The organism is Aurantiacibacter spongiae (assembly GCF_003815535.1).
Lineage (GTDB): Bacteria > Pseudomonadota > Alphaproteobacteria > Sphingomonadales > Sphingomonadaceae > Alteraurantiacibacter > Alteraurantiacibacter spongiae.
In genome coordinates this window covers 2,316,397-2,769,223 of sequence record NZ_RPFZ01000001.1, presented here as the reverse complement: position 1 = coordinate 2,769,223, position 452,827 = coordinate 2,316,397, and the positions used below count along the sequence as shown (strand labels likewise).

The 452,827-nt window shown below is 65.5% G+C and carries 436 protein-coding genes, 8 tRNA genes and 1 other RNA gene (2 of these 445 running past the window's edge); 200 read left to right on the top strand and 245 right to left on the bottom strand.

What is annotated here, in order from left to right; translation table 11 throughout:
* From EG799_RS13505 to plsY, 4 genes are all read right to left on the bottom strand, one after another.
* Positions 1-1,104, bottom strand: the 5' portion of a protein-coding gene (locus EG799_RS13505) for an MFS transporter (protein WP_123882301.1). The gene continues 315 nt to the left of window position 1, outside the view; only the first 1,104 of its 1,419 coding nucleotides appear in the window; its start codon is at positions 1,102-1,104; the stop codon falls past the left edge of the window.
* Between the two features lie 49 nt (positions 1,105-1,153).
* A complete protein-coding gene (gene topA / locus EG799_RS13500; RefSeq protein WP_123882298.1) occupies positions 1,154-3,781 on the bottom strand; it encodes a type I DNA topoisomerase in 2,628 nt (875 codons plus the stop codon).
* Between the two features lie 177 nt (positions 3,782-3,958).
* Complete coding sequence (gene dprA, locus EG799_RS13495; protein WP_123882295.1) at positions 3,959-5,077, bottom strand: DNA-processing protein DprA; 1,119 nt, start codon at positions 5,075-5,077, stop codon at positions 3,959-3,961.
* A complete protein-coding gene (plsY, locus tag EG799_RS13490) occupies positions 5,074-5,685 on the bottom strand; it encodes a glycerol-3-phosphate 1-O-acyltransferase PlsY (RefSeq protein ID WP_123882292.1) in 612 nt (203 codons plus the stop codon). Before plsY ends, dprA begins: the two co-directional genes overlap by 4 nt.
* A gap of 143 nt (positions 5,686-5,828) precedes the next feature.
* Between plsY and murI the strand changes: the two genes are divergently transcribed.
* The 3 genes from murI to EG799_RS13475 all read left to right on the top strand — a co-directional run bounded on the left by murI (position 5,829) and on the right by EG799_RS13475 (position 10,223).
* Positions 5,829-6,599 carry a glutamate racemase gene (gene murI / locus EG799_RS13485; RefSeq protein WP_325051119.1) on the top strand — a complete coding sequence of 257 codons (771 nt, stop codon included), beginning with the start codon at positions 5,829-5,831 and terminating at the stop codon, positions 6,597-6,599.
* Between the two features lie 91 nt (positions 6,600-6,690).
* Positions 6,691-7,911, top strand: coding sequence for a 5-aminolevulinate synthase (gene hemA, locus EG799_RS13480; protein ID WP_123882286.1), 1,221 nt, complete (start codon positions 6,691-6,693; stop codon positions 7,909-7,911).
* Positions 7,912-8,009: 98 nt separating this feature from the next.
* Entirely contained in the window at positions 8,010-10,223 is a 2,214-nt protein-coding gene (locus tag EG799_RS13475; RefSeq protein ID WP_123882281.1) for a putative bifunctional diguanylate cyclase/phosphodiesterase, read from the top strand.
* Positions 10,224-10,247: 24 nt separating this feature from the next.
* Here EG799_RS13475 and EG799_RS13470 read toward each other — a convergent pair whose 3' ends face one another.
* The 3 genes from EG799_RS13470 to EG799_RS13460 form a co-directional block, all read right to left on the bottom strand.
* Positions 10,248-11,453, bottom strand: a complete 1,206-nt coding sequence (locus EG799_RS13470) for a type III PLP-dependent enzyme (RefSeq protein WP_123882278.1) — start codon at positions 11,451-11,453, stop codon at positions 10,248-10,250.
* Between the two features lie 114 nt (positions 11,454-11,567).
* The gene (locus EG799_RS13465; protein WP_123882275.1) at positions 11,568-12,698 is read right to left on the bottom strand and encodes a GNAT family N-acetyltransferase; all 1,131 of its coding nucleotides are present in this window, start codon (positions 12,696-12,698) and stop codon (positions 11,568-11,570) included.
* A gap of 27 nt (positions 12,699-12,725) precedes the next feature.
* A complete protein-coding gene (locus tag EG799_RS13460) occupies positions 12,726-13,784 on the bottom strand; it encodes a 1,9-bis(guanidino)-5-aza-nonane synthase (protein WP_123882272.1) in 1,059 nt (352 codons plus the stop codon).
* Between the two features lie 257 nt (positions 13,785-14,041).
* On the opposite strand from EG799_RS13460, the gene EG799_RS13455 reads away from it, so the two are divergent.
* Both EG799_RS13455 and EG799_RS13450 read left to right on the top strand, forming a co-directional pair.
* Positions 14,042-15,010: a threonine ammonia-lyase gene (locus tag EG799_RS13455; protein ID WP_123882269.1), complete on the top strand. Its 969-nt coding sequence runs from the start codon at positions 14,042-14,044 to the stop codon at positions 15,008-15,010.
* Positions 15,011-15,037: 27 nt separating this feature from the next.
* The gene (locus EG799_RS13450; protein ID WP_123882265.1) at positions 15,038-15,460 is read left to right on the top strand and encodes an MAPEG family protein; all 423 of its coding nucleotides are present in this window, start codon (positions 15,038-15,040) and stop codon (positions 15,458-15,460) included.
* 178 nt (positions 15,461-15,638) lie between these two features.
* Here EG799_RS13450 and EG799_RS13445 read toward each other — a convergent pair whose 3' ends face one another.
* The 9 genes from EG799_RS13445 to EG799_RS13405 form a co-directional block, all read right to left on the bottom strand.
* A complete protein-coding gene (locus EG799_RS13445; protein WP_123882262.1) occupies positions 15,639-17,024 on the bottom strand; it encodes an alpha,alpha-trehalose-phosphate synthase (UDP-forming) in 1,386 nt (461 codons plus the stop codon).
* Between the two features lie 28 nt (positions 17,025-17,052).
* Positions 17,053-18,879 (bottom strand): glycoside hydrolase family 15 protein, encoded by a 1,827-nt coding sequence (locus EG799_RS13440; protein ID WP_123882259.1) that lies wholly within the window; start codon positions 18,877-18,879, stop codon positions 17,053-17,055.
* On the bottom strand, positions 18,876-19,613 hold the full coding sequence (otsB, locus tag EG799_RS13435) for a trehalose-phosphatase (RefSeq protein WP_123882254.1): 738 nt from the start codon (positions 19,611-19,613) through the stop codon (positions 18,876-18,878). The genes EG799_RS13440 and otsB overlap by 4 nt, the downstream gene beginning before the upstream one ends.
* Before the next feature lie 64 nt (positions 19,614-19,677).
* On the bottom strand, positions 19,678-21,717 hold the full coding sequence (locus EG799_RS13430) for an acyltransferase family protein (protein ID WP_158611079.1): 2,040 nt from the start codon (positions 21,715-21,717) through the stop codon (positions 19,678-19,680).
* 91 nt (positions 21,718-21,808) lie between these two features.
* A tRNA-Met gene (locus tag EG799_RS13425) sits at positions 21,809-21,885 on the bottom strand.
* 66 nt (positions 21,886-21,951) lie between these two features.
* On the bottom strand, positions 21,952-22,473 hold the full coding sequence (locus tag EG799_RS13420; RefSeq protein ID WP_181950901.1) for a 2'-5' RNA ligase family protein: 522 nt from the start codon (positions 22,471-22,473) through the stop codon (positions 21,952-21,954).
* A complete protein-coding gene (gene mltG / locus EG799_RS13415) occupies positions 22,470-23,441 on the bottom strand; it encodes an endolytic transglycosylase MltG (protein ID WP_123882248.1) in 972 nt (323 codons plus the stop codon). The genes EG799_RS13420 and mltG overlap by 4 nt, the downstream gene beginning before the upstream one ends.
* Before the next feature lies 1 nt (position 23,442).
* Entirely contained in the window at positions 23,443-24,708 is a 1,266-nt protein-coding gene (fabF, locus tag EG799_RS13410; protein WP_123882244.1) for a beta-ketoacyl-ACP synthase II, read from the bottom strand.
* 103 nt (positions 24,709-24,811) lie between these two features.
* The gene (locus tag EG799_RS13405) at positions 24,812-25,048 is read right to left on the bottom strand and encodes an acyl carrier protein (RefSeq protein ID WP_119587519.1); all 237 of its coding nucleotides are present in this window, start codon (positions 25,046-25,048) and stop codon (positions 24,812-24,814) included.
* 167 nt (positions 25,049-25,215) lie between these two features.
* On the opposite strand from EG799_RS13405, the gene EG799_RS13400 reads away from it, so the two are divergent.
* From EG799_RS13400 to EG799_RS13390, 3 genes are read left to right on the top strand one after another with little or no spacing between them, the layout of a single operon-like run.
* Positions 25,216-25,731, top strand: a complete 516-nt coding sequence (locus EG799_RS13400; RefSeq protein WP_123882241.1) for a 2Fe-2S iron-sulfur cluster-binding protein — start codon at positions 25,216-25,218, stop codon at positions 25,729-25,731.
* Complete coding sequence (locus tag EG799_RS13395; protein ID WP_123882238.1) at positions 25,728-26,714, top strand: FAD binding domain-containing protein; 987 nt, start codon at positions 25,728-25,730, stop codon at positions 26,712-26,714. The genes EG799_RS13400 and EG799_RS13395 overlap by 4 nt, the downstream gene beginning before the upstream one ends.
* A complete protein-coding gene (locus EG799_RS13390; RefSeq protein WP_123882234.1) occupies positions 26,711-28,912 on the top strand; it encodes a xanthine dehydrogenase family protein molybdopterin-binding subunit in 2,202 nt (733 codons plus the stop codon). The genes EG799_RS13395 and EG799_RS13390 overlap by 4 nt, the downstream gene beginning before the upstream one ends.
* Positions 28,913-28,963: 51 nt before the next feature.
* Here EG799_RS13390 and aspS read toward each other — a convergent pair whose 3' ends face one another.
* Positions 28,964-30,796 carry an aspartate--tRNA ligase gene (gene aspS / locus EG799_RS13385; protein ID WP_123882231.1) on the bottom strand — a complete coding sequence of 611 codons (1,833 nt, stop codon included), beginning with the start codon at positions 30,794-30,796 and terminating at the stop codon, positions 28,964-28,966.
* Positions 30,797-30,966: 170 nt separating this feature from the next.
* Between aspS and rnd the strand changes: the two genes are divergently transcribed.
* The 3 genes from rnd (at position 30,967) to EG799_RS13370 (ending at position 34,306) form a co-directional block, all read left to right on the top strand.
* Positions 30,967-32,148 (top strand): ribonuclease D, encoded by a 1,182-nt coding sequence (rnd, locus tag EG799_RS13380; protein WP_123882228.1) that lies wholly within the window; start codon positions 30,967-30,969, stop codon positions 32,146-32,148.
* Positions 32,149-32,176: 28 nt separating this feature from the next.
* Complete coding sequence (locus EG799_RS13375; protein ID WP_123882225.1) at positions 32,177-33,073, top strand: hydrogen peroxide-inducible genes activator; 897 nt, start codon at positions 32,177-32,179, stop codon at positions 33,071-33,073.
* 69 nt (positions 33,074-33,142) lie between these two features.
* Entirely contained in the window at positions 33,143-34,306 is a 1,164-nt protein-coding gene (locus tag EG799_RS13370; RefSeq protein WP_123882222.1) for a serine hydrolase, read from the top strand.
* Positions 34,307-34,312: 6 nt separating this feature from the next.
* Here the strand turns inward: EG799_RS13370 and EG799_RS13365 are convergent, their stop codons facing one another.
* Positions 34,313-34,819: a hypothetical protein gene (locus EG799_RS13365; protein ID WP_123882219.1), complete on the bottom strand. Its 507-nt coding sequence runs from the start codon at positions 34,817-34,819 to the stop codon at positions 34,313-34,315.
* A gap of 35 nt (positions 34,820-34,854) precedes the next feature.
* Complete coding sequence (gene pgsA / locus EG799_RS13360; protein WP_123882216.1) at positions 34,855-35,463, bottom strand: CDP-diacylglycerol--glycerol-3-phosphate 3-phosphatidyltransferase; 609 nt, start codon at positions 35,461-35,463, stop codon at positions 34,855-34,857.
* 117 nt (positions 35,464-35,580) lie between these two features.
* Between pgsA and EG799_RS13355 the strand changes: the two genes are divergently transcribed.
* Positions 35,581-36,930 carry an MFS transporter gene (locus EG799_RS13355; RefSeq protein ID WP_123882213.1) on the top strand — a complete coding sequence of 450 codons (1,350 nt, stop codon included), beginning with the start codon at positions 35,581-35,583 and terminating at the stop codon, positions 36,928-36,930.
* 4 nt (positions 36,931-36,934) lie between these two features.
* Here the strand turns inward: EG799_RS13355 and EG799_RS13350 are convergent, their stop codons facing one another.
* Positions 36,935-37,138, bottom strand: a complete 204-nt coding sequence (locus tag EG799_RS13350; RefSeq protein WP_123882209.1) for a hypothetical protein — start codon at positions 37,136-37,138, stop codon at positions 36,935-36,937.
* Positions 37,139-37,276: 138 nt separating this feature from the next.
* Here EG799_RS13350 and EG799_RS13345 point away from each other — a divergent pair, with 138 nt between their 5' ends.
* Entirely contained in the window at positions 37,277-38,944 is a 1,668-nt protein-coding gene (locus tag EG799_RS13345; RefSeq protein WP_123882206.1) for a thiamine pyrophosphate-binding protein, read from the top strand.
* Positions 38,945-39,010: 66 nt separating this feature from the next.
* Here the strand turns inward: EG799_RS13345 and EG799_RS13340 are convergent, their stop codons facing one another.
* Positions 39,011-39,181 (bottom strand): CsbD family protein, encoded by a 171-nt coding sequence (locus tag EG799_RS13340; protein WP_123882203.1) that lies wholly within the window; start codon positions 39,179-39,181, stop codon positions 39,011-39,013.
* 71 nt (positions 39,182-39,252) lie between these two features.
* The gene (locus tag EG799_RS13335; RefSeq protein WP_325051118.1) at positions 39,253-39,675 is read right to left on the bottom strand and encodes an EVE domain-containing protein; all 423 of its coding nucleotides are present in this window, start codon (positions 39,673-39,675) and stop codon (positions 39,253-39,255) included.
* A 129-nt stretch (positions 39,676-39,804) separates the two neighbouring features.
* Here EG799_RS13335 and EG799_RS13330 point away from each other — a divergent pair, with 129 nt between their 5' ends.
* From EG799_RS13330 to EG799_RS13310, 5 genes are read left to right on the top strand one after another with little or no spacing between them, the layout of a single operon-like run.
* A complete protein-coding gene (locus tag EG799_RS13330; protein ID WP_234029164.1) occupies positions 39,805-41,493 on the top strand; it encodes a putative bifunctional diguanylate cyclase/phosphodiesterase in 1,689 nt (562 codons plus the stop codon).
* A gap of 49 nt (positions 41,494-41,542) precedes the next feature.
* Positions 41,543-42,352, top strand: coding sequence for a diaminopimelate epimerase (gene dapF, locus EG799_RS13325; RefSeq protein ID WP_123882198.1), 810 nt, complete (start codon positions 41,543-41,545; stop codon positions 42,350-42,352).
* Complete coding sequence (locus EG799_RS13320) at positions 42,349-43,524, top strand: MiaB/RimO family radical SAM methylthiotransferase (protein WP_123882196.1); 1,176 nt, start codon at positions 42,349-42,351, stop codon at positions 43,522-43,524. The genes dapF and EG799_RS13320 overlap by 4 nt, the downstream gene beginning before the upstream one ends.
* Positions 43,521-44,444, top strand: coding sequence for a signal recognition particle-docking protein FtsY (gene ftsY, locus EG799_RS13315; RefSeq protein WP_123882194.1), 924 nt, complete (start codon positions 43,521-43,523; stop codon positions 44,442-44,444). Before EG799_RS13320 ends, ftsY begins: the two co-directional genes overlap by 4 nt.
* Before the next feature lie 10 nt (positions 44,445-44,454).
* Complete coding sequence (locus EG799_RS13310) at positions 44,455-45,108, top strand: inner membrane-spanning protein YciB (protein ID WP_123882191.1); 654 nt, start codon at positions 44,455-44,457, stop codon at positions 45,106-45,108.
* Between the two features lie 204 nt (positions 45,109-45,312).
* Here the strand turns inward: EG799_RS13310 and EG799_RS13305 are convergent, their stop codons facing one another.
* The 10 genes from EG799_RS13305 to EG799_RS13260 form a co-directional block, all read right to left on the bottom strand.
* Positions 45,313-47,205: a potassium transporter Kup gene (locus tag EG799_RS13305; RefSeq protein ID WP_123882188.1), complete on the bottom strand. Its 1,893-nt coding sequence runs from the start codon at positions 47,203-47,205 to the stop codon at positions 45,313-45,315.
* Between the two features lie 87 nt (positions 47,206-47,292).
* A complete protein-coding gene (locus tag EG799_RS13300; protein WP_123882185.1) occupies positions 47,293-47,967 on the bottom strand; it encodes a tetratricopeptide repeat protein in 675 nt (224 codons plus the stop codon).
* Positions 47,964-48,380 carry a cytochrome c-type biogenesis protein gene (locus EG799_RS13295; RefSeq protein ID WP_234029163.1) on the bottom strand — a complete coding sequence of 139 codons (417 nt, stop codon included), beginning with the start codon at positions 48,378-48,380 and terminating at the stop codon, positions 47,964-47,966. Before EG799_RS13295 ends, EG799_RS13300 begins: the two co-directional genes overlap by 4 nt.
* On the bottom strand, positions 48,377-48,913 hold the full coding sequence (locus EG799_RS13290) for a DsbE family thiol:disulfide interchange protein (protein WP_123882182.1): 537 nt from the start codon (positions 48,911-48,913) through the stop codon (positions 48,377-48,379). The genes EG799_RS13295 and EG799_RS13290 overlap by 4 nt, the downstream gene beginning before the upstream one ends.
* Positions 48,910-50,889 carry a heme lyase CcmF/NrfE family subunit gene (locus EG799_RS13285; protein WP_123882179.1) on the bottom strand — a complete coding sequence of 660 codons (1,980 nt, stop codon included), beginning with the start codon at positions 50,887-50,889 and terminating at the stop codon, positions 48,910-48,912. Before EG799_RS13285 ends, EG799_RS13290 begins: the two co-directional genes overlap by 4 nt.
* Positions 50,886-51,347 carry a cytochrome c maturation protein CcmE gene (ccmE, locus tag EG799_RS13280; RefSeq protein ID WP_123882176.1) on the bottom strand — a complete coding sequence of 154 codons (462 nt, stop codon included), beginning with the start codon at positions 51,345-51,347 and terminating at the stop codon, positions 50,886-50,888. Before ccmE ends, EG799_RS13285 begins: the two co-directional genes overlap by 4 nt.
* Positions 51,344-51,484 carry a hypothetical protein gene (locus tag EG799_RS13275; RefSeq protein WP_181950900.1) on the bottom strand — a complete coding sequence of 47 codons (141 nt, stop codon included), beginning with the start codon at positions 51,482-51,484 and terminating at the stop codon, positions 51,344-51,346. Before EG799_RS13275 ends, ccmE begins: the two co-directional genes overlap by 4 nt.
* Positions 51,484-52,212 carry a heme ABC transporter permease CcmC gene (gene ccmC, locus EG799_RS13270; RefSeq protein ID WP_123882173.1) on the bottom strand — a complete coding sequence of 243 codons (729 nt, stop codon included), beginning with the start codon at positions 52,210-52,212 and terminating at the stop codon, positions 51,484-51,486. The genes EG799_RS13275 and ccmC overlap by 1 nt, the downstream gene beginning before the upstream one ends.
* A 125-nt stretch (positions 52,213-52,337) precedes the next feature.
* Positions 52,338-53,402 (bottom strand): Glu/Leu/Phe/Val family dehydrogenase, encoded by a 1,065-nt coding sequence (locus EG799_RS13265; RefSeq protein WP_123882170.1) that lies wholly within the window; start codon positions 53,400-53,402, stop codon positions 52,338-52,340.
* Positions 53,403-53,452: 50 nt separating this feature from the next.
* Positions 53,453-53,529: transfer RNA gene (locus EG799_RS13260), tRNA-His, on the bottom strand.
* Between the two features lie 197 nt (positions 53,530-53,726).
* Here EG799_RS13260 and EG799_RS13255 point away from each other — a divergent pair.
* Positions 53,727-54,359: a prolyl hydroxylase family protein gene (locus EG799_RS13255; protein ID WP_123882167.1), complete on the top strand. Its 633-nt coding sequence runs from the start codon at positions 53,727-53,729 to the stop codon at positions 54,357-54,359.
* A gap of 65 nt (positions 54,360-54,424) precedes the next feature.
* Here the strand turns inward: EG799_RS13255 and rpmE are convergent, their stop codons facing one another.
* The 10 genes from rpmE to pyrH all read right to left on the bottom strand — a co-directional run bounded on the left by rpmE (position 54,425) and on the right by pyrH (position 63,912).
* Positions 54,425-54,658 carry a 50S ribosomal protein L31 gene (rpmE, locus tag EG799_RS13250; RefSeq protein WP_123882164.1) on the bottom strand — a complete coding sequence of 78 codons (234 nt, stop codon included), beginning with the start codon at positions 54,656-54,658 and terminating at the stop codon, positions 54,425-54,427.
* Between the two features lie 96 nt (positions 54,659-54,754).
* Positions 54,755-55,198 (bottom strand): 3-hydroxyacyl-ACP dehydratase FabZ, encoded by a 444-nt coding sequence (gene fabZ / locus EG799_RS13245; protein ID WP_123882161.1) that lies wholly within the window; start codon positions 55,196-55,198, stop codon positions 54,755-54,757.
* A gap of 20 nt (positions 55,199-55,218) precedes the next feature.
* Positions 55,219-55,893, bottom strand: coding sequence for an OmpH family outer membrane protein (locus EG799_RS13240; RefSeq protein WP_123882158.1), 675 nt, complete (start codon positions 55,891-55,893; stop codon positions 55,219-55,221).
* Positions 55,893-58,628: an outer membrane protein assembly factor BamA gene (bamA, locus tag EG799_RS13235; RefSeq protein ID WP_234029162.1), complete on the bottom strand. Its 2,736-nt coding sequence runs from the start codon at positions 58,626-58,628 to the stop codon at positions 55,893-55,895. The genes EG799_RS13240 and bamA overlap by 1 nt, the downstream gene beginning before the upstream one ends.
* Before the next feature lie 197 nt (positions 58,629-58,825).
* Positions 58,826-59,929, bottom strand: a complete 1,104-nt coding sequence (gene rseP / locus EG799_RS13230; RefSeq protein WP_234029161.1) for an RIP metalloprotease RseP — start codon at positions 59,927-59,929, stop codon at positions 58,826-58,828.
* Position 59,930: 1 nt separating this feature from the next.
* Positions 59,931-61,085, bottom strand: coding sequence for a 1-deoxy-D-xylulose-5-phosphate reductoisomerase (gene dxr, locus EG799_RS13225; protein WP_123882152.1), 1,155 nt, complete (start codon positions 61,083-61,085; stop codon positions 59,931-59,933).
* Positions 61,082-61,867 (bottom strand): phosphatidate cytidylyltransferase, encoded by a 786-nt coding sequence (locus tag EG799_RS13220; protein WP_234029160.1) that lies wholly within the window; start codon positions 61,865-61,867, stop codon positions 61,082-61,084. Before EG799_RS13220 ends, dxr begins: the two co-directional genes overlap by 4 nt.
* Complete coding sequence (gene uppS, locus EG799_RS13215) at positions 61,857-62,537, bottom strand: polyprenyl diphosphate synthase (RefSeq protein ID WP_123882149.1); 681 nt, start codon at positions 62,535-62,537, stop codon at positions 61,857-61,859. The genes EG799_RS13220 and uppS overlap by 11 nt, the downstream gene beginning before the upstream one ends.
* A 93-nt stretch (positions 62,538-62,630) precedes the next feature.
* Positions 62,631-63,188 carry a ribosome recycling factor gene (frr, locus tag EG799_RS13210; protein ID WP_123882146.1) on the bottom strand — a complete coding sequence of 186 codons (558 nt, stop codon included), beginning with the start codon at positions 63,186-63,188 and terminating at the stop codon, positions 62,631-62,633.
* Positions 63,189-63,192: 4 nt separating this feature from the next.
* The gene (gene pyrH, locus EG799_RS13205) at positions 63,193-63,912 is read right to left on the bottom strand and encodes a UMP kinase (RefSeq protein ID WP_123882143.1); all 720 of its coding nucleotides are present in this window, start codon (positions 63,910-63,912) and stop codon (positions 63,193-63,195) included.
* A 130-nt stretch (positions 63,913-64,042) separates the two neighbouring features.
* Between pyrH and EG799_RS13200 the strand changes: the two genes are divergently transcribed.
* Positions 64,043-64,981 carry a metallophosphoesterase gene (locus EG799_RS13200; RefSeq protein ID WP_123882140.1) on the top strand — a complete coding sequence of 313 codons (939 nt, stop codon included), beginning with the start codon at positions 64,043-64,045 and terminating at the stop codon, positions 64,979-64,981.
* A gap of 115 nt (positions 64,982-65,096) precedes the next feature.
* Here EG799_RS13200 and tsf read toward each other — a convergent pair whose 3' ends face one another.
* The 4 genes from tsf to EG799_RS13180 all read right to left on the bottom strand — a co-directional run bounded on the left by tsf (position 65,097) and on the right by EG799_RS13180 (position 69,072).
* Positions 65,097-66,023: a translation elongation factor Ts gene (gene tsf / locus EG799_RS13195; protein WP_123882137.1), complete on the bottom strand. Its 927-nt coding sequence runs from the start codon at positions 66,021-66,023 to the stop codon at positions 65,097-65,099.
* Positions 66,024-66,133: 110 nt separating this feature from the next.
* A complete protein-coding gene (gene rpsB / locus EG799_RS13190; RefSeq protein WP_123882134.1) occupies positions 66,134-66,928 on the bottom strand; it encodes a 30S ribosomal protein S2 in 795 nt (264 codons plus the stop codon).
* A 510-nt stretch (positions 66,929-67,438) separates the two neighbouring features.
* Positions 67,439-68,323 carry a CDP-alcohol phosphatidyltransferase family protein gene (locus EG799_RS13185; protein WP_123882131.1) on the bottom strand — a complete coding sequence of 295 codons (885 nt, stop codon included), beginning with the start codon at positions 68,321-68,323 and terminating at the stop codon, positions 67,439-67,441.
* The gene (locus tag EG799_RS13180) at positions 68,320-69,072 is read right to left on the bottom strand and encodes a phosphatidylserine decarboxylase (RefSeq protein ID WP_123882128.1); all 753 of its coding nucleotides are present in this window, start codon (positions 69,070-69,072) and stop codon (positions 68,320-68,322) included. The genes EG799_RS13185 and EG799_RS13180 overlap by 4 nt, the downstream gene beginning before the upstream one ends.
* Before the next feature lie 140 nt (positions 69,073-69,212).
* Between EG799_RS13180 and acs the strand changes: the two genes are divergently transcribed.
* Positions 69,213-71,138, top strand: a complete 1,926-nt coding sequence (gene acs, locus EG799_RS13175) for an acetate--CoA ligase (RefSeq protein ID WP_123882125.1) — start codon at positions 69,213-69,215, stop codon at positions 71,136-71,138.
* Positions 71,139-71,258: 120 nt separating this feature from the next.
* On the top strand, positions 71,259-72,548 hold the full coding sequence (locus tag EG799_RS13170; RefSeq protein ID WP_123882122.1) for a sensor domain-containing diguanylate cyclase: 1,290 nt from the start codon (positions 71,259-71,261) through the stop codon (positions 72,546-72,548).
* A 12-nt stretch (positions 72,549-72,560) separates the two neighbouring features.
* Here EG799_RS13170 and EG799_RS13165 read toward each other — a convergent pair whose 3' ends face one another.
* Together EG799_RS13165 and EG799_RS13160 are read right to left on the bottom strand one after the other, a co-directional pair.
* Positions 72,561-74,336, bottom strand: a complete 1,776-nt coding sequence (locus tag EG799_RS13165) for a sodium:solute symporter family protein (RefSeq protein WP_123882119.1) — start codon at positions 74,334-74,336, stop codon at positions 72,561-72,563.
* Positions 74,337-74,348: 12 nt separating this feature from the next.
* Positions 74,349-74,654 carry a DUF4212 domain-containing protein gene (locus tag EG799_RS13160; protein WP_123882116.1) on the bottom strand — a complete coding sequence of 102 codons (306 nt, stop codon included), beginning with the start codon at positions 74,652-74,654 and terminating at the stop codon, positions 74,349-74,351.
* Positions 74,655-74,943: 289 nt separating this feature from the next.
* On the opposite strand from EG799_RS13160, the gene EG799_RS13155 reads away from it, so the two are divergent.
* Positions 74,944-75,279, top strand: coding sequence for a DMT family protein (locus EG799_RS13155; protein ID WP_123882113.1), 336 nt, complete (start codon positions 74,944-74,946; stop codon positions 75,277-75,279).
* A 1-nt stretch (position 75,280) separates the two neighbouring features.
* Positions 75,281-76,516 (top strand): APC family permease, encoded by a 1,236-nt coding sequence (locus tag EG799_RS13150; protein ID WP_123882110.1) that lies wholly within the window; start codon positions 75,281-75,283, stop codon positions 76,514-76,516.
* On the opposite strand, the gene EG799_RS13145 is transcribed toward EG799_RS13150, so the two are convergent.
* Both EG799_RS13145 and EG799_RS13140 read right to left on the bottom strand, forming a co-directional pair.
* On the bottom strand, positions 76,513-76,728 hold the full coding sequence (locus EG799_RS13145) for a helix-turn-helix domain-containing protein (RefSeq protein ID WP_123882107.1): 216 nt from the start codon (positions 76,726-76,728) through the stop codon (positions 76,513-76,515). The genes EG799_RS13150 and EG799_RS13145 overlap by 4 nt on opposite strands.
* Positions 76,725-76,931: a helix-turn-helix transcriptional regulator gene (locus tag EG799_RS13140; protein ID WP_123882104.1), complete on the bottom strand. Its 207-nt coding sequence runs from the start codon at positions 76,929-76,931 to the stop codon at positions 76,725-76,727. Before EG799_RS13140 ends, EG799_RS13145 begins: the two co-directional genes overlap by 4 nt.
* 386 nt (positions 76,932-77,317) lie before the next feature.
* Between EG799_RS13140 and EG799_RS13135 the strand changes: the two genes are divergently transcribed.
* A complete protein-coding gene (locus EG799_RS13135; RefSeq protein ID WP_123882101.1) occupies positions 77,318-79,984 on the top strand; it encodes a DEAD/DEAH box helicase family protein in 2,667 nt (888 codons plus the stop codon).
* 209 nt (positions 79,985-80,193) lie between these two features.
* Positions 80,194-84,177 (top strand): NACHT domain-containing protein, encoded by a 3,984-nt coding sequence (locus tag EG799_RS13130; RefSeq protein WP_123882098.1) that lies wholly within the window; start codon positions 80,194-80,196, stop codon positions 84,175-84,177.
* Positions 84,178-84,231: 54 nt separating this feature from the next.
* Here EG799_RS13130 and EG799_RS13125 read toward each other — a convergent pair whose 3' ends face one another.
* Entirely contained in the window at positions 84,232-84,453 is a 222-nt protein-coding gene (locus tag EG799_RS13125; protein WP_123882095.1) for a conjugal transfer protein TraD, read from the bottom strand.
* A gap of 22 nt (positions 84,454-84,475) precedes the next feature.
* The gene (locus EG799_RS13120; RefSeq protein WP_123882092.1) at positions 84,476-84,781 is read right to left on the bottom strand and encodes a conjugal transfer protein TraD; all 306 of its coding nucleotides are present in this window, start codon (positions 84,779-84,781) and stop codon (positions 84,476-84,478) included.
* A gap of 173 nt (positions 84,782-84,954) precedes the next feature.
* Between EG799_RS13120 and traA the strand changes: the two genes are divergently transcribed.
* The 3 genes from traA (at position 84,955) to EG799_RS13105 (ending at position 89,606) form a co-directional block, all read left to right on the top strand.
* Positions 84,955-87,840 carry a Ti-type conjugative transfer relaxase TraA gene (gene traA / locus EG799_RS13115; RefSeq protein ID WP_123882089.1) on the top strand — a complete coding sequence of 962 codons (2,886 nt, stop codon included), beginning with the start codon at positions 84,955-84,957 and terminating at the stop codon, positions 87,838-87,840.
* A gap of 7 nt (positions 87,841-87,847) precedes the next feature.
* A complete protein-coding gene (locus EG799_RS13110; RefSeq protein WP_123882086.1) occupies positions 87,848-88,609 on the top strand; it encodes a DUF6118 family protein in 762 nt (253 codons plus the stop codon).
* A 79-nt stretch (positions 88,610-88,688) separates the two neighbouring features.
* Positions 88,689-89,606, top strand: coding sequence for a hypothetical protein (locus EG799_RS13105; protein WP_123882083.1), 918 nt, complete (start codon positions 88,689-88,691; stop codon positions 89,604-89,606).
* Between the two features lie 97 nt (positions 89,607-89,703).
* Here the strand turns inward: EG799_RS13105 and EG799_RS13100 are convergent, their stop codons facing one another.
* Positions 89,704-90,924, bottom strand: a complete 1,221-nt coding sequence (locus EG799_RS13100) for a tyrosine-type recombinase/integrase (RefSeq protein WP_123882080.1) — start codon at positions 90,922-90,924, stop codon at positions 89,704-89,706.
* Positions 90,925-91,120: 196 nt separating this feature from the next.
* A tRNA-Tyr gene (locus EG799_RS13095) sits at positions 91,121-91,206 on the bottom strand.
* 147 nt (positions 91,207-91,353) lie between these two features.
* Here EG799_RS13095 and rlmB point away from each other — a divergent pair.
* The gene (gene rlmB / locus EG799_RS13090) at positions 91,354-92,154 is read left to right on the top strand and encodes a 23S rRNA (guanosine(2251)-2'-O)-methyltransferase RlmB (RefSeq protein ID WP_123883142.1); all 801 of its coding nucleotides are present in this window, start codon (positions 91,354-91,356) and stop codon (positions 92,152-92,154) included.
* A 66-nt stretch (positions 92,155-92,220) separates the two neighbouring features.
* On the opposite strand, the gene EG799_RS13085 is transcribed toward rlmB, so the two are convergent.
* The 9 genes from EG799_RS13085 to EG799_RS13045 all read right to left on the bottom strand — a co-directional run bounded on the left by EG799_RS13085 (position 92,221) and on the right by EG799_RS13045 (position 102,910).
* On the bottom strand, positions 92,221-92,493 hold the full coding sequence (locus tag EG799_RS13085) for an HU family DNA-binding protein (RefSeq protein WP_123882077.1): 273 nt from the start codon (positions 92,491-92,493) through the stop codon (positions 92,221-92,223).
* 245 nt (positions 92,494-92,738) lie between these two features.
* On the bottom strand, positions 92,739-95,129 hold the full coding sequence (gene lon / locus EG799_RS13080) for an endopeptidase La (RefSeq protein WP_123882074.1): 2,391 nt from the start codon (positions 95,127-95,129) through the stop codon (positions 92,739-92,741).
* 440 nt (positions 95,130-95,569) lie between these two features.
* Positions 95,570-96,538: an energy transducer TonB gene (locus EG799_RS13075; RefSeq protein ID WP_158611078.1), complete on the bottom strand. Its 969-nt coding sequence runs from the start codon at positions 96,536-96,538 to the stop codon at positions 95,570-95,572.
* 64 nt (positions 96,539-96,602) lie between these two features.
* A complete protein-coding gene (locus EG799_RS13070; RefSeq protein WP_123882068.1) occupies positions 96,603-96,944 on the bottom strand; it encodes a YbaB/EbfC family nucleoid-associated protein in 342 nt (113 codons plus the stop codon).
* A gap of 51 nt (positions 96,945-96,995) precedes the next feature.
* A complete protein-coding gene (locus EG799_RS13065; RefSeq protein WP_123882064.1) occupies positions 96,996-98,825 on the bottom strand; it encodes a DNA polymerase III subunit gamma/tau in 1,830 nt (609 codons plus the stop codon).
* Between the two features lie 52 nt (positions 98,826-98,877).
* Positions 98,878-98,972: signal recognition particle sRNA small type (gene ffs, locus EG799_RS13060), an RNA gene on the bottom strand.
* 47 nt (positions 98,973-99,019) lie between these two features.
* Positions 99,020-99,298 (bottom strand): ETC complex I subunit, encoded by a 279-nt coding sequence (locus tag EG799_RS13055; RefSeq protein ID WP_123882061.1) that lies wholly within the window; start codon positions 99,296-99,298, stop codon positions 99,020-99,022.
* Between the two features lie 117 nt (positions 99,299-99,415).
* Positions 99,416-101,845 (bottom strand): ATP-dependent helicase HrpB, encoded by a 2,430-nt coding sequence (gene hrpB, locus EG799_RS13050; RefSeq protein WP_123882058.1) that lies wholly within the window; start codon positions 101,843-101,845, stop codon positions 99,416-99,418.
* 45 nt (positions 101,846-101,890) lie between these two features.
* Complete coding sequence (locus EG799_RS13045; protein WP_123882055.1) at positions 101,891-102,910, bottom strand: polyprenyl synthetase family protein; 1,020 nt, start codon at positions 102,908-102,910, stop codon at positions 101,891-101,893.
* 64 nt (positions 102,911-102,974) lie between these two features.
* Between EG799_RS13045 and EG799_RS13040 the strand changes: the two genes are divergently transcribed.
* The 3 genes from EG799_RS13040 (at position 102,975) to EG799_RS13030 (ending at position 104,849) form a co-directional block, all read left to right on the top strand.
* A complete protein-coding gene (locus EG799_RS13040; protein ID WP_123882052.1) occupies positions 102,975-103,295 on the top strand; it encodes a chorismate mutase in 321 nt (106 codons plus the stop codon).
* Positions 103,296-103,359: 64 nt separating this feature from the next.
* Positions 103,360-104,481 carry a PAS domain-containing protein gene (locus tag EG799_RS13035; RefSeq protein ID WP_123882049.1) on the top strand — a complete coding sequence of 374 codons (1,122 nt, stop codon included), beginning with the start codon at positions 103,360-103,362 and terminating at the stop codon, positions 104,479-104,481.
* Positions 104,478-104,849 carry a response regulator gene (locus tag EG799_RS13030; RefSeq protein WP_123882046.1) on the top strand — a complete coding sequence of 124 codons (372 nt, stop codon included), beginning with the start codon at positions 104,478-104,480 and terminating at the stop codon, positions 104,847-104,849. Before EG799_RS13035 ends, EG799_RS13030 begins: the two co-directional genes overlap by 4 nt.
* A 22-nt stretch (positions 104,850-104,871) precedes the next feature.
* On the opposite strand, the gene EG799_RS13025 is transcribed toward EG799_RS13030, so the two are convergent.
* The 4 genes from EG799_RS13025 to EG799_RS13010 form a co-directional block, all read right to left on the bottom strand.
* A complete protein-coding gene (locus EG799_RS13025; RefSeq protein ID WP_407641232.1) occupies positions 104,872-106,428 on the bottom strand; it encodes a sensor histidine kinase in 1,557 nt (518 codons plus the stop codon).
* Positions 106,379-107,056 carry a response regulator transcription factor gene (locus tag EG799_RS13020; RefSeq protein WP_123882043.1) on the bottom strand — a complete coding sequence of 226 codons (678 nt, stop codon included), beginning with the start codon at positions 107,054-107,056 and terminating at the stop codon, positions 106,379-106,381. The genes EG799_RS13025 and EG799_RS13020 overlap by 50 nt, the downstream gene beginning before the upstream one ends.
* A 91-nt stretch (positions 107,057-107,147) precedes the next feature.
* Positions 107,148-107,465: a hypothetical protein gene (locus tag EG799_RS13015; protein ID WP_123882040.1), complete on the bottom strand. Its 318-nt coding sequence runs from the start codon at positions 107,463-107,465 to the stop codon at positions 107,148-107,150.
* A gap of 80 nt (positions 107,466-107,545) precedes the next feature.
* Complete coding sequence (locus EG799_RS13010) at positions 107,546-108,415, bottom strand: SIMPL domain-containing protein (protein ID WP_158611077.1); 870 nt, start codon at positions 108,413-108,415, stop codon at positions 107,546-107,548.
* Here EG799_RS13010 and EG799_RS13005 point away from each other — a divergent pair.
* Both EG799_RS13005 and EG799_RS13000 read left to right on the top strand, forming a co-directional pair.
* Entirely contained in the window at positions 108,371-110,212 is a 1,842-nt protein-coding gene (locus tag EG799_RS13005; protein WP_123882035.1) for an ABC-F family ATP-binding cassette domain-containing protein, read from the top strand. The genes EG799_RS13010 and EG799_RS13005 overlap by 45 nt on opposite strands.
* Before the next feature lie 68 nt (positions 110,213-110,280).
* A complete protein-coding gene (locus tag EG799_RS13000; protein ID WP_123882032.1) occupies positions 110,281-111,258 on the top strand; it encodes a hypothetical protein in 978 nt (325 codons plus the stop codon).
* Between the two features lie 2 nt (positions 111,259-111,260).
* On the opposite strand, the gene EG799_RS12995 is transcribed toward EG799_RS13000, so the two are convergent.
* A complete protein-coding gene (locus EG799_RS12995) occupies positions 111,261-111,734 on the bottom strand; it encodes a DUF6456 domain-containing protein (protein WP_123882029.1) in 474 nt (157 codons plus the stop codon).
* A 104-nt stretch (positions 111,735-111,838) separates the two neighbouring features.
* Between EG799_RS12995 and EG799_RS12990 the strand changes: the two genes are divergently transcribed.
* Positions 111,839-112,411: a helix-turn-helix domain-containing protein gene (locus tag EG799_RS12990; RefSeq protein ID WP_123882027.1), complete on the top strand. Its 573-nt coding sequence runs from the start codon at positions 111,839-111,841 to the stop codon at positions 112,409-112,411.
* A gap of 11 nt (positions 112,412-112,422) precedes the next feature.
* On the top strand, positions 112,423-113,595 hold the full coding sequence (locus tag EG799_RS12985) for a glycosyltransferase (protein ID WP_123882024.1): 1,173 nt from the start codon (positions 112,423-112,425) through the stop codon (positions 113,593-113,595).
* 13 nt (positions 113,596-113,608) lie between these two features.
* On the opposite strand, the gene secF is transcribed toward EG799_RS12985, so the two are convergent.
* Genes secF through yajC form a run of 3 tightly spaced genes read right to left on the bottom strand, consistent with a single transcriptional unit; the run spans position 113,609 to position 116,556 of the window.
* On the bottom strand, positions 113,609-114,586 hold the full coding sequence (gene secF, locus EG799_RS12980; protein ID WP_123882021.1) for a protein translocase subunit SecF: 978 nt from the start codon (positions 114,584-114,586) through the stop codon (positions 113,609-113,611).
* Positions 114,587-114,604: 18 nt separating this feature from the next.
* Positions 114,605-116,203: a protein translocase subunit SecD gene (gene secD / locus EG799_RS12975; RefSeq protein WP_123882018.1), complete on the bottom strand. Its 1,599-nt coding sequence runs from the start codon at positions 116,201-116,203 to the stop codon at positions 114,605-114,607.
* A gap of 35 nt (positions 116,204-116,238) precedes the next feature.
* Positions 116,239-116,556: a preprotein translocase subunit YajC gene (gene yajC / locus EG799_RS12970; protein ID WP_123882015.1), complete on the bottom strand. Its 318-nt coding sequence runs from the start codon at positions 116,554-116,556 to the stop codon at positions 116,239-116,241.
* A 200-nt stretch (positions 116,557-116,756) separates the two neighbouring features.
* Between yajC and EG799_RS12965 the strand changes: the two genes are divergently transcribed.
* Positions 116,757-116,833 (top strand) — tRNA-Pro (locus EG799_RS12965).
* Between the two features lie 69 nt (positions 116,834-116,902).
* Here EG799_RS12965 and EG799_RS12960 read toward each other — a convergent pair.
* The 4 genes from EG799_RS12960 to scpA all read right to left on the bottom strand — a co-directional run bounded on the left by EG799_RS12960 (position 116,903) and on the right by scpA (position 122,693).
* Positions 116,903-118,933 (bottom strand): acetyl-CoA carboxylase biotin carboxylase subunit, encoded by a 2,031-nt coding sequence (locus EG799_RS12960; protein ID WP_123882012.1) that lies wholly within the window; start codon positions 118,931-118,933, stop codon positions 116,903-116,905.
* Positions 118,934-119,305: 372 nt separating this feature from the next.
* Positions 119,306-120,316, bottom strand: a complete 1,011-nt coding sequence (gene bioB / locus EG799_RS12955) for a biotin synthase BioB (protein WP_123882009.1) — start codon at positions 120,314-120,316, stop codon at positions 119,306-119,308.
* Positions 120,313-120,543, bottom strand: a complete 231-nt coding sequence (locus EG799_RS12950) for a hypothetical protein (RefSeq protein WP_123882006.1) — start codon at positions 120,541-120,543, stop codon at positions 120,313-120,315. The genes bioB and EG799_RS12950 overlap by 4 nt, the downstream gene beginning before the upstream one ends.
* Positions 120,540-122,693 (bottom strand): methylmalonyl-CoA mutase, encoded by a 2,154-nt coding sequence (scpA, locus tag EG799_RS12945; protein WP_123882003.1) that lies wholly within the window; start codon positions 122,691-122,693, stop codon positions 120,540-120,542. The genes EG799_RS12950 and scpA overlap by 4 nt, the downstream gene beginning before the upstream one ends.
* Positions 122,694-122,823: 130 nt before the next feature.
* Between scpA and EG799_RS12940 the strand changes: the two genes are divergently transcribed.
* From EG799_RS12940 to EG799_RS12915, 6 genes are all read left to right on the top strand, one after another.
* On the top strand, positions 122,824-123,237 hold the full coding sequence (locus EG799_RS12940) for a holin family protein (RefSeq protein ID WP_123882000.1): 414 nt from the start codon (positions 122,824-122,826) through the stop codon (positions 123,235-123,237).
* A 78-nt stretch (positions 123,238-123,315) separates the two neighbouring features.
* Positions 123,316-123,750 carry a type II 3-dehydroquinate dehydratase gene (aroQ, locus tag EG799_RS12935; RefSeq protein WP_123881997.1) on the top strand — a complete coding sequence of 145 codons (435 nt, stop codon included), beginning with the start codon at positions 123,316-123,318 and terminating at the stop codon, positions 123,748-123,750.
* Positions 123,751-123,848: 98 nt separating this feature from the next.
* The gene (gene accB, locus EG799_RS12930; RefSeq protein ID WP_234029159.1) at positions 123,849-124,361 is read left to right on the top strand and encodes an acetyl-CoA carboxylase biotin carboxyl carrier protein; all 513 of its coding nucleotides are present in this window, start codon (positions 123,849-123,851) and stop codon (positions 124,359-124,361) included.
* Between the two features lie 19 nt (positions 124,362-124,380).
* Positions 124,381-125,742 carry an acetyl-CoA carboxylase biotin carboxylase subunit gene (gene accC / locus EG799_RS12925; protein WP_123881994.1) on the top strand — a complete coding sequence of 454 codons (1,362 nt, stop codon included), beginning with the start codon at positions 124,381-124,383 and terminating at the stop codon, positions 125,740-125,742.
* A 44-nt stretch (positions 125,743-125,786) separates the two neighbouring features.
* The gene (locus tag EG799_RS12920) at positions 125,787-127,115 is read left to right on the top strand and encodes a TrkH family potassium uptake protein (RefSeq protein WP_123881991.1); all 1,329 of its coding nucleotides are present in this window, start codon (positions 125,787-125,789) and stop codon (positions 127,113-127,115) included.
* A complete protein-coding gene (locus EG799_RS12915; protein ID WP_234029158.1) occupies positions 127,105-127,764 on the top strand; it encodes a potassium channel family protein in 660 nt (219 codons plus the stop codon). The genes EG799_RS12920 and EG799_RS12915 overlap by 11 nt, the downstream gene beginning before the upstream one ends.
* A gap of 9 nt (positions 127,765-127,773) precedes the next feature.
* Here EG799_RS12915 and EG799_RS12910 read toward each other — a convergent pair whose 3' ends face one another.
* Entirely contained in the window at positions 127,774-128,241 is a 468-nt protein-coding gene (locus tag EG799_RS12910; protein ID WP_123881988.1) for an Lrp/AsnC family transcriptional regulator, read from the bottom strand.
* Positions 128,242-128,449: 208 nt separating this feature from the next.
* Here EG799_RS12910 and EG799_RS12905 point away from each other — a divergent pair, with 208 nt between their 5' ends.
* The 4 genes from EG799_RS12905 to EG799_RS12890 all read left to right on the top strand — a co-directional run bounded on the left by EG799_RS12905 (position 128,450) and on the right by EG799_RS12890 (position 131,449).
* On the top strand, positions 128,450-130,165 hold the full coding sequence (locus EG799_RS12905) for an ATP-binding protein (protein ID WP_123881986.1): 1,716 nt from the start codon (positions 128,450-128,452) through the stop codon (positions 130,163-130,165).
* A 43-nt stretch (positions 130,166-130,208) separates the two neighbouring features.
* Positions 130,209-131,201: a polysaccharide deacetylase family protein gene (locus EG799_RS12900; protein WP_123881984.1), complete on the top strand. Its 993-nt coding sequence runs from the start codon at positions 130,209-130,211 to the stop codon at positions 131,199-131,201.
* Positions 131,202-131,273: 72 nt separating this feature from the next.
* Positions 131,274-131,350, top strand: a tRNA-Ile gene (locus tag EG799_RS12895).
* A 22-nt stretch (positions 131,351-131,372) separates the two neighbouring features.
* Positions 131,373-131,449, top strand: a tRNA-Pro gene (locus tag EG799_RS12890).
* A gap of 90 nt (positions 131,450-131,539) precedes the next feature.
* Here EG799_RS12890 and EG799_RS12885 read toward each other — a convergent pair.
* Complete coding sequence (locus tag EG799_RS12885; protein WP_123881982.1) at positions 131,540-132,886, bottom strand: M20/M25/M40 family metallo-hydrolase; 1,347 nt, start codon at positions 132,884-132,886, stop codon at positions 131,540-131,542.
* A gap of 129 nt (positions 132,887-133,015) precedes the next feature.
* On the opposite strand from EG799_RS12885, the gene ettA reads away from it, so the two are divergent.
* Both ettA and EG799_RS12875 read left to right on the top strand, forming a co-directional pair.
* On the top strand, positions 133,016-134,689 hold the full coding sequence (gene ettA / locus EG799_RS12880; protein ID WP_123881980.1) for an energy-dependent translational throttle protein EttA: 1,674 nt from the start codon (positions 133,016-133,018) through the stop codon (positions 134,687-134,689).
* 19 nt (positions 134,690-134,708) lie between these two features.
* Entirely contained in the window at positions 134,709-134,975 is a 267-nt protein-coding gene (locus EG799_RS12875) for an acylphosphatase (RefSeq protein WP_123881978.1), read from the top strand.
* 176 nt (positions 134,976-135,151) lie between these two features.
* On the opposite strand, the gene EG799_RS12870 is transcribed toward EG799_RS12875, so the two are convergent.
* Positions 135,152-135,736 (bottom strand): pyridoxamine 5'-phosphate oxidase family protein, encoded by a 585-nt coding sequence (locus EG799_RS12870; protein WP_234029157.1) that lies wholly within the window; start codon positions 135,734-135,736, stop codon positions 135,152-135,154.
* A gap of 206 nt (positions 135,737-135,942) precedes the next feature.
* On the opposite strand from EG799_RS12870, the gene EG799_RS12865 reads away from it, so the two are divergent.
* Positions 135,943-136,833, top strand: a complete 891-nt coding sequence (locus tag EG799_RS12865) for an RcnB family protein (RefSeq protein ID WP_234029156.1) — start codon at positions 135,943-135,945, stop codon at positions 136,831-136,833.
* An 82-nt stretch (positions 136,834-136,915) separates the two neighbouring features.
* Here the strand turns inward: EG799_RS12865 and EG799_RS12860 are convergent, their stop codons facing one another.
* Entirely contained in the window at positions 136,916-137,485 is a 570-nt protein-coding gene (locus EG799_RS12860) for a cytochrome b (RefSeq protein ID WP_123881975.1), read from the bottom strand.
* 101 nt (positions 137,486-137,586) lie between these two features.
* On the opposite strand from EG799_RS12860, the gene EG799_RS12855 reads away from it, so the two are divergent.
* Positions 137,587-138,267, top strand: coding sequence for a prolyl hydroxylase family protein (locus EG799_RS12855; protein WP_123881972.1), 681 nt, complete (start codon positions 137,587-137,589; stop codon positions 138,265-138,267).
* A gap of 9 nt (positions 138,268-138,276) precedes the next feature.
* On the opposite strand, the gene EG799_RS12850 is transcribed toward EG799_RS12855, so the two are convergent.
* Entirely contained in the window at positions 138,277-139,899 is a 1,623-nt protein-coding gene (locus EG799_RS12850) for a lysine--tRNA ligase (RefSeq protein WP_123881969.1), read from the bottom strand.
* A 93-nt stretch (positions 139,900-139,992) separates the two neighbouring features.
* On the opposite strand from EG799_RS12850, the gene EG799_RS12845 reads away from it, so the two are divergent.
* Positions 139,993-140,877 (top strand): mechanosensitive ion channel family protein, encoded by an 885-nt coding sequence (locus EG799_RS12845; protein ID WP_123881966.1) that lies wholly within the window; start codon positions 139,993-139,995, stop codon positions 140,875-140,877.
* A 17-nt stretch (positions 140,878-140,894) separates the two neighbouring features.
* On the opposite strand, the gene EG799_RS12840 is transcribed toward EG799_RS12845, so the two are convergent.
* Positions 140,895-141,947 (bottom strand): hypothetical protein, encoded by a 1,053-nt coding sequence (locus tag EG799_RS12840; RefSeq protein WP_123881963.1) that lies wholly within the window; start codon positions 141,945-141,947, stop codon positions 140,895-140,897.
* A gap of 185 nt (positions 141,948-142,132) precedes the next feature.
* On the opposite strand from EG799_RS12840, the gene EG799_RS12835 reads away from it, so the two are divergent.
* Entirely contained in the window at positions 142,133-144,877 is a 2,745-nt protein-coding gene (locus EG799_RS12835) for an ATP-dependent DNA helicase (RefSeq protein ID WP_123881960.1), read from the top strand.
* Positions 144,874-145,407, top strand: a complete 534-nt coding sequence (locus EG799_RS12830) for a SixA phosphatase family protein (protein WP_123881957.1) — start codon at positions 144,874-144,876, stop codon at positions 145,405-145,407. The genes EG799_RS12835 and EG799_RS12830 overlap by 4 nt, the downstream gene beginning before the upstream one ends.
* A 75-nt stretch (positions 145,408-145,482) precedes the next feature.
* Here EG799_RS12830 and EG799_RS12825 read toward each other — a convergent pair whose 3' ends face one another.
* From EG799_RS12825 to EG799_RS12795, 8 genes are all read right to left on the bottom strand, one after another.
* Positions 145,483-145,857, bottom strand: coding sequence for a MerR family transcriptional regulator (locus EG799_RS12825; protein ID WP_123883131.1), 375 nt, complete (start codon positions 145,855-145,857; stop codon positions 145,483-145,485).
* A 53-nt stretch (positions 145,858-145,910) separates the two neighbouring features.
* Positions 145,911-146,213, bottom strand: a complete 303-nt coding sequence (locus EG799_RS12820; RefSeq protein WP_181950931.1) for an integration host factor subunit alpha — start codon at positions 146,211-146,213, stop codon at positions 145,911-145,913.
* 101 nt (positions 146,214-146,314) lie between these two features.
* Complete coding sequence (locus EG799_RS12815) at positions 146,315-147,292, bottom strand: beta-ketoacyl-ACP synthase III (RefSeq protein ID WP_123881954.1); 978 nt, start codon at positions 147,290-147,292, stop codon at positions 146,315-146,317.
* A complete protein-coding gene (gene plsX, locus EG799_RS12810) occupies positions 147,289-148,389 on the bottom strand; it encodes a phosphate acyltransferase PlsX (RefSeq protein WP_123881951.1) in 1,101 nt (366 codons plus the stop codon). The genes EG799_RS12815 and plsX overlap by 4 nt, the downstream gene beginning before the upstream one ends.
* A 33-nt stretch (positions 148,390-148,422) precedes the next feature.
* Positions 148,423-148,605, bottom strand: a complete 183-nt coding sequence (rpmF, locus tag EG799_RS12805; protein WP_123881948.1) for a 50S ribosomal protein L32 — start codon at positions 148,603-148,605, stop codon at positions 148,423-148,425.
* On the bottom strand, positions 148,539-148,736 hold the full coding sequence (locus EG799_RS14100; RefSeq protein ID WP_181950936.1) for a hypothetical protein: 198 nt from the start codon (positions 148,734-148,736) through the stop codon (positions 148,539-148,541). The genes rpmF and EG799_RS14100 overlap by 67 nt, the downstream gene beginning before the upstream one ends.
* Before the next feature lie 20 nt (positions 148,737-148,756).
* Positions 148,757-149,224: a hypothetical protein gene (locus tag EG799_RS12800; protein WP_123881945.1), complete on the bottom strand. Its 468-nt coding sequence runs from the start codon at positions 149,222-149,224 to the stop codon at positions 148,757-148,759.
* A complete protein-coding gene (locus EG799_RS12795) occupies positions 149,206-150,165 on the bottom strand; it encodes an acyl-CoA desaturase (RefSeq protein ID WP_123881942.1) in 960 nt (319 codons plus the stop codon). Before EG799_RS12795 ends, EG799_RS12800 begins: the two co-directional genes overlap by 19 nt.
* A 79-nt stretch (positions 150,166-150,244) precedes the next feature.
* On the opposite strand from EG799_RS12795, the gene EG799_RS12790 reads away from it, so the two are divergent.
* Positions 150,245-150,547 (top strand): metalloregulator ArsR/SmtB family transcription factor, encoded by a 303-nt coding sequence (locus tag EG799_RS12790; protein ID WP_123881939.1) that lies wholly within the window; start codon positions 150,245-150,247, stop codon positions 150,545-150,547.
* On the opposite strand, the gene EG799_RS12785 is transcribed toward EG799_RS12790, so the two are convergent.
* Genes EG799_RS12785 through EG799_RS12775 form a run of 3 tightly spaced genes read right to left on the bottom strand, consistent with a single transcriptional unit; the run spans position 150,544 to position 152,418 of the window.
* Entirely contained in the window at positions 150,544-151,209 is a 666-nt protein-coding gene (locus EG799_RS12785; RefSeq protein WP_325051117.1) for an MBL fold metallo-hydrolase, read from the bottom strand. The two genes, EG799_RS12790 and EG799_RS12785, sit on opposite strands and share 4 nt — an antisense overlap.
* 56 nt (positions 151,210-151,265) lie before the next feature.
* Complete coding sequence (locus EG799_RS12780; RefSeq protein WP_123881936.1) at positions 151,266-151,757, bottom strand: hypothetical protein; 492 nt, start codon at positions 151,755-151,757, stop codon at positions 151,266-151,268.
* A gap of 13 nt (positions 151,758-151,770) precedes the next feature.
* A complete protein-coding gene (locus EG799_RS12775) occupies positions 151,771-152,418 on the bottom strand; it encodes a S24 family peptidase (protein WP_123881933.1) in 648 nt (215 codons plus the stop codon).
* Between the two features lie 103 nt (positions 152,419-152,521).
* On the opposite strand from EG799_RS12775, the gene EG799_RS12770 reads away from it, so the two are divergent.
* Both EG799_RS12770 and EG799_RS12765 read left to right on the top strand, forming a co-directional pair.
* Positions 152,522-152,710 (top strand): hypothetical protein, encoded by a 189-nt coding sequence (locus tag EG799_RS12770; RefSeq protein ID WP_123881930.1) that lies wholly within the window; start codon positions 152,522-152,524, stop codon positions 152,708-152,710.
* Positions 152,700-153,068 carry a hypothetical protein gene (locus EG799_RS12765; RefSeq protein WP_234029155.1) on the top strand — a complete coding sequence of 123 codons (369 nt, stop codon included), beginning with the start codon at positions 152,700-152,702 and terminating at the stop codon, positions 153,066-153,068. The genes EG799_RS12770 and EG799_RS12765 overlap by 11 nt, the downstream gene beginning before the upstream one ends.
* Before the next feature lie 72 nt (positions 153,069-153,140).
* Here the strand turns inward: EG799_RS12765 and EG799_RS12760 are convergent, their stop codons facing one another.
* The 4 genes from EG799_RS12760 to EG799_RS12745 are packed head-to-tail and all read right to left on the bottom strand — an operon-like array spanning position 153,141 to position 158,647.
* Positions 153,141-154,574, bottom strand: a complete 1,434-nt coding sequence (locus EG799_RS12760; RefSeq protein ID WP_123881927.1) for an aldehyde dehydrogenase family protein — start codon at positions 154,572-154,574, stop codon at positions 153,141-153,143.
* A 36-nt stretch (positions 154,575-154,610) separates the two neighbouring features.
* Positions 154,611-156,050 carry a cysteine--tRNA ligase gene (gene cysS / locus EG799_RS12755; RefSeq protein WP_123881923.1) on the bottom strand — a complete coding sequence of 480 codons (1,440 nt, stop codon included), beginning with the start codon at positions 156,048-156,050 and terminating at the stop codon, positions 154,611-154,613.
* Positions 156,050-157,879 (bottom strand): cobaltochelatase subunit CobT, encoded by a 1,830-nt coding sequence (cobT, locus tag EG799_RS12750; protein ID WP_123881920.1) that lies wholly within the window; start codon positions 157,877-157,879, stop codon positions 156,050-156,052. The genes cysS and cobT overlap by 1 nt, the downstream gene beginning before the upstream one ends.
* Positions 157,880-157,933: 54 nt before the next feature.
* The gene (locus EG799_RS12745) at positions 157,934-158,647 is read right to left on the bottom strand and encodes a DUF4197 domain-containing protein (RefSeq protein ID WP_123881917.1); all 714 of its coding nucleotides are present in this window, start codon (positions 158,645-158,647) and stop codon (positions 157,934-157,936) included.
* A gap of 53 nt (positions 158,648-158,700) precedes the next feature.
* Between EG799_RS12745 and EG799_RS12740 the strand changes: the two genes are divergently transcribed.
* The 3 genes from EG799_RS12740 to EG799_RS12730 all read left to right on the top strand — a co-directional run bounded on the left by EG799_RS12740 (position 158,701) and on the right by EG799_RS12730 (position 164,301).
* The gene (locus EG799_RS12740; protein WP_123881914.1) at positions 158,701-160,872 is read left to right on the top strand and encodes a primosomal protein N'; all 2,172 of its coding nucleotides are present in this window, start codon (positions 158,701-158,703) and stop codon (positions 160,870-160,872) included.
* Between the two features lie 86 nt (positions 160,873-160,958).
* Positions 160,959-162,578 carry a tetratricopeptide repeat protein gene (locus EG799_RS12735; RefSeq protein ID WP_123881911.1) on the top strand — a complete coding sequence of 540 codons (1,620 nt, stop codon included), beginning with the start codon at positions 160,959-160,961 and terminating at the stop codon, positions 162,576-162,578.
* A 139-nt stretch (positions 162,579-162,717) separates the two neighbouring features.
* A complete protein-coding gene (locus tag EG799_RS12730; RefSeq protein WP_123881908.1) occupies positions 162,718-164,301 on the top strand; it encodes a cryptochrome/photolyase family protein in 1,584 nt (527 codons plus the stop codon).
* A 16-nt stretch (positions 164,302-164,317) separates the two neighbouring features.
* Here the strand turns inward: EG799_RS12730 and EG799_RS12725 are convergent, their stop codons facing one another.
* The 3 genes from EG799_RS12725 to EG799_RS12715 form a co-directional block, all read right to left on the bottom strand.
* Positions 164,318-164,758, bottom strand: a complete 441-nt coding sequence (locus tag EG799_RS12725) for a BLUF domain-containing protein (RefSeq protein ID WP_158611076.1) — start codon at positions 164,756-164,758, stop codon at positions 164,318-164,320.
* 25 nt (positions 164,759-164,783) lie between these two features.
* Positions 164,784-166,823 (bottom strand): putative bifunctional diguanylate cyclase/phosphodiesterase, encoded by a 2,040-nt coding sequence (locus tag EG799_RS12720; protein ID WP_123881902.1) that lies wholly within the window; start codon positions 166,821-166,823, stop codon positions 164,784-164,786.
* Positions 166,824-166,946: 123 nt separating this feature from the next.
* Entirely contained in the window at positions 166,947-167,984 is a 1,038-nt protein-coding gene (locus EG799_RS12715) for a bifunctional transcriptional activator/DNA repair enzyme AdaA (RefSeq protein WP_123881899.1), read from the bottom strand.
* 81 nt (positions 167,985-168,065) lie between these two features.
* Between EG799_RS12715 and EG799_RS12710 the strand changes: the two genes are divergently transcribed.
* From EG799_RS12710 to EG799_RS12670, 9 genes are all read left to right on the top strand, one after another.
* Positions 168,066-169,616 (top strand): S1 family peptidase, encoded by a 1,551-nt coding sequence (locus EG799_RS12710; RefSeq protein ID WP_123881896.1) that lies wholly within the window; start codon positions 168,066-168,068, stop codon positions 169,614-169,616.
* Positions 169,617-169,766: 150 nt separating this feature from the next.
* The gene (locus EG799_RS12705) at positions 169,767-170,324 is read left to right on the top strand and encodes a F0F1 ATP synthase subunit delta (RefSeq protein WP_123881893.1); all 558 of its coding nucleotides are present in this window, start codon (positions 169,767-169,769) and stop codon (positions 170,322-170,324) included.
* A 30-nt stretch (positions 170,325-170,354) separates the two neighbouring features.
* A complete protein-coding gene (gene atpA / locus EG799_RS12700; protein ID WP_123881890.1) occupies positions 170,355-171,884 on the top strand; it encodes a F0F1 ATP synthase subunit alpha in 1,530 nt (509 codons plus the stop codon).
* 109 nt (positions 171,885-171,993) lie between these two features.
* A complete protein-coding gene (locus EG799_RS12695; protein WP_123881887.1) occupies positions 171,994-172,866 on the top strand; it encodes a F0F1 ATP synthase subunit gamma in 873 nt (290 codons plus the stop codon).
* Positions 172,866-173,237, top strand: coding sequence for a hypothetical protein (locus EG799_RS12690; protein WP_123881884.1), 372 nt, complete (start codon positions 172,866-172,868; stop codon positions 173,235-173,237). Before EG799_RS12695 ends, EG799_RS12690 begins: the two co-directional genes overlap by 1 nt.
* Before the next feature lie 17 nt (positions 173,238-173,254).
* On the top strand, positions 173,255-174,712 hold the full coding sequence (gene atpD / locus EG799_RS12685; RefSeq protein WP_123881881.1) for a F0F1 ATP synthase subunit beta: 1,458 nt from the start codon (positions 173,255-173,257) through the stop codon (positions 174,710-174,712).
* An 8-nt stretch (positions 174,713-174,720) separates the two neighbouring features.
* Positions 174,721-175,212 carry a hypothetical protein gene (locus EG799_RS12680; protein ID WP_123881878.1) on the top strand — a complete coding sequence of 164 codons (492 nt, stop codon included), beginning with the start codon at positions 174,721-174,723 and terminating at the stop codon, positions 175,210-175,212.
* Between the two features lies 1 nt (position 175,213).
* Entirely contained in the window at positions 175,214-175,471 is a 258-nt protein-coding gene (locus EG799_RS12675; protein WP_123881875.1) for an ATP synthase F1 subunit epsilon, read from the top strand.
* 142 nt (positions 175,472-175,613) lie between these two features.
* Positions 175,614-177,755, top strand: coding sequence for a prolyl oligopeptidase family serine peptidase (locus tag EG799_RS12670; RefSeq protein WP_123881872.1), 2,142 nt, complete (start codon positions 175,614-175,616; stop codon positions 177,753-177,755).
* Positions 177,756-177,937: 182 nt separating this feature from the next.
* On the opposite strand, the gene EG799_RS12665 is transcribed toward EG799_RS12670, so the two are convergent.
* Both EG799_RS12665 and EG799_RS12660 read right to left on the bottom strand, forming a co-directional pair.
* Positions 177,938-178,228, bottom strand: coding sequence for an HNH endonuclease (locus EG799_RS12665; RefSeq protein ID WP_123881869.1), 291 nt, complete (start codon positions 178,226-178,228; stop codon positions 177,938-177,940).
* 40 nt (positions 178,229-178,268) lie between these two features.
* Positions 178,269-179,675, bottom strand: coding sequence for a sulfatase-like hydrolase/transferase (locus EG799_RS12660; protein WP_123881866.1), 1,407 nt, complete (start codon positions 179,673-179,675; stop codon positions 178,269-178,271).
* A gap of 105 nt (positions 179,676-179,780) precedes the next feature.
* Between EG799_RS12660 and EG799_RS12655 the strand changes: the two genes are divergently transcribed.
* Entirely contained in the window at positions 179,781-181,295 is a 1,515-nt protein-coding gene (locus tag EG799_RS12655) for a glycosyltransferase family 39 protein (RefSeq protein WP_123881863.1), read from the top strand.
* Positions 181,296-181,297: 2 nt separating this feature from the next.
* Here the strand turns inward: EG799_RS12655 and EG799_RS12650 are convergent, their stop codons facing one another.
* A complete protein-coding gene (locus EG799_RS12650) occupies positions 181,298-182,203 on the bottom strand; it encodes a DMT family transporter (RefSeq protein ID WP_123881860.1) in 906 nt (301 codons plus the stop codon).
* Between the two features lie 221 nt (positions 182,204-182,424).
* Between EG799_RS12650 and EG799_RS12645 the strand changes: the two genes are divergently transcribed.
* Entirely contained in the window at positions 182,425-183,951 is a 1,527-nt protein-coding gene (locus EG799_RS12645; protein WP_123881857.1) for a CpaF family protein, read from the top strand.
* A gap of 10 nt (positions 183,952-183,961) precedes the next feature.
* Here the strand turns inward: EG799_RS12645 and EG799_RS12640 are convergent, their stop codons facing one another.
* Positions 183,962-184,195, bottom strand: a complete 234-nt coding sequence (locus EG799_RS12640) for a hypothetical protein (RefSeq protein WP_123881854.1) — start codon at positions 184,193-184,195, stop codon at positions 183,962-183,964.
* An 86-nt stretch (positions 184,196-184,281) separates the two neighbouring features.
* Between EG799_RS12640 and EG799_RS12635 the strand changes: the two genes are divergently transcribed.
* Both EG799_RS12635 and EG799_RS14095 read left to right on the top strand, forming a co-directional pair.
* Positions 184,282-185,208 carry a DMT family transporter gene (locus tag EG799_RS12635; RefSeq protein WP_234029154.1) on the top strand — a complete coding sequence of 309 codons (927 nt, stop codon included), beginning with the start codon at positions 184,282-184,284 and terminating at the stop codon, positions 185,206-185,208.
* Between the two features lie 61 nt (positions 185,209-185,269).
* Positions 185,270-185,395, top strand: a complete 126-nt coding sequence (locus tag EG799_RS14095) for an entericidin A/B family lipoprotein (protein ID WP_123881848.1) — start codon at positions 185,270-185,272, stop codon at positions 185,393-185,395.
* A gap of 55 nt (positions 185,396-185,450) precedes the next feature.
* On the opposite strand, the gene EG799_RS12625 is transcribed toward EG799_RS14095, so the two are convergent.
* The 10 genes from EG799_RS12625 to EG799_RS14295 form a co-directional block, all read right to left on the bottom strand.
* Entirely contained in the window at positions 185,451-186,047 is a 597-nt protein-coding gene (locus tag EG799_RS12625; protein WP_325051116.1) for a DUF938 domain-containing protein, read from the bottom strand.
* A complete protein-coding gene (locus tag EG799_RS12620; RefSeq protein ID WP_123881842.1) occupies positions 186,044-186,505 on the bottom strand; it encodes an ABA4-like family protein in 462 nt (153 codons plus the stop codon). The genes EG799_RS12625 and EG799_RS12620 overlap by 4 nt, the downstream gene beginning before the upstream one ends.
* A 21-nt stretch (positions 186,506-186,526) precedes the next feature.
* A complete protein-coding gene (locus tag EG799_RS12615) occupies positions 186,527-187,273 on the bottom strand; it encodes an NAD(P)H-binding protein (protein WP_234029153.1) in 747 nt (248 codons plus the stop codon).
* On the bottom strand, positions 187,227-188,387 hold the full coding sequence (locus EG799_RS12610) for a deoxyguanosinetriphosphate triphosphohydrolase (RefSeq protein ID WP_123881839.1): 1,161 nt from the start codon (positions 188,385-188,387) through the stop codon (positions 187,227-187,229). Before EG799_RS12610 ends, EG799_RS12615 begins: the two co-directional genes overlap by 47 nt.
* Positions 188,388-188,456: 69 nt before the next feature.
* The gene (locus EG799_RS12605; protein ID WP_123881836.1) at positions 188,457-189,152 is read right to left on the bottom strand and encodes an aspartate/glutamate racemase family protein; all 696 of its coding nucleotides are present in this window, start codon (positions 189,150-189,152) and stop codon (positions 188,457-188,459) included.
* A 113-nt stretch (positions 189,153-189,265) separates the two neighbouring features.
* The gene (locus tag EG799_RS12600) at positions 189,266-190,351 is read right to left on the bottom strand and encodes a S8 family serine peptidase (RefSeq protein ID WP_123881833.1); all 1,086 of its coding nucleotides are present in this window, start codon (positions 190,349-190,351) and stop codon (positions 189,266-189,268) included.
* A 132-nt stretch (positions 190,352-190,483) separates the two neighbouring features.
* Positions 190,484-191,998: an NAD(P)(+) transhydrogenase (Re/Si-specific) subunit beta gene (locus EG799_RS12595; RefSeq protein WP_181950928.1), complete on the bottom strand. Its 1,515-nt coding sequence runs from the start codon at positions 191,996-191,998 to the stop codon at positions 190,484-190,486.
* A 26-nt stretch (positions 191,999-192,024) separates the two neighbouring features.
* Positions 192,025-192,330, bottom strand: a complete 306-nt coding sequence (locus tag EG799_RS12590) for an NAD(P) transhydrogenase subunit alpha (protein WP_123881827.1) — start codon at positions 192,328-192,330, stop codon at positions 192,025-192,027.
* The gene (locus tag EG799_RS12585; RefSeq protein ID WP_123881824.1) at positions 192,330-193,457 is read right to left on the bottom strand and encodes a Re/Si-specific NAD(P)(+) transhydrogenase subunit alpha; all 1,128 of its coding nucleotides are present in this window, start codon (positions 193,455-193,457) and stop codon (positions 192,330-192,332) included. Before EG799_RS12585 ends, EG799_RS12590 begins: the two co-directional genes overlap by 1 nt.
* 18 nt (positions 193,458-193,475) lie before the next feature.
* Positions 193,476-193,598: a hypothetical protein gene (locus EG799_RS14295; RefSeq protein ID WP_267900639.1), complete on the bottom strand. Its 123-nt coding sequence runs from the start codon at positions 193,596-193,598 to the stop codon at positions 193,476-193,478.
* Between the two features lie 180 nt (positions 193,599-193,778).
* Between EG799_RS14295 and EG799_RS12580 the strand changes: the two genes are divergently transcribed.
* Entirely contained in the window at positions 193,779-195,194 is a 1,416-nt protein-coding gene (locus tag EG799_RS12580) for a sigma-54-dependent transcriptional regulator (protein ID WP_123881822.1), read from the top strand.
* Between the two features lie 80 nt (positions 195,195-195,274).
* Positions 195,275-195,898: a hypothetical protein gene (locus tag EG799_RS12575; protein WP_123881819.1), complete on the top strand. Its 624-nt coding sequence runs from the start codon at positions 195,275-195,277 to the stop codon at positions 195,896-195,898.
* 6 nt (positions 195,899-195,904) lie between these two features.
* Here EG799_RS12575 and folP read toward each other — a convergent pair whose 3' ends face one another.
* The 4 genes from folP to EG799_RS12555 form a co-directional block, all read right to left on the bottom strand.
* Complete coding sequence (folP, locus tag EG799_RS12570) at positions 195,905-197,017, bottom strand: dihydropteroate synthase (RefSeq protein WP_123881816.1); 1,113 nt, start codon at positions 197,015-197,017, stop codon at positions 195,905-195,907.
* Positions 197,018-197,158: 141 nt separating this feature from the next.
* Entirely contained in the window at positions 197,159-198,310 is a 1,152-nt protein-coding gene (locus EG799_RS12565; protein ID WP_123881813.1) for a site-specific DNA-methyltransferase, read from the bottom strand.
* Positions 198,311-198,513: 203 nt separating this feature from the next.
* Positions 198,514-199,431 carry an oxidoreductase gene (locus EG799_RS12560; protein ID WP_123881810.1) on the bottom strand — a complete coding sequence of 306 codons (918 nt, stop codon included), beginning with the start codon at positions 199,429-199,431 and terminating at the stop codon, positions 198,514-198,516.
* Positions 199,428-200,066, bottom strand: coding sequence for a ribonuclease HII (locus EG799_RS12555; RefSeq protein ID WP_123883121.1), 639 nt, complete (start codon positions 200,064-200,066; stop codon positions 199,428-199,430). The genes EG799_RS12560 and EG799_RS12555 overlap by 4 nt, the downstream gene beginning before the upstream one ends.
* On the opposite strand from EG799_RS12555, the gene EG799_RS12550 reads away from it, so the two are divergent.
* The 6 genes from EG799_RS12550 to EG799_RS12525 all read left to right on the top strand — a co-directional run bounded on the left by EG799_RS12550 (position 200,065) and on the right by EG799_RS12525 (position 204,907).
* Entirely contained in the window at positions 200,065-201,282 is a 1,218-nt protein-coding gene (locus EG799_RS12550; protein ID WP_123881807.1) for a PQQ-dependent sugar dehydrogenase, read from the top strand. The genes EG799_RS12555 and EG799_RS12550 overlap by 2 nt on opposite strands.
* A 51-nt stretch (positions 201,283-201,333) precedes the next feature.
* A complete protein-coding gene (locus EG799_RS12545) occupies positions 201,334-201,843 on the top strand; it encodes a GNAT family N-acetyltransferase (RefSeq protein WP_123881806.1) in 510 nt (169 codons plus the stop codon).
* Between the two features lie 24 nt (positions 201,844-201,867).
* Positions 201,868-202,416, top strand: a complete 549-nt coding sequence (locus EG799_RS12540) for a DUF1285 domain-containing protein (protein WP_123881803.1) — start codon at positions 201,868-201,870, stop codon at positions 202,414-202,416.
* A complete protein-coding gene (locus tag EG799_RS12535) occupies positions 202,413-203,027 on the top strand; it encodes a CoA pyrophosphatase (protein ID WP_123881800.1) in 615 nt (204 codons plus the stop codon). The genes EG799_RS12540 and EG799_RS12535 overlap by 4 nt, the downstream gene beginning before the upstream one ends.
* Complete coding sequence (locus EG799_RS12530; protein WP_123881797.1) at positions 203,024-204,205, top strand: CCA tRNA nucleotidyltransferase; 1,182 nt, start codon at positions 203,024-203,026, stop codon at positions 204,203-204,205. The genes EG799_RS12535 and EG799_RS12530 overlap by 4 nt, the downstream gene beginning before the upstream one ends.
* 204 nt (positions 204,206-204,409) lie before the next feature.
* Complete coding sequence (locus EG799_RS12525) at positions 204,410-204,907, top strand: hypothetical protein (protein ID WP_123881794.1); 498 nt, start codon at positions 204,410-204,412, stop codon at positions 204,905-204,907.
* A 194-nt stretch (positions 204,908-205,101) separates the two neighbouring features.
* On the opposite strand, the gene parC is transcribed toward EG799_RS12525, so the two are convergent.
* Positions 205,102-207,384: a DNA topoisomerase IV subunit A gene (gene parC / locus EG799_RS12520; protein ID WP_123881791.1), complete on the bottom strand. Its 2,283-nt coding sequence runs from the start codon at positions 207,382-207,384 to the stop codon at positions 205,102-205,104.
* 103 nt (positions 207,385-207,487) lie between these two features.
* Here parC and EG799_RS12515 point away from each other — a divergent pair, with 103 nt between their 5' ends.
* Together EG799_RS12515 and EG799_RS12510 are read left to right on the top strand one after the other, a co-directional pair.
* Positions 207,488-208,042, top strand: a complete 555-nt coding sequence (locus tag EG799_RS12515) for a type 1 glutamine amidotransferase domain-containing protein (RefSeq protein WP_123881788.1) — start codon at positions 207,488-207,490, stop codon at positions 208,040-208,042.
* A gap of 143 nt (positions 208,043-208,185) precedes the next feature.
* Positions 208,186-210,051, top strand: a complete 1,866-nt coding sequence (locus tag EG799_RS12510; RefSeq protein ID WP_123881785.1) for an autotransporter domain-containing protein — start codon at positions 208,186-208,188, stop codon at positions 210,049-210,051.
* Between the two features lie 6 nt (positions 210,052-210,057).
* On the opposite strand, the gene EG799_RS12505 is transcribed toward EG799_RS12510, so the two are convergent.
* The 3 genes from EG799_RS12505 to EG799_RS12495 all read right to left on the bottom strand — a co-directional run bounded on the left by EG799_RS12505 (position 210,058) and on the right by EG799_RS12495 (position 212,723).
* On the bottom strand, positions 210,058-210,387 hold the full coding sequence (locus tag EG799_RS12505) for a 2Fe-2S iron-sulfur cluster-binding protein (protein WP_123881782.1): 330 nt from the start codon (positions 210,385-210,387) through the stop codon (positions 210,058-210,060).
* A gap of 5 nt (positions 210,388-210,392) precedes the next feature.
* Entirely contained in the window at positions 210,393-211,466 is a 1,074-nt protein-coding gene (locus EG799_RS12500; protein ID WP_123881779.1) for a cysteine desulfurase family protein, read from the bottom strand.
* A gap of 189 nt (positions 211,467-211,655) precedes the next feature.
* Positions 211,656-212,723 (bottom strand): cysteine desulfurase family protein, encoded by a 1,068-nt coding sequence (locus EG799_RS12495; protein WP_267900638.1) that lies wholly within the window; start codon positions 212,721-212,723, stop codon positions 211,656-211,658.
* A 91-nt stretch (positions 212,724-212,814) separates the two neighbouring features.
* Here EG799_RS12495 and EG799_RS12490 point away from each other — a divergent pair, with 91 nt between their 5' ends.
* A complete protein-coding gene (locus EG799_RS12490) occupies positions 212,815-213,471 on the top strand; it encodes an alpha/beta hydrolase (protein WP_123881776.1) in 657 nt (218 codons plus the stop codon).
* Between the two features lie 143 nt (positions 213,472-213,614).
* Positions 213,615-214,325 (top strand): TonB family protein, encoded by a 711-nt coding sequence (locus EG799_RS12485; protein WP_123881773.1) that lies wholly within the window; start codon positions 213,615-213,617, stop codon positions 214,323-214,325.
* A gap of 3 nt (positions 214,326-214,328) precedes the next feature.
* Here EG799_RS12485 and EG799_RS12480 read toward each other — a convergent pair whose 3' ends face one another.
* The gene (locus tag EG799_RS12480; RefSeq protein WP_123881771.1) at positions 214,329-214,535 is read right to left on the bottom strand and encodes a hypothetical protein; all 207 of its coding nucleotides are present in this window, start codon (positions 214,533-214,535) and stop codon (positions 214,329-214,331) included.
* 81 nt (positions 214,536-214,616) lie between these two features.
* Between EG799_RS12480 and EG799_RS12475 the strand changes: the two genes are divergently transcribed.
* Both EG799_RS12475 and EG799_RS14045 read left to right on the top strand, forming a co-directional pair.
* Entirely contained in the window at positions 214,617-216,470 is a 1,854-nt protein-coding gene (locus EG799_RS12475; RefSeq protein WP_123881768.1) for a DUF885 domain-containing protein, read from the top strand.
* Positions 216,471-216,600: 130 nt separating this feature from the next.
* Positions 216,601-216,762, top strand: a complete 162-nt coding sequence (locus EG799_RS14045; RefSeq protein WP_158611075.1) for a hypothetical protein — start codon at positions 216,601-216,603, stop codon at positions 216,760-216,762.
* 12 nt (positions 216,763-216,774) lie between these two features.
* On the opposite strand, the gene EG799_RS12470 is transcribed toward EG799_RS14045, so the two are convergent.
* The 3 genes from EG799_RS12470 to EG799_RS12460 all read right to left on the bottom strand — a co-directional run bounded on the left by EG799_RS12470 (position 216,775) and on the right by EG799_RS12460 (position 219,866).
* Positions 216,775-217,584 (bottom strand): glutaminyl-peptide cyclotransferase, encoded by an 810-nt coding sequence (locus EG799_RS12470; protein WP_123881766.1) that lies wholly within the window; start codon positions 217,582-217,584, stop codon positions 216,775-216,777.
* A gap of 39 nt (positions 217,585-217,623) precedes the next feature.
* Positions 217,624-218,133: a DUF937 domain-containing protein gene (locus EG799_RS12465; protein ID WP_123881763.1), complete on the bottom strand. Its 510-nt coding sequence runs from the start codon at positions 218,131-218,133 to the stop codon at positions 217,624-217,626.
* A gap of 125 nt (positions 218,134-218,258) precedes the next feature.
* Positions 218,259-219,866: a phosphoenolpyruvate carboxykinase gene (locus tag EG799_RS12460; protein WP_234029151.1), complete on the bottom strand. Its 1,608-nt coding sequence runs from the start codon at positions 219,864-219,866 to the stop codon at positions 218,259-218,261.
* Between the two features lie 246 nt (positions 219,867-220,112).
* Here EG799_RS12460 and EG799_RS12455 point away from each other — a divergent pair, with 246 nt between their 5' ends.
* From EG799_RS12455 to EG799_RS12425, 7 genes are all read left to right on the top strand, one after another.
* Positions 220,113-220,904: a response regulator transcription factor gene (locus EG799_RS12455; RefSeq protein ID WP_123881757.1), complete on the top strand. Its 792-nt coding sequence runs from the start codon at positions 220,113-220,115 to the stop codon at positions 220,902-220,904.
* Positions 220,897-222,459, top strand: coding sequence for a stimulus-sensing domain-containing protein (locus tag EG799_RS12450; RefSeq protein ID WP_123881754.1), 1,563 nt, complete (start codon positions 220,897-220,899; stop codon positions 222,457-222,459). The genes EG799_RS12455 and EG799_RS12450 overlap by 8 nt, the downstream gene beginning before the upstream one ends.
* Entirely contained in the window at positions 222,456-222,890 is a 435-nt protein-coding gene (locus tag EG799_RS12445; RefSeq protein ID WP_123881751.1) for an HPr kinase/phosphorylase, read from the top strand. Before EG799_RS12450 ends, EG799_RS12445 begins: the two co-directional genes overlap by 4 nt.
* 26 nt (positions 222,891-222,916) lie before the next feature.
* Complete coding sequence (gene rapZ / locus EG799_RS12440) at positions 222,917-223,846, top strand: RNase adapter RapZ (RefSeq protein WP_234029150.1); 930 nt, start codon at positions 222,917-222,919, stop codon at positions 223,844-223,846.
* A 70-nt stretch (positions 223,847-223,916) separates the two neighbouring features.
* Positions 223,917-224,321: a PTS sugar transporter subunit IIA gene (locus tag EG799_RS12435; RefSeq protein ID WP_123881748.1), complete on the top strand. Its 405-nt coding sequence runs from the start codon at positions 223,917-223,919 to the stop codon at positions 224,319-224,321.
* A 14-nt stretch (positions 224,322-224,335) separates the two neighbouring features.
* A complete protein-coding gene (locus EG799_RS12430; RefSeq protein WP_123881745.1) occupies positions 224,336-224,611 on the top strand; it encodes an HPr family phosphocarrier protein in 276 nt (91 codons plus the stop codon).
* Positions 224,612-224,625: 14 nt separating this feature from the next.
* Positions 224,626-225,426, top strand: a complete 801-nt coding sequence (locus EG799_RS12425) for a TrmH family RNA methyltransferase (protein WP_123881741.1) — start codon at positions 224,626-224,628, stop codon at positions 225,424-225,426.
* A gap of 4 nt (positions 225,427-225,430) precedes the next feature.
* Here the strand turns inward: EG799_RS12425 and EG799_RS12420 are convergent, their stop codons facing one another.
* Together EG799_RS12420 and rmuC are read right to left on the bottom strand one after the other, a co-directional pair.
* Complete coding sequence (locus EG799_RS12420; protein WP_123881737.1) at positions 225,431-226,168, bottom strand: hypothetical protein; 738 nt, start codon at positions 226,166-226,168, stop codon at positions 225,431-225,433.
* Positions 226,169-226,174: 6 nt separating this feature from the next.
* Positions 226,175-227,689, bottom strand: coding sequence for a DNA recombination protein RmuC (rmuC, locus tag EG799_RS12415; RefSeq protein WP_123881734.1), 1,515 nt, complete (start codon positions 227,687-227,689; stop codon positions 226,175-226,177).
* A 170-nt stretch (positions 227,690-227,859) separates the two neighbouring features.
* Here rmuC and EG799_RS12410 point away from each other — a divergent pair, with 170 nt between their 5' ends.
* The 3 genes from EG799_RS12410 to EG799_RS12400 all read left to right on the top strand — a co-directional run bounded on the left by EG799_RS12410 (position 227,860) and on the right by EG799_RS12400 (position 228,936).
* Positions 227,860-228,063, top strand: a complete 204-nt coding sequence (locus EG799_RS12410) for a hypothetical protein (protein WP_123881731.1) — start codon at positions 227,860-227,862, stop codon at positions 228,061-228,063.
* Between the two features lie 72 nt (positions 228,064-228,135).
* On the top strand, positions 228,136-228,537 hold the full coding sequence (locus tag EG799_RS12405) for a four-helix bundle copper-binding protein (protein WP_123881728.1): 402 nt from the start codon (positions 228,136-228,138) through the stop codon (positions 228,535-228,537).
* Positions 228,538-228,573: 36 nt separating this feature from the next.
* Entirely contained in the window at positions 228,574-228,936 is a 363-nt protein-coding gene (locus tag EG799_RS12400) for a YkvA family protein (RefSeq protein WP_123881725.1), read from the top strand.
* Positions 228,937-229,671: 735 nt separating this feature from the next.
* Here EG799_RS12400 and def read toward each other — a convergent pair.
* Together def and recR are read right to left on the bottom strand one after the other, a co-directional pair.
* Positions 229,672-230,238: a peptide deformylase gene (gene def / locus EG799_RS12395; RefSeq protein WP_123881722.1), complete on the bottom strand. Its 567-nt coding sequence runs from the start codon at positions 230,236-230,238 to the stop codon at positions 229,672-229,674.
* 38 nt (positions 230,239-230,276) lie between these two features.
* Positions 230,277-230,873, bottom strand: a complete 597-nt coding sequence (gene recR / locus EG799_RS12390) for a recombination mediator RecR (RefSeq protein WP_123881719.1) — start codon at positions 230,871-230,873, stop codon at positions 230,277-230,279.
* Positions 230,874-230,917: 44 nt separating this feature from the next.
* Here recR and fmt point away from each other — a divergent pair, with 44 nt between their 5' ends.
* Genes fmt through EG799_RS12370 form a run of 4 tightly spaced genes read left to right on the top strand, consistent with a single transcriptional unit; the run spans position 230,918 to position 234,115 of the window.
* On the top strand, positions 230,918-231,823 hold the full coding sequence (fmt, locus tag EG799_RS12385; protein WP_123881716.1) for a methionyl-tRNA formyltransferase: 906 nt from the start codon (positions 230,918-230,920) through the stop codon (positions 231,821-231,823).
* Positions 231,820-232,575 (top strand): tRNA pseudouridine(38-40) synthase TruA, encoded by a 756-nt coding sequence (gene truA, locus EG799_RS12380; RefSeq protein WP_123881713.1) that lies wholly within the window; start codon positions 231,820-231,822, stop codon positions 232,573-232,575. The genes fmt and truA overlap by 4 nt, the downstream gene beginning before the upstream one ends.
* The gene (locus tag EG799_RS12375; RefSeq protein WP_123881710.1) at positions 232,572-233,681 is read left to right on the top strand and encodes an alcohol dehydrogenase catalytic domain-containing protein; all 1,110 of its coding nucleotides are present in this window, start codon (positions 232,572-232,574) and stop codon (positions 233,679-233,681) included. The genes truA and EG799_RS12375 overlap by 4 nt, the downstream gene beginning before the upstream one ends.
* A complete protein-coding gene (locus tag EG799_RS12370) occupies positions 233,678-234,115 on the top strand; it encodes a hypothetical protein (protein ID WP_123881707.1) in 438 nt (145 codons plus the stop codon). Before EG799_RS12375 ends, EG799_RS12370 begins: the two co-directional genes overlap by 4 nt.
* A 39-nt stretch (positions 234,116-234,154) precedes the next feature.
* Here EG799_RS12370 and EG799_RS12365 read toward each other — a convergent pair whose 3' ends face one another.
* From EG799_RS12365 to EG799_RS12355, 3 genes are all read right to left on the bottom strand, one after another.
* On the bottom strand, positions 234,155-236,458 hold the full coding sequence (locus tag EG799_RS12365) for a transglycosylase domain-containing protein (protein ID WP_123883117.1): 2,304 nt from the start codon (positions 236,456-236,458) through the stop codon (positions 234,155-234,157).
* Positions 236,459-236,637: 179 nt separating this feature from the next.
* Positions 236,638-237,618 (bottom strand): cobaltochelatase subunit CobS, encoded by a 981-nt coding sequence (cobS, locus tag EG799_RS12360; protein ID WP_123881704.1) that lies wholly within the window; start codon positions 237,616-237,618, stop codon positions 236,638-236,640.
* 61 nt (positions 237,619-237,679) lie between these two features.
* Positions 237,680-238,372, bottom strand: a complete 693-nt coding sequence (locus EG799_RS12355; RefSeq protein WP_123881701.1) for a winged helix-turn-helix transcriptional regulator — start codon at positions 238,370-238,372, stop codon at positions 237,680-237,682.
* A gap of 71 nt (positions 238,373-238,443) precedes the next feature.
* On the opposite strand from EG799_RS12355, the gene EG799_RS12350 reads away from it, so the two are divergent.
* Genes EG799_RS12350 through EG799_RS12325 form a run of 6 tightly spaced genes read left to right on the top strand, consistent with a single transcriptional unit; the run spans position 238,444 to position 241,785 of the window.
* Complete coding sequence (locus EG799_RS12350; protein WP_123881698.1) at positions 238,444-238,854, top strand: VOC family protein; 411 nt, start codon at positions 238,444-238,446, stop codon at positions 238,852-238,854.
* Positions 238,851-239,204, top strand: coding sequence for a DUF1428 domain-containing protein (locus EG799_RS12345; protein ID WP_123881695.1), 354 nt, complete (start codon positions 238,851-238,853; stop codon positions 239,202-239,204). Before EG799_RS12350 ends, EG799_RS12345 begins: the two co-directional genes overlap by 4 nt.
* A gap of 3 nt (positions 239,205-239,207) precedes the next feature.
* The gene (locus EG799_RS12340) at positions 239,208-239,861 is read left to right on the top strand and encodes a glutathione S-transferase family protein (RefSeq protein ID WP_123881692.1); all 654 of its coding nucleotides are present in this window, start codon (positions 239,208-239,210) and stop codon (positions 239,859-239,861) included.
* A 2-nt stretch (positions 239,862-239,863) separates the two neighbouring features.
* The gene (locus tag EG799_RS12335) at positions 239,864-240,250 is read left to right on the top strand and encodes a VOC family protein (RefSeq protein WP_123881689.1); all 387 of its coding nucleotides are present in this window, start codon (positions 239,864-239,866) and stop codon (positions 240,248-240,250) included.
* A 26-nt stretch (positions 240,251-240,276) separates the two neighbouring features.
* A complete protein-coding gene (locus EG799_RS12330; RefSeq protein WP_123881685.1) occupies positions 240,277-240,879 on the top strand; it encodes a glutathione S-transferase family protein in 603 nt (200 codons plus the stop codon).
* A gap of 42 nt (positions 240,880-240,921) precedes the next feature.
* Positions 240,922-241,785 carry an oxygenase MpaB family protein gene (locus tag EG799_RS12325; RefSeq protein WP_123881682.1) on the top strand — a complete coding sequence of 288 codons (864 nt, stop codon included), beginning with the start codon at positions 240,922-240,924 and terminating at the stop codon, positions 241,783-241,785.
* On the opposite strand, the gene EG799_RS12320 is transcribed toward EG799_RS12325, so the two are convergent.
* A complete protein-coding gene (locus tag EG799_RS12320; RefSeq protein ID WP_123881679.1) occupies positions 241,782-242,366 on the bottom strand; it encodes a J domain-containing protein in 585 nt (194 codons plus the stop codon). The genes EG799_RS12325 and EG799_RS12320 overlap by 4 nt on opposite strands.
* A 55-nt stretch (positions 242,367-242,421) precedes the next feature.
* Between EG799_RS12320 and EG799_RS12315 the strand changes: the two genes are divergently transcribed.
* From EG799_RS12315 to EG799_RS12295, 5 genes are read left to right on the top strand one after another with little or no spacing between them, the layout of a single operon-like run.
* The gene (locus tag EG799_RS12315; RefSeq protein WP_123881676.1) at positions 242,422-242,700 is read left to right on the top strand and encodes a BolA family protein; all 279 of its coding nucleotides are present in this window, start codon (positions 242,422-242,424) and stop codon (positions 242,698-242,700) included.
* Positions 242,697-243,404: a glutathione S-transferase gene (locus EG799_RS12310; RefSeq protein WP_123881673.1), complete on the top strand. Its 708-nt coding sequence runs from the start codon at positions 242,697-242,699 to the stop codon at positions 243,402-243,404. The genes EG799_RS12315 and EG799_RS12310 overlap by 4 nt, the downstream gene beginning before the upstream one ends.
* A gap of 9 nt (positions 243,405-243,413) precedes the next feature.
* On the top strand, positions 243,414-244,313 hold the full coding sequence (locus EG799_RS12305; protein WP_123881671.1) for a pirin family protein: 900 nt from the start codon (positions 243,414-243,416) through the stop codon (positions 244,311-244,313).
* Between the two features lie 52 nt (positions 244,314-244,365).
* On the top strand, positions 244,366-244,857 hold the full coding sequence (locus EG799_RS12300; protein ID WP_123881668.1) for an FKBP-type peptidyl-prolyl cis-trans isomerase: 492 nt from the start codon (positions 244,366-244,368) through the stop codon (positions 244,855-244,857).
* A complete protein-coding gene (locus EG799_RS12295; RefSeq protein ID WP_123881665.1) occupies positions 244,854-245,741 on the top strand; it encodes an alpha/beta fold hydrolase in 888 nt (295 codons plus the stop codon). Before EG799_RS12300 ends, EG799_RS12295 begins: the two co-directional genes overlap by 4 nt.
* On the opposite strand, the gene EG799_RS12290 is transcribed toward EG799_RS12295, so the two are convergent.
* On the bottom strand, positions 245,738-246,817 hold the full coding sequence (locus EG799_RS12290; protein ID WP_234029149.1) for a DUF2332 domain-containing protein: 1,080 nt from the start codon (positions 246,815-246,817) through the stop codon (positions 245,738-245,740). The genes EG799_RS12295 and EG799_RS12290 overlap by 4 nt on opposite strands.
* 43 nt (positions 246,818-246,860) lie before the next feature.
* Here EG799_RS12290 and hisG point away from each other — a divergent pair, with 43 nt between their 5' ends.
* From hisG to nusB, 3 genes are read left to right on the top strand one after another with little or no spacing between them, the layout of a single operon-like run.
* Positions 246,861-247,556: an ATP phosphoribosyltransferase gene (gene hisG / locus EG799_RS12285; protein WP_123881662.1), complete on the top strand. Its 696-nt coding sequence runs from the start codon at positions 246,861-246,863 to the stop codon at positions 247,554-247,556.
* Positions 247,553-248,848 (top strand): histidinol dehydrogenase, encoded by a 1,296-nt coding sequence (gene hisD, locus EG799_RS12280; protein WP_407641236.1) that lies wholly within the window; start codon positions 247,553-247,555, stop codon positions 248,846-248,848. The genes hisG and hisD overlap by 4 nt, the downstream gene beginning before the upstream one ends.
* Positions 248,848-249,312 (top strand): transcription antitermination factor NusB, encoded by a 465-nt coding sequence (gene nusB / locus EG799_RS12275; RefSeq protein WP_123881656.1) that lies wholly within the window; start codon positions 248,848-248,850, stop codon positions 249,310-249,312. Before hisD ends, nusB begins: the two co-directional genes overlap by 1 nt.
* On the opposite strand, the gene EG799_RS12270 is transcribed toward nusB, so the two are convergent.
* From EG799_RS12270 to EG799_RS12240, 7 genes are all read right to left on the bottom strand, one after another.
* Entirely contained in the window at positions 249,309-249,938 is a 630-nt protein-coding gene (locus EG799_RS12270; RefSeq protein WP_123881654.1) for a response regulator transcription factor, read from the bottom strand. The genes nusB and EG799_RS12270 overlap by 4 nt on opposite strands.
* Before the next feature lie 197 nt (positions 249,939-250,135).
* Complete coding sequence (locus EG799_RS12265; protein ID WP_123881651.1) at positions 250,136-250,894, bottom strand: proteasome-type protease; 759 nt, start codon at positions 250,892-250,894, stop codon at positions 250,136-250,138.
* Positions 250,895-250,940: 46 nt separating this feature from the next.
* On the bottom strand, positions 250,941-251,756 hold the full coding sequence (locus EG799_RS12260) for a transglutaminase family protein (RefSeq protein WP_123881648.1): 816 nt from the start codon (positions 251,754-251,756) through the stop codon (positions 250,941-250,943).
* A 16-nt stretch (positions 251,757-251,772) separates the two neighbouring features.
* The gene (locus EG799_RS12255) at positions 251,773-252,717 is read right to left on the bottom strand and encodes an alpha-E domain-containing protein (protein ID WP_123883113.1); all 945 of its coding nucleotides are present in this window, start codon (positions 252,715-252,717) and stop codon (positions 251,773-251,775) included.
* Positions 252,718-252,736: 19 nt separating this feature from the next.
* Positions 252,737-254,167 carry a circularly permuted type 2 ATP-grasp protein gene (locus EG799_RS12250; protein ID WP_123881646.1) on the bottom strand — a complete coding sequence of 477 codons (1,431 nt, stop codon included), beginning with the start codon at positions 254,165-254,167 and terminating at the stop codon, positions 252,737-252,739.
* A 79-nt stretch (positions 254,168-254,246) separates the two neighbouring features.
* Positions 254,247-255,044, bottom strand: coding sequence for an esterase/lipase family protein (locus EG799_RS12245; RefSeq protein WP_123881643.1), 798 nt, complete (start codon positions 255,042-255,044; stop codon positions 254,247-254,249).
* 97 nt (positions 255,045-255,141) lie between these two features.
* Positions 255,142-255,681, bottom strand: coding sequence for a DUF3617 domain-containing protein (locus EG799_RS12240; protein ID WP_123881640.1), 540 nt, complete (start codon positions 255,679-255,681; stop codon positions 255,142-255,144).
* Positions 255,682-255,786: 105 nt separating this feature from the next.
* Between EG799_RS12240 and uvrB the strand changes: the two genes are divergently transcribed.
* Entirely contained in the window at positions 255,787-257,973 is a 2,187-nt protein-coding gene (uvrB, locus tag EG799_RS12235; protein ID WP_123881637.1) for an excinuclease ABC subunit UvrB, read from the top strand.
* A gap of 17 nt (positions 257,974-257,990) precedes the next feature.
* Complete coding sequence (locus tag EG799_RS12230; RefSeq protein ID WP_123881634.1) at positions 257,991-258,557, top strand: hypothetical protein; 567 nt, start codon at positions 257,991-257,993, stop codon at positions 258,555-258,557.
* Here the strand turns inward: EG799_RS12230 and EG799_RS12225 are convergent.
* The gene (locus EG799_RS12225; protein ID WP_234029199.1) at positions 258,527-260,599 is read right to left on the bottom strand and encodes a protein-disulfide reductase DsbD family protein; all 2,073 of its coding nucleotides are present in this window, start codon (positions 260,597-260,599) and stop codon (positions 258,527-258,529) included. The genes EG799_RS12230 and EG799_RS12225 overlap by 31 nt on opposite strands.
* On the opposite strand from EG799_RS12225, the gene EG799_RS12220 reads away from it, so the two are divergent.
* Complete coding sequence (locus EG799_RS12220; protein WP_123881631.1) at positions 260,598-261,812, top strand: FAD-dependent monooxygenase; 1,215 nt, start codon at positions 260,598-260,600, stop codon at positions 261,810-261,812. The two genes, EG799_RS12225 and EG799_RS12220, sit on opposite strands and share 2 nt — an antisense overlap.
* A gap of 46 nt (positions 261,813-261,858) precedes the next feature.
* Here EG799_RS12220 and EG799_RS12215 read toward each other — a convergent pair whose 3' ends face one another.
* The 3 genes from EG799_RS12215 to hemC all read right to left on the bottom strand — a co-directional run bounded on the left by EG799_RS12215 (position 261,859) and on the right by hemC (position 264,522).
* Complete coding sequence (locus EG799_RS12215) at positions 261,859-262,854, bottom strand: hypothetical protein (RefSeq protein ID WP_234029148.1); 996 nt, start codon at positions 262,852-262,854, stop codon at positions 261,859-261,861.
* Between the two features lie 67 nt (positions 262,855-262,921).
* Positions 262,922-263,593 (bottom strand): uroporphyrinogen-III synthase, encoded by a 672-nt coding sequence (locus tag EG799_RS12210; protein WP_123881628.1) that lies wholly within the window; start codon positions 263,591-263,593, stop codon positions 262,922-262,924.
* Entirely contained in the window at positions 263,590-264,522 is a 933-nt protein-coding gene (hemC, locus tag EG799_RS12205; RefSeq protein WP_123881625.1) for a hydroxymethylbilane synthase, read from the bottom strand. The genes EG799_RS12210 and hemC overlap by 4 nt, the downstream gene beginning before the upstream one ends.
* Before the next feature lie 45 nt (positions 264,523-264,567).
* Between hemC and tsaD the strand changes: the two genes are divergently transcribed.
* The 8 genes from tsaD (at position 264,568) to EG799_RS12165 (ending at position 272,970) form a co-directional block, all read left to right on the top strand.
* On the top strand, positions 264,568-265,614 hold the full coding sequence (gene tsaD / locus EG799_RS12200; RefSeq protein ID WP_123881622.1) for a tRNA (adenosine(37)-N6)-threonylcarbamoyltransferase complex transferase subunit TsaD: 1,047 nt from the start codon (positions 264,568-264,570) through the stop codon (positions 265,612-265,614).
* Positions 265,611-266,606, top strand: coding sequence for an NAD(P)H-dependent glycerol-3-phosphate dehydrogenase (locus EG799_RS12195; RefSeq protein WP_123881619.1), 996 nt, complete (start codon positions 265,611-265,613; stop codon positions 266,604-266,606). Before tsaD ends, EG799_RS12195 begins: the two co-directional genes overlap by 4 nt.
* Positions 266,603-268,159 (top strand): lipopolysaccharide biosynthesis protein, encoded by a 1,557-nt coding sequence (locus tag EG799_RS12190; protein WP_234029147.1) that lies wholly within the window; start codon positions 266,603-266,605, stop codon positions 268,157-268,159. Before EG799_RS12195 ends, EG799_RS12190 begins: the two co-directional genes overlap by 4 nt.
* A gap of 43 nt (positions 268,160-268,202) precedes the next feature.
* Positions 268,203-268,952 carry an OmpA family protein gene (locus EG799_RS12185; protein ID WP_123881616.1) on the top strand — a complete coding sequence of 250 codons (750 nt, stop codon included), beginning with the start codon at positions 268,203-268,205 and terminating at the stop codon, positions 268,950-268,952.
* Positions 268,953-269,119: 167 nt separating this feature from the next.
* The gene (locus EG799_RS12180) at positions 269,120-269,866 is read left to right on the top strand and encodes a hypothetical protein (RefSeq protein WP_123881613.1); all 747 of its coding nucleotides are present in this window, start codon (positions 269,120-269,122) and stop codon (positions 269,864-269,866) included.
* Between the two features lie 91 nt (positions 269,867-269,957).
* Positions 269,958-270,344, top strand: a complete 387-nt coding sequence (locus tag EG799_RS12175) for a response regulator (RefSeq protein ID WP_234029146.1) — start codon at positions 269,958-269,960, stop codon at positions 270,342-270,344.
* A gap of 71 nt (positions 270,345-270,415) precedes the next feature.
* Positions 270,416-271,600, top strand: a complete 1,185-nt coding sequence (locus EG799_RS12170) for an acyl-CoA dehydrogenase (protein ID WP_181950899.1) — start codon at positions 270,416-270,418, stop codon at positions 271,598-271,600.
* Between the two features lie 152 nt (positions 271,601-271,752).
* On the top strand, positions 271,753-272,970 hold the full coding sequence (locus EG799_RS12165) for an OmpA family protein (RefSeq protein WP_123881610.1): 1,218 nt from the start codon (positions 271,753-271,755) through the stop codon (positions 272,968-272,970).
* A 125-nt stretch (positions 272,971-273,095) separates the two neighbouring features.
* On the opposite strand, the gene EG799_RS12160 is transcribed toward EG799_RS12165, so the two are convergent.
* The 3 genes from EG799_RS12160 to EG799_RS12150 all read right to left on the bottom strand — a co-directional run bounded on the left by EG799_RS12160 (position 273,096) and on the right by EG799_RS12150 (position 275,569).
* Positions 273,096-273,866, bottom strand: a complete 771-nt coding sequence (locus EG799_RS12160) for a helix-turn-helix domain-containing protein (protein ID WP_123881607.1) — start codon at positions 273,864-273,866, stop codon at positions 273,096-273,098.
* Positions 273,859-274,986 carry a CaiB/BaiF CoA transferase family protein gene (locus EG799_RS12155; RefSeq protein ID WP_234029145.1) on the bottom strand — a complete coding sequence of 376 codons (1,128 nt, stop codon included), beginning with the start codon at positions 274,984-274,986 and terminating at the stop codon, positions 273,859-273,861. Before EG799_RS12155 ends, EG799_RS12160 begins: the two co-directional genes overlap by 8 nt.
* Before the next feature lie 121 nt (positions 274,987-275,107).
* Positions 275,108-275,569, bottom strand: a complete 462-nt coding sequence (locus EG799_RS12150) for a hypothetical protein (RefSeq protein WP_123881601.1) — start codon at positions 275,567-275,569, stop codon at positions 275,108-275,110.
* 79 nt (positions 275,570-275,648) lie between these two features.
* Here EG799_RS12150 and EG799_RS12145 point away from each other — a divergent pair, with 79 nt between their 5' ends.
* Both EG799_RS12145 and mce read left to right on the top strand, forming a co-directional pair.
* Entirely contained in the window at positions 275,649-276,536 is an 888-nt protein-coding gene (locus tag EG799_RS12145) for an alpha/beta hydrolase (protein ID WP_123881598.1), read from the top strand.
* Positions 276,537-276,609: 73 nt separating this feature from the next.
* Positions 276,610-277,047 (top strand): methylmalonyl-CoA epimerase, encoded by a 438-nt coding sequence (mce, locus tag EG799_RS12140; protein WP_123881595.1) that lies wholly within the window; start codon positions 276,610-276,612, stop codon positions 277,045-277,047.
* A gap of 14 nt (positions 277,048-277,061) precedes the next feature.
* On the opposite strand, the gene EG799_RS12135 is transcribed toward mce, so the two are convergent.
* Positions 277,062-277,640 carry a nucleotidyltransferase family protein gene (locus EG799_RS12135; protein ID WP_123881592.1) on the bottom strand — a complete coding sequence of 193 codons (579 nt, stop codon included), beginning with the start codon at positions 277,638-277,640 and terminating at the stop codon, positions 277,062-277,064.
* A complete protein-coding gene (locus EG799_RS12130; protein WP_123881589.1) occupies positions 277,627-278,484 on the bottom strand; it encodes an XdhC family protein in 858 nt (285 codons plus the stop codon). Before EG799_RS12130 ends, EG799_RS12135 begins: the two co-directional genes overlap by 14 nt.
* Before the next feature lie 251 nt (positions 278,485-278,735).
* On the opposite strand from EG799_RS12130, the gene EG799_RS12125 reads away from it, so the two are divergent.
* From EG799_RS12125 to EG799_RS12110, 4 genes are read left to right on the top strand one after another with little or no spacing between them, the layout of a single operon-like run.
* Positions 278,736-280,166, top strand: coding sequence for an efflux transporter outer membrane subunit (locus tag EG799_RS12125; RefSeq protein WP_123881586.1), 1,431 nt, complete (start codon positions 278,736-278,738; stop codon positions 280,164-280,166).
* Complete coding sequence (locus EG799_RS12120; protein ID WP_123881582.1) at positions 280,163-281,503, top strand: efflux RND transporter periplasmic adaptor subunit; 1,341 nt, start codon at positions 280,163-280,165, stop codon at positions 281,501-281,503. Before EG799_RS12125 ends, EG799_RS12120 begins: the two co-directional genes overlap by 4 nt.
* 5 nt (positions 281,504-281,508) lie before the next feature.
* Complete coding sequence (locus tag EG799_RS12115; RefSeq protein ID WP_123881579.1) at positions 281,509-282,285, top strand: ABC transporter ATP-binding protein; 777 nt, start codon at positions 281,509-281,511, stop codon at positions 282,283-282,285.
* A gap of 5 nt (positions 282,286-282,290) precedes the next feature.
* Positions 282,291-283,490, top strand: a complete 1,200-nt coding sequence (locus EG799_RS12110) for an ABC transporter permease (protein ID WP_123883101.1) — start codon at positions 282,291-282,293, stop codon at positions 283,488-283,490.
* Between the two features lie 245 nt (positions 283,491-283,735).
* Here EG799_RS12110 and EG799_RS12105 read toward each other — a convergent pair whose 3' ends face one another.
* From EG799_RS12105 to hmgA, 3 genes are all read right to left on the bottom strand, one after another.
* A complete protein-coding gene (locus tag EG799_RS12105; protein WP_123881576.1) occupies positions 283,736-284,440 on the bottom strand; it encodes a pirin family protein in 705 nt (234 codons plus the stop codon).
* Positions 284,441-284,504: 64 nt separating this feature from the next.
* On the bottom strand, positions 284,505-285,812 hold the full coding sequence (gene fahA, locus EG799_RS12100; RefSeq protein WP_123881573.1) for a fumarylacetoacetase: 1,308 nt from the start codon (positions 285,810-285,812) through the stop codon (positions 284,505-284,507).
* Complete coding sequence (gene hmgA, locus EG799_RS12095) at positions 285,809-287,095, bottom strand: homogentisate 1,2-dioxygenase (RefSeq protein WP_123881570.1); 1,287 nt, start codon at positions 287,093-287,095, stop codon at positions 285,809-285,811. Before hmgA ends, fahA begins: the two co-directional genes overlap by 4 nt.
* Positions 287,096-287,208: 113 nt before the next feature.
* Between hmgA and maiA the strand changes: the two genes are divergently transcribed.
* Positions 287,209-287,841 (top strand): maleylacetoacetate isomerase, encoded by a 633-nt coding sequence (gene maiA / locus EG799_RS12090; RefSeq protein WP_123881567.1) that lies wholly within the window; start codon positions 287,209-287,211, stop codon positions 287,839-287,841.
* On the opposite strand, the gene EG799_RS12085 is transcribed toward maiA, so the two are convergent.
* The 8 genes from EG799_RS12085 to EG799_RS12050 form a co-directional block, all read right to left on the bottom strand.
* The gene (locus EG799_RS12085; protein ID WP_123881564.1) at positions 287,838-291,512 is read right to left on the bottom strand and encodes a hypothetical protein; all 3,675 of its coding nucleotides are present in this window, start codon (positions 291,510-291,512) and stop codon (positions 287,838-287,840) included. The genes maiA and EG799_RS12085 overlap by 4 nt on opposite strands.
* Positions 291,509-292,426, bottom strand: coding sequence for a fimbrial biogenesis chaperone (locus EG799_RS12080; protein WP_123881560.1), 918 nt, complete (start codon positions 292,424-292,426; stop codon positions 291,509-291,511). The genes EG799_RS12085 and EG799_RS12080 overlap by 4 nt, the downstream gene beginning before the upstream one ends.
* 133 nt (positions 292,427-292,559) lie before the next feature.
* A complete protein-coding gene (locus EG799_RS12075; protein ID WP_158611074.1) occupies positions 292,560-293,063 on the bottom strand; it encodes a DUF4402 domain-containing protein in 504 nt (167 codons plus the stop codon).
* Positions 293,064-293,160: 97 nt separating this feature from the next.
* Positions 293,161-293,664 carry a DUF4402 domain-containing protein gene (locus tag EG799_RS12070; protein ID WP_123881554.1) on the bottom strand — a complete coding sequence of 168 codons (504 nt, stop codon included), beginning with the start codon at positions 293,662-293,664 and terminating at the stop codon, positions 293,161-293,163.
* A 164-nt stretch (positions 293,665-293,828) separates the two neighbouring features.
* Complete coding sequence (locus EG799_RS12065; RefSeq protein WP_267900648.1) at positions 293,829-294,413, bottom strand: DUF4402 domain-containing protein; 585 nt, start codon at positions 294,411-294,413, stop codon at positions 293,829-293,831.
* A 110-nt stretch (positions 294,414-294,523) separates the two neighbouring features.
* Entirely contained in the window at positions 294,524-295,744 is a 1,221-nt protein-coding gene (locus EG799_RS12060; protein ID WP_123883099.1) for a spinster family MFS transporter, read from the bottom strand.
* 59 nt (positions 295,745-295,803) lie between these two features.
* Complete coding sequence (locus tag EG799_RS12055) at positions 295,804-296,661, bottom strand: alpha/beta fold hydrolase (RefSeq protein WP_123881548.1); 858 nt, start codon at positions 296,659-296,661, stop codon at positions 295,804-295,806.
* A gap of 39 nt (positions 296,662-296,700) precedes the next feature.
* Positions 296,701-299,112 carry a TonB-dependent receptor gene (locus EG799_RS12050; protein ID WP_123881545.1) on the bottom strand — a complete coding sequence of 804 codons (2,412 nt, stop codon included), beginning with the start codon at positions 299,110-299,112 and terminating at the stop codon, positions 296,701-296,703.
* A gap of 76 nt (positions 299,113-299,188) precedes the next feature.
* Between EG799_RS12050 and EG799_RS12045 the strand changes: the two genes are divergently transcribed.
* From EG799_RS12045 to metH, 5 genes are read left to right on the top strand one after another with little or no spacing between them, the layout of a single operon-like run.
* The gene (locus tag EG799_RS12045) at positions 299,189-299,809 is read left to right on the top strand and encodes a TetR/AcrR family transcriptional regulator (protein WP_407641231.1); all 621 of its coding nucleotides are present in this window, start codon (positions 299,189-299,191) and stop codon (positions 299,807-299,809) included.
* A gap of 56 nt (positions 299,810-299,865) precedes the next feature.
* Positions 299,866-300,858, top strand: coding sequence for an ArsR/SmtB family transcription factor (locus EG799_RS12040; RefSeq protein WP_123881539.1), 993 nt, complete (start codon positions 299,866-299,868; stop codon positions 300,856-300,858).
* A complete protein-coding gene (gene metF, locus EG799_RS12035) occupies positions 300,855-301,784 on the top strand; it encodes a methylenetetrahydrofolate reductase [NAD(P)H] (protein ID WP_123881536.1) in 930 nt (309 codons plus the stop codon). The genes EG799_RS12040 and metF overlap by 4 nt, the downstream gene beginning before the upstream one ends.
* Positions 301,781-302,827 carry a homocysteine S-methyltransferase family protein gene (locus EG799_RS12030; protein ID WP_123881533.1) on the top strand — a complete coding sequence of 349 codons (1,047 nt, stop codon included), beginning with the start codon at positions 301,781-301,783 and terminating at the stop codon, positions 302,825-302,827. The genes metF and EG799_RS12030 overlap by 4 nt, the downstream gene beginning before the upstream one ends.
* Positions 302,827-305,460 carry a methionine synthase gene (gene metH / locus EG799_RS12025; protein WP_123881529.1) on the top strand — a complete coding sequence of 878 codons (2,634 nt, stop codon included), beginning with the start codon at positions 302,827-302,829 and terminating at the stop codon, positions 305,458-305,460. The genes EG799_RS12030 and metH overlap by 1 nt, the downstream gene beginning before the upstream one ends.
* Here metH and EG799_RS12020 read toward each other — a convergent pair whose 3' ends face one another.
* From EG799_RS12020 to EG799_RS11990, 7 genes are all read right to left on the bottom strand, one after another.
* The gene (locus EG799_RS12020) at positions 305,461-306,948 is read right to left on the bottom strand and encodes a tryptophan halogenase family protein (RefSeq protein ID WP_123881526.1); all 1,488 of its coding nucleotides are present in this window, start codon (positions 306,946-306,948) and stop codon (positions 305,461-305,463) included.
* Positions 306,945-308,987: a glycoside hydrolase family 97 protein gene (locus EG799_RS12015; RefSeq protein WP_123881523.1), complete on the bottom strand. Its 2,043-nt coding sequence runs from the start codon at positions 308,985-308,987 to the stop codon at positions 306,945-306,947. Before EG799_RS12015 ends, EG799_RS12020 begins: the two co-directional genes overlap by 4 nt.
* A gap of 3 nt (positions 308,988-308,990) precedes the next feature.
* Positions 308,991-310,583, bottom strand: a complete 1,593-nt coding sequence (locus EG799_RS12010) for an alpha-glucosidase (RefSeq protein WP_123881520.1) — start codon at positions 310,581-310,583, stop codon at positions 308,991-308,993.
* On the bottom strand, positions 310,580-312,397 hold the full coding sequence (locus tag EG799_RS12005; protein WP_123883097.1) for an alpha-amylase family glycosyl hydrolase: 1,818 nt from the start codon (positions 312,395-312,397) through the stop codon (positions 310,580-310,582). Before EG799_RS12005 ends, EG799_RS12010 begins: the two co-directional genes overlap by 4 nt.
* 23 nt (positions 312,398-312,420) lie before the next feature.
* Complete coding sequence (locus EG799_RS12000; protein WP_123881517.1) at positions 312,421-313,935, bottom strand: tryptophan halogenase family protein; 1,515 nt, start codon at positions 313,933-313,935, stop codon at positions 312,421-312,423.
* Between the two features lie 120 nt (positions 313,936-314,055).
* Positions 314,056-316,905 carry a TonB-dependent receptor gene (locus EG799_RS11995; protein ID WP_123881514.1) on the bottom strand — a complete coding sequence of 950 codons (2,850 nt, stop codon included), beginning with the start codon at positions 316,903-316,905 and terminating at the stop codon, positions 314,056-314,058.
* Between the two features lie 208 nt (positions 316,906-317,113).
* The gene (locus tag EG799_RS11990) at positions 317,114-317,806 is read right to left on the bottom strand and encodes a DUF6445 family protein (RefSeq protein ID WP_123881511.1); all 693 of its coding nucleotides are present in this window, start codon (positions 317,804-317,806) and stop codon (positions 317,114-317,116) included.
* A gap of 128 nt (positions 317,807-317,934) precedes the next feature.
* Here EG799_RS11990 and EG799_RS11985 point away from each other — a divergent pair, with 128 nt between their 5' ends.
* The 3 genes from EG799_RS11985 (at position 317,935) to EG799_RS11975 (ending at position 322,009) form a co-directional block, all read left to right on the top strand.
* Entirely contained in the window at positions 317,935-318,969 is a 1,035-nt protein-coding gene (locus tag EG799_RS11985; protein WP_123881508.1) for a LacI family DNA-binding transcriptional regulator, read from the top strand.
* Positions 318,970-319,095: 126 nt separating this feature from the next.
* Positions 319,096-320,625 (top strand): MFS transporter, encoded by a 1,530-nt coding sequence (locus tag EG799_RS11980; protein ID WP_123881505.1) that lies wholly within the window; start codon positions 319,096-319,098, stop codon positions 320,623-320,625.
* The gene (locus tag EG799_RS11975) at positions 320,618-322,009 is read left to right on the top strand and encodes an alpha-amylase family glycosyl hydrolase (RefSeq protein WP_123881502.1); all 1,392 of its coding nucleotides are present in this window, start codon (positions 320,618-320,620) and stop codon (positions 322,007-322,009) included. Before EG799_RS11980 ends, EG799_RS11975 begins: the two co-directional genes overlap by 8 nt.
* A 10-nt stretch (positions 322,010-322,019) precedes the next feature.
* Here the strand turns inward: EG799_RS11975 and EG799_RS11970 are convergent, their stop codons facing one another.
* From EG799_RS11970 to EG799_RS11950, 6 genes are all read right to left on the bottom strand, one after another.
* On the bottom strand, positions 322,020-322,823 hold the full coding sequence (locus EG799_RS11970; RefSeq protein ID WP_123881499.1) for a lipid II flippase Amj family protein: 804 nt from the start codon (positions 322,821-322,823) through the stop codon (positions 322,020-322,022).
* A gap of 128 nt (positions 322,824-322,951) precedes the next feature.
* Positions 322,952-324,313 carry a PQQ-dependent sugar dehydrogenase gene (locus EG799_RS11965; protein ID WP_123881496.1) on the bottom strand — a complete coding sequence of 454 codons (1,362 nt, stop codon included), beginning with the start codon at positions 324,311-324,313 and terminating at the stop codon, positions 322,952-322,954.
* Entirely contained in the window at positions 324,310-324,768 is a 459-nt protein-coding gene (locus EG799_RS11960; RefSeq protein ID WP_123881493.1) for a DUF2231 domain-containing protein, read from the bottom strand. The genes EG799_RS11965 and EG799_RS11960 overlap by 4 nt, the downstream gene beginning before the upstream one ends.
* Positions 324,769-324,932: 164 nt before the next feature.
* Positions 324,933-325,241 (bottom strand): aldo/keto reductase, encoded by a 309-nt coding sequence (locus EG799_RS14340; RefSeq protein ID WP_325051115.1) that lies wholly within the window; start codon positions 325,239-325,241, stop codon positions 324,933-324,935.
* Between the two features lie 3 nt (positions 325,242-325,244).
* Positions 325,245-325,817 (bottom strand): aldo/keto reductase, encoded by a 573-nt coding sequence (locus EG799_RS14335; RefSeq protein ID WP_325051114.1) that lies wholly within the window; start codon positions 325,815-325,817, stop codon positions 325,245-325,247.
* A 123-nt stretch (positions 325,818-325,940) separates the two neighbouring features.
* Positions 325,941-326,031, bottom strand: a tRNA-Ser gene (locus tag EG799_RS11950).
* Positions 326,032-326,128: 97 nt separating this feature from the next.
* Between EG799_RS11950 and EG799_RS11945 the strand changes: the two genes are divergently transcribed.
* The 3 genes from EG799_RS11945 to EG799_RS11935 are packed head-to-tail and all read left to right on the top strand — an operon-like array spanning position 326,129 to position 329,338.
* The gene (locus EG799_RS11945; protein ID WP_123881491.1) at positions 326,129-326,533 is read left to right on the top strand and encodes a metallopeptidase family protein; all 405 of its coding nucleotides are present in this window, start codon (positions 326,129-326,131) and stop codon (positions 326,531-326,533) included.
* A gap of 45 nt (positions 326,534-326,578) precedes the next feature.
* Entirely contained in the window at positions 326,579-328,285 is a 1,707-nt protein-coding gene (locus EG799_RS11940; protein WP_123881489.1) for a mechanosensitive ion channel family protein, read from the top strand.
* Positions 328,286-328,345: 60 nt separating this feature from the next.
* Complete coding sequence (locus EG799_RS11935) at positions 328,346-329,338, top strand: peptidylprolyl isomerase (RefSeq protein ID WP_123881487.1); 993 nt, start codon at positions 328,346-328,348, stop codon at positions 329,336-329,338.
* A 189-nt stretch (positions 329,339-329,527) separates the two neighbouring features.
* Here EG799_RS11935 and EG799_RS11930 read toward each other — a convergent pair whose 3' ends face one another.
* The gene (locus EG799_RS11930) at positions 329,528-331,609 is read right to left on the bottom strand and encodes a RelA/SpoT family protein (protein WP_123881485.1); all 2,082 of its coding nucleotides are present in this window, start codon (positions 331,607-331,609) and stop codon (positions 329,528-329,530) included.
* Between the two features lie 140 nt (positions 331,610-331,749).
* On the opposite strand from EG799_RS11930, the gene EG799_RS11925 reads away from it, so the two are divergent.
* Genes EG799_RS11925 through EG799_RS11915 form a run of 3 tightly spaced genes read left to right on the top strand, consistent with a single transcriptional unit; the run spans position 331,750 to position 333,313 of the window.
* On the top strand, positions 331,750-332,025 hold the full coding sequence (locus EG799_RS11925; RefSeq protein ID WP_234029143.1) for a hypothetical protein: 276 nt from the start codon (positions 331,750-331,752) through the stop codon (positions 332,023-332,025).
* Positions 332,019-332,699 (top strand): guanitoxin biosynthesis heme-dependent pre-guanitoxin N-hydroxylase GntA, encoded by a 681-nt coding sequence (gntA, locus tag EG799_RS11920; protein ID WP_123881483.1) that lies wholly within the window; start codon positions 332,019-332,021, stop codon positions 332,697-332,699. Before EG799_RS11925 ends, gntA begins: the two co-directional genes overlap by 7 nt.
* Positions 332,700-332,716: 17 nt before the next feature.
* The gene (locus EG799_RS11915) at positions 332,717-333,313 is read left to right on the top strand and encodes a DUF1989 domain-containing protein (RefSeq protein ID WP_123881481.1); all 597 of its coding nucleotides are present in this window, start codon (positions 332,717-332,719) and stop codon (positions 333,311-333,313) included.
* 22 nt (positions 333,314-333,335) lie between these two features.
* Here EG799_RS11915 and EG799_RS11910 read toward each other — a convergent pair whose 3' ends face one another.
* Positions 333,336-335,306: a M1 family metallopeptidase gene (locus EG799_RS11910; RefSeq protein WP_234029142.1), complete on the bottom strand. Its 1,971-nt coding sequence runs from the start codon at positions 335,304-335,306 to the stop codon at positions 333,336-333,338.
* A 136-nt stretch (positions 335,307-335,442) separates the two neighbouring features.
* Here EG799_RS11910 and EG799_RS11905 point away from each other — a divergent pair, with 136 nt between their 5' ends.
* Together EG799_RS11905 and EG799_RS11900 are read left to right on the top strand one after the other, a co-directional pair.
* Positions 335,443-336,312: a glycoside hydrolase family 16 protein gene (locus EG799_RS11905; RefSeq protein ID WP_123881479.1), complete on the top strand. Its 870-nt coding sequence runs from the start codon at positions 335,443-335,445 to the stop codon at positions 336,310-336,312.
* A gap of 75 nt (positions 336,313-336,387) precedes the next feature.
* Complete coding sequence (locus EG799_RS11900; RefSeq protein WP_123881477.1) at positions 336,388-337,290, top strand: hypothetical protein; 903 nt, start codon at positions 336,388-336,390, stop codon at positions 337,288-337,290.
* 15 nt (positions 337,291-337,305) lie between these two features.
* Here the strand turns inward: EG799_RS11900 and EG799_RS11895 are convergent, their stop codons facing one another.
* Positions 337,306-338,553 carry an MFS transporter gene (locus EG799_RS11895; protein ID WP_181950935.1) on the bottom strand — a complete coding sequence of 416 codons (1,248 nt, stop codon included), beginning with the start codon at positions 338,551-338,553 and terminating at the stop codon, positions 337,306-337,308.
* Positions 338,544-339,398 carry an oxygen-dependent coproporphyrinogen oxidase gene (hemF, locus tag EG799_RS11890; protein WP_123881473.1) on the bottom strand — a complete coding sequence of 285 codons (855 nt, stop codon included), beginning with the start codon at positions 339,396-339,398 and terminating at the stop codon, positions 338,544-338,546. Before hemF ends, EG799_RS11895 begins: the two co-directional genes overlap by 10 nt.
* Before the next feature lie 178 nt (positions 339,399-339,576).
* Between hemF and pdeM the strand changes: the two genes are divergently transcribed.
* Together pdeM and infC are read left to right on the top strand one after the other, a co-directional pair.
* Positions 339,577-340,284: a ligase-associated DNA damage response endonuclease PdeM gene (gene pdeM / locus EG799_RS11885; RefSeq protein WP_123881471.1), complete on the top strand. Its 708-nt coding sequence runs from the start codon at positions 339,577-339,579 to the stop codon at positions 340,282-340,284.
* Between the two features lie 292 nt (positions 340,285-340,576).
* Entirely contained in the window at positions 340,577-341,095 is a 519-nt protein-coding gene (gene infC / locus EG799_RS11880) for a translation initiation factor IF-3 (protein ID WP_123881470.1), read from the top strand.
* A gap of 29 nt (positions 341,096-341,124) precedes the next feature.
* Here the strand turns inward: infC and EG799_RS11875 are convergent, their stop codons facing one another.
* Positions 341,125-341,817, bottom strand: coding sequence for a hypothetical protein (locus EG799_RS11875; RefSeq protein ID WP_123881468.1), 693 nt, complete (start codon positions 341,815-341,817; stop codon positions 341,125-341,127).
* Positions 341,818-342,025: 208 nt separating this feature from the next.
* Between EG799_RS11875 and EG799_RS11870 the strand changes: the two genes are divergently transcribed.
* Together EG799_RS11870 and EG799_RS11865 are read left to right on the top strand one after the other, a co-directional pair.
* Positions 342,026-343,342 carry a cystathionine gamma-synthase family protein gene (locus EG799_RS11870; RefSeq protein WP_123881466.1) on the top strand — a complete coding sequence of 439 codons (1,317 nt, stop codon included), beginning with the start codon at positions 342,026-342,028 and terminating at the stop codon, positions 343,340-343,342.
* Between the two features lie 102 nt (positions 343,343-343,444).
* Entirely contained in the window at positions 343,445-344,380 is a 936-nt protein-coding gene (locus EG799_RS11865) for a hypothetical protein (RefSeq protein WP_123881464.1), read from the top strand.
* Positions 344,381-344,390: 10 nt separating this feature from the next.
* On the opposite strand, the gene EG799_RS11860 is transcribed toward EG799_RS11865, so the two are convergent.
* Entirely contained in the window at positions 344,391-345,002 is a 612-nt protein-coding gene (locus tag EG799_RS11860; RefSeq protein WP_123881462.1) for a hypothetical protein, read from the bottom strand.
* A complete protein-coding gene (locus EG799_RS11855) occupies positions 344,990-345,523 on the bottom strand; it encodes a J domain-containing protein (RefSeq protein WP_123881460.1) in 534 nt (177 codons plus the stop codon). The genes EG799_RS11860 and EG799_RS11855 overlap by 13 nt, the downstream gene beginning before the upstream one ends.
* A gap of 182 nt (positions 345,524-345,705) precedes the next feature.
* Here EG799_RS11855 and EG799_RS11850 point away from each other — a divergent pair, with 182 nt between their 5' ends.
* Positions 345,706-345,888 (top strand): hypothetical protein, encoded by a 183-nt coding sequence (locus EG799_RS11850; RefSeq protein WP_123881458.1) that lies wholly within the window; start codon positions 345,706-345,708, stop codon positions 345,886-345,888.
* Here the strand turns inward: EG799_RS11850 and pal are convergent, their stop codons facing one another.
* The 18 genes from pal to hisB form a co-directional block, all read right to left on the bottom strand.
* Positions 345,889-346,407: a peptidoglycan-associated lipoprotein Pal gene (pal, locus tag EG799_RS11845; RefSeq protein WP_123881456.1), complete on the bottom strand. Its 519-nt coding sequence runs from the start codon at positions 346,405-346,407 to the stop codon at positions 345,889-345,891.
* Between the two features lie 75 nt (positions 346,408-346,482).
* Positions 346,483-347,895 carry a Tol-Pal system beta propeller repeat protein TolB gene (tolB, locus tag EG799_RS11840; protein ID WP_123881454.1) on the bottom strand — a complete coding sequence of 471 codons (1,413 nt, stop codon included), beginning with the start codon at positions 347,893-347,895 and terminating at the stop codon, positions 346,483-346,485.
* Between the two features lie 5 nt (positions 347,896-347,900).
* Positions 347,901-348,341 (bottom strand): hypothetical protein, encoded by a 441-nt coding sequence (locus EG799_RS11835; RefSeq protein ID WP_123881452.1) that lies wholly within the window; start codon positions 348,339-348,341, stop codon positions 347,901-347,903.
* Between the two features lie 2 nt (positions 348,342-348,343).
* Positions 348,344-349,204, bottom strand: a complete 861-nt coding sequence (locus tag EG799_RS11830) for an energy transducer TonB (RefSeq protein WP_123881450.1) — start codon at positions 349,202-349,204, stop codon at positions 348,344-348,346.
* Positions 349,205-349,216: 12 nt separating this feature from the next.
* A complete protein-coding gene (locus EG799_RS11825) occupies positions 349,217-349,663 on the bottom strand; it encodes an ExbD/TolR family protein (protein WP_123881448.1) in 447 nt (148 codons plus the stop codon).
* Position 349,664: 1 nt separating this feature from the next.
* Complete coding sequence (gene tolQ, locus EG799_RS11820) at positions 349,665-350,381, bottom strand: protein TolQ (protein ID WP_123881446.1); 717 nt, start codon at positions 350,379-350,381, stop codon at positions 349,665-349,667.
* Positions 350,378-350,833: a YbgC/FadM family acyl-CoA thioesterase gene (locus tag EG799_RS11815; protein WP_123881444.1), complete on the bottom strand. Its 456-nt coding sequence runs from the start codon at positions 350,831-350,833 to the stop codon at positions 350,378-350,380. The genes tolQ and EG799_RS11815 overlap by 4 nt, the downstream gene beginning before the upstream one ends.
* A 94-nt stretch (positions 350,834-350,927) precedes the next feature.
* Positions 350,928-351,308, bottom strand: coding sequence for a histidine triad nucleotide-binding protein (locus EG799_RS11810; protein WP_123881442.1), 381 nt, complete (start codon positions 351,306-351,308; stop codon positions 350,928-350,930).
* On the bottom strand, positions 351,308-351,625 hold the full coding sequence (locus EG799_RS11805) for a phosphoribosyl-ATP diphosphatase (protein WP_407641230.1): 318 nt from the start codon (positions 351,623-351,625) through the stop codon (positions 351,308-351,310). The genes EG799_RS11810 and EG799_RS11805 overlap by 1 nt, the downstream gene beginning before the upstream one ends.
* 52 nt (positions 351,626-351,677) lie before the next feature.
* Positions 351,678-351,851, bottom strand: a complete 174-nt coding sequence (locus EG799_RS11800) for a PEP-CTERM sorting domain-containing protein (RefSeq protein WP_123881440.1) — start codon at positions 351,849-351,851, stop codon at positions 351,678-351,680.
* A gap of 75 nt (positions 351,852-351,926) precedes the next feature.
* The gene (hisF, locus tag EG799_RS11795) at positions 351,927-352,688 is read right to left on the bottom strand and encodes an imidazole glycerol phosphate synthase subunit HisF (RefSeq protein WP_123881438.1); all 762 of its coding nucleotides are present in this window, start codon (positions 352,686-352,688) and stop codon (positions 351,927-351,929) included.
* The gene (locus EG799_RS11790) at positions 352,685-352,933 is read right to left on the bottom strand and encodes a hypothetical protein (protein ID WP_123881435.1); all 249 of its coding nucleotides are present in this window, start codon (positions 352,931-352,933) and stop codon (positions 352,685-352,687) included. Before EG799_RS11790 ends, hisF begins: the two co-directional genes overlap by 4 nt.
* A gap of 13 nt (positions 352,934-352,946) precedes the next feature.
* Positions 352,947-353,171, bottom strand: coding sequence for a hypothetical protein (locus tag EG799_RS11785; protein WP_123881433.1), 225 nt, complete (start codon positions 353,169-353,171; stop codon positions 352,947-352,949).
* On the bottom strand, positions 353,168-353,896 hold the full coding sequence (gene hisA / locus EG799_RS11780; protein WP_123881430.1) for a 1-(5-phosphoribosyl)-5-[(5-phosphoribosylamino)methylideneamino]imidazole-4-carboxamide isomerase: 729 nt from the start codon (positions 353,894-353,896) through the stop codon (positions 353,168-353,170). The genes EG799_RS11785 and hisA overlap by 4 nt, the downstream gene beginning before the upstream one ends.
* Before the next feature lie 44 nt (positions 353,897-353,940).
* Positions 353,941-355,074, bottom strand: coding sequence for a glycoside hydrolase family 130 protein (locus tag EG799_RS11775; protein WP_123881428.1), 1,134 nt, complete (start codon positions 355,072-355,074; stop codon positions 353,941-353,943).
* Positions 355,071-355,841 (bottom strand): SDR family oxidoreductase, encoded by a 771-nt coding sequence (locus tag EG799_RS11770; protein WP_123881426.1) that lies wholly within the window; start codon positions 355,839-355,841, stop codon positions 355,071-355,073. Before EG799_RS11770 ends, EG799_RS11775 begins: the two co-directional genes overlap by 4 nt.
* 55 nt (positions 355,842-355,896) lie before the next feature.
* Entirely contained in the window at positions 355,897-356,526 is a 630-nt protein-coding gene (gene hisH / locus EG799_RS11765; RefSeq protein WP_181950898.1) for an imidazole glycerol phosphate synthase subunit HisH, read from the bottom strand.
* The gene (gene hisB, locus EG799_RS11760) at positions 356,519-357,112 is read right to left on the bottom strand and encodes an imidazoleglycerol-phosphate dehydratase HisB (protein ID WP_123881422.1); all 594 of its coding nucleotides are present in this window, start codon (positions 357,110-357,112) and stop codon (positions 356,519-356,521) included. Before hisB ends, hisH begins: the two co-directional genes overlap by 8 nt.
* A 109-nt stretch (positions 357,113-357,221) precedes the next feature.
* On the opposite strand from hisB, the gene EG799_RS11755 reads away from it, so the two are divergent.
* From EG799_RS11755 to gmk, 3 genes are all read left to right on the top strand, one after another.
* Positions 357,222-357,734: an SspB family protein gene (locus tag EG799_RS11755; RefSeq protein ID WP_123881420.1), complete on the top strand. Its 513-nt coding sequence runs from the start codon at positions 357,222-357,224 to the stop codon at positions 357,732-357,734.
* A gap of 54 nt (positions 357,735-357,788) precedes the next feature.
* Entirely contained in the window at positions 357,789-358,214 is a 426-nt protein-coding gene (locus EG799_RS11750; RefSeq protein ID WP_123881418.1) for a hypothetical protein, read from the top strand.
* 122 nt (positions 358,215-358,336) lie between these two features.
* Positions 358,337-358,945 carry a guanylate kinase gene (gmk, locus tag EG799_RS11745; protein ID WP_407641229.1) on the top strand — a complete coding sequence of 203 codons (609 nt, stop codon included), beginning with the start codon at positions 358,337-358,339 and terminating at the stop codon, positions 358,943-358,945.
* Here the strand turns inward: gmk and EG799_RS11740 are convergent.
* Positions 358,942-361,284 carry a S8 family peptidase gene (locus tag EG799_RS11740; RefSeq protein WP_123881414.1) on the bottom strand — a complete coding sequence of 781 codons (2,343 nt, stop codon included), beginning with the start codon at positions 361,282-361,284 and terminating at the stop codon, positions 358,942-358,944. The two genes, gmk and EG799_RS11740, sit on opposite strands and share 4 nt — an antisense overlap.
* A gap of 275 nt (positions 361,285-361,559) precedes the next feature.
* On the opposite strand from EG799_RS11740, the gene dapD reads away from it, so the two are divergent.
* The 10 genes from dapD (at position 361,560) to EG799_RS11690 (ending at position 365,508) form a co-directional block, all read left to right on the top strand.
* Positions 361,560-362,399 carry a 2,3,4,5-tetrahydropyridine-2,6-dicarboxylate N-succinyltransferase gene (gene dapD, locus EG799_RS11735; RefSeq protein WP_123881412.1) on the top strand — a complete coding sequence of 280 codons (840 nt, stop codon included), beginning with the start codon at positions 361,560-361,562 and terminating at the stop codon, positions 362,397-362,399.
* A 135-nt stretch (positions 362,400-362,534) separates the two neighbouring features.
* Positions 362,535-362,846 (top strand): hypothetical protein, encoded by a 312-nt coding sequence (locus EG799_RS11730; RefSeq protein ID WP_123881410.1) that lies wholly within the window; start codon positions 362,535-362,537, stop codon positions 362,844-362,846.
* Positions 362,846-363,073 carry a hypervirulence associated TUDOR domain-containing protein gene (locus tag EG799_RS11725; protein ID WP_123881408.1) on the top strand — a complete coding sequence of 76 codons (228 nt, stop codon included), beginning with the start codon at positions 362,846-362,848 and terminating at the stop codon, positions 363,071-363,073. Before EG799_RS11730 ends, EG799_RS11725 begins: the two co-directional genes overlap by 1 nt.
* Positions 363,073-363,261 carry a DUF3008 family protein gene (locus EG799_RS11720; protein WP_123881406.1) on the top strand — a complete coding sequence of 63 codons (189 nt, stop codon included), beginning with the start codon at positions 363,073-363,075 and terminating at the stop codon, positions 363,259-363,261. The genes EG799_RS11725 and EG799_RS11720 overlap by 1 nt, the downstream gene beginning before the upstream one ends.
* Before the next feature lie 5 nt (positions 363,262-363,266).
* Positions 363,267-363,599, top strand: a complete 333-nt coding sequence (locus tag EG799_RS11715; RefSeq protein WP_123881404.1) for a DUF3140 domain-containing protein — start codon at positions 363,267-363,269, stop codon at positions 363,597-363,599.
* Positions 363,596-364,021, top strand: coding sequence for a DUF1810 domain-containing protein (locus EG799_RS11710; RefSeq protein WP_123881402.1), 426 nt, complete (start codon positions 363,596-363,598; stop codon positions 364,019-364,021). Before EG799_RS11715 ends, EG799_RS11710 begins: the two co-directional genes overlap by 4 nt.
* A gap of 5 nt (positions 364,022-364,026) precedes the next feature.
* A complete protein-coding gene (locus EG799_RS11705; protein ID WP_123881400.1) occupies positions 364,027-364,320 on the top strand; it encodes a DUF427 domain-containing protein in 294 nt (97 codons plus the stop codon).
* A 63-nt stretch (positions 364,321-364,383) separates the two neighbouring features.
* Positions 364,384-364,845: a pyridoxamine 5'-phosphate oxidase family protein gene (locus tag EG799_RS11700; protein WP_123881398.1), complete on the top strand. Its 462-nt coding sequence runs from the start codon at positions 364,384-364,386 to the stop codon at positions 364,843-364,845.
* Positions 364,842-365,087 carry a DUF3253 domain-containing protein gene (locus EG799_RS11695; RefSeq protein ID WP_123881396.1) on the top strand — a complete coding sequence of 82 codons (246 nt, stop codon included), beginning with the start codon at positions 364,842-364,844 and terminating at the stop codon, positions 365,085-365,087. Before EG799_RS11700 ends, EG799_RS11695 begins: the two co-directional genes overlap by 4 nt.
* Positions 365,074-365,508, top strand: a complete 435-nt coding sequence (locus tag EG799_RS11690) for a DoxX family protein (RefSeq protein ID WP_123881394.1) — start codon at positions 365,074-365,076, stop codon at positions 365,506-365,508. Before EG799_RS11695 ends, EG799_RS11690 begins: the two co-directional genes overlap by 14 nt.
* A 60-nt stretch (positions 365,509-365,568) precedes the next feature.
* On the opposite strand, the gene EG799_RS11685 is transcribed toward EG799_RS11690, so the two are convergent.
* Both EG799_RS11685 and EG799_RS11680 read right to left on the bottom strand, forming a co-directional pair.
* Positions 365,569-365,820: an SWIB/MDM2 domain-containing protein gene (locus EG799_RS11685; RefSeq protein ID WP_123881392.1), complete on the bottom strand. Its 252-nt coding sequence runs from the start codon at positions 365,818-365,820 to the stop codon at positions 365,569-365,571.
* A gap of 50 nt (positions 365,821-365,870) precedes the next feature.
* A complete protein-coding gene (locus EG799_RS11680) occupies positions 365,871-366,473 on the bottom strand; it encodes a YbhB/YbcL family Raf kinase inhibitor-like protein (RefSeq protein WP_123881390.1) in 603 nt (200 codons plus the stop codon).
* A gap of 178 nt (positions 366,474-366,651) precedes the next feature.
* Here EG799_RS11680 and EG799_RS11675 point away from each other — a divergent pair, with 178 nt between their 5' ends.
* Positions 366,652-368,085 carry a S41 family peptidase gene (locus tag EG799_RS11675; RefSeq protein ID WP_123881388.1) on the top strand — a complete coding sequence of 478 codons (1,434 nt, stop codon included), beginning with the start codon at positions 366,652-366,654 and terminating at the stop codon, positions 368,083-368,085.
* Between the two features lie 25 nt (positions 368,086-368,110).
* Here EG799_RS11675 and EG799_RS11670 read toward each other — a convergent pair whose 3' ends face one another.
* Together EG799_RS11670 and EG799_RS11665 are read right to left on the bottom strand one after the other, a co-directional pair.
* Complete coding sequence (locus EG799_RS11670) at positions 368,111-368,548, bottom strand: COG3650 family protein (protein WP_123881386.1); 438 nt, start codon at positions 368,546-368,548, stop codon at positions 368,111-368,113.
* Entirely contained in the window at positions 368,545-368,853 is a 309-nt protein-coding gene (locus tag EG799_RS11665; protein WP_123881384.1) for a hypothetical protein, read from the bottom strand. The genes EG799_RS11670 and EG799_RS11665 overlap by 4 nt, the downstream gene beginning before the upstream one ends.
* Positions 368,854-369,008: 155 nt before the next feature.
* On the opposite strand from EG799_RS11665, the gene EG799_RS11660 reads away from it, so the two are divergent.
* On the top strand, positions 369,009-369,623 hold the full coding sequence (locus EG799_RS11660) for a hypothetical protein (RefSeq protein ID WP_123881382.1): 615 nt from the start codon (positions 369,009-369,011) through the stop codon (positions 369,621-369,623).
* 254 nt (positions 369,624-369,877) lie between these two features.
* Here the strand turns inward: EG799_RS11660 and EG799_RS11655 are convergent, their stop codons facing one another.
* Both EG799_RS11655 and EG799_RS11650 read right to left on the bottom strand, forming a co-directional pair.
* Positions 369,878-370,459: a fasciclin domain-containing protein gene (locus EG799_RS11655; protein WP_123881380.1), complete on the bottom strand. Its 582-nt coding sequence runs from the start codon at positions 370,457-370,459 to the stop codon at positions 369,878-369,880.
* A gap of 136 nt (positions 370,460-370,595) precedes the next feature.
* Positions 370,596-370,958: a hypothetical protein gene (locus tag EG799_RS11650; protein ID WP_123881377.1), complete on the bottom strand. Its 363-nt coding sequence runs from the start codon at positions 370,956-370,958 to the stop codon at positions 370,596-370,598.
* Positions 370,959-371,029: 71 nt separating this feature from the next.
* Here EG799_RS11650 and EG799_RS11645 point away from each other — a divergent pair, with 71 nt between their 5' ends.
* Complete coding sequence (locus EG799_RS11645) at positions 371,030-371,383, top strand: DUF962 domain-containing protein (RefSeq protein ID WP_123881375.1); 354 nt, start codon at positions 371,030-371,032, stop codon at positions 371,381-371,383.
* A 168-nt stretch (positions 371,384-371,551) separates the two neighbouring features.
* On the opposite strand, the gene EG799_RS11640 is transcribed toward EG799_RS11645, so the two are convergent.
* Positions 371,552-371,902: a hypothetical protein gene (locus tag EG799_RS11640; protein ID WP_123881373.1), complete on the bottom strand. Its 351-nt coding sequence runs from the start codon at positions 371,900-371,902 to the stop codon at positions 371,552-371,554.
* A 296-nt stretch (positions 371,903-372,198) separates the two neighbouring features.
* Here EG799_RS11640 and EG799_RS11635 point away from each other — a divergent pair, with 296 nt between their 5' ends.
* The 6 genes from EG799_RS11635 to EG799_RS11615 are packed head-to-tail and all read left to right on the top strand — an operon-like array spanning position 372,199 to position 374,750.
* Positions 372,199-372,378: a hypothetical protein gene (locus tag EG799_RS11635; protein ID WP_123881371.1), complete on the top strand. Its 180-nt coding sequence runs from the start codon at positions 372,199-372,201 to the stop codon at positions 372,376-372,378.
* A 56-nt stretch (positions 372,379-372,434) separates the two neighbouring features.
* A complete protein-coding gene (locus tag EG799_RS11630; RefSeq protein ID WP_158611072.1) occupies positions 372,435-372,983 on the top strand; it encodes a response regulator transcription factor in 549 nt (182 codons plus the stop codon).
* A gap of 25 nt (positions 372,984-373,008) precedes the next feature.
* Complete coding sequence (locus EG799_RS11625; protein ID WP_123881367.1) at positions 373,009-373,377, top strand: hypothetical protein; 369 nt, start codon at positions 373,009-373,011, stop codon at positions 373,375-373,377.
* 13 nt (positions 373,378-373,390) lie between these two features.
* Positions 373,391-373,903: a hypothetical protein gene (locus EG799_RS14040; RefSeq protein ID WP_158611071.1), complete on the top strand. Its 513-nt coding sequence runs from the start codon at positions 373,391-373,393 to the stop codon at positions 373,901-373,903.
* On the top strand, positions 373,900-374,274 hold the full coding sequence (locus tag EG799_RS14035; RefSeq protein ID WP_158611070.1) for a JAB domain-containing protein: 375 nt from the start codon (positions 373,900-373,902) through the stop codon (positions 374,272-374,274). Before EG799_RS14040 ends, EG799_RS14035 begins: the two co-directional genes overlap by 4 nt.
* Positions 374,265-374,750, top strand: a complete 486-nt coding sequence (locus tag EG799_RS11615) for a helix-turn-helix domain-containing protein (RefSeq protein ID WP_123881363.1) — start codon at positions 374,265-374,267, stop codon at positions 374,748-374,750. Before EG799_RS14035 ends, EG799_RS11615 begins: the two co-directional genes overlap by 10 nt.
* A gap of 78 nt (positions 374,751-374,828) precedes the next feature.
* Here the strand turns inward: EG799_RS11615 and EG799_RS11610 are convergent, their stop codons facing one another.
* The gene (locus EG799_RS11610) at positions 374,829-375,269 is read right to left on the bottom strand and encodes a DUF3429 domain-containing protein (RefSeq protein WP_123881361.1); all 441 of its coding nucleotides are present in this window, start codon (positions 375,267-375,269) and stop codon (positions 374,829-374,831) included.
* A 6-nt stretch (positions 375,270-375,275) separates the two neighbouring features.
* Positions 375,276-377,162 (bottom strand): phosphomethylpyrimidine synthase ThiC, encoded by a 1,887-nt coding sequence (thiC, locus tag EG799_RS11605; RefSeq protein WP_123881359.1) that lies wholly within the window; start codon positions 377,160-377,162, stop codon positions 375,276-375,278.
* Between the two features lie 216 nt (positions 377,163-377,378).
* Here thiC and EG799_RS11600 point away from each other — a divergent pair, with 216 nt between their 5' ends.
* Positions 377,379-378,086, top strand: a complete 708-nt coding sequence (locus tag EG799_RS11600; RefSeq protein WP_123881358.1) for a DUF6445 family protein — start codon at positions 377,379-377,381, stop codon at positions 378,084-378,086.
* A 263-nt stretch (positions 378,087-378,349) separates the two neighbouring features.
* The gene (locus EG799_RS11595; RefSeq protein ID WP_123881356.1) at positions 378,350-380,899 is read left to right on the top strand and encodes a YadA-like family protein; all 2,550 of its coding nucleotides are present in this window, start codon (positions 378,350-378,352) and stop codon (positions 380,897-380,899) included.
* 58 nt (positions 380,900-380,957) lie between these two features.
* Here the strand turns inward: EG799_RS11595 and EG799_RS11590 are convergent, their stop codons facing one another.
* Together EG799_RS11590 and EG799_RS11585 are read right to left on the bottom strand one after the other, a co-directional pair.
* A complete protein-coding gene (locus tag EG799_RS11590) occupies positions 380,958-382,334 on the bottom strand; it encodes a cation:dicarboxylate symporter family transporter (RefSeq protein WP_123881354.1) in 1,377 nt (458 codons plus the stop codon).
* A 61-nt stretch (positions 382,335-382,395) separates the two neighbouring features.
* The gene (locus EG799_RS11585; protein ID WP_123881352.1) at positions 382,396-383,277 is read right to left on the bottom strand and encodes a MipA/OmpV family protein; all 882 of its coding nucleotides are present in this window, start codon (positions 383,275-383,277) and stop codon (positions 382,396-382,398) included.
* Positions 383,278-383,423: 146 nt separating this feature from the next.
* Here EG799_RS11585 and crtY point away from each other — a divergent pair, with 146 nt between their 5' ends.
* From crtY to EG799_RS11560, 5 genes are all read left to right on the top strand, one after another.
* Positions 383,424-384,656, top strand: a complete 1,233-nt coding sequence (gene crtY / locus EG799_RS11580) for a lycopene beta-cyclase CrtY (RefSeq protein WP_123881350.1) — start codon at positions 383,424-383,426, stop codon at positions 384,654-384,656.
* A complete protein-coding gene (locus tag EG799_RS11575; RefSeq protein ID WP_123881348.1) occupies positions 384,653-386,149 on the top strand; it encodes a phytoene desaturase in 1,497 nt (498 codons plus the stop codon). Before crtY ends, EG799_RS11575 begins: the two co-directional genes overlap by 4 nt.
* Complete coding sequence (locus tag EG799_RS11570; RefSeq protein ID WP_123881346.1) at positions 386,146-386,727, top strand: LOG family protein; 582 nt, start codon at positions 386,146-386,148, stop codon at positions 386,725-386,727. Before EG799_RS11575 ends, EG799_RS11570 begins: the two co-directional genes overlap by 4 nt.
* Before the next feature lie 71 nt (positions 386,728-386,798).
* A complete protein-coding gene (locus EG799_RS11565; protein ID WP_181950927.1) occupies positions 386,799-387,833 on the top strand; it encodes a phytoene/squalene synthase family protein in 1,035 nt (344 codons plus the stop codon).
* Positions 387,833-389,701 carry an acetyl/propionyl/methylcrotonyl-CoA carboxylase subunit alpha gene (locus EG799_RS11560; RefSeq protein WP_123881344.1) on the top strand — a complete coding sequence of 623 codons (1,869 nt, stop codon included), beginning with the start codon at positions 387,833-387,835 and terminating at the stop codon, positions 389,699-389,701. Before EG799_RS11565 ends, EG799_RS11560 begins: the two co-directional genes overlap by 1 nt.
* A 28-nt stretch (positions 389,702-389,729) precedes the next feature.
* Here EG799_RS11560 and EG799_RS11555 read toward each other — a convergent pair whose 3' ends face one another.
* Complete coding sequence (locus EG799_RS11555; protein WP_123881342.1) at positions 389,730-391,202, bottom strand: glycerol-3-phosphate dehydrogenase; 1,473 nt, start codon at positions 391,200-391,202, stop codon at positions 389,730-389,732.
* Positions 391,199-392,473 (bottom strand): multidrug effflux MFS transporter, encoded by a 1,275-nt coding sequence (locus EG799_RS11550; RefSeq protein ID WP_123883089.1) that lies wholly within the window; start codon positions 392,471-392,473, stop codon positions 391,199-391,201. The genes EG799_RS11555 and EG799_RS11550 overlap by 4 nt, the downstream gene beginning before the upstream one ends.
* 56 nt (positions 392,474-392,529) lie before the next feature.
* Between EG799_RS11550 and dinB the strand changes: the two genes are divergently transcribed.
* Positions 392,530-393,675, top strand: a complete 1,146-nt coding sequence (dinB, locus tag EG799_RS11545) for a DNA polymerase IV (RefSeq protein ID WP_407641228.1) — start codon at positions 392,530-392,532, stop codon at positions 393,673-393,675.
* Here dinB and EG799_RS11540 read toward each other — a convergent pair.
* The 4 genes from EG799_RS11540 to EG799_RS11525 form a co-directional block, all read right to left on the bottom strand.
* A complete protein-coding gene (locus EG799_RS11540; RefSeq protein WP_123881340.1) occupies positions 393,661-394,140 on the bottom strand; it encodes an NUDIX domain-containing protein in 480 nt (159 codons plus the stop codon). The genes dinB and EG799_RS11540 overlap by 15 nt on opposite strands.
* Positions 394,128-394,748: a 6-phosphogluconolactonase gene (locus EG799_RS11535; protein WP_123881338.1), complete on the bottom strand. Its 621-nt coding sequence runs from the start codon at positions 394,746-394,748 to the stop codon at positions 394,128-394,130. The genes EG799_RS11540 and EG799_RS11535 overlap by 13 nt, the downstream gene beginning before the upstream one ends.
* A 45-nt stretch (positions 394,749-394,793) precedes the next feature.
* Positions 394,794-395,255, bottom strand: coding sequence for a Dps family protein (locus EG799_RS11530; protein ID WP_123881336.1), 462 nt, complete (start codon positions 395,253-395,255; stop codon positions 394,794-394,796).
* Between the two features lie 114 nt (positions 395,256-395,369).
* Complete coding sequence (locus EG799_RS11525) at positions 395,370-395,849, bottom strand: hypothetical protein (RefSeq protein ID WP_123881334.1); 480 nt, start codon at positions 395,847-395,849, stop codon at positions 395,370-395,372.
* A gap of 117 nt (positions 395,850-395,966) precedes the next feature.
* Here EG799_RS11525 and EG799_RS11520 point away from each other — a divergent pair, with 117 nt between their 5' ends.
* From EG799_RS11520 to EG799_RS11500, 6 genes are all read left to right on the top strand, one after another.
* On the top strand, positions 395,967-396,752 hold the full coding sequence (locus tag EG799_RS11520; protein ID WP_123881332.1) for a Crp/Fnr family transcriptional regulator: 786 nt from the start codon (positions 395,967-395,969) through the stop codon (positions 396,750-396,752).
* A 204-nt stretch (positions 396,753-396,956) separates the two neighbouring features.
* On the top strand, positions 396,957-401,453 hold the full coding sequence (locus EG799_RS11515; protein ID WP_234029141.1) for a chemotaxis protein CheB: 4,497 nt from the start codon (positions 396,957-396,959) through the stop codon (positions 401,451-401,453).
* Between the two features lie 215 nt (positions 401,454-401,668).
* Positions 401,669-402,106: a hypothetical protein gene (locus tag EG799_RS11510; RefSeq protein WP_123881331.1), complete on the top strand. Its 438-nt coding sequence runs from the start codon at positions 401,669-401,671 to the stop codon at positions 402,104-402,106.
* 10 nt (positions 402,107-402,116) lie between these two features.
* On the top strand, positions 402,117-402,266 hold the full coding sequence (locus EG799_RS14090) for a DUF5989 family protein (protein ID WP_181950897.1): 150 nt from the start codon (positions 402,117-402,119) through the stop codon (positions 402,264-402,266).
* A 14-nt stretch (positions 402,267-402,280) separates the two neighbouring features.
* Complete coding sequence (locus EG799_RS11505; protein WP_123881329.1) at positions 402,281-404,119, top strand: carbamoyltransferase family protein; 1,839 nt, start codon at positions 402,281-402,283, stop codon at positions 404,117-404,119.
* Positions 404,119-405,516, top strand: a complete 1,398-nt coding sequence (locus EG799_RS11500; protein WP_123881327.1) for a hypothetical protein — start codon at positions 404,119-404,121, stop codon at positions 405,514-405,516. Before EG799_RS11505 ends, EG799_RS11500 begins: the two co-directional genes overlap by 1 nt.
* Positions 405,517-405,525: 9 nt before the next feature.
* Here EG799_RS11500 and bglX read toward each other — a convergent pair whose 3' ends face one another.
* Positions 405,526-407,838 (bottom strand): beta-glucosidase BglX, encoded by a 2,313-nt coding sequence (bglX, locus tag EG799_RS11495; protein WP_123881325.1) that lies wholly within the window; start codon positions 407,836-407,838, stop codon positions 405,526-405,528.
* 173 nt (positions 407,839-408,011) lie between these two features.
* Here bglX and EG799_RS11490 point away from each other — a divergent pair, with 173 nt between their 5' ends.
* Both EG799_RS11490 and EG799_RS11485 read left to right on the top strand, forming a co-directional pair.
* Entirely contained in the window at positions 408,012-410,945 is a 2,934-nt protein-coding gene (locus tag EG799_RS11490; RefSeq protein ID WP_234029140.1) for a TonB-dependent receptor, read from the top strand.
* A gap of 32 nt (positions 410,946-410,977) precedes the next feature.
* Positions 410,978-412,456: a glucoamylase family protein gene (locus EG799_RS11485; protein WP_123881323.1), complete on the top strand. Its 1,479-nt coding sequence runs from the start codon at positions 410,978-410,980 to the stop codon at positions 412,454-412,456.
* Here the strand turns inward: EG799_RS11485 and EG799_RS11480 are convergent.
* Positions 412,453-413,463, bottom strand: a complete 1,011-nt coding sequence (locus EG799_RS11480; protein WP_123881321.1) for a LacI family DNA-binding transcriptional regulator — start codon at positions 413,461-413,463, stop codon at positions 412,453-412,455. The genes EG799_RS11485 and EG799_RS11480 overlap by 4 nt on opposite strands.
* A gap of 519 nt (positions 413,464-413,982) precedes the next feature.
* Between EG799_RS11480 and EG799_RS11475 the strand changes: the two genes are divergently transcribed.
* From EG799_RS11475 to EG799_RS11460, 4 genes are all read left to right on the top strand, one after another.
* Positions 413,983-417,153, top strand: coding sequence for a TonB-dependent receptor (locus tag EG799_RS11475; RefSeq protein WP_123881319.1), 3,171 nt, complete (start codon positions 413,983-413,985; stop codon positions 417,151-417,153).
* Positions 417,154-417,283: 130 nt separating this feature from the next.
* Complete coding sequence (locus EG799_RS11470; protein WP_158611069.1) at positions 417,284-417,994, top strand: SapC family protein; 711 nt, start codon at positions 417,284-417,286, stop codon at positions 417,992-417,994.
* Positions 417,991-419,013, top strand: a complete 1,023-nt coding sequence (locus EG799_RS11465; protein ID WP_234029139.1) for a cupin-like domain-containing protein — start codon at positions 417,991-417,993, stop codon at positions 419,011-419,013. Before EG799_RS11470 ends, EG799_RS11465 begins: the two co-directional genes overlap by 4 nt.
* A complete protein-coding gene (locus EG799_RS11460) occupies positions 419,010-420,503 on the top strand; it encodes a tryptophan halogenase family protein (protein ID WP_123881315.1) in 1,494 nt (497 codons plus the stop codon). The genes EG799_RS11465 and EG799_RS11460 overlap by 4 nt, the downstream gene beginning before the upstream one ends.
* 29 nt (positions 420,504-420,532) lie before the next feature.
* On the opposite strand, the gene EG799_RS11455 is transcribed toward EG799_RS11460, so the two are convergent.
* From EG799_RS11455 to EG799_RS11405, 11 genes are all read right to left on the bottom strand, one after another.
* Positions 420,533-421,816, bottom strand: coding sequence for a TRAP transporter large permease (locus EG799_RS11455; RefSeq protein WP_123881313.1), 1,284 nt, complete (start codon positions 421,814-421,816; stop codon positions 420,533-420,535).
* On the bottom strand, positions 421,816-422,265 hold the full coding sequence (locus EG799_RS11450) for a TRAP transporter small permease (protein ID WP_123881311.1): 450 nt from the start codon (positions 422,263-422,265) through the stop codon (positions 421,816-421,818). Before EG799_RS11450 ends, EG799_RS11455 begins: the two co-directional genes overlap by 1 nt.
* Positions 422,262-423,296, bottom strand: coding sequence for a TRAP transporter substrate-binding protein (locus EG799_RS11445; RefSeq protein ID WP_234029138.1), 1,035 nt, complete (start codon positions 423,294-423,296; stop codon positions 422,262-422,264). Before EG799_RS11445 ends, EG799_RS11450 begins: the two co-directional genes overlap by 4 nt.
* A gap of 32 nt (positions 423,297-423,328) precedes the next feature.
* A complete protein-coding gene (locus tag EG799_RS11440; RefSeq protein WP_123881309.1) occupies positions 423,329-424,114 on the bottom strand; it encodes a hypothetical protein in 786 nt (261 codons plus the stop codon).
* 45 nt (positions 424,115-424,159) lie between these two features.
* A complete protein-coding gene (locus tag EG799_RS11435; protein ID WP_123881307.1) occupies positions 424,160-427,018 on the bottom strand; it encodes a TIM-barrel domain-containing protein in 2,859 nt (952 codons plus the stop codon).
* Positions 427,015-428,730, bottom strand: a complete 1,716-nt coding sequence (locus EG799_RS11430; protein ID WP_123881305.1) for a DUF5597 domain-containing protein — start codon at positions 428,728-428,730, stop codon at positions 427,015-427,017. Before EG799_RS11430 ends, EG799_RS11435 begins: the two co-directional genes overlap by 4 nt.
* Before the next feature lie 9 nt (positions 428,731-428,739).
* A complete protein-coding gene (locus tag EG799_RS11425) occupies positions 428,740-429,759 on the bottom strand; it encodes an SMP-30/gluconolactonase/LRE family protein (protein ID WP_123881303.1) in 1,020 nt (339 codons plus the stop codon).
* Positions 429,756-431,099 carry a GntT/GntP/DsdX family permease gene (locus tag EG799_RS11420; protein ID WP_123881301.1) on the bottom strand — a complete coding sequence of 448 codons (1,344 nt, stop codon included), beginning with the start codon at positions 431,097-431,099 and terminating at the stop codon, positions 429,756-429,758. Before EG799_RS11420 ends, EG799_RS11425 begins: the two co-directional genes overlap by 4 nt.
* On the bottom strand, positions 431,099-433,396 hold the full coding sequence (locus EG799_RS11415) for a glycoside hydrolase family 3 N-terminal domain-containing protein (protein WP_234029137.1): 2,298 nt from the start codon (positions 433,394-433,396) through the stop codon (positions 431,099-431,101). Before EG799_RS11415 ends, EG799_RS11420 begins: the two co-directional genes overlap by 1 nt.
* Positions 433,393-434,514, bottom strand: coding sequence for a Gfo/Idh/MocA family protein (locus tag EG799_RS11410; protein ID WP_123881298.1), 1,122 nt, complete (start codon positions 434,512-434,514; stop codon positions 433,393-433,395). Before EG799_RS11410 ends, EG799_RS11415 begins: the two co-directional genes overlap by 4 nt.
* 449 nt (positions 434,515-434,963) lie before the next feature.
* The gene (locus EG799_RS11405) at positions 434,964-435,338 is read right to left on the bottom strand and encodes a hypothetical protein (protein ID WP_123881296.1); all 375 of its coding nucleotides are present in this window, start codon (positions 435,336-435,338) and stop codon (positions 434,964-434,966) included.
* A gap of 207 nt (positions 435,339-435,545) precedes the next feature.
* Here EG799_RS11405 and EG799_RS11400 point away from each other — a divergent pair, with 207 nt between their 5' ends.
* On the top strand, positions 435,546-435,779 hold the full coding sequence (locus tag EG799_RS11400; RefSeq protein WP_123881294.1) for a helix-turn-helix domain-containing protein: 234 nt from the start codon (positions 435,546-435,548) through the stop codon (positions 435,777-435,779).
* Here the strand turns inward: EG799_RS11400 and EG799_RS11395 are convergent.
* The 12 genes from EG799_RS11395 to EG799_RS11340 form a co-directional block, all read right to left on the bottom strand.
* The gene (locus tag EG799_RS11395; protein ID WP_123881292.1) at positions 435,749-437,143 is read right to left on the bottom strand and encodes a reverse transcriptase domain-containing protein; all 1,395 of its coding nucleotides are present in this window, start codon (positions 437,141-437,143) and stop codon (positions 435,749-435,751) included. The genes EG799_RS11400 and EG799_RS11395 overlap by 31 nt on opposite strands.
* Before the next feature lie 228 nt (positions 437,144-437,371).
* Positions 437,372-437,941, bottom strand: a complete 570-nt coding sequence (locus EG799_RS11390) for a hypothetical protein (RefSeq protein WP_123881290.1) — start codon at positions 437,939-437,941, stop codon at positions 437,372-437,374.
* 5 nt (positions 437,942-437,946) lie between these two features.
* Positions 437,947-438,150, bottom strand: a complete 204-nt coding sequence (locus EG799_RS11385; RefSeq protein WP_123881288.1) for a hypothetical protein — start codon at positions 438,148-438,150, stop codon at positions 437,947-437,949.
* Positions 438,147-438,713, bottom strand: coding sequence for a recombinase family protein (locus EG799_RS11380; protein WP_123881286.1), 567 nt, complete (start codon positions 438,711-438,713; stop codon positions 438,147-438,149). The genes EG799_RS11385 and EG799_RS11380 overlap by 4 nt, the downstream gene beginning before the upstream one ends.
* A 192-nt stretch (positions 438,714-438,905) precedes the next feature.
* Positions 438,906-439,892 (bottom strand): hypothetical protein, encoded by a 987-nt coding sequence (locus tag EG799_RS11375; RefSeq protein WP_123881284.1) that lies wholly within the window; start codon positions 439,890-439,892, stop codon positions 438,906-438,908.
* A gap of 225 nt (positions 439,893-440,117) precedes the next feature.
* Positions 440,118-440,951, bottom strand: coding sequence for a hypothetical protein (locus EG799_RS11370; RefSeq protein ID WP_123881281.1), 834 nt, complete (start codon positions 440,949-440,951; stop codon positions 440,118-440,120).
* 4 nt (positions 440,952-440,955) lie between these two features.
* Positions 440,956-441,918, bottom strand: a complete 963-nt coding sequence (locus EG799_RS11365; protein WP_123881280.1) for a ParB/RepB/Spo0J family partition protein — start codon at positions 441,916-441,918, stop codon at positions 440,956-440,958.
* A 2-nt stretch (positions 441,919-441,920) separates the two neighbouring features.
* Positions 441,921-443,084 (bottom strand): DNA adenine methylase, encoded by a 1,164-nt coding sequence (locus tag EG799_RS11360; RefSeq protein ID WP_158611068.1) that lies wholly within the window; start codon positions 443,082-443,084, stop codon positions 441,921-441,923.
* A gap of 137 nt (positions 443,085-443,221) precedes the next feature.
* Complete coding sequence (locus EG799_RS11355) at positions 443,222-443,962, bottom strand: M48 family metallopeptidase (protein WP_123881276.1); 741 nt, start codon at positions 443,960-443,962, stop codon at positions 443,222-443,224.
* Positions 443,962-447,006 (bottom strand): type I restriction endonuclease subunit R, encoded by a 3,045-nt coding sequence (locus EG799_RS11350; RefSeq protein ID WP_123881274.1) that lies wholly within the window; start codon positions 447,004-447,006, stop codon positions 443,962-443,964. Before EG799_RS11350 ends, EG799_RS11355 begins: the two co-directional genes overlap by 1 nt.
* Positions 447,003-448,169 (bottom strand): restriction endonuclease subunit S, encoded by a 1,167-nt coding sequence (locus EG799_RS11345; RefSeq protein WP_158611067.1) that lies wholly within the window; start codon positions 448,167-448,169, stop codon positions 447,003-447,005. The genes EG799_RS11350 and EG799_RS11345 overlap by 4 nt, the downstream gene beginning before the upstream one ends.
* A 1-nt stretch (position 448,170) precedes the next feature.
* Positions 448,171-449,670 (bottom strand): type I restriction-modification system subunit M, encoded by a 1,500-nt coding sequence (locus EG799_RS11340; RefSeq protein WP_123881270.1) that lies wholly within the window; start codon positions 449,668-449,670, stop codon positions 448,171-448,173.
* A 188-nt stretch (positions 449,671-449,858) separates the two neighbouring features.
* Between EG799_RS11340 and EG799_RS11335 the strand changes: the two genes are divergently transcribed.
* Positions 449,859-450,329 carry a hypothetical protein gene (locus EG799_RS11335; RefSeq protein ID WP_123881269.1) on the top strand — a complete coding sequence of 157 codons (471 nt, stop codon included), beginning with the start codon at positions 449,859-449,861 and terminating at the stop codon, positions 450,327-450,329.
* Between the two features lie 78 nt (positions 450,330-450,407).
* On the opposite strand, the gene EG799_RS11330 is transcribed toward EG799_RS11335, so the two are convergent.
* Both EG799_RS11330 and EG799_RS11325 read right to left on the bottom strand, forming a co-directional pair.
* Positions 450,408-452,027 (bottom strand): DUF6538 domain-containing protein, encoded by a 1,620-nt coding sequence (locus tag EG799_RS11330; protein ID WP_123881267.1) that lies wholly within the window; start codon positions 452,025-452,027, stop codon positions 450,408-450,410.
* 113 nt (positions 452,028-452,140) lie between these two features.
* A tRNA-Ser gene (locus EG799_RS11325) sits at positions 452,141-452,231 on the bottom strand.
* Between the two features lie 161 nt (positions 452,232-452,392).
* Between EG799_RS11325 and hspQ the strand changes: the two genes are divergently transcribed.
* Complete coding sequence (gene hspQ, locus EG799_RS11320) at positions 452,393-452,773, top strand: heat shock protein HspQ (protein ID WP_123881265.1); 381 nt, start codon at positions 452,393-452,395, stop codon at positions 452,771-452,773.
* Positions 452,774-452,798: 25 nt separating this feature from the next.
* On the opposite strand, the gene EG799_RS11315 is transcribed toward hspQ, so the two are convergent.
* Positions 452,799-452,827, bottom strand: the end of a protein-coding gene (locus EG799_RS11315) for an ABC transporter permease (RefSeq protein ID WP_234029195.1). 817 nt of this gene lie beyond the right edge of the window; only the last 29 of its 846 coding nucleotides appear in the window; its start codon lies off the right edge, out of view — the gene reads right to left on this strand; its stop codon occupies positions 452,799-452,801.

Below are 452,827 nucleotides of genomic sequence, written 5' to 3'. Positions count from 1 at the left end.
CATGACAGCGAGCAGCAGAAGACCTACAATCGCGATGGCCATGCCCGTAACCCCAAGCTTGGTAGCGGCAATCCGGTCGCTCATCCACCCGGCGAGAGGAGCGACGACAAGCAGCGTCAACGGGAAAGGAAGAAGCAGCAAACCCACCTTCTGCGGCGCGAAACCGAAGACTTCCTCCAGCCGGAAAGGAAGCGAAAGCATAAGGGCGGCCGATGCAATGAAGCTGGCAACCGCCGCCAGCGCCGACAATCCCAGGACCGGTTTCGCCAGCAGGTCGACGGGAACGACGGGTGCGGTGCGCGAGCGTTCCCGGCGGACGAGAAGGATCATGGAAACCACGCCGCCAACGAAGATGGCAAGGCCCATGGCGAAATTGTCATGCGTTGCCAGTTGAATACCGCCGATGAGGAACAGCATGGAGGCCGCGCTCCACACTCCGCTCACCACTTCCGAGGGCTTGTCTCGCTGCGGTACCGGATCGGGCAAGGAGCGGCCAAGCAACAGCGATACGATCGCCAGCGGGGCCGCAGCCACGAATACCCATTGCCAGGCGAGGTGGCCGACGATGTAGCCTCCGAGCGTCGGCGCTATGGCCGCGGAGCTGGCGACGATTACGGAATTGATCCCCATGCCCGTGCCCAGGCTCCTCGCCGGATAGGTCTGCCGCAGCATGGCGGCCGAAACACTCAGGGCCATTCCCGCACCAAGGGCCTGCAGGGCACGCAGCACCATCAGCACGGCAAAGGTATTCGCCAGCAGGCAGGCCGCGCTCGCGGCCATGAACACCATCTGTCCCCATTGATACAGGCGACGATGACCGATCTTGTCGCCGAAGCTCGAAAAGGGCAGCAACACCATTACGAGAACGAGCTGATAGACGGTCACGACATTGGTGACGACACCGTTCGAAACGTCGAGATCGCGGGCGATCGTAGGCAGCGCGACGTTGGCGATGGCTCCGTCGATCACCAGCAAGGCGGTACCGAAACTGATCGCGGCGATAGACCAGTAACGCCGGGGTCGCGGGATCCCGTCCTGCTCGTCCGCTTCGTCCACCGGGAGTGGCTGATTGATCCCGAGGGCACCTGTTCGCGCTTGCAGCATTCGGGCTATGTGGTGCGGCGGACCGAGGCTTCAAGCAATCTGCCAGCCGTCATTCCGCTTTCTTTTCCGTAGCCTCTTTGGCGGCGGAGGCCTTCTTCTTCTTCGCCGGTGCCCTCTTGGCGGCAGCCTTCTTCGCGGTAGCCTTCTTCGCAGTAGCCTTCTTCGCATTAGCCTTTTTTGGAGCGGCCTTCTTTCGGGTCTTCTTCTTGGTCGGCCCTTTCGCGGCGCGCGCGTTGATGAGGTCGACCGCCTGCTCCTCGGTCAAGTCTTCGGGCTTCGTGTCCTTGGGGATTGTCGCATTGGTCGTACCGTCGGTGACGTAGGGGCCGTAACGTCCGGGCATGACCTTCATCTCGCCCTCGCTCGTCGGATGCTTGCCAAGCGTCTTTATCGGTTCGGCCTTCTGCCGCCCCCCGCCCTTGCGCTGGGCGGCCTCCGCTAGCAGGCTCACCGCGGCGTTCATCCCGGTTTCGAACACGTCGCGCGTGCTTTGCAGCTTCGCATATTTCCCGTCGTGGCGAAGATAAGGCCCGTAGCGCCCGATACTCGCCTCGATATCCTTGCCCGTCTCGGGATGCTGGCCGACGATACGGGGCAGAGCGAGCAGTTTCAGCGCCCATTCCAGATCAAAATCGTCGATATCCCTGGGGATGCTCGCCCGCTTCGCTTCCTTCCCCTCGCCAAGTTGGACGTAGGGGCCGAAGCGCCCCGTCTTGCGTTCAACTGGCAGGCCGGTGTCGGGATCTTCGCCCATCACCGTATCGTCCGACCCGTCACCTTCGCCGGGCTGACCGAATTTGCGGCGGAAGGTGCACTCGGGGTAGTTCACGCATCCGATGAACGCGCCATAGCGTCCACCGCGCAGGTGCAGTTCGCCTCCCGTCCGGTTCTGCTCGGCGCATAGCGGGCACCAGCGCGGATCGTGGCCGTCAGCGCGGGGGGGAAAAAGGTAATCCTCGAGGAATGTATCAAGCACCTCCGTCACTTCGGAAGGCTGGCGCTCCATCACCTCGTCGCTCTTGGGCTTGAAGTCGCGCCAGAAGGTTTCCAGCAGCGCCTTGTATTCGGCGCGGCCGCCGGAAACCTCGTCCAGCTCGTCCTCCATGCCGGAGGTGAATTCGTAAGCGACATAGCGCTCGAAAAAGCGTTCGAGGAAGGCGGTCAGCAGGCGACCTGAATCCTCCGCGAAAAAGCGCTTCTGCTCCATTCGCACATATTCGCGATCGCGAAGCGTCTGGATGGTGCTGGCGTAGGTCGACGGGCGACCGATTCCCAGTTCCTCCAGCCGCTTGACCAGGCTCGCCTCGGAAAAACGAGGGGGCGGCTGGGTGAAGTGCTGGGTCGCCTCGACCGCCTTCTTCGCCGGGCTGTCGCCTTCGCGCATGGCCGGAAGCAGACCGTCGTCCTCGTCGTCCGACTTCGAATCGCGACCCTCCTCGTAAACGGCCAGGAAGCCCGGAAATTTCACAACCTGTCCGGTCGCCCGCAACTCGTGTCTGCCGGTGGGATCGCGCAGTGTGACGGTGGTACGCTCCAGGCGAGCCGACGCCATCTGGCTCGCCATCGCGCGCTTGAAGACGAGGTCGTACAGTTTCGCCTCGTCCCCAGAACCGGCGCGATCGCGCCAGAATTCGGTCGGACGGATCGCCTCGTGCGCTTCCTGTGCGTTCTTCGCCTTCGAGCTGTAGTGCCGGGGCTTTTCGGGCAGATAATGCCCGTCATACCGTTCGGCTATGGCCTTGCGGCAGGCCGAGATCGCGCTGCCGTCCATCTGCACGCCGTCGGTACGCATGTAGGTGATCGCGCCCGCCTCGTAGAGCGACTGCGCGAGCCGCATCGTATGACTGGAGGAAAAGCCCAGCTTGCGCGCTGCCTCCTGCTGCAACGTAGATGTCGTGAACGGCGGCGAGGGATGGCGTTTGAGCGGTTTAGTCTCGACCTGCTCGATGGTGAAGCGTGCATCCTCGACCGCCTTCTTCGCGCGGTCGGCGGTTCCTTCGTCACCGATGGAGAGCCGTTCGAGCTTTTCGCCATCGAAGCGCACGAGGCGCGCGTCGAAACTGGTGCCCCCCTGTTCCATCCTGGCGACGATCGACCAGTATTCGTCCGCCCGAAAGGCCTCGATCTCACGCTCGCGATCGACGATCAGGCGAAGCGCGACCGATTGCACGCGGCCCGCAGATTTCGCGCCGGGCAGCTTGCGCCACAACACCGGGCTAAGCGTAAAGCCGAACAGGTAATCGAGCGCCCGGCGGGCGAGATAGGCGTCGATCAGGTCCGTATCGAGTTCGCGCGGTGCCTTCATCGCGTCCGTGACCGCGGCCTTGGTGATGGCATTGAAGGTCACCCGTTCGACATCGGAAGGCAGCGCCTTGCGCTTCTTCAGCAATTCGAGGACGTGCCAGCTGATCGCCTCCCCTTCCCGGTCGGGGTCGGTGGCGAGGATGAGGCGGTCGGACTTCTTCGCCGCATCCGCGATGGCCTTGACCTGATCGCGGTTGCGTTTGTCCGCATAGACTTCCCAGTCCATGGCGAAACCCTCGTCCGGTCGTACGCTGCCGTCCTTGGGCGGCAGGTCGCGGACGTGCCCGTAGGACGCGAGAACCTTGTAGTCCTTGCCCAGGTACTTCTCGATGGTCTTCGCCTTTGCCGGCGATTCTACGATGACTAGCTGCATGATGGGGTGTGGCGATCCTTACGCGTGTACATACGCGCGAGGGTGGTTGCGGTTTCGTAGCGGCGTCAAGCGGCTTTGCGGCGATCACAATGCGAACCCCGCTGTCTGGTATTTTTTAACGGCATGGCCGGCCCGGTCGCCCTGAAGGGCCTCGCTCGACGATATGCTTCGCAAGGACTATCCGGACAGGCTGACCCTGCCGCCCGCGTGCCGCTCCAGCCGGCCGGCTATCTCCAGCTCGAGGAGTGCCATCTGTACGGCCCCCGCGCTCGAACCCGACTGGCGAATGATCTCGTCGACCGCAACCGGGGCGCGGGTAAGCAGACCGGCGATGGAGCCGGGATCGGATGTCGCGAAGCTGTCGGTATCCTCGAATGTCTGGTGATGATCGAAGGTGGTTCCTGTCTCGCGGAAGGTGGAACGGGGGGTTCCGTCGAAACCGGATAGGAGTTCGGTCACGTCGTCCGGCGACTGCACCAGCACCGCGCCATCCCGGATCAGCTGGTTGCAACCCTGACTGCGCGCTTCCAGCGGGCTGCCGGGTATCGCCATCACCTCCCGCCCCATCTCGCCGGCAAGCCGAGCGGTGATGAGCGAGCCGGACCTGAGCGCCGCCTCCACGACCAGGGTGCCAAGCGAAAGACCCGCGATGATCCGGTTACGCTTGGGGAAGTGCTGGCCGCGCGGCTGCGTTCCCGGCGCTTCCTCGGCAACGAGCAGCGCATCGGCGGCGATGCGCTCCTGCAGGTCTGCGTGCTGATGGGGATAGGCGACGTCGATGCCACTGGCGATGACCCCGATGGTCGCGGGCATCGAGCCCTCGTGCGCGGCACCATCGATTCCGCGGGCCAGCCCGGACACGACCACGAACCCCTGTGCCGATAGTCCTTGCGCGAAGTCGCGCGCCAGTTTCACTGCGGCGGCAGATGCGTTGCGTGCACCGACCATCGCTACGCACGGGCGCGACGCCAGCGACAGGTCGCCGCGCACGGTCAGGATCGGCGGGGCGCCTTCGATGTCTGCGAGGTTCGCGGGATAATCGGGTGAATCGTGAAAGACATAACGCGCGCCCGCCCGCCGCGCGGCGGCTATTTCCGCCTCGACGCGGTCCCTCCGGGCAGGCGTGTAATCCCGCCGCGCGCCGCGGCTGGCGAGGTCGGGAAGTGCCTCCACGGCCGCTTGTGCATTGCCGAACCGGGCGAGTAGCTGGGCATAGCTGACCGGCCCGATATTGGCCGAGCGTAACAGGCGGATGCGGGCGAAAGCCTCGTCCTGGGTCAACGCGGAAGCGGTCACCTTCCCCCGCCGACCTTTGGTTCCTCGCCGCGCGAAAGTCGCCCGATATTTGCCCTGTGCAGCCAGATAACGAGGATGGCGATGACGATCAGGACCGGCACGTATTGCACATTGCCGAACAGCCAGGCGGCAACCGCGGCGGCGACCACCGCGCACATTCCGGCAAGGGAGCTGATCCGAACCAGGGCAAGCATCAACAGCCATACCGCAGCGTAAATCAACCCGATCGGCCACGACAGACCGAACGCGACGCCGGCATTGGTCGCAACACCCTTTCCCCCACGAAAGCCTAGCCACACGGGGAAGCAGTGACCCAGCACCGCACCCAGGGCCGCAAGCGGCGCCGGGCCCCACGCGGCCTGCGGGAGGTCGGTGGGCTGATCGAACATCGCCTTCGCAAGCAGGACAGGTGCCAGACCCTTGGCCAGATCGAGCAGCAGCGTCGCCGCCGCAAGCCACTTGCTACCTGTGCGCAGCACGTTCGTGGCGCCGATATTGCCGCTGCCGATCGTTCGAATGTCACCCTTCCCCGCCAGCCTGGCGATCAGCAGGCCAAAAGGGATCGAACCGAACAGATAACCGATGAAAAGGGCGAGAATCTGGTCCACCCGCGCTCCCTAACCGTTCGCCCGATGCTTGTCGAAGGCGAGTTTTTCCGCCAAGGGCCGCGACCGATCATCACGAAGGGCTATCGAAAGCGCCCGGAGGAGCGGAGTTCGTCTTGCAAGTCCACCCCAGTTCGCCAATCCTGTTGTTCGACTCGGGACTGGGCGGCCTCACGGTGCTGCACGCCCTGCGCGAAATTCTACCTGAAGCGCCGGTGATCTACGCGGCCGATACCGCCGGCCTCCCTTATGGCGAGAAGACCGAGGCGGAAATCGCGGCCCGGGTTGCCGGATTGCTCGGGCGGATGAGCGAGCGCTATGCCCCGCGCCTCGTCTGCATCGCCTGCAATACCGCCAGCACCATTGCGCTGGGAATGGTGCGGGACGTGCTCGAAATTCCCATCGTCGGCACCGTGCCCGCGATCAAGCCCGCCGCGGCGATGACCGAAACGGGCGTGATCGGCTTGCTCGGCACCGCGGCGACGATCCGGCAGAAATACGTCAACGACCTCGAAGCCCAATTCGCGGCGGACAGAAAACTTATACGCTTTCCGGCGCCCGAGCTTGTCCATGCCGCCGAAGCGAAAATGCGGGGTGAAAAGGTCGATCTTGCGGTCATCGGCGATGCAATTGCCGGATTGCGCGATCGACAATTCGGCGACGTAATCGACACCGTGGTTCTGGCTTGCACGCATTTCCCCTTGTTGCGAGACGAATTGCAGCAGGTTTTCGGAGATCACGTAAGATTGGTCGATGGGGCCAATGGCATCGCTCGCCGCATAGCCCACCTGACCCGCGGACAACCCTTCTCGCGATCACGCGCGGACCGCGCCGTGTTCACCGCCCAGCCTGACAGTCGCCCCTGCTTTGCCAAGACGATGGCTCGATATGGCCTCGATGAACTAGCGCTCTTCTAGTTGCGAACGTCTCGCAAACTTCGTCCTTCAAACTGGCGCTCCAAGCGCTTAAGTCGCAAGCCGAGAACAGCGGGCAGTGCGGACGCGGCGAGTGAATTACGAACACATCTTCGACGAGGCTATCGACCGCCTGCATTCGGAAGGCCGCTACCGCGTCTTCATCGACATCCTGCGCAACAAGGGCGCGTTCCCCAATGCGCGCTGCTTTGCCGGGCACAACGGCCCCAAGCCGATCACCGTGTGGTGTTCGAACGATTACCTTTCGATGGGCCAGCATCCCAAGGTCGTCGCCGCGATGGAAGATGCGCTGCACGATGTTGGCGCGGGATCCGGCGGTACGCGGAATATCGGTGGCAACACGCACTATCACATCCAGCTGGAGCAGGAACTCGCCGGGCTGCACGGCAAGGAAGCGGCGCTGATCTTCACCAGCGGTTACGTCTCCAACGATGCGACATTGTCCACGCTGGCGAAGCTACTGCCGGGCTGCGTGATCTTTTCGGACGAACTCAATCACGCCAGCATGATCGCCGGCATTCGCAATTCGGGCTGTCCGAAGCGGGTGTACCGGCACAACGACCTCGCCCATCTCGAGGAACTTCTCGCGGCGGAAGACGCGGACACGCCCAAGCTGATCGCCTTCGAGAGCGTGTATTCGATGGATGGCGATGTCGCCCCGGTCCACGCAATCTGCGACCTGGCCGAGAAGTACAACGCCCTCACCTACATCGACGAGGTCCACGCTGTCGGCATGTATGGCCAGCACGGCGGCGGAATCTCGGAGCGTGACGACGCCGCCCACCGGATCGACCTGATCGAAGGCACGATGGGCAAGGCGTTCGGCGTGATGGGCGGCTACGTCGCATCGAGCCGCAAGGTCATCGACTGTATTCGCTCTTACGCGCCAGGCTTCATTTTCACCACGTCGCTCAGTCCGGTGCTGGTAGCGGGGGTGCTTGCCTCGGTCCGTCACCTCAAGGAATCGAGCGTGGAGCGCGAGGCACAGCAGGCGAACGCCGCCTCGCTCAAGCGCCATTTCCGCGAGGCCGGACTGCCGGTGATGGATTCGACTACGCACATCGTTCCGCTGATGGTCGGCGATCCGGTGCGCGCCAAGACGATCAGCGACATTCTGCTCGCCGAATACGGCGTCTATGTGCAGCCGATCAATTTCCCCACGGTGCCCCGCGGGACCGAGCGACTGCGGTTCACCCCCGGGCCCACGCATACCGAGGGCATGATGGTGGAGTTGACCGACTCTCTGGTCGAGATCTGGGATCGCCTGGACCTCGAACTGCAAAAAGCCGCGTGATTTCAACGCCGGCGCAGATACGTTAAATCCGAATAAACCATTTTCACCCATAGCCCCCGCGACGCCGAATTCCCGGCGCGCCAGTATTGCGGGGACCCATGCCGGTCAGAAGTCTGCTCAAGGGGTTCGGAAATGCCGGTGGTGATCGGCGGGCGGTGGCCGTTGCGCACTCCGAAACGCCAGGCACCGTACGGCAGGACGATACGACCCGCAGGCTGGCGATACTTGATGATTTCGAACAGGCTGGGATCGGCTGGATCTGGGCCAGCGACGCCGAAGGACGCCTTATCTACCTCTCCGAAAAGGCGGCCGAAAAGATCGGCAGCCCGCTCGAGGATGTTCTTGGCAGGCCGCTGACATCGCTTTTCGAAGTCGACCCGCAGAATCCCGACGAACGCTCCGACCGCCCGCTCAACTTCCAGCTTTCGGCGCGCAACAAGATCGGAGATCTCGTGGTGCGGATTTCGTCGGGCACCCAGCAGCAGAAATGGTGGTCGCTTTCGGGGCATCCGAAACTCGATGCGAGTGGCAGGTTTCTGGGCTACCGGGGAAGCGCGAAGGACGTGACGGTGGCCTATCAGCGCAAGCTGGAGGACTCGCGTCTGGCCGAGTACGATTCGCTCACCGGGCTTGCCAACCGGCACCGGATGGAACGACGCCTGGACACCACGCTTGCCGCCTACAAAAGCGCGAAGCGATCCTGCGCGCTGCTTATGCTCGATCTCGACCGCTTCAAGCAGGTCAACGATACGATGGGCCACCCGGCGGGCGATGAACTGCTGCGCCAGGTCGCGGACCGGTTGCGCTCTCTGATCGGAGAAACGGGTGAGATCGGGCGCCTTGGCGGCGATGAATTCCAGGTTATCGTTCCCGACCTGGACGACCGCGGCCGGCTTGGTGAACTGGCCGAGAAAATCATCAACATTCTCACGCAGCCATACAATCTGGACGGGCGCCGCGCGATGATCGGCAGTTCGGTAGGCATCTCCATCGCTCCGTATGACGGGCTGGAGAAGGACGAACTCGTGCGGGCGGCCGACCTGGCGCTTTACGCTGCCAAGAACAGCGGACGCGGCACCTTCCGCTTCTATTCCGCCGATCTCAAGGACGAGGAAGAGGAACGCCAGCTCCTGCTCGACGACCTGCGCGAAGCACTGGCGGCGGAGGAGCTGGAACTTCACTACCAGCCTGTCGTGCGCACGGCGGACAACCATGTCGTCGGCTTCGAGGCGCTGATGCGCTGGGAGCATCCCGAGCGGGGTCAGGTCAGCCCTGGCGTCTTCATTCCCGTTGCGGAAAGCAGCAATCTCATCAACCAGATCGGCGAATGGGCCATCCGAAAGGCCTGCGAGGACGCCTTGGAATGGCCGGAAACGGTCCGTGTGGCAGTGAACGTATCGGCCAAGCAATTCGCCAATAGCGGCTTCCCCGCCATCGTCACCAGCGCGCTCGCCGAAAGCGGGATAGCGCCCGACCGGCTGGAACTGGAGCTGACCGAAACGGTGTTCATGGGGGACAGCGAGGCGACGGACGCGACGTTCAAGACGCTGAAATCCCTGGGTGTGCGTCTGGCGCTCGACGATTTCGGAACCGGCTATTCCTCGCTCAGCTATCTGCGCTCCGCCCCGTTCGACAAGATCAAGGTAGACAAGAGCTTCGTCGATTCCTGCACGCAGAAAGATCAGAACAGCGCGAAGATCATCACGGCTATCATCGGCCTGTCCACGGCGCTTGGCATGGAAACCACGGTCGAAGGCGTGGAGGCGTTCGACCAGTTCGATCTCGTCTGCGACAAGGGTGCCAAGTACATTCAGGGGTGGATCTATTCGAAGGCCCGGCCGCAGGAAGACATCCTCGAAAACATCGCCAGCGGTGGATTCAAGATCGAACCGAGGGGGCCGGACACCTACCGGGCCGACCGGCGAAGCGTGTTCCGCCGTATCGGCGTTATTCACGAAGACCACCGCTACAACGCCGTGATGCGCGACCTGTCCACCACCGGCTCGCGGATCGAAGGACTGGTCGGTGTCCCGATCGGGACGGGTCTCGTCCTCGATCTCGGAGCGGGTCAGCTCGTCGTTTGCGAGGTGAAGCGCAGCGAAGGGGCGACTTTCGCGGTGGAGTTCGAAACTCCGCTTGTCAATGACGGCGCCGGCGGGCTCGTGACGCGCCACCGGGTCAGCCCCTATGCACTGGCCGCCGCCGGAATGCCGCTGGCATCCCTTCCGCCTGGCAATTATCCCTCCGCGCTTCTGGGCGACGGGCCGAAAAGCAAGCCGCAATTCATGGAAGTGACAGTCCAGAAAGGCTGACCGCCCTGCCCGTGTCCGACCTGATTAGCGCAGGCTGACCACGTTGTCGCTGGCGCGCGGATCGGGCCTGTCACCGCGGTAGAGGCTCGCCATGGGCTCGTCTGCCACCTCTACCGCGACCGTCGCACCAAAGCCGTTGAAGTCGGTCTTCATGGCGGCGCCGTAGGCTCCCAGCATGCCGATCTCGATATAGTCGCCAGCCTGGATGTCGCCCGGCAGCATGAATGGCCCCTTCATGTAGTCGGCATCGTCACAGGTCGGACCGTAGAAGGCGAATTCCGCCAGCGGTTCGCGAAGGTCGTCCTCCAGCGCGCGGACCGGAAAGCGCCAGGCGACGTGGGCAGCGTCGAACAGCGCGCCGTAAGCCCCGTCGTTGATATACAGTTCGTCGCCGCGGCGCTTTTCCACGCGAACTATAATGCTGGAATATTCGGCGCACAGCGCACGGCCCGGCTCGGCCCACAATTCCGCCGAATAGCTGATCGGCAGGGCCTCGAAATGCCGGTGGATCAGCGCGAAGTAATCCTCCAGCGCGGGCGGTTCGAGTCCCGGATAAACGCTCGGAAAACCGCCGCCCACATCGACGATGTCGACCGTCACCGCAGCTTCGGCGATGGCAGCGCGCACGCGTTCCAGCGCCTGGACGTAGGCGAAGGGCGTCATCGCCTGGCTGCCGACGTGAAAGCAGATGCCGAGCGCATCGCAATGCTGCCGGGTCGCCTGCAACAGCGGCGCGGCCTCGACCAGATCGACGCCGAACTTGGCCGCCAGCGACAGCTCGGAATGTTCGGAACTGACACGCAGCCGCACCAGCAGGTTGAGATCCCTGGCCGGCGAACCGTCCCCGGCCGTGGTCGCCTCGACGATCTTTGCGAGCTCTTCCAGAGTATCGAGGCTGTAGGTCTTCACCCCGTGCTCGAAATACGCCTCGCGCACGGCGCGAGCGGTCTTTACGGGGTGCATGAAGCACAGCGTCGCATCGGGCAGCTCGCGGCGAACCATCCGCACCTCGCCGATGCTGGCGACGTCGTAATGCGTGACGCCCGCTTTCCACAGGATACGGATCAGTTGCGGCGAAGGGTTGGCCTTTACCGCATACATCGCCTTGCCCGGAAACCGCTCCACGAAGAAGCGGGCCGCGCGCGCCGCTGCGTGCGGACGCGTAAGAATGGCAGGCTCGTCCGGCTCGAGGGCGCGGACTACAGCCTTGGCGTCGGGATACTGGAACAATTCAAGGGACCTCCGGGGTTCGTTTCTTGCTGCCTTGCGGTGGAAGTCCCTTGGGGCAGCGGAGGCGCGCATATAGGCGCGTGTGGGTGAACCGCAAGTGAAAAGCGATGGCTGTCATTCGCGCGCCATGGGGGCTCCGATCCGCTTGCCGAAAACGGAGCTGATCTTCGCGAATCCATTATGTTCGAAGAAGTGGTGGGCGTCCTCGTTCGCGTGCCCGCTTTCGAGGAAAACCCAGTCGGCCTCGCTAGCCGAAGCGCGTTCGATGGCGGCATCGAGCATGATCCGGCCCAGCCCTTCTCCGCGATGCTCGGACGCGATGGCCATATCCTCTATCGTGGCGTAGCGCGCCTCGCCGTCAGGACTCCAGGCGAGAACGAGGAGACCGATGATCGATCCGTTCCGGTCCCGCACGAGCAGGGTTTCGCCATCCGGATCGTTAGCGAAGTCGCGGGAAAACCGGTCGCGCAGATTGCCGATCCAGGTTTCCCCGTCCCGCGACAGGCCGGTCTGTATTTCACCGTGGCTGATGTAGGAGTTCTGCGAGCCGATGACCGTGGCTGCGAAATCGGCCGCTTCTCCGGCCGGTAGATCGGAACCGTGCCATGCGAGCGTGCAGCCTGCGTGATCGCGAAGGGCGTTCGCCTGATTCCGCTCTTCCGGGACTTCGCCCCGCCAGCGCGCGATTTCCTCGCAACCGACGATCTGGCCGGTTGTCGCGTAGAACTTTTCCCGCCGCAGGTTTTCGCTTCCGCCGGACCAGTTGAGCGCGCATCCCGCATCGAAGATGTCGCGCGTCTCTGTTGTGTAGTTGTCACGGTATTCGGCGGCCCAGCGTTCGCGGAAATACCCGTATTCCAGTGTCTCGTAAAACCATGCGACCCAGCTGGCGTAGATTTCCGGCTGAATTACGCCATCCTTGCGGAACCGGCTGGCAACCTCGAACAGATTGAGACACTGGTAAAAGAACGCGTCGGCCTCCTCGCGCGACTGAGCAGCAGGCTTATCGAGCGGGTTGATGCCGGTTTCGCCCCATTCGAGCGCGTCCCAATGCTCGGCCTTGTACTTGAACACCTCGATGGAGGCGAGTTCGAGGCCCAGATACGCGCTCGACTTCTCGATACGGTCCTCCCGGTGATGACCGCGACGATCGAGCCAGTAGGTGAACCCGAAGGAAAGGACGGACAGGAGCAGCGCGACGCTGGCGATCAGCGCCTCGGCACCGCTCCATTCGAACTGGTCCATCGTCTTTCCGACTCCGCCCGCTGGCTGTCAGTCGCGCTCGAACAGCTTGGCCCAGCGCCGCTTTTCGCGGGTCTTCCAGTGTTCGCGATGATAGGCATCGCTGGCGAGCAGGGGCATGACGCTGCCGGCTTCGGCGAACACCATCTGCTCGATTCCGGTATTGACCTTGCCCCAGCTCGCCGCCTCCTGCAGCGTCGAGGAGGAACAGGCCCCGTCGCGCACGTCGGCCACGGTGATCTGCACGGCATATTTGTGGACCGAGACGTCCTCGTGGCCGAGGATCTCCGCGCATACGACGGTATCCTGGATGAAGTTCTTGGGCACGCCGCCGCCCACCATCAGCAGCCCCGAATCCCCGCTTTCGATCTTGATCTGCGTCAGCTCGCGAAAGTCGGCCACGGCGTCGATCGACATGTAGCCTTCCCCCTTCTTCATCTGGTCGACCTGGTGCTTGACCAGGCCGAAACCGGCTGAACTGTCGACGAAGGCGGGGCAGAAGATCGGCACGTCGTGTTCGTAGGCGAGCTTGACGAGGCTGTTTTCCTTCTTGCCGTTCTCGACCAGGTAGCGGCCCATCTCGCGGATGAATTCGCGGCTCGAATAGCCGCGGTGCTCCAGCCCGTTGGCGATTTCGTTGATCGTGAAGTCGCAGTCCTGCAACTGCTCCTCGTCGATGTAGGTATCGTAGATCCGGTCGATGTAGAGCGAGCGCAGCGTGTCGTCGTCGGGCACTTCCAGCGCCTGGTAATGCTTGTGTCCGAGCCCTTCGAAAAAGTCCATGTCGACGATGGTCGCCCCCGTCGCCACGACGCAGTCGACCATGTTGGAACGGACCAGTTCGGCATACAGGTCCATGCAGCCGGCCGCGCTGGTGGAGCCGGCTACCACCAGGAAGATCGTGCAGTCCTCGTCCTTGAGCATCTGGTTGTAGATGCCGGTGGCGCGCGACAGGTCGCGGCTGGTGAAGCTCATCTTGCCCATCGAATCGATGATGGGCCGCGCGTCGAACTGGGTGATGTCGATATGTTCGACCTGGGTGGACAGCAGTTCGGCCTTGCGCGTGTCGTTGATCTTCTGCTCGGTCATGGGGTCGTGGTTCTCCTGCCTGGTTTGTCCGTTCAACGGGACGTGCGCCGCGCCGTTCCACATCGCGCCGGGATTGCAAGGGCAAAGCGGCAGGACGCAAAGGTGTGACAGGTGTGACAGTGTTCGGGAGCGAAACGCGCATGACCCGTCCGGCCGGCCCCGAACGGTGGAAATCTGCGATCCGGGAGCGGACAATCGACATCGCGGCGTGCTGCCGCGCGTGACAGGATGTAGGAAAGCGGGATATCGGGACACCCATGGATCAGCCCTCCCGTTCCCCTACCCGCGCGGGCGTGCTTCGCGCGGCGGAAAAGGTGTCACACCTCCTGCCGCCGACCCCGCTCCTGCCGGTCGAACTGAACGGCGCGCGTGTCTTTGCCAAGGCCGAATGCCTGCAACCTGTCGGCGCGTTCAAGATCCGCGGCGCATGGCACCGGCTCAGCGACCTTGACGAGGGCGAGCGTGCGCGCGGCGTCGTCGCCGTATCCAGCGGCAATCACGCGCAGGGCATCGCCTGGGCGGCGCGGCGTCTCGGGATGGCGGCGACCATCGTGATGCCGGAGGACGCGCCCCGCATCAAACTTGACCGCACCCGAAAGATGGGGGCCGAAATCGTCACCTACGACCGCATGACGCAGAACCGCGAGGCCATCGCGCAGGCGCTCGCCGACGAACGCGGCTGCACTTACGTCCACGCCTATGCCGACCCGTGGGTGATCGAGGGGCAGGGAAGCGCCGGGATCGAGATTGCCGCTCAGCTCGAGGCGATGGAGGAACCCGCCCCCACCCGCATCCTCGTGTGTTGCGGCGGCGGTGGCCTGACCGCCGGTATCGCCCTTGCCTGCCCGGATGCGACGGTGGTGCCGGTCGAGCCGGAAGGCTGGGACGACGTGTGCCGTTCCATCGAATCGGGCGCGATACAGGACGTCGGCGATAACCCGCCCCGGACGCGGTGCGACGCGCTGCAGACCTTCGCCACGCGCCCTGTAAACTTCGCGGTGCTGAAGGAACGCTGTTCCTACGGCCTGCGCGTGAGCGAGTCCGAGGTGCGCGAGGCGCAGCGTTTCGCCTTTGCCGAGCTGCGGCTGGTACTGGAGCCGGGCGGCGCGGTGGCGCTCGCGGCGGCGCTGGCGGGAAAGGCCAAGCTGGACGGGACGACGGCGATCGTGCTGACAGGCGGGAATGTCGACCCGCGCCAGTTCTGCCAGACCGTCTGGCAGGCCTGACCGGACAGACCTACACGGAGACGTACCATGCAGACAGATATCCTCGCCCCCGCCGCCGCGCTGGCGGTCTGGTCGATCGTCATGCTGGTGTGGATGGCGCAGACGCGCTTTCCCGCCATGAAGCAAGCCGGCATCGACATCGGCGAGAGGACCGGCGGACGCGGGCAGGATCTGGATGGCGTGCTGCCCGACAAGGTCAACTGGAAGGCGCACAATTACGCGCATCTGATGGAACAGCCGACCCTGTTCTACGCGGTCACGGTCATTCTCGCGATCGCCGGAACAGGCGAGGTGCAGGTCATCGCCGCCTGGGCCTATACCGCCCTGCGCGTCGTCCATTCGATCTGGCAGGCGACCGTCAACCGTATCGCGGTGCGTCTGCGCCTGTTTCAGCTATCCACCCTCGCCCTGGCCTTCCTCGCCCTGTCTGCGCTGTTCGCGACGATCTGAAGTCTGCGGCTGGGGCGGCGAGGCCGAAGCCGGACCAGACTTCGTGCGGCTCGGCTGAAACTGCGCGGGGGCAACGGCAACGCAGGCTTTGCACAGGGTCCGGGTTGTCGAAGTAAATGACGCGGGGCACGGGGCGTGGGAGGCGTGCGAACGGCCCCTCGCCATTGCGGGATCGCAGTCAGCCGGCCTGCGACAGGTCGTCCACGAAATTCGCGGTCCAGCGCTGCACGTTTTCTTCCCGCACCGACTTCAGCAGTTTTCCGTGCCTTTCCTTCCGCTCCTCGAGCGGCATGTCGAGCGCGAGCCGGATGTTGTGCGCGATGTCGTCCGCGCTATGCGGATTGACCAGCAGCGCATCGGACAATTGCTGCGCCGCGCCGGCGAATTGCGAGAGGATCAGCACGCCGGGATCGTCCGGATCCTGCGCCGCGACATATTCCTTCGCCACCAGATTCATCCCGTCGCGCAAGGGCGTGACTAGGCCGATCTTGCTGGCGCGATAGAAGCCGAACAGCTGTTCCTGACTCTGCCCCTTGTTCACGTAGCGCACGGGAACGAGATCGACTTCCGAGCGGGCACCGTTGATCTGCCCGGTCTTCTGTTCCAGCGTTTCCCGGATATCCTGGTAACTCTCCAGGTTTTCGCGGCTCGGCGGCGCGATCTGGATGAATACCAGGTCGCGCACCCGGTCCGGATGGCGGTCGAAGAAACGGGCGATACCGTCGAGCCGTTCGGGCAGGCCCTTGGAATAGTCCAGACGGTCGACCCCGATCATCGCGGTCCGGCGGCGGCACGAGCTTATGAGACGCTGCTGCGCCTGCCGCGCCTCCCCGGTATCACCCTTCTGGACGAAGTGATCGTAATCGATGCCGATCGGATAGGCGCGCGCTGTCGTCACCTTGCCGTCGAGTGTGATGCGGCCGCTTGCGTGATCGACGTCGGCCCCCAGCTCCTTCCCGCAGTAGTGCAGGAAGCTTTCGAGCCAGGTGTTGTTCTGGAAACCGAGCAGATCGTAGGCCAGCATCGTCCTGACGAGCCGGTCGTGATAGGGCAGCGACACGAACAAATTGGTCGGCGGCCACGGCGTGTGGAGGAAAAAGCCGAGCTTGTTCGTCACCCCGTTCTCGCGCAGCTGATTGCCCAGGGGCAGCAGGTGGTAATCGTGGACCCACACCATGTCGCCCGGGTCGATCAGCGGCAGCACGCTTTCGGCGAACCGGCGGTTGACCCGCTCGTAACCCTTGCCGAACTCGCGCTCGTACTGCGTCAGGTCGATGCGGTAGTGGAACAGCGGCCAGAGCGTGGAATTGGCGTAGCCGTAATAGTATTCCTGCACGTCCTGATGCTCGAGATCGATGGTCGCCGTCGTCACCCCTTCGGCCGAGCGGACGTAATTCACGCTGCCGGTGAATTCGTCGGTTTCCTGGCCGGACCACCCGAACCACACGCCGCCGTGGTCGCGCAGAGCCGCGTTGAGTGCGCCGGCCAGTCCGCCCTGCGCGCCGGGCACGCCGCGCGCCTTGGGCACGGCGACCCGGTTCGATATGACGACTAGCCTGGCGATGACGTTTCCCCTGTCGGAACGCTAAAGCTCAGCGCACGGTGCTCCAGCTTTGCGACAGCAGCCCGGCGCAATTGATTATACCGACCAGCGAGTAGGTCTGGGGGAAGTTCCCCCACAATTCGCCGTTTTCGAAGTCCATGTCCTCCGACAGGAGGCCCGACCCGGTGCGATGGGCGAGCATGGAGCAGAACAGGTCGCGCGCCTCTTCCTTGCGGTCCATCAGCGCCAGCGCCTCGATCAGCCAGAAGGTGCAGATGTTGAAGGCGGTCTCGGGCGCGCCGAAATCGTCCTCCGCCGCGTAGCGCAGCATGTGCTCGCCCCGGCGCAGGTCGCGCTCGATCAGGGCGAAGGTCTTCTGGAAGCGCGCGTCATCGGGATCGAGATAATGCAGTTCGAGCAATTGCAGCAGGCTCGCATCGAGATAGTCGCTCTGGAAGCTGGCGCCGTAATGGCCTTCCCCGTTCTCGCCCTTCCAGGCCTTCGCCTCCACCGTATCGCGAATGGCGTCGGCGCGTTCCTGCCACAGCGCGCGGCGATCGTCCTTGCCGAGGAAATCGGCGGTCTTTGCGAGCCGGTCGCAGGCCGCCCAGCTCATCACCGCGGAATAGGTATGCGTTTCCTGCCGGGTGCGGAATTCCCACAGGCCCGCGTCGGGCTGGTCGTGCTTGAGCCAGGCCATTTCGCCCACCTCCTCCAGCGCGGTGAAGTCGCGGTCGTCGGCGATCCGCAGCAGGCGCTTGTCGAAGAAGCCCTGCACGGTCGGCAGCACGATCTGGCCGTAGCAATCGTACTGCACCTGCTTGTAGGCGGCGTTGCCGATCCGCACCGGTCCCATGCCGCGGTAGCCGGCGAGGTGGGCGGCGGTCGTCTCGTCCAGCTCGGCGACGCCCATCACCGAATAGAGCGGCTGCACCTGTCCGCCCTGCGCCTCGTCGACGATGTTGCGCAGATAACCGAGATACTTCTCCAGCACGTCGAGCGCGCCGAGCCGGTTGAGCGCCTGCACCGTGTAGTACGAATCGCGGATCCAGCAGTAGCGATAGTCCCAGTTGCGCTCGCTGCCGGGCGCCTCGGGGATCGAGGTCGTCAGCGCCGCGACGATGGCGCCCGTCTCCTCGTGCTGGCACAGCTTGAGCGTGATCGCGGCGCGGATGACCGCGTCCTGCCATTCGAACGGCGTCGCCAGCCCGCGCACCCAGTGCTGCCAGTACTTGCGCGTCAGTTGCTCCATATGGCGCACTTCCTCGCGCAGATTGCCGACGAACGGCTCGTCCGGGCCGAGGAAGAAGTGCATGTCGTCCTCGATGCGGAAGAACCGGTTCTCGAGGATGTAGCCGACCGAGGCATCGGTGCTCAGCCGCAGGGCCTGCTGCGGCAACAGGTAGCGGATGTGATTGGTGCCGTTGGTCGTCTCCACGGTGGAGGCGCCGTAGTTGCGCATCGGGCTGAGCGCGACGCGGATGCGCGGATTGCCCGATACGGGCCGCACGATCCGCACGAAGGCGACCGGGCGGTACATCCGCCCCGATCGCTCGAAGCGCGGACAGAAATCGAGGATCTCCACCGCGCTGCCATCCTCCGCCTCCAGCGTGGTGACGAGGTTGGGCGTGTTGCGGATATATTCCTGCCGGGCGGACACCTGCCCTTCCAGCTCGAACCGCCAGACGCCGACATCCTGCGAGGACCCGTTGAGCAGAGCGCAAAAGGTCGGGTCGCCATCGACGCGCGGCACGCAGCCCCACACGATGCCGCCGCGCCGGTCGATGAGGCCGGAGACCTGGCAATTGCCGACCGGCCACAATTCGAGGTCGGAGACATGGGCGGGAAGGGGCGGTGCGCTGGTCTGCTGGGTCACAGGCCCAGCCAATGGTGCACTGCGGCAACGCTGGCAAGGTTGTATTTCGCCTGCTCGTTGCGCCGGTCCCCCACGGCGATGCCGAATCCGCCGAGGTCGGCGGCGGCGCACATGCCGTCCTCGTCGGTCACGTCATCGCCCACGAAGACCGGCACCGCACCGGCGAACGGGTCGCGGTCCATGAAGGCGCGCACCGCGCTGCCCTTGTTGGCGCCCCGCCCGACCAGCTCGATGAGGAACTTTCCCCGCTTGACGTCGAGATCGTGTTCGGCGGCGATGTCCCGGGCGAAGGCCAGCCCGCGCTCTTCCAGCGAGGGGTCGGCCCGGTAATGCAGCGCCGCGCCGTGCGGCTTGTCCTCCAGCGCGAAGCCGTGCTCCTGCGCGAAGTCGCGGATATCGGCAAGCGAGCGCGGTGGCAGCCCCCCCGGCACATTGCCCACCGCCCTGCCCGTCGCATCCCGGCAATGGCCGCCATGCGAACCCGCGCAGGCGAGCGCCACCGGCCCGACATGGCGTTCCAGATCGACGATGGCGCGTCCGCTGACGAGCGCCAGCCGCCCGCCCAGCCGATCCGCCAGCGCGCACAGCCGCTCGTGCAGGTTCGAAGGCACGGTAATGGCGTCGGGGGTGTCGGCCAGTTCGACGAGCGTGCCGTCGAAATCCAGGAACAGCGCGATCGTCTGTCCCGAGCGAAGCGCGGCAAGGTCGGGCGGCGGCGGCAGAGGTTCGGACATGACGGTGGGGGATAATGACGCACCCGCCAAGGTCAATCGCCGATGCCCCCGGCGTCTATTATCATCAACCCGGCGTGTCGGGTATCGACAGCACCCCGCGCCGCATCATCTCGCGCAGCAGCCATTCCGATCCGGCGAGGCTGAGGTGATCGTCGTCACGGTAGAGGATGCGGTCGCCCAGCTGCGTGCGGCAATCATCGGGGCACAGCACGTCGGCGGGGGACAACGCCTTCGCGTTGTACCGCGCAATCACCGTGTCGATGATCGCATTGGTTTCGGCCGCGCGGCGGACATAGTCGCCCCGGTCCACCGCGCGCGGCGATACGCCCGTCCAGGTCCGGCGCGCCATCGCCTTGGGAATGTCGTAGCCGAATTCGGGCGTGGGCCGCATGACGATGACATCGACCCCGTCGTCGGTCAGTTCCCTTACCGTCATGTCCAGTCCTTCGAGAACCAGCGCCGGATTGGAGGCGTCTTCGGGTTGCCGCGCGCGTTCCATCTCCGCAAGGTCGGCATCGATTCCCGCTTCGCCTTCGGATCGCTCGCCCTCGGTAAGCAGCGCCCAGCGACTGATGAGAATCACCGTCTCGTCGCCGGAAAGGCGCTCGATCTCCTCGAGCACGCGGCGATTGTGGCGTTCGCATTGCTCCCCGTCATCCTTGTCGGTGCGCCCCAGCCCCACCATCGCGGCACAGGACGGACGGACATAGGCCAGACCCGACAGGCCTTGCTCGTCCAGTATCTCGTCGAAGGCAGCGACCATCGCCAGCGAATGGGAATCGCCCCAGATCACAAGATCCGGCTCGCTCGAAGGTGCCAGATCCTCGCCTACCGCACACGGCAATCTCGTACGCTCCATCCGCTCGTATTCGAGGCTGAGCGTTCCGCGAGCCTTGGCGACCGAATAGGCGAGCTGCGTGGGCGCGGGCAACCGGTCGGGAAACCCGTCCATCGTCAGCGGCACCGTCGCGGCGGCAGCCACCCCCGCCATCGCCGCACCTGACCACGCGAGTGCCCTGGCGCGGTCGGTGCGAACGGGCTTGCGCGGCCGCCGGAAGGGCTGCTCGACATAGCGCCAGGATAGCCAGGCGAACACGAATGACAGACCGATCGCCATCAGCGCCACGGACAGCGGGAGATCGGCGCTCGAAAGCCGCAGCCGGAACAGCACGATCAGCGGCCAGTGCCAGAGATAAAGCGAGTAGGATACGAGTCCGATCAGCACGAAAGGCCGCAGCGACAACAGGCGGGCGGCAAGGGAGGTCCCGCTCGCTCCACTCCAGATCAGCAGGACCGTTCCGAGACAGACGGGGAGCGCCGCGAGCCCGGGAAACGGGGAGTTTTCCGTGAGAAGCGCGATACTTGCAGCGATCAGGAACAGACCCGCGATGCCCCCCGCCTCGCACCAGCGGCGATCCGTCGCCGGGGGAATGGCGCCGAGTGCGAGCAGCGATCCCAGCCCCAGTTCCCACAACCGCAGGGGCGAAAGGTAGAACGCCATCATCTGGACACGATGCGCGCCCCAGACAGAGATCGCGAAGGAGATGGCGCACAGGGCAGCCAGCACGCGCAGGCGCTGATGACGATGACGGCCCGAAAGCGCGACGAGCAGGACGGGAAAGACGAGGTAGAATTGTTCTTCCACCGCCAGCGACCAGGTGTGCAGCAGCGGATCGAAGGCGACGTCGGCGCCGAAATAGTTCGATCCTTCCGTCAGAAACCGGATGTTCGACGCGAACCCGATCGCCGCAATGGCCGACTTGCCGAGCGCGACATACTCGTCCGGCAGCAGGATGAACCAGCCGCCGACGAGGCAGGCGAGAATGACGGTCAGAACTGCCGGCAGGATGCGGCGCGCGCGGCGTTCGTAGAACTTCGCGATCGAATAGGTGCCACGCTCGATCTCGCTCGCCAGTATTCCGGTGATGAGAAGGCCCGAAATGACGAAGACGATGTCGACGCCGACGAGACCGCTGGATAAACCGGCTATTCCAGTGTGGCACAGCACCAGCGGCACCACGGCGAGGCAGCGAAGGCCGTCGATGTCGCTCCGGTAGACCGCGCCTTCCCGTTCACGGCCCGCAGCCGCCGCGGCAAAGGGCAAGGGGCGCCAGCTATCCGGATGAACCGGCAGCTCCAGCCTTGAGGAATGGATTACCGGCGGTTTGGGGATAACCGGATCGACCCACCGGGCCTGGTAGCGGAGGAGGGACTCGAACCCCCGACACGGGGATTATGATTCCCCTGCTCTAACCACCTGAGCTACTCCGCCCCATCGGGCAAGGCGCGCCATTTAGGTGGCGGGGCGCGGCTGGTCAACCGGCAAAACGACGCACCGTCAACCGCGGAAGCGGAAGCTCTTGAGGTGTTCCCACGGACCGCCGCGATAGGCGTGAAGCCCAAGCCCGGCAAAGGCGAAATCGCGCGGCACGATCTGCGGTGCAAGCTGCGCCTGGAGCGCCTTGGCGTCTTCCAGACTGACCTTGTTCTGCACGGTGACGTGCAGCCGGGGCCGGTGTTCGTCCTGCGGGGTCAGCAGGCCGTGGAAGCGATCGGCCAGCTCGCGCCACAGCGCGATCATGCCCTCGCTCTCGATCCTGAGCGCGGTGCCCTTCCCCAGCTTCATGACGCCGAGCAGCCGCGCGGGGACGGGCGAATGGTCGCGCACCATGCGCGCCAGGCATTCGCGCACCTCCCCCTCCGCACTCGGCGGAAGGGCGTGGAACAGGGTGACATGGGCCGCGAGATAGTTGCGTTCGGGCGGAAAGTGCGCCTGTCGTAGCGCGTTGGCACGGGCCTGGAGATCGTCGGGCAGCAGCGCGGTGACGATGAGCGGCGCTGGACCGCCGGCGCCGGTCACATCTCCCCGCGTTCGCGGCGCAGGGCGAACCAGCGCTCCACCGCCGCGTTGTGGCCGGCGAGCGTATCGTTGAACTCGTGACCGCCCGTGCCGTCCGCGACCATGTAGATGGCGTCGGTATCGGCCGGATGGAGCACCGCCTCTATGCTGGCACGGCCGGGATTGGTAATCGGCCCCTTGGGCAGTCCAGCCATCGAATAGGTGTTGTAATCGTTGATGGCGGCGATTTCGGACTGGCGGATGCGACGGCCGAGCGGGCGCCCCTTGGTGATCGGGTAGATGATCGTGGGATCGGCCTGGAGCCTGATGCCCTGCCGGATGCGGTTGGAATAGAGGCCGGCGACCATGCGCCTCTCGCGCGGGACGCCCGTTTCCTTTTCCACGATCGAGGCGAGCGTCACCGCTTCCTGCGGCGTTTTCGCCACCGTGTCCGGACTGCGCCTGGGCCACAGCTCGGCCACGGCCCGGTCCATCGCCACCTGCATCCGGGCAAGCACGGCGGCCCGCGATTCGCCGCGCTCGAAATCGTAGGTGTCGGGCAGGACGCTGCCTTCCTCGGGCACCGGTATCGCGCCGGTCAGCAGCGGCTCGGCCATCAGGATATCGTGCACCATCACGCTTGGCATTCCCTCGGGCACGGTCACGAAGCGGCGGATGACCTCGCCGTGCTGGAGCGTGTCGAGGATGCCGGCGGGGCTGTCGTTGGCGGCCAGCATGAACTCGCCGGCCTTCACCGGATCGCCGCTGCCCAGAAGCTTGGCACGAAGGAGAAAGCCGTCGGCGTCGCCGATGACGCCCACTTGCGCAAGCTTGTTGGCGGTGGAGGTCAGCGTCGCGCCGGAGGGGACGATGAAAGCGGTGTCTTCCTCGATCTCGGCGCTGCCGTACCAGCCCGCCAGGAACCAGCCCGCGAGAACCGCGACGATCAGCACACCGACGGCCGCCAGCAGGCCGAACGTGCGCGTCATGTCAGTCCTCGTTCCGCTTCATCACCAGCGAGGCGTTGGTGCCGCCGAAGCCGAAGCTGTTGTTCAGGATCGCGCGGATCCTGCGCTCCTTCGCCTCGTGCGGCACGAGGTCCACGCCCTCGCAACTGGGCGAGGGATTGTCGAGGTTGAGCGTCGGCGGCGCGACCTGGTCGCGCATCGCCAGGATGCAGAAGATGCTCTCCACCGCGCCCGCGCCGCCGAGCAGGTGGCCGATGGCGGACTTGGTGCTGCTCATCGAAACGCCGTCGATGGCATCGCCGAACAGGCGGCGGACCGCGCCCAGTTCCAGCTCGTCTCCCAGTGGCGTGCTGGTGCCGTGGGCATTGATGTAATCGATGTCCGATGGCTCGAGGCCCGCCTTGCGCAGCGCCATCGCCATCGAGCGATAGGCGCCCGACCCCTCGGGATGCGGAGCGGTGACGTGATAGGCGTCGCCCGACAGACCGTATCCCAGGACTTCGGCGTAGATCGTGGCGCCGCGCCGTTTCGCGTGTTCGTATTCCTCCAGCACGACGACGCCCGCGCCCTCGCCCATCACGAAACCGTCGCGCGCCTCGTCATAGGGCCGGCTGGCCCTCGTCGGCTCGTCGTTGAAGGCGGTGGAAAGGGCGCGCGCCTGGGCGAAGCCGGCAATGCCGATGGGGCAGATCGTCGCCTCCGCACCGCCCGCCAGCATGATGTCGGCATCGTCCTCGCGGATCATGCGCGCGGCATCGCCGATCGAGTGCGCCCCGGTCGAGCAGGCCGTGACGACCGCGTGGTTGGGGCCCATGAGGCCGTATTTGATGCTGACCTGCCCGGACACGAGGTTGATGAGCCGTCCGTGGACGAAATGCGGGGAGACGCGGCCCGGACCCTTCTCTGCCAGGACGAGCGATTCCTTCTCGATCCCCGGCAGGCCGCCGATGCCCGAGCCGATGGAACAGCCCGCGCGCAGGCGCAGATCCTCCGGCATGTCTTCCAGCCCCGCGTCCTCGATCGCCTGTCCGGCGGCGTCGATGCCGTAGACGATGAACGGATCGACCTGGCGCTGGACCTTGTGATCGACGCGCCTGTCGGCGTCGAAGCCGTATTCGTGATCGGCCGGCTTCACCTCGCAGGCGATCCGGCACTTCTGGTCGGACGCATCGAAACGGGTGATCGGCCCCGCCCCGCTCCTGCCGGCCTTGATGTTGCCCCAGGCGGTCTCCACGTCCGCACCCAGCGGCGTAACGAGGCCCAGTCCGGTCACGACGACACGCCGCATACTATCTCTCCGCAATTACAAAAGGCCCAGCCTTGCGGGGCCGAGCCTTCCAACCCCGTCCGCGTCGGGGAAGACCTTTCGCGAACGAGGCCAGGTGGTTGTCTTAGCTGGTGTGCTCTTCGATGTACTTGTTGGCGTCGCCCACCGTGTTGATCTTCTCGGCCGCGTCGTCGGGGATTTCCACGCCGAACTCTTCCTCGAAGGCCATGACCAGCTCGACGATATCGAGGCTGTCGGCACCCAGGTCGTCGATGAAGCTGGCATCGGGCGTGACCTTGTCTTCCTCGACGCCGAGATGCTCGACCACGATCTTCTTCACGCGTGCGGCGATATCGCTCATGTAATCCCTCTCACTCATGCAGGGTTTCAAGTTGCCCCGGCCCTAATCAAGCCCGCCGGCCAGCGCAAGGGCCATCCGGCGATCCGCGCGGCGGGCGGGACTTGCGGACATTCGCAAATGTCGGACCCCATCGGCGCTACGGGCGTTGGCGCAGGTAAGGAGGCCCCATGACCATTACAGTTAACGGCAACAGCTACAGCTTCGACGGCGATCCGCGCACCTCGCTGCTCGATTTCCTGCGGACCGATTGCGGCCTTACGGGCACCAAGAAGGGGTGCGACCACGGCCAGTGCGGGGCCTGCACGGTGCTGGTGAACGGGCAGCGGATCAATTCGTGTCTGACGCTGGCGGCGATGCACGATACCGATGACGGCGGCGATGCCATCACGACGGTGGAAGGCCTGGGCGATCCGGCCAGCCTGTCCGACCTTCAGGCCGCCTTCGTGAAGCACGACGCCTATCAGTGTGGCTACTGCACGCCGGGCCAGATCTGTTCCGCCACCGCGCTGATCGAGGAAGCGAAGGCCGGGTGGCCCAGCTTCGTGAGCGAGGACATGGAAAATCCGGGAAATACGCTGAGCGACGACGAGATACGCGAGCGCATGAGCGGCAACCTGTGTCGCTGTGGCGCCTATGCCAACATCCTCGCCGCCATTCGCGAAGTCGCGGGAGAAGCGGCATGAAGCCGTTCGACTACCAGCGCGCCGACCGGCTCGAGCATGTCACCGACCTGACCAGCGCGGACGACACGACGGTCATCGCGGGCGGCACCAACCTGCTCGACCTGATGAAGCTGCAGGTGGAAACGCCTTCCACCCTGTGCGACGTCAACCGCCTGCCGATGAACGATATCGAGGCGACGGACGATGGCGGCCTGCGGATCGGCGCGCTCGTCACCAACTCGGCCTGCGCCGCCGATGCCCGCATCCGCAGCGACTACCCGCTGCTCGCCCGCGCGATCCTTGCCGGAGCGACGCAGCAGCTTCGCAACAAGGCGACCACGGGCGGCAATCTGTGCCAGCGCACGCGGTGCTATTATTTCTACAACATCGACCAGCCGTGCAACAAGCGCGAACCCGGTTCGGGCTGCGGGGCGCTGAACGGCTACAACAAGCTGCATGCCGTGCTCGGGGCGAGCGAGACCTGCATCGCCACCTATCCGGGCGACATGGCCGTCGCCATGTCCGCGCTCGACGCCAGGGTGGAGACGTTGCGGGCCGACGGCTCGAACCGGTCCATACCGGTGCGCGAGTTTCACCGCTTGCCGGGCGACGAACCGTGGCGCGACAACGTGCTCGAAGCCGGGGAGGTCATTACCGGTGTCACCCTCCCCCCGCCCGCGGGCGGTCGGCAGGTCTATCGCAAGGTGCGCGAACGCTCGTCCTACGCCTTCGCGCTCGTCTCGGTCGCGGCGCTCGTCACGATGGATGGCTGCCGCATCGCCGGCGCCTCGCTGGCCTTCGGCGGGCTGGCGCACAAGCCGTGGCACGATCCGCGCATCGACGAATTGCTGAGCGATGCGGAGCCTTCGGACGAGCTCTTCGACAAGGCCGCCGACCTGCTGCTCGAAAACGCGCGCGGCTACGGCGACAACGATTTCAAGATCCCGCTGGCGCGGCGCACGCTGATCGCGACCCTGCGCGAAGCGACGGGAGAGAACGCATGAATACCCTTACCTTCGACAAACCCGATACCGACGACCGGCTCGACACCATGGCGCAGGGCGTCATCGGCAAGGCGCTGCCCCGCCCCGACGGACCGGGCAAGACCAGCGGCACGGCGCCCTACGCCGCCGAATACGGCATCGAGAATTGCGCCGAGGGCGTGCTCGTCACCGCCGCCATTACCAGGGGCACCGTCACCGCACTGGACGTGGATGCGGCCTGCGCCATGCCGGGCGTGGTCGGTGTCTATTCCGATGAACGCATGATCGCCCGCCCGGCGCAGGGCACGGCGGGAGAAGCGCCGGTCCAGCATATCGAGAAGGTCGCCTACTGGGGACAACCGATCGCGGTGGTCGTGGCCGAGACGTTCGAACAGGCGCGCGATGCCGCCAAGGCCTTGAAGGTCGAGTACAACGCCGAGGATGGCGCCCCCGTCGATCCCGATGCACAAGGCCTCGAATGGTCGGAAAAGAGCGGAGCGGTGCGGCAGGGCGACCTCGATCACGCCATGGCCGAGGCGGCGCACAGCGTCGATGTCACCTATACCACGCCCGGCCACAACAGCGCGCCGATGGAGCCGCACGCCGCCATCGCGCAGTGGGATGGCGACACGCTGACCGTCCACGCATCGCTGCAGATGCTCAACTACAACGTCCCCGAGCTCGCCGATACGCTAGGACTAGCGGAGGACAAGGTCCACATCATCAGCCGCTACGTCGGCGGCGGGTTCGGATCGAAGCTGGGCATCTCGCCCGATGTCGCCGCGGCGTCCATCGCCGCGATGAAGCTGGGCCGCCCGGTTCGCGTCGTCCTTAGCCGCCAGCAGGTTTTCCAGTGCGTGATGCGCCGGTCGGAAACGACGCAGCGCATCCGCCTGGCGGCCGACAAGGACGGCAGGCTGTCCGGGTTCGGGCACGAGGCGAAGGTGACGAACCTGCCCGAAGAGGACTTCTTCGAGCCGGTCCTTCAGGCCAGCAAGTTCCTCTATGCCGGCGAGAACCGGGTGCTGGCGATGGAGACCGCGCGCATTCACCAGATGACCGCCGGATCCGTCCGCGCCCCGGGCGAGGCGGTCGGGATGCAGGCGCTCGAGGCCGCGATGGACGAGCTTGCCAACGAGATCGGCATGGACCCGCTCGAACTGCGGCTGCGCAACATTCCGGAAAAACATCCGAGCAAGGACTTGCCCTTTTCGAGCCGCAAGCTGGCCGAATGCCTGAAGGCGGGCGCGGAGGCGTTCGGCTGGGACGGGTCCGACCGCAAGCCGTGCCAGCGGCGCGAGGGCGAATGGTGGATCGGCACCGGCATGGCGACCGCTGCGCGAATCCACAATCTGTCCAAGGCCCGGGCGCGCGTGACACTGAATGCGGACGGCACCGCCGAAGTCGCCACCGACATGACCGATATCGGCACCGGCACCTATACCATTCTCGGCCAGGTGGCCGGGGAGATGCTGGGGCTCGACCCCGCGGATGTGGTCGTGCGACTGGGAGACAGCGCCTTCCCCCGCGGGTCCGGCTCGGGCGGTAGCTGGGGAGCCGCATCGACCGGCTCCGCGGTCTATCAGGCGTGCCTCGCCGTGCGCGCGGAACTGTGCGACCGGATGGGCTGCGACGAGGGCGATCTGACGTTGAAGGACGGTTTCGCCACGGTCGGCAACGAACGCCGTGCGCTGACCGACATCGTGGGCGACGCGGCGATCGAGCGCGAAGGCGCAATCGAGCCGGGCAAGACGCAGAAGGAATACGCGCTGGCCACCTTCGGATCGTTCTTCTGCGAAGTGGCCGTCAACGCCTGGACGGGCGAAACCCGCGTGCGCCGCATGACCGGCGCGTTCGGCATTGGCCGCGTCCTGAACGAGATGACGGCCCGCTCCCAGTGCTATGGCGGCATGGTCTGGGGCATCGGCAGCGCATTGACCGAATCGCTCGTGTTCGACCGGCGCGACGGGCATCTGGTGAACCCGGACCTTGCCGAATACCACGTGCCCGTGAACCTCGACATTCCCGATCTCGAGGTGATGTTCGTCGAGGAACGCGACCCGGCCGCCAGCCCCATCCAGGCCAAGGGCGTCGGAGAGCTTGGCATCTGCGGCGGCGCCGGGGCGATCTGCAACGCGATCTACCACGCCTGCGGCGTGCGCGTGCGCGACTTCCCGATGACGCCGGACCGGCTGATCGCCGAGTTGCCTATGCCCTGAGAACCGGGGTCCGGAAGGGCCGGGGGCGCGATCCGCCCCCCGCCCCTTCCGTCAGTTGCCGGCGAGGCCGGTGTCGGTCTTTTCCGCGTCGTTGGCGCTGGCCGCGGTTTCCTTCGCCTGCTCAACCAGCCGGATATTGAGTTCGCGCAATTGACGCGGGCTGACGACGCTGGGGGCCCCCATCATCAGATCCTGCGCGCGCTGATTCATCGGGAAGGCGATCACCTCGCGGATGTTCGGCTCGTCCGCCAGCAGCATCACGATACGGTCGATCCCCGGCGCGCTGCCGCCGTGGGGCGGTGCGCCGAGCTTGAACGCCTCGATCATGCCGGAGAAGTTCGCATCGACCTCCTCCCTGCTGTAGCCGGCGATTTCGAACGCCTTGTACATGATGTCGGGCCGGTGGTTACGGATGGCTCCCGACGACAGTTCGTAGCCGTTGCACACGATGTCGTACTGCCACGCCTTGATCTCCAGCGGATCGCTGTTCTTCAGCGCCTCCATCTCGCCCTGCGGCATGGAGAAGGGGTTGTGGCTGAAGTCGATCTTCTTCTGCTCTTCGTCGTACTCGAACATCGGGAAGTCGACGATCCAGCAGAAGCGGAAGCAGTCGGCCTCGATGAGGCCGAGCTGCTCGCCCACGCGGGCCCGCGCGGCGCCGGCCAGCCTGGCGGCCTCCTTTTCCTTGCCCGCGGCGAAGAACAGTCCGTCATTCTCCCCCAGCCCCAGCTCGTCGTAGAGCTTCGCCATTTCGACCGGCCCGTGGTTCTTGGCGATCGGGCCGCCGAACTCGCCCTGCTTGCGGGTGACGTAGCCGAGGCCCGAATAGCCCTCACGCCGCGCCCAGTCGTTCATCTCGTCGAAGAACTTGCGGCTCTTCTCGTTGGTGCCCGGCGCGGGGATGGCGCGCACCACGCCGCCGCCGCCCACGATCTTCTCGAAGATGCCGAAGCCGCTCTTCTCGAAATGGGCCGAGACGTCGGTGATCTCGATCGGGTTCCTGAGATCCGGCTTGTCGCTGCCGTATTTCAGCATCGCCTCGGCATAGGGGATGCGCGGGAATTCGCCGGCCGGCGTCACGCTCTTGCCGCGTCCGAATTCCTCGAACACCCCGGCGAGCACCGGCTCTATGGCGTCGAAGACGTCATCCTGCGTGACGAAGCTCATCTCGAAATCGAGCTGGTAGAACTCCGGGCTGCGGTCGGCGCGCAGGTCTTCGTCGCGGAAGCACGGCGCGATCTGGAAGTAGCGGTCGAAGCCCGCCACCATCAGCAGCTGCTTGAACATCTGGGGTGCCTGCGGCAGCGCGTAGAACCGGCCCGGATGCAGGCGGCTGGGCACCAGGTAGTCGCGCGCGCCTTCCGGGCTGGAGGCGCCCAGGATCGGCGTCTGGAATTCGCTGAAGCCCTGTTCCGTCATGCGGCGGCGCAGGCTCTGGATCACCTGGTTGCGCAGCATGATGTTGGCATGCACCCGGTCGCGTCGCAGGTCGACGAAGCGGTATTTGAGGCGGATGTCCTCCGGGTATTCCTGCTCGCCTGCCACCGGCAGCGGCAATTCGTCGGCGCGGCTCTGAACCGTCACCGCGCGGGCGAACACCTCGATCTCGCCGGTCGGCAGGCCGGCGTTCACCGTTTCCGGGGACCGCGCCTTCACCTCGCCGTCGATCGTGACGACGCTTTCGACGCGCAGCGATTCCAGCGTGGCGAGCGCCGGGCTGTCCTCGTCCGCGACCACCTGCGTGATGCCATAGTGATCGCGCAGGTCCACGAACAGCACGCCGCCGTGATCGCGCTTGCGGTGAATCCAGCCCGACAGGCGGACGCTCTGGCCGACATCGGCCTTGCTCAGCGCGGCGCAATTGTGGGTACGATAGGCATGCATGGTGGAACTCTTTCCAAAATCCGGTCTAAGGGGCTAGGGGCGCGCTGATCGCGCGGCGCGCGGCCTCTGGCTACAAGCGCGCGCTAACAGGGTATGCGCCGGCTTTTGTCAAGGATGGCAAGGGTCGCCCGCGCCCGAGGAGCCGGTGAACCGGCCAGACGGAAAGACATATGAAGATTCATCCCCTCATCACCGATACCGACACCCTGGCCGAATTGTGCGGCCGGCTGGCGCGGCACGACTTCGTCTGCGTCGATACCGAATTCATGCGCGAGAACACCTATTACCCGCTGCTGTGCCTGGTGCAGGTTGGCAACGGGGAAGAGGCCGCCGCGATCGATCCGCTGGCGGACGGCATGGACCTGACCCCGCTGCTCGACCTGCTGTGCGAGAACGAGGACGTGCTCAAGATCTTCCACGCGGGCGGGCAGGACGTGGAAATCGTCTACAACCTGACGGGCAAGACGCCGCATCCCATCTTCGACACGCAGATCGCGATGATGGCGATCAGCCAGTCCGAACAGATCGGCTATGCCAATCTCGTCGAAAGCTGGCTCGGCACCACCGTCGACAAGGGCGCGCGCTTCACCGACTGGAGCCGTCGCCCGCTGACCGACCGGCAGATCGAATACGCCATCGGCGACGTCACCTACCTGGCGAAGATCTTCCCCCGGATTCTCGACCGGCTGGTCGAGACCGATCGAGGCCACTGGCTGAACGCGGAGATGGAAAAGCTGGCTGATCCCGCGAACTACGCCAACGATCTCGACGTGGCATGGCGGCGTATCCGCGCGCCCGGCCGCAATCCGCAGGTGCTGGGCCGGTTGAAGGCGCTCGCCGCCTGGCGCGAGAGGGAGGCGCAGGACAAGGACATTCCGCGCGGCCGCATCATTCGCGACGAGACGCTGGCCGACCTCGCCAGCCATCCGCCGAAGAAGCAGGCGGACCTCGCCAAGGTGCGCGGACTGTCGAACGCCTGGAAGGACAACGACATCGGCCGCCGGCTGATGAAGGTGATCGCCAAGGCCGAGCCGCTGCCGGGCGACGAGATGCCGGCCAAGACGAAGCGCGGCGCACCGCTCGGCAAGGAGGGCGCGCTTGTCGCCGACCTGCTGAAGCTGCTGCTCAAGATCCGCAGCCGGGAGATCGACGTGGCCAGCCGCCTGCTCACCCGGTCGGACGAGATGGAGGCGCTGGCCGCGGGCATGCGCAAGCTCCCCGTGCTGGAAGGCTGGCGCTACGAGGTGTTCGGCAAGGATGCGCTCGATCTGGTCGAGGGCAAGCTTGCCTTCGCGGTCGAGAAGGGACGGCTGAAGATGACCCATATCGACGATGAGGAGAAGCCGTCGTGACGTCCGCCCCCGCCGGGATCGCGCGATAATGTCGACCTACCTGCCCACCATCAAGCAGCTGCAATACCTCGTCGCACTCCACGAACACGGGCATTTCGGCCGCGCGGCAGAAGCGAGCTTCGTATCGCAGTCGACGCTGTCGGCGGGCATCCGCGAACTCGAATCGCTGCTCGGGGTAACGCTGGTCGAGCGCAGCCGGCGCGTGGTCCGCTTCACCCCGCTCGGCAATGCGGTGGTCGACAAGGCGCACCGGTTGCTGCGCGAGGCGGAGGAGATGAGCGAACTGGTGCAGGCGGCGGGCAAGCCGCTTTCGGGCGAATTGCGCATGAGCGTGATTCCCACCATCGCGCCGTTCATGCTGCCCCGCATCCTGCCGCGGCTGCGACGCGAACGCCCGCAGCTCAGGCTTTTCCTGCGCGAGGAGACGAGCGACAACGCCATCGAATCGCTACATCACGGGCGGGCGGACTGCGTGCTGCTGGCGCTGCCCTTCGCCACCGGAGAGGTGGAGAAGGAAAGCATCGCCACCGACGAGCTTTACGTCGCCTTCCCCAAGGACGAGCCTGCCGATCCGCCGTCGGAAATCCCGCCCGCCATGATCGACGAGGGACGGCTGCTGCTGCTGGAGGACGGGCATTGCCTGAAGGAGCATGCGCTGGCCGCCTGCAACCGGCCCGAACTGCGCGCCAGCGCGACCATGATCGGGACCAGCCTGCATACGCTGGTGCAGATGGTGGACAACGGCCTCGGGCTCACCATGTTGCCGCGCATGGCGATCGATGCGGGCATTCTCGCCAATACCGATATCGTCGCCAAGCCGCTGGAGGGCGATCACACCAGCCGCGAGATCGCCCTTGTCTGGCGGCCCAATTCGCCGCGTTCGGACGAATTTCGCCTGCTTGCCGAAGAACTGCGCGCCGGATAGGCGAAACGCCGGTTTCATCCAGCCTTTTCGGAAAGATAGGCGGGTCCGCCCGTTAGGATTGATGTGACGATGTTCCGAATTTCCCGCACCCTTCCCGCCCTTGTTGCCCTCGCCCTTGCGGGGTGCGGCACGGCGGACGAACCGCGCCAGCCCTATGGCGTCACGCTGAACGGCGCGGCGCCCACGCCTGCCTCTTCGCCCGCTGCCGCGCCCGAACCGCCGCCGCCGCCGCCCCCGCCCGCCCCCTATGTCGAGGACGCGCGCGCGGACCTTGCGCAGACGATCGATTCGCTGGGCGAGGATTTCGGCGGCCTGCTCGGTATCGCGGTCGAGGATGTCGATGCCGGCTGGACCACCGCCTATAACGGCGAACGGATGCTGCCCCAGCAGAGCGTGAGCAAGTTCTGGGTCTCGCTGACCGCGCTGGACCAGGCGGATCGCGGCGAGCTGGATCTCGACCGGACGATCGTGCTCACGCGAAAGGATCTGACGCTCTTTCACCAGCCGATCCGGGCCGAAATCCTGCTTCGCGGATCGGTCCGCACGACGCCGCGGGAGCTGATGGAACAGGCCCTCACGCATAGCGACAACACCGCCAACAACGCCATTCTCGAGGCGGTCGGCGGGCCGGCGGCCGTCAGCACCATGATGGCGCGGCACGATATCACGGGGGTGCGGTTCGGCACCGACGAGATCACCAAGCAGAGCATGATCGCGGGCGTCGATTGGAAGCCGCGTTACTCGATCGCCAATGCGTTCTTCGATGCGCGCGACAAGGTGCCCGAGGCGAAGCGGCGCGCGGCGTTCGAAGCCTATCTGGACGATCCCATCGACGGGGCGACGCCGCTCGGCATGGTTCATGCCCTGTCGCGCCTCGCCCGCGGCGAATTGCTGTCGGAGCGCTCGACGCGGCTGATGATCGAGACGCTGAAGCGCACGCATAGCGGTCCGCGCCGCCTGCGAGGCGGGCGCGAAGGCGACTGGGTGGTCGCGCACAAGACGGGCACCGGCCAGTTCTTCGAAGGTCGCCAGTCGGGCTACAACGATGTCGGTCTGGTCATCTCGCCCGGGGGACGCACCTACGCCGTCGCCGTGCTGATCGGCTGGACCCGGCGCCCGACCATAGAGCGCATGGCGATGATGCAGAAGGTCACGCGCGCCGTTATCGCTTTCGACGAAGCGCTGCAAAGCGGCAAAGCGCAAGGCGAGAGCGCGGCGGAAGCCGACTCCTGAACGCGGTCAGCCGGCGGACGGCTGCCAGTCCGCCAGCCTTTCGTCCGGGCACAGGTCGTAGGTCTGCGTGCCGTATTCGTCGGTCAGGGTGAAGCGCGTCCTGCTGCGCACCGTCAGGGCAAGATCGTCGGTGCGCTCGTCGTTCGAATAGGTGTCGGTGCAGGTCTGTGATCCGCGATAGGTATCCCCCTCGCGCGAGGTATGGGTGAAGCGGCAATCCACCGAATTGCGCGAGTTGAAACCGGTGCCGTCGAAGGTCTTGAGACTGGCGAGCGCGGGCGGGCACCGGTCGCTGCTATAGACCCCTTTGCTGATGCCGTAATCTCCGATCGCCTCATGCGCCAGCGCGGGCGCGGGCGCGCCGGGGGCGGGCGAGACACCGTGCGCCGTCATGGACGGGCCGGGTGTCGGCGCCGCTTCCCCCGTCGTTGCGGCATCCGGCGGGGCGCCCTTGGAACCGCCGCAGGCGGCAAGGGTGACGGTGAACGGGAGAGCCAGAAGAGCGTGTTTCATGGCTCCCGAACGGGGCGGGAACGCCGCCGTTCCGGCTAGTCCATGTGCTTCAGGCCGACGCGCAGGTAATCCCAGCCGGTGATGACGGTCAGGATCGCCGCCGCCCACAGGCTGAACAGTCCGACCACGCGGATCCACTGGTCCTCCAGCGTACCGCAATACATATCCAGCGAGGTGCAGGGCGCCCCATGAACCGCCCCGCCCAGGATCAGCGCGCCAAGGGCGACGAGCTGGAAGGTCGTCTTCCATTTGGCGAGCTTGGATACCGGCATGCTCACCTGGAGCCCGCCGAGAAATTCGCGCAATCCCGAAACGGCGATCTCGCGCATCAGGATGACCAGCCCGGCGATGACGTGCAGATCGCCCACATAGGGCCCGCGCAGCATGCCCTGCGCCGCCAGCACCAGGATCACGGTCGCCACCATGATCTTGTCGGCGATGGGATCGAGGAAGATGCCCAGCTTCGACACCGCCCCGCTCGAACGCGCCAGCATCCCGTCGAAATAATCGGTAATGCCCATCAGGCAGTACAGTCCGAAGGCGAGGTAATAGCCCAGCGCCCAGCCGGGCCACCACAGCAGGAAGGCGAGCAGCGGCAGCGTCAGGATGCGGCTGAGGGTAAGGATGTTGGGCAAGGTCCACATGCCGGCGCACCCCTAGCGGTTTATGATCGCGGGAAAAAGCGTGGCGTGGCCGCTTTTCATCTTCTAGGGCCGGACGGACCGGGTTGAGGCAATTCGCGAAGGCAGCGCCGCGCAACGATGTTCACATCCATGCACCTGCTGCGCCAGCGCCGCTTCGTTCCGCTCTTCGCCACGCAGCTGCTCAACGCCTTCAACGACAATGTCTACAAGACGACGATGGTGCTGTTCGTCGTTTACAAGGTGTACAGTTCCCCCGACACCGAAACGCTGTTCTCCGGCATCGCGTCGGCCGTGTTCATCGTGCCGTTCTTCCTGCTGTCCGCAATCGCCGGCCAGCTGGCGGACCTGCGCGACAAGGCGCGCATCATCCGCATCGTGAAGGCGGCGGAAATCGGCATCATGACGATCGGCGCGGCGGGGCTGGTGCTGGCCTGGCAGGATACCGCGGTGGACTGGCTGGCGATCCCGCTGCTGATGCTGGCGTTGTTCGCGATGGGCGTCCACTCCACCTTTTTCGGTCCGATCAAGTATGCGATCCTGCCGCAGCATCTGAAAAAGGACGAGGTGCTGGCCGGCACCGGCCTGGTGGAGGCGGGCACCTATCTCGCCATCATGGCCGGCACCATCCTGGCAGGCTTCCTGGCGGAAATGGTGGAGGTCGCCGCGCTGGGCGTGATCGGCTTCGCGCTGATCGGCTACATGGTCAGCCGGCGGGTTCCCCCAGCCCCGCCGATGGGCGAGCCGGAGCGGGTCGATTTCAACCCCTTCACCTCGTCGTGGACCATGGTGCGCGACGTTTCGCGCAATCGGGAGGTGTTCTACGCCATCCTCGCCATTAGCTTCTTCTGGACCATCGGCAGCGTGCTGTTCATCCAGTTCCCGCCGCTCGCCAAGAACGTGCTGTTCGCCGATCCGGCGGTCGCGAGCCTGTTCCTGGTGTTCTTCTCCATCGGGGTCGCCATCGGATCGGTGGCGGTCAACATGCTGCTGAAGGGGCGCGTTTCGGCCCGCTATTCCCCGGCATCGGTGCTGGCGATGGGGGCGATGGTGGCGGTGTTCTACGTCATCTGCCGGGAATGGAACCGCACGGTGGTGGACGAAAGCCTGATGGGTATCGGCACCTTCCTTTCCCATCCGCTCGCCTGGGCGGTGCTCGCCAGCCTGCTGCTGATCGCGGTGTTCGGCGGCATGTTCGTGGTGCCGCTCTATGCGTTCCTCACCACCAAGGTGGCGACCAACAAGGCGAGCCGCGCGGTGGCAGCGAACAACATCGTAAACTCCGGCGCGATGGTGGTCGGCGCGCTGCTGGCGATGGGCTTGAGCGGGCTGGGCGTGCCGCTGGCCGAACAGCTCCTGCTGAGCGCTGCGATGTGCCTGGTTTCGGCATGGCTCGGCCGCCGGCTCCACCTGGCGGAACTGGCCTCCGATCAGCCCGACCCGCTGCCCATCCCCGGCGGGCGGGGGTGACGGATCAGGCGAAGAAGGTGAGCGTGGCGAGGAAGCCGGCGGCGTAGGTCGCCGCGACCGTTTCGATCTCCCGCCGCGTCAGGCCCAGCTTCAGGCGCCAGGGCACCGTCGGCTCGACCTCGTTCGCGCGGGCAAGCACGTGAGGGGGCAGCGAGGCCCGGAAGGGGTGGCGAGCCGATTCATCGGTCAGGACTAATGCGCGTCTCATGATGCAGCTATTAACGTTTCGGTAACCTTTTGTGCCCCGGCCTTTCCCGCCTGTCCACGGCTGGGACGGTTGCCAGGGCGGGCGAAACGATCCGGGGATATGTTGCCGCGGACCGGCGCTAGGGCTAACCCCCTAGACATGACCATGACCGCTGCCGACCTGCTCGTCGCCTGCCTTGCCGAACAGGGCTGCGACCGGGTGTTCACCGTACCGGGGGAAAGCTTCCTCCCCGCCCTCGATTCGCTCGCACGGCACGAGGCGATCGAGACGATCACCTGCCGGCAGGAGGGCGGCGTCGCCTACATGGCGTGCGCCGACGGGACGATGACGGGGCGGCCGGGCGTGGCCTTCGTCACCCGCGGGCCGGGGGCGACCAATGCCAGTATCGGCGTCCACGTCGCGATGCAGGATTCGCAGCCGATGGTGCTGTTCGTGGGCGACGTTGCCCGCTCCATGCGCGACCGGGAGGGGTTTCAGGAGATCGACTTTCCCGCCTTCTTCGGGCCGATCTGCAAGTGGGCGGCACGGATCGACGATGCGGAGCGGATCCCCGAATACGTGGCCCGCGCCTGGTCGACCGCGATATCCGGACGCCCCGGCCCGGTGGTTCTTGCCCTGCCCGAGGACATGCTGCACGAAACAGGCATCGCCGCGCCCGTGCGCCCATGCGTCACCCGCCCCGCGCAGGCCCCCTGCCCCGATGCGATGGCGACGATGATGCGGATGCTGGCCGACGCCGCCGCGCCGGTCGCCATCGTCGGCGGCGCCGGCTGGAACGCGCGCAGCCGGCACTATTTCGCCGAGTTCGCAAACCGGCTGGGCCTGCCCGTCGCCTTTCCCTTTCGCCGGCAGGACACGCTGCCCGCGTCATCGCCCGTCTATGCCGGCAATCTGGGTTACGGACCCAATCCGAAACTGGCGGAACGGGTACGGCAGGCCGATCTGCTGCTGGTGGTCGGCGCCCGGATGGGTGAAGCGACCACCGACGGGTACGCGCTCGTCACGCCCGATCACCCCGATCAGCGGCTGATTCACGTTCACCCGGATCCGGAAGAACTCGGCCGAGTCTATCGCGCCGATCTGGCGATCTGTGCGGACATGGCCGAATTTTCGGAAAGTGCGGCGCTGTGGGACGACGAGGACGCCCTGCCCTTCGATGCGGGGGGCGAGGCGCATCGCGAATGGGAGGAATGGTCCACCCCGCACGAGGACGCGCATTACGACCTCGACCTCACCCGCGCCATGGCGAGCGTCCGGCGGCTGCTCCCTGCCGATTCGATCATCTGCAACGGCGCTGGCAATTTTGCCGGATGGTGGCACCGCTACTGGCGTTACGAAGGCTGGCCCGGACAGCTCGCGCCGACGGCGGGGGCGATGGGCTACGGCGTTCCGGCGGCGGTCGCGGCGCGGCTGCGCCATCCCGATCGCTTCGTGGTCGCGGCCGCGGGCGACGGCGATTTCCTGATGAACGGGCAGGAACTGGCGACCGCGGCGCAATACGGGCTGGATCTGCTGGTAATCCTGTTCGACAATTCCACCTACGGCACGATCCGCATGCACCAGGAACGCGAATTTCCCGGGCGCGAGGCGGCGACGCACCTCGCCAATCCCGACTTCGCCATGATGGCCAGAAGCTATGGCGGCTGGGGCGAGCGGGTCGCGACCAACGCCGAATTCGACGCGGCGCTGCAAGAGGCGACGGAGCGCAAGGGCATCCGACTGATCCACTGCATCACCGATATCGAGCAGCTGGCTCCCGGCGGCCTGACCGTCAGCGGCCTGCGCGAACGGGCTGGATCGGACTGACCGCCCGCGCATGAGAAAAGGGCCACCCGCACGGATGGCCCTTTTCATCGTGTCTGGTCGCAGGGATCAGATGTCGTTGCCGAGTTCGCCCTCGACCTCGCCCTTCAGCTGCTGGGCTTCGCCCTTCTTTTCCTGACGGCGGCCCTCGGCGCGGGTTTCGGGATTGCCCGATTCCTGCTTCACGTTGCCGACGGCTTCGTTGGCGTTGCCCTTAACCTTTTCGGTGAATTCACCCATGATGGTTCTCCTTGGTCTGCTTGCGGCACGGTCCTTCGCGCCTCTTGCCCAATTAACGCGGGGGAGGGGCGCTATGTTCCGGGTGCCCGCTTCGAGATGGCGAGGATTTCCGTCCATTCGTCTGGCGTTATCTCGGCAACCGACAGGCGGGAAAGGCGAACCAGCTCGATACCGCCGAGCGCCTCGCTCGCCTTGATCTCCTTCAGCGAAACCGGCCGGGAGAGCTTCTCGACAGGCTTCACCTTCACCGTCGCCCATTTGCCTTCCGGGTCGGTCGGATCGGTCAGTCCGGCCTCGCTCACCGTAGCGATACCGACGATCTCCTTGCCCTTGACCGAGTGGTAGTAGAACAGCTGGTCACCCTTCGTCATCGCGCGCATGTTGTTCGATGCGCGGTGATTGCGGACCCCGTCCCAGATGGTTTCCCCGTCCGCCACCAGGTCGTCCCAGGAATATTTGTGTGGTTCGGACTTGATGAGCCAGTAGCCGGCCAAACCTGATCTCCCATGCTTTTGCATTGCCAGATGGGGCGGTCCCTACCGGGGTCGGACGCGCGGGGCAATTAACGGAAAAGTTATCATGTTCCCCGATAGCTGCTGGTCTGGACCGGGGGACATACGCCTTTGCGAAACGGCGAGGAAATCGAACGCAGACGGGTATTCGGCTGGTTGGGCCGGCCCGAAGGCGACGTGGCGGCGCTCGGCATCGCGGTAGCCGCCATTATCCTGTTCGTGGGAACGGGGGGGACCGTCATGCCCCAGATCGTCCGCTCGTGGATGGGGACCGGCGCCGCGCCCGACATGGTTCTGACCAATGCGGTTCTGCTCAACATCGCGCTGCTGATCTTCGGTTGGCGCCGCTATCGCGACCTCAACCGCGAGGTGGCCGAACGGCGGGCGGCCGAGGTGCTGGCCCGCGAGCTGGCCGAACGCGATCCGCTGACCGATTGCCTCAACCGCCGCAGCGGTCCCGCCGCGATAGACCGGCTGGCGGCAGAGGCGCGCGCCACCGGGCGTGACGTTGCCGTCCTGATGATCGACCTCGACAATTTCAAGCAGATCAACGACCTCAACGGTCACAAGACGGGCGACCGCGTGCTGGTCGCCTTCGCCCAGCGGATCGGCGCGCTGATCCCCGCAGACGGAATCGTCGCGCGGATCGGCGGCGACGAGTTCGCGCTCGCCGTGCCTTTTCTCCTGCCCGAACGGGAGGGGCTGGACGCCTTCGTCACGCATCTGATCGAGGCGGTTTCCGCGCCGGTCGAGGCCGACGGCATCGAAGTCGATGCCACCGTGTCGGTGGGAATCGCCCACGGCGGCGGCACGAGCGGGTGGAACGAGCGCGCGGCCGGCGTCGATCCCGACGCGCCGGGCGATGCCGACACGCTGCTTCACCGCGCCGATATCGCCATGTATCACGCCAAGAAGCGCGGGCGGAACCGCTATTACTGGTTCGAACCGCAGATGGAGGACGAACTGCGCTTCCGCAACGAGCTGGAGCGCGGCATTCGCGCCGGCATCGCCAATGGCGAATTCGTCCCCTTCTACGAACAGCAGATCGACCTCGAAACGGGCGGGCTGGTCGGCTTCGAGATGCTGGCGCGGTGGAAGAGCCCGCGTTACAGCCTCGTCAGCCCGGCGATATTCATCCCCATCGCGGAAGAGATCGACCTTATCGGGACCATGTCGGAACAGCTGATCCGCCAGGCGCTGCGCGATGCGCAGGGCTGGCATCCGGACCTGTCGCTGTCGGTCAACATCTCGCCGCTGCAACTGCGCGATCCGTGGTTCGCGCAGAAGCTGCTGCATTTGCTGGTGGAAAGCGGATTTCCCGCGCATCGGCTCGAGATCGAAATCACCGAAACCTGCCTGCACGAGAATATCGGCGCTGTGCGCACCATCGTCACCAGCCTGAAGAACCAAGGCATCCGCATCAGCCTCGACGATTTCGGCACCGGCTATTCCAGCCTCGCCCAGCTGCGAACCCTGCCCTTCGACCGACTCAAGATCGACCGCAGCTTCGTCACCGAACTGTCCGACCGGGGGGCGGGCATGGAACTGGTGCGGGCGATCGTTTCGCTCGGCAAGGGATTGTCGCTGCCGGTTACTGCCGAAGGGGTCGAGAACGCCGAAGTCCTGAAGGTGCTGAAGGGTCTGGGCGGCATGAAGGGCCAGGGCTATCTCTACGGCAAGCCGGAGGACGCGCACGCGACGCGGCAGAGGCTGGCGAAGCGGGGTCTGCTCGCAGAGCAAGGCCGCGACGGCGACGGCGATGGCGCCCGCCCCCGCGTGACGGCGCTGAGGGCCGGCTGACCCCTGCCCGCCATTGCGGTGCGCGCCGCCCGCGCCTAGGTGGCGCACCATGCGCGTTCCCTTCATCAAGATGCACGGTCTGGGCAACGATTTCGTCGTGCTCGACGCGCGCGAGCGGGCGCTGCCCGACCTCGCCGGTGGAACCGTGCGGGCGCTGGCCGACCGGCGGGCGGGCATCGGCTGCGATCAGCTCATCGTGCTCGAGGAAGACGAGGCGGCGACCTGCCGGATGCGGATCTTCAACCAGGACGGGGGAGAGGTCGAATCGTGCGGCAATGCAGCGCGCGCGGTCGGCCTGCTGCTGGGACAACCTGCCACCATCGCAACGAAGGGCGGCACCATCGCCACGCGCCCGGACGACGCCGGCATCGCCGTCGACATGGGCGCGCCGCGCTTCGACTGGCAGGCGATCCCGCTCGCCTACGCGATGGATACCGCCGCCATGCCCGTGGGGTGGGAGGGACTGGAGCAGCCGGTCGCCGTCAATGTCGGCAATCCGCATATCGTCTTCTTCGTCGATGATAGCGACGCGGTGCGCCTCGATACGCTCGGTCCGCTGATCGAGACGGACGAACTGTTCCCGGAGCGCATCAACGTCAACGTTGCCACGGTGGAGGACCGCGCGACCATCCGCCTGCGCGTGTGGGAACGCGGCGCGGGCCTGACGCGCGCCTGCGGCACCGGGGCCTGCGCCACGGCGGTCGCCGCCATGCGCACCGGGCGCACGGAGCGCGACGTTACCGTCCACCTCCCCGGCGGACCGTTGCGGATCGCGTGGGCCGATGACGCGCGCATCACCATGACCGGCCCCGCGGCGGAGGCCTTTCGCGGCTCCTTCGACTGGGGGGATTACGCATGAGCGGCGGCGCGGTCGTCACGCTCGGGTGCCGGCTCAACATCGCGGAGAGCGAGCGTATCCGCGCCCTGCTGGCCGGCGAGCCGGACACCATCGTCGTCAACAGCTGCGCCGTCACCGCGGAAGCGGTGCGCGCCACGCGGCAGGCGATCCGCCGCGCCCGGCGCGACCGGCCTGGGGCGCGCCTGCTGGTGACGGGATGTGCCGCCGATATCGAGCGCGAACAGCTCGCCGCCATGCCCGAGGTGGACGGGCTGGTGCCCAACGCCGCCAAGCTCGATGCGCGCAGCTGGAACGTCGCGCCCGCCCCCGGCCCGCCCCCCGGGGAACGCACCCGCGCCTTCGTCGCGGTGCAGAACGGGTGCGACCACGCCTGCACCTTCTGCGTCATCCCGCAGGGGCGCGGGGCCAGCCGCTCGCTGCCGGTGGGGGACGTGCTGCGCGAGGTGGAGCGGCACCTGGATCAGGGCGCGCCCGAAATCGTGCTCACGGGTGTCGATGTCACCAGCTGGGGCGCGGACCTGCCGGGGGCGCCCGCGCTGGGTGATCTGGCGCGCGCGATCCTCGAGGCCTTTCCGCGGCTGGCGCGCCTTCGGCTCTCCTCCGTCGACGGGGCCGAGATCGACGATGCGCTGTTCGACCTGCTGGCCCATCATCCCCGCATGATGCCGCACCTCCACCTGTCGATGCAGCATGGCGCCGACCTGATCCTGAAACGTATGAAGCGACGCCACCGCCGCGCCGATGCGATCGACCTCGTCGCCCGGCTCAAGGCCGAACGCCCGGACTTGGCGGTAGGAGCGGACCTCATCGCCGGCTTCCCGACGGAAACCGCCGGCCACCACGCCGACAACCTCGCCATCATCCGCGATCTCGCCATCGTGCACGGGCACATCTTCCCCTACTCGCCGCGCCCCGGCACCCCCGCCGCGCGGATGCCGCAGACCGATCGCACCACGATCAAGGCCCGCGCCGCCGAACTGCGCGCGGCGACGAACGAGGTGCGTGCCGCCTGGCTTGCCGGCCTGATCGGCACGCCGCAACACGTGCTGGCGGAGCGCGACGGCACCGGCCATGCGGAAAACTTCGCCCGCGTAGCCTTGCCTGCCGGCACCGAACCCGGCACCATTTTCGCCATGACGCCAACCGCCATCACCCAAGGACTCCTGACATGACCGAGAGCACCTGGTCCGACCGGCTGCTGGGCGGCTTCCGCAAGACGTCCGATCGCCTGTCCGACAATCTGGCCGGCGTGGTCGGCACGGCGAAGCTCGACGATGCCACCTTGGACGAGGTGGAGGATGCGCTGATCGTTTCCGATCTCGGCCCCGCCGCCGCCGCGCGCATTCGCGACAGGCTCGCCGAAAAGCGCTTCGGCCTGTCGATCACGGAGCGCGAACTGAAAGAGGCCGTGGCCGAGGAGATTGCCGCGATCCTGCGCCCCGTCGCCGTTCCGCTGGAGGTCACCGCCTTTCCCCGCCCGCAGGTCATCCTGGTGATCGGCGTCAACGGCAGCGGCAAGACCACCACCATCGCCAAGCTCGGCCACTGGCTGCAGGAAGACGACTACGGCGTGATGCTCGCCGCCGGAGACACCTTCCGCGCCGCCGCCATCGGGCAGCTCAAGGTATGGGCGGACCGGATCGGCGCGCCGATCGTCACCGGCCCGGAACGCGGCGATCCCGCGAGCGTGGTGTTCGACGCGGTGAAGACCGCGACCGACACGGGCATCGACGCGCTGGTGGTCGATACCGCCGGTCGGCTCCAGAACAAGCGGGAGCTGATGGACGAACTCGCCAAGATCAGGAAGGTGCTCGGCCGCCTCAACCCGGAAGCGCCGCACGACGTGGTGCTGGTGCTCGACGCGACGAACGGCCAGAACGCGCTCTCCCAGATCGAGATCTTCAAGGAGGTGGCGGGCGTGACCGGCCTCATCATGACCAAGCTGGACGGCACGGCCCGCGGCGGCGTGCTGGTGGCGGCGGCGGAGCAATACGGCCTGCCGATCCACGCCATCGGGGTGGGCGAGCAGCTGGACGACCTGCGCCCGTTCGATCCGGATCTGGTGGCCCGCGTCATCGCAGGCGTCGCGTGAGGGGGATGCCATGACAAGCGAAGCACCCGCCAGGCGCGGATCCGGCTGGCTCAACGTGGCGGTCGATTACGGGCCGCTGCTCGTTTTCTTCCTCGTCTATCGCTGGTATTCGCCCGACAACGCCGCCGAGGATACGCCGGGCGAGATCTTCGCCGTCATTCGCGGCACCGGCGCGTTCATCGTCGCCTCGCTGATAGCGCTGGGCATCAGCAAGTGGCGGCTGGGCAAGGTCAGCCCGATGCTGTGGCTGTCCACGGCGATGATCGTCGGCTTCGGCGCGCTGACGATATATTTCCAGGATGAACGCTTCATCCAGTGGAAGCCGAGCATCGTCTACGCGCTGTTCGCCGTGGTCCTGCTGGCGGGCTATGCGCGGGGCAAGAGCTTGCTCAAGGTGCTTCTGGAAACCGCGTTCGAAGGGCTGGACGATAGCGGCTGGCTCAAGCTGTCGCGCAACTGGGGCGTGTTCTTCATCGCCCTGTGCGCGCTCAACACCGTGCTGATCTACGTCGTCAGCTTCGAGACCTGGCTCGGCATGAAGCTGTGGCTGTTCCTCCCGCTGACCTTCCTGTTCACCTTCACCCAGGTGCCCATGCTCATGCGGCACGGGCTGGCGGTGGAGGAGAAGGAGGAGGTCGTCGAGGATACCCCGCCGCCGGGGTGAGGCCGGTCTTGCCTACACCCCTGCGCAACCTTCAGGGCGGGGCGCATCATGCCGTACGGAAACGCCCCTCGTTCGCAATTCGCTCGCGCAGGGTGTCAACTTCGCATCCGGCATGGAAACCGGCGGAGGTGCGAGGCACTCGCCCGGCGCGGACGCATGACACGGTGTCAACTTCGCCAATTTCGGACGAAACGCCCGCCCCCGTCAGATTTCGACCTGGCTGCCCAGCTCCACCACGCGGTTGGTCGGCAGGCGGAAGAATTCCATCGGCGTCGCGGAATTGCGCATCATCCAGGCGAACAGCTTTTCGCGCCATACCGCCATGCCCGGCTTGTCCGCCGTCAGCAGTGTCTGGCGGCTGAGGAAGAAACTGGTCTTCATCATGTCGAACGGACCGCCGCACATCTCGCGCTTCTTGAGCGCGGTGGGCACGTCGGTCTCCTCCATGAAGCCGTAATGCAGGATGACGCGGTAGAACCCGTCATTGAGCGATTCGATCTCCACCCGGCTTTCCGGGTCGACATAGGGGATGTCGGCGATCTGCACGGTCAGCACGATCACCCGTTCGTGCAGCACCTTGTTGTGCTTGATGTTGTGAAGCAGCGCCGACGGCGTGCCGTGGCTGCCCGAATTCATGAAGATCGCCGTGCCCGGAACGCGCGCGGTGCTGGTGCGGGCGGACTTGGCGAAGATGTCGAGCGGCAGGCCCGCCTCCGTCATGCGCGCGCGCATCAGGCGGCGGCCCTTGGCCCAGGTCGTCAGCAGGGTGAAGGCGATCGCGCCCACCAGCAGCGGAAACCACCCGCCATCGGGTATCTTGACGAGGTTCGCCGCGAAATACGCGCCGTCCACGATCAGGAACAGCAGCACCACCGGGGCGGCGACCCACCACCGCCACTTCCACACGCCCACCAGCAGCACCGCCATCAGCAGCGTGTCGATCGTCACCGCGCCCGTCACCGCGATACCGTAGGCGGCGGCGAGGTTGGAGGACGTGCGGAAGGTCAGCACCAGCACGATCACCGCGATCATCAGCGCCCAGTTGATCGAGGGAATGTAGATCTGGCCCGAATGTTCGTCGGAGGTGTGGCGGATCGACAGGCGCGGAATGTAGCCGAGCTGGATCGCCTGGTGGGTGACGGAAAACGCGCCGGATATCACCGCCTGGCTGGCGATGAAGGTCGCCGCCGTCGCCAGGAACACCAGCGGCAGGCGCCAGGTTTCGGGCGCGAGGTAGAAGAACGGGTTGTTGATCGCCTCCTCCGCGCTCGCATCGCCCAGCCCCAGGATCATCGCGCCCTGACCGAAATAGTTGATGAGCAGGCAGGGCATGACGAAGCCGAACCAGCTGAGGCGCATCGGCCCGCGACCGAAATGGCCCATGTCGGAATAGAGCGCCTCCGCCCCCGTCACCGCCAGCACCACGCTGCCGAGCGCGAGGAAGGCGTAGAGCTTGTCGACGAGGAAGAACTGCACCGCGTAGTACGGATTGATGGCCCAGAGGATTTGCGGGGTGTTCACCAGTTGCACGATGCCCAGCCCCGCCAGCACCACGAAATAGACGATCATCACCGGGGCGAACAGCGCGCCGACCTTGGCCGTCCCGCGCTTTTGCAGGACGAACAGGCCGATCAGCAGCACGAGCGCGATGGGGATGACGAGATTGTCGAGCCGGTGGTTGACCACCGTCAATCCCTCCACCGCCGAGAGCACGGAAATGGCAGGCGTTATCATCGAATCGCCGTAGAACAGCGATGTCGCGAACACGCCCAGCAGGACGATCAGCCAGCCATAGCGCGACCGGCTCATGTTGCGGTTGAGCAGCGCGAGCAGCGCGAGGCTGCCGCCCTGCCCCTTGTTGTCCGCGCGCATCAGGATGGAGACGTACTGGATCGCCACCACCAGCGTCATCGACCAGAAGATCAGGCTGACCACGCCCAGCACGTGAACGTCGTCGATCGGCAGGCGGTGGGTGCCGCGAAACGTCTCGCGAAAGGCGTAGAGCGGCGAGGTGCCGATATCGCCAAATACGATGCCCACGGCCGCGGCGGCGAGTTTCAGCTTCGCGTTGTCGCGATCAGTGCCGACTGCGCTCATCGAAGGAAGATGCCCTTTGCGTTCCGTCAGAAAGTGGCGGAAGCGCGCCCGATAGCAGCGCGGCGCGGTGCCCGCAACACGCCTGCCCTAGGGCGCCTGGTCCGCAATCGGCGTACCGGCTCGACCGCCGGGCGCGCCGGTCGCATCGAGCAGCGCGGCCAGCCGCTCGACCTGGAGTTCCAGCAGCGCCCTGCCCTTCGCGTCGGCGGGCCCGCTGGCAAGCGTCGCGCGCCACACCTCGGCCGCTTCCGCGGGCCGTCCGCTGCGAATCAGCGCGAGCCCGATGAAATAGCCAGGCGCGAGATGCTCGGGCTTCAGCGCCGCAGCGCGGCGATAGGCGTAGAGCGCGGATGGCGTCAGCACGCCGCCGGCATGTTCGAGCAGGGCGTTGCCCTGCGCCAGCCACGCCTCGAAATCGCGCGGATCGTTTTGCAGGATGCCCGCGAGGAGGTGCGAGGCATCGACATACCGCCCGCGCCGCGCCATCGCGTCCGCCGTGACCAGCAGCGGGGCGGAGGATTGCTCGGGGAGGTCGATCAGCTCGCGCCGCGTTTCCACCACGTCGAACAGCACCGGGTCGGACCCGTCGCCCGAAGCGGTGGGAGACGCCGGCAGCCCGGGCCGCGCCTGCATCGCGTAACCCGCAAGCCCGAACACCAGCGCCGCGCCCAGCGTCGTCCACGCGCCGCGCGGCAGCTTGAGCACGAAGGCCGCGACCGCGAAGGCGATGGCGGCCAGGGCGACGACCGGAAGCCACGTCATTCGCCGCGCCTCGCGCCCATGCGCCGCCAGACGATCAGCCCGCTCAGCACCAGCAGCAGCACCGGTAGCGCGAACAGCGGCCAGGTTGTCGCGGCGAGGCGCGGCTCGTAGCTGATGTAGTCGCCATAACGCGCCACCATCCACTCGCGGATATGGTCCGGCGATTCGCCGGCGGCGATGCGGGTGCGGACCTGGTGTCGCATGTCCCCGGCCATCGCCGCATCGCTGTCGGCGATGGACTGGCTCTGGCAGGTGAGGCAGCGCAGCGTTTCCATCAGCTCGCGCGCCTCGCGCTCCTGCGCCGGATCGGCGAGTTCGGTGTAGGCGTAGGGCGCGGGCGGCAGGTTTCCCTGCGCCGCGAGCGGTTCGGCAAGAAGCGCGAGCGCGGTCAGGAGACAGATCCGGAAGGTCACGCCCCCGCCTTTCGCAATTCCTCCAGCAGCACCGGTATGTCGCGATCCATGATCGGGCCGATATGCTGGTAGGTAATGGTGCCGGCGCCGTCGATTACGAAGGTTTCGGGCACGCCCGAGGAACCGAGCGACAATTGCACTTCCGAAATGTCGTCGCGTCCGATGCGGGTGAAGGGGTTGCCGTAATTGCCGAGAAAGCGAGCGACGCTGTCCGGCTTGTCGCGGATCGCGACCGCGACGATGGGCACGCCCTCGCGTTCGAGCGCCGCAAGCTGCGGGGCCTCGGCGGCGCACGGGACGCACCAGCTGGCGAAGACGTTGAGCAGGCGCGGCGTGCCGTCGGCAAGGTCCGTGCTGGCAAGGCCGGGACGGCTGTCGACCATGGCCGGCAGGTCGAAGGCGGGCATGGGCTTGCCGATCATGGCGCTCTCGACGAAATCGTTCCTGGGCCGGGACAGTTGCAGGCCGAACAGCGCGAACACGCTCAGCGCGACCGCGACCAGCAACCACAGGCTCCAGCGCAATCGCCTCACGCCGCCAGCTCGCGCAGTTCGGCGCGTCGTTCGCCGATCCGGCGGACCTTCTCTCGCCGGCGGATGTCGCCCGCCACGCGCCCGGTCAGCGCCAGCACGCCGCCCAGCGCGATCAGCAATCCGCCGAGCCAGATGAAGGTGACGAACGGCTTCCACCACAGGCGCAGCTGCCAGCGGCCGGCCTCGCCCCCGCTGTCGCCCTGGCCCTGGGCCTCGTTCCCGATGGCGACGTAGAGTTGGCCGTTCCAGCGCGTCACGAGCGCGACCTCGCTGGTTTCTTGGGGCGGCGCCCAGAAACTGCGCGACTGCGGTTGCGCCAGCTGGGCATCGCCCCCCCGGTAGCGCACGTGCATGCGCGCCTGCATCGCCGTCCAGTTCGGGCCGGCGACCGGGGCGATGCCGTCGAGCGTCGCGGTCCACGGTCCGACCTCCACCGTGTCGCCCACGCCCGCGGCGACCAGCCGCTCCTGCTGGAAGGCGGTATCGGACGCCATGCCGAACAGCGCCACCCCCATGCCCAGATGGGCGAGCACCATGCCCCAGACGGGCAGCGGCGTGCGGGTCAGTCGCCGACCCCGCAGGGGCAGGATGCTGGCCACCGCGACCGCCGCCGCCGTGGCGAGGCCCAGCAGCGGCAGGATGGCAATGCCGCCGACGAGCCAAACGGCGATCAGTACCGCCAGCCCGATCCCGGCAACGATCAGCATCGGCAAGCGGATACGCGCGAACTCGTCGCGTCGCCAGCGCAGCAGTGGGCCGACGCACAGCACCGCCAGCATGGGCAGGAGGAAGATCGCGCTGACCGGGTTGAAGTAGGGCGGCCCCACCGAAACGCGCACCCCGAACGCCTCGGTCAGCAGCGGGTAGAGCGTGCCGACAAGGACGATCCCGAGGATGGCGGACAGCGCGACGTTGTTCACCACCAGCGCGCCCTCTCGGCTCAGCGGCGCGAAGCGCTTTCCTTCCGCGATATGACCGGCGCGAAGGGCGAACACGACCAGCGCGCCGCCGATATAGATCGTCAGCAGCGCGAGGATGAAGCTCCCTCGCTCCGGATCGACGGCGAAGGCGTGAACGCTGGTGAGAATGCCCGAACGGACCAGGAAGGTGCCGATCATGCTCATCGAGAAGGCGACGACGCCGAGCATGATGGTCCACACCCGCAGCGCGTCGCGTGCGGCGAGGACGCTGGCCGAATGGAGCAGCGCGGTCGCCGCCAGCCAGGGCATGAGCGCAGCATTCTCCACCGGATCCCAGAACCACCAGCCGCCCCAGCCCAGTTCGTAATAGGCCCAGTAGCTGCCCGCCGTGATGCCGAGGGTCAGGAATATCCAGGCGCCCAGCACCCAGGGCCGCATGACGCGGGCGAAATCGGGCGTCACCGCGCGGGTCAGCAGCGCCCCGACGGCGAAGCTGAAGGCGACCGACACCCCGACATAGCCGACATAGAGCGTGGGCGGGTGGAACGCCATTCCCGGATCCTGCAACAGCGGGTTCATGCCGTTGCCCTGCGCGGGCGGCTGCGCCAGCCGCTCGAACGGGTTGGAGCTGAGCAGGAGGAAGGCATAGAAGCCCAGCGCCACGAAGCCTTGCGCCCCGAGCGTCGCCAGCATGGTGCGTTCGGGCAGGCGGCGCTCGATGATCGCGATCAGACCGCCGGCGAGCGCCATGACGGTGATCCACAGCAGCATCGAGCCCTCGTGATTGCCCCAAGCGCCCGTGACCTTGTAGATGAACGGCTTCATCGAATGCGAATTGGCCGCGACCAGCTTCACCGACAGGTCGGTGACGGCGAAGACGTAGATCAGCGCCAGGAAAGCCACGACGCACAGCCCGCCCTGCAACACCGCCACGGGCCGCACGAGCGCTGCGATCGGCGCCTCGGGATCGCGCGCACCGGCCCAGCCGGCAGCGAGTTGCAGCAAGGCGAGCGCGGCGGCCAGCCACAGCGCGGCAAGTCCGATCTCGGCCATCACTCGAGCGTCGCCTGCACGTCTTCGCGGACCTGCGCCGTGGTCATCCCCTCAAGCTCGCGGGGCATGTAGGTCTCGTCATGCTTGGCGAGGAGATTGTCGGCGACGAACGTGCCGTCCGTACCCAACTTGCCTTCGGCGACGACGCCGGAGCCTTCGACGAACAGGCTCGGAACGATTCCGGTATAGGTGACGGGAACCTTTGCCGCGCCGTCCTCCACGATGAAATTCACGGTCACGCCATCGGATGCGGTGCGAAGGGAGCCTTTCTCCACCATGCCGCCCAGCCGGATCGCCTGCGAGGGCGGCGGCGGCGCGGCGGCGATGTCGGCCGGAACGTAGAAATAGCTCGCCTGGCTGCGCAGCGCCCACGCCGCGAGCAGCCCCGCCCCGATCAGCGCGACGAGCGCCACCGCCAGCAGGACGAGCCGCTGATGTTTGGGCTTCAGGCGCGAGGTCATCGGCCCCGCGCCCGGTCGCGGCGCCGCTCCGCCGCGCGCATGTCCCACCAGCTTTGCGCAACGAGTGCCAGCGTGCCGATTACGGCGATGGCGTAGGCGGCATAGACGAACGCCATCTGGTCCATCGTCTCGCGCATCAGGCCAGTTCCGCCTGCATCGCCCGGCGGCGCAGACGCGCGTCGGCCTGCACGCTTGCCAGGATCGCGCGCATCCGCACCAGCACGACACCGCCGAACAGCAGCGAGAACCCGAGCGTGGCGGCGAGCAGCGGCCACAGGAAGACAGGATCGATCGCGCTCTCCCCCATGGTGATGCTGGGGGGCTGGTGCAGCGAGTTCCACCACACGACCGAACGGTTGATGATGGGCACGTTCACCGCACCCACGAGACCGAAGATCGCGGCAATGCGGCTCGACTGCCCTTCCCGCGCGAGCGAGGTCGAGAGGGCGATGTAGCCGAAATAGAGGAACAGCAGGACGAGCATGGAGGTCAGCCGCCCGTCCCACACCCACCATGTGCCCCAGGTCGGACGGCCCCAGATGGAGCCGGTAACGAGGCAGATGGCGGTGAACACCGCGCCGGGAACCGCGCTCGCCCGCGCGGCGATGGCCGCGAGCGGATGCCGCCAGACCAGTTCGATCAGGCTGGCGATGGCGATGGCGGTCCACCCGCCCATGCCGAGCCAGGCGGCCGGCACGTGGACGAACAGGATCCGCACGGTGTCACCCATCAGCCGATCTGGCGGCACCGCGACGAAGCCCCACACCAGCGCCGCCCCGGCCAGCAGCAGGCCGGCAACCAGCAGCAGCGGCGACAGCCAGCGGGCAATGGTCAGGAATCGGGCGGGGTTTGCAAAACCGTGCATGGTATAGAGGCGATCTAGCTAATGCGCGCAGCATCCTTGGCAGGTGCGGAACCGCGCGACAAGTACGGCTTTCGCCGATCGCGGATCGCACGGGCGCGAGCCGGCCCCTCGCCCCGGTGCGAACCCTATCTTCCGCGCCCGATCAGTTCCTGCGCCATCGCATCGGCGACCTCGTTCGAGGGCACGTCGCTCGCCTCGCTCTGTTCCCAGATGGCGTCGAGACGACCGGGAATCTGCGCGATCCGCTTCCTGACCTCGTTGATGTCGCAGGGCGTGCCGTCGCGCCGGCACAGATATTCGAGACTGACATTGATGATGCCGCCGGCATTGATGACGTAGTCGGGTGCGTAGAGAATGCCGCGAGCGTGCAATTGCCGACCGTGTTCGGGCCGGGCCAGCTGGTTGTTCGCGCCGCCCGCGACGATCCGGCAATCGAGCCTGGCGATCCCCGCGTCGTCGAGCACCGCGCCCAGCGCGTTGGGACTGAACACGTCGCACGGCGTCCCCATGATCTGATCGGCGTGAACGGCCTTCGCGCCCAGCTCCTCGGCCAGCGCCTGCGCACGCGCCTCGTCGATGTCGGACAGCGTCAGCCGCGCTCCGTCCTTGGCGAGCAACCGCGCGACGCCGCCGCCGACCGAGCCGCAGCCCTGGATCGCGACGCGCACGCCCTGCATCGAATCCTTGTCCAGCTTGTGCGCGACGGCGGCCTTGATGCCGTGATAGATGCCCATGGCCGTGAACGGGCCCGGATCGCCGCCGGCATCGCCTTCCTGCGCCGGCAGACCGCAGACGTGATCGGTGCGCTCGGCGATCGTCACCATGTCCGACTCGCTCGCGCCGACGTCCTCCGCGGTCACGTAGCGGCCGTCCATCGCCTGCACCGCGTCGCCGAAGGCGTGAAGCATGTCGCGCGTCTTGGTGCCGTCCTTGTCGAGCACGACGACGGCCTTGCCCCCGCCCATCGGCAGGCCGGCCATCGCATTCTTGTAGCTCATCCCGCGCGACAGCCGCAGCGCGTCGCGCATCGCGCCTTCGGGTTCGGCGTAATGCCAGAAGCGGGTGCCGCCAGCACCGGGGCCCAGATGGGTGGAATGCAGCGCGATGATCGCAGTCAGGCCGGAGTCGCGATCGTGGACGACGTCCACCTTCTCGTGCTCGTCCCAGTCGGGAAGGGTCCAGAGTGCCATTCGTACTACCTTCGCGCTCAAGCGTTTCGGGGGCAGCGTTCTGGAAGAAATGGGGCGATCGACGGGGTTCGAACCCGCGACCTCCGGTACCACAAACCGGCGCTCTAACCAACTGAGCTACGATCGCCACATGCCAGACACGCAGTCTTGATGCGCGAGGGCACTTAGGGGTCTGCGCCGACCGGTCAAGCGACATGTGGCGCGGGCGCTGGCCTGTTGCACAAACGGCCCTGCCTGCAAAGCGAAAAGTATGTCGCCGTCGCGTTTGCGCAAGATTGTTACAGGGGTCTTGCGGCGGGTCGTTCTCCCTCTACCACTCGCAGCATGGCGAATCCCGGACAGACCACGCCCGCCCTCCTGTTGCAGCACCCCGGGATGCGCCGTGTCCCCACGCCCCGGCTCACGCTGCTCGATTGTCCGCGCTTCCTGCCGCCGGACCTGTGCGCCGATCTGATCGCCCTCATCGACAGGGATCGCCGGCCCTCGACCATAGCCGATGCCAATGGCGACGACTCTTTCCGCACCAGCGAAACCTGCGACCTCGACCCGGCGCAGCCCGCCGTGCGCGATCTAGAGGGACGCCTGTTCGCGCTCAACCGGATCGACCCCGCGCACGGCGAACCGGTACAGGGGCAGCGCTACGCCGTGGGGCAGGAGTTCAAGAACCACACCGATTATTTCGAGCCGCAGGGGGTCGACTTCCACAAGTATTGCGGCGTCGCCGGGCAGCGGACGTGGACCTTCATGATCTACCTGAACGACGTGGCGGCCGGTGGCGGCACCCGGTTCAAGGTCATCAAGAAGACCGTTCAGCCGGAAACGGGCAAGCTGCTGTGCTGGGACAACCACCGGGAGGATGCAAGCCTCAACCCCGCGACGCTGCATCACGGCATGAAGGTGCGCAAGGGTGTCAAATACGTCATCACGAAATGGTATCGCGAACGCCCCTGGGGCTAGGCCGCAAACGAAAAGGGCGGCCCCCGCAAGGACCGCCCCTTCGTGTCTTTCGCCAGCGGGAAGGCTCAGCCCTTCTTGCCGCCCAGCTTGATACCGCCGAACCGCTTGTTGAACTGCGCGACGCGGCCGCCCTGGTCGACCTGGCGCTGCCCGCCGGTCCATGCCGGGTGGCTGGTGGGGTCGATGTCGAGCGTCAGCGTGTCGCCCTCGCTGCCCCAGGTGGAGCGCGTCTGGAATTCGGTGCCATCGGTCATCTTGACGGTGATGGTGTGATAATCGGGATGCGTTTCGGCCTTCATGGCAAGTCTCCGTAGCCCCGGATCGGTTCCGACCGGTCCAGCTGTGGTGGGAAAGCGCAGCGCCTTAGGGGCAATGCGCGGGTTTGGCAAGGTCGCCTAGCTATCCGCGATCATCGCGGTAATGCCGACCTCGCACGTCACCTTCCCCTCGACGCTCGCCTTGCAGGCGAACTTGCAGATCTTGGAGCGCTGCTGGACGAATTCGCTTTCCAGTTCGAGCAGGCAGCCCGGCTCCACCGGAGCGCGGAACTTGGCGCTCTCTATGGCCATGAAATAGACGAGCTTGCCCGTCCCCGCCAGATCGAGCGTCTCGATGCCGAGGATACCCGACGCCTGCGCCAGAGCCTCTATCTGCAAGACGCCGGGCATGATCGGACGACCCGGGAAATGGCCCTGGAAGAACTGTTCGTTCATCGTCACGGCCTTGATGGCCCTGATCCGCTTACCCTTTTCCAGCTCGGCGACCCGATCGACCAGCAAGAGCGGATAGCGATGGGGCAGCGCCTCGAGAACGCGCGCGATATCGTACGGTTCGCTCATGGCCCTGCCCCTCGCCTGTCTTAGCGGCCCGAGGTGGCGGGCTGCTGCGTCTGCGTCTGCGCCTGCTGCTGCGCCTGCTGCATCTGCGCCATCAGCAACACCTGCTGCACCTGCTGGAACAGGCCCACGGCGGCCTCGCTCGGCTGGTAACCGGCGGGCGGCGTGATCTGCACCGACGGCACGCGGGTGTTGAGCGCCTGCACGACGGCGGGCGTGAGGTTGGCGGCTTCGGGAGCATAGACGATCGCATCGGGGGTCAGTACAATCTGCACGTTCTGCGCCGATACGACCTGTTGCAGCGCGGGCGCGTATTGCTGCGCGACCTGCTGCACCACGTAGATGCGCGCCAGGTTGATCGGACGCTGGATCTGCTGGATTTCCTGGTCGATCGCCTGGACCTGCTGCACCGTCGCCTGCGGCGCGGCATTGGCCTCGTCCTCGCTCAGCTGCCCGTCGCCGTTGGTGTCGAGCTGCTGGACCAGCTGGGTGCGCTGCTGCTGGCGCTGTTCCACCGTCGTGCGCTGCGCCTGATACTGCGTCGCGATCTGCTGATAGCCGGTCTGGAACGCCTGCGACCCGACCACCGCGATGGGCAGGTCGGAGGTGCCGATGCCGTTGACCTGGGCCGAGGCGGGAGCGGCAGTGGCCGTGGTGGCGAGACCGGCGGCAAGCGCGATCTTGGTAAGGCTTTTCATCAGAATTGGGTTCCTACGTTGAATGAGAAGGTCTTCGTTTCATCGCCGCGCTCCTTCAGCAGCGCCGTGGCGATGTCGATTCGGAACGGTCCGAAAGGCGAATTCCAGTTGATACCGATGCCAACCGAAACGCGAGGTGAAGGCGTGTCGCCGACGAATTCCTCGGTGAACGGCGGCAGGCGCCGGCCGATGGGGGTGTTCTCGGTGCCGGTCGGGCTGATCGGGTTGGTCGTGAGAATATTGTCGATGACCTGGCCGTCGTCTCCCAGCACAGCCTGCGAATAGAGCGCGTTGCCGTCGCCGTCGCGCTGCGGAATGAACAGGCCGTCGGGCAGCGGGCTTTGCACCAGCGTCGGGTCGGTCACGCCGAAGACGGAGCCGACATCGACGAACACCGAGGGGCGGATGCCCAGTTCGCGTGCGCCCGAGCCGAGCGGAATCTCGACCTCGCCGCGAGCGAGGTAATAGGCGCGCCCGCCCAGCGCATCGTCCTGGTTCTCCTTCGCGTCGAGCGGGAAGAGAACCTGGTTGCCGTCCTCGTCGGTGGTGTAGAAGCGCCGCACCACGCGCGGGCCGACGCCGCGGATGTCGAAGCCGCGCATCTGCCCCTCGCCGAGGAAGAACCGGTCGGTCAGCAGCACGCTGTCGGAATTGGGGCCGCGGTCGTTGAGACCGTGGATGTAACCGCCCTCGAAAGAAAGCGAACCGATGAAGCCCGCCCCGAGGGACCAGAAACGCTGTGCGTTCACGCGCCCGCGCAGATATTTCGTATCGCCCCCCAGGCCGGCGAAATCGACGCCGATGGTCGCCTGCGTCCCGCTGGTCGGGCGGACCCGGCTGTTGAGCGTGCTGTAATTAAGGTTGAGGCCGAGGATCGACTGCAACCGGTTGCCCAGCGCATCGCACAGATAGCGCCCGGCGATCAGCGGCTCGCACTGCGCAACCCCGTCGCCATCGAAATCGGCGAAGAAGCGCGCTTCGTCCACGCTTACCTGCTGGTAGTTGAGCGTATAGCGCGCGAGCAGGCTCATATATTCGGTCAGCGGCACGCCGGTGCGCAGCGCCAGGCCCGTCGTGGTCTGCTCGTAGGTCGCGCTGTCGCGGTCGAAATAGCCGTTGTTGTAGTCCTGCCGGTAGATGTCGAAGCCGGCGGCGATGTCGCGGTCGAACAGCTTGGGTTCGGTGAAGCTGATGTTCGCCGACTTGGAATAGCGCGAATAGTTGACGCCCAGCCCGATCGTCTGGCCGCGCCCGCGGAAGTTGTTCTGCCGGATCGAGCCATTGAATATGAAGCTTTCGAGGCTGGAGAACCCCGCCGATAGCGACAGTTCGCCGGTCGGGTTCTCCTGCACGTTGGCCTGCAGGATCACGCGGTCGGGCGTGCTGCCCTCGACCTGCTCGATCTCGAAGTTTTCCTGGAAATAGCCCAGCGAATTGATGCGTGCCGTCGAACGGCGCACCTGCAGCGAGCTGAACGCATCGCCTTCTGCCAGGCGGAATTCGCGGCGGATGACCTTGTCCTGCGTCAGCGTGTTGCCGTTGATGTCGATAGACTCGATATAGACGCGCGGCGCATCGGCGACGGTGAAGGTCACGTCCATCGTCAGCGTTTCGGGATTGCGCGAGATGCGCGGGCGCACGTCGGCGAAGGCGTAGCCGAAGGTGCCGGCCGTCTCGGTCAGCCCCTCGACGATGTCATCCACCTTTTCCGCATCGTACCAGTCGCCTTCCTCGATCGAGAGCTGCGAGCTGAGCACGTCGCTGTCGAAATCGCGCAACTGGCTTTCGACCTGGACGTCCCCGAACTTGTAGCGCTCACCCTCCTCGACGACATAGGTGATGATGAAGTCGCGCTTGTCGGGCGTCAGCTCGGCCACGGCGGATACCACGCGGAAATCGGCATAGCCCTGCGTCAGGTAGAACTGGCGCAGCTTCTGCTGGTCGAAGGCCAGGCGGTCGGGATCGTAGCTGGTGTTGGAGCTGAAGATGGCGAGCAGGCTGGCCTCGCGCGTCAGCATCTCGTCCTTCAGGTCGCCGTCCGAAAACACCTCGTTGCCGATGATGTTGATCTGGCGGACCTTGGACTTCGGCCCCTCGGAAATCTCGAAGATCACGTCGACGCGGTTCTGGTCGAGCTGGACCATCTGCGGTTCGACCGTCGCGGCGAAGCGGCCCTGCCGCTTGTACAGCTCGATGATGCGGGCGACATCGGCACGCACCCGGCTGCGGGTGAAGATCTGGCGCGGGGCGAGGTTGATCTCGGGCAGGATCTTGTCGTTGTCGATCCGGCGATTGCCCTCCAGGATCACCCGGTTGATGATCGGGTTCTCGACCACGGTGATGACGACGTTGCCGTCATTGTTCTCGATCCGGTAATCGGCGAACAGTTCGGTATTGGCGAGGTCGATCAGCGCCTGGTCGGCGGCGGCGGCGGTGTAGACCTGACCGGGTCGCAGGCTGATGTAGCTGATGATGGTTTCCGGCTCCAGCCGCTGCGCGCCGGCGACGGCGATGGTGCGGATGACGTCGCCCTGCACCCGCGGCTGCTGCGTTTGCGGTTGCGCCCCGGCGGGCGCCTGCGTCGGCGCGGGTGTGGGGGTCGGCGTAGGCTGGGTGGCGGGTTGTGCGCCGGACTGATCCGCCGCGCCGCCCGTGTCCTGCGCGGATGCCGCGATCGGCAGCCCTGCCAGCATCGAACAGCCCAGCAGGGCCACCGCGTAATGGCGTGAAGTCATCGTCCTGGCCTTGGAACCCATCATCCGTCCACTCTTGTCGAACCCGCGCCCAAGCGGAGCAATCCAATGGCAAGCCAGCCCCCGCACGGCCTCCCGTTCACCACGCTCCCGACGCAAAGCGCGCCCCTGCCCGATGCCATGTCGGCAATCAAGCCAAGCCGCCCATATTTTGCTGGAAGCGCCTTATCCTTCCCCGCCTAACTGCCGAAGATCGGCAGGCTGGCGATATCGATGATCGTCACGAACAGCATCAGTGCCAGCACGAACGCCATGCCGGTCCTGAAGGCCCATTCCTGACTGCGCGGACTGGCCGGCTTTCGACGGACCGCCTCGGCCGCGTAGAAAGCCAGATGCCCGCCGTCGAGCGCCGGAATTGGCAGCAGGTTAATGAATGCCAAGTTAATCGAGATCAGCGCCGCGAAGCTGACGAAAGACTGCCATCCCAGGCTTAGCTGCTCGCCCGAAAACTTGGCGATCTTGATCGGTCCGCCAAGCTCCTCCACTGAGCGGCGACCCGAGACGATCTGCCAGATTCCGGTGACCATCATGTCGAGGATGTCGCCGGTCTGGCGCACGGCCAGCCCGACCGATTCCAGCGGCCCCACGGGCACCATGTCGCGGGTGGTGGACCCGATGCCGATCCGTCCGACATGGAAGGAATTGCCGAACCTGTCCTGCTCCTCGTAGCCGGGTATGGTGAAGTCGAAATCGAGCAGCCGCCCCCCCCGCTCCACCGTCATCGCGATCGGCTCGTCCGGATAGGGGGCGACGAGCGGCGTCACGTCGCCGAAATCCTCGATCCGGTGTCCGTTCACCGACACGATGCGGTCGCCAACGTCAATTCCCGCCGCGCCTGCCGCGCCCTCCTCCATCAGCACCTCCACCACCGGCGGCGTGGTCGCCCGGCCATAGGCGAGGTTGAAGCTGGCGAGGATGGCGATGGCGACGAGGAAGTTGGTGACCGGGCCCGCCGCCACGATCAGCGCGCGCTGCCACAGCGGCCTGGCCTGGAAATGATCCTCCTCAACCGGAGCGTCGGGATCGGGTATGCTGGCGGGGTTCATGTCGCCGCGAAACTGCACGTATCCGCCGAACGGCAGCGCCGAGAGCTTCCAGCGCGTGCCGCGACGGTCGGTAAATCCCGCCAGTTCCTTGCCGAACCCGACGCTGAACGCATCGGCGCCCACGCCGAACCATCTCCCGACCAGATAGTGCCCCAGTTCGTGCAGCACGACGAGCGGCCCCAGCATCAGCAGGAAGCCCAGGATCATCATCCACACGGGCACGGAATCGAAGGTCATGTCAGGCCGGCTCCAGCAGCGTCCCCGCGCGCGCCCGCGCCTCGGCATCGACGGCGAGCACGTCGTCGAGAGACCGGGGCGCAGGCGGCGCGTAACTGTCGAGGGTTCTGGACGATATTGCCGAAATTTGCGTGAACTTGACCTGACCGGCGAGGAAAGCGGCCACCGCGACCTCGTTCGCGGCGTTGAGCACGGCGGGCGCCGCGCCGCCCGCCCGGGCCGCGTCTCGCGCGATGCGGGTGGCGGGAAACCGATCCTCGTTCGGGGCGAAGAAGCTCAGCTCGCCCACCCCGGCCAGATCGAGCGGCTCGCACGGCGTATCCATGCGTTCAGGCCAGGCGAGCGCCGAGGCGATGGGTACGCGCATGTCGGACGGGCCGAGCTGCGCCAGTGTCGAGCCGTCGCGATACTCGACCATCGAATGGATGACGCTCTGCGGATGCACGACGATGCGCAGCCGGTCCAGCCCGACCGGGAACAGGTGATGCGCCTCGATGAACTCGAGCCCCTTGTTCATCATCGTGGCGGAATCGACGCTGATCTTAGCGCCCATGTCCCAGTTGGGATGCGCGACGGCCTGTGCGGGTGTCGCCGCCTCGAGCTCGGACTGCGATTTCGTCCGGAACGGGCCGCCGCTCGCGGTCAGCGTGATCCACCGCACGTCCTCCGTCCGGCCGCCCGACAGGCACTGGAATATCGCGTTGTGCTCCGAATCGACCGGCAGCAGGGTCGTTCCATGCTCGGCGACCTTCGCCGTCATCACCCCGCCCGCGGAAACCAGCGCTTCCTTGTTGGCGAGCGCCACGGTGCGCCCCTGCTCTATCGCGCGCATGGTCGGCGCGAGGCCGGCGCAGCCGACGATGGCGGCCATGGTGACATCGACGGGCCGCGCCGCCGCATCGCACAGGGCCGCGGGGCCGCCTTCCGCCGCGATACCGCTGCCGGCGAGCGCCTCGCGCAAGTCCGGCAGGCATGCCGCATCGCCGACCACCGCGATCTCGGCACCGAATTCGCGCGCCAGCTTCGCAAGTTTCGCGGCGCTGCAATTGGCCGACAGGGCGACCACGCGCCAGTCGTCCCGATGGCGGCGCACCAGGTCGAGGGTGGAATCGCCGATCGAACCGGTCGCGCCGAGAATGGAAATCGTGCGGGTCACAACTCCGTCGCTTGTACCAGCGCCCCCATGAACACGAAACCCAGCACGCAGGACACCGCGATCAGGCCATCCACCCGGTCGAGAATGCCGCCGTGGCCGGGGATGAGCGAGCCCGAATCCTTCACGTGCGCCTTGCGCTTCATCCAGCTTTCGAGAAAGTCGCCCGCCTGCGCCACGATGGCGACAAGCGCGCCGAGCACGACGGCCTGCGCCACCGGCACGTCGAGCCGGTCGAACCCGGCGAACAGCGCCAGCACCAGCCCCGCGCTGACCATGCCGCCGCCCAGCCCGGCCCAGGTCTTGGACGGGCTTATGGCGGGCGCGATCTTCGGGCCGCCGATCGTGCGCCCGGCGAAATAGGCACCGGTATCGGTGGCGATCACGCTGGCGATCATGGCCACCAGCGGGCCGCCCAGCCGCTTGCCGCCGGCCGCGCCCGCGACCGCGTCGTTGCCGAGCGCGCCGATCACGAACGCGGCATAGCCGATATAGGCGAGACCGAGCATGACGCCGATCAGCCTGGCGAGGGGCCGGTCGGTCATGCGCCACATGATCGCGGTCCATTCGTACAACGCCCACAGTCCCAGCAGCAGCGCGAAACCGCTCCAGATCCAGCCGCCGATCCACAGCGCCGCCCCGCTCACCGCCAGCATGACCGCCGCGCTCGCCGCGCGCTTGGGCAGGTCGCTCGTGCGGATCGAGATGGGAACGGTGGCGTAGCGTTTCGCCCGCGCCTTGAGCCGGTCGCGCTTGCGGGGCTTGCCCGATTGCTCAGCGTCCACCGTAACGCCTTTCCCGCCGCGCGAACTCCTCGCACGCCGCGCGCAGATGGCCCTCGTCGAAGTCGGGCCACAGGACATCGGTGAAGATCATCTCGGCATAGGCCGCCTGCCACAGCAGGAAATTCGACAGCCGCACCTCTCCGCTGGTGCGGATGACGAGGTCGAGCGGCGGCAGGGCGGCGGTGTCGAGGTGGCGCTCTATGGCCTGCGGCGTGATCTCGCCCGCCGCCGCCGCAGCCCGCGCCGCGCGGGCGATTTCCTGCTGCGATCCGTAATTGAGCGCGACCGCGAGTATCCGGTTCCCGCCGCTGGTGCGCTCCAGCGCATCCTCCAGCATGGCGACGATATCCGGGGCGAAGGCGCGGTAGTCGCCGATGATCGCCAGCCTGACGCGCGCCTCGATCAGTTCGTCGAGGTTCGTCTCGATGAACCGCCGCATGAGGTTCATCAGATCGGCGATTTCGTCCTTTTCCCGCTTCCAGTTTTCCGAACTGAAGGCGTAGAGCGTCAGACATTCCAGCTCGAGCGTTTCCGCCGCCTTCACCGTGCGGCGCACGGCCTCCCCGCCCTGCCTGTGGCCGAGCGCGCGGGGCAGGTGCCGTTTCTTGGCCCAGCGACCGTTGCCGTCCATTATGATGGCGACGTGGCGGGGGAAACCGTCCTCAGCCATCGCGCGATACCCGTGTGCCCCCCACGCCGCACGAGCGCGGGACAGCGATGTCTCGACTGCGCCCTGCAAGAGCGGATCGAGGGCTACGCGGCGTCACTGGGTGAGGATTTCCTGGATCTTCTTCTCCACCGCCGTGTCCGTCTCGGCGACGTGGGCATCGGTCATCTTCTGGACCTCGTCCTCCAGTCGCTTGCGTTCGTCCTCGGAGATTTCCTTCTTCTTCTCGTCTTCCTTCAGGGCCTCGTTCGCGTCGCGCCGCACATTGCGGATGGCGATCTTCGCGTTCTCGCCATAGGTGCCGGCGAGCTTGGCGAGTTCCTTGCGCCGCTCCTCGTTCAGGTCGGGCATGGGCAGGCGGATGGTCTGCCCGTCGCTCATCGGGTTGAGGCCCAGATTGGCCTTGGATATGCCCTTCTCCACGGCGTTGACATTGGCCTTGTCCCACACCTGCACGCTCAGCATCCGGGCCTCGGGCGCGGAGACGGTGGCGACCTGGTTCAGCGGCATCATGGCGCCGTACACCTCGACCACGACGGGATCGAGCAGCGCGGTGTTGGCGCGGCCGGTGCGCAGACCCGACAGGTCGCCCTTCAGGCTCTCCACCGCACCGTCCATGCGCCGCTCCACGTCGGCCTTGTCGTATTTCGCCATCGTTTCAGTCCTTCTTCACTATCGTCTGCACGCCCTCGCCCGCCAGCACGCGCGCGACGTTGCCCTTCTCGCGAATGGAGAACACCACGAGCGGGATGTCGTTGTCGCGGCACAGCGCCACGGCGGAAGCGTCCATGACCTTGAGATTGTCCGCGAGCACCTGGTCGTAACTCACGGTATCGTAACGGGTTGCGCTCGCGTTGCGCTTGGGATCGGAATCATAGACCCCGTCGACGCTGGTGCCCTTCAGCAGCGCGTCGCAACGCATTTCCGCCGCGCGCAGGGCCGCACCGCTATCGGTCGTGAAATAGGGCGCGCCCACGCCGGCGGCGAAGATCACGATGCGCCCCTTCTGCAGGTGCCGCTCCGCCCGCCGGCGGATCACCGGTTCGCATACCTGATCCATCTGGATGGCGCTCTGCACGCGGGTGTCGACGCCGATCTGTTCGAGCGCGCTCTGCATCGCGAGGGCGTTCATGACCGTCGCCAGCATTCCCATGTAGTCGGCCTGCGCCCGGTCCATGCCCTGCGCGGCGCCCGCCATTCCGCGAAAGATGTTGCCGCCGCCGATGACGAGGCAGATTTCCAGCCCCGTCTCGCGCGCCGCCTTCACCTCTTCGGCCAGCCGCATGACATAGGCCGGATCGATGCCGAAGCCCGCTTCCCCCATCAGCACTTCGCCCGACAATTTCAGCAGGATACGCTTGGCGGCGGGCAACAGCATGTGCGGGCGGTGACCTCTCGATTGGCTTTGCGCGCTCTCTATAGGGCGCATCGCGCACTGCCAAGTGGCGGTGGGCGCTAATTGCGCGACCCGGGCTTGCGCGGATCGATCAACCGGGCCAGCACGCGGCATGACCGCCCTTCTTCGCCGGTGGCGCTGGATCGCCGCGTTCCTGTTCGTCGCCCTGGCGATGCTGGCGACGAAGGCCTGGCACGATACCCTGGCCGAGCCGCGGGTCCGCCGCCTCACCATCGCCGTGCCGGGCCTGCCGCGCCCCGTCACCGCGGCCGTCCTCGCCGATATCCACGTGGCCGGCCCCGACATGCCGCCCTCCCGGCTGGAGCGGATCGTCGCGCAGGTGAACGCGCTCGGTCCCGATATCGTCCTGATCGCCGGCGACCTCGTCAGCGAGAAACGGGTGGCGACGCATGGCTTCACCGCGTCCGAGATCGTTGTCCCACTGGCCGCGCTCGACGCGCCGCTGGGAACGGTCGCGGTGCCGTGCAATCACGATCACTGGTTCGACTGGCCGGCCCTCGAACGCGAGCTTCACCAAGCCGGTATCCGCACCTTGCAGAACGAGGCGACGCAGATCGGCCCGCTCGCGCTGGGCGGCGTGGACGATGCCTTTACACGGCGCGACGACCTGCCGCTGGTGCTGCAACGGATGGCGCCCCTGCGCGGCGGGCGGCTGATCCTGACGCACAGCCCCGACATCTTTCCGCAGGTGCCGGGCACCGTACCGTTGGTGCTGGCCGGCCATACCCATTGCGGACAGATACGCCTGCCGCTGGTCGGCGCGCTCGCCACCATGTCGCAATATGGCGCCCGCTTCGCCTGCGGCGTGACGCGCGAAAGCGGACGCACCATCGTTACCGGCGCGGGTCTGGGAACGAGCCTGCTGCCGGTACGCTTCGGCACCCGGCCGGAAATCTGGCTGGTGACGATGGTGCCGCGCCGGACCGGCAGGTTCGGGCTTTCCTACACGCCTCCCGCTAGGACACGGGAAGCCCAGTTCTTTCCCATCGTCGGTTCCCCGCTTCGTGCGCGAAGAAAATTTTTGTCCTGACGGAGTGTCAACTTTGCCAAGGCGGAAAATCCCATTATTTCAGGTGGATAGCAAAACGGCGAAGTTGACACTGTCAACTTCGCCGCCTCGTTTGCCATCCTGTTTGGAAAGGCGATCAGCCGCCGGCAGCGGCCTTCACCTCGGCAGCGAAATCGCTTTCTTCCTTCTCGATGCCCTCGCCCAGCTGGAAGCGGACATAATCCACCAGCTCGACCTTGGCGCCGACATCCTTGGCCGCGCCTTCGAGAACTTGCGCCACCGGCGTCTTGTTGTCGATCATGTAGACCTGGCTCAGCAGCGCGTTCTCCTTGGCGTATTTGGCGATCGCGCCGTCCACCATCTTTTCCTGAACGGCCTCGGGCTTGCCGCTCTCGGCAGCCTTTTCGCGGGCGATGGCACGCTCGCGCTCGATCACGGCGGGGTCGAGCTGCTCGGCGGTCAGCGCCTGCGGGAATGCGGCGGCGATGTGCATGCCCAGGAACTTGCCCAGCTCGGCCAGCTTGTCCTTGTCGCCTTCGCTTTCCAGCGCGACCAGCACACCGATCTTGCCGAGGTCGGAGGCGACGGCGTTATGCACGTAAGGCACGATCACGCCGTCCTTGACCGAAACGGTCTTCATCCGGCGCACCTGCTGGTTCTCGCCGATCGTCGCGATGTTGTCGGTCAGCTTTTCGCCCACGGTGCCGCCGCCCGGATAATCCGCACCCTTGAGCGCCTCGACGTCGTCGCCGCCGGCGTCCAGCGCGGCCTGCGTGGTGTTGCGGACGAAGTCCTGGAACTTGTCGTTCTTGGCGACGAAGTCGGTTTCGGAGTTCACCTCCACGGCGACGCCCTTCGTGCCCTCGACCGCCACGCCGACCAGACCTTCGGCGGCGGTGCGGCTTGACTTCTTCTGCGCGGTGGCAAGACCCTTCGCGCGCAGCGCGTCGACCGCGGCCTCGATATCGCCACTCGATTCCTCGAGCGCCTTCTTGGCGTCCATCATGCCCGCGCCGGTCTTTTCGCGCAGGGCCTTCACGTCAGCTACGGAGAATGCAGCCATGTCGTTGTTCCTCTTGAATGAAATGGGGGCGCCGGCCCGCATGGTGTCGCGGGCCGGCGCATTGATCGGTGAATATGACGCGGCGGTTACGGTTCCGCCGTCCGCTGCGATCAGGCGTCGGCCGTGGCCTCGCTCGCCTGCTGCTCGGCCGGCGCCTGCGCGGCGGCGGCCTCGGCGGGCGGCGCTTCCATCGAGCCGATGTCGCCCGAATCGGCAACGTTCGCGTCCGAGCCGGTCCGAGCGGCCTGGCTGACCGCGTCGCAATACAGGCGGACGGCACGGCTGGCGTCGTCATTGCCCGGGATCGGGAAGGCGATACCGGTCGGATCGACATTGGTATCGAGCACCGCGATCACCGGGATGCCGAGCGTTTCGGCTTCCTTGATCGCCAGGTCTTCCTTGTTGGCGTCGATCACGAACATCACATCGGGAATGCCGCCCATGTCGCGAATACCGCCCAGCGACAGCTCCAGCTTGTCGCGCTTGCGGGTCAGCTGGAGCACTTCCTTCTTGGTCAGAAGGCTGGTGTCGCCGGCGAGCTGTTCTTCCAGATTCTTGAGTTCGCGGATCGAACCGGAAATCGTCTTCCAGTTGGTGAGCATCCCGCCCAGCCAGCGATGGTTGACGAAGTGCTGGCCGCAGGCGCGCGCGGCCTCCGCAATGGGTTCCTGCGCCTGCCGCTTGGTGCCGACGAACAGCACCTTGCCGCCGGCCCGCACGGTGGAGCTGACGAAGTCCAGCGCGCGCGCGAACAGCGGCACGGTCTGCGACAGGTCGATGATATGAACGCCGTTGCGGCTGCCGAAGATATACGGCTTCATCCGCGGATTCCAGCGGTGGGTCTGGTGGCCGAAATGCGCGCCGGCCTCGATCAATTGCTGCATGGTGACGGTAGGGGCCGCCATAGGTAATTCCTTTCCGGTTGTGCCTCTGGACAGCGGGGAACCGACAGGCTGACCTGGTCAGCTATCGGCACCGGTATGTAATGCCATCCATGTGAATTTGCCCGAAATGCCCGTATTCCCGCGAGTCGCGAGACGGAACCTTTCCGGCAGCGGGCGCTTTAGCTCGAAGCGAAGGGAAAATCCACCCCGGATGGGGATCACAAGAAGCAGGTCGGGCCAACCGCCGAACTTCGCTTGACAGGATGGAACAAATTGAGAACAAGGGGGTGGAACAGAGCCGGAACACGGTTCGCGCAGATGCAGGAAGGTTGACGATCATGTTCACGGCAGTCGCACTCTCGCTGGCTCTCGGGTCGATGGCCGCCCTGGCCGTTGCCTCGCTATTCGTCTCTCTTCGGCGTGGCGTCGCGCAGTATCGGTCCATCCGACGCGAATTGCACCGGCCGCGCAGGGCGGCGATCCGCCCCGCCGCGGTTCGCATACGGCGTGAGAGCGAGGCTTTCTCCCGGCTTATTCCGGCTGCGGCGTAACGGGTTCGCCTCGCGCGTGCCGGTGTCGCCGCACGCGGGCGTACCGCACCATGCCCACCGGGACGAGCGCCAGGTAGACGGCGCAGACCAGGATCAGCGTCCACCAGGGTTCTATCAGCATGGCCGCGATCACGATGGCGCCGATGGCGATGGCCGCGATCTTCAGGCTTTCGGGCGGCCGCATCGACTTCCAGCTGAGCGTCGCGAGGTTGGATATCATCAGGAAGGCGACCACGAACGTCCAGACGCCGACCAGCCAGGGGGAGCGGAAAATCGCTTCTCCGGTCGCCAGCCACAGATACATCGGCAGGAAGGCCAGCCCCGCCCCGACCGGGGCCGGAACGCCCGTGAGGAAGCCGGCGGACTTGTGCGGCTGGTCCTCCAGATCGATCCGCGCGTTGAACCGGGCGAGCCGCAGCGCGCAGGTAATCGCGAAAGCGAGCGAGGCGAACCACCCGATGCGCGGCAGATCCTGGAGGGACCACATGAACAGGATGAGCGCGGGCGCCATGCCGAAGCTGAGCGAATCGGCGAGGCTGTCCAACTCCGCCCCGAAGCGCGACTGCGCCTTCAAGAGCCGGGCGATACGCCCGTCCATGCCATCGAGCACGCCGGCGAAGATGATGGCGAACAGGCTCATGTGCCAGATGCCGTCCACGGCGAAGCGGATTCCGGTCAGCCCCGAACACAGGGCCGCCGCGGTGATCGCGCTCGGCAAGACGGCCCGCATCGACAGTCCGCGGCCCGACCGCGAGCGCGTGACGATCTCGTCCTCGCTCGCCTTGGGACCGAGCCAGGCCGGTTCGGCAGGCGCGGGAGCGCGGCCTTCGCCGCTGTCGAGATCGAATTCGTCGTCGCGGTTCATTGGCGCACCCCTTCCAGAAGGCCGGTCACGCCAAGGTCCGCGAGCACCGTCTCGCCGGCGACGACGCGCTGGCCAACCAGCACGCGCGCATCGGTCCCGGCGGGTAGATATACGTCGACCCGGCTGCCGAAGCGGATCAGGCCGACCCGCTGCCCGGCGGCGACGATGTCACCCGGCTTCACGAAGGGCACGATCCGCCGCGCCACAAGCCCGGCGATCTGCGTCATGCCGATGCCCACGCCATCCGCCCGCTCGATCAGCAGATGCTGGCGCTCGTTCTCCTCGCTCGCCTTGTCGAGATCGGCATTGAGAAAACGGCCCGGGATGTAAACGATACGGCGCACCGTGCCCGCCACCGGAGAACGATTGATATGGACGTCGAACACCGACATGAAGATGGAGATGCGCGTCACCGGTTCGACGCCCAGCCCGCGCCCGCGGTCTCCGTCGTCGCGCTGCATTTCGGGTGGCGGCGGAACCTGCGCGATAAGGGATATCTGCCCGTCGGCGGGGGAGACGACCTGGTTCTCTCCCTGGGGAACCACCCGTTCCGGGTCGCGGAAGAAGGCAAACACGCCGATCGAGGCCATCAGCAACGGCCAGCCGACGATTTCCCAGTCGAGCCCCCAGAGAACGACGAGGGCGATGAACACCGCGGCGATGCCGAACTTGCGCCCTTCGGGGTGGATCGGGGGCAGCCCCCATTCCGCGTCGCCGCGTCCGCGATTGTCTCTGAGTTCTCCGGCCATCGGCCCTCGATAGGCGGACGCTGGGCACGGGACAAGTCGCCAGCTTCCGGCTTCGTGGAAATCGACACTTGCGGGCGAACGACGAAACGCTAGGCCCTAGTTGCCGCCCGGTGGAAATACACGAGAGGAAGCGTTACCCGATGAACGATACCGTGAAGCACCCGCCAGCCGACGCCGCCGCGCGGTGCTCAGCCTCGGAGTATGACGCGCTCTATCGTCGCTCGATCGAGGAACCGGACGCCTTCTGGCTCGAACAGGCGAAGCGGCTCGACTGGTACGACGCGCCGACGAAGGCTGGCGAATGGTCGTTCGATCCGGTTGAGATCGCGTGGTTTTCCGACGGCACGCTCAACCTGTGCCACAATTGCGTCGACCGCCATCTGCCCGATCATGCCGACAGGCCGGCGCTCATCTTCGAAGCCGACGATCCGCAATTGCCGGGCCGGACCCTGACCTACGCCGACCTGCATCGCGAGGTCGTGCAGATGGCGAACGCGCTCAAGGCGATCGGTGTCACCCGGGGGGAGCGGGTGACGATCTACATGCCGATGGTGATCGAGGGGGTGCTCGCCATGCTTGCCTGCGCGCGGATCGGCGCCATCCATTCGGTCGTGTTCGGCGGCTTCTCGCCCGAAAGTCTCGCCAACCGGATCGAGGCCTGCGAGAGCCGGTTCGTCGTGACCGCCGACGAAGGCCTGCGGGGCGGCAAGGCCATCCCTCTCAAGGCGAACGTCGATGCCGCACTGGACCTGGACGGGCCGCGGGTCGAGGGCGTGCTCGTCGTCCGGCATACCGGCGGGGATGTCTCGATGACCGATGGCCGCGACAGCTGGTATCACGACGTGCGATCCGAAGAGGCCGTGGCGTGCGAGGTCATGGATGCCGAAGATCCGCTTTTCATTCTCTATACCTCCGGCTCTACCGGCAAGCCGAAGGGCGTGCTGCACACGACCGGCGGATACGCCCTGTGGGCCGCGACGACCTTTTACTACACCTTCGATTACCGGCCCGGCGAGGTGTTCTGGTGCAGCGCCGATATCGGCTGGGTCACCGGTCACACCTACGTCACCTACGGCCCGCTGCTGAATGCGGGAACGAGCGTCGTGTTCGAGGGGGTGCCGAACTATCCCGATCACGGCCGCTTCTGGGACGTGGTGGACAGGCACGGCGTCAACGTCTTCTACACCGCCCCCACCGCCATCCGCGCGCTGATGCGCGAAGGCGACGGGTTCGTCACCAGCCGCGACCTGTCCTCGCTCCGCCTGCTCGGCACGGTGGGAGAGCCGATCAACCCGGAGGCATGGCGCTGGTATCACGATGTCGTGGGCGGGGGGCGCTGCCCGGTCGTCGACACCTGGTGGCAGACCGAAACGGGCGGCCACATGATTACCACCCTGCCCTACGCCCATGACATGAAACCGGGCAGCGCGGGCAGGCCGTTCTTCAGCGTCGCGCCGCAACTCGTCGACAATGATGGAAAACCGCTGGAGGGCGCGGCAGAGGGCAATTTGTGCATCACCGCCAGCTGGCCCGGTCAGGCGCGCACCGTCTACGGCGATCACGAGCGGTTCGAACAGGCCTATTTCAGCACCTATCCCGGCAAGTATTTCACCGGCGACGGCTGCCGGCGAGACGATGACGGCTATTACTGGATCACGGGCCGGGTTGACGATGTCATAAACGTGTCGGGCCACAGGATGGGCACCGCCGAAGTGGAGAGCGCGCTTGTCCTTCATCCCAAGGTGGCGGAGGCGGCGGTGGTCGGCTACCCGCACGATATCAAGGGTCAGGGCATCTATTGCTACGTCACGCTCAATGCGGGGGAGGACGGGTCGGACGATCTCGCCGTTCAACTGCGCCAGTGGGTGCGCAAGGAAATCGGCCCCATCGCCACGCCCGATCGCATCCATTTCGCCGACGGCCTGCCCAAGACCCGGAGCGGGAAGATCATGCGACGCATCCTGCGCAAGATCGCCGAGGACGATTACGGATCGCTGGGCGACACCTCCACCCTGGCCGACCCCTCGCTCGTCGACCGGTTGATAGAGGGCCGACAGAACCGATAGGCCGCGCCGACTGAACCGGCGCCACTGCGCGCCCTCGCGTTACCGAACTGTTTACGAACATGTCCTAGCCTGACGACGGAGGCAGCCTGAATCGGCGCTGCGGGGGCAGGAACGGCGGGAATGGAGATAGCAGCACAGCTCGATGCGCGCAGCGAAACCACGCTCGGTCGCGAGCGGCGCGTCTTTCACCTGACGCGGTTTGCGATCTACGGATTGCAGGTCTGCGCGCTCGCAGGTGTCGCGTCGGCTTTCTATTTCGAAGGTCTCTCGCGGCTGACCTCGCTCGTCGCCACGCTGGTCGTTCTCGTCGCGGGGATCGTGATCAACTTCGTGGTCGACTATCTGCGCCGTGCCCAGATGGTCCACCACCGGCGGCTTCTCAACGATTCCGCGCGGTCGCAATGGCAGATAGAGCAACTCTTCGCGCTGACGGACACGTTGCAAAGCGCGGATACCAACCAGGACGCTGCCAACGTCCTCAAATCTGTCAGCCGCCGCCTGCTTCCCGGCTGCGGCGGGGCGCTCTACGTCTTCAACAATTCGCGCGACAGGCTGGATCTGGTCGATTCGTGGAGCATGCCGGCGGAGTACATTCCCGCGGAATCGCTCACTCCGGCGAATTGCTGGGCGCTGAAGCGCGGGAAGGATCACCTCAACGAACCGCATCCGGAAGCCCTGTGCTGTTCGCACTATATCGGGGAGGTCGCGAGCATCGAGGTGCCGATGCTGGCGCGCGGCAGCGTCTACGGCCTCCTCGTCCTGACCGATCGCGACGGCGAATGCGCCAATGTCGAGAAAGCCCAGCGCATCGCCCGGGCGCTGGCGGATACGACCTCGCTCGCATTGTCGAACATCTCCCTGCGCGAGCAACTGCGCACGCAATCGCTGCGCGATCCGATGACGGGCCTCTACAATCGTCGATACATGGAAGACGCCCTGGAACGTTTCGCCACCATGGCACGGCGCAAGGATCAGTCGACCGCGGCGGTGATGATCGACCTCGACAATTTCAAGGCATTGAACGACGAGCATGGTCACGCCAAGGGTGACGCGGTCCTGAAGGACGTCGCAACGCAGCTGGTCGGACTGGTGCGCCCGTCCGATATCGTGTGTCGTTACGGCGGGGAGGAATTGCTGGTGATTCTGCCCGAATGCTCGATCGGAGAGGCGAAGGAGCGCGCCGAGCAGATGCGCGTACGCATAAAGGCCCTGTCCGAAATCCACGCCTGCGAGATCTCTGCGTCGTTCGGCGTTTCGGCCATTGGGGAAACGGCGGAGACGGCGATGGAATTGCTCTCCACTTCCGATAATGCGCTCTATGCGGCGAAGGCCGACGGGAAGGACCGGGTACGCGTTGCCCCGCCGGTCAGCAAGCAGTCGGCAAGCCCCAAACTCGTCGCCAACGCCTGACGGGCATCTATCTCAGTGCTCGGACGCCGCACCCGCGCCGCGCGGAATGCGAATGGCGTCGACCAGTGCGCGGACATCGAGGGGCGGGCCTTTCGTCACGCTCGAAATGGCAACCGCGACCAGGAAATTCAGCACCATTCCGATGACCCCGATGCCTTCCGGTGATATGCCGAACCACCAGTGCGCGACATCGTTCGTGCCGGGGTCCACGAACTTGAAATAGGCAATATAGGTGAAGGTGAAGATAAGTCCGATGACCATGCCGGCAATCGCCCCTTCGCGGTTCATCCGCTTCGAGAAGATGCCCATCACGATCGCGGGGAACAGGCTGGCCGCCGCGAGACCAAAGGCGAAGGCGACAACTTCCGCAACCCAGCCCGGAGGGTAGATCCCCAGATAGCCGGCGACCAGAACCGCCGCGCTCGCCGCCAGCCGCGCCGCCAGCAGTTCTCCCTTCTCCGAAATGTCCGGTCGCCACGTCTTCTTCAGCAAGTCGTGACTGACGGCGGAGGAGATCACCAGCAGCAGACCCGCGGCGGTACTCAGCGCAGCCGCCAGGCCACCGGCCGCGACCAGCGCGATCACCCAGCCGGGCAGGTTGGCGATCTCCGGATTGGCAAGCACCATTATGTCGCGATCGACATACAGCTCGTTGTCGGTATCATCGTTCCAGCGGTTGGTGACGTTGCGTTCGCCCGAAGCGCCCTGCCCCTCGCCGAAGACCGGCGGCCCGTCGAAGGCTTCCCCGGCGCGGTATTGCATCAACCCGTCACCATCCTTCTCGACCCAGGCGATGAGGTCGTTGTCCTCCCAGTTGGTGAACCATTCGGGCGCGTCGGTATATTCGGTTTCGTTGATGGTCTCGACGAAATTGAGCCGCGCGAAAGCCCCGACGGCGGGCGCGGTGGTATAGAGCAGCGCTATGAACAACAGCGCCCAGCCGGCAGATCTGCGCGCGTCGCTCGCCTTGGGAACAGTGAAGAAGCGCACGATGACGTGGGGCAAGCCTGCGGTTCCGACCATCAGCGCGAGAGTGATGCAGAACACGTCGAGCGTCGATTTCGTACCGGCGGTGTAAGGACCGAACCCGAGATCCACGAGGGTCGCGTCGAGCCGTTCGAGCACGTACTGGCCCGACCCGTCCGCCACCGTCGAACCGAGGCCCAGTTGCGGCACCGGGTTTCCGGTCACCAGGAAGCTGATGAAGAAGGCCGGCACCATATACGCAAAGATCAGCACGCAATATTGCGCGACCTGCGTGTAGGTCACGCCTTTCATCCCGCCGAGCACGGCGTACACGAAAACGATCGCCATCCCGGCGATCACCCCGGTGTCGATCGGTACGTCGAGAAAGCGCGAAAAGACGATACCCACGCCGCGCATCTGCCCGGCAATGTAGGTGAAGCTGATGAAGATCAGGCAGATCACGGCGACGACGCGGGCGGTCCTCGAATAGTAACGCGTCCCGATGAAGTCGGGCACCGTGAACTGTCCGAACTTCCGCAGATATGGTGCCAGCAACAGGGCGAGCAAGACATATCCCCCCGTCCACCCCATCAGGTAGACGCTGCCGTCATAGCCCGAAAACGCGATGATGCCGGCCATCGAGATGAAGCTGGCCGCGCTCATCCAGTCGGCAGCGGTCGCCATGCCGTTCACCACCGGATTGACTCCGCCACCGGCGACATAGAAATCCGAGGTCGACCCGGCGCGGCTCCAGATCGCGATGCCGATATAGAGCGCGAAGCTCAGGCCCACGAACAGGTAGATCAAGGTTTGCGTGCTCATGCCGTGCGCCGCTCAGTCGTCCACGTCGAAGCGACGTTCGATCCGCCGCATCTGTCTGACGTAGACGGCGATGAGGATCAGGAAAACGTAGATCGAGCCTTGCTGCGCGAACCAGAAACCGAGCGGATATCCCCCGATATGGACGCGGTCGAGCCAGTCGCGAAGGAGTATTCCGGCACCGAAGGACACCGCGAACCAGATTGCGAGAAGGATGCCCACGAGCCTGAGATTGGCGCGCCAGTAGGCGGCGGCGTTGTCTTCGCCGGACCTCTCGGGTTCAGCCTCTACCCGCTCACGGTGCTGCTCGGTCTCGTCCAACTTGCCCCTCCCGCTGGTAGCGCTACCTTGAAAGGGAAATTGCCGTGTTGTCCAGAAGGGAAGTCGCGGCGGTGGCAGGGCTTGAATCGAACCGGAAGAATAACGCTTTGATATCAATCCTGTTCTTGGAACAAACGCAGACCTTCCCCCACACTCTCCCCCACATTTTCGTTCATTTAACGGTGGTTCGGTTCAGCGTTTTCGTCAAAAAGCTAAATGAGTCAGTTCATTGTAGAGCCGCGTTTCACAATGTCCTAGCACAATTGAGCCCGTGTTTTGGAACCCGAAAATGCCCACCATCCTGCTGCTCATCGTCTCCAACCTTTTCATGACCGTGGCCTGGTATTGGCACCTCAAGGGCGGCATGTCGAAGCCGCTCTTCACGGTCATCATGATCAGCTGGGCAATCGCCTTCGTCGAATACTGCTTTGCGGTACCGGCCAACCGCATTGGCTATGCGTCGGGTTTCACACCGGGGCAGCTCAAGATCATGCAGGAAGCCATTGCACTCACAATCTTCGGCGGCTTCATGGTGCTCGTTCTGGGCGAAGCGCTGTCGTGGCGGCACTTCGCCGCATTCGGCTGCATCATGGCGGCGGTCGGTTTTCTGTTTGTGGGCCGCTGAGATGACCGGGACCCTCAAGCGGGAAACCGGGCTTGTCGGAGCTGTTCTGCTCGGGCTCGGCTCGATGCTGGGATCGGGCGTGTTCGTCAGCATCGGACTAGCCGAGGACATGGTCGGATGGTGGGTGCTTCCCGCGATTCTTCTCGCTGCTGTGGTGGCAGGCTGCAACGCCCTTTCGAGCGCACAGCTCGCAGCAAGTCATGCCAAGGCGGGAGGAACTTACGAATATGGCTACGTCTTCCTGTCCCCGGCAGCTGGGTTCACCGCAGGCACGATGTTCCTGCTGGCGAAATCTGCGTCTGCGGCAACGGCAGCACTCGCCTTTGCTGCTTACCTCGACGCATTGATCGGAGCCGATCTTTCGCTAGTACACGTCGCGCTCTCGCTGGTTGCGGCACTGACCGCTCTGGTCCTGGCTGGCCTCCGCCGCGCGAACTGGCTAAATGCCGTCATCGTTCTGCTGGTCGCCGCCGCGCTAGGTGTCTTCGTGGCGCTGGGTAGCGCGAGCCAGACCGCAGAGTCCCCAGTACTCACCCAATCATCGCCGCCGGATTTCTTCCATGCCTGCGCGCTGCTGTTCGTGGCCTTCACCGGTTACGGGCGTGTCGCCACCATGGCCGAGGAAGTCCGCGATCCAAGGCGCACCATCCCGCCTGCCATCCTCGCAACCATCGCCGTCACCACCTTACTCTATATAGGGGTTGGCCACGTGCTTACCCTGCACGCGGGATCGCTCACGGAAGCTGCTACGCCGCTGGAGGCCGCTTCACGCGCCTTCGGACCAGAATGGCTCGCCATCGTCATAGCGGTTGCCGCGATGCTGGCGATGATCGGCGTCCTGCTCAACCTCATCCTCGGGCTGTCGCGCGTCCTGCTGGCTATGGGGCGGCGGGGGGATGCACCGAAGCTGTTTGGCGAGCTGCGCGGCGGAGAACCTGTTGCCGCCATCATCGGCATGGCAGTGGTGGTCGGGGGGCTTTGCCTACTGGGCGATGTGCGTGTTGCCTGGACTTTCAGCGCAGTGACAGTGCTGGTCTATTACGCGATTACCAACGCGGCAGCCCTGCGGCTGCAAGGCGATGAGCGGCTGTTTCCGCGTTGGATCGCGTGGATAGGGCTTGCCGGTTGCCTGGGGCTGGCAGCTTTTGTGCCGCCGCTGTACTGGCTCTGGGCCGTGTTAGGGCTGGGTGCGGCCTTCGTCTTCCGTACTGCGATCCGTCACCGTCATTCTCGCTAACCCATCCTGGCCTCGCCTATTTCTGATTGGGAGTAGCGACGAGCGAAGGCATGGAGGCTGGCGGTGGTTACGCGAGTAGCTCTGCCGATCTTCAAAGTCTCGATTTCGCCGGAAGCAATCAACTCATAAAGCTTAGTGCGTCCGATGCCGATCATGCGGGCAGCGTCATTGACCCTGACGCAGATCGGCTCGACGAATTGCTGCCCGCTCATTCTGCCGGTTCCTCTTCACGATAGTGAGTGGGATCGGCGATCCAGCGATTGATAGCTGACTCATGCCAGCCTGCTCCGTGGACGCTGATTTTCACTTGTGACGGGAATGTGCCTTCAGCGATCTTGCGATAGATGGTGGAGCGGGAAAGGCCGGTGCGGTCGAGCACGGTCTTCAGGCGAATGATGCGTTCTGTATTGGACATTGGGCTTTCTCATCTTGACACTGGCAGCCCCTCTACGGAACATAATGAGAACTTTTCAGCTCGACGCAAGGGTCAGTCCGAGTTGAAATTCGAGCAAATCTTCAACGATTTGTGGTATTTGAAACGCCTATAGACGGATTGAGACTTTGGCGGACAAACTCCTTAGCAACCTTTGGTTTTGAAAATTTTTCTGCGTTGACCTGATTTTGCGACATCCTTGCGCGAATGAGCGCAACCGACGACGGTTTTCAGTGCCAAGGGTGCAGGATTCCGCGCACGAGTCGAAACGTCTCTGGAGAACGCCCAGTCCGACCCCCGCTAGCTAACTTGAGGACATCATTAACGTTGGAATAGTCGGATAGCGCTGACATCGCTATTTCGGCAAAATGCTGAATGACATGAACTTCAAGGGGAGCTGGCGGGACTATCAAGCCCGAATTCTTGAAGAGATGGACGAGCATTTTGATGACGGAAGAATCCATGTCGTCGCAGCCCCTGGTGCCGGGAAGACGGTGCTCGGTCTGGAGATCGTGCGCCGTATCGGAAGGCCGGCGCTGGTATTTGCTCCGACAATCGCCATCCGCGAACAGTGGGCGCACCGCCTATGCCCGCTGTTTCTCGACACGCCACCGAGAGCGGAGGCAATCTCCCGCGATCTGGCAGACACCCAAGAACTGACACTGGCGACTTACCAGTCGCTCGATAGCCTGCGACGCGGCGAGGAACTCGATGCGCTAATCGAGGCGCTTAATGGTCGAGGACCGCTGACGCTGGTTTTGGACGAAGCACATCATCTGCGGCGGGAGTGGTGGAAATGCCTCAACGAGCTGGCCAACCGGCTAGAGGATGTCCGTCTGGTCGCGCTGACTGCAACACCGCCTTACGATGCCAGCTTCACCGAATGGTCTCGCTACGAGGAACTGTGCGGGCCGATAGACCTTGAAATCGGCATCCCCGAACTGGTGCGCAATGGCGATCTCTGTCCGCATCAGGATCACCTCATCCTGTCGGAGCCGACCGAAGATGCTCTGGCGCTGCTCGATAGAAGGCGGGCGGCCATCGGTTCGCTGCACATGGAATTGCGCCAAGACGACGGGTTGCTGGGCTGGCTGGCAGCGCACCCCTGGCTGACGGAATCGGAAGCGCATGTCGACGATATCCTCGAAGCGCCCGAGATGCTGTCGGCAGCGCTCGTTCTGCTGGCATCAGCCGGAAGGGAACTTCCCCGCCCCCCGCTCAAATTGCTTGGTGTGTCGGCGCGCAATGTGCCGCCGCCATCGCTGTTCTGGCTCGAACGCTTTCTGGACGGCGTGATATCGCAACACACGGCCTCGTTTCCGCTCGATCCGGCGCGGCTCAAGAGCCTGCGCGATCGGCTGAATCGTCATGGCCTGATCGAAGGCGGCCGGGTTCGTCTGCAGCACACACGTTCGGTCTTCAAACTGATGACCTCCAGCCTCGCAAAGCTGGATTCGATTGAGGACATTGCGAAAGCAGAACAGTCTGCGCTGGACGACGATTTGCGCATGGTCGTGTTATCCGATCATATTCGCGCTGTTGAGCTCCCAAACCGTCCGGATGCAGAGTTTAAGCCTGCCAAGCTCGGCGTGGTGCCAATCTTCGAGAAGCTTAGACGATCAGGCATCGCCTATGAATATCTCGGGGTTCTGACAGGCAGTCTGGTCATCCTTCCCAGGCGTGCTCTGTCGGAGCTGCCCCACGTTGCCGAGGAACTGCACTTTGATCCTTGCAACTATCGAGCAAGCGATTTGCCAGGTTGCCCGGACCACGTGCGTCTCGAATGCAGGAACGGTGGCAGCGCTGAACTGGTCCGCCTCGTCACGGCTTTGTTCACACGCGGCTTCATTCGCATACTCGTTGGCACGCAGTCGCTGCTCGGCGAGGGATGGGATGCGCCAGCGCTCAACAGCCTAGTGCTTGCGAGCAATACGGCGTCCTTCATGCTGTCCAACCAGATGCGCGGACGAGCAATCCGGATCGATCCGGCCAGGACCGGCAAGGTAGCCAATATCTGGCATCTCGCAACGGTCGATCCGGAGGATCGCGAAAGCTGGGATGCGGTCGTTTCGACGTTCAACTGGGGCTTTCTCAACGATGGAGGCGCAACTGGGTTGTCTGACATCGAAGTGGTCGCGCGCCGCTTTAAGGCATTCGAAGGGATTTCCAATGGAGCGTCCACCCTCATTGAAGACGGCGTTGCCCGCCTAGGCCTCGATCCATCCAAACCGGCAGCATTCGCGAACCTTGAGACATTTGCAGTAGCAGCGGACCGTCCCGCCATTGCAGAGCGCTGGAAGGTGTCGCTCGGCAAAGGGGCCGAGCGAGGGCAGGTGCGCGAAACCGCGGCTCCCCGCTACGCACCGCGCGCTTTAAGCTGGTTCGATACCTTGCAGGCATTGGGTTGGAGCGCGGCAGGTAGTGGAGCCTTTGCAGCGGCCAACGAACTGCGGGGGCTTGCGTCATACGAAGGATTTGGGGTCATCGCCATGGGGCTTGCCGGTGTTGCGACAGTGGCAAGCCTACCGCGCCTCGCAAAGGCGGGCCGGCTCGTTTGGCGCAACGGTTCTTTGGAAGGCAGTCTGGAATCGGTGACCCGTGTTGTCTTGAGGTCGCTGGTCGATTCCGACGTCATTAGCGGGCGCGAACTGGATACCGCGCAGGTCGAAATCCGCGCAAGCCTGGACGGGCGCAAGGATATCGTCCTGACCGGAGTGAGCCGGGCCGCCGAACGGCAAGTCATGCAGGCAATCACAGAGATTCTGGGGCCGGTGCAGAATCCGCGCTACCTGCTGGTGCGCAATTCATGGCTCGGCCTGAAAAAGCGGGTCGATTACCACGCTGTGCCTGCCGCGCTGGGCGCTCGCAAAGAAAATGCCGAACGATTTGCCGAACTCTGGCGCAGCGGTGTGGGCTCTTCAAAGCTCGTTTTCACACGGACTGCGGACGGCAGGCGAACCTTGCTGCGCGCAAGGGCATCCTCGTTCGCCGCGGGATTTCAGCGGATCGTGGATCGACGGTCGGTATGGCTTTAGGCATATTCGAGAAGCAAGTCTCGGCATCTTTCTGAACGTTACGACGACCCACTTGGCGGGCCGGTAACACTCTCAACAAAGTGGACGACAGTTGCAGGCCCGAAATTTCCGCCGCCGGATGGCCTTAGTTTTCCACTCGTGTGCTGGCTCAAAGAACGTCCGGTGCTAAGAAAGTTGTCGTGCAGCAATATCAATACATAACACGCAAGTTGAACCTCGAAGATCGGGTCATCCCCGAAAGCGAAGTTTTGCATGACAGTCGGCATGTGGTCGTTTTGGCCGAACCTGGAGCGGGGAAAACTGAGCTACTAGAAAGCTTCGCCTGTGGCCTAGGAATACCACGTCAGAGAGCCAGTATCTTCAGGTCACGATCCCCAGCACAATGGACCGGCACACTTATCGTCGATGGCTTTGATGAGGTGGCGAAGCTGGATCAATCGGCATTCGATGGTCTGATCGGAAAAATCGCTGACGCATCACCTCAGCGAGTAATTATCGCCAGCAGATCAAGCGAATGGGATTCGACCAGATACAACCGCTTGATGGCTGACTTCTTGGGATCGGAACCGCTGGTGGTCCGACTTAAGCCGTTCGATGACACCGAGCAGCAACAACTTTTCGAGCAGCTGCACCCAAGTGAGAATTTCCAGCCATTCAAGCACGCTGCCACTGAGTTTGGCATTCATGTTTTGCTTGGCAACCCACAGATGCTCAGCATCATTGCCCTTGCCTATTTCGAAAATGATGGAGCTTTCAGTTCAAGGTCACAGATTTTTTCTGACGCATTCACCGCAATGTGTCGCGAGCATAATCCCGATATACCTGCAAGAAACAGATTAAGCAGCACGCGCATTGCCGCACTTGGCGGCGAGGTTTTTGCGAAACTCCTACTTTCGGGCGCGACAGGCGTAAAAGACGCTGAAAATGGGCCGGATCGGGACTTTCCCTTCCTAGGCGATCTAATCGAAACAACACCTACGACGACCCGGCAGGTAATCGACACCAAACTTTTTAAGCCATCCGACGAACCCGGCAGCCATGAGCCCGTACACCGTATCGTCGCAGAATTTGGTGCAGCCAGTTATCTCGCCAAACGCATCAACTTTGGAACAGATCAACTAACACTACCGCGAGCGCTTTCCATCATAGCGCCAAGCGGAGCATTGCGAGACGATCTGCGAGGGTTGTTAGCGTGGCTCACCACTGAGGTGGGGCAAGATGCGCAAAAAACGTGCATCGACATCAATCCCTATGCCGTTCTGTCAAATGGCGACCCGTCTCGATTGTCGGGCGCATCCAAAATCTATCTGATTGAACAACTGGCAAAGCTTTCTGGAACTGACCCCTACTTCCGACGAGCCGACCGTTGGCGAAGCTTCAATACCAAGGGCTTCTTCACAGCCGATGTTGTCGAGTCTGTGGGGCGGCTTCTACGCGCCACGGATGGAGCGACAGACCTCAGAGACCTGCTGCTCGAAATTGTCGCGAACTCAGGCGAAGAGATAAACCTGAAGCGAGAGCTAAGCAGCATACTTCATTCAACGGAGGCTGACTTCGGCACACGCCTTCGCGCAATGAACGCCTTGGCTGGAGCTGAAGAAAGTGACCTGTCTGAAGATATTGAAACCTTGATCAAAGAGGGATCGCACGATGCTCTGCGGCTTGCAGCGGAGATCGTTCTAGCTGGCACAACCAACATATCGAAAGAGCTCCTACTGTCAATGTTGAGAGCATTTGTCCCACTTTACAAGGGTGACGATCTAGCGCTCGATCAACCAGCTGGTTCGACCTATTTCGTCTCGTTGTTGATTGCTCAATTCTCGAATTCCGAAGTTGTTTTCTTCCTGACAGAGCTGAGCAGAGGCCTGCGTTGCACGTGCGGCAAGGAGCACAGCTACGAGTGTCATTGCAGAGTTGGCATCAGCAAACTCATCGGCAAGCTTCTGGATCGCTATTTTGAAACTTCGGTTGGGCCGCATAGTCCGGGTCAGCTCTGGAGCTGGATGAAAGCGCTAAACTTTAGAAACGCAAAATCTGAACGGGACAGTCAATCGGTCGAAGCTCTCCAGAATGCACATTCACTACGTCGTTCTATACAGCTGCTTTCCTTTGAAGCGTTGAACCAAGAAGAGGAACTTTGGGAGGCGTTCATAAAATTCAGACATGGGGAAATGCATTCCGGCCTATTCCTCACCGGCGAAGATGAAACTTGGATGCTTGAATACGCGGCGCGGTCCGAGCGGTCAGCGATGTTCGCTGCATTCTATCGAACGCACAATTGGTACACCGAATCCAATGGTCCGAGCGAGCATCGTGTGAAACAGCGACTGCTTTCCCGATCAGACCCCACACTGCTGCGCATTGCCGCTTCTAAGGAAAGACGTTCACGAGCGGCGAGAATCGAGCACAAAGAGAAACGCTATCGCTTTCAGAGTAGGCATCGCAAGCGCAGAGAGCAGATCGATCGCGTCAACGCGGAGAATTTTGCGCAAAATCGGAGTCAGATCGCAAGTGGCGCGAACTGGCACTGGCTAAGGCGTTTTGCACACGAATATCTATGGGGAAGTTACGATTCAGACGGCGTTATAAAATACGCTGGCAGCCCTGAATTTATCGAGAGCTCGTTGAGGTCGAGCATTTCCTTCCTCTTGAGTAGCGCTCCAACATTGGAGGAGATTGGCAAAGCGCGAGCGGAAGGTACTGGCTATCATCTACCCGAGGTCGCCTACGCTGCCCTGCTCGCAGAATTTCGATATCAGGGTTCACTCGACAAGATGCCGCGCTCACTAATTGCAGTCGCAAAAACCGATATCAATGTTCATCATTCGGGTTTGAGTGATGACGAACGAAAGGCCTTTCACCGCGAAATTGATCGCCGCTTGTTTCCGAACGAGCGTGAGTTGGTCGAATATTTAAAAAGCTACGTCGAGCCTCAGCTCAGTTCCCAAACTATCTCACATACTTCAGCATCGATCTTGTCTTACGACAAAGCATTCGCGGCTATTGCCGAGGAAACGGCTTTACGTTGGCTTCGGGAATTCCCAACGATGCCCATATCGAGCGCTGATATTCTCGTGGACATTGCATCAAGGAGCAAGCGATACGCTGAGCTTTCAGCGATCATCTCAAACCGATGTGAAGACCTGCACCGAAACTGGCCATATGGTCCACCAGATAAGACACAAAAAGAGAGGCAGGACTTCTGGTTCCTAAGGTCGTTTGCATTCTGTGACGCTGATCATGAGTGGCCGATCCTTAGCCAATTTGCGGACAATATTTTTGCGTTTTCGCACCGCTATGATTCTCTGGGTGGATCGAGAGACGGCGTGTGGCCGACGCTGACCGCCCGAAAAATCTTCCTTCTCCTCGACGCGTTTGTTGGGGAATGGCCAGCGGTGCCCCTTCCTTCGTCTTGGGGTACGGGTTCGCCAAAAGGAGAGACTGCATATCGCTTTCTGAACAGCTTGATTTGGCGCATTTCAGATGATGAACCGGCCAACCAAATCGAGTATCTTGAGAAGCTTCTCGCCGACTCTCGCTTCAAGGAATGGCACGACGGATGTCGACATTTGTTAGCAGAGGCCAAGAGAAAGCGTCTACTTCTCAATTTCACTGCGCCATCTCCGGAAGCAGTCTGTGAACTCCTCGATTCATCGCGCGTCTCAACCGTAGAAGACTTGAGGGCATTAGTCATCGAAGAGCTGAGAACAGCTGAACGATGGTTCCGTCATAGCGAAACTGACCCTATCGCCGCATTCTACGTTGGCGGAAAACACGTTGATGAGAACACCGCTCGCAACAGAATTGTAGAGCGTCTCGAGCCCAGGCTTCGCCAACTTGATGTGATTGTCTCGATTGAAAGCGCGATGGCCCGCCAAAATCGATGCGACTTCACCGCTGTTGCTTCGATTGAAGGGCGGAGAACCTGCTTGGTAGTGGAGGTAAAAGGGCAGTGGCATGGGGAGCTTTTTGAAGCAGCATCTACCCAACTCTATGAGCGCTATTCGCACCATCCTGACGCGGCGGAGCAGGGAATCTACCTGGTTTTGTGGTTCGGGCCACATGTAAAGATAGCTGGGAAAACAACCTCCGGCATCCAAACACCCGATCAACTTGAAGATACTATTCGAGACGGTCTTCCTAGCGCACTCCTTGGCTCTGTCGACGTAGTGGTTCTCGACCTTTCCCGCTAAGAATTCTTCTCCTCTGGCTGTTTGTAAGGCATCCACGCTCGGGATCACGACTGCTCACTTTTCTGCCTCGAATGCCCGCTTACCTTTACGCCGGAACAACACCAGCGCCTGCGCACCATCCGGCCCACGCAACTTGGCGGCAACGGTGAGGAACGCGCCGTAAAGCGCGGCGCGATCATCATCGGTCAGATCGACCAGATCGGCCTTCGCAACCAGGCCGCCCAGCTCGATCAGTTGTCGGGTCCGCTCGCGTCGTTTCACCTGCCAATCGCGCATGTCGGTCCGTGCCTTTGCCGCCTCAAGCCGATGCCGCGCCGCCGCCGAGCGGGAGAGTGCCTTCCGGCTCTTCGCGAGGTCCGCTCGAAGTCTTGCGCTGTTTGCCCTGAAAGAAGGCTGCGCCGCGCTTGCGCCAGCCCTCCCCGATTGCCTTGTCGGTGTTGGCAGCCGCATCGAGCAGCGCGCCAGCCAGGACATCGGCATCGAGCGCGTCGGCTCCCGTTGCCGTGACCAGCGCTCCAAGGTCGCGCACGCGGCGTTCCTTCAGCTGCTTTGCCTTGTCGGCCAGTGCCTTCAGTTCCGAATCAAAATCGCGGGGTTTGCGCATGGGAAGTCTCCATCGTTGGTGTGATGAAGTCATGATAATCTCTGAGCTTTCCCAATGCAGTAAGGTCGCCGGGACAGTGTGATACCGCCTAGTCCCGATCAGGATTTTATCATGAGAGGGCGCGCTTATACGTCGTGCCGACGCAGGCTTTGCGGTGTAACTGGATTGCCGACATGGCAATCTTTCACTTCAGCGCAAAGGTCATCGGAAGGTCGAGCGGACGCAGTGCCGTAGCGGCGGCGGCCTATCGTGCAGGCGAACAGCTGCACGATGAGCGGATCGACAGAACCCATGATTTCACCAACAAGGCGGGCGTCCTTCATTGCGAAGTGATGCTGCCCAAAGGCGCGCCTAAAGCCTTCGCTGACCGCGCAACTTTGTGGAATGCGGTCGAGGCCGCCGAGAAGCGCAAGGATGCCCAGCTTTCCCGCGAGGTCGAGTTCGCATTGCCCCGCGAACTTTCGAAGAAAGACAATATCAGGCTGGCGCGCGAGTTCGTCAAAGCCGAGTTCGTCGAGAAAGGCATGATCGCCGATCTTAATGTCCATTGGGATATTGGCGAAGACGGCAGGGTCAAGCCGCACGCGCATGTCATGCTCACGATGCGCGAGGTCACCAAGAACGGCTTCGGCGCAAAGGTCCGCGACTGGAACAAGACCGTGCGGCTCGAGCAATGGCGCGAACGCTGGGCCGATCATGTCAACCGCGCGCTGGCGGAACGCGACATCGATGCGCGGATCGATCACCGCAGCCTGGAAGCGCAGGGCATTGCGCTGGAACCGCAGGACAAGATCGGTCCTGCAGCTTCGCGCATTAGCGGGCGCGGGCTCGAAGCCGAGCGGATCGAGGAGCACCGCGCCATCGCCCAGCGCAATGGCGAGCGAATAATCGCCAATCCAAGTCTGGCGCTCGATGCGATTACGCACCAGCAAGCTACCTTCACCAAGCGAGACCTTGCTGCGTTTGTTCACCGGCATAGCGACGGGAAGGAGCAGTTCGATGCTGCCTACAGTGCGGTGCGCAGTTCGACCAACCTGATTGCGCTGGGCGAGGACGGACGCGGGCGGGATCGGTTCACTTCGCGGGCGATGATCGAGACCGAAAAGCGCCTGCACCGCGCCGCCGACGCTATGGCGCAGCGCGATCGTCACTCGGTCAACGACGTTCAGAGGAACGCCGCCTTCGCGAAGGCGTCAAAGCGCAGTCTGGTCCTTTCCGGCGAACAGAAATCTGCCTTGGAGCACGTCACCAACAGCAAGGGCCTTGCGGTTGTCGTCGGCTACGCAGGAACGGGCAAAAGCGCGATGTTTGGCGTGGCCCGCGAGGCTTGGGAAGGCGCGGGCTACACTGTGCGCGGCGCAGCGCTCTCTGGCATTGCCGCCGAGGGCCTGGAAAACGGCTCGGGCATCGCGTCGCGCACAATTGCCAGCCTTGAGTATCAATGGGGCAAGGGAAGCGAGCAGCTGACTGCCAAGGATGTGCTCGTCATTGACGAAGCGGGCATGGTCGGCACACGCCAGATGGAGCGCGTGCTCACCCATGTCGCCAAGGCCGGGTCGAAGGTGGTTCTGGTTGGCGATCAGCAGCAGCTTCAAGCCATCGAAGCCGGTGCAGCCTTCCGGGCGATCCACGAACGCCATGGCGGGGTCGAGATCAGCGAAGTTCGCCGCCAACTTTCGGCTTGGCAGCAGGATACGACCAGGCACCTCGCCACGGGCCGAACGGGCGAAGCGATCCACAGGTACGAGGAACGCGGAATGGTCCATGCCGCCGACACGCGTGAAGCTGCGCGGACAGAGCTGATCGGCCGATGGAATCAGGAACGGCAGAGCAGCCCCGACGACAGCCGTATCATCCTCACCCACACCAATGATGAGGTGCGCGAGCTGAACCAGATGGCACGCGGGAAGATGCGCGCGGCTGGTGCGCTGGGTACCGATGCCACGATCAAGGCGGCTCGCGGCGAACGCCAGTTCGCATCGGGCGACCGCATCATCTTCCTGCGCAACGAACGCGGGCTTGGAGTGAAGAACGGAACGCTCGGCACGGTGGCGAAAGCCAGCGCGCAGCACATGGCGGTGCGCACCGACGATGGCCGCGAGGTCGCCTTCGACACCAAGGACTATGCCCATATCGATTATGGCTACGCCGCCACGATCCACAAGGCGCAGGGCATGACAGTGGATCGTGCCTATTTGCTCGCCACACCGGGCATGGACAGCCATTCCGCCTATGTCGCCATGTCGCGCCACCGCGACGGGATGGCGCTGCATTATGGCCGCGATGACTTCGCCAATCAGTCCAAGTTGGTTCGCACACTGAGCCGCGAACGCGGGAAGGACATGGCGGGCGACTACAAACCCGAACAGGCCTTCGCCGAACTGCGCGGCATCACCTTTCGCGAGCGGATCGTGGAGATGGTTCGGCAGCTGCCGGAGAAGGCCAAATCCATCTTTGGAAACTTCCGTCCGCAGGCACGTCAGCTCGAACCGCTTCCGATCCAAACTAACACGCAAAACGACCAGCGCCGCGCGGTCGAACGCTATGCCCGCGCGCTTGGCGATATCGGCACAATGCAGACCCAGGGCTTGCCTGTCCTGCCACACCAAAAGGACGCGCTGGAGAAGGCTGGAAAGGCACTCGAAGCAATCCGCCCACATGCGGCCACCGATCTCGCCAAGGCGCTGGATCGACGTCCTGAGCTGATTGCAGAGGCCGTTGGCGGGCGCAGCCAGGAAGCCATGCGCGCCATGCAGCAAGAGGCCGCCGTTCGCACCGATCCGGCTTTGCGATCCGAGCGCTTTGTCAGCGACTGGCAGGGGTTGAGCACGGAGCGCAAACAGCTTCAGCAGCAAGGCGACCGCGCGGGCGCTGCCCGCGTCTCAGCCAAGCTGACCGAGCTGGCAAAAGGGCTTGAACGCGATCCGCAGGTCGAAGGCCTGTTGCGCGGCAAGACCCACGAACTCGGCATCGATCCGAAGCCCGAACGCAGCATCGCCAATGAACTCACCGCAACCCTCACACGCGAGCGCACCCGCGCTTTCGACATGGGCATATAGGAGCTGAATGATGGAAGACGACCACATAGAAGAAGTGCAACTCGACCTCGATGTCGAGGAACAACCCGCGCCGGACCCAGAACCGGAGGCCGTCATGGAAACCGACCCGGCAACGGAGGCCTTCGCCCGTCTCGAAGGCGAGATGGCAATGGTGCGCCATACGGTTCAGAACATGGCAAGGGAGCGAGCCGACATCGTGATCCCTGACTACACCGCCACGCTCAGCCAAATGGCCGAACAGTTGACGAAGGCCACTCTGACGTTGAGCACAATTGGCAAGAAGCCTGCCATTGAGCTGACGCCGGAAGACATTGCCGTTCAGATCAAGCGTGCCTCACTCGATATGCTGCGCGATGCCAGCGACCTGTTCCGGCACGGACGCAAAGACCTCGACATCGCAACCGGTCAGCTCGCTGCAATTGTCGGGCGGGTCCGCACCGAGGACGAGCAGAAGCGACAGACCTGGCGCTTTGCAGGCGCGGGTGTGCTGGCTGGCATACTGCTTTGGTCGATCCTACCCGGCGCCATCGCCCGAACCATGCCCGAAAGCTGGCATTGGCCAGAGAGAATAGCTCGTAGGATGGTTGGCGAGCCGACCATCGTGGAAGCGGGCATTCGGTTGATCCGGTCTCAGAATCCCGAAGCCTGGGAGGAATTGGCGGAGGCGCAGCGCATTCTCAGTGAGAATCGCGATGGCTTGGAACGTTGTGTTGAAAGAGCTCGGAAGGCGGAACGAGCGATCAGTTGTACTATCGAGATAGCATCCTGATGTGTCAGTTTTACCATTGCCAGACATTCGTGCCCCGACCCTAGTTGTAGACCTTGCGAAAGCTTGGCAAACCTCTCCAATGACAAAGCTTCCCTTCATCCCTTTGCTTCTCATGGCGATTGTTGCGACCCTGCCCAGTTGTGACAAAGTGACTGACCCCTCAATGGCCGGCGATGATCATGAGTATGTTGAACCGAACTGGGAGAAGTTTCGGTCTATTCCATTTGAACAGCGCGCTGTTGAAGCGCCTGCGGGATACCGGCCTGTCGAAGGCCGCTTCGTGTTCGCCGATCTCAAGTATGAAAGCGACGAAAGTCTTTCCAAGCGGCTAGTGGGTGCTCTGGCTTCTAGGATCGGCTTTATCGACCGAGGTCAAGACAGATGGCAGTACTACTCAGCGGACGATGATCCGATGCACAGCATCACCCTTTTCGCTAGACCAGAACCTTGGGGCTCTGCCTTTGGATTGTGTAGAAGCGAGAGGTATGAAATCTCTTTCAATGAAGACGGAACGATAAGCTCGGTTGATGTGTCGCCGAGGTACGGAGTTGAGGGACCAATTTTCCAGAAGGACAGCTTCGATTGGGACGACTTTCGAGAAAGAATGTGCGATGAGGTTCCCGCCAATCACACTCGATCATATTTTCCGGTCAGCGATAGCGTTCTAGAAGCCCAAGACTTTGCCATCTTGCTATCGCTGGCAATCGATGAAGCAGGACGCGAAGGCCCACTCTCTTATGATCTTTCGTGCTCCACTTATGACAACGAAGAATGCCAAAGTGACTTAAGGGCTTTTCTGAGCGAGCTGAGACTGCATGAGATCGATGCTGTCAGTTCGGAAAATTGTACTGGCGACGCCTACGATTGCTTCACTGCCACCGTAGGAGAGCATGAGCTGGGGCCATACCCAAAGCACATTACGATCAAAGGAACTACGTACATGAATGAGTGGCGCGTCCAGTCGATAAGCATCATAGAAAGCTTCACCATGTCCTGAGCGGATAAATGTCCGCTTTCACCCCCAGTTCCAGCAACAACAGGCTTGTTGCTGGGCGCTTGAAAGTGGCAATCAGGGATTGAACTAAAGCTAGCATTTATTGGCTATCGTCGTCGAGCTTGCCCGAACTCTTGGGAGCCGCCACGCCGTTGCAATAGTTCCCCCACGCTTCCATCAGTTTCACTCGCGCACCGGGATTGTCCGGCGTCCCGAGATAGGTCGTACGGCGATAGGCGGCCTGCACGGCATCGGGTGTCTTATGCGCCAATGCCGCTTCGACAACCGCATTTGAGAAGCCTTCGTTTGCCGCCCAGTCGGTAAAGCTGGAGCGGAAACCGTGGACGTGGAAAGGCTCTTGCATGTCGCGCATGACCTTGAGCAGCGTCATGTTGGACATCGCCTTGCCGGTCATGCCGGGGAAAACCACTTCGGCTCCCTCCATCTGCATTGCTTCTGCCTTCGCAAGGACCGCCATCGCCGCCTCTGACAGCGGCACGATGTGCGCCCTGCTGCGTTTCATGTGTTCGGCTGGGATTGTCCAAAGGCGCTGGTCCAGATCGAATTCGTCCCACTTCGCGAGCCGCACTTCCTGCGAGCGAACTCCAGTCAGAATAAGGAGGTCGAGCGCGAGACGCGAATAGGATGGCTTACGCCGCAACGCGGTCAGGAAAGGAGGAACCGCCACGTATGGCATCGCCTTTCGGTTTGCCGGTTTCTTGACCTGTCTTGGCAGTCCTCGCCCCGCTTTCAGGCTGTTGTTGCCCGATGGAGCCTCCGTAGAGCGCCAGCCCTTCGCGTGGGAGTAGTCGAGCACTGCGCAAATCCGGTTGCGAACCTGACGGGCTGTTTCGGGGATTTCCTGCCAGATCGGCGTGAGGACCGAGATAATGTCAGCAGCGGTGATTCCACCAGTCGTCATGTCGCCCAACTTCGGGAAGGCGTAGTTCTCCAGACTGGCCAGCCATTGCCGACCATAGACATCGCTCTTCCAGCCAGCTTCGTTCTCGGAATGATATTGGGTAGCGGCTTCGCGGAAAGTGACCTTGGCGGCTTCCTCGTCCTTCCGCTCCGTCAGCACGTCTCGTTTCTCGACCTTCACTGCCTTGCGGAGTTCTGCGGCCTTCGCTCGCGCCTCAGCCAGCGTCACCAGCTTTGCGCTGCCCAAACCAATGTCTTGTCGTTTGCCATCGCGCTGGAGTCGCAGGAGCCAAGAAGCCGCACCAGTTTTTCCAACTTTCAGGAAAAGTCCGTCACCATCCTGATAGGTGCCCGGATTCGCCAAAGCGGCCTTGACCGCCACCGCCGTAAGTTTGCCCATTCTCGTTCCCCACATTTCTGGAGGCCAATTGAGAGAGCCGCAGTGTGGGGAAGCCTACTTCCTTCCCCACACCTTCCCCACACTCACTGCCGGTTGCAGGCAAATAGCAGCGAACAGGGGTGGCCATCGGAAGGCAGAATACCCTTGGTTTTCTGCGATTTCTAGGGCTTTTCCGGGATGTTCTGAGAAAGGGCGGTGGTGGACAGGGCTGGATTCGAACCAGCGTACGCTCGCGCGGGCAGATTTACAGTCTGCTGCCTTTAACCACTCGGCCACCTGTCCACACCGTGCCGGAAAGCGGGCTTCTCGCCCGCCTAGTGCGCAGCCCCGGGGGGCTCCGTCTTGCCGAGAGGCGCGCAATGGCGAAGCGGTGCTTGTCTGTCAATGGCCGCGCTGGCAGGAGGCGGCGATTCCAGCGGAAGGGTAGAAATGGCAGGCGACAAGAAGAAGCGGGCGCTGCGCGGGCGCGCCGGGCGGATGCAGGGCGGACGCGGTTCGGGCCGCGCCGGCAAGGGCGCGGTGCGGTTGTGGGGTCGCCACGCGGTTGAGGCGGCGCTGATGAATCCGGCGCGGCAACACCGCAAGCTGTGGGCGACGCGCGAGGGCGTCGATTCTCTCGATGGTGAATTGCCCGCCGATTTCCCGGTCGAATATGCCGACGTATCCGACCTCGCCCGCCTGGTCGCACGCGATGCGCCGCATCAGGGTCTCGTGCTCGAATGCGAACCGCTGGCGGACCTGCATCTGGACGACGTGATCGACGGCCAGGTCAATCGCCCTATCGTGGTGCTCGACCAGGTGACCGATCCGCACAATGTCGGCGCCATCATGCGGTCGGCCGCAGCGTTTGATGCCGCCGCCATCGTGACGCAGGACCGTCATGCTCCGCCGGAAGGCGGGGTCGTCGCCAAGTCCGCTTCCGGGGCGCTGGAAAGCGTGCCGTGGGTGCGCGTGGTGAACCTGTCGCGGGCGCTGGAGGATCTAGCCGAGGCCGGATACTGGCGCATCGGCCTTGCCGGCGAGGCGGAAACGACGCTTGGCGACGCTCTTCCCGCAGGACCGGTCGCGCTCGTCTTGGGAGCGGAGGGCGAAGGCATGCGGCACGGCGTGACGCAGCATTGCGACGCGCTGGCCCGGCTCCCTATCAGCGACGCGATGGAAAGCCTCAATGTCTCGAACGCGGCAGCGGTCGCGCTTTACGCCATCGCGACACGCCCAGCAGGCGACTGAGGCGAAGAAAAGGGGCCGTCCCGGCATCCCGGCACGGCCCCTTTTCGTACAGAAAGCGGCGAACGCCTAGTTCACGGCGTCCTTCAGGCCCTTGCCGGCCTTGAACTTCGGCTGTGTGGAGGCCTTGATCGTCATCGGTTCGCCGGTACGCGGATTGCGACCGGTGGAGGCTTTCCGCTTGGCGCAAGAGAACGTGCCGAACCCGACCAGGCGAACTTCGTCACCCTTGGACAGGGTGCTGGTGATGGTGTCGAAGACGGCTTCGACGGCCTTGGTCGCATCGTTGCGCGACAGGCCGCTGGAATCCGCGACAGAGCCGATCAGTTCGTTCTTGTTCATTGTCAGGAGAACCCCCTCGTTTGTGTTCGAAAGCAGAATACGGAATCGCCATGCGATTGCGGGGAATTGAGCGACATTCGCGCGGCATGTCAAAGGCAAACCCGCCGAACTGCGCGCTTTTTCTCTACTCCCGACACGATTGCCACGACGAAACGGATGAAAATCACGCCAGGCGCCCGCCGACCGGACCGTTGCTGCAACGCAGCACGCCCTGTCTGGTCCGCTCCGGTTGCCGGGCCGCCGACTCAGTGCGCGGTCGTCGCCGCCGGCGGGGTTGCGACCTGCACCTGCGGCTGGCTGGCGATGTCGTCCGCTTCGGTCCATTCTATGGGGGACGGCTGCGCGGTCAGCGCATGGTCGAGCACCTGGTCGACATGGCTCACGGGAATGATCGTCAGACCTTCCTTCACGTTATCGGGGATTTCCTTCAGATCCTTCTCGTTTTCCTGCGGAATGAGAACGGTGGTGATCCCGCCGCGCAGCGCGGCCAGCAGCTTCTCCTTCAACCCGCCGATGGGCAGCACGCGGCCCCGCAGCGTAACCTCGCCCGTCATCGCGACATCGGAGCGCACGGCGATGCCGGTCAGCGTCGAGATGATCGAGGTGACCATGCCGATGCCTGCGCTCGGCCCGTCCTTGGGCACCGCCCCTTCGGGCAGGTGGATGTGGATGTTCTTGCGCTGGAAGATCGAGGGCTTGATTCCGTAGGCCGGAGCCCGCGCCTTCACGAAACTGAAGGCGGCGGCGACGCTCTCGTTCATCACCTCTCCCAGCTTGCCGGTCGTCTTCACCTCGCCCTTGCCCGGCGTGGTCACGCTCTCGATCGTGAGCAGCTGCCCGCCGACTTCCGTCCAGGCAAGCCCGGTGACGGCACCGATCTGCGGCTCCTCGTCGCTCATGTCGTGCCGGTATTTCCGCACCCCGGCGAAATCGGCGAGGTTGTCGGGCGTGACCGTCACGCTCTCGCATTCCTTCTCGAGTATCCTGCGCAGCGACTTGCGGCACAGGCGCGCGATCTCGCGCTCCAGCGTGCGGACGCCGGCTTCCCGGGTGTAATAGCGGATGAGGTCGCGCAGCGCCTCCTCGGTCAGCGTGAACTCGCCATCCTTGAGACCGTGATCGCTCACCTGCTTGGCTATCAAGTGGCGCTGGGCGATCTCGACCTTCTCGTCCTCCGTATAGCCTTCCAGCCGGATGATCTCCATCCGGTCGAGCAGCGGCTGCGGCAGGTTCAGGCTGTTCGCGGTGGTCACGAACATGATGTCGCTGAGGTCGATATCGAGTTCGAGATAGTGATCCTGGAACTTGTTGTTCTGCTCGGGATCGAGCACCTCGAGCAGCGCGCTCGCCGGATCCCCGCGGAAATCCTGACCCAGCTTGTCGATCTCGTCGAGCAGGAACAGCGGATTGCTGGCGCCGGCCTTTTTCAGGTTCGACACGATCTTTCCCGGGAGGGAGCCGATATAGGTGCGGCGGTGACCGCGGATCTCGGCCTCGTCGCGCACCCCGCCCAGCGACTGCCGGATGAATTCGCGCCCGGTGGCGCGGGCAATGGACTTGCCGAGCGAGGTCTTGCCCACGCCGGGCGGGCCGACGAGGCACAGGATCGGCCCCTTGAGCTTGTTGGTACGCGCCTGCACGGCGAGATATTCGACGATCCGGTCCTTGACCTTGTCGAGCGCGTAATGGTCCTCGTCGAGCACCTGCTGCGCCTTGCCGATATCCTTCTTGAGCTTGCTCTTCTTGCCCCACGGCAGGCCGAGCAGCACATCGAGATAATTGCGCACCACCGTCGCCTCGGCGCTCATCGGCTGCATGCCCTTGAGCTTCTTCAGTTCCGATTCGGCCTTGGCCCGCGCTTCCTTGGACAGCTTGGTTTCGGCGATGGCCCTGGTCAGCTCGGCGATTTCGTCACCGTCCTCGCCCTCGCCGCCCAGTTCGGACTGGATCGCCTTGAGCTGTTCGTTGAGGTAGTATTCGCGCTGGGTCTTTTCCATCTGCCGCTTCACCCGGCCGCGGATCTTGCGCTCCACCTGCTGCACCGACAGTTCGCCCTCCATGACGGAGAACACCATCTCCAGCCGTTTGAGCGCGTCGGTCTGGACCAGCAATTGCTGCTTGGCATCGACCTTGGCGGAAAGGTTCGCGGCGATGGCGTCGGCCAAGGCGCCGGCATCGTCGATATCGCGCAACTCGGATTCCACCTCGTCCGAAAGCTTCTTGTTGCTCTTGGCATAGTCGGCGAACTGGTCGAGCGCGGAACGCATCATGGCGTCGACCTCGCTGCCGCTGGCGGTCGTCTCGTCGAGCAATTCGGTCTGCGCGAGGATGTAGTCCTCGGACAGGCGCATCGCGTCGAGCCGGGCGCGCGCCTGCCCTTCCACCAGCACGCGGACGGTGCCGTCGGGCAGCTTCAGCATCTGCAACACCTGCGCGACGACGCCGATATCGTAGAGATCGTCCTGCTCGGGATCGTCGGTCGCCGGGTCGAGCTGCGCGACCAGGAAGATGTCCTTCGACGATTCCATCGCCGCTTCGAGCGCCGCCACCGACTTGTCACGCCCCACGAACAGGGGAACGACCATGCCGGGGAAGACGACGATGTCGCGAAGGGGAAGAAGGGGAAAGGCTGTCATATGCGGGGTATCCGTCCGTTGCGCGGGCGCGATCCGGGTGCCCGCCACTGTTCTTGAGGCCGGATATGGGGGCGGCGTCGCAATCGTGCAACGGGCGCGGAAGGCCCGGATGTGGACGGCCCGGTACCGGTCGGTCATCGATGGCAGGGCGCACGACACGAAACCTGACGAAGTTGACATCGCGACGTAGCCGGACGGACGCCCCTGACGCCCGCTTTTCCGCGGGTTACGAAGCGTTTTGCGAAGTTGACACCTCGCCTTGTCGAAAACATGGCCGGGGCACCGGGAGAGGAAGCGGTCATTCCGCGGGCATGGACCAGCCCGCCGACCGTAGGAAAGCGTCGGATGGCCCGAATGGCGGAAGCAGGGACAGGCGACGCCCCGCCACACGCCCTTTAAGGCCCGGTTTTCCCCGAGGTCGCGCGGCCGCGTCTAGAGGCCTATGTGCCGATCCGGTAGACGATCGTCTTCACCCAGTAGCTGGCGATCGGATCGCCATCGGCATCCAGCGCAGGGTCGAAGCGCGAATGGCGCAGCAGCACTTCGCAGGCGGCCTCGTCGAAAAGGGGATTGCTGATATCGGTCTGCACCGCGCAGTCGGTCGCGCGTCCCTCGGGCGAAACCGTGAGACGCACGCGAACCACCGCCTGTTCGTTCTGCCGCTCCATGGCGGTGGGATATTGCTGCTGCACGCGGGTGACCCACGACTGGAAATCCCTGGGTTGCACCCGGCGCGTGAGGTGCCGGTTGGCTTCCGCGTCGATGCCCCAGTGCTCGATCAGCTCGTCCATGCATTGCCGCATGGCGGACATGGGTGCCTGCATCGCCCCGGTATCGAGCACGAAGTTGCGCCGATAGACATTTTCGACGGCGAGGCCGTCGATCTCCGCTTCGCGTACGTCGCGCTGCTCGTCCGAAACGACGAGGCCGGTGCCGTGTTCGGCGAGAAAGGCCCTGGCGAGTTCGCGCTGCTCCGAATTCCTGAGGTCGAGCGAGGTGAACAGGACACCCTCTCCCCACTCCTCGCTATGGATGCCGAGCGGCTGACCCCATTCGGCCGGCTCCGTCTCGGGGAGGAAGCTGACACTGGGCCTGGCGATGCGCGAGCGAACGTGGGACGCAACGAGCAATTCGTCGGCGGACCGCATCTGTGTGCCCTTGGTCATGACGATGACCTGGAGCGCCCCTTCCGGCTCGAATTGGCGCAGCTCGAGAAACGTGCGGTCGTCCCCTTCCCCGAAGGAGCGGCGAAGGGCGCAAGAGTCCTCGGCGTAATCGAGGTTCCAGTGCGAGGAGGGGGCCAGCCTGTCCCAGTCCGCGGCGTATTGCGCGGCTGCCCCCGTCGGCATCGCCGCCGTCGCAAGGGCGGCGCCGACTGCCAGCCACCCCGCCTTTACCCGCTCGCACACCATCGCACACGCCCCCGATTGCCGTCCTGTCGCAATACCACCACCTTATCCGGGCGCAAGCGGTTCAGCCCATGCCCGGAAGGTTGAAGCCGGGCGGCAGGCCCATGCCCTTCTGCATTTCGGCCATGTGTTCGCCCGCCGTGCGATCGGCCTTGTCGCGGGCGTCGTTGAAGGCGGCGGTGACGAGGTCTTCGAGGATGGTCTTCTCCTCCGGCTTCACCAGACTGTCGTCGATGGATACGCCGATGATCCGGCCCCGCGCGCTGGCGCGCACCTTGACGAGCCCGCCGCCGGCGCTGCCCTCGACCTCGATATTGTCGAGCTTCACCTGCGCGTCGCTCATCTGCTGCTGGATCTTGGCCGCGGCTTCCTGCGCTGCCTTCATCATTTCTTCCATGTTCTGCATGACGCTATGTCCTTCTGGATCTTTTCGATGGTTGTGAATGCCGCCCCCGGTTCAGCCCGTCCGTGACCAGTCCTGCCGGCCGCGCGGCGTCTCGGTATCCTCGATCATCCGCGCATCGGGAAAGGCGGCGAAGGTGGCCTCGACCAGCGGGTGCCGCCGGATGCGCTCGGCCTCTTCGCGCCGCGCCGCTTCCGCCTGTTCCACCAGCGTCGGCGCCCCCTCGCCCTCTACCTTCGCGACGTCCCAGCGATTGCCGAACACCGCCAGCATCGCCTGCCTTATGTCGGGGACCAGATCCTCCTCGAAGCCGGGGGGCTGGGTGTATCTCAGCCTGCCCGGTTCCAGCGCGATGACGCGCACCTGCATCCTGAGGCGCGTGGCGAGCGACATGGCGTTGGGCAGAGCCGAATGGTCGATCCGGTCGACGACCTGCTCCCACGATAGCGCCGCCGGAGCCGCGGCCGCCCCGGACGCGCCCTGCGGCACGGCCCCGCCGCCGCCGCCACTGACGGCCAGTTCCTGCAACTGCTTCGCCAGCTTGCCCGGATCGGGCAGGTCGGCGGCGTGGAGCACCCGCAGCAGCGCCATCTGCGTGGCGACCAGCGGATCGGGCGCCTGGCGGACCTCGTCATGCCCCTTGAGCAGCAATTGCCACAGGCGATGGACCTGACCGGCGGTCAGCTTCGCCGCCCATTCGCTCAACGCCTCGCGATCCTCCTGCGTAGGTGCATCCGCCTCCCCGCCGCCGACCTGGGTCACGGCGATGCGGTGGGTGAAATCCATCAGCGAGCGGATCAGCGCCAGCGGATCGACCCCCAGCGCGTATTGCTGCGCGACGGCATCGAGCATCGCCTGCGGTTGGCCATCGAGGATGTGCTGGAACAACGTGCGCTGCGCGCTCTTGTCGGCGAGCCCGAGCATGTCGCGCACCCGTTCCGCGCGCACCAGCGTCTGCCCCGCCCCACCTTCCATGTCGGCATGGGCGATGGCCTGGTCGAGGATCGACAGGCCGTCGCGCACCGATCCCTCCGCCGCCGCCGCGATCAGCGCGAGCGCCTCCTCCTCCGCCTCCACGCCCTCCTGCCGGCAGATGCTGGCGAAATGCTGCGCGAGCATGCCGGTCGGGATGCGCCTCAGATCGAAGCGTTGCGTGCGGCTGAGCACGGTGACGGGCAGCTTCTCCACTTCGGTGGTGGCGAACAGGAACTTGACGTGTTCGGGCGGCTCCTCGAGCGTCTTGAGCAGGCCGTTGAAGGCCGCCTTGGACAGCATGTGGACCTCGTCGATGATATAGATCTTGTAGCGCGCGCTGACCGCGGCGTAGCGCACCGCCTCGATGATCTCGCGAATGTCGTCGATGCCGGTATGGCTGGCGGCGTCCATCTCGATCACGTCGATGTGGCGACCTTCGGCAATGGCGACGCACGGCTCGCACACCCCGCACGGGTCGATGGTGGGTCCGCCCTGTCCGTCGGGCCCGATGCAGTTGAGCGCCTTGGCGATCAGGCGCGCGGTGGAGGTCTTGCCCACGCCGCGCACGCCGGTCATCAGGAAGGCATGGGCCAGCCGCTCGCGCTCGATCGCGTTGGCCAGCGTGCGGACCATCGGCTCCTGCCCGATAAGCTGGCTGAAGGTCTGCGGCCGGTACTTGCGTGCCAGCACGCGGTAGGGCTGCGCGGCCTCGGTGGCGGGAGGCGGGGCCGCGGGTTCGGGCGGATCGTCCGCCGCCGCGGGGGGAACCTGTTCGGCCCGATCGACGGGCTGCGACGCGTCGCCGAACATCGAATTCTGCCCGGCGGCCTCCAGCTCTCCGGCACTCGGCCGGTCGTCCTCGTCACCTGCCGCCCCGGCATCGCCGAACATGTTTTCGGAATCACCCATGCACGCCAAGGTAGGGGCTTGCCGCCCGCTTGTCATCGCATCTGTCGGATCGTGAAAAGGAGCCGAGCGACCCGCTGCCATCTACCTGGGCTGCTTCCTTCCGGACCTGACCCGGTGAGCAGACGCGAACGTCCACCCGACTCCCGGCGCGCCATATGGCCGCGTCGCGAGGCGATTTCAAGCGGCGGCGCGCCTCACTTGAAATTGTCGGCGTAGGCCTGGATCTTCAGACGCTTTGGCGGGACGTGGTGCACGCGCGCCGCGATGCCGTGCTTGTCGGCATAGGCCTGCGCCGCCTCGCGGGTGGGAAAGCGCAATTGCAGCTGCTGCCGGGTGTCGCCGCTGCCGGTCCAGCCCATCAGCGGATCGGGACGTTTCGCCTCGGCCGGCACGAAGTCGAGCACCCACTGGTCGACCAGCGCCTTGCCGGATTGCATCGCGCTTTTCGGGCGCTTGTAGATACGGGCCTGCATAATCTTCCTTCTTGACCCGCAAACGCCGGACGGCGGGCATCCGCCAGCCTGGCTTCGGCCTGTGAGACCGACGCGCGTTCGCGCTTGCGGGCCGCTATCGCGTCCCGATGTCCTAATTCAGCCTTTCGGATTTTGGAAGGCGTTCTTGGTTTTCAGGCTCGGCTTTTCGGCCCAGGGCTCGTCGGGCCAGCGATGCTTGGGATAGCGGCCCTTCATTTCCTTCGCCACGTCCGCCCAGCTCCCGCGCCAGAAGCCCGGCAGGTCGCGCGTCGCCTGAATGGGCCGGCCGGCGGGGCTGGTCAGCTGAAGCAGGAGCGGCACATCGCCCACGACAGGGTGCCGATCCAGCCCGAACAGCGCCTGCACCCGAACCTGCGCACTGGGCGCATGGTCGCCGGCGTAATCGATGGGGTGATGCGTGCCCGCCGGACTGACGAACTCGCGCGGGGCCAGCCGGTCGAGCCGCTGGCGCTCGTCCCACGACAGCAGCGCAAGCGCGGCATCCGCGTAGCGCGCGGCGGGCAGGTCGAGATCGCTGCGCCCTTCGAGCAGCGCCCGCAGCCAGAGGTCCGCCATGCTGGCCAGCCGTTCGGGCGAAAGGCTGGCGATCCCGGCGTAGTGCCCCCGGGCGAGCAGCCGGGCCGGCAGCAGCGTCCCCAGCCTTTCCACGGCCTTTTCCACAAGGCAATCCACGACGGCCTCGTGATCCGGATCGGGGTCCGGTCCGGTAGCGAGCGTGATGGCGCCAAGACGCTTTTCCAACCGGGCTTCGACGCGGTTGTCCTTGTCGTTCCAGCGTATCAGCCGCCTCTTCTCGATCAGATCGCCGAGTTCTTCGTCGATTTCGCCCAGCGCCAGGGGCGCGGCGGCAGTGATGCGTGCGCCCTTCGCCAGCCCCTGCGCGTCGCCGATCGCGAGCCAGTCGGCGCGCGAGAGCGGCGAAGCCGGATCGAGCGCGTAACCGCGGCCACCGGCGGACAGCCAGCTTTCGCCCGACGCATCGCGCCGCTTCGCGATCATGTCCGGGCGACCGGCGGCGAGCAGGACGGCGGGCGACGCCTCCCGCTTTCGCCCCGCACGATCGACGAGGTTATCCGCCCGCCCGGCCCAGCCCTGCGCCAGCCGCCGCGCGGCCTCGGCCCGCTTCGACCGGTCGCCGTCCCAGCGCTGCAGCCGCGTCTCCAGATCCTCGGCCCGCCCGCCCAGCCCGCGTTCCTGCAACAGCACCGCGAGCTTCGCGGCCAGCGGTGCGCAACCGCGCCCGGCCCCGGCGAGCACCATCGCCGCCTGCCACGGCTCCATCGGCAGCGCGGCGATGCGTTCCCCGCGCGGTGTGATCGTGCCCTCGCTGTCGAGCGCTCCGAGCGCCGCGAGCCGCTCCCGGGCGGACGCGATGGAGGCTTCGGGCGGGGCGTCGAGCCAGCGCAGATCGGCGGGGTCGGCAACACCCCGGCGCGCCAGCGACAGGACCAGCGGGGCAAGGTCCGCGGCAAGGATCGCGGGCCGGTCATAGGGCGGGCGACCCGCGTGACCGCCCTCCTCCCACAGGCGATAGGCGGTGCCCGGTCCCTGCCGCGCCGCGCGCCCCGCCCGCTGCGCCGCCGCCGCCTGGCTGGCGCGCGCGGTGACGAGATGCGTGGTGCCGGCGGCCTGATCGAAGACGGCGTTGCGGGCCAGACCGCTATCGACGACGACGCTCACCCCATCCAGCGTCAGCGACGTCTCGGCAATGCTGGTCGCGAGCACGATCCGTCGGCGTCCCTCGGGATCGCGGCGGATGGCACGGCGCTGATCGGTCGGAAGGACCTGTCCATGCAGCGGCAGGACGGGGGTTTCCGGCAGCTTCGCCGCGAGCCGTTCGCGCGTCCGCTCGATCTCCCCCACGCCGGGCAGGAAAGCCAGGATATCGCCGTCCCGCTCTCGCCAGGCAGCGAGTACGGCGGATGTCATCGCATCCTCGATCCGCTGTTCGGGGCGTGCGCCAAGCCATTCTATTTGCAGCAGAAACTGCTTTCCCTCGCTCTCGATTACCGGCGCATCGTCCATCAGGCGAGCGAATCGGGCGCCGTCGATGGTTGCGCTCATCACGCAGACGCGCAGGTCGTCGCGCAGGATGGCCTGCGTTTCCAGCGCCAGCGCCAGCCCCAGATCGCTGTCGAGCGAGCGTTCGTGCGCCTCGTCGAACAGGACTGCGGAAACGCCCGCAAGGTCTTGATCGTCAAGCAATCTGTTCACCAGAATCGCTTCCGTCACGACGAGGATGCGGGTCGCGGCAGAGGTCTTGCTGTCCATGCGCGACAGGTAGCCCACGCGCTCTCCCACCCGTTCACCCAGCAGATCGGCCATTCGTTCCGCCGCGGCGCGGGCGGCCACGCGGCGCGGACTGGTGAGGATGACCTGCCCGGTACACCACGCCTCGCCCAGAAGCGCCGGTGCCACCGCCGTCGTCTTGCCCGCCCCCGGCGGCGCGACGAGCACCGCGCCATTGCCGCCGCGCAAGGCCGCAAGCAGATCGGGCAGAACGGCATGGATGGGCAGATCGGCCACAATCAGGAAAGACCGCCTCCGGGCCGGAACGCCCGGCGCCGGCGGTCAGTACCCTCGCGAAACCGCGAACTGCGCCGCCTCGACCATCGCCCGCCGGGCGGCGCCGTCGGGAAAGATCGATAGCGCATCGCAGGCGCGCTGTGCGAAATGGCGGGCGCGTTCGCGGGTGGCGGAAATACAATCGTGCCGGCGGATGAGCGCGACGGCATGGGCGAAATCCGCGTCGTCGATGCGAAAGCCGGCGATGGCGTCCTGCCAGAAGCGGCGTTCCTCCTCGTCCCCGCGGGCATAGGCGAGAATGACGGGCAGCGTCATCTTGCCCTCGCGAAAATCGTCGCCCCGGTCCTTGCCCATGTCTGCGGTGCCGGTGTCGTAGTCGATGGCATCGTCGACGAGCTGGAACGCGATACCGAGATTGCGGCCGTAATCGTCGAGCGCGCGCTCGGCCGCGTCCTCCCGCTCCGCGACGACGGCGGCAATGCGGCTGGCGGCGGCGAACAGCGCGGCGGTCTTGGCGCCGACGATGTCGAGATAGCGTTCCTCGCTCGTCTCGATCCGGCGCTGGGCGGTAAGCTGGTCGACCTCGCCCTGGGCAATGACGGCGCTGGCGGATGAGAGGATCTTGAGAACCTTGAGGCTGCCGTCCTCCACCATCAGTTCGAACGCGCGGCTGAACAGGAAATCGCCCACCAGCACGGTGGCCGGATTGCCGAAGACGATGTTGGCGGCGGACTTGCCGCGCCGCGTTTCCGACCCGTCCACCACGTCGTCATGCAGGAGCGTGGCGGTATGGATGAACTCGACCGCGGCGGCGAGCTTGTGGTGGCGGGTGCCCTGATACCCGACGACCTGCGCCCCGGCGAGCGTCAGCATCGGGCGCATCCGCTTGCCCCCGCCGGAGATCAGGTGCCCGGCGAGCGCGGGGATCAGGGGAATCTCGCTCTGCATCCGGTCCAGGATGACCTGGTTGACGCTGTTCATCGCGGTGGCGGTCAGCGACAGGATCGGCGAGAGCGAAGGCGTCGCCTCTCCGGTGCGTTTCATCGGGACGACGTTGTCGCTCATGCGAAATGCAATGGGGACGCGCCGCACGCTTGGCAAGCGTGCATTTCTCCCGCAAGGATGGCGCATGGCCGCTCCCGAAGCTACGCACGCCCCCGCCCCGGCGCAGTCGGACCCGGTGCTCGACGGCTATCGCCGCAGCATCGACAATATCGACGCGGCGCTGATCCACATCCTCGCCGAGCGCTTCCGCATCACGCAGGCGGTGGGTCGGTACAAGGCCGAGACGAAGATGCCGCCCGCCGATCCGGCGCGCGAGGCGAAGCAGATCGCGCGGCTGCGCCAGCTGGCGGTGGAGGCCGATCTCGATCCGGAATTTTCCGAGAAGTTCTTGCGTTTCGTGATCGACGAGGTCATCCGCCATCACAGAAGGGCGCAGGATGGTTGAAAGGGTCGCCATGGCAGGCGAATATCGGCGGAACCAAGCTGCGAAGCCAGCCGTATAGCCAGCGATGTCCGACGGCGCGGATCACGACGAGCGAAAGAGGCAGCTGGAGCGTGAGCGCCAGGCCTTTCGCGCGTCGCCCAGCTACGACCCTTCGCCAGCCAAGTTTCGCGAACAGCATCCCGAGGACCAGTTCACCGGTTCCTCCGGCGTCCTGTTCGAACAGGCCATGGCCCAGACCCGCATGGCGATCTGCCTGTGCGATCCGCATCTGGAAGACATGCCCATCGTCTTCGCCAATCGCGCCTTTCGCGAATTGACGGGCTATCCCGAGGACGAGATCATCGGACGCAACTGCCGCTTCCTCCAGGGTCCGGAAACCGACCGCTCGCAGGTCGCCAAGCTGCGCAACGCCATCCGCGAGGAAGACGTGACGGTGGTCGAGCTGCTCAATTACCGCAGGGACGGATCGACCTTCTGGAACGCGCTTCATGTCGGCCCGATCTACAACGAGCGCGGCCAGCTTCTGTATTTCTTCGGCAGCCAGTGGGACGTGTCCGACGTGCGCGCCGCGCGGGCGGAAGAACTCTACGCCCGCGACATGGCGCGCGAACTGTCGCACCGCATGAAGAACATGTTCTCGGTGATTTCCGGCATCGTCAACATCACCGGGCGAATGCGCGGGGTGGAAAGCGAGGCGCAGGAAATCAACGAGCGGGTGCAGGCGCTGGGCCGGGCCTACGAGACGACGCTGGACGAGGCATCCTCGGGCACGATCGAGGTCGGCCAGTCCATCCGCGCCGTGCTCGAACCCTATGATCTGGGTCCGTGGAAACTGAATTTCCGCGGCGATCCGCTGAAGGTGCCCTACGGGGTGGTGTCCGGCCTGGGCCTGACGCTGCACGAACTGGCGGCCAACGCCACGAATTACGGCGCCTGGTCGAGCGAGGACGGAGAGGTCTGCGTCGACTGGGCGGAAAAGACGCGCGACGGGCGCCGCGTGCTCGAAGTCGTCTGGGCCGAGATGGGCGGACCGGCCGTGAGCGAGCCGCCGTCCGAGAAAGGCTCGGGCAATGCCATCATCGATCGCATGGTCCGCTATGGCGGCGGCAACATAGAGCGCGAATGGCTCGAACAGGGCCTTCGCGTATGCGCGACCTACCCGCTCGAAAACGGATCTTTCTCTTGACCGAAAACTGCACCATCCTGCTGCTCGAGGACGAGCCGCTCATCCTCATGGATCTCGAATTCGCCGCCGAGGAAAAAGGGTGCGAGCCCTTGTGCGCCACCGGCGTGACGGGGGCGATGAAGCATATCGAGACTGGCAGGATCCACGTCGCCGTGCTCGACGTGACGTTGCAGAACGGCGAAACCTGCGTGCCGGTTGCCAAGGAACTGGACCGGCTCGAAATACCGTATCTGCTCCATTCGGGCGATCTCAACCGCGTGAACGAGACCGTGCGCACCCTGGGTGTCCGGCACATTCCCAAGCCATGCGATTCGGGAAAGGTGATCGCGGCGGCGCTGGAATTCATCGACAAGCGCGACGCGGCCTAGCAACGCCGCACACCGTTCCGCGTCAGGACGGCTCGCCCCGCCGTGCGCGCGGCAGGTTGAGCCGCACCAGCAGCCCGCCCAGATCCTCGCTCTCGGCAAGCTCCACGTCGCCGCCATAGATCTGCGCGACGTCGCGCACGATGGACAGGCCAAGGCCGGTCCCCGGTTTTTCCGTATCCAGCCGCGCCCCGCGCCCGAAGATCGCCGTATGCTGATCGGCCGGAATGCCCGCTCCATCGTCCTCGATCATCACCGTGCAGAACCTGGACTGCGGATCGACCGCCGCTTCCCCCGCGCGCGGGGCATCGACGGTGATGAACACGCTGCCCCCGCCATACTTGGCCGCATTCTCGATAAGGTTGCCGAGCAACTCGTCGAGATCCTGCCGCTCGACCGCGACGGCGGCGCTGTCGGACCCGTCGATATCGAACCGCACCTGCGGGTAGAGGCGGGACACCGCCCGCTCGACCGCGACGGCGCTGTCCATCACCACGGTGCGCGACAGGCCGACGGCTCGGCGACCGGCGGCGCGCGCGCGGGCGAGATGGTGATCGACCTGCCGCCGCATCATCGCCGCCTCGCGCAGCACCGTCGCGTCGAGGTCGGGAGAGGAAGCGCTGGCCGCGTTGGTCAACACGGTCAGCGGAGTCTTGAGGGCGTGGGCGAGATTGCCGGCATGGGTGCGGGCCTCCTCCGCCTGCCGTTCCGAATGGGCGAGCAGCGCGTTCAACTCGTCCACCATCGGTTGCACTTCCAGGGGCAGCGGATCGGTGACGCGGTTGGTGCCGGTGGAGCGGATACGGGCGATGGCCTTGCGCACGCGGCGCAAGGGGCCGAGGCCGTACCAGGTCTGCGCCGCCGCCATCAGGAACAGGCCGATGCCGAGGATGGCGAAGGACCAGGCGAGGATCGAGCGGATGCTGGCGATCTGCGCGTCGACGCCCTCGCGGGCACCGGCGACGACGAACTGCCACTGCACGTCGCTGCCCGGAATGCCGAGCGTGCGCTGCGCGATCCGCACCTCCTCGCCCGGCTGCGTGCGGCCATTGTAGAAGATCGGGTCTTGGGCGTTGACGTTCTCGCGGATGTCGATCGGCTCGTCCCATAGCGAGCGCGACAGATAGGGGACGAAATCGCCGCCCGAAATCTGCCAGTAGAAGCCGCTATTGGGTTCCAGATAGCGCTGATCGCCGAGGATGCGGTTGAAATAGATCTCCCCGAACGGATCGATCTCGGCAGAGGACGCCATCGCGTTGAGCGACACCTCCAGCTGCTCGTCGAACTGGTCCGACACGAGATCGGTCAGCACCCGGTCGAGCGCGATGCCGCCCAGCAGCAGCAGCGCCGCGATCCAGCCCGCCGCGATCAGCATCATGCGCCGCGCCAGGCTGCCGGTATGCGCGGGCACGACGACGGCCGGCGCGTCTGGTCGGGTCGCGGGCGCCTCGCCTAGATCGCGCGCGCCTCCCACGACGGAACCGGCGTCGCCATCGAAGGCGTCGCCGGCAAGATCATCGCCGATGTCTGCATCACTCGCGCGGTGCGTCGTCGGGGTCGTCGAGGCTGTAACCGAGTCCACGGATCGTGGTTATCACGTCTGCGCCGAGTTTCTTGCGAATGCGGGTGACGAAGACCTCGATCGTGTTGGAATCGCGATCGAAATCCTGGTCGTAGATATGTTCGATAAGCTCCGTGCGGCTGACCACCTTGCCCTTGTGGTGCATGAGGTAGCTCAGCAGCTTGTATTCCTGCGCGGTGAGCTTCACCGGCTCGCCCGCCAGCGTGACGCGGCCCGATCGCGTATCGAGCCGGACGTCGCCCGCGGTCAGCTCGCTGCTGGCATTGCCCGAGGCGCGGCGGATGAGTGCGCGAAGGCGGGCGATCAGCTCTTCGGTCTGGAACGGCTTGGCGAGGTAATCGTCCGCTCCCGCATCGAGGCCGGCGACCTTGTCGCTCCAGCTGTCGCGCGCGGTCAGCACCAGAACGGGGAAGTTGCGCCGTTCCTTGCGCCACATGCCCAGCACCGTCAGCCCGTCGATCTCCGGCAGGCCGAGATCGAGCACGGCGGCGTCGTATTCCTCGGTCGAGCCGAGGAAGTGACCGTCCTCCCCATCGGTGGACAGGTCCACGGCATAACCGTTCTGTTCCAGCGTGGTCTTCAGTTGCTGGCCGAGCGTCGGCTCGTCCTCGACGATCAGGATGCGCATGGATGTTTCCCCTGCCTGTTTGTCGCCCGGTGTTGGGCTTTCGCCATCAACGCGTCAAGCGAGGGCAAGGTTTCAGGCGGACGCGCAGACGTTAGCGCGATACGCGAATGACCCGCGCGGTCTGCGCATCGACATCGACCCAGATCATCCGCCCTTCGCGGATGAATTTGAGGCGATAGGCCTGCGCCGTGGGATCGTATTCAAAGCCGACATATTCGTCATCCTCGCGCATGCGCGGAATGATGCGCCGCTCGATCTCGCGAATGGGCATGTTGCGCCCGGCCTGCATCTCGGCCCGCGCACTGCGCTGGTCGCCCCCGCGCGACTGGGCGAGCGCGGCACCGGTCGAGACGGGGGACAGCGAACCGGCGAGCGCCAGCGCGATCAGGGCTGCAGGGAAGACTTTCATGGCAGGACGGTGCATGGACCCGGGGCATTGAACAAGGTGTGAATGTTGCGCTGGCACCCGGTTCAGGCGGCGGTGTCGCCCTATTGCACCATCTCCCACGTCAGGTTCACCGTGACCCCGGCCTGCACCTGCCCGGGTCGGACCGGCGTGGATTCGGCGCGCGCGGCGGTCGCCACGATCGGTGCGTCCTGATACGGCATCGGTCTGCCGGGCGAGACGTTCTCGCTGATCTCCAGCAGGCGGATATCCGAATATCCGGCGGCGCGGGCGTAGTTCAGCGCGCGCTCGCGGCCCGTGCGCATGGCCGCCTGCCTGGCCTGCTCCACCGCCGCGTCGGTATCCTCCGCCTCCCAGCCGATGCCGCCGATATCGTTGGCGCCCACCGACACCAGCGCATCGAGCACCTCGCCGGTCTTGTCGATGTCGCGTAGCTTCACCATCACCCTGTTGGTCACGCGGTAGCCGCGAAAGTCCTGCTGGCTGGTCTGCTGATTGTACTGGTATTCCGGGTTGAGGCTGATGCCGCTGGTCTGGATGTCGTCCTCGTCGATGCCCAGCGCCTCGATCCGGTCGATGACGCGGTTCATCGACGCCGCATTCTGGCGCATCGCCTCCACCGCCGTCGGGGCCAGCGTTGTGACGCCGGCGCCGAGATTGGCGATGTCGGGATCGAGCGACACGGTTTGTGTCACGCCCAGCGCGATCACCGGTCCGTTCGTCTCGATCCGGACTTCCGCCCCGGCGGGGGCGGTGACGAGCGCAGTGGCAGACAGGGCAAGGGCGTAGCGCAGCATGGCAATAATCTCCGACTGTGATGCGCCGATCATCGCGCGCGGCGGATAACGCTCCGCTGAACGCAGCCGTTCCTTGCCAGCCGCCCGCCCCGCCCCTACCTCGCGCCCGTCATGGCGGAACCACCCATCCTCAGCCTCGAAGGCGTCGGTCTGCAACAGGGCGGGCGCTGGCTGTTCGGCGATCCGGCCGGCGGCGACGGGCTGGACCTGCATATCGGCCCGCGCGACCGGCTGGCGCTGATCGGCCGCAACGGCGTTGGCAAGACCACGCTGCTGCGTCTCATCACCTCGGAGATCGAGCCCGACCGCGGCACGCGCAAGGTGAAGCCGCATGCCAATATCGTCTGGCTGGAGCAGGAACCGGACTTCTCTGCCCATGCCACACTGATGGACTACGCGCTGTCCGGCCGCGACGCGCCGCAGGCGCATGAGGTGGAAGCCATCGCCGGCCAGCTCGGCATCGACATGGCGAAAGAGGCGGCCACCGCCAGCGGGGGCGAGCGCCGCCGCGCCGCCATCGCCCGCGCGCTGGCGCAGGGGCCGGATCTGCTGCTGCTGGACGAACCGACCAATCACCTCGACCTGGCTGCCATTGACTGGCTGGAAGACTGGCTGGGCCGGTACAAGGGCGCTTTCATCGTCATCAGCCACGACCGCACCTTCCTTAAGCGCCTGACCCGCGCGACGCTGTGGCTCGACCGCGGCAATCTCAGGCGCAAGGAAGTCGGCTTCGGCGGGTACGAAGCGTGGGAGGAGCAGGTCTATGCCGAGGAGGCGCGCGCGGCGGAAAAGCTCGACGCGAAGCTGAAGATCGAGGCGCACTGGCTCGAACGCGGCGTCACCGCGCGGCGCAAGCGCAACATGGGACGGCTCGACCGGCTGTGGCAGATGCGGGCGCAGCGCGCCGCGATGATTTCCCCCGGCGGCACGGCCAGGCTGAAGCTCGCCAGCGATGAGGATTTCCGCAGCAAGTCCGTCATCGTGGCGGAGGATATCGCCAAGTCGTATGACGGGCGGCAGGTCATCAAGCCCTTTTCGCTGCGCATCCAGCGCGGCGACCGGATCGGCATCGTCGGTGCGAACGGTGCGGGCAAGACCACGCTCCTGAAGATGCTCACCGGGGAGATCGAACCCGATACCGGCTCCGTCACCCACGCGGCGACGCTTTCGGGCGTGATGATCGACCAGCAGCGCGCGCTGCTCGACCCGCAAAAGACCGTGAGGGACGTTCTGGCCGAGGGCGGCGACTGGATCGACGTGCGCGGCCACCGCAAGCACGTGCAGGCCTATCTCAAGGAGTTCCTGTTCGACCCGTCGCTGATCGAGGCGAAGATCGGCACGTTCTCTGGCGGCGAGCGCAGCCGGCTGCTGCTGGCGCGCGAATTCGCGCGGACATCGAACCTGCTGGTGCTGGACGAGCCGACCAACGATCTCGACCTGGAAACGCTGGATCTGTTGCAGGAAGTCATCGCCGATTACGAGGGCACCGTCCTGATCGTGAGCCACGATCGCGACTTCCTCGACCGCACGGTGACGGTCACGCTCGGTCTGGACGGCAGCGGTACGGTCGATGTCGTGGCGGGCGGATACGAGGACTGGCAGGCGAAGCGCAGGAAGCGGTCCGGCGCGGGCGGCGGCGGGCAGACCCGGGCGGCAAGGGATGGGCCGGACGAAGGCGCCCCGCCCCCACCCCCGCCGCCGCCGCCGCCCCGTTCGGTCAAGCTCAGCTACAGGGACCAGCGCGATTACGAGCGGCTTCCCGACCGGATCGAGGAACTGGAGGGCCTGATCGCGAAGGGGGAGGCGGCGCTGGCGGATCCCGACCTCTACGCGCAGGATCCCGACCGCTTCACCCGCATCGGCAAGTCCATCGAGCTGGCCCGCGCGGAAAAGGAGGAGGCGGAGGAACGCTGGCTTGCGCTGGCCGAAACCGTCGAGGCGCAGAACGCTTGAGGACGGGTTAATTCGCGTTAACCGTGTTCGCTAACATCGCCTAAACCACACGGGCGCACACATGGCGCATGGGCCTCGCCTCATCCTTCGCCTTGCGTGCCGATGCCACCGTGCCCGACGCCGCCGCGGCCATCGCCGACGGGCCTGCCTATGGCAGCCTGGAAGCGCTTGGCGGGCCGAAGAAGTTCAAGAAGAAGCCGGTCCTCGTCCTCGATCCGGACGAGCTGGCGAAGGCGCACCAGATGTTCGCGGAAGCGGGCGCGGAATACATGGGCGAGGAAGCGCCGGTGCGCGAACGCCCCGCGACGGTCCTCGGCCTCGCCCCCATCGACCAAACGCATCTGGACGAGGAACTGGGCCAGACCGATGACGACGACGCTGGCGAGGACGATGCCACGCCGTCGCCGGAAGCGGTGCTGAACCTCACCGCACGGCGCAAGACGGCCGCGCTCGAGCAACCGGAAGCGGACGAGGGGGACGAGGCCGCGGTTTTCGCCGAGCCCGAACTGGACGAGATCGACATCGAGCACCGGATTTTCCCCGATCTGCCGTTGATGGCGGAAGACGAGCTCGCCGGGCCCGACCGGGCGGCGGAAGATGCCGCGGCGGATGACGTGGCGAGCGAAGGGCAGGTGCTGCCGGCCGCGCCCCGGCCGGCGCCCGCGCCCCCGCCCCCGAGCGCGCTCGACGCGATTGCTGCGCGCCGCCGGGCAGCGGCGCTCGCGGATGAGGACGAGCGACCGGTGGCGAGCGAAGCGGCGCCGGACCTTCTCCTCGAAACCGAGGGTCCGCAAGAGGAACGGGCGTCGGCGGCGGAGCAGTCCATCACGCGGATCGAGGAAGAGCAGGTCGACGGATACGCCTTCATGCGCGAGCCGACCCCGCGCGAACCGCCGCTCCGCGCCGCTGCGCCCGGCGAGAGCAATTCGCTCCGCGCCCGCCTCATTCGCGAACGCGAGGCAGAACTCGCCGCGCAGGAGGAACGCGACAACGCCCCCTCGCTGCTATCGCGCTTCGGCGGCTGGCTGCGTTCGCTGTTCGCCTGACCTCAGCCGATCCGGTAGAAATCCGCCACCCTGTCGAGCGCAAGGCGCAGGACCAGCTTGCCGCTGCGCGCCGGCCAGCCCAGCACCTTTTCCGCTACCGGCAACGTCTCACCCGCGCATACGACACGCCAGAGCACGTCCTGAAGCCCGTTGCCGGCCTGCGCCAGCGCGCCGTCGAAGCGGTCCCTGGCGGCAATCTGGCGCTCGCCGGGGGTCAGGCCCGCCTCGCCCGTGCCCTTCACCCGCACCGGATCCCAGCGCATGGTGACATTGGGGGCGAGTTGCGACCGCTCGTAATCGGCGCGCAGGCGTTCGCCCGCGTCGAACAGGCGATCGTCCAGATGGCCGTGCGCGTGCAGCCAGCCGAGCGGACTTTCCGCGACATTGACCGTCACACTGCGCCGCCGCCTGCCCACCCCGCCACCGCGGCGCGGGCCTTCGCTCGTCAGTTCGCGTTCCACCAGTTCGCGCCGCATGGCCGGTCCTCCTTCGCTTGATCTGCGCGCGCCCCTTGCAAAAGCGAATCGGTTGTAGGAAAGCCTTTTCGCAAACCAGATCGGTTAACCAAGGATCCCGCCCCGTGATCAACCGCATACGCGACATTCGCAAGCAGAAGGGCATGACGCTGGCCGAAGTCGCCGCATCCTGCGAACCGCCCACCACCGCGCAGACGATCGGCCGTCTGGAAACGGGCATGCGCAACCTCTCGCTCGCATGGATGAACCGTATCGGCGCGGCGCTGGGGGTCGATCCGGAAACGCTGGTTAAGGGGGAGGACAATGCCCCGGCGCGCATCGTGGCCCGCCTGACCCACTCCGGAGCGGAAGGCCTTTCGGCACCGCGCGACGCGATACTGCCGACCGAGCTGGGCGAAGGGGGCACGCTTTTGTGCCTGTCGATAGAAGCGAGCCAGGGCGAATATCGCAGCGGCGATCAACTGTGGATGCGCCAGACGCCGCCCGAAAGTGCGGCGGCGCTCGTCAACCGGGACGTACTCGCGCCGCGTTCCGGGGGGCGCTTCGCTTTCGGGCGGCTGATCGACCGGCAGGGAACGCGGGTCGGCCTGCTGCCGCCCGGTATCGGCCACCGGCAGATCGTCATCGACAACCCGGCCTGGCTGGCGGTTGCCGAAATGCTTGTGCGCCGGCTCTAGGCCCAACCCTCTTGCCCCGGATCCTCTCCCTCGCAACGCTCTACCCCAATGCCCACCTGCCGCGTTTCGGCACCTTCGTCGCACGGCAGATGGAGGCGCTCGCGGCGCGCGAGGGGTGGGAGGTCACTCTCGTCAATCCCATCGGCACGCCGCCTTTCGCACCGGGCCGCTACCGCCCGCTGGCGGATGCCGCGGTTAGCGGGCGGGAGAACGGGGTGACGGTCCATCGCCCGCGCTTCACGCTGATTCCCAAATTCGGCGGCCGGTTCAATCCGGCACTGATCGCGCGCGCCGTGATGCCGCTCGCCCGCCGTCTGCACGCCGACACCCCGTTCGATCTCGTGGACGCGCAGTTCTTCTACCCGGACGGATCGGCCGCCGCGCGCATCGCCAGCGAGCTAAGCCTGCCGCTCAGCATCAAGGCGCGCGGGGCGGACATCTCGCACTGGGGGCAGCTTCCCGCCCCCGCCCGGCAGATGCGCGCGGCGGCAGGGCAGGCGGCGGGGCTGCTGGCCGTGAGCGAGGCGCTGGCGCGGGACATGGCCGCGATGCGCCTGCCGCGCGGCAAGGTGACGGTGCACTACACCGGGCTGGACCGGACGCTGTTCCGCCCGCTCGACCGGGACGAGGCGCGAAGCCGGCTGGCCGATCGCCACGCCATACCGACCGAGGACGCGCTGCTCGCCAGCGTCGGCGCGCTGATACCGCGCAAGGGGCAGGCGCTGGTGATCCGCGCCCTCGCCGCCCTCCCCGGCGTGCGGCTGGCGCTCGTCGGCACCGGTCCGGATCGCGATCGGCTCGAACATCTCGCCCACGATTGCGGCGTGGAGAGCCGGGTGCATTTTTCGGGCGGGCTCGACCATACCGAGCTTCCCATCCTGCTTTCGGCGGCCGCCGCGATGGCCTTGCCGAGCGCCAGCGAAGGCCTCGCCAACGCATGGGTGGAGGCACTGGCCTGCGGAACGCCGCTCGTCATCAGCGATGCCGGCGGCGCGCGCGAAGTCGTGACCGCGCCCGAAGCGGGCCGCATCGTCGCGCGCGATCCGGCGGCCATCGCCGACGCGGTGCGGGAGGTGCTTGGCTCAGGCTATCGGCAGGCGGCGGTCGCACGGACCGTCCGCCAGTTCAGCTGGGACGCCAATGCCGACGCGCTGGCCGCCTACTACGACCGGCTGATCGGCTGACCCGGCGCGGCGGTCAGATCTCGCCGCGGGCCTTGCGCTCCTGCCGCTCCGCGACGCTTTCCTGCGGAACGAAGCTGTCGCTCTTCACCCCCAGCCAGATCAGGATCGGCGCGGCCATGTAAACCGAGCTGTAGGTACCCACGAAGATGCCGAGGGTAATCGCGGCGACCAAACCGAACAGGCTTTCCGGCCCGAACAGCAGCAGCGGAATCAGCGCGACGAGCAGCGTCAGGCTGGTCATCACCGTGCGCGCCAGCGTCTCGTTCACCGACAGGTCGAGCAGTTCGGGCAGCGGCATCTTGCGAAACTTCTTCAGGTTTTCGCGGATGCGGTCGTAGACGACGATGGTGTCGTTGAGCGAATAGCCGATGATGGCGAGGATCGCGGCGATGATCTGCAACGAGAATTCCATCTGGAACAGGGCGAACATGCCCAGCGTCAGGGAGACGTCGTGGAACAGCGCGAACAGCGCACCGATGCCGAACTGCCATTCGAACCGGATCCAGATATAGACCGAGATCGCCAGCATCGCGAAGATCAGCGCATAGACCGATTTCTCGCGGAATTCGCCCGACACCTTGCCCGAGACGGTGTTGTTGCTGTCCACCCGGAAATCGGGGTGGGCGGCGGTGACGGTCCGGATGATCTCTTCGGAAATGCGGTTGGCGGCGGCGGGGTCGCCCTCCGCACTGTCGGGCAGGCGCACGCGGATGGAAACCTGGTTCGCCTCGCCAAAGCGCTGGATCACCGGTTCGCCGTAGTCGAGCTGGCTCAGCGTGTCGCGCAGTTCGGGGATCGGCGCTTCCTGCTCGCCGGTGAAGGTTCCGGCGATTTCCTGGCCGCCGGCGAAATCCACCCCGTAATTGAGGCCCTTGGTCAGCACCAGCGCCCAGCTCGCCGCGATCAGCAGGCAGCTGACGATGTAGAACGGCACGCGCCATTTGAGGAACTTGATGTTGGTGTCGTCGGGGACGAGCTTGAGCAGTCGCATGGCTTAGTCCTTCCCGCCCTAGATATGCAGTTCGCTGGGGCGCTTCTTGCGCAGCCACCCGGCGACCCACATCCGGGTCAGCGTGACGGCGGTGAAGACGCTGGTGAACAGACCGATAATGAGCACCACGGCGAAGCCGCGCACCGGGCCGGAGCCGAACAGGAACAGCAGCACGCCGGCGATGAAATTGGTGATGTTGGCATCGTAGATGGCACGGCTCGCTTCCTTGTAGCCGACCTCCACCGCGGCGACGATGCGCCGCCCGCGCTTTCGTTCTTCGCGAATGCGTTCGTTGATGAGCACGTTCGCGTCCACGGCCGCGCCGATCGTCAGCACGAAGCCGGCTATGCCCGGCAGGGTGAGCGTCGTGTTCATCAGGGCCATGATGCCCAGGATCATCAGCACGTTCAGCACCAGGGCGCCGGTGGCATAGACGCCGAAGCGGCCGTAGGTGACGATCATGAGCAGGATCACCAGCAACGAGCCGATGGCCATCGCGTAGGCGCCCTTCACGATCGAATCGCGCCCCAGATCGGGCCCCACGGTCCGCTCCTCGATCACCGCGAGATCGACCGGCAACGCGCCCGAGCGCAGGGCAATGGCCAGGTTGTTCGCGGTTTCGGTGGTGAAGCCGCCCGAAATCTGCGCCCCGCCGCCAAGGATCGGTTCGTTGATATTGGGTGCGGACAGCACCTCGTCATCGAGGATGATGGCGAAGGGACGGTTGACGTTCTGGGTGGTGAGCTGGGCGAACTTGGCCCCGCCCTGCGGATCGAACTGGATCGAGACGACCGGTTCGTTGGTCTGCGGATCGACCGTCTGCTGCGCGCCCGTCAGGCTGTCGCCGCGAATGCCGCCCAGCCGGCGCACCGCGATGTTCTGGCCGGCGAAGTCGCTCGACGCGGCATAGGGCAGGATCTCGCTGCCCGGATTGGCGATGCCCTGCTGCACGTCGGACGGCAGCGCGTTGGGATCGACCAGCTTGAATTCGAGCCGCGCGGTCTGGCCCAGCAGGTTCTTCAGCGCCTGCGGATCGGCGAGGCCGGGAACCTGCACCACGATGCGGGTATCGCCCTGGCGGATGATCGTCGGCTCGCGCGTGCCGAGCGCATCGATGCGCCGGCGTACGACCTCGGTCGCCGAATCCATCGCATCGGTCACGGCCTGTTCCAGCCCCCGCTCCGTCTGCGTCAGGACAATGCGGTTGCCGTCCATCACCGCCAGGTTCCATTCCTGAACCACGCCGGTGCCGTTGATGAGCGGCAGCAATTCCTCACGCGCGCGATCGATGTCGGAGGAATTTTCCAGCATGAAGGACAGCCGCCCGTCGGCGGTGGAAACATCGCCGATGCCGATGCGCGGGGTCGCCTCGCGCATGGCGTCGCGCACCGATTCCTCCATCACTTCGAGCCGTTGCTGGGCCACCTGCGAAGGCTGCGCCTCGAGCAGGATGTGACTGCCGCCGGCAAGATCGAGGCCGAGATTGACTTCCGGGCCGTCCACCGGATCGAGATTGCCGGCGCCTGCCAGCGAAAGGATGGAGGGCAGGGCCAGCGCGGCGAGCAGCAGCGTGATCCCCCGCAGGAAAATCTTACGCCAGAGCGGGAAGTCGAGCATCGGGTCGGTCGCCTAGAATGTTCGGAAAAAGCGGGTCAGTCGTTGGCAGGCTTGCCGCCCGGCTGGACGATGTCGCCAATGGTGGACTTGACCGCCTTGACCCGCACGCCCTGGGCGATCTCGATCTCGGCATAGTCGTCATCCACCCGGACCACCCGCCCGACAAGACCGCCGGCGGTGACGACCTGGTCGTTCTTCTTGATCCCCGCGATCTTCGCCTGATGCTCTTTCGCGCGCTTCATCTGCGGGCGGAACAGCAGGAACCAGAAGATCACAACCATGCCGATGATCGGCAGGAACTGCATCCAGCCGGGCGCGGGATCGGCGGCACCGGCGGCAAGGAATTCAAGCATGGAAATGGCCCATCGGGAACAGGAACAAGCGTCAAGCGAAATGGCGGTGCGAGCCCGGATTGCAAGAGGCGCAACCTTGCGCCACCCGCCGCCCTTCCCGCCGGTTGCGGTGCGCGCCTAGCAGCAATGATCGGGGCTGGCAATCAGAGGTGGTTGCCATCCCCCGCCCGCCTGCCTATAGGCGCGCCTTCCACTGGTATCGGGACGTGGCGCAGTCTGGTAGCGCACTATACTGGGGGTGTAGGGGTCGCTGGTTCGAATCCAGTCGTCCCGACCAGTGGAATTTCCCGCTATTTCGTCACTCCCCCGGCCGCCTCGCTTCGGCGCGGGGGGGCGGCCCGGCTCGCTATTCGAGCTCCAGGATCACCGCGTCCACCGCCAGCGTCTCGCCTTCCTCGGCCTTGACGGTGGCGACGGTGCCGGACTTCTCGGCACGCAGGATGTTCTCCATCTTCATGGCTTCCACCGTGGCGAGCGGCTGACCGGCCTCGACCGCGTCGCCCTGCGCCACGTGCAGCTTCACCAGCAGGCCGGGCATCGGGCACAGCAGCATCTTGGAGGTATCGGGCGGAACCTTCTCGATCATGTGGCCGGCATGGTTCGACAGGCGCGCGGGCAGCACGCGGACCCGGTGCGTCGCGCCGCGCGTGTTGATAAGCCAACCGGGTCGCTCTCGCCTGACGGTCAGGCCGAGCGTCTCGCCGCCCTTCTGCGTCGCCGAAGCGGTGCGCGCGCCCGGGGTCCAGTCGCAATGGCCGGCGACCGCGCGCCCGTCGACCGAGGCGCCTTCCTCCCCCAAAGTTACCGCGTAATCGACCGGCTTTGCATCGGGAGAGGTCGCCTCGAAGCGGACTACCCAGTCGCTCGCGACAGGCGCGGGTCCGTCGAGCTTGCCCGAAATCTCCCGCTGCCGCGACTGGTGCGCCGATTCGATCCGCGCGGCGCAGGCCGCGACGCGGCGCAGGCGAGCATCGTCGGTGGCGGCGCCTTCGAACCCTTGCGGGTATTCCTCCGCGATGAAGCCGGTGGTGAGGTTGCCCGAACGAAAGCGCGGGTGCTGCATCAGGGCGGAAAGGAAATCGACATTGTGGCCGAGCCCTTCCAGCTCCACCGCGTCGAGCGCCTCCACCTGCAGATCCGCCGCCTCGTCGCGCGTCCTGCCCCATGTCACCAGCTTGGCGATCATGGGATCGTAGAAGATCGACACTTCGCCGCCTTCCTGCACGCCCGAATCGAAGCGCACGCCGTCCACGCCGCGCAAGTCCCCCGCCCACGGTTCGACGGGGGTGCGGTAGCGCACCAGCCGCCCGGTGCTGGGCAGGAAGCCGCGATAGGGGTCTTCGGCATAGACGCGGTTCTCGATCGCCCAGCCGTCTATCCCGATATCGTCCTGTGTCATCGGCAGTTTTTCGCCCGCCGCCACGCGGATCATCCACTCGACCAGGTCGATGCCGGTGATCGCCTCTGTCACGGGATGCTCGACCTGCAGGCGGGTGTTCATTTCGAGGAAGTAGAAGCTTTCGCCCGTCGGGTCCGCGCCGGAAACGATCAGTTCCACCGTCCCGGCGCTGTGATAGGCGACAGCCTTGCTCAGCGCGACGGCCTGCTCACCCATCTTGCGACGCATTTCGGGGGTGACGAAGGGCGACGGCGCTTCCTCGACCACCTTCTGGTGGCGCCGCTGGATCGAGCATTCGCGCTCGTTCAGATAGAGGATGTTGCCGTGCTTGTCGCCGAGGATCTGGATCTCGATGTGGCGCGGGTCCTCGATGAATTTCTCGATGAAGACGCGGTCGTCGCCGAAACTGTTGAGCCCCTCGCGCTGGGTCGCCTCGAACCCGTCCTTCACGTCCTGATCGTTCCAGGCGAGGCGCATGCCCTTGCCGCCGCCGCCCGCGCTGGCCTTCATCATGACCGGGTAGCCGATCTCGTTGGCCCAGGTCAGCGCATCCTCGGTGCTCTCGATCGCGCCTTCGGAGCCGGGCACGGTGTTCACCCCGGCCTCCCGCGCCAGCTTCTTCGATTCGATCTTGTCGCCCATCGCCGCGATCGCGGAGGCGGGCGGGCCGATGAAGACGATGTTCTCGCGTCCCAGCGCCTCGACGAAACTGGCGCGCTCGGAGAGGAAGCCATAGCCCGGATGCACCGCCTCGGCCCTGGTCTGCTTGCACGCGGCAATGATCTTGTCCGCGACGAGGTAACTTTCGGACGCCTGCGCGGGGCCGATATGCACCGCCTCGTCCGCCATCTTCACGAACGGCGCGCGCGCATCGGCATCGGAATAGACCGCCACGGTCGCGATACCCATGCGGCGCGCGGTCTTGATGACGCGGCAAGCGATTTCGCCGCGATTGGCGATGAGGATTTTCTTGAACATTATTCTCGTGCTTTCATCATTTGACGTGCCAGCAGGACCCCACCCACCAGAAGAACTATCGGCAAACCGGGGAAGGCGATGAAGTTGTTGAAAGCTTCGTTTCCGCAGCCTGATCCATCGCGCTTTGGTGCGCAATCACCCAAGGCCGCCAGCATCAAACCAAATATGGAGACTATTCCAGCAATGGCAGCATATAGGGCGCACCCGAGTTTTTTAGCGCCGCTGAGAGGTGGGCGGTCACTGAAGCTCACGTTAAGAGAAACCCATAATCAACGTGCCGGAATTGATCCGGCATCCAACTCCCTTTCGGCACTGAGCTCGAAGATAAGCGAAACCCCGGATCAAGTTGGGGGTGACGAGGTTGGGGGGTAGTCACTCCGCCGCCTCCATTACCTTGCACGCTCGCATCGGCTCCTCGCCCTTGAGCGCGGTCAGGCCCAGCTTCGCGAACAGCGCGCCGTCGCTGTCGTCGCCCGCATTGGGCGCGGTCAGCAGTTTGTCGCCGGTGAAGATCGAGTTCGCACCCGCGAGGAAGCACAACGCCTGCGTCGTCTCGCTCATGCTCTCGCGCCCGGCGGAGAGGCGCACCATGCTCATCGGCATCGCGATCCGCGCCACGGCGACGGTGCGCACGAATTCGATATCGTCGATCTTCGCGAGCGGGGTATCGGCCAGCATGTCGCCCAGCACCGTGCCCTTGACCGGCACCAGCGCATTGACCGGCACGCTTTCGGGATGGCGTTCGAGCGTGGCGAGCGTGTGGACGAAGCCCACCCGGTCCTCGCGCGTTTCGCCCATGCCGACGATCCCGCCGCTGCACACATTGATGCCCGCATCGCGCACGTTTTGCAGCGTGTCGAGCCGGTCCTGATACTTGCGGGTCGAGATCACGCGCTCGTAATATTCCGGTCCGGTGTCGACATTGTGGTTGTAGTAATCGAGGCCCGCTTCCTTCAGCATGTCGGCCTGTTTCGGCGTCAGCATGCCCAGCGTCATGCAGGTCTCAAGCCCCATTTCGCGCACGCCCTTCACGATCTCGACGATCGCGGGCATGTCGCGGTCTTTCGGGTTGCGCCACGCCGCGCCCATACAGAAGCGTTGGCTGCCGGCATCCTTTGCCTGCGCCGCGCGCTGGAGGACCGATTGCACCTCCATCAGCCTGGTCGCCTCGACGCCGCTATCGGCTTTGACCGATTGCGAGCAATAGCCGCAATCTTCCGGACACCCGCCGGTCTTGATCGACAGCAGCGTGCAGAGCTGGATTTGCTCGGGCGGGTGGAACTCGCGGTGCACGGTGGCCGCGCGGAACAGCAGCTCGGTAAAGGGAAGGTCGAACAGCTCCGCGATTTCCTCGCGGATCCAGTCGGTGCGGATTTGGGTCAATCTTCAGGTTCCACTCTCAGGAAACGGTAAGCCATAAATATCAGCAACGTTACGGCAAGGCTGCGCCAGAACCACCTAGACGAGGCAAGTTCTTTCGCCCTTGCGCATGACGCATCATTTTCAATGCAATCGCCAATCGTGCTGCCGATTAGATCGACGACGATGAAGCCAATCCAGGCGAGGCCAAGAACAACAAACGCGACTTGAATGAGTCTGCGCTTGCTCACTCCGCCGCCTCGTCCAGCTCATCCCCCGCAGGCGGCATATTGTGGCCGAGCAGGCGCAGCACGTCCGCCGCGCATTCGACCACGTTGCTGCCCGGACCGTAAATGCCCTGCACCCCGGCATCGCGCAGAAAGTCGTAGTCCTTCTGCGGGATCACGCCGCCGGCGATCACCTTGATGTCGGGGCGGCCCGCATCCTTGAGCAGGCCGATGAGTTCGGGGATCAACGTCTTGTGGCCCGCCGCGAGGCTGCTTGCGCCGATGGCGTCGACATCCTCCGCCAGGGCCATATCGCGGGTTTCCTCCGGGGTCTGGAACAGCGGGCCGGAGACAACCTCGAAGCCCATGTCGGCAAAGGCGCTGGCGATCACGTTGGCGCCGCGGTCGTGGCCGTCCTGCCCCATCTTGGCGACCATCAGCTTCGGCGCACGGCCAAGGCGGCGCTCGACCGCCTTCACGCCCTCGACCACTTGTTTGTAACGCTCGTCTTCCGAATAGGCCTCGGAATAGACCCCACGCACCGGCTGCGGCGTTGTGTCGTAGCGACCGAAGGCTTCTTCCATCGCCTGGCTGATCTCGCCCAGCGTCGCATCGTGCCGCGCCGCCTCGACCGCCAGTTGGAGGACATTGGCCCCGCCCTTCGCCCCCTCGGTCAGCGCGTCGAGGGCCGCCTGGCAGGCCTTTTCATCCCGCCCTGCACGAACCTTCCCGATCCGTGCGATCTGGCTCTGCCGCACGGCGTGGTTATCGATATCGAGCGTGTCGATCTCGGCTTCCTCGGGCAGGCGATACTTGTTGACGCCCACGATCACCGTCTCGCCCCGGTCGACGCGCGCCTGCTTGGCGGCCGCAGCCTGTTCGATCTGCGCCTTGGGCTTGCCGCTGGCGACATATTGGGTCATCCCGCCCGCCGCCTCGACCTCGTCGAGGACCTTGCGCGCCTCTTCCACCAGCGCGTCGGTCAGGCTTTCGATATAATAGCTGCCGCCCAGCGGATCGGCGACATTGGTGATGCCGGTTTCCTCCTGGATCACCAGCTGCGTGTTGCGCGCGATGCGGGCGGAGAAGTCGGTCGGCAGCGCGATCGCCTCGTCCAGCGCATTGGTGTGCAGCGACTGCGTGCCGCCCAGCACCGCCGCCATCGCTTCGATCGTGGTGCGGATGACGTTGTTGTAGGGGTCCTGCTCTTGCAGCGACACACCAGATGTCTGGCAATGGGTGCGCAGCATCATCGACTTGGGGTTCTGAGCCCCCAGCCCTTCCATCACATCGTGCCACAGCTTGCGCCCTGCGCGCATCTTGGCGATCTCCATGAAGAAGTTCATGCCGATGCCCCAGAAGAAGGACAGGCGCGGCGCAAAGGCGTCAATATCGAGCCCCGCTTCCATCGCCCGCTTCGCGTATTCCTTGCCGTCGGCGATGGTGAAGGCGAGCTCCTGCACCGCCGTCGCCCCGGCCTCGTGCATGTGGTAGCCGCTGATCGAAATGCTGTTGAATTTCGGCATCTTGGCCGAGGTATATGCGATGATGTCCGAAACGATCCGCATGCTCGGTTCGGGCGGGTAGATATAGGTGTTGCGGACCATGAACTCCTTGAGGATGTCGTTCTGGATGGTCCCGGAAAGCTTGTCCTGCGAAACCCCCTGCCGCTCAGCCGCGACGATGTAGAACGCCATCACCGGAATGACCGCGCCGTTCATGGTCATGCTGACCGACATCTCGTCGAGCGGGATCTGGTCGAACAGGATTTCCATGTCGCGCACCGTGTCGATCGCGACGCCCGCCTTGCCGACATCGCCGACCACCCGGCCGTGATCCGAATCGTAGCCGCGATGGGTGGCGAGATCGAACGCGACCGACAGCCCCTTCTGCCCGGCGGCTAGGTTGCGGCGGTAGAAGGCGTTCGATTCCTCGGCGGTGGAGAAGCCCGCATATTGCCGGATGGTCCACGGACGGCCGGTATACATGCTGGCATAGGGGCCGCGCGTATAGGGCGCGAAGCCGGGCAGGCCGGGGTCCAGCCCCTCGGTATCGGCGGCCGTATAAACAGGCTGCACGGTGATGCCCTCGGGCGTGTCCCAGGTCAGATCCCTGCCCTTCGTCTCTTCTCTGGCCGCCTCGTCCCAGTCGGCGCGGGTCGCTTTGTCGCTCATGCCTACCGCCTATGACACCCGCCTCGCGCCGTTTCCAGCCCCCGCCGCCCCGGCGCGTGCCATCGGGGCTTTCCTACACGATCCCGGCCGGTCCACCGCCCCCGCCCCACCAGCCAGCGGAGCAGCAGACATGGCAATTCTCGAAACCCTCATCGGGCCCATCGCATCCATCATCGACAAGGTCATTCCCGACAAGGAAGCGCGCGAGCGGGCCAAGATCGAACTCGTCAAGCTGGAAGGCACGCAGGAAATGGCGCAGATCGAGGCGCGCCTGTCGGCCATCATCGCCGAGGCCAACAGCCGCGACCCGTGGACCAGCCCTGCGCGGCCAAGCTTCCTCTACGTCATGTACGCAATCATGCTGTTCGCCATCCCGATGGGGATCCTGTCGGCCTTCGACGCACAGGCGGCGGACGATATCGGGCGCGGCATCACCGGCTACCTGTCCCGCCTGCCCGAAGAACTCTACGCCCTCTTCGGCACCGGCTATCTCGGCTACACCGCCGCGCGGCAGTGGGGAAAGGTGAAGGGGGTGGAAAAATAACGCCCCGGGCCGTCGCCGCGCCAATCAATCCGATGCACCCCCTTGGCCGCCGGCCCCGCCGGCGTCTAAGGGGGCGGCATGAGTGAAAAAATCTATGTCCTGAACGGCCCGAACCTCAACATGCTCGGCACGCGGGAGCCCGACGTCTACGGCGAGGAAACGCTGGATGATATCGCCACCCGCATGGAAGCGCGCGGGAAGGAACTGGGCTTCGATATCGAGATGCGCCAGTCCAGCCACGAAGGCCATCTGGTCGATTGGCTGCACGAGGCGCAGGGGGATCAGGCGAAGGCCGTCATCCTCAATGCAGGTGCCCTCACCCACACCTCGCTGGCCCTGTACGACGCGATCAAGTCGATCCGCACGCCGGTGATAGAGGTTCACCTGTCGAACCCGGCGGGGCGCGAGGCCTATCGTCACAAGAGCTATATCGGCATGGCCGCGATCGGCAGCATCTCGGGCTTCGGCATCGGCAGCTACGAACTCGCGCTGGACGCCGTCGCCCGCCTCTGACCGCGCCGGCGAGCGGCCGCGCGCCCCGTCTTGCCAAGCCCTGCGGCAGGCTATAGCGCCTGCCGTCATCAGATCGTCGCATAAGCCGAAGGGATTGTATGGCTGACAAGAAGGCCCCTGCCGCCGCTTCCGCCCCGCGCGGGAACGGCATGTCGGTGGATACCGCGCTGGTTCGCGAACTGGCGGACATGCTGGGCGAAACCGGCCTGACCGAAATCGAGGTCGAGGAAGGCGAGATGCGTATTCGCGTGTCGCGCGGCGGCGGCGTGGCGCCGGCCATGCTGCAGCCCGCCGCGATGGCCGCACCGCAGGGCCAGCCGCCCCAGCAACCTTCCGGCGATGCCGCCGCGCCCGCGCAGCCGCAGGGCGCCGACAACGCCAACGCGGTCCGCTCGCCGATGGTCGGCACCGCCTATCTCGGCCCCGAGCCCGGCCAGCCCAATTTCGTCAGCGTCGGGGACTCCGTGAAGGCCGGGGACACGCTGCTGATCGTGGAAGCCATGAAGGTCATGAACCCGATCGAGGCACCCCGGGACGGCACGGTGACGGAAATCCTCGTCGGCAATGCCGATCCGGTCGAATTCGACCAGCCCCTGATCGTGCTGGGCTGAAGGCGGGGGGCGGACGGGCATGGCCATATCGCGCATACTCATCGCCAATCGCGGCGAGATCGCGCTGCGCATCCACCGCGCGGCCCATGAGATGGGGATCGAGACCGTCGCGGTCCACTCCACCGCCGATACCGACGCGATGCACGTGCGCCTCGCCGATGCCGCCGTGTGCATCGGCCCGCCGCCCGCGAGCGAAAGCTATCTCAACACCGCCGCGATCATCTCGGCGGCGGAGATCACCGGTTGCGACGCGATCCATCCTGGATACGGCTTCCTGTCGGAAAACGCGCAGTTCGCCGACATCGTGGAGGCGCACGACATCGCCTGGATCGGTCCCAAGCCCGATCACATCCGCACCATGGGCGACAAGGTGCAGGCGAAGAAGACGGCCGGCGCGCTCGGCCTGCCGCTGGTCCCCGGTTCGGCAGGGGCGGTGGAGACGATGGACGAGATTCGCGCCGTGGCCGAGGAAATCGGCTACCCGGTGCTGGTCAAGGCCGCGAGCGGCGGCGGCGGGCGCGGGATGAAGGTCATCCCCTCGCCGGACAGCCTGGAGAACCTGGTGCGCCAGGCCAAGAGCGAAGCGAAGGCCGCGTTCGGCGACGACACCATGTATCTGGAGAAATACCTCGGCAATCCGCGCCATATCGAGTTCCAGGTGTTCGGCGACGGCAACGGCAATGCCATCCATCTGGGGGAGCGCGACTGCTCGCTCCAGCGCCGGCACCAGAAGGTGTTCGAGGAAGCGCCCTCCCCCGTCATCAGCGCCGGGGAACGCACGCGCATGGGCGGCGTGGTGGCGCAGGCGATGGCCGAGATGGGCTATCGCGGGGCGGGCACCATCGAGTTCCTGTGGGAAAACGGCGAGTTCTACTTCATCGAGATGAACACCCGCCTGCAGGTCGAGCATCCCGTGACGGAGATGATCACCGGCATCGACCTGGTGCGCGAACAGATCCGTATCGCCGACGGCAAGAACCTGAGCTGCTCGCAGGAAGACATCGCCTTCGCCGGCCACGCCATCGAATGCCGGATCAATGCCGAGGATCCGTTCACCTTCGCCCCCAGCCCCGGCAAGATCACCTATTACCACGCCGCGGGCGGAATGCATGTGCGCGTCGATAGCGGCATCTATGCCGGCTATTCGATCCCGCCCTATTACGATTCCATGATCGCCAAGCTGATCGTCTACGGCAAGACCCGCGAACGCTGCATCATGCGGCTGCGCCGGGCGTTGGAGGAAATGGTGGTCGAGGGGGTCAAGACGTCCATTCCCCTGCACGAGGAACTGATCCGCCAGCCGGACATCCTCGAAGGGAACTACACGATCAAGTGGCTCGAGGAATGGCTCGAAAAGCGGGGCGAAGCGGACGCGGCGTGACGGCCGCGCGGGGTCATGGCGCGACGCCAGGGCGCGGTCGCTGAATGCATCATCTGCGCCACCCCATCCGGCTCATCCCGATCCTGTTCCTGTGCGCGATCCTGATCGGGACCGCGCTGCTCGACCTGCCGATCGCCACCGCCGGCGGCACCAGCGCGCCGCTTCTGACCAGCTTCTTCACCGCCACCAGCGCGGTCGCCGTCACCGGCCTCATCGTCGTCGATACGCCGACCTACTGGTCGGGCTTCGGCCAGGGGGTCATCCTGCTGTTGTTCCAGGTCGGCGGGTTCGGCATCATGACCGCGGCCAGCCTGCTCGGCCTGATCGTCGGGCGCGGGTTCGGCCTGCGCGACCGGATGGCCACGCATGTCGAGCGCAGCCGCCTGGAAACGAGCGACGCGGCGTCCGTCCTCAGGCTGGTCTTCCGCGTGACCGTGGTGGTGGAAGCGGCGGTCGCGGCGGTGCTGACGGTGCGCTTCGCCGCGCATTACCACATGCCGTTCCTCACCGCGGCGTGGCATGGCACCTTCCATTCGGTCAGCGCGTTCAACAATGCCGGTTTCTCCAGCTTTTCCGACAGCGTCATCGGCTTCCAGACCGACTGGATGATCCTTTCCCCGCTGATGTTCGCGGTCGTGCTCACATCGCTCGGCTTTCCGGTCATGCAGGACATCCGAGCCAAGCGCCTGCGCTGGCGGCGCTGGACGCTGCACAGCAAGATCACCGTCGCCGGTACCGGCGCTTTGCTGCTGACGGGTTTCGCCGCGATCCTGGCGATGGAATGGCACAATCCGCAGACGCTCGGGCCGCTCAACTGGGGGGCGAAGATCCTCAACGCCGCCTTCCATTCGGTGATGCCGCGCACCGCCGGCTTCAACTCCGTCCCTGTCGGCGGCTTTCACGACGAGACGCTGATGGCCAACTTCATCCTGATGTTCATAGGCGGCGGCAGCGCGGGCACGGCGGGCGGTATCAAGGTGACGACGTTCTTCGTCCTGTTCGCCATCGTCGCCTCCGAGATACTCGGCCGGCGCGACGCGGTGGCGTTCCAGCGGCGCTTCGGCGGGGCGGTGCAGCGCCAGGCGCTCTCGGTAACGGTCCTCGCCGCATCGCTGATCTTCGTTGCGACGACCTACATCGCCTCGATCAGCCACCTGCCGCTCGACGATATCCTGTTCGAATGCATCAGCGCCTTTTCCACCGTCGGCCTTTCCACCGGCATCACCGCCGATCTGCCGCCCACGGCGCTGCTGGTAATCGCGGCGCTGATGTTCGTGGGCCGGGTCGGAACCATCACCGTGGCCACGGCGCTTGCCCTGGGGGAGCGCGACCGGCCCTTCCGTTATTCAGAGGAGAACCCGATTGTCGGCTGACAAACGCAAGCCAGTGCTGGTCGTCGGGCTTGGCCGCTTCGGCGGCGCGGTCGCCCGTACGCTGGAAAACATGGGGCACGAGGTGCTGGGCGCCGATACCGACCCCGCCCTGGTGCAGGAATTCGCCGCCGATCTCACGCAGGTGGTGGAAGCGGACTGCACCGACACCAAGACGCTGGAAAGCCTTGGCGCGAAGGATTTCGATTCCGCCGTGGTCGCCATCGGCACCGACATAGAGGCGAGCCTGCTAACCGTGCTGGCGCTGGCCGATATCGGGATCGCGAACATCTGGGCCAAGGCGACCAATGACAACCACGCCCGGATCCTGGAGCGCACCGGGGCGCGTCATGTGGTCTTTCCCGAACAGCGAATGGGGGAACGCGTCGCCCACCTGTTGAACGAACGGCTGCGCGATTTCATCGCCTTCGATACCGAATACGCCATCGCCAAGCTATCCGCGCCCGAACCCATCGTCGGCGTGCCGCTGCTGACCAGCGATTGCCGCAAGCGCTTCGACGTGACGATCGTGGGCGTGAAGCGGGAGGGGGAGGATTTCATCCACGCCGTCCCCGATACCATCATCTTTCCCGACGACGAACTCGTCGTCTCCGGACGGATCAGGGATATCGAACGCTTTTCCGCCCTCTAGCGGTGCCGGTCAGCTTTCCAGCGGAACGCCCGGATCGTGCTTGGCGGTACGGATGGTCAGGCTTGTCTTGACGCTGGCGACATTGGGTGCCGGCGTCAGTTTGCTGGTGAGGAATTCCTGGAAGCTTTGCAGGTCGCGGCTGACGATCTTCAGGATGAAGTCGATCTCCCCGTTCAGCATGTGGCACTCGCGCACTTCGGGCAGCGTCTTGATGTGATCCTCGAACGCCTTGAGGTCTTCCTCGGCCTGGCTGCGCAGGCTGACCATCGCGAACACGGTTATGGCGAAACCCAGCTTCGATGCATCGAGATCGGCATGGTAGCCGCGAATGACGCCCTCTTCCTCCAGCGCGCGCACGCGGCGCAGGCAGGGGGGCGCGGTCAGGCCGACACGGCTGGCGAGATCGACATTCGTCACGCGTCCCTCGGCCTGCAATTCGGCCAGCAACTTCCTGTCTATCCTGTCCAGCGTCGCCATGCGCCGATGCCCCTTGAGAATGCCGAAATCCGCAATATCAGGCTATTCGGATATTAAATCCTGAACGCAGCGCGTCGTTCCCGCGAAACTTTCAGTGGTATGCGCGCGATTGTCCCTTTTTGCAACGCACCCGTCGGCGCAACTGTCACCCATAGCGCACCCGGCTAGGGCGAAGTTGACGATCCGTTAACTTTCGCCGGGAGCGAGAATGCAATTCGACGACCGCCTCGCCACGGTGCTGCGCATGCGCACGGACAGCGACGCGGCCGCGCGCACGCAATTTCGCCAGCTCGTCGATCTCATGGGAACGACGCGCCTGCCGCCGACCGGTGCGATGACGAGCGCGGCCTACATCGTGCTCGGCCTGTTGCAGCGCGCCATTCCCGAAGAGGATCAATCGCGCATCCTGCGCGAACCGGGGACGCGGCTGCGCGTTCCGCGCTTCGTCGCGCTGCTGGCGGAGGGACCGTCCAAGCCTGCCGCCGCGGCGATGGCGACGGCGCGCCTGCGGGAGGACGAATGGCTCCGCCTCATCCCCTCTCTCCCGGTAATCGCCCGCGGTTTCCTGCGTCACCGGCGCGATCTGCCGCAATCGGCCAGGCAATTGCTGGCCAGGCTGGGCGTGGGCGACCTGGTGCTTACCGGTGCCGTCGCCGGGGCGCTGCCCGCCGCGGACGGGGCGCAGCTTCCCGCGCCTGCCCCCGCCCCCACGCCGCCGGCCTCTCCGCAGGACACTGCGTCGCCGGCGGCGGACGAGCGGACCGACGCCCCCGCCGCGCGGCAGTCGCAGGTGGAAAGCGTCGGGGCGCTGCTGCGCCGCATCGAGGCGTTCCGCGAAGAGCGCTCTGGCAGGTCGTCCCTTCCCGAACCGCTACCGGCGCGCGGCCGCGACCGGGCCCGGACCGACGCTGCATCCGACCGGTTCGACTTCACCACCGGGGCAGACGGTGCGGTGATCTGGGCGGACGAGGATATCGCCCCGCTTGCCGTCGGATTGATGCTGACCGCGCCGACGGCCGGCGACTTGGTCCGGGTTTCGGACCGGACGCGCGCCGCACTCGCGCACCGTCAGCCGCTCCGCGCGGCGCCGGTCACGCTGGCCGCGGCGCCCGCGATCAGCGGCGAATGGCGGATGGAAGCGACGCCGGTGTTCGAACAGGCGACTGGCGGCTTCGCCGGCTATCACGGTCGCCTCTACCGCCCGCTGCTTCTCCCCGCCAATGACGAAGATTCGCCCGCCGACGCGATGCGGCAGGTTCTTCACGAACTGCGCACGCCGGTGAACGCGCTCCAGGGTTTCGCCGAGATCATCCAGCAGCAATTGTTCGGCGCCGTTCCGCACGAATACCGCGCTCATGCCGCCGCCATCTCGGTCGATGCGGCCAAGCTGCTCGCCGGGTTCGACGAGGTCGACCGGCTGGTAAAGCTCGAGGCGGGCGGAATGGCGCTGGAGGATGGCGAGACCGATCTGCGCACCGCGCTGGTGGAGACTATCCGCCGGCTCGAAGGCGTGCTGCGTCCGCGCAATGCCGGCTTCGCGCTGGATGTCGCCGGGTCGCCCTTCGCCGTCGCTCTCGACCGGTCCGATGCGATGGTGCTGTGCTGGCGGCTGCTCGCCACGGCGGCCGGGGCGATGGGTCCGGGCGAGACGATTCCCGCCGAGTTGCGCGGCGACGGGCAGACCATCACGCTGAAGATGGAAGTGCCGCGATCGCTGCTGGGGGAAGACGGCGCGCCCGCCGCCGCGCCGGGCCAGCGCCGGGTGGTCAGCGCCGGCATGTTCGGCCCGGGTTTCGCCTTCCGCCTGGCGCAGGCCGAAGCGCGGGCGGCGGGTGGCACGCTGGCGTGCGAGGACGAACAGGTCGTCCTCACCCTGCCCGCCTTGACCGCCGGCGACGCTGGCCATAGCAGGACCGCCGGATAAACCGGGTCGCAAGGATTATCCTGCAAGGAAGGCCGCCACGGCCATGCGCAACCTGCTCGATCCCCCTCCCCCGCACGCCGCGGCGTGCTTTGCCGACGGGCGCACCCGCTTCCTGCTGACCGTCGATACGGAGGAGGAGTTCGACTGGGGCAAGCCGCTCACGCGCGAAAGCCATTCCACCAGGTCCGTCCCGCGGCTCGCCAAGTTCCAGCAGTTCTGCGAGGCGCAGGGCGTGGCCCCGGTCTATCTGGTGGACTGGCCCATCGCCAGCAGCACCCGCGCGGCGGAGATCTTGCGCGAACCGCTCGCCGCCGGCCGGGCCGAGATCGGGGTGCAGTTGCACCCCTGGGTCAATCCTCCCTTCGAGGAGGAGGTCACACAGGCCAATTCCTTCGCCGGCAACCTGCCCGCCGGGCTGGAAGCGTCCAAGCTGACGCGCCTGCGCGATGCGATCGAGGAGAATTTCGGGATCGCCCCGTTGATCTACCGCGCGGGCCGTTACGGCGTGGGACCGAACACGGCGCGGGCGCTGGCGGATAACGGCATCGCGGTCGACAGCTCGGTTCGCCCGCATTTCGACTATTCACACGCGCACGGCCCCGATTTCCGCGCCCATCCGCTTGCGCCCTACTGGCTGGACGATGCCCGCACGCTGCTCGAACTGCCGCTGACGACCACCTTCTGGGGAATGCTGCGGCGGCAGGGGGAGGCGATCTATCCCCGGCTGTGGCGCGCGCCGGTGTTGCGCGGAGCGCTGGCGAAGCTGGGCCTGCTCGAGCGGGTGCCGCTGACGCCCGAGGGGGTGAGCGTGCAGGAAGCCATCCGCGGCATCGACATGGCGCTGGACGACGGCTTGCCGGTGCTGGTGCTGTCCTTCCACAGCCCCTCGCTCAGTCCCGGTCACACCCCCTATGTCCGCGACGAGGACGATCTCGACGCGCTCTACGACTGGTGGCGGCGCGTGTTCGCCTATCTCGCCGGTCGCGGAGTGGCGGCGAGCAGCGTTCGCGACGTGATGGCGGCGGTCACGCGGTAGTCACCGCCGTGACCATGCCGCTTGCCGCCCGGCCGCAGGGAAGCTATCGGCGAACGTCGCGAAAGACTGTGCGGGCCTGTAGCTCAGTTGGTTAGAGCTGGCCGCTCATAACGGCTAGGTCGCGGGTTCGAGTCCTGCCGGGCCCACCAGTCTTTCGCGAACCGACCGGTTCGGGGAGTAGCGCAGCCCGGTAGCGCATCTGCTTTGGGAGCAGAGGGTCGCAGGTTCGAATCCTGTCTCCCCGACCAGTTTGAGCCGGAGAACACCCCCGGCGGCTGCAAAGCGTCGTGCCCGGTCCGGGGGCCGGATCGGCGCCGCGCAGGCGTCGCTTCGGGCCTTCACTCCGCTGGTTTGATCGGCCCCGCCTCGTTCGCCAGCACGTTCACCAGTGCCGCCCAGACCGCCACGTTCTGCGCCAGGATCGCCGGGTCGACCTTGTCGAGCGTGTCGTTCGCGGTGTGATGGATGCCGAAATAGTCGCTGATGTCCTGCTGCAGTTCGATGATCGCCCCGCCCTGGTCGCGCACCACGTTGAGGTCCGCGCCCCCCGCGGCCACGTCGGTGGACGGGCCGACGCCGTAACCGTCCACCGCCCGCAGCATGCGCTGGTAGAGGTCGGGATTGGTATCGGTGAAGTTGCTGCTCATTTCCCAGATCAGGCCCATGCCGGTATCGCTTTCGATGCCGGCGGCGATGGGTTCGTCCGCATGCGCTTCGCTGTAGGCGGTGCTGCCGTAGAGGCCGGTTTCCTCCGATCCGGCGAACAGCACGCGGATGGTGCGCAGCGGCCGCCCCGCCTCGGCCACGCGCCGGGCGGCGGCCGCCGCGACAGCGCAGCCCACGCCGTCGTCGAGCGCGCCGGTGCCCAGATCCCAGCTGTCCAGATGGCAGGCCAGCAGCACCGGGGGCAGCGACGGGTCGCGCCCGACGATCTCGCCCGTCACGTTGCCGCTCGGCGTCATGCCGACGAAGCGCGGCGTCAGCGTCATTTCCAGCGTCACCGGCTGGCCGCGCTCCAGCATCCGCGTCAGATTGTCGGCATCGGGGTTGGAGAGCGCCGCGGCGGGGATCGGTTCCTGGCCCTCGTCCCAGCCGGTGCCGCCGGTATGCGGCAGGCGGTCGGTGTCGGAGCCGATGGAGCGGATCACCACGCCCGCAGCGCCCTTGCTGGCGGCGATGGCCGGTCCCCGGCGCCGCGCCTGCCCGAAATAGCCGTAATGCGACCCGTCCATCGTCGCGCGCATGGCGTGGTCGATGAACGCGATCTTGCCCGCGAGACTGCCCGCCGGGGCGGCTTCGAGCTCCGCCATGTCGTCAAACCGCACGACCTCGGCGATCAGTCCGCCCTCCCCCGTCGATCCGCTGCGGCCGAGGGCGGTCAGCACGATGGGTTGCGGATAGGGCGACACGATCCGCGCCGTCTCCTCCCCGCGCACCCAGGTATCGTGCATGAAGGGTTCTTCCACGACATTGGCGAACCCGTTGGCGCGCAGCCATTCCATCGCCCAGGCACGGCCCCGCGCCTCGTCCGGGGTGCCCGCCAGCCTGGGGCCGACCTCGGTCGAGATGCCTTCCACGAAGTCCCAGGCGATGGGATCGTGCGCGCCGGGTTCCAGGTCGTAGCGCTGGGCGGTTGCGGGAGCGGCGAGCGAGAGCGCGGTCAGCGCGAGCAGGGTCTTTTTCATGTGGCCGTTCGCTAGGCGAGCGCGCCCCGCTTGCCAAGAGGCCACGCCCGCTTGCCCAACGGCCCGCAAGCCCCTATCTGCGCGGGCAAATCCCTCTCACGCGAAAACCAGATACCCGAAGGACGCTCGATGGCCGCCCAGTACGCATATGTCATGAAGGACATGACCAAGACCTTCCCCGGCGCGCAGAAGCCGGTGCTGTCCAACATCAACCTGCAATTCTATCGCGGCGCGAAGATCGGCATCGTCGGACCGAACGGCGTGGGCAAGTCGACGCTCATCAAGATCATGGCCGGCATCGATACCGACATATCCGGGGAGGCCTGGCCGGGCGAGAACATCTCCGTCGGCTACCTGGCGCAGGAACCGCAGCTGGACGAGAGCAAGACGGTGCTGGAAAACGTCAAGGACGGCGCGCGCGAAACCGCCGAGATGGTCGAGCGCTTCAACCAGATCGGCATGGAGATGGCCGAGGAGGACGCCGATTTCGACGCGCTCAGCACCGAGATGGCCGAGTTGCAGGACAAGATCGACGCGGTCGATGGCTGGACGCTCGACAACCAGCTCGAGATCGCGATGGAGGCGCTGCGCTGTCCGCCCGGCGACTGGAACGTCACCGATCTTTCGGGCGGCGAGAAGCGCCGCGTGGCGCTGACCCGCCTGCTGATCCAGAAGCCCGACATCCTGCTGCTGGACGAGCCGACCAACCACCTCGATGCGGAAAGCGTGGAGTGGCTGGAAAACCACCTCAAGGACTATGCGGGCGCGGTGCTGATGATCACCCACGATCGCTATTTCCTCGACAATGTCGTCGAATGGATCCTGGAGCTCGATCGCGGCTCCTATTACCCCTACGAGGGCAACTACTCGACCTATCTGGAAAAGAAGGCGAAGCGGCTGGAGCAGGAAAGCCGCGAGGAATCGGGCCGGCAGAAGAGCCTGTCGCGCGAGCTGGAATGGATCCGCCAGACCCCCAGCGCCCGGCAGACCAAGTCCAAGGCGCGCATCCGCAAGTTCGAGCAGCTTCAGGAAGCGCAGCAGGACCGCAAGCCGGGCAAGGCGCAGATCGTTATCCAGGTGCCCGAGCGCCTGGGCGGCAAGGTGATCGAGGCGAAGGGACTGACCAAGTCCTACGGCGACAAGCTGTTGTTCGAGAACCTCGATTTCATGCTGCCGCCGGGCGGCATCGTGGGCGTGATCGGGCCCAACGGCGCGGGCAAGTCGACCCTGTTCAAGATCATCACCGGGCAGGAGGAACCCGATGAAGGCTCCATCGCCATCGGCGACACCGTGCGGCTGGGCTACGTGGACCAGAGCCGCGACGACCTGACGGCGGGCAACAACGTGTGGGAGGAAATCTCCGACGGGCTCGATTACATGAAGGTCAACGGGCACGACGTCTCCACCCGCGCCTATGTCGGCGCGTTCAACTTCAAGGGACCGGACCAGCAGAAGAATGTCGGCAAGCTGTCGGGTGGCGAGCGCAACCGCGTCCACATGGCGAAGATGCTGAAGCAGGGCGGCAACGTGCTGCTGCTGGACGAACCGACCAACGACCTCGACGTGGAAACGCTCGGCGCGCTGGAAGAAGCCATCGAGAACTTCGCCGGCTGCGCCGTGGTCATCAGCCACGACCGCTTCTTCCTCGATCGCCTTGCGACGCACATCCTCGCCTTCGAGGGCGACAGCCATGTCGAATGGTTCGAGGGCAATTTCGAGGCGTATGAGGAAGACAAGCGCCGCCGCCTGGGCGACGCGGCGGACCGGCCGACGCGCCTGGCCTACAAGAAGCTGACCAGGTAGGCGCTGCGGCGTCCCGCCCATGATCGCGACCCGCCTGATCGTTCGCGGCACGGTGCAGGGCGTGTTCTACCGCGACTGGACGGTGCGCAATGCGCGCGAACTGGGCGTGGCCGGATGGGTCCGCAACCTGCCCGATGGCACGGTGGAGGCGCATTTGCAAGGCGCGGCCGAAGCGGTGGAAACGCTGGCCAGCCGGATGCTCGACGGGCCGCCATCCGCGCGCGTCGCGCGTATCGAGCGGGAGGCGGCCGAGGCAGACGGACTGGCGGGTTTCGAACGCCGGTAGGATAGCTCCGGCTGGCTTTCCTACAGCTCGCCGGGCGCTCTACCGCCCGTGCCATGCCGCCGCTTGTCCGTCCCCTTTCGATGCCCCGCGACAGGGCGCATGCGGGCCGGCGGTTCTCCGGCTCAGGACATTGTCACACCTGTCACACCTTGCCCCCTCCGCGCGGCCTGCCGGGGTCAGGGGACGACCCAGGTCCACGTCCCGTCGGCGTAACGCGCGCGGCGGTGGCCGTCATTGTCGAGGTAGAACCAGTCGAGTTCATAGAGGTCCACCAGCATCACGGCGAAGTGCTGGCGTGCCGGCGCAATCTGCGAGTCGCTCGGCTGGATGCCCTCCGCCCAGTCCGGAAGGCCGGAGGTCGGCGCATCGGCAGGCGTCCCCGGTCCGGCCTCGGCCAGGTAACAGCGGCGGGCGAAGTTCGTGCTCTCCTCCCACGCCGCATCGGCAACCGGCCCGTCGCGCTCGATCCGTCCACGACCGCGCACGCGGATCTGCACCTTGGCGTCGGCATCGTAGAACAGCACCCCGATGCGCGGATCGCGCGTCACCACGCCGACCTTGGGGGAACGGGCGTCGGTATGGAACCGCAGGGTCAGCCGCCCGCTATCCGCGCCGCGCGTCACGGCGCGCAGCACCATCACCCGCGCCCGCGCGTCCGCCGTCGCCACGACCGGCGCGTGCATGGCGCTCTTGCGGTCGCTGGCTCCGGCGCGAAGGCGGTCGACGATGTCTGCCTCGATGGCGGCAAAAGTCTCGTGCATCGCGCCAGTCTAGACGGTGCGGCCCGTCGCGCCAATCGCACCGCGCGTTCATCGCACACGTCACGAACATGAACACAAGGCCTTGGTGGCGGTTCAGTTAACGCTCATGGCTCGTCGCTGTAAATGCACGTATCGACAGATCGGGCCGAGCCGCCCTTCCCGCGCGCTTCACCCTTCGCTCTGTCAGACCAGAGGGAGACGTTGCCATGCAACTGGCACATTTGATGAAGACCTGCGGCCTGGCCGCACTCGCCGCGGCGATGACGCTTCCGGCGATACCGGCGGCCGCGGCGGCAGCCGACAGCGGCGCGGCCGCGGAACAGCAGCGTCGCGGCGATCGCGGCGATCGCAGCGATCGCAGCACGCGAAGCGAGCGCCGCGGCAATCGCGGCGACCGTGGCCTTAGCGGCACCCTTCGCACCCCGCGCGAAACCGTCGACCGCCCGGACATGCAGCGCCAGCGCGAGCGCCGGGCGGAACGCACCGACAGGCGAAGCAGCGTCCGTACCGAACGACGCGAACGCAGCCGGAGCGAGGCTCGCACCGATCGCAGCGCCGAACTGCGCGCCCGCGAGGCTCTCCAGCGACGGGGCCGGGACTATGTCGGTGCGAACCGCGATCGCAGTTATGGCGCGCGCGACCGCGATCAGCGCTCTTACCGCGACCGCGATCAGCGCAACTGGCGTGACCGCGACCAGCGCCGCGACTACCGCGATCAACGCAATTACCGCGATCAGCGCAGCTATGGCGATCGCCGCGACTACCGCAACCAGCGCGACAACAGGCGATGGGACCGCCGAAGCTGGCGCAACGACCGGCGTTACAACTGGCACACCTACCGCGATAACAACCGCTCGCTGTTCAGGTTGGGCCGCTACTATTCGCCCTATCGCGGCTACAGCTACAGCCGGCTGAGCATCGGCTTCCGCCTGGGCAGCCCGTTCTATTCCAGCCGCTACTGGATCAACGATCCGTGGAGCTATCGCCTTCCGCCGGTCTATGGCGGGTATCGCTGGGTGCGCTACTACGACGACGTGCTGCTGGTGGACACATACACCGGTGAAGTTGTCGACGTGATCTACGACTTCTTCTGGTAGGCGCCACGACCTTTCGCCGGAGCGAGTGGCCGGCGATGCGAACCCCCCGCCCATCGCGGCGGGGGGTTTTGTCTTGCGCGCGTCAGCGCCGCTCTGCCCCGACACTGCCGAACGGAAGCATGCGGAAGATGCCCCCGTCCTTGTCGAAGAAGGTATGCTTCAGGGCGCCCAGAATGTGCAGGCCGATGAGCCAGATCATGATCGTGCCGGTTGTCGCGTGTACCTCGAAAATGGAATGGCCGAGATCGCCGTTCTGCCCCACCGGCAAGGCCGGGATGGTGAACAGACCGAAATAGTCGATCATTTTCCCGCCCAGCGAATTCGCAATCCAGCCGGCCAGCGGCAGCGCGACGAGCAGGATGTAGAAGATGAGATGCGTGCCCCGCGCCAGCACCCGTTCCCAGGTCGCGTAGTTCGCCGGGAGCGGCGGCAGCTTGTGCGTCAGACGCCAGGCGATCCGCCCGAGTGTCAGCGCCAGGATAGTGATGCCGAGCGCCTTGTGATCCGCCATCAGCGCCGCGCCATGCGCCCGGTCGGCGGTTTCGTGGGCCGTCTCGGCCAGACGCCAGTTCCAGATGACGGCGATGGCGATCGCCCAGTGGAAGATCATCGCGCCGAGCGAATAACGGCTCTTGGTAGTGGCGTCGGTCATGCTGCGGCCCTTTCCTGTTCTGTCTCGCGATCCTAGAGCGCGCGAACCAGTCGGCAAGCCCTCTTGCAGTTTCGCGCCGCGAATGGAAAAGGTTTGGGCTTATGGCCAGCCAGTCTCCAACCATCCCCGCCGACCGCGATCGCCTCGGTCTGATGAAGGTCGGCAGACAGGTGCGCGAGCGTCTCGCCGCCAATCCCACGGCCTATCGCGTCCCTTCGGAGGAAGTGGAACTTTGGGCCATCGGCGATTTCATGTCGCCCGCCGAATGCCAGAAGATGCGCGACCTGATCGATGCGACCGCCAAGCCCAGCGTGGTGTTCGACCTCGACTATTCCAGTGGGTACCGCACAAGCTATTCGGGCAATGTCGATGCCAACGATCCGTTCGTGAAGAAGATCAGCCGGCGGATCGACGACCTGCTGGATATCGAGAGCAGCTTTGGCGAGACGATCCAGGGCCAGCGATACATGCCCGGTCAGGAATTTCAGCCCCACCACGACTGGTTTCATCCGGACACGACCTATTGGGAGCTGGAAATGAACCGGGGCGGCCAGCGCTCGATCACCGCGATGGCGTTCCTCAACCATGTCGAGGGGGGCGGCACGACCGATTTCACGGAGCTGGGCATTTCCATAGAACCCAAACCCGGCGTTTTACTGGTCTGGAACAATGCAAAGCCGGACGGCATCACCAATCCGGCGACGATCCATGCCGGCCGACCTGTGACGGCGGGAAGCAAGTACATCATCACCAAGTGGTACCGGACGAAGGCCTGGTACTGATTCGCACCCCTACCGCGCCAGCGCCTCGGCTATCAGGGCGCGCGTGTTCGCCACCCCGTAAAGCGCGATGAAACTGCCCATGCGAGGCCCCTGGGCACTGCCGAGAAGCGTCTCGTACAACGCCCGGAACCAGTCGCGCAGGGATTCGAAACCGAAGCGTTCCTGCTTGCCGATCTCGTAAACCATCGTCTGCAAGTCTTCGGCCGTGGTGGTCGGATCGACCGCATCGAGTTGCGCGTCCAGTTCGCGCAGTGCCGCTGCCTCGTTCGGGTCCGGCGCGCGTTTGTTCAGCGTCGGCGCGACGAAGTCGCGGTTGTAGGCGAGAGCTTTCGCCACCAGCACGTCGAGGTCGGGATGCGCCTCGGGCCGGGCATCGGCGATGTAGTTGCCAAGGTAGGACCAGACCTGGTCCGCCGTCGCTTCCGCCCCCAGCACACCGACGAGGTTGAGCAGCAGCGCATAGGTCACGGGAAGCGCGTCCCCCGCCCCCGCGGGCGGTTGTGTCGGCGCCGCGTCGTTCACCCGCAGCAGGTTCCAGGACGGATTGCCAAGCTGCTTGTCGATGTCCTGTTCGCAGATGCGCTCCCGGAATTGCCAGTAATCGTCCACCGCGCGCGGAATCACGCCGGCGTGCAGTTGCTTGGCACTCTTGGGATTGGGGAAGATGTAGAAGCCGAGCGAATCGTCGCTGCCATAGCGGAGCCATTCCTCGATCGTGAGACCGTTGCCCTTCGACTTCGAAATCTTCTCGCCATTGGCGTCCAGGAACAGTTCGTAGATCAGGCCCTCCGGCTTGCGACCCCCCAGGACCCGGGCGATCTTGCCCGACTGTACGCCGCTGTCGGTCAGATCCTTGCCGTACATCTCGTAATCGACCCCCAGCGCCAGCCAGCGCATGGCCCAGTCGACCTTCCATTGCAGCTTTGCCTGTCCGCCGAACACGCTCTGTTCCACGGTGCGCCCAGCGTCCTCGAAGCGGATGGTGCCGTCGGCGGGATCGATCACCTCGACAGGCACCTGCAAGACGATGCCGCTTTCCGGACTGATTGGCAGGACGGGCGAATAGGTCTGGCGCCGCTCTTCTCTCAAGGTGGGCAGCATCACGTCCATGATCGCATCGTAATGCGTGAGCACGTTTCGCAACTGATCGTCGAACGCGCCATCGTTGTAACGATCGCTCGCGGCGACGAATTCGTAGTCGAAGCCGAAGCGGTCGAGAAAGTCGCGCAGCATGGCGTTGTTGTGGTGGGCGAAACTCTTGTGCTCGCCGAATGGATCGGGAATCCGGCTGAGCGGCTTGCCCAGGTTGCGCCGGAGCATCTCCTGGTTCGGCAGGTTGTCGGGCACCTTGCGCAGCCCGTCCATGTCGTCGCTGAAGGCGACCAGTCGGGTCGGCGCGGGCTTGCCGTCACGGCTGCCCACGATCTCGTAGGCACGGCGTACCAGGCTCGTTCGCAGGACTTCCTGGAACGTGCCAATATGCGGCAACCCGCTCGGCCCGTAACCGGTTTCGAACAGCACCGGCTCTCCGCCGGGCTTGCCGTGGGGATATCGCTTGTGCAGCCGTTGCGCTTCCTGAAAGGGCCAGGACTTGGAACTGCGGGCGGCTTCTACTAGGTCGGAACTGAACATGGGCGGCGCTTACGCGCTCCCCACAATCCGGCGCAAGGCGGAACCCGCCCGCGTCACTCGTATTTGTCAGGAAAGAAGACGGGGAGCAGCCACGTGAACTATATCGGAACCCTGCGCGATCAGGTGCAGGGAATGGCGCAAGGCTTCGTCGCGATCCTGCCGAACCTCGCCATCGCGCTCGTCGTCCTGATCCTCACCTGGCTGATCGCCAAATCCGCGGTTCGCATCACCGCCCGGCTCACCAAGAAATCCAGCATCCGCGAGGATCTCCGGCAGCTTATCGCCACGCTCGTCCGGCTGGCGATCTGGATCGTGGGGATCATGCTGGCGGCGATCATCGCCATACCCAGTTTCACCCCGGCGGGCTTCATCGCCGGCCTCGGCGTCGGCGCGCTGGCGATCGGCTTCGCCTTTCAGGACATATTCGAAAACTTCCTCGCCGGCGTGCTCATCATGCTGCGCGAGAAGATGCGCATCGGTGATCTGATCGAGGTCGAGGGCGTGCTCGGCAAGGTCGAGCATATCAGCCTGCGCGAAACGCATATTCGCCAGCTGTCGAACGAACTCACGATCATGCCCAATTCGATGCTGTTCAAGAATGCCGTAAAGATCCTTACCGACGACACCGTGCGGCGCAACGAGGTCATCGTGGGCGTGAGCTACGATGCCGACCTGGAAGAGGCGCAGCGCGTGATCGAGGAAGCGATGGGCACGGTGGATGCCATCGTGAAGGATCGCCCCGTGATCGTTTACGCGCAGGAATTCGGCGGCAGCTCCATCGACTTCCTGGTGCAGTGGTACGCCCAGTCCGCACAGCGCGATCTCAGGCAGACCAAGAGCGAAGCGATCAAGGCGATCAAGAAGGGACTGGACGCGGCCGGGATCGAAATCCCCTTCCCCATCACCACCAACATGTTCCCCGAACCGCTGCGGATCGAGACGAGGAACACCGGCGAGAGAGGCGACGCACCGGCCTGAAGGGCGCCCTTCGCCCGCTAGTTGCTGGCCGGCTTGCGCGGACCGAAGGCGTCCTCTCCGAAGGACAGGTGCAACGTCGTGTTCGGACAGCGCGCGGCCGCCTGCCGCTTCGCCTCCGCCAGCCGCGCCGCCTCGCGTCGCTCGCGTTCCACCCGCACCGCCTCCGCCTGGGCGCGCTGCTTGGCGACGAGATTGGTCGTGACCATGCCACTGGGAACCGGGCGCGCACCAGAGGAAGGCGCGGGGGGCCGGTGCCGGTTCGGATTGACCTGCACCAGCGTGGCGGGATCGAACACCGGACGGTCGGGGGGCGCAGGGGCGGGTGCCGGCTGCTGCTCGCGCCGCGGCGCGGATTGAGCCACGGCGGATGCGGGTTGCGGACGTTCGACGCGCTCTGCCGTGTGTGTCCTCGGGCCTTCCGCGACCCGGCGACGCCGGACGAGCACCACGATCGCTCCGCCCAGCGCCAGGGGAAGCAGGAGCCACATCAGCCAGTCGAACGAGTTGCCTTCATCCCAGGCAGAGGGCGCGCTGCCGGCGTCCGCCGGCAAGGCCGTGGCCCGCGTACCTGCCGATCCTTGCGAAGGCATTTCGGGCCTTGCCGGCGCGTCGGCCGTTGCTGACGCCCCTTCGGTCGATATGGGCACGTCCGTCTTGGTATCGACGCGCGGCGGGGTTTCCGCCGGGTCCGTCTGCGTCGGGTCGCGGGTTGCCTCCCGCGACCGTGAGCTCGTCGCCCGCGCAGAGGGCGCGGCGGCGGGGGCGAGTTGCGGCAGTTCCACGCGCTGCGCCTGCCGCGCACGCTGCGGGGCCGGCTCGCTCGCGCGGTCCTGCTGCTGCGGCAAGGGTTGCACCATCGGCTCGAACCGGTCTGCGGGGCGGCGTTCGGGCTGCGTGGAGGAGCGCAAGTCGAAATCGCTGTCGATAGCCCCCATCGATCCGCTCGCTCCCGTGGGGGCGGGCGTCGGCTCGGTATCCTGCGGCCATGCAGGGCTGGCGGCAAGGAGCGCGGCGGCGGCAAGGACGGTGGCGGCAGGGGCGGCGGGACCGAGAATGAAGCGTGATCTCATGGCGCGCCGGAGCATAGCGTCGCCGCTATGCACTGGCCTGAACGAATTTCCATGCACCGCGAATTTTCGTCGCATTCGCTACACCGTTCGCCGGCTGCGGTAAGGCTTAACGCGAAACCCTGCACTGGTGATCGACCCCGGGCACTTGTTTACATTTCGTTCCGCATACCGATAACGGGCGGGCAATGTCTTGCGACACCGTTCCCGTCCTCCCCCTGCCCGCGCTCCATGCCAGTCACTCGGGCAGCTGGCTGCGCCCGGCCAAGGGCGACACGCGGGGAATTTCCAAGGGGGAGGCGGCGATGGCCGCCGCCGACACCCCGCATCTCATCCTCAACGCCCCGCTGGTGGCGACGCGGCTGGGCTATCCGGACCTGTCGGGTCTAGACCTGCTAGAACTGTTCGCCTTCATCCATCCGGCGAAATTCTGCGTGCCCACGCCGAAGGGACTCGCCCATGCCGTCGGCCTGCCCGAACCGGCGGACGGAGCCGAGGTGCCCGAGTTGCTGCAACGCGCGGCGGGCGTCCTGCTGGCGACCTGCGAAAGCGCCGAGTGGGAAGCGCGGGAAGGCGCATGGTCGATCCTGCAATCACTCGCGCGTTCGCGCTGGCAGTGGGCGCAGATCGTCGCTCCGCATGTCGCGAAGCCCGATCGCGCGGAGAAGTGGCTGTTCTCGCGCCTGCCTGAATGGGAGGAGGCACCCGAGCGCGCGCAGCCCGGACAGGTGCTGATCGGGGAGGAAGCGATCCACGGCCAGCTCGAACGCCTCGTCGGCGAAGGGTCCGAACGGCGGCAGGGGCAGCGAGACTACGCCCGCGACGTCGGTTCGATTTTCGCTCCGCGCGAAAGGCACGGGCGGCCCCACGTCCTGCTCGCGCAGGCGGGTACCGGCATCGGCAAGACGCTCGGCTATCTTGCCCCCGCATCGCTCTGGGCGGAGCGGAGTGGCGGAACCGTCTGGGTCAGCACCTATACCAAGAACCTGCAACGCCAGCTGCGCGGCGAATCCCGGCGCGCCTGGCCCGAACGGCGCGCCGACGGTTCGCGCCCGGTCGTGGTGCGCAAGGGGCGGGAAAACTACCTGTGCCTGCTCAATCTGGAAGACGCGCTTCAGGGCGGCTTCGGGGGCCGCTCCGCCATTCTCGCGCAGCTCGTGGCGCGCTGGGCCGGCTATTCGCAGGATGGCGACATGATCGGCGGCGACCTGCCGGGCTGGCTGGGCACGCTGTTCCGCGGGCGGGCGATCCGTTCGCTGACCGATCAGCGCGGCGAATGCGTCTATGCCGGTTGCCCGCATTATCGCAAATGCTTCATCGAACGCGCCGCCAGGGCGAGCGCGCAAGCCGATCTCGTCATCGCCAATCACGCCCTGGTAATGGTCAACGCCGCCCGCGGACGCGACCATGCCCAGCGCCCCACGCGGATCCTGTTCGACGAGGGACATCACGTTTTCGACGCCGCCGATTCCACCTTCGCCGCCGCGCTGACGGGTCAGGAAGCGGTGGAGCTGCGGCGCTGGATCGTCGGCCCCGAACGCGGCACCAAGGGCCGTCGGCGCGGTCTTGCTGCGCGCCTCGCCGATGTCGCCAGCTATGACGATGCCGGCGGAGAAGCGATCGAAGCGGCGCGCGAGGCCGCGGACGCCCTGCCCGGGGACGGCTGGCTGCAGCGCCTCAACGAAAACGCCCCTTCCGGCCCGCTGGAGCATCTGCTCGCCGCGGTGCGCGCGCTGACCTACGCCCGTGACGAGAGCGGGGCGCTGGACGCCGGTTACGGCATCGAGACCGAGGCCGCGGGGCTGGAGGGCGACTTCATCGAAAGCGCGCAGGCCGCCGCGCAGGCGCTGGCGGCGATCCGCCAGCCGCTCATCAAGCTCGGCATCAGGCTCGAGGCGATGCTCGAGGACGCCCCCGACTGGCTTGATGCGCAGGGCCGCGCGAGGATCGACGGGGCGCGCTTCTCACTGTCCTGGCGGATCGACACGCTGGCCGCGTGGGAGGCGTTGCTGGTGCGGCTCGGCGGCCCGGCAGACCCGGAATTCGTCGACTGGCTGGCGGTCGACCGCAACGACGCTCGCGAATTCGACGTCGGCCTGCATCGCCGCTTCCTCGACCCCATGAAGCCGTTTTCCCGGGTGGTGCTGGAAGGCGCGCATGGCGTGATGCTGACGAGCGCCACGCTATGCGACCGGGGAGAAGAGGGTCCGGACTGGGGCGACGCGGTCCAGCGGTCGGGCACGGCGCACATCGCCGTGCAGCCGCGTCTCGCCGATGCCGCCAGCCCGTTCGACTACGCCGCCAACGCGCAAGTGCTGATCGTCACCGATGTAAGGAAGGGCGATCTGGCGGCGCTCGCCGGCGCCTATGCGCGCATCATCGAAGCGTGCGGTGGCGGCGTGCTCGGCCTGTTCACGGCCATCCGCCGGATGCGCGCGGTTCACGGCCGCATCGCCGACCGGCTCGCCCGCGGCGGACTGCCGCTGTACGCGCAGCACGTCGACCCGATCGACACCGGCACGCTGGTCGATATCTTTCGCGACGATCCGCTCAGTTCGCTGCTTGGCACGGACGCGCTGCGCGACGGGGTCGACGTGCCGGGCGACTCCCTGCGCTGCGTCGTTATGGAACAGGTTCCCTGGCCCAAGCCCAGCATCCTGCACCGCGCGCGGCGGGCCGCGGCGGGCGGATCGGTGTATGACGATCGCATCATCCGGATGCGGCTGGCACAGGCCTTCGGACGTCTGATCCGGCGGCAGGGGGACCGGGGGCATTTCGTCGTCCTCTCCCCCGCCTTTCCCAGCCGGTTGCTGACGGCGTTTCCCGCGGGCGTGCCCGTCACCCGCCTGACGCTAGACGAAGCTTTACAACGTATCGCCACAGGTGTTTCGTGGCCCGTGGGCGCGGCGGCGAAAGAGGACGAGCATCAGTGAAGCGACTGGGCCTGCTGCGCCATGCCAAATCGGACTGGGACGACATGTCCCTGCGCGATTTCGACCGGGGCCTCAACGAACGCGGGCGCAAGGGCGCCGCGCTGATGGGCAGGCACATCCGCGCGCATGGCGGTGAGTGGGATATGATTCTCGCCAGCCCGGCCGAGCGGGTCAAGAGGACGCTCGCAGCCAGCGGCATGACGGTTCCCGTCCATTACGACGAGGCCGCCTACATGGCGGACGTCGACACCCTCGCTACGCTGTTGTCGGAAATCGCGGACGATCCTGCCAGCGTGCTGCTGGCGGCGCACAATCCCGGAATCCAGGATCTCGCCCTGCGCCTCGTCAGACCGGAAGACGAAGGCGCGCTGTATGACGAGCTCGCGCAGAAATACCCTACGGCAGCCTTCGCCGTGCTCGAACTGGACATCGACAGCTGGCGGGACATAACCCTGCCGTGCGGCCGCCTCGTGCATTTCGCGCGGCCACGCGATCTCGACCCCGATCTCGGGCCGGAGGTCTTGCGCTAGGAGGGGCGAGGATGCGGTTTGCGAAATGGAAGCCGCGGCACCGCGCTATCGCGTGCGTTGACAGGGTAGGGTCGGTCAGCCCGAGAGAGCATCGGCGAGGGTTCGCCGGACGGCGCGAAGCTCGGAAAGGACATGACCCATATCGGGCGCGCGCGACGTGTCGCCGGGCAGGTCATCGCGTTCGGCCGTCTTTCCCCCTTCGTCTCCGGCGGCAACCATCGGCTGTTCGGCGGAGGCGTCCGCGATCACCTGGCGCGCACCCTTGATGGTGTAACCCTCTCGATTGACCAGCCGGTCTATCCAGGCGACCAGCGCCACGTCTTCCGCACGGTAGAGCCGGCGACCGCCGCTGCGCTTCAGCGGTTCGAGCGTCGGGAATTGTTCTTCCCAATAGCGCAGTACGTGCGGTTTCAGTCCGAGCGCGGCGGCCACTTCACCGATGGTGCGCATGGCATCGGGCGCCTTGCCGTCGTCGAAGCGCACGGGATCGGGCGCGCGACCGGTCACGAGGCGTCGGCGATCCGCTCTTTCAATTTCTGGCTGGCACGGAAAGTCATCACCCGGCGCGGCGTGATCGGCACCTCGACCCCGGTCTTGGGATTGCGGCCGATCCGTTCCTTCTTGTCGCGCAGCACGAAACTGCCGAAACCGGATAGCTTCACGTTCTCGCCGTCGGACAGCGCATCGCACATCTTCGCCAGAATCGTCTCGACCAGATCGAGGCTTTCGGCCCGGGAGAAACCCATCTTGTAATTGATCGTCTCGGCAAGGTCGGCCCTGGTGAGGGTTCCCACGGATCGCATCATATCCACGCGCAAAAGCTCCCCTATTACTCGCGACCCGTTGACATTTATGAATTAAACGACCGCTTTTGGCAAGCGTCCCGGCAGTTTTCGTTCAACTTCGATCAGGCGCGCAGCAGGCTGGCGCCCCAGGTGAAGCCCCCACCCATCGCTTCCAGCATGACGAGATCGCCCGGCTTTATCCGGCCGTCCCGGCGCGCGACGTCGTAGGCCAGCGGCACCGAGGCTGCAGAGGTATTCGCGTGCCTGTCCACCGTTACCACCATGCGCTCCATCGGCAGCCCCAGCTTGCGCGCCGTGGCGTCGAGGATGCGCGAATTGGCCTGGTGCGGCACCACCCAGTCGATGTCGCCAGCCTCGAACCCCGCATCGCCCAGCACTTCGGTCAGCACCGCCGACAGGTTGGTGACGGCATGACGGAACACTTCGCGCCCCATCATCCTGAGCTTTCCGACCTCGCCCGTGCTCGACGGACCGCCATCGACGTACAGCAGTTCGGAATGCTCCCCCTCGGCGTGGAGGCGAGTGGCGATGATCCCGGCCGCGTCCGGATCGGGCAGGCCGCCCATGTCGCGCGCCTCGATCACGAAGGCCCCTGCCCCGTCGCCGAACAGCACGCAGGTTCCGCGGTCGTCCCAGTCGAGGATGCGGCTGAAGGTTTCCGACCCGATCACGAGCGCGCGGGTCGCCATGCCCGACCGGATCATCGAATCGGCGGTGCCGAGCGCGTAGAGAAAGCCCGAGCACACGGCGGCGACGTCGAAAGCGGGAAAGCCCCTGCCGCCGAGCGCTGCCTGCACCTGCGTCGCGGTGGCGGGGAAGGTGTTGTCGGGCGTTGCGGTGGCGAGAACCAGCAGGTCGATATCGTCGATCGCGATACCGGCATCGGCCATGGCTGCCCGTGCAGCGTCCGTGGCCAGCGTTCCGGTGGTCTCGCCCTCCCCCGCGATATAGCGCTGGGTGATTCCGGTCCGCTCGCGGATCCATTCGTCGCTGGTATCGACGGTTTCCGACAGTTCCGCGTTGGAAACGCAGCGCTTGGGCAAGGCCGACCCCGTTCCGGTGAGAACGCTGCGAATCACCGGGCGGACCCGTCCGGATCGGCAGGTGCGGGTTCGGACGCAACCGCGGCGCCGGCGCGCCCGCTATTGTGCCAGGAATGCTCGTCCATCTCCGCAAGGTCGGCGGCGATGCGATCGGTAATCTCGCTTTCCAGCAGGCGGGCGGTCACGGCGACGGCATTGGCCACCCCGTCGGCGGTGGCGCTGCCGTGGGATTTCACGATGACGCCGTTCAGCCCGAGAAAGACCCCGCCATTATGGTTGTTGGGGTCGAGATGATGCTTGAGCAGTTCGGTCGCCGGCCGCGAGATCAGGAAGCCGACCTTGGACCGCAGCGAGGAGCTGAACGCCGTCTTCAGCAGATCGGTCACGAAACGTGCCGATCCTTCCATCGCCTTCAACGCGATATTGCCGGTGAAGCCGTCGGACACGACCACGTCGACATCGCCGCGATTGATCTTGTCGGCCTCGACATACCCCTCGAAGGCGAGATCCAGCCCCGTCGCGTCGCCCAGCATCTGCGCGGCGCGCTGAAGGTCGTCCGTACCCTTGGTGCTTTCGGTGCCGATGTTGAGCAGGCGGACCCGGGGGGCGGTCCGTCCGGTGACGATGCGCGAATAGGCCGCGCCCATGATCGCGAACTGGACGAGATTGCGCGCGTCGCACTCGGTATTCGCGCCGAGATCGAGCATGATGACGTCATGCTCCTCGAGCGTCGGGATGAGCGCGGCGAGCGCCGGGCGGTCGATGCCGGGCATGGTGCGCAGCGCCAGCTTGCTCATCGCCATCAGCGCGCCGGTATTGCCGCCGCTTACCGCAGCGCCGCACTCCCCGGCCTTCACCGCGTTGATCGCCAGCCCCATGCTGGTGGTCTTGGCGCGGCGGATGGCGCGGCTCGGGCGTTCGTCGCCCGCAACCGTATCCTCGCAATGGAGGATTTCGGAGGCGGAGCGCATGTTGGGATGGTCCTCGAGCGCCGCCTTGATGCGCGGTTCGTCCCCGACCAGCAGGAACTTGAACTTGTCGTGCCGGCGCCGCGCGAGGGCGGCGCCGTGAACCATCACGCGCACGCCCTCGTCGCCGCCCATCGCGTCGACTGCGATACGCGGGAGGCTCATGCGCTAACCTTCCTGTCGGGGGAAACGGAGGGTTTAACCGGCCTTCGGCTCGAGAATGAGGCGACCGTTATAGTGGCCGCACGCATTGCACATGTTGTGCGGGCGCTTCAGTTCGCCGCAGTTCGAGCATTCGTGGAAGGCCTCGACCTTCAGCGAATCGTGCGCCCGGCGATTGCCCCGGCGATGCGGCGAAACTTTTCTTTTAGGGACAGCCATTGCGGCACCTGTTCCTTGAATTCATGCAAAATTGATCGAAACCGACCTAGGCCAAGCACCGCCAACGCGCAAGCGCGCCGGGTTCGCTGGCCAGGGATGCGGCGAAGGCGCGCGCTATAGCGGTTTTTCACCGCGTTGCAAGCCGTCTCGCCTAGACGAGGATGGCAGTCCCCGCCGCCAGGGCCACCCCCGCGCAGAATACCGCGATCCTACCAAGCCCACCGGTCGATCGCAGGGGGATGTAAAGCGCCATGGCCGCCAGCGCCGCCACCGCGCCAAGCACCCCGAACGCCGGCGCGGCGGCGACCGCGTCGCCATCCATGAGGAACACCCCCAGCACAAGCGGCGCGATAGCGGCGGTGCCGAAACCGGCCAGCGCCACCCGGGCCGGGCCGGGATCGCTCCCGATCCGGGCCAGCGCGATGCTGCCGGCTACGACGACGATAAGCTCGGTCACGATGAGCACCGCCAGGAACAGGCCCGGAAACCCGATGGCAAATGCTATGATCGCGGCCGCCGGAATGGCGGTCAACGTCATTGCCAGCATCCCCGCGCCCATATCCAGCGGCGCGGTAGCGTCCGGATCGCCGCGCGCGGCAGTCATGATGCGACGCCCCATGTCCGGCGATTTTGCGACAGCCCTCGCGGCCCGATCTCGCGCAACGCCGCTTCGCGTCCCGGCATATCGGCGGGCAGGCAGACGTCCCAGGCCAGCCCGGCCCTCTCCATCGCCCGAATAACCGCGTATCCCCAGTCGCTCTGCCCGGTCCGCAGGCCGATGCGCGCCGAGCCGGGAAAGGCGTGGTGATTGTTGTGCCACGCCTCTCCCATGGTGAGGATCGCCGCCCACGGCACGTCATGCGCCTGCACCCCGGCATCGGCGACCAGCCAGCTTTGCGGTCCGCGACGGTGGGCAAGATAGCCGACGAACCAATGGCCGTGAACCGTGATCGCGACCCTGGCGCAAACGCCCCAGACGACGAAACCCCATCCGCCGGCGATCCACAGCAGAGCCGCGACGGGAAGTTGCTGCCACATCCACGTCCGCTCCAGCCAGCGGATCGCGCGGTCGCGATGCAGCGGCGAGAGATCGAAGCGCGGCGGACTGTCCAGCTCCAGCCGGCAGTGCAGCTGCCACCACGCATCCCGAAGCAGGCCCGAGCGGTGCGACAGATAGGGATGGCAGGCAGGCTGTCGCTGCGCCCAGTCGCGCAGATCATGCGTGCGCACGATCCACAGCGGCCCGCTCATCCCGGCAAGCGTGCCCCACCACACGAGGGACAGCCGCAAGGGGCGCGAGGTGCGAAAGCTGCCGTGGATCAGCAGGCGGTGGAAACCGATCGAATGTCCGAGCAGCACCGCCAGCCCCGTCAGCACGACGAAGGCGGCCAACGCGCCCCAGCTGAACAGCAGCGGCCCGGCCAGCAGCGCCACCACCAGCATCCCGCCGTTCCACAGCGAATGCACCGGATCCCACCGAACGCGGCCCGCCACCGCGTCGGCGCCCGCAACATCGACGATCCAGTTGACCTCGCATCGGTCGCGCGCTTCGATGTCCATGCCGACTCCTAAGTATTTAGGTAATGACTTAATCGCTTAGGTGCTGGAAAGGATTTAGGCAAGCGCTTATATGCCGCCCATGCAACGCGTATTCGAAGCCCTGTCATCCACCGTTCGTCGCAAGATCCTCGCTTTGCTCAGCGACGGGAACGAACTGACCGCAGGCGCCATCGCGGACGAATTCGCGATCTCCAAGCCAGCGGTGTCGCAGCATCTTTCGGTGCTGGAGAATGCCGGACTGGTGGAGCGCGACAAGCGCGGCCAGTACGTGCATTACCGGCTCGTCGAGGCAAACCTCGCCAATACTCTCAACGGCTACCTTCAGGAAGTCTGCCCGGTGTCGCGCGGCATCAGGAAGAACCGCCAGCGCAAGGGGGACTAGCGTTCCGCCAGGGCGGCGTCGCCGACGAAAGGATTGCTCTGCCGCTCGCGGCCGAAGGTACTGGTGGGGCCGTGACCCGGCACGAATGTGACCCCGTCGCCCAGCGGCCACAGCTTGCCGGTGATCGCGTCGAGCAGATCCTGGTGGTTGCCGCGCGGAAAATCGGTGCGTCCGATGCTGCCCTGGAACAGCACGTCGCCGACGAAGGCGAATTGCGCGCCGCGATGGAAGAAGACCACATGGCCGGGCGTGTGGCCGGGGCAGTGCAGCACCTCGAGCTCCTGCTCGCCGACGGTCACGGTGTCGCCGTCCGCCAGCCAGCGCGTCGGTTCGAACACCGCGCATTCCATCCCGAAGCGCGGACCGTCCTCCTCCAGCTTGGCGATCCAGAAAATGTCGTCCTCGTGCGGACCCTCAATGGGAATGCCCAGCTCCTTCGCCAGCATGCCCGCCTGCCCGCAATGGTCGGCATGGCCGTGGGTGAGCAGGATCTTTTCCAGCGTAACCCCGGCGCGGGCGACCGCGTCCTTCAGCTTGCCGAGTTCCCCGCCGGGATCGACCAGCGCGCCGCGCATGGTCCTCGAACACCATACCAGCGAACAGTTCTGCTGGAACGGGGTTACGGGCACGATGGCGGCGCGGATCGGGGCTTGGGTGGTCATCGCAGACACGTGGCGGGGCAAGGTCCGCTATGCAAGGCGAAGAACGCGATCACCTCCTACCGCGCCGCCCCGCGACCCATGTGATTTATCGCGATGATCCGGACCGGCGTGTACGCGGTGCAAGCCGCGTCGGCGCAACCACGATCGAACCACATCTGCCCGCTGCCGACCATCGCCCCCTGATCGCGGGAGAAAATGCTGTCGCGATCCTGCGCCAGGGTGGCGCGCACCACATCGGCGCTAAACACCCTGTCGAATCGCGCTCGCAACTCGGCCGGAGTACGCACGAACGTGGTGCCGCCCTCGCCATTCACGCGCAACGGAAAGCGCACGCTGGCGATCACCGCTTCCCGGTCGCGCGCGCGAAAGGCCGCCTGCACGTGATCCAGGAATTGACGATAGGCCCGCTGACGCCGCTCTTCCTCGCGATCCTGATGCGATTGGGGGCGCGCCGGGGCGGACTGCGCCGGTCGCGCGTCCTGCGCCGTGGCGGATATCGGCGCGCCGGCACCCAGTGTCAGGGCCAGAACGGTCAAGGCGGGTCTCATCGCGGGGGCCATCCTACACGCGTCCGCTCTTCCATACCACTCTGCCGATGATGGCGAATTCGTCGGCGGCCAGATCGATGCCGGGATAGGCGTCGTTCTCGCTGAGCAGGGTGAAGCGGCCCCGCCCCTTGGCTGCGACGCGCTTGACCAGCAGCGATTCATCCAGCCGGACGACATGAACCCCGTCGCGGAACGGGCGAGGCGTGCGGTTCACCAGCACCTCGTCGCCCTCGCGCAGCAGCGGTTCCATCGAATCGCCCACCACCCGGATGGCGGACAGTGCGCCTGCATCCAGCCCGTGCTCCTTCAGCCAGCGACGCGAGAAGCGGAACGCGTCGAAGGGAATTTCCTGCGCCGCGCTCGCGCCCGGCCCGGCCGAAGCGTCGATATCGAGGCGGGGCACGTCCACCCACGGTCCCGAGGCGCGCGAATCCCGGGAAAACTCCTGCGGCGCACCGAGGTCCGCTTCGTCGACGCCGAGGAATTGCGCGAGCTTGCGCCGATCCTCTTCTTCGAGCTTTCGCGGACTACCCTTGGAGATATATTGCTGAAGATAGGTGGGATTACGATGCAGCATGCGCGACAACGCCGCGAGGCTGCTGCCCCTTTCCCGCGCCGCTTCAGCCAGTTTCTCTCGCGCATCCATCGGGCGTTTCCTCATGTCCTTGCCAAAAGCTTCCTACACGATGTAATTTTCCTAGACAAGTAGGATTTGAGTGGCGAGCAATAGGGCGTAACGAGTCGCCAGACAGAGGAAAATTGCGATGCTGATCCGCAAGATCGAAGTGTTCCTGCGCCATACAAGGATGCCGCCCACCAGGTTCGGCCGGCTCGCCACGCATGATCCGCGCTTCGTCTATGACCTGCGCAACGGTCGCATCCCCCGTCCGCATACCGAAAGACGGGTGGAACATTTCATGAACAAATACAGGGAGGACACAAGTGCGTATTGATCGAACCGAAACGGTGGAAGAAGAATGTCGGCCACGCCGTCGCACGCCGCGCAGCATACGCGAGCGGCTTGTCGAGGCGCTGGTGCTGCTGGGCGATGGCCAGGCGCAGATCGTCTCCCATACGGAGAGAAGCTGGGCCAGCATCACCTTCGCCGGCACCCGGCACCGGGTGGTCCTGGCGTTCGAGGGGGCAGATGCGGTGGAGGCGGGCGAGTGTTTCATCGCCTTCCTTCCAGACCACGAATTCGCCATTCGCGGGCAGCTGGTCGCCGATGCCGCGGTAACCCGCGTCGATCATGCAGCCGCCCCGCCGCGTCTCGTCATCACCTGCGAACTGCTGCTGCTGGAAGAGGCATAGGCGGCATCGGCGTGGAGAGTTTCGGCCCCCGGACCGTGTCACACCTGTTCCACCTTCGGCGCGCCGGGCCCATCAGGTCCGGCGGATGACCAGATTGCGAATCTCGGTCATGTCCTCCATCGCGAAGCGGATGCCTTCGCGGCCCAGGCCGGAATTCTTCACCCCGCCATAGGGCATGCTGTCGACCCGGTAACTGGGGATTTCATTCACCATCAATCCGCCGACGACCAGCGTGTCCCACGCATCGAGCACCTTGAACAGGTCGCGCGTGAAGATACCCGCCTGCAATCCGAATTCCGAGCGGTTGACCTCGGCCAGCGCCTCACTCCATTCGCGAAACTTCATCAGCACGGCGACGGGACCGAACACCTCCTCGTTCACGACCTTGGCAGACCTGTCGACATTCTCGAGGAGCGTCGCCTCCACCATCCGCCCCTCGCGCGTGCCACCGCACAGCACACTGGCGCCATTGTCGACCGCCTCGGCGATCCAGTTTTCGACGCGCTCGGCCTCGCCATCGTCGATCATCGGTCCGATGAACGTGTCGCGGTCCTTGGGATCGCCGGTCTTGAGCTCGCGTGAAGCCGCCACCAGCCTGTCGCGCAGGGTCTCGTACACGTCCTCGTGGATCACGATGCGCTGCACGCTGATGCAGCTCTGGCCCGACTGGTAGAAGGTGCCCTTGATGATCCGCTCGCACGCATCGTCCAGATCGGCGTCCCGGTCGACCACGACCGCGGCGTTGCCGCCCAGTTCCAGCACGACCTTCTTCTTGCCCGCGCGCGCCTTCAGCGCCCAGCCGACTTCATCCGATCCGGTGAAGCTGAGCAGCTTGAGGCGTTCGTCCTCGCTGAACAGGCCGGCCCCGTCGCGGCTGGCCGGCAGGATGGAGAACGCGCCTTCGGGCAGGTCGGTCTCGGCCAGCACCTCGCCGATGATGAGCGCGCCGAGCGGAGTCTTGCTGGCCGGCTTGAGAACGAAGGGGCATCCCACCGCGATGGCAGGCGCCACCTTGTGCGCGGCGAGGTTCAACGGGAAGTTGAACGGACTGATGAAGCTGCACGGCCCGATCGGATAGCGTTTCCAGATCGACTGGTAGCCCTTCGCCCGTTCGGAGATGTCGAGCGGCATCACCTCCCCGTACATGCGCGTCGATTCCTCGGCTGCCAGGCGGAACGTGTCGATCAGACGGGTGACCTCCCCCTCGCTGTCGCCGATCGGTTTTCCCGCCTCCACGCACAGGGCGTAGGCCAGTTCGTCGAACCGCTCCTCGAACCGCGACACGCAATGATCGAGTACCGCCTTGCGTTCGTAGTTGGCCATGCGCGCCATCGGTTCGCTCGCGCGGACGGCGCCGGCAATGGCCTCGTCGATGATCGCGGGGTCGGCGAGCGCGGTTCTGAAAGCGACCTTTCCGGTGAACTTGTCGGTCACCTCCAGATCGGTATTGGGCTGCTGCGCCCGGTTGTTGAGGTAAAGCGGATAGACGTCGTCGAGCTGGGGCATGGAATCTCCTTCGCCCCATGAACGGGGGAGCCGCCCCTAGAGTTTCCACTCCCAGCCGAGCGGATCACCGTCCATGACCTCGACGCCCCTTGCAGCCAGCTCGTCGCGGATTGCATCCGATGTGGCGAAGTCCTTTTCCGCCCGTGCTGCATTGCGGCGAGCGAGAGCATCCTCGATCTCGTTCGGTTCGATCACGGCATTGCCGGGCCTCACGCGCAGGTCCGCGCGTGACAGGGTGAGCAGGTTCAGACCCAGCACCGCATCCATCCGCTCCACCACGGCGCGCTTCGCACCAGCATCGACCTTCCTGATCGCCAGCGCCTCCTCCAGCGCCGTCAGCGCGACGGGGGTATTGAGGTCGTCGGCCATCGCGGCATCGAACCGCTCGATCAGGGCGGCGAATTTCGGATGGTCGGCATCGCCCGGCCCGGCCGCCTGCAATCCTTCGGCCTGCATCACCATCCGCTTGAGCCGGGTCAGCGCCGCGCCGAGCCCGTCCCAGGCGAACTCCAGTTCGCTGCGGTAGTGCGCTTGCAAACACATCAGGCGGTAGGCGAGCGGATGGTAGCCCCTGTCGACCAGCAGTTGCAGGCGCAGGAATTCGCCCGCCGACTTGCTCATCTTGCCCGTTCGTTCGACGAGGAAGTTGTTGTGCATCCAGATGCGCGCCCCGCTGTTGGCCGCATCGGACAGGCCGCCGCATCCGCAAAAGGCCTGGTTCTGCGCGATCTCGTTCGGATGATGGATCTCGCGGTGGTCGATACCTCCTGTGTGAATGTCGAAGGGGAAGCCCAGCAGCTTTTCCCCCATGACGGAGCATTCGAGATGCCAGCCCGGCGCGCCGCGGCCCCACGGGCTGTCCCATTCCATTTGCCGCGTCTCGCCCGGCGGAGTCGTGCGCCAGATGGCAAAGTCGGCGGCGTTGCGCTTGCCGTCGACGGTTTCGATGCGGCCTTCGCCCTCCTCGGTAACGGCACGGGCGAGCCTGCCGTAATCCTGCACGCTGGAAACGTCGAAATAGAGGCCGCTGTCGAGCTGGTAGCAATGCGCCTCCGCGATCTCCCCGGCGAAGGCGATCATGTCGTCGATATAGTCGGTCGCCACCGACCAGTGCGCCGGCTGGCGGATGTTGAGCGCCCTGACATCATCCCGGAACGCCTCGGTATAATGGCGCGCGATGTCCCAGATCGTCTCTCCGGACTTCGCCGCCGCCTTTTCCAGCTTGTCCTCGCCCGCGTCCGCCTCGTCGGTCAGGTGGCCGACGTCGGTGATGTTGATGACGTGGGTCAGCTTCAGCCCGTGCGCGCTCAATGTCCGGCCCAGCACGTCTGCGAAGACGTAGGCCCGCATGTTGCCGATATGAGGGTAGTTGTAGACCGTCGGTCCGCACGTATAGACCCGCGCCTCGCCCGGATGGACGGGGTCGAAGCGTTCGAGCTGCCGGGTCAGCGAGTTGAACAGGCGGAGCTCGGCCATCACTCCTCCTCGAACAGCCCGGCCAGCTGCTCGATGATGGTGCCGCCCAGTTGCTCGGCGTCCATGATCGTCACCGCGCGGCGGTAGTAGCGGGTGACGTCATGCCCGATCCCGATGGCGACAAGCTGGACCGGGCTCTGCTTCTCGATCCACTCGATAACGCGGCGCAGATGCGCCTCGAGATAGCCGGCGCTGTTCACGCTCAGCGTCGAATCATCGACTGGCGCGCCATCGGAAATGACCATCATGATGCGTCGGTCCTCGGGTCGCATGATGAGCCGGTTATGCGCCCAAAGCAGCGCTTCGCCGTCGATGTTCTCCTTCAGCAGGCCCTCGCGCATCATCAGGCCGAGATTGCGCCGCGCCCGCCGCATCGGCTCGTCAGCCTTCTTGTAGATGATGTGCCTGAGGTCGTTGAGGCGTCCGGGCTGTTCCGGCCGACCGTCGGCAAGCCAGCGTTCGCGGCTCTGCCCGCCCTTCCAGGCGCGCGTGGTGAAGCCCAGGATCTCCACCTTGACGCCGCACCGCTCCAGCGTCCGGGCAAGGATGTCCGCGCTGATCGCGGCGATGCTGATGGGCCGGCCCCGCATGGATCCGGAATTGTCGATCAGCAGCGTGACGACGGTATCCTTGAATTCCTGCTCCTGCTCGCGCTTGTAGCTGAGCGAGTGGCCGGGGCTGACGATCACGCGGGCCAGCCGCGCGGCATCGAGCAGTCCTTCCTCCTGATCGAAGTCCCAACTGCGGTTCTGCTGCGCCATCAACCGGCGCTGAAGCCGGTTGGCAAGCCGGGTGACGACGCCGGCAAGCCCCGCGAGCTGACTGTCGAGATAGGCGCGCAGCCGGTCGAGTTCGTCCTGATCGCACAGATCGCCGGCCTCCACGATCTCGTCGAAGGCCTCGGTATAGGCGCGGTAGTCGAAGGTGTCGGGGATGTCCTGCCACGGGGCGTTGCGGCGCTGGGGAAGCTGCATCTCCTCCCCGTCCTTGCCCGGTTCGCCCTCGGCCATCTCGTCCTCGCCGGGCGCCTCGTCCTCGGCCTCGCCGTCGCCTTCCTCGCCCTCGGCCCCTTCGGCGCGGGTTTCGGGCTGGTCGCTCTGGTCGCGCCCCTCGTCCTCGCTCTCGTCCTCCTCGGGCGTATCGTCCTCGCCCTCGGCCTCGTCGCCTTCCTCGTCGTCGAACCCCTCGTCGGTATCGGGAAGCTGCGGGACGATGTCGAGATGACGCAGCATGTCGAGGCCGCGCCGCTGGAACGCCTCCTGATCGTGGAGCATCTCGCCCAGCTGTTCGAAATCGTCGCCCGTGCGGCTCTCGACGAATTCGCGCACCATCTCCACGCCCCCGCGGGCGGCGGGGGGGACCGGCTGGCCGGTCAGCCGCTCGCGCAGCATCAGGCCGAGCGCGGTGGCGAGCGGGACGTCCTCGCTCGTTTCCGCGCGCGTGATCGGATCGCCGGCGATCCGGCGGTCGGTCATGCTGGCGAGATTGCCGCGCATACCGGCATATTCGGTTTCGCCGATGGCCTCGTAGCGCACGCGTTCGATGGCGTCGTAGCAGGCGCGCGCATCCTCGTCCTGCGGGCGACCGGCGGCGTGAACGGCAAGGTCATGGTGCCGCAGGCGCAGGGCGAAACTGTCGGCGAAACCGCGCGCCTCGCTCGCCTGGGCCGAGGTCAGGTCGCGCCCCGGCATCGGCACCCGCATCGACTTTCCCTGCAGCACCGGCTGGTCGGCAGTGTAGCCGACATCGGCCTCCGCCTCGCCCGAAACGGCGCGCGCCGCACCGGTCAGCGCGGTCTTGAAACGGTCGAGGGGGGATTCATCGGACATGGGGCTGGACTTTCACGCCCGCTGCCTAGTCACTCCTGTTCGCGACGCAAGGGGTCAATAGCCGCGCGCGGCGGCTTCGGCCCCGAACACGCCGATCAGCAGCGGATCGTTCGTGGCGCGGGGATTGGCGCGGATGTTCGCCTCCTCGCGGCCCATCTGCGTCCAGATCGCGTCGTCTATCGTGCGGCTGAAACTGCGCGCCACGCCGCCGACGTCCACACCCGTCAGCCCGGCAAGCAGTTCACCTACCAGCGGTTCGTTGGCGATCCGCATCGCCTCCCCGAGCTCGGGAACCATCGCCTCGACCAGCGTCGTGCCCATGTTCTGCCGCAGGAAGGCGGTCGCCGCGGTCGGTTCGCCGTTCACCAGCGCCAGCGCGTTCTGGATACCGATGACGCGCACGGCATCGGCCACCAGCGGCGCGGCACGCTCGGCACCCTCGATAGCGATATCGGCGAACGCGCCCTCCAGCCGGCTCTTGAACAGCGAGGAGGTGAGAATGCCCGAGAGGACGGTGCCGCGCGTGCCGAGCAGGTTCGCCAGCCCCAGCTGTGCCACCTGTTCGTCCCAGAAGCCGCCGGGCGCGGTCAGGGTCATGAACGCCTGCTCGCTGGAGACGTAGAGCAGGCGGCGCACCGCGTCCGTCAGGCTGAAGCCGCCGAAGCTGGAACAGCCCGGCAACGCCAGCAGCGATCCGGCAAGCGCCCCGCCGAGAAAGGTGCGGCGGCCGACGGGCGATTGCGCGGTCGGGGTGACGAATTCGGACATTAGGCGACTCCTTGACTTGTAGCGCACCGGGGCGCGCGACCATATGGGCGGCGATGCCCGCAACCCGCGCCCGACTGCTCATGATGAACGCCGCGCTCGGCCCGCTCGACTATCGCGTGCCCGATGAACTGGCGATTGAGCACGGCAGCGTGGTTATCGCCCCCCTCGGCCCGCGACAGGTCATGGGCATAGTGTGGGAAGCAGAACACCTGCCGACCGACCCCGTTCCGGAAGCGAAGCTGCGCCCGTTGCTGGGGGTGGTCGACGTGCCGCCGATCCGGCCCGAACTGCGGCGGCTCATCGAATGGACGGCGGACTATTACGTCGCCCCGATGGCCTCGGTCGCGCGCATGGTGATCGCCAGCGGGGGCGCGCTGCGCGGTCCGGCGACGATGACCGAATACCGCCTTTCCGGGGGGATGCCCGAACGCATGACCGCCCAGCGCGAACGGGCCATAGCCGCGCTGGAAGGCGAACAGGCGACGATCCGCGAACTGGCGGGCCTTGCCGGCGTGAGCGAGGGCGTACTGCGCGGCCTTGTCAACCAGGGCGTGCTGGAACCGGTGGCGGTCGATGTCGACCGCCCCTTCCCGCAGGCGCGCCACGATCACCACCTTCCCGACCTCAGCGCCGACCAGCGCGCGGTTGCAGACCGGCTGGCGGGCGCGGTGGAAGGGCGCGGCTTTGCTCCTTTCCTGCTCGACGGCGTGACCGGTTCAGGCAAGACGGAAACCTATTTCGAAGCGGTCGGCGCGGCGCTGAAGGCGGGCCGCCAGGTGCTTGTCCTGCTGCCGGAGATCGCCCTGACCGAAGCCTTCCTGTCACGGTTCGAGGAGCGCTTCGGGGCCGCCCCCGTCGTCTGGCATTCCTCGCTCCGGAGCACGCAGCGCCGCCGCGCCTGGCGGGCCATTGCCGATGGCGGGGCGCAGGTCGTGGTCGGCGCGCGGTCCGCCCTGTTCCTGCCGTACCGTTCGCTCGGCCTGATCGTGGTGGACGAGGCCCACGAGATCAGCTTCAAGCAGGATGACGGGGTGCGCTACAACGCGCGCGACGTTGCCGTGATGCGCGCCCACTTCGAACGTATACCGGTGGTTCTGGCGAGCGCCACGCCGGCCCTCGAAAGCCTGCACATGGCCGATACCGGCACCTACGAGAAGCTGGTTCTGCCCAGCCGCTTCGGCGGTGCGACCCTGCCCGATGTCCGGCTGGTCGATCTGACCGAGGAAAAGCCCGGGCGCGGCGCCTGGATTGCCCCGCCGCTGGTGCGCGAACTGGAAGCGCGGCTGGAACGCGGCGAACAATCGCTGCTGTTCCTCAACCGTCGCGGCTACGCTCCGCTCACGCTGTGCCGCAATTGCGGCTTCCGCTTCCAGTGCCCGAACTGCAGCGCCTGGCTGGTCGAGCATCGCCTGTCGCGCCGGCTGGCCTGCCATCATTGCGGGCACGAGACGCAGCCGCCCGCCACCTGCCCCGAATGCGGCGAGCCGGACTGCCTGGTCGCATGCGGGCCGGGGGTGGAGCGTATTGCCGACGAGGTCGCCGAACTGCTGCCCGATGCGCGCGTCGCGGTCGTCACGTCCGACACCATCAACTCGCCGGAAAAGGCGGCGCAGTTCGTGGCGATGGCGGAAGGGGGCGCGATCGACGTGATCGTCGGCACGCAGCTCGTGACCAAGGGGTTTCACTTTCCCGAACTGACGCTGGTGGGCGTGATCGACGCCGATCTGGGGCTGGAGGGCGGCGATCTGCGCGCGGCGGAGCGAACCTATCAGCAGGTGGCGCAAGTCGCCGGTCGCGCGGGCCGGGGCGAGAAGCCGGGCGAGGTGCTGATCCAGACGCGCCACCCCGAAGCGCCCGTCATCGCCGCGCTGGCCGCCGGAGACCGCGACGCCTTCTACGAGGCGGAAACCGAGAACCGCCGCCACGCCGGCGCCCCGCCCTTCGGTCGCTGGGCTGCGATCATCGTGTCGAGCGAGGACGAGGCCGAAGCGCGCGAGGCCGCCAACCGCATCGGCGCGACCCGCCCCTTTCTGCCCGATGTCGAGGTGCTCGGCCCCGCGCCCGCCCCGCTGGCCCTGCTGCGCAACCGCTATCGCTACCGCCTGCTTCTCAACGCCCGGCGCAGCGCCGAATTGCAGCGCGTCATCCGCGACTGGCTGGGGGCGCTGACTTTCCCGCAAGGGGTGCGCGTGGGCGTCGATATCGACCCCTACAGTTTCGTCTGACCAGCGACCGGACGCCCTATTTCATCGACGTGTTGATATCGGACGGCGTTGGACCTAGTCTCCCGCGCAGGACTGGAGGAAAATCAATGCGCCTGCTCACTTCGATGTGCGCGGTGGCGACCGTGCTCGCTTCCGCCCCCGCCCTCGCCGCCGACTGGTACAGGGCGGAGACCGAACATTTCATCATCTATTCCGAGGATTCCGAAAGCGACACGGTCGAGTTCGTGCAGGATCTCGAGCGGCTGGACGAGGTGCTGGAGCTGATGACCGGGGTGAGCGAGGACGAGGACGACCTGCCCGAATCGAGCAAGGTCACCGTGTTCCGCTTCGGCGAGACGCGCGACATGTCGAGCCTTGCCGCGGGCAATCGCAATTCGGGGATCGGCGGTTTCTTCATCGGCCGCGCGAACGGTTCCGTCGCGTTCGTGCCGCGCCAGCAGGACCGGCGCCGCACACGCAGCGCGCAGGGACAGACGAGCAGCGCGATGCAGCTCGATCCCAGGCACATCCTGTCGCACGAATACGTGCATTATTTCATGTTCCAGCACCGCGACGCGCCCTACCCGCTGTGGTATAGCGAGGGCTTTGCGGAGCTGTTCGGCAACGTTCAGTTCGAGGACGATTATTTCGTCATCGGAGAGGTACCGTCGGTACGAAGCTTCGCGCTCTCGACCATACCCATCGACCTGGAAAAGACGTTCGATCCGCCCGCCCGGCCCGATCGTTACACCGTCGGCCGGACCTATGCGCATGGGTGGCTGCTCGCCAGCCATCTCAACCTCAACCCCGAGCGGCGCGGCCAGATGGGCGCCTACATGGAGGCGATCCGGCAGGGCAAGCAACCGATGGAAGCGGCCGAGGAGGCTTTCGGCGATCTCGACGTGCTGCATGACGAGCTGGAGGAATTCCGCCAGGGCCGCGCCCGGATTTTGCGGGTTCCCTATGCGGTGGACGCCGATCCCCCGGTCGAGGTGCGCGAGCTGACCGAGGACGAGGTCGCCCGGATGGACCTGATGATCCAGTCCAAGGTCGGCGTGGACGATGACGAGGCGCAGAGCCTGGCCCGCGAGGCGCGCGGACTGGTGGCGCAATTCCCGCAGAGCCCGGCGGTCCTTCTCGCCGCGACCGAAGCGCAGTTCGATGCCCGCAATTACGACGAGGCCGAAACGCTGGCGCAGCGGGTCATGGAACTCGATCCCGATTCGATCGAGGCGGCGAACTATTACGGCGACGTGGCGCTGCGCCGGTCCTTCGCCGATCCCTCGCAACTGGTAGAGGCGCGCAACCGGTTCGCCGCGGCGAACCGGATGGAGAACGACCATGCCTATCCGCTCTACGGCTATTATCTGACCTATCTGTTCGACGACAGCCAGCCGGTGCCCGAACAGGCGAAGATCGCACTGGAAAGCGCGTTCCGCTACGCGCCCTACGACCAGAACGTGCGGCAGGCGCTGGTGCACATGCTGCTGAGCGAGGACCGGCCCGAGGAAGCGCACACCGTCGGCGCGTCCTGGTTCGCCGGACAGGGCGGCTTCAAGTGCATGGTGCGCAAGCAGTATGACGAATTCCTCGCCGGCAACAAGGAACCGCTGCTGGAAACGGCGCGTCCCGACCATCCGGGCGAATATCTTGACGAGGACGCGCGCGACGCGCGGCGGGACGAGATCGAGGCGCAGATCGAGAGCTATGGCTGCGAGGTCGACTGACCGGCCCGGCGAATGATCGTGTCACGCGGGCGCTGGAACGCATGCGCGTCATCCGGCGCCCGATTTGCCGCGGCGCAAGCGCCGCACGGTCTTTGGTCGGGGTTCCGAAACGCCGACCCGTGCCGGCCGTAGGCTTTTCATGGCCCGCAAAGACAATGCCCGCCCCGTCCTAGTCCCCGTCCTCGGCGATCAGCTGACCCGCACCCTCGCCGCGCTTCGCGGAAGGACGAAGGACGATACCGTCATCGTGATGATGGAGGTCTGGGACGAGGCGACCTATGTAAAGCACCACAAGCAGAAGATCGTGCTGATCTTCGCTGCCATGCGCCATTTCGCCGCCGAGCTGGAACAGGCCGGATGGACGGTCGACTACACCCGCCTCGACGACGAGAACAATTCCGGCAGCCTCACCGGCGAGGTCGCCCGCGCCGTCGAACGGCACGATCCGCGCGCCATCCATATCGTCGAAGCCGGCGAATGGCGGGTGCAACAGGCCATCGAGGAATGGCCCGACAAGTTCGATTGCGAAGTGGACATCCTCTCCGACGACCGCTTCGTCTGTTCCATCGCCGATTTCCGCGACTGGGCGCAGGACCGCGACAGCCTGCGGATGGAAACCTTCTACCGCGAGATGCGCCGGCGGACCGGGCTGCTGATGACGGGCCGGGATGGCGACCTGCCCGAGGGCGGCGAATGGAACTACGACAAGCAGAACCGCAAGCCGCCCGCAGACGACATGGACCCGCCCGAACGCCCGAAGTTCGAACCCGACGACATCACGCGAGAGGTGATCGCCCTGGTCCAGGACCGCTTCGCCGACCATTTCGGCGCGCTCGACACCTTCCACTGGCCCGTCACGCGCGAGGAGGCGGAGGAAGCCGCCGATGCCTTCTTCGCCGAACGTATCGAGAAGTTCGGCCCATACCAGGATGCGATGGTGGCGGGCGAGGACGACCTGTATCATTCGATGCTGTCCACCAGCCTCAATCTCGGCCTGCTCGATCCGCTCGACTTGTGCGAGCGGGCGGCGAAGGCCTACGCGGACGGCAACGCCCCGCTCAATTCGGTGGAGGGGTTCGTCCGTCAGATCATCGGCTGGCGCGAATATGTGCGCGGCTTCTACTGGTTTCACATGCCGCATCTGCAAAAGGCCAATGCGCTCGACGCCCGGCGCGCCCTGCCGGAGTTCTACTGGACCGGGGACACCGACATGGCCTGCCTCGCGGACTGCATCCGCTCGACCCGCGACAATGCCCACGCCCACCATATCCAGCGGCTGATGGTGCTGGGCAATTTCGCGCTGCTTGCGGGGATTTCCCCGCGCGAGGTGCAGGACTGGTATCTCATCGTCTATGCCGACGCCTACGAATGGGTCGAGCTACCCAACGTCGCGGCGATGATCCTCTATGCCGACGATGGAAAGCTGGCGACCAAGCCCTATGCGGCGAGCGGAAACTACATCAACAAGATGAGCGACTACTGCTCGGGGTGCGCCTATTCCCCGTCGAAGAAGACCGGCGAAGGCGCCTGTCCGTTCAACCCGCTCTACTGGCATTTCATGATCCGGCATCGCGACCGGCTGGAATCGAACCACCGGGTCGGTCGCATCTATGCCAACTGGGACCGGATGGACGAGGCGAAACGGCAGGACTACCTCGACAGCGCGGAGGCCTTTCTGGATACGCTGGTGCCGGCGGCGAAGACCTGGGCGCGCACGGACTGACGGGCCGCCTCGCGGATCAGGGAACCAGCTGCCGCTCGCTCGCCGTGCGCATCTGCAGGCATTCGCGCATCTGGTCGACGGCGCTCCACGCGTTCACGCCGACAAGGAAGCGGATGTGCTGCAATTCGTCGCGCAGCGGCAGTACGGTATCGTCGTCTTCCGACATCACCGCCATGTGCCAGTGGCCGAACAGTCGATCCTTCACCGGGACGAGGTCGATCAGCTTGACCTCGCGATGATCGAAGTCGCAGCAAATACGCTCGAAGACGGTTTCGATCGTCGCCGTGTCGCCTTCCAGCACCTGGATGAAATGATTGTCGACGAACAACAGGCTGCCGGTCAGACCGACCTTGCGATTGCGGTCCGCGGAAGATCGCGCGATTTCGTGCACCTGCTCCTGCACGGAGCGTTCGCCGTCGACGAGGTTCGACTGGCTGATGTAGAGGAGCCTGCTCATCGGCATCGCGTGCGCCTTTCGGAAATCACGAGGCCGCCACCCGCGCGGCTCTCGCCACGAGATCGGCGAAGGCCTCTGCGGGAATGGGGTGTCCGGTCAGGAAGCCCTGGACGTGATCGCAGCCCTGTTCGCGGATGAAGGTCAGCTGCCCGTCGGTCTCGATACCCTCGGCGGTGATCTTCATGCTCAGGCTCTCGCCGAGCTGGGCGATGGCGCGCACGATGGAGGCGCTGCCGAGATCGTCGGGCAACCGCTGGACGAACGACTTGTCGATCTTGATCCGGCTGATCGGGAAGCGGTGAAGATAGCTAAGGGACGAATAGCCGGTGCCGAAATCGTCGAGCGAGATACGCACGCCAAGTTCCTGGATCTGCGTCAGCGTCCGCAGCGCCGCTTCGTCGTTGTTGAGCAGCGCCGTCTCCGTGATCTCCAGTTCCAGCCGCTCTGGCTGGAGGCCGGAATCCTCCAGCGCGCGGGCAACGGTCTGCGGCAGGCGCGGATCGAGCAACTGCACCGGCGAGACGTTGACGGCGAGATCCAGGCCGCCCGGCCAAGATGCGGCGTCCTTGCACGCCCGTCGAAGCACATCGGCCCCGATGCGCGATACGAGTCCCAGCTCCTCTGCGACGGGAATGAACTCCACCGGCGATACCGGCCCGCGTTCGGCGCAGGTCCAGCGGACGAGCGCCTCGGCTCCGCTGATCTCCCCGCTCGCGGAACTGAAGACGGGCTGATAGGCGATGGTGAACTCGTCGCGCATGCACGCCTGGCGCAGCGCCGCCTCGAGCGAGCGGCGCCGCCGGATGTCCTCCATCAGGCTCGCCTCGAACATGCGGAACGTGCGCTTGCCGTCGCGCTTGGCGGAATACAGCGCGATGTCGGCGTGCTGGATAAGGTTTTCGGGGTCGCTGCCGTGTTCGGGCGCGACCGCAAAGCCTACGCTGCCGCTCAGCTCGATGACATGGCCGTTGACGATCATCGGCCGCGACAGGATCTCCACGATGCGCGCGGCCTGCGATGCGGCGGTGCCGCTGTCGCGGATGCCGAAGCCCAGGATGGCGAACTCGTCACCCCCCAGCCGCGCGACGACATCGCCCGAACGCACGGCGACGCACAACCGGTTGGCGACCCGTTGCAGCACCGCGTCGCCGATCGGGTGGCCGAGCGTGTCGTTGATGGGCTTGAACCGGTCGAGATCGACCATCAGCAGCGAGAACGGACGACCGTAACGCTTGAGCTTGTCGCACTCGGCCTCCAGCAGATCGGTAAACTGGTGGCGGTTGGCGAGATCGGTGAGCGAATCGTGCATGGCGATGTGCGCGATGCGATCCTCGCTCTCGCTGCTGGTCTTGCGCTCGATGACGTAGGTGGACATGCCGGTGCCCACGATCAGGAGTGCGACCATGCCGATCGCGGCGGCCATGCCGGTGAAGATCTCGCTGTCGTCGACATGCGAGATTCCCGGCAGCGGCGTCACCGAGAAGGCCGCCATGTCGGCGAAGTGCAGACCGACGATGGTGAGGGACAGCAGCGCGCCCGCCTGCACGATCATCAGCCGCTCGCCCCCTGTCCGCAGCCGGCGCACCGCGAGCATGCCGCCGGCGACCGTGATGACGAGCGAGGCGGCGATGTAGCGCCAATCCCAGTGCACGATCCCTTCCACCCGGTAGGCGAACATGCCGACATAGTGCATCGCCGCCACCGCCAGCCCCATCGTCGCACCGCCCGCCACGATCGCGAGCCGGCGGTTGTTCAGCGATGCGAAGACCAGGCCGAAACCGATGCCGGCCGTCGCGATCAGGGCGGAAACGACGGTGAGGACGCTGTCGAGATCGACCGGTGCGTCGGTCTGGTAGCCGAGCATGGCGATGAAATGCGTGGCCCAGGTCGCCGCGCCGGCGGTCATCGCCGACATGAAGCACCAGTACACGCGGGCCAGTCCCGTCTCGGCCATCGTGCGCCTGAACAGCGTGACCGAAACCAGCGAACCGGTCACGCACATCAGCGCTGCCATGGCGACGAACCACAGGTTGTGGTCGTGCACGATGCAGGTGACGATGCGCATTGCGGTTTTCCCCGGCGACCGGTCTGCATGTTTGCAGCCCCGGCCACGCCTACACTGCGACGGTTAAGGAAACCTCTATTGCAAGGGGTTGGAACGGCGCGGGTTCAGACGTTGAACATATGTTCAGGACCGTGCGCCTTCCCGGCGGAGCAATTCGCGCTTGATGTCGGGGCCGTAGGCATAGCCGCCGAGCGATCCGTCCGCCGCGACGACCCGGTGGCAGGGGATGAGGACGGCCACCCCGTTCGCCCCGTTCGCCCCGCCCACGGCGCGCCCGGCCCGCGGGTTGCCGAGCGCCGCGGCGAGCTGGCCGTAGCTGCGCGTCTCGCCGGCCGGAATATCGCGCAGGGCCCGCCAGACCCGGTGTTGGAACGCGGTGCCCTGCACGTCGAGCGGGATGTCGTGCCCGCTGCCGGGCGTTTCCACCGCTTCCACCACGCGCGTCAGGAGCGCGGCGAACCCGCGGCCTCCCGCCACCAGCTCGGCATGGGGGAAGCGGGCCGCGAGGGCGCTCGCGTCTTCGCCGAAGGACACACGGCACACGCCCCGCGCGGTGGCCGCGACCAGCATCGGGCCGAGCGTCGTTTCCACCACCGCATGAGCGATCGTCACGCCCCGCCCGCCGCCGCGCCAGTCGCTCGCGCTCATGCCGCTATCCCCCCTGTCTTCGTAGAAGCGCGACGGCGCGCCGTAACCCGCCGCGTAGATGGCATCGCTCACACGCTTTTCCCGGCCCAGCGCCTCGTCCGCCCGCTCCCGCCGCAGGGCGCGGGCGTAGGCCGCCGGCGAAAGGCCCACGGCGCGGCTGAAGATGCGTTGCAGATGCGCGGGCGAGTACCCTGTCGCCGCGCCCAGCGTGCCGAGCGGCACCGGGCCTTCGCTCCGGCGCAGGATCGCCAGCACAAGCAGCACCGCCGCCTCGTCGCGGCCCTGGCGGTCCGGGGCGCAGCGCTTGCACGGTCGCAGGCCGGCGGCCTCGGCACTGGCGGGACCGGCGTAGAAGCGCACGTTCTCGCGTTTCGGCGCGCGCGCCGGGCAGGACGGGCGGCAATAGATCCCGGTCGAATGCACGCCGGTAACGAACGCGCCATCGAAGCGGCGGTCCTTGGCGAGCGCGATGCGCCAGCGCTCGTCGTCGGAAAGGTCGATGGGGTCTGTCATGGCGGCGGCTCTATCGCGAACGCGCACGCTGCGCGTCCCGAAGCTTGCGGTCAATGTCACAGCGGCTAGAGAAGGCGGCGAATGCGCGCCCTTCTCCACATTCTCGGCCTGATGCTTGCTGCACTGGCCATGTGCCCCGCGCCCGCCGGGGCCGAACCCGCCGATATCGAGGCGGCGGCCCGCGGCGTCGTGCGCGTCATCATCATCGGGCGCGACGGGGAGGAAATCTTCGCCGTCAGCCACGGCACCGGCTTCGCCGTCGGCCAGGAGCGGTTCGTCACCAACGCGCACGTCGTCGCCGAGGCGATTGAGGACGAGCGGCTGTCCATCGGCATCGTCCCGGCGGAGGGCGGCGATGCCGTCTATGCCCGGCTCGTCGCGGTCTCCCCCCGCAACGATCTCGCTTTGCTCGAGACGACCGAGCGCCTGGGGCTGCCGCCGCTCACCATCGCCGCGAACCCGGCGCAGTCCGGCTCGGTCGCGGCGATCGGCTATCCGATGAACGTCGACCGCGCGCAGGGTCTGACAAGCACCGACATCTTCCGGCCGCAGCCGCCCGTCGCGGCCACCGGCTTCCTCTCGGGCCGGCGACCCAGCCGCGAATTCGACACGCTGCTGCACACCGCGCCCATCGCCCGCGGCAACAGCGGCGGGCCGCTGGTCGACGATTGCGGGCGCGTGGTCGGCGTGAATTCCTTCGGCACCGATTCGGAAGGGTCGGACGCCGAGTTCTTCTTCGCCGTCAGCACCCGCGAGCTGCTGCCCTTCCTGCGCGCCAACGGCGTCAGCCCTCGCCTCAACGCCATGCCCTGCCGCTCGCTCGCCGATCTCGAGGCGGAGGAAGCCGCGCGTTCGGAAGCGCAGGCCGATCTCGCCGATGCCCGCGCGCGCGAACAGGCGCAGGCGCTCGCCCGGCAGACGGAGGAGGCCCGCCGCGGCGCGACCTACGCCGTGATGCAGGAACGCGACAACGGTCTCGCCCTGGCGGTGCTGCTGCTGTTCGTCGCGCTGGCCGCCGGCGGTGTCGCCGCCTACGGTCATGTGCGCGCGGACATGCGGATGCGCGCCATCGCCGGCGGCATCGCCTTCCTGGCCTTCGCCGGCGCGGCGATCGCTTGGTTCTCGCGGCCCGCCTTCGCGGAGATCGACACCCGGCTGGAAGACACCCTGCGCGCCCGGATGAGCGCGGCGGACACCGGCACCATTCCCGATCCGGGCGACGCGACGGGCACCTACCAGTGCGTGCTCGACACCCAGCGCAGCCGCGCGGTCGGCGACCCGCAGGAGGACATGGACATCGACTGGGGCGCGGGCGGCTGTATCAACGGCCGCACCCAGTACGGCCTTGCCGGGGGCCGCTGGACCCGCGTGTTCGTCCCCGCCAACGAAGCAGCGGTGTCGGTCAACCGCTTCGACCCTGCCCAGGGCCAGTTCATCATGGAACGCTACCTGCTGGACCGCGAGGCGATGACCGGCGCGCGCGCGGCACGGGGCAAGTACAACGCGCCCGATTGCGGCGCCCCCGAAGCCGCGGCGCAGCGGCTCGGCAGCGATCAGGCGGCCGTCATGTCCTCCCTCCCCCCGCGCCCGAACGAACGACTGGTTTACGACTGCACCGCGACGGGGGACTGAGCCGCTGCGGGATGCGCCGCCCCGGCTTGCACTCCCCCGCCCCCTTTGCTAGGCGCGCGCCGAGCTTGCCGGGATGCGGTCCTTACCGCGTCCCGTTGGCATGCACACGAAACAAATTTCCGTTCCGGACCCCGAAGAGGACTTTCACGCGTGGAGCTTTCCGCCGGTATTCAGGCTAGTCTCGCAGGGCGCTATGCGTCGGCTCTCTTCGATCTCGCGAGCGAGGCGGGGACCGTCACGGCGGTCGAATCCGATCTCGACCGGATCGAGGCGGCGCTGCGCGAATCGGGCGATCTCGCCGCGCTTATCCACAATCCCCGGATCGGCCGCGGCCAGATGGGCAATGTGATGACGGGCGTGGCCGAGCATCTCGGCGTGTCGGACCTGACGCGCAACTTCCTAGGCGTGCTTGCGGAAAACCGTCGCATGGGCGACCTTCCGGCGATGATCCGCGCCTTCCACCAGATAGCCGCGGCCCAGCGCGGAGAGGTGCAGGCCGAGGTCGCCTCCGCCCATGCGCTGACCGATCAGCAGCTCGCCGATCTCGAAACGAAGCTGCGGGTGCGCGAAGGGCGCACCGTGAAGCTGAAATCCCGCGTCGATCCCGACCTTCTGGGCGGTCTCGTCGTAACCATCGGATCGAAGCGCATCGACAGCTCGATCCGCACCCGTCTCAACACCCTCGCCCAGGCCATGAAGAGCGCCTGAGGCAGCCCCACGCACAAAGGCTGAACGAACATGGATATCCGCGCCGCAGAAATCTCCAAGGTCATCAAGGACCAGATCGCCAGCTTCGGCAACGAGGCCGAGGTCAGCGAAGTCGGCTCCGTACTGAGCGTGGGTGACGGCATCGCCCGCATCCACGGCCTCGACAAGGTGCAGGCCGGCGAAATGGTCGCCTTCGCCAACGGCGTCGAGGGCATGGCGCTGAACCTGGAGGCGGACAATGTCGGCGTCGTGATCTTCGGATCGGACAACGACATCAAGGAAGGCGATACCGTCAAGCGCACCGGCACCATCGTGGACGTGCCGGTCGGCAAGGGCCTGCTGGGCCGCGTGGTCGATGCGCTCGGCCAGCCGATCGACGGCAAGGGTCCGCTGTCCGACGTGAAGCGGATGCGCGTGGAGCAGAAGGCGCCGGGCATCATCCCGCGCAAGAGCGTGGACGAGCCGGTGCAGACCGGTCTCAAGGCGATCGACGCGCTCGTGCCCGTCGGCCGCGGCCAGCGCGAGCTTATCATCGGCGACCGTCAGACCGGCAAGAGCGCAGTCGCCATCGACACCTTCATCAACCAGAAGGGCGTCAATTCCGGCGATGACGAGGGCAAGAAGCTCTACTGCATCTACGTCGCCGTGGGGCAGAAGCGCTCCACCGTCGCGCAGATCGTGAAGAGCCTGGAGGAAAACGGGGCGATGGAATATTCCATCGTCGTCGCCGCCACCGCGTCCGAGCCTGCCCCGCTCCAGTATCTCGCGCCCTATACCGGCGCCGCGATGGGCGAATTCTTCCGCGACAACGGCATGCACGCCGTCATCGTGTATGACGACCTTTCCAAGCAGGCCGTCGCCTATCGCCAGATGTCGCTGCTGCTGCGCCGGCCGCCGGGCCGCGAAGCCTATCCCGGCGACGTGTTCTACCTGCACTCCCGCCTGCTCGAACGCGCGGCGAAGATGAACGACGAGAACGGCGGCGGATCGCTGACCGCACTGCCGATCATCGAGACGCAGGCGGGCGACGTGTCGGCCTATATCCCGACCAACGTGATTTCCATCACCGACGGGCAGATCTTCCTGGAGACGGACCTGTTCTTCCAGGGCATTCGCCCGGCGATCAATGTCGGCCTGTCGGTCAGCCGCGTGGGCGGCGCCGCGCAGACCAAGGCGATGAAGAAGGTGTCCGGCTCGATCAAGCTGGAGCTGGCGCAGTACCGCGAGATGGCGGCCTTCGCGCAGTTCGGCTCGGACCTCGACGCCTCGACGCAGAAGCTGCTCAATCGCGGCGCGCGCCTGACCGAGCTGCTCAAGCAGCCGCAGTTCAGCCCGATGCCGTTCGAGGAGCAGACCGTGTCGATCTTCGCCGGCACGAATGGCTATCTGGACGATGTCGCCGTGGACCGCGTGACCGAATACGAGGCCGCGATGCTCAGCTTCATGCGATCCGAGCACCAGGACGTGCTGGACGAGATCCGCACCACCCAGAAGTTCGAGGGCGACACGAAGGACAAGACCGTCGCCGCGCTCGATACCTTCGCCAAGCAGTTCGCCTGAGGACATCAGCCGTCATCCCGGCGAAGGCCGGGATCTCGTGCCGCAAGGTACGACCTAGTGGATAGAGACGCCGGCTTTCGCCGGAGTGACGAATTGGAGAGTTGGAAGAGTGGCTTCACTCAAGGAACTCAAGGGCCGGATCAACTCGGTCAAGTCGACCCAGAAGATCACCAAGGCCAAGCAGATGGTCGCGGCGGCGAAGCTGCGCCGGGCGCAGGCGGCCGCCGAATCGGCGCGCCCGTATGCGGAGCGGCTGGCTTCGGTCATGGGAAGCCTCGCGGCGAAGGTCGGCGACAGCGATTCCGCGCCGCGGCTGATGCGCGGCACGGGCAACGAACAGCGTCACCTGCTGGTGGTGGTCAACACCGACAAGGGGCTGTGCGGCGGCCTCAACGCCAATATCGTGAAGGAAGCCAAGCGCAAGGCGAAGGCCCTGCTTGCCGAGGGCAAGGAGGTTTCCTTCTACCTCGTCGGCAAGAAGGGCCGCGCGCCGATCAAGCGCGACTATGCCGACCGCGTGGAGAAGTGGTTCGATACGTCCGAGGCGCGCACGCCGGGCTTCGAGGAGGCCGAGGCCATCGCAGACGATCTGATCACGCGGTTCGGGAACGGCGAATTCGACGTCGCGCATCTCGTCTATCCGGTGTTCAAGTCCGCGCTGGCGCAGGATCCGGTGACGCAGCAGCTGATACCCGTCCCCGCCCCCGAAACCGCCGAAGCGAGCGATGCCGTCGTGGAGTACGAGCCGGGCGAGGAGGAAATCCTCGAGGACATGGCGCCGCGTTACGTCAAGACGCAGATCTTCGGCGCGCTGCTGGAGCGCGAGGCTTCCGAACAGGGCGCCTCGATGACGGCGATGGACAACGCCACGCGCAACGCCGGCGACCTGATCGACAAGCTGACCATCGAATACAACCGTAGCCGACAGGCCGCGATCACCACCGAACTGATCGAGATCATCGCGGGCGCGGAAGCGCTCTGATGAAACCGACCGCTCTCATTCTGGCCTCCATCCTTGCTGGATGTAGCGGGAGCGATGAAGCTTCACAGGCGAACCACGCCGCACTGGCTGCCAACGAAACCCTCAGTGAATTCGATCTTGAGACGACCAATGAATTCGCAAAAGGTAAATTCTTGGTACGAGCCGCTCGCCAAGCAGCCGGCCAATCGCTCGACATTGCTTATGCTCGCTGCACCGAAATTTCTGGCAGCTCCGTGGGACATGATTGTACTTACAGTCTTGAGAATGCTCCCGACGAGATGCTCAATGCCAAGGTAGTTCAATGCCATATGGCATTCTATTTCGACGATTGCTCCGAACAGAGCTCCGCGCCTACCAAATTCAACGATTAATCAAGTAGGAACCGAAAATGGCCACCGCCCCCGTATTGAACCAGACCACCAATGGCGCGATCGCGCAGGTCATCGGCGCCGTCGTCGACGTCGTCTTCGAAGGCGAACTGCCGCCCATCCTCACCGCGCTGGAAACGAAGAACGGCGACACCACGCTGGTCCTCGAAGTGGCGCAGCACCTGGGCGAGAACACCGTTCGCACCATCGCGATGGACGGCACGGACGGGTTGACGCGCGGGCAGGAGGTGATCTCCACCGGGCAGCAGATTTCCGTGCCCGTCGGCCCGAAGACGCTGGGCCGCATCATGAACGTCGTCGGCCAGCCGATCGACGAGCGCGGCCCCATCGGCGCAGAGCAGACCGCCCCGATCCACGCGGAAGCGCCGGAATTCATCGACCAGTCGACCGAAGCGGACATCCTCGTCACCGGCATCAAGGTCATCGACCTGCTCGCGCCCTATGCGCGCGGTGGCAAGATCGGCCTGTTCGGCGGCGCGGGCGTGGGCAAGACCGTGCTGATCCAGGAGCTGATCAACAACATCGCCAAGGGTCACGGCGGCGTGTCGGTGTTCGCCGGCGTGGGCGAGCGTACCCGCGAGGGCAACGATCTCTACCACGAATTCCTCGACGCCGGCGTCATCGCCAAGGACGAGGACGGCAACGCCGTCTCGGAAGGCAGCAAGGTGGCACTGGTGTTCGGCCAGATGAACGAGCCGCCGGGCGCGCGGGCCCGCGTGGCGCTGTCGGGCCTGACGATGGCGGAATATTTCCGCGACGTCGAAGGGCAGGACGTGCTGTTCTTCGTCGACAACATCTTCCGCTTCACGCAGGCCGGTTCCGAAGTGTCCGCGCTGCTCGGCCGTATCCCCTCGGCGGTGGGCTATCAGCCGACCCTGTCGACCGACATGGGCAATCTGCAGGAGCGGATCACCTCGACCACCAAGGGTTCGATCACCTCGGTCCAGGCGATCTACGTGCCGGCGGACGACCTGACCGACCCCGCGCCCGCCACCAGCTTCGCGCACCTCGACGCGACGACCACGCTGAACCGCGCGATCTCGGAGCTGGGCATCTACCCGGCGGTCGACCCGCTCGATTCCACCAGCCGGGTGCTGGAGCCGCGCGTCGTCGGGCAGGAGCATTACGAGACGGCCCGCGCCGTTCAGGAAACGCTGCAGAAGTACAAGAGCCTGCAGGACATTATCGCCATTCTCGGCATGGATGAGCTGTCCGAAGAGGACAAGCTGACCGTGCAGCGCGCGCGCAAGATTCAGCGCTTCCTGTCGCAGCCGTTCCACGTCGCCGAGGTGTTCACCAACATTCCCGGCAAGTTCGTGCAGCTGGAAGACACGATCAAGTCGTTCAAGGCCGTGGTCGAGGGTGAGTACGATCACCTGCCCGAAAGCGCCTTCTACATGGTTGGCGGCATCGACGAGGCCGTGGAAAAGGCCAAGAAGATGGCCGAGGACGCCTGATAGAACCGATGGCGGAGGCGGATTTCCGGCACCGATCGCCCCACCTCCTCCGCCGCCTGTCGCAGGCCGGGATCGCGGTCTTCCTGCTGATCTCGGCCTTCGACATCCATCGCTGGCGGCGCGAGCCGTGGCAGCTTTTCGACAGCGGCTTCGCCGATCTCGCCAACGCGGTATTCGGCCAGCCCTATTCGCCTTGGTGGCTCTATCCGCTGGCCTTTCCCGCCGTCGCCGTGAATTTCGGCTGCATGTTGCTGATCTGGAGAGGGCGCAGGGAGGGACTTCTCAAGCCCTTCGTGGCCAGCGCCGCGGTGATAGCGCTGGTCCCGCTGTTCGCCTGGCAGCTCGTCGGCTACGCGATGATCTGGGAAAGCATGCTGACGGCGGCGGGATATTTCATTGGCGGCGCCATCGCGGTGCTGTTGTATCTGGGGCTGGACACCGCGTCCGGCGATAGTAGAGAGCGCGCGACAGACACGCGCGCGCAAGCGAAAGACAACTGACATGGCCCTGCATTTCGAACTCGTCACGCCCGGCAAGCTGGTCCGCTCCGAAGATGTCCACATGGTCGTGGTCCCCGGCGTGGAAGGGGAATTCGGCGTGCTGGAAGGCCACGCCCCGTTCATGTCCACCATCCGCGACGGGGACGTGCAGGTCTATCGCAGCGAAGGTGCATCGCCCGAAAGCATCGCCGTGCGCGGTGGTTTCGCCGAAGTGGGCGATAACGGCCTGACCGTGCTGGCCGAACACGTCGAGGACTGACCTGCTCGCACCTCTCGCTATAACGTGACGGGCGGCCCGCGCGGGTCGCCCTTTTCGTATCCGCGCCCCATCCGCCGTAAGGCCTTGCAATCGCCCCGTTCCCGGCCAAGGTAGGGCCAGCCGTTTCGGAAGGGGAGCAATCATGAAACTCGTATCGACCCGCGCGCTCGCGACCTCGCTCGCGCTCGCCGCACTCACCGCCACGCCCGTGGCCGCGCAGGATTCCAACACCGTGACCAATACCGAATTCGAAGCCGAGAACGATCCGTTCATCTGGCTCGAGGAAACCCGCAGCGACCGCGCCCTCGCCTGGGTCGAGAAAGAGAACGAGAAGACCGTCGCCGCGCTCCAGACCGATCCCCGGTTCGAGGAGCTCAAGGCCGAAGCATTGGCCATCTACAATGCCGAGGATCGCGTTCCCGGCGTCGGCTTCACCCATTACGGCCTGGTCAATTTCTGGCAGGACGCGGACAATCCCAAGGGCATCCTGCGCCGCACCACGCTCGATAGCTGGCGCAGCGACGATCCCGAATGGGAAACCATCCTCGATATCGACGCACTGGCAGAGGCCGAGGGCAAGGAGTGGGTCTATCAGGGCTTTTCCTGCCTGCCGCCCGACGGCACGCGCTGCCTCGTCTCGCTGTCCGATGGCGGCAAGGACGCCAGCGTCGTGCGCGAATTCGATCTCGACACATTGCGCTTCGTGGAGGACGGCTTCGAATTGCCCGAAAGCCAGGGCAGCGCGAGCTGGGTGGACGAGGACACGCTGCTGATCAGCCGCGATTTCGGCGAGAACACCGTCACCGAAAGTTTCTACCCCTTCACCACGCGCGAATGGCATCGCGGCACGCCGATCTCCGAAGCGCGCGAGATCTTCCGCGGCGAACCGACCGACGTTTCGGCAGGCGCGTATCTGCTGCGCGATGCGGCGGGCACGATCCACGGCCGCATCGCCTATCGCGGCCTGTCCTTTCACGAGCGCGCCTACTATTTCGAAAAGGACGGCGAATGGGTGCCGCTCGACCTGCCGCGCAAGGCCGGGCCGTACGGCATCGTCGACGGGCACATGCTGTTCTCGACCGATGTCGACTGGAACACCGGCGACCAGACCTTTCCCGCCGATTCGATCGTCGCGGTCGATCTGGAGGCGTTCAAGGCGGATCCCAACGGGGCGCCCAAGGAGCTGGTATGGGCACCCGGCGAACGTCAGACCAAGCGCGGCGCCAGCACCACGGCCAGCAGTCTCTACGTCACCCTGCTCGATAATGTCCGCGGGCAGGTGCTGAAGTTCGACTATGAGGATGGCGAGTGGGTCTCGCAGCGCATCGCCCTGCCGGAAAACGCCACGGTCGGGGTCGCCACGGCATCGAACGAGACCGACCAGATCATGTTCACCAGCACCGATTTCCTTTCGCCCGGCACCTATTACTACGCCGAGAACGGCGTCGATCTGGTGCCCGTGAAGGAAGCGCCGGCGCGCTTCGATGCGACCGGGATGGAGATCGAGCAGTACGAGGCGACCAGCGCCGACGGCACGAAGATTCCTTACTTCATCGTCAAGCCGGCGGGCATGGAGATGGATGGTCACACTTCTACCCTGCTCTACGGATATGGCGGGTTCCAGGTGCCGCAACTGCCTTCCTACCTCGGCTCGACCGGGAAGATGTGGCTGGAGCGCGGCGGTGCCTACGTCCTCGCGAACCTGCGCGGCGGCGGGGAATTCGGGCCGGAATGGCATCAGAGCGCGATCCGCGAGAACAAGCAGCGCACCTGGGACGATTTCATCGCCGTCGGCGAGGATCTGGTGGAGCGCGGCTTTACCAGTCCCGACAATCTGGGCGTTCAGGGCGGCAGCCAGGGCGGCCTGCTGGTCGGCACCGCCTTCACCCAGCGACCCGACCTGTTCGACGCGGCGATCGTGCAGATTCCGCTCTTCGACATGCTGCGCTACCAGTATATCGGGCGCGGCGCGTCGTGGATCGGCGAATATGGCGATCCGCGCATTCCCGAACAGCGCGCGTGGATCGAGCCGTATTCGCCCTATCAGGCGCTCAATTCGGGCAAGGACTTCCCACGGGTCTTCTTCGTCACTTCCACCGCCGACGATCGCACCCATCCCAGCCACGGGCGCAAGGCCGCGGCGCGCATGGCCGCAAACGGCGACGACTACCTCTATTTCGAGGATACCCAGGGCGGCCATTCGGGCGGCGTCGACAACGAACAGCGGGCCAAGCTGCGCGCTATGCAGATCGTCTACCTGATGCAGCAACTGATGGACGAATAGCGCGCTATTCCTTTCCTACAGAGCGGGCCATGATGCATCGGCGCGTCGTGGCTCGTTCTGCCGGAAAGGGGGTGAAGCGCAATTTTCAATCCCGCAAGGTGTCAACTTCGCACTGCTGGCTCAAGATGCTGGATTTCCACGGTAATCCTCGCTTCTGAAAGGCTGACAGGGTGTAAACTTCGTCAGTTTCGCGACTTCGGGCGGCGCGTGGGAGCATGGAATTCGGGCGGCTTGTCGGCGATCCAGTCGAGGAACCGTGCGACATCGGGCTGCGCCACCAGGGGCGCCCGTTTCCCCTGCGTCCGGGCGAGTTCGGCATTGGTGAAATGGGCGTGGATGGTGCGGTGGCAGATCGGATGGACCGGGACCGTCACGCGGCCCTTCTTGGCCTTGGGCACGACATGATGGTGCTGCACCCGGCGACCGAGCGCGCGCTCGCACAGCCAGCAAGTCGTGACCTCGGTGTCCGCCATCGGTACCGAAATGGCGCCGACGGGCGGTTCTGGCAAGGGATCAGCCGCCGACGGGGGTAGCGGCTTCGGCGCGGCTGCGCAGGTGGATGAAGGGAACGTGCCGCGTATCGAAGCGCAGCCGCGTCTCGCGCTGGAAGAAGGGCGGCATGTGGTCGCCCACGATCAGGAAGTCGGTCGGCGGCAGGTCGGGATCGCTCGCCAGCGCATCCAGCGCGTCGGCCAGCCGCGAATGGATCGCGAACAGGCGGCACAGGCTCTGGTTATCGCGGCTCCATGCGTCCGGTCCGAGCCGGCAGCTGTTCGGCCCAGCGCCTTCGGGAGCGACGACGGGAAGGTGCGAATTGAGCGTGAGCCAGTAGATCAGCTGCGGCCCGTCGCCCGCCTTCAGCCGTCTCGCGATGATCGCGGGGACGCCGGTATCGCAGGCGCCGGGGAACAGGCCGGAGCAGGCACCCGATCCGGCGGCCTCGAGTTCGGGAGCGAATTCTATGCTCCCGAAACCCAGCCGCGGGTACCATTCGTAGCGATGGAACAGCGCGCTCGAAAAGCTGTGCATCGCGCTGGTGCGGTAGCCGGCCGCCTGGTAGATTTCGGGAAGGCAGCGCGCATCCTCGAAGTCGAAGCTGTCATAGCGGCCGAACTGTCCGCACAATTCGCGCAGCTCGGCATTGGTGGTGGAGCCGTAGAACGGCACGCTGCCGGTCGCGATGTCGTAGCGGCCTGCCAGGTCGGGGCGGTTCCAGGCCGCGTCGAACAGTGCCGTCTCGACATCGCCGGTCGGCAGGCCGAGCGCCTCGACCAGCACGATGACGACGTTGCGCCCGTCGGTCGGCGGCACGGCGAGGCCGTTGTGCCAGCTCGCCGCCTCGAACGGATCGCCCGGGCCGGGAGACGCGCGGTAGCTGTCGCCGGTGGGCGCGGAAATCAGGGCATCGGCCTGCGACACGCCCCAGACCGCGGCAAGCGCGGTCAGCATGGTCCAGAAATTGCGCATCCGCGGCACGGTGGGCACCAGCCGCAGCGCGGCGACGAAGGCGACGAGGAACACCCCGGCGCCCGCGAGGTAGATCGGCGCGCGCCACGGTTTAACTTCCCGCGCGAAATCGGGAAGATGGACGAAGCCCCAGATCGGGAGGTTGAAGCTCAGGCAGGCATAAACGGTCGTGATCGCCAGCATCAGTACCGCGAGCACCAGTCGCTTGGCGAAGGTCCAGGGCAATTGCGCGGCAAGCAGCGCGGCGAGGCCGAACAGCATCAGCGGATGCTGCATGACCGGACCGCCGATGGGCCACATGGCGATGTTGACGATGTTGGGAAGCAGCAGCCAGACGCCGATCCAGCGCCACGGCACGATCGCCCCGAGACGCACCGCCCCGGCGCGCATCCCTCCGAAGCGATGGTCCGTCCGGTCGGCGCAGGGCGACAGCATGTCGGGGGAGGTAGCCATGACCCCAGGTTCTACGGGAAAGAGGGTTAATTTCCGGTTTGCGGTCCACCACGGCCATCGCCGCCGGCAACGACATCTTAACCATGCAAGGGGCAATCGAGGGGGATGGAAGCCAGGCGAGGCAATGCGATGACCGGTCCGCCGGTGGCGGGCGCACCGGCAGGCGGGCGGCTCGTCGCGTGGATGCGCGCGCCGGACTTGATCGCCCTCGCCCTCGTCGCGATCACCGTGCTGGCCACCCGCGCCGTATGGTTCGGCGATCCGGTGGCCGATTTTGACGAGCAGCTCTACTCGTTCATCGGCTGGCGCATGACGCACGGCGAACTGCCCTTCGTCGACTGGTGGGATCGCAAGCCCTTCGGCCTGTTCGCCATCTTTGCCGCCATCCACGCCCTGTTCGGGCCGGAAACGCTGGCTTACCAGGGGGTCGCCTGCGTGTTCGTGCTGGCCGGCTCCGCCATCACCTACCGCCTTGCGCGGCGATTGGCCGATCCTTTCGCGAGTGCCTGCGCCGCCGCCATCTACGCGATGCTGCTGTCGGCCTATGCCAGCTATTCGGCGCAGAGCGAGGTGTTCTTCACCCCTCTCATTCTCGGCATGGCCGCGCTGCTCGCCGACCGCGACCATCCCCATTTCGCGCGCCGCTCGCTCGCTGCCATGCTGCTGGGCGGCTTTGCGCTGCAGATCAAGTACACCGTCCTGCCGCAATGCGCCTTCTTCGGCGGCTGGGCGTTGTGGGTCTCGTATCGACGCGGGGCGAGCAATACCGGGCTCGTCTCCCAGGCCGCCGTATTCGCCCTTGCCGGGCTGGCGCCCACGCTTCTGGTAGCGGGCTTTTACGCGGCGATCGGGGAGTTCGACGCCTTCTGGTTCGCCAATTTCCAGTCGTTCTTCGATCGCGTCGCCGCACCCCAGGGGCGCTGGAGCGAAAGCCACTGGATCGGCCTCACGCCGCTCGTCGTCCTCGCCGCGGGCGGAGTGTGCGCTGCGCTGCGCCTGCGCGCGCCGCACGATGCGACGCTGTGGCGTTATTTCTGCGGCTGGGCGGTGGCGACGCTCGGCACTGTGCTCCTGCCCGGTACCGTCTACCTCTATTATTACGCCGCCCTGGCCGCGCCCGTCGCGCTCGTCGCCGTTCCACTACTCGATCGCCGGACCCCCGCCGGGATGGTGCCCGGCCTCGTTCTGGTCTCGATCCTGTGGACCCTGCTGGCGATGCCGGCGCGCCATGCCCAGGCTGGCGCGGAACGAGACGCGACGCACCGCATGGCGGCAGCCATCGCTCCGTATGTCGGGGCGGACAGGAATTGCCTGTTCGTGTGGGACGGGCCAACTGTTCTCTATCGCATGACGGGAAGCTGCACGCCGAGCCGCTTCGTCTATCCCGACCACCTCAACAACGCACTGGAGACGCGGGCCATCGGCATCGATCAGACTGCGGAAGTGGCGCGGATCCTGGCCACCCGTCCAGGCGCCATCGTTACGGCGAACCGGCCCATGACGCTGCAGAACCCACAGGCGACAGCGCTCGTCGAGCGCGCTCTGGAACGCAACTACCGCCAGGATGTCAGTGTGCGGATGAACGACAGGACCATTACGGCGTGGCTCCGCCGCCCTTGAGTTCAGCGCGCCACATCCTCCGGCCGGCGGTTGCGCCCGTCCCGCCACAGCCACAGGCCGGAGCCGATGATGATTGCAGCGCCCAGCAGGGTGACGAGGTCGGGCACCTCGTCGAAAAAAAGCCAGCCGAGAGTGATCGCCACCAGCAACTGCCCGTAGGTCATCGGCGCGACCGTTGCCGCGCCGGCTCGCTCGGTGCCCATGTAGACAAGCCCATGCGCCAGACTTGCCGATACCGCGACAAAGGCGCAGCGGGCGATGACGTGCCATTCGGGCCAGTCCACCGCAAACTCCTCGACACCGCTGACGTGACCGACGACTGCGAAGCCGACGAGGAGGGGCGCGGCGAAGCAGGCGATATAAGCCTGCATGGCCAGGGCACTCCCCGATCCGCGCGCCGCACGGTTCGCGGTCATCAGGATGGCCATGCCGAACGCGGCGACCAGCGGCAGCAGGGCGGCAGGACCGATGGCGAGGAAATTCGGGCGCAGTACGATCAAAACCCCGCCGAACGCGACTATGGTGGCGATCACGGCGGTGGTTCGCAGTCGTTCCCCCAGGAACGCCGCAGCGAGTACCGCGGTGAGCATCGGTTGCATGAAGGTGATGGAGGCGGCGTCCGCCAATGGCATCAGCCACACGCCGGTAAAGAAGCACACTGTCGCCACCGCGACCCCCAGACCGCGCAGCCACTGGATACCGGGTTTCGGGATAGTCCGGAACGGAGCCATCCCTTCCCGTGCCAGCAGGATCGCCGATAGACCGATTGCTCCCATGACGTAGCGAAGGGCCGCGATCGCGGTGGCCGGCCACTCGTCTGCCATCCCCTTTACGACCGCATCGCCGACCGAAAGGCAGCAGAAACCAGCAAGCGCGAACAGCAGCCCGGCACGGTCCGATTGTTGCATGGCGGAGAAACTTTCCTTCCAGGGCGACGGGTGCCGATAGGGTTTGCTTGGCGCCATGACAATGGCGGAAAGATGGCGACGGCCGGAGTGCCGCAGGCTCCCCTTCGACGCTGCACGGTGGCCGACCTTAGCGAATTGTTCACCAAACTCGGCGACAAGGCGGACACTACGGAGCGGCCGGATCGCCGCCCTGTCACGAACGGACAATCGAGGGGCACACGATGAGCGCTTTCGGACGCAAGAATGGCGCAGGCGGTATGGGCAAGGGCGCGCGCCCCAGCTTCGGTGTCGCCAAGCCGATGCGCGGCGGCGGCTCCGGATCGCCCGGCGGCGACGATGCAACGCTTGCCCCCGGCGGAGAACAGTTCCCGCCGCTACCCGAAGGGGGCGAGGCGCAGAAGCCCGCACCCTCGCGTCACGACGATGCGATGTCACGTCTGGCAGACCGTTCCAATGCGGTTCACGAGAACCAGGAAGTCGGCGGGTTCGAGGCAAGCGTTCACAAGATCAAGGAGCAGGTGCTTCCCCGCCTGCTGGAGCGCGTCGATCCCGAGGCTGCCGCAACGCTCAGCAAGGAAGAATTGAGCGAGGAATTCCGTCCGATCATCATGGAAGTGCTGGCCGAGTTGAAGGTCACGCTGAACCGGCGCGAGCAATTCGCGCTCGAAAAGGTACTGATCGACGAACTGCTCGGCTTCGGTCCGCTCGAAGAGTTGCTGCACGATCCTGACGTTACCGACATCATGGTCAATGGTCCGGATCAGACCTACATCGAAAAGAAGGGCAAACTGGTCGTCGCGCCGATCAAGTTCCGCGACGAACAGCACCTGTTCCAGATTGCCCAACGCATCGTGAACCAGGTCGGTCGCCGCGTCGACCAGACCACGCCACTGGCGGACGCGCGTCTGAAGGACGGCAGCCGCGTCAACGTGATCGTTCCGCCGCTGAGCCTTCGAGGCACAGCCATCTCCATTCGCAAGTTCTCCGAAAAGCCCATCACCCTCGATAACCTGAAGGGGTGGGATTCGATGAACGACAAAATGTGTACCGCGCTCAAGATTGCCGGTGCCAGCCGCATGAACATCGTGATCTCGGGCGGTACCGGCTCGGGCAAGACGACGATGCTCAACGCCCTGTCGAAGATGATCGACCCCGGCGAGCGCGTGCTGACGATCGAGGACGCGGCCGAACTCCGTCTCCAGCAGCCGCATTGGCTGCCGCTGGAGACGCGTCCTCCCAACCTTGAGGGCCAGGGGGCCATCACCATCGGCGACCTCGTGAAGAACGCCCTGCGTATGCGGCCGGACCGCATCATCCTCGGCGAAATTCGTGGCGCGGAATGTTTCGACCTTCTCGCCGCCATGAACACCGGCCACGACGGCTCGATGTGTACGCTCCACGCAAACAGCCCGCGCGAATGCCTGGGCCGTATGGAGAACATGATCCTGATGGGCGACATCAAGATCCCGAAGGAAGCCATCAGTCGTCAGATCGCCGAATCGGTCGACCTGATCGTGCAGGTGAAGCGCCTGCGCGACGGGTCGCGCCGCACTACCAATGTCACCGAGGTGATCGGCATGGAAGGCGACGTGATCGTGACGCAGGAGCTGTTCAACTTCGAATATCTGGATGAGGGCGACGACGGCAAGATCATCGGCGAATTCCGTTCCTCGGGTCTCAGGCCCTACACTCTCGAGAAGGCCCGGCAGTTCGGCTTCGATCAGGCTTATCTGGAGGCGTGTCTCTAGACTTTCGCCCTTATCCGCCGGCGAGCCATCCGGTCGCCGCAAATGCGAGCAGCACCAGCCCGGCAAAGCCGGTCAGCGCACCCAGATCGCGCCAGGGCATGATGCCGACCCGGTCGATGTGTCGCCGATTGCGCCGACGCCGGTCGCCGATGGCGCAAACGAGCGAGAGCACAAGCAAGCCCATTCCGAAAAGCCCGTAAATCGTCGCGTCGCTGGCGAACAGGATGAAGTCGGGCTCGTGCATTGCGGCTTGCATATGACGACTGTCCGATACAGGTGCAACGGATCGCGGCGCTTGAACGTTTGGTCGCCTGCCCTATGGCAGCGGCCGTGGCTCCCGCGACCGGCAATCCATCCGACGACAATCCCGTTCTCGCTCTGATCCTCCGGATCGCTGGCATCGCCGCCTTCGGGACAATGGCCATGTTCATCAAGCTGGCTTCCGAAAGCGGCATACATATCGTCGAAATCGTGTTCTGGCGGCAGGCGGTATCCGTCCCGATACTGCTCGGCTGGGCGATGCTCGCGGGCGGCCTCTCGACCCTGAGGACAGCACGGCCGCGCTCCCATGCGATCCGCGCGGGCTACGGTCTGGTGGGCATGGCATTCAATTTCGGCGGCGTCATCCTCCTGCCGCTGGCGGAAGCGACCACCTTCAACTTCACGTCCTCGATCTGGGCCGTCATCCTGTCCGCCACCTTACTGGGCGAACATGTGGGGAAGTGGCGCTGGTCTGCGGTTATCGCCGGTTTCGCAGGGGTACTGGTCATCGCACAGCCGGGCGGCGGGCATGTGCCGCTTGTCGGTGCGCTCGTCGCTCTGGGAGGCGCATTCATGCTCGCCCTTATCTCGATCCAGATCCGCGATCTCAGCCGAACGGACAAGCCGATGGTGATCGTCTTCTGGTTCGCCTTCACCAGCGTCGTGGTGACAGCACCCGTACTGCCGTTCGTTGCGACGGAACATACATCGACCCAGTGGCTGATCCTGCTGGGCATCGGTCTGGCGGGAACCGCCGGTCAGGTTTTGGTGACGCTTGCCCTGCGTTATGGAGAGGTCTCCAGTGTCATTGTGATGGATTATTCGGGTCTGATCTGGGCGACCCTCTACGGCTGGCTGATCTTCGCCACTTTGCCGACCGTGTGGACCTGGCTGGGCGCTCCCCTCGTCGTCCTGGCCGGAATCATCATAACCTGGCGCGAAAGCATTTTGCGACGCCGGCGGCTGCGGGATCGGCACGAAGTCATCGGCGGTTAACGGCTGGACAAGCAAGGCTTTTCGTCCGAGAGCGGCGGGCAGTCGGGTTCAGGAGTTTTACATGCGAAAGATAGTAATCGCCGTCGCCTTGGGTGCTCTCGCTTTCGGCGCCACTGCCTGCAATACCGTGCGCGGCATGGGTCAGGATCTGGAATCCCTGGCAAACGACGTCGACAGGGCGACCTGACGCGCGTCGGAAACACCGATCTGCGAAGGTCACGGCTGCGATGTCGTTCAGCCGGTCAGGCTTCCTTACGATAGACGAGCAGAATATTGTTCGCCGGCAACTGAGCGCGGCGGGCGCGAATGAACGAAAACCGTCTCGCAAGCGAATCCACCCATTCCACGCGGCGCAGACCCCAGGACGCATCGCGCGCCCTGAGACTTTCGTCGAAGGCGATATTGGACGACGCCGTATCGACGCCTTCTTCAAAAAACGGGCCGTAGAGTATCAACGGGTCTCCTGCCGCGAGCAGCCGACCCGCACCGGCGAACAGGCCTTCGGTCGTCTCCGGCGCACTGATGTGGACCATGTTTATGCAAACCATGGCATCGACCTTTTCGACGGGCCATTCAGGCGAAGCGGCGTCGAGTGCTAGCGGTGACAGAAGGTTGGTGCATTCGCTGTCGGCGCGCCAGGCGGCGATTGACGCGAGCGCATCGCCGCTGCAGTCGCTGGGCTGCCAGATCAATCGCTTGAACGCCCTTGCGAAGGTGACCGCATGCTGACCGGTTCCGCTCGCCACCTCCAAAATCGTTCCGCGGCCCGGCAGGTCGCGCGCGAGTTCCCTCGCGATCGGCAGACAATTGCGGTCGGCGGCAGGGGCGTGACGTTTCAACGCAATCGCTTCCGCGGTCCCGCGACGGCGCGGGCGCGCCCTTCTCGAACGAGCAGCCATACACCCAACCCCGCCGGTCCGGCCATGAAGGTAAGCAGAAGGACAGGGGCTTGCAGCAGGCGCGAATAGGCTTTTGCTTCTGCATCGCGTGCGATCCAAAGGCCGGCGAACAGATCAAGCGCGAGATAGTGTATCCAGCCAATTGTGACGCCGGCATCGGTAGAAAAGATCGCTCGAACGCCGGGGACGGAGGTAAAGGATATTGCGCCTTGCTCTCCCCCGGTGTGGACCAGACCCCCCAGAACAAGTGCCACCAGCAGGACGTAGGCGAGGCAGAGCAGCCCGACACCGGCATACATCAAAGCCGAGAGCGATACCGGCTTTCGCGGCAGGGCGATCAACACCGTCCAGGCGAGCAAGGCCCACAGGTTCGCCATACCGAAAATCGTGTTCCACATCTCTGCCTCCTGGGGAATGGCCTAGCCCGAATGAGGCGTGGAGGCCATGCGCCGGTCCAGGTCTCTCGCCAGACGAGCGATACCGTCATTGGCGTGGACGAACGAACCGCGGGCTTTCGCGCTCGCTCCTTGCAAGGCGGCCTTGGCTACGGTCTCCGTCGGGATCGAACGATACCTTGCCCTCCCCCCACGAAGGAAAGGGTCGACGATAGGGGCGGCAAGCTGCGCAAGAGATTCAAGGGGGCGCCGGTCTCCAGCGCGTCGCCCGCGCAACAGGCCTGGACGAAGGATGTCGAGGCGTGAAAACTTCAGTGCACGCACGGCCTCTTCCGTTTCCCCTTTGGTCCGTAAATAGAAATTGCGCGATGCTGCATCGGCCCCGGCTGCGGAGACCATGACGAAATGCGTGGCCTCGTTCGCTTTCGCCGCGTTCGCGACGTCCATGACCAGGTCATGATCCACCGCGCGGAAAGCCTCGCGGCTTCCGGCCTTGGTCCGCGTCGTGCCGAGCGCGCAGATTACGGCATCGGGTTGCAGGGTCGCGATGATAGCCGGCCAATCCTCCGCGTCGGCCAGGACCAACTCCATGCGCGCTCCGCGAGGCAGGGGTATCTCGCGGCGAGCCAGGGCTTGCAAACGTATCTTCGGCAGATCGATCGACCGGGTCAGGATAGCGCGCCCGACAAGTCCCGTCGCGCCAACCAGCAACACCCGCCCGAAGTCAGACATTTGACAAACCCTGCGGTCGCTCGCCAAAAATGCGAGCATACTGATCGATTGCGAAACGATCGGTCATTCCGGCAATGAAATCGGCGATATGCCGAGCGCGCTGAGGTTCCCGGGCGGGTGCCCCGTCGGTCCAGCCCTGCGTCATCAGCGAGGGCTGCTGGTCGTACGCGGCGTAAAGGCGGGCGACCAGGGCGCGGGCGCGCGACGCTGTCTCCCTTTGTTCGCCGTGATGATAAAGCCTGGCGTACATGAAGCGTTTGAGCGCTCTTTCACGCTGCGCCATGGCGCTGCTGAACGTGGCTACGGCGGCGTTCGCTTCGCGTATCTGAGCGGGGGATTCCATGCCTTCGAGCTTGCTGCGCGTGGTTTCGATCACGTCGTTCACCATGGTCCCGATCTGACTGCGGACCAGCTCGCGCAGAAGCGCCTCCCGTGGCGCTCCAGGGAAGCGACGTTCTGCATCGCGCCAGTGCTCGGCCACGAAATCGAGCGTCAGCAGGTCGTCGAGATCGAGGAAGCCGGCACGAAGCCCGTCGTCTATATCGTGATTATCGTAAGCGATGTCGTCCGCCAGCGCGGCAATCTGTGCTTCCAGCGAGGGCCACTGGCGAAGATCGAGCGGAAATTGCTCGTCGAGTTCCCTGAGCGCCCAGCCGGGCGTCGCGACCGGCCCGTTGTGCTTGGCCAAACCTTCCAGTGTCTCCCAGGACAGGTTGAGACCCGATATGCCACAATAGGGGCTGTCCAGACGCATGACGGTTCGCAACGTGTGCCCGTTGTGATCGAAGCCGCCCCGGTTGTGGAGCGCAGCGTCGAGAGCGTCCTCCCCCGAGTGGCCGAATGGCGGATGCCCGAGATCGTGCGCGAGGCACAGGGCTTCGGTGAGATCCTCGTCTGCCCGCAATTCGCGAGCGATCACCCGCCCGATCTGCGCTACCTCGAGGCTATGGGTCAGCCGGACCCGGTAATGGTCGCCGTCCGGCGCGACGAAAACCTGGGTCTTCCCGGCCAACCGGCGAAAAGCAATGGAATGGATGATCCGGTCCCGGTCCCGCTGGAATGCCGTCCGCGGACCGCGCGCACCGTCGCCCGGTTGATCGAATTCGCGTCCGCGTGTCATTGCGGGGTCGGCGGCATACGGTGCACGGATCATGCGATCAGCGCTAGGTAGCAGCCGGTTTTCAGGCAACGGGAACAGGGCGGGAACAGCGCAGAAAAGCGCCTATTCGTCGCCCATGATCCACTCTGCCGCGGCTTCTGCATGAATGCGGGTGCAATCGAAAACGGGCAGGACGTTGGCATCGGTATCCACCACCTGCTCAAGCTCGGTACAGGCAAGAACGACCGCCTCGGCGCCGTCCTTCTCGAGATCGGTGAACATGGACTTCAACGCGCGCTCCGCCCCTCGCGTCGCTCGCCCGACCATCAGTTCGTCGTAGATGATGGAATCAAGCATCTCGACATTTCCCATGTCCGGAGGCAACAGGTCGACACCATGCGCCACGAGACGCCGGCGGTAGAAGCTTTCCGTCATCACGTTGCGCGTCCCGATCAGGGCTGCACGCCGGACACCCTCCTGCTCCATCCTTTTGCCGACGCACTCCGCGATGTGAAGGATCGGCACGTCCACGCCCGCCTGCACGTCCTCGAAGACCTTGTGCATGGAGTTCGCCCCGATGACGATCATCTGCGCACCAGCTTCGGCCAGGCGCCGGGCGCTGTCGGTCAGAACTTGGGCTCCGCGCTTCCAGTCCTCCGACGTTTGCAGCTTGTAGATCCGTTCGAAATCGAGGCTTTCGATCAGCATCGGAGCCGAGGAACGGGGGCCGCGATGGCGCTGTACGATGCGATTGATGCAATCGTAATAGGTGCGCGTCGAAACCCAGCTCATTCCGCCAATCAAGCCCAGCTTTCGCACCTGTCTTCCCCTGCTTCGTCGTCGTTCACGAAACCGCCCGTTCATTGCCATGGAGCAATGAACGGGCGGTCAACGTCAATTACTTCGCCGTCCCGCGGAACGGTTTTGCTGCTTCAGCGATGCCCGATACGATCGGGACTGCCGTCTCGGTCATTACCGGCATAGCCATCGGTCGCGATATTGCCCAGCAGCAGAATGCCCGCCGCGTGAGGGGCTGCCATCGAGGTGCCGCTGATGGTGTTGTAACCGCCATCTTTCCAGGTGGAAGCGATATTGAGGCCCGGCTCGGCGTAATCGACCGGCGAACCGTAATTCGACCAGCTTGTCAGGTTGTCGTTCTGATCGATCGCGCTGATCGTGTAAACGTTCGTGCCGTTGACGCGCGCGGGAGAGGAACCGGAAGAGTCTGCTCCGTCATTGCCCGCCGCGATGACCATCTTCACTCGCTGCGAAGCTGCCAGGACCGCGTCGTCGAGCGGCTGGTAGGCGCCTCCACCAAGGCTCATGTTCGCCACCTGCCCCGACCCGGCTGCACCCGCGACATAGTCGACACCTGCAATAATGTCCGAATAGCTGCCGCTGCCGCGCCGGTTCAGGACCTTGACCGCGACGACGGTAGCCCCGGCGGCAACCCCGACCACGCCGATGGAGTTGTTTCGTGCGGCGATGGTCCCGGCGACATGCGTGCCGTGGCCGTTATCGTCGTCCGGGCCGCCGCGCGCTCCGGTAAAATCGCGGCTGGCGGTCGTGGAAACGGTAAGGTCGGGATGGTCGAGGTCGATTCCCGTATCAATGATCCAGGCGACCCGGCCACGACCCTCTCCCGCACCACCTACGCGGGCTATGCCCCATGGCGTCGATTGCGATGGACTGGTGCTGCCCCCGCCGCCACCGCCGCGTCCCGGAGGAGGGGCGAGCGTTACTACTCGGTCTTGCCCGCAGTAGCGGATCCAAGGGTTGCCGCGAGCCATGTTCTGCGCCCCCTGCGCTGAACCTCGGAAGGCGAAACCGCGAATGGAGTTTTCGTAGACATGAAGCACCCGGGCACCGTTGCCGTTCGCCAGGCGGGCCGCGGCCGCACGAGCCTGTCCGCGGCAGATGACGTTACCATCGAATACACAGATGTACTGATTGGCGATCGGTCCCTCCACGCCCGTCGCGGCATTGCCCTGCGCCAACACGGGTGCAGCGATTGCCATAGTGCCCGCCGCTATCCCGGCAAGCGCCAATGACTTCCAGATTTCACGACCCCGATACTCCTCTTGGGTTGATCCCGGGAAGTATCCTGACGCCGACCCGACCCCTGTCAACCGGTAACGCCGCGTTAACCTTCAATCGTCCAGATTCTTGTTGATTTCCTCCACCATCTTCTTCGCGTCGGACAACAGCATCATGGTCTGGTCCATGTAGAAGACGTCGTTACCGACGCCCGCATAGCCGAGCCCGCCCATCGACCGCTTGATGAAGAAGACCTGCTTTGCCTTGTCCACATCGAACACCGGCATCCCGTAGATCGGGCTGGACTTGTCAGACTTGGCCGCCGGGTTCACCACGTCGTTAGCCCCGATGATGAAGGCGACGTCGGCCTGGGCGAATTCGGAGTTGATATCTTCCAGCTCGAATACCTTGTCGTAGTCGACACTTGCTTCGGCGAGCAGGACGTTCATATGGCCCGGCATGCGTCCGGCGACGGGGTGAATGGCGTATTTCACCTCGACCCCCCGTTCTTCGAGAAGGTCGCTCATCTCGCGCAGCGCGTGCTGCGCCTGGGCGACCGCCATGCCGTAGCCCGGGATGATGATGACGCTTTCAGCCTGCTTGAGCATGTAGGCAGCGTCCTCGGCACTTCCTTGCTTGTAGGGACGCTGCTCGCGCGGTTCGCCGACACCCCCTCCGCCCTCGTCCGCGCCGAAGCCGCCGGCGATGACCGAAATGAAGCTGCGGTTCATCGCGCGGCACATGATGTAGCTGAGGATCGCGCCCGAAGAGCCGACCAGCGCGCCCGTGATGATCATCGCCGAATTGCCGAGCGTGAAGCCCATCGCCGCCGCGGCCCAGCCGGAATAGCTGTTCAACATCGAAACCACGACCGGCATGTCCGCACCGCCAATGGGGATGATGAGCAGGAAGCCGATGAGGAACGCCAGTACCGTCAGCGCGATGAGGAAAATCAGATTCGCATCCTGCCCGGGCGTGTGCGCGAACATGGCTGTCAGGACAAGGATCGCCCCCAGTGTGACCAGGTTGATGACGTGGCGGGCCGGCAGTAGGATCGGCGAACCGCTCATCCTGCCCGACAGCTTGAGGAAGGCTATGACCGATCCGGAAAAGGTGATCGCGCCGATGGCGATGCCAAGCCCCATCTCGACCTTGCTGACCGGCTCGATGCCGTAGGCGCCGAGAATGCCGAATGCCACGGGATTGAGATAGGCCGCCCAGCCCACCAGCACCGCGGCAAGGCCGACCAGCGAATGAAAGGCGGCAACCAGTTCCGGCATGGCCGTCATCGCAATACGCCGGGCGATAGTGATGCCGATGATCGCACCGATAGCAATGGCGACAAAGATCTCGCCAAAAGAGAAAAGATCGGGCCAGCCCTCGTCGACCGGCAGCGCATTTCCGGGTGAACCGGTCGTCGGAAAATGCGTCACCAGCGTCGTCACCACCGCGATAGCCATCCCGGTCATGCCGAAGCGATTGCCCGTCCGGCTCGTGGCGGGTGAGGAAAGACCACGCAGCGCGAGGATGAAAAAGACCCCCGCGACAAGATAGGCGAGCGCGACCCACGCGTTGGTGGGCCCGTGCGACGCCCCCGTTCCCGCCGCCCCCGCGGTTACCGAGACGATGAGGTCGGTGTGAGTAACCGTGCCGCTCACGACTTGTCACCCCTGGCGGCTGGACGATCCTTCTTCTTGTACATGGCCAGCATCCGCGCCGTTACCGCAAAGCCGCCAAAGATGTTGACGCTGGCGAGAACGATGCCGAGCAGGCCCAGCCATTTCGCCCCCGGCACTTCTGCCGCGGCGGCCGCGATCAGCGCGCCTACGATGATCACGCTTGAAATGGCGTTCGTCACCGCCATCAGCGGCGTATGAAGCGCGGGCGTGACCGACCAGACGACGTAATAGCCCACGAAACAGGCGAGAACGAAAATCGACAGGATCGAAATGAAGTCCATCAGGCAGCTCCCGTCAGCCGATCATTCACGATCCTGCCATCCCTCGTCAGCCGGACAGCCTCGCCGATTTCCTCGTCGAGCACCGGGCGCCCCGTTTCGTTGTCCCAGAAGGCGTTGAGGAAGTTGAACAGATTGCGGGAATAAAGGGCGCTTGCATCGGCGGGCAGATGTCCAGGGGTGTTCGAATAGCCCATGATCCGAACGCCGTGCCGATCGACGATCCTGTCCGCGACGGACCCTTCGACATTGCCGCCTTGCGACACCGCCAGATCAAATATGACGCTGCCAGGCTTCATCGTGGCGATCTGCGCGTCGCTTACGAGGCGCGGTGCCGGTTTGCCGGGAATGAGCGCGGTGGTGATCACGATGTCCTGCCTGGCAATATGAGCGCTCACCAGCTCGGCCTGGGCCTTGCGGTATTCCTCGCTCATTTCCGTGGCGTAACCGCCGCTGCCCTCGCCCTCGATACCTTCGACCTCGTCCACGAAAACAGGCTTGGCACCGAGCGACTGGATCTGCTCCTTGGTGGCGGAGCGCACATCCGTGGCACTGACCTGCGAACCAAGCCGCTTGGCGGTGGCGATCGCCTGCAATCCGGCCACGCCTACGCCCATGACGAACACCCGCGCCGCGTTAACCGTGCCAGCCGCCGTCATCATCATGGGAAAGGCCCGGCCATAGGTATCGGCCGCCGCCAGAACCGCCTTGTAGCCGGCGAGATTGGACTGGCTGGAAAGGACATCCATGCTCTGCGCCCGGGTTATCCGGGGCATGAACTCCATCGACAGCGCTTCCAGCCCCGCCGCGGCGTACGCTTCGATGCGGTCACGCTGTCCGAAGGGATTGAACATAGCGATCACCCACGCGCCCTGCTTCGCCCCTTCGAGCAGGTCCGGTCGGGGTGCGTTGACGCCCAGCACCATATCGGCGTTCTTAACGGCCGCGCTCGCCGAGGCGACTTCGCCGCCTGCGTCGCGGTAGGCTTCGTCCGATATGGCGGCGTGGCGGCCCGCACCTTCCTCGATGGCGAGCGTAGCACCGAGCGCGGACAGCTTCTTTACCGTTTCGGGTGTGGCAGCAACGCGGGTTTCCCCCTCCGCCCGTTCCTTCAGAACCGCTATCCGCATGCCCCCCCCTTGTGCTCGTCAGGAGATCAGGATCACCACGAACAAGACGATCAGCGCAATCAGGGGCACCGACCATTTCAGCGTACCGATGAAACTGGCGTAGGTGCTGTTCGCGGCCTTCATGTCGCGCGGGTTGCTCATCGTGAAAATTGCCTTCCTCTATCGGGCCGCCTGGCGGCACGTCGCTTGTCTATCGGGAAAAGCCCTACCGTCAGCCGGACGATCGCTCAAGCCCTCGTCCTTAAGGGGCTTTTTAACCCCCCGATGATAGCGCCGTCCGCTCAAGACCGGACAGGTCCGGCGCAATCTGGTGGAAGATGCATGGCAGAGCCCGAACAGCGACTACTGATGCTGATCGACGACGAACCGGCGCAGGGACGGCTCATCACCGCGCTGGCAGGGCGGGAGGGCTGGCGGACGGTCATCGTCAACGAAAGCGAGAAGGCGATCGCCATGCTCGGAACGCGCCAGGGTATGCAGCTTTCGGCCATCATACTCGATCAGGGGGTTCCGGGCGACGAGGCCTGCGATCTGATCGCCGAATTGAAGGAACGCCGCCCCGCGCTTCCCATATTGATGCTCACGGCGAGCACCAGTCCCCAACTCGCGGTCGAAGCCATGCGAGCCGGGGCTACGGACTATCTGGTCAAGCCCGTCGCGCCCGACCGGCTGATGCAGGCGCTTCGCAACGCCACGACGCGCGAAACGCCTCGCGACGAGCTGACCCCGCTGACCGAAAAGATGCCCGCCGACCTCGATTTCGATGCGATGGTGGGCACGGCCCCGCCGTTTCGCGACGCTCTGGCGAAAGCGGCGAAGGCGGCTCGCGGTCATGGTCCCGTGCTGATCGAGGGCGAGAGCGGGACCGGGAAGGAGATGCTTATCCGCGCCATGGTCGGCGCTTCCCCGCGCGCCCGCGCGGCGTTCCGCATGATCAACGCAGGGGCCGTTCCGGCCAGCAGTCTCGATTCGGTCCTCTTCGGCCACGAGAAGGGTGCATTCGCCGGAGCCTTCGAACAACAGGTCGGCGCCTTGCAATCCTGCGACGGCGGCACCCTGGTTCTCGACGAGATCGACCGTCTGCCGGTGGACGTGCAGGATCGCCTCATCACGGTCATGGAGACCAATTGCGTGAAGCCCCTTGGCTCGCAATATGGCTACAAGGTCGATATCCGCATAATATCTGCGAGCAATCTGCCACTTGCCGATCTGGTGGCCACGGGGCATTTCCGGGAAGACCTGCTTCGCCTGGTTTCCCGTACCGAGATCGAACTTCCGCCCCTGCGGGAGCGCATCGGCGACATTTCGGCTTTGACGCGCCATTTCCTCAACCGGATCGGAGAGCAGCCGGGCCTGCGTCCGCTTGGGGTCACCAACGAAGCGCTGAACCTGCTAGCCGCCTTCGACTGGCCCGGAAATGTGCGGCAGTTGCAGGCGGTGCTGTTTCGCGCTGCGGTGTTCTGCGACGGGGATGCGCTGACGGCCGAAGATTTCCCGCAAGTTCGCGAGATCGTGGGCGAAACTAGTGCCTGCGAACCGATGCGGGAAAGTGCCGGCGTGCAACTGTATTGCGATGACGGCAACCTGCGTCCGCTCGAGGACATCGAGGCCGACGTCATACGGCTCGCCATCGGGCATTACCGCGGACGCATGACCGAGGTCGCGCGGCGACTGGGTATCGGCCGGTCTACCTTGTACCGCAAGCTGTCCGATCTCGGCATCGACAACGCTGCCTGACTGGCTTTCAACGACTGTCCTATTGCGACGAAGCGTGGACAAGTGTCGGAACGCAGAAGGTTTTCGAGCACTCTATTAACATGAAGCAACCCGGTCTCGCCCTGCTCGCCGCCGCCTGCCTTACCCTGACGGCATGCGACGCGCAGAAAGCGGGGCAAACCGAACCGGATGCCGCACAAAGCCTCGCCTCGCCCGATATCGTCGCAAACGACCTCACCGACGGCTCGATCGGTCCCATAGGCTACGATTTCGATGCGAGCGTCCTTTCGCGTGCGGAGGTGGATGTGCCGCTTCCGCCGGATTTCGACGAGCCGACCTATGCGACGAAATTCATTCCCACCGAACTGCTCGACAACATCGGCACGGCCGGCTGTTCCTATGGCGACTCTCCCGACGACAGCGAATGTACGGCGGAGGAAGAGGTCGGTCTGGCGCTTGCGCTTCTCGACAGGCCTTATGCCGACTACGTTGCGGACGCATCGTTGCGCGAACTGGGGGGCAAGCCCCGCCACTCCGCCAGCGTCGCCGGTCGGGAGGGGTTCGGCCTGACCTGGACCAACGGGGCCACTACGGTCGATTTCACCTACCTGCCGGCGGGCGAACGCACCCTGGTCGTGATTGACCGCACCGAAGACGGTACGACGGCCGGCCGGGAGGCGCTGGCGCAGGTGCGCGACAGCCTGGACTTCTCCGCCCTCGAGTGATCGCGTTCAATCCGTCAGCATGCTGAAGTCGGTGAGGGCGGCATCGCGCATGCCGCGCCATACGTTGCGCGCCTGAACGGTTGCGAAGACGTCGTGAACGCGCAGCAGCTGCACGCCTGCATCCATGCCGCACATGGCCAGAGCCAGCGACCCGCCGAGCCGCTCATGCGCTCCGGCCTCGTTCGACAGAGCGCCGATCATGCGCTTGCGGCTCGCCCCCAGCATCAGCGGCTGACCGAGCGCGTGGAACAGCGGCAACGCGTTCAGCAGCGCGAGGTTGTCGGCCATGCTCTTGCCGAAACCGATCCCCGGATCGAGCACGATCCGATCGCGCGTGATGCCGGCATCGAGCGCCCGGTCGCGCGCCGATCGCAGGAAGTCGAACACGTCGAGCACGACTTGCCGGTAGTCGCCCCCGGCATGCAGGTTCTCGCCTTCACCCGGGGCGTGCATGAGGACGACCGGCACACGGCTCGCAGCCACGAACTCGAGACTGCGGGGATCGTAGCGAAGCGCCGAGACATCGTTGACGAGGTGCGCGCCCGCCGCCAGCGCCGCCTCCATCACCGCCGGACGACGCGTGTCGACGCTGATGGCGGCGCCCATTCCGGAACAGTGTTCGATGGCCGGAACGACGCGCTCGATCTCCTGCCCCTCCCACACGGCCTTCGCGCCCGGTCGGGTGCTCTCGCCGCCTATGTCGATGATCGCCGCGCCAGCTTCGTGCATGGCGGCGGCGTGGGCGCGCATCGCGTCAGGATCGTCCATGAACTCGCCCCCGTCGCTGAAGCTGTCGGGTGTGACGTTGAGGATGCCGACGACCTGCGGCTGGTCGAGCCGGATGGTGCGCGCCCCGAGCTGCATCGGCGCGTGGACCGCGGTGAGGTTCGCCCATTGCGCTTCGGCCTCGGCCCCCACGGCGTCGGGCAAAGCGCCCAGGACCGCCTCGATCCGCGCCTTCGTGGTCAGCACTCGTTCCGCCACCTCGCCATCGCGGCGCAGGATCACGGCGAACTCGCGGGCGTAGACCATGCCGCCCGCCAGCCGCACCGCGTCCCCGTCCACCGCTTGCGGAGCGGATGTGGTGGTCAGGGGCTGGATGTAGACGGTATCGGTCATGCGTTCAGCTTTCTGCCGTTTTTCCTGTAAAGGTGTGACAGGTGTTACAGTGTCCCGGAGCGGAAAACGGAGCTTGTTTTCCGCGTATTTGCGAGCATCGGTCGCATCTGGCATGGATCGGCCCTGTAGGAAACGCCCGCGTCAATCCTCCGCCGCGAGCAGATACAGCCCCCGCGCCGCATCGATGGGCTTGACCTCCCCGCCCGTCTCGTAATGCCAGAAGGTCCAGCCGTTGCAGCTGGGCGCGCCCTGCAAGTCCTTGCCGACGCCGTGGATCGAGCCGACCTGCTTGCCGCATTCGAGCGAACCGTCCGCGCGCACCGTCGCGGTCCAGCGGCGCTTCTTGTCGAACACCCTGGTGCCCGGCTTCAGCAGCCCCGCCTCGACCACCTGCCCGAACGCCACGCGCGGCGCGGCCTTGCGGCTTTGCATCGTGGCGAGCGCGCTTTCGTCGAGCGGCAGTTCCTTGTCGATCCGCGCCTGCGCCACCGCACGATAGGCGGCCTCGCGCTCGCAGCCGATCCATTCGCGCCCCAGCCGCTTGGCCACCGCGCCGGTAGTGCCCGTACCGAAGAACGGATCGAGCACCACGTCGCCGCGCTCCGTCGTCGCCAGCAATACGCGATAGAGCAGGGCTTCCGGCTTCTGCGTCGGATGCGCCTTCGCGCCGTCATCCCCCTTCAGCCGTTCGCCACCGCTACAGATCGGGAACACCCAGTCCGAACGCATCTGCAATTCATCGTTGAGCGTCTTCATCGCCGTGTAATTGAAGTGATAGCGCGCCTTTTCTCCCATGCTCGCCCACAGCAGCGTCTCGTGCGCATTGGTGAAGCGGGTGCCGCGAAAGTTCGGCATCGGGTTGGTCTTGCGCCAGACGACGTCGTTCAGCAGCCAGAAGCCCATGTCCTGCACCGCCGCACCGACGCGGTAGATGTTGTGATAGCTGCCGATCACCCACAGGGCACCGTCGGGCTTCAGAACCCGCCTGCACTCCGCCAGCCAACCCCTTGTAAAGGCGTCGTATGCGGCAAAGCTGTCGAACCTGTCCCAATCGTTCGTCACGGCATCGACATGGCTGCCGTCGGGCCGGTTGAGATCGCCGCCGAGTTGCAGGTTATAGGGCGGATCGGCGAAGACGAGATCGACGCTCGCCGCCGGAAGGCGACGCATCGCCTCCACGCAGTCGCCGCCGAGAATTCTTCCGATCGGCAGGTCGACCTTTTCCGCCTTCGGTGCCTTCGCAGACCGCGTCTTTCCCGCCGCCCGCTGCCGGACCTTCACAAGCTCGCCCATGTTCGCTTCTTCCCCCCTGACTTATCCACAGGGTGAGTCCAGACCGAGTCCGGGTCAAGCGCAAAGTCCGCTTCGGATCGACCGGGCGGGGATACGAACCGGGCGGAACACATCGAGCCCGGCACAAGATATGGAGTCCCGGCCGGTTGAGCGGACTCGACATGATGGGGTGTGGCCCAAAGGACTCGCCTTCCGGCCGGGCTTCACGCGGCGGGCGAAAGGCCCGGATCGACGTCGGTCAGTTCCACGGAACGGTCCCACAGCTTCTTCGCGATGACCGGATCGCGCGAGCGGGCGGTGGCGAAGGCGCGCCCCGACGTGCTTCCGCTCATCTCCATGAAGCCCCACGGGCCGTAGTAGTCGCCGCCCGCGGCAGCGGGGTCGGTCGCGGCCTGCAGCGCCGGAAGCGCCCCGCGGCGCGCATCGTTGAGCGCCGCCCCGACGATTCTGCCGAACACCGCGCCGCCCGGCAGATGGCGGGTCAGTTCGGTTTCGGCGATGCCCGGATGACAGGCGACGACCGTTACGGGACTGCCCTCCGCCCGAAGCCGGCGGTCCAGTTCGAAGGCGAACAGCAGATTCGCAAACTTGCTCTGGCCGTAGAATTCGGACTTGTCGTAGCCGAAATCGCCATCGAGATTGCCGAAGGCGATATCGCCACGGCGATGGGCAAGGCTCGATTGCACGACGATGCGCGAGCCTTCGGTCTGCGCCAGCTTGTCCAGCAACAGGCCGGCAAGCGCGAAATGACCGAGGTGATTGACCGCGAACTGCAATTCGCACCCTGCCGTGGCGGTGGAGAATGGCGGCATCATGACGCCTGCATTCTCTATCAGCAGGTCGAGCCGCGCTTCTTCCCTCGCCGTGTCGGCGGCGGCCCGCACGGATGCAAGATCGGCGAGGTCGAGTTCGATGAAAGCAAGGTCAGCGGCGGGAACGTCGGCCTGGATATCGGCCATCGCCGCCTGCGCACGGTTCCGGTCGCGGCAAGCGAGAAGCACCCTTGCCCCGGCCCGCGCCAGTTCCTTCGCGATATGAAAGCCGATGCCGGTATTCGCACCCGTCACCAGCGCGGTGCGACCGGACTGATCGGGTATGTCGTCGAAGGAAAACGCACTCATGCAAACATCTCCAGCTGCGCGACGGGCGCGAAGCTGCGACGATGCAGCGGACTTGGCCCGTGCATCCGCAATGCGGCGAGGTGGTCCGCCGTTCCGTATCCCTTGTTCCGCTCCCACCCGTAATGCGGATGATCGCGGGCGGCATCGCGCATCAGGCGATCGCGGTATTCCTTGGCGAGGATGGACGCCGCGCCGATCGCGGGAACGCGCAGGTCGCCCTTGACCATCGCCCGCGCGCGCCACCGCCATTCGGCGCAGCGCCCGGCGGGCGTCAGATTGCCGTCCACCACGGCTTCGAGGGCATGGTTTTCGAGCGTCTCGCACAGATTGCGCATGGCCAGGCTCATGGCGAGCATGGTTGCGCCGAAGATGTTGAGCCGGTCGATCTGGGCGACATCGATCACGCCGATGCCGAACGCGCAGCGCCGACGGATGCGCTGTTCGACCATGGCGCGCGCCTCGGCATTCATGACCTTGGAATCGGTGATACCGGCCGGCCGCGGCTTGCACAGCAGCACGGCGGCGGCCACCACCGGCCCCGCCAGCGGGCCGCGGCCCGCCTCATCCACGCCGGCGACCAGCGGTCCGGGGCCGAGTTCGGCACAAAAACTGGTGGAGGGGGTTCCTGACAGCATGACCTTGAAAACACGTCGCTCGATCATTGCTCTATTCCCTGCCGCCCTCGCCTTCGCAAGCTGCAACAGCGGCGCGGTCGGGGATAGCGCGCCGAGCGCCACCGCGTCGAACGGCACGACGGCGAGCGCGCCCGTCGCCGGAACGCGCGTGACGCTGGGCGCCGATGCGCCGTTCACCGCCGTCAGCTTGGGGGAATTCGACGAACCGTGGGCGCTTGCGCTCGAACCCGGCAGCGGGCGCATCGTCGTGACCGAAAGGCCGGGAACGGCCAGGATATTCGATCCGGCAACCGGCGAGCTGCGATCCATCACCGGTCTGCCGCAGGTCGCCTATGCCGGTCAGGGCGGGCTCGGCGATTTCGCCTTCGCTCCCGACTACGCGACCAGCGGCAAGGTGTATCTGTCGTGGGCCAAGGCGGCGCAGGGCAACACCAAGCGCGCCGTGGTGGGCAGCGGCGAACTGCGCTGCGACGATGGCGGGGAATGCCGGATCGCCGGGCTGCGCGAGATCTGGGAACAGAGCGTGCCGATCGACGGCGAGGGGCACTATTCGCACCGCCTGGCGTTTTCCCCGGACGGGAGGCTGCTGTTCGTCTCCAGCGGCGAACGCCAGCAGAAGACCCCGGCGCAGGACCTGTCGAACAATCTCGGCAGCATCGTGCGGCTGAACCTCGACGGCACGCCGGCTGACGGCAATCCCTTCGCGCGGCGTGGTGCGCCCAGCGACCAGATCTGGAGCTACGGCCATCGCAACGTGCTCGGCCTCGCCTTCGATCCGAGCGGGAACCTGTGGGAGCTGGAGCACGGACCCGCTGGCGGCGACGAGCTGAACCTGGTGCGCAAGGGCGCGAATTACGGCTGGCCGGTCCGCTCCAACGGCGACAATTACGACGGCTCGCCCATACCCGACCACTCCCCCGATGATGGGTTCGCCCATCCCGCGATCAGCTGGAACCCGGTCATCGCGCCGGGTGGAATGATCTTCTATACCGGCGACATGTTCCCCGACTGGGACGGGCAGGCGTTGATCGCGAACCTCAAGACCACCTCGATCAGCCGGGTGAGCGTGGATGCCGGGGCCAACAGCGCGCGCGAAGTGGCGCGCTACGATTTCCCGGAACGGCTGCGCGACATCCTGGAAGGCGCCGATGGCGCGATCTGGGTCGTCGAGGATGGCGAGAACGGTCGGCTTATCCGCCTCACCCCCCGGCGCTGAGGCGCGAATCGATTGCACCGCGGCCCGACCGCCCCTAGGCGCGCCCGTTCCATGACCGCGACCATCGTTCCCCTTGCCGATATCGACCCCGCGCTGATCGAGGATCTGCTCGACCGCGCGTTCGGCGAAGGGCGCCAGGCGCGCACCGCCTACCGGGTGCGGGAGGGCATGAATTGGCTGCCCGCCCTCAGCTTCGCCGCGCTGGACGAGGAGGATTACCTGGTCGGCTCGATCCAGGTCTGGCCGGTCGCGCTGACCGATCCGAGGGGGCGGCGCCATCCGCTGCTGATGGTGGGACCGGTCGCGGTCGTCCCGCACCTGCAGGGCACGGGATACGGGCGCGCGCTCATGGCGGCGATGGCCGGTGCGATCGATCCGGCGGCCGCCCTGCCGCAGGTCCTGGTGGGCGATCCCGAATATTACGAGCGCTTCGGCTTCATCGCCGCCCCGGCGGCGGGCTGGTCGCTGCCCGGTCCCTACGACCAGCGCCGCCTGCTGGTGCGGGCGGACAATCCGGCGGTCCTGCCCGAAAAGGGCATGATCGGCCCTTGGCTCGGTTGACGCGCTCTGGCATCGCGGAATGCGATGGCCTACGATCCCCCACCAGAGCTTGGCGCGATGTCGCTGCTGGAGATCGCCGAGGCGGCAAGGGCGCGCCGATTGCCGCCGGTGGAGGAGTGGTCGCCGGCCCGGACCGTCGACAGCCGGATGCGTATTGCCGCCGACGGGACGTGGTTTCACGACGGCAGCCCGATCCGCCGCCCCGCAATGGTGCGCGCCTTCGCATCCCTCCTGATGCGCGAGGGTGACGGGGCCTACTACCTCGTCACGCCGCAGGTTCGCCAGAGCATCGCGGTGGAGGACGCGGCCTTCCTCGCCGTCGATTGCCGCGCCGATGGCGACGCGCTCGCCTTTCGCCTGAATACCGACGAACTGGTGCTGGCCGGACCCGAGAACCCGCTACGGGCCGAGGGCGATCCCGACCTTCCCGCGATCTACCTCTCCGTTCGCCGCGGTTGCGAAGCGCGGCTCGACCGCTCGACCTGGCTGCAACTGGCCGACATGGCCCTTGGCGAAGACGGCGCGCTCACCGTGTCCAGCCAGGGCGCGACCTTCGATCTCGTGCCCGCATGAGCGACCTGTTCGAGCGCCTGTCGCACCTGTTCGAGCGCAGCCGCGACGTCGGTTTCGCGGGCATTCGCGACGACCGGGAGTGGGCACCCGAAACCCTGCGCGACGCCGCCGTGCTGATGGCGGTGACGGACCGGCCCGAGCCGGGCATCCTGCTTACCCACCGGCCTGATACCATGCCCTCCCATCCCGGCCAGGTCGCCTTTCCCGGCGGCAAGCTGGAAGCGGGCGAGGATGCCATTGCCGCCGCCCTGCGCGAGGCCGAGGAGGAGCTGGCCATTGATCCGGCGAAAGTCCGCATCGTCGGCTCCGCCCCGCCCTTCGTCACCGGTTCGGGCTACACGCTGACCGCCGTGCTCGGCCTGATCCCGCCGGACCTTCCCATCCGCCCCGACCCGCGCGAGGTCGCCGACTGGTTCGAGGCACCGCTGCGCTTCGTTCTCGACCAGCGCAACCATGTCGAGAAGACCGGGATGTTCGGCGAGACCGAGCTGCCCTATTACGAGATCGAATGGGAAGGCCACCGCATCTGGGGCATCACCGCGGGCATCATCGCCAACCTGTCCCACCGGCTGGCGTGGGAAGACCTTGCCGGGGGTCGGGGCGAGGGATGACCGGCGCGAAGCTGCCCGCCGCCGCGTGGACCCGCCGCCGCGACCTGCCCGCCCTCGTGGGGGCGCTGGGAGCCGACTCGATGCGATGGGTCGGCGGCGCGGTGCGCGACACGCTGCTGGGCCTGCCAGTGAAGGACATCGATGCAGCGAGCCTGCACCACCCGCCCGAAGTCACGCGCCGGCTGGAGGAAGCGGGCATCCGCGCAATTCCCACCGGTATCGATCACGGCACGATCACCGCCGTGCTCGATAGCGGGCCGATAGAGATCACCACGCTGCGCAAGGATGTTGCCACCGACGGCCGCCGCGCCACCATAGCCTTCGCCGAAAACTGGCAGGAAGATGCCGCGCGGCGCGACTTCACCATCAACGCGCTCTACGCGCACCCCGAAACCTTCGCCATCGCCGACTATTTCGGCGGGCTGGCCGATCTGGAGGCGCGGCGGGTTCGCTTTATCGGTGACGCGGCGCAGCGCATCCGCGAGGATCACCTGCGGATCCTGCGCTACTATCGCTTTCAGGCGCGATTCGGATCGACCCTGGACGAAGAAGGCGAGGAGGCGTGCGCGGCCCTCGCCCCCATGCTGAAGGGGTTGAGCCGCGAACGGGTGGCGATGGAATTGCTGGCCTTGTTGGCGCTGCCCGATCCGCTTTCGACGCTTGGCCGCATGTTCGAACGCGGCGTGCTGCCTGTCGTGCTGCCGGAAACCGGCGAGGCCGAACTGGCGACGCTCGCCGGGCTGATCGCAACGGAGCGCGCCCACGGCGCCCCGCCCGCGCCCATCCGCCGCCTCGCCGCGCTGCTGCCGCGCGGCGGCCGGACTGCCGAGCAGGTCGCCGCCCGGCTGCGACTGTCGAACGCGCAGCGCAAGCACCTCGTCCGTCTGGCCGGGCGGGTGGAGCGGGCCGGCGACGCACGCGTTCTCGCCTACCGCGAGGGGCACGAGGTCGCGCGCGACATCCTCTTGCTGGCGAACCGCTCTCCCGCGCCGCTCGAGGGCTGGACCCCGCCCGCGCTGCCGCTGAAAGGCGGCGAGATCGTGCGCCGCGGCGTCGATGCCGGGCCGCAGGTCGCACGGATATTACAGGCGGTGGAGGCGCGCTGGGTCGCGGAAGGCTTCCCGCCCCGGTCCCGCGTGGAAACGCTGCTGGACGAAGAACTGGCGGCCGGGTCTTGAACTTTTGCGCCGGTATGGTGCAGGAAAGGTTCAGGACGGTTCGCTAAGGTTCCATCCGTCGGGTTCGGGCGCGGTCCCTCGCGTCCATCGTGTCTGCCGCGCCATCGCGCAGCTTGCCGCCCGGTCATTCAGTTCCCGGCCAGTTCCGGACACATCATCTTCGGGCCGCCCGACCGGCGTTTCCCGACAGGAGAAGGATAACACATGAAGCGCCTCGCTTTCACCGCCGCCGCCCTTGCCACCCTAGCCGCCGCGCCCGTCGCCGCGCAGGATGCGGGCACGACGATCATGGGCAATGACGATGCCGCCGTCGGCACCGTGCTTTCGAACGACGGCACCACGGTCGTCATCGACACCGGCACGCACCAGGTGCCGCTTGGCACCGCCGCCTTTGCCGAAACCGACGGCACCTGGACGCTGAACACGACCAAGGCCGAACTCGACACCGCTTACGGCGACCTGATGGCGCAGCAGCAGGCCGCGCTCGACGCCGCGCTGGTCGAAGGTGCCGCCGTCGCCACCGCAGACGCGATGCCGCTGGGGACCGTGGAATCGCTGGACGAGGCTAACGTGGTCGTCGTTACCGAAGCCGGCCCGATGAGCCTCGAACGCGCCATGTTCGCCGTGGGCGACAATGGCGGGCTGATGGTGCTGGCCAACCATGCCGACATCATGGCCGCGCTCGAGCAGGCCGGCGGCTGACAGCGCGCCGGCGCCGATCGAAAAGGGGCCGGAAGGAGCGATCCTTCCGGCCCCTTTTTCGTGCGACGCCTGGGAGCGGTGGCCGGACCTTAAGGGCGAGTTTCCTACCCCGGCCGCTCCCTCCGCCGCTACCGGCTACGTGACCCCGATGCGAGCGCTGTCCCTGTCCGGGAAGGTCGGCCACAGGCGTTGCGTCAGAACCGGTTGTCCTTGGGAAAGCCGTTCGGCGGCAAGCGTCCCGCGGCGCCTCTCGCCACCTTCCACATGCCGATCTCGTTTTCGGTGCGGGTGCGGCCCGTGTCGCCGCCCATTGCCCAGCTGAGCCCGTCCTCCAGCCGGAAGGTCGTCGCGTCCGACAGGCCGCCGTCGCGGTAGCGTTGCAGGGTGACGCCCTGCCCGCGCTGCATGACGGGCATCTCCTCCAGCGCGAACACCACCAGCTTGCGGTTCTCGCCCACCACGGCGACGTGGTCGTCCGCCGGATCGACGGGGCGGGCGACCAGCAGCTTCGCATCGCCCTTGAGATTCACCACCTGCCGGCCCTTGCGCGTTTCGGCCAGCAGTTCATCCGTCACCGCGACGAAACCCTTGCCGATGGTGGAGCCGAGCAGCACCTGCTTGCCCTTCTCGTGAACCACGACCGACACGATCTGCGCGCTCGCCTCGATATCCAGCGTATTGCGGACCGGTTCGCCGAACCCGCGCGCACCCGGCAGCTTGTCCGCGCCCAGCGTGAAGAAGCGACCGTCATCGGCGGCCAGCAGCAGCTTGTCGGTCGTCTGCGCGTGGAGGATGAAGGCGGGACCGTCGCCTTCCTTGTACTTGAATTCCTGATCGAGCGGGACATGGCCCTTTGCCGCGCGCACCCAGCCCTTCTGCGAGAGGACGACCGTGATCGGCTCCTTCTCGATCATCGCGCCGGGATCGTATTCGACCGTCGGTTCCGCCTCGGCGATCGTCGTGCGCCGGGCGCCGAGCGCGGTATCAGGGCCGTATTCCCTGCGCAGCGCCGCCATGTCCTTCTTCAGCCGCGTTCGCTGCCGGGCCGGACTGTCGAGCAGCTTCGTCAGCTCCTCCTGCTCCTTCAGCAATTCGTCCTTCTCGCGGCGAAGCTCCATCTCTTCCAGCCTGCGCAGCGACCGCAGCCGCATGTTGAGGATGGCCTCGGCCTGCCGGTCGGTCAGCGCGAACTCTGCCATCATCACAGGCTTGGGCTCGTCCTCGCTGCGGATGATCTGGATCACCCGGTCGAGGTTGAGGAAGGCGATGATGTAGCCTTCGAGCAGTTCCAGCCGGTCGGCGATCTTGGCCAGCCGGTGCGCGGTGCGGCGCTGGAGGATCTCGATCTGGTGCGCGATCCAGTTCGAAAGCAGTTCCTTGAGCCCCATGACCATCGGCGTGCGCGTGTGGTCGAGCACGTTAAGGTTGAGGCCGAAACGGGTTTCCAGATCGGTCAGCTTGTAGACCGATTCCCGGAGCAGTTCGGGATCGACGTTGCGGCTGCGCGGCACGAGCACGATGCGGATGTTCTCGTCGCTCTCGTCGCGCACGTCCTCCAGGATCGGCAGCTTCTTGTCGGCGATGGCGGCGGCGATCTGCTCGATCAGCTTGCCCTTGGGCACCTGGTAGGGGATTTCGGAGATGACGAGCTGCCAGCCGCCGCCCTTGATCCGCTCGATCCCGGCCTCGCGATCCGCCTCGCTCTCGGCCTCGGCCGCGTGGAAGCGGCCGCGCACCCGGAAGCTGCCGCGCCCGGTCTCGTAGGCGGCGCTGATCGCCTCCTCGCTATCGACCACCAGGCCGCCGGTGGCGAAATCCGGCCCCTTGAACACCTCCATCAGTTCCGCGTGGGTGACGTCCTTGTTGAACAGCACCATCTCCGCCGCGTCGAGCACCTCGGCGACATTGTGGCTGGGGATGCTGGTGGCCATGCCCACGGCGATCCCGCTGGCCCCGTTCGCCAGCAGGTTCGGAAACAGGCCCGGCATCAGCGCCGGTTCCTGCTCCTCGTTGTTGTAGGTCGGGACGAAGTCGACCGTGCCTTCGTCGAGCCCGTCCATCAGCTGCATCGCGGTGCGCGTCAGGCGGCATTCGGTATATCGGTAGGCGGCGGCGTTGTCCCCGTCGACATTGCCGAAATTGCCCTGCCCCTCCACCAGCGGATAACGCAGCGTGAAGGGCTGCGCGAGGCGCACCATCGCGTCGTACACCGCGACATCGCCGTGCGGGTGATACTTGCCGATGACGTCGCCCACGACGCGCGCCGATTTCTTGAAGGTGGAATCGGGCGACAGGCGCAGCTGCCGCATGGTCCACAGCAGGCGGCGGTGGACCGGCTTCAGCCCGTCGCGCAGGTCCGGCAGGGAACGCGCGGTGATGGTCGACAGGGCATAGACGAGATAGCGCTCGGACAGCGCGCTCTCGAAGCTTTCCGGGACGATGCCGTCCGGTGAATCGGGCGTTTCGATGGTGGCCATGCGGCTCGCCCTAACACCGGCACGGCTGGCGGAAAAGCGCGGAACGGCGCGCTTTCCCCACCCGTTGAAGGGGCAAACACTCAGACAGAAGGAGTATCATCTCATGGCCCAACGTATCATGATCCTCGCCACCGACGGTTTCGAGCAGTCGGAACTCGTCAAGCCCAAGAAGATATTCGAGGACGCCGGCTACGAAACCGTCGTCGTCAGCCCGGACAGCGGCCAGATCAAGGGCTGGGACCAGGACCATTGGGGCGATAGCGTCGATGTCGATCTCACGCTGGACGAAGCGACCTCGGGTGAGTTCGATGCGATCGTCATGCCCGGTGGCCAGATCAACCCCGACAAGATGCGGCTGGAGGACAAGGCCGTCGAACTCGTCCGCAGCTTCAACTCCGATGGCAAGCCGGTCGCCGCGATCTGCCACGCACCCTGGCTGCTGATCGAGGCGGGCATCGTCGAGGGCAAGACCGTGACCAGCTGGCCGAGCGTGCGTACCGACCTGAAGAATGCCGGCGGTAACGTGGTCGACAAGGAAGTGGCCGTCGATGGAAACATCATCACCAGTCGCAAGCCCGACGACATCCCCGCCTTCGCCAATGCCGTCATGGACATGCTGAAGGAGCGGATGACGCAGGACGAAATGGCGACCGCCTGACACAGGTCCGTCCGGTCCGAAACGCGAACCGGAAACCATGCAAGACCCCGCCGCGAACCGTCGCGGCGGGGTTTCTTGTGCGTCCTTCGTGCAACATCGGCCGGCGATCGACAGGCCGCGTTCGACATACCGGCCGTTCAGACTTGCGCGCGACAGGGAAAAGCGACACCATCGCCGCAGTTCCGCCCGTTCGGAACGACAAGACGGTCAGGCAAGAGCCGGCCGAAGGGAGAGACCATGAAGCATCTCCATCGCGGGCCGCGCTGACGACCGCCATCGCCTTCAATCTGCTCGCCGCCGGCGGTGTCGCCGCGCAGGACAATGACGGACTGGACGTGGCGCGCGTCATCGTCTTCGGCGACAGTCTCGCCGATGGCGGGTTCTACCAGCAGTTCCTGCCGCTGCCGCCGGGCGAGGGAAGCTTCACGACCAACCCCGATCCGGTAGCGCCGGAGGTGTTCGCGGCGCTGCTCGGCTACGATCTCAACCCGGTCTACACCGTGGGCGGCACCAATTACGCCATCGGCGGCGCGCGCGTCGCCCTGCCTACGCCAACCTCGCCGCTGGCCATTCCGATCGCCTCGCAGATCGACAACTACCTCGCTGCCGGCGGCACGTTCGAACCGGGCGATGTCGTCTATATCCAGGGCGGCGGAAACGACTATTTCGCGTTCCTCGCGGGCGGCGGCACCGATCCGAGCCTGTTGACCAATGCCGCCAACATCTTGGCGGCGCAGGTGAAGCGGCTGGAGGATGCGGGCGCCGACCGCATCGTGACGCTGGCGATCCAGTCCGACAGCGCGGGCCTCGACCTGTTCAACGACACCTACGAGGCGGCGCTTGCCGCCAACGGTGCGAACGTCCTCTATTTCGATACCGCCATGCTCTTCAACGAGATCGTGGCGAGCCCCGGCACCTACGGGATCACCAATATCACCGATCCCGCCTGCACCGGCTCTTCCCTGACCTGCGGGCCGGAGGACTACGTCGAGCCCAACGCCAACCTCACCTATCTGCAGGCGGACGATGTCCACCCCGCCGGAATCACCCAGCGCATCGAGGGGCAGGCCATCGCCAGCCTGTTTTCGGGCTTCACCCTGCCCGGCACCATCGCGCGGGAGGGGCAGCGCGCGATCCGGGTGCAGCGGATCCAGTACGAAGGCGTGCAGCGCAACGGCCTCAATCCGGGCGGCGGTCTGTCGCTGTTCGGCAATGCCAGTTACGACCGCATCAGCGATTCGGGCGCCGGCGCGTTGACACAGGACGCGGTGGGCGGCACGATCGGCGTCGCCTACGATGCGCCGCTCGGTGTCGGCGTGGGCGTCGCGCTGGGCTATCGCCACGGCGACGGGTCCATCGCGGGCCGCGGCGACATGGGCGACCTCGATACCGACACCTTCACGCTCAGCGCCTTCGGGCGCGCCGCGCTCGGGCCGTTGCACGCGATCGCCGATGCCACCTATGGCGAAGGCGATGTCGATCTGGAGCGGACCATTCCGCTCGGCCCCGCGCTGCGGGTGCAGGCCAGTTCCACCGATACCACGCTTTACGGCGCGCGCGGCGCGGTCGGGTTCGACGCGATCACCCTGCCCGTCCGCATCGGTCCGGAAATCGGGCTTGCTTACGAAAAGGTGAAGGTCGACGGCTTTACCGAAGACGGCGGCTATTCCACGTCGCTGGCGGTGGACGGCCTCGACTACGAGAGCCTGACGGGCCGCGCGGGCCTCGTCGCCTCGGCCCCGCTGACCGCCGGGACGGGGCTGTTCGCCCGGCTGAGCTACGTTCGCGAGTTCGAGGACGACGACATCGCCTTCACCGTCACACCGACGGGGGCGCCGGTGTCCTATACCTCCAGCTACGCCTATGGCGACCGCGACTATGGCGAGTTCGCCGCGGGTATTTCCGGAACGATCGGCCCGGTCGGCGTGCGCGCCGGCGGGGGCGCGGAATTCGGGCGCGACGACTTCACCGGAGTCAACGTCTATGCGGGGGTCACGCTGCCCTTCTGATCCGGGCTAGAACCCCTGCGCGTCGTTGCTGTCGGCGGGAATGCCCACCTCCAGTCCGTCCATCGCCTCGGTCAGCACGATCTGGCAGGACAGGCGGCTGGTGGCGTGAACGTCGGCGGCGAGGTCGAGCATGTCCTCCTCCTCCTCGCTGGCGGCGGGCAGCCGCGCGAACCATTCGCGCGCGACGATGACGTGGCAGGTCGAGCAGGCCATCTGCCCCTCGCACGTTCCTTCCAGCGGCATTCCGGCGCGCTGGCCGACCTCGAGCAGACGGTCGCCCGGTGCGGCCTCGACTGCGACCCTGTTGCCGTCGCGGGTGATGAAGGTGACGTCGATTGTCGCTATCCCTGCTGCGATGCAGCATCATTGATTTTTTTCGCCGCCGCTTCAAGTTGTTCCATGTCGGTATAGCGCCCGAACCCCAGGCGGATCGAACTTTTGGCCTGCTTCGCCGACAGGCCGATGGCCTTCAGCACGTGACTGGTGCGCCCCGACCCGCTGGCGCAGGCGGAGCCGGCGGAGAACATCACGTCGCGGCAATCGCTCATCAACCGGTTCACGTCGAGCTCGCCGCGCCGGATGTTGAGATTGCCGTGCCAGCGCGCCTCGGCACTGCCGTTCAACTCCCAGTCCGCGAACAGGTCGCGCGCGCGGTCCCATAGCGCCTCGACGTGGGCGGCGTCCTGCTCCATTCGCTCCTTCGCCACGGCCGCCGCCGCGCCGAAGCCCGCGCACAGCGCCGGGCTGAGCGTGCCGGAGCGAATGTCCGCCTCCTGCCCGCCGCCGGTCTGCTGCGGTTCCAGCTCCACGCCGTTGCGCACCCACAATGCGCCCACGCCCTTGGGGCCGTGAATCTTGTGCGCGGAAACGGCGATCATGTCGGCGCTGACGACCGGCACCTTGCCGTAGGCCTGCACCGCGTCGCACAGATAGAGCGCATTCGCCGCCCTGGCCTTGCGATGGAATTCGACCGTGGGCTGGATCACGCCGATCTCGTTGTTGATCTGCATGACGCACACCAGCTTGGTGTCGTTCGGGATGTCCTGCTTCACGTTGCACTGCCCGTCCTTGGCGACGTTCAGTTCGTGCGCCTTGCCGATGGCGTGGGCGGTATCGAGGACTGCGGCGTGTTCGATGGCGGACACGCTGATAGCGCCCTTTCCGGGGCATCCGCGCATGGCGAGGTTGATCGCCTCGGTCGCGCCTGAGGTGAAGATCACGCGGCCGCCGGCGGGGAACAGCGCCGCTACCTGATCGCGCGCCAGATCGACGGCGGCGGCGGCCTGCCGGCCCATGCGGTGCGGCGAGTGCGGATTGCCGAAGCCGGTCCCGTCCGGCCCGTCCAGCCAGCGCAGCATGGCATCGCGCGCTTCCGGCGCGAGCGGGGTGGTTGCCTGGTAATCGAGATAGATCATGCAGCGGCGTGTACGCGAAGATGACGAAATTGACAGTATGACAACCGCCAGAGGGCGGCCAATTCGCGCGGAATTGCGCGGGTTTGCACCGCTGCGGTGAAATTGACACGGCAGCGGACGAAAACGGGAGAGCGAGGGGTCAACATCCGCTTCCCATAGGCATGGGGGGACCCGATAGGAAAGGGCCGCCTAGGCAAACGAGCGCCAGACCTCCGCAAAGGCGTCGATATCCCCGGGGGTGGTATTCCATCCCAGCGAGACGCGGATGGTCCTGTCGGCGACGTCCCGGTCCGCACCCATTGCCTCCATCACGTGACTGGTCTTCATCGTCCCGCTGGAACAGGCGCTTCCCTGCGACACGGCGAACCCCGCCATGTCGAAACGCATGACCTGCGCGGTGGCGGACATGCTCGGCAGGGCGAGCGCGTTCACGAACGGCGTGGGGTCGGACAGGCGATCGGCCCACCATACGCCGCCCGCTTCGCGAACCGTCGTCGCCAGCCTTTCGCGTGCTGCGAGCACGTCCTTGCCCAGATAGGGGGCGTCCGCTTCCAGCGCCGCTGCCATGCCCAGCGCGCCGGGCAGGTTCTCGGTACCACGGCGATAGCCGCGCTCGTGACCGCCGACCGGTTCGATGATGGAAAAGTCTGTCAGCAGCAGCGCGCCGATACCGACGGTACCGCCGAACTTGTGGGCCGAGATGATCGCCATGTCGCACGGCGGCAGCGTCACCTTGCCCGCGCTCTGCGCGCAGTCGGCCAGTAGCAGTCCGTCCGCATCATCAACGACACGCACGATCGCCTCCAGATCCTGCCGGTTGCCGGTTTCGGAATTGACATGCTGCACCGCCACCAGGGGGCGCTCGCGCTGCACCGCCTCGCCCAGTATTTCGAGATCGAGCGCGCCATCCACGCCGACCGGCAACCGCTCCGCCTCCTTCGCCGCGCCGAGTATGCAATCGTGTTCCACCGCGCTTACCAGTCGCGCGCCCGCTTTGGCATGGCGCAGGGCGAGCGTCGCCGCCTCGCTCGCGCCGGAGGTGAAGATCAGCTCCCCCTCCCAGCCCAGCGCCGCCTTGCACCGAGCGCGCGCATCCTCCAGCGCGGCCTTCGCGCGGCGGCCCTCGGCATGGGGACTGCTGGGATTGGCCCAGATGGCGAAGCCGTCTTCCATCGCGGCCCGCGCTTCGGGGCGCAGCGGCGTGGTGGCGGCGTGATCGAGATAGAGGCGCTGTTTCAGGTCAGGCTCATGTAACAATTGCGAAAAACGGCACGGTCACTATATAGCCGCGCACCCGCGCTGTGCCACCCGCCCGCGCCCGCCACATCAACGCAGAGCCACCACGCCCATGCCGCACGTCATCTTTCCCGGTCCCGAGGGCCGTCTCGAAGGCCGTTTCTCTCCCGCCCCGCGCCCGCGAGCGCCGGTCGCCATGATCCTGCATCCGCATAGTCAGAGCGGGGGCACGATGAACGAACGCATGACGCAGGCGCTGTTCAAGACCTTCGTCAATCGCGGCTTCGCCACGCTGCGCTTCAATTTTCGCGGCGTCGGCCGCAGCCAGGGCAGCTTCGACAACGGCGTGGGCGAATTGTCCGATGCCGCATCGGCGCTGGACTGGGTGCAGTCGATCCATCCCGAAGCGCAGACGACCTGGGTCGGCGGCGTCAGCTTCGGCGCGCTCATAGGGATGCAGCTGCTGATGCGGCGGCCCGAGATTCGCGGCTTCATCTCCATCGCTCCGCCCGCCAACCTCTACGATTTCAGCTTCCTGGCGCCGTGTCCGGCAAGCGGCATCTTCATCCAGGGCACGGCGGACACCGTCGTGCAGCCCGCCGCAGTGCAGAAGCTGGTCGACAAGCTGCGCACGCAGAAGCACATCACCATCCACCACGAGGAAATCCCGCGCGCCAACCATTTCTTCGAGAACGAGCAGGACGAACTGATGAAGGCGGTTGACAACTATCTCGACTTCCGGCTCGATCCGAGCTGTCCGATCACCTGACGCGCGGGCGATACCGGGACGATACGAAGGGGCGGCGATTGCCGCCCCTTTTTCGATGGCACTTGCCAAACCCGCACGGCTTCGCTTACGTTACAGTATAACATGACTCGCCGGACGGCGGGCGCAACGAGAGGAGCCAGACCATGTCCTATAGCAATGCCAGTCCCGGCGCGCGCGACCGCGCAAAGGGAATCGCCGGCGTCGTCGCCATCCACGCGCTGATCGGGGCAGGTGTCGTCACCGGCCTCTCCATCACCGGCGTGATCGAGGAGGAGGATAAAGGGATCGCCGCGATCTTCACCCCCAGGCCCCAAGACCCGCCTCCGCCCCCGCCCCCGACCGATGCGGCGGACCCGATGGTCGATCCGCCGGTGTCGCCGCCGCCTTCCGCGCCCAGGCCGCCGATCGATCTGGTGGTGAAGAACCCCATCGACGTGGTGCCGGCGACGCCCAGCCTGCCGCAGCCGACCGTTCGCATTCCCATGCCGAACCCTGGCCCGACCGTGCGGGTCGCGCCGCCCGCGCCCGCCGTCACGCCAATGCCCACGGCAACCTTTACCCCGACCTCGCCCAGCCCGAGCAACGGCCCCGCCGGCTGGATCACCAACAGCGACTATTCCGCCAGCGACATCCGCCGCGGCAACGAAGGCACCGCGCGCTATCGGCTGGTCATCGGCAGCGACGGGCGCGTGGATGCATGCGAGATCGTGTCGGGCACGGGCCACGCCAGCCTCGACCGGGATACCTGCCGCCTGATCGAGCGCCGCGCGCGCTTCGATGCGGCGAGAGATGCCTCGGGCGAGCGGGTGGTGGGCACCTATACCGGTTCGGTCACCTGGCGCATTCCGGAATAGGTGCTACTGCCCGGCGGCGGCGGCGCGCTCCGCCATCGAACCGCCGCCCTCCATCGGAGCGAGCCAGATCACCGCGTTGGCGATCATGACCATGCTCAGGACCGCCATGAGGACGGCGCGGCGCCGATCCCCCCGGCGGAACAGGAACACCGCGCCCGCGGCAAGCGCGACGGCGGCGAGGATGACGAGCGAGATGACGAAATCGAACACGGCGCCATTGCGTTAGCGCGAGGGCGCTCGTGCCGCCAGCCCGCTTGCCCCGCGCCGGTTGCGGCGATAACCAACCGGGTCATGACCAAAGCTCTTCCCTTCGCCCTCTCCCGCCGCGCGCTGCTCGCCGGGGGGTCCGTCGCCACCGTCGCCACCATGCTGGGCGGCTGCGCCACCACCGCCGGCAGCCGCCCCGCCGCCAGCTTCGCGACCGGAGAGGCCCTGCTCGACGACATCGCCTGGAACCTGCTGAACAAGGAGCCCACGCGCGCGACGTCGCTGGGCGTCGATACCGGGGAGCATGCCTATCTGCGGAGCGAACTGGGCGTTGCCGGGCCCGATGGCCGGGCCGCCTTAGCCGCGACGCTGGAGCGCGACCTGGCTCGCGCGCGCGCCTACCCCAAGGAGACGCTCGACGCCTCGACCCGCACCAGTTTCGAGGTCGTCGAAAGCGCCTATTCGACCGCGCTCGAAGGCTTCGCGCAGCCCTATGGCGATGTCGCGGTGGGCGGCTGGCGCAACGCGCCCTACGTCGTCATCCAGAATGTCGGCGCCTATATCGACCTGCCGCGCTTCATGGATAGCGACCATCCGGTGAAGGATGCCGCCGACGCGGACGCCTACATCGCCCGGCTGGAGGAAATCCCCGGCGTGCTGGAAGGCGAACTGACCCGCATCCGCGCCGCGCGGGCGATGGGCGTGGTGCCGCCCGCCTTCCTGCTCGACAAGGCCATCCCGCAGATGGAATCGTCCCTCGAGGATGCGCGAAGCGGCGGTTCGCTGGTCGAATCGCTGGTGCGGCGCACGACGCAGGAAGGTATCGCGGGCGACTGGTCGGCCCGCGCCACGCCGATCGTGACGCAGCAGATCGCCCCGATGCTGGAGCGCCAGCTGGCCGAGTTGCGGACCGAGCGGGGCGTGGCCGACAACGACCCGGGCATGTGGTCGCAGCCGGGTGGCAACGACTGGTACGACTGGGCGCTGAAGGCCAGCACCACCACGTCGCTTTCGGCGAACGAGATACACCAGCTCGGGCTCGACACCCTGCGCGACATCCATGCGCGGATGGACCCGATCCTGCGCGACATCGGCTATACCAGCGGTTCGGTCGGTTCGCGCATGACGGAGCTTTCCACCGACCAGCGCTTCAAATTCGCCGAGGGCGACCCGGGCCGGGCGGAGATCATGGCGTTCATCCAGGACCGCATCGCCTGGATACGCGAGCAGATGCCGCGCGCCTTCCGCCGCACGGTGGACGCCAACCTCGAAGTGCGCCGCCTGCCCGTTTCCGAAGAACCCGGCGCCCCGACCGCCTATGGCGGGGCCGGGTCCAAGGACGGCACCATTCCCGGCAAGATGTGGATCAACCTTCGCACCACGGACCTGCACCGCAAGTACGACGTGCCCACGCTGGTCCACCACGAGACGATACCCGGCCACGTGTGGGAAGGCGAATATTCCAACCAGCTCCCGCTCATTCGCTCGATCCTCGCCTTCAACGCGTTCAGCGAGGGCTGGGCGCTCTATGCCGAGCAACTGGCGGACGAACTGGGTGCCTATTCGGACAACCCGGCATGGCGGCTGGGATACCTGCAGGACGCGGCCTTCCGCGCCTGCCGGCTGGTGGTCGATACCGGCCTCCATTCTCCTGACAAGCGTTGGAGCCGCGAGCAGGCGATCCGCTTCTTCATGGAGGAGAACGGCAACAAGCGCGAACAGATCGAAAGCGAGGTCGACCGCTATTGCAGCTGGCCAGGCCAGGCCTGCGGATACATGGTCGGCAAGCTGGAAATCCTGCGCCAGCGCGAGCGGGCGATGGCGGCGCTGGGCGATGCCTACGACCTGCGCGATTTCGATCAGGCGGTCGTCGAGGGCGGCAATGCCCCGCTCGACGTGCTGGCCAAGAACGTCACCCGCTACATCGAACGCGGCTGAGGACCGGAGGGGACGGCGGCAAACCAGCGCGGCGTCGTCCCTGCCGCCGCGTTAGCCATGTCCGTTAGACTGGCGTTAGGCATTGCGGTCCACTTTCCCTTCACCTCGTCACGAGGCGGAGACCCGGCCCATGCTTACCGCTTTCATTCTCCTGTTCGCCCTCGGCCTCATGCTGCTGGTGATGCTCCCCCATTCGAAGAACCGCGCGCAGCGTATCGCCACGCGCGGCGGCGCGGCGATGCTGTTCGGCCTCGGCCTGTTCGGCAGCGTGTTCGCAATGATGGCGGGCTGAGGCGCCTGTCGCCTACGGGGACGGACGGGGCGTGACGCGAATTTCGTAGAGGTTCGACCACAGCTTGCCGGTCACGAACAGGCGGTCGCCTGCAGGATCATAGGCGATGCCGTTCAGCACGCCTTCCCGGTCCGCGTTGGGATTGGCCTCGGCCAGCGGACGCAGGTCGAGAACCCGGTCCACCACGCCGGTTCCCGGGTCGATGCCGACGATGAACCCGGTATGCCAGACATTGGCGAAAACGCGCCCGTCCATCATCTCCAGCTCGTTCAACCGGCCCAGCGGCGTCCCGCGAATGGTGACGTCGATCTTGCGCCGCAGCGTTCCGGTTTCGGGATCGAGAAAACGCAAGGTCGGCGATCCGTCGGAGGCGATCAGGCTCTCCCCGTCGGTGGTGAGGCCCCAGCCTTCGTAATTGTAAGCGTCGCTGGACAGCGGGGCGAGCGTCTCGCGGTCCCAGCGGTGCACCGTGCCGTCCATCCAGGTGAGGCTGACGAGCGTGTCGTTCCACAGCGCCAGCCCTTCCCCGAACTCGCCCGGGGGGATGGCCCGGCGGGCCTCGATCTCCCCGGTGGCAAGGTCGACCCGGCGGATCTCGGACTGCCCTTCGCGCCCGGTGCTTTCGTAAAGAGCGCCGTCATGCCACAGCAGGCCCTGCGTGTAGGCGTCCGGATCGTGCGGATAGCGCGCCACGATCTCGAAATCGTAGAAGGTCGGTTCGGCGGGCGCGGCCGCAGCGACCGGCGGTGCCGTTTCCTGCGCGGCGAGAGGCAGGGCGGCGGCGAGCGGAAGCAGGAGGGCAAGGGGCAGCAGGCGGTTCATGGCGATCGCTGCTCTGCGCCCTCTTACCATGACAGAAGGTTAACGCCGCCCCATCCCCGAGACCGCCTGGCCGAGTATGTTGCCCAGCGGGCCGCCCAGCGCGCCGCCCAGCCCGCCGCCGCCCGCGGGCGCATCGCCCTGCGCGGTCTTCTGGTTCATCATGTAGCCCATCACTGCCATCGCCAGGATGGGCAGCATCTTCTTGAGGATGGCGGAACTGATGCCCGTCGACCCGGCCGCTTCTTCCGCGACGCCGCGGCTGACATCCTTGCTGCCGAAAATCTCGCCCAGAATGTCGTTGCCCGGCTGCCGCGGCGTCGGCTGGCGACCCAGCACCGCATCGAGCAATCCGCCACCTGCGCCGCCGCCCGAGAGGATCTGGCCCAGCCCGCCCAGCCCCGCCGGCGTGGCCGACTGCCGGCCCATTCCCGCGACGAGGGCGGGCAACAGGGCGCTGGCTCCGGCCTGCGCGGTGCGCTCGTCGATGTTCAGCTCGTTCGCCATGCTGGCGATGACGCCCTGGTTTTGCAGCATTTGCGACAGGTTCATGGGACTGATCTCCTTCGCCGCCATCAACGCGCCGCGTCGGGGAAGGTGCCGGGTGAAGGAAACGGGCCCCGCTCCGGGGTTAACCGGGCGGGGCTCTCCTCTCCAACTGGTAGAACCGCGCTGGCCTAGGCCGATTGCGGCGCGGCCTGGCGCACGCCTTCGTCGACATGCGCCGCGAAGGGTTCGAAATTGTCGACGAACAGCTGCACCAGCCGATGCGCGGTGCGATCGTACTCGTCCTTGTCGGCCCACGTCTCCCGCGGGTCGAGAATGGTCTGGTCGATGCCGGCGTCCTCCAGCGCGGGAACGGCAACGGGCACGTCGAAGCCGAAATTGGGATCCTTGCGGTACTCCACGTCATCGAGCCGCCCTTCGAGCGCGGCGTTGAGCAGGGCGCGGGTGGCCTTGATCGGCATGCGGGTGCCGGTGCCGTACTTGCCGCCCGTCCACCCGGTATTGAGCAGCCAGCATTGCGCGCTGCCTTCGGCGATGCGCTTCTTCAGCAGGTTGCCGTAGACCGACGGGTGGCGCGGCATGAACGGTGCGCCGAAACAGGTGGAGAAGGTCGCTTCCGGCTCGGTCACGCCGATTTCCGTGCCGGCGACCTTGGCGGTGTAGCCCGACAGGAAGTGATACATCGCCTGGTCGGGCGTCAGCCGCGAAATCGGGGGCAGCACGCCGAACGCATCGGCGGTCAGCATCACGACGTTGCTGGGGACCGGCCCCATGTTCTCTTCGCTGGTGTTGGGAATGGCGGACAGCGGATAGGCGCCGCGGGTGTTCTCCGCGAGCGAGTTGTCGTCGAGATCGAGCTCGCCGTTCTCGTCCATCACCACGTTTTCGAGCACGGTGCCCGGCATTTTCGTCGTCGCGTAGATTTCCGGTTCGGCCTCGGGATCGAGGCGGATCATCTTGGCGTAGCAGCCGCCTTCGAAATTGAAGACCGCAGTGTCCGACCAGCCGTGCTCGTCATCCCCGATCAGCGTGCGGCTGGCATCGGCGGACAGCGTCGTCTTGCCAGTGCCCGACAGGCCGAAGAATACCGCCGTCTTGCCGTCCGGACCGATATTGGCCGAACAGTGCATCGGCATCACGCCCTTGGGCGGGAGGAGGTAGTTGAGCACGCCGAACACGCTCTTCTTCATCTCGCCGGCGTATTTCGTGCCACCGATCAGGATCAGCTTTTCCGAAAGATTGACCGCGATCACCGTGGCGCTGCGGGTGCCGTGACGCGCGGGATCGGCGCGGAAGCTGGGCAGGTCGATGATGGTGTATTCCGGATCGAACCCGTCCAGCTGCGCCGCGGTCGGGCGGACCAGCATCGTGCGAATGAACAGATTGTGCCAGGCCAGTTCGTTGATCACGCGCACGCGCACCCGGTGCTCGGGCTGCGAACCGCCGAACAGGTCGGCAACGTAGAGCGTGTCCTTGCCGGCCACGGCTTCGAGGAAATCGGCCTTCAGATTGGCGAAGTGTTCGGGCGTCATCGAGGCGTTGACCTTGCCCCACCACACGGTGTCCTCGGTCTGGGCATCGCGGACGATGAACTTGTCGTTGGCGCTGCGCCCGGTATGCTCGCCCGTCTCGACGACCAGCGGACCGTCCTTCGCCAGCCGGCCCTCGCCATTCTTCAGGGCATGATCGACCAGCGCATCGCTTTCCAGGTTGGCGTGTATCGTGGCATCGGTGTCGATGCCCTGGCGGGCCAGCGGGACGGAAAGCGAAGCGGACAAGACAGGCTCCTTGCACGAAAAAAGGTCGCGAATTCCGCGACGCATACGAATGCGTGCGCGGATTCGTCCCTTCGCGCATAGTGAGCGGGAATTGCGGCGTCAATTTGCGCAAACGGCTAATGTAAAGAGGTCTCAAGATGTTAGCGTTATCAATCGACGGGGGACTCTTTTTCCGCGGCAAATGGCGCAGCGGCGTTGTCGGATGACGCGCGAAAAGTTACCTCCGCCGCAACGCTAGAGGAACCCATGACCGATCAATCCACCCCGCACGACCCCCTGGCCACCAAGACCCCCGGGGACGATGCCGCCGCCCCGCCCTTCGAACGGCAGCGCACCATCGCGCTGGTGGACGACGATCGCAACATCCTCACCACCTTGTCGATCGCGTTGCAGGCGGAAGGTTTCGCCACCCGCGTCTATTCCGATGGGGAAGCGGCACTGGCGGCGTTGCAGGACAACCCCCCGGACCTCGCCGTGTTCGACATCAAGATGCCGCGCATGGACGGGATGGAGCTGCTGCAGAAGCTGCGCGCGAAATCCAGCCTGCCGGTGATCTTCCTGACCAGCAAGGATCAGGAGGAGGACGAGGAGGCGGGCCTGGCCATGGGGGCGGACGATTACATCGCCAAGCCGTTCAGCCAGCGCCTTCTCCTCGCCCGCATTCGCGCGATCCTGCGGCGGGCCGCACCCCTGGCGGAAGGCGATCAGCCCGGCGCGGCGGCGGCGGGCGGCGGCCAGTTGATCGCGCGCGGACGGCTGACGATGGACCCGGCGCGCCACCAGGTGACGTGGGATGGGCGCAACGTCTCGCTGACCGTGACCGAGTTCCTCATCCTGGAGGCGCTCGCCCAGCGTCCCGGCGTCATCAAGAGCCGCAATCAGCTGATGGACGCGGCCTATCCCGACGACGTGTTCGTGGATGATCGCACGGTCGATTCGCACATCAAGCGCCTGCGCCGCAAGTTCCGCGCGGTGGATGACGACTTCTCCGCGATCGAAACCTTGTACGGGGCAGGCTACAGCTTCTCCGATGGCTGAGGAGGGCGTCCATGCGAGCCGGCTGGAACGGCTCGCCTTCCCCCTCGGCCGCTCGCTCACCGCGCGCATCCTGGCGGTGAACCTGGTCCCGCTGCTGGTGCTGGCGGGCAGCCTGTTCTTCCTCGATTCCTATCGTCGGCAGCTGCTCGACGAACGCTTCAAGCTCGCCCGGATCGAGGCGCAGATCACCGCCGAGGCGCTGGCCGGCGCGACGGCGGAGCGGCAGAACGCGCTGCTCAGCCAGATCGGCCGCGAACAGCACATGCGGCTGCGCATGTACGATGCCTCGGGCGCGCTGATGGCCGACAGCTTCGAACTCGACGAGCCCAGCTTCACCTTCGACGATCCGGTTGCAGAGCCGTTCATCGAGGATCTCGCGCGGTGGACCGACAACGCCGTGAACCTAGCGGTCGGCGCGCCCTCCCCGCCCCCTTATGCCGAGCCGGCCGATACCAATGCCGATAGCTGGCCCGAACTCGCCCGCGTGCGGCAGCAGGGGCTGACCCAGATCGAACTGCGCCGCGCACCCGACAACACCCCCGTCATCAACGCCGCGGCGCCGGTCGGCATCAACGGGGCGAGCCTGCTGACCACGCGCAACGCGACCGACATCACCCAGGCCGTCCGCAGCGCGCGCAGCAGCCTGACGACGATCATCCTGCTGGCGCTGGGTGTGTCGATCATTCTTTCGCTCTACCTCGCCTCCACCATCATCCAGCCGCTGCGCCGCCTGGTGCTGGCGGCATCGCGCGTCCGGCTCGGGCGCGAGCGCGAGGTGGAGGTTCCGCGGATGGACGAGCGCGCCGACGAGATCGGCCTGCTCGCGCGTTCGGTATCCGACATGACCAGCGCCCTTCGCCACCGCATCGACGCGGTCGAGACGTTCGCCGCCGACGTCGCGCACGAGATCAAGAACCCGCTCGCCTCGCTGCGCAGCGCCATCGAATCGCTGGGCAAGGTGGACGATCCGGATCTGCGCGAAAGGCTGAACGACATCGCCGCGCACGACGTGCGCCGGATCGACCGGCTGGTGACGGAGATCTCCGATGCGAGCCGCATCGACGCGGAACTGAGCCGGGCGACCTTCCAGCCGGTCGAACTGGCGGACCTGTTCGCCAACGTCATCGCCCGCAAGCAGGATCGCGGCGAAACCCGCGGCTGCCGCATAGAAATGGAACGGGCCTACGCCTCGGCGATGGTTTCCGGCGTGCCGATCCGGCTGGAGCGGGTGGCGGAAAACCTGCTCGACAACGCCATTTCCTTCTCTCCCGAGGGAGGGCGCATCGTGGTGCGCGTGACCAGTCCGGAAGACCGCGTGCAGGCTAGCGTGTGCGACGAGGGACCGGGGATACCCGAAGGCGAGCGCGAGAAGGTCTTTCGCCGCTTCCACTCCCACCGCCCCGAGGAAGAGGATTTCGGCGACCATAGCGGCCTCGGCCTCGCCATCGGTCGAACGATCGCGGAGGCGCATGACGGAACGTTGCGCGTGGCGGACGGCGATTGCGACTCCAGCCTGGGCGGAGCCTGTCTGGTGCTGGACCTGCCGGCCATATGAGCGCGGGGCTGGAGGCGGGTCTGGTCGCCAACGTCACCTGCGTTGCCCTGGAACGGCGCGGCGTGCTGATCCGCGGCGCTCCGGGCAGCGGCAAGTCGAGCCTCGCGCTCGCCCTGATCGACCGCGGGGCGATACTGGTAGGCGACGATGGCGTGATCCTTTCGCGGGTGGACGGATCGGTCCGTGCCTCCCCCCCGCCGCGCATCGCAGGACACCTGGAAATCCGCAATGTCGGCATCGTTCGCGTGCCCGTTTCCGACGCCCTGATCGCGATCGTTCTCGACCTCGTCGACAGCGCGCCCCGCCTGCCCGACGGCGCGGACATCTGCGAGGTGGCGGGCGTGGCGATCCCGCGGCTGGCGCTCTACCCCGATGCGCCCGCCCTCGCCCTGCGCGCGGAGTGGGCGCTGTCCCGCCACGGGCTTGCCTGAGACGAGCCCCTTCACATTTGCTGCCGATGCGCGCATGGGCACGCGCGATGGCTGACGATGCCGCCCAATCGCCCCAGCGCGTCCTGCTGGTCACCGGAATGCTCGGCGCGGGCAAGTCCACCGCGCTTCGCGAGCTGGAGGATCTGGGCTGGGAATCGATCGACAATTTCCCCATCCGCCTGCTCGACCGGTTGCTGACCGGCGAGACGCAGGACCATCCGCTCGCCATCGGCTTCGACTGCCGCACGCGCGGCTTCGTGCCCCAGGACGTGATGGACCAGGTGCGCCAGCTGACCGACGGCGATGCCGTTTCGCTGACCACGCTGTTCCTCGATTGCGCGGGCAACGAGCTGGAGCGCCGCTTCAACGAGACGCGCCGGCGGCATTACCTGGCGCAGGATCTGCCGGTGATGTCGGGCATCTCGGCGGAGCGCGAATTGCTCGCCCCTCTGCGCGCCTGGGCCGACGTGCTGATCGATACCAGCGAATTCTCGGTCAACGACCTCAAGCAGACCATCCGCGACCAGTTCGCGCAGACCGCCCCGCGCGCCATGACCGTCACCGTGTCGAGCTTCGGCTTCGCGCGCGGCAAGCCGCCGACGGCCGATCTGGTGTTCGACATGCGCTATCTCGACAATCCGCACTGGGTGCCGGGCCTTCGCGAACTGACCGGGCTGGACGCGGCCGTGGGCGAGCATATCGAGAAGTCGGCGATCTTCGCCTCCAGCTTCGCCAAGATGCGCGCGCTCGTGCTCGAACTGCTGCCGCACTACGCGGAGCAGGGCAAGACCTACGTCAACATCGCCATAGGCTGTACCGGGGGGAGACACCGCTCCGTCTACACGGCGGAGAAACTGGCCCGGGCCTTGCGCGAGGGAGGCTTTTCGCCCACCGTGCTGCACCGCAACCTGGCTTCGCGCGCCGCCGAACTGGTGGAGGGCGGCCAGCAGTCATGATCGCTTCATCCAGCAAGGTTCACTCTCCCGTGTCGCAAATCCCCCGTCGCACGAAGTACTGCCGCATTTCATGATCGGACTCATTCTCGTCACCCACGGCCGGCTGGCCGAGGAATTCGTCTCCGCGATGGAGCACGTGGTCGGTCAGCAGGACGGCGTCGCCACGATCTGCATCGGTCCCAGCGACGACATGGAGGTGCGGCGGCAGGAAATTGCCGACGCCATCGCCGCCGTCGATACCGGGCGCGGCGCCATCATGCTGACGGACCTGTTCGGCGGAACGCCTTCCAACCTCGCGATCTCGCTCCTCGAACAGGGCAAGACCGAGGTGATCGCCGGGATCAATCTGCCGATGCTGATCAGGCTGGCGGGCGCGCGCAAGGAATTGCCGCTCGCCCGCGCGGCGGAAGCGGCGCGCGAGGCTGGACGGACCTACATCACGCTGGCATCAGAGTTCCTGGGACAGGAAGCCTGAGGGAGAACGGGGCGATGGGCGAAGCCAGTCGCGAGGTGACGATCGTCAACAAGCGCGGCCTGCACGCACGCGCCAGCGCCAGGTTCGTCGCCGCGGTCGCCGACATGGACGGCTCGACCGTCACCGTCGCGCGCGACGGGCAGCAGGCCTCGGGCGGATCGATCCTCGGCCTGATGATGCTGGGCGCGGCCAAGGGGGACGAGGTGACGCTCAAGGTCTCGGGCGATGCCGCCGAGGATCGGCTGGGAGAGCTGGTCGCCCTGGTCGAGAGCGGCTTCGGCGAAGACTGACGGGGCGGCCACCGATGCGCCGCGAGATCACCGGCTTTTCCAATCCCACCGTGAAATGGCTGCGCAGTCTGCGCGACAAGAAGCATCGCCGGCGCGAGGGACGCTTTCTCGCCGAAGGTCTGCGCCTGCTGACCGACGCGTACGAAAGCGGGCGCGTGCCCGAAATGCTGGTGATGGCCGACACGCGCGACGCCCATCCGCTGATCGCCTCGCTGGAAGAAGCTGTGACGGCGGAAGGCGGCGATGTGGTCGTCACCACGCCCGACATCCTCGCCAAGATCACCGGCAAGGACAATCCGCAGGCGGTCGCCGGGGTCTTTGCCGAGTTCGACACTTCGCTGGCCGCGGTCCGGCGCGGTGCCGCGCCGATCTGGCTGGTGGCGCAGGCCCTGCGCGATCCGGGCAATCTCGGCACCATGCTGCGTACCGGCGACGCGGTGGGCGCGGGCGGACTGATCCTGGTCGACGACTGCGCCGACCCGTTCAGCGCGGAGGCGGTGCGCGCCAGCATGGGGGCGGTGTTCACGCAAGGGATAGCGCAGGCGCGCTGGCCCGATTTCCTCGACTGGCTGCGCGGGGGCGAGGGCCAGCTCGTCGCCGCGTCGCTGCGCGATGCGGTGCCCTATCGCGGCGCGCCCTACGCCGCGCCGTGCTTCGTACTGGTCGGCAACGAATCGCGCGGTCTGCCCGAGGATTACGAAGCGGCCTGCGACCTGCGCGTGACGATGCCCATGCGCGGCCGCGCCGATAGTCTCAACGCCGCGGTTGCCGCCGCCGTGCTGTCCTACGAGGTGCTGGCGGCGCTGGAGGTGTGATCGCTCAGTCGCCGGCGAGGAAGTTGACGATCCGCCAGCGATCGTTGCGCCGGGCGGCCATCAGGCGATAGCCGAGCATCGAGCGCAATTGGTCCGAACGCACGAAACCGCTGACGTCCTCCCCGCTTTCCGGATCGGTCCATTCGACCCTGCGGTATTCGCCGCCGCCGGGATTTCCCGATGCGATTGTCGCCCTGTCCCACGATATGCGCGCAATCACCGCGGATCGTTCGTCCGGCCCCTGATACATCGGGACATCCTGACCCATCACCAGCATCGAGGTGGCTGGATCCGCGTCCGTTTCCTGCGCGAAGTACCACGGCATGGTGATCGAATCGTCGCCCTTTGCGGCGCAGCCCAGATCGAGGATACGCTCCAGCTCTCCCCACAGCCGCCCGCCGTCGGCCGCCAGCCGCTGTCGCATGGTGGCGATGCCGGCGCCCCCGCCGAAGTCGAGCTTGATATCGTCCGCCGCCAGCGAGGCGAGCGCGTCGGCATCGCGTTCTTCCACCGCGGTTCGCAGCGCGGCGAGGAAGGCGGGCGCGCCGGGCAGGTCGGTGCAGTCGTTGCGCGGCGCGAGGGGGCCCTTCAGCACCTCGACCGGTTCGGCCGCGGGCTCGCCCGTGACCATTTCCTCGGCCGCGCGTTCGAGCTTTTCGGAAGGGGGATTGGCGCGGTCGCAGGCGGCGAGCGAAAGGAGGGCGGAAGTGGCGAGCAGGGCGGCTACGCGGCGGCTGTTCATGTCGTCTTATCGATCCTCCTCGCCCCCGCCGCTCTCAACCGGCAGGCCCGATACCGGTTCCGCTACACGCTCCGCCCCGTCCTGACCATCGGAATCGGGGAAATTGGTCAGACGCCGCGGCGCGCTGTTGAGCGGGGTCGCCTCGAGCAGTTCCTTGGCCGAGGTATCGACCGACAGTTCCTCGAACCGCTCCCCCGTACGGCGCAGGTTGGAATCGAACGATCCCACCAGCCTGTCGAAATGCTGGTTGGTGGAGGCAAGGCTCTTGCGCAGCTGCGAGAGATGGCCGGCGACGACGCCCAGCCGATCGTACATCTCCTTGCCAAGCCGCGCGATCTCCTCCGCATCGGCCTGCATTCCGGCCTGTCGCCACACCGTGCTGACGGTCAGGGCGATGGACATGAAGTTGAGCGGACTGGCGAGGACGATGTTTTTCTTCAACGCATAACCGAGCAGCGCGTGATCCTGCGTCAGCGCGGCGTAGAGGACGTGTTCGCCCGGCACGAACAGCACCACGAAATCGGCCGAGCCGGGGACATGATCCTGATATCGCTTGCCGGCCAGGTCGTCGATATGGCCGCGCAGTTCGCGCGCATGGGTGCGCAGCAGTTCGCCCCGCTCCTCCTCGCTTTCCGCCTCGTTCGCCCGGGCGTAGGTGTTGAAGACGTTCTTCACGTCCACCACCATGCACTTGCCGCCGGGAATGTTGATGACGGCATCGGGGCGCAGATTGGCGCCGCTCTCATCCTTGACGTTGACCTGGAAATCGAAGTCCGCCCGATCGTACAGACCGCAGCTTTCCAGCAGGTTCGCCAGCTGCAACTCGCCCCAGTCGCCCCGCGCCTTGGTCGCCCCGCGCAGCGTGGTGGTGATGCGGTTGGCACCTTCCACCACCCGCTCCTGCCCGGCGCGCACCTCGCTGATGACGCCGTGCAATTGCTGGAAATCGTTGACCCGGTTCTTCTCCAGCTCCTCCACCCGCTTGCGATAGCGCTCCATCGTCTCGCCGACCGGGCCGACCTTCTTCTCCAGCGCGGCGAGGCTTTCCTTGTTGAGCGTTTCCAAGCGGGTCTGCGCGCCCTCCAGGAACTTGCTTTGCGCCCCGGTCAGCAGCTTCTCGCCGATCTCGTTGAACTTGGCCTGCATCTTGTCCTCTGCGGCGGCAAGGCGCGCCAGTTCGCGTTCGAGCTGCCGTTCCTTTTCCGCCAGCCGCTCCTCGAACGCCCTTTCGCGGGCGGCGGTCTCGCTCTCCAGCCGGCCGAGCCGGTTTTCCGCCGCGCTGCGCGCCTCACGCGCTTCGCGCAGTTCGGCCAGGTGCCCTTCCCCCGCGCGCGCACGCTCGCTCATCTCGGCAAGGTCGCGGACCAGTTCGCGCACCCGCTCGTCCGCCTGACGCGCGGCATCGTCGCGTTCGGCGTGGCGGGCGCGCCAGTCGGCGGCGGGCCTGCCGCCGAGCCAGTACCCTGCGAGGCCGGCCACCACGGCGACCCCAATCACGACGAACAGAACGGGCAGATCCATGAAGCGCGTGCCTTGAACGAGAGGAACGAACAGCGAACCTATACGGCGCGCGGCGTCCTTCGCAAGGCTGACGCCAGGCTCTTCCACATGCGGACGAACCGTGCAATATGACCGCGTTTGAAAGATCGTTCACGGGGCCGCATCCATCGCGGCCGCCCAGGATGGGACGCATGACGCACGATACCAAATCGCAGACGGAAAAGCTGGAACACGACCTGAAGAACGCCGAGCAGGAAAAGCGCGCGTTGAAGGGTCTGCTGAAACGGGCGGCGGACGAGATCGACGATCTCGCCGGATCGGATTGCGAGACCGAGGACCGGGAGAAGGCCCGTCGCATGGCCGGCCGCCTGAGAGACGTCAGCGACGACGGTTGAGCCGCCAGGCGCGAAACGCGCCCGGAACATGCTTCGCTCCCGATGGTCAGTCAGGGAGAAGGAGAAACATGCATGTCGATCAAGGAAATGATTTCCGAACACCCCAGCGTCGGGTCCGACTACAACGAACAGCTGGCAGAGGCGGTTAAGCACGCGATGTACTGCGCGGCGATCTGCAATTCCTGCGCGGACGCCTGCAACGCGGAAAGCGGCGACATGTCCGAATGCATCCGCAAGTGCATGGACTGCTCCGACATATGCCAGGCGGTCAGCACCGTCGCCGCGCGCCGCACGCATGGTAACACCGTCGTCATCAAGTCGCTGCTGGAAGCGTGCATCATCGCCTGCAAGGTCTGCGCGGAAGAATGCGCCAAGCACGACAACGCGCACTGCAAGCGGTGCGAGCGCATGTGCCGCGAATGCATGGAAGATTGCACCAAGGCCCTGCAGGGCATGGTCGACGCCGCTGTCTGATCACGCTCCGGTCGCGGGGCGATTGGCCCGGCGGTGATGGACAGGCTTCGCCGCTGGGCCCGCGCCCTCAAGACCGAGATCGGCGCCCTGTGGCTCGCCGCCCGTGACCCGCGCGTGCCGACGGCAGCGAAGCTGCTGGCGGGCGTGGTCGCGGCCTACGCGCTCTCGCCCATCGACCTTATCCCCGATGTCATTCCGGTGCTGGGCCTGCTGGACGATCTGCTGATCGTACCGGCGGGCATCTGGCTGGTGCGCAGGATGATCCCGGCACCGCTGCTTGCCGAATTGCGCGAGCAGGCACGAGAGCGGACAGCGCCGCGCTCACTGGCAGGGGGTGGGTTCGTACTGGCGGTTTGGGCTGCGGCGGCCGTTGCGGGATGGTGGTACTGGTGGCGGTAGTTTGGGGAGATCGGCGTTTGACCTAGAAAGCGGACGTATCACCACGACCGAAACCAGGTGGATTTGCGACTGTCGGCTTTGAGAGTAAGAAGTCGGAAATCGAACATTCGAACCGAAGGCGAAATCCGAGTCGGCCGCGCCGTTGAGATTTCACTGCTCAACCGGTTGCGGCGGACACATATGGGTGATCGTTTTCGCCTCAATGCCGTAAGTGATCGAAGCACAGCAGCGTGAGAGTGCTCTATGCAACCTGAGCCCAAACAATCAAAAAATGATGCGTGGTTCGTTTACTCGCGTCGAGCCGGAAAGATTTCCGCCGCTCCTGTAAATGCAAAAGGGTGGGCTACCTTGGCCGCCTGTCTCACAATAATAATAGTCGCAAGCTGGGCGGTCGCTGAATTGGCGTTTAAAGTTCATCCAGCCCTTGCATGGGTCGGCTTGTTCGTCGTCATAGCAGGTGGTGTCCTAATCACGGTCAAGATAGCCATGGCAAAAGGTCGGCAATTGGATTGAGTTAGGCGTCCGAGCGTACGACGAAGCAGATCGACCGCTTTCGAGTAACACTCAGTCAAATTTGAATGACCGCCTTGGGGTCGCTAGCGGAACGTCAGGTTGCAGATCGCAAGCCGTGCGCGGGAAGCTGATCAGCTTCCATCGCTTCTCGCCATGCCGTCCTGCGTCCTGGCTCCGGCGCCGCGTCCTGGCCCCGTTCAGCCCTGGACCTTATCCCCGCCCTCAGGCCGCCTCGCGCATCTTCTTCAGTTTCTTCAGCGCCATGTTGCGCTTCAGGCGGCTGAGGTGGTCGATGAACAGGATGCCGTTGAGGTGATCCATCTCGTGCTGGATGCACACCGCCAGCATGCCGTCCATCTCCTCCTCATGCGGATTGCCGTCGAGATCCTGGTAGCGCACGCGGCACCTGGCCGGACGATCGACGTCGGCAAAGATCTCGGGGACCGAAAGGCAGCCTTCCTGATAGGCCTTCATCTCCTCGCTCGGGTCGAGGATTTCCGGGTTCACGAACACGCGCGGATCGTTGATGACCGGCTGGTGGGTATGGGCGTGACCATCGTGATCGCACGGCACCGGTTCCGCGTCCGGGTCTTCCTCCTGCAGGTCGATGACGAGCAGGCGGACGGGTTCGCCCACCTGGATGGCGGCGAGACCGATGCCGTGGGCATCGTACATCGTCTCGAACATGTCCTCGGCGAGCTTCTTCAGATCGTCGTCGAAGGTCTCGACCGGGTCGGACACGGTCTTCAGCCGGGGGTCCGGCGCTTCCAGGATTTCGCGTATGGCCATGCTCTCCACAATAGGCGCGCACGGCTGAATATTCAATGTCAGGAAAGCGGCCTGCGCGCCCGTAGCGCCTGTGCCAGCGTGCCCTCGTCGAGGTAGTCCAGCTCTCCGCCCACCGGCAGGCCGTGGGCAAGCTGCGTGATGCGGACGGGCCGGTCCTCCAGCCGCTCGGCGATGTAGTGCGCGGTGGTCTGCCCCTCGAGCGTGGCGTTCATGGCGAGCACGACCTCGTCCACCCCGCCCTGCGCGACGCGGGCGAGCAGACTGTCTATCGCCAGATCCTCGGGCCGCACGCCGTCGAGCGCCGACAGCCGTCCGCCGAGCACGTGATAGCGCCCGGTGAACAGCCGCGCACGGTCGAGCGCCCACAGGTCGGCGACGTCCTCGACCACGCAGATGCTTTTCGCGTCGCGCTTGGGATCGGCGCAGATCGTGCACGGGTTCTGCGTGTCGACATTGCCGCAGGTCTTGCATTCGACCAGCCGGCTCTGCACCGTGCCCAGTGCCTCTATCACCTGCCTCAGCGCGGTCTCGCGGTGCTTCACCAGCCACAGCACCGCGCGCCTCGCCGAACGCGGGCCGAGGCCGGGCAGGCGCGCCAGCGCGGCGGCGAGGTTCTCGATCTCTTGCGATGCCATGATCCCGCAGATAGGGCCGCCGGCGAGCGATAGGAAGGCCGGCAATGCGCATCATCTTCATGGGGACACCCGATTTCGCCGTGCCGACGCTCGACGCGCTGGTGGATGCAGGGCACCGGGTCGTCGCCGCCTACACCCAGCCGCCCCGCCCCGCCGGGCGCGGCAAGAAGGCGCGGCCCTCCCCCGTCCACGCGCGGGCGGAGGAGTTGGGCATCGCGGTCCGCCTCCCCGCCAGCCTGAAGGATATCGCCGCGCAGGCCCGCTTCCTGGAACTGGAGGCGGAGGTGGCCGTGGTCGCCGCCTACGGGCTGCTGCTGCCGCGGGCGGTGCTCGCCGCGCCCACGCATGGCTGCCTCAACGTCCACGCTTCCCTATTGCCGCGCTGGCGCGGGGCGGCGCCGATCCAGCGCGCGATCCAGGCGGGCGACCGGACGACCGGCATCACGATCATGCAGATGGAAACGGGGCTGGATACCGGGCCGAAGCTGCTGTCGGCAAGCACCCCGATCGAGGACAAGACCGCGGGCGAACTGCACGACGAGCTGGCCCGGATGGGGGCGCGGCTGATGGTGGAGGCGCTCGGCGATCTGGACGCGCTGACCCCCGAGCCGCAGGAGGAGCGCGAGGCCACGCACGCGCCCAAGATCGCCAAGACGGAGGCCCGGCTCGATTTCGAGGCACCGGCCCTGCAACTCGAGCGCGAGGTGCGCGCTTTTTCCCCCTTCCCCGGATCGTGGTTCGCGCTGGACGGGGAACGGATAAAGATGCTGCGCGCCCGTGTCGTCGGCGTGAACGGTGCGCCCGGCACCGTGCTCGACGATCAGCTGACCATCGCCTGCGGCAATGCCGCGCTGCGCCCGCTGCGCCTCCAACGCGCTGGCAGGCCGGCGATGGATGCGGCGGATTTCCTGCGCGGCAAGCCCGTGCCGGTGGGCACGGTGCTGCGGTGACACGCTTCGCCTTCACGCTGGAATTCGACGGCACGCCCTTCTTCGGGCTGCAACGCCAGGGCGACGGGCCGAGCGTGCAGCAATCGGTGGAGGAGGCGCTGCACCGGATCACCGGCGAAGACGCGACGCTGCACAGTGCCGGGCGCACCGACAGCGGGGTTCATGCACTGGCGATGCGCAGCCATGCCGATATCGCCAAGGACATCGCCCCCTTCCGTTTGATGGAGGCGCTCAACGCGCATCTGAGGCCCGAACCCGTTGCTGTGACCGCCTGCGAGGTGGTGGCGGACGACTGGCACGCGCGCTTTTCCTGCATCGGGCGCGCCTACGAATACCGTATACGCAACCGCCGCGCGCCGCTGACGCTGGAACGCGACCGCGCCTGGCTCGTCACCCGCCCGCTCGATGCCGAGGCCATGCACGAGGCGGCGCAGGCGCTGGTCGGGCGGCACGATTTCACCACCTTCCGTTCGGTCCATTGCCAGTCGGACAGCCCCATCAAGACGCTGGACCGGCTCGACGTCAGCCGCGAAGGTGACGCGATCATCGTGAGGACGGCCGCGCGCAGCTTCCTGCATCACCAGGTGCGCTCCATGGTCGGCACGCTGTCGCTGGTCGGCCTCGGCCAGTGGCGGCGCGAACAGGTTGCCGAAGCGCTGGATGCTGGAGATCGCGCCGCGCTGGGATACAATGCCCCGCCTCAGGGACTGTATTTCGTCAAAGCCATCTACCCAGGAGAGGAAACACCATGACCACCACCGGCCGCCAGCTCGTCTCGACCATGAATGCCGACAACACCATGACGCTCGAACTGGTGGAGCGGGAGTTTCCCGAACCGAAAGGCAATCAGGTGCTCGTCCGGATGGAGGCCGCCCCGATCAATCCGTCCGACCTGTTCCTGATGACGACGGGGGCGGACCTGGAAAACGCCGACTACTCGGCCGGAAAGGTCGTGATGCCGGTCGCGCCGCAGGTGGCGAAAGGCCAGTCCGCGCGCCACGGCAAGCCGCAGAAGGTCGGCAACGAGGGTGCCGGCGAGGTCATCGCGGCGGGCGATGGCGAGATGGCGCAAGCGCTGATGGGGCAGCGCGTCGCCTGCGTTCCCGGACACTCCTTCGGCGACTATGCGCTGGCCGATGCGACCATGTGCCTGCCGCTCGGCGACCATTCCTCGCGCGAGGGCGCGGCGAGCTTCGTCAACCCGATGACCGCCCTCGCCTTCGTCGAGACCGCGCGGGCCGAGGGGCACGATGCCATCATCCACGCCGCCGCCGCGTCCAATCTGGGCCAGATGCTCAACCGCATCTGCCAGGAGGACGACATGGGGCTCGTCAACATCGTGCGGCGGCCGGAACAGGCGGATCTGCTGCGCGAACAGGGCGCCGGCCACGTCGTCCTGAGCAGCGCCGGGAATTACGAAAAGCAGCTCGCCGACGCGATCCGGGCGACCGGTGCCTATCTCGGTTTCGATCCGGTCGGCGGCGGCACCACCACCGATACGTGCCTGCGCGCGATGGAGCGCGTGGCGGCAAGCCGGATGGAGGAATTCAACCGCTACGGCTCCGACCAGCAGAAGAAGATGTACATCTACGGCCGGCTGGAACTGGCACCGACCGTGCTCACGCCCAGCTACGGCTTCGCCTGGACCGTGTCGGGCTTCCTGCTCACCCCGTTCCTGGCCAAGGCGGGGCCGGAAACGCTGATGCGGATGCGCAAGCGGGTGCTGGACGGGCTGACCACCACCTTCGCCAGCGAATTCAAGACCCGGGTCGACCTCGACGAGATGCTGACGAAGGACGCGATGATGGACTACGCCCGCATGGCCACGGGAGAGAAATACCTGGTGACGCCGGCATGAGCGGGGCAGGCGGCCCGCCGCGCTGGTGGCAGATGCCGATGACCCTGCGCATGACGCAGGGCGAATACCGCGCCAACGTGACGGGTATCAACATCGTGTTCGGCGCCGTGCTGGGCTTCGTGCTGGCGGACACGGCCGCGCTTTCGACCACGGATTTCATCGTCCTGCTGCTCCTCAACGCGGGTATCGTGGTCACCATCCTCTATCTCGGCAGCAGTCCCTACCGGCTGTGCTACGGCGTCACGGCAGTGGCGATGATCGCGCTGCTGCCGCTGGTGCTGGACGACGCGGTCGCGGCAACAGTGCCGCGTTTGCAGGCGACGCTGGGCGTATGGACGGCCGTGGTGATCGTCGTGGAACTGATGCCTCGCGAGAAGCCGGCCCCGTATGGGCGCGACACTACTGAGAGGATCGAAGCGGACGAACCGGAATAGCGCCACGCGCCCGCGCCAGACAGGCGTGTCACAGGCGTGTCAGCCCGCCGGCTCGGCTTCCTCGAACTGCCGCGCCTGGCGGTCGAGATACTCCTCGTAACGCTGCCGTTCCTCCTGCTGGCGCTGGCGGGCCGCATCGCGCGCCTCGCGTGCCCTCTCGGCAGCGCGGCGGCGCAGCTCCTGCTCGTCCACGTCGAGCGAGAAGCTGCCGTCGCGAACGCCCGCCTCCACCGGTACGCCATCGACGTCGGAGACGATCGTCGCCTCTCCGTCGCGGATGATGAGGCGGGTTCCGTCGCCCAGCGGGATGTCCTGCACTTCCGGCACGTCGAGCGGCTGGACCGGACCGCTCGGGTTCGGGCGCGGCGTTGGCGTGGCGGGCGAAGGCGCGGCGCTGGCCCCGATGGCGGCGCGCATGAAGTCGCGCCAGATGCGCGCCGGTGCGCCGCCGCCCGAATTGCCGGCGAGCGGGGAATTGTCGTCGTTGCCGACCCATACGCCCACCACCAGATCGCCGGCATAGCCGACGAACAGCGCGTCGCGATTGTCCTGCGTGGTGCCGGTCTTGCCGTAATTGGCGACGTTGAGAGATGCGGCGCGTCCCGTTCCCTCGTTCACGGCGGTCGAGAGCAGATCCTGCATGGCGTCCCGCGTGCGGCTGCCGAGCAAATCCCTGCCGTCCCATACCCAGTCGAACCAGCCCGGCTCTGCTTGCGGAAAGGCGTGCGGTTCCACCGGGAAGGCGTTTCCCGCGACCCCGGCATAGGCGGCGGTCAGCTCCAGCAGGCTCATGCCCGACGTGCCCAGCGCCATGCTGGGATCGCCCTGGGGCAGCGGCGCGGTTACGCCCAGATCGTGCGCCGTCTCTATCACCGCCTCGCTGCCGACCGCGTTGAACAGGCGCACCGCCGCGACGTTGCTGGACCTGGCGAAGGCTTCGCGCAGGGTCAGCGATTCCGAATATGTCCCGTCGTGGTTCTCCGGCCGGTAGGAGCCTTCGGTGAACGGTTGGTTCGATATGCGATCGTCAGGCGACCAACCGTTCCTCAGCGCGGCGAGATAGACGAACAGCTTGAAGGTCGAGCCCGGTTGCCGCCGGGCCTGCGTGGCGCGGTTGAAGGCGCTTTTCGCGTAATCCTTCCCCCCGATCATGGCCACGACCTCGCCATTGGTGCGCATCGCGACCAGCGCCACCTGCGCGCCGCCGAGGCTGGCGTTCTCGGTCGCCCGGCGCGCCGCGTTCTGGAGTGTCGCATCGAGCGTCGTCGTCAGGGTCTGGCGCGAATAGCCGACCTCGCTCAGCTTGCGTGCCTCGGGTAGCGCCCAGTCGGCGAAATAGGTGCCGGTGGGGATGTCGTTCGTCTCGCGCACGTCCGTCCTGGGGACCGGCATCGCGTCGGCCTCGGCCTGCGTGATGTAGCCTGCATCGACCATGGCCCCCTTGACCAGCGCCATGCGTTCCGCAGCGCCTTCGGGATTGGTCGTCGGGGCGAGCCGGCTGGGCGCCTGCAACAACCCCGCCAGCATCGCCGCCTGTTCGGGCTTCAGGTTTTCGGGCTTGCGGTAGAAGTAATGCAGGCTTGCCGCGCGCAGGCCATACATGTTGTCGCCGAAATAGGCGTTGGAGAGATAGCGCTCGAGTATCTCGTCCTTCGTCAGCCACGCTTCCAGCCAGAAGGCGATCAGCGCCTCGCGGGCCTTGCGCGTCAACGTGCGTTCGGGGCTGAGGAAGGTGAACTTGGCAAGTTGCTGCGTGATCGTGCTGCCCCCGCCGGTTCCGGTGAAGGCGGCACGCGCGATGCCGCGCGGATCGACACCCCAATGGCTGTAGAAGCGGCGGTCCTCGATGGCGAGGAAGGGCTCGATCACGTGGTCGGGAAGATCGGCGACCTTCACCGGCGCATCGACCACCGCGCCGTTGCGAGCGATCGGCGTGCCGTCGGCTGCGAGCAGCGTGATCTGGGGCGGCGCGATGGGTTGCAGCGACTTGTTGAGCGGCGCGGTTATGGCGAGATAGGCCACCAGCGCGATGAACAGCGCGATCAGCGCGGCGACGATCCGGCTGATCCACCACAGCCATCCGCGGTTGCGCAGTCGGCGGGGAAGGTAGCGTTTCCAGCCGGCGGCCGGCGGGGGAGCATCGGGGGGCGTCCCGGTGCTCCCCCGAAAATCGTCACGGGTGCCGTATCCGGTATCGGCCCGGTCGAGGTCGTGGAGCGGCGTCCAGGGCGCATCCTCCAGCGCGGAATTCCGATCCCAGGCGGGGCCGCCATAGCGCTTGTCCCACCGGTCCTGCCAGTCATCCCCCTCGTCTCGGCGGGAACGGAAAGGGTTGCGCCACATCTCGCTCACACTACCGTATTAGCACAACAACACACTATTGGCGAGTGGTTGACCGAAGCGGGCTGAACGGGAGCGTAACGGGTCATCTGCGACAGGCCGGAGGAATGGCGGAACGGGCGTGTTATTACACGCGGCGCAGGCCGGCGCAAAGCCGCTCGTCGGTGGTGTTCGGCAGCTCGTCAGGCGCGCGAGACGACGCTTTCGGGCAGTTCGGCACCGAACACGCGCTGATAATATTCGGCCACCAGCATCCGCTCCGCCTCGTCGCACTTGTTGAGGAAGGACAGGCGGAAGGCAAAGCCGGCGTCGCCCAGGATCTCCGTGTTCTGCGCCCAGGTGATGACCGTGCGCGGGCTCATCACGGTGGAGATGTCGCCGTTCATGAAGCCCTGCCGCGACATGTCGGCAACGCGGATCATGTCGGCAACCAGCTTGTCGTCCAGCGTGGTCTTGGCGCCGACTATGGTACGCTCCGTCTCCGCCGGGAGGTAGTTGAGGCCGACGACGATGTTCCAGCGGTCCATCTGCCCCTGGTTGATCGCCTGCGTGCCGTGGTAAAGGCCGCTGGTATCGCCCAGGCCGACCGTATTGGCCGTCGCGAACAGGCGGAAATGCGGATCGGGGCGGATCACCCGGTTCTGATCCAGCAGGGTCAGCTTGCCCGCCTGTTCCAGCACGCGCTGGATGACGAACATCACGTCGGGCCGGCCGGCATCGTATTCGTCGAAAACCAGCGCCACCGGATGCTGCAACGCCCAGGGCAGCAGACCTTCGCGGAACTCCGTCACCTGCAACCCGTCGCGCAGCACGATGGCATCGCGCCCGACCAGGTCGATCCGGCTGATATGCGCGTCCAGGTTGATGCGGATCGTCGGCCAGTTGAGCCGCGCCGCCACCTGCTCGATATGCGTGGATTTGCCGGTGCCGTGATAACCCTGCACCATCACCCGGCGATTGTGCGCGAAGCCGGCGAGTATCGCGAGCGTGGTATCCGGATCGAAGACGTAGGCCTCGTCGGTATCGGGCACCCGCTCGTCCGCCTTGCTGAACGCCGGGACTGTCATGTCGATGTCGATCCCGAACGTCTCGCGCACGTCGAGCGTGGTGTCGGGCGCGGCCATCGCGGTGCCGCCTTTTTCGGTGCTGGTCATGTCGTTCATATGGGCCCGGTGCCTAGCGGTGCCACCATCGCACCGCAACACGGTATTCGCGTCACCGGGGTCATCCGGCCTTAGGCGGAAGGGCGAACAGGCCGACGAAACGTTGCGCGAGATCAACGTCGCCCTCGATGACGAGACCAGGCAATGCGCGCGGCGGAACGTCGCCATAGAAGCGGGCCGCCAGCAGCGCGGCGTCGGGCGCGCGGAACACCGCGCCGGCGCCGTCGACCGGTTCGCGCGTCACCGGCATGTCGCCCCCCGCCAGCCGCGCCCGGAAGGTCTGTCCGGCGATCACGAACCCGATATCGCAGTCGAGCGATGCATGATCGTCCAGCATCGTCCTGAGCGAGAGCATGAAGGCGACCGGCGAGAGCGGCAGGGTCGGATCGTGCAGCGGCGAGCGGGCCGCCCACCGCCCCAGTTCCTGTATCAGCGGTTCGGCGAGATAGCCCCATTCGGTCAGCTCGTAGACCTGCACCGCCACGGGCGGATCGAGCCTGCGCCGCCGCAGCACGCCCGCCCGCTCGAGACCGGCAAGCCGTTCGGTCAGCACCTTGGCGCTGATCGAGGGCAGTCCGGCGCGAATGTCGGAAAAGCGCAATGCGCCCAGCATCAGTTCCCGTACCACGAGAAGCGACCAGCGTTCGCCGATGACTTCCAGGGCGAAAGCGGTTCCGCATGCATCGCGGTACCAGCGTCCGTGCAGTGCGCCGGCAGACGCATCCGGATTTGCGGTTTCCTTCCGTAACTTCATCGTTGCTTTTTGTAATGGGCGGGCGCAGGCATTGCAAATGGCGAGTCGCCGACGGGTGAGAGGAAGCCGCGATGCCGAAGTCGATCTTCGTGAACCTGCCCGTCTGTGACCTTGCCCGATCAACCGCGTTCTACGCCGCGCTGGGGTTCGGGAAGAACCCGCAATTCTCGAATGATCAGGCGTCGGCGATGGTCTGGTCCGACACGATCTGCGTCATGCTGCTCACGCATGAATTCTACCGCACGTTCACCGACAAGGCGATCATCGATGCCGCCACGACCAGCGGCGTGCTGCTGTGCGTCTCGTTCGACAGCCGCGAGGCGGTTGATGGCTTCCACGCCGCCGCCCGAGGAGCCGGCGGGCGCGAGCCGCGTCCGGTCGAGGATCGGACAATCATGTATGGCGGCGCGATCGAGGATCCGGACGGCCATGTCTGGGAAACCGTGTGGATGGACGCATCGGCGATGGAGAATGCGGCATGACATATGTGAGCGCCTTCGTGACCCCTGTCGAGGACGCGAACAGGGACGAATATCTCGCCTCCGCCAGGGCCGCCTGGCCGATGTTCAAGGATTACGGTGCGCTCGCCATGATGGAGAACTGGGGCGTCAACGTGCCCGAGGGCAAGCGCACCGATCTGCGCCGCGCGGTCGATCTGCGAGACGGCGAGAGCGTCGTCTTCAGCTGGGTCGTCTGGCCCGACAAGGCAACCAGCGATGCCTGCGAAGCGAGCATGCAGACCGACGAACGCTGGCAGACACTCGCCATGCCGTTCGACGGGACACGCATGATCTATGGCGGGTTCGAGACAATCTTCTCGGCAGAAGCCTGACCGGTGGCCGGCCCCCTCGTCATCCATACGCTCGACTGGGTGCCCGAAGGCCCGCGCGGCTACGTACGCGACCTGCGGCTGCGCTGGGCATGCGAGGAGGCGGGGCGCGCTTACCGGATCGCGGGCGTCGGTTTCGAACACCGCGCGACCAATCACCTCGGCGACCAACCCTTCGGACAGGTGCCCTTCATCGAGGACGGCGACGTTCGCATGTTCGAGAGCGGCGCCTGCCTGCTGCATATCGCCCGGGACTGCGACCGCCTTCTGCCGGGTGACCCCCAGGGGCGGGCAACCGCGATCTCCTGGATCTTCGCGGCGCTCAATTCGGTGGAGGTCGTGACGATGCCCTGGTGGTTCATCGGCCTTTCCCGGCCGGAAACCAATCCGCTCGACGATCTCGTGGATCAGCGGCTCGCCGCGATGGAGCGCGTCCTGAAGGACAGGGAGTGGCTCGCCGCCGGTCGTTTTACCGCCGCCGACCTGCTCATGGCGGACGTGCTGCGCATCCCGGCTCTGCGAGGGCGAGGGGACAGGCCCGCGACCCGCGACTATGTTGCCCGCGTCACCGGCCGGCCGGCATTCGCACGGGCGCATCGCGATCAGCTCGATCATTTCGCCCACGCGGAGAAAGCGCGTTCGCTCAACGAGGGAGTTTGACGATGGCCGGCAAGACCGGCAGCCTCATCCGGTACGAACTGATGACCCCCGATCCCGACGCGGCGAAGACCTTCTACGGCGCGGTGGTCGGCTGGAACATCGACACCGGGGCAACCGGCGACAGCGCGATGGACTATCGCATGATTTGCCGCAGCGATGGCGGCGACCGGATGATCGGTGCTGTGATGAACACGCCCCCTTCAATGCCCCGGCTGGGCTGGACCTACTCCTTCGGCGTCGACGATATCGACCGCGCCGCATCGGCCGTGAACGCGGGCGGCGGCACCGTGGCGCACGGCCCGGACGAGATACCCGGGGGCGCATTCAGCGCAGTCTGCATCGATCCGCACGGCGCGACCTTCGGCCTTGTCGGCCCGCGCCTTCATTAGGCAAACCGGACGCGAAAGGGCGAACGATGGCAAAATATACCTTCTTCCACAATCCGATGAGCCGCGCGCAGATCGCCAGTTGGGCTTTCCACGAGGCGGGCGTCGAACCCGAGATCATCCATGTCGAATGGGAAGACAAGCCCGCCGCGCTGCTGGAAGCGAACCCCATGGGCAAGCTGCCGACGATCGTCCACCATCACTCCGACCACGATCACGTCGTGACGGAAACGGCGGCGGTGTGCCATTACCTCGCCGAAATGGAAGCGCCCGACCTGCTGCCCCGGGCCGAGGAGAAGGCCGCGTATTTCCGCTGGCTGTTCTTTGCCGCCGGTCCGATGGAGGCGGCGGTGACGAACAGGGCGATGGGGTGGGACGTGCCGCCCGAGCGCACCATGATGATGGGGTACGGCGATTACGACCGTACTATCGACGCGCTCGACGACTGGCTGACCGCCCATCCCCATGTCTGCGGGGAGCGCTTCACCATGGCCGATGTCTATGTCGGCTCGCAGGTCGGCTGGGGCCTCCGGTTCGAAACGATCCCGCAGCGAGACTCGTTTGCCGCGTACGAGCGGCGGTTGGCGGAACGCCCGGCCTACCGGGCTTCGATGGACGGCGCGCAGGACTGACGCCCCCCTCGTATTGCCATGCGGACGACCTAGATAGGGAGCATGGCCGAACCGCTGCCCAACCCTGTCGATCTGCTTCGCGGTGCCGTCGTCGGGCGGGTGCGGGCGACCTTCAACGACACTGCCAGGGGGGAAGCCCCGGTTCTCCCGTCCGACGAGGCGTTCTTCGCGAAGGATACACCCATCCGCATGGTCCATGCCGACGTCGTCAGCATGATGGTCGGCGGCATGGCGGCGCTCTTGTTACAGATGCTTCATCCGCACGCGCTGCGCGGCGTGCTCGACCATTCGGATTTCCGCGCCGACATGCACGGCCGGTTGCGACGCACGGCGCGCTTCATCGCGGTGACGACCTACGGGCACCGGGACGAAGCGGAAAAGGCCATCGCCCGCGTGAATCGGATCCACGAATACGTGACGGGGACGCTGCCCGACGGCACGCCCTATTCGGCGCGCGACCCGCGAACGCTCGCCTGGGTCCACGTGACCGAGGCGACGATGTTTCTCGAAGCCTGGCTGACCCATGTTCAACCCGACATGCCGATGGCGGAACAGGACGAATATTTCCGTCAGTTCGCCCTCGTCGCACGCAAGCTGGGCTGCGATCCGGTGCCGGAAACCCGGGGCGAGGCGCGGGCGATCTTCCGGCAGATGCGTTCGGACCTGGCCGCCGGGCCGCAGGCGCGCGAAGTGGCCGACCTGATCGTGCGCCAGCGCCCCGAGGGGCAGTTCGCTGCCATTCAGCCCTTCCTCGCCGATGCGGCGGTGGAGCTGGTGCCGCCGTTTGCGCGCACGATGCTGGGGCTGGAGAGGCCCGGCCTGTCGGCCATCCCTTCCCGTCTGGTCACGCGTGGTCTGGGATCGACGCTGCGCTGGGCGTTCCGGCAGAAGCCCTACCGCTCCTAGGCGAAGGCGTCCGCGCGGCGAAGCAGCTGGTAGGCCTCGACAACGCGCTGCAAATGCCCTTCGCGGCTGCGATCCCCGCCATTGCGGTCGGGGTGATAGCGGCGCACCAGTTCCGAATAGCGGCGGCGCAATTGCGAACGATCCGCTTTCGGCCCCAGCCCCATGACGTTGAGCGCATCGCGTTCGCGCGGGGTGAAGCGGCTGTATTCTCGGTGCCGCCCGCCGGCCTGCCGCCTTATGCCTTCCGCCCGTTCGTTGATCGCATCGAGCGGATCGGAAAAATCGGTCCAGCGCGGCATTCCGTCCGCACCGGTGCTGGCGAAGGCGCGCGTCTCGTTGCCCCATCCCGCGCCCGGAGCCTGCGCGGCGAGGATCTCGTCGGCGCTCATTCCGTCGAACCAGTCGTATCCGGCGTTGAACTCGCGGACATGGTCGAGGCAGAACCAGCGCCATTCACCCGGACCGTCAAAGGAATTGCCGCGCGTGCCGGGCGCGCGGAATTCTCCGGGTTCGTCGCACAGCGGATGCTCGCATTCGCGCCCCGTGTCTTCGAACCGTCCGTGAAATCGCTCGCGCCGCATCGGCTATAGGATGGGGAAGCGGAACCTTCCTGAAAACCCCCCATTGGCAAGACGTATGACAGGATCAGTACAGACAGAGATCGAGGATCGCCTGGAACGGGCGTTCAGTCCCACTCACATGGAGGTCGTGAACGACACCGCGAACCACCTCGGCCATGCGGGCGACGACGGCAGCGGGGAATCGCATTTCACGGTCATCGTGGAGAGTGAGCGCTTCGCCGGAAAAAGCCGGCTGGAGCGACAGCGCATGGTAAACCGCGCGCTCGGCGACATTCCCGGCCAGCGCGTCCATGCCCTCGCCATCAAGGCCCGCGCGCCGGGAGAAGCGGCATGAGCGTTCAGCTGTGGTACTGGCCGCAGATCCCCGGCCGCGGTGAATTCGTCCGCCTGTTCTGCGAGGCGGGCGAGATCGCGTATGAGGACATGGCGCGCGAACAGGACGCGGACGCGCTGGTCGAGCACATGCACGCGATGGAAGGCATCCGCCCGTTCGCCCCGCCCTATATCGTGGATGGCGACATCTGCATCGGCCAGACCGCGCTCATCCTGCAATACCTGTCCGACAAGGAAGGCCTGGGATCGGGCGAAATGGAGGTCGATCTCGGCCTGTTCCAGTTGCAGATCGATATCGCCGACTTCGTGGAAGAGGTGCATTCGACGCACCATCCCGTCGCTTCCGGCCAGTACTACGCCGACCAGATGGAAGCCGCATACGAAAAGGCGCACGATTTCCGCGCCAACCGCATTCCCAAATACCTCATCCATTTCGACAATGCCGTCGCATCGAGCGGCGGTCTATTCGTGCTGGGCCAGCAATGGACTCATGTCGACACCAGCCTGTTCCATATCATGGAAGGCCTCGACTACGCCTTTCCCAACTACATGAAGTCGATGCAGGGGAGCTGGCCGCACCTCGAAGGCGTGCAGGCGATGGTCCCCGAAATCGAGCCGCTCGCCGACTACCTTGCCTCCGAACACCGGATAGAGTTCAACGAGAACGGCATCTTCCGTCATTACGACGAGCTGGACGAGCAATAGGGCCGAACCATGGGTATCATGCAGACCGTCACCCCCGTCAGTCACGACCTGGGCAGCTTTACCGTGCGGCGCGCCCTTCCCAGTCCGAAGCGGCGCATGGTCGGGCCGTTCGTGTTCGTCGACGAGTTCGGACCGGCGCGGCTCGACCAGGGCGACGGAATGGACGTGCGCCCGCATCCGCACATCAATCTCGCAACCGTCACCTGGCTGTTCTCGGGCGACCATGCCGGCGCCATCGAGCACCGCGACAGCCTCGGCACCTTTTCCACCATTCGCCCGGGAACGGTCAATTTGATGACGGCGGGCCGCGGGATCGTTCATTCCGAGCGCAGCCCGCAGGCCGAGCGCGAAGGCGGAGCGGGGCTATACGGGATGCAGACGTGGCTCGCCCTGCCCGACGGGCGGGAGGATATCGACCCCGCGTTCGAGGCGGTGAGCAACCTGCCTGCCATCGCCGGAGACGGCGCGAGCGCAACGGTCATCATGGGCGAATTGTGGGGCGAACGCGCACCGACCACGACCTATGCCGAGACGATCTACGCCGATATCGCGCTGGAGGCGGGCGGTTCCATCCCCCTGGACGCCGAAGCGGACGAACGCGCCGTGATGCTGACCGGCGGCGACGCAGCGGTGGATGGAGAAGGCATCGCGCTTTACGATCTCGTCCTGCTCAAGCCGGGCGAGGCCATGACGCTGACCTCGCAAGGCGGCGCACGGGCGGTGCTTCTGGGCGGGGAGGCGTTTTCAACCCGGCGTCACGTCTGGTGGAACTTCGTCAGTTCCGACCGCGACCGGATCGAGCAGGCGAAGGAGGACTGGCGCGAACGGCGCTTCCCGACGGTTCCCGGCGACGAGGAAGAGCGTATTCCCCTGCCCGATGGCGAACCCAAGACGGTCAGTTATCCATAGATACGCGCGATCGTGGATGACGCGGCACGACGACCGCGCTATCTGCCCGGCCATGAAACGCGCATTTTCCGCCCTCGCCCTCGTCATCGCCACGATCATGTCGGCACCGGTTATCGCCCAGGAGACGCTTGTCCCGGCCGAACCGGGAACCCTCGCCTGGCACAATGCCCAGCAGGCGGCGCTCCATTCGCGCACCGCCGCACAAGGCTGGTCCACGCTCGAGGGCGGGGTCAAGTTTCGCCGCGTCGCCGGCGACGGCACCGGACCTGCGCCCACGGTCGAGGATATCGTGACGGTGAACTACACCGGCAGCTTTCCCGACGGCCAGGTGTTCGACAGTAACGAGGGCGGCGATCCGGTCGAATTTCCGCTAGGCCGACTGGTGCCCGGCTGGCAGATCGCCATTCCCTATATGGGCGTTGGCGATACGGCGGAAATCGCGGTGCCGATGGACCTCGCCTACGGGCCGGAGGGACGCGGCCCCATTCCGGGCGGGGCGACATTGCTGTTCACGATAGAATTGCTGGGTGTCGCACGGCCATGACCGAACTTGTCCCCGTCAGGCTTGCCAACGGCATCACGCTCGACGTCTGGGATAGCGGCCCTCGCGACGCGCCGGCGCTCGTCTTCCTGCACGGCTTTCCCGAAAACCATCGAACCTGGCGTTATCAGATCGAGCATCTGAACGATCGCTTCCGCTGTATCGCCCCCGACCAGCGCGGCTACGGCGCTTCGTCGCGGCCCGAAGGTGTCGAGCATTACGAGCCCGCGCTGCTGGCGCAGGACATTGCCGCACTGGCCGAGGCGCTGGAACTGGGTCGCTACACCGTGCTCGGGCATGATTGGGGCGGTGCGATCGCGTGGCTGGTCGCGGCCTACGGACAGGCAACCGGCCATGTCGAACGACTGGTCATCGCCAACGCGCCGCATCCGGTCGTATTCGGACGCCTGCTGCTGGAAAATCGCGAGCAGCGCGCCGCCAGTCAGTACATCCGGGCTTTCCGCGATCCCGCGAACGATGCCCTCGTGCGCGAACACGGGCTGGGCGGATTGCTGGCCAGGGCCATCAGCTGGGAAGGCCGTGCGCAAAACGATCCGGAGGAACAGGCTCTCCAGGTCGAACAATGGAGCGATCCCGAGCGCGCCTTCGCGATGCTCAACTGGTACCGCGCCAGCGGAATCCACGTGCCGGAAACGCGGGAACCGCTCGCCGCGCCCGAAGGATCGGCGCCGAACTTTCCGACCATCGCGATCCCCACCCTCGTCGTCTGGGGAATGGACGACGAAGCGCTGCTACCGGCGAATATCGAGCGGCTGGGCGAGCACGTGACCGACCTCACCGTGACCCGCATCGAGGGCAGCGGCCATTTCGTGCCTTGGGAAGCCCCCGATGCGGTGAACGCCGCGCTCGACGCGTTTCTCGGCTAGGCCAGCCACTCGACCCATTCGCCATGCGGATGCGCCGTCGCCAGAAGGCGCGCGTCCCCGCCCCCCGGCCAGTATCGCACGCGCAATTCCTGAGTCAGCGTATCGCGGTTGGTTTCCAGCGCCAGCCAGGCCAGCGGTCTGTCTGCGCCGGCGTCCTTTCCGGCGGTTTCCATCGCCTGCGTGATCCGGTCACGCGTTTCGCGCGGAAGATATTGCCACATCACCGTATGGAACAGCACGCGGGTGACGCCTTCGTCCTGCGGCGCGGCCAGCATCTGGTCGACGAAGTCGCCGGCATCCTGCCGGACGATTTCGGGCGGCATCTTTTCCGCCATCGCGATGGCGCGGTCCATGCGCACCATGCGTTCGCGCGCGTCGGGCCAGATATAGGATTTGAGCCGCAGGGCGCGTTCGGGATCGGTCAGGTCGAGGGGCCGCGTATCGCATCCCTTCGCGCCGACGATCCGGACAGGCGCCTCGGGCGGGGCTTCGCCGCGCCATTGCGGCGCGATCGCGATAGACGAAAGGCTCGGCCCGACGTTCACGCCGCCGAGGTCGAAGTGGAACCGCCCCATCATGGTGTTGATGCCCGCACTCGCCCCGATCTCGTTCAGCGCGAATTGCGGACCCAGCCGTTCGGACAGCCACAACAATCCGGCCATGATCGCCGCGGACCGGCCGGCCTCGTTGGTCTGCGGGGGCGTGTCGAGCCAGGGGAGCAGGATGGTGTCGAAGCTGCGCGCGGTTTCTGCCACCAGTTCGTCGATCACCGGCTGATCTGTCATCAGTCCCTGATAGACATCGCCCAGCCGCGGTTCCGCATCGGTCAGGTAGAGGTAGTGCAACCCGCTCGCAACGCGCAGCGGCATCGCATCCTCAAGGCTCAGGCCCTGCCAGTTCGCCATCCGGCGACCCGTGGCCGTGTCCGTTTCGAGGATCGCCAGCAACGCACGGATGATCCGCGCATTGGCGGGCGCACCGTTCGCCTCGGCATGGTCGGCCTGCCAGCGGATCGCCGCGGGCACGCTCGTGATACCCATCGCCGTGTCGCCAGCCCTGGTTTCGCCTTCGGCCATTCGCATTGCCCTTTTCTCGCCATCGCCCTATCGCGCGCAGGACATGGCCTCACCATCATCAACCCAAGACGCGCAGAGCCGTTTCGGGCCGCTCATCTTCGCTGTTCCCAAGGGCCGCATCCTCGACGAGGCGCTGCCGGTCATGGAACGCGCCGGCCTCGTGCCGGAAAGTGCCTTCTACGACAAGCTCGACCGCTCGCTGAGTTTTTCGACGACCGACGATGCGGCGCACATCATCCGCGTGCGCGCCTTCGACGTCGCCACCTTCGTCGCCTTCGGCGCGGCGCAGGCGGGGATCGTGGGATCGGACGTGATCGAGGAATTCGATTACCCAGAACTTTACGCCCCGGTCGATCTGGGCATAGGGGCGTGCCGCCTTTCCGTGGCGGAACCGAGGCAGCCGGTCGAATACAAGTACGGCAATCCGAGCCATCTGCGGGTGGCGACCAAATACCCCGCCCTCACCAGCCGTTTCTTCGAGGAGCGCGGTATCCAGGCCGAATGCGTCAAGCTGAACGGGGCGATGGAACTGGCCCCGTCGAGCGGCCTGGCCGGCCGGATCGTCGATCTCGTCTCGACCGGGCAGACGCTCCGGTCGAACGGCCTTGTGGAAACCGAGGTCATCATGCAGGTGAGCGCGCGCCTCATCGTGAACCGCGCCGCGTTGAAGACCGATCGGCGCGTCGCCGATCTCGTGGACCGGTTCCGCGCCGTCGCCGAAAACAGGAAAGCAGCCTGATGCAACGCCTCATCCTCGACCAGGACGATTTCGAGCGCCGCTTCACCCGCATCGTGAACGACCGGCGCGAGAGCGACCCCAATATCGATCACGACGTGCGCGAGATCATCCAGCAGGTGCAGACGGGCGGCGACGATGCGCTTCGCGAGCTAACCATGCGCTACGACAAGCATCCGCTGACCGCGGATCTGGCGAGCTGGCGCATCGGCAAGGACCAGTGCAAGGCCGCCTACGATTTCCTCGACCAGCCGACCAGGGACGCGCTCGAACTGGCGGCAGATCGCATTCGCGCCTTTCACGAAAGGCAGCTGCCGAAGAATTCCGACTGGCGCGATGCCGCGAATGTCCGGCTGGGATCGCGCTGGAGCGCGGTCGACGCGGCGGGCCTGTACGTCCCGGGCGGACGCGCTTCCTATCCCTCCAGCCTCCTGATGAACGCCATTCCGGCAAAGGTCGCGGGCGTCGGGCGACTGGTGGTTACGACCCCCACGCCACGCGGCATGATGAACGATCTGGTGCTGGCGGCCGCGCATGTGTGCGAGGTGGACGAGATCTGGCGGATCGGCGGCGCGCAGGCGATCGCCGCGCTCGCCTACGGCACCGACCGCATTCGCGCGGTGGACGTCGTCACCGGCCCCGGCAACGCCTACGTCGCGGAAGCCAAGCGTCAGCTTTACGGCGTGGTCGGGATCGACATGGTCGCCGGGCCGAGCGAGATTCTCGTCATTTCCGATGCGCGATCCGACCCGGACTGGATCGCCGCCGACCTGATGAGCCAGGCCGAGCACGATCCGCTCGCCCAGAGCATCCTCATTACCGACGATGCCGGTTTCGCCGATGCGGTGGAGGACGCGATCGACGTGCTCGGGGCGCAGATCGAAACGCAGCGCACGGCGCTCAGGAGCTGGGAAGACCACGGCGTCGTCATCGTCGTGAACGATCTGGAGCAGGACGCCCCCGCCCTCGCAAACCGCCTGGCCGCAGAGCATGTCGAACTGGCCGTGGACGATCCCGACGCGATGTTCGCGAAGATCAGGCACGCGGGCAGCGTGTTCCTCGGCCGCCATACGCCCGAAGCGGTGGGCGACTACATCGCCGGGCCGAACCACGTCCTGCCCACCGGGCGGCGCGCGCGGTTCGCCAGCGGGCTGTCGGTGCTCGATTTCATGAAGCGAACCAGCTTCATTTCCCTCGACGCGGGAAGCCTCGCCGAAATCGGCCCCGCCGCGACCGCCCTTGCGGACATGGAAGGGCTGCCCGCCCACGCCGCCAGCGTGAAGGTACGCCTGTGATGACCGACCGGTCCGACCGACCCAAGCGCTCGCAAGCTCGTTCCGCCGCGCGGCTTGCCGCCGTGCAGGCGCTCTACCAGCGGCATATGGAGAAGACCGCGCTCGCCCGTCTGCTCGACGAGTTCCACCAGCACCGGCTGGGGCAGGAGATCGAAGACGCGCAGTACGCCGATGCCGAGGTCGAATTCTTCGACGATGTCGTGTCCGGCGTGGTGGCGCGGCAGGTGGAAATCGACACCCTGCTGATCGCGCGGCTGGCCGAGGGGTGGACCCTGGCTCGGCTCGACAAAACGATGCTGCAAATCCTGCGCTGCGGCGCTTACGAACTGCTGGCCCGGCAGGACGTGCCCGTGGGAACCGCGATCAGCGAATATGTCGACGTCGCTCACGCTTTTTTCGACAGCAGGGAGGCCAAGTTCGTGAACGGGGTGCTCGACGCGGTGGCGAAAAGCGTGCGCGCCTAACCCTCCGCCGGCACCGTCACTTCCTCCAGATCGGCCTCGAGCCGCAGGCGCACGGCCTCGGCGGCGTGGTGCGCATCCAGCTTTCCCATCATGTTCGCCCGGTGGATTTCGACCGTTCGCGGGCTGATCTGCAAGGTGCGGGCGATGGCCTTGTTGCTGCATCCCTCGCTCAGCAGGTCGAGCACTTCGCGCTCCCGCTTGCTCAAGGCGTCGATCCGGCGTCGCGCGTCGATAAGGCGGCGGCGCGTCTCGGCGTGCCGGCCGGCATCGGTGTAGACGTGGGCGACCATGCGCCGCACCTCGCTCTCGGTAAGGGGCAGTTCGAGAAAATCGAGCGCGCCGGCCTGGATCGCCTCGACCACCTCGTCCACGCCCGGATCGGTTTTCGCCGCCACCAGGGGTACCCATATGCCGGCGTCGGCAAGCTCGTTCAGCAATGCGGATATGCCATCGGCGAGGATGTCCTGCGAAGCGATGATGACCCCGGAGCGCGGCGGTCTGTCGATCAGTTCGACGAGGTCGGAATACACTTCCGCATGGTGCCCCATCGACAGGACGAGCCGCGACTGTTCGGCCCGGGAGCGACTGTTGCCGCCGACGATGTGTATCGTGATGCGCTGTTCCATATGCCGTGTAATGCCGGGAAAGCGCGCAATCGCCATTCCGTAGCAATGCGGATGTGGACGTATAGCGCGCAGGCCGACGCGCCGAGCCGTCGCGCAGCGGGGGATGGTTTCTATCCAGAATGGAGCGATCTCGCCGTTCGCCGGCTACAAGATTCTGCCTGCCCGGCTCGCCCCGGCGATTCCGTAGAAGGGATTACCTATTCGGCATCCTCGTGCGGCTGGTAGAAGCTGTAATCGGGCAGCGAATGGAAGGCCGCTCGCAGCGCGTCGCTCCAGCTGCTGGAGATCGCATCGAAATAGGGATCGGTCTGCTCGATCCGGCGCGCGTGGGTCGGCTCGAACTGGTCGCGGGCGATGACCATCAGGTCGAGCGGCAGGCCCACCGAAAGGTTCGCTTTCAGCGTGGAATCGAAGCTGACCATCAGCAGCTTCACCGCATCCTCGAAACTCATCTCCCGGTCGTATCCGCGAAGAATGATGGGCCGGCCATATTTCGTCTCGCCGATCTGGAAGAAGGGCGTGTCGAAGCTCGCCTCGATGAAGTTGCCTTCCGGATAGATCATGAACAGGCGCGGTTCCATTCCGGCGATCTGTCCGGCGACGATCATCGAGGCGGTAAAGCGCCCGCGTCCGCGCGAGCCGTTGTTGTCCTGCGTCTCGCGCACCGTCTCGCGCAGCAGCTTGCCGGTTTCGGACGCGACCTGGAACATCGTGGGCAGGCCGAGCAGGCTGTTCTGCCTGTCCTCGGGCGCCTTCGTGCGTTCCTCGAGCCGGCTGATGACGGCCTGCGTGGTAGCGAGGTTGCCGGCGGTCATCACCGAGATGATCCGTTCACCCGGCACCCGCCAGTGAAACATCTTGCGAAACACGGAGATATTGTCGACGCCCGAATTGGTGCGGGTGTCGCTCATCAGGACGAGGCCCTTTTCGAGCACCATTCCCACGCAATAGGTCATGCCGGATTCCCGTTCAGCCGTGGCCGCGTCGCGCTGCCGCGCGCGATCACTGTTCGGCTATTTGCTGCTCGACCGCAAGATCGACGGTCAGGTCTTCGGTCATCGCGCCGAAGCTTATCCCCGTCACCGGCGCAGCGTCGCGGTAGTCGCGCCCCGTCGCGACGCGCACGTAGCGGGGATCGGGGCTGATACCGTTGGAGATGTCGAAGCCGACCCAGCCGAGACCCTGCACGTAGGCTTCCGCCCAGGCGTGCGTGGCTTCCTGTTCGACCCTGTCGTTCATCATCAGGTACCCCGACACGTAGCGTGCCGGAATGTCTAGACTGCGGGCCGCCGCGATGAAGATGTGCGCATGATCCTGGCACACGCCGCACTGATCCGCCGCCGCTTCCTCCCCGGTCGTGGTGACGCGCGTCGTGCCGGTCATGTAGGTAACGTTCTCGCGGATCACGTTGGACAGGTTGTGGAGCGTCTCCACCATGCCTTCCTCGCTGCGTTCGACCTTGGCGATCAGCGCCTTGATCTTCGGCCCCGGTTCGGTGAGCGGCGTCTGGCTGAGAAAGGCCCACAGCGGCAGGTGCCCAGCGTGGCTGCCGATGACGCCGGCATTGTCCTCGGTGTGAACGGTGCCGTGGCATGTCACCTTCACCTGCGTCGCGCCCTCGTCCACCGACACCAGCGAGACGGTGTTGAAGTTCTGATCGTCGTAGGTCAGTTCCTCGCTCGCGCCGTCATACTCCATCTGCCAGTCGATGATTTCCTGCCCCTGCGTCTCCTTCGGCGTCAGCCTCAGGCGCTGGATCCCGTGACTCACGGGTTCGCGGAAGCGGTAGGTAGTCGAATGTCGGATTGAGAGGCGCATGATCTTTCGGCCTCCTTCAGGCCGTGAAGCGGTAGTCTTGGGATATGGCGCTGGCGAGCGACTGGTTGGCGGCGATGAATTCGAGAAGGAACTCGTGCAGACCCTGGTCGAAGATTTCCTCGACCTCCTTGCCCGACAGCCTCTGATCGGCCTCGCGCATCAATTCGTGCGCGTTGCCGCTGTGTCCGTGGAGCTGCGCCAGGTCGAACAGGTTCTCGCGCATGGAGGAATAGCAGAACACCAGGCTGCGCGGAAACCGATCGTCGAGGATCAGGAACTGTGCGATGGAGCGCGCATCCATCTTGCCCGCATTGAGCCAGCGATAGGCGCGCTCGGCCGAGAGCGAACGCAGCACGTTGTCCCACTGCCCGGTGTCGAGCGGCGTTCCGACGTAGCTGAGCGAGGGCAGCAGCAGATAGTATTTCACGTCGAGAATGCGGGCGGTGTTGTCGGCCCGTTCCAGAAACGTGCCCAGCCGCGCGAAGGCGTAGGTCTGGTTGCGCAGCATGGAGCCGTGCGTAGCCCCCCGCGCGAGCGAGCTTTCGCGCCTGATGGCACCCAGCGCCATGTTGAGGTTCGAATCGCGCACGGGCTTCGCCAGCAGGTCGCGCAGCGTCATCCAGCCCTCGTTGACCGCCTCCCATACCTCGCCGGTAATGGCCGAGCGGGTCGAACGGGCGTTGGTGCGGGCGCGCTCGAACATCGTCAGCACGCTTTCGGGATTGTGTTTCGAGCGCAGGACGAAATCGCATACATGCGCGCTCACGTAATCGTCGTAATGCGCCTCGTATTGCTGGCGCAGGCCGAGCGTGGTGAGGACCGATTTCCATTCCTGGCTCGCCATGTCGCGTCCGCGCGTCAGCGACATGCGCTGGCCGGCGGCGAGCAGGCGTGCGGTGTTCTCCGCCCGTTCGAGATAGCGGTACATCCAGAAAATCGAATTGGCGACGCGGCCCAGCATCGGCAGGCTCCGGTGCGGTTCAGTCATCGAGCACCCATGTATCCTTGGTTCCGCCGCCCTGGCTGGAATTGACGACGAGACTGCCCTTCTTCAGCGCGACGCGCGTCAGCCCGCCGGGGGTGATGTCCACGCCATCGGGCGAGCAGAGCACGAACGGCCTGAGGTCGACATGGCGCGGCGCCAGCCCCTTGCGCGTGAAGATCGGGCAGGTCGAAAGCGACAGCGTGGGCTGCGCGATGTACCCTTCGGGCTTTTCCTCCAGCTTGGCGCGAAAGGCGGCGATCTCCTTCTTGGAGGAGGTCGGCCCGATCAGCATGCCGTATCCGCCCGAACCGTGAACTTCCTTTACGACCAGCTCTTCCAGATTGTCGAGGACGAATTTCAGGCTGTCGGGATCGGCGCAGCGATAGGTTTCCACATTGGGCAGAAGCGGCTTCTCGCCGGTGTAGAATTCCACGATGTCCGGCATGAAGGAATAGATCGCCTTGTCGTCCGCGACCCCGGTACCCGGCGCATTGGCGATGGTGATGTTGCCGGCGCGGTAGACATCCATGATGCCCGGCACGCCCAGCACGCTGTCGGGATTGAAGGTCAGCGGATCGAGAAATTCGTCGTCGACCCTGCGATAGAGCACGTCGACCGGACGGAAACCCACCGTGGTGCGCATCTGGACCTTGCCGTTGACCACGCGCAAATCGCTTCCTTCCACCAGTTCGGCGCCCATCTGGTCGGCGAGGAAGGCGTGTTCGTAATAGGCGGAATTGTAGATCCCCGGCGTGAGCACGGCGATCGACGGATTGGCGCGCGAATCCTCCGGCGCGCAGGCGGCCAGGCTGCTGGCCAGGCGGCGCGGATAGTCGGACACGGGGCGCACGTTCACCTTGCTGAACAGCTCGGGGAACATCGCCATCATCGTCTCGCGGTTTTCCAGCATGTAGGAAACGCCGCTGGGCGTGCGGGCATTGTCTTCCAGCACGAGAAACTCGTCCGGCCCGGTACGCACGAGGTCGATGCCGACGATGTGGGTATAGACGCCGCCCGGCGGGGTGAACCCGACCATCTGCGGCAGCCAGGCGGCGTTGTCGCGAAACAGGCGTTCGGGCAGCCGCCCGGAACGGATGATCTCCTGCCGGTGATAGAGGTCGTGCATGAAGGCGTTGAGCGCCCGCACGCGCTGCTCGATACCGCGTGACAGGCGCCGCCATTCGCCGCCGGTGATGACGCGGGGCACCATGTCGAAGGGGATCAGCCGCTCTTCGGCATCGTCCTCGCCATAGACGTTGAAGGTGATGCCGGTCCGGCGAAAGAAGCTTTCCGCCTCGAAATTCTTGCGTTGCATCCAGGCCTCGTCCTGGCCGGACAGCCACTGCTGGTAGCCCTCGTACGCTTCGCGCACGGAACCGTCGCCCGTGTGCATCTCGTCGAAATTGTCCTGCTGGGATCCCGTCATCTGTACCCTGATACCAAGCGTGTCGCATGTTTGCGGCGCGCCAGAGGCCAATGCGCCAGCGCTTACCTCTATCAAAGGTTTATCGGCGTTCCAGTTCCGCGATCAGCGCCTGCACGACTTCGGGCGAGTTGCAAAATCCCATGTGCGAGCAGCGCAGCGCCACCACGCGGTCGCGCTCGGCAGGAAGGCCGGTGGCCGCCCGCCGGGAAACGACACCGTCGCGCGGACTCCAGAACGCGACCGTTTCGACCGGTGGCTTTTCGTGCGTGTCGACATCGACGGGCGGTGCATCGACCGCGTGGCCGGCGACCATCTCGTAGACGTGCCACAGATTGTTCGAATAGGGCGTGTGCCCGAAGGGAGAGCCCAAGGTGATGACCTTCTCCACGCAATCGGGCTGTCGCTTGGCGATCTCGCGGGCGAACACGCCGCCCAGGCTCCAGCCGACCAGCACGACCTTGCGATCGTACCGTTCGCGAACGCTGCACAGGCGCCGCGAGAGGAAGTCGAAATTCTCGGGCGTGGGTCCGAAATTGTAACCCAGCCCCCAGCGCTTGACCTTGTGACCGGCGCGCTCGAGCTGCTCCGCCAGATATTTCATGCGCCAGGCGCTCGTCGCGAAGCCCGGCAGCAGCAGTATCGTTCTCGGCGTAGCGCTTTTCTCGATGGGAAGTTCATCGCGGAACAATCGGCGCACCGGTTCCGCATACGCACCGACTTCGCCGAAGATGTATTTCAGCGGCGGTGTGTGCGCGTTCTCGACGCTGACGTCGCGCCTCAGCAATTCGACGCGCCGGCGCGCCGCCCTGGCGAACGAGCGCGCCGCATCTTCGACCCGGTCACGCAGACCGGCGGAGGTCGGGTCGGACGTCGTCATGGATCTGTAATAGAGGCTCGATCACCTCATCACAACGGTCCGCCGGCGGACGGTTCCCGGTCATGCAGGGGGCGGCGCGTTCGCGCGCCGTCGGCAATCAGGCGCAGTCGCCTATTCGTTCGGAGCGCACGCGCAGCCTGACGCTCGCATCGCCCATTCCGGGGACGGGTTGCTGGAACTGCATCTGCATGTCGGACGAGGTTTCGTCCGCCGTGCCGGTCATGGAAATGGTCCCCTGCGGCCCGTCCGCCGCGCGGCACGTCATCGACAGGTCGACATCGCCTCCCTCGGCGGAGAAGCGCGAGACGGAACAGTCATTGTCCGTCATCTGCGAAATCCATTCCTCCCGGTCCATGTCGCCCGTCACGCAATAGGTGTTGTTCTGGCCGGCGCCTTCGGCGAAGGCGCGGCGAACCATGTCCATCCGGTCTTCGGGCATGCCCGGCAGGCTCATCTCCACCAGCTCGAGCCGGGTGCGGTATTCGCCCGGCTGCGGCACGATGCCGCCATCCTCGGCTTCGGCCATCACGTCGTCCATCGACAGCGCCTCGCCCGACAGATCCTCGTCGGCATCGCTGCCGCAGGCGGCGAGCGTCAGTGCGATGGCGAGGGCGAACACACGGTGGCGGATACGCATTGGCTTTATCCCGTTTCAGCAAGCTGCGCGGACCCTACACCGAATACGCGCGTGCCCAAAAGCCCCATGTTGCGCCATCCGCGCGCGCGTCCCATATCGGCGCACATGGCCGAACTCGTCATCCGCAGGGGTCTGGAAGAACCCGATACCACCGGGGACTTCACACCCCACAAGCCCGCGCGCCCCGACAAGAGCCTGCCCGGCAGGAAATTCAAGCTGGTCAGCGATTACGAACCGGCCGGCGACCAGCCCACCGCCATCGCCGAACTGGTCGGCGCAGCGCGCGAGGACGAACAGACACAGGTGCTGCTGGGCGTGACCGGCAGCGGCAAGACCTTCACCATGGCCAAGGTGGTGGAGCAATTGCAGCGCCCCGCCCTGGTGCTCGCCCCGAACAAGATCCTCGCGGCGCAGCTCTACGGCGAATTCAAGAGCTTCTTTCCCGAGAACGCCGTCGAGTATTTCGTTTCCTATTACGACTATTACCAGCCCGAAGCCTACGTGCCGCGATCCGATACCTATATCGAGAAGGAAAGCAGCGTGAACGAGGCGATCGACCGGATGCGCCACTCGGCAACGCGCGCCCTGCTCGAGCGGGACGACGTGCTGATCGTGGCGTCGGTATCGTGCCTTTACGGCATCGGCTCGGTCGAGACCTATTCGGCCATGATCTTCGACATCAAGGCGGGGGAGAGCGTCGACCAGCGCGAACTCATCCGCAAGCTGGTCGCCCTGCAATACAAGCGCAACGACGCGGCCTTCGCGCGCGGCAATTTCCGCGTGCGCGGTGACAATCTGGAGCTGTTCCCGAGCCACCTGGAAGACACCGCGTGGCGCATCAGCTTCTTCGGGGACGAGATCGAGGAAATCAGCGAATTCGATCCGCTGACGGGCAAGAAGGGGCAGGATCTGGGGAAGGTCCGCGTCTATGCGAACAGCCACTACGTGACCCCCGGCCCGACGATGAAGCAGGCCAGCGCGGCCATCAAGTTCGAACTGGAGGAACGGCTGAAGGAACTGCACGAGGAAGGCCGCCTGCTGGAAGCGCAACGCCTGGAGCAGCGAACCAATTTCGATCTCGAGATGATCGCCGCCACCGGCAGCTGCAACGGCATCGAGAATTACAGCCGCTTCCTCACCGGACGCCTGCCGGGAGAACCGCCGCCCACCCTGTTCGAATATCTGCCCGAAAACGCGCTGCTGTTCGTGGACGAAAGCCACCAGACCGTGCCGCAGATCGGCGCGATGGCGCGCGGCGACCACCGGCGCAAGCTGACGCTGGCGGAATATGGCTTCCGCCTGCCCAGCTGCATCGACAACCGCCCCTTGCGGTTCAACGAATGGGACGCGATGCGACCCCAGACCTTCTGCGTCTCGGCAACGCCCGGGTCGTGGGAACTGGAACAGACCGGCGGCGTGTTCGCCGAACAGGTGATCCGTCCCACCGGGCTCATCGACCCGCCGGTGGAGATCAAGCCGGTCGAGGATCAGGTGCAGGACTGCATCGCCGAATGCAAGGCGACCGCGGCGAAGGGATACCGCACGCTCGTGACCACGCTGACCAAGCGGATGGCGGAAGACCTGACTGAATTCATGCACGAACAGGGCGTGAAGGTCCGCTACATGCATTCCGACGTGGAGACGCTCGAGCGTATCGAGCTGATCCGCGACCTTCGCCTGGGCGTCTACGACGTGCTGATCGGCATCAACCTGCTGCGCGAGGGTCTCGATATTCCCGAATGCGGCCTCGTCTGCATCCTGGATGCGGACAAGGAAGGCTTCCTGCGCTCGGAAACCTCGCTCATCCAGACCATCGGCCGCGCGGCGCGCAACGTCGACGGGCGCGTGATCCTCTACGCGGACCGCGTTACCGGCAGCATGGAACGCGCGATGGCGGAAACCGAGCGCCGCCGGGAGAAGCAGCGTGAATACAACGAGGAAAACGGCATCACGCCGCAGACCATCCGCCGCGCCATCGCCGACATCGTCGCGCATAGCGCGGCCAATGACGGAGTGACCGTCGATACCGGCGATGACGAGGTCAACAACCTCGTCGGGCACAATCTGCGCGCCTATATCGAGGATCTGGAAAAGCGGATGCGCAACGCCGCCGCCGATCTCGAGTTCGAAGAGGCCGGACGTTTGCGCGACGAGATCCGCCGGCTGGAAAACGACGAGCTCGGCCTCGGCGAAGCGGACAGGAAGGCGCCGCTCGTCGGTCGCTCCAACGAGGGCAAGCCGGGAACGCGCAAGCTGCGTTACGGGCGGACCCAGAAGAAGTGGAAGAAGTGAGGCGCACGGGGGCATTTGTGGCGGCCCTGCTTCTCGCCGCATGCCAGCAGCAGCCGGCAGCGCGCGAGGAGACGCAAACGCAGCGCATCGCGCTGGCCGATGCCCGGGCCGTCCACGCCGACGCGATTCCCTCGCCCGACACGAAGGCGGCCCGCTGGCGGGTGCGCGGCGATGGTCAGGGCATAGATTTCGGCGATGCCGGACAGGCTCCGCTGATGACGCTGGATTGCGCGATCGGGGATGGCGAGCCGACCATGCACATCATCCGCCACGCCGCGGCCCTGCCCGGTCAAAGCGCGCTTTTTCCGGTGATCGGCAACGGTATGCGGAGCCGGTTCCTCGCGGATGCGAGGCTGGCGGACGAAGGCGATGCCGGAGAATGGCGGTGGGAAGCGACGTTGCCCGCCAGCGATCCGCAACTCGACGTATTCGCGGGGAACCGCCCGCTCACCGCCACTCTGCCGGGGCGCGGAATGCTGGAAATCAGGGCAAGCCGGATACCGGGAGAATTCCTCGACTGGTGCCGCAAGTCGGGACAGGTCGCGCGGCCTCGTCAGTCGGAGGATGACGGTCCTACCGGCTGAGATTTCGCAAGATCCACCAGCGTGTCCGGCCCCAGAACCTGCGACAGCTGCTCCGGCTCTCCGCCGGCTGCCGGATACCACAGATAGAGCGGCACGCCGGCAACGCCCCGGCTCTCGAGGAAGCGCGTGATCCGGGGATCGCGCCGCGTCCAGTCTCCCCGCAAACTGACGACGCCCGCCCGCGCAAATGCATCGCGGGTCGCCTCGCGCTCGATCGCGACGCTTTCGTTGACCTTGCATGTCAGGCACCAGTCGGCGGTGAACCAGACGAAAACCGGGCGTCCCGTCGCGCGCGCGCGCGCCAGTGTTTCAGGTGACCACGGCTGGGGATCGAGAAGGCTCGCCTGGGCAGCGATCGCACGCTGTTCCACCCGGAACGGCAGCGAACCGGCGAAATACAAGGCGACCACGCCGGCGATGGCCATGACCATGCGATTGCCGCGATGTCGGGCGATCAGGGCAACGATCGGCAGCACGCCGAGCGCGGTAGCGGCAAAGGCGAAGTGCAGACCTCCCGCGCGCCAGGCGAGCCAGGCGAGCGCCAGCGCCGTCAACCCCATCGGAATTGCCATCATCCGGCGAAACCGCTCCATCCAGGGTCCGGGCCTCGGCAACCAGCCTCGCAGGGCCGGCACGAAACCCAGGGCAAGGAACGGAAGCGCCAGCCCCACCCCCAGCGCGGCGAACAGGACCAGCGCGGGCAACGGCGGCAGCAGCAGGGCGGCACCTAGCGCGGCGGCCATGAACGGGCCGGTGCAGGGGGTCGCCACCACCGCAGCCAGCAGGCCCGTGGCAAAGGCGCTTCCCCTTCCCCCCGTGCGGATCGGCAGCATCGGCAGTTCGTACAGGCCCGCAAGGTTCGCCGTGACGAGCGTCGCCAGCACCAGCAATCCGGCGACCACCAGCGGCTCCTGCAACTGGAACGCCCATCCCACCTGTTCTCCGCCTGCCCGCAACACTAGCAGCAGCGCGCCCAGCGCCAGGCAGGCGAGCACTACGCCGGCGGTATAGGCCAGCGCCTCGCGCCGGGCCTGCCCCTCGCTCTCGCCCGCGCGTGCCAGCGTCAGCGCCTTGAGGCTGAGGATGGGAAACACGCAGGGCATGAGGTTCAGCAGCAGTCCGCCCAGTAGGGCGCCGCCGATGAGCAGCAGCAGCGGTGTATCGGCGGCGGGCGGGCCGACCGGCGCGCCGCCCGCCGGGACCGCGCCCGGAACGGCGGCGAAGCGAATACCGTTGCCATCGTCGTCGAGGGCGAGAATGCCCTCCAGGCCTGCCGGCTCGCCGCGCGGGCGGGCGCGCGGAATATCGACGATCAGCGTGTCGCCGTTGCGGGTGAAGCGCTGTTCGCCGCCATAGTCGACGACATCCTTCTGCCGCACGAAGACATGCGGATCGGCAAGGTCGACGGCGGCGGGCAACGGAATGGCGAGGCGCAGCGCATCGCGCATGAAGCCGAAGCGCGCCTGCCGGTCGATCAGCGGCGGGATGGCGGCACGGTATTGGTCGAACTGGTCTCGCAATTCAGGCGTATCTTGCGGATATCGCAGGCGAAGCCGCGCCCGTTCGGGCACGCACAGCGTATCCGAGCAGGCCAGCCACTGCGCGTCGAGAACGACCGGCGCACCCGGCGATGCGGACCCGTCCGCAGGCACGCGAAGCGGAATCAGAACGGCATAGGGGTCTTCGTAGACATGGTTGATCAGGCCGATCAGTTCGAGCGCGTGGGGAACCGGATAGTCGGGTTCTCCCGCCCGCCAGCCACCGGGCAGCGACCAGTCGAGCCGCATTCCCTCCCCCGCGTCGCCCGGATTGGCCCAGTATCCGTGCCAGCCCGTCTCGGGCCGGAACCGCAGCGCGACCGTCAGCGTCTCCCCCGGCACGGGAGCGTGTTCGGCCACCAGATCGGCCTCGATGTGGTTCTGCGCGGCGGCGGGCGCGGATGCCGCTCCTGCCGCGATCAGGATCAGGAGTGCGGAGAGAAAGCGGAAAAGAGAGGAGACGCTTGCCTGCATGGCACCGGGCGATCTAGGAGCGTCAGGCATGGCGGACAAGCGCGAACTCCTCATCCTCGGCGGCGGTCTCGTCGGCATGACGCTGGCGCTCGCGGCTGCGCGCAGGGGAATGGCGAGCCATGTCGTCGACCGTGCCGATCCGGCCGAGCTGACGGCGGAAGGCTACGACGCGCGCGCTTCCGCCATATCCACCGCAAGCTGGCACCTGTTCGAGAATATCGGCCTCGCCGAACGGCTCGAGGCGGACGCCTGCCCGATATCGTCCATCGCCGTGACGGATGCCATGCGCCCCGGGCGGATCGACTTCACGCCCCAACCGCACGAGGGCACGCTGGGGCGCATGTTCGCCAACCGGACGCTCCGGCTCGCGCTGTTCGAGGCGGCGAAGGCGGAAAAGCTGATTGCCTGGCATTCCAGCGCTACAGTCACTTCGCGCGAACGCGGCGAGCACGGCGTCGCTGTCACGCTGGCGGACGGCACGCGGCTGGAAGCGTCGCTGATGATCGGTGCCGAGGGGCGCGGTTCGCCCACGCGCGAAGACGCCGGCATAGCGGTTGCGAAATGGGACTACCGCCACCGCGCCATCATTGCCGGGCTGGCGCACGAGAAGCCGCATGACAACGTCGCCTGGGAAATCTTCTACCCCGCCGGCCCCTTCGCCCTCCTCCCGCTGCTTGACGACGAAGCGGGAAGGCATCGCAGCGCGATGGTCTGGACCGTCGCGGAGGATGATGCGCCAGGCGTGCTGGCGCTGTCGGATCGCGGATTCGCGGTCGAGGTCGAGAAGGCGATGCACGGCATCTTCGGCGCGGTCGAGGTCATGGGCGAACGGTCGAGCTGGCCACTCGGCTTTCACCATACGGCGACCATTACCGCCGCGCGCCTGGCGCTGGTCGGCGATGCCGCGCACGGCATTCACCCCATCGCCGGGCAGGGATTGAACCTCGGCCTGCGGGACGTCGGCGCTCTGGTGGAAGTTCTCGCGGACGGGATGCGGCTCGGTCTCGATCCGGGCGATGCCCAGCTTCTGAGGCGCTACGAGACATGGCGCGGGCTCGACGCTTTCAGCGTCGCGCTGGCGACCGATGGGCTGACGCGAATCTTCGGGGTTCCCGGCAAGCTGCCGAGCGCCGTCCGCCGGCTCGGCATGGGCGCGATCCAGCGTCTGCCGCAACTCAAGGGCTGGTTCATGGACGAAGCGCGCGGCGTCAGCGGAAAGCTGCCCGAGATGCTGAAGGGATAGGGGGCACCGGCGCTTCGGCGTTTCGGCGCATCGGCTCTCGCGCAGGCTATCGCGCCTGCTGCGCCGCCGGACTACGCTGGCGGACCTGCTCGCCCGCCCGATCGCTGACCCCGCGCGGATCGAGCACGGCGGCCGTTTCCAGCGTTTCGAGCGCCCGCTGCGCGGCGGCGAACTGTTCGGCATCGGAAATCCAGCCGGCCGCTTCCGCCGCATTGGGCAGGTTGCGGATCTCGCTCACCGCCGCTTCGGTGCGTCCGCTCTCGAGGAACAGGCGCGCCCGTTCCAGCCGCCGCTCGGCCACCGGCGAGGGCGTATCCTCGCGCCGCACGACGAACAGTTCGGACAATTCGCGGTTGAGGCGGGTGAACACCCCCTCGCCCTCCGGCGCCTCGGTCAGCACCGGGGCGAGACCTTCCAGCCGCGCCAGCAACCGATCGAGGGTGACGGGGTTCTGCGACGCGTCGATCACCGTCTGCACGGCGTTGGGTCGCGCTTCTCCGAACCGCAGGCGCAACTGGTCTGCGAGATAGCCGAGCGGCGCCCCGCGTTCGAGCGCGCGGCGGCTGGCGAAGGCGATCAGCAACCCTTCCGCCCGCGCGGCGTTGCCGGCGGCTGCCTGCGATTGCAGGTCGAGCCGGGTCAGGCGCTGCTCCATCGCGGCGACCCGCGCGTCGAGACCGCCGGCCTGCTGCGCGACCTGCGCCACCTGCTGCACCGCCTCGCGCGCATCGGCGGCGACGGCGGAACTTTCGGAAGCGGAGGGTGCGGGCAGCGGCGGCTCGGGATTGTCGTCGCGCGCCGGGATTTGCGAAGCGGGAACGAGTGCCGCCTCGTCTCCGCGAAGGCTGAAGACGCTGCCGAAATCCACCGCGTCCCTGGTCAGGTAGAGGGCGAGGGCGAGGCCCGTCAGGAACGCCAGCGCCACCCCCAGCAGCACCGGGCGCAAGGGCACCTGCCGCCGCGCCGGTTCGCGCGCCGCCGCATCCGTGCCCGTTGCGCTCGCCGAGCCGCCGGGCCGCCGGAAATCGTGCCTTTGTTCCATACCGTCCTTCGTGAAGGATGCCCGGTCGGGCACCCGTCGCGCATGTCCCTGTGTCGTATAAGCTATATTAATGACACATGTCCCGGGCGAGCGCCAGCAGGGCGCAATCCGCGGGTTTTTCCGCCGCGCGGACCTCGCGCCAGCCATGGCCCGCCGCCGCCGCTATCCGCGGTCCCAGCGCGGCGAGCGCAATGGCGGAGCGCGCCAGTCCGAGGCGGTCGCATTCGGCGGCGAAATGCCGGGCGGCAGCGGCCGAATGGAGGAGCACCAGCGCACCTGGCGAACTCAGACCGACCTGCGCGCTTCCGCCGATGGGAAGGGCGCGCACCTCGTAGACGGTCCGCACGACGATCTCGCTGTCCTGCCCCGGCTCGACATCGACCCGCTCCGCCCCGGCGAGGCGCAGGTAGCGCCTTGGCGCCTTGTCCTTGTCGAGCAGCGCCTGCAAACCGCCCTCGCCGGTTCGGGCGACGGTAAAGCCGGCCTCGCGCGCCGCTTCCGCCGTCGCTTCGCCCACCGCGTGAACCGGCAGGTCCGTCAGACTTTCCAGCGCCTTGCCGCCGTGCCGGAAGGCGTTGCCGCTGCCGGCCAGAAGACCGTCGAACTCCGCATCCTCCGGCGCCTCCCAGGCAAGCGGAATGACCTGGAACAGCGGCATGCCGACGGCCGGCAAACTCAGGTTCCGGGCAGCCTGCAAGGTCGATTGCAGACCCGGCTCGGGTCGGATGACGAAGATCATGCGGGCGGTCCTTCGAAAACGGCGGCGATACCGGGCGTCGCCCGCGCCAGAAGATCGGCGGCGAGGCGGGCGGGAGCCTCGGCGTCGCCGGCAGCGAAGCGCGTCTCTCCCTCGATCCGCTCGGCCCCGTCGGGACTGTAGAGCGCCGCACGCATAGACAATTCGCCGTCGGCAAATACGCATAGAACCGCGATGGGGGAATGGCAGGTGCCCCCCAGGGCATAGAGCAACGCCCGCTCCGCCATGACCTCCGCCCGGCTCGGCGCGTGGTCGAGCGGTGCCAGGAGATCGCGCGCGGCCTCGTCATCGCTGCGAATTTCCAGCGCGATCGCGCCTTGCGCCGGCGCAGGCAGCCAGTCTGCGGGGTCGAGGGGGTGTCCGGTGGCAGTCTCGCCCAGCCGTTCCAGCCCGGCGGCGGCGAGGAACGTCGCATCCGCCCCCCCGGCGGCCAGCTTGGCGAGCCGGGTGGCGACGTTGCCGCGAAAGGTCACGACCGTGCAATCCGGCCGGGCGTGCAGCGCCTGTGCGGCGCGGCGCGGCGCACTGGTGCCGATGACCGCGCCTTCCTTCAGCGCGAACAGGCTTTCCGCACCGATCAGCCGGTCGCGCCGGTCCGCCCGCGGCAGCACGGCGGCAATGGCAAGGCTGGCGGGGCGGATCGTCTCGACGTCCTTCAGCGAATGAACGGCAACGTCGATGCGCCCTTCGGAAAGCCAGTTGTCCAGTTCCCTGGTCCACAGCGCCTTGCCACCGATTTCGGCCAGCGGACGATCCTGTATCTTGTCGCCGCTGGCGATGACGGGGACCAGTTCGACCGCCGATTCATCCCAGCCATGCGCCGCGCACAGCCGGGCGCGCGTCTCGTGCGCCTGCGCCATGGCCAGGGGGGAGCGGCGCGTGCCGAGGCGGATTTGCGGGGAGTCTGGCATCGGGTTCGCTTGCCCTAGCGAGCCGTTCGGCTAAGGAAAAGCGCCATGATACGGGTTCTGGGCATAGAAAGCTCCTGCGACGAGACCGCGGTCGCCATCGTGACAGGAGAACGGGCCATCCTGGCGCAGGCAATCGCCAGTCAGGAGGCCGAGCACGGCCCCTATGGCGGCGTGGTTCCGGAAATCGCCGCGCGCGCCCATGCCGAACGTCTCGCCCCGCTGGTGGAAAGGGTGCTGGACGAAGCGGGTTGCGGCCTTGGCGATTGCGACGCCATTGCCGCCACCGCCGGTCCGGGCCTTATTGGCGGGGTGATGGTGGGGCTCGTTACCGCCAAGGCATTGGCGATGGCGAGCGACGTGCCGCTGATGGCGATCAATCACCTCGAAGGTCACGCGCTCAGCCCGCGCCTCGCCGATCCGAGCCTGCGCTTTCCCTACGCCCTGCTGCTGGTCAGCGGCGGCCATTGCCAGATCCTGCGCGTGGCGGGCCCGGGCCGTTACCGCCGGCTTGCCACGACGATCGACGACGCGCTGGGGGAAGCCTTCGACAAGACCGCCAAGATCCTCGGCCTCGGCTATCCGGGTGGACCGGCGGTGGAGCGGCTGGCGCAGGAGGGCGACGCGAGCGCGGTCGACCTGCCGCGGCCCCTGGTCGGTCGGCAGGAGCCGCATTTCAGCTTCGCCGGACTCAAGAGCGCGGTGTTGCGCGCCAAACAGGCGCAAGGGTCCGCTGACTATAGCGACGCCGATATCGCCGCCAGTTTTCAGCAGGCGGCGCTCGATTGCATCCTCGACCGCACCCGCCGCGCCCTGCGCGAGATGGATGATGTGACCGCGCTGGTGGTCGCCGGCGGCGTGGCCGCGAATCGGACGGTGCGGGCCGGGCTCGAAAGTCTGGCGGGCGAGTTCGCCCTGCCCTTCACCGCCCCGCCCCTGCCCCTTTGCACCGACAATGCGGCCATGATCGCGTGGGCGGGCGTGGAGCGTCTGGCGGCGGGCTTCGCCCCCGATCCACTCGACCTTAAGGCGCGGCCACGTTGGCCGCTGGATCCCGATGCCGAGCCGGCGCGCGGCGCGGGGGTCAAGGCGTGAGCGGACCTGCGATCGGCGTCGTCGGTGCGGGCGCATGGGGCACGGCGCTGGCGCAGATGCTCGCCAGCGACGGCCGCGATATCCTGCTGTGGGCGCTGGAGGATGGCCTCGCCGATGCCATCAATACGACGCATATCAACGGCCTTTATCTGCCCTCCGCCACGCTCGCGCCCGCCATTCGCGCGACCGGCGATCTGGCCGCGATGCGCGAATGCGAAGCGCTGCTGCTGGTGACTCCCGCGCAGCACATGGGCCGGGTGCTTGACCGGATGGATGCATTTCCGCGCGATCTGGTGCTGTGCGCCAAGGGTATCGAGGCGAGCACGCGCCGCCTGATGCACCAGGTCGCCCGCGACGCCGCGCCGGACGCCGATATCGCCGTCCTGTCCGGCCCGACCTTCGCCCACGAGGTTGCCGAGGGCCTGCCCGCCGCGGTCACGCTGGCCTGCGGCGGGGGCGAAGCACAATGGGATCGCCTGTCGCACGCCATCGCCCGTCCCGCTTTCCGGCCCTATTATTCCGACGACGTGACCGGCGCCGAGATCGGCGGTGCGGTGAAGAACGTGCTCGCCATCGCCTGCGGCGTGGTTGACGGGCTGGGCCTTGGCCAGAACGCGCGCAACGCGCTCATCACTCGCGGTTTTGCCGAAATGCAGCGCTTCGGCGTGGCCCTGGGGGCAGAGGCGGAGACGTTGAACGGGCTGTGCGGACTGGGCGATCTGGTGCTGACCTGTTCCAGCACGGCGAGCCGCAACTTCTCGCTCGGCAGGGCTCTGGGCGAGGGGCAGAGCGCCGCCGACGCGCTGGCGGACAGGCGAACCGTGGCCGAAGGGGCGCACACCGCGCCGGTTCTGCGCGACATGGCCGCCGATCGCGGCGTCGCCATGCCCATCGTCGATGCCGTCAACCACCTGCTCGATGGACGGCCCGCGCCGCAAGTCGTCGAGGATTTGCTCGCCCGCCCCCTGAAATCCGAGGGTGCCGGGCTTTGAGCCAGCCGACCAGCAAGCAGGAGGAAGCCGAGAAGCCCGGCGGGGACATCGCCGCGCTGGCCGAAGGCGGCCGGACCAACTTCTTCGGCTTCCTGCTGCGGCTCGCCGCGCGCCTGCCGTTCCTGTTCATCGGCGGGCGGCTCTACGGCGCCGACGCGCTCGGCCGCTTCGCCTCGGCGCTGGTGGTGGTAGAACTGGTGGCGCTGGTCTGTTCGATCGGCGAGAAGCGCGGGCTGGCCCAGCGCCTGTCGGAGAGCGAGCGCGATCCGGCCAACCTCGTGGCGGATGGCCTGCTGGTGGCACTCGTATTGTCCTGCGCCGCGGCGGCGCTGTTCTGGCTGGTTCCGGCGCCGTTGTTTCCCAGCGGGGAATATACCTGGCTCGACCGGCTGATCGTGCTTGCGATACCCGGTTACGCGCTGACCGAGATCCTGCTCGCCGCGCAGGCCTACCGCTACGATATCGCCACCACCGTGCGCGCCCGCGCCATCGTCGAGCCGTGGACCATCTCGATCCTCGCCGGGGCGTTCTGGTTCGTGCCGGGCCTCGCGCGATCGGGGCTTTCGATGGCGTATCTCGTCTCGATCTATGCCGGGTTGCTTGCCGCGGTCATGCCGTTTCGCAAGACCTATGGCCGGCCCGCTTCCTGGCATCCCAATGTCGGACGCATGGCGCTGATGACGTGGCGCGCGCTGCCGCTGGCGCTGGCCGACGCGATCGAGTGGGGCACGCGGCGGGTCGACATCTTCATTCTCGGCCTGTTCGCAGGGCCGGCGGCCGTGGGCGTCTATTACGTGGCGCAGCAGGTCGCCAGCCTGCCGCAGAAGCTGAAGACGAGTTTCGAGCCCATTCTCGGCCCCGTCATCACCCGCAAGCTGAAAGAGAAGGACTATGCCGCCATCGCCCGGCAGGTCTGCCAGGTGGGTTTCTGGATCACCGCCGCGCAGGCCGGGATCGCGCTGGCCCTGGGCATTCCGGGCGAGGCCATCATGGGTCTTGTCGGCCCCGTCTTCGTCGGCGGAACCGCCGCGCTGGCGCTGCTGCTGGCGGCGGAGGTCGTGGCGGCAACCGCCGTCGTCAGCGAGGCCGCGCTGATCTACGTCGCGCGGTTGAAGAACCTGTGGGTTTCCATCGCCACGATCGGCCTTCAGGCGGCGCTGACGGTGGCGGCCATGATCGTGATCGACCGGATCGAGTTCGCCACGCCGGAACGCGCCGATCTCTACCGCGCCGGAGCTGCGGCGGGCGCGCTGATGCTGGCGCTGGGTGTCGCTTCGGTGGTCAAGGCAGTCATGCTGTCGCGGATCCTGGAAAAGCCCGTGAACAACTGGCGCTGGGCGCTGGTCTGGGCCGCCGCGGCGGCGGTGGTCGTGGGCCAGCTCGTCATCCTGCTGCCCGAATGGGCCGAACTGATCGTCGGCGTGCCGCTGATCCTGGGTGTCTACGGCATCATCATCTGGACCCGCGGCTTCGGCCCTGAAGACCGCGTGCTGTTCACCCGCCGGGCCGATCCGGCCGGTCCGCCGCAGGCAGAGATCCCGCCCGCCGCCTGACGCGGGCTGGACTGCCCCCGCCGCGACGCGATAGGCATCGCTCATGTCGCTTCTTCGCCAACCGCATGTCGTCATTCCGCTGGGCGCGCTGCTGGTGATCGCCCTTGCGTGGCTCGGCGGCAACGCCGGAGCGCCCGCCCTAGGCGCGCGTCTGTCAGACCAGGCGAGAACGACCATCGCCAGCGCCGGCGGCGGCGGGCAGGTCGAGGCCCGCTTCCTGTCTCCCAACGGTTTCGACAGCCGCCATCCCGTGCTGGTGGGGGGAAGCGGTCTCGACGAGGACGTTCGGGCCCGCATCGCTCGTTCCGTCGCCGCGATTCCGGGTGTCGGCGGCGTGCGCTGGGCCGATGGGGACGCCCGCGCGGCTGCGGGAGAGCGCGTGTTCCGCCCGATGCACTGCCAGGAGGACGTGCGCAGCCTGCTGCGCGCGCGCACCATCCGCTTCGAGGAAAGCTCGGTCAGGATCGATGCCGCCAGCTACTCGCTCATCGACGAGGTTGCCACGGCGCTGCGTCCCTGTCTCGGCGCCATCATCCAGATCACCGGCCATACCGATTCATCGGGTCCGGAAGCGGGCAACATCGAATTGTCGTCCGAACGCGCGAACGCGGTGCGCCGCGCGCTGATCGCGCGGGGCATTCCGGCAGACGGACTGCGCGCCCGCGGCATCGGTTCGCGCCGTCCGGTCGAAGGTCTCGACCCGACCGATCCGGCCAACCGCCGCATCGAGTTCAGCGTGCTGGCGACAGAAGCCATCTCGCCAACCCCGGTGGATACGCCCGCGGCCCGGTAGCCGCGCCGCCTGGACGATTGCCACGCCGCGCCCGCCTTCTATAGGAAGGGGTCATGCCCATATGGATGGAAGTGATGGTGCTGATGCTGGCCGCCTACGCCGTGGGCCTGGGGCTCGGCTGGCTCGTATGGGGCCGCACCGGATGACACGAAGGGACTGGCGAGACGATGGCTGAACTGTTGCAGGCGAACTGGATCTGGGTGGTGGTTGCGCTGGTGATCGGCGTGCTCGTCGCCTGGTGGATCTTCGCCGCTTCGCGCCGCACGACGATCGAACGGGAGGATCGGCCGGAAGAGGTTGCCGGCGGGGCCAGACGCAACCAGGCGCTGATCGATTCCCCGCCCTCGGCAAGGCGTGACGAACCTTCCGCGAGGGATATCGCCGAGGTCGATACGCAGGGCACCCAGATTCGCGATGCGTCGGCAGGCCCGGTTTCCGCCGCGGCCAACGAGGACAGGACCGCCGCGGCTGGCGAGGCCGCCGATGCCGAAGCCGGTGCGCCTGGCTCCGCCCGCGAAGCGATGAAGCAGGTGCCGCCGAGTGAGGAGACCCGGCACATCGATGGCGAAGACCGCGCGTCGTCCCCGCCTGCCACTACCCCTCCCCCCTCCCCCTCGCCAGCGCCAGCGCCGGCACCGGCGCCCTCCCCGTCGTCCGCGCCGCTTGCTGTCGAAGGCGACGAGTTGACGCGCATGAAGGGTGTCGGCCCGAAACTCGCCGCGCAATTGCGCGAAATGGGCGTCACGACCTTCGCCCAGATCGCCGCCTGGGACGAGAGCGATGTCGATCGCGTCGATTCGCGGCTCGGCCGCTTCCAGGGCCGTATCCGCAGGGACGACTGGGTGGAGCAGGCCCGCCTGCTCTCGCGCGAGGACATTGCGGCTTACGAGGAAAAGTTCGGGCGCACTGCGTGAAGCCGGGAACCTCGGGGCTCTCGGGCCGTAATGTATCCTTGGTGTCGCGCGAATACAGGCAGACGGCCACGACGGCGGAAGGGATAAGCCCATGACGGCAGCAGCAACAGCAACGACCACGCAACCCAGGGTTCTGGTAGTGGAGGACGAGTTCATCGTGGCCCTCGACCTGTCCGAAACCGTGCGCGAGATGGGGTATGCGGTCGATGGCCCCTACGCCTACACCGACCACGCGATCATGGCGGTGCACGAGGAAATGCCCGATTTCGCCATTCTCGACGTGCAGACCGGCGACGGGGAAGTTTTTCCGCTTGCCGACGCGCTGAGCGCGGCCGGCGTGCCGATCATCTTTCATTCCGGGTGCACGCCCCCCGCCGAAGTGGCGCGGCGCTATCCCCGGGCGCAGGCGGTCAGCAAGCCGTGCCCGCCCGACCAGCTCATCGCCATGATGACAAGGGCCAACGCCGAGGCGGCCTGACCCGGCACGGGCGGCCCCGCTTGCCCGATCCCGCATGACTATCTAGGGCGGTCCCGAAGGAGACTACCCGCATGGCCGACATGGTGCCTTTCGACTGGGCCGATCCGCTCGACCTGGCCGACCAGCTGACCGACGAGGAGCGCATGGTGCAGGATAGCGCCCATGCCTTTGCGCAGGACGTGCTGCAATCGCGGGTGATCGAGTCCTACGCCACCGAGAAAGACGATCCGGAACTCTTTCCCCTGATGGGCGAGGCGGGCCTTCTGGGCGTGACGATTCCGTCCGAATATGGCGGTGCCGATGCGGGCTACGTGGCCTACGGCCTCGTCGCACGCGAGATCGAACGCGTCGATAGCGGGTATCGTTCGATGGCGAGCGTGCAGTCGAGCCTGGTGATGTACCCGATCCACGCCTACGGATCGGAGGAACAGCGCCGCAAGTATCTTCCGCGCCTCGCCAGCGGACAGCTGATCGGCTGCTTTGGCCTGACCGAACCCGATGCCGGCTCCGACCCCGGCTCGATGCGGACCTACGCCAGGAAGGATGGGGACGGCTATTCACTGTCGGGCGCCAAGACCTGGATTTCCAACTCCCCCTTTGCCGATGTCTTCGTGGTCTGGGCGAGGTCCGAAGCCCACGGTGACAAGGTGCGCGGTTTCGTGCTGGAAAAGGGGATGGAAGGTCTGTCCGCGCCCAAGATCGGCGGCAAGATGAGCCTGCGCGCGAGCACCACCGGCATGATCCAGATGGACGACGTGAAACTGCCCGCCGATGCGCTGCTACCCGACGTCGAGGGGATCAAGGGGCCGTTCGGATGCCTCAACCGCGCTCGCTACGGCATATCGTGGGGCGCCATGGGTGCGGCGGAGTTCTGCTACGCCGCAGCCCGCCGGTACGGGCTGGAGCGAAAGCAGTTCGGTCGTCCGCTGGCGGGAACGCAGCTCTACCAGAAGAAGCTGGCCGACATGGCGACGCAGATCTCGCTCGGATTGCAGGCAAGCCTCCGGGTCGGCCGGCTGCTCGACGAAGGACGCTTCGCCCCCGAGATGATCTCGGTTGTGAAACGCAACAATGTGGGCCAGGCTCTCGAAATCGCGCGCGCGGCAAGAGACATGCACGGGGGCAACGGCATCAGCGAAGAATATCAGGTCATCCGGCACATGATGAACCTCGAAACTGTAAACACCTACGAAGGCACGCATGATGTCCATGCCTTGATACTTGGGCGGGCTATTACCGGTATTTCAGCGTTTTAGCCCGCCGAGGCGCTGAATTTCTCACCTGGTGCAAATCCGCAACAGGTTGGCGAATGTGTCACGATCACGTTTTTTGGATGGAACAATTTCGCGTTTCCGTCCATTTCGCGGGCAATGTGGGTGTTCCCACATGGTCGTAATGAGGACGAACAATGAAAAAGCTACTTGTAGGCGTATCGCTTGCAGCGCTCGCAGTGCCGGGCGTCGCGCATGCCGATCCGTATATCGGGATCAGCGGCGGCATCATGACCGCCGAGGATTCGGAAAACATGGGCACCTTCTCCCAGGATGTCCCCGAGCTTGGCGGTAGCGGAGCGTATCCCGCCATCCCCAGTGGCGCGGTGTACCAGTATGACACCAATTTCGATCTCGGCTGGAACGCCGGCGCGCAGATCGGCTACGCTTTCGACAACGGTTTCCGGGTCGAGATCGCGGGCGATTACAACGCCTACGACGTCGACTATCACCGCGACCTGTTCGTCGGTGGCAACAATATCGGCCCGCGCGATCTCGAAATCCTCACCCGCAGCGGCCCGACCGGCGTTTCCGTTGATTCCGCCCTCACCACCGGTGGCGGCGACATGGAAACCTATGGCGCCTTCCTGAACCTGCTTTACGATTTCGACCTCGGCAGCATCCGTCCGTATCTGGGCGTCGGCGCCGGCGTGTACACGGTCGACGTCGACTACACGGTGGCCGGCGACTCGGTCCTAGTGAACGACGCCGATACCGACTTCGCCTATCAGGGCATCGCCGGTGTCTCGGGCGCGCTTTCGGACAATGTCGAGCTGTTCGCCGAATACAAGTATCGTCGTCTCTTCAACGACGTGACGGTCGACACGCAGATCATTCCGAGCCGCCTCGATGTCGAAGCGACGCAGCACATCGCCAATCTCGGCCTGCGCATCCACTTCGGTGGGGAGGAGCCGTATGTCGCTCCGCCGGCACCGCCGCCCCCGCCGCCGCCTCCGCCGCCGCCTCCCCCGCCGCCGCCGCCGCCGCCCCCACCTGCGCAGCAGTGCAACACGGGCCCCTACATCGTGTTCTTCGACTGGGATTCGGCCGAGATCACTCCGGAAGCGGCCACGGTGCTCAACTCCGCGGTTACCGCCTACGGCAATTGCGGCACGGCGCAGGTCATGCTGGCCGGCTACACCGACCGGTCCGGCACGGTGCAGTACAACCTCGGCCTCGCGGCACGCCGCAACAACTCGGTCCAGGCCTACCTGACCAACCGCGGCATCCCCGCCTCGCGCATCTCGAGCGAAGCGTTCGGCGAAGCCAATCCGCGCGTCCCGACCGCCGACGGCGTTCGCGAGCTGCAGAACCGCCGCGTGCAGATCACCTACGGTCCGAACTCGGGCATGTAAGCTCTGCCGCTATGGCAAGCGAAAGGGGCCGCCGGACATCTGTCCGGCGGCCCTTTTTCTGTGCCGGCTTCCGCGTCGCCGCCGCCAGGACGCAGGGCGTCCCCCGGCAGCGCGCGCTCTGCCGACTAGCGAACGAAATATCCCACGACGCCCCAGGCGCCGTTCTCGCGACGCAGAACGACGGTTTCCGTCACCTCGCCGGCCGCGGCGTACTGCGCGGGAAACTGGATGACGGCGTATTCGCCGGCGGGTGCGCCCGGCAGGCTGTCCTCCAGCACGCCGCTACCCGCGTCGCGGCTCTGCAGCGCACCCAGCTGCGCGCGAACGGGACGCACCGTGTCGCCCCATTGCTGCGCGCTGACCTGGGCGCGGAACATCGGCCCGGCCCGCTCCCAGCTTTGCGCGTACTCGCCGGCATCGACCAGTTCGACCCACGCACGCGCCGCCGCGACGACGGTTGCGCCGGCAAGGCGGTCGGCCTGCGCCTGACTTGCCTGAGCGGCGGGCGGCGGTCCGGCCGCGCCGGTCGTTGTGTAGATGGCGGCGGCGATCAATAGGCTCATCATCAGCATTCCTCCTGTCAGCCAGGCGAGGCGGTGGCCCCACCCGTTCGGTTTCGAGGTCTGCCGTTGTTCCCGATCGACCACCGCCCCGGCCACCCCCAATTGTCCGGGGGCAAGGATTTGGGGTGTCGTTCCCTCCGCATCCCCCAAGATTCTTGCGGCTTCCCTGCTGCTGGAAACCCCCAGTTTCCGGCGGGCGGCGCGCAGTCGATCATTGATGGCGTGGACCGACAGATCCAGTTCCAGGGCGCTCGATTTCGCGTCGTGGCCCGCAAGCAGCAGGCGGAGCGCCTGCTTCTCCTTTTCGGTCAGGTCGGAGAGGGCTTCACCCATCCTCCTCTTCCCCCCTGGGGAACACCGGCGAGGGGCGACCCAGCGCCAGCTCGGCATCGGAGAAGCGGATCGGCGTTCGCAAGCCGCGCAGGCCCTCTTCGGCCAGGTCGATCACCATGCCGCGCGCCTCGATCTGCGGGTCGTTGAGCGCCTGCTTGACCGTGTTGATCGGGCCGGCGGGAATGTTCTGCGTGTCCAGCCGCTCGAGCAGGTCGTCGCGCTTCCATTCCGCGACGCGGCTGGAGATCGAGGCGCTGAGCATCTCGCGGTTCTTCACCCGCCGCTGGTTGGAGCGGTATTCCTCCTTCACCGGCAGGTCGATGGCCCTGGCGAAGCGTTCGAACTGGCGGTCGTTCCCCACCGCGACGATCAGCCAGCCGTCCTTTGCCTTGAACGCCTCGTACGGGGCGATGTTGGGGTGTGCGTTGCCCATCCGCTTGGGACTGCGCCCGCTGGCGAGCAGGTTGGTCGCCTGATTGGCGAGCGTGCCGACCATGACATCGAACAGCGCCATGTCGACCAGTTGCCCGCGCCCGGTGCTGTCCCGCTGACGCAAGGCGGCCTGGATCCCGATCACGGCGTACAGGCCGGTCAGTATATCGGCATAGGCGACGCCGATCTTCTGCGGCGGGCCGTCCGGGTCGCCGGTGAGGTCCATGATGCCGCTCATGCCCTGGATGATGAAGTCGTAACCGGGCCGCCGGGCGTAGGGTCCGTCCTGCCCGAAGCCGGTGATCGAACAATAGACGAGGCGTGGGTTGTCCTTCGCGAGGCTGGCGTAGTCGAGCCCGAACCGGGCAAGAGCGCCCTGGCGGAAGTTCTCGATCACCACGTCCGCTTCCGCGATCAGGTCGCGGACCCGCGCCAGATCGCGGGCGCTGGTAAAATCGGCGACGATGGAGGTCTTGCCGCGATTGGCGGCGTGAAAATAGGCGGCGTCGCGGCTGCCGTCCTCGCGCATGTGAAACGGCGGCCCCCATTGCCGGGTGTCGTCGCCTTCCGGGCTTTCAACCTTGACCACCTCGGCCCCCAGGTCGGCCAGCGTCTGCCCGGCCCAGGGCCCGGCCAGAATGCGGGCCAGTTCGACGACCTTGATACCTTCGAGCGGGGCCTTGCTCACGCGCCCCGCCCCCGCGACTGGCATGTGTCGGAAGTGGTCATGATCTGCATTTCCCCGTCGGTCGCCCGGTCGTGTCGGACATGGTGGTGCGACGCTTTTCCGCTGTCCCGGTTCCGCCCGATCAGGCGGCGAGCGTCAGGCCCGGGCGCTTCCCAGGCGCAGGGCCATCGTCGTCATTGGCCGGTCTGCGCCCCCGACGCACGGCCGCAATCCGCGCTCGTCGTGCCCGGGCGGACCGGCGACGCATCGCCGCCGGGCGCGCATAGCGCAACGCCGAAACGACCCCGCGAAGCCTCGTCGCGACGGCGGCAGCGTAGGAAATCAGCAGGGCATCGGCGTAGATCGCCAGATCGAGCGCGTAGGCCGCCATGAATTCGGGGCCCATCAGCAAGACGATCTCGCCCCCGGCGGCGAACAGGACGGCGAGGGCAACCGCGAACAGCAGATGGTGCCTTTCCATCGCCGCGAGGCGCCGGGCCGGCCGTTCCACCGCCTGTTCGTGCCAGGCGCGACCGAGGTCGGTTTCGCGGTAGAACAACAGCGCCATCAAGAGACAGAGGCCAGAACCGGTCAGTGCGATCATGGTGGACATCATAGCCGCCGCGTCCGGCTTGTGAAGCCTCGGTTGCCGGCGAAGTCGCGGCATCCTATTGCAGCGACCGATGGGAACGCGACGCGCTCGAAGGATTGGCCTGGCGGCAGGCGCGGCGCTGCTCGCTCTCGTGGCCGCGGTGATTATCCGCTCTCCGCTGCGAACGTTCAACGCGCTGGTGCCAAAGGATGACGGCGGCCTGAAGGTCGCATCCGGCATCGCCTATGCCGATGGCGCGCGGCATAGGCTCGACGTCTACGTTCCCGAGGGTGCGTCGGCGGCCAGCAATTTGCCGGTCGTCGTCTTCTTCTACGGGGGAAGCTGGAGCAGCGGCACGCGCTCGGCCTACGATTTCGCCGGGCGCGCCCTGGCGGCGCGCGGGTTCGTCACCGTCATTCCCGATTACCGGCTGGTCCCCGAAGTGCGCTTTCCCGCCTTCGTCGAGGACGGCGCGGCAGCGGTGCGCTGGGTGCGCGACGATGTCGCGCGATACGGCGGCGATGGACGGCGGATCGTCCTGATGGGCCATTCCGCCGGTGCCTACATTGCCGCGATGCTGGCCCTGGACGATCGCTGGCTGGCGGGAGATCGCGCCGCGATAAGGGGGTTCGTGGGGCTTGCCGGTCCCTATGATTTCGCCCCGTTCGCCGTCCGGTCCAGCATTGCCGCCTTCGGCGACTGGCCCGACGCCGCCGATACCCAGCCGCTCACCTTCGCCGGTCCCGGCGATCCCCCGGCGCTGCTGCTGACCGGGACCGACGACGTGACGGTGAAACCGCGCAACGCGATCGTCCTGGCCGACAAGCTCGCGGCGGCCGGCGTCGCGGCGCGGGCGCGCCAGTTCGACGGTATCGGCCATGTCGCCATCCTGCTCGCCCTGTCCCGCCGGTTCCGCGCGAAGGCGCCGGTACTGCGTGCTGCAACCGCCTTCGCCCACGAAGTGACCGCATCGCGGTAATATATCCGCACCGCTTGGCGATCGCGCCGACGATGCGCTACCGGCCCGGGACGATCAAACAGGAGAGAATGCCATGAAACTCGGTCGCCTCAATCACGTCGGCGTCGCCACGCCGGACATCGACGCGGCGATCGCCTTCTATCGAGATACGATGGGGGCGACCGATATCACCGAACCTTTCGACATGCCCGAACAAGGGGTCCGCGTCGCGTTCGTCAACACGCCCGGCGCGGGCGGCAACATGGACGGAACGCAGGTGGAGCTGATCGCCCCCCTGGGCGAGAACTCCCCCATCTTCGGTTTCATCCGGAAAAATCCGCTCGGGGGCCAGCATCATGTCGCTTTCGAGGTTCCGGATATCCATGCCGCGCATGACTGGTTCACCGGTCGGGGCAAGCGCGTTCTCGGCACGATCCGCACCGGCGCGCACGGTACGCCGGTTTTCTTCGTCCATCCCAGGGACATGAACGGCATGCTGACCGAAATCATGGAAACGCCCCGGCACGACTGAGCGCGCGGGAGACGCTAGGCCAGCCGGCGCGCGGCCTCCTCGAGGTCGGAGGGGCGATCCACGTCGAGCAGCGTTCCGGCGGGGGCCTGAAGGATGTGCAACCCGTCCATCGCGGCCAGCAACGGGGCGGCCCCCAAGTCGCTCCTGAGGGTCGCAAGCCCCGGAAGCGCGCCGAGCGCAAACCGCGCGGGGACGCCCGGTCGCTCGCCGTGGCAGGTCGCGACCGTACCCCTCGAACGGGCCAGCCGGGCGATGTGGCCGGAATCGATCAGGGGCATGTCGGCCAGCAGGATCAGCAGGTCGCGACCTTCGGCGAGCGCTTCTCGCGCCGCGATCGCGAGCGAGCCGCCCAACCCGTTTTCCGGGGCGGGATTGACCACGATCCGCCAGCCTTCGGCCCGTCTGGCAAATCGGGGCATGGCCGGCGGCACGATCAGTATACCTGGCGCCAGTCCGGCTTCCCGGACAGCCCGCAGAACCCATGCCCCCACCGGGCAGCCCGCACACTCCGCGTCGAGCTTTCCGCCACCGAAGCGCGCGCCGCGACCTGCGGCCAGGACGGCGACGAGGGGCGGCCTGTCAGCTTCCGGCATGATGGGGATGCCGCGCCTCGTACTCCCCGGCGACCTGCGCCAGCACCGACAGCGCCAGGCCCGCGGGGTCGCGGCTGTGCTTGACGGTGCCTATGGGGCTGGCGATGCGCCCGATCTGTTCCGGGGCGAAGCCCATCTCGCCGAGCGCCTCGGCCCGCGCCGCGCGGGCGGGCGCCCCGCCCTGCGCGCCGATGAAGAAGGCGGGGGTGCGCAGCGCCCAGTCGAGGATCGCCCGCTCCCATTCGTGATCGTGAAACAGCAGGACGATGGCGCTCCACGGATCGGCGGCGAGGTGATCGGGCGCGCGGCCGAGCGACAGGCCGGAATCCTCGCGGCCATGCGTTTCGACGGTCATGCCCGCGGCCCGCGCGATATGCGCCATGGCGGCGAGTTCCGGCCCCTCCCCCAACAGAACGAGCCGCAGCGTGGGAACGAATCGCCGCTCCTCCAGCGGGCTGGGTCGCGGCATGGAGAGCGCGGTCTGCTGGCGTGCATCGAGCGCCGCCACCGCCGCCCGGCAGGCCCCGCGATCGGGGGCCGGATCGAGGAGAATGTCCAGTCCGCCCCCGCACGGCAGGCGAAAGTCGACGATGTCGGATCCGGCCCCGTAGCGCACGACGCGGCGCTCTCGCGACTGGAAAAGGTCGCTCGCCAGCTGGCGTTCCAGGCAACCGTCGGCCAGGCTTCCGGTCACGCTCTGGTCGGCGTGCACGGCGAGTTGCGCGCCAAGGCGCCGCGAGAAACTCCCGTCGATATTCACGATGGTGCACAGCCCCGCCGCATCGGAGGCGGCGACCGCGCGCAGGGCGGCGTGGTCATCGGCGAAGGGGCGTCGTTCAGGCATGGCGGCTTATCTGGGGAACCGCCCCTGCCGGGGCAAGCCTGCGTGAATTGCCTCCGGAATCGAGCCAACTGTATTGACAGCTCAATACACCATTGCGTAAACCTGGTGCGGGACGGAAGAATGTTGCACGCCGGCCACGCATCGCTCGCTGTATCGGCCGTGTGACTGATACTATGGACATTGCTGGCCGCTGGGATAGAACGCCCACGGGGTTGGATAGGTTGGGGGGTCTCTTGCACCGGGCCAGGGGAATGTATCGGCTTGGAATCGGCGCGCTTCTCGCAGCGGCGCTGTTCGGCTGCGCGACGCCCGAGATCGTCGTTCCGCCCCCCGCCGTCACCGTGCCGAGCGACTGGGCGGAGGTCGATCCCGATCCCGTCAGCACCGACCTCACCCGCTACTGGACGATGCTCGGCGATCCGCTGCTGACCCGGTTCGTGGAGCAGGCGATCACCGCCAACCGCGATCTGGCGCAGAGCGCCGCGCGGGTGCGGCAGGCGCGCTATTCGCTGGTGCAAGCGCGCGCCGGCTATCTCCCGTCGGTCACTGGCAATGCCGGCGTCAACCGCGACGTGGGCGACAATTCCCGTGACGGCATCCAGTTCAACCTGGGCGCCGATGCCGCGTGGGAGATCGACCTGTTCGGGCAGATATCGGGGCAGGTCGCCGCCTCGCAGGCCGATCTCGCCTTCACCGGCTACTCGCTGGCCGATCTGCAACGCCTGATCGTCGGGCAGGTCGCCATCGCCACGATCAACGCCCGCGCCACGGCGGAGCAGTTGCAGATCGCCAACGACACGCTCGCCTTCCAGGACGACAACCTCCAGATCGCCCGCTGGCGCAACCAGGCGGGTCTGGTCTCCAGCCTCGATGTGGAGCAGGCCCGCGCCCAGCGCGCGCAGACCGCCGCCACCATTCCCCTGCTGGAAAGCAGCCTGACGGCGACCGCCAATTCGATCTCCACCCTGATCGGCGAACCGCCGGGCCGGGTGCTTGAGGCGATCGTCGCGACCGAGCCGGAGCCGGTGCCCGATCCGCCCTCGCTTCTGGGATTCGCCCCGCCGGCGGAAGTGCTGCAACGCCGCCCCGACGTGCGCGCGGCCGAAGCCGGACTGGCCGCCGACGTCGCGCGGATCGGTGTCGCGCGTGCCCAGTTGCTGCCGCTCGTGCGGCTCACCGGATCGCTGGGCGCCGGGCCGAACACCGCGGGCAACGTCTTCGACTTCATCACCGGCGGGCTGTTCGCCGGGGTCAGCCAGCTGATCTTCGACGGCGGACGCACCGCCGCGCAGGTCGATATCGCGCAGGCCATCGCCGACGGCTCGCTGGCGCAGTGGGAACAGACCATCCTGACCGCGCTGGAGGAGGTCGAGACCGCCGCGGTCGATCAGCGTACCGCCGATCAGCGCGTTTCCATCAACGAGGAGGGGGTGGACGCGGCAAGCACCTCGCGCCTGCTGGCCAGCAGCCAGTATCAGGCGGGACTGACCGATTTCCGTACCTTGCTGACGGCGGAGAACCAGCTACTCCAGGCCCGCAACCAGCTCGTCGCCGCGCGGGCGGATCGCGCCACCGCCTTCGTTCGCCTGACGCAGGCGCTCGGCGGTGGATGGACGGCCGACGACTACGACCTTGCCCTGCCGATTGCCGCCGCAGCCATGCCCGACAGGATTGACGAATGAGCGAGACCGATACCCTCACCGCGCCGGATACGGGCGCGGCCCGTAGCGAAGACGACGCCGATATCGAAAGCTATCTCGACGCCGGGAAGAAGCGCCCGTGGTACAAGCGCAAGCTGTTCTGGGGCGCCGTCATCCTGGTCGTCCTGATCGTGCTGGCGGTTTCGCAATGCTCGCGCGGGGAGGAGGCGCCGAACTACATCACCGCCGAGGTGGAAAGCCGCTCGCTCGATCTGACGGTCACGGCAACCGGAAACCTGCGGCCGACCAACCAGGTGGAGGTCGGCTCCGAAGTATCCGGCCGCATCGACCGCATCTTCGTCGACGTGAACGACCAGGTTAGCCGGGGACAGGTTCTGGCCGTCATCAACACCGACATCATCGACGATCAGATCACGCAGAACCGGGCCAATCTCGGTGCCGCCCGCGCCGCCGTGGCGCAGGCGCAGGCCACGCTGGAAGCCGATACGGCGCAACTCGAACGACTGCGCGAGGTGCAGAGGCTGTCCGACGGGCGCGTCCCCTCCCAGGCGGAGCTGGAACAGGCGCAGGCGGCGGTGCGCCGCGGCCAGGCCGCCCTCGCCTCGGCCCGCGCCAACGTGACGAGCGCCGAGGCGCAGCTGTCGAGCGCCGGCACGCAGCGCTCCCGCGCCGTGATCCGCAGCCCCGTCTCGGGCGTGGTGCTCGCGCGGCAGGTCGAGCCGGGTCAGACCGTTGCCGCCAGCTTCAACACCCCGACCCTGTTCGTGCTGGCAGAGGATCTGGGCACCATGCAGCTGCGCGTCGGTATCGACGAGGCGGATGTCGGTCAGGTCCAGCCAGGTCAGCAGGCGACCTTCACCGTCGACGCCTATCCGGGCCGCCGCTTTCCCGCGCGGGTGGAACGGGTCGACCTTGCCTCCAACACCATCGCCCAGGGCCAGCAGACGCAGGCGCAGCAGCAGGGCAACCAGGTGGTGAGCTACGAGGCGCGCCTGCTCGTGGGCAACGACGATGGCCTGCTGCGTCCCGGCATGACGGCGACCGCCACGATCGGCACGGCCAGCACCGGTGTCGCCCTGCTCGTACCCAACGGAGCGCTGCGCTTCGATCCGGAAGAAGAGGAGGAAGGCGGCGGCATCTTCGGGCCGCAGCAATTCGGACTGGAAGAGAACGACGAGGCGACGATCGGCATCGGCAGCCGGCAGACCGTCTATACGGTGAAGGCGGACGGCACGCTGGAGGAGCACGAGGTCGTTACCGGGCAGAGCGACGGGCGTTATACCGTGGTTCGCGGCGACACGCTCGAACGCGGGATGAAGGTCGTGACCGGCATACGCGCGGCCGGCGAAGGGGGCTGATCGCGATGCCGGACACCCGAGCGCCTGCCACCGTCGCCGGTCGGAAACGCCCGGAAGGCGCGGCGGGCGAGCCGCTGATCGAGCTGCGGGGGATCACCAAGACCTTCGGCACCGGCGCCGCGGCGTTTCAGGCGCTCAAGGGGGTGGACCTTGCCATCGAGCGCGGCGATTTCGTCGCGGTGATGGGGCCGTCGGGTTCGGGCAAGTCGACGACGATGAACATTCTGGGCTGCCTCGACACGCCGAGCAGCGGCAAGTTCATGTTTCGCGGGGTCGAGGTGCAGGCGCTCGCGCGCGACCAGCGCAGCCTGCTGCGCCGCCGCTATCTCGGCTTCGTGTTCCAGGGCTTCAACCTGCTGGCGCGCACCAGCGCGCTCGAGAACGTCGAACTGCCCCTGCTCTATCGCGGGGAGACGAAGAAGGCCCGGCGCGAAGCTGCGGAACGCTCGCTCGACAAGGTCGGGCTGCTGCCCTGGGCGGATCATACCCCGGCGGAGCTCTCGGGCGGTCAGCAGCAGCGCGTCGCCATCGCCCGGGCGCTCGTCACCGATCCCGACGTGTTGCTGGCGGACGAGCCGACCGGCAATCTCGATACCGAACGCTCGGTGGAGATCATGGAACTGCTGGCCGATCTCAGCCGCACCGGCATCACCGTGCTGATGGTGACGCACGAGGAGGAAATGGCCGAATTCGCACGCACCATCGTCCATTTTCGCGACGGGCTGGTGGAGCGGATCGACCGCAACCACCGCATAGGCGCGCCGCTGGAGGAACCCGCCTGATGCGGATGCTCGGCGCCACCCTGCTACTCGCCTTTCGCGAAATCCGCCGCCACCTGCTGCGCAGCTTCCTGACCACGCTGGGCATCATCATCGGCGTCGCGGCGGTCATCACCATGGTGACGCTGGGCCAGGGCCTGACCGCGGATGTGCAGGAAGACATTGCCGGGCTCGGCTCCAACGTCTTCATCGTGTTTCCCAGCCGCACCGATCCCAACATCTCCCCCCCGCCCTTCGACGAGGATGACATCCGCGCGGTGGAGAACCAGATCGCCGGGATCGAGAACGCCGCCGGCGCGGTCAACGCCAGCGCCACCGCCTTCCATAACGGGCAGGACTGGCAGACCGGCGTGCAGGGCGCGGACAGCGCGTTCTTCGCCGCGCAGAACATCGAGATCGCCGACGGACGCGGATTCAACGAACGCGAGGAAGCCCGCGGCGAAAGCGTGTGCATCGTCGGACCGACCGTGGTCGACAAGATCTTCCAGGAAGATCAGGTCGTGGGCGAGGACATGCGTATCGGCAACGTGTCGTGCCGCGTCATCGGCGCGACCGACGAGCGGGCCGATCCGGGCGGCGGCGGAAACGACGTGAACGATACCGTCTACATGCCGCTGAAGACGGTGCAGCGCCGCTTCATCGGCAATGACGACATCCAGTATTTCGTCATCAAGTACGATCCCGCCTATGACAGCAAGACGCTTCAGGATCAGCTGGTCGCCCTGCTGCGCGAGCGGCGCGTGATCCAGGAGGGCGAGGACAACAATTTCAACCTCGTCGACACGGCGGAAATCAGCGACACGATCGGCAACGTGACGGGCGCGATGACGGCCGTCGTCGCCGTGATCGCGGCGATCAGCCTGCTGGTCGGCGGGATCGGGATCATGAACATCATGCTCGTCTCGGTGACGGAACGCACGCGCGAGATCGGCATCCGGCTCGCCATCGGGGCGCTCGCCAAGGAAGTGCGCCTGCAATTCCTGACCGAAGCGGTCGTCTTGTGCTGTTTCGGCGGGGTGATCGGCATCCTGCTGGCGCTGGGCCTGTCGATCCTGCTGGCGAACGCCATCGACCTGCCCTTCATCTTCAATCCCGCGCTCAATATCGTGGCCTTCGGCTTCTGCGCGGTGATGGGCGTGATCTTCGGCTATTATCCGGCGCACCGGGCGAGCCGGCTCGATCCCATCGACGCGCTCCGCCACGAATAGCCGCCCGCCGAAGCGGGAACCGCCCGGCCGCGCGAAGGCCAAAGCCCTTTCCTACACGATGGCCCGGCGCGCATCGGGAGGTCCGTTGCCGGCAATCGTCAAAGACAAGCCCGCCGAGCCGCGGTGGCGAATTTTCGCTCCGCCCCGGTGTCAACTTCGCAAAGGGAGGTTTAACTCTTGTATATCAAAGCCTTGGACAGGATTATCGTGGGCGACACGGTGTCGGCTTTGTCAACTTCGTCCGCTCAGCCCGCCGTGTCCACCAGCACGATCTCGCTATCCTCCAGCGCCTTGATGGCGAGCTCGTCGACATCGTCGATGGCCGCCCCGTCGCGGGTGTCGACGGCGATGCCGTTCACCTCGAGCCGCCCCGTCGCCGGTACCAGGTAGCCCTTTCGTCCGCCAAGGTCGTAACGCAGCGTCTCGCCGGCCGCGATCGTCGCGCCCAGAACCCGGGCATCGGCGTTGATCGGCAGCGCGTCCTCGTCGCCCGCGCGGCCGCTCGCCAGCGTGACCCAGCGCCCGGCGCGCTCGCCCTTGGGAAAGGGCTTGGCGCCCCATTGCGGCGGGCGGCCCGTCTTGTCGCGATCGGGAATGATCCAGAGCTGAAACAGCGTCGTCTCGACATCCTCGACATTGTATTCGGCGTGCGTGATCCCCGTGCCCGCGCTCATGACCTGCACGTCGCCCGCTTCGGTGCGGCCCTGGTTGCCGAGACTATCCTTGTGCGTGATCGCGCCGCTGCGAACGTAGGTGATGATCTCCATGTCGCTGTGAGGATGCGGCGGAAAGCCGGACCGGGCGGCGATGGCATCGTCGTTCCACACGCGCAGCGCCCCCCAGCCCATGCGCGCGGGATCATGGTAGCCGGAAAACGAGAAGTGGTATTTCGTGTCGAGCCAGCCGTGATTGGCGGCTCCCAGACTGTCGAACGGACGCAGGTCGATCATGGCGAATTGTCTCCTTCGCCGCGCCAGATGGGATCGCCCGCCCGGCGCGGCAAGGCGCACGCGGTCAACCGGCGATCGTCGCCCGGCATTCGCCAAGGCCGATACGGGCGAAGCCGTCCCGCTCTGCGAAAGCCGTCATGATGATCTCGTCGCCGTCCTCCAGGAAGGTTCGCGTCTCGCCATTGGGCAAGGTGATGGGCGTTTTGCCGCCATTGGACAGTTCCATCAGGCTGCCCTTGCCGTGGTCCTCTCCGCTGGTCAGCGTTCCGGTCCCGAGCAGATCGCCGGCGCGCAGGTTGCATCCGTTCACCGAATGGTGCGCGACAAGCTGTGCCGCCGTCCAGTACATCGCCGTCATCGGCCCACGGCTGAGGCGGTGAGGCTCGTCGCCGGCATCGCGCATGGCCTTGGTGGAGAGGTAAACCTCCATCGTCACGTCCAGCGCGCCTGTTTCCTGATCGCTTCTGTCGAGCAGATAGGGCAGCGGCAGCGGATCGCCCTCGGGGCGCTCGGGCTGCGCCACGCGAAACGGTGCCAGCGCATCCATCGTCACCACCCAGGGCGAGACGGTGGAGTTGAAGTTCTTGGCGAGAAACGGCCCCAGCGGCTGGTATTCCCAGGCCTGGATATCGCGCGCCGACCAGTCGTTGAGAATGGAGATGCCGGCGATGTGACGACCGGCCTCGGCGATCGGGATAGGTTCGCCGAGCGCGTTCCCTTCCCCGATCCAGATCGCCATCTCCAGCTCGTAATCCAGTCGCTCGCTGGGTCCGAAACCCGGATCGCCGCCGTCCTCAGCCGGTTTCTTCTGACCGGTCGGCCGCTTGACCTCGGTGCCCGACACCCGGATGGAGGAGGAGCGCCCGTGATAGCCGATGGGCACGTGCTTGTAGTTGGGCAGCAGCGGATTGTCCGGACGGAAAAGGCTGCCGATGTTCACTGCGTGGTGAATGCCGGAGTAGAAATCCGTGTAGTCGCCCACCGTGAAGGGAACGTGCAACTCGCAGGCGTCAGCCTGGTGCAGGTGGCCCTGGGCCTCGCCCTTCCTGCCCCCGTCGGTCAGCAGGCGAAAGACCGCCTGGCGCAGGGCCGAAACCGCCCTCGCGCCCTTCGAGAAGAGAGCGTTGAGGTCACGGGCATCGGCCAGGCGGGCAAGGTCCGCGGCTTCGTCGCCGAGCAGATCGACGCTGGCCGGCAGGCAGAGGATACTCTCGCCGATGGCGACCCCGCCGCGAACACGCCCGTCGCTGGTCTCGAAAATGCCGAAGGGCAGGTTCTGCACAGGGAAGTCGGGGTGGCCGTCGGCGCTCTCGACCCAGCTCGTGGCGGATGGGTCATTGGTGAAATCGGTCGGTGCGGCGGTATCTGTCATTTGGGCAATGTCGCTTTCTCGAAGCCCGTCCAGCAGGCATCGTAGTCGGATTGGAGCAACCCGCCCTGCATGGCGAATTGCGTAGGATGGATCACGTTGCGGCTTTCGAACATGAAGGCCAGCGTGTCCTCGATCTTCATCGGCCCGAGGTCGGCCTGCATCGCCTTGCGCGTGCTTTGGGCATCTGGGCCGTGTCCATTGAACTGGTTGTGCAGCGAGGCTCCGCCCGGCATGAAGCCACCGCCTTCCTTGGCGTCGTACTCGCCGTGAACCAGGCCCATGAACTCGCTCATCACGTTGCGGTGGAACCAGGGCGGACGAAACGTATCCTCCGCCACCATCCAGCGCGGCGGGAAGATCACGAAGTCGCAATTGGCCGTGCCGGGGGTCTCGCTCGGACTGGTAAGGACGGTGAAGATGGAGGGGTCGGGGTGGTCGAAGCTGACCGTGCCGATGGTATTGAACCGGGCGAGATCGTAGCGGCACGGCGTGGAATTGCCGTGCCAGGCGACCACGTCGAACGGCGAGTGGTCGATGGTCGTCTGCCACAACCGGCCCTGGAACTTCTGGATGACCGCGAAATCTTCCTCGCGATCCTCGAACCAGGCGACGGGAGCCTCGAAATCGCGCGGATTGGCGAGGCCGTTGGAGCCGATCGGACCGAGATCGGGGAGGCGGAAGGGCGCACCGAAATTCTCGCAGACATAGCCGCGCACCGGTCCTTCGGGAAATTCGACGCGAAAGCGCATCCCGCGCGGCACGATGGCCACGCAGCCCGGCGAGATCGCCAGACGCCCCAGCTCGGTCACGATCAGCAGATCGCCGGCTTGCGGCACGATCAGCATCTCGCCGTCGCTGTTCTGGAACGCGCGCGTATCCATCGAAACGGCGGCGGTGTAGAGGTGAATGGCGATCCCCCCGTCGGCGGGCGAGCCGTTGCCCCCATAAGTGACGAGCCCGTCGATGAAGTCGACATCGCCTTCCGCCATCGGCAACGGATCCCAGCGCAGCCGATTGGGAGTGGTATGGGATCCGTCAAACCCTCCGCGCTTCAGGCGCGGTGCGCCGTCGAACGGCACAAACCGCCCGTGCGCCGTGGTCGGACGCATCCGATAGAGCCAGGATCGGCGGTTCTCGGTCCGTGGTGCGGTGAAAGCGGTCGTGCTGAACTGTTCGGCATAGAGACCGAAGGCCGGTCGTTGCGGACTGTTGCGCCCCGCTGGAAGCGCCCCCGCGACCGCTTCGCTGGCAAAATGATTGAGGAGCCCCGTCTGGTAATCCATCGTCGCGATAGTCTCTCTTGCAACTTTCCCGCGGGGAGCGATGCCGATTGCCGCCGCGTCATGCAATGGTGGTCGTGTGGACAGGTAACGTGCGAAACCGGTAGAGGTGCCGAATGAAACTTTACGGATACTGGCGCAGCTCCACCTCCTACCGCTTGCGGATTGCCCTCAATCTGAAAGGCCTCGCCTACGAGAACGAACCGGTGAACCTGCTCGAATCCGCGCAAAAGGACGAGGCCTACACCGCGCGCAACCCCTTCGCCGGCGTGCCGATGCTGGAGGCTGACGGGCGTGACCGGGCGCAGAGCATGGCAATCCTCGAATGGCTCGACGAGCGGTATCCGGACCGCCCGCTTCTCCCGAGCGATATCGAGCGGCGCTTTACCGCGCGCGAACTCGCCTACGCCGTCGCCACGGAACTGCACGCGCCGCTGAACCTGCCAGTGCTGAAGTATCTGAAGAACGAACTCGGTCACGATCAGGACGAGGTCGATAGCTGGTACCGACACTGGCTGACGAAGACGTTCGTGCCATTGGAGCAGCGTCTGCGTCAGTTCGATACCGGGGACTTCCTGTTCGACGGGCCCGGACTGTTCGAAGCCGTTCTGATCCCGCAATTGTACAATGCCCGAAGGTTCGACTTCGATCTGTCGGACAGCCCGCGAATGGTCCGGATCGAGCGGGCATGTCTGGCGCATCCCGCGTTCGCAGCCGCCCACCCGGACAAACAGCCCGACGCGCCCTAGGCGGCTTCGGCAAGCTCGGCGCAACTCGTGACCGTCATGTCGCGGGTGATGATGTCCCCGCCCGCCCCGACCGTCAGCGGTTCGGGGGCGGTCAGGCAGATGTCGAGCCGTTCGGCCTGTTCCGGATCGACGATCAGGTCGTAGGTGCCCGGCATGACCTGCTCGAAGAAGTAGTATCCCCCGCGCTCGGTCCGCACGTGATGTGCAATGTTGCCTGACGCGTCGCGCAACTGAAGGCGCAAGCCGGACACGCCGCGCGCTGCATTTGCTCCGGCGAAGGTCACTGTGCCCTCGACCTCGCTGAGCGCCACGATGGGGAAATCCGTCACATGGAAGCGCCCTGCGCGCGGGACGATCTCGATCCCCCGGCTTACCGGTGCGAGAAGGATGTCTGGCAGGCTGCTGGGATCGACCTGGACACTCACGCGGTTACCGTTGCCCAGTTCGCCCATCCGGGCCAGGCCGGCTGAATCGGTTGTCGCGACCGAATTGAACACCGCGAAATTGACATCGGGCAGCACTTCGTCGCCCTCGGAAAAGATCCGATCACCGTCGAGATCCCGAAATGCGCGGATCGCCAGGGCTCCCGACGATGCCTGGCCCGGTTGGTCGACGAAGAACCGATCGCGCAGCGGATCGCGCCCGAAGCTGAAACCCAACCGAAGGGCGAGCGAGTAATCGCCTTCGCGCAACGTATGTCGGCCATCAAGTGCCAAGGTAAACGTGTCGAATTCGCGGATGGCCGAAAGACCGACCCCCAGATCGTCCACCGTGAAACTGTAGACGGCCGATGCGCGCAGGACCGTCCGGTCGTCCAGCGCATGATTGACCTGGGCACCCACCGTGGTCAGCGCGAGTTCGGGCAATGCGCGATAACCGACCGTAGCGCGTAACTGCGTGTCCGAACGGTTGAACGTCGCGAGGTCGAAATTGCCCATCAGTTGGGAGAAATCACGTCCGTCGGCATTCCCGGATCGTGTATATTCGAGGTTGGCCGACGCAATCATGCCAGGAAACCGAAGCGACGACCGCACGGCGCTCTCGAACCGTGCACGCCCGTCCGAATAGGCGATATTGCGCGCGCGCAGCGACACGGGAAGAAAGGCGAACTTCCTTCCTCCCAGCGGGATCGACGTGTTGAAATCCAGTTCCGTCGCGCGGCGCAGCAGTGTCGTACCGATGGTCCGCACTTCGTCGAGGAAATTGCCGCGATATTCGAAGTGGGAAGCAACGAACGATCCGCCAAGCGCCCGGCCGCCCAGCCCCACGCCCGCCGCCACGCCGCCATCGTCGGACAGGGCGCCGTCGGCCCGCAGCGCGAAGGCGCCGATCCCCGTCCTGATACCGCCCGAACCGATCCAGCGCATTTCCCCGTTCTGTTCGAACACCGCTCCGCTCGCCAGCGCCGTAACCCCCGCGCTGACGCCGTAGGAGACTTCGCCCACCGCCTGCCAGTCACCGTAACGCGCACCGCGCGAGAAGTTCGGTCCGCGAACGCCGAGCAGGTTCACTCCGCGCTGCACCGCTCCCAGCGAATAGACCAGCTGCCCCTGCGCCAACTGCCCGCCGCCCACGCTGACGCGCCGCACCTCCTCGCGCCGCTGGCCCTGCGGCCCGTAGAACACCAGGCGGAAGACGTTGAGACCGTAATCCACCGCGACCTGCAGAAATTCGTATTGACCGTTCGTTTCCTCGCGCGTCGAGCCGACAAGAACGTCGTTGCGATACAGCTCGACCTCGTAGCCATCGGGAAGCACGCCGCGAAGGTCGATCTGATCGAACACAGAGAGCGTCTCGAACGGTTCGTTCGTGACGAAGGTGCCCCGGCCCGATGTGCCTGTCAGTCCGATGGGCATGGCCCGCGTCGCGACGTCTCCCATCTGGAACTCGGTCGCCCGAAGCGGACCGAGCAGATCACCGTCGACATCGCGCCGGCCGAGTTGCACCAGCGCCGCGGTCAGGCCGTATTCGGTGTCGCCGCTGAGGAATGTCTGTGCGGTCATCATCGCCAGGTCGCCGGCCAGCCGCAAATCGCCCTCCCCCCGCGCACCCCGGGCGGAATCGGTGACCGCGCGCACCTCCACATCGCCGATGGGAACCGATGCCAGCAGCCATGGTGTCTCCTCGCGCGGCCAGCGCTCCGGTTCCCGCGGGCCGCCGCGCGATGCAAGCCGGGCGCGTTCAGCCTCGCGTGCAAGGCGTTCCTCGAAGGGAAAGGGTTCGCGCGTTTCCAGCCGCACCGCACTCGCCCTAAGGTCGGGTTCAACTGTCAGCGGAAAGATGGTGGCGAAGACATCGCTACGCAGGAACAGCTCTCCGTCCATCGCCTGCGCCAGGCCGCGCGGGAGCGGACGCGTGCCGCCAGCAGTCGTGATCTCGCCATTGCGAAGATCGACGATCAGGCGGCGGTTCTCCGAGAGGAACCACCCGCTCGCATAGTTGCCGTCGTCACTGACCACGATGGCGAGATCGAGCAGGCGCGCCAGCTCGCCCAGCGGAAGATAGACACCCGCGCGCGTACCGTAGGCGAGAATGGTGTCGGTCATGTCGACCCCGGCGACACGGATTTGCAGGATCAGTTCGTCGTCGTAGGTAAAAGTCGGGGCGTCGTCGGCTGCCGGAAAGGTCTGTCGACCCGGCGATAGATCGAAGTCCTGGCGCAGCTGTGCCTCGTCGGCCAAAGCGGTTTCCGGTGTCGCGACGGACCTCTCGCCCATTGGCTGGGCCGCAATCGCAGGGGAATTCGACCCCGGAACAGCGACAGCGGTTTCGGTGTCAGACGCGTGGTCCAAGAAGCCGACGGCACCAGGGTCGGCAGGATCATCGGCAACTGGCACATCGGGATGCCCGACATTCGTTATACGATCCGCGCGAGGCGCCGCTTCGGCCGCCTCGGCCCGGAGAGGAAGCGGGAACTGACCGCGACGGGGCGCTATGGTGCGCGAGGCCGTTCGCGCGCCGTCCTCCCCCCGCTCGAGCGGTCGCACGACTGCCGGATCCGGAGCAGGGTCCGCAACGATCGGTGCGGACACATGAATAGGCTGGACCGAGAGCGCCAGTTCATCCTCCGCCTTCGGCAACGCGAAATTCGGTTCGGGCTCCCGTTCGGCAATTAAGACGACGCTCGCTTCGGCGAGGGACGGGCGAAGTTGCGGCAGCTTGAGCGCGAGCAACGCCGCCATGACCTCACGAGCAGCCAGCCTCGTCTGCGCGCCCTGCGGCAGGTCGAGTTGGCGGACGGCAGGGTTTCGCATCTGGCCCTCCGCCAGGACCGAGGCGGCCGTCACGTCGGTGCCGGACGGAACAAGCGTGCCGGCACCGGGGTGGACCGACAGGGCGGGGTTCAATTGCGCGGCGTCGCTGTGTTCGATTGCCGATGCGCCGAACGCGGGGCGGGGCCACGCGCGGCGCGGCAGGTTGACCCGATGTGGTGAAGCATGGGTGATACCGGACGCACCGCTGATATCGACCGGCGCAAGCTCGTAAGCGCTTGCCGTTCCGGCGGCGCTTGCGTCGGGCGTTTCGGCCCCGGCCGGGGGCGAAGGCTTCTCGGCAAGGGACCGGCCGGGCCGATCCCCCTCTGCGTCGGCTCGGATGAAGAGCGATACCCCGACCAGCGCCGATCCCACCGTGACCGGCCCCAGAATGCGGATCGCACGCTGCCCGGTCACGGCACCTGGAATTCCCGCATGGCCAAAGTGGCGCCCGGCGTCACGTCGTCGTCAAGATAGGTGACGGTCAAGGTCGTTCCCGACCGCAGCAGCGTGCGATCGAAATCGGCGTCGATACCAAGCAGCACGTCGCGCGTATCGACTTCGGGATAGACCCCCACGCCGCGCGCGATGGCAACCGGTTCGTCGCTTCCCGGCGCGGTGACGATCAGGTCGCCGAAGGCAGAGCGCGTCCCGCTCCGATTGATTGTCAGCGCAATGGCCGGGCCGGCGTCGGTCTCGACAAGGCGCGGTTCGGACAGGGAAACGTCGAGCGTCGTCTCGCCCACCCGCACGATCACCGGAATGGCGATGCCGAAGCGGGGGCGGATGCTCACGCCGATGCCCTGGCCAGACGCTGCGAGACCGTTGACGGCATCGTCTATCGACAGCCCCTGGTCCGCATCGCGCGGCTTGGAGATGACCTGGAAGTGCGCGCGATATTCACCGTCGGGAAGGTCGGCGGGCGGACGCGCCATGATCCGCACTGTCTGCGCCTCGTTACCGCGCAGTTCAACCCGGCGCGGGGAGTAGCGCAGCATCGAGGACGCCGCCTGAAGCCGGTCGGCGTTCGCACCGTCGGGGAGATTGTCCAGACGATAGAGATTGCCGTCCGGTCCCATCAGCATGTCGAGGATCGAAATCTCGTAGTCGCCTTTATCCGCCGTGCGATTGTAGAGGCCGATGCTCGCAACGCGCTGGCGACGGTCGATCACCACTCGCTTGGGATAGAGATTGACGTCGCCCATGCCGGAAACCGAGCCTTCGGGCGGCTCCGCGACGCTCGCGGCGGGCGGCGGGCCGAGTTCCAGATCTTCCTGCGCAAGCGCAGGACCGGAAAGAGCCGCAGCGACATACGCGAGACCTGAAAACATGGTTAACGGGCGAAGCGACAGCTTCCCGCAGAATGCGACCAATTTCATCTGAACTGTCTCCCTGGCCCCGTCGGTCCGCCCCGTATGCTCAGGCGAAACCTATGGAGAATCGGCGAGTCGCTGACAAGAGCCCCTATTGCAACAGGACAACCGCCTCGAATTCGCCGCGATAAGTGCCCTGCTCCTGCATGGCGCCTACGTTGAGTGTTCCTCCGACATAGATCGAGAAGAACTCCGAAATATCGAAATCGATGCGCCCGTTGCGAACATTGGCCAGCATATTGGTGATCTGCATCGTGCTCGTGCCGTTCGTTATCGTCATCTTTCGCGGAATCTTGACGATGAAAAACCGGTTGTCGTCGCCAAGCAGGCGAAAACGGGCGGGCCCGCGACCCTCGGCCGGCTGCTGAATGCTCATGTTCGCAAGCAGCTCGCCCGTGGCGGTATAAGAGCCGTTGGGCCGGATCGTGATCGTCCCGGAAGTGCTCGGCTGTATGAAGGCACCAAAGCGCAGGTCTTCCATCCGGGTCAGCGTCCCCGGCTCGACGACCTCGGCAGTGGCCGCGCCCGTATCGGTGCCCGGATCGGCAACCGCTTGCGCATGCAGCGCTGCAGGCATGGCGACGAGCGCCAGCACGAGTCCTGCAAAGATGGTCCCTATGGCGCGCATGACAAGACGGTCCCTGCGGAATTCGGGCGCGAACCGGCGTTCGCCGATCCGCGCCCGCAACGCCTCAGTTGTAGGAGACGGAAACCTCGTAGGTGCCCGAATAGCTGCCCGCGCTCTCGTCGCCGACGACGGTCAGCGTGCCACCGACGTCGAAGCTGTCGGTGCCGCCGGTCAGCGTGCCGCCGGCGGGCGCGTCGACGGTGAAGCTCATGCTGTCGCCGCTGACGGGGTCGGTGACGCTGCCACCGGCTGCGTCGATCGAGTAGGCGCGGTCCTCATCACCCGAGACGGTGAAGGAATCGGCACTGGAAACGGAGTCGCTCATGAGCGTCGGTCCGGTCGCGGTCGGAACACCGGCCTGCGTCACGGCGATGGTCCCTCCGCCGTCGACGGTGAACGAGCCGAAGGCAAGCGCCGCGCCATCGACATGGGTCAGCGTGATCGGCGCGATGACGGTGGCGGTCGCCTCGCCCAACGCTTCATTGTCGGCATCGCCGAATACGGACTGCGCGGCAGCGGGAGTGGAAAGGGCCGCGGTGGCGGCAGCAACGAGAAGAAGCTTTTTCATGATTTGTGTACCCTGGCAGTTGTGATCGAACCCTGCCCCGAGAAAGTTCGGAGCCCACCAGGCGCGGCCCTGGCCGTCACCCGGACGGCGTTAGGTATTAGCCCCTACTGGTTAACGCATTACTAGGGGGGAACACCGAAAATGCGGCGCAAACGCTGGCCCAATCAGTTGCGTCGTTGCCGTTCGGCGGAAATCACAGCCGCGTCGATCGGGATCGGCACGACGATTTCCGCCCCGCCGAACTGGCGGCTGACGTGCAGCGTTCCGCCGACATTGAAACTGCGCGAACAGATGCGGGTACGGCAATTGGAAAGTGTCAACCGGATGGCCTGTCCCGGTTGCACGCGCAGATAGCCGGGAATATCGGTGTCGTAGCCGGAAAGCCGGCCCTCCACACCGCGAACGCGGACCGCCTGGGCAGGTGAAAGCACGAGCTCGAGTTCGATATCGAGTACGTGATTGCTCTCGTTTCCGCGATCGTAGCTGATGGTGAAATGGGCAGGTCCCGTACGCGACCCCTCTATCGGCACGACGGCCAGATCGCTGACATCGCCGCTGGGGCTGACCGAGCGCGATCCGCTGCCGAAAATCATGAATGCGCCGAAACGCAATTGACTGTCGGGTACGATACGGATTTCCGGAACGTCGGCCCTCGCGGGCGCAACCGGAGGCAGAGCCGAGCCAGCGAAGATTACCGCTCCGAATGCTCCGGCATTCGCCAGAACACGGCTAAAGCTGCGTTTGCGCATCATGGGTCAACGGTGCCATCGATAGCCAAGTATCTCTAGCCTACGGCTTTACCGGGGTAATCGGCAAGATTTCGTTAAGGACGATCGCGGATGCGTCTTGCCGGAGCAGCCTAGCGTTCTTCTACCCAATCCCGTCGCAAACTGCGTCCGGCAAGCGCCATCAGCAGTGCGGAAATACCGTAGAGCAACAGCGAATAAAGCATAGAATAGCGCAAGGATTCGTCGCCGTATATCGGCACCAGGGTCTCTGAAAACGCCCCCAGGGCGTAAATTCCGCCGCCCAGTCCGATCAGGTTGTTGATGAGGAGGAACAGTGAGGATGCGGTTGCGCGGGCCGGTGGGACCACCAGATGCTGCACCGCGGACAAGACCGGGCCGAGCCAGACATAAGCAAGCGCCTGCGGAACCAGGAACAGGAGGAAGGCGACGGTCGCATCATCAGTCAGGATGCCGGCCGCAAACAACGGTGCGCCGACGAAATAGCCGATGCCCGGCAGCCAGCTGTAGAAGGCGCGGTCACGGCTCCCCAGACGGTCGGCCAGGATACCGCCCGCCATGACGCCGACCACTCCGCCGAGCAGCAAAAGCCCGCCGAAGAATTGCGAGGCCTGCACCAGATCGAAGCCGAAGCTGCGAACCAGCAGGCTCGGGAGCCAGAAGGCGATGCCGTAGCCCAGCATCGAACCGATGGCCGCCCCGAAGGAGAGCAACCAGAACGACCGTTTTCCCGCGAGTAGTCGCGCCGTCTCGAGAAAGGTGGGCGCGTCGATTTCCTGCATTCGGTCGCCTGCGCCAACCGGCGCCCGGTCCCGCACAAGCAGTTTGAACAGCGGCGTGATGACGATGCCGATCACGCCCACGGTGAAGAACGCGGCCCTCCAGTCGACGGTTGCGGCTATGTATCCGCCCAGGACGACACCCGCAGCGGACCCCAAAGGAATGCCAAGCGAATAGACCGAAAGCGCGGTGGCGCGCTGCTTGCTGGGAAAATAGTCCCCGATCAGCGCATAGGACGGCGCAACGCCCCCCGCCTCGCCGATCCCAACGCCCAGCCGAGCGAGGAAAATATGCCAGAACCCTTGGGCCAGTCCGCACAGAGCGGTAAATCCGCTCCACGCCGCCAGCGACACGGTGATGACCCAGCTGCGACTGGTTCGGTCGGCCAGAGCCGCAAGCGGAACCGCCATGGTGGAATAGAGCAGCGCGAATGCCACCCCGCCAAGCAGCCCCATCTCCGCATCATCGAGTTCCAGTTCGGCCTGGATTGGTGCCGCGAGGATGGAAAGAATCTGTCGGTCGACGAAATTGAAGACATAGACGAGCAGCAGCATTCCCAGCACGACATTGCGGTTGGGATCGCGATGCGAGACACCGGTTGCCGCGCCCGTCGTCACGACCAGTATTCGCCGAGAAAGGTAAGAATCGCTTTCACCGCCTCCGGCTCGTCGAGCACCGGCGCATGGCCCACACGGGGAACCTCCACGCTCGAGAACGGACCTGCATGGCGCTCCTCCATCTGTCGAAGCGTCGCCGTCGAGAACAAATCGGACAGCGCGCCGCGCACTACAAGCACGGGCGTATCGGCCATCTTTTCCCACAAGGGCCAGAGATCGGGCTGTGCCTCCCCTTCGACTTCGGCGAAACCTTCGGCAATCGCCGGATCGTAGGCGAATTTGATCGCACCGTCCTCTCGTTCCCGGCATACGCGGCGCGCGAAGGCCATCCAGTCTTTGTCGGTCGCATCGGGGAATGCGTAGCCATTGATGGACGCCACCGCCTCGCACGCTTCATTCCAGTTCGCCATGGTGGCGCTGCCGCCGACATATCCGGCGATGCGGGACAACCCTTCGGCCTCGAGCACCGGGCCGACATCGTTCAGCACGACCGGGCCGATGGTTTCGGGCTTCATAGCTTGCATCAGCATGGCTATCAGCCCGCCCATCGACGTGCCGATCAGGGCGGCACGTTCGATTTTCAGTTCCGCGAGGAGGGCAAACATGTCCGCCGCATAAACGGGCGGACGATAATTCGTCGGGTCGGGATCGAACCCGGACAGCCCGCGCCCGCGCTGATCGGGCACGATCAGTCGGTAATCGCTCGCCAGATGCGTTGCCAGGGGCGCGAAATCGGCGCTGTTGCGCGTCAATCCATGCATGAGGAGGATCGGCGGCCCATCGCCCCCGTAGTCGCGAGCGTGCAGATCGAGCCTGCCGCAGGAACTGCGGTAGCGATGGGTCGCATAGGTCATCGGTCCGGCCTCCCTGACCGTGGTTCGTCTGTCCGGCAATCAGAATTCGAAGCTGGCAGTGACGAAGACCTGCCGCGGAGCACCGTAGAACGCGGTCAACGTCCCTTCGGTCCCGAGCGAGGGGACCGGCAAGCCGTTGGCGCCCGTCGCCAGTTCGCCCGTCACCGGATCGGCTACCACGAAGGTATAGCCCGACGTCTTGTATCGCTCGTCGGTCAGGTTCTTGCCATGAACACCCAGGCTCCACCGGCCGCTCGCCCCTGTGTAGACGATGCTGGCGTCGAGCAGCGCATAGCCATCCTGATCGAGATAGGGATTGGGGATCTCGAACTGGTTGACCGAACTGCGATAGGAGACGGTGCTGCCCAGATACAGGTCACCGGCGCCAACCGGGGTGGTATAGGCCAGCGTGGCGCTGCCGCTCCATTCCGGTGTATTCTGGACCTCGCGGAAGTCCGAAACATCGGTCGGCACGCCGCCGATATTGGCAACGTATTCCTTATATTCGGCGTCGATCCAGCCAAGCGAGCCGAGGAGGCGCAGATCGTCCCCGCTCGACAGCATATCGCGCCCGAGCCGGGCGTTCGTCTCGAATTCGAGACCCTTGATCTCGACCTTGCCGGCATTGGTCACGATGCCGCAGAAGGTGGCGATGCCACCGACATTGCAGGCAGCCGATCCGGGAATCTGCACATCGGTATAATCGGCGTAGAAGCCGGCGAGCGCGATATAGAGCGCGTCGTTCAACAGACTGCCCTTGTACCCCACCTCGTAGCTGTCGACCGTTTCCGGGGCAAAGCTCAGGAAATCCGCAACCTCCGCATCGGTAGGCATTCCGGGCGTGGCGGCCGGCGCATTGACCCCCACTCCGCGCGGATCGAAACCGCCACCCTTGAAGCCCTGCGAATAGCTTGCGTAGATGTTGTGATCCGGCGTCGGCTGAAAGCTGATCGATACGCGCGGAGTGAACTTGTCAAAGTTCTCATCACCCTGGAAATCCGTGCTCGGCGTGCCGAACGGAACACCCGCCCCGCCGAAGGTCGGTGATCCCCCGCCGAGATAATTCTGACGGAAGATGTCGGCGCTGCGTTCGTCCCAGGTGTAGCGGCCGCCGAGCGACAGGCTGATCCTGTCGGTCAGGTCGTAGGTCGCATCGGCGAAGACGGCGAAGGTTTCGGTATCGACGTTTGCCTGCGTGAACGCGGTCAGGCCGGCGAAAGTCGTGAAGATGCGGACGTCGAACTGGGTGTCGGCACGCGCGTCGAGGTAGTATCCTCCGAGCAACGCGGTGAAGCGGCCGCCATTGTCGAAAAGCAGTTGCAGCTCCTGACTGACCTGCTCGTTGATGTAGATGGCGGGTACGTCCACATCGACGGCGGGCAGCGCGTCGAAATCAATGGGCGAGGCGCTGTCGTCGTAGCGGTATCCGGTGATCGAGCGGAAGGTCAGCGCATCGCTGAGGTCGAAGCTGGCGTTGATGGCAAAGCCGTAGGCTTCAACGTCCTGCTTCGGATCGTTCAGCGCCCCGCGCGAGTCATACACGTCGTCCAGTACCGGAGCGCCGGACGCCGCCCCCGGAATCAGGCGGTGCCCCCCTCGCGGGTTGCTGCGATCATGCGTGTAGTCGCCAGAGATGCGGATCGAATACGGCTCCCCGTAATCGCCCAGCTCCAGCGTTGCACGGGCGGCCCAGATGTCCTTGTTGTAGTTTTCGAGACCCGTCGTGAGGTTCTCTCCGAACCCGCCGCGGGATAGCCGGGCAACTGAAGCGCCGGCACGCACCACGTCCGCGATCGGGGCCGAAACCGAAAAGATGCCGTCGGCCCGGTCGTAATTGCCGAATGTGCCGCGCACCTTCAGCGAGAAATCCTGGGGCAGCAGGCGGGTCACGTACTTCACCGCGCCGCCGATGGTGTTGCGCCCGTAAAGCGTACCCTGCGGCCCGCGCAGCACCTCTATTCTCTCGACGTCGTAGATGTCGAGGACGGCGGCTTGCGGCCGGTTAAGGTAAACATCGTCGAGATATATGCCCACGCCCTGTTCGAAACCGGATACCGGATCCTGTTGGCCGATCCCGCGGATGAACGCGGTCAGGGTGGAGTTCGTACCGCGGGATTCCTCCAGCGTGGTATTGGGGGTGATCTGTGCGATATCGGTGATGTCGATCGCACCGCGCCGCTCGAGCGCCTCGCCATCGAACGAAGAGACGGCGATCGGAACGTCCACCAGTCGCTCTTCCCGCCGGCGGGCGGTGACGATGATGGCATCCTGGGTATCATCATCGGTGTATCCGTCGACTTCAGGTGTCGAAGTGGAAACCTCTTCCTGCGTCTGCGCAGCGGCGGGCGCGGCGCAGAACGCGGAAATGAAGGCGATGACGGCGGCGGAGTGCCGCAGGCGGGCTTTGTTCACTGGTTCTCTCCCTGACGAACTTTGACGTCCTTGTCGCATTCCATATTGAAACCTGAACCAGCTTTCAACTTCAATCTTTGCCACGTGTCGGAAAACGCGGTAGCGCTGCGATTCTATGGCACCCCCCGCCCCGCCTATGTCGGCATCCGACAAACGACCGCGAACCGCACGCGGCCGGGCGACGATGCGCCGCCTGCTGGATGCGGCCGCGCTGGAATTCGGAGAGAAGGGTTTCCACGACACCTCGATCAGCGGCATCACCGCCCGGGCCGGCACCGCACTCGGGAATTTTTACAATTACTTCGGTTCCAAGGAAGAACTGTTCCGGGCGCTGGTACAGGACATGAGCGCCCGCGTCGGGGAGCGCGCGCGCGGAGCGTTGTCGCCCGGGCTGGGTGCGCTGGAAACCGAGCGGGCGGCGCTTCTCGCCTTCCTAGGCTTCGCCAGCGAGCACCAGGAAATCTATCGAATCATCGATGAAGCGGAATTCATCGATCCCGCAAGCTTCCGACTGCATTACGAGACGACGGCAAACCGCATCGCCGAACGCCTCAGGGCCGGTGAGGACGCCGGGGAATTGCGTCGCGGCATGAGCGACGTTCATGCCTGGGCGATCATGGGAATGAACGTGTTTCTCGGGCTGCGCTACGCGGTCTGGGCGAATGGCGAAGACCTGGAGCAGGTGACCGAAGCGGCGAACGCGATGATAAGCGAAGGCATCCGCAGCAAAAGCTGATATTCGCATATAAAGATATTGCTATATGCGAAATTGCGGCCTAGTAATTGCCCACGATGCGGACCGAAACCGTCATACGCGCGCTCGACGATCTCACCCGGCTCCGTATCATGCGGTTGCTGTCGCACATGGATCTCGCAGTAGGCGAAGTCGCACAGGTGCTCGGACAAAGTCAGCCCCGGGTCTCCCGTCACATCTCCATCTTGTGCGATTGCGGTCTGGTAGAAAGACGGCGCGAGGGTAGCTGGACGTTCCTGCGAAACACCCTGCCACCGACCTCCGGTTCGGGTTTCGACGCGGCCGTGGCCGGATTGCTGTGTTCTGCTGAAGACAACGATGCGGAATTTGCTGCCCGCTGCGCGGAGGACCGCCGCCACCTGTCCGCCATCCGCTCCACGCGCGAGAAGAACGCCGCCGAATATTTCGCGCGTCACGCCGACGAGTGGGACAGGCTGAGCACCCTGCTGTGTCCGGGCGAACAAGTCGAGGCTCGGCTGTCCGAGGCGCTCGAGGATGCACCGCTCGGACGACTTCTCGATATCGGGACGGGAACGGGGAGGATCGCCCACCTTCTTGCGAATTCCACCGAACACATCGTCGGGCTTGATCGCAGCCCGGAAATGCTGCGCGTGGCCCGTTCCCGTCTGCAAGCGCTGCCCTCTGGCGAGTGGGAGCTCATTCAGGCCGATTTCGGCGCCCTGCCGTTCGCCGATGCCAGCTTCGACACCGTCGTGATGCATCAGGTGCTTCACTACGCCTCCGAACCTGCCCTTCCCGTGGCAGAGGCGGCCCGTGTCTGCCGCCCTGGCGGTCGTATCGCCGTGGTCGATCTCGACGCGCACGAACGCGAGGAATTGCGAGAACAGCACGCGCACGCCCGGTTAGGGTTCACCGATGAACAGATTGCGGACTGGTTCCGCGCGAGCGGACTCGAGCCGAGGCGTCCCATAGCGATGCCCGGTCAGGGTCTGACCACGAAAATCTGGATCGCGTACCGCGCGGCGGAAAACGGGCGGTCCCATTCCCACGCGACAGGAGCCGCCGTTTGACCCAGCCAGACCCAGGCACGCGCCTTGCCGATGCGCCGTCACGCTTTGCCGGCCTTCCCGGCGACATTGCGGTATCGTTCGAGTTCTTCCCGCCCAAGGGGGACAAGGGCGACGAACAACTGCAACGCACGGTCGAGCGGCTCGCACCTTACGAACCCGATTTCGTCTCGGTAACCTATGGAGCGGGCGGCTCGACCCGTGCAGGGACGATCACCGCGCTGGAAAGGATCGTCGGATCCACGTCGGTGCCGGTTGCAGGCCATCTGACATGTGTGGGCGCATCGAAGGTCGAAGTGAACGAGGTGGCCGAACGCTACCGCGCCATGGGGGTTACTCACATCGTCGCGCTGCGCGGCGATGCCAGTCCTCCCGGAACGCCCTACAGCCCCCATGCACAGGGGTATCGCGGCGCAGCCGAACTGGTGGAAGCGCTGGCGCGAACCGGCCATTTCGATATTTCCGTCGCCGCCTACCCGGAGGCGCATCCCGAATCCCCCAGCGTCGAGGACGATATCGCCAATCTCAGGCGCAAGGTCGATGCCGGAGCCAACCGCGCCCTGACGCAATTCTTCTTCGAACCGGAAACGTTCCTGCGCTTCCGCGATCGTGCCGTGGCCGCGGGAATCGACGTGCCGATCATTCCCGGCGTCCTTCCGATCACGAATTTCAAGCAGACCTGCAAGTTCGCGGGGATATGCGGCGCGACCATCCCCGACTGGATGGCCAATGCCTTCGACGGGCTGGACGACGAACCCGCCATCCGCAACCTTGTCGCTGCAACTCTTGCGGCGGAATTCTGCGGCAAACTTTACGAGGAAGGCGTGCGCGACTTCCATTTCTACACCTTGAACCGCGCCGACTTGAGCTACGCGATCTGCCATCTGCTCGGCCTCCGCGAGAAAGCACGGGAGCCGGTAGCGGCATGAGCAGACGCGATGAATTCGAGCGGGCGGCGCGCGAACGCGTGCTGGTTTTCGACGGTGCGTTCGGGACGGAGATCCAGCGGCGCCGGCTGACGGCGGAGGACTTCGCCGGCGATTTGGATCTTGCGCGGGATCAGGCAGGGAACAACGATATTCTCGCCCTGTCACGCCCCGATGTCATCGGTGCGATTACGCGCGATTATCTTAATGCCGGTGCGGATATGGTTTCGACCAACACCTTTTCCGCCAACCGTATCAGTCAGACTGACTACGCGGCGGAAGACCTTGTGCCGCAGATCAACCGCGCCTCGGCCGAGATAGCCCGAGCCGCCGCCGATGAATTCGCCGCGCGCGACGGCAGACCGCGCTTCGTCGCCGGCGCGATCGGACCGACGAACAAGACCCTCTCGCTTTCGCCAAGGGTCGAGGATCCCGGTTTTCGCGAGATCGATTTCGATTATCTTTCCGACGTTTACCGCGAGCAGGCTGCAGCATTGCTGGACGGCGGCGCGGACTTCGTCCTGGTTGAGACAATCTTCGATACGCTGAACGCGAAATCCGCAATCCACGCCGTCCGCCAATTGGCGCGAGAGCGGGATGAAGACATTCCGATCATCCTCTCGCTCACGCTGACGGACCTGTCGGGCCGCAATCTTTCGGGGCATACCGTCGAGGCGTTCTGGCATTCCATCCGCCATGCCGATCCGCTGGCCGTGGGACTCAATTGCTCGTTCGGCGCGGAACAGCTGCGGCCTCATGTGCAGTTGTTGAGCCGCATCGCCGATACCCTCTTGCTGACTTACCCCAATGCGGGTCTTCCCAACGAACTGGGCGAATACGACGAACAGCCGCAAACCACCGCCGCCGCCCTTCGCGAATGGGCTGAAGCCGGTCACACCAACATCGTCGGCGGCTGTTGCGGATCGACGCCTGCCCACATTGCCGCGATTGCCCGGGCCGTGGACACGATCGCGCCGCGCAGGCCGGCCCGCGGGGATCACGACATGCGGCTCGCCGGTCTCGAGCCCTTTACGGTGCCAGGCTGATGCCCGTCGATTTGAAGGACGATACCGACATCGATAGAACGACCGACATCGCCCGCTTCGTCAATATCGGCGAGCGTACCAACGTCACCGGTTCCGCGCGGTTCAAGAAACTGATTCTCGACGGCGACTATCCGGCCGCGCTCGAGGTCGCGCGCCAGCAGGTCGAGAATGGCGCGCAGATCATCGACATCAACATGGACGAAGGCCTGCTCGACGCGGAGGAGGCGATGACCACTTTCCTCAAGCTGATCGCGGCCGAACCCGATATCGCGCGGGTTCCGATCATGATTGATTCGAGCCGCTGGAACGTCATCGAGGCGGGGCTGAAATGCGTGCCGGGCAAGCCGGTGGTCAATTCAATCAGTCTGAAGGAAGGCGAGCAGCAGTTCCTTCAACAGGCGCGCACCTGTCTGGATTTCGGCGCCGCGGTCGTCGTCATGGCGTTCGACGAGAAAGGCCAGGCCGACACGAAGGATCGCAAGGTCGAGATCTGTGCCAGGGCCTACGACCTGCTCACCGGCATCGGCTTTCCGCCGGAAGACATAATCTTCGATCCGAACATCTTCGCGGTCGCAACAGGCATGGAGGAACACGACCGCTACGGCCTGGACTTCATAGAGGCGGTGAGCGAGATCAAGGCCCGCTGTCCGCATGTCCATATCAGCGGCGGCCTGTCGAACCTGTCATTCAGCTTTCGCGGTAACGAGACCGTGCGCCGGGCCATGCATTCGGTATTCCTCTACCACGCCATTCCGGCGGGGATGGACATGGCCATCGTCAATGCCGGCCAGCTCGACGTCTACGACACGATCGATCCCGAACTGCGCGAGGCATGCGAGGACGTCATTCTCGATCGCCGAGATGGCGCGACCGAGCGCTTGATAGAACTGGCCGAACGCTACCGCGGGGACGGCAGGCGAACCGAGACGACAAGCGCGGAATGGCGCGGCTGGCCGGTCGCGAAGCGACTCGAACATGCGCTGGTCAAGGGCATCGATACGCATATCGTCGACGATACCGAGGAGATGCGCGCCGCTACGCAGCATGCCGGTGGACGCCCGATCGAGGTCATCGAAGGCCCCTTGATGGACGGCATGAACGTTGTCGGCGACCTGTTTGGGAGCGGCAAGATGTTTCTTCCGCAGGTGGTCAAATCCGCACGCGTCATGAAAAAGGCCGTCGCCCATCTTATCCCCTACATCGAGGCGGAAAAGGACGAGGGCGCGCGCGCCAAGGGCAAGATCGTGATGGCCACGGTAAAGGGCGACGTGCACGATATCGGCAAGAACATCGTAGGCGTCGTACTGCAATGCAACGGGTACGAGGTGATCGATCTGGGCGTGATGACGCCGTGGACGAAGATCATCGAAACCGCGCAAAAGGAAGGTGCCGACATCATCGGTCTGTCAGGACTCATCACCCCCTCGCTCGACGAAATGGTGACGGTGGCAGAGGAAATGCAGCGCGCGAACCTTGCCATTCCGCTGCTGATAGGCGGAGCGACCACCAGCAAGGTCCATACCGCCCTGCGGATCGATCCCGCCTTCGACGGGCCGGTCATTCACGTTCTCGACGCCAGCCGCGCGGTGGGCGTTGCGAGCCAGTTGCTCAGCGACACGCAACGCGATGGCTTCGTGGAGAAGACTGCCGACGAATACGATCAGGTCCGCATCAAGCGCGCGAACAAGGGCAAGTCAGAGGTGCTCTCGCTAGCGGAAGCGCGCGCCAATGCGTTTCAGGCCGATTTCGCCAAGAAGCCCGCGGCCCCCGCTCAGCCCGGCCTGCATGTCTATGACGGCTGGAGCATCGCCGAACTGGTCGACTACATCGACTGGACGCCGTTCTTTCGCGCCTGGGAGCTTGCCGGCACCTACCCCGCCCTTCTGGATGACGGGATCATCGGGGAAAGCGCGCGCAGCCTGCATGACGATGCCCAGGCGATGCTGAAACAGCTCGTGGAAGAAAATTGGCTGACGGCCAAGGGGGTCTGCGGGCTATGGGCTTGCCGACAGGATGGCGACGACGTTCTGCTCGAGGACGGCACCCGCCTCCCCATGCTGCGCCAGCAGGTTGGCAAGAGCCGCGACCGGGCGAATTACTGCCTTTCCGATTTCGTCGATCCGGCCGGCGACTGGATCGGCGGCTTTGCCGTCGCCATCCACGGCATCGAACCGCATTTGGCGCGCTTCAGGGACGACCACGACGATTATTCGGATATCCTGCTCAAGGCGCTCGCGGACCGACTGGCGGAAGCCTTCGCGGAACGGCTGCACCAGCATGTTCGCACGACGCTGTGGGGATATGCCCCGCGAGAATGTCTGGACAACGCGGCGCTCATTCGAGAACGTTATGACGGTATCCGCCCCGCCCCCGGCTATCCCGCATGCCCCGACCATAGCCTGAAGCCGATCCTGTTCGATCTGCTCGGCGCGCAGGAGAACGCGGGGCTGGAATTGACCGAGAGCCAGGCCATGCTGCCGACCGCGGCGGTGTCGGGCATGTATTTCGGCCATCCCGACAGCCAGTATTTCGGCGTGGCTCGCATCGGCCGCGATCAGCTTGAGGATTACGCCCGACGGCGCGGCGTCGGCGTGGAGATCGCCGAGCGGTGGCTGCGCCCCAATCTCGACTGATCACCGGGTTGCCGGGGCGAAGTTGCGGGTGCAGGCGGTGAGCATGTCCGTTATCGCCTGCGGATCGGCGGCGCTGCCTGGCGGCGGCAGACCCTGCGCTTTCTCGCGCGGTGGAAAGGTGCCGTATCCCGCGAACAGCGCCAGCCAGCTCATTGCGGGATAGGGCGGTTCGGCATAGGTTTCGCGATTGACCGATGCGATGTCGCGGTGAGTGAACCATGCGGTCATCATCGTCTTGAGATTGTCGGAGAGAGCCGCGTTCGCGGCGTTCTCCCTCCAGTAGGCGGTATCGCTGCGCTGGTTCATCCGGTAATGAGCTACGATATAGTCGCGGATGCCGTCATACCGCATCGCGGTCCTGGCGTTGAAAGCATCGCGGTTTCGCGGACCGAAGCCGCCCTCTTCGTAGCTTCGCGCGAAATCGAGGGCCGTGGCGATGACGATATGCAGGGCGGTCGCCTCCAGCGGCTCGATGAAGCCCTGGGCCAGACCCGTCGCGAGACAGTTTTGCTGCCAGCTTTCCTCCAGCCGCCCGACCTTCATGCGCACGATGCGCGCATCTACGTCGGCGCCGGCATCGATCGCGGAACGCAATTCCGCCTCGGCGTCCTCGTCGCTGATATGGCGCGAGGAATAGACATAACCGTTGCCGGCCCGCGTCGTCAGGGGGATGCGCCAGCGCCAGCCCGCGCGCATGGCGACACTGTCGGTCTGCGGGTGGCAATCCCGGTTTGCCATCGTCTGCATCACGACGGCTCGGTCGTTGAACAGATTGTCTGAAAAGCTGATATACCGCGCGCCAAGCGCACCTTGCGCGATCATGGCGCGAAAACCCGAACAATCGACGAAGATATCGCCATCGATGCGGATGCCGTCTTCGCATAGCAGGGCCGCGACGCTCCCGTCTGCGGCCATCTCGACATCGTCTACCGTTCGGGACAGGTGATCGACTCCGCGCCTCACCCCCCAGTCACGCAGGAAAGCGCCGAGCCTGTAGGCGTCAAAATGGTAGCCGTAGCTGGGTGCGAAGGGGAACGTATCGGATGCGCGCGGCCCCTTCCCCTCCATCGCCAGCCGGGCGGCGAGGAAATAGTCGTCGGGCAGGGCGGAGATTGCGAAACCGCGTCGTGCGAGCGCGCAATTGCGCGCAAAGGCCGGTTCGGTATGAAGGTCCACAGGCCCGGGAAACGGATGGAAATAGGTCTGAAAGCCCGGCCGCTCGCTCCAGCCCGTAAAGCGGATACCCAGCTTGAAGGTGGCGTCGCACGCTGCCATCCATTCGGCTTCCGCGATGCCGAGATGGTCGAACATCGCTTTCAGCTGGGGCGTCGAACCTTCGCCTACCCCGACGATGCCGATATCCGGGCTTTCGACCACAGTCACCCGTCCGCCCCGTTCGTGCCAGGCGCGGTGCAGCAGGCAGGCGGTGATCCACCCGGCGCTGCCGCCCCCCAAGACAACGACGTGCGGAGGGCGGCGCTCGCTCACTCGACCGGTTGCAGACGGATCGCCAGCCCGCCGCCCGGGGCCAGTCGAAAGCTGTGCTCGTCCCCCGCCCGCACCTCGAAGTCATCGTAGGCGATGGAGTGGCGCGCTTCGGTAAGGTAGGTGGCATCCTCGCCGTCTTTCCATACGCTGGCGCGATAGGTCTTGCCGGGGTCGAGGAATGCGAAGTCGAGCGTGACCTGGCGCTCGGTGGCGTCGTTCACCCCGCCTGCATACCAGTCCTGGGAATTGCGATCCTTGCGGGCGAAGATGGCGTAGTCCCCCACCTCCCCCGCGATCAGATGGCTTTCCGCCCAGTCGGTGGGTACGGCGCGAATGAATTCCAGTTCGCGCGGATGATCGGCGAGGCTCTCGATGAAGTCGGCCGCCATCTGGATCGGCGAGTAGATCGCCAGATACAGTCCCAGCTGCTTCGCAAGCGTCGAGGCCAACGGCACGTCGTTATCGCCTTTCAGCGACAGGATCCCGGGAGTGTAGTCCATCGGGCCGGACAGCATCCGGGTATAGACGAGCGTCGGTTCGTGGTCGGGTCCGTTGTTGAACGGTCCCCAGGCGTTGTATTCCTGCCCGCGAGCACCCTCGCGAGCGACCCAGTTGGGATAGGTGCGGCGAAGCCCTGTATCCTTCACCGGCTCGTGCGGATTGACGGCGATGCGATTCCTCGCCGCCTCCTCGACCACGCGCAGATGATGCTGAACCTGCCGCTGGCCATCGTGCCATTCCATGACCTGCCCTTCGCACGGCGCCGCGATGTCGGCATTGCAACTGATGATGGATCCTGCGTCAGCCACGTAGCCGGTCTTGACCACGTCGACGCCGAGCCTACCGTAAAGCGCCATCGCATCGGCCAGTTGCGCTTCGTAATTCGCGATGTTGCCGCCCGTCTCGTGATGGCCGATCAGATGCACTCCCTTGGACCGGGCGTAATCCGTCACTTCCTCGATATCGAAATCGGGATAGGCCTCGGTGAAGCTGAAGTCGCGTCCGTTGCCGAACCAGGTTCCATCCCAACCCTGGTCCCAACCCTCGACCAGCACGCCGCGAAAGCCGTTTTCCGCCGCGAAGTCGATATAGTCCTTCGTCCGTTCGGTCGTGGCACCGTGGCGCGGCCCCTGTGCCCATGTCCAGCGGTTCGAAATCATGCCCCACCAGATGCCGATATATTTGCCGGGTTCGAACCAGCTGACATCGCCAAGCTTGTTCGGCTCGTTGAGATTGAGCTCGAGGTCGTTCTCGACCAGCCCGGCGGCATCGTCGGCGATCCTTACGGTGCGCCAGGGCGTGGTGAAGGCGCCGCTGCGAACGACCTTGGCTCCGCGACTGGAGGGTGCGAGCGTCGCCCGGAAGCGGCGCTCGTCCATGCGTTGCAACCACATGCCGGAATAGTCGACCAGCGCCGCTTCGTGGATCGAGAGATGGGTTCCGACGCCGAGCCGGAAGGTGATCGGCGTATGCGCTACGCTGACCGCCTCGATGGGGGTGTTCTTGTAAAGATATTCGTAGCGGTTCCAGTCGCCGGCCTGGATCCACCACGCCTCGCCCTCGGGGGCGATGGTGAATTCGGTCAGCTCCTCGGCGATGCGCGTTTCGGGATGAGCGGGCTGTGCGGGCAGTTCGTAGCGAAACCCGACCCCGTCATCGAAAACCCGCATCCGCACGGTGAACTGGCGCGCGGCATCGTCCTGCTGGCGGAACGTGGCGGCGAGCTCGTTATGGCGGTCGGTGACGAATTGCCGCTCTCCCCAAGGCTGCTCCCAAGTGGTATCGGCGCTGTCGGTTTCCTCGGCCACGATCGCGAAGTTGCGCCGCAGGGGATCTTCGTTCTCCAGGTTGAAACCGAGCGCGGACGGAGCGATCAGGACTTCGCCATCGCGAGTGACGGACCAGATCGGCTTGCCCTCCCCATCCACGTCGAGCGTGGCCTCGATACGCCCATCGGGCGATAAGACGGTGCCGGCGAGAACCGCGTGCGAGGTGCCCAGCGTGAGAGCGGTGACGAGGGCGGCAGTGGCTAGGCGCATGGTTCAAATCTCCAGAATGAGCGCACCGAAAGGCGGCAATATGCGAGTGTCGGCCCCGTTCACGCCGGCAAGGATCCGTCCCTGCGCATCGTTCAACGTGACAGGGTTGCTACCCATGTTGAACAGACACCGCACCCGCTGACCATCGCCCGCGCGCGTCAGGTCGAGCAGCGTTTCCCCGGCCCTGCAGTTCGCGACGGAACCGCGGTGGAGCGCGGGGTTGTTGTTGCGCAATTGCAGGGCAGCGCGGGTGTGGTGTAGCAGCGAAGCCGGATCGCCCTCTTGCGTATCGACGGCGCGCCGGTGATTGTCCTCGCCCAGCGGAAGCCAGGGCTCACCGCTCCCGAAGCCACCGCAATTGCTGCGCGCTTCCCACGGCATCGGCGTGCGCGCACCGTCGCGGCTGAGCGTGAGGGGCCAGTTGGCGATGGCCTCCGGATCGTGGAGCTGGTCGAAGGGTATGTCGACCTGCGTCAACCCCAGCTCCTCCCCCTGATAGAGGATGATGTTGCCCCGCAGGCAGGCCAAAAGCAGCATCTTCATTCGCGCAAAGGCATCGCGATGGGCGGGGGCGCACCAGCGTGACAGGGCGCGAGGCGCATCGTGGTTCTCGAACGCCCAGCTCGGCCAACCCATGCCGGTCTCGTCCGGCCAGTGGGACAGGGCTTCGCACACCAGTTGCGGGGTGAGGGCCTCGGCGTAGAGAAAGTCGAACCCATAGGCGGAATTGAGGTGGCTTTCTCCCGCGGTAAACGCCTTCATCTCCGCATCGGCATCATCCCCGCCTACCTCGGCGACGGTGAAGATCGCCTGATAGCGGTCGGTCAGGCGGCGGATGCGTTTAACGAAGGCCGGAATGTCGGCGTGTGACTGATTGTAGATGCGCCGCTGGAAATCGAACGGTCGGGTGCGCTGCCGCCCGTTCGGCGGAGCGGGCGGATTGTCGCGCAGCATGGGATCGTGCATCGCGAAGTTGAGCGCATCGATACGAAAGCCGTCGACGCCGCGATCCAGCCAGAAGCGCATGACATCCAGCACTGCGTCCTGCACCGCGGCCTGGTGCAGATTGAGCTGTGGCTGGCAGGCGAGGAAGTTGTGCAGGTAATACTGCCCCCGCCGCGCATCCCAGGTCCAGGCCGGCCCGCCGAACACCGACTGCCAGTTCGAAGGTGGAGAACCGTCCGGCTTGGCATCGGCCCACACATACCAGTCCGCCTTGGCGTTATCGCGGCTCGAACGGCTTTGCGTGAACCATTCGTGCTCGTCGGACGTATGCGAATAGACCTGGTCGATCAACACCTTCAGGCCCAGCTCGTGCGCCCTCCCCACCATCGCGTCGAAATCGGCAAGCGATCCGAACAGTGGATCCACGTCCCGGTAATCGGCGACGTCATATCCGAAGTCCTTCATCGGCGAACGGAAGAAGGGCGACACCCAGATTGCGTCCACGCCGAGCTTCGCCACATGGTCCAGCCGCCGAGTGATGCCAGGCAGATCGCCCACCCCGTCGCCGTCGCTGTCCATGAAACTGCGCGGATAGATCTGGTAGATCGTCGCGCCTTTCCACCAGGGGAGAGCATCGTCGGCTCCGCTCATCGCGCGCTCTCGCTTACGCGGCATACCGCCCAGCCGAATGCGGGCAGCGAAAATGCCGCGCTGCCCGGAGCGCTGACCCTGTCGGGACACGCCCCCGCCAGCGCCTCGAAGGTTCTCGCGTCGTAGTCCAGCCAGATATTCGCTGCACGCGGCGATGCCGCCGTGTTGAACACGGCCAGATATTCTGTTCCGTCCTCGGGATCGAACCGGCTCACGGCGAACAGGCCGGGTTCCTGCTCGTAGTGGCGGACCTGCTGCCCGCCCCGGGTGAAGGCGGAATGCGCGCGCCTGATCGCGCTGAACCGGGCAATCAGGCGATAGAGGGGATGAGTCTCGTCGAAATTGGACTGCACGGTCGTCGCGTCCGTACCAAGGAGGTCATTGTCGTTATAGACTGCCGTTCGACTGGGAAACATGTCCTCGCGTGCCAGTTGATCGCCCCCATCTCCCACGAAACCCTGTTCGTCCCCGTAATAGATCACCGGGCTGCCGCGAAGCGTCAGCATCATGGCGTGGCCAAGCATCGTTCGCGCCAGCAATTCCTGCTGCGAGATGCCGGGCATATCTTCGCGGATCAGCGTCGCGAAACGGCCCATGTCATGATTGCCGAGGAATGTCGGCAGGGTTCGTGCGGTGTCTTCTCCGCCGTCATACAGCACGTCGCCATCGAAAAGCTGGGCCAGAACCACGGTCCCCGAGCCGCGCCCCAGCACATTTCGCATCGACGCCTGGAACGCGAAATCGAGCACGGCCGGCAATTTGTCGCGCCGGGTATATTCGGCGATGTAGCCGTTTTCCGGCACGTCCTTGTAGACCTCGCCGAACATGTGGAAGTTGACGATGCCCACGCGCTCTGCGCAGCCTTCCATCGCCGGCACGAAAGCGCGCCAGAAGCCGGGGTCGACGTGGCGCGCCGTATCGATGCGAAAGCCGTCCACGCGGGTATCGGAGATCCAGGTGCAGTAGATGTCCTGCATGCCGGCCCGCACGCGCGGATGTTCGGTGAAAAGGTCGTCCAGTCCGGAAAAATCGCCAAACCGGCTGTCTTCCCCGGTAAAGCTGCTGTTGCCCCGGTTGTGGTAATAGATCGGATCGTTGAGCCAGGCCGGTACCTTCACGGTGCGTTCGGCTTCCGGCACCATGGGGACATAGGCGTAGTCGGGGTTCACCAGCTTCGCGAAATTGGCTTCGCTCGAATCCGTGTCTCCGCCAAAGCCCGTGTTGATGGGTGGCCCGTCGGGCCCGCCCCGCGTGGAATAGGGATAGTCGCCGCGGCTGCGATACTCGTAATTGGTCTCGTCCCCATCCGCGTAGCGAATGACGTCGGCGGTGTGATTGGTGATGATGTCCATGTAGACCTTCATGCCGCGGGCATGAGCGGCATCGACAAACTGCGCGAACTCCTCCCTCGTCCCGAAATGGCTGTCGGGGCGGGTAAAGTCCGTGACCCAGTAACCGTGATAGCCGGCGCTCTCCTCGCCCGGCGGACCCTGCACGGCCTTGTTCTGGAAGATCGGCGCGAACCAGATCGCGGTAATGCCGAGGCGTTCGAGGTAATCGAGCCGGGATGTCAGACCCGCCATATCGCCGCCGTGAAAGAAACCTTGTGCGCCAGGATCGTATCCGGTCGACAGGCGATCCCCCGCAAGGCCGCCGGTATCGTTGACGCTATTCCCGTTTTCGAACCGATCGGGGAGGACGAAATAGACCACCTCCTCCGATGGTTCCCGCGCCAGATAGGCCGCGCCGGACGGGGTCGGCGAAGGCGTCGCATCGCGCATTGTCGCACAGCTCGCGAGCGCGGGAAGCAGCATGGCGGCAAGGCATCGCAATGCGCTCACGCGTCCACTCCCTGCCGCTCGGACCGTGCGATGCAATCGCGCAGGAAGTCGAGATGGCGCGGCATCGGCTTGACCTGCTCGATCAGCGCCCGTTCGGTTTCGCCGAGAAAGCGGCGAAGGTCGTCTTCGGGCATGGCGTCGGCCAGCCGATTGTATCCGCGCGCGGCGACGCCCTGCCCCACCAGCACCTGAAACCATCCGACGTCCGTGAACAGTTCCTCGTGCTCACGGTGAATGAAACCGGTGGCGCGCCACTGGTCGAGTTTGGCGGTCAGGGTATCGGGCGGGATCATGGTGCGAACCTGATCCCAGAAAGGCTGCCCCACACGGTCGTTCGCAGTGTAATGCAGGATGAGGAAATCGCGAATGCGCTCCCATTCGAACCGCGCCTGCTGGTTGAACCAGCCGACGATCGCCGGATCGGGCGCGGCGTGGGGCAGAACCGCGAGGAAGCGGCTGATGGCACTCTGCACGAGATGAATGCTGGTCGATTCGAGCGGCTCCATGAACCCCGCCGCCAGCCCCAGCGCGAGACAATTGCGGTTCCAGTGACGGCGGCGCGTGCCGGTAGTGAAGCGGATCGGACGCGGATCGGTCTGCGGCGCACCGTCGAGATTGGCCAGCAGCGTCTCGGCGGCTTCATCGTCGGACCACTGGGCGGAGCAGTAGACCAGTCCGTTGCCCAGCCGGTGCTGCAAGGGAATGCGCCACTGCCAACCCGCGGGTCGCGCGATCGAGCGGGTATAGGGGGTGAAATCACCGCCGCCCTCGCACGCCACGGCCAGCGCGCGGTCGCAGGGAAGCCAGTCGCTCCAATCCTCGAAGCCCGTTTCCAGTGCGCCTTCGATCAGCAGACCGCGAAAACCGGTGCAGTCGATGAAAAAATCGGCTTCGATCCGCCTGTCGCCGTCAAGTAGGAGCGCGGAGATATCCCCGCTCTGCCCGGCGCGTTCGACCTGTTCGATCCGTCCCTCGTACCTGGTCACGCCGCGCTCCTCGGCGAAGCGTCGCAGGTAACGCGCATATAAAGCGGCATCGAAATGGTAGGCGTAGGGCATCTCCTGCCCTCCCGCGGTTTTCCCGCGCTGCATCCGCATGGTGCGCCCCGCCAGTTCGTTGAGCGAGTAGCGCTGGAGTGGTTTGGCGAAGCCAAGCGCGTGCGCGCGCAACCAGTAGTGCTGGAACGGCAGCAGGCCCGCGCTCCGGCCGATATTGCCGAAAGCGTGCATGTACGCCGCTCCCTCGCGGAGCCAGCCGTCGAACTCGATGCCGAGCTTGATGCTCCCCTTCGTCTCGCGCAGGAACTCGGCCTCATCGAGCCCCAGCGCGCCGTTGAACAGGTGAATTTGCGGAATGGTCGCTTCACCCACGCCGACCGTACCGATCGCTTCGCTCTCGACCAGTTCGACCGTGTGGCCGCCGGGCAGAAAGCGGGCGAGCGCGGCGGCCGCCATCCAGCCGGCGGTTCCCCCGCCGGCGATGCAGTATCGGGTGATGGGCCTGTCGGTCATCGCGCTGTCCTTCCACGTCCTGCCCGCAACCATAGCGAAGCGGGTGAGCGGGGCGAGACAGGACCGGCGGGAAACCCCATTTTTTCAGGGAGGAGCAAGGCCTCCCGCCGGTCCGCCCTGTCAGAAGCGGTAGGACGCCCCGATCAGGTAGGTGCGACCGTAGCGCTCGTAATCGATGATCTGCTCCTCGTCGCCGTTCTGGAAGCTGATGAACGGTTCGTCCGTCAGGTTCAGCGCCTGGAGGGTTATGCCCAGCCCGTCGAGCGGGCCACTTTCCCAGCGGTAGCCGATCTGGGCGTCGAAGATCGATTCGGGGCGCGTCTCGCGGAAGGTCCGGCTGGCCGAAATGCCGATGAATTCGGCGAGAAATTCGGTTCGGTAGCGATGGCTGAGGCGCGCTTCGAAGCCTGAATTTTCATAGAAGACGGTCGAGTTGACCACCCATTTCGACAGGCCCGGCACGTCGGTATCGAACGGATCGCCGCTGGGCGGAGTGACCGTCAGGTTGCTGTCGGTGAAGGAAACGCTCGTCTGGAAGCCGAAGCCATCGAACGTGCTGGCCAGGACCGAGAGCGGCAGGGCGAGGCTCGCCTCGACCCCGAAGATGTGACCGGACGCGCCATTATCCGGCCCGCTCACGAAGCCCAGCGTCTGCCCGCCGCTGGCACGGAAAGCGTCAAGCTGTGCGCCGGTCAGCGAAGGTACCAGATAGCTGAAATCACGCAGGACCGAAGCATTCGGGTTCACGAAGTCATCGAGCCATTTGTAATAGGTCGCCAGCGCGATGTAGCCGTCGTTGGCGAAGTAGTGCTCGGCCGATAGGTCCACGCTGTCGGCGATGTAGGGCCGCAGTTCCGGATTGCCGCCGCCGCCGCTGAAGATCGACGCGAGCGAGCCTTGCGGCTGATTGCCGATGGAGGCGTTGGACGAGGCGTTGAGCTGGTCCATCCGGGGACGGGCCAGCGTGCGCGCCGCGCCGAGACGCACGATCGTGTCCGGTCCCACCTCGAAATTCAGCGTCGCACTGGGCAGGATATCCAGATAAGTGTCGCCGCCTTCGGTCGGGATGCGCGTCGCCCCGATGCCGCCGGGCGAACTGAAGCCGGTCGAGCTCTGATCGGTATGGACGAACTGCACACCGACATTGCCCGTTACCGGCATCCGCCCGAGCATCGCGTCGATGTCCAGCCGGGCATAGCCCGTGTAGACCTTCTCGTTCACCGTCCAGTCGCCCGGAAAGGGCAAATCCGAACTCTGCACGTCGGTCAGGACGTAGGTGCCGTCTTCCAGCAGAACGAAGGGATCGTAGGCGACCTGCGGCCCCAGCCCGAGGAAGCCGAGCGCCGCGGTCGGATCGAGCAGGGCGTCGTCCGGAATGGGCAGGCGGGTAACGGCACCCTGTCCGGCATAGACCGAAGGACCGCCGGCCAGGCTCAGGAAGTTCTGCGTGATATCGCGCGATTTCGTACGGTCGTCATAGGCGAAACCGAGTACCACCTGGCCGATGAAGGCATCGCGCACCGGGAAGGCGGCTTCGGCCTTCGCGGTCCACAACTCGTCTTCGGTCGCCGTGTCGTTGATGAAACCGGCCTGGACGATACCGTTCGCGCCCCACCCGCGCGGATCGGTGAGCTGGATGAGGTTGGTGTCGGAATAGTCGATCGTGTTCGAGAACTGGAATGGGAAGCCGCTCGACTGGCGGTTGTAGGTGACGGTATCGGATACCGAACCGCTCGCTGCATAACTGAGTCCGGAATAGCTCTCAATCTGCTGAAGCCGCCGATCCGCGCTCGAATAGGCCACGTCGAAATCGAGAAGCACCGCGTCGTTTTCGTACTTGGTGTTCCAGCCGATCGCGAAGGTCTCGGTATCCTTGCGGTCGAAGTCGTTGCGGACCACCGGTTGCACGCCGGCAAAGGTCGCACTCTGCGCGAACTGGCCCGGATCGCTCACTTCGGTCACGCGGTCGGTCGCGCCCCAACCGGGATTGAGCGGAAATTCGATGCCGCGTTGCGGAATCTTCTCGCGATAGTCCGCATAGAAGACATCGAGCGTGGTGTTGAGCGCCAGGCTCGGCTGCCATTCCAGCGTGCCGAATACCCCCAAGCGGTTGAGCTCGACCGATCGGGCGTAGGGCTTCATGCCGCCGAGCACGGTGGTTCCGGCGCTGCCGGCGGGGGCCACGCCGCCGGCCACGTCACCATCGGAAAGCTGCGGATAGCCCCATGAATTGAAGCGCTCCACCTGCGTCGGGCTGGACTGGTAGGCGACGCCCATCGCCACGCCGAGCGTATCGTCCGCAAACTGGTCGACATAGGTGCCCGTCGCACGCCAGCCCCAGCCATCGATATCGGGATTGAGCGAACCGTCCTCGTTGAATTCGAGGCGGCCACTGACATTGATGATCTGTTCGTTCTTCGCCAGCGGACGGATCGTGCGCAGGTCGACCGTGCCAGCCAGCCCCTGCCCGATGAGGCCGGCATAGGGTGTCTTGTAGACGACGCCGCTGTCGATCAGTTCGGACGGATACTGGTCATATTCCACGGCGCGGTTGTCACCGGAAGAGACAAGCTGGCGGCCGTTGAGCAGCGAGGTCGAATAATCGGGCCCCAGGCCGCGGATCGACAGGCTTTGCGCGCGTCCGTCGATACGCTGGACTGCGAGGCCCGGCAGCCGTCCCAGCGTCTCCGCGATGGAGATGTCGGGCAGCTTGCCGATGTCCTCGGCGCTGAACGCCTCGACGATGACCGATGCCTCGCGCTTGGTGTTTATCGCGGTTTCCAGCGCCTGGCGGAAACCGGTGACGACGATCGCCTCGCTCTGCGGATCGCCTGGATCATCTTCGGATACGGTGGTGTCGTTGGGGTCGATGGACGCCTCCTGCGCCAGCGTCGGCGCGGTCAGCGTCACCGTTGCGAGCACGAAGGCGGCGGTGCTGGTGCCGGCGCGAAGCATGGAGCGAGTTTTCATAAGGTCTGTCCCAATCCCGACCGGACGGGCACGCGGGCCTGGTTCCGGTACATCCTGTTCCCATCGGCGCCGGGGCCGATCGCTGTCGGTCCGGTGCGCCTGCCATACCGTGTGCGCCGGGTTTGCGGGGTTGGGAAGAAAGCATACGTATACACAAAGGTTGGCGCGCAACACCGATGTGACATTCGGGCAACGCCCCGCGGGCGTGTCAGGCGGACAGGAACAGGTTGAGTGTCAAACGCCCGCGGCGCGGGTCGGCGTCGGGCGCAAATCCTTCGGGCAGCGCGGCGCAATGCAAGGTGTTCCCGCGATAGGCGATCAGGCGGTTCGCGCGTCCCCGGACCGCGAATATACGGTCGAACAGGGCATTGCCTTCGCCGATATAACCGACCGGCAAGCCATGTTCGGCAACACCATCGCGCAGGGCCTTCTCGTAAGCGGCGAACCGATCGGCCGTGACGCTTTCGAAGCCGGTGGACCGCTGGCGATAGAAGCCGGTACCGTGCGTCTCGGTATCGCCCAGGTAGAGAAGCACGGCAATCCGGCCCCGTTCGGTTCCATCGAAATGCGGCAGACGCTGAATCGGCGCGAGATCTCCGCCCCCCTTGGTGACGACGGAAAGGAAGCATTCGGCGTAATGCGGCGCGCGATCGAGCGCGAAGATTTCTGTCAGCAGTGCCGTCAGGGGATCGGCGAGTGGCATGACCACCCTTTCGGAAACGGCCGCGCGGATTCCCGGATAGTGCGGTCCGATGGGTCGGAAGCTGTGCCTGGCAGCGATTCCCCGAACCAGGGACAGGTCCGCCAGCACGTCGTCGACCACGAGGACGGGTTGTTGCTCGCTGCCGAAGGTGCGCACATGGGTCCGCGCCCGATCGGAAAGGGCAAGAGGTGATGTCATGACGCTTGTCGCTGTATCCTTGCGGACACACTCGGCCCACCCCCTTTCGCCGTGGTTTTCTTATCGGCATGCATGGGGTAGCATCCTCGTCAGGTCCGCAAGGGAGACGGATCGCTGGGATCAGGTTCATGGGACGTCCACCAACTGGCAAGCCAACCAGTTTCGACATTGCTTATCTTGCCGGCGTTTCTCAGCCGACGGTCAGCAGGGCGCTGCGCGGAGACAGGTCCGTGTCCGAGGCGACGCGCTTGCGTATCCGCAAGATCGCCGATGAACTCAACTATACGGTCGACAAGAACGCGTCTTCGCTGCGCTCTCAGCGATCGAACACCATCGCGCTGCTGTTCTTCGAGGATCCGACGCCCGACGACAGCATGATAAACCCGTTCTTCCTGGCCATGCTGGGGTCCATCACCCGCGCCTGCGCCAATCGCGGGCTGGACCTGCTGATTTCCTTTCAGAAGATGGAGGATGACTGGCACGCTCGCTATCAGGACAGTCACCGGGCGGACGGCCTCATCCTACTCGGCTATGGCGACTACACCGCCTATACCGCGCGCCTCGCGGAACTGGAGGATCACGGCACGCATTACGCCCGCTGGGGTTCGGTCAGCCGCGACCTCTGGGGGCCGACGGTGGGTTCGGACAATGTCGGGGCCGGGCGGCAGGCAGGCGAGCATCTTGCCGGTCTCGGCCGGCGCGACATCGCCTTCATCGGCGAAGTGGGGGAGGACTGTCCGGAATTCGACGGACGCTATCGCGGGCTGGTGGAGGCGATGGGGAAAGCGGGCATCGATGCCGATCCCGCCCTGCGCATGGATGCGATAACCACGGAAGAAGCAGGCTACGATGCGGTTTGCCGTCTGCTGGCGTCGGGCAAGGTGTTCGACGCGATATTCGCCGCGAGCGACCTCATCGCCATAGGAGCGCTGCGCGCATTGGCGGAAGCCGGTCGCAGCGTGCCCGACGACGTGGCGGTGGTCGGTTTCGACGATATACCCGCCGCCAGTCTCACCAGCCCGCCGCTCACCACGATCATGCAGGATATCAAGGGCGCCGGGGAGCGCCTGCTCGAAACTCTGATGGCGCAGATCGAAGAACGCGACCGACCCGACAACCGCCTGCCGACGCGCCTTATCGTGCGCGGCAGCACCGTCGCCTGACAACGCCCGTCCGGGCGCGATACATTCGTATACATGTTGGCGGACGGCGTATTTTCATGCGACCCGTCACGCGCACGGCAAGGGCGGCACCAAGTTCGTCCGGCCGTTCGGGAAAGGACGACCATAATGGAAAAGCCGCGCCAGGGCTTCTGGGGCCTTTGGAACATCAGTTTCGGCTTCTTCGGCATCCAGATCGGCTTCGCCCTGCAGAACGCGAACATGAGCCGCGTCTTCCAGACCCTGGGCGCCAGCATGGACGACCTCCCGGCGCTCTGGGTCGCGGCCCCGCTCACCGGGCTGCTGGTACAGCCGGTCATCGGTCATCTGTCCGATCGTACCTGGAACCGGCTTGGGCGGCGTCGCCCCTATATCCTGACAGGCGCGGTTCTCGCAGCCGTCGCCCTGTTCGTGATGCCGCTCTCACCTGCGTTCGGCGCGCCGCTGATCTTTGCCGCCGCGATGCTGTGGGTGCTAGACGCCTCGCTCAACATTTCGATGGAGCCGTTCCGCGCCTTCGTGGGGGACATGCTGCGCACCGATCAGCACGCCGCCGGTTATGCGGTGCAGACCGCGTTCATCGGCACCGGCGCGGTGGTCGGGTCGATATTTCCCTTCGTGCTCGAACATCTCGGCATCGCCAACGTGGCACCCGGCGGTGGCATCCCCGATACCGTGCGCTGGAGTTTCTGGGCCGGATCGGTCGCGCTCCTGGCTGCGGTCGTCTGGACGGTGGTGACGACCCGCGAATACAGCCCGGACGAACAGGCCGCGTTCGCGGCCGGAGACGGCAAGGTTGCCGAAGCGCCGCCGGCGTCGATGCTGGCGGAAAAATCCTACCTATCGAGCGGCGCCTGGATAGTGCTGGGCGCCGTTGTCGCGCTGCTCGTAGGTCTGCTCGACCTCGAAAAGGAAGTGCTTCTTCTCGGCGCGCTCTTGGCGCTCTACGGAGTGCTGAGCGCGGTTGCGATCGCACTGGCCCGGCGGGGGAAGGCGGCCAACATGCTCTCGAGCATCGTCGGCGATTTCTCCGGCATGCCGGAGGTGATGAAGCGTCTCGCCGTCGTGCAGTTCTTCAGCTGGTCGGCGTTGTTCATCATGTGGATCAACACCACGCCCGTCGTAACCCAGTACGTCTTCGGCAGCACCGATACGACGAGCATTGCCTATAACGAGGGCGCGAACTGGGTGAACGTGCTGTTCACGGTCTATAACGGCATCGCCGCCATTGCCGCCCTCGCCTTGCTGCCCGCCATGAGCCGTCGCTTCGGGCAGGTAGCGACGCATTCCATCTGCCTCACTGCCGGCGCGGTCGGCTTCCTGATGTTCTTCTTCGTACGGGATGCGCAGGTGCTGCTCGTGGCAGAGATCGGAATCGGCATAGCCTGGGCAAGCATTCTCGCCATGCCCTACGCCATTCTCGCCAGCAACCTGCCGCAAGCCAAGCTCGGCATCTACATGGGCCTGTTCAACATCTTCGTCGTCGTGCCGCAGCTGCTGGTGGCAACGGTGATGGGATCGATCATGCAGGCCTTCTTCCCGGGCGAGCCGGTGTGGACGATGCTGTTCGCCGCCGTCACCTTCCTGATCGCGGCCGGCGCCATGCTTCGCGTCGCGGCTGCCCTGCCCTCGACCCCCACGGAGACCGCTCTTGCCTAAGTTCGCTCTCGCCCTGACCCTCGCTGCCCTTTACCTACCCCTCGTCCCCACCGCCGCACAGGACGCCGATCCGTGGCAACCCCGACCCTACGCAACCATCGAAAATCCCGCCTGGTCGCGCGACGCAGTGCTCTATCAGATCAACACTCGCCAGTTCACACCTGAAGGAACCTTCGCCGCAGCCCAGCGGGAACTGCCCCGACTGAAGGCGCTTGGCGTCGACATCCTATGGCTCATGCCGATCCATCCCATCGGGGAGGAGAACCGCAAGGGCACGTTGGGAAGCCCGTATTCGGTGCGCGACTATTTCGCGGTAAACCCGGAACTGGGCACCGAACAGGATCTGAAGACCTTCATCGACGCTGCGCACGCCCAGGGATTTCACGTCATCCTCGATCTCGTCGCCAATCATACCGCCTGGGACAACGAGCTGCGCTACGATCATCCCGACTGGTACGAGAAGGACTGGAAAGGCGACTTCCGCCCGACTCCCTGGTGGGACTGGTCGGACATCATCGATCTCGACTGGTCCAAACCGGGTGTGCGCCAGCATGTCGGGGAGGCGATGGAATACTGGGTGCGCAAATTCGATGTAGACGGATACCGCGCTGACGTGGCGGGATACGTCCCGCTCGACTTCTGGGAGACCGAACGCGAACGGCTGGAAGCGATCAAGCCGGTCTTCATGCTGGCCGAATGGAAATCTTCCGAGATGGTCCGCAAGGCTTTCGATGCGGTCTACGCGTGGGAATGGCACCAGACTATCAAGCAGATCGCGGCCGGAGAGGCGGATGCGACCGCGCTCTATGGATATTACGCCGAGAACGAGAGCGCCTGGCCCGCCAGCGCCATGCGAATGACCTACATCGCCAACCACGACAGCAATGCCTGGGAAGGCACCATGTACGAGAATTTCGGTCCCGCGCTGGGTGCGATGACGGCTCTCAGCTTCACCAACGAGGGGCTACCCCTCATCTATAACGGCATGGAAGCTTGCAACGCCAAACGACTGGAATTCTTCGAGAAAGATCCAATCGACTGGAGCCAGGGAGACGATTGCGCCTATGGCGACCTGCTTGCGAGGCTGATCGACTTTCGAAAGGCCAATCCGGCGCTCGAGAACGGTCGCTGGGGGGCGCGCATAAGCCAGGTGGTGAGCGACAAGCCGCGGCAGCTGTTCGCATGGGTCAGGCAGGAAGGGGACAACAAGGTCGTCGGTCTGTTCAATCTTTCCGCCGAGCCGGTGGACGCGATGCTCCTCGATGCTCACGCAGCCGGCACCTATCGCGATTTTGCCAGCGGCGAAGAGGTGAACCTTGCGTCCCGGGATCACATAACGCTGCCGGCGTGGGGCTATCGTCTGCTATCGAACAGACCGAACTGACGCCGCTTGATCAGATCATGTTGGCGACCACCGCCACCAGCATGGCGGCGGGGAGGAACAACGCCTGTGCCAGGATCGTACCGGCCAGCCGGCTCAACGAAATGGCGGTGATGGTCCGGCGGAAATCGGCCTGCGAAACCTGACCTCCTGCCGCATCGTCGGTGATCACGGAAAGCTGCGGGTCGATCAGAGCAAAGAGCAGGATCGTCGCAACGCCATTGACTATGGCGGAAAGCTGAGCCGCGGTTACCCGGAATTCCGGGTTTAGATAACCTGCGTAAAGCGAGGCCAGCACACCCACAGTCAGCAAGGCCTGCGCCAGACAGTTCGCGGTCAGGACACCCCAGCCCACGCCGGGGGACCGGAGAAATCCGCGCCAGTGCGCCCGCGTCGGCAAAGCAACGGACTGGCGCACCCGTCGCAATCCGCTCGGTGTTGCCAAACGCATCAGAAGACGACCGGTCGACCGATTGACCTGGAAATGGCCTATCGCGCTTACGAACAGGCGCTGTGCTGTCGGAACGGCTAGAACGCCGACCGCTACAGCGATCGATGCCGACAGCAGGACGAGCCTGAAGTCCCCTGCAAGTGCCTCCCCGCCCCCTACGGCGAGCCGCGTTTCGATCCGTTTGGCGAGGAACGGGCCGAGAAAACCGTTTGAAGTGCGCGATACCAGCACGAGGATGTTGAAAAGCGCGAAACTCATGGCGATACGACCGGTCCGCACGCCGGCGATGCGGGCGCCGTAGGCCAGTGTTCCGATCAGGTGTATTCCGGCGGTCAGCAGGCAGATCGCCAGCAATTGTGCGTCCATGACGCTCCATACTCGCGAAGCGTATCACCGCGCCAGCGAATTTGCCTTTATCGTCGCGCCCTTGCCGATATCGCGGAGCGTTCGGACATCCGCCAAAGCGTTCAGCCTTTGGTTTCCGGACAGTCCTGTCAGGAGCGATCCTGCGCGGGATTGTTCCCTCCGCCCGTGCGACCCCGCGGGGTCACTCGCCAGACCGTCCCGCCCGCATCGTCGGCGACGAGCAAGGCCCCGGTGCGATCGACCGCAACGCCGACGGGTCTGCCGTGAGTGGAGCCATCGCCAGTAAGGAAGCCGGTAAGGAAATCCTGCGCCATCCCGTTGGGTTTGCCATCGTCGGCGAAGGGGACGAATACCACCTTGTAGCCGTTGAAATGGTCGCGGTCCCAACTGCCGTGTTCGCCGATGAACGCGCCACCCTCGTAGGCTTCCGGGAAACTGCCGCCGGTGTAGAATGTCAGGCCGAGCGGCGCGACATGACTGCTGAGCGCGTAATCGGGCTTGATCGCCCTCGCCACGAGGTCAGGACGCTGCGGCTGCACCCGGCGGTCGACGTGCTGACCGTAATAACTGTAGGGCCAGCCATAGAAGCCACCGGGCCGTACGGACGTCATATAGTCGGGAACGAGGTTCGGACCGAGCTCGTCGCGTTCGTTGACAACCGTCCACAGCGTATCCGAACCGGGGTAGAACGTCAGCCCGTTCGGATTGCGCAAACCGGTAGCGAATTCGCGAGCGGCCCCCGTTTGCCGGTCGATTTCCCAGATTGCCGCGCGGCCCTTTTCCGCTTCTTTGCCATTCTCCGTGATGTTGCTGTTCGAGCCCACGCTGGCGAACAGCTTGGTACCGTCCGGTCCCAGCGCCAGATCCTTCGTCCAGTGGTGATCGATCGGCCCGCCCGGCAATTGGGTCAGCACATGGGGCGGTGCGGTGATGTGCGTCTGTCCGGGCGAGAACGGATAGGTCACGATCGCGTCGGTGTTGGCGACGTAAAGAGTGCCGTCGGCATAGGCGATGCCGAAGGGCGAGAACAGATCGTCAACCAGGACAGAGCGCATTTCCGGAATGCCGTTGCCATCCGCATCGCGCAGCAGGGTTATCTGGTTGGTCGGCGGCGCCTCTCCACCGCTCGACCCGTGAGCCATCGACATCGCCCACCCCATCATGAAATCCTTCGGACGAAGCGGATCTTCAAGGCCCGGCCCCTTCGTCTCGACGACGAGCACATCGCCATTGTCCAGGGGAAGCATCTGACGCGGTCCCCCCAGATTGCTGGCGAAAGCACGCACTTCGAATCCAGCCGGAGCAACCGGAGCTTCGCCTTCCTCCCAGCCAACGACCTCGGCCACCTTGAACGGTGGAACGAGATATTGCTCGGCTTCGGGCAAGACCGGATCGGCACCGATCTGCGAAGATTTGTCGAACGTGCCGCTGCTGCCGCAAGACGCGACCAGCAGGCCGCTCGCGAGGCCAAGCAGTAAACGGTTCTTCATGCCTCGCTCCTCGCGTAGTACCGTCCACTCAGAAAGGCGCCGAGACAGTTGCCGACAAGCAGCAGCGCAACCGCCACGACCGACAGCGTGAGGCCGGTGGGCACGACGGAAGTGTAGGCGTCGCGGCTGTGAACGAAGATATTGAACAGTTCGATCACGTATGCCCCGAAAACCAGCACGATATGCGCGACGGCGAGGCCGCCTTTCGGATTACGGAAGAAATCGATGATCGCGACGATCGCCGCGAACAGCGCGAACACGAGGCCGGCCGTGATGAGCCAGGCGGAGAAGTTCGTCCACTGCATGTAAGGCGATTGCGCGTAAACGATGTCGGTAAGGAGGGCTCCGGCGAAGCATACGAGCGGCACGCTCGCCAAGGCCGGAAAGACGGGATGTCCCAGGATCGAGATGGCTCTGCGCCCGCCTCGACCGCTGCGTAAGCCTTGATGTTTCATGATTACCTTACGCACTGTCCGCGTCACGGGTTCCTAGGATCTCGCCTTCGACTACGTCTTGGACACCGTGCCATGCGCCAGCGAACGCGGATCTCTAACGGAGCGGCTGCTTGCTTCAGGCAGCGCTTCTGACGATCGGAACCCAATACGCGGCAAGGAGCCGATCAAGTTCCTATCCGGTCCAGTGTCGCAATCGCCTCCGCGGGAAGACGCAGGTTTGCCGCTGCGACGTTCTCTCGCAAATGCGTCACCGAACTCGTGCCGGGAATGAGAAGGATATTGGGCGAGCGTTGCAGCAACCAGGCAAGCGCGACCTGCATGGGCGTTGCGTCGACATCGGCGGCAACGTTGTCGAGCGTGTCCGATTGCAGGCTATCGTACCCGCCGAGAGGGAAGAACGGGACATAGGCAATGCCTTCCCCTGCGAGGTGATCGATCAGCTCGTCGTCGCCCCGATTGGCGAGGTTGTACATGTTCTACACACAGGCGATTTCTGTCATCGAACGCGCAGTCTCGACCTGTTCGGGAAGGGCGTTGCTGATGCCGAGTGCACCAATGCGGCCACGCTCCTTCAGTTCGACGAGCGGATCGAGCAGGGGCCGAACGTCGCCGGGTGCGGGTCCGGAATCCCCCTCGCCGAACATGAGGCGCAAATTCGCGATCTCGACCCGCTCGATCCCGAGGTTATCGCAGTTGCTTTCCACCGCGTCGACGAGTTCGTCCGGCTCCATCGCCGGCAGCCAGGCGCCCGCATCATCACGGCGCGCGCCAAGCTTGGTCACGATCGTCAGCCTGTCCGGGAAAGGGGACAGCGCCTCGCGGATCACGCGGTTGGTATGGTGCGGACCGTAAAAATCGCTCGTATCGATATGATCGATGCCGAGCGCGACAGCTTCGCGCAGCACGGCCATCGCGCCTTCGCGATCTTCGGGAGGTCCGAAAACGTGAGGTCCGGCCAGTTGCATGGCGCCGTAACCCATCCGATGAACGGTGCGACTTCCGAGCGCGAAGGTTCCCGAATTGGCGACCGCGTTGTCTGTCGTGAGCATGAAAACTCCTCTACCTGATCGGGGGCTTCTGGCGCCAACCCCGGCAACGCATCGAGAACCCGGATGCTCCGGGCAGGGGCGCCACGCGACCGGCAAGACCTGATTACGGCGATGCAGCGTGGATGGCGGAGCGGGAGGGATTCGAACCCTCGATACGGGGTTACCGTATACACACTTTCCAGGCGTGCGCCTTCGACCACTCGGCCACCGCTCCGCATGCCTGATCGGGCAGAGGCGTGCCCCTAGCCTTCGTTCCCGACCGTGGCAAGGCAGTGATGACAGATGCCGCGCGCCCTCCTACATTCGCCTTCATGGACCGCACCGTCGGACTGCCCCCGACCGCCTCCGAATTGGAGGCGATGGCCTGCCGCACCCTGGCGCGCCTGCCCGATCAATTCGCCCGGCACCTGGGCGAGGTGATCCTGCAGGTCGAGGATTTCGCCGATCGCGCCCTGCTCGCGCAATTGGGCATCGACGATGCCTTCGGACTGACCGGGGTTTACGAAGGCCTGCCGCTGACCGAGCGTAGCATCGAGCATTCGGGCACCATGCCCGACCGCATCCGCCTGTTTCGCCGGCCGATTCTCGACGAGTGGGCCGAACGCGGCGACGAGACGCTCGAACACCTCGTCGCGCACGTGGTCATTCACGAGATCGGCCACCATTTCGGGCTTTCCGACGCGGACATGCACGCGCTGGAAGACATGGCCGGCTGACCGCGTTTCCGGACCCGCAGGCGGGCTGGTGCGTATGATGTCGGGATGGATTTGCTTGTCAGACGCTTCGCCGCGCTCATCGCGCTCTGCCTCACCACGCTTGCCGCGCCCGCCGTGGCGCAGGGCGACGACGAGGTGCCCAACGCCTCCGAGCCCTATGTCTACCAGGTGGAGACCCTGAACTCCGGCCTCGGCGTGGAGGGCGAGCCGCTCGAACTCGATACGCCGCAGGCGCTGATGGAAAGCTTCCTCGCCGCCGCGGAGGCGCATGAATGGCGGCGGGCCGCCACCGCGCTCGACATGAGCAATCTCGATCCGGAGGAGCAATCGCGCGAGGCGGAAAACCTTGCCGCGATGATGTACGAGATCGTCCATCGCTCCATCGCGCTCGACTGGGCCGGTCTGCCCGACCGCCCCGACGCCGTCGATACCATCGCCAGCGACAAGGATCCGATGGCCGGCACCGAACGCCGCCACATCACCCTCGCCCGCCTCGATCTCGGCCGGCGTTCCGTGCCGATCAGCATCGCCCGGGTGCGCCCGCAGGGCGGCGAGCCGGTATGGGTGTTCAGCCGCCAGTCGGTCGGCAACCTGCCCGAACTCTACGCCCGCTACGGGCCAACCCGGTTCGAGCAGGCGCTCCCGACATGGCTGCGGCGGCAGGCCTTCTGGACGCTGGCCTGGTGGGAGGTCATTGCCATCCCGCTGGTGCTGCTGCTCGCCTTCGTCGCCTCGATCATGACCTACAAGGCGATCGAGCGGATGAAGCGGCGCTTCGACGAGAAGGACAGCTTCGTCGCCGCGATCCTGCGTGCCGTGCAGATCCCCGCGGCACTGCTGGCGCTGGCGGGCAGTTTCGCGGTCATGCGCACCTGGCTGTTCAACTTCACCGGGCCGGTGGACGGGGTGCTCGGCCCGGTTCAGCTGACGCTGGTGGTGGTCGCCATCGGCGCCATCGTGCTCGCCGTGATCGAGGCGCTGCTCGACGTCGCGACGGATCGCAACGTCCAGGAGATCGAAGCGCCGGAAAACGAGGACAGCCGTGATTTCTACACCCAGGCTTCGGCGGTGCGGCGGGTCATGATCGTGCTGATCATGCTGGCGGGCCTCGGCATCGTGCTGGTGCAGAGCGACCTGACGCAGACACTCGGCTTCTCGCTGCTGGCGGGGGCGGGCGTCCTCGGCCTCGTCATCGCCTTCGCAGCGCGCAAGGTGCTGGGCGATGTCATGGCCTCGCTCCAGATCGCCTTCGCCAAGACCGCGCGGATCGGCGACGCCGTCGAGTATGAAGGCCAGTGGTGCTACGTCGAGAAGATCGGCTTCACCCATCTGCGCCTCAGGACATGGGACGAACGGCGGGTCATGGCACCGGTTGCCGAGTTCGTCGGCTCCAGCTTCGAGAACTGGACCAAGCAGGATCCCGCCCTCATCAAGCGCGTGCCGATCCACCTTGACCACCGCGCCGACGTCGCCGCGCTGCGCGAGAAATTCGACGCTATCGTCGCCGAGGACGATGACATCATCAACAAGGACGATGCCAAGCTCGAGGTCATCGACCATACCGACCGTTCCATGATCGTGCGGGCCTGCGTCTGGGCCAGGGATCCGAAGATCGGCTGGTCGATGCACTGCCGCCTGCGGGAGAAGCTGCTCGCCGCCGCCATGGAAATGGATGCCGGCTTCGGCAACGAGCCCGGCCCCGCCTTCATGCCGCGCGAACGCGAGGTGCGGCTGGACGGCAGCGGCGACTGACGCACGGGCACGGCAACCTTGCGAATTGCATTTGCCGCTCCCCGTGGCAAAGTGCGGCGCATGAAACCTCTCTTCGCGCTTTGCGCGCTCGCCATCATCGCCGCAGCCGCCCCCGCCGCCGCGCAGAAGGAACCGGACTACGTCACCCCCGGATCGGTGGTGGAGGCCGCCGCGCAGAAGGAATGGAACGCCATTCCCGCGCAGGATCTGCTGGTGATGGACCTTGCGCCCGATGCGCGGGGCAATCCTCGCCGCGTGATCATCCAGCTGATGCCCCAGCCCTTCAGCCAGCCCTGGGTGGAGAACATCCGTACGCTCGCCCGCGCGCACTGGTGGGACGGGACGAGCGTGAACCGGGTGCAGGACAACTACGTCGCGCAGTGGGGCGACGCGACCGAGGAAAAGCCGCTGCCCGACGGGGTGGAATCCCCGAATGCGTCCTATGAGAGCGGACTTCGCGGCGATGCCCTGCCCCCCGATGTTCCCTACGCCTTCCAGGTCGATCCGGACCGCCCCTCGCCCGCGATGGTCGACGGTTTCCCGGTGTTTCGCGGGCCGGGACCGCGGGACTATGCGGGATTTCTCGGCGGCATTCCCTTCGCCGGAACGATGACCCCGCATTCCAGCGTGATCTGGCCGGTCCACTGCTACGGCTATATCGGTGTGGGCCGGAATGTCGCGCCCGATACCGGCACCGGGGCCGAACTCTACGCGATCATCGGACAGCCGCAGCGGCACATGGATCGCAATCTCGCGGTCGTGGGCCGGGTGATCGAGGGGATGGAACACCTTGCCAGCCTGCCGCGCGGGCATGGCGAACTGGGCTTCTACACCGAGGAGGAGGCGGACCTTCGCACGCCGATCGTGTCCGTGCGCCTCGCCAGCGACATGGCCGAGCCGCCCGCCTTCGAATATCTCGATACCACGAGCGACAGCTTCGCGCGGTACGTGGCGGTGCGCGCCAACCGCGACGACAGCTTCTACACCGTTCCGGCAGGCGGCGCGGACCTGTGTTCGGTGCAGGTGCCGATCCGGCGCACCGCGCCAGAGTGATCCGCCGAAGCAGACGAAGTTGACACCGTGTCAACCGGCTTGGGAACCGGATTTCCCTGATCTATCAACAGCCTGTCGCCGAAAAGCGAAGTTGACACCGCGGACGATGAAAAAACGGCCGGGCCGGGTCTCGACAATGGGAAAGAACGCCGCCCGCGGTAATCCGCCTGCCCGCATGTAGGAAAGCGTTCAGACCCGCTCGGCCTGCGCCACGGCGTCGCTGGCCCGCAGCGCGCTGAGGATGCGGGTGAGATGCGCCAGGTCCTGCACCTCCAGATCGATGCGATAGGTATGGAAGGGATCGTCGCGCTGGGTCAGGTCCAGGCCGATGACGTTGGCGTTGTTCTTGGCGAAGACAGCCGCCATGTCGGCGAGCGTGCCGGGGCGGTGGTAGAGCACGACGTTCAGCCGACCGACCGCGCCCTGCGAGCGCTGGCCCCAGGACAGGTCGACCCAGTCCGCATCGACGCCGTTCGCCAGTTCGAAACAGTCGATCGCGTGGACTTCCACCGCGTCCCCCGGCCGGCGCAGGCCGACGATGCGGTCGCCCGGCACCGGGTGGCAGCATTGCGCCAGCGTGAAGCCCATGCCCGGCGTCAGCCCCTTGATGGAGATGGCCCGCCCCTGCGCGGGTTCCGCCGGCAGATCAGAGGTGCTGCCGGGAACCACCGCCTCCATCACCTCCCGGTCCGACAGCTTGGCGCTGCCGATGGCGAACATGAGGTCTTCTGTATCGTCCATCCCCAGTCGTTCGACAGCCTTGGCGATGGCCTTCTTGCCGACCTTGGCGGGCAGGCGTTCGGCGATCTCGTCGAACAGCTTGCGCCCGATGCCGGCGATCTCCGCCCGTTCGCGCGCGCGCACGAAGCGACGAATGGCGGCACGCGCCTTGCCGGTGACGACGAAGCCGAGCCACGACAGTTGCGGTTCGGCGTTCTTGCCCTTGATGATTTCCACCACGTCGCCATTGCCCAGCGGCGTGCGCAGCGGCATGTGCCGCCCGTTGATCTTCGCGCCGACCGTCTGCGCCCCCAGATCGGTATGCACGGCGAAGGCGAAATCCACCGCGGTCGAACCCTTGGGCAGCTGGAACAGCGATCCCTTGGGGGTAAAGGCGAAGATGCGATCCTGGTAGATCGCCAGCTTGGTATGTTCCAGCAGCTCTTCGGCGTTGTGGCTGGCATCGACGATCTCGATCAGGTCGCGCAGCCAGCCGACCTCGCCATCGTGCCGACCGCCCTGCTTGTAGGCCCAGTGCGCGGCGAGGCCGAAGCCGTTGGTGCGGTGCATCTCACGCGTGCGGATCTGCACCTCCACCCGCATCGACTGATCGTAGAACAAGGTGGTGTGGAGGCTCTTGTAGCCGTTCATCTTCGGGGTGGAGATGTAATCCTTGAACCGTCCCGGCACGAACTGGAACGCCTGGTGCAGCACGCCCAGCGCGCGGTAGCAATCCTGGGCGCTGTCGGTCAGCACGCGGAAGGCCATGATGTCGCTGACCTGTTCGAAGCTGACATGGCGCTCCGCCATCTTGCGCCAGATCGAATAGGGGTGTTTCTCGCGCCCCCACACCTCCACCTCGACCCCGGCCGCGGCCAGCGCCTGCTTGATGTCGAGCGCGATGCGGTCGACCTGGCCGGCATCGGACTGGCGCAGCTGTTCCAGCCGGTTGGTGATAGTGCGATAGGCTTCCGGCTCGATCTGCTCGAAGGCGAGCAGCTGCATCTCGCGCATGTATTCGTACATGCCCACGCGCTCCGCCAGCGGGGCGTAGATCTCCAGCGTCTCGCGCGCGATGCGCTTCCTTTTCTCGGGATCGCGGATGTAGCCGAGCGTGCGCATGTTGTGCAGCCGGTCCGCCAGCTTGACCAGCAGCACGCGCAGATCCTCGCTCATCGCCAGCAGGAACTTGCGCAGGTTTTCCGCCGCGCGCTGATCTTCCGGCATCTGCTCGATCTTGGACAGCTTGGTGACGCCGTCCACCAGCCTTGCCACCTCGTCTCCGAAATGGGTGCGCACATCGTCTATCGTGGCGAGCGTGTCCTCCACCGTGTCGTGCAGCAGGGCGGTGACGATGGTTTCCTGGTCGAGCTTCAGGTCGGTCATCAACCCGGCGACCTCTACCGGGTGGCTGAAATACGGATCGCCGCTCGCGCGCTTCTGGCTGCCGTGCTTCTGAACGGTATAGACATAGGCACGGTTGAGCAGCGCCTCGTCGGCATCGGGGTCGTATTCCTTGACCCGTTCCACAAGTTCGTACTGGCGCAGCATCCTCGTCCTAGATGGGGGTTGCCGCACGCGTTTGGCAATACGAAAACCGCCGGACACAGCCGAGGCGGGTAACATTAATCAGGCGGAACCAGTCGCGTCGCGGAGTCTTGTTGAGAGGCAGGAGAGAGGCACCGACCGCAATGTTCACCCAGCTCAACCCCACCCTCCCCGTCACCATAACCGATCGCGGCAAGGGGCAGGCGGTGGCGGTCATCGACTACGGCCCGGAACATCACCTGATCTGGGTCACCGCGCTCGATGCCAATGGCGAGTTCTGGTGCGCGCCCAACCCCAAGGTCAGGATGCAGAACAACTGGACGATGGGGCGCGGGCCGGCGGGCGCGCCGCGCACCGGCGTGCCCCTGCCCGACATCGCGCCCGAGCCGCACCCGGTGGCGGAGCATCCTCCATGCTGAATGCCCAAGCGGAACGGGGGGAACTGCGCGCCGAGCTGGAGGAATGGATCGCCGATGGCGGTTTTCCCTGCGTCGGTGCCAAATCGGCGCTCGCCAGGGGCACGCTGAAGGTCGTCACCGCACGCGATATCACGAGCGCGTGGAACGACGTGGCGATCCATGACGACCTGCTCGAATGGGCGCACGCCTGGCGCGCGGAGCCGGAGGGGCTGCGTAGCCTGGCCGTGGTGTTCGAAGGGCCGCGCGACCTGTCCGAGACGCAGTTCGAAAGCGCGATGTGGGAACGCATCCAGTCGCTCGCCGACAAGGATCACTGGCGCGGCCAGCCTTATGACGAGCGAGTGAGCGCGGACCCGGGCAGCCCGCATTTCTCGCTCAGCTTCGGCGGCGAGGGATTCTTCGTGGTCGGACTGCACCCCCACGCCTCGCGCCCGGCGCGCCGCTTCGCGCGGCCCACGCTGGTGTTCAACCTGCACGACCAGTTCGAGAAGCTGAGGATGGAGGGCCGCTACGAGCGGATGCGCGAGGCGATCCTGTCGCGCGACGTGAAGCTCGCCGGTGATGTCAACCCGATGCTCGCCCGCCACGGCGAGGACAGCGAGGCGCGCCAGTACAGCGGGCGGCAGGTCGAGGACGACTGGTCGCCGCCCTTCAGCGACAAGAGGGCGGACTGATTTCCCAAGACCGCGACATGACCGTGATCGCGCCGCGTTCCGGCACCGCCTTTCGCCTGGCGCAAGGCGCGACGCTGGAGGTTATCGACGTGGACGGCTGCCAGGTTTCCGACCTGCTCGCCTACAATGCGGCGGACGTGCGCGAGGTCATTTCCAACGGGCGGACCTTCGATTACGAGGAGACGCTGAAGCTGAGCGCGGGGAACACGCTATGGTCCAATCGCTCCAATCCCATGCTGGACATCGTGCGCGACGATGTCGGCTGCCACGATTTCCTGCTGACGCCGTGCAGCGAGGATACCTTCCGCCATTTCTATCCCGATAGGCCGATCCATCGCGGCTGCTTCGGCAACCTGGCCGAAGCGCTGGCGCCCTACGGGATCGCGGAGGACGATATTCCGTGCGCGTTCAACGTGTTCATGAACGTACCTGTCGACGGTTCGAGCGGGCGGATCAGCGTCGATCCGCCGGTGTCGAAGGCGGGCGACGTGCTGCGCCTGCGGGCGCGCATGGACCTGGTGATCGGCCTTACGGCGTGCTCGGCCTATGCCAGCAATGGCGGGACGTTCAAGCCGATCGGCTACCGCGTGCTGGACGACGCTGCCGCCGCGTGATGGCCGGCGCGTGCCGCGCCCGTCAGCCTCCCGCCCCCTCGTAGCCGAGAACCGCGTCCACGCGCCCGCGCGTGAAGCTGTGATAACCGCCGCGCGTCCGGGCATAGATGCGCGTGGCGACGGGGCGGCCCCAGTCGCCCGTCGCCCACAGCGCCCTGAATAGCGGCTCCACGAACTTGTTGCGGCCGACGCGGGCGAGGAACGCCTCGGCCTGCGGGACGGCGGGATCGTATTCGTTGCGCAAGGCCGCCTGCAGCCAGAGGAACAGCACCTCGTTATTGCCGCTTCGCGACAGGCCGAGCTGCCGGTCCATCGCGGCCAGGTCGGTATCGTCCAGATCTTCGGGCAGTTCTTCCAGGAACCGGCGCTGCTCGGCAGCGGTCCAGCCTTCCCAGGTCCGCGTGGCCGGCAGCGTACCGGCCCGGGCGTAAGCCGCCACGGCATCGTCCACCGCCGCGAACGCCGTCGCCTCGGGTTGCCAGGCATTGGACGGGATGCCGGTGCCGTAGACCCACTCGTCGAGCATCAGCCGGTCTTCGAGATCGGAATCGCCATCGATCAGGTTGGCGCGCATGTCCGCGAGGAACATCTCGCTGGTCACGGGCTGGAAGGCGTGGGCATCGAACCACTGCGTCAGCCAGGCGTCGAACCGCTCGCGGCCGACGATATTCTCGACCGTGCGCAGGAAGACCGTGCCCTTGTCGTAGATCGCCTCTCCGACGGTGTCGAAGGGGCTGATCGCGGCGGGGGAACGCATGGCCGTGTTGGGATTGTCGGCGCCGTTTTCCTCCACCGCGTTCGCGAGGGCGGCGTAGCTCAGTGCGTATTCCTGTTCGGCACGCGGCTTGCCATAGACCTCTTCGGTGATCCGGCTCTCGATATAGGAGGTGACGCCCTCGTTCAGCCAGCCGTCGCGCCAGGTGGCGTAGGTGGTGAGGTTGCCCGACCAGCTATGCGCCAGTTCGTGCGCGATCAGGCCGTTGTTCGACCGGTCCCCGGCGATGAAGGTGGGGGTGAGGAAGGTCAGCGTGGGATTTTCCATCCCGCCATAGGGGAAGGAGGGAGGCAGCACGATCATGTCGTAGCGGCCCCAGCGATAATCGCCGAACAGACTTTCGCCCGCCTCGATCAGCTGCTCCGTATCGCCCAGCTCCTGCCGCGCGGCGGGCAGCACTTCCGGTTCCGCCCAGACGCCCGAGCGCGGGCCGAGATCGGCGAACTCCAGATTGCCGGCGGCGACCGCTATCAGATAGGGCGGGATGTTGTTGTCCATCGCGAATTCGAAGGCGCGGCGCCCCCCGCCCACGTCCGTGGGCTGGCCCTGCCGGATACCCGACATGACTACCGTGAGCGGCCTGGGCGCGGTGATGCGCGCTTCCCAGGTCTGGCGGATGCCGGGCGAATCCTGCGTCGGGATCCAGCTGCGGTTGAGGATCGCCTGCCCCTGGCTGAAGACGAACGGATATTCGCCGCCCGCCGTCTGTTCGGGATCGAGCCACTGGAGCGCCGGCGCGTCTGGCCCGCTGGCGTAGGAAATGACGATTTTCCGAGACGAAGCGCCGCCCGAATCGCCCAGCTCGACGATGATCGGCTCCCCCTTGTCGGGCACGCTTTCGCCGATGGTGTAGCCAAGGGCATTGCCCCTGCCATCGGTGATCCCGCCGATCAGCAGCCCGTTCGAATCGAGGACGATCTCGTCCGCACCCGGAGCGGCGGTAACGTCGAGCGTGGCGGTGCCCTGCACCCGGCGCGCCTCGAAATCGAGATCGAGGTCGAGCGCGACATGCGTGACGCGCGCCTCGGTCGGCTGCGCATAGGTAAATTCGTCGCGCGCCTGTTCCGTCGTCAGGATTGGTGCGATGGAACGCGCCGTATCCGCCGGCCCCGCAGTCGTGCAGCCTCCCATCAGGAACGGCACGGTGAAGGCGAGGACGGGGGCGGAAAAACGCATGGACACTCCGGCAACAGGCTGATCGGTTTCGCGCGCAACCATAGCAGCGGGACGGGCGATGTCATCAACCGGGTCATCCACTGGCGGGCACGGCGCATGGCTTGGCTTGGCACATGGGGCGGTCTATGTCACCGATGTGAACGATCACAACGATGGTCGATGCAACGGGGAGAGTTCGATGTTCGCCAGATTTGCCACCGCCGCGCTGGGTTTTGCAGCGCTCGCCGCCTGTCAGACGGTACAAACGCCCGGCACCGCCTCGTCGGCGCCAATGCGCGCCGACCGCCCGCTGCTTTTCGCCGACGAGTTCGATACGGGGACGCTCGACCGGGAAAAGTGGAACGTCGTCGGCCCCGATTTCTGGGTCAACAACGAACAGCAGGCCTATATCGACGATCCCGCCACGGTCCGCTTCACCGGCACCAGCCTGTTGCTGACGCCGCAATTCCGGGAGGACTACCCCACGCCCGACGGCCGACAGCCGGATTTCGTCTCGGGCCGGATCAACACGCGCGGCCATTTCGATTTCACCTATGGCCGGGCGGAGGCCCGCATCCGCATGCCCGATGCGGTCGGGGCGTGGCCGGCCTTCTGGCTGCTTGGCAACGGGCGCTGGCCGCAGACGGGCGAGATCGACATCATGGAATATGTCGGGGAAAAAGACTGGGTCGGCGTCGCGGTGCACGGCGATGGCTATTCGGGCGAGACGCCCATCGTCAACCGCTGGTACTTCGCACCCGGCACCGATGCGACCGACTGGCACGACTACGCCGTCGAATGGACCCCCGAGGAGATCCGTTTCGAGGTCGACGGACGCACCACCTACGTCGCGACGCACAGGATGATCGAGAATTACGGCACGTGGAATTTCGACACGCCCAAGTTCGTGATCCTCAATTTCGCGCTGGGCGGCGCCTATCCCGAAAAGAACAACCTCGTCGCGCAGCCCTATCCCGGCCTGCCGCCGGAGACGGTAGAGCGCGTGAAGGCGGGCGAACTGGCGATGGAGGTGGACTGGGTGCGCGTCTGGGGCCCGCCGGCGCGGTAGTCGTTCGTCCAGCCGTGTCGCCCCTTGGGCGAAGGGCGTTCGCAATCGCGGCGCACCGTCGCTACATGATTGCGCATGACCCCGCTTCGCACATGCCTCGCCCTGGCGACGTCGCTCGCCGTCGCCTTCCCCGCCCTTGCACAGGACGCGGGACCGCCCGAAAGCGATCCGGAGATCGTTGTCGAGGGGCAGCGCGAGGTGGACGGCGCCGAAGCGCGCGACCAGGCGCGCGAAGTGACCGAACGCCCCGGCAGCTATTCCGAGCCGCTGGCCCGCTTCCAGCGCGAGGTGTGCCCCGGAGTCTGGGGGCTGGCGCCGGAAAACGCGCAGGCCGTGATCGACCGCATCTACGACAATGCCGAACGCGCCGATATCGCGATCGATGCCAACCCCGGTTGCGCGGCGAACATGTGGGTCATCGTGGTCGACGATCCGCAGGCGGAATTCGCCAAGTTGCAGGACGAACGCAGCTATCTCGTCAGCGAACTGACCAAGCGCCAGCGCGAACAGGTGGAAGAGGATACCGGACCCGCGCTGGCATGGAACATCGTGTCGACGCGCAATCGCGAAGGGATGCCGATCGCCACCGGCTTCGACGCGGTGACCAACCGGATGCGCAACCCCGCCGAAGGTCAGCAGGTTTTCGCCATGAGCCGTCTTTCGACAGGCATTCGCAAGGACATCGAATTGTCCATCGTCATGATCAGGAGGTCCGAACTCGCCCGGCTCGATGCCTATGCCATCGCCGATTACGCCTCGATGCGCGCGCTCGCGCTGACGGAACCGCCGGAACAGGGTGCCGCCTTCGATACGGTGCTGGCGCTGTTCGACGGGACGGGAACCGCGCCCGACCGCCTCACCTCGTTCGACCGTGCCTATCTGCGCAGCGTCTATCGCGGGTCGGAAACGCGCCCCTCCAACCAGGCGCTGGGCGATATCGGCTATCTGATGGAAGAAGATCTCGAGGAACGCGAATAGCCCGGTCCGTCCGGTTCACGTCGCCGCCCGGTACCCCTCGCGCCGCATGACCGCGCGGCTGGCCAGCGCCAGGCTGGCGGACGCGGCGAGACACCAGGCGGCCATTCCCAGCATCTGCTCGGGCAGCGGCACGCCGCGGTCGATCAGCAGCCCCGTCAATCCCGGTCCGACGGCGGTCGACAGGACCATCGCCGCCACCACTATGGCACGGATGCCGCCGAGATTGGCAAGGCCGTAGACCTCGGGCCACAGCGCACCCACGATGGTCTGGGTAAAGCCGTTGCTGACGCCCAGCAGCATCATGAACAGGTAGATGCCCCAGACCGGCTCGATCAGGCCGACCGCCAGCGAGGCGACCGCCAGCGGCAGCAGGTAGAAGGGCAGCAGGCGCAGTGCGGTGAACCTGTCCACCAGCACGCCGCAGGCCAGGCTGAACAGCACCGTCGTTCCGGCCATCACCGGGAAGGCGAAGGCAAAGGCCAGCGGATCGTAGCCGCGCAGCTCGATCAGATAGCCCAGGTGGAAGAACACGATGGTCCCGATGAAGGGCGGTGCGAGCGTGCCCGCCAGCAGCATGTAGAGCACCGGGTCGCGCAGCACCTGCCCCCGCGTCCAGTCGCGCGCGACGAGGCCGGTGGCCCCTTGCGCCTCCGCCGCGCTCGGCTGCCGCTCGACCCCGATCAGCTTCACGATGACAGGCCAGCCCAGTGCGAGGGTCAGCGCTGCCGCGCCGAACCACGGCCAGTGCCAGCCCCCCGCCGACGCCAATGCGACGAAGCCCAGCGGCATAAGCGCGTTGCCCGCCTGCAACCCCATCGCCGTGAGCGCCATGGCCCGCCCCCGGCTGGCCGCGAACCAGCGACCGATCTCGGTATAGGCGATCTCGGTCATCATCCCCTGCCCGAACAGGCGCAGCAGGTAGAGCGCGGCGCCGAGCCAGACGATGCCGGGGGCGAGCGGCAGCGCGAGACAGGCGAGCGCGAGCGCCGGCAGGCAGAAGCGCGCAACCTTCCATCCCGGCATGATGTCGAGCGTGCGGCCGAGGAAGGGGAGCGTCGCCGCGCTGCCCAGGGTGGCGATCATGTAGAGGCCGCCGAACTCGCCGGCCGACAGGTCGAAAACGCGCCGGATGTCGGCGCCCGAAAGGCCGATGAAGAAGGTCTGCCCGAACGAACTGAACGCGGTCAGCAGAAAGCCGCCGGCCAGCCACCGGGCATTGACGCGGATGAAGCGGGCGGCGCCGGTCGCGCCGCTCAGCTCCACGTTACCTCTGGCGGAAGGCTCATCAGGATGGCATCGATATTGCCGCCGGTCTTGAGCCCGAACAGCGTGCCGCGGTCGTAGACGAGGTTGAACTCGACGTAGCGACCGCGCCATTCGAGCTGGCGGGCCTTGTCGGCGGGCGTCCAGTCCTGCTCCATGCGCTGACGAACGATGGCCGGGAAGGCGTCGAGAAAGGCCTCTCCCACGTCGCGGGTGAAGGCGAAATGGCGTTCGAACTCGGCCTCGTCGCGGCATTCCAAGTGATCGTAGAAGATGCCGCCGACACCCCTGTGCTCGTCCCGGTGGGGAATGTAGAAATAGTCATCCGCCCATTTAGAGAACCGTTCGTAATATTGCGGGTTGTGGCCGCTGCACGCGGCGCGGAGCCGGGCGTGGAAACGGTCGGTATCCTCGCGGTAGGGGATCGGCGGATTGAGATCCGCCCCGCCGCCGAACCAGGCCGTCTGCGTCGTCAGGAAGCGGGTGTTCATGTGGACGGCGGGAACGTGCGGATTGGCCATGTGGGCGACCAGGCTGATGCCGGTGGCGGTGAATTCGGGGGCGTCCTCGCTCGCGCCGTTGATCGTCGCGGCGAATTGCGGGGCGAAGGCGCCGGTGACGGTGGAAACGTTGACCCCGACCTTCTCGAACACCTTGCCCTTCATCGCCCCGCGCACGCCGCCGCCGCCGTCCGAGCCGTCGTCGGTTTCCCGGTCCCATGCGATGTAGTCGAACGCCGCCCCGGACCCCGCCTCGCGCTCGATCGCCTCGAACTCGGCGCAGATACGGTCCCTCAGGGTCTCGAACCATTCGCGGGCGGTAGCGGTTTGGGTCGTCCAGTCCATGTCCAAGCTCCCCCCTCCCGCGTGCGGGAGGGGCCGTGGGTGGGCGCGCGTGGCGCTGGGCCGAAGGGCCCCGTCCCCGATGCGACTAGGCAACCGCCGGGGCGGTTTCAAGTCTCGCCCCCTCGCGCGGCTTCGTCGGGGGTTGCCAGCCGTCGCCAATCAGGCCACTAGGCGGCGCATGGTTCCCGTTTCGTTCGCCTTCCCTTTCTGCGGAGAGGAGTTTCGCCTGACGAAGTCGCGCGCGCTGTTCTGGCCGCGCGAGAACGCGTTGCTGGTTGCCGACCTGCACCTGGAAAAGGCCAGCTTCTTCGCTCGCCACAACCAGTTCCTGCCGCCGTACGACACGCGCGAGACGCTGGAACGGGTGGCGGAAACGATCCGCGAGACGGGCGCGCGGCGGGTCTATACGCTGGGCGACAACTTCCACGATTCGCAGGGGTCGCAGACGCTTGGCGAGCATGAAAGCGGAATGCTCGCCGCGCTCACCCGCGCGGTCGACTGGGTATGGCTGACGGGCAATCACGACCCCGCGATGGAAGCGAGGAGCGGCGGCACCATTGTCGACGAATTGGAAATCGCCGGCATGGTGCTGCGTCACCGGGCGATGCGCGGCGAGACCCGCCCCGAGCTTTCGGGCCATTATCACCCGCGCGTGCAGGTGAAGATCCACCATCGCCGGATCAACCGCCCCTGCGCCGTCGTCGCGCATAGTGGCAACGCGACGTGCGGACGCATGATCCTGCCGGCCTTCGGCGCGCTGACCGGCGGGATGGACGCCGGCGATCCTGCGATCCTGAAAGCGCTTCAGCCGGCAGCGGCGATCGACGCCGTCGTGCCCGCCGGCAGGAAGCTGGCGCGCTTTCCGCTGTGGCGCGAGCGGGGGTGAAAGCCGCGCTCGGCTGCGGCGCGGGCGGTCGCCGACCGCGCGGTGTCACCCGTCCGGCGCGATGGTCGCGCTTCCTGTTTCCGCCGACCTGAAGAACCGCGCCTTCGAACGCGCGGGCGCCGCCGCGCCGACCGGCTGGCAGCGGAGAAGGGAACAGCCGGAGGGCCGGACACCGCGATACACGGTCGCCACAGCAAAAGACTCTGGCGCTCGCCCGCCCGAATCCCTACATTGCCCGATACGTTCAACCACCGAAAGGAGCCTACCCATACCTCGTCCACCCCGCCGATCCATGGCACCGCCGGTCAAATCCGGCCCCCGATACGACAATATGATCCAGGCCGACAAAGTCCGCGTCATCGATGACGAGGGCGAGAATCTCGGCGTGATGTACACCCGCGAAGCGATCGAACAGGCCGCCGACGCCGGCCTCAATCTGGTCGAGGTGTCGCCCAACGCGAACCCGCCGGTGTGCAAGTTCCTCGATGTCGGCAAGTACCGCTACGAAGCCCAGAAGAAGGCGAATGCGGCGCGCAAGACGCAGAAGACGCAGGATATCAAGGAAATCAAGATGCGTCCGAACATCGACGATCACGATTACGATGTGAAGATGCGCAACGTGAACAAGTTCATCGACAACGGCGACAAGGTCAAGGTCACGCTGCGCTTCCGCGGGCGCGAGATGGCGCACCAGCATCTCGGCATGGACTTGTTGAAGCGCGTCCAGTCCGACGTGGAGGAAATCGCCAAGGTCGAGGCCTATCCACGGCTCGAAGGGCGCCAGATGCTGATGGTCCTCGCACCCAAGTAGGGCGCCCCCGCGAGCAGTTTTCGTCGCTGCTAGATCACCGAAAAATCGCGAACCAGCATGCGCGCGGGCGCGGTCGAGAAGACGCCGTGCCCGCGACCGTGTGCCGATCCCAGCGTGAAGCCCATGCGCCCCGCCCGCGCGAGCGTGTCGGCAAACTGGCGCGATGCGCGGTGCGAGCTCTGGCCCATGACGCCCTTCCAGTCCTCGTCGAACATCACCCGCACCTCGTGCTCGCCCGGCTCCAGCCGCTGCATCGCGGGGTCCGGCGAATACCAGCGGGCAGCGGCCCGGTCGCCGCGGCCGCTCCAGTCGTCGCCGTCGCGCTGCACGTAGAGCGAAAGCGTCGCGGGTTCGCGCGGATTTTCCTGCGGAATGAAGCGGGCGCCGGGCGCCGCGTCGATGCGGTAGCGCATTCGCAGCCCGCGCGCTCCACCAAGGCCGTTCGCGCTGGTCGTAAGATAGTGGACATGGCCGTCGCGCGCGGTCGGGCCGGGAAATTCGAAAAACCAGCCGCCGCGGACGGCAAACGGATGGGGCGGCATCCCCTGCGAATAGTTGCGACCGCGGATAACCGGACCGATTTCCCATTCCCGCACCATGTCGAACCGCGATTCGGGCTGGCGGCGGTCCTGCGCCGCAGCCGGCTGTCTCGGCACGAAGAGCGAACCGGTCGCGGCCAGCGCCGACCCGGTGGCGGCGGTCATGAAAAATCGTCTGTCCATGCCAGGTATCATGGTCTGCGGGGCGTTGCGCATCGCTGAACCGGGATGTTGCCCCATTGAAAGGCAAATCGCGCCGCGATAGAGCGCACACCATAGCGAGGGCCACGGCGCAGATGCGTTCCTGCGGAGGTTAGGAACGGGCAGCCCGCACCGCCCGATGACGCCCCTGCCTTCCTGGGGGCACGCCAGCAAAGGAAGGTCCACCGCCATGACCGACGCCGTTGATTCCACCGACCAGCCGACCCCGCGCCGCAAGCCCAAGCCGCAGGTCGAGAAGATCGGCGGATCGAAACTGAAGCCCAGCACGCTGATGATGGGTCACGGCTACGATCCGGCCCTGTCCGAAGGCTCGCTCAAGCCGCCCATCTTCCTGACCAGCACCTTCGCCTTCGATAACGCGGCCGCCGGCAAGCGGCACTTCGAAGGCATCACGGGCCTGCGCGAAGGCGGGGCGGAAGGCCTCGTCTATTCGCGCTTCAACGGCCCTAACCAGGAAATCCTGGAGGACCGCCTCGCCGTCTGGGACGGGGCGGAGGACGCGCTCAGCTTTTCGAGCGGAATGACCGCGATCTGCATTCTCATGCTGGCCTATTGCAGCCAGAACGACGTCATCGTCCATTCCGGCCCGCTCTACGCCGCGTCCGAAGGCTTCGTGGCTAAGGTACTGGCGAAGTTCGGTGTCACCTACATCGCCTTCCCCGCGGGCGCGGATCGCGAGACGTTCGACGGCGTGCTGGAAAAGGCGAAGGCGCAGGCCGGGGAAAACGGCGGCAAGGTCGCGATGATCTACCTCGAAAGCCCGGGCAATCCCACCAACGCGCTGGTCGACATCGAGATGGTGCGCGAAGCCCGCGACGCGGCGCTCGACCCGTCCTGCCCGATCGCCATCGACAACACCTTCCTCGGGCCGCTGTGGCAACGCCCGCTGGAACACGGCGCGGATATCGTCGCCTATTCGCTGACGAAATATGTCGGCGGGCATTCCGATCTCGTCGCCGGCTCCGTCGCCGGGGCGAAGCGATGGATGGACCCGGTGCGCGCGCTCAGGAACACGATGGGCGGCATCACCGATCCCAACACCGCCTGGATGCTGCTGCGATCGCTCGAGACGGTGGAACTGCGGATGCAGCGCGCGGGCGAGAACGCGGAGAAGGTCTGCGCCTTCCTGCGCGATCATCCCAAGGTGGAGGGGCTGGGCTATCTCGGCTTCCTGTCCGACGCGCGGCAGAAGGACATATACGACAGGCATTGCCTGGGCGCCGGCTCCACCTTCTCCGTCTTCATCAAGGGCGGAGAGGAGGAATGCTTCCGCTTCCTCGACGCGCTCAAGGTCGCCAAGCTGGCAGTCAGTCTCGGCGGGACGGAAACGCTCGCCAGCCACCCGGCCAGCATGACGCACCTGTCCGTGGCCCAGGGGCGCAGGGCGGAACTCGGCATCTCCGACAACCTCGTTCGCATTTCCATCGGGATCGAGGATGCAGGCGACCTCATCGCCGATTTCGATCAGGCGCTGGAACAGGTGTAATCCGTCGCAACCCGGCTTGCCCGCAGGGGCGGCCGGGGGCTATGGCATCGCCGGCGCGCCGATGGCGGCGCGTGCCTCGAACCAGTGGACGGGAAGAACCAAGTGCGTCGCAATCTAGCCTATTTGTTGAGTGTCGCCGCCTGCGGCGCGCTGGTCGCATCATGCGGCGGGGGGAACAACGATCCCATCGGTAGCCCCACCCCGACGCCGAGCGAAACGCCAAGCCCGACGCCGACGCCCACGCCGACAACGTCCAACCTCGATTTCGGCCAGGACTTCGAGAAGACGACCACCAACGCGAACATCATCTACGCCTACTTCACTCCGCAATCCGGCGGCACGGAAGTGTTCAACGACGCGTCCCGCCTGAACGGGACGGCGGCCGTCCAGTACAGCGTGGACGGCGACACGGTGTTCGCCTTCCCCGGCCTGTCGCAGAACGTCACCTTCCCCAACGGCACGCAGACGGGCAAGACGACCACCAGCGTGACTTACGAGCAGGGGGACGACACGCTGACGCTGTCGATCCCGAACGGCGACGTCCTGCGCGCGACGTTGCAGCGCAGTCAGGATTACACGCAGGACAGCATTGCCGGGACTCTTCGCAGCCAGCGAGTCGCGATCTTCTTCAATCCGGTAACGACGACGACGGCGATCGGATCGACGCTCAGCTACTCCGGACAGCCGCAGGTCGCAGGCGGCGTTCTGGGCGAAACCCCGTCGGGCGCGATTTCCTCCCCCGCCATCACCCTTTCGGTCGCGACCGACGGAACGGTCACGGGCACGATACGCATCTACCGCATGACGGGCGGCACACAGCAGCTCGTCGCCGAACTGCCGATCAGCGAACAAGTCGATGCAAGCGGCCAGTTCGTGGAGGAGGTGGACGATACCGCGCGCGGCCTGACCGGGCGGATCGTCGGCGCGCTGGCGGGCGCCAACCGCGAAGAACTGGTGGTGCTGTTTTCCGTCTCCGACATCGACGATGACGACACCATTACCGAACGCTACGTCGGTACGCTGATCGCCGCGCGTTGAGGGCTTCGGCCTATCCGGTCGGAAAGTTTGCCGCCACCGGATCGAGCGGGGGCGAAGGTGCCGGCGGTGGGGCGGAAGGCGGCGGCGGAGCGGATCGCGCCGGCCCGGGGCGTTCGGCCCGGTCCCGTTGCGTTTCGGTATCGTCCCCGGTCCAGCGGCGGAAGGTGCCGGCCGTGTCGCCGATGCGCAGCGCAAGACGGCCATCGGCACCCACTTGCATGGCGGCGTCGCCGAACGCGAGGCGGCGGTAGGCCTGCTGGTAGGGTATCGGATCGCAGGCGACCAGCGTGGTGGTCGTGATCGGCCGACCCGAAGCGGGATCGGTCTCGCCGGTGCGGCCCCACGCGTTGCATCCGTCATGACCGGCCACCACGTCGCCGCCCTCCACACGCACGAGGAAGCCGCGCGCCGCGACATCCTCGCCATTGAGGGAAAGCGCCAGCCACGTGCCGCGCTCCGGCCCGTCGAACAGCGCCGGCAATTCTTCATACCGGAAGCCCGCCACCGCCGCGACGGTTGCCAGCAGCGCAAGGACGAGCGCGGGCAGGAGCAGGCGCACGGTCCAGACCTCGAACGCGCCGCCCCTGCCGGACCGCGACGCGAGGCGCTTCACCCCTTCCACTCGCGCCGTTCCTCGGCGGACTTGAGGATCTCGTAGGCGAGCTGGAGCTTCTGGAACTCCTCCGCCGCCTCGGTATCGCCCGGCTTCACGTCGGGATGAACCCTTTTCGCCCGCGCGCGCCATTCACGCTTCACCTCGGCGAAATCGGCATCGGCCTCCAGCTCGAGCACCTCGAGCGCGCGCATCTCGTCAGCGCTGCGCGACCCGTCGCCGCTGCCGCCCCAGCCATAATGCTGCGCCTCGGCGTAGCCGGCATTCTCCGCCTGTTCGCTTTTCGCGCGGGAGGCGGCTTCCTCCTTGTCGAGGCCTTCGAAATAGTCCCAGCCGCGATTGTATTCGGCGGCATGCTTCTGGCAGAAATACCACCGGTCGGGGCTGTTGGGGGATTTCGGTGCCGGACAGTCGCCCTTTTCCTCGCAACCGTGCCGGTCGCACAGGCGCACGGTCGCCGCCTCGCGGCCTTCGTCGTAGCCGCGCCAGCGGGGAAAGCCCCAGTCGTTCGAGCGACGCGAACCAGCCATCAGAAAGCGGGGAACCGGGAAATCATGCAGGCCATATAGGGTCTTGCCGCTCCCCCGTGAACCGGGAAAACCCGCCGCGCGCGTTCACGGTAGCGACACCGTTTCATCGTAGATGCCCCGTTGCGATTCTACGGCCACCACCCCGGATCGCCTCGACCAGTCGCAAGGAACCCGTTCGAAGCATGAGCAAGCCCCTGGCCATCGCCGCGGCGTTTTCCATCCTCGCCATGAGCGCCTTTGCCCTGTGCGCGACGCCGGCGGCCGGGCCGTTCTCCCGTGGTGCGACGAAAACGGGCGCGACGATGGAAATCGCCGCGCCCGCTCTCGATCCGGAATGGCCGGGCCTTGCCGGCCTGACCGGTTGATTACTGCTGGATCATCACCGTCACGGCGCGGCGATTGCGCGCCCAGGCTGCTTCGGTCGAACCTGTGGCGACGGGCCGTTCCTCGCCATAGCTGACAGTCCGCAGGCGCGCCTCGGGCACGCCCAGGCTCACCAGGTAGTTCTTCGCCGCATTGGCTCGCCGCTCACCCAGAGCGAGGTTGTAGTCGCGCGTGCCGCGTTCGTCCGCATGGCCTTCCACGGTGGCCCGGGCGGTCGGATACTGGATCAGATACTCGGCCTGACGACGCAGGGCCGCCGCGTCCTCGTTGTCGATATTGTAGCGGTCGGTATCGAAATAGATCGTGTCCGCACCCGCCATCGCCTGCGAGAAGTGGCCCTGCGAACCGGGCTGGTTCATCATGCTCTGCGTCGGCGTCGGCGTGGGCGTCGCGGTCTGGGTGTCCTGCGGGGGCAGCGGCGTGGTTTCCGGCGGCTCCTTCTTGCAGGCGCCCAGCGCCAGGGCGGTTGATAGGGTAAGGACGATGCAGATACGCTTCATGTCGGGCTCTCCTTGAACCTGTTGGGCACGTTGTCGTTATGTTGTCTAGTCGACCCTTGTCCTGAACCAACGCAGTTACGGCAGAACCGGTCCCCACGCCGGGTCCGACGCGCCGACCGGGGTCTGCAGGCGGCGTTCGTTCTCGCCGGTCAGATCGACCTGCCAGATGGAGGTGTCCCCCGATCCGCGCTCGGTGCGGAAGAACTGGATGATCCGGCCGTTGGGCGCCCAGGTCGGCGCTTCGTCGTGCCAGGCGTTGGTCAGCACCCGCATGTTGCCCCCGTCGGGGTTCATCACCGCGATATGGAAGTCCCCGGCGATGCGGGTGAAGGCGATCTGATCGCCGCGCGGGCTCCATTCGGGCGTTGCGCAGCGTCCGCCCGAAAAGCTGATGCGCCGCTGGTTCGAACCGTCTGCATTCATCACGTAGCACTGCTGGGAGCCAGACTGGTCGCTTTCGAAAACGATCCGCCGACCGTCGGGCGAATAGGATCCCCCGACCTCGATCGCGGGGCTGTTGGTCAGGCGTTCGGGCTGCCCCCCGCCCGCGGAGGACACGCGGTAGATGTCGGTATTGCCGCCGATCGCCATCGAATAGAGGATGTGACGTCCGTCCGGGCTCCAGCGCGGGGCGAAGGTCGGGTTGGCGCTCTGCGTCACCAGCGTCTGCTGCCCGGTGCCGATGTCGTAGACGTAGATGCGCGGGTTGCCATCGACGTAGGACAGATAGGCGATCTTGGAATAGTCGGGCGAATAGCGCGGGGTGAGCGCGGTCGACTGGCCATTGGTTATGAAGCGATGGTTGGCCCCGTCGCTGTCCATGATGGCGAGCCGCTTCACCCGGTTATCCTTGGGACCGGTTTCGGCGATATAGGCGATGCGGCTGTCGAAGAACGGGTCTTCGCCCGAGAGGCGGGAATAGACCAGATCGGCGCATTTGTGTGCGGCGCGCCGCCATTCGGCAGGGCGTACTACCCATCCCTCCCGCACGAGTTCGCTTTGCAGCGCGACGTCGTAGACATAGCAGCCCACCGTCAGCCGCCCGTCGTCGGAGGGGCGGACATAACCGTGCACGAGCATTTCCGCCGACCGGCCCTGCCAGGTGTTCCAGGCCGGGGCGGTGATCTGGTCGTAGCTCGGGCGCGGCAGCGCATCGGGACCGACCGGGCGGAACAGGCCGTTATTGCGAAGATCGTTGAACACCACCCGCGCCAGTTCGGTCCCCAATGCGCGTGTGCCCTGGGCGTTGGCGGGGGTGGGCACGTCGCGATTGGTGGCGAAGGCGGGAATGGCGATGCCCAGATCCTGCCAGGCGGAATCGTCGGTAACGGTGCCGGTCAGCGGCCCCTGATCGTCCTCGAACGCGGTGTCGACGCCTGTCGGCTGAGCCTCCGCGGACGGATTGAGGTCGCTCTGCGAAGCGGTCTGCGCGGCCACCGGCATCGCCGTGAAGCTCAGCAGGATGCTGGCAAGAAGGGCGGTACGCATATTGATTACATCCTCTCGTCGAATCGTATGGTGAGCCGGCTCCATGCGGCGTAGTACTGGCGCGGCAGCGCGAACGGTGCCGCCGCTTCGATCGCGCGGATGGCGGCGGCGGCCTGCGCTGCGGCCTCCCGGCGATTGGCGGCGGTCACGCCGTCCTGACTGACAACCTGCGGGGTACGGCTGATCGTGCCGTCCGGGTTCAGTCCCCAGGTCACGACGGTCGCGATGCCGCGGGCACGCTCGCCGCGCGGCGGGTAATGCACACGAAGCTGGCGCAGGACGGCTTCCGCGAGGGCAAGCCGCGTCTGCGCGTCGAGCCCGGCGGCGGCATCTTCCTGCGGAGCCGCGCCCGGTACGGCTCGCAATTCGCGGTCGGGCCGGCGATCCTGCGCCGCGACGGGCAGCGACAGCGCCGCGAGGGCACTCGCAAGCAGGATCGCGCGCATCGTCATAACCTCCTGTCGAACGTCCACTGCAACCGCCGCCAGCGGCTGTAGAACTGTTCGGGCAGATTGAACGGCGCGGCAAGCTGCACCGCGCGCACGGCGCGTTCGGCGTGGAGGTCGGCCTGCGCCCGGTTGGATGCATTGATTCCCGACTGGCTGACCACGCGCGGCTGCCCCTTCAGGCTGCCATCGGGATTGAGCTCCCACGCCACGACCGTCACCAGCAGTTCGACGTCGACTCCGCTCGGAGCGCTCCAGCGCGGGCGTAGCTGGCGCGTGACGGCGGAATTGAGCGCCGCGCTTTCCGCCGCGCCGAACGTGGCGGCCGGCGAGCCGCGATTGCCATCGGCGTTGCTGGCGCCTTCCAGGAAGTCGCTGCCGATGCGCGGCGCGCGCGCCGACTGGCTGCGGGCGGGAGACGGTGCCGGGGTCGGGCGGCTGCTCCTTGCCGGGGACGGGGCGGGCGTTGGCCGTTCCTGCCGCTGGCTGGCGCGCGGCTGCGGCGTTGGTTGCGGACGTGGACGATCGGGCGTCGCACGGCGGGGCGCGGGTGGCGGAGGCGGCGATGTCACCGCCGGCTCCACCGGCGCCTGCACCGTTTCCAGCGGCGCGTCCACCGCCTGCTGCGGCACGTCGCCCAGTTCGGGAGCGAAGGCCCCCACCGGATCGGCGGAAGGGTCGGGCGCGGTGGATTCGAGGCTGATGTCGTTGGCGAGGCTGACGTCGATGCGCTCCGTCGGCTCGATCACCGGCGGTTCGCGCGTCGCGTGCCAGGCCAGCGCCGCCGCCAGCGCGACATGCCCGACCGCGGCAATGCCGACGCCGACGCGTTCTTCGGTGGAAAGATCGGACAGGCTGGCCATCGTCGCTTCCGGCTATGGTTCTTCGGCTGAACCGGTAGTGACCAGCGAGATGGAGGTGAAGCCCGCGCGGTTCAGTTCCCCCATCACGGCCATTGCCCGGCCCCAGTCGATCGAGCGATCGGCGCGCAGGTTGACAAGCGGCTTGTCGGCGACGTCGGCCATATTGAGCGCGTCGAGCGCTTCGGGCAGAGCGCCACGTTCGACCAGCGCATCGTCGATATAGACGAAGCCGCGCTCGTCTATGGCGACGGTGATCTGGTCGGGCGTCTGGTCGAGCGGGTTGGCGCGGCTTTCCGGCAGATCGACGGGCACGCCGCTCGCCAGCAGGGGCGCGGTCACCATGAAGATGATGAGCAGGACGAGCATCACGTCGACGAACGGGGTGACGTTGATCTCCGCCATCGGCGCGCGCCGGCCGGAGCGGGAGCGCCGGCGGCCTTTCATGACACCCATCGCCATGTCAGGCGCCCTCCATCTCGCGGCTGATCTGCGAGTGAACACGGTCGGCGAAGCGGGTCAGTCGCGCCTCGAACCCGTTCACGGTGTTGGACAGGCGGTTGTAGGCGATGACCGCGGGAATGGCGGCGAACAGGCCGACGGCCGTGGCGAACAGCGCTTCGGCAATGCCGGGCGCCACCACGGCGAGGGAGGAGTTCTGCTGCAGCCCGATCTGGAAAAAGCTGTTCATGATGCCCCAGACCGTGCCGAACAGGCCCACGAATGGCGCGACCGAGCCGGTGGTCGCGAGAAAATTGAGCCGGTCGGCCAGCGTGTCCGATTCCACGGCCACCTGCCCCTCCATTGCCTGCGCGACGCGGGCGCGCGCCGCCTCCCTGTCGCGCAGCCCCTTCTTGTGACTGCGGCGATATTCGGAAATGCCGGCGGCGGCGACGCGGGCAGACGGATTTTCCTTGGTGCGCCTGCTGTCCATCACTGAATCGACATCGGAATTGGACCAGAAGTCGTCTTCGAACTTCCTCGCATGGCGGCGGGTGCGCCCCATCCGCAGGGTAAAGCCGATGATGATCGCCCAGGTCCAGATGGACGCGAGCAGCAGCCCGATGATGACGATCTGCACGACGATATCGGCATCGAGGAAGAGCTGGATCGGGTCGAGCCGCGTGGGGGCGGCGGCAACCGGCGATGCGGCGGCGGCGAGAAAGGCGGTAAGCGTCATTCGGGGTCTTTCGCGGCAAAGGTGGCGAAGGCTTCACGCCAGGCGGCAGGCTGGCGTTGCGGCCGGCCATCGGCGGAAACGAAGGCGGCGAGGATGTGGACGTCGGCCAGCACCTCTTCCCCCCGGCGGACCTGCTGGTGCATCCGGGCGCTGGCGGCGCGGATGTCGGTCGCCTGCGTCACCACGGTCAGCACGTCCTCGAACAGGGCCGGCCGGCGATATTTGAGGTTGGCCTCGGCCACGGCGTAATAGCCTTCTCCCGCGGCATGGGCCGCGCGCTGGTCTATCCCGAGCAGGCGCAGGATGTCGCTGCGCGCGCGTTCGCACCATTTCAGGTAATTGGCATGATAGGCGATGCCGGACAGGTCCGTATCCTCGAAGAAAACGCGCACCGGGTAATAATGGCGCGACCCGTCGATAAGGCCGGAGGGCGGTTGCAGTTGCTGGTCCATCGATGAACGGCGCCTTACCGGCGACACCCCGAAAGGCAAACCCCGGCGGGCTTGCGCGACGGGCGTTGCACGGCGAAGCGAGTCATCGAAGCGATCAGCGGCGCGCGATCATCGGGCCGAGCGGTTCGCCGCCGAACAGATGGACGTGCAGATGGGGCACTTCCTGCCCGCCATGCGCGCCGATATTAGCAAGCAGGCGATACCCCGGCGCCACCAGTCCGCGTTCCCGCGCGACGATCCCGACAGCCCGCACGAAACCGGCGATTTCCTCGGCGGACGCCGTTTCGGAAAAGTCGTCCCAGCTGACATAGTCGCCCTTCGGCACGACGAGGATATGCGTTTCGGCCTGCGGGTTGATATCGTTGAAGGCGAAGGCCCATTCGTCCTCGTAGACCTTGTCGCACGGGATTTCCCCGCGCAGGATCTTCGCGAAGATGTTGTCGGGATCGTAGGGCTTGGTCGGGTCGATCGGCATCAATCCTCCTTGCGCGCGGCTTTCTCGGCCAGCCCGGACACGCCCTGCCGCCGGTCGAGCTCGGCAAGCACATCGGCGAGCGGCACGTCCCGCGCGCCGAGCAGCACCAGCAGGTGAAACAGCAGGTCCGCCGCTTCCGCCGTCAGCTCGGCGCGGTCGCCCGACAGGCCGGCGACCACCGCTTCCACGCCTTCCTCCCCCAGCTTGCGGGCGATCACCGGCAGGCCGCGGTCGTGCAGTTTCGCGACGTAGCTTTCCTGCGGCGAGGCGCTGCGCCGTTCGGCGATCGTGCGTTCGAGGCGGACTAGCGTATCCATCGCCCCGGCCATGCGCGAAGCCACGCCGCCGCGTCAAGCCGGTCGGGCGGCGTCAGTCTCCGCGATCGGATCGCCGGATGGAAAATCGGCGTCCGACGAGAACGCCAAGCGCGCCGACGGCGAAGAGCAGCGCGCTCGAACCCTCGGGAACGCTGGCGCTCGCCTGCGCCGCCGCCGGTGCCGGAATGGCGACGAGGACGACAGCGAGCGAGAGGCGGGATGGCATGACGAGGCTAAGGCCACAGTCCGTTCCCGATTCTCAAACCCGGCCGCGCCCCTGTCCCGTGGCGGGACAAGCCCATCAGGTCCGCGCGGGCAGCCCGGCGCGGCGCAGAGCGGCGTGCGCTTGGGCGATGGTATGCGTGCCGAAGTGGAAGATGCTGGCCGCCAGCACTGCACTTGCCCCGCCTTTCGTCACGCCCTCGACCAGGTGATCGAGCGTGCCGACACCGCCGCTCGCCACCACCGGCACGCTTACCCGGTCGGCGATGGCGCGGGTCAGGGCGAGGTCATAACCGGCCTGTGTCCCGTCGCCGTCCATGCTGGTCACGAGCAGTTCGCCCGCGCCCAGTTCCGCCAACTTCACCGCGTGTTCGACAGCGTCGATACCGGTGGAGCGGCGGCCGCCGTGGGTAAAGATTTCCCACCGGCTGTCGGCCACCCGGCGCGCATCCACGCTGGCGACGACGCACTGGCTGCCCATGCGCCGGGCAATCTCCGCGACGAGTTCGGGCCGGGCGACGGCGGCGGAGTTCACCGCCACCTTGTCCGCCCCCGCCAGCAGCAGGTCGCGCGCGTCCTGCGCCGAACGCACACCGCCGCCAACGGTCAGCGGCATGAAGCAGACCGCCGCGGTACGGCGGACTATGTCGAGCAGGGTTCCACGCCCCTCGTGGCTGGCGGAAATGTCGAGAAAGCACAGTTCGTCCGCCCCCGCCTCGTCATAGGCGCGCGCCTGCTCGACCGGGTCGCCGGCATCGGCGAGGTCGACGAAGTTGACGCCCTTGACGACGCGCCCGTCGGCCACGTCGAGACACGGGATGACGCGGACGCGGACGGTCATAGGGCGTCCTGCGGCATTCGCACCGTTACCTGTCCCGGCTCGTCCGGAGACGTAACCTGCCCCGCCAGCCAGAGCATCGCGAAGGCCATGTTGACGTACAGCACGATGGCGAGCCAGAACTTGTCGGGCGTGCCCTTCTTCGTCAGCCGATGGGGGCCGAGCGCGGAGACGCCGCGCACCCCGTCGATCACCGCTATGGCGAGCATGACGAAACAGGCGACGAGAGCAACGGCGGCCCAGCTCATGAGCGCAGCGCCGTCAAAACGTTATCATCGTCGCGACCAGCACCGCCACGGCGCAGGTGCCCGCGGTAAAGCTGGGACTGGTGCGCCACGCCCTCCTGCGTCCGAGCAGCTGGATGATGCCGGCGATGATCGCATATTCGATCCCGGCGATACCGCCATGTACCGGATCGCCGGTATAGACCGCCACGAGGATCACGGTCGCGACCGCGCCAAGCACGAAGGGAAGCCACGCCCTCACCCACGGTTCGCCAGGGCGATGGCGGTGGCGAGGTCCAGCCGGCCTTCGTAAAGGGCACGCCCGGTGATGACCCCCTCTATCCCCTGATCGGCCTGAAGCGCGAGCATGTGGATATCGTCCAGCCCCTTCACCCCGCCGCTGGCGATGACGGGAATGTCCACCGACTGGGCGAGGTTCACCGTCGCTTCGATGTTGCACCCTTTGAGCAGGCCGTCCCGCCCGATATCGGTGAAAAGCAGTGCGGCGACCCCTGCGTCCTCGAACCGCCGCGCGAGATCGGTCACGGGCACGTCGGACATCTGCGCCCAGCCCTCGGTCGCGACCATCCCGTCGCGCGCATCAACGGCGACCACGATGCCGTTCTCCCATTCGCGGGCCATCGTCCTGACGAAATCGGGATCCTTGAGCGCCGCCGAGCCGATCACGACGCGTGCGACGCCGAGAGCGAACCAGCCTTCCACTGCCTTCGCGTCGCGAATGCCGCCGCCCAGCTGGACGTAGCCGGGAAAGCGCGCGATGATACTCTCCACCGCCGCGCGGTTGCGGCTCTCGCCGGCGAAGGCCCCGTCGAGATCGACCACGTGGAGGTGCCCGGCCCCCGCATCGGCAAAGATCGTCGCCTGCGCTGCGGGATCGTCGCCATATACGGTGGCGCGATCAATGTCGCCTTCGGCCAGCCGCACGACTTCGCCGCCCTTCAGGTCGATGGCCGGAAATACGATCATGCCCCAGCGCTAGGCCGCAACGCCTTCCCCCGCAAGACCGCCGATCACGACGGGACGAAAGCGTCCTTGCGAACATGGGTGATGCGGCAGGCGAGATCCGCCTCTCCGCTCGCCACCACGAAATGATCGCCCGCATCGGCGATCCCGGTCGTGAAGACGACATCGTGAACATACATCGCATCCGCCAGCGGAGCGGTGAGGCCGGGATTCGCCTCGATCAGCGGGGGATGGCTGGTGGCGAGGATCGTCCACGGCTCGTCCGGGTCGAGCAGCGACCAGTATGTGCGGTAGATGCCGACGATCTCCTTCGGCTCGACCCCGTGCCACAGCGTGAGCCAGCCGCGCTTGCCGGCGATTTCGGCCATTATCGGCGGCGTTCCCCCGCCGATCCGCGCGGTGGCGGCGGTGCCCGCATGCGGGCGGATACCCGGGTGGACATTCGGTTTCCAGTGCAACGCATCGGGAGAGGTGGCCAGGTTGATCGACGGTCCGGCGTGGTAGGGGCTGCCCGGTGGGTAGGCGAAATACAGGTCGCCCAGGGGCCGCGTCTGCGCCCAGTATTCGCCGCCTACCAGCCCTTCGAAGATCAGCATGTCCTTGTTCTGATGATCGAGCACGATCCCCTCGAATGTCCAGTCGAGCGCATCGTCGCTGGAATAGAGCGTGGTCGAATGGCGTTCGGGACTGACGGAGCAGGTCGTCATCAGCCAGCGATCGCCTATTCGGCTGATCCGGGCGTCCTCCACCCCGTAGCACTGGTAGCTACCTGCCGGCGCGACGGCGCGCCCGTAATGGACGCCGACCACCTCCAGCCCGTCGGGCGACAGTTCGACGGGCAGCAGCCAGCTTAGCGAAGTGAGCGCCATGATCTTCCAGCCGTGGCCGTGCAGCAGGAATTTTCGCGGATCGGCGGTATCGGCAAGCTCCAGCGGCCATGCGTCGAGGACGTAGCCGCCCTCCTCCCATCGGATCGCGCGAACCTTGCCCGCGGCAACCGGTTCGCGCAGCGCCTCCGCCACCCGCACCATCAGCAGGAGGTTGCCGTTCGGCAGCCGCGTCATGCCGGGATTGAAGGCACCCAGCACATAGGTTTCAGCATCCAGCGAACCGGCCAGCGGACTGCGCGACAGGTCGACGTCGCCGGGGGCGAACACCAGCCGGTCGACGGGAAAGCTCACGCGCTCGTGTGGCGCTGGACCACGACCATTTCCTGCACGTTGGCGCGCCTCGGCTGGGTGAGCATGAAGTGCACGGCGACCGCGATGTCCTCGGCGCGCAGCAGATCGTCGCCTGCGATCGCCTCGACCTGATCGGCGCGGTCCATGTCGGGTTTCATGAAGTCGCTGCCGGTCTTGGCGGGAACGACCATGCCGACCTTGATCCCCTGCTGCGCAACCTCGCGCCGCAGCGCCTCGACGAAACCATGCACGCCCGCCTTGCACCCGGCATAGACGGTGCTGCCGCCGCCGAGCTTGTGCGTCGAATAGGATCCGGTGACGACGATGTCGCCGCGGTCCTTCAGGTGATCGACCGCCTTGTGCGCGCCGATGACGGTAGCGGTGAAATCGGCGGCGAGCGCGTAGCGCACATCGTCCTCGCTCATGTCGTCCAGCCCTTCCGCCGGGATGGCGGCATTGAGGACGGCGATATCCCAGTCGCCCAGCGTCTCCTTCGCCTTTTCGAAGAACCGGTCCAGACCGCCCTTCTCCGCCAGGTCGCAGGCGATGCCGTGGCCCGTGCCGACCGCGTTGATGCGCGCGAGGCCGTCGGCCAGATGCCGTTCGTCGCGGCCGCAGGTAAAGATTTCGACCCCCTCGGACGCCAGCAGCACGGCGATGGCTCGGCCGATCCCGGTGGTGCCTCCCGTAACCACGGCCTTGCGGCCTTTCAGCGAGGGCCTGGCGGTATGGGCATCGGAAATGTCGCTGGCGGACTTATCGGTCATATGCGGGTAAATTCCTTTCCCGCCTCAAGCCGCGCAGCCCGCTTTCGGTTCCGCGTCAGGGACGCCATTCGAGGAAGCGGCGCAGCAGTTCGATACCGTAGGCCTGGCTCTTTTCCGGGTGGAACTGCACGCCTGCGATATTGTCGCGCGCCACCGCCGCGACCAGACCGCCGCCGTGATCGGTCATCGCGGCGATGTCGCGGCCGTCATCGGGCTGGAAATGATAGGAATGGAGGAAATAGGCCTCGCCATCGTCGAACAGCTGGTGATCGCGATGATGCGGAGTGAGGCGCACGTCGTTCCAGCCCATATGCGGCACCTTGATGGCCGGATCGGTCCGCTCGATGGCCGTTACCTGTCCCGCAATCCAGCCGAGTCCCCTCGTCGCGCCATGTTCCAGTCCTCGCGAGGCGAGCAGTTGCATCCCGACGCAGATTCCAAGAAACGGAACGGCGTCTTTCAGGACCCGCTCCTCCAGCACCTCGACCATGCCGGGGATGCCCATAAGCCCCTCCCGACAGGCGCGGAATGCGCCGACGCCCGGCAGCACGATCCGCTGCGCCCCGCGCACGATCCCGGGATCGTGCGTCACCGCCACGCCGCGGGCGCCGGCGGCGCCGAGCGCGTTCTTCACCGAATGGAGGTTGCCCGCGCCGTAATTGATCAGCGCCAGCGCCTCAGCCACCAAGTTGCCCCTTGGTGCTGGGGATCGCTCCGCCCTTGCGCGCATCGCGTTCGACTGCCTGCCGCATGGCGCGCGCGAAACCCTTGTAGATCGCCTCGCACACATGGTGATTGTTGCTGCCGTACAGCTGCTGGACGTGCAGCGTCAGCCCGGCGGTCTGCGCGACCGAATGAAACCAGTGCTCGATCAGCTCCGTATCCCATTCACCCAGCTTTTCCTGCGTGAAGCGCGCCTTCCAGACGAGGTAGGGCCGCCCGGATATGTCGACGACCACGCGCGCCAGCGTCTCGTCCATCGGGCTGTGGGCCTCGCCGTAGCGACCGATGCCGGCCTTGTCGCCGAGCGCCTGGGCCAGCGCCTGACCGAGCGCGAGCGCGCTGTCCTCCGTCGTGTGATGCTGGTCGACATGCAGATCGCCCTTCACACGCATGGTCACGTCGATCAGGGAGTGGCGGCTGAACTGTTCCACCATGTGATCGAGAAAGCCGACGCCCGTCGCGATGTCGTACCTGCCGGTCCCGTCGAGATCGACCTCGACGAGGATGTCGGTTTCCTTTGTCGTGCGCTGTATCCGCCCTTTTCGCATGGGTGCGAGCGTATAGGCCCCTGCCCCCCGTGCGCAAGGCGGGAGTCGTGCCGATTTCGGCGATTGCCGCTTGATTTTGCGTCGGCGGGGTTGCACCTGTGACCCCGTAATGACCGACCCGACCCCAGACAGCCTGATCCCCTACGACGAGATCGTGCAGGAGGCCCTGCGCGCCGTTGTCGGTCGCGTGCTCGGAACGGTGGAACGCGATGGCGGCACGCTGCCGGGCGAACACCACTTCTATATCACCTTCAAGACCGGCGCCGCCGGGGTGGACGTGCCGCGCGCCCTGCGCGAACGCTTTCCGGACGAGATGACGATCGTCCTCCAGAACAAGTTCTGGGATCTGAACGTCACCGAAGAAGGCTTCAGCGTGGGGCTCAGCTTCAACCAGATTCCGTCCAAACTGGTCGTTCCCTTCTCGGCCATCACCGCCTTCGTCGACCCGGCCGTGGATTTCGGGCTGCAATTCCAGGCGGTGGATGCCGATGCGGAGCCCGCCGCCCACGACGATGCCGAAAACGACGGCAACGGATCGGCGGAACAGGGCGAGGGTGGTGACGTTGTGGAAGGTGAAGACGGCTCGAACGTCGTCACGGTCGATTTCGGCCGGAAGAAATAGCACCAGCGCCGGCGGCTCCCGAACGCCCCCGCGCATGAAAGCAGGGGCGAAACGATGGCCAAACCCAAACACATCACCGATCGCGGCGCGGACGCGCTGGACGATGCCGCAACGGATATCGGCGGCGAATCGGAAACCGTGCCCGGACCGAGCACCAACCCTTCGACCAATCTCATCATCAACGACATCATGCTGCGCAGCGTCGGGCGTTTGTCGCGGCTTACGGTCGAAAAGGCGATCCTGGGTCGGCGTTACGGCAGCCAGTTCGCCAAGGACGCGGTCGAGAACCGCAGCCTGATGCACACGCTGGCGGCCTATGGCGTCACAAAGCTCGCGACCCGGTCCCTGCCGGGCGCCGCGGTCGTCGGCGGCGGCCTGTTTCTCAAAGTCCTGTTCGATCGCAGCCAGTCCCGGCGCGAGGCGCAGGCAGCGGGCCACGAGACGCTGCAAACACAATCCGATCCGGATGCCGTCATCTGACGGCGCGGTTCGCCTCCGACGCCGTTTTCCGGCAAAGGCGGCCCCTCCACCCTTGATCGCATCCGTGCCATGCGCCAACTGCGCGCATGGCCGTCTTCCCTACCCTGCCCCGACGGGGACTGATGTTCATCCTTTCCTCACCCTCGGGTGCGGGCAAGACGACGATCGCCCGCAAGCTGCTCGCGGTCGAGGACAATCTGCGCATGTCGGTGTCCGTCACCACCCGTCCGATGCGCGAGGGCGAGGTCGAGGGGCGCGACTACTATTTCACCGATCCCGACACGTTCGGCGTGATGGTTCAGAAAGATGACTTCCTCGAATACGCCACCGTCTTCGGCAATTCCTACGGCACGCCCCGCGCGCACATTACCGGCGGGCTGGCCAAGGGGCGGGATTTCCTGTTCGATGTCGACTGGCAAGGCGCACAGCAGCTTTCGCAACGCGCCCGCGAGGATGTCGTGTCGGTTTTCCTGCTACCGCCGAGCCTCGCGGAACTGGAGCATCGGCTGCGCAATCGCGGAACTGACGACGAGGCGGTCATCGCCGGCCGCATGGCGCGCGCCAGTGACGAAATCAGCCATTGGGACGCCTACGATTACGTGGTGGTCAATCACGATCTGGAAGACTGTTTCGATCGCGTGCGAACGATCCTCCATGCAGAACGCCTGAAGCGCCAGCGGCAGACCGGCCTCATAGATTTCGCGCGCACGCTGGCCCGACCCGCCGGCTAGAACGCCCTCGACCAGCGCAACGCGACGCCGGCATCGTCGGGAGCCTGCGCGTAATGGCCGGGTTGTCGGCGGTAGAACACGCTCGCCGCCGCACTTCCGCCCCACAGCCAGCCGCGCCATGCCAGTTCGGATTGCAGTTCGCGCCCCGCGGGGGACAGCGACAGCGAGCGCAGGGAATATCCGGGGGTCATCGTCGCGTAATCCCAGCTACTGGGCAGCGAGAGATTGAGCGTGCCGTCGGCCACGCGCAGCGGCTGCGACAAACGCAAGGCAAGCCGGTCGGCATCCCCGAACACCCCGCTCCGCTCCATATCGAACGACCACGCCCGGCTCGTCAGCCGCGAACCCGGAGCCACGAGCGGCGCATCGGCGACGCGCGTGAATCCTTCGCGGTAGGCAGCGCCCAGGCGCCAGTCGGAGCCGATGTGCCAGCCTGCTCGGGTATCGAGAAAGACGGTGTCGCTGCCCGCCAGTCCGAACCCCTGGTGAAAACGCGCGCCGAGAACGGTATTGTCCTCGCGGTTCAACGTCACGCCGAGCGCGGCGTCGAGGTCGCCAAACCGGCGGTCAACCGCGAAGCCGAAGGCGGAGAACCCGTCGTCGATCCGGCGTCCCTCAAGCTGGGCGGAGCGGCGCATTGCGGCAGCGGACCAGATCGAACCGGTTTCCGCGCTAGCCGTCACCCCCCACGATCCGAACGTGCGGCGAAGCGCGATTGCGGTGTCGGGTTGCGAGAGCATCCCGGCGTTACCGGACGCCTCCCCCGCGATCATGAAGGCCGGGCGATCCTGCCCCTGCAACCCGGCAACCAGCCCGTCCGCGTCCTGCCGATAGCCGAAACCGACCTCGATGTCCGGCGCGACCCGCATGGCGATCCGTGCCGCCAGCACGCGGGCAGGCTCCGCTTCGTCCGTCGACAGGCGCAAGGCCCGTGCCCGCGGCGGTTCGCGACCCGTCGCATCAATGGAAAACGCCAGGCTTGCACGCGGGGAACTGGCGGCAACGCTTCGTTGCGAGCTGGCGAGCGCCCCGTGCAGACGCTGCGGCAGATCGGCACCACGCAGCGTGCCGGCGAGATCGGTGGCGAAGGCGCGGTGAAACTCGTCGGTTATCAACGCGGGAAGGGACGCCGCCGCGAAGGCATCGCCCATGGCGGGGGAGGAGACAGCGGAATTGTCGGACAGCGCCATCATCGTCGTTCCCCCCGCCAGGGCGGTCGCGCCCATCGGCTGGAAGGCGCGCGCGATATTGAGGATTCCGCGTCCGTAAACCGGATCGGACCCCGGCGCCCCGGCGTCGAACGCGCTCCGCAGCAGGATATCGGCGATGTCCTTGCCCGTCAGGTTGGGAAAGGCCTGCGCCAGCAGCGCCGCGGCTCCCGCAACCTGCGGCGCGGCAAAGCTGGTACCAGAGAACAGGTAGGCGTATCCCTCCTCGTCGACGAACAGTTCGCCGTCCTCGTAGGTGCAGCATATGCGTTCGCCGCGCGCGGTCAGGTAGTATCGCTGGTTGGTGCCGGCGCGGTTGGAAAAGTCCGAAATGACGTAGTTCTCGTCCACCGAACCCACCACGAGGACGCCGCCATTGCCGGCTGCCGTCACCTGCTCTCCGAAGGCCTCGAGATCGTCCAACCCTTCGTTTCCGGCGGCGACGACGACGAGGACGCCGGCCGATACGGCGTTGCGCACGGCGTTGCGCAACGGCGTGCCGACACCGTCCGGGCCACCCAGCGAAATGTTGATGACCTTCGCTCCGTTGGCGACCGCGTAATCCACCGAATCGGCGATGGCACCGTCGCCGAAAGAGCATTCCGTCGAGGGATCTTCGGGATTGTCCCCGCCGCAGGTGCCGGGCGTATCCGCGCGGATGGCGAGGACGGTCGAATCCCATGCCATCCCGAGAATGCCCGAGCTGTTGCGTGCCGCCGCCGCCACGAGGGCGACCAGCGTACCGTGATCGTCCGGCCCCTCGACTCCGCGTGAGCCGTAGATGTCCGTCGATGCCGACGAGATGCGCCCGGCGAACTCGGGACTGTCCTGGTCGATGCCCGTATCGACGATCCCGATCGTCACGCCCCTGCCGGTATGCCCGTCGGCCCAGGCGCTGGCGGCGTTGTGCTGGCCGGGTCCGTCGGACCGGGCGAATTCCGCAGTATTGTAGCGTGCCGGGACGTTCTCGCGAGGGAACGCCGCGGTGGTGGGCGTGGGTGTCGGCGTCGGTGTGGGTGAAGGGGTGGGCGTTGGTGTCGGTGTCGGCGTCGGCGTGGGTCTCGGAGCAACCGGGGGAACGCTGCCGATGCCGCCCCCACCTCCACCGCACGAAGCCAGAAACATCGCCATCGCGAGCGTCGCTCCTGCGCGCAATGCCAATTTCCGGCCTACCGGTTTGTCCCTTGTCACGGCGATCCCTTTGAATGTCCTTGCCGAACATCCTGCAAGAATTCGTTGTAACGACTCATGAATGCCCGCGTTCGGCCGCCCGTGTTCGCGACCCGTCCTTTCTGCTCGGGCCGCCGGATGCTCGCCGCCCCGTGCCCGGCCTTGCCTGCCATCGGCGGAGGGTTTAGCCGCGCCGTGTATCGACACTCGTGCCGCCGCCGAAGGAAGCGTCCAGAATGACACAAGACCTTGCCACCGTCATCGAACAGGCCTGGGAAGGCCGGGCCGACGTCACCCCCGCCAGCGACGACGTGCGCCGCCCGGTGGAACAGGCGATCGCTCTGCTGGACCGAGGGGAAGCCCGCGTGGCGGAGCCGGACGGGAATGGCGGATGGCGCGTCAACCAGTGGTTGAAGAAGGCGGTGCTGTTGTCGTTCCGCCTGAACGCCAACACGCTCGTCGCCGAAGGCTCGGCCGGCGCACCCGCTTTCGACAAGGTGCCGTCCAAGTTCGCCGGCTGGTCGGACGCGCAATTCGCCGAAGCCGGCTTTCGCGCCGTGCCCGGAGCCATCGCGCGGCGGGGCAGCTTCATCGGTCGCAACACCGTGCTCATGCCGAGCTTCGTCAATATCGGGGCTTACGTGGCCGAGGGCACGATGGTCGATACCTGGGCGACGGTCGGCTCCTGCGCGCAGATTGGCAGGAACGTCCATTTGTCCGGCGGGGCCGGGATCGGCGGTGTGCTCGAGCCGTTGCAGGCCGAACCCGTCATCATCGGCGACGGGGCATTCATCGGCGCGCGCAGCGAGGTAGCCGAGGGGGTGCAGGTGGGCACAGGCGCCGTCCTGTCGATGGGGGTCTATCTCGGCGCCTCGACCAAGATCGTCGACCGCGCCACCGGCGAGGTTCATCGCGGCCGTGTGCCCGACTACTCGGTTGTCGTTCCCGGATCGTTGCCGGGCAAACCGCTTCCCGACGGCTCCCCCGGCCCCGCGCTTTACTGCGCTGTCATCGTCAAGACCGTGGATGCGCAGACCCGCGCCAAGACCGGCATCAACGAGCTCCTGCGCGACTGACGCCGCGGGGTCACGGTCTTTAGGCCGTGCCTCTCCTCGGTAGCGAGGCAAGCGCCGCGCCGGTGGGCGGAACCATCGCTGTGTCCGCCCGTAACAACGGCAAGGGTCCGCAATAAGAAGAGAAAGCGGGATGAGATGAGCGAGTTGAACAACAACGAATTCGAGAACGACGAGGAACGCGTCAGCGGCGGTTCCAAGGAAAACGTCGTGCGGTGGGTTCTGGCCTTCAGCCTTCTGGCGGTCATCGTGCTGCTTTCGATCGTGTGGATCACCGGCGCGCTCACGCAAGGGGATACCGAGGAGGAAATCACCGCGACGGGCAACGTTCAGAGCAACGAAACCGGTCCGACCGACATCGACGGCGTGATCATCGACGATGGCGTCGTGGACGAGAATGCGACCGACGAGACAAAACAGGAGGATGGCCTCGAGGTCATCGAGAACTGATGAGCAATTCCAATTGCTTCCAGACCGGTCAGTACGTCAAGTGGAACTGGGGCAATGGCGAAGGCAAGGGCCAGATCAAGGAACGCTTCGAACGCGAAGTGACCCGCAAGCTGCAGGGCAGCGAGGTGACCAAGGACGGCGACGAGGACAACCCCGCCTATCTCATCAAGCAGGACGATGGTGACGAGGTGTTGAAGCGGGGTTCGGAACTAGAGGAGCAGGACTGATGCCGAAAGCGAACTCGAAGGATCAACAGATGGCCGCCAGCGCGGCCTTGTCCGCAAAACGCGGCGAAACCAAGGTGTCCGGCCTTCAGGGCGCATCGAAGGATATGTACGATTCGATGTCGGAGGAAGAACTGGACGAGATGGCCAGCACGGACCGGTCCGACCTGCCGGAAAGCAAGGACGACTAGGCGCGGTGGACGACGACGAGAAGGACAAGGTCCGTTCCGGGTTCCAGGACGCCGTGAACATGGCGCCCAAGGAACTGGAGGAATGGCTCGATACCGAAAAGTCGAAGTCCCTGGGCGATGCCGACAGCGGCGAGAGCACGGGCCACCGGTCCGGTCGGCGGATCGTCGAAATCAAGCGTACCAACAAGGACGATCTGACCGACAGTCAGTACGAACACATGCAAAAGGTCGTCGGTTACGTGAACAGGCACAAGGCGCAGAGGCCGGACGGCGATATCGAGGAAACCGACTGGCGCTACTCGCTCATGAACTGGGGCCACGACCCCTTGAAGGAGTGAGCGGAAGCGATCTCGACCGGTTCGTGAGGGCGCAGGCCGGCGTCTACGGAACTGCTCTTGCCGAATTGCGCGGCGGTGAGAAGCGTACTCACTGGATGTGGTTCGTCTTTCCGCAGATCCTCGGTCTGGGTCATAGTCAGAACGCACGGCTCTACGCCATTGCAGATGCGGAAGAAGCGCGGGCCTATCTGGATCATGAATTACTTGGCCCTCGCCTGCGCGAATGCACGGCAGCGATGCTCGCGTGGTCCGGCGAACGAACGCCCTTGCAGATTCTCGGTCCGATAGACGCGTTGAAGTTCCACAGCTCGATGACGCTGTTCGACGCGGCTTCCGGAGACGAGGCATTCAACAAGGCTCTTGATTGTTTCTACAATGGCAAGCGGGATCGGGCGACCCTCGACGCCCTGGGTGAAGGATAGCACGCGTGGGACAGGTAACGGCACGCTGGAACGGCGTGGAATTGGTACGAAGCGACGATACGATCGTCGTCGAGGGCAATCACTACTTCCCGCCCGCCGACGTCGACCGGTCACTGCTTGTCGACAGCGATACCACGACAACATGCCCGTGGAAGGGCGAGGCTAGCTATTTCTCGGTCGTGGCGAATGGCGACGTGAACACGGATGCTGCCTGGGTCTACCGCGATCCCAAACCCGATGCCGAAACCATCCGCGACCGGATCGCCTTCTGGAAAGGCGTGGACGTCAGCGCGGAATGACCGGACCGCGTCCGGTAAGCCAAATCCTATTCGACCGACGATCATGATGAAGGAACCCATCGCATGAGTGACGCCTCCCCCGACAAGAGCATGGCCGACATCGCCGAAGCGATGAAGGACATCGATTTCTGCATGTTGTGCAGCCGCGCGCCCGACGGCTCGATCGCCGGCCGTCCGATGAGCAACAACCAGGAAGTCGAGTATGAAGGGACAAGCTGGTTCTTCACCACCGACGATGCGCAAATGGTCAACGACATCGCTCGCGACAATTCGGTAGGGCTGACGTATCAGGGGTCTGCCGGCCTGAAGGGCGTCGCGGGCGCACCGGGCATGTTCATTCACGTGGAAGGCGAATGCAGGATCGTGCGCGACAAGAGCGCCTTTCGCGAACATTGGGTGAAGGATCTGGAACGCTGGTTCGAACAGGGCGTCGATACGCCGGGCCTCGTCATGCTCGAGGTCGTCGCCAAGCGAATCCATTACTGGGACGGGGAAGACGAAGGCGAGGTCAAGGTACCCGCTTGACCCCGGACCAGGCCATCCTGCGCCTGCTCGAAGAGCGCGGCGAAGGGAAAACCATCTGCCCGAGCGAAGCTGCCAGGCTCCTGACCGAAGAAGGAAGCGATTGGCGCGAGCGGATGGGCGATGTTCATGCGGCTGCCGGGCGTTTGGGTGAACATGGGCGCATCCGCACGACATGGCGGGGCGAACCTCGCGCGGTCGGCGACGGCCCTTACCGCATCGCACGGGCCGATGCACGCGGGTAGCCGAGCCAGGACCGTCTGGAGATTGCTGCTGGGCGTATTCTACGCTTATGCCGGTTATCGGCACTTAACCGATCCGGCACCGTTTCTGCGCATTACCCCGGACTGGGTTGCGTTCCCCGACTGCGTAATCGCGTGGACGGGTATCGCCGAGTTGGCTGGGAGCGCTGCGCTACTGCAACCCTGGTCGAAGCGGCTTCGCCGCGCCGGCGGAGCCGGGCTTGCCTTGTATGCCCTGTGCGTCTGGCCCGCGAACGTCAATCACATGCTGATGGATCTGGCGGCGCCGGACGGGGGCTGGGGAATGGCGTATCATGTCCCCCGCATGATAGCGCAACCGGTGCTGATCTGGCTCGCCCTGTGGACCGGCGGGATTATCGACTGGCCATTGCGGCCCAAGCGGGAAAGCCGGCGCACCAGCTGAAGGACGGGCGGGAAGCACGGATCTTCCCGCCCGCCCGGAAGCTTGCGCGCGAACGCCCGATCAGCTCATGTGCTTGGACACGGCGCCCGTCATCTTGAACATCGAGATCTGATCGTTGCCGATCACCTTGCCCAGCTTGTCGTCCGGGTTGATCTGACGCTTGTCCTTGGAATCCTGCAGATCGTTGGCCTTGATGTAATCCCACACCTTGCTCGTCACCTGAGCGCGCGTCATCGGTCCCTTGCCGACCACGTTTTCGAGCTCCGGTGTCAGATTGACGGGCTTGTTCAGCGCGTTGTTCTTGGCAGCCATTAATCGGGTATCCTTTCAGTCGTATAAGCCGGCAGGCGGTCTAGCACCGTTCAATCGGCCTCGTCCCCGTCAGCGACATCGTAATCCCCGCCTTCTTCGCGTTCGTAGGTGCCGGTCAGGATTGCGACGCCGATGACGTGGTTCTCCATCGCCTTCACCAGGTCTTCCCGCGTGGCGCCGGGCATCAAGGTCAGCGGCAGATCGAGTGCGAAGAGCTGGAACACGTAGTCGTGCGCTTCGTGGCCCGTCGGCGGATCGGGCAACAGCCATTCGGAATTGCCATAGGAATTCTTCCCCACCCGGGGCGGCACCTCGCCTTCCAGCAGCTGGCCCTTCTGGGGTTGCAGGCCCCAGACGAGCCAGTGACAGAACGGATCGGAAGCAGGCGCGTCGGGATCTTCGACGATCAGCACGAGTTCCTGCGTGCCGGAGGGCGGCGCAGTCCACTCGAGCGGAGGGGCTACCGCATCCTCCTCGTCCGCGGTGAAGCTCGGATCGAGCGGCTCGCCATTGCGGAAGGCGGCAGATGAAAGGTCGAACCCGTCGCGGCCGATCCATTCCTCCCGCCCGAGCCTCGCAACGACAAGCTTGTGATGGCCTGCGCGCACGTTCTTGAGTGCCTTGCCCAGCCAGGCGGGTACATGTTCGAGCATTCGTGAGGCTCCCGTTTACTATCGTCTCGCTTCGCTTGCGTGGGGCGATGTGACGACTGCCCCCCTGCATTGCAAGGCCGGATGGCACGACAGCGCGCCGTGCTTGCCAGTAGCTTGCCGCCCGATTACAACACCACTTCTCGGGATCGTCATCAACAATCTGAATATCGGGGGTTTTATGCGGACGTCGAAGATCGCCCTGTCGCTTGCCTGCCTTGCCATGACTGCATGCGGGGGCGGCGGCAACGGTTTCACGGGAGGCCCTTCTCCCACCCCTACGGCAACGCCCACGCCAACCCCCACCAGCGGTAGCGCGACATGCTCGCTTGCAAACCGCAAGCAGTTCGCGCTCGACGTGCTGAACGAATGGTATCTGTTCCCCGACCTGCTCGACAGCAGCGTCAATCCGGACAGCTATGCGACGGTGCAGGACTATATCGATGCTCTGGTCGCGCCGGCTCGGGCGCAGGACAAGGATCGCTACTTCACCTATCTCACCTCCATCGAGGAAGAGAATGCCTATTACGAACAGGGTGCCAGCGCCGGGTTCGGCATCCGGCTGATCTACGATACGGACAATCGCCGCCTGTTCGTCGCCGAAGCGTTCGAGAACGCTCCCGCCCTCCAGAACGGGATCGACCGGGGAACGCAGATCGTCGGGATCGGCACCTCGTCGAGCACTATTCAGTCGGTGAACAGCCTCTATGCCCTCGGCGGCGCGCGCGCGGTCTATGACGCGCTCGGTCCGAACGAGGTCGGCGTGACGCGCGTGCTCGACGTGATCGATGCGAGCGGCGTCCGGCGCCAGGTCAGCGTGACCAAGACCGAGTTCGACCTCGATCCGGTATCCGACCGCTACGGAGCGAAGATCATAAACGATGGCGGTCGGCAGGTCGGCTACGTCAATCTGCGCACCTTCATCAGCACGGCGGACCCCGATTTGCGCGCGGCGTTCGACCGGTTCCGCAATGCGGGGATAACCGAGGTGATCGTGGATCTGCGCTACAATGGCGGCGGCGCGATAAACATCGCCGAACTGTTCGGCGATCTGCTGCTTGGGGACGAGGTCGGCAACGTGTTCGAGACGATCGCTTTCCGCCCCTCGAAGTCGGATCGCAACGAAACCTACCGCATCATGGCACAGCCCCAGGCTATTGCCGCGACCCGGATCGCCTTCATCGGCACTCGCGCTACCGCATCGGCGAGCGAGTTGGTCATCAACGGAACGCAGCCCTATCTCGGGAACAACATCGCGCTGATCGGCGAGAACACCTACGGCAAGCCCGTGGGCCAGTCCGCCTTCGACCTTTCGGAGTGCGACGACCGCCTGCGCGCGGTGACTTTGCAGCTCGAGAATGCCAACGGATATGGCGGATACTACCGCGGCCTGGCCGATCACGTTCCCAATACCTGTAGCGCGCAGGATGACCTTTCCTACCAGCTGGGTGACCCGCGCGAACAGATGGTGGCGACAGCGCTCGATTTCCTGGCCGGGCGCTCCTGCACTCCGATCACCGCCGGCGCGACCACGCAGTCGGTTCGTGACCGCGGTTTGCTGACCGTGCCGCACCCCGACACCGCTGCACAGCGCGAGACCCCGGGTCTGTTCTGATCGACCGGCGCACCGGCGGGCCGCACTATGGCTCGCCGGTGTCGTCACCTTCCCGCCAGGCACAACCCAGCCGTGTTTCCCCGTCAATCTGAAGCGTAGCCGTGAAGGGATAGGTGCGTTCGCTCATCTGGTCGGAACACCGACCGGGGGTGATCATCAGATCGACCGGCGCACCACGGTGCGTCCCGCTGTAGGAGACGCCTCCCCGCCCGGCGAAACGCTCGACCGCGATTCTGTCCCCGTCGATGTTCTCGGGCGTGGCGTAGGTAAAGGTGCCGTCCGCGACGGTCCCGTTCCAGAACGGCTCGGTCCCGATGAGGTGGATCGTCGCATCCTGCGAAATCCCGGCATAGGGCCGGCTGTCGGACGTATCCCCGGGCGCGCCCCCGGCCTCCCCCGATTGACACGCCGCGAGTAACAGCGGCCCGCCGGTCAGCGCGAGGATGGTGCGCAGCGAAATCATCGGCGGCCCTTCCCCAACCGGCGGCGATTGGCTTCGACCGGACGTGCATAGTGCGCCATCGCCTGGGAGACGAGTTCCGCAGGCCCCGCCATGGCTATCATGCCAGGCAGCAGGGCGAGGCCGAGCGTGGCGTTTGCTTCGACCTTTTCGCTCACCATTCGGTGCGCTTCGCGTTCGGCCAGCCGTCCACCCTGCGCGAGGCGCATCGATCGCAGCCACACCACGGTTCCTGCAGCAGCCCAGAGACGCCACCCTTCCATCGAGAGCGCGAAGATATCGTCGAAAGGATTGGTATGATCGGTCATGAACCATCGATAGCCCTTTTTCAGTCATTTGTGCAGCCGGTTTCCGCTGTTCCCCTTCCCATTGGAGCGCGGCCACCAAAGCATGGTTTCCGGAACCTTGACGCGCGGCAAGGCGTTGATCGGACAAGCAAACATTCGAAGTTCTGGAGTATCCGATGAAGTTTTCGCCCTGGATTTTGGGCGCCGCTGCCCTTGTGCCCGTAATGGGCGCTTATGCCGGCGCGAATGTGGGCACCGATCCGATCGGACCCGGCGCCGACGTGACCGCGGCTCTCCCCGCATCGTCAGCCAGCGTCCGCGATGCGGCTCCGGTGACGCACGAGCGGTTGCCCGACCATTACGCCATGGAAACCCCGGAAGGGCGCGTCGAAGTGGCAGATCTGGCCTGGCGGGGCCGCTATCGCGATCATTCGATTTCGCGATACGATCCGGAACGCGTCTCGTTCGACGAAGCCGATTTCGACAGGCGCATGGCAAGCCTCGACGCACGCTGGCAGGGCGATGATCTCGATGCGCGGGCCGCCGCCTCGCTGGATGTGCGCCAACCCGACATGCCCTATCCTCCTCGTTTCGAAGAAGCGCCGCATTTCAGCGAAATGGCCCGCGCGCGGACGGGAGAGGCGGCTGCGGTGCCTCCGGCGAACCTCGAACAACCCGTCGAGATCCCGTCCGATATGGCGGTAAGTGAGCCCATGACGATCAAGGCAGAAAACAGGCAGCGTGTTCGGCCGCGCACCGTCGATGTCGCGGCGCAACTGGCGGTTCGCTGAGCGAAAAATCAAGATCGTCATGAAAAAACCTTCCGCATTCCAGCAATGCGGAAGGTTTTTCGTTGTCAGGTCCACCGCAGACTCGTCGGTCAGGAGGGACGGGCCGTCGCAACCGTGACGCACGGAACGCGCTGGTCCCCCCTTCCGCTGAGGGTCGTGGCTGCGCTGGACGGCAATCGACGCGAAAAAGGCGGCCTCCTTGCGGAAGCCGCCTTCCTCGGATTGGCGTGAACGCCAGAAGACAAGGGTATCGCTTACTGGGGCATCAACACGGCATCGATAGCGTGGATAACGCCGTTCGAGGCATCGATATCCGTCTGCGTGACCGTTGCCGTCCCGCCGGTCGCATCCGTCAGGATGACATTGCCGCCGTCCATCGTCGCGGTCAGCGTGCCACCACCCAGCGTCTCGATCTCGTAGCCGGCGTCCCCTGCATCGGTAATGGCCTGGGTCAGGGCCTGCGAGGTCACGTCGCCATTGACCACATGGTACTTGAGAATCGTGGCAAGCTGATCGGTGTTGTTCGTCGTCAGATCTTCCACCGTGCCATCCGGTAGAGCGTCGAACGCGGAGTTTGTGGGGGCGAACACCGTGTAGGGGCCGGGGCCGGACAGCGTTTCGCCAAGGTTCGCGGCATTCACTGCCGCGACGAGCGTCGAGAAATCCGGATTGCCTTGTGCAATTTCGACCAGTGTGCCGTCCGCCATGGCGGTGTCGTTCGCCATGGTATCGGCCATGGCCGTATCTTCGGTCACCGGCTCGTCGGCCGCGGTATCGCCGCATGCTGCGAGAGCAAGGGCGGCGGATGAAGTCAGGGCTATTGCGAGCTTGTTCATAAATCACGTCCTGTAAGAGTGGGCGAACGCAGGCGCGCCGGGTGCATCCCATCGGCGCCATCGGTTCACCTGGTGAACGAGCCGTTCGCGGCGCTTGTTCCGATTATGGCCAAAACATGGCCTAAAGACCGTAGCCCTACGCGCTCTCGGCGCCCTGCTCGCGGACCAGATCCTCCTGCCGATCCATGCTTGCGCGCATTTCGCGGGCCTGAAGGTGGAGGGCCTTGGACGAGATGCCGATTTCCCGGCTCGACTGGAAGAAGCCCAGCACCAGCCACAGGAACGCCAGCGGGCTGGACACGCCGCCCAGGAAATCACCCAGCTCGTTCAACCTCAGATCCACCGGGTTCTGCCCTTGCGCCATCAGATAGCCGACCAGCCCGGCGACGTAGAGCGCGCTCAGTGCCAGCCCGATGCGCGGCAGGTGCTTGCGCTGCCGTTCCCGATCGTCGAGCACCCTTGCGAGCGCTTCCGCCTCCATCGCCTGCCTGTCCGTCATCACCGCCCCCTCCTCTCGCCCCCTACCACGCCCCTTGCCATCGCGCGATGGCGAAGGCAGCATGACGGTCGATGAGCGAGCGATCCGCCTCCTTCGCCGAGTTCTGGCCCAGCTACCTGCGCGACCATGCGCTCCCCCGCACGCGGGCGCTGCACTATGTGGGCACCACGCTCGTCATCGCTGTGGCGGTGTTCGCGGTGGCGAGCGGGCGATGGTGGTGGCTGCTCGCCATGCCGGTGGCAGGCTACCTGTTCGCCTGGATCGCCCACTTCGCGGTAGAGCGCAACCGGCCGGCCACCTTCACCCATCCGTGGTGGAGCCTGATCGCCGACTTCCGCATGTACGGACTATGGCTGACCGGCAGGCTCGCGTCCGAGCTGGAGCGCGCCGGCATCCCCCCGCGCCCGGTGCCGCCGGAGGTGTGACAGGCGGCACACGGTCCGGGTCCGAAACCCGCGATCCGTTACCTTCCCCCGCAAGGTTGTCACCTTCCCCCGCCAGATCGTTACCGTCCATGCCAGACTGTCACCCTCGCCCCCCGCGAGTGTGACCCGCGCGCTAACCCAGAACGTCACCCTGCCGCCCGCTCGTCGTTACCCTTCCCGCCCCGATCCGTCACCCGGCCGCCCCGACCGCTCCTCGCCCCGGCACGAGGCCCGCGGTCGCCGGTCGAGCACCGGATGTACCACGCGCCGCCGCAGCCGCGCGACCTCGCGCATCTGCCGCCAGTCATGGAGTGCCACCTCCCATGCCTGCGCAAATTGCGGAGCGCGCGCGCGCAGGGAATAGGCCGACTTGCGGCTCATCCCCACGGCGGCGGCGGCACGCGTCGCATTGCCGCCGAGCGCGAGGTGCCTGAGGAACGCGGCGGCCTTAACTCCTGTCCAGCGGCTGTTGTCACGGGCGGCGGAGGACGCGCCAGGCGCGGATGCGGTCATGCTCATGCCATCCGGCAAGGCACGGCGGCAGGGATGTAGGAAAGCGAATGACGGTTGCTCAAGCCGAAACATGATCGGCGGAGGACTGGACAGACGTGACCAAGTATGACGTTTTCAAAACGCATTCAAATTATCACACCAGAATTTTTCTTCGCGAAGCACTTACTTAGCCGCTCCATGCGTACAAATGTTTCAGTCGCCCAATAAGTATTTTTCCGGTTTCTTCACCGGTTTACCCTCACAGTCCGATCCGCTAACCGTTTCGATGGGGTCGAACGGACGAATTGGGAAGGGATCACCTATTGGCTAGAATCATCAAACTCGATTGCGAGGAACAGCACCAGACCGACGCGAAGCGGCTTCTGGCTTGTCTCGAAGAGTCGCGCGAGCTGGCCGAAGGACTGGGCCTGTCGATTGCCGCAGCCTATGTGATCCAGGCTAGCGAAAATGCGAAGAACAAGCTCGGACTGAGAGACACTTGATTTTTTGAGAAACTTACCGATGGCAAGGTCCCATGTCACTTGTCACTGAGATAGCAATGGCCGACGCGCCCACGATCGAGCTCACGAAGCGCCAGAGGCAGGTCGCCGATCTGCTTTCGCGGCATTTCGGTCTGAAGGAGATCGCGCTCGAACTCGGCATTGCGGTCTCCACCGTCAGCGATCACGTCGCTGCGCTCAAACGCATCTTCGATGCCACTTCACACGCGGAAATCGTCTCCGGCTATCTGGCGCTAACTGCCGGAATCGCGCCCGATGATGGCCCGGAAAAACGGTCGCGTCACTTTTTCCGGATAACCGAATCGTCGTCTTCGGGATCACAAGCGGTCCCGGACGATCCGGGCAAGCTGGGGTTCGGCGACGGGGCGGATTATCCGCTCGAATGGCCAACCCTGGCGGAACCACAGGTCGTTCCGAGGTTGCTCGACGGTAACAATGCCACCACCTGGCGCCTCGCTGTCATCGCGTGCGGTGTATTCGGACTGGTAGCCGGTCTGGTTCTTGCCATCAGCGCGACGATCAGCGTGAGCCAGATGGTCAACGGCAGCGAACCCGACCTCGCGTTACGAGAACACTCCGCCACCTGAGCCATGGCGGACGAAAGGTCCGCAAATGAATACCAAACTTACCGATTCCGCTCGCAATCATGCCATCCGCGATGCCGCCTCGATCCGCCAGCAGCTTCGCGTCACGGAGGCGCTGAACGACGAAACGCTCTTCAATGCACTGGAATTGGGCAAGCGCATGCTGACCGCGCGTCGCAATCCCGCCGTCGCACCGCATACGGGCCAGGCTGCTCTGATCCGCCTGGTCGAAGCACAGCGAAAGATCCTGTCCGGCTCGACCGACCTTTTCCGCGTCCATGATGAACTGAGCAAGGTCGGGATAGAGGTTGGCGTACTCGACGAGAATGGCTCGACCCCGCAATCTGGATTCTCGGAAAACACCGAAGTCGCTGATTTCACAGCTGCCGACGCTTGATTGTCGCGAGCCGGTGACCGACAGGCGCGGGATGGTCGCAGAATTTTTCCGTTACAAGGAAGAACTTCAATTCGCCGTCCTTCTGGTCACCGCGCTCGCAGCATGGCGCTGGGGTGCCGGTCCCGAGCGCGCAAGCATTGCCGTCGTCCTCGTGGTGTTTGGTCTCGGAGACGCTATCAACCACTGGCTCTCCCACAGCGGACCCCGGTTCACGACAATCGAGGAGGGGCATCTCCTGCTCGACATGGTCGCTTTCATTCTCTTCGGCGCAATCGCGCTGCTGGCCAACAGGGTCTATCCGTTATGTCTGACTGCCCTGCAGGGGCTCGTCCTGCTCATTCATTTCGCGGTTGGTCTGTCGACGACGGCGCCGCTTGCCTACTCGATCCTTTCCCTGGCACCATCGTATTTGCTGACACTCACGTTGGTCGCGGGGATGATCGCGCACTGGCGGCGCCGCCGGCGCTACGGTCCCTATCGTTCCTGGCGACGCGATTTCGAGGTTTGGCTGGCCCGACGAGGATGACGCCGGCCGGAGAGGCGGCGTTTCGCGAGTGCCATGCCCTGTTGTCCGACGACGGACAGGAGCGACTCGCGGGTGTTTTCCTTCGCGAGAACGAACTCCTGCGCGCGGAAGTGCTCGCTGCGGGTGATCGAAGCTTCGTCTCGCTGCGAATGCGACCGATAGCCGAACGCGCGCTCGCCTGCGGGGCCGACAGGCTCGTCATCGCTCACAATCACCCATCGGGCGATCCGCGCCCCAGCGCCGAGGATTCGGAATCGACGCGCCGCCTTGGCAAGATTTGCGCGGCGCTCGACATCGAACTGGTCGACCATCTCATCTTTGCGCCGCCGCGAGTCTGCAGCATGCGCACGGGAGCGACGTCATGGCTGTAGAAAAAGGGTTTGATCGGCAAAGCCTCAAGCAGATCGTGCAGATCGCCAGCACACTGCTCGCCGAGAAACCGGCCAACGATCAGGAACCATGCACCGGAAAAGCAAGACGCCGTTCCAAGCCCGCCTACGATCGTGATGCCCTCGCGAAGATCGCCGAAAGGGAATATCGTGCTCGTCGCGAGCGAGCCGTTTATTTCCCGCAGGACTTCCTCGCCGAACCGGTATGGGATGTCTTGCTCGATCTCTATGTCCAGAACCGGAAGGGAAAACCGGTTTCGGTTACCAGCGCCTGTGCGGCAGCGTGCGTTCCGCAAACCACGGCGCTGCGCTGGCTCAATGTTCTGGAAGAAGAGGGTTTCACGGTCATCGAAGCGGATATCAGCGATCGTCGGCGCCGGTTCGTCAGGCTCAGCGAGAAGGGCCGTACCTCGCTGGAGGGCTATCTCGCGTCTCGCATGGTTTCCCGCGACTGGTAGACGACGCCATAGCCTCGCGCGGGCGGTGTTTCATTTCTACCCGGCGCGGGTTGCCGCGCGTAGCGCGCGCCTTACTCCTCAGACGACCCCGCATAGCAGCGTTGCGATTCCCAGCCCCACCGATAGCGGCCAGCGCAGGCTCATCCACCAGTCGGGCGCCAGCGGGCGCAGCTTGCGGTCCACCAGCGGCGTCAGGAGGATCGCGATGCCCAGCACGATGAGCGAGGGGCCGGGCCACTCGGCTCCGAACACCCAGGGGGTATAGGTGGCAAGGGCAATCAGGCTCGGGAGGACGGCGGCGATCCACACCCAGCCGTCAACCCGCTCTACGCCACGCGCGGCCAGTCCCCACCACATTCCGCCGAGAAAGCTGAAGATGAGCGCGGCGTATCCCCAGGCGAGCGCTAGCGCCGCGAAGCGCCAGTAATCGCCTCCCACCGCCAGCACAAACAGGAGCGTCCACTGCGGCAGTAATCCGGCGACGCCGAGCCAGCGGGGCCAGGGGGGAATACGGCTCATCGAAGGTCAGTCATGCTCACGGTCACCCTGCCCGATGTATAGCTCGCGCCCGGTTTCCTCGTAGACGCGGCTCATCTCCTCCATCCCCTCGCGCGCTTCTTCGGCCTCTTGCGGAGAAGTCTCGCGCTTGATGTTCTCGCTCGCCAGATAGCTGTCCGAGTTCTGCCTGGCCGCGAAGTCGCGCACTTCCTGCGTGATCTTCATCGAGCAGAACTTCGGGCCGCACATCGAGCAGAAATGCGCGGTCTTGGCGCCTTCCGCGGGGAGGGTCTGGTCGTGGTATTGCTCGGCGGTGTCGGGGTCGAGCGACAGGTTGAACTGGTCGCGCCAGCGGAATTCGAAGCGGGCGCGGCTCAGCGCATCGTCGCGGACCTTGGCCGCCGGGTGCCCCTTGGCAAGGTCGGCGGCGTGGGCGGCGAGCTTGTAGGTGACGACGCCCACCTTCACATCGTCGCGGTCGGGCAGGCCCAGGTGTTCCTTGGGCGTGACGTAGCAGAGCATGGCGGTGCCGTACCAGCCGATCTGCGCCGCGCCGATGCCGCTGGTGATGTGGTCGTAACCCGGCGCGATATCGGTGACGAGCGGGCCGAGCGTGTAGAACGGCGCCTCGCCGCAGGCCTCGAGCTGCTTGTCCATGTTCTCCTTGATCTTGTGCATCGGCACGTGGCCGGGGCCTTCGATCATCACCTGCACGTCCTGCTCCCAAGCGCGCTTGGTCAGCTCGCCCAGCGTGTAGAGCTCGGCGAACTGCGCCTCGTCATTGGCGTCGGCGATGGAGCCGGGGCGCAGGCCGTCGCCCAGCGAGTAGGCGATGTCGTAGGCCTTCATGATCTCGGTGATCTCGTCGAAGCGCTCGTAGAGGAAACTCTCCTTGTGATGCGCGAGGCACCATTTCGCCATGATCGAGCCGCCGCGGCTGACGATGCCGGTGACGCGTTTGGCGGTCATCGGGACATAGGGCAGGCGCACGCCGGCGTGGATGGTGAAATAGTCGACGCCCTGCTCGGCCTGCTCGATCAGCGTGTCGCGGAAGATCTCCCACGTCAGGTCTTCCGCGATGCCGCCAACCTTTTCGAGCGCCTGATAGATGGGCACGGTGCCGATGGGGACGGGCGAGTTGCGGATGATCCATTCGCGCGTGTCGTGGATGTTGCGCCCCGTGCTGAGGTCCATCACGGTGTCCGCGCCCCAGCGGATCGACCAGACCATCTTGTCGACCTCACTCGCGACGTCGCTGGCGACGGCGGAATTGCCGATATTGGCGTTGATCTTGACCAGGAAGTTGCGCCCGATCGCCATCGGCTCGCATTCCGGGTGGTTGACGTTGGAGGGGATGATCGCCCGGCCCCGAGCGACCTCGTCGCGGACGAATTCGGGCGTCACGTATTCGGGGATCGCCGCGCCCCAGCTGTTGCCATCGGGCGCTTCGCGCAGCTTCTCGCGGCCGAGATTCTCGCGCTCCGCCACGTATTCCATCTCGGGCGTGACGATGCCGCGCTTCGCGTAGTGCATCTGGCTGAGGTTCGCGCCAGGCTTTGCGCGCAACACCGTTTTCGCGACGTTGGGAAAGGCGGGGACGCCGCCCGAGCGGTCGGGGCCGAACTGGCCGTTATCCTCCGGCTTCACGTCGCGCGCGGCGTATTCCTCGACATCGCCGCGGGCAAGCTGCCATTCGCGGCGCAATGGCGGCAGACCGGCGTGGATGTCGATGGCGGCAGCGGGATCGGTGTAGGGGCCGGAGGTGTCATAGACGCGCACCGGCGGTTCGCCGGAGCCCGGTTCGAGGTCGATCTCGCGCATGGCGACCTTGCGCGGGCCGACATGGATCTTGCGACTGCCGCGAATGGCGCCGGTGGTGACGCCGATTTCCAGCTTGCTGTTGATGTCGGCCATTGCGGTTCTCTCCTCGTGGCGGAAAGAGTGGTTGCAGGCGCGATACGTCCGCCACTCCCTCCGCCGATGCTAGTCGGTTCAGGTTCGACGGGTCGGACGCAGCCACGCGCCCCTCTCAGCCATAGCTGGCTCCCCGGGGTGCCTTCCGATGTAGAGCGCCTGGCGCCCGCCCGCAAGCGATTGACTTGACCGGTGCCCCGCCGCACCGTCGCGTGCATGGCGTCCACCCCTGCCCTCCCCGAAGCCGACGTCGCCGTTCATCGCATGGGCGAGGAAGGCGAACCGCTGGTGGTGATCGACAACTTCTCCGGCCTGACCGAGCGGTTTCTCGAAGGCGGACGGGCGGCGACGTACAGGCCCGCCGGCGCTTCCTATCCGGGCCTGCGCTCCCCCGTCGATCCGTCCTACCTCGATCTGCGGCGCGAGCTGATGATGCAGTTGATGGGCCGCGTCTTCGGCATCCGGCGCGGCATCGGGTGCGAGGCGGCGAGCTTCTCGCTCGTCACCCTGCCGCCCGAAAGTCTCGCCCCGCTCCAGCGCATCCCGCATCACGATCACGATCTGAAGGGCGACGGCAGCCAGGTGATCGCGGTCATGCACTATCTGCTGGGCCCCGAAAGCGGCGGCACCGCCTTCTATCGGCACCGGCGTACCGGGTTCGAGACGATCACGCCTGCGCGCTTCCCCGCTTTCGGCGAGGCGCTGGAACAGGACGCGCGCGAGTATGGCGAGCCGCCTGCCCGATACTTTTACGGCGATGACGAACGCTACGAACTGATCGCGGAGGTGGAAGCGCGGCCCGACCGGCTGATCCTCTATCGCGGGCGAACTCTTCATTCCGGGGTCATTCCGGACGCCCGGGCACTCAGCGACGACCCTGCAAAAGGCCGGTTGACGGTGAACATGTTTCTCGTCGGATCATGAACCTGCCAGTCCTGTTCCCCGCAAGACGGCAGAACTACTGTAACAGTTGCAGAACAAGACCTGTATTTCCCCATTCGGATAGGTGAACGCTACCCGGTTGGTTTAAGGTTCGTGGCGAGAAAGCAACATCATCGGACGTTCGCCAAGAAATCGTATCTCCGGCACTGGGTTTTGCAAGAATACCCGATTGACTGGACACCGGTTTTCTCCACTAACCTCGTCATCCGGGAATCCCTTCCGGTGTTTGGGATCGTTTCCACGATATGAGGATATCTGTTCGCTCGTCGCTTTACGCGACGCTGTGCCTTTCCGCCTGCGCGGTTTCCCTGTCCACCCCGGCTTCTGCCGAAGACTGTCTGCTCGACACCAATGACGACGGTGTCGCCGACGCCGCCGATACCGACGGCAACGCGGCGTCGGACGGCACCGACACGTCGCTCGCCTGCGGCGCGGGTGCTTCCGCGCTTGCCCAGTTTACCACGGCGACCGGCTATCAGAGCCAGGCCTTGCAGGATTCAGCGACGGCCGACGGGGCTTATGCGGCCGCGCTCGGCTACTACTCGACAGCCCTCGGCGCCTATTCCTCCGCGCTGGACTACGCCGCCACCGCGGTAGGCGTGGGCGCCACCGCACAGGGGGAGTATTCGACCGCGCTCGGGACCGGAGCCTACGCCTATTACGATTCGAACTTCGGCTACGCCCCGGCAACCGCGGTGGGCGCGAGCAGCTTCGCCTACGCCCCCAACGCCACCGCGGTCGGCACCGGAGCCAACGCCTCGGCTGAGAACGCCTCGGCCTTCGGCGCATCCGCCGCGGCCTATGCCGCGAATTCGGTCGCCATCGGGTCGTTCTCGCAAGCCTATGAGGAGAACGTGGTGTCCATCGGCAGCTACGCGGCGGAACGCCGACTGGTGAACCTGGCGGCGGGCATCTACGATACCGACGCAGTGAACGTCGGGCAGTTGTATGCCGCGCTGGCGATGATCGGCGGCGGCGGCAGCAACAGCGATCACGACGGAGCCGGCTTCGAAAGCACGCAGGTCGGCTCCTATTCGCAGGCGGCGGGCGATCAGGGCACGGCAGTCGGCGATTACGCCTATGCCGATGTGCAGGGCACGGCCCTGGGCGCGCGGGCGGCGGCGTTTGTCGGTTCGACCGCGATCGGAGTCAATTCCTATGCCGCCGATTACAGCTCGGCCTTCGGATTGCAGGCCTTTGCCTTCAACAACAGCCTGGCCGTGGGGACCAGCGCCTATGCCGGCGGTTTCAATTCGACGGCACTGGGCAATTACAGCGGCGTGTACAACAACTCCGGCGTCGCCATCGGCAGCGGGGCGCAGGTCTATGGCTACAATTCGGTGGCGCTGGGTGCCGACACCTATGCCTATCGCGACAACACGATAGAGGCGGGCTTCCGCACGATCAGCGGCGTCGCCGACGCGGTGGAGGGCAACGACGCGGTCAACCTCAACCAGCTTAACGCGGCCATTGCGATGTTCGGCGGGGGCGGCATCGGCGGCGGCGGGCTGGCGAGCGATCACGACGGCTACAACGTCTTCACCACGCAGATGGGCACCGGGGCGTTCGCCGATGGGTTCTACGCCACCGCGATCGGCGATACCTCCTTCGCGTCATCGTACCTGTCCACCGCGGTGGGCGGCAACGCCCAGGCCACCGGCGATTACGGAACCAGCGTCGGTTTCGGAACCGACGCCATCGGCCTCAGCAGCACGGCCGTGGGCACCCTTTCGGCGGCCGTGTCGGACTACACGACCGCGCTCGGCACGGTCGCTTTCGCCGAGGGTTATGGCGCTACCGCGCTGGGCGTCGGGACCGAGGCGTCCGGCGATACCAGCATCGCCATCGGCACCGGGTCGCAGGCGCTGGGCACCAACGCCATCGCCATCGGGGCGTTCGATTTCGACAGCGGAGCCGCTACGCCTACCGCGGCCATTGCCTCGGCGAACAACGCGGTCGCCATCGGCACCTATTCCTCCGTTACCGCGGACGGATCGGTGGCGCTGGGCTACGCCTCCGTCGCCGACAGGGCGAACACGGTGTCGGTCGGTTCCGCCGGGGCGGAGCGGCAGGTCGTAAACGTCGCCGCGGGCACTCAGGCGAGCGACGCGGTAAACCTCGCGCAATTGCAGCAGGTGGAAAGCGCGGCGGCCACCGCGCTGGCGGCCGAAGCGACGGCGCGCGCCGCCGCCGATACGCAACTGGCCCAGGACATTCGCGACGAATCGCGCGAACGGTCGAACGGCGATCGACAACTGGCGGCGGCTATCTCGGTCGAGACGAGCGCCCGCCAGCGCAACGATGCGAAGCTCGCCACCCGCATCGATACCGAGGCGATGGCGCGGCGGGATCGCGACCGCGAATTGGCGAGCGCCATCCGCACCGAAGCGCAGACCCGGGCGGGCGCGGATGCGGCGATGGCGCGGCGGATCGACACCGCCATGGCTTCTATCGCCAGCGAGAGCGATGCCCGCATCGCCGCCGACATGGCGCTCGCGAGCGATATCGGCCTGCTCGGCACGCGGATCGACCAGCTCGATTCGCGGCTGGAGGACATGTCGGATCGCATCGCCGCTTCTACCGCCGTCGCCACGGCGATGAGCGGCAATGCCTTCCTGCCGGACATGACCTTCAACCTGACGGCCAATCTGGGCACCTATGACGGCGCCCATGCGGGCAGCGTGCAGATGGGGGCGCTAGTTGCGCCCAACGTGGCGCTCAATGCCGGTGTGGCCACCGGTTTCAACCGCGGCGGAAAGACCGCGGGCCGGGTCGGCGTGACCTTCGGCTGGTAGGGTCGCACGGGGATGGCGGGGCGGGCGCGTGGCGCGGCCGCCCCGTCGCCTGCGCGCGTCAGGTCGGCGCGATCGTTTCGGGGGGGGCGTTCTCGGCCACCGCCTCGCCGACGAACCGCGTGGTCAGCACGCCCGCGGTCATCGATCCGTTCACGTTCAGCGCCGTGCGCGCCATGTCGATCAGCGGCTCTATGCTGATGAGCAGGGCGGCGACCGTGACCGGGAAGCCCATCGCCGGCAGCACGATAAAGGCGGCCATGGTCGCCCCGCCGCCCACGCCCGCCACGCCGAAACTGCCGATGGCGATGATGCCCACGAGCCCGGCGATGAAGCCTGCGCCCAATGGATCGACCCCCATGGACGGCGCGATCATCACGGCCAGCATTGCCGGGTAGATGCCGGCGCACCCGTTCTGCCCGATAGTGGCACCGAAACTGGCGGCGAGGTTGGCGATGGGGGCCGGCACGCGCAACCTGTCCACCTGCGCCTCTATGTTGAGCGGAATGGTCGCAGCCGAACTGCGCGAGCTGAAGGCGAACACCAGCACGGGCCAGACCGCCTTCAGATACCGGGCGGGGTTCCGTCCGGCAAAGAGGCTCAGCAGCACGAGATGAACGCAGAACATCAGCGCGATGGCGACGTAGGACGCGGCGACGAAGCGCAGCAGGGCGAGGATGTCGGCGGCAGACGAGGACGCGACCAGTGCGGTGATGAGCGCGAAAATGCCCCACGGCGTCAGGGCGATCACCATGCGCACCAACCGCAGCACCACCGCCTGGCAGGTCGCGACGAAGCGGCGGATGCCCGCTGCCCGCTCCGGCTCGTCGCGCATTACCGCAAGAATCGCGAAGCCGAGCAGCACGCCGACGATGACCACCGCGATAATGGAGGTGTCGCGCCCCTCGCCGAGATCGCGCACGATGTTTTCGGGAATGAATTGCAGCAGCAGGTCGGGCACCGAGAGATCGGCGAAACCGGCATATTCGCTGGTCAGCTCGGTCGTCTCGGCCGCTTCGCGCATCCCCTCGGTCAGCCCGCGCGCGTCGAGGGCGAAGGCGTTGGCGATGCCGACGCCGATCAGCGCGGCGATCATCGTGGTGCCGACGAGAATGGCGATGATCGTGCCCGCCACCTTGCCGATGGCGGCGACCTTTTCCAGGCTGATGACGGCGGCCAGCATCATCACCAGCACCAGCGGCACGATGATCATCTTGAGGAGCGCGACGTAGCCATCCCCCACCAGCGCGGCCCAGTCGGTGGTCGCCGCGATCACGCCGGGCGCGCCCGCGTAGATCAGGTGGAGCGCGAAACCGAATGCGAGACCCAGCCCCAGACCCGCCATGATCCGTTGCGCCAGTGTCAGCCGACCGAGCAGGGCGAGCGCGAACAGCAGGGCGGCGAAAACCGCGAGATTGGCGAGGACGGGCAGGCTCATGCCGCGCTACCTAGGCGGGCCGGCAGGGCCTGGCAATCGCGCTGGGGTCCGCCCCGTGCCCTCAGAAGGTGTAGCCGATCCCCGCGCCGACGAACCACTGGTCCGCGCTGCCGCGGATCGCGGTCAGCGGGCTGTCCTTCGCATCCCCCAGCATCCGCGAATAGCCACCGATGCCGAACAGGCCCAGACCGCCGTTCCTCAGGTCGCCATCGAGATCGTAGGCGAGCAGCAGGTTGACACCAGCCTTGTTGAAGCCGCCGCCATCGGGATCGAAGACCGGCAGCCCGCTCGCCACGCTGCCCGCGGGATCGACCGCATAATAGTAGTCGGCGAAATCGCCGTCCGAATATTCGGCGCTGACCGAAAGCGAGGCGGCCATGCCCTCGCTCAGCGGGGTGAAATAGGCGATGGAGGGGGAAACGACCATGCCGTCATGCGCGCCGGCAACGTCGAACAGCACGTCGGTGGTGAAGGTCAGGCTGTCATACGGATTGAGCACGGCGGGCATGCTGACCCCGGCGGTCGGCCCGACTTCCCACGCCGTGTCCAGCTCTCCCAGCCGCTCCACCACCTCGTCCTCGATACGGCTCGCCCGGTTGCGGCGGATGCGCGCGACCACGCCGGCATCGAAGCCTGGACCGGTTTCGGGATCGGGCACGAAATCGAGCGCCACGCCCGCCGCGCGCGGATTGATGCCCACGCCGCCGAGCGACCCCTGCACCAGCGGCAGGGGAAAGACTACGTAATCGTCCGACCCGTCGTAGCTGGGCGCAAGGCCCGCCCCGATACCGATGGTGATATAGTCGCCGTCGAACACCGTCGCGGGGGCATCGCGCGGCTCGGCGCGCATGTCGGGCCCGTCCTGCGCGGCGACCGGCGCGGCGAGAAGGGCTGACGCGGCGAGAAGCGCCAGCGCGGCCAGCGGGCGAGAAGGCTTGGTCATGTGCGAGATGTCCCCATTGTGCTTTGCCCCGTCAACGGCGCGCCGGGGTCGCGGTTCCGCCTGTCGCCGCCCGGCCACGCGACTGTCGCCCTACGGCAACAGGGCCATGATTGCACCGGCAACGATATCCGCTAAGGCACCAGACGATGACCGAAACCGCCACGCCCCCCAAACGCGATTGCGATATCGCGATCGTCGGTGGCGGCCTGTCGGGCGGGTTGATCGCGCTGGCGCTCGCCTGGCATCGGCCGGAACTGGTCGTTAGGCTGATCGAGGCGGGTCCGCGGCTCGGCGGCAACCACCGTTGGAGCTGGTTCGCCAGCGATCTCGATCCCGCCGGCACCGCGCTGATGGAGCGGTTTCCGGCAGCACGCTGGAACGATGGCTACGACGTGTGCTTCCCCGATCATTCGCGAACCCTCCGGGCATCCTACCGGTCCCTGGCGAGCGCGGATTTCGCCGCCACGCTGGAGCGCGAACTGTCGCCCGGCACGATCCTGACCGGGAGCGAGGTGGCCCAGATCGGCGGCGACGGCGTGACGCTGCGCGACGGCAGCCATATCCTCGCGCGCACGGTCATCGACTGCCGCGGCTTCAGCCCGACCGGGGATCTGACCGGCGGCTGGCAGGTGTTCATGGGACGCCGCCTGCGCACGGACAAGCCGCACGGTATGGACCGCCCGATCATCATGGACGCGACCGTGGATCAGGTCGGGCCGGCGGGCGATGACGGCGCGTACCGCTTCGTCTATGCCCTGCCGCTGGGCGAGGACGAACTGTTCGTCGAGGACACCTATTACGCCGACGCCCCCCGCCTCGATCGCGCCGTGCTGTCAGGCCGGATCGACGCGTGGTGCGGTGCGCGCGCCATCGCGGGGCAGGAACTGGGGTCGGAAACCGGCGTCCTGCCGGTTATCATCGGTGGCGATTTCGACGCCTATCGCCGCACTGTCCGCATTCCGGGTGTCGCCATCGCCGGGGCGCGCGGGGGTTTCGTCCATCCGCTTACCAGCTATACCCTGCCGATCGCAGTGCGGATCGCCCGCGTGGTAGCGGTTAACGCCGATCTGCCGGGCGACAAGCTGGCGCGCCTGCTGGAAGCGCACGCCCGTCGTCACTGGCGCACCACCGGGTTCTACCGGCTGCTGGGCGCGATGCTGTTCGGCGCGGCCGAGCCGGCCGAGCGCTACCGCGTGTTCCAGCGTTTCTATCGCCTGCGCGAACCGCTGATCGAACGGTTCTACGCCGCCCGTTCGCGCATCACCGACAAGGCGCGCGTGCTGATCGGCCGGCCGCCCGTTTCCATGTGGCGCGCGATACGCTCGCTCGCCGCCAGACCCTCCACCCCGCTCGCCCCAGACCGGAAGGACATCCAATGACATCGCCAGAAGGCAAGCGCGCCTGCGTGATCGGCGCAGGCTTCGGCGGCATGGCGCTCGCCATCCGTCTGCAATCCGCCGGTATCACCACCACCGTGGTGGAAGGCCGCGACAGGCCCGGCGGCCGCGCCTATTACTGGGAGCGCGAGGGTTTTACCTTCGATGCCGGCCCCACCGTCGTCACCGATCCCGATTGCCTGCGCGAGTTATGGGCGATCTCGGGGCGCGACATGGACGAGGATCTGGAACTGATGCCCGTCACGCCGTTCTACCGGCTCAACTGGCCCGACGGCACCAATTTCGACTATTCGAACGACGAGGAAAACCTGCGGAAGGAAATCGCCAAGCTCGATCCCGGCGACATTGCCGGATACGAGGCGTTCCTCGACTACAGCGCGAAGGTCCATCAGGAAGGCTACGTCAAGCTGGGGACCGTGCCGTTCCTCGATTTCAAAAGCATGATAAAGGCCGCGCCCGCGCTGATGAAGCACCAGGCATGGCGCAGCGTCTATTCGATCGTATCGAAATACATCCGCAACGAGAAGCTGCGCGAGGCGCTGAGCTTTCACACGCTGCTGGTGGGCGGTAATCCGATGAAGACGAGCAGCATCTACGCGCTCATCCACAAGCTGGAAAAGGACGGCGGCGTGTGGTGGACGCGGGGCGGCACCAATCGCCTGATCGCCGGCATGGTCCGCCATTTCGAGCGGCTGGGCGGCACCATGTGCGTGGGCGACCCGGTGGTGCGGGTGGAAACGGAAGGCAAGCGCGCCCGCGCCGTGCATTGCGAAAGCGGGTGGACCGAGCGCTTCGACGCGGTCGCCAGCAACGCCGACATCGTGCATTCCTACCGCGATCTGCTGGGCGACAGTCACCGGGGCAGGTCCAACGCCAGGAAACTGGCGAAGAAGAGCTTTTCGCCCGGTCTGTTCGTCGTCCATTTCGGGGTCGAGGGCAGCTGGCCCGGCATCCCGCATCACATGATCCTGTTCGGCCCGCGCTACAGGGGGCTGCTCGACGACATTTACGACAACGGCATCCTGCCGGCCGATTTCTCGATCTACCTGCATCACCCGACCGTGACCGATCCGAGCATGGCGCCGGAGGGCACGAGCACCTTCTACGCGCTGGTGCCGGTCGCCCACATGGGCAAGCTGGCGGTGGACTGGGACACGGTCGGACCGGAGCTGGAAAAGCGCATCCTCGACGAGGTCGGACGCCGCTTGATTCCCGATATTCACGATCGCATCGTGACCAAGTTCCACTACGCACCCAAGGATTTCCACGCCGATCTCAACGCGCATCTGGGCAGCGCCTTCAGCCTGGAACCGGTGCTGACGCAAAGCGCCTTCTTCCGCGGCCACAACCGCGACGATGTCATTTCAAACTTCTACCTCGTGGGGGCGGGCACGCATCCGGGCGCGGGCATTCCGGGTGTCGTCGGCAGCGCCAAGGCGACGGCAGGGCTGATGATCGAGGACATGAGCGCGTGAACCGCCTCGCCATCTATTGCGGCTCCGCCACGCCGGCCGATCCGCGCTACATGGAACTGGCGCGCGAGGTCGGCGCAGCGCTGGCCGAACGGGGCATCGGCGTCGTCTATGGCGGCGGCAAGGCCGGGCTGATGGGGGCCATCGCCAATGCGGCGTTGGCTGCGGGCGGCGAAGTGATCGGCGTCATCCCGCAGGCGCTCGTCGACATGGAGGTGGCCAATCGCGACTGCACCGAACTGCACGTGGTCCAGACCATGCACCAGCGCAAGCAGGCCTTCACCGATCTGTCGGACGGCTTCGTCACCCTGCCCGGCGGCGTGGGCACAATGGACGAATTGTGGGAAGCGGTCAGCTGGGCGCAGCTCGGCTACCACGCCAAGCCGGTCGGTTTGTTGAACGCTTTTGGATATTATGACGGCCTCGTGGCTTTTAACCGGCATATGGCCGAAACCGGCTTTGTCAGGGAAGCACACCGCGGCATCATGATCGTGGGCGAGACTATCGAGGAACTGCTGAGCCGCATGGCCGACCACACACCTGCCACCACGATCACCCAGATGCGCGCGAGCGAACTGTGAAGAAGGGCGTCAAGAAGGTCCGTCCCCGGCCGCTGGTCGCCAGCCAGGTGGTGAAGATGACGCCCCGCCAGATGGGCGGCGGCCGCTCGCGCGAGGCGCTGGTGCGGCGCAGTCGCGAAGCGATCCGCAAGGGCTCGAAGAGTTTCACCGTCGCGTCCATGCTGTTCGACAAGGACACGCGCGACCGGTCGCACATGCTCTACGCCTGGTGCCGGCGCTGCGACGACATCGCCGACGGGCAGGACCACGGAATGCGGCCCGCGGAGGAACTCGACCTGTCGAGATCGTCGCCGGAAGACCGGGTCGAGGCGATCCGCGTCCTCACGCACCGGGCGATGGACGGACAGCCGACCGCCGACATCGCGTTCGACGCGCTGGGCCAGGTGGCGAGCGAGGCGCGCCTGACACCCGACATGGCGGATGACGTGATCGACGGCTTCGCGCTCGACGCGGCGGGCTGGCGTCCGCGGACCGAGGGCGACATGATGCGCTATTGCTACCATGTGGCCGGGGCGGTCGGGGTGATGATGGCCCGCATCATGGGCGTGCCGGCCGACGCGGGCGATACGCTCGACCGCGCCTGCGACCTCGGCCTGTCCTTCCAGCTCAACAACATTGCCCGCGACATCGCCGAGGACGACGCCGCGGGCCGGTGCTATCTGCCCGAGGAATGGCTGGCCGAATACGACATCCCGCCCGGCCAGCATATGAAGCCGAGATACCGCAAGGAGCTGGTGACGCTGGTGCGCCGGCTCGTCGCCATGGCGGAGCGGCACGAGGCGGCGGCGCGGCTGGGCGCGGGGCGGCTGACCTTCCGGCAGCGCTGGGCGGTGCTGGCCGCGGCCAACATCTACGGCGCGATCGGGCGCGAGGTGGTGCAGCAGGCCGAACTCGCCTGGGACCACCGCGTGCATATCGGCTATTTCGAGAAGCTGGGCCACGTCGCCTCGGCCTTCCGCGAGGCAATTTCCGGCTCGTGGGAGCCGGCGCGCCTGCCCGAATGGGACCGCGGCAAGCTGCTCGTCATGGCGCGGATGGCGGGCCCGGTCGCGGGCGTGCCGAACACCCCCTTGCGCGACGAGGACGTGCGCCGCAAGGAGGATTGATGTTCGACAAGCTCCTGATTGCCAATCGCGGCGAGATCGCCTGCCGCATCATCCGCACCGCCCGGAAGATGGGCCTCGCCACGGTCGCGGTCCATTCCGATGCCGACGCGAACGCGCTGCATGTCCGCTCCGCCGACGAGGCCGTGCATATCGGCCCCCCGCCCGCGGCCGAAAGCTATCTGGTGGGCGAGAGGATCATCGCCGCCGCAAAGCAAACCGGGGCGCAGGCGATCCATCCGGGCTACGGCTTCCTGTCGGAGAACGCCGGGTTCGCCGAGGCGGTGCAGGAGGCGGGGCTGATCTGGGTCGGCGCCCCGCCCTCCTCGATCCGCGCGATGGGGCTGAAGGACGCCGCCAAGAAGCTGATGCGCGGGGCGGGCGTGCCTGTCACCCCCGGCTATGACGGCGAGGACCAAAGCGCCGAGCGCCTGAAGCAGGAGGCCGACGCGATCGGCTATCCGGTACTCATCAAGGCGGTCGCGGGCGGCGGCGGCAAGGGAATGCGCAAGGTCGATGCCGCCGCGGATTTCGACGCCGCGCTGCAATCCTGCCGGCGCGAGGCCAAGGCCAGCTTCGGCAATGACGACGTGATCCTCGAGAAGTGGATCACCTCGCCCCGCCATATCGAGGTGCAGGTGTTCGGCGACAGCCACGGCAACGTCGTGCACCTGTTCGAACGCGACTGCTCGCTCCAGCGCCGCCATCAGAAGGTGATCGAGGAAGCCCCCGCCCCCGGCATGGACGAGGCGACGCGCGAGGAAATCTGCGCCGCCGCCGTGCGCGCCGCCAAGGCGGTCGATTACGAGGGCGCGGGCACGATCGAGTTCATCGCCGACGCCAGCGAAGGGCTGCGCGCGGACCGCATCTTCTTCATGGAGATGAACACACGGCTCCAGGTCGAACATCCCGTCACCGAGGAGATCACCGGGGTCGATCTGGTGGAATGGCAGCTGCGCGTGGCGGCGGGCGAGGCGATCCCGCTGTCGCAGGACGACCTTGCCATCGAAGGTCATGCCATCGAAGCGCGGCTGTATGCCGAGGATCCTTCGTCTGGCTTCCTGCCCTCGACCGGCCCGCTCGATCATTTCGACCTCGGCACAAGAGGGCGTATCGAGACGGGCGTGAGCGAGGGCGACACGATTTCCCCCGACTACGACCCGATGATCGCCAAGCTGGTGGTCTGGCGCGAGACGCGCGAGGATGCGGTCGAGGCGCTGGCGGACATCTGCGAGGGCGTGGAAGTCTGGCCGGTGAAAACCAACGCCGCCTTCCTCGCCAACGCGCTGCTGGAGGACGACTTCCTCGAGGGCCATCTGGACACCGGCTTCATCGAACGCAAGCTGGAGCGGTTGGTCGGCGATGCCGAACCCAACGACGCGATCTGGCAAGCTGCGGCCGATTTCACCGTGCTCGACGCCATCGACGACACCGCCCCCGCCGCCAGCGGTTTCCGCCTGAACGCCGATCCGCGCATAGCCGCGACCCTGTTCCACAAGGGCGAGAGCCGGACGCTGGCGGTGACGGGTGAACGCGACGCGGCACACGCCACCGGGTTCGTCGAGGATACCCGGACTCTCGTCTTCGCTGACGGGCAGAGCTTCGAGTTCGCCCGGGAGGCGCGCGGCGGCGGCGCGGCGGCGGCGGGCGATGGCGCGATCCTGGCGCCGATGCCGGGCAAGGTGCTGTCGGTGGACGTGGCCGAAGGCGACACGGTGGAGGCAGGCCAGCGACTGCTGGTGCTCGAGGCGATGAAGATGGAACACGCGTTGACGGCACCGTTCGACGGGGTGGTGGCGGACCTGTCGGCCAGCGAGGGCGCGCAGGTGCAGGTCGAGACGCTGCTGGTGCGGGTCGAGGCGGCGAAGTAGCGCGCCCCCGTCCCCGCGCCGGGCGGACCTATCCGCCCAGATAGTCCCGCAATCCGTCGCGCTGTTCGGCATCCATCCGCAGGCCCAGCTTACTCCGTCGCCAGAGCACGTCCTCGGCGGTTTGCGCCCATTCCTCGCGGCGCAGGTAATCCACTTCCGCCTCGCTCAGGCCGCAGCCGAAATCCCGGCCCAGATCGGCGCGCGTTGTCGCCCCGCCCAGCCAGTCGAGCGCGTCGAGGCCGTAGGCGCGCGCGATGCGCAGCGCGTCGTCGCCCGACAGGAACGGATATTCCGCCGCCAGTTCGCGCACCAGCAGATGCTGTCCGCCCCGCGCGAAGTCGCCGCCGGGCAGCGGTTCGTCGCCGGTCCAGTGCTGCTGCGCCAAGCCATCGAGCCGGGCGGCCAGCATGTCCAGAGACTCCTGCGCCACGGCGCGGTAGCTGGTGATCTTGCCGCCATAGATACCAAGCATCGGCGCGCCCTCCCCCGGATCGGACAGGGACAGCCGGTATCCGCGAGTCGCCGCCTCGGGCCGGCCCGTGCCGTCGGCGACGAGCGCGCGCACGCCGGCAAAGGCCTGAACCACCTTCTCGCGCGGCAGGGGCAGATCGAAATGACGGCGAAAACCGGTGAGCAGATAGGCGATCTCGCTCTCGCTGGCACGCACGTCGCCAAGCTCGCCCTCGTGATCGGCGTCCGTCGTGCCAATCAGGGTGAAGTCGCGCTCGTAGGGCAGGACGAACATCACGCGCGTGTCGGGCAGTTGCAGGATGTAGGCGAAGTCGTGATCGAACTGGCGCGGCACCACGATGTGCGATCCGCGCACGCGGCGAATCCCGAAAGCGGGGCGTTCGCCGGTCAACAGCGCGACATCGTCGGCTGCCGGACCCGCCGCATTGACGATGGCGCGGGCGGTGAAGCTTTCGCTGCCCGCCTCGATCCGCCAGCTTGCGCCCTCCCGGCGCGCGGCGGTGACGCGGCGGCGGGTCAGCACGCTGCCCCCACGCCGGGCGGCGTCCTTCGCGTTCAGCACGACAAGCCGGGAATCGTCGACCCAACAATCCGAATAGGCAAAGCCGCGCGGCGGCGCTCCCGCCAGATGCGCGCCGGCCGGATGATCGGCCAGCTTCACCGGGCGCGCGGGCGGCAGGGCGCTCTTCCCGCCGAGCCTGTCGTAAAGGAACAGTCCGGCGCGCAGCATCCAGCGCGGGCGCATACCCCGGGTCACCGGCAGCACGAAGCGCATTGGCCACACGATGTGCGGTGCGATCGACCACAGCGTCTCGCGTTCCCCCAGCGCCTCGCGCACCAGCGCGAATTCGCGGTATTCGAGATAGCGCAGGCCGCCGTGGACGAGCTTGCTCGACCTCGACGACGTGCCGCTCGCCAGGTCGTCCGCTTCCAGCAGCAATACCTTCGCCCCGCGCCCGGCAGCATCGCGCGCTACGCCTGCGCCGTTCACACCGCCGCCGATCACGGCGATGTCGAAGGTGGCGGTCACTCGGCCTCGGGCCGCGGCGGACCGAACAGTTCCCCGCGTTCGGAAAACAGCACGAAGATCAGGCTGAGCGTCGCGGTCACGAGCAGCGCGGTGGCCAGCGGGCGCGCGGTGCCGTCATAGGCGTAGCCGATCGCCGCGCCGAGCGCCGCGCCGCTCGACATGCGCAGAAAGCCCTGGGCCGAGGACGCGGCCCCGGCGATCTGCTTGAAGGGTTGCAGCGCGATCGAGCCGAAATTGGCGCCTATGAATCCGAGCAGGCTCATATTGGCGGCCATCAGCGGCACGAAGGTCCACAGCGTTTCGTCCGGCTGGTTGGCGAACCACAATTGCAGGGCCGCGACGATGATGAAGCCGAACAGCGCGATGTGGCTGACCCGGCGGGCGCCGTAGCGTTCCACGATGCGCGAATTGGACCAGCTTGCCACCGCCATGCAGCCCGCGCAGATGGCGAAAATCATCGGGAAGGCATCGCCGGCGCCGAACGCCTCGCCAATCAGTTGCTGACTGGAGTTGATGAAGCCGAACAGCCCGCCGAACACCAGCGCGCTGCCGAGCGTGTAGCCCACCGTGGTGCGCAACGTCACCGCCTTGCGCATGTTGCGCGCGATGACCGCGACACGAATCGGCTGGCGGTCCTTCTCGTCCAGCGTCTCGGGCAGGCGGAACCACACCCACAGCCCCATGGCGCTCGCCGCCGCGGCGGTGGCGACGAAGATCCAGCGCCAGTTGCCGAACAGCGCGAGAATACCCTGCCCGATGCTCGGCGCGATGGCCGGCACCAGCAGGAAGATCACGAAGATCAGGCTCATCATCCGGGCCATCTTGTCGCCGCCCACCCGGTCGCGGATGATTGCGGGCGGCAGCACGATGATCGCTGCCGCGCCCAGCCCCTGAACGGCGCGCAGCACGATCAGCGTGGTAAAATCGGTCACGAACACGCAGGCCAGCGACAGCGCGATGTAGATGCCCAGTCCGGCGAACAGGATCGGCCGCCGCCCGAATCTGTCGGCAAAGGCGCCCGGCCACAGATTGCCGATACCGACCGCGAACAGGTAGCTGCCGACGATGAACTGGCGGTTGTTCCCTTCCGCGCCCAGCGTGCGCGCCAGCTCGTCAAGGGCGGGGAGAATGGCGTCGATGCCGAGGGCGTTGAGCGCCATCAGCAGGGCCATCATGGCGATCAGTTCGCGCTCGCCCAGCCGGCGGGCGGGCGCGGCGGCGGCGCTGGGTCGGGTTTCGTCGGGCCCGCTGCCGGTGATTTCTCTTCGCATCTGCACAAAGCGGCAGGTGGCGCGAAAGGTTCCGATTTGCAACCTCCCCCGCTATCATGACCCCCGCAATGAACGAGCGCGCGGCAGAATCGGACGGGCAGGAGGAGGAGGACGAGGCACCCGGCCTGCGCAAGATCATCCATGTCGACATGGACGCCTTCTTCGCCAGCGTGGAGCAGCGCGACAATCCGGACCTGCGCGGCAAGCCCGTCGCGGTGGGCGGATCGAGCGGGCGCGGCGTGGTGGCGGCGGCGAGTTACGAGGCGCGTGCCTACGGCGTGCGCTCCGCCATGCCCAGCGTCACGGCCAGACGCAAATGCCCCGACCTCATCTTCTGCAAGAGCCGCTTCGACGTCTATCGCGAGGTGAGCGAGCAGATCCGCGCGATCTTTCATCACCATACGCCGCATGTCGAGCCGCTGAGCCTGGATGAAGCCTATCTCGACGTGACCGAGGACATTCACGGGATCGGCTCTGCCACGCGCATCGCGCAGGAGATCCGCCGCGCGATCCGCGAGACGACGCAGCTGACGGCGAGCGCGGGGGTCAGCTACAACAAGTTCCTGGCCAAGCTGGCGAGCGACCAGAACAAGCCCGACGGCATCTGCGTTATCCGCCCCGGAGAGGGCGCGGCCTTCGTGCAGTCGCTGCCCATCCGTCGGTTTCACGGCGTCGGTCCCAAGGGGGCGGAGAAGATGGCGCGGCTGGGCATAGAGACAGGTGCGGACCTCGCACAGCGGGATCTCGCCTGGCTGCACCGACATTTCGGGAGTTTCGGGGACTATCTCTACCGCGCGGCGCGCGGCGTCGACCTCCGGCCGGTCCGCACCAACCGCATCCGCAAATCCATCGGCGGAGAGCGAACCTTCGGCGAGGACATTTCCGCCGGCGAGGCCTTGCGCGACACGCTCGACCGGATCGTCGACATCGTCTGGGAGCGGATCGAGGGCAAGCAGGCGAAGGGGCGCACGGTCACGCTGAAGCTGAAGTTCACCGATTTCCAGATCATCACCCGCGCCCGCTCGCTCGGCCAGCCGGTCACCGACAAGGCCCGCTTTTCCGCCATCGCGCACGAGATCCTGGCAGACGAGCTGCCGCTGCCCATGCCGATCCGCCTCATGGGGCTGACGCTCAGCAATCTGGAACGCGAAGGCGAGGATGCGCCCCGCCGGCGTGACGAGGCACAGCTATCGCTGCTCTGATCGCTCGCCCTCCAGCATCGCCAGTCGCGGGCGGACCCGGCGTTCGAGCGCATCTGGCAGCTCGCCCGGGGCGAAGAACCGCGCCTCGATCACTTCGCGCATGTCGGGCCGAACCTCGCTCGCGGCCTCGGCGGCGAACAGGAAGGTGCGGCTCGGTGCGCCGTGCAGCGTGTCCTCGTGCCGGGCGAACAGCGAAAGATGCGCGAGTTCGCAACCCAGCTCCTCGCGCATTTCGCGGCGGATAGCATCCTCGGCGCTTTCCCCGCGCCGCTTTCCCCCGGCGGGCAGCAGCCATTTTGTCGTAGCGTAGGACTGGCGCACCAGCAGCACGCGCCCTTCCCCGTCGCCGATCACCACGCTGACCCCTTCGACCTGCGGCCTGCGCCAGCGCAGCCATGTCCGCCTGACCCGGTGGGCCAGCGGCATGAGCGCGCGGTGGGCGCGCGCGGGGATCAGGTGAAGCATGTCACCTTCTGCCGCGCCGCGCCAAGCAGCCGCGCCACCGGAAGGTCGCTCTCCCCCGCGGCGGCAGCGTCGAACGTGGCACGCTTGTCCCCGCCCCGGATGACGAACATCAACAGGTCGGTATCGAGCAAGCTCGGCATGGTCAGCGTGATGCGGTCGAACGGCGCTTCGGGCGGCAACGGGTCGGGGGTCAGGCGGCGGACGGGGGCGGGATCGTCGATGCGTGGATCGGTATTGGGAAAGAGCGAGGCAATGTGCCCGTCCGCCCCCATGCCGAGCCACACGAGCGTGAAATGCGGCACCTGCTCCATCACGGTCAGCGCCACGACCTCCGCCCCGGCGGGTTCCAGCAGCGCGCGGATTTTCCCGGCATTGCTGGCCTCGTGATCTTCGGGCACCACGCGGTCGTCTCCCGGCCAGACGGTGACGCGCGCCCAGTCGATTTCGGCCTTTGCCACCAGTTCGAGTATGGGGAACGGCGTCGACCCGCCCGGTACGCTGATGGCCACGGGCTGATCCGTCGCGGCCAGCGCGCCGGACAGCGAACGGACGAGGAAATCCGCGATCTCCTCGTCCGCAGCGTCTTCGATGATTTCGATCTCTGCCATGCCGCCAGCGCTAGCGTTTGCGCAGCGGCTTGGCGAGAGGCGAGACTATTTGAGGAAGGAATTGAGAAACCACACGCGCTCCTCCGCCATGTCCGTCCACTCGTCCAGCAGGCCGTCGGTGGCGTTGTCTCCAGCCTTCTCGGCCGGTTCCTTGAGTGCCTTGAGGCGGGCGACCACGGCGCGGTTGTCGTCGCGCAATTCCTTCACCATCGCATCGGGCGGCAGGGTCGTGTCGTCCTGATCCGCGACCTGCGTATAGCGCGCGATGGCGCCGATCGAGGTCAGCGTCATCGCATCGTTTTTGCGCACGCGCTCCGCGATCGCGTCGACCTGCCCCTGGATTTCCGCTGCCTGCTCGTCGAACAGCAGGTGCAGGTCGCGAAAGCGCGGACCTGTGACGTGCCAGTGAAAGTTCTTGGTCTTGAAATAGAGCGCCATGTGATCGGCCAGCAGGGCGTTCATTCCCTCGATCAGTTCGGTCTTCGAATTATCGCCGGTATCGGCCATGAAAATATCCTTCCTTCCCGTTTGCCTGGTTCATCTGGACAATGGGCAGGACCGGTGATCGGTTTCACCTAATATGACTGCCACACTAATCGCCTTGATAGATGATTTCGGTCCTCAGAGCGTCAGGAACGCGGTGACGCCGCCGCCCGCCATCAGTGCGAACCCGACGGACCGGGCGATGCGGGGTCGCGGTATGCGCTCCCAGTCCGGTCCGGCCATCGCGGCTATTCCCAGCGCGGCAGACGCACCCGCCGCACCGCCGAAACCCGCCAGAAGCGCATCGTCGTGAAGCATCGCGTTCGCCGCGATCGCCAAGCCTGCCGCGTCTCCCGTCACGCCCGCCAGCAATTCGGCCCCGCCGAGCACGAACGCGGCCGCCAGTAGCAAGGATGTCAGCGGCGCGGGCGCGGAGGGAGCGAGAAGATGACCTGCCCACGCTGCCAGCGCCGCCCCGCCGGTAGCGGACAGCATGACGGCGAACCACAGCGCCGCACTCGCCAGGCCCGCACCCTTCAGGCCCGCCACGCGGTTCGCCTCCCGGCCGGGCAAGAGAATAACGATGACCGATATGAAGGTGACGAAAAATGCGCGCATGACGGTCAGATATTCACATTCATCTCGAATACACTAATATATCTTTATTGCTTTTTTCGGAAAAGGTATGGAAATGGAACTGATTTGCCGTGAAACCTGCTAGGGTTTTGTGACTATATGACCGAACTGACCCAGCTGTTTCCGCGATCCACCACGCCCCGGGCCGATTATGCGCGGGCCGATCTGACGGCACTCGTAACCCGCCTTCACGCGTTCGACCGGCGTGTGCAACCGTCCGTATTCGAAGCGGTCTTTACTGGCCGGCGGAATTTTGCCGTCGATACGCCGATCTGGTCGCAGGACGACGTCGCCGAAAATATCGCGGTGATCGAAGAGGGCTTCGCCTACCGCTTTCAGATCATGCCCGACGGCCGGCGCTATGTCAGCGATATCTACGGTCCGGGTGCGATCTGCAACTGGTCGCGCGATCAGGACGCGCCGATCCGCTCCGACATCCTGTTCAAGAAGCGCACGGCGGTATCGTTGTTCGGCAAGGATGCGCTGCGTGAAGTCTTCGCGGAAACGCCCGGAATCGAGACGGCGATCCTGCGGCACGAGCACGCTCGCGCGCTGCGCGCCTCGCAACGCACGCGCACGCTGGTGGTAGGCCAGGCGCCCGAACGTTTCCTGCATTTCCTGCTCGATCTGAAGAGCGAATACGCCGTGGCCGGGCTTCGCTATGACAACGCCCGGAGCGGCATGACGCAGGCCGAGATCGCCGATATGCTCGGTATCACGCCCGTCCATCTCGGCCGCACCATTCGCAGCCTGCTTGCCGAGGAGCGGGTGATCCGCAAGACGCTGACCAACCATATCGTCGTCCGTCCCGAGGAAGAGAGCAGGTCGCTCGCCTATGTCGATCACATGCATCGCCCTCCGGCGGACAGCGCAAGGTCGGCTTGACCCGGCTGCGTGCGCATCGTTGGCCTTGCCGCTAGCCGGCGGCAATCACCTAATCTTAGTTAGCTTCCGCCGGTGCCCGGTGTAACCGCCTTGAACCGGCAGGCGTTCTCGGCCACACCGGGAAAGTGAAGGCGAGGTGAACGAAGTCGTGCCATCGACTTTCCAAACAGCGACCGCGAGCGGGATCGCGGCAAGGGTGCGGCGATGACAGACTTCACGCATCCGATCGTCGCGGTAGGGGCGTCCGCCGGTGGGATCGAGGCGCTCAAGAGCTTCGTTTCGCAAATCCCCGCCGACATTTGCGCCAGTTTCGTCATCCTCCAGCACCTCGCCCCCGATCACGAGAGCCAGCTGACCGGCATCCTGTCCCGCGCCGCGCCGCTTCCTGTACAAGAGGCCGAGCAGGATGCGAAGGTCGAGCCGGGCCATATCTACGTGCTCACCCCCGGCGAATACATAACGCTCGTCGATACCGGCCTGTTCGTCGAACATCCCAGCGAGCCGCGCGGAAAACGGATGCCGATCGACCATTTTATGCGATCGCTGGCGGAAACCGCGGGGGCGCAGTCGGTCGGGGTGGTGCTGTCGGGAACCGGCTCGGACGGAACACTGGGGCTGCGCGCCATCAAGGGCGCGGGCGGCGTGTCGCTGACCCAGTCGCCGGAAACCGCGCTCTATGACGGAATGCCGCGCTCCGCCATTGATGCCGGCGCGGTGGACGAGGTAGGCGACATCGGCCAGCTTTGCGCGACCATCGCGGAACTGGCCCGGCGGATGGCCGAACCGCGCGAGAATGCCGGCTTCAACCGCAACGACCTGTCGGGCGTCGTCTCCCTGCTGAAAACGCGCACGGGGCATGATTTTTCTGCCTACAAGGCCGGCACCCTCGCCCGGCGCGTGCGCCGCCGCATGAATTTGCTGCGCTTCGACGGGCTGAACGACTATCTTCAGCATCTGCGCGACGATGGTGACGAACTGAAGCGCCTGTTCGACGACCTGCTCATCAACGTGACGAGTTTCTTCCGCGATAGAGAGGTCTGGCCGGCGGTGGTCGACCAGGCGATCAAGCCCCTGGCGCGGCGCGCTTCGGAAGACGGCGATCCGGTGCGCATCTGGGTTCCGGCCTGCTCCACCGGAGAAGAGGCCTTCACCCTCGCCATGCTGATGGAGGAACAGTGCGCGGCGACGAGCGAGGCCTGCAACTGGCAGATCTTCGCCACCGATCTCGACGACGAGGCCATCGCCCACGGGCGCGAGGGCGTTTATGCCGAGAGCATCAGCAACGACGTGTCGCAGGAGCGGCTGAGCCGCTTCTTTGACCGGGAAAACCACGGCTGGCGGGTAAAGAAGGCGTTGCGCGAGCGGGTCGTCTTCGCCCAGCAGAACATCCTGTCCGACCCGCCTTTCTCCAAGCTCGACTTCGTCAGCTGTCGCAACCTGCTCATCTATCTCGAGACCGGGGTGCAGGACGAATTGCTCGAAACCTTCCATTTCGCTCTGCGCGAGGGCGGTTTCCTGTTGCTGGGCACGTCGGAGACGACGGGAGCGCACAAGCGCGAATTCGCCTCGGTCGACAACAAGGCGCATCTCTACACACGCCTTCCGGGCCGTGCGTCGGCGCGGCTGTCGGCGCAGGGGGAGCGGCATCGCGGCGACGGAAAGATCATTCAGATGCCGGCGTCCCGGTCGCGGCGCGACAGGCGATTCGAACTGGCTGAGCAGGTGCGTCGCTCGCTCCTGCAACGCTACGCGCCCGCGGCCATCGCGGTCCACAGCGACGGGGAAATCGCCTATTTCCACGGTCCGGTACGCCGGTTCCTCGACCACCCGGAGGGCGAACCGAGCACGTCGATCTACGATCTGCTGCCAGCCCCCTTGCGATCCCGCGTGCGAGAGGCGCTGACCAAGGTGAAATCGGGCAACCGGCCTTCGCACCGCAGCGCCAAGGTCCGTTTTCCGGATCGCGACACTACGGTCTGCGTCGAGTGCGAGCCGGTGCGTGACGGCGATCAGACGCTCTATCTAGTGACCTTCATCGAGCAGGAAGACAAGGACGAGCGCGACGCCGGAAGGGACGCAGAGCGGACCGGCGGCGAGGGCGACTACGCCACGCAACTGGAAAACGAACTCGCCATCGTGCGGGAGGATTTGCAGACGACCGTGGAGGAGCTGGAAACCTCCAACGAGGAACTGAAGGCCAGCAACGAGGAAGCCGTCGCCGCGAACGAGGAACTGCAGTCCGCCAACGAGGAGCTGGAAACCAGCCGCGAGGAACTGCAGTCGCTCAACGAGGAACTGATCACCGTCAACAACCAGCTGGAAGAAAAGATCGTCGAGGTCGAACGCTCGAAGGACGATCTGCGAAACCTGTTCACCAGCACGCGCCTACCGGTGCTGTTTCTCGATCCCGATCTCGTCATCAACGGGTTCACCCCGGCGATGAACCAGCTCGTGGAGTTGCGCGAAGGCGATATCGGCCGGCGGGTGACGGACCTCGCCTTCAAGGTTGCGGACGACGACCTGCTCGCCGACGTGCAATCCACTCTGGGCGACCTGTCGCCCTCGGAACGGCAGGTGCAGGCGGAAGATGGCGGCGTCTATGTCCGCCGCGTCCAGCCCTATCGCACCGCCGACCAGCGCATCAGGGGTGTCGTGGTCACCTATGGCGACATCACCGAGCAGGCCGAGGCCGCGCGCCTTCTCGCCCGGCGCGAGCGGCAGCAGCGGATCATCGCCGAACTGAGCCAGACCGCGCTCGCCGCGCGCGAACTGCCGCACTTTCTCGATGAAATGTGTGCCCTGCTGCGCGTGGCGATGGACTGCGACTATGCCAAGGTGCTGGAGCTGGACGAGGACGCGGACCGTCTCGTCCTGGCTGCGGGCGCGGGCTGGAAGACCGGCCTCGTCGGATCGGCCAGCGTCGAAACCGGGGTGAAGAGCCAGGGCGGCTACACGCTCAAGGTCGAACATGCCGTGCTGGTAACGGATTTCGACGGCGAACGCCGCTTCGACCCGCCGCCCTTGCTGACCGATCATTCGGTGCAGTCGGGCATCAGCTGCCTGATCGAGGTGGGCGGCAAGCCGTGGGGCGTGCTGGGCCTGCACGACCGCAACGCGCGCAAGTTCACCGAGGAAGACCTCAGCATCCTCAAATCCGCAGCCAATGTCGCCGCGGCCACTATCATGCAGATCGCGCGGGAAGCACATCTGGCGCGCGAGAGCCTGCTGCTGTCGCTGGCGATCAAGACCGCCGAGATGGGCGCCTGGCGCTACGATCCCGAACACGAGTTGGTGGTCTGGGACGAGCAGCTGCGCGACATGATGGGGCGCGGGTTCACCCGCCGCAAGCCGTCGCGCGACGAGTTCTTCGATATGATCGTCGAAGACGATCGCCAGCGTATTCGCGATGCGTTCGATGACACGGTCCGGCAGGGCACGCCGTTCAACGCGGAATTCCGCCTGCGGCGCGGCGACGGCAGGACCATCTGGATGACCGCGCGGGGCGAACGCCTCGTGGAGGATGGCAAGACCACGGTACTGGGGCTGAACGCGGACATCACCGAGGCCAAGCTGGCCGAGGAGCAGAACCGCTTCATCATGCGCGAGCTCGATCACCGGGTGAAGAACGTACTCGCGATCATCAGGTCGATCGCCAAGATCACCGGCAAGAACGCGCCGACCTTCGAGGAGTTCATCAAGGGTTTCGAGCGGCGCCTGCACGCCATGGCGCGCACCCATTCCCTGCTCGCCGATGCGCGCTGGCAGGGCGCGCGGCTGCGGACGCTGGTGGAGGACGAACTGGCCCATTCGCGCTCGGGCGGCAACGTCGTCATCGAGGGCGAGGAGGTCGCCGTCTCACCCGCTGCCGCACAGGCGCTGTCGATGGCGTTTCACGAACTGACCACCAACGCCCTGAAATACGGCGCGCTGTCGGTACCAGACGGCACGCTGACGGTGGAATGGAGCAGGCGGACGGCGGAAAACGGCAAGGACATGCTCGATCTGTCCTGGACCGAGACCGGCGGACCGGATGTGGAAGCACCGGTTAGCGAGGGGTTCGGCTCGACCGTGATCGAGCGTATCCTGGGCGCGCAATTGCAGGCCACCGCCAAGATAGATTATCGCAGGTCCGGACTCGTAGTGACCTGCAGCTTTCCCATGGAACGGCTGACAACCGCACCCAAGGCCGCCGCGGCGCCGGTTGCGGCCGTGCCGCCCGAGGCCGATCTCGCCCCCATCGCCGATGCGCGTGTGCTGGTGCTGGATGACGAATGGCTGGTCGCCGAACAGCACGCCCGCGCGCTTATCGCAGCAGGCGCGCACGTTGTCGGCCCGTACCACTCGCTCGAAGAGGCGCGCACCGCGTTGAACGAGGAGGCGGTCGATCTGGCGATGCTCGATTTCAACATCGACGGACGGGCCGTGACGGAACTTTATCCGGACCTGGACCGGCTCGGCATACCCTGCCTGATCGTGTCGGGCTATGGCTCGGATCTCGACATCGAGGAGGATGCTCAAGCCCGCGAATTCCTCGCCAAACCCGCCTCTCCCGCGGCAATGCTGGGCCGCGTCGCCGGAATGCTTCGCGCCGCCGGTACGGGCGATGACAAGGAGACCGCCGGCGACGGGGACGAGAACCACGACCGGGACGACGCCGAAGCGTCCGTGAACAGGGAAGCGTCTCCCTCGCGTTCGTCATAGACCCGGCGTGCAACGGACCGTCCGCGCCACAAGGGCGCCAGTGCCTATACCAAAGCGGTAATCCGCCAAGACAGGGCTCGATACTTAAGGGCCTATGGCGTTCGAATGTCTGCCTTTCTAGCCTCTGTTCCAACGCGGCCAGTGGAACACGGCGTCTCCGGCCAGGACGCAAGCGGCACGCACGCATCACCCACCGCAGCTCGGGAGAGACGCAGATGGCCGGCACCGGACACGAAACCTACGAGGATCATCGCGAGATCGCGGGCCCGTCGGACCGCTCGTTCGGCCTGACCGTCGGCGGCATTCTCGTCGCCATCGGCCTCGTGCGCCGCCTGTTCCTGAGCGCCGGACCGGGCAGCACGCTCGCGCTGCTGATCGTCGGCGGCTTGCTGGTGCTGGCGGCCCTGACCAGACCCGCGCTCCTGGCCCCGCTCAACACCGCGTGGACGAAACTGGGTCTGCTTCTCGCCGCGATCGTCAATCCGGTGATGATGGCGCTGATCTACACGTTCGTCTTCCTGCCGGTCGGCCTTGGCATGAAGCTGTTCGGACGCGACGCGCTCAACCGCAGACGCGCCCCCGGTTCCCGCACGCAATGGATTTCGCGCGACCCCGCCGGGCCGCCGCCCGACACGATGAAAAACCAGTTTTGAGAGGATCGAGATGGAACTGACAAGGGAACTATGGGCCTTCCTGCGCGCCCGCAAGAAGCTGTGGATGGCACCGATCCTGGCGATCATGTTCGGGTTCGGCCTGCTGATCGTGCTGACGCACGGCACCGCAGTCGCGCCGTTCATCTACACGATCTTCTGACCGCCGGCAGACCCATGCGCATCCTCGGCATATCGGCCTTCTACCACGACAGCGCGGCAGCACTGGTCGAGGATGGCAACATCGTCGCCGCCGGGCAGGAGGAACGCTTCAGCCGGCGCAAGCACGATCCGCGCTTTCCGCGCGCCGCGATCGAGTACTGCCTCGCCGAAGCGGGCTTCACGATCGCGGACGTCGACCATGTCGTCTTCTACGAAAAGCCGTTCCTGAAGTTCGAGCGGCTGCTGGAATCCTACTTCGCCACCGCGCCGCGCGGCTTCGCGTCCTTCCGCCTCGCGATACCGTTGTGGATCAAGGAAAAGCTGTTCCAGAAGAAGATGCTGCGCGAGGAGATCGAGGAGCTGCCGGATGGCAGGCGATGGAACGGATCGCTGCTGTTTACCGAGCATCACCAGTCGCACGCGGCCAGCGCCTTCTTCCCCTCTCCCTATGAAAGCGCCGCCATCCTGACGATGGACGGGGTGGGCGAATGGTGCACCACTTCGCTTGGCCACGGTGTCGGGAACCGGCTCGAACTGCTCAAGGAACTGCACTTCCCGCACTCGCTCGGGCTGCTCTATTCGGCGTTCACCTTTTATACCGGGTTTCGTGTCAACTCGGGCGAATACAAGGTCATGGGCCTCGCGCCTTACGGCACACCGCGCTACGTCCAAACCATTCTCGACAACCTGATCCATGTGAACGAGGACGGCACGTTCCACATGGACCAGCGCTATTTCAACTACATCACCGGGCTGACGATGACCTCGCCCGCATTCGACGCACTTTTCGGCGGCCCGCCGCGCAAGCCCGAAGACCAGCTCACCCAGCGCGAGATGGATCTCGCCGCCTCGATTCAGGCGGTGACCGAGATGATCGTGCTGCGCCTCGCGAAATCGATCCGGACCGAGACGGGAGAGCGCAATCTATGCCTGGCGGGCGGCGTCGCCCTCAACTGCGTCGCGAACGGCAAGTTGCTGCGCGAGGGCATTTTCGATTCGATCTGGATCCAGCCCGCCGCCGGTGACGCCGGGGGGGCGCTGGGCGCGGCGCTGTCCGCCTGGCACCAGTATCACGATCAGCCGCGCAGCGTGCGGCAGGACCGACGCGACACGATGGCAGGCTCCTATCTCGGACCGACTTACAGCCAGCCCGAGATCGAGCGCCGGTTGCGCGAGGCCGGGGCAACCTTCGAGGTGCACGACGACGCCGATACCATAGAGCGCACCGCCGACGCGCTGACCGAAGGCAAGGCGGTCGGCTGGATGCAGGGGCGCATGGAGTTCGGCCCGCGCGCGCTGGGCGGACGTTCCATCCTTGGCGATCCCCGCTCGCCGACCATGCAGAAGACGCTGAACCTCAAAGTCAAGTATCGCGAGAGCTTCCGCCCGTTCGCGCCTTCGGTGAAGCGCGAAAGCGTGGCGGACTGGTTCGATCACGACGGCGACAGCCCGTACATGCTGATCGTGGGCGACGTGGCGAAGGATCGCCAGCGTACCATGACCGACGAGGAGCAGGAGCTGTTCGGGATCGACAAGCTCAATGTCGCGCGTTCGGAAATACCGGCGATCACCCACGTCGATTATTCCGCGCGTATCCAGACCGTGCACCGCGAGACCAATCCGCGTTACTGGGATCTTCTGACCGCGTTCGAGAAGCGTACCAACTGCCCGGTGCTCATCAACACAAGCTTCAACGTGCGCGGGGAACCGATCGTGTGCACGCCCGAAGACGCCTTCCGCTGCTTCATGGGCACCGGGCTCGATCACCTGGCGGTCGGCAATTGCGTCATGACGAAGGAGCGGCAGGATCCGGCGCTGGCGCGCGACTACAAGACCGAATTCGCGCTCGACTGATGAACAGTGTTTCCCCCATCGCGGCGGCTCATGCCACCCCGTCGGCGGAGATGGGCCGAGCCGTTCCCAGCCGCTCGCTGGCGATGCTGCTGTGCTTCGTTCCCGCGCTCTATTTCCTCGCCATCACCGCCTATGCCCTGTTCAATTTCAGCTCCTACGGCGCGGATCTGCCGCGCTTCCTGCGCTACGTCGCGGCACCGGGACTGATCGCCGCGGCGCTGATCTGGGCCTCGCGGGCGCTCGCGCCGAGGCGGGCGGCGAATATCGGGCTGGCGGCCACCGCCATCCTGTTCGCGCTGCTACTGGTGGAACTGTTCCTCAACGCCCGCCTCATCATGGCGATGATGAGCCTTGTCTCCACGCTTGGCACCGGCGGGGCGCAGGGCGATGCAGCCATGCGCGGCCAGGCCGGCATTCCTCCAATGTACACCAGCAAGCAGTTGTCGAACGCGATGCCGGTGAAGCGGCTGGACGAGGCGATCCTCGGCGGCGTTCCGGGCGAGGAGGTGCTGCTGTGCTCGCACGACGGGCACCCGCTCTATTACACCGCCGACCGGTTCGGCTTCAACAATGACGATGCGATCTATGCCAAGCCGATCGAGACGATGATCGTGGGGGATTCCTTCGTCGAGGGGCATTGCCAGCCGCGCGCGGACACCTTCGTCGGGCGCATGCGCGGCCTGCGTCCGCAAACCGCCAGCATCGGAATGCGGGCGGGCGGTCCATTGTTCGAACTCGCCCTGCTCGGCCGCTACGGGCGCGAGTTCAGGCCCGACTGGACCGTCATGGCCTTCTTCGAGGGCAATGACTGGCAGAACCTGAGGAAGGAAGCGAAGACCCCGTGGCTGGCCGAGGCGCTGTCGCCCGGCGCCCGGTTCGGTCAGCCCCGGCCCTCGCCCGCGCAGGTCGAGCGGGCCAGTGCGGTGATAGACGAATGGTGGAACAAGGACGTTTCGCCCGGCGTGGTGTTCGCCAAATCGTCTTTCGTGCGCAACATCTTCGCGTTGAACGAGGTATGGGGATTTCTCGGTCTCGACTATCCGCGCGTCACCGGCGACCAGCCCGTCTATCGCGACGTGCTGGCCCGGGCGAAGTCGCTGAGCGATGAATGGGGCGGCAGGTTCATCCTGGTCTATATCCCCACCGACACCCGCTATCGCGGCCTGCTCGACAAGTCCTTCACCTATGACGGGCTGCGCGACGACGTGCTCGAGGCAGCCGCGGCGAACGGCGTCGAGGTGGTCGACCTCACCGACATCTTCGCCCGAAGCGACGATCCTGCTGCCCTGTTCGCGGCAGACGGTCATTTCAGCCCCGCGGGATCACAGGCCGCCGCGGAAGCGGTGGAGGAGCGGATCGAGGCGCTGACCGCGCGCCGGGTCGCCTCGCTGAGATAAGCGCAGGCGTCAGGGACCGGTGAGAGTGAACGTCACCGGCGTGCTCGCTTCCGGACCCGACGAGGGAGCTATCCAGAGCTGGAACTCTCCCGGTTCCCAGCCAAAGGTTCCGTCCGCCCGGGTGAACGCCAGATCGGCGGGAGAAAGCGAGAAGCTGACCGTCCGGGTTTCGCCGGGTTCGAGCGCGAATTTCGAAAAGCCACGCAATTGCTGCACGGGGCGCGTCACCGAACCAACCAGATCGCGCACGTAGAGCTGGGCCACGGTTTCGCCGGCCCGGTCGCCGATGTTCGTCACCCTCGCACTGGCGGTTATGGCGCCGTCCGGCTGCATTGTGTCGTCGCTCAGGCTGACATCGGAAAACGCGAATTCGGTGTAGCTCAGGCCGAAGCCGAAGCGGTAGAGCGGCGAGTTCGGCGTATCGAGATAGCGCGAGACGTATTTTGCCCCCGGCTCGCCCAGTTCGATCGGGCGTCCGGTGTTCTTCATGTCGTAATGGATCGGCACCTGCCCCACGGTACGCGGGAAGGTCATCGGCAGGTGGCCCGAAGGGTTGTAATCGCCCATCAGGACATCGACCACCGCCGCCCCGCCCATCGTCCCGGGATACCAGGCATGGAGGATGGCGGGCACGTTCTCGTTTGCCCAGCCGATCGAATTGGGCCGTCCGCTCATCAGCACGAGCACGACAGGTTTGCCGGTAGCGACGAGTTGTTCGAGCAGCGCCTGCTGGTTACCGGGCAGGTCGAGCGAGGTACGGCTGGCGGCCTCCCCGGTCATGTCCCAGCGCTCTCCCATTACCGCAATCACCACGTCGCTGTCGCGCGCCAGCGCCAGCGCCTCGGCGAAGCCGTCGCTCGTTCCGGCGGCGGCGAAATCGTAATCCGCGCCGCGGGCGTAGCCGACCCTCCCACCCTCGCCCAACCTGGCCTGCAGCGCCTCGCGCACGGTGACGGGCCGCGTCTCCCTGTCGCCAGCCGCCGCCCAGCTGCCGATCATGTCGGGCTTGCTGTCCGCCAGCGGACCGATAAGGGCAATGGAGCGCGCCTCGCCGGTGAGTGGCAGCAGGTCGCCATCGTTCTTCAGCAGGACCATCGAGCGCCGCGCCATGTCGCGTGCCGCGTCGAGGAAGTCCGCGCGGTACACGGTCGCGTCCTGCCGCGCTGTATCGGAATAGCGATAGGGATCTTCGAACAGGCCGAGCCGGTACTTCGCTTCCAGTACCCGGCGAACGGCACGGTCGATCGTGGCGACGGTAACGCTGCCCTCTTCCACCGCGCCCCGCAGATGCTCCATGTAGGCGGCGCCCTGCATGTCCATGTCGACCCCGGCATTGATGGCCTGCGCGGCGGCCTGTCGCAGGTCGGCGGCATAGCCGTGGGGGATCATCTCGTTGATGGAGGTGTAGTCCGTGACCACGAACCCGTCGAATCCCCATTCGCCGCGCAGGATATCGGTGAGCAGGTATTCGCTGCCCGTCGCGGGCACGCCGTCGAGTTCGTTGAACGCGGTCATGAAGCTGGCCGCGCCCGCCTCTGCCGCAGCGCGAAAAGGCGGCAGATAGACATCGCGCAAGGTCCGGTCGGAGATGTCCACCGTGCTGTAGTCGCGCCCGGCCTGGGCCGCGCCGTAGGCGGCGAAATGCTTTGCCGTCGCCAGTACCGTATCGACATCGGCAAGGTCGTCCCCCTGATACCCTTCGACCCGGGCACGGGCGACGGCGCTACCGAGGAACGTGTCCTCCCCCGCCCCTTCCGACACGCGGCCCCAGCGCGGATCGCGCGCGATGTCGACCATCGGGGAAAAGGTCCAGTGGATTCCCTCCGCCGCCGCTTCGGTCGCCGAAACGCGGGCGGCGTTGCGGATGGCATCCATATCCCAGCTCGCCGCCTCGCCCAGCGAGATCGGGAATATCGTGCGGTGGCCGTGGATGACGTCGTAACCGAACATCAGCGGTATGCCGAGCCGCGTTTCCTCGACCGCCAGACGCTGCAACTCGCGGGTGTAGTCTGCCGTGTAGGCGTTGAAGATCGCGCCGACCCTGCCGGCACGAATGTCCTCGACATAGGTGTCGCGCATGCTCGGCCCGGTGGATTCCCAGTCGCTCGTGAGAACGTTGAGCTGGCCGATCTTCTCGGTCAGCGTCATGCGTGCCATCAACTCGTCGATGAACCGGCCCATCGCGACGTCGTCGGCGGCCCAGTCCGGTTCGGCCTGGTCGAGCACCACGGAACCCACGCTGCTTTGGGCAAGCGCAGGCTGCGCCAGACCGAATGCCAGTACCAGCGCGCTCGCGAATACGAGCGGTGTCGAATTCCGCATAAGTCTCTCCCGTCCCGCCCCGTCCCCACGATTGCGACTTTCGCGCAACGCTGTGCGAGCCTTGTCGGGGGCAGCTATACAATGCAAATGAAACCGGTTACAAGACTTTCCGGAAGAGCAAATCGAATCGCACGCAGCCAGCATAGGCCGCGGCATTTTCGGGGGAGGATCAGATGTTCCAGTTCCGTGACGCCCGTATGCGCAAGTTCCGCCGGCTTGCAGCTGCCCTCGTTATCTCCGTCGGGGGCGGCGCGCTAGCTATCGGCCTCGCGACGCCCGTCCACGCGCAGGAAACCAGCGCGTCGTTGCGCGGGACGATCAGCGGCCAGGGCGTCGAGTCGGTGACGGCAATCGACACCGAGACGGGGGCGCGCCGCACTGTCGCCGTGCAGCCCGATGGAACCTACGTCTTCAGTTCCCTGCGACCCGGAACCTACTGGCTCGAACTGAGGACCGCCGCCGGCGTGACCAGCACCGACCAGATCACCCTGCTGGTCGCTCAGGACGCGGTGCTCGACTTCGACGCCGCCGAAGCGGTCGCCCCGGTCGCGGACGAACCGGCCGCCCTGGGGGAGGCGATCATCGTGACGGCCGGACGACTGCGCGCCGACGACGGGGGCGAAGTCGCCACCAACGTCACGCGCCAGCAGATCGAGAACCTTCCGCAGACCGACCGCAACTTCCTGTCCTTCGCCGCGCTTGCGCCGGGTGTCACCTACCTCGATGGCGAATCGGATCGCGGAATCCAGGCGGGCGCATCAACCCGCAGCCAGGTCAACGTGTTCATCGACGGTGTCAGCCTGAAGAACAAGCTGCGCGAAGGCGGCATCGCCGGCCAGCAGAACAGCCGCGGCAATCCGTTCGGCCAGTCCGCAGTGCAGGAGTTTCGCGTCCTCACCCAGAACTACAAGGCCGAGTACGAACAGGCTGGATCGGCGATCATCACCGCCGTGACGCGGTCTGGATCGAACGAATTTCACGGCCAGGCCTTCGGTCAGTACACCGATGACAGCCTGACCGAAATCGACGCGATCAACGAACGCCAGGGCCTGCCGAAGCCCGATTTCAAGCGCGTCCAGTACGGTGCCGCACTGGGCGGCCCGATCATCCGCGACCGGCTCTTCTTCTTCGGCTCCTACGAAGGCAACGACCAGGACCGCGCGTTCAACGTGATCGCCGGCGGATCGCCAGAACTGCGCGCCGCGTTCGAGGCAAGCTCGGGCCGTTCGATCAGCGAATTCGAAGGCTCGTTCGTCAGCCCGTTCCGCAGCGATTTCTTCTTCGGCAAGCTGACTTTCATCCCGGACGATCGCAGCGTCGTCGACCTGTCCTTCAACCGCCGCGACGAATCCGACATTCAGAACTTTGGCGGCACGGTTTCCTACGAGGCGGCCGAAGACAAGCAGAACAGGGTCGACAGCGCCCTGCTGCAATGGACCTATGACGGAGACGATTTCGTCAACGAATTCCGTGCCAGCTATCTCAACTACGTCTTCAACCCGACATCGCTCAATCCCGACCTGCCGCAGTTCGAATACGCCGGCATCATCACGTTCGGGGGCAAGGATTCGACCCGTCGCGAAGAGCAGGAAGGCTTCACCTTCCGCAACGACTTCACCTACACCGCGATCGACAACCACACCTTCAAGGTGGGCGCGAGCGTCGAGTTTCTCGACGTCAATTTCGACAACCGCTCCTTTGTTCAGCCTCGCTATACCTACTTCGTCGATGCCGCGAACAACCTCGATTTCAGCTTTCCCGCGGAAGCGCGCCTCGGCCTCGGCAACTCGCTGATCGAGACATCGAACACGATCATCGGTGTCTATGTGCAGGATGACTGGCTGATCACCGACCGGTTCGAGCTGAACGTCGGCCTGCGCTGGGATTACGAGACCAACGGCTTCAACAACGATTACGTCACGCCCGACAGCGCGGCAGCGGCGCTGCGCGCGCTTCCTTCCACGTTCTACTTCGATCCGGAAAACTACATCTCGGACGGTAGCGAGCGCGATCCGTTTCTCGGTGCATTCGCCCCGCGCCTGGGCTTTTCCTGGGATCTGACGGGAGAAGGCAACTGGGTGCTGTTCGGCGGCGCGGGGCGGTATTACGACCGCAACACCTTCAGCAACACGGTCGACGAAATCTCACGCCTGCTTAACCCGATCGGCGTCTTTCGCTTTTCCGAGGACGGCAGCCCGCGCAACGGCCTGCCGACCGTCGCCTGGGATCCGCGCTACCTGACCCGCGACGGCCTGATCGAACTGCGCAACACCTCGACATCGGGCCTTCCCGAACTGTTCGCGGTTCCCGAGAACGCCCGTCCGCCGGTGAACGACCAGTTCACTCTGGGTATCCGTCACCGTTTCGGCGACTGGACCGCGACCGTCACCGGCGCGTACCAGAACGGCCGCAACGGCTACACCAACCTGTTCGCCACGCGGCGCGACGGCGGGCTTGGAAATTGCTGCGACACCTCGCCGGTGGTCCCCTTCGGCTATTCGAACGTGCTGATCGGCTATGACGGTCTCGATACGACCTACCGGGCTGTCTACTTCACCCTCGACAAGCCCTATTCGGTGAATGATGGCTGGGGCGTCGACATCGCCTACACCGTGGGGCGCGGCGCGCAGAACGGGAACGACCTGTTCAGCCTCGACGGAACCGTGCCCGATGCCTACGGCTTCCGCGCACGGCCGGGTGACGAGCGGCATCGGCTGGTGCTGTCCGGCATTGTCGATCTGCCGCTCGGCCTGCGGTTGTCCACCCTTTCGACCTTCGGCAGCGGGCGCGCCTACCAGGTCGTCGATGCCACCAACGGCTTCGACAACGGGCAGCTGCGGATCATGTCCGCCTACCCGGAAAAGACCTGTATCGACGGTATTTTCCAGTTCTGCGAGGTGAACCTGACGCTGGCGAAGATCATCGGCCTGGGCGGCGATCACCAGATCGAGCTGGCGCTCGACGTATTCAACGTGTTCAACAATCCGAACTATGGCGGGTTCGACGGCTTCTTCAGCGCGACCGATCCGCTCGATCCGGCGGTCAACGGCAATTTCGTGCAGACGCTGCCCCGCCGCCTCCAATTTCGCGCCCGCTACCAGTTCTGAGGGATTGCGGACCCTCCCTCCGCAAGGCGGCCATGCGACTGGCGATGCTCGCCGGCTGCATGGTCGCCGCATGCGTTCCGGCCCCCGCGCCCGCGCCGCCGGTGGTGCCACCGGCCGGTAAAATGTCGAACGCTGCGGTCGGTCGCTTCAGCGAGGACCTGACCCGCCGCACCTTCCGCTATTTCTGGGACACCACCGATACCGAACGGTGCCTCGCCCCGGACCGCTGGCCGACCCGCAGCTTCTCCTCCGTCGCGGCAACGGGGTTCGCGCTGACGGCTTACGGCATCGGAGCGCACCGGGGGTATGTCAGCCGGGACGAAGCGGCCCGTCGTACGCGCGACTGCCTCGCCTTCTACTGGAATGCGCCGCAGGGTCCGGGGCGCCGGGGAATCACCGGCTATCGCGGTTTCTTCTACCACTTCCTGCGCTACGAGGATGGAACTCGCTTCGGCGAAACCGAGCTTTCGACCGTCGATACGACGCTGTTCCTGGGCGGGGCGCTGTTCGCGCAGGGCTATTACGACCGCGACGATCCGGTCGAGGCGCAAATCCGCGATCTGGCGGAGCGCATCTACCGGCGGGTTGAGTGGGATTGGGCACAGCGCCCTGCAACCGGCACGCAGGCGGACAATCTCGCAAATTCGCAAGGAATTACGATGGGCTGGCGCCCGGAACGCGGATGGGAACCACACGACTGGGTCGGCTACAACGAAGGGATGCTGGTCTATATCCTGGCGCTTGCCTCCCCTACCCACCCGGTCGGGAAAGAGGCGTGGAACGAGGGCTGGGCCGACACGCTGGAGAACCAGTGGGCCACCTATTACGGATATGATTACCTGCAGTTCGAACCGCTGTTCGGCCATCAGTACAGCCACGTCTGGATCGATTTCCGCGGCATCCGCGACGACTTCATGCGGGAAAAAAATATCGACTATTTCGAAAACAGCCGCCGGGCTACGCTGGCTCAGCGAGCCTATGGCGCCGACAACCCCAATCGCTGGGTCGGATATGACGACGCGGTCTGGGGCTGGACCGCTTCGGACGGACCGGCCCATTCGACCGGCGAGTACATGGTCAACGGAAGACCGCGCGAGTTCTTTACCTACCGCGCGCGGGGCGTCTCCGCCTTCCGGGTCGTCGACGACGGCACGATCGTGCCGACCGCCGCGGGCGGTTCCATCCCCTTCGCCCCGCGCGAGACCATCGCCGCGCTCATGACGATGAAGCAGCGCTACGGCGATCGTCTCTACGACGAGTACGGATTTCGCGACGCGTTCAATCCGAGCTTCACCTTCGTCGAAGCCGGTTCGCCGTCCGGGACGGTCGATCCGGCGTCGGGCTGGGTGGCGGGCGACCATCTGGGGATCGACCAAGGACCGATCCTGGCAATGATGGAAAACCACCGCAGCGGGCTGGTTTGGGCGACGATGCGCCGACATCCGCATGTCCGAGAAGGGTTGAAGCGCGCCGGCTTCTCCGGCGGCTGGCTGGACGAGCCGGCGCCCTAGCTGCGCGGCGGCGCCAGGCCGGCGGTCGATCCGCGGATGGCGAGTCTCGGGCGGATCACCGTGGCCTGCCCTTCGCTGGCAAGCGATCCTTCTATCAGGGCGAGCAGCTTGTGGGCCGCCAGTTCTCCGAGCCGCGGTATTTCCGAGTGAACGGTCGTCAGGCCAGGCGAAACGTAGCGGCTGAGCGGAATGTCGTCGAAGCCCGCGACGAGCATCTCGCTGCCGATAGCGTAGCCGGCATCGCGCAAGCTCGCCATCGCCTCCACGGCCATCACGTCGTTCCCGGCGAACACCGCATCGAACCGTTCGCCGGATTCGAGAAGGCGGGAAATAGCCGCTTCGCCCGAACCCTCGCAGAAATCGCCCGTCAGCACGATCGGATCGGCATTGTCCAGTTCCCTGCAGACGACGTTCCGGAACGCCGTCTCGCGCTCTATCGCGTCGTGATTGGTCGCAGGGCCGGAGATATGGACTATCCTGCGCGCGCCCCGCTCTATCAGGTGCTGGACGACCATTTCCGCCCCCGCCCTGCTGTCGACGCTGACGGAGGGCAGCTCCCCGCCCCCCGGAACGGCGTTGAGGACGACCATCGGGAAGGCGCCGAGCGGTTCTGTGTGGAGTGTCTCCGCTACGGAATTGGGCGGCATGATGACAAGCCCGTCAACACGGCCGCGCATGGCCCTGATGGCCTGCGTCGTTTCCTGCTGGCTACCGTGCATGTTGCCGAGCAGCAGCGTCTTGCCCTCAGCATGGACGGCCCTGTCGATCCCGCGGATGAGTTCCGAGAAGAATTCGCCGAAAAGGTCCGGCAGGATGACCCCGATCGTGTCGGTTCGGCGCCTAGTCAGATTGCGCGCCCCGCTATGTGGGACATAATTCAAACGCGCGGCGGCCGCCTCGATCTTCTCGCGCGTGGACCGCGTGACGTTTTCCATGCCGTTCAGAGCGCGCGAGGCAGTGGCTACGGATACGCCGGCTTCCTTGGCGACTTGCCGGATCGTTACCATCGCGCATCCATCACTGCTGCCTATCGGGCTCCTGCGATTTTTGCCAGCCGATCTCAGGGCACGCAGGCCGGTGGGCACGACACCCGGGTTACAGGTCGACGTTTCTACCGAGGATGCTGATAGCGCTAACTTGCAGGCACCGAAAGGCACGATTCGGTCCACATCCGAACTTCCAGAGAAACCCTCCGCCCCGATGGTGCAGCACGGCCGATGTCTCTTTCCGGTCGATGATCATACTATTACCGAGCGCGCGCTTATACATATGCTAAGCAAGGATTTCGGCGCTCTCTGACCATTCGAACCGTGGGACCGTTCTTGTAATGCATTTCGTCGCGGGGCTGGCGCAACTCGTCGTTCTTTTGCGGAAATACTACTGCATTCCGACAACGGAACAAGGACACGTCTTGACGACGGCGACAATTGGTATAATAGGCTGTGTTAGCGCTACCATAAGCATTATAATTACGGAGTGCGGAACGGTATGTCGCAAAGGCAGCCGGAGGATAGGGAGAAGGACTGATGGCCGTGGACCAATCCATTCGCCGATTTTCGCTTAACGCCGCTTTTAGACCTGCACGTCTGCTGGCGGGTGCGTCGCTGCTTTCGCTCGCTTGGATTGCCGCTCCGGCGCATGCGCAGGACGAAAGCGCCCAGCAGGATCGCGAACCCATTCCCGAGAACGCCGATCCGGACGATGAGGGCAACGCGATCATCGTTACCGGTATCCGAGCCAGCCTCGAGCGGGCCATGGACATCAAGCGCGAATCGAGCGGCGTCGTCGATGCGATCTCGGCCGAGGACATCGGCAAGTTTCCTGATACCAACCTGGCAGAATCGCTGCAGCGCATTCCGGGCGTGTCCATCAACCGCGTCAACGGCGAAGGCTCGCAAGTCACCGTGCGCGGCTTCGGTCCGCAGTTCAACCTCGTGACCGTCAACGGACGGCAGCTTGCCACTTCCTTCGTCAACGCGGCGGGCGGCGACCAATCGGTCGATTTCAATCGGGCGACGAGCCGTTCGTTCGACTTCAACAACCTCGCCTCCGAAGGCGTGCAGCGCCTTGAAGTCTACAAGACCGGCCGCGCCTTCGTTCCGTCCGGCGGCATCGGCGCGACGATCAACATCGTCACCCAGCGCCCGCTCGACGCCGCGGGTTACGGCCTTCGCGGCAGTGTCGCGGCCAAGGGGCTATACGACCTCAGCAACGAGGATTTCCGGATCGATCCGGAATTTTCGGGCATCGTAACCTGGACCGATCCGGAGGACATGTTCGGCGTTTCGCTGTTCGGTGCCTACCAGAAGCGCAACAGCACGGCTGCCAGCGCGACCTCCAACGACTGGAATATCGCGCCGTTCTCCGCCTTCCCGGGCCGGGGAAGCACGACCGAGGTCAATGGCGCCCCCAGCGATCCGGACGCGCTCGTGGCGGTTCTCAACGACAGCCGCTATCACTATTCGGAATATGAGCGCGAGCGGATCAACCTGTCGGGTTCTGCCCAGTACCAGCCGCTCGAGACGCTGACCTTCACGGCGGACGCCCTGTTCGCGAGCAATGCGGTCAGCGAGGCGCGCAGCGACCAAGGCAACTGGTTCAACCGCCCCTTCGATACCATCACCTTCGACAATTCCGATACCGTTCCGACCGCCGTCTTCATCAGCGAAGGTGCGGGATACGGCACCAAGGACATCGGTTTCGAACAGCAGTACCGTGCCACCAAGACGGACCTGTATTCCTACGGCCTGAACGCCGAGTGGGAAGCGGCACCGAACTTCATCGTCTCGCTCGATGGCAACCACTCGATCTCGAAGTCCCGCCCGGACGCATCGAACGGAGCCAGCTCGACGCTGGTTTCGATCGGAGCCCCGGTGGTGGACGCGCATTCGGTGGATTATTCGGGCGAAGTCCCGCAGCAGATGTGGGTCTTCGACGATAGTGGTGCCGGCACCGATGGCATCCTCGGAACCGCGGACGACCGCGGAAACAACAACGGTGTTCTCGACCTCGGCGATCTGGGTACGCAGGTGCAGCGCACCAACGCCGCCAGCCAGCGCCAGCGCGTCGATCAGGTCAGCGGCAATCTCGGCTGGGAGTTCGCCGGGAACAGCCGCTTCGACATCGGCATGAGCTACATCGATTCCAACATGACCAGCGCCCGTATCCAGACCCAGCAGACGCTGGGCGACTGGGGCATCGGCAATGTCGGCGACGTACAGCAACTGGCGGGCGACCTGGTCGAGGAATTCTGCCTCGAATGCCAGTTCGATCACTACAACGTGACCAACGCGCAGACGGCCTTCCGCGGCAACGCAGTGGATCTCTACAACATCTTCGCGCCCTATTACGAGGATCGGGGCAACCCCATCAATGTGACCGGAAACGATTACGACGAGGTCAGCGAGCGGATTTTCGCACTCTACGCCCAGCTTACCTGGGATGGTGACTTCATGGGTCGTCCGGCCGGCCTTGTTGCGGGCATCCGCTTCGAGAACACCAACGTCGAAGCCTATTCCCGGGTCGCGCAGCCCGACCGGATCGAATGGGATTCCGACAACGATTTCAGCATCGTGATCGGCGACACCGTTACCGAGATCACCCGAGACGGCGAATACAGCAACCTGCTACCCTCGATCGATTTCCGGATAGAGCCGGCCGATGACCTGGTCGCGCGCATATCCTACAGCAAGACGATCGCCCGGGCCGACTACGGAAACCTGTTCGCTTCGCAAGCCGCCGGCGCCCCCAATCGCCCGACGGCACTCGGCGGTGTGCCGGGTGGCAACCAGGGCAACCCGAACCTGCTGCCGCTGGTCGCGGACAATTTCGATGCCTCGCTGGAATGGTACTTCGCTCCGACGAGCTACGTGTCGGCAGCCTTCTTCTACAAGAAGGTCAAGAACTTCGTCGGCGTCGGGCAGGAAGACCTGAACCTGTTCGGCCTGCGCGATCCGAGCTCCGGTCAGGCCGGAACACGGTCCGGCGACGCGCTGGCGGAAATCGACCGTCTCGGCGTGGAACTGAGCGATGTGAGCCTGTTTACCCTCACCGCCTTGATCGACAAGTACGAAGGCGACCTGGCGGCGGCCTCGGCCGAGTTCCAGGCCAACCTCAACGCCAACGGTCAGCTCGACCAGGCGTTCGTCGATACCGTTCTGGCGGATCGCGATGTCATCGCCAACGGCGCCGACCCGCTGTTCGACTTCCAGGTACAGACACCGATCAACAACCGGGAAGGCAACATTCACGGCTTCGAGTTGCAGGGCCAGTACTTCTTCGGAACGACGGGCTTCGGCGTTTCGGGATCGTTTACCAAGGTCTATGGCGACGTTAATGTCGACATCCTCTCCGATCCGGGGACCAACGTCTATGCCCTGGTCGGGCTGGCCGACAGCTTCAACGTCACCGGAATCTACGAACAGGGGCCGCTGTCGGCACGCGTATCCTACAACTGGCGCGACAAGTTCCTCGCCGCGGTCAACCGGGGTGCCGGGCGCAGTCCGGTGTTCTTCGAACCGTTCGGAACGCTCGACGCCAGCCTCACCTACGACCTGACCGACAACGTCTCGCTTTCGCTGGATGCCATCAACATCCTCAGCGAACCGGTGCGATCCTACGGGCGCGACGAGAAGCAGATCTGGTTCGCGCAGGAACTCAAGCCGCGTATCCTGGGCGGAGTACGGTTCCGCTTTTAGGCCAAACCTCCCTTGGCCTGATGGATCGGGCCGCCGCACGGCTGCGGCGGCCCGATTTGCAATTGAGACAGGCTTCCGGATAGGTCAGAACCTTGCCCGTACGCATCGCAATCACCGGAAAAAGACCGCCTTGTCTGCCGAACTGCTGAACAATGTCGATCATCACGATCTTCGTCTCCACATGCGATGGGGACGAGGCGGCGGCGACATGCTCAGTCAGGTTCTGGTGTTCCCCAACGAATTTCAGAGCGTACAGCGCCACTATCCGATCGTTTTTCGTGAAAGCGCCGATGGCCCCCTTCGGCCGGTCGCGCTGCTGGGTCTGGCAGCTGGCCAGAACCTGTTCGTGACGGAGGACGGCGGCTGGGCGGAGGGCCACTACATCCCCGCCGTGCTGCAACGCGGTCCGCTCGCCATCGCGCAAGGGGAGTCGCCCTCGGACGATCCGGTCATCCTCGTCGATCCGGCGCACTCGCAAGCCTCGAGCGAGCGGGGTGATCCGCTGTTTCTGGCGCAGGGCGGCAATGCTCCGGCGCTCGAACGCGCGCTGGAAGCGCTGCGCGTCATCTATGTCGGCAACGATCTGTTCGATCCCATGATTGAAGCATTCCACGCCGCCGGCTTGCTCAACCGCGTCAACCTCGAGGCCCGGGTGTCCGAAGATGCGACCTACGCCGTTCCCGATGTGCAGATCATCGACGCCAAACGGCTCGCCTCGCTCAGCGACAGTGATCTGGGCGCACTGAACCGCGCGGGTTTCCTGCAATCCGCCTTTATGGCCGCTGCCTCTCTCGGCACCATGCAGCGGCTTGCCGATCTTGCCGCCGGAGTCTCTGCGTGACGTCGGAGGGAACACCGGTGGCGCGGATGGAGGGGATCGACCCCGCCGCCATACCGTTTGGCGAGCTGATCGAAGCCCAGCGGCCGGTAGTGCTCGCCGAAGTGGCGGCAGACTGGCCATTGACCCGGGCCGGCCGGGCCGGCGCGAGGGAAGCGGCGCATTATCTCCAGCGATACGCATCCGATGCTCCGGTCACGGTGTTCCACATCCCGTCCGAGAGCGGGGGACGGTTGCATTACGCCGCCGGCGGCACAGCCTTGAACTTCACGACCTCTCGAGGCGATCTGGGGCAGACGCTGGCCGACATGCTGGAAACGGGCGATGGCGAGGCGCTTTACGTTGGATCGGCCGATATCGAGCGCTTCGTTCCCGGGCTTGCCACGGAGAACGGTCTCGACCTCGAGCATCCGGACTTTCGCCACCGGGAGCCGATCAAGAGCATCTGGATCGGAAACCGTACGGTCGTGCCGGCGCATTACGATACCTCCAACAATCTGGCGTGCTGCACCGTCGGGCGGCGGCGCTTCACTCTGTTTCCCCCCGACCAGATCGCCAATCTCTATCCGGGACCGCTCGACCTGACCCCCGCAGGCCAGGTCGTCAGCATGGTGGATTTCGACGAACCCGATCATGCCGCCCATCCCGGTTTTCGCGAGGCGCTGGCCGTATCGCAGGTGGCCGAACTGAAACCGGGCGACGTGCTGTTCTATCCGGCCCTGTGGTGGCACCGGGTGGAGGCTCTCGATCCGTTCAACGTGATGATGAACTACTGGTGGAACCCGGTGCCCACCTTCGTCGATACGCCCGAAACCACCGTGCTTCACGCCATACTCAGCCTGCGCGACCGGCCAGAAACCGAGAAGCGCGCCTGGCAGGCGGTGTTCGACTATTACGTCTTCGGCGATGCCCGGCGGGCCGCAGAACACCTGCCTCCGGAAGCGCGCGGCTTGCTCGGCCCCCTGGACGAGATGGCGGCGCGCCGGTTGCGGGCGCGGATCCTGCATCGGATGAACCGGTGAGCGAGGCGGGAGACAGCGGGCCGCGGATCAGCAGAGTCGTCGTCGCCGGAGGCGGAACGGCCGGGTGGACGGTCGCCGCGGCGCTGGTAAAGGCGCTCGGACGGTTGCTGACGATCACCGTCGTCGAATCCGACCAGATCGGTACGGTCGGAGTGGGCGAGTCCACTATTCCGACGGCGCGCCGGTTTCACGAATTGCTGGGGATCGACGAAAAGACTTTCGTCCAAGCCACGAATGCCAGCTTCAAGCTCGGCATCAAGTTCCAGGACTGGCTGCGCGAGGGGGAAAGCTATTTCCATTCCTTCGGCACTTCGGGTCGATCGAACTGGCTGGCCGATTTTCATCATATCTGGTTGCGCGCCCGCGAACTCGAACTGGCCGAGGAATACGGCGCCTATTGCCTCGAACACCATGCCGCGCTTTCGGGCAAATTCGCCTGCGGAGCAGGGTCGGGCCTCAACTACGCCTACCATCTCGATGCGACGTCGTATGGCGGTTTCCTTCGCCAGCACGCCGAAGCCAACGGCGTCCTGCGCCGCGAGGGGCGGATCGCCCGGGTGCGCCGCGACGGGGAAACCGGCGATATAGCAGCCCTCGAGATGGAAGACGGCGAGGCGATCGAAGGCGATCTGTTCGTCGATTGCACCGGGTTTCGCGCTCTCCTGATCGGGGAAACGCTGGAGGTTCCTTTCGCAGACTGGACGCACTGGCTCGGCTGCGACCGCGCGCTTGCCGTGCAGACCGAACCCGTCGGCCCTCCCCCTCCCTACACGAGAGCGCGCGCCCACCGGGCCGGGTGGCAATGGCGCATTCCGTTGCAGAACAGGGTCGGCAACGGCCTGGTCTACGCCAGTGAACGACTTTCGGAGTGCGAGGCGCAGTCCCTGCTTCGCGAACGGACCGACGGGGCGTACGTGACCGAACCCAGGCTTATCCGGTTTCGCACCGGAATGCGTCGCACGATGTGGGAACGCAACTGCATCGCGATCGGTCTTACCGGCGGCTTCGTCGAGCCACTCGAATCGACGAGTATCCATCTCATCATGACCGCCGCGATCCGACTGCTGCAGCTATTCCCGTTCGACGGGATGACCGCCGCCGGACAATCGCGCTTCAACGTTGTCGGTCGGCGCGAGATGGAGCATATCCGGGATTTCATCGTATTGCATTATCATCTCAACCGGCGCCAGGAACCGTTCTGGCGCGAAGCGGCCGACATGGAAATTCCCGATACGCTCACCGCCCGCATCGAGGCCTTTGCGGAGGGTGCGATCGCCTGGCAGGAACCTGATGAACTGTTCCGGATCGATTCCTGGGTTCAGGTCATGCTCGGTCAGGGTATCGTGCCTTCATCCCACCATGCCTTTGCCCGCATGATGGAAAGGGAAACGCTTGCGAAGTCGCTTGCCGGTCTGTCGGGCAACATCCGCTCCGCGACATCACAGCTTCCCGACCATGGTGATTTCCTCTCGCGATACCCGGCAGGTTGAGCGTCCGGGAATTTCCGAAGGCAGCCGTTTCAGCCGTTCCAGGCGTGAACCAGTCCGAGCGACAGGGCCGGAACATAGGTGATGAGGATGAGCGCGACGAGCAACGTCAGGTAGAACGGCCAGATCGTGCGGATCATCCGTCCGACCGACACTCCGCCGATAGCCGCGCCCGCGAACAGCACCGCGCCCACCGGAGGGGTAATGAGGCCGATACCGAGATTGAGCATCATCACGACGCCGAAATGGACCGGATCGACCCCCACATCCATCGCTACAGGCAGAAAGATCGGCGTGGTGATCACGATCAGGGGGGCCATGTCCATGAAGGTGCCCAGCACGAGCAGCATGATGTTTATGACCAGCAGCGTGAGGACCGGATCATCGGTCATCCGTCCGATGAGCTCGCCCAGTTCGGCCGGCACCTCCAGCAATGCGAGCGCGTAGCCGAACGAGGTCGCTGCGGCGATGATGAACAGCACCATCGCTGCCGTTCGGACGGACCGTTCGGCCGCCTGCCAGAACTCCCGCCAGCCAAGCGTGCGATAGACCAGAGCGCCAACCAGGATCGTGTAGACGACGGCAACGGCGGAACTTTCTGTCGCGGTGAATATCCCGCTGAGGATGCCGCCCATGATGATGACGGCGGTCATGATCCCGGGCACGGCATAGATGGCCGCACTGGCGAAAGCCCTCCAACCCGGGAACGTGCCGCGCGGCAGCCCGAGCTTTCTGGCGACGACCCATGCGGTGCCCATCAGCATCAGCCCCGTCACCACGCCCGGCACGATGCCGGCCACGAACAGGTCGCCGATGGAGACACCGATGCCCGACGCCGCTGCGTAGATGATCATGTTGTGAGAGGGCGGGATAAGCAGGCCGACGATGGCGGCGGTCACCGTCACGTTCATGGCGTATTCGCCGGGATAGCCCTTTTCCCTCATCAGCGGGGCCATCGACGATCCGATTGCCGATGCACTGGCGATGGCTGATCCCGAAACCGCGCCGAACATCATCGATGCGCCGACGTCGACCAGCCCCAGCCCGCCCCGGACCCGCGCGAAAGTGGCGTCCGCCACGCGCACCAGCCGCTCGGCGATGCCGGCCCGGTACATCAGATCGCCGGCGAAGATGAAGAAGGGGATGGCCATCAGCGCGAACACGTTGATGCCGGATGCGGTGCGTTGCACGGCCAGGACCGGGGGAAGGCCGATGGCGAGAAAGCACAGGAGCGAAGCTCCGAACAGGCAGAGCGCCACCGGTACACCCAGCGCCAGCAGAAGGAGTAAAGCCCCGAACAGGACCGCCAGCTCCATCAGTCCTTCTCCCTGCCGAGCGTCTGTTCAAGCGCGAACCACGTCATCAACGCCCCGGAAACCGGCAGGGGGAAATAGGCGACGGCGCGGCTCAGCCCCAGCGAGGGAATGACGTTGCCGCGAACGCTGATGCACAGTTGCACGCCGTAGATCGCCAGGACCAGACCGAGTGCGGCGACAATCAGCGACACGATACGCCGCACCGGTCCGGCGCGATCCCCGAGCAGTTCCTCGAGCAGGGCAATGCGGATGTGAAATCGCTCGTGTATGCCGGCGGCCGAGGCGAACATCACGTACCAGATCATCAGCATGAGCGCCGCCTGTTCCGTCCATGAAGGGCTGGCCGACAGCACGAAGCGCCCGAATACCTGCCACGCCACGATGGCCGTCATGGCGACGAGACCGATAGCGCCGAGACGCACCAGCCACCGGGAAAGCCAAGCCGTCATGCATCATCTCCCATCGCCACGATGCGGCGTACGAGGGAGGCCTGTTCCGGCGTACTGACGAAGGTATCCCAAACAGGTCGCATGAGGGCCGAGAACGGAGCGATGTCGACCTCGTTGACTGCCACGCCGGCCGCCAGCACGGTGGAGCGCGCCTTTTCGACGCGCGCGTTCCACAACTGTCGCATGACCGGCACGGAAGCTTGCGCGGCCTCGCGTACCAGCGCCCGGTCGCTGCCCGTAAGCCTGTCCCAGGCCGTGACGCTCATCGCCAGCATCTCCGGCGTTAGCAGATGCCGGGTCAGGCTGTAATAGGGGGCAACCTCGAAGTGGCGCGCGCTCTCGAAACTGGGCCAGTTGTTTTCCGCCCCGTCGATGACCCCCTGCGCGAGCCCCTGATACACCTCGCCATAGGCGATCGGCACCGCGTTCGCGCCCAGTGCATTGACCATCGCGACATAGAGGTCGGACCCCGGCACCCGGATCTTCATGGCCCGCATGTCGGCTGGCGTACGGATCGGGCGCAGCGTGTTGTAGAAGCTGCGCGCGCCCGAATCGTAGAAAGCCAGGCCGATCAGGCCGTGGGGCCTCATCGAGGCGAGAATTTCGTCCCCCACCTCGCCATCGAGCGCCCGGTGAAGATGATCGGCCGAGCGGAAGAGGAAGGGCAGCGATGCGGCAATGGTCAGCGGCGCGATCGAGTTGAGCGGGGCGAGATTGACCCGGACAATGTCGAGCCCGCCGAAACCGGCAATCTCCAGCGTTTCGGTTTCCGAACCCAGTTGGGCACCGGCATACAGCTTGATCGACAAACGGCCGCCGGTCCGCTGTTCGAGATAGCGGCCCATCCATTCGACCGCCTGCGAAGTCGGGTAGTCGGCCGGCTGCGCATCAGCGGCAAGGAATGTCCCGGCGAGCCGCGACCGGCACCCGGCAAGCGCCCCCCCGGCAGCAAGAGCCGCCGCGCCTGCGAGGAGATCTCGCCGCTTCATTCCGGGAAAATCCCAGGGCAGGGAATTAAAGGCCCGAACCATGCTGCGGCGGCTTTCGATGCAACGTCCACCGGCTAGGTTCCGTTGTTCCTGTCGTCCGCGGCGACGACGCCCGGCTGCCAGATTTCGCGCTGCCGGCGGCGTTCCCAATCTTCGCGGCACTGCGCTTCGTTCCGCAATTGGTCATCCGAAAGCTCGTCGGCATCGATGACGGTCAGTTCGGCATCGTACATCCAGACATCGCCGCTCCGCAAAATCACGCCGAACCCGAGCCACGATGCTCTGTAGGAAACGGGACTCCATTCTATGCTGATCGGTGTCCATTCCCGATCCCCGCCGAACTCGATCATCTCGGGTCGACCGTATCCGTTCAGCCAGATCAACGCCCTCGCGTCGCGCGCGGCGGCGAACATCGTTAAGCGCACGGATTTGCAGCGGTAGTCGTCCGGTGGAAGCTGCTGTTGGAGTTGCACCTCGCCGGCCGGGCTATGTCGCTTCTTGCCGATGCACAGTGGCGTTCCGTCGTCCGGCTGCCGGAAGGTGAAGGATCCCATTCCCCGGCCCGCACGCCGCCAGCTGCCCGGCGAAGTGAACTCGCCGGGCGGAGGTGGCGCGTCGGGATCGGTTCCCCCCTCGATGAAACGATACCCCCCCTCGCCATCGGGCACGGTGAAATACCACTGGTCGCGCGGCGCCCGCGCCGTCACCTGGTCCAGCGGATCGCTGACCAAGGGTTCGCAGCGCGGCGGTCGTCCGACGACGACGATGTCCGGCCCGGGAACACCCTCCGGCGGCGCGACCGATTGCGTTCCTGCCGACAGGATCAGGGGGGCGGACAAGACGGCGAGCACAGCTTGCATGGCTTCGATCCTAGGGTCTTCCGGACCATACGGCGAGCGGACGTCTCACCGGATCGGCAGCTCGACCGCGCTTCCGTCGTAAACGATCGTCCGGACCGCGTTCGCGGCGAAGACGGGCCCGTTTCCTTCGCCGTCATGGACAACCACGCCAATACGGCGCCGCGCAGGCATGCCGGGGTAGCTGCCGCGGCGTGCGCCGATCCGCAACGTTTGCGCGGCCTCGTCCCAGATCAGCGGGATGCGCGAGAATTCCCCGTCTTCATAACCCATGTCCGTTCCCTCGTCCTCGTACAGGGTGAAGCTTGCATCGCTCCCTGCAAAGACATGCACGGTCAGGTTGCCTCCGGTATCCTCACCGGTCGACTGGACGAGGGGACCGGCTGGCACGATGGATCCGGCGCGCACGAACAATGGCATCCGCTCGCGCGGGGCGGCGGCGGAGATCGTCTGCCCGCCCGCCCGACGCTCACCCGTGTTCGCGTCGATCCACGCGGCCCCTGCCGGCAGGTAGACATCGCGCGCGCGCGCCCTGAACTCTGTGACCGGGGCGACGAGCAAAGCGGGGCCGAAAAGATACTCGTCGTCGATATCCCAAACCGCATGATCGGCTTCGAAATCCATCACCAGCGGTCTGATAATCGTGCCGTCATCGAAATACGTGCCCGCCGCGACGGTATAGATATATGGCAGCAGCCTATAGCGCAGGCGATGATAGTAGGTCAGGCTTTCCATCATCGCCGGATCTTCAGCCGCGATGATGGGCGTTTCGCGTTGCGGGTATTCGCCGTGACTGCGAAACAGCGGGCTGAACGCGCCGAACTGGAACCAGCGGGTATAAAGCTCGCGCCATTCGGGAAGATGGTCGGGATCCTCCCGGCTGTAACGGTCTTCCACAGCGAAACCGCCGATATCGTGGGTCCAGTTGGGCACGCCCGCTACGCTGAGATTGAGGCCAGCGCTGATCTGGTCGCGCAGATCGTCCCACCGCGCCGCGACATCGCCCGACCACAGGGCGGCCGAGGCGCGCTGTACTCCGCCGAAACCACTGCGCGTGAGGATGAAGGGCCGCCTGTCCGGCTGCGCCTCGCGCAGGCCCCGGGCCACACCTTCGGCGTGTGGCAGGGGATAGGAATTGAAGATCGCCGCGCCCGGAACGCCCGTGGCGGGGCTGGTCATCTGGTACTTGCGCTGCTCGACCGAAAGGTTGGAATGCCAGTCGGGCTCGGTCGCGTCCATCCACCAGGCATCGAAGCCAAGGGGCAGCAAGGTTTCCCGGATCTGCCGCCAGTAGATGCTACGCGCATCACGCGTGTAAGGATCGTAGAACGTGTTGGCATAGCCCGGACCGACCCAGTCGAGCTGCCCCGCCTCGAGCGGTCGCGGATAGAGATAGCCGCTCGCAGCAAGTTCCTGTCCATGCGCGGTCGCGGGATAGAATTTCGGCCAGACCGAAATCATGATCCGCGCGTCCTCGTCGTGCACAGTCCGCACCATCGCGGCGGGATCGGGAAAGCGGTCCTCGTCAAAGCAGTGACAGCCCCACCTGTCCTCTGGCCAGTAGAACCAGTCCTGCACGATGGTGTCGATCGGAATGTCGGCTTCGCGATAGGCGCGAAGGACAGCGAGGAGTTCGGCCTGGGTCTCGTAGCGTTGCCGCGACTGCCAGAAGCCGTAGGCCCATTCGGGCATCATCGGTGCCCTGCCGGTCAGGCGACGGTAGCCGGCAATGGCGGCGTCCATCGTCGGCGCGGGGACGATGTAATAGTCGATGGTCTTGCCCGCCTCGCTGGCGAAGCTGACCGAATGGCGATCGGCTTCGGGCAACGGATCGGCGTGTTCGAGGGCAATATAACCCTGGTTCGGCTCCCAGTCGACTTGCAGTTCGACAGGCTTGCCCGCCGTCAGGTCGAGTTCGAAATTGTGATACCAGGGGTTCCAGTTCTGCCGCCAGCGCGTCAGAACCTCCTCCTCATCAGCGCGGACGGTCACGTAGCTGCTCGAATAGAGGCGGAACTTGTGCGTGCCGCTTACCTCGGGAGTGAAGGTGCCCGTCCACACGACGCGCTGGCGTTCAACCGAATTGCCGGCGGTGTTCTGTCCCATGGTCGCCGCCTCGACCGCCGCCGTCGCCGCATTCGGCCAGCGGGCCTGATCTTCGAGATACTGGTAATCGATGGCCGCTTCCCGGCGCGAGAGCACCAGTTCGTCGCCGAGGTAATAGTCGGCTTCCCAGCCCCCCTGCACGCCGGCGAAGCCCCGATCGGACATCACCACGGGCGGCAGTGTCAGCTTCTCGTAGGGCCGTGGATCGCCCACGTGGGTGATCGAGTTGTTGTCCCACAACAGGCCGTAGCCGCGTGTCGAAACGAGATATGGCACGGCGATCGCCATGTTGTGCTGGGCAAGCTCCACATCCTCGCCGTTGTAGTTCATCTGCCGGTTCTGGTGCTGGCCGAGCCCGTAGAGCCCTTCGTCCGTGCCGCGATTGAACTGGACGCGGGTGGCGAACCATTCCTGCCCCTCCAGTTCGACCGGTACGATGCTGCGAGCCGACGCATTCTCGTCCAGCAGCAATTCGCCATCTTGCCCATAGACCACCAGCCGCCCGTCGGTCAGCTGGACCATCGCCGTGCCCTGCGCGGAGGAGAGTTTGGCCCACCCCTCGTCCGCCCGGAACCGGGGCGTGCCATCGGCTTGCGCGATCACCATGAGGCTGTTCACCGCCTCATCAACGTCGCGCGCGACCGTCACCCGGAAGCTGCCGTCGGCAAAGGCGAGCACGCGCACTTCATCGCCAGCATCGGTCATCACGATCATGCCGTGATCGACCTGCCGGACCTCGCCAGCCAGTACCGGGGTCGTGAACGCCAGAAGGCTGGCGGTGGCGGCAAGTGCCAATCTCATCGGTAAGTCCCCATTTGCACGCGGAGCCAGACAGGCTGCTGCCCGAAATTGAACCCGTAATCCACCTGATCGCCGTTCCAGCGCCGGCGCATGACCGATTCGCCCTTGACGAATGTGCCCTCCTGCGCTTCGATCAACTGCGCCTTCTCTCCCTCCGACGGATCGGTCAGCGCGATCCGCAGGCGGACGTTGCGGCCCGCGATCAAAAACGTATCTGGTTCAAGCTGCATCGCCACAGCACCGCCGGTCGGTACATCGGCGAGCGGGTGCGGGTCGCGCGCGATCCATGTCCAGTTATCCTCTCCGAAGGGCCACCGGGCATATTGCGCGGTGATGCGCCAACGACCCATCGAATGCGACTGATCGGCGGCATCGTTCCCGCGCGCCGTACCCCAGGTGGCATGGTCCATAGCCAACCGCGCCCAGTGGCGCGCGACCGGGGCAAGCAGCGCATACGGCGCAGCAAACGAATCGAGCGTGGCCTCGTCGAGTACCTTCGCCCCCAACGGGTAGTTGGGGGGGCTGGCCCGGTCCATGCCGAACGGGCTGTAGAGCACGGTCCCGCGGCCCAGCGCAGGCCAGAAGAAGCGCGCATACTCTGCTGCATTTCCCGTCTCGGGCACCACGAGGGGCGCGCCGTCCGCCCCGAACCTTCCGAGAAATGCCATCACCGCGTCCGCATCGCGCGTGTAGATATCGGGACCGTAGGCGTCGATCGAGGGGGCAGCGATCCTCCAGATCGGCAGCGCGTTCCAGTTCGGACCGCCACTCGGCCCGACATCACCAGCTTCGGCGGTGAACGCGTCGCCGAGCGCGGCGTTGACCATCACCGGCAAATCCCATTCTGCGAGACCGGCGCTGGCGACCGCCTCGACGTAGCGGGCCATGTGCCAGCTCATGAAGAACTGTTCGGCCCGCGGGCCGAAAGCTTCCGCCCACGGGGCGCGGGCGATACCCATGCCCCGCGCCAGCTCCGCCGGGATCGGCCGGGCGAACAGCCCGTCGGGGCCAGGGGCGTGATCGCGCGCCAGACCGTAGCTGCCCGTCTCGTTCTCGACCTGCACCATGATGACGGTATGCTGCGAATCTATCTTGGCGAGGCGGCGCATCACGGCGGCAAAGGCCCGGGCATCGCCCTCCCGCGTCGCCGCGCCGTGCGGCGAAAGCGCGTAGTGAGCGGTCCCGTCCGCCGTTCGCATGCGGGGAAACCTTTCGCCGTCCCGCTTGACCCAGACGGGCGCGTAGCCAGGTGCGGTATTCTTGAAGGCGCCATACCATAGCAGGACGAGGCGTTTGTCACGTGTCCGCGCCTCTTCGATCAGCGTGTCGAGGAAACTGAGATCAAACTCACCCTCGGCCGGCTCGATCTGTTCCCACGCCACGGGCATCAGCAACGTGTTGGCGTGCAGGCGTTCCATCATCGGCCAGACCGCATCGAGCATGGCAGGATAGTTGGACGAATTGTTCGCCTGCACGGCCAGGGCGAGGTAGGGTCTGCCATCCACGATCAGACCCGTGTGCGCGCGGCCCTGCTCGAAATGCGGGGCCGGGGATTGCGACGCCGCCGGGATCGCGATCAGGCATGCGAGAACGGCGCAGGCCATCACCCGGAGCATTCGCGCGGGCTTCAACGCAGTCTTGCGACGCCTGCCGTCCTGCCGGAAAGGGGCGTCGCAAAGCTCGTTCGCATGAGAGGGCGGGAGCAGACGCACCTTCCCGCCTCATCCCCGCGCTTTCAAACGCACGCGCGCGAGCATGTCGTGCGAGGTGAGGAACAGCGTGCGTCCGTCACTACCCCCAAAAGCGCAATTGGCGACCGCCTTTCCGGTCGCGATGATGCCGAGCACCTCGCCGCGGGGCGTCGTCACGTGAACCCCGCCCGGTCCGGTAGCAAAGACATTTCCGGTGCGATCGACCTTCACTCCGTCGGGCAGACCCGGCAGCCCGGCAGCAAGTCCGGACTGCATGTCGAGGAACAGGCGCGATCCGGTCGGCATTCCGTTCGCGTCGAGATCGTAGGCGAGAACCTGGGGTCGCTCCTCGTCCGACAGCGCGAGGTAAAGCGTGCGCTCGTCCGGCGACAGCGCGACGCCGTTCGGGCGTCGGTGGCTACCGTCGAGCAACGCGACATCGCCGCCGGGCGCGATCCGGTAAAGGCCGTTGAACGGCACCTCGCGCAGCGGGGATTCGTCGGCTTGCGAAAAGCCATAGGGAGGATCGGTGAAATAGATCGCCCCGCTGCGCGAAAGCGTCAGGTCGTTCGGACTGTTGAACCGCTGCCCTTCGTAGGTGGCGGCCAGCACCACTTTCTCGCGCGTGGCTAGATCCATCCGCGCGATCGTGCGCGTGCCGCTGTCGGCCATTACCAACCGCCCCCGATCGTCGATGCGAAGACCGTTGGCGCCGGCCTCCCGAACGCCCGCCGGGATCGGACCGGCCAGTCCCGACGGGGTGAGGAAGGGCGCCGCGCCGATGCCGGGCGTCCAGCGATGGATGACGTTGTTGCCCGGATCGGTAAACAGCAGGAAACCGCCGTCGCTCACCCATACCGGACCTTCGGCCCAGGTGTAGCCGGTGGCGAGCTGCTCCACCGGCGCGTCCGCATCCACGATCGCGTCGAGGCGTGCATCGAGGCGTTCGATGCCGCCCACGCGCGGATAGCGCGGCGCTGAACCGGGGTGAACACAGCCGGCAAGGGGCGCGAGTGCAAGCGAACCGAGAAAAGTACGGCGTCCGATCATGTAAAACTCCAGAGCAGCATGGCGATTGCGAACATGACGAAACCCGCGATCGTCGCGCTCAGCGTCCAGCTGCGGAACGTCTGGGTTTCGGTAAGGCCGAGATATTGTTTGACGAGCCAGAAGCCGGTGTCGTTGACATGGCTGGCGACAGACGCGCCTGCGCCTATCGACACGGTGACGAGGGCGACCTGGCCAGGGGAAAGGCCTGCCTGCGCGATCAGGGGCGCGGCGAGCCCGGCGGCGGTAACCATGGCGACCGTCGCCGACCCCTGCGCAACGCGGACGAATGCCGCGAGCAGGAAGGCGAACACCGGCACCGCCAGCGCAAACGCCGATACGGCGGCCGTGATCTGCTCTCCGGCACCGGACTGGATCAGCACTTCCTTGTAGGCCGCACCCGCACCGACGACGAGCACCATGAGCCCGGCCGGGGCCAGTGCGCGGGTCATCACGTCCGAAATGGTCTGCAGCGGGGCATCGAGCCGCAGGCGCAACCACAGCCCTACGAAAGCGCAAGCGAGTATCAACGCTGTGAAGGGGTGGCCGATGAATTCGAGGAAGCTGCGTGACGGCCCCTGTGGAAGTACGCCCCCCGCCAGCGCCGCCAGCAGGATAAGCGACAGCGGAATCAGCATTCCGCCTAGCGCCGGGACGAACCCGATCGCGGCGATTGCGGGTGCGTTCTCGTCGAAGCGCGGCGGCGGACCGCCCTCGCCGAAGCCGCTCTGTCCGTGCGCCAGGACCGCAAAGACCGGCCCGGCGATAACAGCGGCGGGAATACCGCAAGCAAGACCATAGAGGGCGAGCAGGCCGTAATCGGTGCCGATCAGTTCAGCCACGGCGACAGGTCCGGGATGCGGCGGCAGCAGGGCATGCATCGTCAGCAGCCCGGCGAGTAGCGGGAGCGCGAAATACATCACGCGCCGCCTCGCTCGCAGCGACAGGGTGACGACCAGCGGAGCAAGCACGATGAACCCGACGTCAAAGAACAACGGTATGCCGACGAGCGTGCCGATCACCACCAATGCCCAGGGCGCCCGACGCTCTCCGAAGGCGTCGAGCAGCCGGTTGGCGAGCACCCCGATCCCGCCGCTAGCCTCGAGCAATCCGCCCAGCATAGCGCCCAGCCCGATTACCACCGCCACGAACCCGAGCGCCTCACCGGTACCCTTGCGCACGGCCGCGATCACGTCGGCAGGCGGCGCGCCGAAAGCGATCCCGGTGCCGAGCGCGACGACAAGCAGCGCGATGAAGGCCGGCACCTTCCAGCGCAGAACCATCGCAATAAGCACGACGATGCTGACCGCCACGACAGACAGGCTGGCCCAGGGTTCGGACATCATCCGACGGAAACGGACGTCGCCGGGGCAGCGCCGGCCATTTCGCCAGCGCCGAGCGCCCGGTCCACGGGATTGTCGAGTTGGCCGCGCAACCGGATATCGTCCGACGACGATCCGACCATCACCTCCACCCCGCCGGGCGCAATTCGCCACCCGTCGTGCCAGTAGGCGAACTGTTCGGGCGTGAGCGCGAAGCTTATCCGGCGCGCTTCGCCGGCGGGAATCGAGAGCCGCGCGAAGCCCCGCAATTCCTTTACCGGCCGCGCCATCCCGCGGACGGGGGCGTGGATGTAGAGCTGGATCACCTCCTCGGCATCGCGCGTTCCGCTGTTCGCTACGGTCGCGCGAACGGTCCAACGGGGGAAGCGGCCACCGGTATGCCCATCGATTTCCAGCGCCGAATAGGTGAAGTGCGAATAGGACAGTCCATGTCCGAACGGGAACAGGGGCCCGATACCGACATCGCGGTAGCGCGCGCTGTCGACCGAAAGGTCGGGATTGGCCGGGCGTCCCGTCGGCGGATGCGCGTAATATTGCGGAACCTGTCCGGTAACGCGCGGCATACCCATCGGAAGTCGTCCGGCAGGAGATACCGCCCCGAACACTATGTCGGCGATGGCGGGGCCGCTTTCGTTACCCAGAAACCAGGTTTCGAGCACCGCGGGAATCCCCTCCAGTGTCGTCTCGAGCGCCAGCGGGCGTCCGTTCATGAGAATTGCGACAATGGGCTTGCCGGTCGCGCGGATCGCATCGACCAGTCGGCTCTGGGCACCGGGCAGACCGATGTCGGAACGGCTGCGCGCCTCGCCGGAGAAATCGAAATCCTCCCCGATCGCGAGCAGCACGACATCCGCGTCCTCGGCCGCCGCGACGGCGGCGGGGATGCCGCTCGTGTCGTTTTCGCGCAGTGAAACGCCTGGCGCGTAGGTCACGTTCATCGGTTCGAGCGCCGCGCGAAGAGTGACCGAATCCTCCATTTCCCCGCGCGCGCGCCACGATCCGATGGTCGAGGACGCGTCGTCCGCGAGCGCTCCGATCAACGCGATCCGCGCATCCCGCCGCAGGGGTAGCACGCCGCCGTCATTTCGCAGCAGAACGATCGAGCGCCGGGCCGCCTCGCGGGCCACCAGTCGATGCTGCGCCGAACCCAGTACGGTGCGCTCGCGCGCGGCGTCACCGAAGCGGTATGGATCGTCGAACAGACCCAGCCGCGCCTTGGCGTGCAGGATGCGAGTCACCGCCTCGTCGACCAGCGGCAGCAAGGCCGGATCGGCCGCGATGGCCGCTTGCAGATGGTCGGCGTAGGTATTGCTTGTCATGTCCATGTCGACACCGGCGCGCAGCGCGAGCGCGGCGGCTTCCACCGGGTCGCTCGCGGCACCATGCGCGACCAGTTCGAGGATCGCGTTCCAGTCGCTGACCACGACACCCTGGTAGTTCCACCGGTCGCGAAGCAGCGCGCGAACGAGGTCGGCATTGCCGGTGGTGGGCACGCCGTTGAGTTCGTTGAACGCCGTCATGAAGCTGCCCGCGCCCGCCTCTGCCGCCGCCCGGAAAGGCGGAAGATAGACCTCGTGCAACGTCGCTTCGGAAATATCGGCGCGGTCGTAGTCGCGCCCCCCGGCCCCGGCCCCGTAAGCGCCGAAATGCTTGGCGCAGGCCATCACCGCGTCTTCGTTCGAAAGGTCGCCGGTCTGGAAGCCACCTACCTGCGCTTCGGCCATGCGGGAACCGAGATACGGGTCTTCGCCCGCACCCTCCACGACGCGGCCCCATCGGGCGTCGCGCGCGACGTCGATCATCGGTGCGAAGGTCCAGTGCAGTCCGCTGACCGAAGCCTCCGTGGCCGCGACGCGGGCGGCACGGCCGGCGATTTCCGGATCGAAGCTGGCGGCAAGCGCGAGCGGCACCGGCATGATCGTGCGGTAGCCATGAACCACGTCCATCGCGAACAGGAGCGGTATCCCGAGCCGCGATTCCTCGACCGCAACCCGTTGCAACCGCGCCAGCGGTTCGGCCCCCGCGACGTGGAGATAGGATCCGACACGCCCCTCGCGAACGCGCGCAAGGGCGGAAGCGTCGATACGCGAATTGAGCGCCTTCTGACGCCCGCCGGCAAGCTGTGTCATCTGACCGAGCTTTTCGGTCAGGGTCATCTGCCCGAGAAGGGCCTCGATGCGCTCGGCGTCTTCCGCCGGCGGAACCGTCCGGGCCCGGGCAAGCCCCGGAAACCGGGTGCTCGCCGCCAGCAGGGCGCCCGCGGCGAGGAAGGCACGGCGATGGATCGGCGCGTTCATACGGCAGCTACCGCCACGCGGCGCCCCTCCCGCGCCGATCGGTAGATCGCCTCGATCGCTACCAGGTCGCGCAGCCCCTCTTCCCCCGGGACGATCGGCTCCCGCTCCGTAACGACGCACTCCGCTAGGTGATCGAGCTGCCCGACGAACTGGTTTTTCCCCGGCTCGACCGGACTGCGCGGCTCTATCGTTCCGCCCTTGCTGACGCGCATGGCCTGTCCCGAATACTGCGTCGCCGGTTCGAGGTCGATCCAGCCCTGGGTGCCCGTCACGCGGTAGGCGTTGTGGGGACTGCTGTAGGATGATACGCAGCTGGCGAGCACGCCCGAGGGGAAGAGCATTTCCCAGTCGATCCTGTCTTCCACCTCCCGGAATCGCGGGTCGGAACGATCCGTCGATTCCACCGCGCTGATATATGTCGGCTCCTCCCCCGTCAGGTAGCGTGCGGCATTGAGGCTGTAGATACCGATATCCATCAGCGATCCGCCGCCCGCCATGTCGCGATCGAGCCGCCATTGGTCGGGCGATATCGGAAAACCGTGTTGCGCAGTGATCACCCGCGAAGGCCCGACATGACCCGAACGGGCGAGATCGATGGCCAGCCGGTTGTACGGCTCGAACCGGCTGCGATATCCGATCATGAGCTTCTTCCCGGCTTCGCGGCATGCCGCGATCATCATCCGACATTCGGCCGAGCTGGTCGCCATCGGTTTTTCGCACAGGACATGCTTGCCGGCCTGCGCCGCGCGCACCGTGTATTCGGCATGCATCGCGTTCGGCAGGACGACATAGACGATGTCGATGTCGGGGTTCGCGCTCATCCGGTCGTAGCTCTGGTAGTCGTACCGGTGGGTGCGGGGAATGTCATATTCCGCGCCGTAGCGCGCAAGCTTCTCGGGCGTTCCGCTTACCAGGGCAGTCAGCTTGGCGAACTCGCAATTCCTGAATTGCGGCATGATTTGCTGCGTTGCGTAATAGCCGAGCCCGACCACCGCGTAGCCTAGCTTTCGCCCGGTCTGCCGCGCCCTGTCCCGCGCCCACCCGGCGGACCCGCCAAGTCCGAGTGCGGCGAGCGAACCCATGCCCTGCAACACCGCACGCCGATCGGTCCTGCCCATCTCGTTCCCCCCTCCGCTTCCATCGCGTCTGGCCCGACCTTCTCGAAGGAGGTTCGGTGTCCGATTCGCACTTCCATGGTAGCGCTATCAGCAAACGGCGTCGGGGACAAAAGTCTCGCCCGCCCGGAGCCCGGAAAAGGGATATGGCCGGGTGGCGGAGAGGGAGGGAGAAAGCGCCACATATCAAAAACCCCGGTTTTTCAGGGCATTGCTGCCATACCTGATAGCGCATGTGTAGCCGGAAATGTAGCAGCAGATTATTTGATAACGTCAATCGCGATTATGGTGAGCCGTCTCTCGCCGGTCGCCCCAAAGACGCTTCGCCCCCGATCTCAAATTGAAGATAATGGCCTCGAACTCTCGGGAGCGAACTTCGGTCGAAGCGCGTTGCACCGTGTTACTCCCTTATCTACGCTATGGGCATCAAGTTGCGAGAGCATGGACTGCAATCAGTTCGCCAAGGCTGCCGTCGCTTCAGGATCAGCGTCGGGCATTAGATGTTCAATGCACCTCGATGAAACTCTTGCCCGTTGGAGCATCGCATCCGGGTCATTGCCGGTAGTTGCCAGCAACACCTCATCGCCCTTCACATAGAATTGCTGAAATCCAGCATACCCGCCGAAGGAGTTGCGTGCGTTTACCTCGCCACAGACCCTGTCCCCTACCTGCTCCACGTTCCTGAATTGGGCCGACGAAGGGTCTTTCAGTTCCGCCGCCACTCTGGATTGCGCTGCCGCAATCTGATCGGGGCCGACATAGGTTTGATAAACATAGGCAGCCACGCCGACAGTTACAGCGACATAGAAGATCGCCTTCAATTTCATCAGCCTACTCATCCTTTCGTCGCTGGGCTATCGGTTACAGCCTCCCGAAGAAGGCTATTTGATTTCCGTGCAGATGGATCGACGTTAAGTCGTGCAGCCCATGAACAACGTCTAGCACACAGAAACTGACGAAGTGTTACCGATAGTATTCACATTGCACTCTATGGAATGTGGCGGAAATCGGGGCTTGATGGCCTGTGATGGCCTATGGACATCTGCAAGCATTTCGGGGCGAACGTGCGCCGCATCCGCCGCGCGAAGGACATGTCGCAGGAAGAACTGGCGCACCGCGCCGACATCCATCGGACGTATCTCTCGGCGCTCGAACGATCTGGCGGACGGAACCCGACGATTAGAGTAGTGGACCGCTTAGCACGCGCACTCGAAGTCACGCCCGGCCAGCTTCTCGACTATTCCCACCAAGGGACATCTGTCCGATAGGTTGGGCGTTTTCCTATCCGGCTGTTTCGGCGCTCCCGAATGGTCTGCGCGATCCGCATGATTTCAGTGTGCGGCGGAAGTGGCGCGAAGTTCTCGCCATCCATCTCCAATGCTATTTCAGCTAAGGGCATGGTGCGCCGATACCTACGACGCACAAGCTCTCGGACATGATGGCGGGCGAAGAACATGTCGTTCCCGTCCAGATGAGCCCGGACTAGTGGAAACGATGACCACCATGATTTCATATATCGTCGAAAGCGCAGGAGTGCCTTCGCGTGTCCCGCCTCGGCTTCAAGGATGTAGGCGCAGGTCTTGGTGTTGAACTTGATGAGGTTCTTGTCTGCGGGCTGGCAAATGACGGTGCCGCGCCTTGACCTGAAATGGTAGCCCAGGAACTCGAAGCCATCAGCAACGCGTCGCGCGGTCCCGTGAACCTTGTTACGAAGTTGGAGGCACCCTGCCGGACTGTGCGCAAGCGCACGGACCAAGGATTGTGCAATCGTCGTCACCTCTCGCTTTGTGCGAGCCATAACGCCGAAGTCGTCAGCATAGTTGATAACCGTCGCCGGGCAATGAAGCCCATCGAGGATATGCTTGATGACGATGTCAGCCACTATGGGTGAGGTGCGCGAGCCTTGACTTACCCCGGATTGGGAAGCCTCCGCCAATCGTAGAACATCAACAAGACCATTATAACGCACACGAACGTCATCCATTGCCGGAGGGCAGATGACGTTGTCGATGATGCGACGAGGTAGTGGTATGAGGTTGTGCAATCTCCTTGTGTCAATCGAAGGGTAGTAGTCGGTAATATCGAGGCCGATGAACCAGCGGGCATCTCCGTCCACTGCGTTGAGGACCGCTTTCGCTGCTTCGTTGCGACCGTCCTCGCCTTCTTGCATGGCATGTTGCCTCGGGTCTGGCCTGTGCAATCGGCAAAGCAACTGTTGCACCATCCGCTGTTCTGTTGACCGCTTCAGTCCGAACAGTGTCAGCAACCGGGTGCTACCGTTGTCCTTCTTGATCGGCACAACGTGGGCTTGCTCCCCGGCAGGCCGGAACGGATCAATCGTTCTTGCGGTTGCAATCAGTTCCTTAGACTTTGCTCGTTCACCTCCTTTCAGGATTGTGTTGACCTTCGCCGTCGCTGCCAGCTTGACCGAGTAGGAGCGCAGATAGCGATCCGTCAGGTATCTGACTTGCCTTCTGTCCCCAGCATCCCGCGCCCGCTCGATCCGGCGAAGTAGCTTTGCTGTTGCCTTCTTGGCTCTGCGGATAGGGACACGCGCGGGCTCCCATTCATCCGTCGGGGGATGATTGAGAGGCACAAGGCCATAGGTGCGAAGGGGTCGGTATGGTGTCATGGCGCGCTCGAATAATGCACGTGGGTATTGGCTGCTTCGAGCGCGCCTAGACGCCAGCCAATACCACACGTGCCCGCCAAGGGATCAATCTTGGCGTGATCTATTTAGTAATTAAGCCGCCATTAGTCAAACATTTCATAATATCTACTTTCATTGTCAATGTTGACAAAAAATGTGGGATATAGAGGCATAGTAACGAAAGTTGTCTATTAGATGCTCTCTGAATAATCAGAGCAATCGGCCTTGCCGATCCTCTCGTTCCGCACTCTCGATGCCATGCAGGTTTCGGGGCAGCTTGTCGGCAATCCCGTAGCAGGCGAACAAGGCCGGATCGGCGCGCATGTCGCGCAGTTGCTCCCCCCGTGTAGCGCGAAGGTAACCAGCTAGATCATAGTCGATTGCCGGGATCAGGGCGAACCACTCGTCGCCAGTGCGGACGTGCGCCTGCATCAGGTCTCTCCATGCAGCCGGACGTGAGAACCGGCGATGCAGTCGCTGATGGCAAAGGCCGCACAGCGCGGGCGAGCACAGGACAGAATAGTAGTTCTCGCTATGGAACCCAACCTTATCAGTGCTGGCGCAAATCGCGCAATGCGTCGGCACAGTGATGCAACCTGCGGCGATGAGCCATCGGGCAATCTGCCAGTGCTGAACTCGCTCTACGGGCGTGAAGCCCATATAGGGCAATATCGGTGGCCAGCGCCACTTCAGGAAGCTCCTCGGTGCTTTCGGGCCGGGCGGACGCAATGGCAGCGAGGGGAGTGCGGCCAACAGCCGCTCGGGATCAAAGCTCGCCATACCCTTCAACGCTGGCCGGAGATGCCAGCGCCGGGCAATCGGCGCATCAGGGTCTCGATACGGGCAAGACCCTGCCGGATGTGCCCGGCGAGCGGAGCAACCATGTCTATGGTCAGATCAGATGACTGGCCTTGCACTGCAATATCGTGAACATCCTCAAGAGCCGCCGTGACATCGGCGAACACTTGCCGGGGATTGTCCCACTTCATGCTTCCGCCCCGTCAGCCAGAACACGATAGACGCTTGCCCTGCTTATTCCGAGCCGGGTGGCGATCTCGGTCGCACCAAGCCCGGACTGACGAAGTTCTGACACCTGCGATGCCTTCCGGCGTGCAGTGGGTGCCCTGCCTTTGTAGCGACCTTCCTGCTTGGCCTTGTCGATCCCGATGCGCTGGCGAGACCTCATCGTCGCCAACTCCCATTCCGCTACGGCAGCGAACATCGTCAGAAGCATCCGGCCTGTTGGAGATTTTGTGTCTACCTCACTACCGCCGAAATCGAGGATGCGCAGTGCAACGCCTTTGGTTTCCAACTTGGCGACGATGCCGAGCAAGTCTGTCGTTGATCGCGCCAGCCTGTCGATTTTGCAGACTACGAGCGCATCGCCCTCGCGGACGAACTCCAATGCCGCCTCAAGCTCATCGCGCTGCGCAATCGAGGATGTCATCTCCCCGAAAATGCGAGTGCAACCCGTTGCAAGCAACTGCTGCTCTTGCGCTTCGTATCCCGCGACCTGCTCGGTCGTCGATGACCGTTTGTAACCAATAAGCATCTGACAAGCCTCGCATTTCCTAAGAAATGTTGGCATCAAATCGCGTCTAAGTCACGGATTTATTGACAAAAAATCTCGACATTGGTCTCGCCCAACGAGGGCGTGAAACATCCCGCGTGTCAAAGGAAGGTAGAGATGCGCCGCGTGATGCGCGGACGATGATGCACGCCGCTGCTGCTAAGGGTGTCGGGCTCAACCTGCCGGATCGAACTCAATGTCTGTGATGGTAGCGCGGGCGTTGCCTTCACTCCATTCGCTAGGCACGTTTTTAGCCGTGTAGAAACGATCACTTTCCTGTTGCCAGATGTAGTTCGGGCGAAGCGGCCTGTCCTCATTACCCATGCTGAACCCGCCCACGTTGACCGGGTAATAGAGTTCTTCGGCAATGGGCTGATCGTCGGCGTCGTAGAACACGACCTTGACGGTAAGGCTGTTGATGGTGCGATCACCCTCGTTCTTGATTTTGAAGTCCACGCCCGGCGTCCGGCCATCCAACATGCTATCGTAGTATTTCGCCTCGAACTCGTAGAGGCGCAGGCTGTCGCTGATGTAGTTCGCTTCTTCAGCAGTGGGGCCCGAACTCGTTTCTGATTGGGTGACGGGTGACGACAATACGGAGTTTGCAGTCGCAGTCTCCTCCGCGTCTGGTGCCGTGAAATATCCCCATGCGTCCTGCACTGGTGCTATAAGGAGGGCGAGCACCGAAATGCCAGCGGCGATCCGTTCGACATTGTCACCAGCCGAAAACATCGAGGAGCCGTCCGCTTTCCGATCCTGAACGGCTACATAGACCAGCAGAGCCGGTCCTGCGGCAAGGATAAGCCAACCCCACTGCAAGCCCACCGACGCCATCGCTGTTTGCGCGAGGCCCGCAAAAGGGTTGCCTTCCAGTTCTTCGGCCATGCCAGTGCGCATTTGCGTCATCGCCCATTGCATCCGTCCGAACATGTAGATGACGGTGAGGAGGGCAGCACCGCCTGTCCAAATGAGCGTATCGCGCCGTTCTGCCCAAGCCAGAAAGCCGCTAAGTAGCCCCAAGATCAGCAACCCGATGGCGACGATATTGAAGCCGTTGCTCATGAGGGTCACGTTGCCCAAGAACGGCAGCGTTGCGATAGGCAGGAACAATCCCACAATCAGCAAGCCAGCGCCCACGAAACTCATTGCTTTGCTGTTCATTTAGGTCACGCCCCCAATAATTCTTCGTTTTGCACCATAGAGTTGCGCGGAGTGATCGCACCCTTGTCTGAAAATCTGGTTATTGAACGGCATGGCAAATGCCGATGCGGCGTTCCGCTAGGCTCTAGAAGCTGCGAGAAGGTGTCCCACTGATGCGGAAACGACTTCAGTGACACAAATCCCCATTGGCCGGTGAATGTCCCACATGGGCAGGGCCATGTGGCATCAAAGCGAGCCAGTTAGCCCAACTGCCTTAAAGCCTTCCTGCAAATCCTTCAAAACCCTAATGCCATCTAGGAAGCTGTGTCGGCAATCACGATACTTCTGATGTGCTTGCTTCTGGGATTTGGGATAATGATGTGCGGCGTTTCTTATCCGAGAAACGAAGGCCCCGGCACCACTGAGCTTAATCTCCGCCTTCCCGAACTGAGCAAGCGAACGCATCTTGATTATTACGTTTGCGAGGGTCGAATTAGCATCTTTTTTGGTCATCCACCCCTTTCTTACAGCCTCCTTGGCTGCCTTCATCACCATCCCTTCCACCAATTCAGTGATGCTTGCGACACCCGCAGGGCTGTCTCCTTTATAAACCTCAAACGAGGATTGGACTTCCCGCCGAACTTTGGGCGTCAGTCCTTTCACGTCAGCATTGTAATCACTGTCCGTAATATGCTGAACAATGGGAATTGCGGCAGATTTTTTGACTACCTCCCCCTCTGCGTTGACTGTGAACAGTCCAAATCCGTGCCGGATGAGATCGTTGGCATCCTTTTGGTCATTCAAGTATGCCTCCTCAGGGCATACGCAATAGACGGCTATTGGCTTCTGAACCTCTGCCATATCAGCATGTCGCATCCGAAAAATTGCAGGGTAGACTTTCTCGGACACCTCGATGAGCATCAGATGCTTGTTCACGGCGCAATTGAGCGTCGGAACCCAACGTAGGTTCTTGTCAATCTCTGTTCCGACCTTGATTGGAGGATTGGCATAGTTCGTCTGCAAGTAGGATTTGATTGCGTCCGTAAGAAAGTCCGTTGCTGTAGTGATACCGTCGCTCATGGTTTCACCCCGCCAGCAGTCTGCTCAGGGTTCCATGCAGCTTTTTCAGGCTTTCAACCAAATCATCGTCAAGATCGTCGGCCCTTTCCTCCTCAAGAACCTCGATAATGAAGCCCTCTATGTCCTCGACGTATCGGAAATACTTTCTCTCTTCATATTCAAACGCAACCGATCTTTCGTATGCCTCGCGTATCGATAGATTGTTGTTTGGATCGAATATCTCACCAATTATTTTTCGGGTCTGGCCCCGCTTGACATCCAAATTGTCAAGGGCAGTTGCAATCTTGGACAACTGCCGAAAATCAGTAACAGCACTGATTGTTCCTCTCTGGAACTTCGCAAGGAGCCCATCTCGAATTTCGTCAAGACGGCTTTCATATTCTGGCACGCGCTTCACGACAGTTTTCAATGACCTCTCCATTTCAATGAAGAAGTCTTCAGATAGCTTCTGCTGGAGCTTTGGCTTTTCCAACTCACCCAAAAGCAAGTCTTTAAATCGATCCGGCAGATTGATGAGTAGTTGGCAGCGACGAATTGCGCCTCTGGTCAATCCTGTCATCTCAGACAGTGTCACTTCGTTCGGATATTCACCGTTCTCGGCAAAAAAGAGATCGATCACCCTCTCTAGCTTCGATGCTATTGTGTAATAGTCCCACTGCTCTCGAAGCGCATGGATGTTATACATGAGCACGAGGTTCTGAAGCTCGGTAGGCTTTGCCTGAACGATGGCTGGAATGGCCCTCAGGCCCAGCTTTCCTGCGCATCGCCAGCGACGCTCACCGTCTAGCAGATAGTATCGTCCGCCGTCTAAATAAACCGTGATCGGCACCTGTATGCCATACTGGTCAATAGAGAGCATTAGGCTCTCCATTTCTTCCTGCCGGAAGATGAGCCTCGGATTTTCCGGGTTTGGACTAATGTCACCCGGCGCAATCATTTTTAGCGACTTTCCGTCACTCTGGGCCATGCCTAGCTCCGCGCTCGATAGAGTAATTCAGTAACCTGCCTCTTTGCATCGCCCTTCGATGCACCCATGGTCGAATGATTGTGGAAGATAGGGAACACTTCTGGTGGACGACCAAAGTGCTCCTTGATCATTTCCCCGATTTGAGACCGTGAACTGGGCAGCAAACCATCGGCAGGGTAACTGAGAATAAGGTCTGCCTTGAGACGCGATGTGCGAGCAATTAGCTGCTCGATGCTCGCCCGCACTTTCGACGCATGAGAAAACTGAGAAACTGGTCGATTGTCTCTATACAAGCCGCGCCCCCTAGCTGCGGGATAGTCATAGAGAATTGCCGTTTCATAAAGATGGTAATACCGAGAATACTGATCTGCCGTATAAGGCGGATCGGCATATACCACTCCAACTTCGGCATGTGGGATTAGCTCTGCCAGTAGAGATGCCGCCTCGGTTTGGAAGGCCCGGTTTCCTGCTCTCCAATCAGGCTCTCCTATTGCTTCCAGCCTATCAAACGCGGACAAGAACTCATCCCAAACTGACCTCATGCGCTGCCCCAGCACCTTGCCGATGTTGCTTTGCTTTGGATTTAATGCCTGAGCAAAGTGCCCTGTAGTGTTGGCACACCGGGCCATTGCACTGCATAATGCGACAAGCAGCCAATCCTTTTCGGCACATTCCCCATCCAGATGATCAATAGCATACCTAATAGCATCGATCTCTACGGATTGAGAAATGCCAAAATAAGTGCCCGAATACCGATCTATGAAAAGTTGATGCCTACTCCCTTCTCCATGGCTAATCCGATTTGCCTGAAAAATGCCATCCTCGAACAACTTACTGAGGCGTTCAATACTCTGCTCACTCAGTGCCTCAAGCTCGACATCGATCTCTCTGGACAGCGCGGTTGCTAACCTTTGCTTGTGCAAGGAATAATGGGTCACGAGTTGATCTTCGGCCCACTTTCGATCTGGTGCATCAGATCGACCGCAAAACTGGCATGTCGCCACAAGATAGGCAAACCGCTGAAGGTCATTTGACCATACTTGCCGAGCCGGGGCGACAGCCTGACCGACCGAACACATGCCGGAGAAGAGATCGAGAAGTGGCCCTGATTGACTGTCGTCGACCAAATCGGCCACAACTGGAGCCAAGTGGCGCTTGGTTCCCATGTAACTGACAGCTAACACATTCTTCCCCCTTGACATGTCAGTATTTGGCAATCGAATACCAATCAATATCAATCTTCGTTCTCATCCAAGCCAGAGGCTGCCCGGCACGTCTTGGCTAGTGGGATAGCGAACGCCCATCATGCACCTCCCACGAGGAAGTTGGCGGACAGCGTGGATTGATGGCGATCCAACCAAGTTCGCGATTGCCCGAAGTCAGGGATCAGTTTGCCTAGCAGTGTCCAGAACTCCAGCCCGTGAGACCGAACGCGCAGATGCGCGAGTTCATGCGCCACGACATATTCCAGCACCTTTCGTGGCGCAAAGATCAGGTGCCAGTTGATAAAGATATTGCCTTCCGGCCCGCATGATCCCCAGCCATTGACAAAGTCGGCGACGCGGATCGACCGGGGGATGAGGCCGAACCGCTTTCCATAAACGGCGGCGATTTCCCTCACATCGCGGCGGGCACGCTGTTTTAGCCAGTGCTGCAACTCGCTGGCGACGAGGCTGTCGGGGTATGATCCTGCCCAATGTGGCAGATCGACGACAAAGCCATTCCGATAGGTAACGGCGCATCGCTCGGCATCGGTTCGCCGCACGGTCAACGGCATCTTTCGCCCTCGATACGGTATCTTAGAGCCTGTTGCGAACCGGGGCACCGCGTGGCGATTAGCGGTGATCCGCTCCATGTCCCGCACGGTGTCGAATAGCCACTGGCGCTTCCGGTCGATGAATTGAGCAACCTCCAATTCGTCGTCAGTCGCCGGTGCTAATACCTCGACGTGGCCGGGTGTCACAGTGATGCGGCGTTCGGACGCCGTGGCGGAGTGGCGAAGCTCGTAAGGTATGGCCTTCTTACCTATCTGGACGGTCGGCATCAGGCATCGCCTCCAAAGGTGTGAACAGCGAAAACCTCCACCTTTTCGCGGATGAGCTTCGTCTCACCGATGCCGCGCTCGGTGAGGATACGCCGGGTTTGTTGGCGCAGACTGCGCAGGTAATCCTCCATGTGCGTGAAGGCGGGCTGGGTCGCCGCAGCATCCGCGTAAATTGCCCCGATCCCTATGGCGGCATCCTGCATTGCGCGCGCATCGGCGTCCGGCACAATGGCTTCGATGATGCGCAGAATTGAAAAGGTGTGCTCATCCATGCCGAGATCAGAGTGCGCGCCCTTCTCTGCCTGAATGTCGCCGGTCAGGTTCTCGAAGTCTCGCAGGCCATCAGCGGCGGCAAGCTGACCTTCCTCGAACCGGCGAATGATCTCGATCACGCGCTCGGAGAAGCGACCGTATTGCGCCGGGTTCTTGTCTAGCAGTTCGCGGGTGACACGGCGAAGTTCGGCGGATTTGCGCACGAAGGCTTCCTGCAAATCGTCGTCGCTCATGTCGGCGGTATCGAAGTCGTCGGCGAACTCGGGATCGGTGATGTTGCGCAGCTTGATCGTTGTCGAGAGACCCGTCGCATGGACGTGCTGCTCAAGCATTTCCCTGATCTTGCCGGAATAGCTGCGGTGATCGAGGCTCTCGTCCTTCGAGATAGCCTGCGTTGCCAAGCGCAGGAAGGCGGCTGCCCATTTCACTTCGGCGGTGAAGTCCAGGATTGCCGGATCAGGCGAAAGGTCCGCATAGGCTTTGATGAAGGTGCGGGTCAGGCGCTGAAGGTCGAACCAGTCGTCCTCATCGCCTTCGGCAGCGAGCTTTGCGGCGGTGTAGGCAGCGGCCTTCTCATCGAGCCCGTCGAGCTTCATCGCCCGCTTCTGCGCGCGGTAACGGGCGTGCGCTTCCTTCAGGTCATTGCGCAGTATGGCGATGTCTCGCATCGCGTTCTCGACATCTTCCGAACGGTAGGACTTCAGCGCCTCGTCGAGATTGTTGGTCACGCCGATGTAATCGACGATCCGGCCATTCGGCTTTTCGATGGTTCCGCCATCCTCGCCCGTGAACGCATGGGTGCGATTGGTCCGGGCAATGGCTTGGAGAAGGTTGTGCTCCTTCAGCGGCTTGTCGAGATACATGACATGCTCGACCGGGGCGTCGAAGCCAGTCAGCAGCTTGTCGCACACGATCAGGAACTGCGGATCGGCCCCGCGCACCTTGAAGCGTTTCTTCACTTCCTTCTCGGCCTCGTCGTCGAGGTAATGCTCCTCTAGCGCGCCGCGCAGCTTGGCAACGTCCGCGTTCTCGCTCGGTTTGTTATCCTCTTGGCTTTTGGAATAGACGCAGGCGATCATGGCATTGGCCCGCTCCTCTGCTTCCCCGGCCTCCATCCTGTCGCGCACCAGATCGGCGGCGATGACAGTGGAGAGCGCGGCGCGGTAGAGCACCACAGCCTCACGATCCACGGCCACGATCTGCGCCTTGTATCCATCAGGCTGGCAGACCGCCTTGAAGTGCTCCCAAATGTCCATCGCGATCAGGCGGACCCGTTCCGGGTGCTTGGCGATGGTGGCGAGCGTCAGGCCCTTGGCCTTCAGTTCCTCGCGCTTGTCATCGGGCAGATCGACGAACCAGCGGTCGAATAGGATGTCTATTTCCGCCTCGTTGATCGCCCAATCGGTTTTCCGGCCTTCGTAAAGGATTGGCACCGTGGCACCGTCGCGCACGGCGTCGTCGATGCCATATTTGTCGAGGTATCGCTCGTCAGCGACCGAGAACCGCTGGAAGGTGTTCTTGTCGTCCGATTTGATCGGCGTGCCGGTGAAACCGTAGAAATGGGCATCCGGCAGCGTCGCTTGCAGAAACGCGCCCAAGTCCTTCTCCTGCGTGCGGTGGCACTCGTCTACCAGCACGATCCAGTTGGCCGAGTTCGGGATGGGTTCCTTCGATCCGGCGAACTTGAAAATCGTCGAGAGCAGGATTTGCCCGTTGCCGCCCTTATTCACTGCCTCGCGCAGCGCCGCCACCGATCCGCATTGTGACGGGTTGGGTAGACCGCAGGCGACGAAGGTCTTGGAAATCTGATCGTCGAGGTCGATCCGGTCGGTGAGCACGAGAATGTTGGGGTTGGCCAGCGTCGGCGCATCGAGCGTTAGGTGCGTTTTCAGCTTCAGGGCAAGGAACACCATGGTGAGGCTCTTGCCGCTGCCCTGCGTGTGCCAGACGAGGCCCTTCCGGTGCTCTCCCGCTGCAACCCGTTGCACCGCCTTGTTGACCGCGCGGAACTGCTGATAGCGGCAAACCTTCTTGATCTTGCGGCCCGTCTCCGGATCGGTCTCGAACACGATGAAGTGCGCGAGCAGATCGAGCAGGCGGCTTGGCTCGCATAGGCACCATAGGTCTTTCGCCAGCGCATCGGCGAAGTCCTCGCGGACGCGCGGCCATGCGTCGTTCCACGGGCCGTAGAACTGCGCGGGTGCGCCGGTTGCCCCGTATTCGGTTTTCATCCCATCGGTGAGGATGTTGTAAGCGTTGGAGTGAAACAGCCGGGGGATGTCCCGCTCATACTGGCGGATTTGCTCATGCGCCTCGTCGCCGGTGGCCGTGCCCTTCAGCGGAGACTTGGCCTCGATCACTACCAGCGGGATGCCGTTCACGAACAGCACGATGTCCGGCACGCGAGGCCGCTGCGCGGCGACGCGGAACTGGTTGGTGACGTGGAAGCTGTTACGGCTGGGGTTCTTAAAGTCGATCAGCACCACGGTGCTATCGCGGTTCTCGCCGGACAGGCGGCGCGAATAACTGCCGCGCAGCTTCTTTTGCCATTCCTCATTGTCGGACAGGGTGGCGAGATCGTTGTAGATCGCCTCGGCATCCTCCACGCCAATGCCATTAAGCCTGCGGAGCGCCTCCATCAGCACCGGCTTGAGGATTACGCGGTTCTCCTCCTCGCGCTTCGCCAACGCCTGCGTCGGGGACAGCAACTGCCAACCCATCGTGGCCAGCGCATCGAGCGCGGGCTTCTCGGCGAGGCGGTATTCGCTCATGCAGGAACTCGCACGCGACCAGAGAGAAGGTCGGCCATCAGGGATTGTTTCGTTGCCGTCAGTTGCGCCAGTGCATCCGACTGCATTTCGATAGCAGCGTCCAAGTCACGCATGGTTTCCACAAACTCCTCCTGTGCCGCCCTATCCGGCACTGGGATCATGATCTGGCCGATTGTGCGCTGGTTCACGGAAGGGACAGCACCCGGCTGGACGTAATCTGCCATGTCGATGGTGCAGAAGGCGTAATAGAGAAACCAAGGGTCAATATCTGTGGCGACCGCGCCCATTACATTGTTGTCCACCAGCATCTCGACAGCGGCAATCCGACGCTTGTTTGTCAGCAGCGTGGCTCCGACCTTCGGGAAGAAGGTTGTGCCAACCGGAAATGTCTTTGCTTTCAGCGTTCGGAGGTCGGCTTCATCAACATAGTTCTCTGCGTTGCGCATCTGCACCTCATTGCCGGGCCGGTTCATGTCGGAGACCTTAGCGAATGGGTATTGGCCTGCTGCTTTGCCTTGATGCTTGATTGGGAAACCGTTGCCGCCGCTTAATCGGCAGACCTCATCAATCCGGCGATACGTTCCCGGCAGAGCCATCAGTGCTTCAAGTCGAAGGCCCCGTGTCTCTTGCAACTGGGAAATGACGCCATCCGCCGCAGCAATCGCCTCATCCACCGACCGCAGCACCTCGGCGATCCGCCGCTGCTCGTCGAGGGGGGGGACAATCGTGCTTTGCGACGAAAGCGTCCCCTTTCGGATATGCTTCATTGTGGTGCCGTGTGCCTCATCGGCAAGATCGGGTATCGAAGCATCAAGTCGAAACTGGAGCCAGTCACGGTCGATACCCTCAGCGGGCGTTACTTTGAACAAGTGCTGATTGAGGACCGCTGGCCCCTTGCGCCACCGCATTACAGCCAGCGTGGCTGACCATGAGAAGATCAGGTCATCGTCGTCGATCAGGTTACGCGGATCGACCGCACCATCAAAGAAGTTGGTCTCGGCGTCGGGGTTGGTGATCTGTGCGATCCGAATGATCGGCAAGCCCTCCGTTCCCCAATCCTCTGGCTTGAAAGCCCGGCCATTCACGTAGTCAGCCAACGCACTGAATGGCGCAGTGCGCCACCCTTCCGGCATCGCATCTGTATCCCGGATCAGTTCGGCCATGTTACTCGACATAGCCGAGCCTCCGCAGGTGCATAAACATCACGGCTTCCGCCTCGTCGCGCTTGGCGATCAGGTCTTGCAGCTTAGCCACTTCTGCCGCGACATCGACCTCCTCGGCATCCGCGTGGGTCTGCACATAGCGGCTGATGTTGAGGTTGTGGCCGTTGGCGGCAATCTCCTCCACCGGAACCACCCGCGCCAGCTTCTCGACATCGACGAAGCCATGCACGGCCTCGGCCAGCGTGCGCACATGCTCGTCGGACAGGAAGTTCTGTGCCTTGCCCGGCTGGTAGGTCGCATCGCCGTTGACGATCAGCACCTTGCCCTTGCGCTCGGCATGCTTTTTGGCCCGGCACACCAGCAGAGCCGCAGGTATGCCCGCTCCGTAGAAAAGGTTGGGCGCAAGGCCCACGACCGCCTCGATCACGTCTGCGGCCAGCATGGCCTCCCTGATCCGCCCTTCGGCCCCGCCACGGAACAGGACGCCGTGCGGCACCACCACCGCCAGCATCCCGTCATCCTTCAGGCTGGCAAGCATGTGCTGGACGAAGGCGAGATCGCCATAGCCCTTGGGCGGGCAGCCATAGGTATCGCGCCCGAACGGGTCGCCGTTCTTCCAGACCTCATGCCCCCACTGCTTTTCCGAAAACGGCGGATTGGCGAGCACCCGGTCATAGGCCCCCACCCCTTCCACGAACTCGCCCGCCTTGGGATCGTATCGCTTGGGCGAGAGGATCGTATCGCCCTTGGCGATGAAGGCGTCGTTCACATCGTGCAGGAACAGGTTGATCTCGGCGATGCCCCAGGTGGCGAAGTTCTTTTCCTGCCCGTAGAGCGATAGGCTGCGCGCATCCTCGCCCCGGTCCTTCAGATACTGCACCGCTTCGAGCAACATGCCAGCCGAGCCGCAGGTGGGATCGTAGATCGACATGCCGGGGCGCGGCTCGACGATTTCGACCATGAGCCGGACAATGGAGCGCGGAGTGTAGAACTCGCCGCCCTTCTTGCCCGCGCCTTCGGCAAACTGCTTGATGAGATAGAGATAGGCATCGCCCAGCATGTCGGCAGGCACATCGGCGTTGCGCAGCCGGTATTCCTCGAAATGGGCGAGCAGCTTTTCCAGCAAAGCGTCGGAGAAACGATCCTGATTGGCGAAGTCCACCGATCCAAAAACGCCGCGTAGTCGCAGATTGGCATCTTCGATGGCTGCCAGCGCGTTGTTGAGCCGCTGGCCGATCTGTGTCGATTGCTGGCGCACCGCATCCCAGCGATGCTCTGCGGGGACGTGGAAACGGTGTTCGTCCGGGTCGGCTGCTTCCTGCCTGTCGCCCGTCTCGGCAAGCAGCGCCTCGAACTCCTCGTCCCACACGTCGCACAGGCGCTTATAGAACAGCAGGCCGAAGATATATTGCTTGTAGTCACCGGCATCGACCGTGCCGCGCAGGATGTCAGCCGCGCCCCATAGATGCCGTTCAAGTTCTTGTTGCGTCAGCTTCGCCATTGATCCCCCGAGCGCCCCGGCGAACCCATTGATCGAGTGCCAAGATTGAATGGGCTCACCCTATGCGGGGAAGAATTGACAATCAATGTGGTCGTAGCCGTGCAACGGGTTGCACGCGCATTTACCTGACCTTCAAGCAATAGTTCTATCCGGATCAGGTAGTCCTCGACCAGCGAAGGCCCTGTTCAATGAATATCGTGCTCACTGCGGATGACCTCGCACGGTTCAGCCAATCCACCCGCGACGAAATACTCCGGCGCTTCGTAGATGAGGTGGGCAGCCTTCCGGTTTCGGCTCTTGTCCCTGCTCCGGACTGGCGCGATGAGTTCGAGGGCGTCCATGTGGCGAACCTAGAGGACATCACTCACAAATACATCGGCAGGTGGATGGAGCGGGCATCGGACGAGGTGCGGGCAGGCGCTCGTGTCATCGCCGAGCACGGACCCGTGGTCAACGCGCACCAACTAACCGAGCTTGGGATCGACATCCGCAAGTTCCAGTCAGCCACCACACGACGAACCCGCGCGCTGACCGGCGACAGGAACGCCTACTTCCTCGCTTGGAACAACTGGTCCGGGATGGATGATCCGGATGGGAAATATGCGGTATCACCAATCACGCATCAGTCTCTGCGACGATATTTCGGACTGCCTGTATAGGAAGCTGGCGCGCGAAACGGTTTACAGCGAAAACCGCAGGAGACCATTGGTTGCGCGAGCTTGGCAAGCTGCCGCCGATCAGACACCTTCTATCCTATAACGGGGCAATTTCTTGATCTCTCGCCATGATACCTCCGCTGGCGTGCCACCGTAGGCTTCCCCCTCCGTCCTAGGCACGTGACCCTGAATGGCGTCGCGGGTTTCGGGGTCCATTCCTACGATGCGAGCCTGCGTCTTGAACCGATGTCGCCATCCATGGTTGGGCCACACACCGGGATCAGAAACACCAACCTCCCGCACCCAGCGCGCCAGATATTCACCCACCTTTTTGTATTGCGGATGACTGCGGCTGCCTCCGCGATGAAGGGATGGATCGTAGAACAACGGGCCGACTTTCCCCGAGATCGCCCGAAGGAAACCCTGATCGAGAATGTGCGGATGAAGCGGCACCGTCCGGGGGTTGCCGTCCTTTACCCCGCCCGCTTCGGGAGTGATATATATCGTCCAGATGCGGCCATCTCTCTTTACATCTTCTGCCCGAAGTTGGGTCATCTCGTTTACTCGCGCCCCCGTGTAGGCGCAAAGCCAAGGAACCCAACGCCGGGCGAACTTGCGCTCCGGACTTAGACGATCCGGGGGCAGCGTCAGGGTGGCGGCCAGTATTAAATGCGCCTCATCATCCGTAAGCCCCTTATCCCTGATGGGCGGCTTGCGCTTCCCGGCCATCACGACACCCGCTACAGGGTTGTGAGCTATTTTGCCGTTTCCCGCCGCCCATTTGAACACAGAGCGGACGGCAGGGAGATAGCTGTCGCGAACGGTTCGGGCACTCTTGGCCTTGCCTCCCTCGGAAGGCTGCTCAAGCAAGCTGAACTTCCACGCCACCACATTGGCGAGCGTGACCCGCGTGGCATCGTTATGTCCAAGGAACTCGATGAAACGCCCAATATGCCGTCGCCACACTTTCTCGGTGGCCGGTGTAGGCTCATGTTCTTTCAGGTAACCTTCTAGCATTTCAGTGATCGGGACCGGGGCGCGCGCACGGCGCTCTGCCAACCGCTGCTCGTCGAGCCGATATTGTTCAGGCGCGAACCGGGTGTCCTGAATAGTCCGTGCATCGCCATTCAGGTCAGCAGCGAGCCAGTCATTGGCCTCTATCTGCCCCCGGCCCAACAACCGGAGAAGTTGCTGCCATTGGCTCGAACCTTGCTCGATCTCCCAGCCTGCTGCCTCGCAAATGCTTTCTGCAAGCCAGACGGTTGTGATAGCCGGTTCGTCTGCTCCGAGACCAATCCCCTGCCTCACGTTCTCGACTTGTGCCTGAAGCCCTTGCCATAGGCGTTGTGCATCATCGTGATGGATTGAGACCAATTCGCTGGCTGCGGCCCGCTCGACACGTTCAGCAAGCCATTGGCGAACCGTCTCCTCTATCTCGACCCGGCTAGGCTGCTTGCCGGAAGCGATTTGCCGCAGTGCATCTGCCACAGGCTTTCCGGCAGCATCCGCAATCATCTTGTCGAAAGTGGCCACCTCGATCGCCAGAAGATGCCGAGCTTCGGTGATGGTGCCGGTGCCCAGCGACTTCTGGACTTCTTTGCGATTATCGAACGCAGCCCGTGCACTCAATGGCACCCTGCGGCGAAAATATAACTGATCCCCGCGCCTAAACAGGTAGCGGTAGCCTTTGACCGCCTTCATAGGAAAGCCACCCCCTGCAACGGCACATTGTGTAGCAGGAAATGTAGCAGCAGAAGCGTTAAAAACCTCTGAAATGCTGGGATTTCAGCAAAACTGCGGCACTTGGGAATGATTGGCGGAGAGGGAGGGATTCGAACCCTCGGAACCCCAGAAGGGCTCAACGGTTTTCGAGACCGCCCCGTTCGACCACTCCGGCACCTCTCCGCAAGACAGGCATCGTCAACCCGCGGTCGCTTGGGAAGCGCGGCGGTTAGCGAAAGGGGCGCGGCTTGCCAAGCCCCTGCGGCCACACTCGACGCGAAAAGCGGGGACGAGAGTTTGCGGACCGCTTGTTCCCGCGTCAAAGGGGCATATATTCGGCGCGTATGGACCGTTCGCAATTCTATTCCGCCACTGCCGGTCGCACCATCAAGGTGCCACGCCGTTCGCGTGCGCGCTTTGCCATCGGCGACGTTGTGCGGCATCGCAACCACGACTTTCGCGGCGTGATCTTCGACATCGACCCGGTCTACGCCAATTCGGATGAGTGGTACGAACAGATTCCCGAAGGTCAGCGTCCGCGTCGCAACCAGCCTTTCTACCATCTGCTCGCCGAGAACGAGGAAAGTTCTTACGTCGCCTATGTCAGTCAGCAGAACCTGCTGATGGACGACGATGGCGAACCGATCGACCATCCGCAGGTCGATCAACTGTTCGAGGAATTTCGTGGCGGTCGCTATCGTCTCAGGCGCAGTCTGACGCACTGACGCCGGGACGGCAGGCCATCGTCGCCTAGCTCTTGATCTTCCAGCCGCTCTTCA

Excerpts from the sequence above, each read along its gene's own strand:
- EG799_RS11915 (WP_123881481.1), top strand. The coding sequence starts at position 332,717 with ATGACCGTGATCGCGCCGCGTTCCGGCACCGCCTTTCGCCTGGCGCAA.
- topA (WP_123882298.1), bottom strand. The coding sequence starts at position 3,781 with ATGCAGCTAGTCATCGTAGAATCGCCGGCAAAGGCGAAGACCATCGAG.
- EG799_RS11525 (WP_123881334.1), bottom strand. The coding sequence starts at position 395,849 with ATGCGCGCATTTTTCGTCACCTTCATATCGGTCATCGTTATTCTCTTG.
- EG799_RS11410 (WP_123881298.1), bottom strand. The coding sequence starts at position 434,514 with ATGGGCAGGACCGATCGGCGTGCGGTGTTGCAGGGCATGGGTTCGCTC.
- EG799_RS11625 (WP_123881367.1), top strand. The coding sequence starts at position 373,009 with ATGAATACCAAACTTACCGATTCCGCTCGCAATCATGCCATCCGCGAT.
- EG799_RS12600 (WP_123881833.1), bottom strand. The coding sequence starts at position 190,351 with ATGGCAATCGCTGCACCCGTGTTGGCGCAGGGCAATGCCGCGACGGGC.
- EG799_RS11355 (WP_123881276.1), bottom strand. The coding sequence starts at position 443,962 with ATGCCGACCGTCCAGATAGGTAAGAAGGCCATACCTTACGAGCTTCGC.
- EG799_RS12010 (WP_123881520.1), bottom strand. The coding sequence starts at position 310,583 with ATGAGCGGAGCCGACGATGCTCTCCCCTGGTGGAAAGGCGCGACGATC.
- EG799_RS11925 (WP_234029143.1), top strand. The coding sequence starts at position 331,750 with ATGTTCACCCAGCTCAACCCCACCCTCCCCGTCACCATAACCGATCGC.
- hisA (WP_123881430.1), bottom strand. The coding sequence starts at position 353,896 with ATGATCGTATTTCCGGCCATCGACCTGAAGGGCGGCGAAGTCGTGCGG.
- EG799_RS11855 (WP_123881460.1), bottom strand. The coding sequence starts at position 345,523 with ATGGCTGGTTCGCGTCGCTCGAACGACTGGGGCTTTCCCCGCTGGCGC.
- EG799_RS12410 (WP_123881731.1), top strand. The coding sequence starts at position 227,860 with ATGACGCACGATACCAAATCGCAGACGGAAAAGCTGGAACACGACCTG.
- EG799_RS12575 (WP_123881819.1), top strand. The coding sequence starts at position 195,275 with ATGAAGCAACCCGGTCTCGCCCTGCTCGCCGCCGCCTGCCTTACCCTG.
- bglX (WP_123881325.1), bottom strand. The coding sequence starts at position 407,838 with ATGCGGAATTCGACACCGCTCGTATTCGCGAGCGCGCTGGTACTGGCA.
- EG799_RS11530 (WP_123881336.1), bottom strand. The coding sequence starts at position 395,255 with ATGGCCGATACCGGCGATAATTCGAAGACCGAACTGATCGAGGGAATG.
- EG799_RS11610 (WP_123881361.1), bottom strand. The coding sequence starts at position 375,269 with ATGAGCCGTATTCCCCCCTGGCCCCGCTGGCTCGGCGTCGCCGGATTA.
- EG799_RS11960 (WP_123881493.1), bottom strand. The coding sequence starts at position 324,768 with ATGAAACATCAAGGCTTACGCAGCGGTCGAGGCGGGCGCAGAGCCATC.
- EG799_RS12725 (WP_158611076.1), bottom strand. The coding sequence starts at position 164,758 with ATGAGCAGGCTCCTCTACATCAGCCAGTCGAACCTCGTCGACGGCGAA.
- EG799_RS13275 (WP_181950900.1), bottom strand. The coding sequence starts at position 51,484 with ATGCGCGAGACGATGGACCAGATGGCGTTCGTCTATGCCGCCTACGCC.
- rnd (WP_123882228.1), top strand. The coding sequence starts at position 30,967 with ATGAAGATTCATCCCCTCATCACCGATACCGACACCCTGGCCGAATTG.
- EG799_RS12530 (WP_123881797.1), top strand. The coding sequence starts at position 203,024 with ATGACCGGCGCGAAGCTGCCCGCCGCCGCGTGGACCCGCCGCCGCGAC.
- EG799_RS11770 (WP_123881426.1), bottom strand. The coding sequence starts at position 355,841 with ATGACCGATAAGTCCGCCAGCGACATTTCCGATGCCCATACCGCCAGG.
- EG799_RS13045 (WP_123882055.1), bottom strand. The coding sequence starts at position 102,910 with ATGAGCGACAACGTCGTCCCGATGAAACGCACCGGAGAGGCGACGCCT.
- EG799_RS13140 (WP_123882104.1), bottom strand. The coding sequence starts at position 76,931 with ATGTCCAATACAGAACGCATCATTCGCCTGAAGACCGTGCTCGACCGC.
- EG799_RS11725 (WP_123881408.1), top strand. The coding sequence starts at position 362,846 with ATGAGCAATTCCAATTGCTTCCAGACCGGTCAGTACGTCAAGTGGAAC.
- EG799_RS12060 (WP_123883099.1), bottom strand. The coding sequence starts at position 295,744 with ATGCTGCTGCTCGTCTATGTCTTCAATTTCGTCGACCGACAGATTCTT.
- EG799_RS13165 (WP_123882119.1), bottom strand. The coding sequence starts at position 74,336 with ATGAGCACGCAAACCTTGATCTACCTGTTCGTGGGCCTGAGCTTCGCG.
- EG799_RS11995 (WP_123881514.1), bottom strand. The coding sequence starts at position 316,905 with ATGAAAACTCGCTCCATGCTTCGCGCCGGCACCAGCACCGCCGCCTTC.
- EG799_RS11565 (WP_181950927.1), top strand. The coding sequence starts at position 386,799 with ATGGGCGGCGGCCGCTCGCGCGAGGCGCTGGTGCGGCGCAGTCGCGAA.
- EG799_RS11755 (WP_123881420.1), top strand. The coding sequence starts at position 357,222 with ATGACCGACCCGACCCCAGACAGCCTGATCCCCTACGACGAGATCGTG.
- EG799_RS12875 (WP_123881978.1), top strand. The coding sequence starts at position 134,709 with ATGATCGCGACCCGCCTGATCGTTCGCGGCACGGTGCAGGGCGTGTTC.
- EG799_RS13460 (WP_123882272.1), bottom strand. The coding sequence starts at position 13,784 with ATGACCGAGCAGAAGATCAACGACACGCGCAAGGCCGAACTGCTGTCC.
- EG799_RS12885 (WP_123881982.1), bottom strand. The coding sequence starts at position 132,886 with ATGAAAAAGACCCTGCTCGCGCTGACCGCGCTCTCGCTCGCCGCTCCC.
- EG799_RS12070 (WP_123881554.1), bottom strand. The coding sequence starts at position 293,664 with ATGAAAAAGCTTCTTCTCGTTGCTGCCGCCACCGCGGCCCTTTCCACT.
- EG799_RS12055 (WP_123881548.1), bottom strand. The coding sequence starts at position 296,661 with ATGACCTATGCGACCCATCGCTACCGCAGTTCCTGCGGCAGGCTCGAT.
- EG799_RS12125 (WP_123881586.1), top strand. The coding sequence starts at position 278,736 with ATGTATCGGCTTGGAATCGGCGCGCTTCTCGCAGCGGCGCTGTTCGGC.
- EG799_RS11340 (WP_123881270.1), bottom strand. The coding sequence starts at position 449,670 with ATGGCGAAGCTGACGCAACAAGAACTTGAACGGCATCTATGGGGCGCG.
- EG799_RS13340 (WP_123882203.1), bottom strand. The coding sequence starts at position 39,181 with ATGGGTGAATTCACCGAAAAGGTTAAGGGCAACGCCAACGAAGCCGTC.
- recR (WP_123881719.1), bottom strand. The coding sequence starts at position 230,873 with ATGGCATCGCAAGAGATCGAGAACCTCGCCGCCGCGCTGGCGCGCCTG.
- rseP (WP_234029161.1), bottom strand. The coding sequence starts at position 59,929 with ATGACCTTCGATTCCGTGCCCGTGTGGATGATGATCCTGGGCTTCCTG.
- EG799_RS12375 (WP_123881710.1), top strand. The coding sequence starts at position 232,572 with ATGACCACCACCGGCCGCCAGCTCGTCTCGACCATGAATGCCGACAAC.
- EG799_RS12400 (WP_123881725.1), top strand. The coding sequence starts at position 228,574 with ATGGACAGGCTTCGCCGCTGGGCCCGCGCCCTCAAGACCGAGATCGGC.
- EG799_RS11910 (WP_234029142.1), bottom strand. The coding sequence starts at position 335,306 with ATGGTTGCGCGCGAAACCGATCAGCCTGTTGCCGGAGTGTCCATGCGT.
- EG799_RS12840 (WP_123881963.1), bottom strand. The coding sequence starts at position 141,947 with ATGAGATCACGCTTCATTCTCGGTCCCGCCGCCCCTGCCGCCACCGTC.
- mce (WP_123881595.1), top strand. The coding sequence starts at position 276,610 with ATGAAACTCGGTCGCCTCAATCACGTCGGCGTCGCCACGCCGGACATC.
- EG799_RS14335 (WP_325051114.1), bottom strand. The coding sequence starts at position 325,817 with ATGCTCACGACAGACAACGCGGTCGCCAATTCGGGAACCTTCGCGCTC.
- EG799_RS11365 (WP_123881280.1), bottom strand. The coding sequence starts at position 441,918 with ATGGCCCAGAGTGACGGAAAGTCGCTAAAAATGATTGCGCCGGGTGAC.
- EG799_RS11560 (WP_123881344.1), top strand. The coding sequence starts at position 387,833 with ATGTTCGACAAGCTCCTGATTGCCAATCGCGGCGAGATCGCCTGCCGC.
- EG799_RS12305 (WP_123881671.1), top strand. The coding sequence starts at position 243,414 with ATGGGTATCATGCAGACCGTCACCCCCGTCAGTCACGACCTGGGCAGC.
- EG799_RS12165 (WP_123881610.1), top strand. The coding sequence starts at position 271,753 with ATGAAAAAGCTACTTGTAGGCGTATCGCTTGCAGCGCTCGCAGTGCCG.
- EG799_RS11425 (WP_123881303.1), bottom strand. The coding sequence starts at position 429,759 with ATGATCGGACGCCGTACTTTTCTCGGTTCGCTTGCACTCGCGCCCCTT.
- ccmC (WP_123882173.1), bottom strand. The coding sequence starts at position 52,212 with ATGCACGGTTTTGCAAACCCCGCCCGATTCCTGACCATTGCCCGCTGG.
- parC (WP_123881791.1), bottom strand. The coding sequence starts at position 207,384 with ATGGCCACCATCGAAACGCCCGATTCACCGGACGGCATCGTCCCGGAA.
- EG799_RS12425 (WP_123881741.1), top strand. The coding sequence starts at position 224,626 with ATGCGCCGCGAGATCACCGGCTTTTCCAATCCCACCGTGAAATGGCTG.
- EG799_RS11435 (WP_123881307.1), bottom strand. The coding sequence starts at position 427,018 with ATGAGATTGGCACTTGCCGCCACCGCCAGCCTTCTGGCGTTCACGACC.
- EG799_RS13400 (WP_123882241.1), top strand. The coding sequence starts at position 25,216 with ATGACCATTACAGTTAACGGCAACAGCTACAGCTTCGACGGCGATCCG.
- EG799_RS13355 (WP_123882213.1), top strand. The coding sequence starts at position 35,581 with ATGTTCACATCCATGCACCTGCTGCGCCAGCGCCGCTTCGTTCCGCTC.
- EG799_RS13155 (WP_123882113.1), top strand. The coding sequence starts at position 74,944 with ATGCCCACCATCCTGCTGCTCATCGTCTCCAACCTTTTCATGACCGTG.
- EG799_RS11685 (WP_123881392.1), bottom strand. The coding sequence starts at position 365,820 with ATGGCTGCCAAGAACAACGCGCTGAACAAGCCCGTCAATCTGACACCG.
- EG799_RS11875 (WP_123881468.1), bottom strand. The coding sequence starts at position 341,817 with ATGGACAGACGATTTTTCATGACCGCCGCCACCGGGTCGGCGCTGGCC.
- EG799_RS12325 (WP_123881682.1), top strand. The coding sequence starts at position 240,922 with ATGGCCGAACCGCTGCCCAACCCTGTCGATCTGCTTCGCGGTGCCGTC.
- EG799_RS13395 (WP_123882238.1), top strand. The coding sequence starts at position 25,728 with ATGAAGCCGTTCGACTACCAGCGCGCCGACCGGCTCGAGCATGTCACC.
- EG799_RS11650 (WP_123881377.1), bottom strand. The coding sequence starts at position 370,958 with ATGACGGACAGGCAGGCGATGGAGGCGGAAGCGCTCGCAAGGGTGCTC.
- EG799_RS11680 (WP_123881390.1), bottom strand. The coding sequence starts at position 366,473 with ATGCTCGAACATGTACCCGCCTGGCTGGGCAAGGCACTCAAGAACGTG.
- EG799_RS12250 (WP_123881646.1), bottom strand. The coding sequence starts at position 254,167 with ATGACGGGATCCCAGCAGGACAATTTCGACGAGATGCACACGGGCGAC.
- EG799_RS13240 (WP_123882158.1), bottom strand. The coding sequence starts at position 55,893 with ATGAAAAGCCTTACCAAGATCGCGCTTGCCGCCGGTCTCGCCACCACG.
- EG799_RS13305 (WP_123882188.1), bottom strand. The coding sequence starts at position 47,205 with ATGAGCGCAGTCGGCACTGATCGCGACAACGCGAAGCTGAAACTCGCC.
- fabF (WP_123882244.1), bottom strand. The coding sequence starts at position 24,708 with ATGCGGCGTGTCGTCGTGACCGGACTGGGCCTCGTTACGCCGCTGGGT.
- EG799_RS12675 (WP_123881875.1), top strand. The coding sequence starts at position 175,214 with ATGGCCCTGCATTTCGAACTCGTCACGCCCGGCAAGCTGGTCCGCTCC.
- EG799_RS12255 (WP_123883113.1), bottom strand. The coding sequence starts at position 252,717 with ATGCTGGGCCGCGTCGCCAATTCGATTTTCTGGATGTACCGCTATCTC.
- EG799_RS12735 (WP_123881911.1), top strand. The coding sequence starts at position 160,959 with ATGCGCCTGCTCACTTCGATGTGCGCGGTGGCGACCGTGCTCGCTTCC.
- EG799_RS12745 (WP_123881917.1), bottom strand. The coding sequence starts at position 158,647 with ATGTCCGAATTCGTCACCCCGACCGCGCAATCGCCCGTCGGCCGCCGC.
- EG799_RS12300 (WP_123881668.1), top strand. The coding sequence starts at position 244,366 with ATGAAACGCGCATTTTCCGCCCTCGCCCTCGTCATCGCCACGATCATG.
- EG799_RS11850 (WP_123881458.1), top strand. The coding sequence starts at position 345,706 with ATGAGCAAGCCCCTGGCCATCGCCGCGGCGTTTTCCATCCTCGCCATG.
- EG799_RS11615 (WP_123881363.1), top strand. The coding sequence starts at position 374,265 with ATGGCTGTAGAAAAAGGGTTTGATCGGCAAAGCCTCAAGCAGATCGTG.
- EG799_RS13105 (WP_123882083.1), top strand. The coding sequence starts at position 88,689 with ATGACAAAGCTTCCCTTCATCCCTTTGCTTCTCATGGCGATTGTTGCG.
- EG799_RS12555 (WP_123883121.1), bottom strand. The coding sequence starts at position 200,066 with ATGCTGTCAGGAACCCCCTCCACCAGTTTTTGTGCCGAACTCGGCCCC.
- EG799_RS11490 (WP_234029140.1), top strand. The coding sequence starts at position 408,012 with ATGTTCCAGTTCCGTGACGCCCGTATGCGCAAGTTCCGCCGGCTTGCA.
- EG799_RS12515 (WP_123881788.1), top strand. The coding sequence starts at position 207,488 with ATGGCCCAACGTATCATGATCCTCGCCACCGACGGTTTCGAGCAGTCG.
- EG799_RS12590 (WP_123881827.1), bottom strand. The coding sequence starts at position 192,330 with ATGGACTTCATTTCGATCCTGTCGATTTTCGTTCTCGCCTGTTTCGTG.
- EG799_RS12150 (WP_123881601.1), bottom strand. The coding sequence starts at position 275,569 with ATGATCGCACTGACCGGTTCTGGCCTCTGTCTCTTGATGGCGCTGTTG.
- EG799_RS11510 (WP_123881331.1), top strand. The coding sequence starts at position 401,669 with ATGGCCGGCACCGGACACGAAACCTACGAGGATCATCGCGAGATCGCG.
- EG799_RS12940 (WP_123882000.1), top strand. The coding sequence starts at position 122,824 with ATGGCAATTCTCGAAACCCTCATCGGGCCCATCGCATCCATCATCGAC.
- EG799_RS12835 (WP_123881960.1), top strand. The coding sequence starts at position 142,133 with ATGTCTTGCGACACCGTTCCCGTCCTCCCCCTGCCCGCGCTCCATGCC.
- EG799_RS11350 (WP_123881274.1), bottom strand. The coding sequence starts at position 447,006 with ATGAGCGAATACCGCCTCGCCGAGAAGCCCGCGCTCGATGCGCTGGCC.
- EG799_RS13070 (WP_123882068.1), bottom strand. The coding sequence starts at position 96,944 with ATGCAGAACATGGAAGAAATGATGAAGGCAGCGCAGGAAGCCGCGGCC.
- EG799_RS13135 (WP_123882101.1), top strand. The coding sequence starts at position 77,318 with ATGCTGAATGACATGAACTTCAAGGGGAGCTGGCGGGACTATCAAGCC.
- EG799_RS11990 (WP_123881511.1), bottom strand. The coding sequence starts at position 317,806 with ATGACATCACCTCTTGCCCTTTCCGATCGGGCGCGGACCCATGTGCGC.
- aroQ (WP_123881997.1), top strand. The coding sequence starts at position 123,316 with ATGAGTGAAAAAATCTATGTCCTGAACGGCCCGAACCTCAACATGCTC.
- EG799_RS12175 (WP_234029146.1), top strand. The coding sequence starts at position 269,958 with ATGACGGCAGCAGCAACAGCAACGACCACGCAACCCAGGGTTCTGGTA.
- EG799_RS13320 (WP_123882196.1), top strand. The coding sequence starts at position 42,349 with ATGAGCGGCGGCGCGGTCGTCACGCTCGGGTGCCGGCTCAACATCGCG.
- EG799_RS12430 (WP_123881745.1), top strand. The coding sequence starts at position 224,336 with ATGGGCGAAGCCAGTCGCGAGGTGACGATCGTCAACAAGCGCGGCCTG.
- EG799_RS13005 (WP_123882035.1), top strand. The coding sequence starts at position 108,371 with ATGGCGGAACCACCCATCCTCAGCCTCGAAGGCGTCGGTCTGCAACAG.
- EG799_RS13000 (WP_123882032.1), top strand. The coding sequence starts at position 110,281 with ATGGGCCTCGCCTCATCCTTCGCCTTGCGTGCCGATGCCACCGTGCCC.
- EG799_RS11500 (WP_123881327.1), top strand. The coding sequence starts at position 404,119 with ATGAACAGTGTTTCCCCCATCGCGGCGGCTCATGCCACCCCGTCGGCG.
- EG799_RS11390 (WP_123881290.1), bottom strand. The coding sequence starts at position 437,941 with ATGGCGAGCTTTGATCCCGAGCGGCTGTTGGCCGCACTCCCCTCGCTG.
- EG799_RS13170 (WP_123882122.1), top strand. The coding sequence starts at position 71,259 with ATGGAGATAGCAGCACAGCTCGATGCGCGCAGCGAAACCACGCTCGGT.
- gmk (WP_407641229.1), top strand. The coding sequence starts at position 358,337 with ATGTTCATCCTTTCCTCACCCTCGGGTGCGGGCAAGACGACGATCGCC.
- dinB (WP_407641228.1), top strand. The coding sequence starts at position 392,530 with ATGACCCCCGCAATGAACGAGCGCGCGGCAGAATCGGACGGGCAGGAG.
- EG799_RS12435 (WP_123881748.1), top strand. The coding sequence starts at position 223,917 with ATGATCGGACTCATTCTCGTCACCCACGGCCGGCTGGCCGAGGAATTC.
- EG799_RS12960 (WP_123882012.1), bottom strand. The coding sequence starts at position 118,933 with ATGTTCAAGAAAATCCTCATCGCCAATCGCGGCGAAATCGCTTGCCGC.
- EG799_RS11815 (WP_123881444.1), bottom strand. The coding sequence starts at position 350,833 with ATGGACCAGCAACTGCAACCGCCCTCCGGCCTTATCGACGGGTCGCGC.
- EG799_RS11645 (WP_123881375.1), top strand. The coding sequence starts at position 371,030 with ATGAGCGAGCGATCCGCCTCCTTCGCCGAGTTCTGGCCCAGCTACCTG.
- cobS (WP_123881704.1), bottom strand. The coding sequence starts at position 237,618 with ATGAACGACATGACCAGCACCGAAAAAGGCGGCACCGCGATGGCCGCG.
- EG799_RS12580 (WP_123881822.1), top strand. The coding sequence starts at position 193,779 with ATGGCAGAGCCCGAACAGCGACTACTGATGCTGATCGACGACGAACCG.
- EG799_RS13365 (WP_123882219.1), bottom strand. The coding sequence starts at position 34,819 with ATGAAACACGCTCTTCTGGCTCTCCCGTTCACCGTCACCCTTGCCGCC.
- EG799_RS12365 (WP_123883117.1), bottom strand. The coding sequence starts at position 236,458 with ATGTGGCGCAACCCTTTCCGTTCCCGCCGAGACGAGGGGGATGACTGG.
- EG799_RS12465 (WP_123881763.1), bottom strand. The coding sequence starts at position 218,133 with ATGAACCTGTCGCAAATGCTGCAAAACCAGGGCGTCATCGCCAGCATG.
- EG799_RS12670 (WP_123881872.1), top strand. The coding sequence starts at position 175,614 with ATGAAACTCGTATCGACCCGCGCGCTCGCGACCTCGCTCGCGCTCGCC.
- EG799_RS13180 (WP_123882128.1), bottom strand. The coding sequence starts at position 69,072 with ATGGCCGGAGAACTCAGAGACAATCGCGGACGCGGCGACGCGGAATGG.
- EG799_RS13110 (WP_123882086.1), top strand. The coding sequence starts at position 87,848 with ATGATGGAAGACGACCACATAGAAGAAGTGCAACTCGACCTCGATGTC.
- EG799_RS11930 (WP_123881485.1), bottom strand. The coding sequence starts at position 331,609 with ATGCTGCGCCAGTACGAACTTGTGGAACGGGTCAAGGAATACGACCCC.
- EG799_RS12615 (WP_234029153.1), bottom strand. The coding sequence starts at position 187,273 with ATGCTCGCATTTTTGGCGAGCGACCGCAGGGTTTGTCAAATGTCTGAC.
- ftsY (WP_123882194.1), top strand. The coding sequence starts at position 43,521 with ATGACCGAGAGCACCTGGTCCGACCGGCTGCTGGGCGGCTTCCGCAAG.
- EG799_RS12225 (WP_234029199.1), bottom strand. The coding sequence starts at position 260,599 with ATGCCTGACGCTCCTAGATCGCCCGGTGCCATGCAGGCAAGCGTCTCC.
- EG799_RS11520 (WP_123881332.1), top strand. The coding sequence starts at position 395,967 with ATGACCGAACTGACCCAGCTGTTTCCGCGATCCACCACGCCCCGGGCC.
- EG799_RS12820 (WP_181950931.1), bottom strand. The coding sequence starts at position 146,213 with ATGATGCGATCCGTGGGAACCCTCACCAGGGCCGACCTTGCCGAGACG.
- EG799_RS12920 (WP_123881991.1), top strand. The coding sequence starts at position 125,787 with ATGCATCATCTGCGCCACCCCATCCGGCTCATCCCGATCCTGTTCCTG.
- EG799_RS11360 (WP_158611068.1), bottom strand. The coding sequence starts at position 443,084 with ATGGGAACCAAGCGCCACTTGGCTCCAGTTGTGGCCGATTTGGTCGAC.
- EG799_RS12910 (WP_123881988.1), bottom strand. The coding sequence starts at position 128,241 with ATGGCGACGCTGGACAGGATAGACAGGAAGTTGCTGGCCGAATTGCAG.
- acs (WP_123882125.1), top strand. The coding sequence starts at position 69,213 with ATGAACGATACCGTGAAGCACCCGCCAGCCGACGCCGCCGCGCGGTGC.
- EG799_RS12485 (WP_123881773.1), top strand. The coding sequence starts at position 213,615 with ATGTCCTATAGCAATGCCAGTCCCGGCGCGCGCGACCGCGCAAAGGGA.
- EG799_RS12180 (WP_123881613.1), top strand. The coding sequence starts at position 269,120 with ATGGCTGAACTGTTGCAGGCGAACTGGATCTGGGTGGTGGTTGCGCTG.
- EG799_RS11370 (WP_123881281.1), bottom strand. The coding sequence starts at position 440,951 with ATGAGCGACGGTATCACTACAGCAACGGACTTTCTTACGGACGCAATC.
- EG799_RS11810 (WP_123881442.1), bottom strand. The coding sequence starts at position 351,308 with ATGCCGATCGACCCGACCAAGCCCTACGATCCCGACAACATCTTCGCG.
- fabZ (WP_123882161.1), bottom strand. The coding sequence starts at position 55,198 with ATGAGCGAACCGTACGATATCGCGCGCGTTCTCGAGGCGCTGCCCCAT.
- EG799_RS12110 (WP_123883101.1), top strand. The coding sequence starts at position 282,291 with ATGCTCGGCGCCACCCTGCTACTCGCCTTTCGCGAAATCCGCCGCCAC.
- EG799_RS12665 (WP_123881869.1), bottom strand. The coding sequence starts at position 178,228 with ATGGCGGACACCGAGGTCACGACTTGCTGGCTGTGCGAGCGCGCGCTC.
- EG799_RS12790 (WP_123881939.1), top strand. The coding sequence starts at position 150,245 with ATGCAACGCGTATTCGAAGCCCTGTCATCCACCGTTCGTCGCAAGATC.
- rpmF (WP_123881948.1), bottom strand. The coding sequence starts at position 148,605 with ATGGCTGTCCCTAAAAGAAAAGTTTCGCCGCATCGCCGGGGCAATCGC.
- EG799_RS12620 (WP_123881842.1), bottom strand. The coding sequence starts at position 186,505 with ATGTGGAACACGATTTTCGGTATGGCGAACCTGTGGGCCTTGCTCGCC.
- EG799_RS13040 (WP_123882052.1), top strand. The coding sequence starts at position 102,975 with ATGGCCGCTCCCGAAGCTACGCACGCCCCCGCCCCGGCGCAGTCGGAC.
- def (WP_123881722.1), bottom strand. The coding sequence starts at position 230,238 with ATGGCCATACGCGAAATCCTGGAAGCGCCGGACCCCCGGCTGAAGACC.
- mltG (WP_123882248.1), bottom strand. The coding sequence starts at position 23,441 with ATGACGCGCACGTTCGGCCTGCTGGCGGCCGTCGGTGTGCTGATCGTC.
- EG799_RS11690 (WP_123881394.1), top strand. The coding sequence starts at position 365,074 with ATGCACGCGGGTAGCCGAGCCAGGACCGTCTGGAGATTGCTGCTGGGC.
- EG799_RS11375 (WP_123881284.1), bottom strand. The coding sequence starts at position 439,892 with ATGAACAGCAAAGCAATGAGTTTCGTGGGCGCTGGCTTGCTGATTGTG.
- EG799_RS12220 (WP_123881631.1), top strand. The coding sequence starts at position 260,598 with ATGGCGGACAAGCGCGAACTCCTCATCCTCGGCGGCGGTCTCGTCGGC.
- EG799_RS11440 (WP_123881309.1), bottom strand. The coding sequence starts at position 424,114 with ATGCAAGCTGTGCTCGCCGTCTTGTCCGCCCCCCTGATCCTGTCGGCA.
- EG799_RS12730 (WP_123881908.1), top strand. The coding sequence starts at position 162,718 with ATGGCCCGCAAAGACAATGCCCGCCCCGTCCTAGTCCCCGTCCTCGGC.
- crtY (WP_123881350.1), top strand. The coding sequence starts at position 383,424 with ATGACCGAAACCGCCACGCCCCCCAAACGCGATTGCGATATCGCGATC.
- EG799_RS13300 (WP_123882185.1), bottom strand. The coding sequence starts at position 47,967 with ATGACGTGGCTTCCGGTCGTCGCCCTGGCCGCCATCGCCTTCGCGGTC.
- pgsA (WP_123882216.1), bottom strand. The coding sequence starts at position 35,463 with ATGTGGACCTTGCCCAACATCCTTACCCTCAGCCGCATCCTGACGCTG.
- dapF (WP_123882198.1), top strand. The coding sequence starts at position 41,543 with ATGCGCGTTCCCTTCATCAAGATGCACGGTCTGGGCAACGATTTCGTC.
- EG799_RS11655 (WP_123881380.1), bottom strand. The coding sequence starts at position 370,459 with ATGAACAAGCTCGCAATAGCCCTGACTTCATCCGCCGCCCTTGCTCTC.
- EG799_RS11455 (WP_123881313.1), bottom strand. The coding sequence starts at position 421,816 with ATGGAGCTGGCGGTCCTGTTCGGGGCTTTACTCCTTCTGCTGGCGCTG.
- EG799_RS11835 (WP_123881452.1), bottom strand. The coding sequence starts at position 348,341 with ATGCGCGCGATCCTGCTTGCGAGTGCCCTCGCGGCGCTGTCGCTGCCC.
- EG799_RS11970 (WP_123881499.1), bottom strand. The coding sequence starts at position 322,823 with ATGGACGCACAATTGCTGGCGATCTGCCTGCTGACCGCCGGAATACAC.
- EG799_RS11480 (WP_123881321.1), bottom strand. The coding sequence starts at position 413,463 with ATGGTAACGATCCGGCAAGTCGCCAAGGAAGCCGGCGTATCCGTAGCC.
- gntA (WP_123881483.1), top strand. The coding sequence starts at position 332,019 with ATGCTGAATGCCCAAGCGGAACGGGGGGAACTGCGCGCCGAGCTGGAG.
- EG799_RS11420 (WP_123881301.1), bottom strand. The coding sequence starts at position 431,099 with ATGTCCGAACCCTGGGCCAGCCTGTCTGTCGTGGCGGTCAGCATCGTC.
- EG799_RS11870 (WP_123881466.1), top strand. The coding sequence starts at position 342,026 with ATGACCGACGCCGTTGATTCCACCGACCAGCCGACCCCGCGCCGCAAG.
- cysS (WP_123881923.1), bottom strand. The coding sequence starts at position 156,050 with ATGGCCGAGCTCCGCCTGTTCAACTCGCTGACCCGGCAGCTCGAACGC.
- hmgA (WP_123881570.1), bottom strand. The coding sequence starts at position 287,095 with ATGGATTACCAGACGGGGCTCCTCAATCATTTTGCCAGCGAAGCGGTC.
- EG799_RS13350 (WP_123882209.1), bottom strand. The coding sequence starts at position 37,138 with ATGAGACGCGCATTAGTCCTGACCGATGAATCGGCTCGCCACCCCTTC.
- EG799_RS12345 (WP_123881695.1), top strand. The coding sequence starts at position 238,851 with ATGACATATGTGAGCGCCTTCGTGACCCCTGTCGAGGACGCGAACAGG.
- EG799_RS13100 (WP_123882080.1), bottom strand. The coding sequence starts at position 90,924 with ATGGGCAAACTTACGGCGGTGGCGGTCAAGGCCGCTTTGGCGAATCCG.
- EG799_RS12800 (WP_123881945.1), bottom strand. The coding sequence starts at position 149,224 with ATGGGGCGTCGCATCATGACTGCCGCGCGCGGCGATCCGGACGCTACC.
- frr (WP_123882146.1), bottom strand. The coding sequence starts at position 63,188 with ATGGCGAAATACGACAAGGCCGACGTGGAGCGGCGCATGGACGGTGCG.
- EG799_RS11660 (WP_123881382.1), top strand. The coding sequence starts at position 369,009 with ATGAAGTTTTCGCCCTGGATTTTGGGCGCCGCTGCCCTTGTGCCCGTA.
- EG799_RS11595 (WP_123881356.1), top strand. The coding sequence starts at position 378,350 with ATGAGGATATCTGTTCGCTCGTCGCTTTACGCGACGCTGTGCCTTTCC.
- EG799_RS12445 (WP_123881751.1), top strand. The coding sequence starts at position 222,456 with ATGAGCGCGGGGCTGGAGGCGGGTCTGGTCGCCAACGTCACCTGCGTT.
- EG799_RS14035 (WP_158611070.1), top strand. The coding sequence starts at position 373,900 with ATGACGCCGGCCGGAGAGGCGGCGTTTCGCGAGTGCCATGCCCTGTTG.
- infC (WP_123881470.1), top strand. The coding sequence starts at position 340,577 with ATGGCACCGCCGGTCAAATCCGGCCCCCGATACGACAATATGATCCAG.
- EG799_RS12045 (WP_407641231.1), top strand. The coding sequence starts at position 299,189 with ATGGCACCCCCCGCCCCGCCTATGTCGGCATCCGACAAACGACCGCGA.
- EG799_RS11900 (WP_123881477.1), top strand. The coding sequence starts at position 336,388 with ATGACCCCGCTTCGCACATGCCTCGCCCTGGCGACGTCGCTCGCCGTC.
- EG799_RS12330 (WP_123881685.1), top strand. The coding sequence starts at position 240,277 with ATGGCAAAATATACCTTCTTCCACAATCCGATGAGCCGCGCGCAGATC.
- EG799_RS12720 (WP_123881902.1), bottom strand. The coding sequence starts at position 166,823 with ATGCGCATCGTCACCTGCATCGTGCACGACCACAACCTGTGGTTCGTC.
- EG799_RS12170 (WP_181950899.1), top strand. The coding sequence starts at position 270,416 with ATGGCCGACATGGTGCCTTTCGACTGGGCCGATCCGCTCGACCTGGCC.
- EG799_RS13370 (WP_123882222.1), top strand. The coding sequence starts at position 33,143 with ATGTTCCGAATTTCCCGCACCCTTCCCGCCCTTGTTGCCCTCGCCCTT.
- metH (WP_123881529.1), top strand. The coding sequence starts at position 302,827 with ATGCCCGTCGATTTGAAGGACGATACCGACATCGATAGAACGACCGAC.
- plsX (WP_123881951.1), bottom strand. The coding sequence starts at position 148,389 with ATGAGCCTCCCGCGTATCGCAGTCGACGCGATGGGCGGCGACGAGGGC.
- EG799_RS11825 (WP_123881448.1), bottom strand. The coding sequence starts at position 349,663 with ATGGCGATGGGTGTCATGAAAGGCCGCCGGCGCTCCCGCTCCGGCCGG.
- EG799_RS11640 (WP_123881373.1), bottom strand. The coding sequence starts at position 371,902 with ATGAGCATGACCGCATCCGCGCCTGGCGCGTCCTCCGCCGCCCGTGAC.
- EG799_RS12680 (WP_123881878.1), top strand. The coding sequence starts at position 174,721 with ATGGCGGAGGCGGATTTCCGGCACCGATCGCCCCACCTCCTCCGCCGC.
- EG799_RS12260 (WP_123881648.1), bottom strand. The coding sequence starts at position 251,756 with ATGCGCCTCTCAATCCGACATTCGACTACCTACCGCTTCCGCGAACCC.
- hisG (WP_123881662.1), top strand. The coding sequence starts at position 246,861 with ATGGCCTCACCATCATCAACCCAAGACGCGCAGAGCCGTTTCGGGCCG.
- EG799_RS12585 (WP_123881824.1), bottom strand. The coding sequence starts at position 193,457 with ATGCGGATAGCGGTTCTGAAGGAACGGGCGGAGGGGGAAACCCGCGTT.
- EG799_RS12050 (WP_123881545.1), bottom strand. The coding sequence starts at position 299,112 with ATGCGACAAGGACGTCAAAGTTCGTCAGGGAGAGAACCAGTGAACAAA.
- EG799_RS12640 (WP_123881854.1), bottom strand. The coding sequence starts at position 184,195 with ATGCACGAGCCCGACTTCATCCTGTTCGCCAGCGACGCGACGATTTAC.
- EG799_RS13475 (WP_123882281.1), top strand. The coding sequence starts at position 8,010 with ATGCCGGTCAGAAGTCTGCTCAAGGGGTTCGGAAATGCCGGTGGTGAT.
- EG799_RS11380 (WP_123881286.1), bottom strand. The coding sequence starts at position 438,713 with ATGCTTATTGGTTACAAACGGTCATCGACGACCGAGCAGGTCGCGGGA.
- EG799_RS11535 (WP_123881338.1), bottom strand. The coding sequence starts at position 394,748 with ATGGCAGAGATCGAAATCATCGAAGACGCTGCGGACGAGGAGATCGCG.
- EG799_RS14340 (WP_325051115.1), bottom strand. The coding sequence starts at position 325,241 with ATGTACAACCTCGCCAATCGGGGCGACGACGAGCTGATCGATCACCTC.
- EG799_RS12715 (WP_123881899.1), bottom strand. The coding sequence starts at position 167,984 with ATGACAGACCCCATCGACCTTTCCGACGACGAGCGCTGGCGCATCGCG.
- EG799_RS11940 (WP_123881489.1), top strand. The coding sequence starts at position 326,579 with ATGGATTTGCTTGTCAGACGCTTCGCCGCGCTCATCGCGCTCTGCCTC.
- EG799_RS12860 (WP_123881975.1), bottom strand. The coding sequence starts at position 137,485 with ATGACCGACGCCACTACCAAGAGCCGTTATTCGCTCGGCGCGATGATC.
- EG799_RS13405 (WP_119587519.1), bottom strand. The coding sequence starts at position 25,048 with ATGAGCGATATCGCCGCACGCGTGAAGAAGATCGTGGTCGAGCATCTC.
- EG799_RS11740 (WP_123881414.1), bottom strand. The coding sequence starts at position 361,284 with ATGGCGATGTTTCTGGCTTCGTGCGGTGGAGGTGGGGGCGGCATCGGC.
- EG799_RS11700 (WP_123881398.1), top strand. The coding sequence starts at position 364,384 with ATGAGTGACGCCTCCCCCGACAAGAGCATGGCCGACATCGCCGAAGCG.
- EG799_RS12540 (WP_123881803.1), top strand. The coding sequence starts at position 201,868 with ATGGCCTACGATCCCCCACCAGAGCTTGGCGCGATGTCGCTGCTGGAG.
- EG799_RS12355 (WP_123881701.1), bottom strand. The coding sequence starts at position 238,372 with ATGAAGTTACGGAAGGAAACCGCAAATCCGGATGCGTCTGCCGGCGCA.
- EG799_RS11400 (WP_123881294.1), top strand. The coding sequence starts at position 435,546 with ATGGACATCTGCAAGCATTTCGGGGCGAACGTGCGCCGCATCCGCCGC.
- EG799_RS12015 (WP_123881523.1), bottom strand. The coding sequence starts at position 308,987 with ATGCGCCTAGCCACTGCCGCCCTCGTCACCGCTCTCACGCTGGGCACC.
- EG799_RS12785 (WP_325051117.1), bottom strand. The coding sequence starts at position 151,209 with ATGACCACCCAAGCCCCGATCCGCGCCGCCATCGTGCCCGTAACCCCG.
- EG799_RS12245 (WP_123881643.1), bottom strand. The coding sequence starts at position 255,044 with ATGACGACGTCCGACCCGACCTCCGCCGGTCTGCGTGACCGGGTCGAA.
- tolB (WP_123881454.1), bottom strand. The coding sequence starts at position 347,895 with ATGCGTACCGCCCTTCTTGCCAGCATCCTGCTGAGCTTCACGGCGATG.
- rmuC (WP_123881734.1), bottom strand. The coding sequence starts at position 227,689 with ATGGATCTGCCCGTTCTGTTCGTCGTGATTGGGGTCGCCGTGGTGGCC.
- EG799_RS12525 (WP_123881794.1), top strand. The coding sequence starts at position 204,410 with ATGAAGCGCCTCGCTTTCACCGCCGCCGCCCTTGCCACCCTAGCCGCC.
- EG799_RS11670 (WP_123881386.1), bottom strand. The coding sequence starts at position 368,548 with ATGATTTCGCTGCGCACCATCCTCGCGCTGACCGGCGGGCCGCTGTTA.
- uvrB (WP_123881637.1), top strand. The coding sequence starts at position 255,787 with ATGGCCGAACTCGTCATCCGCAGGGGTCTGGAAGAACCCGATACCACC.
- EG799_RS11935 (WP_123881487.1), top strand. The coding sequence starts at position 328,346 with ATGAAACCTCTCTTCGCGCTTTGCGCGCTCGCCATCATCGCCGCAGCC.
- EG799_RS12710 (WP_123881896.1), top strand. The coding sequence starts at position 168,066 with ATGCGCGCCCTTCTCCACATTCTCGGCCTGATGCTTGCTGCACTGGCC.
- ettA (WP_123881980.1), top strand. The coding sequence starts at position 133,016 with ATGGCCGCCCAGTACGCATATGTCATGAAGGACATGACCAAGACCTTC.
- EG799_RS12545 (WP_123881806.1), top strand. The coding sequence starts at position 201,334 with ATGACCGCGACCATCGTTCCCCTTGCCGATATCGACCCCGCGCTGATC.
- EG799_RS14295 (WP_267900639.1), bottom strand. The coding sequence starts at position 193,598 with ATGAGCAACCCGCGCGACATGAAGGCCGCGAACAGCACCTACGCCAGT.
- EG799_RS12865 (WP_234029156.1), top strand. The coding sequence starts at position 135,943 with ATGCAACTGGCACATTTGATGAAGACCTGCGGCCTGGCCGCACTCGCC.
- EG799_RS12105 (WP_123881576.1), bottom strand. The coding sequence starts at position 284,440 with ATGATCGACCTGCGTCCGTTCGACAGTCTGGGAGCCGCCAATCACGGC.
- EG799_RS11905 (WP_123881479.1), top strand. The coding sequence starts at position 335,443 with ATGTTCGCCAGATTTGCCACCGCCGCGCTGGGTTTTGCAGCGCTCGCC.
- EG799_RS12315 (WP_123881676.1), top strand. The coding sequence starts at position 242,422 with ATGACAGGATCAGTACAGACAGAGATCGAGGATCGCCTGGAACGGGCG.
- EG799_RS11750 (WP_123881418.1), top strand. The coding sequence starts at position 357,789 with ATGGCCAAACCCAAACACATCACCGATCGCGGCGCGGACGCGCTGGAC.
- EG799_RS13375 (WP_123882225.1), top strand. The coding sequence starts at position 32,177 with ATGTCGACCTACCTGCCCACCATCAAGCAGCTGCAATACCTCGTCGCA.
- EG799_RS11675 (WP_123881388.1), top strand. The coding sequence starts at position 366,652 with ATGCGGACGTCGAAGATCGCCCTGTCGCTTGCCTGCCTTGCCATGACT.
- accC (WP_123881994.1), top strand. The coding sequence starts at position 124,381 with ATGGCCATATCGCGCATACTCATCGCCAATCGCGGCGAGATCGCGCTG.
- pal (WP_123881456.1), bottom strand. The coding sequence starts at position 346,407 with ATGAAGCGTATCTGCATCGTCCTTACCCTATCAACCGCCCTGGCGCTG.
- EG799_RS12645 (WP_123881857.1), top strand. The coding sequence starts at position 182,425 with ATGAGCGCTTTCGGACGCAAGAATGGCGCAGGCGGTATGGGCAAGGGC.
- EG799_RS12690 (WP_123881884.1), top strand. The coding sequence starts at position 172,866 with ATGAAACCGACCGCTCTCATTCTGGCCTCCATCCTTGCTGGATGTAGC.
- EG799_RS12905 (WP_123881986.1), top strand. The coding sequence starts at position 128,450 with ATGCAATTCGACGACCGCCTCGCCACGGTGCTGCGCATGCGCACGGAC.
- EG799_RS13345 (WP_123882206.1), top strand. The coding sequence starts at position 37,277 with ATGACCATGACCGCTGCCGACCTGCTCGTCGCCTGCCTTGCCGAACAG.
- EG799_RS12030 (WP_123881533.1), top strand. The coding sequence starts at position 301,781 with ATGAGCAGACGCGATGAATTCGAGCGGGCGGCGCGCGAACGCGTGCTG.
- EG799_RS12855 (WP_123881972.1), top strand. The coding sequence starts at position 137,587 with ATGGCCAGCCAGTCTCCAACCATCCCCGCCGACCGCGATCGCCTCGGT.
- EG799_RS11475 (WP_123881319.1), top strand. The coding sequence starts at position 413,983 with ATGGCCGTGGACCAATCCATTCGCCGATTTTCGCTTAACGCCGCTTTT.
- EG799_RS12825 (WP_123883131.1), bottom strand. The coding sequence starts at position 145,857 with ATGCGCACCATCGGTGAAGTGGCCGCCGCGCTCGGACTGAAACCGCAC.
- EG799_RS11830 (WP_123881450.1), bottom strand. The coding sequence starts at position 349,204 with ATGGCCAGCCTGTCCGATCTTTCCACCGAAGAACGCGTCGGCGTCGGC.
- atpA (WP_123881890.1), top strand. The coding sequence starts at position 170,355 with ATGGATATCCGCGCCGCAGAAATCTCCAAGGTCATCAAGGACCAGATC.
- scpA (WP_123882003.1), bottom strand. The coding sequence starts at position 122,693 with ATGAGCGACAAAGCGACCCGCGCCGACTGGGACGAGGCGGCCAGAGAA.
- EG799_RS12740 (WP_123881914.1), top strand. The coding sequence starts at position 158,701 with ATGCCCGCAACCCGCGCCCGACTGCTCATGATGAACGCCGCGCTCGGC.
- EG799_RS11790 (WP_123881435.1), bottom strand. The coding sequence starts at position 352,933 with ATGAGCTGGGCCGCCGTTGCTCTCGTCGCCTGTTTCGTCATGCTCGCC.
- EG799_RS12780 (WP_123881936.1), bottom strand. The coding sequence starts at position 151,757 with ATGAGACCCGCCTTGACCGTTCTGGCCCTGACACTGGGTGCCGGCGCG.
- EG799_RS12040 (WP_123881539.1), top strand. The coding sequence starts at position 299,866 with ATGCGGACCGAAACCGTCATACGCGCGCTCGACGATCTCACCCGGCTC.
- EG799_RS11575 (WP_123881348.1), top strand. The coding sequence starts at position 384,653 with ATGACATCGCCAGAAGGCAAGCGCGCCTGCGTGATCGGCGCAGGCTTC.
- EG799_RS12500 (WP_123881779.1), bottom strand. The coding sequence starts at position 211,466 with ATGATCTATCTCGATTACCAGGCAACCACCCCGCTCGCGCCGGAAGCG.
- EG799_RS12870 (WP_234029157.1), bottom strand. The coding sequence starts at position 135,736 with ATGCACGAGACTTTTGCCGCCATCGAGGCAGACATCGTCGACCGCCTT.
- EG799_RS12115 (WP_123881579.1), top strand. The coding sequence starts at position 281,509 with ATGCCGGACACCCGAGCGCCTGCCACCGTCGCCGGTCGGAAACGCCCG.
- EG799_RS12535 (WP_123881800.1), top strand. The coding sequence starts at position 202,413 with ATGAGCGACCTGTTCGAGCGCCTGTCGCACCTGTTCGAGCGCAGCCGC.
- EG799_RS12130 (WP_123881589.1), bottom strand. The coding sequence starts at position 278,484 with ATGCCTGAACGACGCCCCTTCGCCGATGACCACGCCGCCCTGCGCGCG.
- EG799_RS11980 (WP_123881505.1), top strand. The coding sequence starts at position 319,096 with ATGGAAAAGCCGCGCCAGGGCTTCTGGGGCCTTTGGAACATCAGTTTC.
- EG799_RS12770 (WP_123881930.1), top strand. The coding sequence starts at position 152,522 with ATGCTGATCCGCAAGATCGAAGTGTTCCTGCGCCATACAAGGATGCCG.
- EG799_RS11800 (WP_123881440.1), bottom strand. The coding sequence starts at position 351,851 with ATGCCATCCCGCCTCTCGCTCGCTGTCGTCCTCGTCGCCATTCCGGCA.
- EG799_RS13465 (WP_123882275.1), bottom strand. The coding sequence starts at position 12,698 with ATGGACCAGTTCGAATGGAGCGGTGCCGAGGCGCTGATCGCCAGCGTC.
- EG799_RS12760 (WP_123881927.1), bottom strand. The coding sequence starts at position 154,574 with ATGCCCCAGCTCGACGACGTCTATCCGCTTTACCTCAACAACCGGGCG.
- EG799_RS13065 (WP_123882064.1), bottom strand. The coding sequence starts at position 98,825 with ATGGGTGATTCCGAAAACATGTTCGGCGATGCCGGGGCGGCAGGTGAC.
- EG799_RS12290 (WP_234029149.1), bottom strand. The coding sequence starts at position 246,817 with ATGGCCGAAGGCGAAACCAGGGCTGGCGACACGGCGATGGGTATCACG.
- hisF (WP_123881438.1), bottom strand. The coding sequence starts at position 352,688 with ATGACCGTCCGCGTCCGCGTCATCCCGTGTCTCGACGTGGCCGACGGG.
- EG799_RS12405 (WP_123881728.1), top strand. The coding sequence starts at position 228,136 with ATGTCGATCAAGGAAATGATTTCCGAACACCCCAGCGTCGGGTCCGAC.
- EG799_RS12565 (WP_123881813.1), bottom strand. The coding sequence starts at position 198,310 with ATGGGCGAGCTTGTGAAGGTCCGGCAGCGGGCGGCGGGAAAGACGCGG.
- EG799_RS12490 (WP_123881776.1), top strand. The coding sequence starts at position 212,815 with ATGCCGCACGTCATCTTTCCCGGTCCCGAGGGCCGTCTCGAAGGCCGT.
- EG799_RS11965 (WP_123881496.1), bottom strand. The coding sequence starts at position 324,313 with ATGAAGAACCGTTTACTGCTTGGCCTCGCGAGCGGCCTGCTGGTCGCG.
- EG799_RS12795 (WP_123881942.1), bottom strand. The coding sequence starts at position 150,165 with ATGGACATCGAAGCGCGCGACCGATGCGAGGTCAACTGGATCGTCGAT.
- EG799_RS12135 (WP_123881592.1), bottom strand. The coding sequence starts at position 277,640 with ATGCCGGAAGCTGACAGGCCGCCCCTCGTCGCCGTCCTGGCCGCAGGT.
- EG799_RS12240 (WP_123881640.1), bottom strand. The coding sequence starts at position 255,681 with ATGCGTATCCGCCACCGTGTGTTCGCCCTCGCCATCGCACTGACGCTC.
- EG799_RS13150 (WP_123882110.1), top strand. The coding sequence starts at position 75,281 with ATGACCGGGACCCTCAAGCGGGAAACCGGGCTTGTCGGAGCTGTTCTG.
- EG799_RS11600 (WP_123881358.1), top strand. The coding sequence starts at position 377,379 with ATGGCGTCCACCCCTGCCCTCCCCGAAGCCGACGTCGCCGTTCATCGC.
- dapD (WP_123881412.1), top strand. The coding sequence starts at position 361,560 with ATGACACAAGACCTTGCCACCGTCATCGAACAGGCCTGGGAAGGCCGG.
- aspS (WP_123882231.1), bottom strand. The coding sequence starts at position 30,796 with ATGCATGCCTATCGTACCCACAATTGCGCCGCGCTGAGCAAGGCCGAT.
- EG799_RS12610 (WP_123881839.1), bottom strand. The coding sequence starts at position 188,387 with ATGATCCGTGCACCGTATGCCGCCGACCCCGCAATGACACGCGGACGC.
- EG799_RS13455 (WP_123882269.1), top strand. The coding sequence starts at position 14,042 with ATGGATCAGCCCTCCCGTTCCCCTACCCGCGCGGGCGTGCTTCGCGCG.
- EG799_RS11385 (WP_123881288.1), bottom strand. The coding sequence starts at position 438,150 with ATGAAGTGGGACAATCCCCGGCAAGTGTTCGCCGATGTCACGGCGGCT.
- EG799_RS11345 (WP_158611067.1), bottom strand. The coding sequence starts at position 448,169 with ATGGCCGAACTGATCCGGGATACAGATGCGATGCCGGAAGGGTGGCGC.
- EG799_RS11550 (WP_123883089.1), bottom strand. The coding sequence starts at position 392,473 with ATGCGAAGAGAAATCACCGGCAGCGGGCCCGACGAAACCCGACCCAGC.
- EG799_RS12650 (WP_123881860.1), bottom strand. The coding sequence starts at position 182,203 with ATGCAACAATCGGACCGTGCCGGGCTGCTGTTCGCGCTTGCTGGTTTC.
- hisB (WP_123881422.1), bottom strand. The coding sequence starts at position 357,112 with ATGCGAAAAGGGCGGATACAGCGCACGACAAAGGAAACCGACATCCTC.
- EG799_RS12080 (WP_123881560.1), bottom strand. The coding sequence starts at position 292,426 with ATGTTTTCAGGTCTCGCGTATGTCGCTGCGGCTCTTTCCGGTCCTGCG.
- EG799_RS12210 (WP_123881628.1), bottom strand. The coding sequence starts at position 263,593 with ATGATCTTCGTCATCCGACCCGAGCCGGGTCTGCAATCGACCTTGCAG.
- EG799_RS13015 (WP_123882040.1), bottom strand. The coding sequence starts at position 107,465 with ATGAAAGTCTTCCCTGCAGCCCTGATCGCGCTGGCGCTCGCCGGTTCG.
- fmt (WP_123881716.1), top strand. The coding sequence starts at position 230,918 with ATGCGCATCATCTTCATGGGGACACCCGATTTCGCCGTGCCGACGCTC.
- EG799_RS14045 (WP_158611075.1), top strand. The coding sequence starts at position 216,601 with ATGCTTACCGCTTTCATTCTCCTGTTCGCCCTCGGCCTCATGCTGCTG.
- EG799_RS12160 (WP_123881607.1), bottom strand. The coding sequence starts at position 273,866 with ATGGGTGAAGCCCTCTCCGACCTGACCGAAAAGGAGAAGCAGGCGCTC.
- EG799_RS11985 (WP_123881508.1), top strand. The coding sequence starts at position 317,935 with ATGGGACGTCCACCAACTGGCAAGCCAACCAGTTTCGACATTGCTTAT.
- EG799_RS12450 (WP_123881754.1), top strand. The coding sequence starts at position 220,897 with ATGGCTGAGGAGGGCGTCCATGCGAGCCGGCTGGAACGGCTCGCCTTC.
- EG799_RS12550 (WP_123881807.1), top strand. The coding sequence starts at position 200,065 with ATGACCTTGAAAACACGTCGCTCGATCATTGCTCTATTCCCTGCCGCC.
- ccmE (WP_123882176.1), bottom strand. The coding sequence starts at position 51,347 with ATGACCTCGCGCCTGAAGCCCAAACATCAGCGGCTCGTCCTGCTGGCG.
- EG799_RS11445 (WP_234029138.1), bottom strand. The coding sequence starts at position 423,296 with ATGGTTCGGGCCTTTAATTCCCTGCCCTGGGATTTTCCCGGAATGAAG.
- EG799_RS13200 (WP_123882140.1), top strand. The coding sequence starts at position 64,043 with ATGACCGCCCTTCTTCGCCGGTGGCGCTGGATCGCCGCGTTCCTGTTC.
- EG799_RS12310 (WP_123881673.1), top strand. The coding sequence starts at position 242,697 with ATGAGCGTTCAGCTGTGGTACTGGCCGCAGATCCCCGGCCGCGGTGAA.
- rpsB (WP_123882134.1), bottom strand. The coding sequence starts at position 66,928 with ATGGCGGCCCCTACCGTCACCATGCAGCAATTGATCGAGGCCGGCGCG.
- EG799_RS12005 (WP_123883097.1), bottom strand. The coding sequence starts at position 312,397 with ATGCTGCTTCCCGCGCTCGCGAGCTGTGCGACAATGCGCGATGCGACG.
- EG799_RS13390 (WP_123882234.1), top strand. The coding sequence starts at position 26,711 with ATGAATACCCTTACCTTCGACAAACCCGATACCGACGACCGGCTCGAC.
- EG799_RS12000 (WP_123881517.1), bottom strand. The coding sequence starts at position 313,935 with ATGACCGACAGGCCCATCACCCGATACTGCATCGCCGGCGGGGGAACC.
- EG799_RS11720 (WP_123881406.1), top strand. The coding sequence starts at position 363,073 with ATGCCGAAAGCGAACTCGAAGGATCAACAGATGGCCGCCAGCGCGGCC.
- EG799_RS12660 (WP_123881866.1), bottom strand. The coding sequence starts at position 179,675 with ATGGCTACCTCCCCCGACATGCTGTCGCCCTGCGCCGACCGGACGGAC.
- uppS (WP_123882149.1), bottom strand. The coding sequence starts at position 62,537 with ATGGCTGAGGACGGTTTCCCCCGCCACGTCGCCATCATAATGGACGGC.
- rapZ (WP_234029150.1), top strand. The coding sequence starts at position 222,917 with ATGCGCGCATGGGCACGCGCGATGGCTGACGATGCCGCCCAATCGCCC.
- EG799_RS12455 (WP_123881757.1), top strand. The coding sequence starts at position 220,113 with ATGACCGATCAATCCACCCCGCACGACCCCCTGGCCACCAAGACCCCC.
- EG799_RS12270 (WP_123881654.1), bottom strand. The coding sequence starts at position 249,938 with ATGGAACAGCGCATCACGATACACATCGTCGGCGGCAACAGTCGCTCC.
- atpD (WP_123881881.1), top strand. The coding sequence starts at position 173,255 with ATGGCCACCGCCCCCGTATTGAACCAGACCACCAATGGCGCGATCGCG.
- EG799_RS11730 (WP_123881410.1), top strand. The coding sequence starts at position 362,535 with ATGAGCGAGTTGAACAACAACGAATTCGAGAACGACGAGGAACGCGTC.
- EG799_RS11590 (WP_123881354.1), bottom strand. The coding sequence starts at position 382,334 with ATGAGCCTGCCCGTCCTCGCCAATCTCGCGGTTTTCGCCGCCCTGCTG.
- EG799_RS12120 (WP_123881582.1), top strand. The coding sequence starts at position 280,163 with ATGAGCGAGACCGATACCCTCACCGCGCCGGATACGGGCGCGGCCCGT.
- EG799_RS12470 (WP_123881766.1), bottom strand. The coding sequence starts at position 217,584 with ATGAACCGCCTGCTGCCCCTTGCCCTCCTGCTTCCGCTCGCCGCCGCC.
- bamA (WP_234029162.1), bottom strand. The coding sequence starts at position 58,628 with ATGACTTCACGCCATTACGCGGTGGCCCTGCTGGGCTGTTCGATGCTG.
- EG799_RS11335 (WP_123881269.1), top strand. The coding sequence starts at position 449,859 with ATGAATATCGTGCTCACTGCGGATGACCTCGCACGGTTCAGCCAATCC.
- hemF (WP_123881473.1), bottom strand. The coding sequence starts at position 339,398 with ATGGACTGGACGACCCAAACCGCTACCGCCCGCGAATGGTTCGAGACC.
- hspQ (WP_123881265.1), top strand. The coding sequence starts at position 452,393 with ATGGACCGTTCGCAATTCTATTCCGCCACTGCCGGTCGCACCATCAAG.
- tsf (WP_123882137.1), bottom strand. The coding sequence starts at position 66,023 with ATGGCTGCATTCTCCGTAGCTGACGTGAAGGCCCTGCGCGAAAAGACC.
- EG799_RS11805 (WP_407641230.1), bottom strand. The coding sequence starts at position 351,625 with ATGGATACGCTAGTCCGCCTCGAACGCACGATCGCCGAACGGCGCAGC.
- folP (WP_123881816.1), bottom strand. The coding sequence starts at position 197,017 with ATGACCGATACCGTCTACATCCAGCCCCTGACCACCACATCCGCTCCG.
- maiA (WP_123881567.1), top strand. The coding sequence starts at position 287,209 with ATGAAACTTTACGGATACTGGCGCAGCTCCACCTCCTACCGCTTGCGG.
- EG799_RS11945 (WP_123881491.1), top strand. The coding sequence starts at position 326,129 with ATGGACCGCACCGTCGGACTGCCCCCGACCGCCTCCGAATTGGAGGCG.
- EG799_RS14090 (WP_181950897.1), top strand. The coding sequence starts at position 402,117 with ATGGAACTGACAAGGGAACTATGGGCCTTCCTGCGCGCCCGCAAGAAG.
- EG799_RS12215 (WP_234029148.1), bottom strand. The coding sequence starts at position 262,854 with ATGGAACAAAGGCACGATTTCCGGCGGCCCGGCGGCTCGGCGAGCGCA.
- secF (WP_123882021.1), bottom strand. The coding sequence starts at position 114,586 with ATGCGACTGCTCAAGCTCGTCCCCGACGACACCAACATCAAGTTCCTC.
- EG799_RS11405 (WP_123881296.1), bottom strand. The coding sequence starts at position 435,338 with ATGAAATTGAAGGCGATCTTCTATGTCGCTGTAACTGTCGGCGTGGCT.
- tsaD (WP_123881622.1), top strand. The coding sequence starts at position 264,568 with ATGATACGGGTTCTGGGCATAGAAAGCTCCTGCGACGAGACCGCGGTC.
- EG799_RS14095 (WP_123881848.1), top strand. The coding sequence starts at position 185,270 with ATGCGAAAGATAGTAATCGCCGTCGCCTTGGGTGCTCTCGCTTTCGGC.
- EG799_RS13145 (WP_123882107.1), bottom strand. The coding sequence starts at position 76,728 with ATGAGCGGGCAGCAATTCGTCGAGCCGATCTGCGTCAGGGTCAATGAC.
- EG799_RS13450 (WP_123882265.1), top strand. The coding sequence starts at position 15,038 with ATGCAGACAGATATCCTCGCCCCCGCCGCCGCGCTGGCGGTCTGGTCG.
- tolQ (WP_123881446.1), bottom strand. The coding sequence starts at position 350,381 with ATGACGCTTACCGCCTTTCTCGCCGCCGCCGCATCGCCGGTTGCCGCC.
- EG799_RS12560 (WP_123881810.1), bottom strand. The coding sequence starts at position 199,431 with ATGAGTGCGTTTTCCTTCGACGACATACCCGATCAGTCCGGTCGCACC.
- lon (WP_123882074.1), bottom strand. The coding sequence starts at position 95,129 with ATGACAGCCTTTCCCCTTCTTCCCCTTCGCGACATCGTCGTCTTCCCC.
- EG799_RS13120 (WP_123882092.1), bottom strand. The coding sequence starts at position 84,781 with ATGCGCAAACCCCGCGATTTTGATTCGGAACTGAAGGCACTGGCCGAC.
- secD (WP_123882018.1), bottom strand. The coding sequence starts at position 116,203 with ATGCTCGACTTCCCGCTCTGGCGTAAGATTTTCCTGCGGGGGATCACG.
- accB (WP_234029159.1), top strand. The coding sequence starts at position 123,849 with ATGGCTGACAAGAAGGCCCCTGCCGCCGCTTCCGCCCCGCGCGGGAAC.
- EG799_RS13085 (WP_123882077.1), bottom strand. The coding sequence starts at position 92,493 with ATGAACAAGAACGAACTGATCGGCTCTGTCGCGGATTCCAGCGGCCTG.
- nusB (WP_123881656.1), top strand. The coding sequence starts at position 248,848 with ATGACCGACCGGTCCGACCGACCCAAGCGCTCGCAAGCTCGTTCCGCC.
- rlmB (WP_123883142.1), top strand. The coding sequence starts at position 91,354 with ATGGCAGGCGACAAGAAGAAGCGGGCGCTGCGCGGGCGCGCCGGGCGG.
- cobT (WP_123881920.1), bottom strand. The coding sequence starts at position 157,879 with ATGTCCGATGAATCCCCCCTCGACCGTTTCAAGACCGCGCTGACCGGT.
- EG799_RS13020 (WP_123882043.1), bottom strand. The coding sequence starts at position 107,056 with ATGCGCATCCTGATCGTCGAGGACGAGCCGACGCTCGGCCAGCAACTG.
- EG799_RS12145 (WP_123881598.1), top strand. The coding sequence starts at position 275,649 with ATGGGAACGCGACGCGCTCGAAGGATTGGCCTGGCGGCAGGCGCGGCG.
- EG799_RS12295 (WP_123881665.1), top strand. The coding sequence starts at position 244,854 with ATGACCGAACTTGTCCCCGTCAGGCTTGCCAACGGCATCACGCTCGAC.
- EG799_RS12065 (WP_267900648.1), bottom strand. The coding sequence starts at position 294,413 with ATGCGCAAACGCAGCTTTAGCCGTGTTCTGGCGAATGCCGGAGCATTC.
- EG799_RS12655 (WP_123881863.1), top strand. The coding sequence starts at position 179,781 with ATGGAAGCCAGGCGAGGCAATGCGATGACCGGTCCGCCGGTGGCGGGC.
- EG799_RS12320 (WP_123881679.1), bottom strand. The coding sequence starts at position 242,366 with ATGCGGCGCGAGCGATTTCACGGACGGTTCGAAGACACGGGGCGCGAA.
- EG799_RS11515 (WP_234029141.1), top strand. The coding sequence starts at position 396,957 with ATGACAGACTTCACGCATCCGATCGTCGCGGTAGGGGCGTCCGCCGGT.
- EG799_RS13185 (WP_123882131.1), bottom strand. The coding sequence starts at position 68,323 with ATGAACCGCGACGACGAATTCGATCTCGACAGCGGCGAAGGCCGCGCT.
- hemC (WP_123881625.1), bottom strand. The coding sequence starts at position 264,522 with ATGCCAGACTCCCCGCAAATCCGCCTCGGCACGCGCCGCTCCCCCCTG.
- EG799_RS12185 (WP_123881616.1), top strand. The coding sequence starts at position 268,203 with ATGTCGCTTCTTCGCCAACCGCATGTCGTCATTCCGCTGGGCGCGCTG.
- EG799_RS11630 (WP_158611072.1), top strand. The coding sequence starts at position 372,435 with ATGGCCGACGCGCCCACGATCGAGCTCACGAAGCGCCAGAGGCAGGTC.
- pdeM (WP_123881471.1), top strand. The coding sequence starts at position 339,577 with ATGGTTCCCGTTTCGTTCGCCTTCCCTTTCTGCGGAGAGGAGTTTCGC.
- thiC (WP_123881359.1), bottom strand. The coding sequence starts at position 377,162 with ATGGCCGACATCAACAGCAAGCTGGAAATCGGCGTCACCACCGGCGCC.
- traA (WP_123882089.1), top strand. The coding sequence starts at position 84,955 with ATGGCAATCTTTCACTTCAGCGCAAAGGTCATCGGAAGGTCGAGCGGA.
- EG799_RS12900 (WP_123881984.1), top strand. The coding sequence starts at position 130,209 with ATGCGCAACCTGCTCGATCCCCCTCCCCCGCACGCCGCGGCGTGCTTT.
- EG799_RS11505 (WP_123881329.1), top strand. The coding sequence starts at position 402,281 with ATGCGCATCCTCGGCATATCGGCCTTCTACCACGACAGCGCGGCAGCA.
- EG799_RS13055 (WP_123882061.1), bottom strand. The coding sequence starts at position 99,298 with ATGCAGGCCCGTATCTACAAGCGCCCGAAAAGCGCGATGCAATCCGGC.
- EG799_RS13265 (WP_123882170.1), bottom strand. The coding sequence starts at position 53,402 with ATGGCACTCTGGACCCTTCCCGACTGGGACGAGCACGAGAAGGTGGAC.
- EG799_RS13035 (WP_123882049.1), top strand. The coding sequence starts at position 103,360 with ATGTCCGACGGCGCGGATCACGACGAGCGAAAGAGGCAGCTGGAGCGT.
- EG799_RS12475 (WP_123881768.1), top strand. The coding sequence starts at position 214,617 with ATGACCAAAGCTCTTCCCTTCGCCCTCTCCCGCCGCGCGCTGCTCGCC.
- pyrH (WP_123882143.1), bottom strand. The coding sequence starts at position 63,912 with ATGCTGTTGCCCGCCGCCAAGCGTATCCTGCTGAAATTGTCGGGCGAA.
- EG799_RS12995 (WP_123882029.1), bottom strand. The coding sequence starts at position 111,734 with ATGCGGCGCGAACTGGTGGAACGCGAACTGACGAGCGAAGGCCCGCGC.
- EG799_RS13310 (WP_123882191.1), top strand. The coding sequence starts at position 44,455 with ATGACAAGCGAAGCACCCGCCAGGCGCGGATCCGGCTGGCTCAACGTG.
- EG799_RS12420 (WP_123881737.1), bottom strand. The coding sequence starts at position 226,168 with ATGAACAGCCGCCGCGTAGCCGCCCTGCTCGCCACTTCCGCCCTCCTT.
- EG799_RS12335 (WP_123881689.1), top strand. The coding sequence starts at position 239,864 with ATGGCCGGCAAGACCGGCAGCCTCATCCGGTACGAACTGATGACCCCC.
- EG799_RS11665 (WP_123881384.1), bottom strand. The coding sequence starts at position 368,853 with ATGACCGATCATACCAATCCTTTCGACGATATCTTCGCGCTCTCGATG.
- EG799_RS13125 (WP_123882095.1), bottom strand. The coding sequence starts at position 84,453 with ATGCGCGATTGGCAGGTGAAACGACGCGAGCGGACCCGACAACTGATC.
- EG799_RS12370 (WP_123881707.1), top strand. The coding sequence starts at position 233,678 with ATGAGCGGGGCAGGCGGCCCGCCGCGCTGGTGGCAGATGCCGATGACC.
- EG799_RS11585 (WP_123881352.1), bottom strand. The coding sequence starts at position 383,277 with ATGACCAAGCCTTCTCGCCCGCTGGCCGCGCTGGCGCTTCTCGCCGCG.
- otsB (WP_123882254.1), bottom strand. The coding sequence starts at position 19,613 with ATGTCCGAACCTCTGCCGCCGCCGCCCGACCTTGCCGCGCTTCGCTCG.
- EG799_RS11540 (WP_123881340.1), bottom strand. The coding sequence starts at position 394,140 with ATGCTTCACCTGATCCCCGCGCGCGCCCACCGCGCGCTCATGCCGCTG.
- EG799_RS11330 (WP_123881267.1), bottom strand. The coding sequence starts at position 452,027 with ATGAAGGCGGTCAAAGGCTACCGCTACCTGTTTAGGCGCGGGGATCAG.
- yajC (WP_123882015.1), bottom strand. The coding sequence starts at position 116,556 with ATGCTTGAATTCCTTGCCGCCGGTGCCGCCGATCCCGCGCCCGGCTGG.
- EG799_RS11450 (WP_123881311.1), bottom strand. The coding sequence starts at position 422,265 with ATGACGGCTTGGCTTTCCCGGTGGCTGGTGCGTCTCGGCGCTATCGGT.
- EG799_RS11485 (WP_123881323.1), top strand. The coding sequence starts at position 410,978 with ATGCGACTGGCGATGCTCGCCGGCTGCATGGTCGCCGCATGCGTTCCG.
- EG799_RS11415 (WP_234029137.1), bottom strand. The coding sequence starts at position 433,396 with ATGAACGCGCCGATCCATCGCCGTGCCTTCCTCGCCGCGGGCGCCCTG.
- EG799_RS13255 (WP_123882167.1), top strand. The coding sequence starts at position 53,727 with ATGGCGAATCCCGGACAGACCACGCCCGCCCTCCTGTTGCAGCACCCC.
- fahA (WP_123881573.1), bottom strand. The coding sequence starts at position 285,812 with ATGACAGATACCGCCGCACCGACCGATTTCACCAATGACCCATCCGCC.
- rpmE (WP_123882164.1), bottom strand. The coding sequence starts at position 54,658 with ATGAAGGCCGAAACGCATCCCGATTATCACACCATCACCGTCAAGATG.
- EG799_RS11395 (WP_123881292.1), bottom strand. The coding sequence starts at position 437,143 with ATGACACCATACCGACCCCTTCGCACCTATGGCCTTGTGCCTCTCAAT.
- EG799_RS12350 (WP_123881698.1), top strand. The coding sequence starts at position 238,444 with ATGCCGAAGTCGATCTTCGTGAACCTGCCCGTCTGTGACCTTGCCCGA.
- EG799_RS12775 (WP_123881933.1), bottom strand. The coding sequence starts at position 152,418 with ATGAGGAAACGCCCGATGGATGCGCGAGAGAAACTGGCTGAAGCGGCG.
- EG799_RS12265 (WP_123881651.1), bottom strand. The coding sequence starts at position 250,894 with ATGACCTATTGCGTGGGAATGGTGCTCGAAAAGGGCCTCGTCCTGATG.
- EG799_RS12850 (WP_123881969.1), bottom strand. The coding sequence starts at position 139,899 with ATGTTCAGTTCCGACCTAGTAGAAGCCGCCCGCAGTTCCAAGTCCTGG.